Origin of the sequence: Fructobacillus papyrifericola, assembly GCF_018437235.1 — a bacterium.
GTDB classification, from domain to species: Bacteria; Bacillota; Bacilli; order Lactobacillales; family Lactobacillaceae; genus Fructobacillus; species Fructobacillus papyrifericola.
The window spans coordinates 345,067-731,438 of record NZ_JAAMFJ010000001.1 but is presented as its reverse complement, the minus strand read 5'-3'; the positions used below and the strand labels follow the sequence as shown (position 1 = coordinate 731,438).

The 386,372-nt window shown below is 49.0% G+C and carries 368 protein-coding genes, 4 tRNA genes, 8 pseudogenes, 4 riboswitches and 2 other annotated features (1 of these 386 running past the window's edge); of the genes and pseudogenes, 275 read left to right on the top strand and 105 right to left on the bottom strand.

Annotation, left to right across the window (positions count from 1 at the left end; translation table 11 throughout):
• Nucleotides 1-173: 173 nt before the first annotated feature.
• Nucleotides 174-875, top strand: a complete 702-nt coding sequence (locus tag G6R28_RS03440; protein ID WP_238479267.1) for an adaptor protein MecA — start codon at nt 174-176, stop codon at nt 873-875.
• A gap of 64 nt (nt 876-939) precedes the next feature.
• On the top strand, nt 940-1,344 hold the full coding sequence (locus G6R28_RS03435) for a rhodanese-like domain-containing protein (protein WP_213792827.1): 405 nt from the start codon (nt 940-942) through the stop codon (nt 1,342-1,344).
• Between the two features lie 56 nt (nt 1,345-1,400).
• Here G6R28_RS03435 and G6R28_RS03430 read toward each other — a convergent pair whose 3' ends face one another.
• On the bottom strand, nt 1,401-1,586 hold the full coding sequence (locus tag G6R28_RS03430; RefSeq protein ID WP_213792826.1) for a DUF3042 family protein: 186 nt from the start codon (nt 1,584-1,586) through the stop codon (nt 1,401-1,403).
• 80 nt (nt 1,587-1,666) lie between these two features.
• Between G6R28_RS03430 and miaA the strand changes: the two genes are divergently transcribed.
• From miaA to lepA (G6R28_RS03305), 25 genes are all read left to right on the top strand, one after another.
• Complete coding sequence (gene miaA, locus G6R28_RS03425; RefSeq protein ID WP_213792825.1) at nt 1,667-2,590, top strand: tRNA (adenosine(37)-N6)-dimethylallyltransferase MiaA; 924 nt, start codon at nt 1,667-1,669, stop codon at nt 2,588-2,590.
• Nucleotides 2,580-2,753, top strand: coding sequence for a hypothetical protein (locus G6R28_RS03420; RefSeq protein ID WP_213792824.1), 174 nt, complete (start codon nt 2,580-2,582; stop codon nt 2,751-2,753). The genes miaA and G6R28_RS03420 overlap by 11 nt, the downstream gene beginning before the upstream one ends.
• Before the next feature lie 96 nt (nt 2,754-2,849).
• Entirely contained in the window at nt 2,850-3,857 is a 1,008-nt protein-coding gene (locus G6R28_RS03415) for a rod shape-determining protein (protein WP_213792823.1), read from the top strand.
• 70 nt (nt 3,858-3,927) lie between these two features.
• Nucleotides 3,928-4,782, top strand: a complete 855-nt coding sequence (gene mreC / locus G6R28_RS03410) for a rod shape-determining protein MreC (protein WP_213792822.1) — start codon at nt 3,928-3,930, stop codon at nt 4,780-4,782.
• Nucleotides 4,783-5,307, top strand: a complete 525-nt coding sequence (mreD, locus tag G6R28_RS03405) for a rod shape-determining protein MreD (RefSeq protein WP_213792821.1) — start codon at nt 4,783-4,785, stop codon at nt 5,305-5,307.
• Nucleotides 5,308-5,346: 39 nt separating this feature from the next.
• Nucleotides 5,347-5,575, top strand: a binding site (T-box leader).
• Nucleotides 5,576-5,627: 52 nt separating this feature from the next.
• Nucleotides 5,628-6,269 carry an amino acid ABC transporter permease gene (locus G6R28_RS03400; RefSeq protein WP_213792820.1) on the top strand — a complete coding sequence of 214 codons (642 nt, stop codon included), beginning with the start codon at nt 5,628-5,630 and terminating at the stop codon, nt 6,267-6,269.
• A 2-nt stretch (nt 6,270-6,271) separates the two neighbouring features.
• Nucleotides 6,272-6,910, top strand: coding sequence for an amino acid ABC transporter ATP-binding protein (locus tag G6R28_RS03395; protein WP_213792819.1), 639 nt, complete (start codon nt 6,272-6,274; stop codon nt 6,908-6,910).
• Nucleotides 6,907-7,764: an amino acid ABC transporter substrate-binding protein gene (locus G6R28_RS03390; RefSeq protein ID WP_213792818.1), complete on the top strand. Its 858-nt coding sequence runs from the start codon at nt 6,907-6,909 to the stop codon at nt 7,762-7,764. The genes G6R28_RS03395 and G6R28_RS03390 overlap by 4 nt, the downstream gene beginning before the upstream one ends.
• A 63-nt stretch (nt 7,765-7,827) precedes the next feature.
• Entirely contained in the window at nt 7,828-9,087 is a 1,260-nt protein-coding gene (locus G6R28_RS03385; protein WP_213792817.1) for a M16 family metallopeptidase, read from the top strand.
• Nucleotides 9,084-10,352: an EF-P 5-aminopentanol modification-associated protein YfmH gene (gene yfmH, locus G6R28_RS03380; protein WP_213792816.1), complete on the top strand. Its 1,269-nt coding sequence runs from the start codon at nt 9,084-9,086 to the stop codon at nt 10,350-10,352. Before G6R28_RS03385 ends, yfmH begins: the two co-directional genes overlap by 4 nt.
• A complete protein-coding gene (locus G6R28_RS03375; RefSeq protein WP_213792815.1) occupies nt 10,352-11,206 on the top strand; it encodes a helix-turn-helix domain-containing protein in 855 nt (284 codons plus the stop codon). Before yfmH ends, G6R28_RS03375 begins: the two co-directional genes overlap by 1 nt.
• 10 nt (nt 11,207-11,216) lie before the next feature.
• A complete protein-coding gene (pgsA, locus tag G6R28_RS03370; RefSeq protein WP_213792814.1) occupies nt 11,217-11,792 on the top strand; it encodes a CDP-diacylglycerol--glycerol-3-phosphate 3-phosphatidyltransferase in 576 nt (191 codons plus the stop codon).
• Between the two features lie 125 nt (nt 11,793-11,917).
• A complete protein-coding gene (recA, locus tag G6R28_RS03365) occupies nt 11,918-13,027 on the top strand; it encodes a recombinase RecA (RefSeq protein WP_213792813.1) in 1,110 nt (369 codons plus the stop codon).
• 171 nt (nt 13,028-13,198) lie between these two features.
• Nucleotides 13,199-14,080 carry a phosphate ABC transporter substrate-binding protein PstS family protein gene (locus tag G6R28_RS03360; RefSeq protein ID WP_213792812.1) on the top strand — a complete coding sequence of 294 codons (882 nt, stop codon included), beginning with the start codon at nt 13,199-13,201 and terminating at the stop codon, nt 14,078-14,080.
• Between the two features lie 15 nt (nt 14,081-14,095).
• Complete coding sequence (gene pstC / locus G6R28_RS03355) at nt 14,096-15,019, top strand: phosphate ABC transporter permease subunit PstC (RefSeq protein WP_213792811.1); 924 nt, start codon at nt 14,096-14,098, stop codon at nt 15,017-15,019.
• The gene (pstA, locus tag G6R28_RS03350; protein WP_213792810.1) at nt 15,019-15,903 is read left to right on the top strand and encodes a phosphate ABC transporter permease PstA; all 885 of its coding nucleotides are present in this window, start codon (nt 15,019-15,021) and stop codon (nt 15,901-15,903) included. The genes pstC and pstA overlap by 1 nt, the downstream gene beginning before the upstream one ends.
• Nucleotides 15,904-15,988: 85 nt before the next feature.
• Nucleotides 15,989-16,753, top strand: a complete 765-nt coding sequence (gene pstB / locus G6R28_RS03345) for a phosphate ABC transporter ATP-binding protein PstB (protein WP_420798098.1) — start codon at nt 15,989-15,991, stop codon at nt 16,751-16,753.
• A complete protein-coding gene (gene pstB / locus G6R28_RS03340; protein ID WP_213792808.1) occupies nt 16,750-17,517 on the top strand; it encodes a phosphate ABC transporter ATP-binding protein PstB in 768 nt (255 codons plus the stop codon). Before pstB (G6R28_RS03345) ends, pstB (G6R28_RS03340) begins: the two co-directional genes overlap by 4 nt.
• A gap of 45 nt (nt 17,518-17,562) precedes the next feature.
• Nucleotides 17,563-18,237, top strand: a complete 675-nt coding sequence (gene phoU, locus G6R28_RS03335) for a phosphate signaling complex protein PhoU (RefSeq protein ID WP_213792807.1) — start codon at nt 17,563-17,565, stop codon at nt 18,235-18,237.
• Nucleotides 18,238-18,347: 110 nt separating this feature from the next.
• Complete coding sequence (locus tag G6R28_RS03330) at nt 18,348-18,704, top strand: phage holin family protein (protein ID WP_213792806.1); 357 nt, start codon at nt 18,348-18,350, stop codon at nt 18,702-18,704.
• A 1-nt stretch (nt 18,705) separates the two neighbouring features.
• Complete coding sequence (gene hprK, locus G6R28_RS03325) at nt 18,706-19,671, top strand: HPr(Ser) kinase/phosphatase (protein WP_213792805.1); 966 nt, start codon at nt 18,706-18,708, stop codon at nt 19,669-19,671.
• Nucleotides 19,664-20,674 (top strand): NAD(P)H-dependent glycerol-3-phosphate dehydrogenase, encoded by a 1,011-nt coding sequence (locus G6R28_RS03320; protein ID WP_213792804.1) that lies wholly within the window; start codon nt 19,664-19,666, stop codon nt 20,672-20,674. Before hprK ends, G6R28_RS03320 begins: the two co-directional genes overlap by 8 nt.
• Before the next feature lie 68 nt (nt 20,675-20,742).
• A complete protein-coding gene (gene galU / locus G6R28_RS03315; RefSeq protein ID WP_213792803.1) occupies nt 20,743-21,618 on the top strand; it encodes a UTP--glucose-1-phosphate uridylyltransferase GalU in 876 nt (291 codons plus the stop codon).
• Between the two features lie 102 nt (nt 21,619-21,720).
• Nucleotides 21,721-22,665 carry a thioredoxin-disulfide reductase gene (gene trxB / locus G6R28_RS03310; RefSeq protein ID WP_213792802.1) on the top strand — a complete coding sequence of 315 codons (945 nt, stop codon included), beginning with the start codon at nt 21,721-21,723 and terminating at the stop codon, nt 22,663-22,665.
• Between the two features lie 156 nt (nt 22,666-22,821).
• Nucleotides 22,822-24,615 carry a translation elongation factor 4 gene (gene lepA / locus G6R28_RS03305; protein ID WP_213792801.1) on the top strand — a complete coding sequence of 598 codons (1,794 nt, stop codon included), beginning with the start codon at nt 22,822-22,824 and terminating at the stop codon, nt 24,613-24,615.
• Nucleotides 24,616-24,668: 53 nt separating this feature from the next.
• Here the strand turns inward: lepA (G6R28_RS03305) and G6R28_RS03300 are convergent, their stop codons facing one another.
• Genes G6R28_RS03300 through G6R28_RS03290 form a run of 3 tightly spaced genes read right to left on the bottom strand, consistent with a single transcriptional unit; the run spans nt 24,669 to nt 26,827 of the window.
• Nucleotides 24,669-25,052 carry a VOC family protein gene (locus G6R28_RS03300; protein WP_213792800.1) on the bottom strand — a complete coding sequence of 128 codons (384 nt, stop codon included), beginning with the start codon at nt 25,050-25,052 and terminating at the stop codon, nt 24,669-24,671.
• A 36-nt stretch (nt 25,053-25,088) separates the two neighbouring features.
• Nucleotides 25,089-25,805: a DUF6198 family protein gene (locus G6R28_RS03295; protein ID WP_213792799.1), complete on the bottom strand. Its 717-nt coding sequence runs from the start codon at nt 25,803-25,805 to the stop codon at nt 25,089-25,091.
• A gap of 5 nt (nt 25,806-25,810) precedes the next feature.
• Nucleotides 25,811-26,827, bottom strand: a complete 1,017-nt coding sequence (locus G6R28_RS03290; RefSeq protein ID WP_213792798.1) for a zinc-dependent alcohol dehydrogenase family protein — start codon at nt 26,825-26,827, stop codon at nt 25,811-25,813.
• A 429-nt stretch (nt 26,828-27,256) separates the two neighbouring features.
• On the opposite strand from G6R28_RS03290, the gene G6R28_RS03285 reads away from it, so the two are divergent.
• From G6R28_RS03285 to G6R28_RS03260, 6 genes are all read left to right on the top strand, one after another.
• Nucleotides 27,257-27,934, top strand: coding sequence for a DedA family protein (locus G6R28_RS03285; protein WP_213792797.1), 678 nt, complete (start codon nt 27,257-27,259; stop codon nt 27,932-27,934).
• Between the two features lie 3 nt (nt 27,935-27,937).
• A complete protein-coding gene (locus G6R28_RS03280; protein WP_213792796.1) occupies nt 27,938-29,641 on the top strand; it encodes a phospho-sugar mutase in 1,704 nt (567 codons plus the stop codon).
• 123 nt (nt 29,642-29,764) lie between these two features.
• Complete coding sequence (gene rplS / locus G6R28_RS03275; RefSeq protein ID WP_213792795.1) at nt 29,765-30,124, top strand: 50S ribosomal protein L19; 360 nt, start codon at nt 29,765-29,767, stop codon at nt 30,122-30,124.
• A 71-nt stretch (nt 30,125-30,195) separates the two neighbouring features.
• Entirely contained in the window at nt 30,196-31,290 is a 1,095-nt protein-coding gene (gene dinB / locus G6R28_RS03270) for a DNA polymerase IV (RefSeq protein WP_213792794.1), read from the top strand.
• Nucleotides 31,291-31,362: 72 nt separating this feature from the next.
• Nucleotides 31,363-32,325, top strand: coding sequence for a DHH family phosphoesterase (locus tag G6R28_RS03265; protein ID WP_213792793.1), 963 nt, complete (start codon nt 31,363-31,365; stop codon nt 32,323-32,325).
• A gap of 52 nt (nt 32,326-32,377) precedes the next feature.
• Nucleotides 32,378-33,739: a DEAD/DEAH box helicase gene (locus tag G6R28_RS03260; protein ID WP_213792792.1), complete on the top strand. Its 1,362-nt coding sequence runs from the start codon at nt 32,378-32,380 to the stop codon at nt 33,737-33,739.
• A gap of 90 nt (nt 33,740-33,829) precedes the next feature.
• Here the strand turns inward: G6R28_RS03260 and G6R28_RS03255 are convergent, their stop codons facing one another.
• Nucleotides 33,830-34,666, bottom strand: a complete 837-nt coding sequence (locus G6R28_RS03255; protein ID WP_213792791.1) for a YslB family protein — start codon at nt 34,664-34,666, stop codon at nt 33,830-33,832.
• Between the two features lie 96 nt (nt 34,667-34,762).
• Here G6R28_RS03255 and murI point away from each other — a divergent pair, with 96 nt between their 5' ends.
• The 8 genes from murI (at nt 34,763) to G6R28_RS03220 (ending at nt 40,378) form a co-directional block, all read left to right on the top strand.
• The gene (murI, locus tag G6R28_RS06575) at nt 34,763-35,593 is read left to right on the top strand and encodes a glutamate racemase (RefSeq protein ID WP_238479264.1); all 831 of its coding nucleotides are present in this window, start codon (nt 34,763-34,765) and stop codon (nt 35,591-35,593) included.
• 12 nt (nt 35,594-35,605) lie between these two features.
• Nucleotides 35,606-36,211: an RdgB/HAM1 family non-canonical purine NTP pyrophosphatase gene (rdgB, locus tag G6R28_RS06570; RefSeq protein WP_238479263.1), complete on the top strand. Its 606-nt coding sequence runs from the start codon at nt 35,606-35,608 to the stop codon at nt 36,209-36,211.
• An 83-nt stretch (nt 36,212-36,294) separates the two neighbouring features.
• Nucleotides 36,295-37,350, top strand: a complete 1,056-nt coding sequence (gene ruvB, locus G6R28_RS03245; RefSeq protein WP_213792790.1) for a Holliday junction branch migration DNA helicase RuvB — start codon at nt 36,295-36,297, stop codon at nt 37,348-37,350.
• Between the two features lie 13 nt (nt 37,351-37,363).
• Entirely contained in the window at nt 37,364-38,425 is a 1,062-nt protein-coding gene (queA, locus tag G6R28_RS03240; RefSeq protein WP_213792789.1) for a tRNA preQ1(34) S-adenosylmethionine ribosyltransferase-isomerase QueA, read from the top strand.
• Between the two features lie 14 nt (nt 38,426-38,439).
• Nucleotides 38,440-38,751 carry a hypothetical protein gene (locus G6R28_RS03235; RefSeq protein ID WP_213792788.1) on the top strand — a complete coding sequence of 104 codons (312 nt, stop codon included), beginning with the start codon at nt 38,440-38,442 and terminating at the stop codon, nt 38,749-38,751.
• An 87-nt stretch (nt 38,752-38,838) separates the two neighbouring features.
• The gene (gene tsaE / locus G6R28_RS03230) at nt 38,839-39,294 is read left to right on the top strand and encodes a tRNA (adenosine(37)-N6)-threonylcarbamoyltransferase complex ATPase subunit type 1 TsaE (protein WP_213792787.1); all 456 of its coding nucleotides are present in this window, start codon (nt 38,839-38,841) and stop codon (nt 39,292-39,294) included.
• Nucleotides 39,291-39,848 carry a GNAT family N-acetyltransferase gene (locus tag G6R28_RS03225; protein WP_213792786.1) on the top strand — a complete coding sequence of 186 codons (558 nt, stop codon included), beginning with the start codon at nt 39,291-39,293 and terminating at the stop codon, nt 39,846-39,848. Before tsaE ends, G6R28_RS03225 begins: the two co-directional genes overlap by 4 nt.
• A complete protein-coding gene (locus tag G6R28_RS03220; protein ID WP_213792785.1) occupies nt 39,845-40,378 on the top strand; it encodes a 3'-5' exonuclease in 534 nt (177 codons plus the stop codon). Before G6R28_RS03225 ends, G6R28_RS03220 begins: the two co-directional genes overlap by 4 nt.
• Nucleotides 40,379-40,421: 43 nt before the next feature.
• Here G6R28_RS03220 and G6R28_RS03215 read toward each other — a convergent pair whose 3' ends face one another.
• Together G6R28_RS03215 and G6R28_RS03210 are read right to left on the bottom strand one after the other, a co-directional pair.
• Nucleotides 40,422-41,240: an exodeoxyribonuclease III gene (locus G6R28_RS03215; protein WP_213792784.1), complete on the bottom strand. Its 819-nt coding sequence runs from the start codon at nt 41,238-41,240 to the stop codon at nt 40,422-40,424.
• Between the two features lie 26 nt (nt 41,241-41,266).
• Nucleotides 41,267-42,127, bottom strand: a complete 861-nt coding sequence (locus G6R28_RS03210) for an NAD(P)H-hydrate dehydratase (RefSeq protein WP_213792783.1) — start codon at nt 42,125-42,127, stop codon at nt 41,267-41,269.
• Nucleotides 42,128-42,249: 122 nt separating this feature from the next.
• On the opposite strand from G6R28_RS03210, the gene pepV reads away from it, so the two are divergent.
• Nucleotides 42,250-43,665, top strand: coding sequence for a dipeptidase PepV (gene pepV / locus G6R28_RS03205; protein ID WP_213792782.1), 1,416 nt, complete (start codon nt 42,250-42,252; stop codon nt 43,663-43,665).
• 568 nt (nt 43,666-44,233) lie between these two features.
• Here the strand turns inward: pepV and G6R28_RS03200 are convergent.
• Entirely contained in the window at nt 44,234-44,680 is a 447-nt protein-coding gene (locus G6R28_RS03200) for a GtrA family protein (protein WP_213792781.1), read from the bottom strand.
• Nucleotides 44,681-44,860: 180 nt separating this feature from the next.
• Here G6R28_RS03200 and tig point away from each other — a divergent pair, with 180 nt between their 5' ends.
• The 20 genes from tig (at nt 44,861) to G6R28_RS03100 (ending at nt 64,912) form a co-directional block, all read left to right on the top strand.
• Nucleotides 44,861-46,153: a trigger factor gene (gene tig, locus G6R28_RS03195; protein WP_213792780.1), complete on the top strand. Its 1,293-nt coding sequence runs from the start codon at nt 44,861-44,863 to the stop codon at nt 46,151-46,153.
• A 102-nt stretch (nt 46,154-46,255) separates the two neighbouring features.
• Nucleotides 46,256-47,506, top strand: coding sequence for an ATP-dependent Clp protease ATP-binding subunit ClpX (clpX, locus tag G6R28_RS03190; RefSeq protein WP_213792779.1), 1,251 nt, complete (start codon nt 46,256-46,258; stop codon nt 47,504-47,506).
• Between the two features lie 2 nt (nt 47,507-47,508).
• Nucleotides 47,509-48,093, top strand: a complete 585-nt coding sequence (gene yihA, locus G6R28_RS03185; protein WP_213792778.1) for a ribosome biogenesis GTP-binding protein YihA/YsxC — start codon at nt 47,509-47,511, stop codon at nt 48,091-48,093.
• Between the two features lie 103 nt (nt 48,094-48,196).
• On the top strand, nt 48,197-48,724 hold the full coding sequence (msrA, locus tag G6R28_RS03180; RefSeq protein ID WP_213792777.1) for a peptide-methionine (S)-S-oxide reductase MsrA: 528 nt from the start codon (nt 48,197-48,199) through the stop codon (nt 48,722-48,724).
• On the top strand, nt 48,721-49,158 hold the full coding sequence (gene msrB / locus G6R28_RS03175; protein ID WP_213792776.1) for a peptide-methionine (R)-S-oxide reductase MsrB: 438 nt from the start codon (nt 48,721-48,723) through the stop codon (nt 49,156-49,158). Before msrA ends, msrB begins: the two co-directional genes overlap by 4 nt.
• Nucleotides 49,159-49,409: 251 nt before the next feature.
• Complete coding sequence (locus G6R28_RS03170; RefSeq protein WP_213792775.1) at nt 49,410-49,970, top strand: DUF1700 domain-containing protein; 561 nt, start codon at nt 49,410-49,412, stop codon at nt 49,968-49,970.
• Entirely contained in the window at nt 49,963-50,670 is a 708-nt protein-coding gene (locus G6R28_RS03165; protein ID WP_213792774.1) for a DUF4097 family beta strand repeat-containing protein, read from the top strand. The genes G6R28_RS03170 and G6R28_RS03165 overlap by 8 nt, the downstream gene beginning before the upstream one ends.
• Before the next feature lie 211 nt (nt 50,671-50,881).
• Complete coding sequence (locus tag G6R28_RS03160; RefSeq protein WP_213792773.1) at nt 50,882-51,997, top strand: AAA family ATPase; 1,116 nt, start codon at nt 50,882-50,884, stop codon at nt 51,995-51,997.
• Nucleotides 51,998-52,129: 132 nt separating this feature from the next.
• Nucleotides 52,130-54,550 (top strand): primosomal protein N', encoded by a 2,421-nt coding sequence (priA, locus tag G6R28_RS03155; RefSeq protein WP_213792772.1) that lies wholly within the window; start codon nt 52,130-52,132, stop codon nt 54,548-54,550.
• 133 nt (nt 54,551-54,683) lie between these two features.
• Entirely contained in the window at nt 54,684-55,655 is a 972-nt protein-coding gene (gene fmt, locus G6R28_RS03150; protein WP_213792771.1) for a methionyl-tRNA formyltransferase, read from the top strand.
• On the top strand, nt 55,648-56,994 hold the full coding sequence (gene rsmB, locus G6R28_RS03145) for a 16S rRNA (cytosine(967)-C(5))-methyltransferase RsmB (RefSeq protein WP_213792770.1): 1,347 nt from the start codon (nt 55,648-55,650) through the stop codon (nt 56,992-56,994). Before fmt ends, rsmB begins: the two co-directional genes overlap by 8 nt.
• 5 nt (nt 56,995-56,999) lie before the next feature.
• Nucleotides 57,000-57,866, top strand: a complete 867-nt coding sequence (locus G6R28_RS03140) for a PP2C family protein-serine/threonine phosphatase (RefSeq protein WP_213792769.1) — start codon at nt 57,000-57,002, stop codon at nt 57,864-57,866.
• The gene (pknB, locus tag G6R28_RS03135; protein ID WP_213792768.1) at nt 57,866-59,680 is read left to right on the top strand and encodes a Stk1 family PASTA domain-containing Ser/Thr kinase; all 1,815 of its coding nucleotides are present in this window, start codon (nt 57,866-57,868) and stop codon (nt 59,678-59,680) included. The genes G6R28_RS03140 and pknB overlap by 1 nt, the downstream gene beginning before the upstream one ends.
• 67 nt (nt 59,681-59,747) lie before the next feature.
• Nucleotides 59,748-60,665, top strand: coding sequence for a ribosome small subunit-dependent GTPase A (gene rsgA, locus G6R28_RS03130; protein ID WP_213792767.1), 918 nt, complete (start codon nt 59,748-59,750; stop codon nt 60,663-60,665).
• Nucleotides 60,666-60,699: 34 nt separating this feature from the next.
• Nucleotides 60,700-61,356: a ribulose-phosphate 3-epimerase gene (gene rpe, locus G6R28_RS03125; protein ID WP_213792766.1), complete on the top strand. Its 657-nt coding sequence runs from the start codon at nt 60,700-60,702 to the stop codon at nt 61,354-61,356.
• Between the two features lie 62 nt (nt 61,357-61,418).
• On the top strand, nt 61,419-62,084 hold the full coding sequence (locus tag G6R28_RS03120) for a thiamine diphosphokinase (protein ID WP_213792765.1): 666 nt from the start codon (nt 61,419-61,421) through the stop codon (nt 62,082-62,084).
• Nucleotides 62,084-62,401 (top strand): thioredoxin, encoded by a 318-nt coding sequence (gene trxA / locus G6R28_RS03115; RefSeq protein ID WP_213792764.1) that lies wholly within the window; start codon nt 62,084-62,086, stop codon nt 62,399-62,401. Before G6R28_RS03120 ends, trxA begins: the two co-directional genes overlap by 1 nt.
• Nucleotides 62,402-62,492: 91 nt before the next feature.
• A complete protein-coding gene (gene rpmB / locus G6R28_RS03110) occupies nt 62,493-62,693 on the top strand; it encodes a 50S ribosomal protein L28 (RefSeq protein WP_010691569.1) in 201 nt (66 codons plus the stop codon).
• A 149-nt stretch (nt 62,694-62,842) separates the two neighbouring features.
• The gene (locus tag G6R28_RS03105) at nt 62,843-63,202 is read left to right on the top strand and encodes an Asp23/Gls24 family envelope stress response protein (RefSeq protein WP_213792763.1); all 360 of its coding nucleotides are present in this window, start codon (nt 62,843-62,845) and stop codon (nt 63,200-63,202) included.
• A gap of 6 nt (nt 63,203-63,208) precedes the next feature.
• Nucleotides 63,209-64,912 carry a DAK2 domain-containing protein gene (locus G6R28_RS03100; RefSeq protein WP_213792762.1) on the top strand — a complete coding sequence of 568 codons (1,704 nt, stop codon included), beginning with the start codon at nt 63,209-63,211 and terminating at the stop codon, nt 64,910-64,912.
• Between the two features lie 104 nt (nt 64,913-65,016).
• On the opposite strand, the gene G6R28_RS03095 is transcribed toward G6R28_RS03100, so the two are convergent.
• Nucleotides 65,017-65,244, bottom strand: a complete 228-nt coding sequence (locus tag G6R28_RS03095) for a DUF4044 domain-containing protein (RefSeq protein WP_213792761.1) — start codon at nt 65,242-65,244, stop codon at nt 65,017-65,019.
• A 152-nt stretch (nt 65,245-65,396) separates the two neighbouring features.
• Here G6R28_RS03095 and G6R28_RS03090 point away from each other — a divergent pair, with 152 nt between their 5' ends.
• The 23 genes from G6R28_RS03090 to cls all read left to right on the top strand — a co-directional run bounded on the left by G6R28_RS03090 (nt 65,397) and on the right by cls (nt 89,093).
• Nucleotides 65,397-65,693, top strand: coding sequence for a hypothetical protein (locus tag G6R28_RS03090; protein ID WP_213792760.1), 297 nt, complete (start codon nt 65,397-65,399; stop codon nt 65,691-65,693).
• 161 nt (nt 65,694-65,854) lie between these two features.
• A complete protein-coding gene (mraZ, locus tag G6R28_RS03085; RefSeq protein ID WP_213792759.1) occupies nt 65,855-66,286 on the top strand; it encodes a division/cell wall cluster transcriptional repressor MraZ in 432 nt (143 codons plus the stop codon).
• A gap of 50 nt (nt 66,287-66,336) precedes the next feature.
• Complete coding sequence (gene rsmH, locus G6R28_RS03080; protein WP_213792758.1) at nt 66,337-67,293, top strand: 16S rRNA (cytosine(1402)-N(4))-methyltransferase RsmH; 957 nt, start codon at nt 66,337-66,339, stop codon at nt 67,291-67,293.
• Between the two features lie 54 nt (nt 67,294-67,347).
• A complete protein-coding gene (locus tag G6R28_RS03075; RefSeq protein ID WP_213792757.1) occupies nt 67,348-67,716 on the top strand; it encodes a cell division protein FtsL in 369 nt (122 codons plus the stop codon).
• A gap of 3 nt (nt 67,717-67,719) precedes the next feature.
• Nucleotides 67,720-69,861, top strand: coding sequence for a penicillin-binding protein (locus G6R28_RS03070; protein ID WP_213792756.1), 2,142 nt, complete (start codon nt 67,720-67,722; stop codon nt 69,859-69,861).
• Nucleotides 69,862-69,864: 3 nt separating this feature from the next.
• On the top strand, nt 69,865-70,818 hold the full coding sequence (gene mraY, locus G6R28_RS03065) for a phospho-N-acetylmuramoyl-pentapeptide-transferase (protein WP_213792755.1): 954 nt from the start codon (nt 69,865-69,867) through the stop codon (nt 70,816-70,818).
• A gap of 57 nt (nt 70,819-70,875) precedes the next feature.
• A complete protein-coding gene (gene murD, locus G6R28_RS03060; RefSeq protein WP_213792754.1) occupies nt 70,876-72,234 on the top strand; it encodes a UDP-N-acetylmuramoyl-L-alanine--D-glutamate ligase in 1,359 nt (452 codons plus the stop codon).
• 3 nt (nt 72,235-72,237) lie between these two features.
• A complete protein-coding gene (gene murG / locus G6R28_RS03055) occupies nt 72,238-73,335 on the top strand; it encodes an undecaprenyldiphospho-muramoylpentapeptide beta-N-acetylglucosaminyltransferase (RefSeq protein ID WP_213792753.1) in 1,098 nt (365 codons plus the stop codon).
• A gap of 13 nt (nt 73,336-73,348) precedes the next feature.
• Nucleotides 73,349-74,050 carry a cell division protein FtsQ/DivIB gene (locus tag G6R28_RS03050; protein WP_213792752.1) on the top strand — a complete coding sequence of 234 codons (702 nt, stop codon included), beginning with the start codon at nt 73,349-73,351 and terminating at the stop codon, nt 74,048-74,050.
• A 108-nt stretch (nt 74,051-74,158) separates the two neighbouring features.
• The gene (gene ftsA, locus G6R28_RS03045) at nt 74,159-75,505 is read left to right on the top strand and encodes a cell division protein FtsA (RefSeq protein WP_213792751.1); all 1,347 of its coding nucleotides are present in this window, start codon (nt 74,159-74,161) and stop codon (nt 75,503-75,505) included.
• Nucleotides 75,506-75,526: 21 nt separating this feature from the next.
• Nucleotides 75,527-76,804 carry a cell division protein FtsZ gene (gene ftsZ, locus G6R28_RS03040; protein WP_213792750.1) on the top strand — a complete coding sequence of 426 codons (1,278 nt, stop codon included), beginning with the start codon at nt 75,527-75,529 and terminating at the stop codon, nt 76,802-76,804.
• Nucleotides 76,805-76,817: 13 nt separating this feature from the next.
• Nucleotides 76,818-77,264: a cell division protein SepF gene (locus G6R28_RS03035; RefSeq protein WP_213792749.1), complete on the top strand. Its 447-nt coding sequence runs from the start codon at nt 76,818-76,820 to the stop codon at nt 77,262-77,264.
• Between the two features lie 10 nt (nt 77,265-77,274).
• Nucleotides 77,275-77,535, top strand: a complete 261-nt coding sequence (locus tag G6R28_RS03030; protein WP_238479260.1) for a YggT family protein — start codon at nt 77,275-77,277, stop codon at nt 77,533-77,535.
• 1 nt (nt 77,536) lies between these two features.
• Entirely contained in the window at nt 77,537-78,331 is a 795-nt protein-coding gene (locus G6R28_RS03025; protein WP_213792748.1) for a YlmH family RNA-binding protein, read from the top strand.
• 28 nt (nt 78,332-78,359) lie between these two features.
• The gene (locus G6R28_RS03020; RefSeq protein WP_213792747.1) at nt 78,360-79,094 is read left to right on the top strand and encodes a DivIVA domain-containing protein; all 735 of its coding nucleotides are present in this window, start codon (nt 78,360-78,362) and stop codon (nt 79,092-79,094) included.
• Nucleotides 79,095-79,361: 267 nt separating this feature from the next.
• Complete coding sequence (ileS, locus tag G6R28_RS03015; protein ID WP_213792746.1) at nt 79,362-82,160, top strand: isoleucine--tRNA ligase; 2,799 nt, start codon at nt 79,362-79,364, stop codon at nt 82,158-82,160.
• A 122-nt stretch (nt 82,161-82,282) separates the two neighbouring features.
• Nucleotides 82,283-82,723 carry a 30S ribosomal protein S16 gene (gene rpsP / locus G6R28_RS03010; protein ID WP_213792745.1) on the top strand — a complete coding sequence of 147 codons (441 nt, stop codon included), beginning with the start codon at nt 82,283-82,285 and terminating at the stop codon, nt 82,721-82,723.
• Between the two features lie 116 nt (nt 82,724-82,839).
• Nucleotides 82,840-83,358: a ribosome maturation factor RimM gene (gene rimM, locus G6R28_RS03005; RefSeq protein ID WP_213792744.1), complete on the top strand. Its 519-nt coding sequence runs from the start codon at nt 82,840-82,842 to the stop codon at nt 83,356-83,358.
• Entirely contained in the window at nt 83,358-84,101 is a 744-nt protein-coding gene (gene trmD, locus G6R28_RS03000) for a tRNA (guanosine(37)-N1)-methyltransferase TrmD (RefSeq protein ID WP_213792743.1), read from the top strand. The genes rimM and trmD overlap by 1 nt, the downstream gene beginning before the upstream one ends.
• A gap of 26 nt (nt 84,102-84,127) precedes the next feature.
• Nucleotides 84,128-85,078 (top strand): ribonuclease Z, encoded by a 951-nt coding sequence (gene rnz / locus G6R28_RS02995; RefSeq protein ID WP_213792742.1) that lies wholly within the window; start codon nt 84,128-84,130, stop codon nt 85,076-85,078.
• Entirely contained in the window at nt 85,071-87,059 is a 1,989-nt protein-coding gene (gene recJ / locus G6R28_RS02990; RefSeq protein WP_213792741.1) for a single-stranded-DNA-specific exonuclease RecJ, read from the top strand. Before rnz ends, recJ begins: the two co-directional genes overlap by 8 nt.
• Before the next feature lie 19 nt (nt 87,060-87,078).
• Complete coding sequence (locus G6R28_RS02985; protein ID WP_213792740.1) at nt 87,079-87,612, top strand: adenine phosphoribosyltransferase; 534 nt, start codon at nt 87,079-87,081, stop codon at nt 87,610-87,612.
• A gap of 29 nt (nt 87,613-87,641) precedes the next feature.
• Nucleotides 87,642-89,093, top strand: coding sequence for a cardiolipin synthase (gene cls / locus G6R28_RS02980; protein WP_213792739.1), 1,452 nt, complete (start codon nt 87,642-87,644; stop codon nt 89,091-89,093).
• A 28-nt stretch (nt 89,094-89,121) separates the two neighbouring features.
• Here cls and G6R28_RS02975 read toward each other — a convergent pair whose 3' ends face one another.
• Nucleotides 89,122-89,856, bottom strand: coding sequence for an SAM-dependent methyltransferase (locus G6R28_RS02975; protein ID WP_213792738.1), 735 nt, complete (start codon nt 89,854-89,856; stop codon nt 89,122-89,124).
• A 90-nt stretch (nt 89,857-89,946) separates the two neighbouring features.
• Here G6R28_RS02975 and G6R28_RS02970 point away from each other — a divergent pair, with 90 nt between their 5' ends.
• The 7 genes from G6R28_RS02970 to asp3 all read left to right on the top strand — a co-directional run bounded on the left by G6R28_RS02970 (nt 89,947) and on the right by asp3 (nt 98,366).
• Entirely contained in the window at nt 89,947-90,606 is a 660-nt protein-coding gene (locus tag G6R28_RS02970) for a uracil-DNA glycosylase (protein WP_213792846.1), read from the top strand.
• Nucleotides 90,607-90,669: 63 nt separating this feature from the next.
• A complete protein-coding gene (pta, locus tag G6R28_RS02965) occupies nt 90,670-91,659 on the top strand; it encodes a phosphate acetyltransferase (protein ID WP_213792737.1) in 990 nt (329 codons plus the stop codon).
• A 61-nt stretch (nt 91,660-91,720) separates the two neighbouring features.
• Entirely contained in the window at nt 91,721-93,193 is a 1,473-nt protein-coding gene (locus G6R28_RS02960; RefSeq protein ID WP_213792736.1) for a glycosyltransferase, read from the top strand.
• Nucleotides 93,183-94,019 (top strand): hypothetical protein, encoded by an 837-nt coding sequence (locus G6R28_RS02955; protein ID WP_213792735.1) that lies wholly within the window; start codon nt 93,183-93,185, stop codon nt 94,017-94,019. Before G6R28_RS02960 ends, G6R28_RS02955 begins: the two co-directional genes overlap by 11 nt.
• A 36-nt stretch (nt 94,020-94,055) precedes the next feature.
• Nucleotides 94,056-95,492 (top strand): accessory Sec system glycosyltransferase Asp1, encoded by a 1,437-nt coding sequence (gene asp1, locus G6R28_RS02950; protein WP_213792734.1) that lies wholly within the window; start codon nt 94,056-94,058, stop codon nt 95,490-95,492.
• Between the two features lie 25 nt (nt 95,493-95,517).
• Nucleotides 95,518-97,056: an accessory Sec system protein Asp2 gene (asp2, locus tag G6R28_RS02945; RefSeq protein WP_213792733.1), complete on the top strand. Its 1,539-nt coding sequence runs from the start codon at nt 95,518-95,520 to the stop codon at nt 97,054-97,056.
• On the top strand, nt 97,056-98,366 hold the full coding sequence (gene asp3 / locus G6R28_RS02940) for an accessory Sec system protein Asp3 (RefSeq protein WP_213792732.1): 1,311 nt from the start codon (nt 97,056-97,058) through the stop codon (nt 98,364-98,366). The genes asp2 and asp3 overlap by 1 nt, the downstream gene beginning before the upstream one ends.
• A gap of 71 nt (nt 98,367-98,437) precedes the next feature.
• Here the strand turns inward: asp3 and G6R28_RS02935 are convergent, their stop codons facing one another.
• Entirely contained in the window at nt 98,438-99,232 is a 795-nt protein-coding gene (locus G6R28_RS02935; protein ID WP_213792731.1) for a sulfite exporter TauE/SafE family protein, read from the bottom strand.
• Between the two features lie 198 nt (nt 99,233-99,430).
• On the opposite strand from G6R28_RS02935, the gene G6R28_RS02930 reads away from it, so the two are divergent.
• The 5 genes from G6R28_RS02930 to G6R28_RS02910 all read left to right on the top strand — a co-directional run bounded on the left by G6R28_RS02930 (nt 99,431) and on the right by G6R28_RS02910 (nt 103,652).
• Nucleotides 99,431-99,514 (top strand) — tRNA-Leu (locus tag G6R28_RS02930).
• Nucleotides 99,515-99,662: 148 nt separating this feature from the next.
• Nucleotides 99,663-100,580, top strand: coding sequence for a phosphatase PAP2 family protein (locus tag G6R28_RS02925; RefSeq protein ID WP_213792730.1), 918 nt, complete (start codon nt 99,663-99,665; stop codon nt 100,578-100,580).
• 129 nt (nt 100,581-100,709) lie between these two features.
• Nucleotides 100,710-101,435 (top strand): YebC/PmpR family DNA-binding transcriptional regulator, encoded by a 726-nt coding sequence (locus G6R28_RS02920; RefSeq protein ID WP_213792729.1) that lies wholly within the window; start codon nt 100,710-100,712, stop codon nt 101,433-101,435.
• Nucleotides 101,436-101,675: 240 nt separating this feature from the next.
• Complete coding sequence (locus G6R28_RS02915; RefSeq protein WP_338017255.1) at nt 101,676-102,995, top strand: MFS transporter; 1,320 nt, start codon at nt 101,676-101,678, stop codon at nt 102,993-102,995.
• A 225-nt stretch (nt 102,996-103,220) separates the two neighbouring features.
• The gene (locus tag G6R28_RS02910) at nt 103,221-103,652 is read left to right on the top strand and encodes an RrF2 family transcriptional regulator (RefSeq protein WP_338017254.1); all 432 of its coding nucleotides are present in this window, start codon (nt 103,221-103,223) and stop codon (nt 103,650-103,652) included.
• A gap of 47 nt (nt 103,653-103,699) precedes the next feature.
• Here G6R28_RS02910 and G6R28_RS02905 read toward each other — a convergent pair whose 3' ends face one another.
• Entirely contained in the window at nt 103,700-104,161 is a 462-nt protein-coding gene (locus G6R28_RS02905; RefSeq protein ID WP_213792726.1) for a flavodoxin domain-containing protein, read from the bottom strand.
• Between the two features lie 281 nt (nt 104,162-104,442).
• Nucleotides 104,443-104,651: a binding site (T-box leader), on the top strand.
• Between the two features lie 94 nt (nt 104,652-104,745).
• Here G6R28_RS02905 and thrS point away from each other — a divergent pair.
• The 6 genes from thrS (at nt 104,746) to G6R28_RS02875 (ending at nt 112,200) form a co-directional block, all read left to right on the top strand.
• Nucleotides 104,746-106,710, top strand: a complete 1,965-nt coding sequence (thrS, locus tag G6R28_RS02900; protein WP_213792725.1) for a threonine--tRNA ligase — start codon at nt 104,746-104,748, stop codon at nt 106,708-106,710.
• Between the two features lie 61 nt (nt 106,711-106,771).
• The gene (locus tag G6R28_RS02895) at nt 106,772-108,157 is read left to right on the top strand and encodes an amino acid permease (protein WP_213792724.1); all 1,386 of its coding nucleotides are present in this window, start codon (nt 106,772-106,774) and stop codon (nt 108,155-108,157) included.
• 55 nt (nt 108,158-108,212) lie between these two features.
• Nucleotides 108,213-108,869 (top strand): VTT domain-containing protein, encoded by a 657-nt coding sequence (locus G6R28_RS02890; protein WP_213792723.1) that lies wholly within the window; start codon nt 108,213-108,215, stop codon nt 108,867-108,869.
• A gap of 129 nt (nt 108,870-108,998) precedes the next feature.
• A complete protein-coding gene (locus G6R28_RS02885; protein WP_213792845.1) occupies nt 108,999-110,417 on the top strand; it encodes a nicotinate phosphoribosyltransferase in 1,419 nt (472 codons plus the stop codon).
• Nucleotides 110,418-110,634: 217 nt separating this feature from the next.
• Nucleotides 110,635-111,498, top strand: a complete 864-nt coding sequence (locus G6R28_RS02880) for a fructosamine kinase family protein (RefSeq protein ID WP_213792722.1) — start codon at nt 110,635-110,637, stop codon at nt 111,496-111,498.
• Between the two features lie 102 nt (nt 111,499-111,600).
• Nucleotides 111,601-112,200 carry an ECF transporter S component gene (locus G6R28_RS02875; RefSeq protein ID WP_213792721.1) on the top strand — a complete coding sequence of 200 codons (600 nt, stop codon included), beginning with the start codon at nt 111,601-111,603 and terminating at the stop codon, nt 112,198-112,200.
• A gap of 46 nt (nt 112,201-112,246) precedes the next feature.
• Here G6R28_RS02875 and G6R28_RS02870 read toward each other — a convergent pair.
• Nucleotides 112,247-112,319: transfer RNA gene (locus G6R28_RS02870), tRNA-Arg, on the bottom strand.
• A gap of 157 nt (nt 112,320-112,476) precedes the next feature.
• On the opposite strand from G6R28_RS02870, the gene upp reads away from it, so the two are divergent.
• Nucleotides 112,477-113,106 (top strand): uracil phosphoribosyltransferase, encoded by a 630-nt coding sequence (gene upp / locus G6R28_RS02865; RefSeq protein WP_213792720.1) that lies wholly within the window; start codon nt 112,477-112,479, stop codon nt 113,104-113,106.
• Nucleotides 113,107-113,178: 72 nt separating this feature from the next.
• The gene (locus G6R28_RS02860) at nt 113,179-114,561 is read left to right on the top strand and encodes a serine hydrolase (RefSeq protein WP_213792719.1); all 1,383 of its coding nucleotides are present in this window, start codon (nt 113,179-113,181) and stop codon (nt 114,559-114,561) included.
• Nucleotides 114,562-114,624: 63 nt separating this feature from the next.
• Here the strand turns inward: G6R28_RS02860 and G6R28_RS02855 are convergent, their stop codons facing one another.
• Entirely contained in the window at nt 114,625-115,149 is a 525-nt protein-coding gene (locus G6R28_RS02855; RefSeq protein ID WP_213792718.1) for a hypothetical protein, read from the bottom strand.
• 2 nt (nt 115,150-115,151) lie between these two features.
• On the opposite strand from G6R28_RS02855, the gene map reads away from it, so the two are divergent.
• The 9 genes from map to G6R28_RS02810 all read left to right on the top strand — a co-directional run bounded on the left by map (nt 115,152) and on the right by G6R28_RS02810 (nt 124,255).
• Nucleotides 115,152-115,940 (top strand): type I methionyl aminopeptidase, encoded by a 789-nt coding sequence (gene map / locus G6R28_RS02850; RefSeq protein ID WP_213792717.1) that lies wholly within the window; start codon nt 115,152-115,154, stop codon nt 115,938-115,940.
• A 26-nt stretch (nt 115,941-115,966) separates the two neighbouring features.
• Nucleotides 115,967-117,331 carry an RsmB/NOP family class I SAM-dependent RNA methyltransferase gene (locus tag G6R28_RS02845; protein ID WP_213792716.1) on the top strand — a complete coding sequence of 455 codons (1,365 nt, stop codon included), beginning with the start codon at nt 115,967-115,969 and terminating at the stop codon, nt 117,329-117,331.
• 30 nt (nt 117,332-117,361) lie between these two features.
• A complete protein-coding gene (locus G6R28_RS02840; protein ID WP_213792715.1) occupies nt 117,362-117,700 on the top strand; it encodes a cysteine desulfurase in 339 nt (112 codons plus the stop codon).
• Nucleotides 117,697-118,353 (top strand): histidine phosphatase family protein, encoded by a 657-nt coding sequence (locus G6R28_RS02835; RefSeq protein ID WP_213792714.1) that lies wholly within the window; start codon nt 117,697-117,699, stop codon nt 118,351-118,353. The genes G6R28_RS02840 and G6R28_RS02835 overlap by 4 nt, the downstream gene beginning before the upstream one ends.
• 50 nt (nt 118,354-118,403) lie before the next feature.
• Nucleotides 118,404-120,938: an SF1B family DNA helicase RecD2 gene (recD2, locus tag G6R28_RS02830; protein ID WP_213792713.1), complete on the top strand. Its 2,535-nt coding sequence runs from the start codon at nt 118,404-118,406 to the stop codon at nt 120,936-120,938.
• 78 nt (nt 120,939-121,016) lie between these two features.
• On the top strand, nt 121,017-121,982 hold the full coding sequence (locus tag G6R28_RS02825) for a ribose-phosphate diphosphokinase (protein WP_213792712.1): 966 nt from the start codon (nt 121,017-121,019) through the stop codon (nt 121,980-121,982).
• Nucleotides 121,982-122,911, top strand: coding sequence for a GDSL-type esterase/lipase family protein (locus G6R28_RS02820; protein ID WP_213792711.1), 930 nt, complete (start codon nt 121,982-121,984; stop codon nt 122,909-122,911). Before G6R28_RS02825 ends, G6R28_RS02820 begins: the two co-directional genes overlap by 1 nt.
• A 12-nt stretch (nt 122,912-122,923) precedes the next feature.
• The gene (locus G6R28_RS02815; protein ID WP_213792710.1) at nt 122,924-123,916 is read left to right on the top strand and encodes an aldo/keto reductase; all 993 of its coding nucleotides are present in this window, start codon (nt 122,924-122,926) and stop codon (nt 123,914-123,916) included.
• A 111-nt stretch (nt 123,917-124,027) separates the two neighbouring features.
• Nucleotides 124,028-124,255 carry a glutaredoxin family protein gene (locus G6R28_RS02810; protein WP_213792709.1) on the top strand — a complete coding sequence of 76 codons (228 nt, stop codon included), beginning with the start codon at nt 124,028-124,030 and terminating at the stop codon, nt 124,253-124,255.
• Nucleotides 124,256-124,285: 30 nt separating this feature from the next.
• On the opposite strand, the gene G6R28_RS02805 is transcribed toward G6R28_RS02810, so the two are convergent.
• Nucleotides 124,286-124,849, bottom strand: a complete 564-nt coding sequence (locus G6R28_RS02805; protein ID WP_213792708.1) for a YiiX/YebB-like N1pC/P60 family cysteine hydrolase — start codon at nt 124,847-124,849, stop codon at nt 124,286-124,288.
• 150 nt (nt 124,850-124,999) lie between these two features.
• On the opposite strand from G6R28_RS02805, the gene brnQ (G6R28_RS02800) reads away from it, so the two are divergent.
• Nucleotides 125,000-126,382, top strand: a complete 1,383-nt coding sequence (brnQ, locus tag G6R28_RS02800; protein WP_213792707.1) for a branched-chain amino acid transport system II carrier protein — start codon at nt 125,000-125,002, stop codon at nt 126,380-126,382.
• A 41-nt stretch (nt 126,383-126,423) separates the two neighbouring features.
• Here brnQ (G6R28_RS02800) and G6R28_RS02795 read toward each other — a convergent pair whose 3' ends face one another.
• Nucleotides 126,424-127,374, bottom strand: a complete 951-nt coding sequence (locus G6R28_RS02795; protein WP_213792706.1) for a sugar-binding transcriptional regulator — start codon at nt 127,372-127,374, stop codon at nt 126,424-126,426.
• A 289-nt stretch (nt 127,375-127,663) separates the two neighbouring features.
• Here G6R28_RS02795 and G6R28_RS02790 point away from each other — a divergent pair, with 289 nt between their 5' ends.
• From G6R28_RS02790 to G6R28_RS02735, 13 genes and pseudogenes are all read left to right on the top strand, one after another.
• Entirely contained in the window at nt 127,664-128,812 is a 1,149-nt protein-coding gene (locus G6R28_RS02790; RefSeq protein ID WP_213792705.1) for an NAD(P)-dependent malic enzyme, read from the top strand.
• Nucleotide 128,813: 1 nt separating this feature from the next.
• Nucleotides 128,814-129,878, top strand: coding sequence for a [citrate (pro-3S)-lyase] ligase (gene citC / locus G6R28_RS02785; protein ID WP_213792704.1), 1,065 nt, complete (start codon nt 128,814-128,816; stop codon nt 129,876-129,878).
• Nucleotides 129,868-130,161, top strand: coding sequence for a citrate lyase acyl carrier protein (gene citD / locus G6R28_RS02780; protein WP_213792703.1), 294 nt, complete (start codon nt 129,868-129,870; stop codon nt 130,159-130,161). The genes citC and citD overlap by 11 nt, the downstream gene beginning before the upstream one ends.
• Nucleotides 130,161-131,072: a citrate (pro-3S)-lyase subunit beta gene (citE, locus tag G6R28_RS02775; protein ID WP_213792702.1), complete on the top strand. Its 912-nt coding sequence runs from the start codon at nt 130,161-130,163 to the stop codon at nt 131,070-131,072. The genes citD and citE overlap by 1 nt, the downstream gene beginning before the upstream one ends.
• The gene (gene citF / locus G6R28_RS02770) at nt 131,062-132,600 is read left to right on the top strand and encodes a citrate lyase subunit alpha (RefSeq protein ID WP_213792701.1); all 1,539 of its coding nucleotides are present in this window, start codon (nt 131,062-131,064) and stop codon (nt 132,598-132,600) included. The genes citE and citF overlap by 11 nt, the downstream gene beginning before the upstream one ends.
• 192 nt (nt 132,601-132,792) lie before the next feature.
• Nucleotides 132,793-134,223 (top strand): citrate lyase holo-[acyl-carrier protein] synthase, encoded by a 1,431-nt coding sequence (gene citX / locus G6R28_RS02765; RefSeq protein ID WP_213792700.1) that lies wholly within the window; start codon nt 132,793-132,795, stop codon nt 134,221-134,223.
• A 67-nt stretch (nt 134,224-134,290) separates the two neighbouring features.
• Nucleotides 134,291-135,091: an alpha/beta fold hydrolase gene (locus tag G6R28_RS02760; RefSeq protein ID WP_213792699.1), complete on the top strand. Its 801-nt coding sequence runs from the start codon at nt 134,291-134,293 to the stop codon at nt 135,089-135,091.
• A 51-nt stretch (nt 135,092-135,142) separates the two neighbouring features.
• Nucleotides 135,143-136,456: a 2-hydroxycarboxylate transporter family protein gene (locus tag G6R28_RS02755; protein WP_213792698.1), complete on the top strand. Its 1,314-nt coding sequence runs from the start codon at nt 135,143-135,145 to the stop codon at nt 136,454-136,456.
• A gap of 180 nt (nt 136,457-136,636) precedes the next feature.
• On the top strand, nt 136,637-137,944 hold the full coding sequence (locus G6R28_RS02750; protein ID WP_213792697.1) for a 2-hydroxycarboxylate transporter family protein: 1,308 nt from the start codon (nt 136,637-136,639) through the stop codon (nt 137,942-137,944).
• 177 nt (nt 137,945-138,121) lie between these two features.
• Nucleotides 138,122-138,211, top strand: a pseudogene (locus tag G6R28_RS06655) (KxYKxGKxW signal peptide domain-containing protein); the annotation flags it as partial.
• Between the two features lie 12 nt (nt 138,212-138,223).
• Nucleotides 138,224-142,690: a DUF1542 domain-containing protein gene (locus tag G6R28_RS02745; RefSeq protein WP_238479256.1), complete on the top strand. Its 4,467-nt coding sequence runs from the start codon at nt 138,224-138,226 to the stop codon at nt 142,688-142,690.
• Nucleotides 142,644-145,433 (top strand): DUF1542 domain-containing protein, encoded by a 2,790-nt coding sequence (locus G6R28_RS02740; RefSeq protein ID WP_213792695.1) that lies wholly within the window; start codon nt 142,644-142,646, stop codon nt 145,431-145,433. Before G6R28_RS02745 ends, G6R28_RS02740 begins: the two co-directional genes overlap by 47 nt.
• Before the next feature lie 292 nt (nt 145,434-145,725).
• The gene (locus tag G6R28_RS02735) at nt 145,726-147,204 is read left to right on the top strand and encodes an ABC transporter substrate-binding protein/permease (RefSeq protein WP_213792844.1); all 1,479 of its coding nucleotides are present in this window, start codon (nt 145,726-145,728) and stop codon (nt 147,202-147,204) included.
• Between the two features lie 107 nt (nt 147,205-147,311).
• On the opposite strand, the gene G6R28_RS02730 is transcribed toward G6R28_RS02735, so the two are convergent.
• Nucleotides 147,312-148,343: a lactonase family protein gene (locus tag G6R28_RS02730; protein ID WP_213792694.1), complete on the bottom strand. Its 1,032-nt coding sequence runs from the start codon at nt 148,341-148,343 to the stop codon at nt 147,312-147,314.
• Nucleotides 148,344-148,503: 160 nt separating this feature from the next.
• Here G6R28_RS02730 and G6R28_RS02725 point away from each other — a divergent pair, with 160 nt between their 5' ends.
• The 7 genes from G6R28_RS02725 (at nt 148,504) to G6R28_RS02700 (ending at nt 154,154) form a co-directional block, all read left to right on the top strand.
• Nucleotides 148,504-149,022, top strand: a complete 519-nt coding sequence (locus tag G6R28_RS02725) for a tRNA (cytidine(34)-2'-O)-methyltransferase (protein WP_213792693.1) — start codon at nt 148,504-148,506, stop codon at nt 149,020-149,022.
• 96 nt (nt 149,023-149,118) lie between these two features.
• A tRNA-Glu gene (locus G6R28_RS02720) sits at nt 149,119-149,190 on the top strand.
• Nucleotides 149,191-149,478: 288 nt separating this feature from the next.
• On the top strand, nt 149,479-150,159 hold the full coding sequence (locus tag G6R28_RS02715) for a type II toxin-antitoxin system death-on-curing family toxin (protein WP_213792692.1): 681 nt from the start codon (nt 149,479-149,481) through the stop codon (nt 150,157-150,159).
• 37 nt (nt 150,160-150,196) lie between these two features.
• Nucleotides 150,197-150,322, top strand: coding sequence for a hypothetical protein (locus G6R28_RS06625; protein WP_274381068.1), 126 nt, complete (start codon nt 150,197-150,199; stop codon nt 150,320-150,322).
• Nucleotides 150,323-150,445: 123 nt separating this feature from the next.
• Nucleotides 150,446-152,851, top strand: a complete 2,406-nt coding sequence (locus G6R28_RS02710) for an FtsK/SpoIIIE family DNA translocase (protein ID WP_213792691.1) — start codon at nt 150,446-150,448, stop codon at nt 152,849-152,851.
• A gap of 288 nt (nt 152,852-153,139) precedes the next feature.
• Nucleotides 153,140-154,021 (top strand): trypsin-like serine peptidase, encoded by an 882-nt coding sequence (locus G6R28_RS02705; protein WP_213792690.1) that lies wholly within the window; start codon nt 153,140-153,142, stop codon nt 154,019-154,021.
• Nucleotides 153,993-154,154: a hypothetical protein gene (locus tag G6R28_RS02700; RefSeq protein ID WP_213792689.1), complete on the top strand. Its 162-nt coding sequence runs from the start codon at nt 153,993-153,995 to the stop codon at nt 154,152-154,154. Before G6R28_RS02705 ends, G6R28_RS02700 begins: the two co-directional genes overlap by 29 nt.
• A gap of 47 nt (nt 154,155-154,201) precedes the next feature.
• Here the strand turns inward: G6R28_RS02700 and G6R28_RS02695 are convergent, their stop codons facing one another.
• Both G6R28_RS02695 and ade read right to left on the bottom strand, forming a co-directional pair.
• Nucleotides 154,202-154,702 carry a hypothetical protein gene (locus tag G6R28_RS02695; RefSeq protein WP_213792688.1) on the bottom strand — a complete coding sequence of 167 codons (501 nt, stop codon included), beginning with the start codon at nt 154,700-154,702 and terminating at the stop codon, nt 154,202-154,204.
• Between the two features lie 10 nt (nt 154,703-154,712).
• A complete protein-coding gene (gene ade, locus G6R28_RS02690; protein ID WP_213792687.1) occupies nt 154,713-156,371 on the bottom strand; it encodes an adenine deaminase in 1,659 nt (552 codons plus the stop codon).
• A 244-nt stretch (nt 156,372-156,615) separates the two neighbouring features.
• On the opposite strand from ade, the gene glmS reads away from it, so the two are divergent.
• From glmS to glnA, 17 genes are all read left to right on the top strand, one after another.
• Nucleotides 156,616-158,418, top strand: coding sequence for a glutamine--fructose-6-phosphate transaminase (isomerizing) (glmS, locus tag G6R28_RS02685; RefSeq protein ID WP_213792686.1), 1,803 nt, complete (start codon nt 156,616-156,618; stop codon nt 158,416-158,418).
• A 135-nt stretch (nt 158,419-158,553) separates the two neighbouring features.
• Nucleotides 158,554-159,345 (top strand): isoprenyl transferase, encoded by a 792-nt coding sequence (locus G6R28_RS02680; protein ID WP_213792685.1) that lies wholly within the window; start codon nt 158,554-158,556, stop codon nt 159,343-159,345.
• A 21-nt stretch (nt 159,346-159,366) separates the two neighbouring features.
• Entirely contained in the window at nt 159,367-160,170 is an 804-nt protein-coding gene (locus tag G6R28_RS02675) for a phosphatidate cytidylyltransferase (protein ID WP_213792684.1), read from the top strand.
• Between the two features lie 34 nt (nt 160,171-160,204).
• Nucleotides 160,205-161,461 (top strand): RIP metalloprotease RseP, encoded by a 1,257-nt coding sequence (gene rseP, locus G6R28_RS02670; protein ID WP_213792683.1) that lies wholly within the window; start codon nt 160,205-160,207, stop codon nt 161,459-161,461.
• Between the two features lie 52 nt (nt 161,462-161,513).
• Nucleotides 161,514-163,229, top strand: a complete 1,716-nt coding sequence (locus tag G6R28_RS02665; RefSeq protein WP_213792682.1) for a proline--tRNA ligase — start codon at nt 161,514-161,516, stop codon at nt 163,227-163,229.
• A 56-nt stretch (nt 163,230-163,285) separates the two neighbouring features.
• Nucleotides 163,286-167,599, top strand: a complete 4,314-nt coding sequence (locus G6R28_RS02660) for a PolC-type DNA polymerase III (protein ID WP_213792681.1) — start codon at nt 163,286-163,288, stop codon at nt 167,597-167,599.
• Nucleotides 167,600-167,703: 104 nt separating this feature from the next.
• Nucleotides 167,704-169,155 carry an NCS2 family permease gene (locus G6R28_RS02655; RefSeq protein ID WP_213792680.1) on the top strand — a complete coding sequence of 484 codons (1,452 nt, stop codon included), beginning with the start codon at nt 167,704-167,706 and terminating at the stop codon, nt 169,153-169,155.
• A 102-nt stretch (nt 169,156-169,257) separates the two neighbouring features.
• The gene (locus G6R28_RS02650) at nt 169,258-169,473 is read left to right on the top strand and encodes a cold-shock protein (RefSeq protein WP_213792679.1); all 216 of its coding nucleotides are present in this window, start codon (nt 169,258-169,260) and stop codon (nt 169,471-169,473) included.
• A gap of 2 nt (nt 169,474-169,475) precedes the next feature.
• The gene (locus G6R28_RS02645; RefSeq protein WP_213792678.1) at nt 169,476-170,051 is read left to right on the top strand and encodes an NUDIX hydrolase; all 576 of its coding nucleotides are present in this window, start codon (nt 169,476-169,478) and stop codon (nt 170,049-170,051) included.
• Nucleotides 170,041-170,340 carry a hypothetical protein gene (locus tag G6R28_RS02640; RefSeq protein WP_213792677.1) on the top strand — a complete coding sequence of 100 codons (300 nt, stop codon included), beginning with the start codon at nt 170,041-170,043 and terminating at the stop codon, nt 170,338-170,340. The genes G6R28_RS02645 and G6R28_RS02640 overlap by 11 nt, the downstream gene beginning before the upstream one ends.
• Nucleotides 170,341-170,351: 11 nt before the next feature.
• Nucleotides 170,352-171,032, top strand: coding sequence for a 5'-methylthioadenosine/adenosylhomocysteine nucleosidase (locus G6R28_RS02635; protein ID WP_213792676.1), 681 nt, complete (start codon nt 170,352-170,354; stop codon nt 171,030-171,032).
• 22 nt (nt 171,033-171,054) lie between these two features.
• Nucleotides 171,055-171,714 carry a YtpR family tRNA-binding protein gene (ytpR, locus tag G6R28_RS02630; RefSeq protein WP_213792675.1) on the top strand — a complete coding sequence of 220 codons (660 nt, stop codon included), beginning with the start codon at nt 171,055-171,057 and terminating at the stop codon, nt 171,712-171,714.
• Between the two features lie 11 nt (nt 171,715-171,725).
• Entirely contained in the window at nt 171,726-173,060 is a 1,335-nt protein-coding gene (gene murC / locus G6R28_RS02625; RefSeq protein WP_213792674.1) for a UDP-N-acetylmuramate--L-alanine ligase, read from the top strand.
• Between the two features lie 72 nt (nt 173,061-173,132).
• On the top strand, nt 173,133-173,858 hold the full coding sequence (locus G6R28_RS02620; RefSeq protein ID WP_213792673.1) for a Bax inhibitor-1/YccA family protein: 726 nt from the start codon (nt 173,133-173,135) through the stop codon (nt 173,856-173,858).
• 72 nt (nt 173,859-173,930) lie between these two features.
• The gene (polA, locus tag G6R28_RS02615; RefSeq protein ID WP_213792672.1) at nt 173,931-176,624 is read left to right on the top strand and encodes a DNA polymerase I; all 2,694 of its coding nucleotides are present in this window, start codon (nt 173,931-173,933) and stop codon (nt 176,622-176,624) included.
• 210 nt (nt 176,625-176,834) lie between these two features.
• Nucleotides 176,835-177,176 carry a MerR family transcriptional regulator gene (locus tag G6R28_RS02610; RefSeq protein ID WP_213792671.1) on the top strand — a complete coding sequence of 114 codons (342 nt, stop codon included), beginning with the start codon at nt 176,835-176,837 and terminating at the stop codon, nt 177,174-177,176.
• 42 nt (nt 177,177-177,218) lie between these two features.
• Nucleotides 177,219-178,568, top strand: coding sequence for a type I glutamate--ammonia ligase (glnA, locus tag G6R28_RS02605; RefSeq protein WP_213792670.1), 1,350 nt, complete (start codon nt 177,219-177,221; stop codon nt 178,566-178,568).
• Nucleotides 178,569-178,620: 52 nt separating this feature from the next.
• Here the strand turns inward: glnA and G6R28_RS02600 are convergent, their stop codons facing one another.
• Nucleotides 178,621-179,835, bottom strand: coding sequence for an MFS transporter (locus G6R28_RS02600; protein WP_213792669.1), 1,215 nt, complete (start codon nt 179,833-179,835; stop codon nt 178,621-178,623).
• Between the two features lie 234 nt (nt 179,836-180,069).
• Between G6R28_RS02600 and G6R28_RS02595 the strand changes: the two genes are divergently transcribed.
• Both G6R28_RS02595 and G6R28_RS02590 read left to right on the top strand, forming a co-directional pair.
• The gene (locus G6R28_RS02595) at nt 180,070-182,307 is read left to right on the top strand and encodes a RelA/SpoT family protein (protein WP_213792668.1); all 2,238 of its coding nucleotides are present in this window, start codon (nt 180,070-180,072) and stop codon (nt 182,305-182,307) included.
• A gap of 27 nt (nt 182,308-182,334) precedes the next feature.
• On the top strand, nt 182,335-182,910 hold the full coding sequence (locus G6R28_RS02590; protein ID WP_213792667.1) for a hypothetical protein: 576 nt from the start codon (nt 182,335-182,337) through the stop codon (nt 182,908-182,910).
• 45 nt (nt 182,911-182,955) lie between these two features.
• Here the strand turns inward: G6R28_RS02590 and plsY are convergent, their stop codons facing one another.
• Nucleotides 182,956-183,567, bottom strand: a complete 612-nt coding sequence (gene plsY, locus G6R28_RS02585) for a glycerol-3-phosphate 1-O-acyltransferase PlsY (RefSeq protein WP_213792666.1) — start codon at nt 183,565-183,567, stop codon at nt 182,956-182,958.
• Between the two features lie 239 nt (nt 183,568-183,806).
• On the opposite strand from plsY, the pseudogene parE reads away from it, so the two are divergent.
• The 20 genes and pseudogenes from parE to G6R28_RS02485 form a co-directional block, all read left to right on the top strand.
• Nucleotides 183,807-185,783: pseudogene (parE, locus tag G6R28_RS02580) on the top strand (DNA topoisomerase IV subunit B); the annotation flags it as partial.
• Between the two features lie 330 nt (nt 185,784-186,113).
• Nucleotides 186,114-188,546, top strand: a complete 2,433-nt coding sequence (gene parC / locus G6R28_RS02575; RefSeq protein WP_213792665.1) for a DNA topoisomerase IV subunit A — start codon at nt 186,114-186,116, stop codon at nt 188,544-188,546.
• A 71-nt stretch (nt 188,547-188,617) separates the two neighbouring features.
• Nucleotides 188,618-189,523, top strand: a complete 906-nt coding sequence (locus tag G6R28_RS02570; protein WP_213792664.1) for a manganese-dependent inorganic pyrophosphatase — start codon at nt 188,618-188,620, stop codon at nt 189,521-189,523.
• 141 nt (nt 189,524-189,664) lie between these two features.
• Nucleotides 189,665-189,814: a 50S ribosomal protein L33 gene (rpmG, locus tag G6R28_RS02565; protein ID WP_002815032.1), complete on the top strand. Its 150-nt coding sequence runs from the start codon at nt 189,665-189,667 to the stop codon at nt 189,812-189,814.
• Entirely contained in the window at nt 189,814-190,083 is a 270-nt protein-coding gene (gene rpsN / locus G6R28_RS02560) for a 30S ribosomal protein S14 (RefSeq protein WP_213792663.1), read from the top strand. The genes rpmG and rpsN overlap by 1 nt, the downstream gene beginning before the upstream one ends.
• 163 nt (nt 190,084-190,246) lie before the next feature.
• Nucleotides 190,247-190,726, top strand: a complete 480-nt coding sequence (locus tag G6R28_RS02555) for a ribosome maturation factor RimP (RefSeq protein WP_213792662.1) — start codon at nt 190,247-190,249, stop codon at nt 190,724-190,726.
• A gap of 19 nt (nt 190,727-190,745) precedes the next feature.
• Nucleotides 190,746-191,921, top strand: coding sequence for a transcription termination factor NusA (gene nusA, locus G6R28_RS02550; protein WP_213792661.1), 1,176 nt, complete (start codon nt 190,746-190,748; stop codon nt 191,919-191,921).
• A gap of 17 nt (nt 191,922-191,938) precedes the next feature.
• Nucleotides 191,939-192,241: an RNase P modulator RnpM gene (gene rnpM, locus G6R28_RS02545; RefSeq protein WP_213792660.1), complete on the top strand. Its 303-nt coding sequence runs from the start codon at nt 191,939-191,941 to the stop codon at nt 192,239-192,241.
• Complete coding sequence (locus G6R28_RS02540) at nt 192,228-192,545, top strand: L7Ae/L30e/S12e/Gadd45 family ribosomal protein (protein WP_213792659.1); 318 nt, start codon at nt 192,228-192,230, stop codon at nt 192,543-192,545. Before rnpM ends, G6R28_RS02540 begins: the two co-directional genes overlap by 14 nt.
• Entirely contained in the window at nt 192,545-194,983 is a 2,439-nt protein-coding gene (gene infB / locus G6R28_RS02535) for a translation initiation factor IF-2 (RefSeq protein WP_213792658.1), read from the top strand. The genes G6R28_RS02540 and infB overlap by 1 nt, the downstream gene beginning before the upstream one ends.
• 17 nt (nt 194,984-195,000) lie before the next feature.
• The gene (rbfA, locus tag G6R28_RS02530) at nt 195,001-195,360 is read left to right on the top strand and encodes a 30S ribosome-binding factor RbfA (protein ID WP_213792657.1); all 360 of its coding nucleotides are present in this window, start codon (nt 195,001-195,003) and stop codon (nt 195,358-195,360) included.
• A 160-nt stretch (nt 195,361-195,520) separates the two neighbouring features.
• Nucleotides 195,521-196,687: an aminotransferase class I/II-fold pyridoxal phosphate-dependent enzyme gene (locus G6R28_RS02525; protein ID WP_213792656.1), complete on the top strand. Its 1,167-nt coding sequence runs from the start codon at nt 195,521-195,523 to the stop codon at nt 196,685-196,687.
• Between the two features lie 119 nt (nt 196,688-196,806).
• Entirely contained in the window at nt 196,807-197,994 is a 1,188-nt protein-coding gene (locus tag G6R28_RS02520; protein ID WP_213792655.1) for an aminotransferase class I/II-fold pyridoxal phosphate-dependent enzyme, read from the top strand.
• 59 nt (nt 197,995-198,053) lie between these two features.
• Complete coding sequence (gene truB / locus G6R28_RS02515; protein ID WP_213792654.1) at nt 198,054-198,968, top strand: tRNA pseudouridine(55) synthase TruB; 915 nt, start codon at nt 198,054-198,056, stop codon at nt 198,966-198,968.
• 157 nt (nt 198,969-199,125) lie between these two features.
• The gene (locus G6R28_RS02510) at nt 199,126-202,947 is read left to right on the top strand and encodes a mucin-binding protein (protein ID WP_213792653.1); all 3,822 of its coding nucleotides are present in this window, start codon (nt 199,126-199,128) and stop codon (nt 202,945-202,947) included.
• A 121-nt stretch (nt 202,948-203,068) separates the two neighbouring features.
• Complete coding sequence (gene ribF, locus G6R28_RS02505) at nt 203,069-204,019, top strand: riboflavin biosynthesis protein RibF (RefSeq protein ID WP_213792652.1); 951 nt, start codon at nt 203,069-203,071, stop codon at nt 204,017-204,019.
• Nucleotides 204,020-204,205: 186 nt separating this feature from the next.
• Nucleotides 204,206-205,240, top strand: a complete 1,035-nt coding sequence (hrcA, locus tag G6R28_RS02500) for a heat-inducible transcriptional repressor HrcA (protein ID WP_213792651.1) — start codon at nt 204,206-204,208, stop codon at nt 205,238-205,240.
• A gap of 11 nt (nt 205,241-205,251) precedes the next feature.
• Nucleotides 205,252-205,830, top strand: a complete 579-nt coding sequence (grpE, locus tag G6R28_RS02495; protein ID WP_213792650.1) for a nucleotide exchange factor GrpE — start codon at nt 205,252-205,254, stop codon at nt 205,828-205,830.
• 99 nt (nt 205,831-205,929) lie between these two features.
• Nucleotides 205,930-207,792, top strand: a complete 1,863-nt coding sequence (gene dnaK / locus G6R28_RS02490) for a molecular chaperone DnaK (RefSeq protein WP_213792649.1) — start codon at nt 205,930-205,932, stop codon at nt 207,790-207,792.
• 87 nt (nt 207,793-207,879) lie between these two features.
• Complete coding sequence (locus G6R28_RS02485) at nt 207,880-208,782, top strand: DnaJ C-terminal domain-containing protein (RefSeq protein WP_213792648.1); 903 nt, start codon at nt 207,880-207,882, stop codon at nt 208,780-208,782.
• Between the two features lie 91 nt (nt 208,783-208,873).
• On the opposite strand, the gene def is transcribed toward G6R28_RS02485, so the two are convergent.
• Nucleotides 208,874-209,449, bottom strand: coding sequence for a peptide deformylase (gene def / locus G6R28_RS02480; protein WP_213792647.1), 576 nt, complete (start codon nt 209,447-209,449; stop codon nt 208,874-208,876).
• Nucleotides 209,450-209,652: 203 nt separating this feature from the next.
• Here def and G6R28_RS02475 point away from each other — a divergent pair, with 203 nt between their 5' ends.
• From G6R28_RS02475 to G6R28_RS02425, 11 genes are all read left to right on the top strand, one after another.
• Nucleotides 209,653-209,928, top strand: a complete 276-nt coding sequence (locus G6R28_RS02475) for a UPF0223 family protein (RefSeq protein WP_213792646.1) — start codon at nt 209,653-209,655, stop codon at nt 209,926-209,928.
• The gene (locus G6R28_RS02470; RefSeq protein WP_213792645.1) at nt 209,921-210,718 is read left to right on the top strand and encodes an inositol monophosphatase family protein; all 798 of its coding nucleotides are present in this window, start codon (nt 209,921-209,923) and stop codon (nt 210,716-210,718) included. Before G6R28_RS02475 ends, G6R28_RS02470 begins: the two co-directional genes overlap by 8 nt.
• Before the next feature lie 54 nt (nt 210,719-210,772).
• Nucleotides 210,773-212,614, top strand: coding sequence for a translational GTPase TypA (gene typA, locus G6R28_RS02465; RefSeq protein WP_213792644.1), 1,842 nt, complete (start codon nt 210,773-210,775; stop codon nt 212,612-212,614).
• 57 nt (nt 212,615-212,671) lie between these two features.
• Nucleotides 212,672-212,761: transfer RNA gene (locus G6R28_RS02460), tRNA-Ser, on the top strand.
• 421 nt (nt 212,762-213,182) lie between these two features.
• Nucleotides 213,183-213,539, top strand: coding sequence for a hypothetical protein (locus G6R28_RS02455; RefSeq protein WP_213792643.1), 357 nt, complete (start codon nt 213,183-213,185; stop codon nt 213,537-213,539).
• A 418-nt stretch (nt 213,540-213,957) separates the two neighbouring features.
• Complete coding sequence (locus G6R28_RS02450; RefSeq protein ID WP_213792642.1) at nt 213,958-216,930, top strand: type I restriction endonuclease subunit R; 2,973 nt, start codon at nt 213,958-213,960, stop codon at nt 216,928-216,930.
• Nucleotides 216,931-216,957: 27 nt separating this feature from the next.
• Complete coding sequence (locus G6R28_RS02445; protein WP_213792641.1) at nt 216,958-218,550, top strand: type I restriction-modification system subunit M; 1,593 nt, start codon at nt 216,958-216,960, stop codon at nt 218,548-218,550.
• A complete protein-coding gene (locus tag G6R28_RS02440; protein WP_213792640.1) occupies nt 218,543-219,760 on the top strand; it encodes a restriction endonuclease subunit S in 1,218 nt (405 codons plus the stop codon). Before G6R28_RS02445 ends, G6R28_RS02440 begins: the two co-directional genes overlap by 8 nt.
• A 957-nt stretch (nt 219,761-220,717) precedes the next feature.
• Nucleotides 220,718-220,912 (top strand): hypothetical protein, encoded by a 195-nt coding sequence (locus G6R28_RS02435; RefSeq protein ID WP_213792639.1) that lies wholly within the window; start codon nt 220,718-220,720, stop codon nt 220,910-220,912.
• Entirely contained in the window at nt 220,893-221,462 is a 570-nt protein-coding gene (locus G6R28_RS02430) for a hypothetical protein (RefSeq protein ID WP_213792638.1), read from the top strand. Before G6R28_RS02435 ends, G6R28_RS02430 begins: the two co-directional genes overlap by 20 nt.
• A gap of 551 nt (nt 221,463-222,013) precedes the next feature.
• Entirely contained in the window at nt 222,014-222,604 is a 591-nt protein-coding gene (locus G6R28_RS02425) for a hypothetical protein (protein ID WP_213792637.1), read from the top strand.
• Nucleotides 222,605-222,748: 144 nt separating this feature from the next.
• Here the strand turns inward: G6R28_RS02425 and G6R28_RS02420 are convergent, their stop codons facing one another.
• Entirely contained in the window at nt 222,749-223,483 is a 735-nt protein-coding gene (locus G6R28_RS02420; RefSeq protein WP_213792636.1) for a class I SAM-dependent methyltransferase, read from the bottom strand.
• 92 nt (nt 223,484-223,575) lie between these two features.
• Nucleotides 223,576-224,262 (bottom strand): helix-turn-helix domain-containing protein, encoded by a 687-nt coding sequence (locus G6R28_RS02415; RefSeq protein WP_213792635.1) that lies wholly within the window; start codon nt 224,260-224,262, stop codon nt 223,576-223,578.
• Between the two features lie 144 nt (nt 224,263-224,406).
• Here G6R28_RS02415 and G6R28_RS02410 point away from each other — a divergent pair, with 144 nt between their 5' ends.
• The 13 genes from G6R28_RS02410 (at nt 224,407) to G6R28_RS02350 (ending at nt 232,650) form a co-directional block, all read left to right on the top strand.
• Nucleotides 224,407-224,601 carry a helix-turn-helix domain-containing protein gene (locus G6R28_RS02410; RefSeq protein WP_213792634.1) on the top strand — a complete coding sequence of 65 codons (195 nt, stop codon included), beginning with the start codon at nt 224,407-224,409 and terminating at the stop codon, nt 224,599-224,601.
• A 348-nt stretch (nt 224,602-224,949) separates the two neighbouring features.
• Nucleotides 224,950-225,216, top strand: coding sequence for a hypothetical protein (locus G6R28_RS02405; RefSeq protein WP_238479248.1), 267 nt, complete (start codon nt 224,950-224,952; stop codon nt 225,214-225,216).
• A 54-nt stretch (nt 225,217-225,270) separates the two neighbouring features.
• Nucleotides 225,271-225,858: a Rha family transcriptional regulator gene (locus G6R28_RS02400; protein ID WP_213792632.1), complete on the top strand. Its 588-nt coding sequence runs from the start codon at nt 225,271-225,273 to the stop codon at nt 225,856-225,858.
• A 119-nt stretch (nt 225,859-225,977) separates the two neighbouring features.
• Nucleotides 225,978-226,187, top strand: coding sequence for a hypothetical protein (locus G6R28_RS02395; RefSeq protein WP_213792631.1), 210 nt, complete (start codon nt 225,978-225,980; stop codon nt 226,185-226,187).
• 3 nt (nt 226,188-226,190) lie between these two features.
• Nucleotides 226,191-226,514 (top strand): helix-turn-helix domain-containing protein, encoded by a 324-nt coding sequence (locus tag G6R28_RS02390; RefSeq protein WP_213792630.1) that lies wholly within the window; start codon nt 226,191-226,193, stop codon nt 226,512-226,514.
• Nucleotides 226,511-227,335 (top strand): bifunctional DNA primase/polymerase, encoded by an 825-nt coding sequence (locus G6R28_RS02385; protein ID WP_213792629.1) that lies wholly within the window; start codon nt 226,511-226,513, stop codon nt 227,333-227,335. Before G6R28_RS02390 ends, G6R28_RS02385 begins: the two co-directional genes overlap by 4 nt.
• Entirely contained in the window at nt 227,328-228,755 is a 1,428-nt protein-coding gene (locus G6R28_RS02380) for a DUF5906 domain-containing protein (protein WP_213792628.1), read from the top strand. The genes G6R28_RS02385 and G6R28_RS02380 overlap by 8 nt, the downstream gene beginning before the upstream one ends.
• 215 nt (nt 228,756-228,970) lie before the next feature.
• Nucleotides 228,971-229,441, top strand: coding sequence for a hypothetical protein (locus G6R28_RS02375; protein ID WP_338017253.1), 471 nt, complete (start codon nt 228,971-228,973; stop codon nt 229,439-229,441).
• 124 nt (nt 229,442-229,565) lie between these two features.
• Nucleotides 229,566-230,699, top strand: coding sequence for a tyrosine-type recombinase/integrase (locus G6R28_RS02370; protein WP_213792627.1), 1,134 nt, complete (start codon nt 229,566-229,568; stop codon nt 230,697-230,699).
• A gap of 160 nt (nt 230,700-230,859) precedes the next feature.
• Nucleotides 230,860-231,279 (top strand): hypothetical protein, encoded by a 420-nt coding sequence (locus G6R28_RS02365; protein WP_213792626.1) that lies wholly within the window; start codon nt 230,860-230,862, stop codon nt 231,277-231,279.
• Entirely contained in the window at nt 231,242-231,541 is a 300-nt protein-coding gene (locus G6R28_RS02360; RefSeq protein ID WP_213792625.1) for a hypothetical protein, read from the top strand. Before G6R28_RS02365 ends, G6R28_RS02360 begins: the two co-directional genes overlap by 38 nt.
• A gap of 151 nt (nt 231,542-231,692) precedes the next feature.
• Nucleotides 231,693-232,343: an AzlC family ABC transporter permease gene (locus G6R28_RS02355; protein ID WP_238479246.1), complete on the top strand. Its 651-nt coding sequence runs from the start codon at nt 231,693-231,695 to the stop codon at nt 232,341-232,343.
• A complete protein-coding gene (locus G6R28_RS02350) occupies nt 232,327-232,650 on the top strand; it encodes a branched-chain amino acid transporter permease (protein ID WP_213792623.1) in 324 nt (107 codons plus the stop codon). Before G6R28_RS02355 ends, G6R28_RS02350 begins: the two co-directional genes overlap by 17 nt.
• Nucleotides 232,651-232,690: 40 nt before the next feature.
• On the opposite strand, the gene G6R28_RS06620 is transcribed toward G6R28_RS02350, so the two are convergent.
• Nucleotides 232,691-232,819, bottom strand: coding sequence for a hypothetical protein (locus G6R28_RS06620; RefSeq protein ID WP_274381066.1), 129 nt, complete (start codon nt 232,817-232,819; stop codon nt 232,691-232,693).
• A gap of 140 nt (nt 232,820-232,959) precedes the next feature.
• On the opposite strand from G6R28_RS06620, the gene G6R28_RS02345 reads away from it, so the two are divergent.
• From G6R28_RS02345 to G6R28_RS02330, 4 genes are all read left to right on the top strand, one after another.
• Nucleotides 232,960-233,457, top strand: coding sequence for a YbhB/YbcL family Raf kinase inhibitor-like protein (locus G6R28_RS02345; RefSeq protein WP_213792622.1), 498 nt, complete (start codon nt 232,960-232,962; stop codon nt 233,455-233,457).
• A 21-nt stretch (nt 233,458-233,478) separates the two neighbouring features.
• On the top strand, nt 233,479-233,664 hold the full coding sequence (locus G6R28_RS02340; RefSeq protein ID WP_213792621.1) for a hypothetical protein: 186 nt from the start codon (nt 233,479-233,481) through the stop codon (nt 233,662-233,664).
• A 114-nt stretch (nt 233,665-233,778) separates the two neighbouring features.
• Nucleotides 233,779-234,753 carry an amidohydrolase family protein gene (locus tag G6R28_RS02335; protein WP_213792620.1) on the top strand — a complete coding sequence of 325 codons (975 nt, stop codon included), beginning with the start codon at nt 233,779-233,781 and terminating at the stop codon, nt 234,751-234,753.
• 19 nt (nt 234,754-234,772) lie between these two features.
• Nucleotides 234,773-235,360, top strand: coding sequence for a uracil-DNA glycosylase family protein (locus tag G6R28_RS02330; RefSeq protein ID WP_213792619.1), 588 nt, complete (start codon nt 234,773-234,775; stop codon nt 235,358-235,360).
• A gap of 39 nt (nt 235,361-235,399) precedes the next feature.
• Here G6R28_RS02330 and G6R28_RS02325 read toward each other — a convergent pair whose 3' ends face one another.
• Nucleotides 235,400-236,515 carry an SLC13 family permease gene (locus G6R28_RS02325; protein ID WP_213792618.1) on the bottom strand — a complete coding sequence of 372 codons (1,116 nt, stop codon included), beginning with the start codon at nt 236,513-236,515 and terminating at the stop codon, nt 235,400-235,402.
• Nucleotides 236,516-236,925: 410 nt separating this feature from the next.
• Here G6R28_RS02325 and hisS point away from each other — a divergent pair, with 410 nt between their 5' ends.
• From hisS to G6R28_RS02310, 3 genes are all read left to right on the top strand, one after another.
• A complete protein-coding gene (gene hisS, locus G6R28_RS02320; protein ID WP_213792617.1) occupies nt 236,926-238,233 on the top strand; it encodes a histidine--tRNA ligase in 1,308 nt (435 codons plus the stop codon).
• Nucleotides 238,233-240,017, top strand: coding sequence for an aspartate--tRNA ligase (gene aspS, locus G6R28_RS02315; RefSeq protein ID WP_213792616.1), 1,785 nt, complete (start codon nt 238,233-238,235; stop codon nt 240,015-240,017). The genes hisS and aspS overlap by 1 nt, the downstream gene beginning before the upstream one ends.
• Nucleotides 240,018-240,279: 262 nt before the next feature.
• Nucleotides 240,280-241,146 carry a YitT family protein gene (locus G6R28_RS02310; RefSeq protein ID WP_213792615.1) on the top strand — a complete coding sequence of 289 codons (867 nt, stop codon included), beginning with the start codon at nt 240,280-240,282 and terminating at the stop codon, nt 241,144-241,146.
• A gap of 107 nt (nt 241,147-241,253) precedes the next feature.
• Here G6R28_RS02310 and G6R28_RS02305 read toward each other — a convergent pair whose 3' ends face one another.
• A complete protein-coding gene (locus G6R28_RS02305; protein ID WP_213792614.1) occupies nt 241,254-241,694 on the bottom strand; it encodes a GNAT family N-acetyltransferase in 441 nt (146 codons plus the stop codon).
• Between the two features lie 84 nt (nt 241,695-241,778).
• Between G6R28_RS02305 and G6R28_RS02300 the strand changes: the two genes are divergently transcribed.
• The 18 genes from G6R28_RS02300 to G6R28_RS02215 all read left to right on the top strand — a co-directional run bounded on the left by G6R28_RS02300 (nt 241,779) and on the right by G6R28_RS02215 (nt 256,657).
• Nucleotides 241,779-242,420: a DUF6198 family protein gene (locus tag G6R28_RS02300; protein ID WP_213792613.1), complete on the top strand. Its 642-nt coding sequence runs from the start codon at nt 241,779-241,781 to the stop codon at nt 242,418-242,420.
• Nucleotides 242,421-242,552: 132 nt separating this feature from the next.
• Nucleotides 242,553-243,776 carry an MFS transporter gene (locus G6R28_RS02295; RefSeq protein WP_213792612.1) on the top strand — a complete coding sequence of 408 codons (1,224 nt, stop codon included), beginning with the start codon at nt 242,553-242,555 and terminating at the stop codon, nt 243,774-243,776.
• Between the two features lie 174 nt (nt 243,777-243,950).
• Nucleotides 243,951-244,139, top strand: a complete 189-nt coding sequence (gene rpsU, locus G6R28_RS02290) for a 30S ribosomal protein S21 (protein ID WP_010690912.1) — start codon at nt 243,951-243,953, stop codon at nt 244,137-244,139.
• A 92-nt stretch (nt 244,140-244,231) separates the two neighbouring features.
• On the top strand, nt 244,232-244,678 hold the full coding sequence (locus G6R28_RS02285; RefSeq protein WP_213792611.1) for a GatB/YqeY domain-containing protein: 447 nt from the start codon (nt 244,232-244,234) through the stop codon (nt 244,676-244,678).
• A gap of 77 nt (nt 244,679-244,755) precedes the next feature.
• Nucleotides 244,756-245,643, top strand: coding sequence for a CvfB family protein (locus G6R28_RS02280; protein WP_213792610.1), 888 nt, complete (start codon nt 244,756-244,758; stop codon nt 245,641-245,643).
• Nucleotides 245,643-246,530 (top strand): site-specific tyrosine recombinase XerD, encoded by an 888-nt coding sequence (gene xerD / locus G6R28_RS02275; protein ID WP_213792609.1) that lies wholly within the window; start codon nt 245,643-245,645, stop codon nt 246,528-246,530. The genes G6R28_RS02280 and xerD overlap by 1 nt, the downstream gene beginning before the upstream one ends.
• A gap of 8 nt (nt 246,531-246,538) precedes the next feature.
• Nucleotides 246,539-246,895: a riboflavin biosynthesis protein RibT gene (locus G6R28_RS02270; protein ID WP_213792608.1), complete on the top strand. Its 357-nt coding sequence runs from the start codon at nt 246,539-246,541 to the stop codon at nt 246,893-246,895.
• On the top strand, nt 246,870-247,652 hold the full coding sequence (locus G6R28_RS02265; RefSeq protein ID WP_238479235.1) for a segregation and condensation protein A: 783 nt from the start codon (nt 246,870-246,872) through the stop codon (nt 247,650-247,652). The genes G6R28_RS02270 and G6R28_RS02265 overlap by 26 nt, the downstream gene beginning before the upstream one ends.
• Complete coding sequence (scpB, locus tag G6R28_RS02260) at nt 247,639-248,334, top strand: SMC-Scp complex subunit ScpB (protein WP_213792607.1); 696 nt, start codon at nt 247,639-247,641, stop codon at nt 248,332-248,334. Before G6R28_RS02265 ends, scpB begins: the two co-directional genes overlap by 14 nt.
• A gap of 18 nt (nt 248,335-248,352) precedes the next feature.
• A complete protein-coding gene (locus G6R28_RS02255) occupies nt 248,353-249,105 on the top strand; it encodes a pseudouridine synthase (protein WP_213792606.1) in 753 nt (250 codons plus the stop codon).
• Between the two features lie 102 nt (nt 249,106-249,207).
• Nucleotides 249,208-249,341, top strand: a riboswitch (FMN riboswitch).
• Between the two features lie 81 nt (nt 249,342-249,422).
• Nucleotides 249,423-250,010, top strand: coding sequence for an ECF transporter S component (locus G6R28_RS02250; protein ID WP_213792605.1), 588 nt, complete (start codon nt 249,423-249,425; stop codon nt 250,008-250,010).
• 70 nt (nt 250,011-250,080) lie between these two features.
• Nucleotides 250,081-250,587, top strand: a complete 507-nt coding sequence (locus G6R28_RS02245) for a hypothetical protein (protein ID WP_213792604.1) — start codon at nt 250,081-250,083, stop codon at nt 250,585-250,587.
• Between the two features lie 20 nt (nt 250,588-250,607).
• Nucleotides 250,608-251,288, top strand: coding sequence for a (d)CMP kinase (gene cmk, locus G6R28_RS02240; protein ID WP_213792603.1), 681 nt, complete (start codon nt 250,608-250,610; stop codon nt 251,286-251,288).
• 198 nt (nt 251,289-251,486) lie between these two features.
• Nucleotides 251,487-252,677, top strand: coding sequence for a 30S ribosomal protein S1 (gene rpsA / locus G6R28_RS02235; protein WP_213792602.1), 1,191 nt, complete (start codon nt 251,487-251,489; stop codon nt 252,675-252,677).
• A gap of 58 nt (nt 252,678-252,735) precedes the next feature.
• Nucleotides 252,736-254,046: a ribosome biogenesis GTPase Der gene (gene der, locus G6R28_RS02230; RefSeq protein WP_213792601.1), complete on the top strand. Its 1,311-nt coding sequence runs from the start codon at nt 252,736-252,738 to the stop codon at nt 254,044-254,046.
• A gap of 181 nt (nt 254,047-254,227) precedes the next feature.
• Complete coding sequence (locus G6R28_RS02225) at nt 254,228-254,503, top strand: HU family DNA-binding protein (RefSeq protein WP_010690891.1); 276 nt, start codon at nt 254,228-254,230, stop codon at nt 254,501-254,503.
• A gap of 143 nt (nt 254,504-254,646) precedes the next feature.
• On the top strand, nt 254,647-255,987 hold the full coding sequence (locus tag G6R28_RS02220; protein WP_213792600.1) for an FAD-dependent oxidoreductase: 1,341 nt from the start codon (nt 254,647-254,649) through the stop codon (nt 255,985-255,987).
• 148 nt (nt 255,988-256,135) lie between these two features.
• The gene (locus G6R28_RS02215) at nt 256,136-256,657 is read left to right on the top strand and encodes an HdeD family acid-resistance protein (protein ID WP_213792599.1); all 522 of its coding nucleotides are present in this window, start codon (nt 256,136-256,138) and stop codon (nt 256,655-256,657) included.
• Between the two features lie 29 nt (nt 256,658-256,686).
• On the opposite strand, the gene G6R28_RS02210 is transcribed toward G6R28_RS02215, so the two are convergent.
• Nucleotides 256,687-257,580, bottom strand: a complete 894-nt coding sequence (locus tag G6R28_RS02210) for a LysR family transcriptional regulator (protein WP_213792598.1) — start codon at nt 257,578-257,580, stop codon at nt 256,687-256,689.
• Between the two features lie 104 nt (nt 257,581-257,684).
• Between G6R28_RS02210 and G6R28_RS02205 the strand changes: the two genes are divergently transcribed.
• From G6R28_RS02205 to G6R28_RS02185, 5 genes are all read left to right on the top strand, one after another.
• The gene (locus G6R28_RS02205; RefSeq protein ID WP_213792597.1) at nt 257,685-259,025 is read left to right on the top strand and encodes an amino acid permease; all 1,341 of its coding nucleotides are present in this window, start codon (nt 257,685-257,687) and stop codon (nt 259,023-259,025) included.
• A 119-nt stretch (nt 259,026-259,144) separates the two neighbouring features.
• The gene (locus G6R28_RS02200) at nt 259,145-259,918 is read left to right on the top strand and encodes a pyrroline-5-carboxylate reductase family protein (RefSeq protein ID WP_213792596.1); all 774 of its coding nucleotides are present in this window, start codon (nt 259,145-259,147) and stop codon (nt 259,916-259,918) included.
• A gap of 64 nt (nt 259,919-259,982) precedes the next feature.
• Nucleotides 259,983-260,453: a PH domain-containing protein gene (locus tag G6R28_RS02195; protein ID WP_213792595.1), complete on the top strand. Its 471-nt coding sequence runs from the start codon at nt 259,983-259,985 to the stop codon at nt 260,451-260,453.
• Entirely contained in the window at nt 260,443-261,969 is a 1,527-nt protein-coding gene (locus G6R28_RS02190) for a PH domain-containing protein (protein WP_213792594.1), read from the top strand. The genes G6R28_RS02195 and G6R28_RS02190 overlap by 11 nt, the downstream gene beginning before the upstream one ends.
• A gap of 321 nt (nt 261,970-262,290) precedes the next feature.
• Complete coding sequence (locus tag G6R28_RS02185) at nt 262,291-263,634, top strand: MFS transporter (protein WP_213792593.1); 1,344 nt, start codon at nt 262,291-262,293, stop codon at nt 263,632-263,634.
• A 38-nt stretch (nt 263,635-263,672) separates the two neighbouring features.
• Here G6R28_RS02185 and G6R28_RS02180 read toward each other — a convergent pair whose 3' ends face one another.
• The gene (locus G6R28_RS02180; RefSeq protein WP_213792592.1) at nt 263,673-264,110 is read right to left on the bottom strand and encodes a MarR family winged helix-turn-helix transcriptional regulator; all 438 of its coding nucleotides are present in this window, start codon (nt 264,108-264,110) and stop codon (nt 263,673-263,675) included.
• A 142-nt stretch (nt 264,111-264,252) separates the two neighbouring features.
• A riboswitch (TPP riboswitch) is annotated at nt 264,253-264,341 on the top strand.
• A 92-nt stretch (nt 264,342-264,433) separates the two neighbouring features.
• Between G6R28_RS02180 and G6R28_RS02175 the strand changes: the two genes are divergently transcribed.
• The 7 genes from G6R28_RS02175 to G6R28_RS02145 all read left to right on the top strand — a co-directional run bounded on the left by G6R28_RS02175 (nt 264,434) and on the right by G6R28_RS02145 (nt 270,647).
• Entirely contained in the window at nt 264,434-265,000 is a 567-nt protein-coding gene (locus G6R28_RS02175; protein ID WP_213792591.1) for an ECF transporter S component, read from the top strand.
• A 12-nt stretch (nt 265,001-265,012) separates the two neighbouring features.
• Nucleotides 265,013-266,407 (top strand): ABC transporter ATP-binding protein, encoded by a 1,395-nt coding sequence (locus tag G6R28_RS02170; protein WP_213792590.1) that lies wholly within the window; start codon nt 265,013-265,015, stop codon nt 266,405-266,407.
• Nucleotides 266,404-267,072, top strand: a complete 669-nt coding sequence (locus G6R28_RS02165) for an energy-coupling factor transporter transmembrane component T family protein (RefSeq protein WP_213792589.1) — start codon at nt 266,404-266,406, stop codon at nt 267,070-267,072. The genes G6R28_RS02170 and G6R28_RS02165 overlap by 4 nt, the downstream gene beginning before the upstream one ends.
• A 50-nt stretch (nt 267,073-267,122) precedes the next feature.
• Nucleotides 267,123-267,212, top strand: a riboswitch (TPP riboswitch).
• A 64-nt stretch (nt 267,213-267,276) separates the two neighbouring features.
• Nucleotides 267,277-267,924 carry a TenA family protein gene (locus tag G6R28_RS02160; RefSeq protein WP_213792588.1) on the top strand — a complete coding sequence of 216 codons (648 nt, stop codon included), beginning with the start codon at nt 267,277-267,279 and terminating at the stop codon, nt 267,922-267,924.
• Nucleotides 267,921-269,378, top strand: coding sequence for a bifunctional hydroxymethylpyrimidine kinase/phosphomethylpyrimidine kinase (gene thiD, locus G6R28_RS06645; RefSeq protein ID WP_213792587.1), 1,458 nt, complete (start codon nt 267,921-267,923; stop codon nt 269,376-269,378). The genes G6R28_RS02160 and thiD overlap by 4 nt, the downstream gene beginning before the upstream one ends.
• Before the next feature lie 9 nt (nt 269,379-269,387).
• A complete protein-coding gene (thiM, locus tag G6R28_RS02150; RefSeq protein WP_213792586.1) occupies nt 269,388-270,173 on the top strand; it encodes a hydroxyethylthiazole kinase in 786 nt (261 codons plus the stop codon).
• Between the two features lie 81 nt (nt 270,174-270,254).
• Complete coding sequence (locus G6R28_RS02145; RefSeq protein WP_213792585.1) at nt 270,255-270,647, top strand: tautomerase family protein; 393 nt, start codon at nt 270,255-270,257, stop codon at nt 270,645-270,647.
• A gap of 42 nt (nt 270,648-270,689) precedes the next feature.
• On the opposite strand, the gene G6R28_RS02140 is transcribed toward G6R28_RS02145, so the two are convergent.
• Both G6R28_RS02140 and G6R28_RS02135 read right to left on the bottom strand, forming a co-directional pair.
• Nucleotides 270,690-272,375, bottom strand: coding sequence for a glycoside hydrolase family 13 protein (locus G6R28_RS02140; RefSeq protein ID WP_213792584.1), 1,686 nt, complete (start codon nt 272,373-272,375; stop codon nt 270,690-270,692).
• A gap of 82 nt (nt 272,376-272,457) precedes the next feature.
• Nucleotides 272,458-273,807 (bottom strand): SLC45 family MFS transporter, encoded by a 1,350-nt coding sequence (locus tag G6R28_RS02135; protein WP_213792583.1) that lies wholly within the window; start codon nt 273,805-273,807, stop codon nt 272,458-272,460.
• Between the two features lie 229 nt (nt 273,808-274,036).
• Here G6R28_RS02135 and G6R28_RS02130 point away from each other — a divergent pair, with 229 nt between their 5' ends.
• The 11 genes from G6R28_RS02130 (at nt 274,037) to G6R28_RS02080 (ending at nt 286,104) form a co-directional block, all read left to right on the top strand.
• Complete coding sequence (locus G6R28_RS02130) at nt 274,037-274,894, top strand: alpha/beta hydrolase (protein ID WP_213792582.1); 858 nt, start codon at nt 274,037-274,039, stop codon at nt 274,892-274,894.
• A gap of 95 nt (nt 274,895-274,989) precedes the next feature.
• Nucleotides 274,990-275,087: riboswitch (TPP riboswitch) on the top strand.
• An 81-nt stretch (nt 275,088-275,168) separates the two neighbouring features.
• Nucleotides 275,169-275,738: an energy-coupled thiamine transporter ThiT gene (gene thiT / locus G6R28_RS02125; protein WP_213792581.1), complete on the top strand. Its 570-nt coding sequence runs from the start codon at nt 275,169-275,171 to the stop codon at nt 275,736-275,738.
• A 288-nt stretch (nt 275,739-276,026) separates the two neighbouring features.
• The gene (gene brnQ, locus G6R28_RS02120) at nt 276,027-277,367 is read left to right on the top strand and encodes a branched-chain amino acid transport system II carrier protein (protein WP_213792580.1); all 1,341 of its coding nucleotides are present in this window, start codon (nt 276,027-276,029) and stop codon (nt 277,365-277,367) included.
• Between the two features lie 260 nt (nt 277,368-277,627).
• Entirely contained in the window at nt 277,628-278,971 is a 1,344-nt protein-coding gene (brnQ, locus tag G6R28_RS02115; protein ID WP_213792579.1) for a branched-chain amino acid transport system II carrier protein, read from the top strand.
• 154 nt (nt 278,972-279,125) lie between these two features.
• Entirely contained in the window at nt 279,126-279,968 is an 843-nt protein-coding gene (locus tag G6R28_RS02110; RefSeq protein ID WP_213792578.1) for a hypothetical protein, read from the top strand.
• A gap of 225 nt (nt 279,969-280,193) precedes the next feature.
• Nucleotides 280,194-282,305 carry an MMPL family transporter gene (locus G6R28_RS02105; protein WP_213792577.1) on the top strand — a complete coding sequence of 704 codons (2,112 nt, stop codon included), beginning with the start codon at nt 280,194-280,196 and terminating at the stop codon, nt 282,303-282,305.
• Between the two features lie 65 nt (nt 282,306-282,370).
• Nucleotides 282,371-283,549, top strand: coding sequence for a sensor histidine kinase (locus G6R28_RS02100; protein WP_213792576.1), 1,179 nt, complete (start codon nt 282,371-282,373; stop codon nt 283,547-283,549).
• Nucleotides 283,550-284,179, top strand: a complete 630-nt coding sequence (locus tag G6R28_RS02095) for a response regulator transcription factor (protein ID WP_187753327.1) — start codon at nt 283,550-283,552, stop codon at nt 284,177-284,179.
• A gap of 100 nt (nt 284,180-284,279) precedes the next feature.
• On the top strand, nt 284,280-284,597 hold the full coding sequence (locus G6R28_RS02090) for a carboxymuconolactone decarboxylase family protein (protein ID WP_187753328.1): 318 nt from the start codon (nt 284,280-284,282) through the stop codon (nt 284,595-284,597).
• A complete protein-coding gene (locus tag G6R28_RS02085; protein ID WP_420798097.1) occupies nt 284,597-285,004 on the top strand; it encodes a cupin domain-containing protein in 408 nt (135 codons plus the stop codon). Before G6R28_RS02090 ends, G6R28_RS02085 begins: the two co-directional genes overlap by 1 nt.
• 68 nt (nt 285,005-285,072) lie before the next feature.
• The gene (locus tag G6R28_RS02080) at nt 285,073-286,104 is read left to right on the top strand and encodes a zinc-binding dehydrogenase (protein WP_010690847.1); all 1,032 of its coding nucleotides are present in this window, start codon (nt 285,073-285,075) and stop codon (nt 286,102-286,104) included.
• Between the two features lie 35 nt (nt 286,105-286,139).
• Here the strand turns inward: G6R28_RS02080 and G6R28_RS02075 are convergent, their stop codons facing one another.
• Nucleotides 286,140-286,577, bottom strand: coding sequence for a MerR family transcriptional regulator (locus G6R28_RS02075; protein ID WP_213792574.1), 438 nt, complete (start codon nt 286,575-286,577; stop codon nt 286,140-286,142).
• A 92-nt stretch (nt 286,578-286,669) separates the two neighbouring features.
• On the opposite strand from G6R28_RS02075, the gene G6R28_RS02070 reads away from it, so the two are divergent.
• From G6R28_RS02070 to G6R28_RS02050, 5 genes are read left to right on the top strand one after another with little or no spacing between them, the layout of a single operon-like run.
• The gene (locus G6R28_RS02070) at nt 286,670-287,422 is read left to right on the top strand and encodes an SDR family oxidoreductase (protein ID WP_213792573.1); all 753 of its coding nucleotides are present in this window, start codon (nt 286,670-286,672) and stop codon (nt 287,420-287,422) included.
• 37 nt (nt 287,423-287,459) lie between these two features.
• Nucleotides 287,460-288,332 carry an aldo/keto reductase gene (locus tag G6R28_RS02065; protein ID WP_338017252.1) on the top strand — a complete coding sequence of 291 codons (873 nt, stop codon included), beginning with the start codon at nt 287,460-287,462 and terminating at the stop codon, nt 288,330-288,332.
• A 12-nt stretch (nt 288,333-288,344) separates the two neighbouring features.
• The gene (locus tag G6R28_RS02060) at nt 288,345-288,722 is read left to right on the top strand and encodes a DUF2255 family protein (RefSeq protein ID WP_187753332.1); all 378 of its coding nucleotides are present in this window, start codon (nt 288,345-288,347) and stop codon (nt 288,720-288,722) included.
• The gene (locus tag G6R28_RS02055; protein ID WP_213792572.1) at nt 288,719-289,573 is read left to right on the top strand and encodes an alpha/beta hydrolase; all 855 of its coding nucleotides are present in this window, start codon (nt 288,719-288,721) and stop codon (nt 289,571-289,573) included. The genes G6R28_RS02060 and G6R28_RS02055 overlap by 4 nt, the downstream gene beginning before the upstream one ends.
• A 57-nt stretch (nt 289,574-289,630) precedes the next feature.
• Nucleotides 289,631-289,834: a hypothetical protein gene (locus G6R28_RS02050; protein ID WP_187753334.1), complete on the top strand. Its 204-nt coding sequence runs from the start codon at nt 289,631-289,633 to the stop codon at nt 289,832-289,834.
• A gap of 34 nt (nt 289,835-289,868) precedes the next feature.
• Here the strand turns inward: G6R28_RS02050 and G6R28_RS02045 are convergent, their stop codons facing one another.
• Both G6R28_RS02045 and G6R28_RS02040 read right to left on the bottom strand, forming a co-directional pair.
• Nucleotides 289,869-290,609 (bottom strand): DUF1003 domain-containing protein, encoded by a 741-nt coding sequence (locus tag G6R28_RS02045; protein ID WP_187753335.1) that lies wholly within the window; start codon nt 290,607-290,609, stop codon nt 289,869-289,871.
• A gap of 50 nt (nt 290,610-290,659) precedes the next feature.
• Nucleotides 290,660-293,223, bottom strand: a pseudogene (locus G6R28_RS02040) (AAA family ATPase).
• An 89-nt stretch (nt 293,224-293,312) separates the two neighbouring features.
• Between G6R28_RS02040 and G6R28_RS02035 the strand changes: the two are divergent.
• From G6R28_RS02035 to G6R28_RS02020, 4 genes are all read left to right on the top strand, one after another.
• The gene (locus tag G6R28_RS02035; protein ID WP_213792571.1) at nt 293,313-294,284 is read left to right on the top strand and encodes a S66 family peptidase; all 972 of its coding nucleotides are present in this window, start codon (nt 293,313-293,315) and stop codon (nt 294,282-294,284) included.
• Between the two features lie 75 nt (nt 294,285-294,359).
• The gene (locus G6R28_RS02030) at nt 294,360-295,418 is read left to right on the top strand and encodes a YdcF family protein (protein ID WP_213792570.1); all 1,059 of its coding nucleotides are present in this window, start codon (nt 294,360-294,362) and stop codon (nt 295,416-295,418) included.
• 145 nt (nt 295,419-295,563) lie between these two features.
• On the top strand, nt 295,564-295,818 hold the full coding sequence (locus G6R28_RS02025) for a type II toxin-antitoxin system Phd/YefM family antitoxin (protein WP_213792569.1): 255 nt from the start codon (nt 295,564-295,566) through the stop codon (nt 295,816-295,818).
• Entirely contained in the window at nt 295,815-296,075 is a 261-nt protein-coding gene (locus tag G6R28_RS02020) for a Txe/YoeB family addiction module toxin (protein WP_213792568.1), read from the top strand. The genes G6R28_RS02025 and G6R28_RS02020 overlap by 4 nt, the downstream gene beginning before the upstream one ends.
• A 271-nt stretch (nt 296,076-296,346) precedes the next feature.
• On the opposite strand, the gene G6R28_RS02015 is transcribed toward G6R28_RS02020, so the two are convergent.
• Entirely contained in the window at nt 296,347-296,697 is a 351-nt protein-coding gene (locus G6R28_RS02015) for a TetR/AcrR family transcriptional regulator (RefSeq protein ID WP_213792567.1), read from the bottom strand.
• Nucleotides 296,698-296,953: 256 nt separating this feature from the next.
• On the opposite strand from G6R28_RS02015, the gene G6R28_RS02010 reads away from it, so the two are divergent.
• On the top strand, nt 296,954-297,280 hold the full coding sequence (locus G6R28_RS02010; RefSeq protein WP_213792566.1) for an NAD-dependent epimerase/dehydratase family protein: 327 nt from the start codon (nt 296,954-296,956) through the stop codon (nt 297,278-297,280).
• Between the two features lie 149 nt (nt 297,281-297,429).
• On the opposite strand, the gene G6R28_RS02005 is transcribed toward G6R28_RS02010, so the two are convergent.
• Entirely contained in the window at nt 297,430-298,980 is a 1,551-nt protein-coding gene (locus G6R28_RS02005; protein ID WP_213792565.1) for a multicopper oxidase family protein, read from the bottom strand.
• A gap of 114 nt (nt 298,981-299,094) precedes the next feature.
• Here G6R28_RS02005 and G6R28_RS02000 point away from each other — a divergent pair, with 114 nt between their 5' ends.
• From G6R28_RS02000 to G6R28_RS06640, 8 genes and pseudogenes are all read left to right on the top strand, one after another.
• Nucleotides 299,095-299,256 carry a hypothetical protein gene (locus G6R28_RS02000; protein ID WP_213792564.1) on the top strand — a complete coding sequence of 54 codons (162 nt, stop codon included), beginning with the start codon at nt 299,095-299,097 and terminating at the stop codon, nt 299,254-299,256.
• A 111-nt stretch (nt 299,257-299,367) separates the two neighbouring features.
• A pseudogene (locus G6R28_RS01995) lies at nt 299,368-302,141 on the top strand (cation-translocating P-type ATPase).
• A 207-nt stretch (nt 302,142-302,348) separates the two neighbouring features.
• A complete protein-coding gene (locus G6R28_RS01990) occupies nt 302,349-302,816 on the top strand; it encodes a hypothetical protein (protein ID WP_213792563.1) in 468 nt (155 codons plus the stop codon).
• Nucleotides 302,817-303,028: 212 nt separating this feature from the next.
• Nucleotides 303,029-303,277 (top strand): MarR family winged helix-turn-helix transcriptional regulator, encoded by a 249-nt coding sequence (locus G6R28_RS01985; protein ID WP_213792562.1) that lies wholly within the window; start codon nt 303,029-303,031, stop codon nt 303,275-303,277.
• Between the two features lie 104 nt (nt 303,278-303,381).
• Entirely contained in the window at nt 303,382-304,089 is a 708-nt protein-coding gene (gene budA / locus G6R28_RS01980; RefSeq protein WP_213792561.1) for an acetolactate decarboxylase, read from the top strand.
• 82 nt (nt 304,090-304,171) lie between these two features.
• Nucleotides 304,172-305,854 carry an acetolactate synthase AlsS gene (gene alsS / locus G6R28_RS01975; RefSeq protein WP_213792560.1) on the top strand — a complete coding sequence of 561 codons (1,683 nt, stop codon included), beginning with the start codon at nt 304,172-304,174 and terminating at the stop codon, nt 305,852-305,854.
• Nucleotides 305,855-306,095: 241 nt separating this feature from the next.
• A pseudogene (locus G6R28_RS01970) lies at nt 306,096-306,632 on the top strand (ABC transporter ATP-binding protein).
• Between the two features lie 9 nt (nt 306,633-306,641).
• Entirely contained in the window at nt 306,642-306,794 is a 153-nt protein-coding gene (locus G6R28_RS06640; RefSeq protein WP_338017251.1) for a hypothetical protein, read from the top strand.
• Between the two features lie 122 nt (nt 306,795-306,916).
• On the opposite strand, the gene G6R28_RS01965 is transcribed toward G6R28_RS06640, so the two are convergent.
• Nucleotides 306,917-307,297 carry a transposase gene (locus G6R28_RS01965; RefSeq protein ID WP_213792559.1) on the bottom strand — a complete coding sequence of 127 codons (381 nt, stop codon included), beginning with the start codon at nt 307,295-307,297 and terminating at the stop codon, nt 306,917-306,919.
• Nucleotides 307,298-307,369: 72 nt separating this feature from the next.
• Here G6R28_RS01965 and G6R28_RS01960 point away from each other — a divergent pair, with 72 nt between their 5' ends.
• Entirely contained in the window at nt 307,370-308,278 is a 909-nt protein-coding gene (locus G6R28_RS01960) for an ROK family protein (protein WP_213792558.1), read from the top strand.
• A gap of 27 nt (nt 308,279-308,305) precedes the next feature.
• Nucleotides 308,306-309,658 (top strand): glucose-6-phosphate isomerase, encoded by a 1,353-nt coding sequence (locus tag G6R28_RS01955; RefSeq protein WP_213792557.1) that lies wholly within the window; start codon nt 308,306-308,308, stop codon nt 309,656-309,658.
• 60 nt (nt 309,659-309,718) lie between these two features.
• On the opposite strand, the pseudogene G6R28_RS01950 reads toward G6R28_RS01955, so the two are convergent.
• The 5 genes and pseudogenes from G6R28_RS01950 to G6R28_RS01940 form a co-directional block, all read right to left on the bottom strand.
• Nucleotides 309,719-310,305 (bottom strand): annotated as a pseudogene (locus G6R28_RS01950) (xanthine phosphoribosyltransferase).
• 200 nt (nt 310,306-310,505) lie between these two features.
• Nucleotides 310,506-310,943 (bottom strand): solute carrier family 23 protein, encoded by a 438-nt coding sequence (locus G6R28_RS06555; RefSeq protein ID WP_274381064.1) that lies wholly within the window; start codon nt 310,941-310,943, stop codon nt 310,506-310,508.
• Complete coding sequence (locus G6R28_RS06615; RefSeq protein WP_274381074.1) at nt 310,912-311,145, bottom strand: solute carrier family 23 protein; 234 nt, start codon at nt 311,143-311,145, stop codon at nt 310,912-310,914. Before G6R28_RS06615 ends, G6R28_RS06555 begins: the two co-directional genes overlap by 32 nt.
• A 116-nt stretch (nt 311,146-311,261) precedes the next feature.
• Nucleotides 311,262-311,432: a hypothetical protein gene (locus G6R28_RS06550; protein WP_238479225.1), complete on the bottom strand. Its 171-nt coding sequence runs from the start codon at nt 311,430-311,432 to the stop codon at nt 311,262-311,264.
• 299 nt (nt 311,433-311,731) lie between these two features.
• Nucleotides 311,732-313,012 carry an adenylosuccinate synthase gene (locus G6R28_RS01940; protein WP_213792556.1) on the bottom strand — a complete coding sequence of 427 codons (1,281 nt, stop codon included), beginning with the start codon at nt 313,010-313,012 and terminating at the stop codon, nt 311,732-311,734.
• 197 nt (nt 313,013-313,209) lie between these two features.
• Between G6R28_RS01940 and purB the strand changes: the two genes are divergently transcribed.
• Nucleotides 313,210-314,505, top strand: coding sequence for an adenylosuccinate lyase (gene purB / locus G6R28_RS01935; RefSeq protein WP_213792841.1), 1,296 nt, complete (start codon nt 313,210-313,212; stop codon nt 314,503-314,505).
• 44 nt (nt 314,506-314,549) lie between these two features.
• On the opposite strand, the pseudogene G6R28_RS01930 reads toward purB, so the two are convergent.
• The 5 genes and pseudogenes from G6R28_RS01930 to proB all read right to left on the bottom strand — a co-directional run bounded on the left by G6R28_RS01930 (nt 314,550) and on the right by proB (nt 319,384).
• A pseudogene (locus tag G6R28_RS01930) lies at nt 314,550-315,459 on the bottom strand (GMP reductase).
• A gap of 193 nt (nt 315,460-315,652) precedes the next feature.
• A complete protein-coding gene (locus G6R28_RS01925) occupies nt 315,653-316,603 on the bottom strand; it encodes a phosphate/phosphite/phosphonate ABC transporter substrate-binding protein (protein WP_213792555.1) in 951 nt (316 codons plus the stop codon).
• 291 nt (nt 316,604-316,894) lie between these two features.
• Entirely contained in the window at nt 316,895-317,344 is a 450-nt protein-coding gene (locus tag G6R28_RS01920; protein WP_213792554.1) for a GNAT family N-acetyltransferase, read from the bottom strand.
• Nucleotides 317,345-317,354: 10 nt separating this feature from the next.
• The gene (locus tag G6R28_RS01915) at nt 317,355-318,596 is read right to left on the bottom strand and encodes a glutamate-5-semialdehyde dehydrogenase (protein WP_213792553.1); all 1,242 of its coding nucleotides are present in this window, start codon (nt 318,594-318,596) and stop codon (nt 317,355-317,357) included.
• A complete protein-coding gene (proB, locus tag G6R28_RS01910) occupies nt 318,593-319,384 on the bottom strand; it encodes a glutamate 5-kinase (protein ID WP_213792552.1) in 792 nt (263 codons plus the stop codon). Before proB ends, G6R28_RS01915 begins: the two co-directional genes overlap by 4 nt.
• A 195-nt stretch (nt 319,385-319,579) precedes the next feature.
• Here proB and G6R28_RS01905 point away from each other — a divergent pair, with 195 nt between their 5' ends.
• Entirely contained in the window at nt 319,580-320,731 is a 1,152-nt protein-coding gene (locus tag G6R28_RS01905; RefSeq protein ID WP_213792551.1) for an ammonium transporter, read from the top strand.
• Nucleotides 320,732-320,767: 36 nt separating this feature from the next.
• On the opposite strand, the gene G6R28_RS01900 is transcribed toward G6R28_RS01905, so the two are convergent.
• Nucleotides 320,768-321,331 carry an NAD(P)H-dependent oxidoreductase gene (locus G6R28_RS01900; protein WP_213792550.1) on the bottom strand — a complete coding sequence of 188 codons (564 nt, stop codon included), beginning with the start codon at nt 321,329-321,331 and terminating at the stop codon, nt 320,768-320,770.
• A 159-nt stretch (nt 321,332-321,490) separates the two neighbouring features.
• On the opposite strand from G6R28_RS01900, the gene G6R28_RS01895 reads away from it, so the two are divergent.
• Entirely contained in the window at nt 321,491-321,937 is a 447-nt protein-coding gene (locus G6R28_RS01895; protein WP_213792549.1) for a DUF2798 domain-containing protein, read from the top strand.
• A gap of 67 nt (nt 321,938-322,004) precedes the next feature.
• On the opposite strand, the gene G6R28_RS01890 is transcribed toward G6R28_RS01895, so the two are convergent.
• Together G6R28_RS01890 and G6R28_RS01885 are read right to left on the bottom strand one after the other, a co-directional pair.
• The gene (locus tag G6R28_RS01890; RefSeq protein ID WP_213792548.1) at nt 322,005-322,196 is read right to left on the bottom strand and encodes a hypothetical protein; all 192 of its coding nucleotides are present in this window, start codon (nt 322,194-322,196) and stop codon (nt 322,005-322,007) included.
• Nucleotides 322,197-322,490: 294 nt separating this feature from the next.
• Complete coding sequence (locus G6R28_RS01885) at nt 322,491-323,492, bottom strand: YeiH family protein (RefSeq protein WP_213792547.1); 1,002 nt, start codon at nt 323,490-323,492, stop codon at nt 322,491-322,493.
• Nucleotides 323,493-323,651: 159 nt separating this feature from the next.
• Here G6R28_RS01885 and G6R28_RS01880 point away from each other — a divergent pair, with 159 nt between their 5' ends.
• Entirely contained in the window at nt 323,652-324,350 is a 699-nt protein-coding gene (locus G6R28_RS01880; protein WP_213792546.1) for a YjjG family noncanonical pyrimidine nucleotidase, read from the top strand.
• A 38-nt stretch (nt 324,351-324,388) separates the two neighbouring features.
• On the opposite strand, the gene G6R28_RS01875 is transcribed toward G6R28_RS01880, so the two are convergent.
• The 17 genes and pseudogenes from G6R28_RS01875 to G6R28_RS01795 all read right to left on the bottom strand — a co-directional run bounded on the left by G6R28_RS01875 (nt 324,389) and on the right by G6R28_RS01795 (nt 342,418).
• Nucleotides 324,389-325,054 carry an SDR family oxidoreductase gene (locus G6R28_RS01875; RefSeq protein WP_213792545.1) on the bottom strand — a complete coding sequence of 222 codons (666 nt, stop codon included), beginning with the start codon at nt 325,052-325,054 and terminating at the stop codon, nt 324,389-324,391.
• 65 nt (nt 325,055-325,119) lie between these two features.
• Nucleotides 325,120-325,776 (bottom strand): nitroreductase family protein, encoded by a 657-nt coding sequence (locus G6R28_RS01870; RefSeq protein WP_213792544.1) that lies wholly within the window; start codon nt 325,774-325,776, stop codon nt 325,120-325,122.
• A 72-nt stretch (nt 325,777-325,848) separates the two neighbouring features.
• On the bottom strand, nt 325,849-326,577 hold the full coding sequence (locus G6R28_RS01865; RefSeq protein ID WP_213792543.1) for a 2,3-bisphosphoglycerate-dependent phosphoglycerate mutase: 729 nt from the start codon (nt 326,575-326,577) through the stop codon (nt 325,849-325,851).
• A gap of 112 nt (nt 326,578-326,689) precedes the next feature.
• Nucleotides 326,690-328,509, bottom strand: a pseudogene (gene spxB / locus G6R28_RS01860) (pyruvate oxidase).
• 102 nt (nt 328,510-328,611) lie between these two features.
• Entirely contained in the window at nt 328,612-328,872 is a 261-nt protein-coding gene (locus G6R28_RS01855) for a hypothetical protein (RefSeq protein ID WP_213792542.1), read from the bottom strand.
• A complete protein-coding gene (locus G6R28_RS01850) occupies nt 328,862-329,257 on the bottom strand; it encodes a hypothetical protein (protein ID WP_213792848.1) in 396 nt (131 codons plus the stop codon). The genes G6R28_RS01855 and G6R28_RS01850 overlap by 11 nt, the downstream gene beginning before the upstream one ends.
• Nucleotides 329,250-330,587 carry a Y-family DNA polymerase gene (locus G6R28_RS01845; protein WP_213792541.1) on the bottom strand — a complete coding sequence of 446 codons (1,338 nt, stop codon included), beginning with the start codon at nt 330,585-330,587 and terminating at the stop codon, nt 329,250-329,252. The genes G6R28_RS01850 and G6R28_RS01845 overlap by 8 nt, the downstream gene beginning before the upstream one ends.
• Before the next feature lie 101 nt (nt 330,588-330,688).
• The gene (locus G6R28_RS01840) at nt 330,689-331,249 is read right to left on the bottom strand and encodes a 5-formyltetrahydrofolate cyclo-ligase (RefSeq protein ID WP_213792540.1); all 561 of its coding nucleotides are present in this window, start codon (nt 331,247-331,249) and stop codon (nt 330,689-330,691) included.
• A 24-nt stretch (nt 331,250-331,273) separates the two neighbouring features.
• The gene (glyA, locus tag G6R28_RS01835) at nt 331,274-332,506 is read right to left on the bottom strand and encodes a serine hydroxymethyltransferase (RefSeq protein ID WP_213792539.1); all 1,233 of its coding nucleotides are present in this window, start codon (nt 332,504-332,506) and stop codon (nt 331,274-331,276) included.
• A 136-nt stretch (nt 332,507-332,642) separates the two neighbouring features.
• Nucleotides 332,643-333,608, bottom strand: a complete 966-nt coding sequence (locus G6R28_RS01830) for an asparaginase (protein ID WP_213792538.1) — start codon at nt 333,606-333,608, stop codon at nt 332,643-332,645.
• A 5-nt stretch (nt 333,609-333,613) separates the two neighbouring features.
• Nucleotides 333,614-334,396, bottom strand: coding sequence for a DNA repair protein RecO (gene recO, locus G6R28_RS01825; protein ID WP_213792537.1), 783 nt, complete (start codon nt 334,394-334,396; stop codon nt 333,614-333,616).
• Nucleotides 334,397-334,473: 77 nt separating this feature from the next.
• The gene (era, locus tag G6R28_RS01820) at nt 334,474-335,385 is read right to left on the bottom strand and encodes a GTPase Era (RefSeq protein ID WP_213792536.1); all 912 of its coding nucleotides are present in this window, start codon (nt 335,383-335,385) and stop codon (nt 334,474-334,476) included.
• Nucleotides 335,386-335,388: 3 nt separating this feature from the next.
• Entirely contained in the window at nt 335,389-335,946 is a 558-nt protein-coding gene (locus tag G6R28_RS01815) for a diacylglycerol kinase family protein (protein ID WP_238479222.1), read from the bottom strand.
• Nucleotides 335,924-336,406, bottom strand: a complete 483-nt coding sequence (ybeY, locus tag G6R28_RS01810) for an rRNA maturation RNase YbeY (protein ID WP_213792535.1) — start codon at nt 336,404-336,406, stop codon at nt 335,924-335,926. Before ybeY ends, G6R28_RS01815 begins: the two co-directional genes overlap by 23 nt.
• A gap of 5 nt (nt 336,407-336,411) precedes the next feature.
• Nucleotides 336,412-337,410 (bottom strand): PhoH family protein, encoded by a 999-nt coding sequence (locus G6R28_RS01805; protein ID WP_213792534.1) that lies wholly within the window; start codon nt 337,408-337,410, stop codon nt 336,412-336,414.
• A gap of 90 nt (nt 337,411-337,500) precedes the next feature.
• The gene (gene pyk, locus G6R28_RS01800; protein ID WP_213792533.1) at nt 337,501-338,919 is read right to left on the bottom strand and encodes a pyruvate kinase; all 1,419 of its coding nucleotides are present in this window, start codon (nt 338,917-338,919) and stop codon (nt 337,501-337,503) included.
• A 94-nt stretch (nt 338,920-339,013) separates the two neighbouring features.
• Complete coding sequence (locus tag G6R28_RS01795) at nt 339,014-342,418, bottom strand: DNA polymerase III subunit alpha (protein ID WP_213792532.1); 3,405 nt, start codon at nt 342,416-342,418, stop codon at nt 339,014-339,016.
• A gap of 192 nt (nt 342,419-342,610) precedes the next feature.
• Here G6R28_RS01795 and G6R28_RS01790 point away from each other — a divergent pair, with 192 nt between their 5' ends.
• Entirely contained in the window at nt 342,611-342,796 is a 186-nt protein-coding gene (locus G6R28_RS01790; RefSeq protein WP_213792531.1) for a YjzD family protein, read from the top strand.
• Between the two features lie 86 nt (nt 342,797-342,882).
• Here the strand turns inward: G6R28_RS01790 and pepT are convergent, their stop codons facing one another.
• From pepT to G6R28_RS01735, 11 genes are all read right to left on the bottom strand, one after another.
• Nucleotides 342,883-344,115, bottom strand: a complete 1,233-nt coding sequence (gene pepT / locus G6R28_RS01785; RefSeq protein ID WP_213792530.1) for a peptidase T — start codon at nt 344,113-344,115, stop codon at nt 342,883-342,885.
• 12 nt (nt 344,116-344,127) lie between these two features.
• Nucleotides 344,128-344,919 carry a Nif3-like dinuclear metal center hexameric protein gene (locus G6R28_RS01780; RefSeq protein ID WP_213792529.1) on the bottom strand — a complete coding sequence of 264 codons (792 nt, stop codon included), beginning with the start codon at nt 344,917-344,919 and terminating at the stop codon, nt 344,128-344,130.
• Entirely contained in the window at nt 344,916-345,605 is a 690-nt protein-coding gene (locus tag G6R28_RS01775; protein ID WP_213792528.1) for a tRNA (adenine(22)-N(1))-methyltransferase, read from the bottom strand. The genes G6R28_RS01780 and G6R28_RS01775 overlap by 4 nt, the downstream gene beginning before the upstream one ends.
• A gap of 112 nt (nt 345,606-345,717) precedes the next feature.
• A complete protein-coding gene (locus G6R28_RS01770; protein WP_213792527.1) occupies nt 345,718-346,482 on the bottom strand; it encodes a ribonuclease HII in 765 nt (254 codons plus the stop codon).
• Nucleotides 346,475-347,320, bottom strand: a complete 846-nt coding sequence (ylqF, locus tag G6R28_RS01765) for a ribosome biogenesis GTPase YlqF (RefSeq protein ID WP_213792526.1) — start codon at nt 347,318-347,320, stop codon at nt 346,475-346,477. Before ylqF ends, G6R28_RS01770 begins: the two co-directional genes overlap by 8 nt.
• A 13-nt stretch (nt 347,321-347,333) precedes the next feature.
• Nucleotides 347,334-347,561: a YozE family protein gene (locus tag G6R28_RS01760; protein ID WP_213792525.1), complete on the bottom strand. Its 228-nt coding sequence runs from the start codon at nt 347,559-347,561 to the stop codon at nt 347,334-347,336.
• Nucleotides 347,551-348,126: a YpmS family protein gene (locus G6R28_RS01755; protein WP_213792524.1), complete on the bottom strand. Its 576-nt coding sequence runs from the start codon at nt 348,124-348,126 to the stop codon at nt 347,551-347,553. The genes G6R28_RS01760 and G6R28_RS01755 overlap by 11 nt, the downstream gene beginning before the upstream one ends.
• 18 nt (nt 348,127-348,144) lie before the next feature.
• Nucleotides 348,145-348,996 (bottom strand): DegV family protein, encoded by an 852-nt coding sequence (locus tag G6R28_RS01750; RefSeq protein ID WP_213792523.1) that lies wholly within the window; start codon nt 348,994-348,996, stop codon nt 348,145-348,147.
• Between the two features lie 9 nt (nt 348,997-349,005).
• Nucleotides 349,006-349,506, bottom strand: a complete 501-nt coding sequence (locus G6R28_RS01745; RefSeq protein WP_213792522.1) for a dihydrofolate reductase — start codon at nt 349,504-349,506, stop codon at nt 349,006-349,008.
• Nucleotides 349,506-350,708 (bottom strand): CCA tRNA nucleotidyltransferase, encoded by a 1,203-nt coding sequence (locus G6R28_RS01740; protein WP_213792521.1) that lies wholly within the window; start codon nt 350,706-350,708, stop codon nt 349,506-349,508. Before G6R28_RS01740 ends, G6R28_RS01745 begins: the two co-directional genes overlap by 1 nt.
• An 88-nt stretch (nt 350,709-350,796) precedes the next feature.
• The gene (locus tag G6R28_RS01735; RefSeq protein ID WP_476620504.1) at nt 350,797-352,077 is read right to left on the bottom strand and encodes a tetratricopeptide repeat protein; all 1,281 of its coding nucleotides are present in this window, start codon (nt 352,075-352,077) and stop codon (nt 350,797-350,799) included.
• Nucleotides 352,078-352,299: 222 nt separating this feature from the next.
• On the opposite strand from G6R28_RS01735, the gene G6R28_RS01730 reads away from it, so the two are divergent.
• Both G6R28_RS01730 and G6R28_RS01725 read left to right on the top strand, forming a co-directional pair.
• On the top strand, nt 352,300-352,503 hold the full coding sequence (locus tag G6R28_RS01730; RefSeq protein WP_213792519.1) for an Ada metal-binding domain-containing protein: 204 nt from the start codon (nt 352,300-352,302) through the stop codon (nt 352,501-352,503).
• 19 nt (nt 352,504-352,522) lie between these two features.
• On the top strand, nt 352,523-352,852 hold the full coding sequence (locus tag G6R28_RS01725; protein ID WP_213792518.1) for a helix-turn-helix transcriptional regulator: 330 nt from the start codon (nt 352,523-352,525) through the stop codon (nt 352,850-352,852).
• Between the two features lie 37 nt (nt 352,853-352,889).
• On the opposite strand, the gene G6R28_RS01720 is transcribed toward G6R28_RS01725, so the two are convergent.
• The 6 genes from G6R28_RS01720 to G6R28_RS01695 form a co-directional block, all read right to left on the bottom strand.
• Complete coding sequence (locus G6R28_RS01720) at nt 352,890-353,696, bottom strand: hydroxymethylpyrimidine/phosphomethylpyrimidine kinase (RefSeq protein WP_213792517.1); 807 nt, start codon at nt 353,694-353,696, stop codon at nt 352,890-352,892.
• 78 nt (nt 353,697-353,774) lie between these two features.
• Nucleotides 353,775-355,865 carry a type I DNA topoisomerase gene (topA, locus tag G6R28_RS01715; RefSeq protein ID WP_213792516.1) on the bottom strand — a complete coding sequence of 697 codons (2,091 nt, stop codon included), beginning with the start codon at nt 355,863-355,865 and terminating at the stop codon, nt 353,775-353,777.
• Between the two features lie 183 nt (nt 355,866-356,048).
• Nucleotides 356,049-357,287, bottom strand: a complete 1,239-nt coding sequence (gene codA / locus G6R28_RS01710) for a cytosine deaminase (protein ID WP_213792515.1) — start codon at nt 357,285-357,287, stop codon at nt 356,049-356,051.
• Nucleotides 357,284-358,651, bottom strand: coding sequence for a cytosine permease (locus tag G6R28_RS01705; protein ID WP_213792514.1), 1,368 nt, complete (start codon nt 358,649-358,651; stop codon nt 357,284-357,286). Before G6R28_RS01705 ends, codA begins: the two co-directional genes overlap by 4 nt.
• 176 nt (nt 358,652-358,827) lie before the next feature.
• The gene (gene dprA / locus G6R28_RS01700) at nt 358,828-359,703 is read right to left on the bottom strand and encodes a DNA-processing protein DprA (protein WP_213792513.1); all 876 of its coding nucleotides are present in this window, start codon (nt 359,701-359,703) and stop codon (nt 358,828-358,830) included.
• A gap of 70 nt (nt 359,704-359,773) precedes the next feature.
• Nucleotides 359,774-361,675, bottom strand: a complete 1,902-nt coding sequence (locus tag G6R28_RS01695) for an ABC-F family ATP-binding cassette domain-containing protein (RefSeq protein ID WP_213792512.1) — start codon at nt 361,673-361,675, stop codon at nt 359,774-359,776.
• An 87-nt stretch (nt 361,676-361,762) separates the two neighbouring features.
• Here G6R28_RS01695 and G6R28_RS01690 point away from each other — a divergent pair, with 87 nt between their 5' ends.
• Nucleotides 361,763-362,611 carry an N-acetylmuramoyl-L-alanine amidase gene (locus G6R28_RS01690; protein ID WP_213792511.1) on the top strand — a complete coding sequence of 283 codons (849 nt, stop codon included), beginning with the start codon at nt 361,763-361,765 and terminating at the stop codon, nt 362,609-362,611.
• A gap of 30 nt (nt 362,612-362,641) precedes the next feature.
• Here G6R28_RS01690 and G6R28_RS01685 read toward each other — a convergent pair whose 3' ends face one another.
• The 4 genes from G6R28_RS01685 to xerC form a co-directional block, all read right to left on the bottom strand.
• Nucleotides 362,642-364,654, bottom strand: a complete 2,013-nt coding sequence (locus tag G6R28_RS01685) for a KUP/HAK/KT family potassium transporter (RefSeq protein WP_213792510.1) — start codon at nt 364,652-364,654, stop codon at nt 362,642-362,644.
• A 239-nt stretch (nt 364,655-364,893) separates the two neighbouring features.
• A complete protein-coding gene (locus G6R28_RS01680; RefSeq protein WP_213792509.1) occupies nt 364,894-365,790 on the bottom strand; it encodes a hypothetical protein in 897 nt (298 codons plus the stop codon).
• Nucleotides 365,791-365,843: 53 nt separating this feature from the next.
• Entirely contained in the window at nt 365,844-366,719 is an 876-nt protein-coding gene (locus G6R28_RS01675) for an aldose 1-epimerase family protein (RefSeq protein ID WP_213792508.1), read from the bottom strand.
• 71 nt (nt 366,720-366,790) lie between these two features.
• On the bottom strand, nt 366,791-367,714 hold the full coding sequence (xerC, locus tag G6R28_RS01670) for a tyrosine recombinase XerC (RefSeq protein WP_213792507.1): 924 nt from the start codon (nt 367,712-367,714) through the stop codon (nt 366,791-366,793).
• A gap of 130 nt (nt 367,715-367,844) precedes the next feature.
• On the opposite strand from xerC, the gene G6R28_RS01665 reads away from it, so the two are divergent.
• Nucleotides 367,845-368,093: a hypothetical protein gene (locus G6R28_RS01665; RefSeq protein ID WP_213792506.1), complete on the top strand. Its 249-nt coding sequence runs from the start codon at nt 367,845-367,847 to the stop codon at nt 368,091-368,093.
• A 116-nt stretch (nt 368,094-368,209) separates the two neighbouring features.
• Here G6R28_RS01665 and G6R28_RS01660 read toward each other — a convergent pair whose 3' ends face one another.
• The 17 genes from G6R28_RS01660 to glyQ form a co-directional block, all read right to left on the bottom strand.
• Nucleotides 368,210-369,553, bottom strand: coding sequence for a PFL family protein (locus tag G6R28_RS01660; RefSeq protein ID WP_213792505.1), 1,344 nt, complete (start codon nt 369,551-369,553; stop codon nt 368,210-368,212).
• Nucleotides 369,554-369,577: 24 nt separating this feature from the next.
• Nucleotides 369,578-369,847, bottom strand: a complete 270-nt coding sequence (locus G6R28_RS01655; RefSeq protein ID WP_213792839.1) for an ACT domain-containing protein — start codon at nt 369,845-369,847, stop codon at nt 369,578-369,580.
• 56 nt (nt 369,848-369,903) lie between these two features.
• On the bottom strand, nt 369,904-370,347 hold the full coding sequence (locus G6R28_RS01650) for a nucleoside 2-deoxyribosyltransferase (RefSeq protein ID WP_213792504.1): 444 nt from the start codon (nt 370,345-370,347) through the stop codon (nt 369,904-369,906).
• 124 nt (nt 370,348-370,471) lie between these two features.
• Entirely contained in the window at nt 370,472-371,641 is a 1,170-nt protein-coding gene (locus G6R28_RS01645) for a hydroxymethylglutaryl-CoA synthase (protein ID WP_213792503.1), read from the bottom strand.
• Between the two features lie 54 nt (nt 371,642-371,695).
• Nucleotides 371,696-373,321: an ABC-F family ATP-binding cassette domain-containing protein gene (locus G6R28_RS01640; protein ID WP_213792502.1), complete on the bottom strand. Its 1,626-nt coding sequence runs from the start codon at nt 373,319-373,321 to the stop codon at nt 371,696-371,698.
• 96 nt (nt 373,322-373,417) lie between these two features.
• Nucleotides 373,418-373,810: a hypothetical protein gene (locus G6R28_RS01635; RefSeq protein ID WP_213792501.1), complete on the bottom strand. Its 393-nt coding sequence runs from the start codon at nt 373,808-373,810 to the stop codon at nt 373,418-373,420.
• An 84-nt stretch (nt 373,811-373,894) separates the two neighbouring features.
• Nucleotides 373,895-374,641, bottom strand: a complete 747-nt coding sequence (locus G6R28_RS01630) for an RsmE family RNA methyltransferase (protein WP_213792500.1) — start codon at nt 374,639-374,641, stop codon at nt 373,895-373,897.
• An 8-nt stretch (nt 374,642-374,649) separates the two neighbouring features.
• Nucleotides 374,650-375,540 carry a 50S ribosomal protein L11 methyltransferase gene (gene prmA / locus G6R28_RS01625; RefSeq protein ID WP_213792499.1) on the bottom strand — a complete coding sequence of 297 codons (891 nt, stop codon included), beginning with the start codon at nt 375,538-375,540 and terminating at the stop codon, nt 374,650-374,652.
• Nucleotides 375,541-375,599: 59 nt separating this feature from the next.
• The gene (locus tag G6R28_RS01620) at nt 375,600-376,823 is read right to left on the bottom strand and encodes a zinc-binding alcohol dehydrogenase family protein (protein WP_213792498.1); all 1,224 of its coding nucleotides are present in this window, start codon (nt 376,821-376,823) and stop codon (nt 375,600-375,602) included.
• Nucleotides 376,824-376,932: 109 nt separating this feature from the next.
• The gene (lepA, locus tag G6R28_RS01615; RefSeq protein ID WP_213792497.1) at nt 376,933-378,786 is read right to left on the bottom strand and encodes a translation elongation factor 4; all 1,854 of its coding nucleotides are present in this window, start codon (nt 378,784-378,786) and stop codon (nt 376,933-376,935) included.
• 76 nt (nt 378,787-378,862) lie between these two features.
• Nucleotides 378,863-379,168, bottom strand: coding sequence for a hypothetical protein (locus G6R28_RS01610; RefSeq protein ID WP_213792496.1), 306 nt, complete (start codon nt 379,166-379,168; stop codon nt 378,863-378,865).
• Between the two features lie 161 nt (nt 379,169-379,329).
• Nucleotides 379,330-379,899, bottom strand: coding sequence for an ImmA/IrrE family metallo-endopeptidase (locus tag G6R28_RS01605; protein WP_213792495.1), 570 nt, complete (start codon nt 379,897-379,899; stop codon nt 379,330-379,332).
• A gap of 508 nt (nt 379,900-380,407) precedes the next feature.
• Nucleotides 380,408-380,659, bottom strand: a complete 252-nt coding sequence (locus G6R28_RS01600) for a hypothetical protein (RefSeq protein ID WP_213792494.1) — start codon at nt 380,657-380,659, stop codon at nt 380,408-380,410.
• 252 nt (nt 380,660-380,911) lie between these two features.
• A complete protein-coding gene (locus G6R28_RS01595; RefSeq protein WP_213792493.1) occupies nt 380,912-382,114 on the bottom strand; it encodes an MrcB family domain-containing protein in 1,203 nt (400 codons plus the stop codon).
• 145 nt (nt 382,115-382,259) lie between these two features.
• A complete protein-coding gene (locus G6R28_RS01590; RefSeq protein WP_213792492.1) occupies nt 382,260-383,339 on the bottom strand; it encodes an HNH endonuclease in 1,080 nt (359 codons plus the stop codon).
• A 113-nt stretch (nt 383,340-383,452) separates the two neighbouring features.
• Nucleotides 383,453-385,510, bottom strand: coding sequence for a glycine--tRNA ligase subunit beta (gene glyS, locus G6R28_RS01585; protein WP_213792491.1), 2,058 nt, complete (start codon nt 385,508-385,510; stop codon nt 383,453-383,455).
• A protein-coding gene (gene glyQ, locus G6R28_RS01580; RefSeq protein WP_213792490.1) for a glycine--tRNA ligase subunit alpha crosses the window boundary here: on the bottom strand, nt 385,510-386,372 show its 3' portion. It continues 85 nt past the right edge of the window; 863 of the gene's 948 nt are visible here — the last part of the coding sequence; its start codon lies beyond the right edge, outside the window; it ends in the stop codon at nt 385,510-385,512. Before glyQ ends, glyS begins: the two co-directional genes overlap by 1 nt.

The window sequence follows — 386,372 nt, the reverse complement described above, 5'->3', positions numbered from 1 at the left end:
AAAAGTAGTTGCCGGAACGCTGGCTGCGAGGATAGGACGACGCGATGCCTGTACATAGTAAACAACAGTAGAACGATGACGTTCAGCTGTTGTTTTTTTTATTGTTTTTGTTTAAAATGTAATAAATACTAGATGAAATTCAAGTAGTCTTCTGGTGAAACAGAGGTGATCAGATGGAAATGGAACGTATTAACGATAACACCATTCGGGTAATGGTCGAAAACGACGACTTGAAGGACCGTGGCACTTCAGTGCGCGATTTGTTATCTGACCGGAACAAAATTGAAAATTTCTTTTATAACATCTTGTCTGAATTAGACACGGATCAGGACTTTGTCGACAATGATAAGGTTTCCTTTCAAGTGCTTCCCAATCAAAACGGCTTAGAACTCTTTATTTCGCGTTTAGATGATGAGGAGGCCTTTGGCTCCTTCTTGCAATCGATTGCAAAGGAACAAGAGGAGATGGCGAACGCACAAGAAAACGATATCTCGGCCATTGACGATCTTTCCTTTGAAAAGAAACAGGCCCTACAAGAAACAGACCAGACAAAATCTTCCACGAAGCCCGCAATGGCTGCTGGTCGAATCGATGTGATCGTTCTTGACCAATTCGAGTCACTCCTGTCATTGACGGCTGTTTTGGAACACTTTGATGGACAGTCAGTCATTTACCGCTATCAAGGTAAGTATTTCTTGTCGGTTGATTCACGCTATTTAGATTGGACTTCTGCTGAACTCAACGCCTTTTTCGCCACCTTAGTGGAGTATGGCCGCTTTGCTAAGCAGTCTTCTTCCTTCTTAGCTGAGCACGGTGAGGTGCTCTTTTCCGGAAATGCCATTCAACAGGTAAACGAAATTTTTGCTAAGGCCTGATTGCTTTGGCGAAAGTGGATAAAGTCAGGTATAATGGCTATATTATCTTTTTTGGAGAGACTTCATGCAGCTATTTTCTTTTATTTCACTGATTTTATTCTTTATTCTTGTTTTCTACGTTTTGTCCTTTGTTTTGACAAACACGTTGGCGCGTCAGCGGGGAACGGTTCTGAAAGCAACGAAGTTCGTTGAATCAGTTCAAGAGGCTAAAAACGCGCAGTTAATTGATGTTCGTGAAAAGGAACCTTTTAAGCGTTCGCACTTGAAGGGGGCCCGGAACATGCCGGCGATGGCTTTGAGCCAGGGTAAGACTGGATTGCGTAAGGATTTACCAATTTTCGTTTATGGTGACACTCTGCAAGCCGCTTCAGCCATTGCTAAACGCTTGAAGAAGGAAGGTGCTTCCAAAGACCAGGTCTTCTTGATGGCTGGTGGCTACCGGCAATATGTAGCACGAGCAAAGCGATAAAGGCATAAATAAAAAGAATCGCTTGTAAAAGCGATTCTTTTTATTTCATCACTGAATTAGAAACGTGATTGGTGCGCTGCCTTTGAACGGCGAACGGCTTGCTTTGAAACTTCTTCGTATTGTTCGTCTGCTTGTTCTTGTGGTGCAATCACAGCCTTCTTGTATCCGAATGCTGTTGCGGCTGCCGCAACGGCTGAACCAAGTACACCTGCAATCACGCCAGTTTTAAATCCCTTTGCCATGATGTTCTCCTTTTCTACTTTGAGTCTATTATCGTTGATTCAAGCCAATTTGTAAACGGGGTAGCCCAGAAATGACTATGATGAAAAAAACTAAAGTAGTGGTGATTGCTGGCCCGACAGCTTCTGGTAAGACAGGGCTAGCCATGAACCTAGCTGATCGCTTTAATGGTGAACTGGTATCGGCTGATTCCATGCAAGTTTATCAAAACCTGGACATTGGTACCGCCAAAGCCGATTCTGAAGAATTAAAAAGGGGTCCGCAACACCTATTGGATTTGGTCGACGAACGAGCCGATTTTTCGGTTGCGGACTTTTTAAAGGCGGCGGATCAAGCAATCGAAGATATTCAAAGTCGGGGGAAGCTGCCAATTGTTGTTGGCGGAACTGGCTTTTACGTGAAGGCACTGCTTGGTCAGCAGTCCCTGGACTTTGCACCCTCGAACGAAGAGGAAGTCAAAAAGGATGAAGAACGTCCCTTAGCCGAATTGGTTGCTGAGCTGAAAGCTGGAGCTGATCAAAGCTTGCTTGAACGGGTTGATTTGCAGAATAAATCCCGGGTTTTACGGGCCTTGCAGATTATGCGCCATGGGGAAAAGAAGGCTACTGACGCGGAGAAAAGGCCCCAGTACGAAGCCTGTGTTCTAGCCATTGACTGGCCACGGGAGAAACTCTATGAACGGATTAATGGGCGAGTCGAAAAGATGTTGTCGCTTGGCTTGGAAACAGAAGCTCGGCATCTCTATGAACTGGGTGGTCTGAAATTACAAGCCGGCCGGGGGATTGGCTACAAGGAGTTCTATCCGTATTTTGAGGGGCGAGCGACTTTGCCTGAGGTTGTTTCGGCCATTCAGCAAGATTCCAGGCGCTATGCCAAACGACAGCTCACTTACTGGCGGCACCAAATTGATGGGTTAGAATGGGTTGAGGGCGAAAAAGCCGACGCTCTCGCACAAAAACGAGTCAGTGAATTTTTAAGGATTAAGGATGCAGCAAATGGATTATAAAGAAGCGCTAATGAATCTACGCGATGGAAAGATTGACGAAATCTTGGTCGAACCCGAAAACTTCCCAGACTTTCAAAAAGCCTGGTCGGCCTTTCCCTATCAGAACACGGTTCGCGGGATCGCTCACCGGGCTGGAAAAGTCACTTACGTTCGGGCAAAATAGCCTGTTCAAGAATTTGATTTGTGCTACAATATTAGCAAGTAAAGTAAAACTAAAAATGGCCAGCTAGCGGCTTGGCCCTAATTGAGAGGCAAGATTGTGGCATTATCTTTTGGACAACATAACGTCGGTATCGACTTGGGAACCAGCAACACTTACGTATACGTAGAAGGTAAGGGAATCGTTTTGCGCGAGCCTTCTGTTGTGGCTCGGAATACTGAGACAAACGAAATTATCGCGGTTGGAGAAGAAGCCCGTGCTATGCTCGGCCGGACCCCTGCATCCATCGCAGCAATCCGTCCGATGCGTGATGGTGTGATCGCCGATTACGATACGACGGTTGCCATGATTTCTTACTATTTGAAGAAGGCCTTGGGTGGCCGTGTTGGTAAGCCATTTGTAACGCTTGGTGTACCCGCAAAGATTACGGCCGTTGAACGTCGTGCCGTCATCGACGCTGCTCGCGTGGCTGGTGCCCGCGATGCTTACGTATTGGAAGAACCCTTTGCCGCTGCCATTGGTGCGGGTCTGCCAGTTATGGAACCAACTGGTTCCATGGTCGTTGACTTTGGTGGGGGAACGACGGATGTCGCCACGATTTCACTTGGTGGAATTGTGTCATCACGTTCGACTCGCTTTGCCGGTGATAAGTTGAACGAAGCCATCATTTCCTTTGTTCGAAACAACTATAACTTGGCCATCGGTGAAACGACGGCCGAACGGTTGAAGATTGAAGTTGGCACGGTTTCCTTGCAAGACGCCAAGGAAATCCCTGCTTCTGAAGCGCGTGGTCGTGACCTGTTGACTGGTTTGCCAAAGACCATCGAAGTACAGGCCATCGACGTGGCCCAGGCCATTCAAGATCCCGTGAACGAAGTGGTTAACGCCATTCGTGAAACGCTGGAATCAACGCAACCAGAAATCGCCGCCGATGTCATCGACCACGGAATGGTTTTGACCGGTGGGGGCGCTCAGTTGCGCGGCTTGCCCGAAATGATTGAATCGGTTACCAAGGTTTCCGTCATCGTTGCGGAAGATCCAATGGACGCAGTGGTGAAGGGTGTTGGTGAATCACTCAAGTCACTTGAAATTTTGCGCCGTAACTAATGAACTTTTTTAAAAAAGCGTAGCGCTTGCGCTACGCTTTTATTTGTCAGCGCAGAGGGAGTAGTTGAATATGCGTAAAATCTTTTCATCACGGACCATTGTATTACTGATGATTGGCTTTCTGGTCGTTGTTGGTTTAATCGCCGGTTCGAACTGGTGGTCAAAAAAGACGAATAACCCACCGTTCTTTCAACGGGTTGTCAATGACTTAACGGGTGGGGCTGCCAAAGTCATCTCGATTCCAACCAATGCCGTTGGAACACGGGCCAATTCCTTAGCCAACTTGTTAAACACTTTTTCTGAAAACAAGGCCTTAAAGGCCAAAGTCGATGGTTATGCACAAAACAAAGTGAAGTTGCAAACCGTTGAAGAGGAAAACCAGTCCTTGAAAAAGCAGTTGGATTTGAAAAAGTCCTTAACGGATTACGAAACACTTTCAGCCGTCACGACTTCTCGTTCACCAACAACCTGGAATTCACAGTTGGTGATTGATAAGGGGGCCAAGTCCGGTGTGAAAAAGGGGATGGCCGTGCTGGGTGATTCCGGCATTATCGGTCTGGTAACCGAAGTTAACACGGTTAATTCAAAGGTGACCCTGATTTCAGACACTTCTGAAGACACGAACCGAATCGCCATTACCGTCAAGGGTGGTTCCGGTGATACCAACGGCATTGTGACCGATTACGATGCGGATAAGAAGATGCTCGTCATGAGTTCAATTGCCAATTCGGCCAACGTGAACAAGGGCGATACGGTGGTTACTTCAGGACTTGGTGGCCTGGTGCCATCCGGCCTCTTGGTTGGTAAAATTTCGGAAGTTACCTCTGATTCGTATGGTTTGTCAAAGAAGATCTACATTGAGCCTTCTTCTGACCTTTCAAAGATCGCAACGGTTCTCGTTGCAAAGAGTAGTATGGAGTCCTAAATGGCAGGTTGGCAATTTATTCGCTTTCAATTTATCTTTCCAATCATTCTGTTGATTCTCTTTTTGGTCGACGGAAACTTGGCCGCTTCGCTTGGTTTCTTGATGAAGGAACCAATCCACGCCATGCCCATGTTGACTTTTACTTGGCTTTTTTACGCCATTCAGTTCGGTGTTCAAAAAGAAATCCCCTACTACAGCTACGTTGTAATCTTCGGTGTGTTGTTTGATATCTTTTACACGGGCATTCTCGGCACTTACACGGTGGCCTTTCTACTGGCGACCATTGTCATGGACCGCTTGCGTCCCTATTTTGATGAACGAATGATGTCTGGGCTCTTGCTCTTGTTGATTGGTCAGATTGTCTATTTGCTAGTGACCTTTGTGGCTGGGCAGTTGATTGGTTCAGCCAACCTGTCCATTCTGTCCTTCGTGGTCTACTTGGTTTTGCCAACGGCTGCCTTTAACTTGATTATGGCTGCTATTTTCTACTTCCCGGCCTGGTCGCTTTTTCAGCGCCTGGTCTAGGCTTGCAAAGTCGTCTTTGGGCCGTTATAATTAAAGCAAGATAAATCGTTGACTAGGCGAGTAGCAGTGTTTCTTCTTTCAGGAAGCTTACGGGGATTGCGAGTAAGTAGAGAACCACTGTGAAACACCCCTAGGAGTGTGTGTGTGAAATGATAGTAGCGCACATCGGTTGTGCCCGTTACGCACGAACGTTTCTTAGAAACGTTTTGAGATTTGGCCAGTGATGGTCGAATAACAATGAGGTGGGACCGCGTTTAACGCCCTCTAAGCAGCTTTGCTTGGAGGGCGTTTTCTATTGTTGAACGAAAAGGGAGTATCTGATGGAAAATGTAATGACTTTCTTACCCGGCATTTTGTCCGGCTTACAAATGACACTGGGTGTCTTCTTTATTACGATTATTGGGTCGATTCCACTTGGAATCTTGGCCTCTTTGGCCATGAAGTCACCCTACTTCACCGTTCGCTGGCTGGTGAATGGCTACATCTGGATTATGCGGGGAACGCCCTTGCTATTGCAGCTGATTTTCATCTACTATGGCTTAGCCATGGTAGGCTTGCCTTTCAGCCGCTTTGAATCGGCCGCCTTTGCCTTTATCATCAACTACGCAGCCTACTTGGCCGAAATCTTCCGTGGTGGCTTACAGTCCGTGCCACAGGGCCAGTTTGATGCCGCCAAAGTCCTCGGCTTGTCAAAGACGCAAACCTTCTTCAAAGTCGTCTTGCCACAGGTTATTAAGATTGTCGTGCCTTCCTTTGGTAACGAAGTCGTAAACCTAGTCAAGGACACTTCCTTGATTTACGTCATTGGTTTGGGCGACATTCTCCGTGCAGGTTCGATTGCGGCTGCCCGTGACGTGACCCTGGTTCCATACTTGATTGTTGGTGTGCTCTACCTATTGATGACGGCCGTTGTGACCATCATTTTGCGGGCCAGTGAAAAGCGCCTGAACGTTTGGAGGTAATCATGATTAAAATCGATAAGTTATCCAAGCAGTACGGGGATAAGGTCATTTTTAAAGACCTGTCACTGACGCTTCAAGACGGGGAGATTTTAGCCATTCTTGGTCCTTCCGGAATCGGTAAGACGACCCTGATTAAGACCTTAACGGGGTTGGAAGAGGCCCAGTCTGGTGAAGCGACGATGGATGGGCAGGACTATGCCATTTCAGACCCAGCCTTTACCTCCCAAATTGGGCTGATTTTTCAGGATTTCAACCTTTTCCCACACTTGACGGTCCGGGAAAACATTCTACTGGCACCGCTGACGGTTAAAAAGATGGACCGGGTGGATGCCGAGACCAAGGCCAATGATTTACTGACTAAGCTGGGCTTGTCCGAACAGGCCGATCTCTATCCCTATCAACTGTCCGGTGGTCAAAAGCAGCGGGTCGGCATTGCCCGGGCCCTGGCCATGGATCCGCAGGTCATCGCCTACGATGAACCAACCTCTGGCCTCGATGAGAAGGCGACGGAACAGGTGGTCGACGTCATGTTAACCCTGAAAAAAGAAGGGGTGTCCCAGTTGGTCGTCACCCACGACTTGCCCTTTGCTGATAAAGTCGCCGATGAAACCTTCGACTTTGAAAAAGAGGTTAAGCGATGATTTCAAAGCAGAAGAAAATCATTGTCAATTCCCTTGTGGCTCTTGCCTTCTTCGCCCTGCTGGCCCTGACCCTTGTGACGGTCTTAAAGCCTAGTAACGGCAAAGTCGTGGCCCGTGATGACAAGTGGTCTGAAATCAAGGCGAAAAAGTCGATTACCATCGGCCTAGACGACACCTTTGTGCCAATGGGCTTCCGGGATAGTTCGGGTAAGATTGTCGGTTTTGATGTTGACTTGGCCGAAAAGGTCTTTTCAAACATGGGTATTAAGGTGAACTGGCAGCCAATCGATTGGTCGATGAAGGAAACCGAATTGAATACCGGAAACATTGATGCGCTCTGGAACGGTTACACGAAGACCCCCGAGCGGGCCAAGCAGGTTGCCTTTTCAAGCACCTACCACCGGGCCCAATTAGCCCTGGTGGTGAAGAAGTCCTCGGGTGTTCATGACTTTGCCGAAATGGCCGGTAAGGTCCTCGGGGTTCAAACCGGTTCCTCCGGTGAAACGGCTTTGAATAATGAGCCGAACGTCTTGAAGCGATACATTGCCGGGCAAAAAGCCGTTGGCTATGACACCTTCGATAAGGCCTTTACCGATTTGAACGCCAACCGAATCACTGGACTCTTGGTCGACGAGGATTACGCTCGCTACTACATTAAGCAGCAGGCCAATCCAAATGACTATGCAGTTTTGACCGGTAACTTTGCCATTTCAGACGACGTCGTCGCCTTCCGAAAGGGCGATAAGGGGCTGCAAAAGGCAGTCAACCAACAGCTAGCCAAGTTGGAAAAGAGCGGTTACTTAGCCGAGCTCGAAAAGCGTTGGTTTGGTCAAAGCAGTCAAGACTTAAAATGATGAAGATAACCTCAGGTCGCGTTCGGGTTGGTCCCGCACGCGACTTTTTTAGGAGAAGTGAAAATGGTTGAAGAAAAACGGGCGCTGCAATGGCTCAACGTGCATGAAAGCCAAAAATTTAACACCAATTCCGTAATGCTGGCCTTTGTCCAGAAAGCAAAAGAGGGGGCGGCTAGTCGCCGGGCGCTTTTATCCTACTTAATGGCGGTTTCTTCGAATCGTTACCAAAAACAACAGGCGGTCGCGAAGCGCTTAATGGCCCTTTACGGTGCCTCCTTTTCAGTGCGCGTGCAGGCATACGGCCAATTGAATCTGCTGCTTTTTAACCTCTCCTTTGTAAAAAAGTCCAGCTTGCCCGACAGTCAACAAGGCATCGACGACCTTGCCATGACCTTTTTTAAGGAGATGGTTTTTAACCAGAACTGGCAGCGCTTGGTCGAGCAGCCTGAGCTATTAGCCGCCGAGAAAAAGAATCTGCAGCATGCAATCCTAAACCGTCAGGATGATAAAGTCGCTTTGGCCCTAGACGAAGCCCGGACCCATCTTTTTGCCGACCAGGCCCTCCGTGAATCCATTTTGGGTAGGGTTGACGAAGTCGCTGCACTGACGGTTGCAGATATCGAGGCGGCCTATGCGGAAATGGTAGAAGAAGACGATCGACTGCTCTATGTGCACGGGGAAATGAGTGAAGAGCAAGTGGCTGCTTTTGTGCAGGACTGGCCGAAGCGTAAAAACAATTCAAGCAGGGGGCTTTTAGTCAAACGGCCCGAGTTGCGCAAAGGGCCGTTGACCTGGCTTGAAAACGCCGACTTTCAACAGGCGGTCACACTGGCTCACTACCAGTTAGAAGAAGGACAGCAGAACTTGGCGGTTGCCTTGATCTTTAACGCCCTTTTGGGGGCCGGTCCGGCTTCCTTACTCTTTACAGAAATTCGGGAGAAACGTTCCTTGGCCTACCAAATTTCCTCCCGGCTACAGTGGGACCTGGGAATGGTGACTGTCTTAGGCGAGTGTGCAAAAGACAGTGCGCGTGAAGTGCTTGGCTTAGTCGATGAGCAAATGGAACGGATTGCCCGGGGGGACTTTTCAACGGCAGCCTTTGATCAGGCCAAAAAAACGGTTTTAGCAGCCCGTTTAAGGTTGGTAGACGATCTGCAGGCCCAAAGCCAAGAGGGGTTGTTGCGACGCCTTCTGCCGGGCTTAATGGCAGAAGAAGACTTGTTGAAAGCATTGGACAGTGTCGGTGCGTCGGACCTGCAGGACTTTGCCTTTAAACTTAAAAAAGTCGACAGCTTCATCATGGCAGAAGAGGAGGGCAAATGATGAATCGAGATCAGCAAAAGGAAGCGGTTGACTGCTTTTACACGGCCGATGGCCTGCGGGTTAACCTCATTCAAAGACCCGGTTATGAACAAACCGTGGCCGCCCTTTCCGTTGCCATGGGCTCCCTGTCGACGAGCTATGAAGATGACCGGGGGCAAAAGCAGGCCGTGCCAGCCGGTACGGCCCACTTTTTGGAGCACAAGCTCTTTGATAAGCCAAGTGGGGATGTCTTGATTGACTTTACCAACCTGGGGGCCGATGCCAACGCCTTCACGACCATGGATCAGACCTGCTATTATTTTTCGACAAACCAGTCGGTTGAGAAGGCCCTGGATTTGTTGCTGCATTTTGTCCAAGAACCCTACTTTACGGAAGAAACGGTCGCTCGCGAGCGGGGGATTATTGAAGAAGAGATTGCCAGTTATCAAGACGACCCCTTTTCAATCCTCTACCAGGGTGTCTTGAAGACTGCCTTTGAAAAGAGTCCGCTGGCAGACGACATTGCGGGAACGCCGGCTTCTTTGAAAGAGATTACGGCCGAACTGCTTTACCAAGTCCACGCACGCTTCTACCAACCCGCTAACCTCAGCCTGACCGTTGTTTCGGGAAAAGAGCCCGACCAATTAAGAGACTGGATTGTAAAAAGTCAGGCCAGGCTGGGCTTGAAAAAAGGAGCGGTGCCTGCAGGGGTACAACTGAGCCTGCCCCAAGATCAAAGGCGGCAGGGGAGTACCAAGGCTGCGGTGCAACGAGAAAAGCTGGCCCTTTTGAAGCGGCTGCCTCTGGTGGACGGAAGGCCGTTTACTGAACAGCGTCTACTTGCCGAAATCGCCTTGGATCTGACCTTCGGTGAGCAGACAGACTGGTATCAAAAGCAGTATCAAGAGGGCCGTTTGGGCGACGACTTTGACTACGAGGTGCAGGTGCTAGACGGTGTCGCCTTCCTGCTCTTCTTCTCCTCTGCTGATGATGTCTCAAATCAGGCCGAACTGATTGAAAAGCGCTTGGCAAATCTGATTGCGATTGTCCAGGAAGCAGGGGGTGACTTTGACCTTTTGAAAAGGGCCTTGATTGGCGAAAACAGCATGCAGCAGGACCGCTTGGAACAACTGGCTTTGGACGATGATTTAGCCTTGTACGGGCTGTCACTCTTTGATAAAATGAAGATATTAGCAAGGTTTGAGCATGGCGATGTCATCGCCTATGCCAAAACAGCGTTACAACCGGGTCCTTTGACCCAATTTACGTTAAAGAAGTTGAGATAATGGTTGAAAATTTGACGAGTGAAGTACGGCAAGAATTGAAAGACGCCAGGGAGAAGAAGGGTTACTCCTTTGAACAACTGGCCGAAATGACGAAGATTCAGCCAAAGTTTTTAAAGGCAATTGAAGAAGACGACCAGGATGTTTTACCCAGTCCCTTCTATACCCGGGCCTTTGCCAAGAAGTTTGCCGCAGCGGTTGGCTTGGATCCCGACGACCTCTTTGGTGAGGTGGACTTTGATCCATACGTGTCCTCTGATTTGTCCTACGCCCACCGCGATGACGACGGCATTGTCCGAGCCGGTGTGAGCGACAGCGAGACTTTCAAGTCCCGCTTCCGTGGTTGGATTCCAAAGATTTGGCTCTTGATTTTGGCCTTAGCGGTTTTGGCGGTTGCCTGGTTTGTGATGACCCGTGTGAATAACGGGGGAAGCAACTCCTCGAACGACACGGTTCAGGTTGCTTCATCGTCTGTTCCACAACCATCATCATCGACCTCTTCCTCTTCTGCGGCAAACGCCGTTAAGTTGGAAAACCCTCAAACGGATACAACCAACAAGAAGACCACCTATAACGTGGCCAACTCCTTGACTCAGAGCCACAAGTTGGTTATTAAGGGCCAGGACGGCGATAGCACGGTCAAAGTCACGGACGGAACCGGGAAGGTCCTCTTCAACAAGACGGTCACAAAGGATGCCGAAGAATCCGTTGATCTGCCAGCTAACACGGCTGCCGTTACGATTGCGGCCGGACAAATTAGTCACGTCACAATGACGGTTAACAACACGCACGTTGATGTGCCAAACTTGCCAAACGGTTCGACGGTTTGGAACGTGTTGTTGAACTTTAACAAGTAAGGGGAGTGTCATGAACTTACCAAACAAATTAACGGTTTTTCGTATTGTCTTAATTCCGGTCTTTATTCTCTTGCTGTCTTGGCCAGGCCAAGACGACGCCCTCTTCATGGCTGAACCAAGCATGAACTGGGTCTTGGCGGCCATCGTCTTTGCCATTGCCTGCCTAACTGACTTTTTAGACGGACAGATTGCTCGTCGAAAGAACTTGGTCACCAACTTTGGAAAGTTCTTCGACCCTTTGGCCGATAAGCTGTTGGTGATGACGGCTCTGATTTACCTGACGGCCTTTTTGCAGGTGCCCGCCTGGGTCACGACGGTGATTGTCATCCGTGAGTTAGCCGTGACTGGTTTGCGGACCCTTGTTGTTGAAAACAACGGGACGGTCTTGGCGGCCGCTTGGCCTGGCAAGATCAAAACCTTCTCGCAAATGTTTGCCATCTTCTTCCTCTACTTGAAGGACTGGCCATTTGCTAGTTTTGGTTTTCCAATTGGCGAGGTGCTGCTCTACATTGCGGTCTTCTTTACAATCTATTCGGGAATCGATTACTTCTGGCAAAACCGCTCGGTTTTTGCAGACGGACTATAAGCGCGATGAGCGCTTTTTTCGTTTCATTAGGTAAAGGGGGAAATAAAGCGAACAAATGTTCGAAAAAATCTTGCAATTTAAAACGGTTATCCGTAAACTATTGGTAGACGATAAGGAGTTTTCATATGGTTGCAAAGAAAACGAGTGATAACAAGAAGGACGGCCGTCAGGCTGCCTTAAACGAAGCGCTCAAAAAAATTGAAAAGAATTTTGGTAAGGGGTCAATCATGACCCTTGCTGATAACCAAACTACACAAATCGCCACTTCACCATCTGGTTCCGTTAAGTTGGACGTGGCCCTTGGCGTTGGTGGTTACCCAAAGGGACGAATTGTCGAAGTTTATGGACCAGAATCATCTGGTAAGACGACGATTGCTCTCCACGCCGTTGCCGAAATTCAAAAGGCCGGCGGAACGGCTGCCTACATCGATGCCGAAAACGCATTGGACGTGAAGTACGCCGAAGCGTTGGGTGTTAAGAAGGATGAATTGCTGTTGTCTCAGCCAGACACTGGTGAACAGGGACTTGAAATTGCCGATGCCCTGGTTCAGTCCGGTGCCGTTGACATGGTCGTGGTCGATTCCGTTGCCGCCCTGGTTCCCCGTGTGGAAATCGAAGGGGAAATGGGGGATGCCCACGTTGGATTGCAGGCCCGTTTGATGTCCCAGGCCCTTCGTAAGTTGGCCGGAACCTTGAATCGCACGGGAACGATTGCCATTTTCATTAACCAGATTCGTGAAAAGGTCGGGGTCATGTTTGGTAATCCAGAAACGACACCCGGTGGTCGTGCCCTGAAGTTTTATTCAACGGTTCGTCTGGAAGTTCGCCGTTCAACGCAGATTAAAGACGGGGCCGACGTCATGGGAAACTTGACCAAGGTCAAGGTTGTCAAGAACAAGGTCGCTCCGCCCTTTAAGGTGGCCGAAGTGGACATCATGTATGGAAAGGGAATTTCACAAACTGGTGAAATCCTTGACTTGGCCGTTGATCAAGACATCATTGACAAGGCTGGTTCATGGTATGCCTACCAAGGGGAACGAATTGGCCAAGGTCGTGAAAAGGCCAAGGAATACCTCGATGATCCCGAACATGCCGAACTGCGTGAAGACTTGTACCGTCAAGTGCGAAACGCATACGGAATTGGTGATGAGGTTGCTACTGAAGCTGGGCCTGATGAAACGGACGCAGGAAAGCCTGCCGAAGACGATGGCTTGACGGATGAACCAATTATCTAAAAATTAAGATATTAATTTACTTTCAAAAAGCGTGTTAAACGCTTTTTTTTGTTATAATGGCCTTGTTCCTTTCTAACCGACATTTTTGTTTTGACAAATCCGCTGCTTAGTTATGGAACATTTTTTCTGTTGTTAGTTTATCTTTTGCACACAGTAGGGGAAAAAACACTCATGCAAAGATCGCATCGTGGGGCCGTGATTACGACCCTTGTCCTCGTTTTCATTGCTGGACTCCTCGTGTTTGCTTACCAAACACGGGATAAGAATGGAAACAATGCGCCAATCACCGCCGTCGGATCGACTGCCCTTCAACCATTGGTTGAAGCGGCCGGGGAGGACTTTCAAAAGTCACATCCCGGAGTTTCAGTAACCGTTCAAGCTGGCGGTTCTGGAACAGGTCTCTCCCAAATTGCACAGGGAGCCGTTTCCCTTGGTAACTCCGATTTGTATGCGGAGGAGAAAAAGGGGATTTCGACGAAGGACTTAGTTGACCACCGGGTTGCCGTTGTTGGTATCATGCCAATCGTTAACAAGCAGGTAGGTGTCGACAATTTGACACTGAACCAGCTAACTGAGATTTTCACTGGCAAAATTACCAATTGGAAGCAGGTTGGTGGTGCCGACAAGAAGATTGTGCTGGTCAACCGGGCTGCTGGTTCTGGAACCCGTGCCGCTTTTGAAAAGTGGGCAATGAATGGTGCAACCTCAAAGGAAGCCCAGGAACAGGATTCATCCGGAATGGTCAAGTCAATCGTGCAAAACACGCCTGGGGCCATTTCATACGTGGCCTTTGCCTACCGTTCAAGCGATGTGACGGCTGTCAAAGTCAACGGGGTAGAAGCAACCGACCAAAACGTTGAAAACGGCACTTACCCAATTTGGTCCTATGAGCACATCTACACCAAGGGAAAGCCAACTGGGGACACGGCCAAGTTCTTGTCCTACATGAACTCCTCTTCCTTCCAGAAGAAGTACGTTGAAAAGCTTGGCTATATCTCCGTACAAAAGATGCAGATTGATCGTGACCTGAACGGTCGGATCACCCGTAAATAAGGGGAATGCTGAACAATGGATTTAATTACTGAAAAAATTAAAAAAACTTCCTTATCCACGAAACAGGATCGCTTTGGTAAGTTCATTTCGATCTCCGCACTGATTTTGATTGCCGCCATTGTGGTGCTCATTTTCGCCTTCGTGATTACACGAGGGATTGCGACTTTTACAACCAACAAGGTGTCACTTACGCACTTTCTTTTTGGTACTGACTGGAATCCCAGCGTGGTCAATAAGAAAACCGGCTTGCCCGGCGTTGGTGCACTGCCTTTGATTGTTGGCTCCCTAGCCGTTACTTTCTTGGCCGCCATTATCGCGACTCCCTTTGCCATTGGGACTGCGGTTTTCATGACCGAAATTGCCAAGAAGCGTGGGTCCAAGATTATGCAGCCGGTCATCGAGCTCCTGGTGGGAATTCCCTCCGTTGTTTACGGTGTGATTGGTTTGACAGTTGTGGTACCGGCCATCCGTTCCGTCTTTGGCGGAACCGGTTTGGGGATCTTATCTGGAACAATCGTGCTCTTTGTCATGATTTTGCCAACGATTACCTCCATGACGGTCGACACCCTAAAAGGGGTGCCCCGGCACTACCGTGAATCGGCTTTGGCCATTGGGGCGACCCGCTGGCAGATGATTTACAAAGTCGTGCTCCGGGCTGCCATTCCAGGTATCTTGACGGCCATTGTCTTTGGAATGGCCCGGGCCTTTGGTGAAGCGCTGGCCGTTCAAATGGTGATTGGAAACGCGGCCAACATGCCCGATTCCCTGGTCTCACCGGCTGCGACTTTGACATCCGTGTTGACGATGGGCATTGGAAATACGGTCATGGGCTCACTGCAAAACAACGTTTTGTGGTCACTGGCCATGATTCTCTTGCTAATGTCACTGATCTTTAATGTCTTAATCCGCATGATTGGACGTAAAGGAGAGATGAAATAATGAATGCAAAGACTGCTGATAAAGTCGCCACGGGCGTCATTTATACCATTGCCGCTTCCGTGGCCTTGGTTTTGGTGGCCATGCTTGCCTTTATCCTCGTACGTGGCTTGCCACACCTTTCCTGGCACTTTCTGACGGCACCGGCCCGCTCCTTTGAAGCCGGTGGGGGAATTGGTGTACAACTCTTCAATTCCTTCTACCTGTTGATTTTAGCCATGCTGATTTCCTTCCCAATTGCCCTTGGGGCGGCGATTTACTTGAATGAATACGCGAAGCCAAGTCTCTTTATTACCATTGTCCGCACGGCCATCGAAGTGATGTCATCACTTCCATCCGTTGTTGTTGGACTCTTTGGCTTCTTGATTTTCGTGGTCAAGTTTCACTTAGGCTTTTCAATTCTTTCTGGTGCGATTGCCTTAACGATTTTCAACCTGCCCATTTTGACACGGTCGATTGAAACGTCATTGAGCCAGATTCCAAACTTGCAGCGTGAAGCCGGGGCGGCCCTTGGCCTTTCCCGCTTTGAAACGGTCTTGCACATTATCTTGCCCGCCTCCGTTCCCTCAATCGTGACCGGTGTCGTTATTTCTGCCGGTCGTGTCTTTGGTGAAGCGGCTGCTTTGATCTATACGGCCGGACAGTCGGCACCGAGCCTGGACTTTACCGACTGGAATCCCTTTAACATGGCGTCACCACTTTCGCCATTCCGACCAGCCGAAACTTTGGCAGTGCACATCTGGAAGATTAATTCCGAGGGAATTATGCCGGATTTGTCAGCTGTCTCAGCTGGCGCCTCGGCCGTCTTGATCATTGTTGTTTTGCTCTTCAATTTCTCTGCAAGGCGACTAGGCACACTTTTGTACAAGAAGTTAACGAATTCGTGAGGTTAACATGACCGATAAAAGTCAAGAATTAAAGCCAGTATCCGAATTCATTTCGGATACACGGCCCGAACGCTTTGTCTACCAAATGGATAGCGACCGCCATGAAATCGCCCTTTCGACAAAGGACCTGCAGGTCCACTACGGCGAAAAGTTGGCCCTTTCAGAAGGTGACCTGTCCTTTGAACGCTACAAGATTACCTCTTTGATTGGGGCTTCTGGTTCTGGTAAGTCGACTTTCCTGCGCTCACTGAACCGCATGAACGACGGGGTGGCCAACGTTACCGGAAAGATTCTATACCGGGGCTTGGACATCAATTCCAAGGATATCGACGTTTACGAAATGCGTCGGCACATCGGCATGGTCTTCCAACGGCCCAACCCCTTTGCCAAGTCAATTTACGACAACATCACCTTTCCTCTGACCCGTCGTGGTAAGTACACGAAGGCGGAACTGGATGAAATCGTGGAGACGACTTTGAAGCAGGCGGCCCTCTGGGACCAGGTCAAAGACGAACTGAACAAGTCCGCCTTGGCCCTTTCAGGTGGTCAGGCCCAGCGTTTGGTGATTGCCCGTGCCCTGGCCTTGAAGCCCGATATTTTGCTCTTGGACGAACCCTCATCGGCCCTTGATCCAATTTCATCGGCCAAGTTCGAAGAGACTTTGTTGGAGTTGAAGCAGTACTACACGATTATCATCGTGACGCACAACATGCAGCAGGCTGCTCGAATTTCGGATTACACGGCCTTCTTCCACCAGGGGAAGGTGATTGAGTACGACCTGACCCGTAAGATTTTCACTCGCCCAAAGGTCAAGCTGACCGACGATTATATTTCAGGTAATTTTGGATGACAAAAGAAAATGAAACAATCTTAGAAACGAGCAACGTGAAGCTCTGGTATGGTAACAAGGAAGCCTTGCACGGAATCGACTTGGACTTTCCAGAAAAGGGCATTACGGCCTTAATCGGACCCTCTGGTTCCGGAAAGTCGACCTATCTGCGTGCCTTAAACCGCATGCACGATTTGGAAGACAACGTGACTGTGACCGGCTCTTTTAACTTCATGGGCCAAGACATTTACGCACCAACAACCGATACGGTTGAACTGCGCAAAAAGATTGGCATGGTCTTCCAACAACCAAACCCCTTCCCATTCTCCATCTATGACAACGTGGCCTTCGGCTTGCGCCTTGCAGGGGTGAAGGATAAGGCGGTGTTGGACAAGGCCGTTGAGGAATCCTTGAAGGCGGCTTCCATCTGGGAAGAAGTCAAGGATAACCTGGGCAAGTCTGCTCTGGGACTTTCTGGTGGTCAGCAGCAGCGTGTCTCCATTGCCCGTGTCTTGGCTACCCAGCCCGACCTTTTGTTGTTAGATGAACCGACCTCTGCTTTGGATCCGGTTTCGGCTCACAACATTGAAGACACCCTCTTGGAATTGCGTGACCAGTACGCCATGATTATCGTGACGCACTCGCTGTCACAGGCTTCTCGAATTTCGGACCGGACCGCCTTCTTCATGAATGGCGACTTGGTCGAAGTCGGGGATACACGAAAGATTTTCATCAATCCTAAAAAACAAGAAACCGCTGATTACATCTCCGGTCGTTTCGGATAATGAGAGTTGTTTAGCCACTGGCTTTAAAATTGAAAGGAAATTGCGATGCGTCGACTATTTGATGATGAATTAGCTGATTTGGACTCATCCTTTACTGAAATGGGTGAACTGGTTGCCAAGACCATTCAGGCGGCCGTACAATCCTTTATTAAGCACGATCGTGAAGGGGCCCGCACGATCATTGATCACGATTACAAGATCAACGAGCGGGAAGCGGCTTTGGAAAAGAAGACCTTTGAAATGATCGCCCTTTACCAGCCGGTCACAACGGACCTGCGCGAAATCGTGACGATTTTGAAGGCCGTTTCCGTACTGGAACGGATGGGGGATCAGGCCCGCAACATCGCGACCTCAACCATTCGTGTGAAGGGAACCAAGCACATGAAGGCCATTGAAAAGCAATTGGGCGAAATGGGTGAATTGGTTGCCACGATGGTTTCGGAAGTCATGGCCTACTACGTTAAAAACGATGCGTTGGGTGCCGAAAACATTGCGGCAAAGAACCACCAGCTATCAAACGCCGCTGCCAAAGTCCGAACGGACTGCGTGCAGGGGATGAAGGAAGACCCTGAATTGGTTGATTCAGCCGCTGACTACTTGGTGATTGCCGGTTACGTCAAGCGTATTGGTGATTACACGACGGACATTGCCGAATGGATTGTCTACAAGCGCACGGGGAAGATTATTGAATTGAACCCTGGTTATAACTACTTCATTTAATGAATTTTTCCACAAAAAGCCCGTTTGAGGGCTTTTTTTACTGCTTTTAATTTAAGCCATAAGTAGACTTTGGTATAATGGGGATAAGAAATCGAATTGAAGGAGTGCCTATGCGCTTTATCATGCAAACGGCCGTCAACATGGCCGTCTTCCTGGCCTGTGCCCTAATTTTTCCAAACGGCTTTATCTTAGAGAACATGACCGTGGCGGCGGTGGCCGCCCTCGTCTTGACCATCCTAAACCGCTTGTTAAAGCCGGTCTTGAAGGTTCTGGCCCTGCCCTTGCTGATTGTTAGCCTCGGGACTTTTTCATTGATCATCAACGCCGCTTTGTTGGAGTTAACGGCCTACTTCGTGCCTGGCTTTGCCTTTGAAAGCTTTTGGTGGGCCTTCTTAGTGGCCGTTTTGATGACCGTTGCAAACCTGGTTTTCATGAACCAAACCCGAATTGAAATGAGGAGGCAGTAAGATGGCAGTAAAAAAGGTAACAGTGAAGGACCTGGTTGACCACACACGGTTAACGATTGTATCCGGCCATGACTATTTGAATCGGACAATTTCAACGGCTGACATTTCTCGTCCCGGCCTTGAAATGACCGGTTACTTTACTTACTACGCACCGGAGCGAGTGCAGTTGCTGGGAATCACGGAAACGTCCTTTTCAGAACGGATGTCCCACGATGAATTGCTCATGGTTTATCGAAAGATGGCCGATGAAAAGACACCGGCTTTCGTCGTTTCGACAAACTTACCAATTGCTGATGAATTGAAGCAGGCGGCAGAAGAGGCCCAGATTCCAATTCTGACCACCCACTTAACTTCTTCTCAAATCCTGTCCAACATGACCTACTACTTGGGTGGGGAATTGGCACCCCGCCAAGCCGTCCACGGCGTTTTGATTGACGTCCACGGACTGGGCGTTCTGATTACCGGGGATGCCGGGATTGGAAAGACTGAATCGGCCCTCGAATTGATTCAGCAGGGCAAGGCCCGCCTGGTTGCCGATGACCGTGTCGACATTCATCAAGAAGACGAACAACGCTTGATTGGTCAACCCTCTGAGGTCTTGCGTAATTTGATGGAAGTCCGTGGTGTTGGAATCATTGATGTCCAACAGGTATACGGAGCCGTTTCCGTTCGGTCACACGCCTCCATTCGCCTAAACATTCACCTGTCAAACGGTAAGATTGGTGAAGAAAACTTTGATCGTCTGGGTAACGAAGACGAGACCTTGGATATTTTAGGGGTCAAGATTAAGAAGATGGTCGTACCGGTTACGCCTGGTCGAAACACGGCTTCTGTCATTGATGCCGCCGCCGTTAAGTTCCGTACTCAAAGCATGGGTTACGATGCCTTGCAGACCCTGCAAGAACGAATGGATAAGGCCATCCAAGAAAACCAAAAAGAAGATGCTGAGGAAAAGAAACATGACTAAGATTGCAGTCCTTGGTGCCGGTTCATGGGGAACGGCGCTGGCAAACACGATGGCCAAAAACGGTCAAAACGTGATGATGTGGTCACACAAGGCTGAGCAAGCCAAAGAGATCAGCGGGCAAAAGACAAACGAGCGCTATTTGCCAGGGGCCAAGTTGGATGACCGTCTTCAGGCCACCGCTGACATGGCGGCCGCTGTGAAGGGGGCTGACGTTGTGCTCTTCGTTGTGCCAACTAAGGCCATTCGCGAAGTAGCCAAACAATTGGCGGGAATTCTTAATGAAAACAAGCAGCAGGTCGTGTTGGCCCATGCGGCAAAGGGCCTTGAGCAAAAGACCCACCTGCGGATTTCTCAAATGATTGCAGAAGAGGTTCCTGCAGAAGCCTACACTGGTTTGGCAGTCATTTCTGGTCCTTCCCACGCCGAAGACGTGGTCAAGGGTGACTTGACGGCCATTTCAATTGGTTCGACGAACCCTGCGGCTGCCAAAGTCTTGCAGGAAGCCCTAGCCAACGCCCACTTCCGTCCCTATACGAATACCGACTTGGTCGGTTCGGAACTCGGTGGTGCCTTGAAAAACATCATCGCCATTGGATCGGGGATGTTGATCGGCAAGGGCTTTGGGGCAAACGCCCAGGCTGCCTTGCTCACCCGGGGCTTGGTTGAAATTCGCCAGGTTGGTCAGGCCCTAGGTGCCGAACCGGAGACTTTCTTAGGCTTGGCCGGTATTGGAGATTTGATTGTGACGGGGATGTCACCAAATTCACGTAACTACCGTGCCGGAGTTGCCTTGGCATCCGGCAAGCCTTTAGCCCAAGTCGAAGAGGAGATGGGCATGGTCATTGAGGGTGTGAACACGATTAAGGCCGTTGTTGACTTTGAAAAGGAATACGACCTGGACCTGCCAATCACAAGAACCCTCTACCAAGTGATTTACGAAGGCAAGACCATCGATCAGGGAATTAACGATTTGATGACAAGGCCATTGAAAGCTGAAGATTAAGCAAAGTTTTGCTATAATGGAAAAGAACGACGGTCCGTTTCTTCGGGCCGATAAGAAAGTAGGATAGAATGAAACCTGTACGTAAAGCCATTATCCCAGCAGCTGGTTTGGGAACGCGTTTTTTGCCCGCTACCAAGGCACTTGCTAAGGAAATGTTGCCAATTGTTGATACCCCAACGATCGAATACATTGTTCGTGAAGCCATTGCTTCTGGTATCGAAGACATCGTGATTGTTGATGGAAAGTCAAAGCGCTCCATCGAAGACCACTTCGATTCCAACCCCGAATTGGAAAACAACTTGCGTGAAAAGAACAAGGTTGAGTTGTTGAAGTTGGTTGAAGAAACGACGGATATCAACATGTACTTCATCCGTCAGTCACGTCCAAAGGGACTTGGGGATGCCATCTTGACTGCCAAGAGCTTCATCGGCGACGAACCATTCGTTGTCTTGCTCGGCGATGACTTGATGCAAGACGAAGTACCGTTGACCAAGCAATTGATCGAACGATACAACGAAACCGGCGAATCAACTTTGGCCGTTATGGAAGTGCCTCACGACCGTGTTTCAGAATACGGGGTGATTGATCCTGCAGCCAAGGTCAAAGAAGACGGTCTTTACCGTGTGAAGTCCTTTGTTGAAAAGCCAAAGCCTGAAGAAGCCCCTTCTGATTTGGCCATCATCGGACGTTACCTCTTGACGCCTGAAATCTTTGAAGAATTGGAAAACACGAAGCCTGGTAAGGGTGGTGAAATCCAATTGACGGATGCCATCGATACTTTGAACAACCGTCAGCACGTGTATGCCCACAAGTTCATGGGTAACCGTTACGACATCGGTTCAAAGATTGGTTTCTTGGAAACAAACATCGAATTCGGATTGAAGCACCCACAAGTCAAAGATGAACTGCGTGCTTACATCAAGGAAATCGCGGCAAAGTTGTAATTAAAAAAGAGGTCTAGACACCTCTTTTTTTAATTAGACAAATGTATTTTTAAGATATACAATAAGAACCAAGGAATCATCCAAGTAAGGAAAGGAGTGCTTATGGCTGAAGAAGTGAAGAACTACGACGTCATCATCATTGGTGCTGGACCTGCCGGCATGACGGCAGCAACCTACGCCTCCCGTGCGGAATTAAAGACGGTCATGGTCGACCAGGGAATCTACGGGGGCCAAATGAACAACACGGCCGAAGTTGAGAACTACCCGGGTTATAACAACATCATGGGACCGGACCTTGCCGAGAAAATGTATGCTTCATCGACGCAGTTTGGTGCTGAATACGCCTTTGGTGCCGTTTCTGGCATCGAAGTGTTGGACAATCAGGACAAAGTCGTCCACACCGATATGGGCGATTTAAGGGCCCCTGCAGTCATTCTTGCAACCGGATCTGAGCACACGCACTTGGGTGTGCCAGGCGAAGAGGATTACCAGGGCAAAGGTGTTTCCTACTGTGCCGTTTGTGATGCCGCCTTCTTCAAGGGCGAATCTGTCACGGTTGTTGGTGGTGGTGACTCTGCTGTGGAAGAGGGACTTTACCTGGCCAACATCGTCAAGGACGTGACCATCTTTGTTCGCGGTGACCAGTTGAAGGCTCAGCCAATTCTGCAGGCCCGCGCGAAGAAGCAGGAAAACATCCGCTTTGTTTATAACACTTCCGTTACCGCAATTAACGGGAATGGGGAAGAAGTACAATCCGTTGACTTGAAAAACAATGAAACGGGCGAGACCTCTACCTTTGAAACGGCCGGTGTCTTTATTTACATCGGCTTGAAGCCAAATACGGCGGCCTTTAAGGACATGGGCATTACGGATCCGGCTGGCTGGATTAAGACCAACGAACGCTTGGAAACGGTCGTTCCTGGCCTCTTTGCTGCCGGAGATGTTCTGGTAAAAGACCTGCGGCAAATCACTACGGCCATTGGTGATGGTGGTTTGGCTGGTCAAGAGGCCTATAACTATGTTTCGGCCCTTGATGATGCGAAATAGTGTTTAGTTATTGAAAAGCAGCCGTCGTGTTGCTTTTCTTTTGTATAAAGGAGCGATTATGCCAATTCAACTCATTGGACTTCCATTCTAACTCATCGAATGGAATTGATTTAATCAGTGCCATTCAAGCAAGCTAAAATGAATGGAGAAACTGACATGCAAGAAAAATATATTCGAAATTTTGCGATTATTTCGCACATTGACCATGGGAAATCGACTTTATCAGACCGGCTGATGGAACTGACGGGAACCGTTTCAAAACGCGAAATGGCGCCTCAATTGTTGGATTCATTATCGGTTGAACAAGCCCATGGTGTAACGGTTAAGTCTCGTACGGTACAACTTCAATATCGAGCAAAAGACGGTCAAAATTATCGGTTAAATTTGATTGATACACCAGGACACGTCGATTTTGCCTATGAGGTGAGTAAAAGTTTAGCCGCCACTGATGGCGTTTTGCTTCTCGTGGATGCCACGCAGGGTGTGCAGGCACAAACGGTTGCCAACTGGCGACTGGCCCATGACCTAGGCTTGCCGATGATTCCGGTCATTAATAAAGTCGACTCAGCCCAAGCCGATGTTGACCGTGTTTATGACGAACTGATGGCATTGGATTCAACGCTGCTGTCGAAAACAATTTATCAAGTGTCGGCCAAAACGGGGCAGGGAGTCCCTGAGTTACTAGAGGGAATCGTCAAGGAATTACCTTCGCCAAAGGGGGATTCAAATCGTCCTTTAAAGGCCCTTGTTTACGATTCAGAATACGATGCCTATTTGGGTGTGATTACTCAAATCAGAGTAGTGGATGGCCAGCTGAACGCTGGGCAAACATTACGGTTCATGGCGACCAACAAGAGTTTTCAACCAAAAGAAGTCGGTGTATACCGGCCGGATCGAACGAAGACGAATCAGCTAAGTGCCGGGGAGGTTGGCTATGTCGTCACTGGCCTGAAGGAGCCTAAATTCGTCAAAATTGGTGATACGTTAACCAGTGCCAGTAAGGGTTGCCAGGAAGCGGTAAGCGGCTTTCAAGAACGGCAGCCGGTCGTCTACGCCGGAATTTTCCCAAAGGATGATTATCTATCCTTGAAAGAGGCGCTCTTAAAGATTGAACTGAACGATAGTGCGCTAACCATTGCAGAAGAGCATTCGGCAGCACTGGGACCCGGTTTTCGTGTCGGCTTTTTAGGGGTTTTTCATCTACAGATTATTCAGGAACGGCTGGCGAGTGAATATGGCATCGAAGTCATTGTGACTGCACCAAACGTTTCTTATCAAGTCCGTCAGGTTCAGGAAAAAGAGGCAATCACGGTTACAAATCCCGCTGAATTTCCTAGTTTTGAAAAAATTGAATCAGTAGAAGAGCCCATAGTGCTTGGTATTATTGATACACCGGGCGACTACCTGGATGCCGTGATGAAATTGGCCGAACGATACCGAGGGACTTTTGCAGACTTAGTTGATCAAGCAGGCGGTGTTCGCCTTTCCTATCGATTACCACTGGCTGAGATCGCCTATGACTTTTTCAACCAATTGAAGTCCATTACACATGGTTACGCTAGTCTGCAGACTAAAGCCATCGGCTTTGAAGAATCGGATTTGGTGAAAGTCGATGTTCAGGTTAACTATGCCAAAGTCGACGCTTTGGCTTTCGTTACGCACCGGTCAAAAGCGGCGGCTTTAACGCAAAAGGTGGTGCACGAACTAAAGATGACCATTCCAAGGCGTTTATACCCGATGCCAGTTCAGGCACTTGTCGAAGGGAAAGTCCTTGCCCGTGTTGACGTGCCCCCATTGCGCAAGAATGCTGCCGTGAATGGGGAACAGCGAAGTGTCTCTAAAAAGCAGGCCTTACTGCGCCGTCAAAATGTCAATAAGCGATCAGCAGCTCATCTTGATATTGTCTTACCACAAGAAGTTTTTAACGCGCTGCTTTCACTAAATGAATGAATATAAAAAAGCGTCCTGCCATTAGTTGGCGGGACGCTTTTTATCTGACAAGCTTATTTAACGATTTCGCAGAATTCCACGATTTCGGCATCAGGGCCCTTGATGTTGAAGAACTTAATGCCCTTATCCCAGAAGGGGAGGTGCTGCACTTCTGAATCAATCAGGTCAAAGCCGGCTGCCTTTGCTTCTTTGAAAGCCTGGTCAGCGTCTGTCGTGTTCATGGAGATGTGGTTGATGGCTCCTGGCTTACCAGTAGCACTTTCATCATGCCAAGTCTCGATGGTCAAGTGACCACGGTTCATGAAGATGACTTCGTTTGAAGGAAAGTCACCGATCTTCTTGAAACCAAGGGATTCCCAGAACTTTTCGGCCTTGGCCAAGTCCTTTGTGGGAATACCAATGTGTTGAACGTCGTCAAAATAATCAGTAAATGCCATGAAAACACTTCCTTTACTTATCTATTGGGAAAATCATTACTCGATGATTTCAATTCCCTGGTGCTTTAATCCAGTGAAAATCTTCTTATCGGCCCAGCCAGTGATGTTACCTTGGAAGAGGAAGGCAAAAATCGTTCCCAATCCGTAGTTTGAAAAGTCTGGCACGGCAATCAAGGCAATCACTCCGATAATCGTTGGTGGAATGTAAGACACCCACATGGCGATTCCGGCGTTTCCCTTGAAGTACTTGAAGCGCAAGATCTGCATCAAGTCATCGGCAGGGTGCAAGACAATGTTTGTCCGCTGGTAGATGGAGATGGCAATGGCAATCAAGGCCACCCCGAAGAAGTTCAAGAGAACGTATAGGACCATCATACCAAAGTTATCGGCTTCGGGCATGATTCGGTTGAACCAGTCGGAGAAGGCACCAATCAACATGGAGAAGGGCACCATGAAGGCAAGGTTCCCGATAAAGCGAACCAAGTCGACCTTGCGGTCCAAGACCATGTTCAAGAGGGCGATAATCACACCAACAACGAAGAAGACGATGGACAAGCCAAAGGAGGTATTGCCCATGAAGGAAATGTTCCAACCGTTTTCAGCGGCCGTCCAGTAAGCGGACCCCAGAAAGGCTGGGTGAATCTTCTGGCTCGTTGCGATGGTCAAAACGTTTCCCATGGAATTAATCACCAACGAAAAGGCGAAGTAGGCGAGGGAGACTCCCCAGCCCAGGGTACGTTTACTTTTTTGCATAATTGTTAGGCCTCTTCACCACCGACTTTAACAACGGCCTTTGAGACAACGCCCAACTTACCGTTAACAAAGTCGTCAACCTGTGCCAAAGTCAATTCGTGTGACATCAATGGCTTGATGTTCAACTTACCTGATGACAACAAGGCCAATGAATCTTCGAAGGCGTTCGGGTTAATGAATGAACCCTGAATCGTCAATTCCTTTTGGAAGATTTCGTAAGTGTTCATTTCGAACTTAGCATCTGGACCACCGACACCAAACATCAAAACTTGACCACCACGGGCAGCTGATTCAACGGCTGCTTCTTGCGTTTGTGGCATACCAACGGCTTCGATCACAACGTCGTATTCGGATGCTGGAATCTTGTCGCCGTTCTTCGTGTTAAAGGTGTTCTTCACGCCGAAGAGTTCCTTGTTCATCTTCAATTTTTCGTCAACGATTCCGGCCAAGTCAACTTGGTGGATACCGTAGGCTTGCAAGATTTGAACGAACAATTCACCCATGAATCCGTCTCCGATAACCAAAGCCTTTTGGTATGGGGATGGCTTCAACAACTTCATTCCGTGAATGGCACATGAAATTGGTTCAACGATGGCAGCGGACTTCAAGTCAACGTTGTCAGGGATTGGGTAAACAACTTCGGCAGGTGCCGTGAAGTATTCTTCGAAACCACCGTCGCGAGTAACACCAACGGCTGAAAGGTTTTCACACAATTCTGGACGGTTCGTGTGGCAGAACTTGCACTGGCCACAGTAGATGTTAGGGTCAACTGAGACGCGGTCGCCAACCTTCAAGTTGGTAACGGCTGAGCCGACTTCCTTCACAACACCTGAGTTTTCGTGTCCCAAGACGATTGGTGGAACGGCATCGGCTGATCCAGGTTCCCCAGCGTACAAGGCGTGGTCAGTTCCACAGACACCGGCAAAGGCCGTGTGAATCAAAACTTCGTTTGGCTTCACTTCGGGCTTTTCAATGTCCTTGATTTCCAATTGCTTCTTACCAGTTAAAACAAGTGCTTCCATGATTAACATCCTCCAAATAACTTTGTTTTACTTTACACAATATATAATAAACATTGAGCAAACTTGTGTCAAGTGAAAAGATAAACTTTTTGTAAATTGCTTTAATACCGCTATTATTTGTTAATTCTTTTATATAATAATTGAGCAATATACGGTAAAAAGTCTTTTTTTCTCCTATATAATGAACAGTTAAGCCCGCTTCTTTTAAACAAAGGGTCCGTTCTGTTTGGAAAGCTTCAGCCTTTCGAAAATTTCCTTCTTTTTTAAAAATTCGCCTGCAAAGGCAGACTTTGCGGCTTTCTTGGCGTATAATTGAAGTAGGTAAAAAGCCTTTTATTTTAAATTAATTTCCTTTAATTAAAATCGGGGTAAGACTTTTGACTTAGTTTCTTTGTTAAAAAGCAAGGGAACGAAAAAGGGGAGTAACACATGGTATTAGCCTTTGGCGCACTTGCGGACTGGGTGACCCACATTGGTCATGCTGACGCGAATTTTTCATTAATTGAATTAACGGTTCTTTTTCTGCTGATTCTAGTGGAAACGGGCGGCATTGTTACCGGCTTTATCCCTGGTGACGCACTGGTGATGACGGCGGCCGGCCTAGCCGGGCGCCACCATTCGCCAGAAGAATTCGCGATTTTGCTTCTGCTCTTTGCCCTGGCTTCCACCATTGGTGACTCCATCAACTACTGGTTGGGGGCCTGGGTGATCAAGCAGGTCGATAAGATTCCTTGGGTGAAAAGGCATCTCAATGAAGACTTTACCGAGAGAATTACGGCCAACTTAAATCCTAAGCGCTGGCAGCTTTTCATTATCTTAGGCCGCTTTGTGCCCTTTGTCCGAACGATTGTGCCGCTTTCTGCCCACCGCTTGAACTTGCCCTTTAAGACCTACTTTCACATGTCGGCTTTGGCATCCTTTATTTGGGCAACGGCCATGGTCACCATTGGCTACTTCTTCGGCCACCTGACGTTACCGGCCGGGGTCTTGCCAATCGGCGTTGCCTTAGCCGTCATCGTTGCCATTCTTGTATTGCGGTCGCCACGCTTCCGCCAATTCATTATTAACTTAATTACCAAACCCAGCCAAGAGAAAGAAGAGGACTGAGAAATGACCTACCAAGAAGCTTACGCTAAGTGGCAAGCAGCCGATTTGCCAGCCGATTTAGAAGCCGAGTTAAAGGCCCTTCCCGAAAACCAGGTGGAAGAAGCCTTTTACCAGGACATGGCCTTTGGAACGGCCGGGATGCGCGGCCACATGGGCGTTGGGCCAAACCAAATCAACGTCGTCACGGTTGCCAAAGTCACCGAGGCCCTGGCCGAATACATTGATCAAAATGGTCAGGCAGCAAAAGACCGAGGGGTTGTGATTGCCTTTGATTCCCGCCACCATTCAACGGAATTTGCCATTGAGGCTTCCCAAGTGCTTTCGGCACACGGAATCAAGGTCTACCGCTTCTCCTCTTTGCGTCCAACACCGGAACTTTCCTTTGCCGTTCGTAATCTGAAGGCCTTTGCCGGCATCATGATTACGGCTTCGCACAATCCAAAAGAAGACAACGGCTACAAAGTCTATGGCGAAGACGGCGGACAGATGATTCCAGAAGCCGTCCAGGCCGTTATTGACGCCCGTGCCGCCATTGAAGACCCCTTCAACATTGAAAAGGATGAAGCAGAGAGCAACGTTCAAATCATTGACGACTTGGTCGACAACGCCTACTTGGCCGAAGTGAAGACCATTTCAGTTGACCGGGACTTGATCAAAAAGGAAGGGGCGGCGCTGAAGTTTGTTTACTCACCCCTCCATGGAACGGGTCAGTACATTGGTGAAAAGGCCCTCCAACAAGCTGGCTTCACCAACTATACGGTGGTGAAGGAACAGGCGGAACTGGACGGGGACTTCCCAACGGTTAAAAAGCCCAACCCAGAAGATCCAGCTGCCTTGTCATTAGCCATTGAATACGCCAAGAAGGAAGCGGCCGACCTGGTCGTGGCAACCGATCCCGATGCCGACCGCATGGGCGCAGCCGTTCGCTTGGCCGATGGTTCTTACCAGGTGCTTTCCGGGAACCAAATTGCCGCCTTGATGGTGAACTACCTGTTAACGGCCAAGAAGAAAACCAATACCCTGCCAGAAAACGGGGCCATTGTGACTTCGATTGTTTCCTCCCGTTTTGCTTCAGAGATTGCTAAGTCCTTTGGCGTAACGACCTTTGACGTCTTGACTGGGTTCAAGTACATCGCAGCCATGATTGATCGCTTTGAAGAAAAGAAGGATTACACCTACCTCTTTGGCTTTGAAGAGTCCTTCGGTTACCTAATCAAGCCTTTCGCCCACGATAAGGATGCCATCCAGGCTTTGGTGCTCTTTGCCGAAATGGCCGCCTTCTATAAGGAAAAGGGGCAGTCCTTTGCGGACGGCTTGAACGCCTTGTACGAAGAATTTGGCTACTTTGAAGAAAAGACGATTGCCTACAACTTCCCAGGCGTCTCCGGTCACCAGGAAATGGCCGACTTGATGACCAAGTTCCGAGACGAAAAGCTTGAAAAAGTCGGCAACGAACTCGTGTTGGCTACGCAGGACTTTGCTAGCCAGACACAGGTGGACCGTGCGGGGGCCGTCAAGAAGATGCCACAGCCAAAGGCTAACGTCTTGAAGTACTGGATGGCCGATGGCTCATGGATCGCCCTTCGCCCTTCAGGTACGGAACCAAAGCTGAAGCTCTACTTGGGTGTGGTGGCCGATTCAAAGCAGGCCGCTGATGCCAAGTTGGCTGCCTACGAAAAGGAAATGGCCGCACGAGTACAAGGCTAAGTTTTCTTTGCAAGACAAGCCAGGCTTTGCTATACTAGTAAAAGGCAATAAGCCATAATTAACGGTAATCCGCTGTGCGCTAGTCGGTTCGGCAAGCATAAGATTGGCGATTAGGAGAATGACATGCGTCAAAACATTTTGTTAGAAAAAGTTACCTCAGCCCAATTGCGGAACGATATTCCTGAATTCCGTGCAGGGGACACTGTTCGAGTTCACGCTCGAATCGTTGAAGGTACTCGCGAACGTGTTCAGCTCTTTGAAGGAGTTGTTATCAAGCGTAAGGGAACTGGAATCCAGGCCACTTACACGGTTCGTAAGATCTCTTCTGGTGTTGGTGTGGAACGTACTTTCCCAGTACACTCACCACGTGTTGACAAGATTGAAGTTACTCGCTTCGGTCAAGTTCGCCGCGCCAAGCTTTACTACTTGCGTGCATTGCAAGGTAAGGCAGCTCGTATCAAGGAACGTCGTCGCGACGTCTAAGTTCGAGTTCAAGTCTCCACTGTTCAGTGGGGACTTTTTCTTTTGCAAAGAGAAGGGGAAAGGAGGGGCCAATGAGCGAATTCTTGCAGGCCAAAGACAATCGAAAAATCTTGCACGTCGACATTGACGCCTTCTACGCCCAAGTGGAGATGCGCGATAATCCGGCCTTGAGAAAAGTGCCTTTGGGAATTGGCCGAGATCCCGATAAGCACCACGGTCATGGCGTCATTGCCACGGCCAATTACGTGGCTCGAAAGGCCGGCGTTCATTCGGCCATGGGGTCGATTGAGGCTAAGCGGGCCTGTCCGGACCTGGTCTTTGTGGCCCCGGACTTTGATAAGTACCGGCGGATATCTGGCCAAATTCACGCCATTTTCCACGAGTTTACCGACACCATTGAGCCGGTGGCCCTAGACGAGGCCTACCTGGACGTGACTGAGAATAAAATGGCTGCGCCGACCTTAGCCGCCCAGCTCCGCCACCGGATCTGGCAGGAAACCAAGCTGACTTGCTCCGTAGGTGTTTCCTACAACAAAGTCTTAGCCAAGCTCGGCTCCGAGCACCACAAGCCAAACGGCGTGACGGTGATCCCACACGAGCTAGCGGAAGACTTTATGTTGAAACTACCGATTAAGGACTTTCGTGGGGTGGGGAAGAAGACGCTGTTAAAGTTTGAAAAGCTGGGTGTGAAAGACGGACGGGATTTAAAGGCCATGTCCTTAGACGACCTGCGGGTTTACTTCGGATCCTTCGGCGATGTCTTGTACTGGCAGGCCCGGGCGACGCATTTTAGCCCGGTCAAAGACCGGTCCGTCCGCCAATCGGTTGGTAAGGAGTCGACTTTTGAATTGGCCATCCACGATCGCCAAGCAGTCGAAGCCGCCTTCAAGGACCTGGCTGAAAAAGTCGTGGCCAACATGCAGAAGAAAAAGCTCTTGGGCCGGACGTTAACTGTCAAGATTCGCGACGACGACTTTAAGACCCAGACGAAGGGACTGACCCTAGCCGGCACCTTTGATTTGGATCCGGCCTTCATGACCCGGCAGGCCATGTTGATTTTTGATGAGGCCTACCCGGAGGACTTTTCCGTTCGCTTACTGGGGCTGACTTTTTCAAACATCATTGAGCAGAAATACGAGGCCGTCTCCCTCTTTGACCAGTTCTAGTCCGGGATTGCCCTTTCGTCAGCCGGCCTGGCTGGGGTATAATAGAAGATAGTAAAAAGACAGGATTAAGACATGGCAAGCATTCAAGAAGACATTCTTTCACAAATTAAGCGCTACGACACGATTATCATTCACCGGCACCAACGCCCTGATCCCGACGCCTACGGATCACAGTTGGGATTGCAGGCCATTTTGAAGGCCTCTTTTCCGGAGAAGAAGATTTATGCGGCCGGCAAGCAGATTCCCGGCCTTTCCTGGATTGGGGATGGCAAGCCCATTGCCGATGACGTACCGGATGCCGCCTATAAGAAGGCCCTGGTGATCGTGGTCGATACGGCCAACGATCCCCGGGTGGATGACCAACGCTGGCGCAATGGCCTCGAGGTTGTCAAAATCGATCACCACCCCAATGTTGAGCCCTACGGTGACTGGCAGTGGGTTGACGATCAAGCTTCGGCGACGGCCGTTTTGATTTACAAGTTCTACGAACAGTTGAAGGACCAGGGATTGAAGATGACCAAGGAAGCCGCCCGCTTTCTTTACATCGGGATCATCGGGGATACCGGTCGCTTCATGTACTCCCTAAACGAAGACGTCTTTGACGTGGCCGGTAAGTTAGTCGCCTACGGCTTTGACTACCAGACCATGTACACGAAGATCACGACTTTGCCAGAGCCGGCCGTTAAGTTGTCGGGCTGGGTGATGCAGCACATTACCGTTTTGGACTCTGGCTTTGCCTACGTTGTCTTGGACCGGGACTTGCTCGACTCCTTCCACTTGGGGGATGCCGGGACTTCCTACACCGTTTCGATTCCGTCGCGGATTGATCGAGTGAAGGCCTGGGCCATTTTTGAAGAACAGGACAACGGCGACTACCGTGTCCGCCTACGTTCCCGTTCGATTGTGATTAACGAGATTGCCCAAGACTTTGACGGTGGGGGACACCCACTGGCTTCCGGTGCCTGGGCTTATGGAAAAGAACAAATTCAAGCAGTCATCGACCGCGTGGACAGTGCCCTAAAGCAACAGTCTTAAAAAGTCGAGCTGCCACTGGCTTACGCCAGTCTAAAAAGAAAGTTAGGACAGCATGTCAGAAGAAAGCCAACAATTTGGCCAATTTAATTTAAAGCCGGAAGTGCTTGCCGCACTGAAAAAGATCGGCTTTGACCAGCCAACGCCAATTCAGGCGAAGTTGATTCCAACCGTTTTGCGCGGTGGGGATGTGGTTGGTCAATCCCAAACCGGTTCGGGAAAAACCCACACCTTCTTGGTGCCGATTTTTAACCACTTGGACCCAAGTGTCCAAAAGACCCAAGTCGTCATTACGACTCCTTCACGTGAATTGGCTGCCCAAATTGCCAAAGCCGCCCGTACCTTTGCTGAAGCAATGGCCATGGAGAAGGTGTCGATTGTCGAATACGTTGGTGGTACCGACAAAGCCCGCCAGGTTCGCCAACTTGAAAAGCACCAACCACAGTTGGTGGTTGGAACGCCGGGTCGCTTATCCGACTTGGTCAAGTCCGGTTCGCTGGTTTTGAACCAGGCCAAGACTTTGGTCGTCGATGAAGCCGACATGACTTTGGACATGGGTTTCTTGCCGGATGTTGATTTTCTGGCAGCTGCCATGCCAAAGGATTTGCAGACCCTGGTCTTTTCGGCTACCATGCCAGAAAAGCTCAAGCCCTTCTTGCGTAAGTACTTGGAAAACCCGGCTTTCACCACGATTCCAACGTCGGCAACGATTGCTGACACCATTGATAACTGGTTGATTGCCACCCGTTCCAAGGACAAGGAAGAAGTGATCGATAAGCTGTTGTCAATCTTCAATCCTTACCTGGCCCTGATCTTTGGAAACACCAAGGAACGGGTCAAGGAACTGGCCGCTCACTTGCGCGGTCAAGGGTTAAAAGTCGCCGAAATTCACGGCGACATTCCGCCCCGTGAACGACGCCGGGTGATGAAGGGGATTTTACACCTCGATTATCAATACGTGGTTGCCACTGACTTGGCGGCCCGTGGAATCGATATCGAAGGGGTGTCCCACGTCATTAACGACGGGGTTCCTGGCGAACTGGAGTTCTTCGTGCACCGAGTTGGCCGGACTGGTCGTAACGGGCTGCCCGGAACGGCGGTCACGCTCTATGGACCAGACGAAGAAAACAAGATTGCCGAACTTGAAAAGCTGGGGATTGTTTTCCAAAACAAGCAGATTAAAAACAACGACATTGTCGATGTTAAGGATCGCAAGGCGCGTTACCAACGGCAGGCGACGACTAAAAAGCTCGACCCTGAAATGGTCGGCATGGTCAAGAAGAAGAAAAAGAAGGTCAAGCCAGGCTACAAGCGCCAAATTAAGAATAACTTGAAGCGCAAGCAACAAATGGACCGCCGAATTGAAGCACGTCAGGAACGACGGAACACTCGTCGCAATAATAAGAGCCAGGATTAAGGTGACCGCTAACGAGCACTTCACTCTGATTTGGATAATAAAAAAGCACCCGAAACGGGTTTTTTTTTAATTCGGAACATTTTTATTGCTTTAAAAGTCGAGGGCCGTCTTGGAGTCACCGCGCTTCTTCGCCTTTGGATCAAAGGCAAGAAGTGAGTTGGTGATGGATTGTTGGACGGACAGTTCCTCTTCGTCCAACATGACGTCCTCTGTGTCAGCAGCCACTTGGGCAACGCTTTCTTCAGCAGCGGCCTGGCTGAGCTGACTCTGACTGTTCTTTTCGATTTCAGAAACGCTGTTGACGGCCGTTTGACTGAGTGCTTCAGCTTCTGAAACGGCGGCGTCTTCGTCAATCATGTGTGATTCGGAAGCGGGCTTAATTGAACCGGAGTTTTCAATTTGTTCGTTGACGGCTTCCGTTTTTTCATCCATCAAATCGAAGAAACGATCGCGGAGACCAACCTGTTCAGAAGCCGTTAGCGAATCAATCTTGTGGTCGCTGTCGGCCATGATGGTGATGGTAACGGCGTGCTTTCGGTTAACGACTTGGAAGTAACTTTCCGAAACGGCCTCGTACTGCAATTCGACTTGTTGGGCGAGGAAGCCGGCTTCCAAAGAAAAGTCGGCCTGGCGGTTGAGGGCCAAACGGTCAGCTACAACGGGACCGGAGAGGACCCACTGTTGCTCGGCTTCACCCTGGTAGGTGATGGTCAAGTCACCGAAGCCGGCTTTTTCGAAAAAGTCCGTGATTTCAGCGATTGATTCGAGTGGGAACTGACGGGCCAGTTCCTTTCCAGCCCAGTAGGTGATGTTGGCATAGTCGTCGGTCAACAGGTTTTGCAGCAAACCATCCCGCAGGAGGAGCGAAGCAAAGGCGTTTTCGGACCGTGTTGAGCCGATTGTTTGGTTTGAGCGAGCGTTTGGCATAAAGAAACATCCTTTCTTCTTGTTATTATATCAAAGTGAGCGGCTTTCGACTTAGTCTCTCTTGCATTTTTTTGACTTTATCCGATAATAAGAGGTATGGAAAAACGTGAACACGCAATTGGAATGATGGATTCTGGAATCGGTGGCCTGACGGTCTTAAAGGCCGCCAAAGCCCTGCTGGCAGAAGAGTCAATCGTCTTTGTCGGCGACAACGCCCGCAATCCTTACGGACCTAAAACGCCCGAAGAGGTGATTGACTACAGTCGGCAAATCGCCCGTTTCTTGGTCGAGAAACACCAGGTCAAAGTCCTAGCGATTGCCTGCAATACGGCGACCGCCTGTGCCCTACCGGTCCTGCAAGACGAATTAAACATCCCAGTGATTGGGGTGATTGATTCGGGGGCCAAAGCCGCGGTTGAAGCTAGCCGGTCAAAAAAGATTGGTTTGATTGCCACTGAAGGAACGGTCAAGTCCGGCCGCTATCAAGAAGAGATTCGGGCGCTTTCGCCAAAAGCCCAGGTCTTTGCCCAGGCGGAGCCGGACTTTGTCCAATTAGTGGAGCAAAACCGTTACCAAACGAAAGAGGCCAAAGAAGCCGTGAAAGAGCACTTGGCGGCCTTTGATAAGGACGGGATTGACACCTTGATTCTCGGCTGTACCCACTTTCCACTGCTGACCCCCGCTATTCAAGAAGCGGTGGGCAATCGGGTCCGCTTAGTGGACGCCGGGGTGGCAACTGCCAAAGACCTGGCAAAGTATCTAAAAGAAGAAGACCTCCTGTCGAAAAATAGCCAAAAAGTTGCCACTTATCAACTTTATACGACAGGGCCGGTTGCTACCTTCCAGACGATTGCTGACAATTGGCTGGGAGATGGGCCCTTCCAATACAAACACCTGCCACTGACAACCCTTGAAGAGAAAGCCTGAGGATAACATCATATGCCACGCTTGATTATTGCCAGTAAAAACGCCCACAAAGTCGACGAAATTAAAGCGGCCTTGAAGAAGTCGGGAATCTCCCTCGAGGTCTTGTCCCTGTCTGATTTACCCGAAGTACCAGACGTGGTCGAAGATGGGCAGACGTTTTTAGAAAACGCCACGAAAAAGGCCGAAGAAATTGCCAAAGTCTACCCAGAAGACTTGGTGTTAGCCGATGATTCTGGTCTCACGATTCCTTCTTTGAACGGTGAGCCGGGTGTCTTTTCGGCCCGCTATGCCGGAGACCACGACGACGTAGCCAACAACCGCAAGGTCTTGACGAAACTTTCTGGTAAGACCGATATTGATCGCGAGGCCTTTTTCACAACCGTCATGGTGGTTGTTGGACCAAAGCGTGCCAACTTGGAAGCGGCTGGCCGGGTTGACGGCTTCATCACCGAGGATTGGGATGGCCAGGAGACCTTTGGCTATGATCCAATTTTCTATTACGCACCAGCGGAGAAGACCTTTGCCGAAATGACGATGGCTGAAAAGAACGACGTGTCCCACCGGGGCCGTGCCTTACACGAATTAATGTTGAAATTACCGGCCTGGTTGGCCGAATAAAGTCGGGGAACCGACTTTTTTATTTTGTTAAAGCTGTCTTGCGCTTCCTCAAAAAGTAGGAGAAATACGCTATAATAGGACTAATGACTGACGAAAACACACAATTTAACAGCTGGTTTGAAGGGCAAAACGAAACGGATGAACTCTTGAAGGACGCTTCGGCCAACCAAGAGGAACAAGAAGACGAACTGTCACTACGTCCAAAAAAGCTGTCCGAATACATTGGCCAAAAGGCCTTAAAGGATGAACTATCGGTTTATCTGCAGGCCGCTAAGATGCGAGAAGAGGCCTTGGACCACGTCTTGCTGTTTGGACCACCGGGCCTTGGTAAAACGACCTTAGCGATGATTATCGCCAATGAATTGGGTGTTCATTTAAAGACGGCTTCTGGGCCAGCCATTGAAAAGGGCGGTGACCTAGTCGCTCTCTTAAACGGCCTAGAACCAGGCGACGTGCTGTTCATCGATGAAATCCACCGCCTGCCAATGAACGTCGAAGAAATGCTCTATTCGGCCATGGAAGACTACTACATCGACATCATGGTCGGCCAGGGGCCGACAGCCCGAGCGGTGCACTTCCCGCTGCCACCCTTTACCTTGGTTGGGGCAACGACCCGGCCCGGCATGTTGTCAAAGCCGCTGCGTGACCGCTTTGGGATTATCAATTCGCTAGCCTATTACGAACCGGAAGACCTGGCAGAGATTGTCAGCCGGACTGCGGCCATCTTTGAAGCCCCCATTACAAAGGAGGGGGCTCTGGCCGTTGCCCTGCGCTCGCGCGGGACACCGCGAATTGCCAACCGCTTGTTAAAGCGGGTGCGCGACTTTGCCCAAGTGGCGGGTCAGTCGGCCATTGAACCGGAACTAGTCGACATGGCGCTAAACAAGTTGCGGGTTGACCAAAAGGGACTGGACGAAACCGACCACAAGTTGCTCTTGTCAATGATCGACCTCTACAATGGGGGGCCGGTTGGCCTGGCCACCATTGCGGCCAACATTGGCGAAGAGCAGGACACGATTGAATCGATGGTCGAGCCCTACCTGCTGCAGATTGGCTTTTTGAAGCGGACACCACGGGGCCGGGTCGTGACCGAAACGGCCTACGAGCACCTTGGCCGCCCATTTGAGAATAAGAATTAAAGGGGGAGCTTCCATGACGGATGCACCACATTACCAACTATCCGACTTTGACTATGACTTGCCAGAAGAGCTGATTGCTCAAACGCCCTTGAAGGACCGTTCGTCATCTCGTTTGCTCGTTTTGAATGCTTTGACGGGGGCTTACGAAGACAAGCATTTTTATGATATCTTTGACTATTTGAACCCAGGCGATGCCCTGGTCATGAATAATTCCCGGGTTTTGCCTGCTCGCTTGCACGGTATCCGGCCACAAACCGGGGGGCACGCTGAAGTGCTCTTGCTCCGTCAAGATCATGACGATGTTTGGGAGGTGCTGGTCAAGCCCGCTAAGAAGTCACCGATTGGTTCAACCATTGTCTTTGGCGATGACCCGGAGAATCCGGTGATGACTGGCACCATTGTCAAGGAATTGGACCACGGTGGCCGCTACATCGAGTTTACTTACCAGGGCATTTTCATGGAACGTTTGGAAGAACTGGGTGAGATGCCCCTGCCTCCTTACATTAAAGAAAAGCTGGACGATCAGGAACGCTACCAGACCGTTTATTCCAAGGTTGACGGGTCGGCTGCGGCACCAACGGCTGGCCTTCACTGGACGCCGGAACTTTTGCAAAAAGTCGCAGACAAGGGCGTCGAATTGGTGGAGCTGACTTTGCACGTGGGGCTGGGAACTTTCCGGCCGGTGGACGAGGAAAACATCGAGGACCACAAGATGCACTCGGAGTTCTACCAGTTGTCGGAAGAAGCGGCTGCCAAGTTGAATAAGGTGCGGGCCAATGGCGGCCGGGTGGTGGCCACTGGAACGACCTCGATTCGAACCTTGGAAACGATTGGGACCAAGTTCCAGGGTGAATTGAAGGCCGATTCCGGTTGGACGGACATCTTCATTAAGCCAGGCTACGACTGGCAGATTGTTGACGCCTTCATTACCAACTTCCACTTGCCAAAGTCGACTTTGGTCATGTTGGTCGCCGCCTTTACCGGCCGTGACAACATTTTAAACGCCTACAAGCACGCGGTGACAGACAAGTACCGTTTCTTCTCCTTCGGGGATGCGATGTTTGTGCATAAGTAAAAAGGAATCCGACTTTGGAAATTACTTTACGAATTTTAATTGCCATCTACGCTGTTTTAATGTTAGTGGCCACAACTCAATCGATAAAGAAGAATCAAAAAGGGCAATTGCTTCTAAATGTGTTAAACATTATGGTTAGTGTTATTCTTTTGCTGGGCGTGCTTTGCAATTGGTTTTACTTTACCGTTATTGCGGCTGTCTCTTTGATTGCTTATCAAGCCTTAGCGATTTCACGCGGGTTTTCTCTTCACGATTTTCATTTAAAGCATCATCTGGTCCGCTTATGTGTAACGGGGCTGATTTTGATTGCGCTTTATCTATTCTAAAAAGCAGGCCGATGCCTGCTTTTTTTGCTGCTATGTTTCAGAGCTGGTCCAGACCGTTTGGGAAAGGACCATGCTATAATAAGAGTTATGAAAAAGTACGAAACAACTGAGCCAGCCCAGACACAGGCGCTGGCAGAAAAGATTGCCGCTTTGGCTAAGCCCGGCTTGGTGATCACCCTAAACGGGGATCTGGGAGCTGGCAAGACGACTTTTACAAAGGGCTTTGCTCAGGCCCTGGGGGTCACGGATCGGGTGAAGAGCCCGACCTTTAACATCCTGAACACTTACGAGACAGGTCGGATTCCTTTGTATCATTTTGATGCCTACCGCTTGGAAGAATCTGGTGCGGCTGACCAGGGTTTTGAGGATTATTTGGGGACCGACGGGGTCAGTTTGATTGAATGGCCGCAGTTTATGGCGGACCTATTGCCAAACGATCGGCTGGTAATGACTTTTGAACGGGGTGGCCGAGGGGAAAACGACCGGGTAATCACCGTCAAGGGCTTGGGCCGTGCCGAAGCAATCGAAGAGGGACTATCATGATGGCAAAAGCGACTGGTGAAAACGAAGTGACCCTGTCCTACAGCTTGAAGGCCCTCGACTTGGCCCATGCACAAGCGGCCCAGGACCTATTGGCTGTTTTGAAGCAGGAGTCAGACACCTTTCAACTAGCTGACGAGCTAGCCCGACAGCAGTCCGAGAGTATTGATGAAGACGAAATGGCTGCCGAAGCCGACTTGCCAGCTAAGACTTGGTTGGTCTGGGCCGAAGCGGAAACGAAGGCCGACACAGAAGATAATCCCGCGGTTTCTTACCCGGTTGGGATTGGTTCGATTGCTGCTGGCGAACTAGGCATTGCCATCTTGTCCGATTATCAAAACCAGGGGCTGGGTCGGTCGACAATTGAGGCCATGGTCGACTGGTCTGAAAAAGTCGGCTACGACCGCCTCTGGTTGGACGTCGATGTTAAAAACCAAGTCGCCCGGCACCTTTATGATGAACTGGGCTTTGCCATTGTGGCCGGTGCCGAGCAAAGTGTGAAATTGCCAACCGGTCGGACGGCGACACTTGAAAGAAGGGAGCTTTCCTTACTATGAACTTTGTTGCCATTGATTTTGAAACGGCCTCGGGACAACGGCATTCAGCCGTTTCCCTGGCCTTGGTCGTGGTTCGAAACGACGAAATCGTTGACCAGTTTTACACGCTTCTCAAACCAGACACGCCCTTTTCCGCCCGTAACTCCCAAATTCACGGCATTTATGAAGAAGACGTTGTCGATGCGCCGACTTTTAAAGATATTTGGCCAACGATTGCCCCTTTCTTTACCGAAGAAAAGCTGGTCGTGGCGCACAACGCCACCTTTGACGTGTCGGTCTTGAAGGCCTGCCTGGACTACTATGATCTGCCCGATGCGCACTTCCAAGTTTTGGACACGTTAAAAACGTCCCGTCGGTTAATGCCTGATTTGCCTAACCACAAGTTGAACACGGTTTCTGCTTCGTTGGACATCTCCTTAAAGAACCACCACAATGCTCTGGCCGATGCCGTCGCCTGTGCTGAAATCTTGATTCGCCAGGGTCAGCTCTTTGGAACGGCACCGCTCAAGGAAGCGGTTCGGTATAAGTAAATCAAATAAAAAAAGAACGATAACAATTGTTATCGTTCTTTTTTTATAACTCAATATCCAATTCCAATGGGGCGTGGTCCTGGCGAGCACCAGTGTCCACGACTTTGATATCTTGGACCTTGTCAGCGATTCGGTTTGATACCAGATAGTAGTCAATCCGCCAACCGGAGTTGTTAATCTTCGAAGTCTTGGAGCGCTGGGCCCACCAAGAATAGATGTCTCCTTCGCCAGGGTGGGCGGCACGGAGCGTGTCGGTGTAGCCGGCGTCAAGCAGCTGGGTGAAGTGCGAGCGTTCTTCGTCCGTGAAGCCCGCCGAATGGTGGTTGGTGTTTGGGTGCTTCAAATCGATTTCTTCGTGGGCAACGTTAAAGTCCCCGGAGAAAATGACCGGCTTTTGCTCATTCAATGAATTGATGTAGGCCCGGTAGGCGTCATCCCAGAGTTGCCGATCGTCCAAGCGGGCGAGCTCGCCACCAGCGTTTGGCGTGTAGACCGTGGAAACGAAGCAGTTGGCAAATTCAGCCGTCACAATTCGGCCTTCCTGATCCATTTCACCGGGCGCACCAATTTTGGGATAGTCAACCTTGATCGGTTCGTCCTTTGTCATCAACATCGTGCCGGCGTATGACTTGCGGGCCGAAGAGGAATTGGTGTAGAAGTGGTAACCAGGGAAGAGGCCTTCTAAGGCCTCTTTTTGCTTCTTAGTTAAGCCGTCAACCTTTAACTTGGTTTCTTGAATGGCGACGACGTCGGGCTTTTTCTCAGCAATCCCTTCAAGGACGCCCCAGGTCATGAGCCCGCGGTCGGACTTGTGTTCAACGGCTGCGTTAATGGAATCGATGTTCCAGGAAATCAGTTTCATTTGCCTTCTCTTCCTTCTGGTCAAAATTACTCTTCTTGTTTGGTATCAACCGGGTCCTTTGCCACAGTCTCTTCTGCCAACCGTTGCATGAAGGCCGGGATGGCTTCAGCAATTTTTGAAGGCAGGGTCACGTAGGCCTTTTTACTAAGTTCTTCGGCAATGGCCGAGTGGCAGTAAACGGCCGCCAAGACGGCTGGCCCTAAAGGCTTGAACTGGGCGGCAAAGCCGGCCACCATGCCGGCTAAGGTGTCACCCATCCCGCCTGTTGCTTGGTAGGGGCCACCAATGGACAGTTGATACATGTCATCTTCCAAGTATACCTGGGTGGCAGAAGATTTCAAAACGAGAATTGGTTCGGGTTTTATGTTCACGAGGGCTTCCCAATTGGCGTCTTCCATGCTCTGGTTTGCAATGGGCACCTCACCAAAGCGTTGCCACTCCATTTGGTGGGGAGTTAAGACGACTTGGGCATTGGGCAGGGAGAGGTTGTGCTCAGCCATCATGGTAATGGCCGAACCATCGATGATGAGGGTTTGCTCGGCATTGATCTGGGCAAAGACATTCTGCAGGACGCTGAGTTCCTCACCAAGGCCAGAGCCGATTAAGACAACGTCGGCCTTTTGGACGGCCTTTGTTAAATCTTGTCGAAAGTCCATGACCATCACTTCGGGCAGGCGTGCGTGAATGGCGGTTTTATTGCTCATGTCCGTCGCGACCGTGACTAGGCCAGCTCCGGATTGAACGGCGGCCTGGGCGTTCATGATGACTGCCCCGCCAAGGTTTTCGTTGCCACCAACGATCAAGACGTGACCGTAGTTTCCCTTGAAGCTGTCCTTCTTTCTGGGGGTGATGATGTTTGCTGCCAGATTGTGCGATAAATTAATCATAAAAAATTCGACCTCCTGCAAACATTTTAACGCGGACTTGTGTATAATTAAAATCAAATCATTAGAAAATTATGAAAAAGTCATGAACGACTTTTCCGGAGAAAATAAACGGAGGTATTTTCATGGTCGATTGGCAGTTGAAAGCAAAGGAAGAGGAGGTCGCCTACTTGGCGGACTTGGCGGACTATTTAGCCATTCCTTCCGTGCGTGACGATAGTAAGGCAAGCAAGGATGCGCCCCTGGGGCCTGGACCAAAGGCGGCTTTGGAACACATTTTGTCACTGGCGGACCGTGACGGCTTCACCACTAAGAACATTGATAACGTGGTTGGCTACATCGAAATTGGTCCCAAGGACAGCGAGGAATACGTTGCCTTGTTGGCCCACGTCGATGTGATGCCGGCCGGTGAAGGCTGGGATACCGATCCCTTTACGGCAGTAATCGAAGACGGTAAGGTCATTGCCCGTGGGGCTTCCGATGACAAGGGACCGGGATTGGCCGCTTACTACGCCTTCAAGATGATTCGCGATCTGGATTTGCCTTTGAAGCGCCGGGTTCGCTTGATTTTTGGAACTGATGAAGAAAACGACTGGACGGGAATGACCCGCTACTTCGAAGTCGAACCAGCACCAGCCTTTGGCTTCTCACCCGATGCGGAATACCCAATCATCAACGGGGAAAAGGGAAACGTGCAGGTGAACGTGACCGCTGCTGGAACGAATGGGGATAAGGCCCAGTTGCTGAACTTCGAATCCGGCTTGCGAACGAACATGGTCTCTGGTGTTGCCCGGGCAACCGTGGTTGGGCTCGACTTTGATAAGGTGGACGATGATTTCGAAGCCTATCTGAAGGCCCACCCTCAGATTCACGGAAAAGTCAGCCTGGATGGCGACGAAGTTTCCTTTGAAGTGATTGGTAAGCAGGTTCACGGCTCCTTACCCGAAACCGGTGAGAACGCCGGAACGTACCTGGCCCACTTCTTGGAACAGTACGACTTTGGTGGTTCTGCTGCCGGCTTCTTGGCCTACCTGGGCACCTGGTCACACGATGACCCAACTGGTCGTCAATTAGGCGTGGCCTTTGAAGATGACGTGATGGGCGCCTTGTCAATGAACGTCGGCATCATCCGCTTCGATGAAGAAAACGGGGCCTTCATCAACTATAACTTCCGTTATCCAAAGGGCATTAGTCCCGACTTTATCCGCGGTCAACTGGCCGATGCCGTTTCGAACTGGCCCCACAAGGCCGAAATTGGCGGCCATGCGCAAGTACCGCACTACGTGGCGCCCGAGGATCCGGTTGTGCAGACTTTGCTTGCCATCTACCACGACCAAACAGGCCTGCCTGCCCATGACCAAGTCATCGGTGGGGGAACTTACGGCCGCTTGATGGAACGCGGGGTGGCTTTTGGGGCTTTGTTCCCAGACTCACCAGAGACGATGCACCAGGTGAACGAATTCGCCTTGGTCGACGACTTGGTTCGCTCCATGGGAATCTATGGTCAGGCGATTGTCGAATTGGCCAACTTGCCTGAATAATTTCAAAAAAGCATGCCAAAGTCGCTAGAGGAACTAGCGAAAGGACCCTTTGTTGATTTTATCTTTGGCTGCTTCGATGATTGTTAGACAACGCTAATAAAAAGAGTCTAAAAAGAGCGTAAAGCCCGAATTGGTCGGCTTTACGCTCTTTTGATTTGTGTTAAGATACGGGCAGGACAAAGAAGCGATTTGGTTGCTGTCCTTTCATCATTCGAAGTGGAGGACCGTTATGGAACAAAACAAGATGACGAAAGGTGTAGCAAATTCTGGTGAAGTTCTGCTTGATGTTGCAGACTGTCTGTATTGTTGTTGTTTCCTTTGGACAATTACATCAATACCTGGACTGGTTGGCAAAACGTAAGAAGAAGGGAAACTAACAAAAAGCCATACTCGCTTTATGACTAGACCGAGTATGGCGATTTCTATATGAACCAGAAAGGACAGTCACCGCTTTGCGGCTTTGTCCTGAGGAGCCGTCTGGTAGGGCGGCTCCTTTTCTGACTAAATTATAGCATGGTTGGGGTGAACGGCGTGCGACTTTTTTATGAAGATTGGGAATCCGATTAGGCTATTCGCCCAATTCCTCTTCAGTCAGGCTTTCGTTGTCTAGTTGCCGCTGCTTGTCGCGAAAGACGTAGAACTTGGCCAAGTAGTAATTGGGGATGAGCAGCATGGCGTTTCGGGCGATGTTTACGTAAAAGTCATTGAAGGAAAGCAGATGGACGCCAATCCACATGATGACCAGACCAAGCCAGAAGGTCAGCCCACGCGACAGGTAGTAATTGATGATTTCGGGAATGATCTGGAAACCAGAGGCCTTAGAATTAAAGACCCACTGTCGGTTCGTCACGTAGGCAAAGAGCACGGCGATGGCCCAGGCCAGAGTGTAGGAAATGGAGTAGTTGGCGACTTTGGAAATGAGGCCGTAGGACCACATGTTTACTAAAAATGTCCCGAAGCCCAAGATCAGGTATCGGATGATTCGGTTGTATTTTTTCAGTAATGCTTTCACCATGCGTCTTCTCTCTAGCCGTTGATATTTTCACTATGATAACAAAGAAAGACAAAAGCAACATTAAAAAAAGAAAAAAAGAGGGAAATCCCCCATATTTTCTAAATTTCATCCGCTCTAACCTTGTGATAATCGGCTATTTAGTCTAAAATTAATAGGAAGAAATGACTTGGAGGATTTACTATGTCTAAATGGACAGCAGCTGCGGATGCAAACCGTGGTACGTTAGAATTTTCAATCGCAGAAGCGGATGTACAAAAGGGTTTGAAGGCCGCTTTTGAAAAGAACAAGAACAAGATTGCGGTTCCTGGCTTCCGTAAGGGAAAGGTGCCAATGTCACTTTTCTTGCAAAAGTTCGGTGAAGAAGCTTTGTACCAAGACGTGATGGACATCGTTTTGCCAGCCGCTTACCAAGCTGCTGTTGCAGAAGCTGGTATCACGGTTGTTGGACAACCCGACATCGCCCCTGTTTCAATGGAAAAGGGTGCTGACTGGGAAATGAAGGCCGAAGTAGCCGTTGCCCCAGAAATCAAGTTGGGTGACTACACGGGCTTGACTGTTGAAAAGCAAGACGCAACGGTTTCAGACGAAGACGTTGATGCTGAAATCAAGCGCATGCAAGAAAACCAGGCTGAATTGGTCTTGCAAGAAGAAGGAACCAAGGCAGAAAACGGCGACACGGTCGTAATCGACTTTGACGGTTCAGTTGACGGTGACCACTTCGAAGGAGGCCAGTCAAAGGACTACTCACTTGAACTCGGTTCAGGTTCATTCATCCCTGGCTTCGAAGACCAATTGGTTGGTCACGTTGCCGGTGACGACGTTGACGTGAAGGTAACCTTCCCAGAAGAATACCAAGCAAAGGATTTGGCTGGTAAGGAAGCCTTGTTCGAAGTTAAGCTTCACGAAATTAAGCGCAAGTCATTGCCTGAATTGGACGATGAATTTGCCAAGGACGTTGACGAAGACGTTGACACCCTTGCTGAATTGAAGGAAAAGACGAAGAAGAACTTGGAAGAAGCTCGTAAGCAAGCTGCTGACGACGCCTTCGAAGACGCTGCCGTTGAAGCCGCTGTGAAGAACGCCGAAGTTGTCGGTGGTGACATTCCACAAGCAATGATCGATGAAGACGTGAACCGTCAAATGCAACAATACCTCGGTCAATTGCAACAACAAGGTATCTCACCACAAATGTTCTTCCAAATCTCTGGTCAAACAGAAGAATCATTGAAGGAACAGTTCGCTGAAGGTGCCGACACGCGCGTGAAGACGAACTTGGTCTTGGAAGCCATCGTCAAGAAGGAAGACTTCCAACCTTCAGATGAAGAAGTGGCTGCTGAAGTGAAGGACTTGGCTTCTCAGTACAACATCTCTGAAGAACAAGTTAAGCAATCATTGTCAGATGCTTTGTTGAAGCACGACATCGCCATGAAGCAAGCGGTTGAAAAGATCGTTTCTTCTGCCAAGGCAAAGTAAACGTGAAAAAAAGCCCCTAGCGGGCTTTTTTTCTTAGAAGGACTTTGACGAATCGTTAGACCGCTTAGTGGTTTGACAGATCATCAATAGAAAGGACGGCTTATGGCTGAGCAAAATCAAGAACCAATGGTGCACTGCTCTTTTTGTGGAAAGGGTGCTGACGAGGTTAAGAAGTTAGTTGCTGGTCCTGACGGTTTGTACATTTGTAACGAATGCACGGACCTGGCCGAACAAATTATTAAAGAGGAATTGGCGGTCGAAGCCAAGGACGAGCAAATCGACTTGCCAACCCCAAAGGAAATCGTGGAATCACTCGGTGATTATGTGATCGGACAAGAAGACGCGAAGAAGACTTTGGCCGTTGCGGTTTACAACCACTACAAGCGTGTTAACGAAAACGCCTTGAAGACAACGGATGTGGAGCTGCAAAAGTCAAACATTGCCTTGCTTGGACCAACCGGTTCGGGAAAGACATACTTGGCCCAGTCGCTGGCAAAAATCCTCCAGGTGCCCTTTGCCATTGCCGATGCGACGACTTTGACGGAGGCTGGCTACGTCGGTGAAGACGTGGAGAACATTCTCTTGAAGTTGTTGCAAGCCGCTAATTTTGACGTCGAATCAGCGGAACGCGGTATTATTTACGTCGATGAAATCGATAAGATCGCTAAAAAGTCTGAAAACGTCTCGATTACCCGAGATGTTTCCGGGGAAGGAGTTCAGCAGGCCCTCTTGAAGATGCTTGAAGGCACAGTTGCCTCCGTGCCACCACAGGGTGGTCGTAAGCACCCTAACCAGGAGTTGATTCAAGTCGATACGACCAACATCCTCTTTATCGTTGGTGGGGCCTTTGCTGGTTTGGACACCATCATTAAGGAACGTTTGGGAAAGCGTGTGATTGGCTTCGGTTCCGCCTCTTCTGATAACGCTGAAGCTTTGAGTAAAGACAATATCCTGCAAAACGTGGAGCCTGAAGACCTGTCAAAGTTTGGCTTGATTCCAGAATTTATTGGTCGCTTGCCAATCATCACAGTCTTGGACGAGCTGACGGTTGAGGACTTGACCCACATTCTAACGCAGCCAAAAAACGCCTTGGTCAAACAGTATAAGGCCTTGCTTGGTCTTGATCAGGTTGACCTGGAATTCCAGCCAGCGGCCTTGAAGGCGATGGCGGACTTGGCCATTTCCCGTGGAACGGGGGCCCGTGGCTTACGTTCGATTATTGAAAACGTGATGAAGGATGTCATGTACGAAATTCCGTCACGCGATGACGTTTCAAAAGTCATCATCACAAAGGCCGCCGTTGAATCCGGTAAAGAACCAAAGATGGTCTTAAAGACGAAAGAGAAGGACTAAAGATGGACGTTCATAACGTTGAAATGGTCATGTCGGCCGTGTCGCCAAGTCAGTATCCGGAAGATGGCCGGCCAGAATTTGCCCTCGTTGGCCGTTCAAACGTCGGCAAGTCTTCTTTGACCAACACGCTGATCAACCGGAAAAACTTTGCCCGGACTTCGGGTCAGCCTGGTAAGACGCAGACTTTGAACTTCTACGCTGTTGAGGATTCCCTGTACTTCGTTGATGTTCCTGGTTATGGTTATGCCAAGGTTTCCAAGAAGAAACGGGAAGCCTTTGGCCAAATGATCGAGACTTACATTACGTCACGAAAGCAGTTGCGTGGGGTGATTTCTTTGGTTGATGCAAGGCATAAGCCAAGCGAAGAAGACATCATGATGTACCAGTGGTTAAACTACTACAACATTCCGATTTTGCTTGTGGCTACCAAGGCCGATAAGATTGCTCGTGGAAAACTAAACCAATCAGAGTCGATCATCAAAAAAGCAGTGGAATACGATGGGGAGAATTCAGACTTTTGTTTCTTTTCATCGGTAACGAAATCCGGTAAAGACGAAGTTTGGGACTGGATTGAGAGTAAAATCTAATCTTTCTAATTTTATTAACGAGTTCTTGCTTTGGAATAAATTTCAACTAGACCATTGACGAAAAAGACCTCCTGAGTACAATAGTACTTAGGAGGTCTTTTACATGGCAGAAGATACAGCAATTTTTGCAGGTGGATGTTTCTGGTGCATGGTGGAACCCTTTGATTCCCTTCCTGGAATCAAGAAGGTCCGTTCTGGCTACACTGGCGGCCACGTGGCAAACCCAACTTATGAAGAAGTGTGCTCGCACACGACCGGTCATACCGAAGCCGTTAAAATCTGGTTTGATCCAGAGGTGATTTCCTATAAGGAACTCGTTGATCTCTACTGGCAAGTGGCTGATCCAACGGATGCCACTGGTCAGTTTGCCGACCGTGGCGACACTTACCGTCCGGTGATCTTCGTGAACTCACCCGAGCAACGCCAGGTGGCCGAAGAATCCAAGAAGGAATTGGCGGCTTCCGGTCGTTTTGACCGACCAATCGTGACAACGATTGAAGACGCTAAGCCTTTCTATGAAGCCGAAGAGTACCACCAGGACTTTTATAAGAAGGATCCCTTGCGTGAAGCCATGATGATGGCGCCACGCAAGCGTTACCAGGCACAGTATTGGGAGGATAAGGCAAAATGACAAAGGAAAGTAAAGAAGAATTGAAGGCGCGTTTGACGCCTGAACAATATGAAGTGACCCAAAACGCCGGAACGGAACGGCCATTTACTGGTAAATATGACCAGTGGTGGGACGACGGCATCTTCGTGGACGTCGTTTCCGGTGAACCGCTCTTCTCTTCAACCGACAAGTACGATTCTGGTTGCGGTTGGCCGGCCTTTACCAAGGGAATTGACGATGCGGACTTGCAAGAAAACACCGACCACTCCTTTGGCATGACGCGGACAGAAGTTCGTTCACGCGATGCCGATTCCCACTTGGGCCACGTCTTTCCTGACGGGCCAAAGGATAAGGGGGGCTTGCGTTACTGCATCAATTCCGCTTCCCTGCGCTTTGTGCCAAAGGAAGACATGGAAAAGGAAGGCTACGGCAAGTACCTGTCACTTTTTAAATAATAATTCTCCTGTCTCCGCTCACAGTGGGGACTTTTTTATTGGCTTTTTTAGAAAAGATTTTGTTCTCACCAGTTGATAACCTATAATGGATATGGGAAGGGCCCATGTTAGCGCTGCTTTTACTGACCGTTGATGGTTAGAAAGCAGTCTTTGCCTAAAACCAAATTCCTAGACGGCAATGGCTTCTTTCGGTTGGTCTTGATTGAATCAAAAGACTGCAGAAGGCGCCTATCGACTGCCGGGAGAATCACATGACGTATTTAAACGAGCTCGAACAGGCCTTAAAGGACCTGCCAAAAAACGAGCAGGCAAAATGGTTGGACCATTATGCCAATTATATGAAGAAGCACCATTTAGACGATTGGTCAGCACAAATGACCTTGGGTGAGCCTAGGGACTTGGCTGAAAAGGTTCGTAAGCAGGCTGGACTGGAAAGTGCAGCTGACCAGCGTGTTCCGTCTGAGCCATCGCCAAAGGAGAAATCGAAGGGAGCTGTCTTTTTAAAGGCGCCCTTGGCTTTTTTGATGGCCCTGGTCGTTTTGGTCATCCTTTGGCTGCCAACGCTGATTTCTTGGCTGATCATGGTGGCCTTCATCTTTGTTGCGGCCTTTGTCGGCATTGCCGGCGCCGTGGTTATTCCTCAATCCCTCTTTGGTGGTTCCTTTTACATCGGCTTGGCCCTCTTGTTTTTGGGCTTGGTTTTGGTTTGGTCGCCGATGGCGACTTTGTTATCGATGAAGTCTGCTGACTGGAGCCGCCAACTCTTTCAAACAGTTCTTCGAATCGTACGAGGGGGACGGGGCAATGAATAAGAAAATTTGGATTGGCCTTGTCTTGATCTGCCTGGGTGGTCTCCTCATGGTGACGACTTTTGTAGTGGATGGCTTTCCGGGCCAAATTTACTGGAACAACGGACCGGTTTATCTGTCTGACGCAGACGATAAGGGAGAAGTTGATTTAACGCCGGACCAAATTACTTCTGGCAAGCAAAACGTGACCCAGCTCGATCTGTCGGTGAAGGATGCCGATGTGACCGTTAAGACCGGTGATCGCTTTGCCATTTCGGCCGACCGAGCCGAAAAGAACTATATTACGGTTTCTGCAACCGATGGCTTTGTCAAAGTCACCGGGGATGAACGCAACGGTTGGACCATCGGAATTAAAAATGGTAAGCGCCACCATATCACGGTGACCCTTCCCGAAAAGGTAACCTTGCAGAAAGTCAGCCTGGCGAATTTGAACGGCGATTTGCAGGTGCAAAAGAGTCATGTTGATCAACTGGTTTTGGTTAACGTGAACGGCGATATCACGCTATCGGAAGTCAAAGTCAACAGTGCTGGTCTCGTTAGTGATCGCAATGGCGATATTCGGGTCCAGTCGTCAACGCTGCCAAAGTTGAAGACCTACAGCCATTTTGGTGATATCAACGTGACCAAGAATTACCAAAACGTTCCCGCTGCCGAGGCAACGATGGCCTTCAATAACCTGAACGGGGACATTTCACTGACCTAAACGATGGGCTGCTGGCCTAAAAATAAAAAGTTACTCAATCTGAGTAGCTTTTTTTCTGTTTGAAACGTATTAATACGTGACGGCGTAAAAAGACTTTGATTGAGAAGGGTGTTCGAGCTGGACTGGGGGAAGGGACTTTTCTTTCGGGCAGTCATCTTTGATATAATAGGACTACTTGCATCAGAAAAGCATGTCAATTCGGTAGGAGAAAATGGTTAAAGCAAACTTAGTCAAAGAAAACCTTACGGGCGATAAAATCGGTGTCTTTTTCGGTACCCTGGCGCCCATGCACATTGGGCACCAAGCCGAAATTTATAAGGCCGCTGCCCTAAACGATGGGGTGGTTGTGATTACCTCTGGTTACACCGGGGACCGCGGCGACCAAATTGGACTGCCGGTTGAGAAACGCTTCCGCTACCTGCGCGAAGCCTTTAACGATGAAGAAAGTATCAAAGTCGACTACATCAACGAAGACGACATTCCCCAAATGCCAAATGGCTGGCAGGAGTGGACGGATCGCCTGACTTCAACCATTAAGCGCAACATTACGAATCCCGAGGCCCACATTACCTTGTATACCGGCGAGGCCGATTATAAAGAAATGTTGGAAAAACTCTTGCCAAACGATGGCCACTGGTCCGTTTCCTTGATGGACCGGACGATTTTGAAGGTGTCGGCCACGGCCGTGCGTAAGAATCCCTTGGCCAACTGGGATTACATTAACCGTGTTTTCCGCCGGCATTTTGCTAAGAAGATTCTGGTTGTGGGTGCACCCCAAACGGGGAAATCGACATTGACTAGGCGCTTAGCTCGAACGTCGAACTCGCCTTTTTCCGTTGAATTTTCACGGACTTATCAAGAAGAGTCCAACGTCTTTGATTCCGAATTGCTCTTAAAGGACTATTCCCGCATTATTCAAGGCCAATACGATGCCAATTCGGCTGAAATTAATTCTCCGGCCAACAACGGCTTGACCTTTTTTGACACGGACGCCATGGTCACGATGGCCGAAACCCGCTCCTGGCTGGACCAGGAAGATGCGGCCAAGCTGCAATTCCTCTTTGATAATACGATTGGGGAAGAAGAGCTGGACTTGATTCTGGTTATTCCGCCGGAAGTGGCGGTGTCCAACGGAGCCGACGATGCGGATTCAAAGCGCTTTGACGAAAACCTCTGGCAGGTTATCCAAGAATACGGCTTTGCTGACAAGGCCGTTTCACTGGACCGAAAGGGTGGCTCAGATGACCCGGCCGGTTACTATGCCCGCTATTTGCAGGCCCTTGAAATCATTGAAGAACGAGTTGGAGTTAACCTGACCAAAGTCTAGTTAGTGGACCTACTACATGGTGGGTCCTTTTCGCTTCAAGGTGCTCTTGAATGGGCTTGACGCGGCTAAAAATGACCAGTTTTGTAGAAAAAATCGCAGAGGTTTTCAATCATTTGAAAGGAGGAGTGCCTGATGAGCCAGTATGCAGAAATCGTTGTCGATGTTCCAACCCAGCAAACGAACCGGCCCTACACTTACGTAGTGCCAACGGAGCTGCAAGAAGAGGTTCAGCCTGGCGTTCGGGTGCTGGTTGCCTTCGGGCACCGCTCTGTTCTAGGCTACGTGGTGGGCTTGACGGATAAGCTGCCGGATGACTTGAGCATTGACCAAGTCAAAGACGTTTTAACGGTCTTGGATGACCGGCCGGTTCTATCTGCTGAACTTTTGGACTTGGCCCATGACTTGGCCGAAAAGAACTTCTCTTTTTGGGTGACCTTTCTGGCCTTGATGCTGCCCACTTCGCTAAAGGTTTCCTACCGGAAGCGTTTGACGGCCTTAGCTGGTCTATCGGATGCTGATCGGGTCGACTACCTGGACGGGCAGCAGGAACGACTGGTGCAAACCAAGGACTTTTCCGCTAAGGGTTGGCGGGCCATTAACCGCCTTCAACAGGCTGGCTTGCTAGAGGTCGAAAGTGTGATTGAAAACCAGGGTCGGGTGAAGACGGAGCTGGCTTTCCAAACAAACGATGATTTAGATGAGCTCTCAAACATCGGGGCGACTTTGACGAAGGGGGCCAAACAACAGCGGGTTATTTTAGCCTTTGCTGAGGCCCACCCCGGTCAAGTCTTTTCCAAAAAAGAATGGCTGGAGCAACTGGATGTGTCGCTGGCTACTCTAAACGCGGCGGTTAAAAAGGGCATCTTACAAAAGGTTCAAGTTGAGGTGAAACGGCGGCCGGCTTCCATTGCTTCCGGAAAGGCCGATGGGGTCAAGACTTTGAACGCCGAACAAAAAGTGGCCTACGATCAAATTACGAAGGCCATTGACGAGCAAGAGGACAAGGTGTTCTTGCTTGAAGGCATCACCGGTTCTGGGAAGACCGAGGTTTATTTGCAGGCTGCCCAGAAGGTCATCGACCGGGGCGAGCAGGTGCTCTTTTTGGTCCCAGAAATCGCTTTGACCCCGCAGATGCAAAGGCGGGTGGAAGACCGTTTCGGTGAGAAAACTGCTCTCCTGCATTCGGGACTGTCGACAGGTGAGCGCTACGATGAGTGGCGGCGGATTCACGAGGGGAAAGTCCAAGTGGTGGTCGGTGCCCGTTCGGCGGTCTTTGCACCATTGACTAAGCTTGGCTTAATTATTGTTGATGAGGAGCACGAGACTTCCTACAGTCAAAGTGAAAATCCCCATTATTCGGGCCGGGACGTGGCCCTCTGGCGTGCTGCCTACCACCAGGCGCCAGTTGTTTTGGGTTCGGCAACGCCTTCCTTGGAGAGCCGGGCCCGGGCACAAAAGGGGGTCTATGACTTGCTCTCGCTTTCAAAGCGGGCTAATCCGCAGGCGACTTTGCCGGAAGTGTCAGTGGTCGATATGCGACAAGAACAGCTGGACCGTGGCGATACCAATTTTTCAAAGCCACTTTTGGAGAAGCTGCAGACGGTCCTAGACCGTGGCGAGCAGGCGGTGTTGATGCTAAATCGCCGGGGTTTCTCATCCTTTGTGATGTGCCGGGACTGCGGCTTTGTGCCGCGAGATCCAAACTGTAACCTGGCGATGACCCTGCACATGGACAGCCTGACGCTAAAGTGCCACTACTGTGGCTACCAGGAAGCGATTCCGCAAACCTGTCCGGCCTGTGGCTCCAATCGCATCCGCTATTACGGAACCGGTACTGAAAAAGTCGAAACCGAACTGGCCGCGCTCATGCCCGACTATCCCGTGATTCGTCTGGATCAGGACACGACGCGCAAGAAGGGGGCGATGGCGAAGGCCCTGGCCGACTTTGGCCAAAAGAAGGCCCAGATTCTCTTGGGCACACAAATGGTTGCCAAGGGGCTGGACTTTCCTGACGTGACCTTGGTTGGCGTCTTGAATGCCGATACGGGCTTGGGCTTGCCGGACTTTCGGGCCTCGGAGAAGACTTTTCAACTGCTGACGCAGGTGGCGGGTCGGGCCGGACGGGCCGAACGGCAGGGGGAGGTTGTGATTCAGACCTATAACCCCGAACACTACGCCCTGAAGTATGCCCAAAAGCACGACTATGAGGGCTTTTACCGGCAGGAAATGGCCATTCGCCATGCCGCTGAATTTCCACCCTATTTCTACACGGTGCAGATTCAGTGTTCGGCCATTGACGAGAATAAAGTCGCCCTGCAAACGGCCAAGATTGCCGCCTGGCTCAAGAAGCGCTTGCCTGAAGACGTCTTGCTGCTGGGACCGTCACCCCATTCAATTGCCAAGTTGAAGGGGCGCTATTTCTTCCAGATGATTTTAAAAATGAAGGACCCAAACGAGGCCGATGAACTGCTCCGCGATTTAGTTGATCGGTCACAGAAGGCGGACAAGGACTTTGCCCTGGAAGTACGCCGGGACCCCGTTTCCTTTATGTAGAATTGATTTGAAAATCGATTTGATTGAAAAGACCCAAAGGTTTGCTTGCTGGCTTGCCTTTGGGCCTTTTCTTTCTTTTTGCTATAATAGGATTAACTTATTCTTTTTAGAAAGCACAGTGAGGTAAAAAAGCATGACCTTATCAATTGTCTTTATGGGAACCCCACAATTTGCCGTTCCAACGCTGCAAGCACTGGCGGCAGACGACCGCTTTGATGTTTTAGCCGTTGTGACGCAACCCGACCGCCCCTTTGGCCGCAAGCGTCAGCTGAAGGCTAGTCCAGTCAAAGAAGCGGCACAGAAACTCGGCCTGCCCGTTTTGCAACCGGAAAAGATTTCTGGTTCAGAAGAAATGGCCAAAGTCATTGACTTAGCACCGGACTTTATCGTGACGGCTGCCTTTGGTCAGTTCCTGCCAACGAAGCTTTTAGAGGCAGCCAAGTACGGGGCGGTCAACGCCCACGCCTCCCTGCTACCAAAGTACCGTGGGGGTGCGCCGGTTCACTACGCCATCATGAATGGCGATCGAGAAACCGGTGTTTCCTTGATGTACATGGTTAAGAAGATGGATGCCGGGGACGTTTTGGACGTGGTAAAGGTGCCGATTACTGAAGAAGACAACGTCGGAACCATGTTTACTAAGTTAGGGGATGCAGCGGTGCCCCTTGTTACCGAGAACTTAGAAAAGATTGCTGCTGGTAAATTAACTGGCCAACCACAGGTGGAAGAGGAAGTGACTTTTTCACCAAACATCGCCCGTGAACAGCAACAACTGCACTTTGACCAGGAAACGGCCCAGGAGTTGGATTGGCACATTCGTGGTCTCTACCCAACCCATCCGGCCCACGCACTTTCTGATGGCCAGTCGATTAAGTTCGTTAAGGTTCGTCCCTTGGCTGAAAAGACGACGGCCAAGCCGGGTGTAATCACCCTTAAGAACAAAAAGGAGCTGCATGTGGCGGCGGCCGGTGGCAGCCAACTGGCAGTGGAACGTTTACAACCGGCCGGTAAGGCCGTGATGGATGTCGCGGCCTTCTTGAACGGGGCTGGCCAGCACCTAGCTGAAGGGGATGCCTGGATTACGATTGGAGAGGCGAATGCCTAAAAAGATTACTCATTCGGATAACCCGCGTTTGCTTGCGGTATTGACTTTAGCAAAAGTCAAAAACGGAGCCTATTCGAACTTGCAATTAAACCAAATTATCAAGGCCAACCCCTTGAAGGACGCCGATAAGGGGCTGTTGACCACCCTGGTTTATGGGACGATTCAGTACCGCCTACTCTTGGAGTACTGGTTAGCGCCCTTTGTGAAGGGTAAGAAGTTGGAAAACTGGGTAAAGGAACTGCTCTTAACAGCCCTTTACCAGTGGCAGGAATTGGACCGAATTCCCAAGCACGCCCTTTTTAACGAAACGATTGAAATTGCAAAGACGCTTGGAAACGTTGGAACGGCGAAGTTTGTGACGGCTATCCTACACAACATGGACCGAACGGGCTTAGCTGATCCAAAAAAGATTGCTGATCCAACAAAGCGCTTGAGCATTGTTTATTCCGTTCCCGAGTGGTTGGTCACCGAATTGATTCGGCAGTTGGGCAGTGAAAAAACGGACAAGATCTTGCAGTCTTTGAACCACGCACCAGAACAGTCGGTGCGCGTAAACACGGTGAAGGCAAACAAGGAAGTTGTGCGCGAGTCCTTGGAAGCCGAAGGCTATGAAGCTCGTGACGGTCTTTTGGCCGCAGATGCCCTCGTCGTGAGCGGGGGCCACGTGGCCTCATCGAAGGCATACAAAGAAGGCCTTTTAACCGTTCAAGACGAATCGGCCATGTTGCCGGTTGAGGCGATGCAGATCGATGATTCTGTTCGCTCGGTTTTGGATGCGGCGGCAGCCCCGGGTGGTAAGACCACTCAAATCGCCCAAGAACTGCCCGAAGGAGCTCGGGTAACAGCCTTAGATATTCACGCTCATAAGGTCAAGCTAATTGCGCAAAACGCGGCTCGCTTGGGCTTGGCTGACCGGGTTGATGCCATGGCGCTCGATGCACGCAAGATTCCAACGGAATTAGAGGGGAACTTTGACCGGATTTTGGTCGACGCCCCTTGTTCCGGGTTGGGTCTCCTTCGTCGAAAGCCGGAAATCCGCTATGAAAAAACGATGGCTGACGTGCAGCACTTGGCGGACCTTCAGTTAGCGATTTTGGAAGCGGCCGCTTCCAAGTTAGCGGTTGGCGGAACCTTGGTTTACTCGACTTGTACGATTTTAAATCAGGAGAACGACGCCGTTGTTAAGGCCTTTTTGGCTAAGCAGCCCGACTTTGTTCAGGTGAAGACCGAAACGGCTAAGGGAGTGAAGGCTGACCGGGAAGAGCTGGCCTTGAAGATTTACCCAGATGATTATCAAACTGATGGCTTTTACGTAGCCACCTTTCAAAGAAAGGATTAGCAGTTATGGCAATTGCCTACCAAAGTGACAAAGGACCGGCCAGGTCCGACAATCAAGACGCTGTCGGCGCTTTTTATAACCGCGCCGGCAATCCTTTAGTGCTGGTTGCTGACGGGGTTGCTTCGCAAGAGGGCTCGAAAAAAGCCGCTCGAATGGTTGTCGAGACCCTTGGTCACGCTTGGGAACAAGTGGCCTATGACGAAGAAACGAAGGTCAAGGCCTGGTTAATTCACCAGGCCGATTTGGCCAATCAGTCGATTCTTCTGGTTGGGCAACACGATCAGGAAGTGAGCCAGATGGCCACGACTTTGGTATTGGCAGTTTGCCTGTCGGATCGGGTCTTAGTTGCGAACGCCGGTGATTCCAAGGCCTACCTGTTGCGGAATAACCAGGCCAAGCAGCTGACTTTTGATCACACGGTGAAAAACGAGTTGGAGCGGCGGTCTGGTGAACCAATTGACCCGGATTTACCAGAGGCCGATTCGCTGACGCGCTACTTGGGTGTGAACAAGGAATTGGATTTGGAGTGGACGACTTTTGTACCGGATGAAGCCGATTGGCTCTACTTAACGTCGGATGGATTGGAAAAGGTCCTCTCGATTGACGAACAGGTGACGATCATCCAACCGGGGGTCAAACGCCCCGGGAACAATCCGGCACTGGGTTCTGTTCTAGATATCTCAGAGCGCCTATCGGCCTTGGTGAAAGCCGCCGTGGCTAGGCAAGTGCCAGACAACGTGACCGCTTTGTTAATGACGAACATGACCGATCACATGGCCTCGACCGGTCAGCGTTTGACGGTCCAAAACGATCAGCCGGTAAAGGCGGAAGAACTGGTCTTAAAGGATCGATTGAAAGGAAGGTTAGACTAATGGAAAAGGGAACGATGATTGATAACCGTTACCAAATCATGCGCCCCCTCGGAGAGGGCGGCATGGCCAACGTGTACCAGGCCTATGATACCTACCTGAAGCGTGATGTGACGCTGAAGATGATCCGTTTTGACATTAAGGATCAGCCGGAAGCCTTGCAGCGCTTTCAAAAGGAGGCCAAGGCGGCGACGACTTTGGTCAACGACCACATCGTCCAACTCTACGATGCCGGGGAAGCCGAAGGGAATCCCTACTTAGTCATGGAATACGTTTCGGGGATGGACCTGAAGAGCTATATTAAGGCCCACTTCCCAATTCCATACCAGGAAGTCGTCGATATTATGGAACAGGTCCTAGACGCTGTTACGGCCGCCCACAAGGCCGGTATTATCCACCGGGACTTGAAGCCACAAAACATCTTGATTGACGATCATGGTCAGGTGAAGATCACCGACTTTGGCATTGCCCTGGCACAAAATAAGTTTGGCCAGCCAGCCACCAAGGAACCGGTCATCGGCTCAATTCACTACCTGGCACCGGAAGTAACCCGGGGGCAAAGTGCCTCAGAAAAGTCGGACATTTACGCCCTCGGCGTCATCTTGTATGAGCTATTGACCAATCAGGTGCCCTACCAGGGCGACACGGCCGACCGGATTGCCTACCAGCACGCCGAAGTGCCGATGCCATACGCTAAGGACTTTGATCCACAAATTCCACAACCCTTGGAAAACGTCATTTTACGGGCCACGACCAAGGATGCCAAGGACCGTTACTTCTCAACGGAAGACATGGCTGATGATTTAAAGACAGCTTTGTCAAAGCGCCGCTCGGGTGAGGGCCGTTTCGTTCCCGAAGCCTCTGACGAAACCAAGTTGGTGACGCCGGACTGGAATAGTCACCCCTTCGTGGAAGATGATTTAGAGGATGGGGAAGAAGAGCCGAAGGACGATGTCGAAGAACGGATTATCGACTTTGGCCAGAAGGGCTATTCCGTTAAGGAGATTGCCGAACAGGTTGACCGAACACCGAAGTTTGTTCGCGAAGTCTTGGATAAGAACGGCATTAAGTACCGTTCGAAAAAGAAGTGGGCGGTCTTGGCTCTAATCCTCTTGGTCTTCGCTGGAGCAGCCGGCGCCTATGCCTATGCTCGTAACATGTACACGGCCGTTCCAGACGTTGCTAACATGACCGAAAGCAATGCGAAGAGTAAGTTGGAAGACGCCGGGCTGTCGGTTTCATCCACGTCTTCGACCAGTTCCAAGTCGATCGATAAGGGAGATGTGATTAAAGTCGTCCCTGGTGTTGGCCGTTCGGTTAAGAAGGGGTCATCGGTTAAGCTGGTGGTTTCTTCTGGAACCGACACGGTTTCAATTTCTGATTACACCGGCTGGGATTATTCAAAGGCGGCCAACCAGTTGACGAGCAAGGGCATCACCGTCAAGAAGAAGACCGAGGATTCAACGACAGTTCCTTCCGGTCAAGTCATCAGCCAGTCCGTTGATGCCGGATCAGAAGTCGACCCCGGTGATACAACCATCACGCTGACGGTTTCAACGGGGCCCAAGTCACTGACTTTGCCAGACTTGACGAACCGTTCGCAGTCAGACGTTGTGAACTGGGCTAACCAGAACAACGTTTCTTTGGCCTTTACGGTGGTTGATTCGGATAAGCCAAGCGGCACGATTGTTGGACAAGATCCAGCAGCTGGCTCAAAGTTCACGATTGATAAAACTTTAACACTGAAGATCTCGTCTGGAACGAGTGCTGCGTCTGCAAGTAGCTCGAGTTCAAATTCGACAATGAAGACGAATTAAGAAAAAGGACCTCTGAAGGTCCTTTTTCTTTTGCCTAGAAAACGGGTGCCCATGCTATAATATTCCTATGAAAACAGGACGGATTATACGGTCGTTGGCCGGTTATTATGATTTAATGCTCGAGGATGGTACGGTTGAACGGACCCGGGCGCGGGGGCAGTTCCGTAAAAACGGACAGAAGCCCTTGGTGGGCGACTGGGCCGACTTTGAGTCCGAGAACGGCGAGGGGTTGATTTGGGCTCTGCATGAGCGTGAGAACAGCTTGGTGCGGCCACCGATGGCCAATGTTGATTTAGCCATTGTCGTTACCTCGGTTGTCGAGCCAGCCTTCTCACAGAACCTGCTTGATCGCCAGTTGGTTGCCTTAGAGGCTGAAAAAGTCCACCCCGTCCTCTACTTTTCAAAGTTAGATTTGCTTTCTGAAAAGGAGCAAGCCGACTTTAAGGAAAAAGTGCGACTTTACGAGAAAATTGGTTATCCGGTCGTCTTTGCCGGTGATGATTTGAAGACCGCCTTCACCCCTCTGTTAAAGGATCAAGTTGTCGTTGCCATGGGCCAAACCGGAGCGGGCAAGTCCACGCTGTTAAACCAGCTGGCACCTGAGTTGAAACTGACGGTTGGTGAAGTTTCCCAGGCTCTTTCCCGTGGAAAGCACACGACCCGTCAAGTGTCACTCATTCCAGTGCCGGCCTACCAAACGTTGATTGCCGACACCCCGGGCTTTTCCTCCTATGAAGTCTTTGACTTTCCCGTGGAGGAATTGGGGGATTATTTCCCTGAAATTCGTGAAGCGGCGGTCAATTGTCGCTTCCGGACCTGCTCGCACTTAAACGAGCCTGGCTGTGCGGTCAAAGAGGCCGTCGAGCTTGGCACCATTAGTACCGAGCGGTATAATAGCTATGAATTGTTTTACCAAATTATTAAGGGTAAACGACCGGTCTATCAGAAAAACGCGACCAAGTGGAAGCAGGACCGTTTGAACTAGTTGATAAAACGGATTTTTAGAAAGAGGAAGAAACATGGCAGGAATTATTGCCCCATCGATTTTGAGCGCTGACGTAACGAAGTTGGGCGAGGACGTTGCCCTGGTTGAAAAAGCCGGTGCCAAGTACTTGCACGTTGATTTGATGGACGGCTCCTTTGTCCCATCAATGGCCTATGGACCAGCCTGGGTCAAGCAATTGCGCCCAATTACCAATCTGTTCTTGGACGTTCACTTGATGGCTGTTCACCCGGAAAACCACGTGGAGGCCTTGGCTGAAGCAGGGGCCGACTTGATTGGGGTTCACGTGGAAGCAACGCCACACATTCACCGCGTCTTGCAGATGATTAAGAAGGCCGGTGTGAAGGCCGAAGTTGTCATTAACCCCGGAACGCCGGTTTCGGCCATCGTGCCCGCTTTGAGCATGGTGGACCAGGTTTTGGTGATGACGGTTAACCCTGGCTTTGGTGGCCAGGCCTTCTTGCCAGAAATGACGGAAAAGATTAAGGAATTGGTTGTCTACCGGAACGAACTCGGCCTGGACTTTGATATCGAAGTTGACGGTGGTATTAACAACGAAACGGCCAAGTTGACGGCCGATGCCGGGGCCAACGTCTTTGTTGCCGGTTCTTATGTCTATGACAAGAAGGATCCAGCAGCCAAGGTTCAAACCCTTTTGGATGTTACAAAGTAAATGAAACGGCCCTTGGGCCAAGGCGGTCCGAATGATTTCGGCCGCTTTTTTTGGAGGATGCGATGCGAATTAACATTTTAGCCGGTGGCCCAAAGGAAAACTGGCCAGCTGATCTCTTTAAAGAACCCGGTGACTGGGTTGGTGCAGACCGAGGGGCGCTTTTTTTGATGGAAGAGGGGATTGAGCCGCTCTTTGCCGTTGGTGATTTTGATTCGGTGTCTGATGACGAGCGCCAGCGCTTGATCGCCTACCAAAAGGAACGTGAGATGACGACCTATCCGGCCCACAAGGATTACACGGATACGGCCTTAGCTGTTCGTTACGCCATGGCGGCCGGGGCGGATGACATTGTTTTGTATGGGGCAACCGGTGGTCGCTTGGATCATGAGTTGTCGAATTTGACGATTCCACTCCTGGATAGTTTTCTTCCTCAGGTCGGCTTTTCCTCTTTGGTTGGCCGTTTTAGCATTGTGGATTGCCGAAACACCATCAGCTATTTGGATGCCGAACACAACGTTGTGGAGAAACTCCCCGGCCACCATTATTTGGGTTTTATGCCATTAGGTATAGTCGATAATTTCTCGATTCTGGATGCTGAGTATCCTTTGACAATTAAGGAAAATAGCGGTATTATGTATTCATCAAATGAGTTTGTTGGGGAATTGGTACATGTTTCCATTGAACGGGGCATTGTGCTGGTCACCCAGTCAACGGATAGGAGGAGCTAATGGCAGTTGAAGCATTAACAGACGCAAATTTCGAGGAAAAGACCAAGACGGGTGTTTCCATTACCGACTTTTGGGCAACTTGGTGTGGCCCATGCAAGATGCAGTCACCCGTACTAGACGCTTTGGCGGAAGACGGTAGTTTCTCAAAGATTGACTTTTATAAGGTTGACGTTGATGAAAACAAGGAAACGCCGGGTAACTTTGGGATTCGGGCAATTCCGACCCTGGTTGTGATGAAGGACGGTCAGGCCGTTGAACGGTTAACTGGTTTTCACAATAAAGAACAATTGAGCGAAATTTTGCATAAATACGCCTAAATTCTTGCCAAAGTCGAAACCCTCTGGTAAAATTATGTATTGTTGATAAGAAGAGCAGGCACGCTGTGCGGCTCGGATAGGAGGGTCACACATGGCAAAAGATGCAATTAACGGTGCACGCACCCGCTTTGGTAACCAACGTTCACACGCCTTGAACTCAAGTCGTCGTAGCTGGAAGCCAAACTTGCAAAAGGTAACGGTTAAGATTAACGGTTCCGCACCTAAGAAAGTTTACTTGACTGCACGTACTTTGAAGGCCGGTCTTAAGAACGGCTCAATCGAACGTGTTTAAAAACCACTCCACTGGGTGGTTTTTTTATTTTTTCATGACTTTGCAAAGAATTTCGCTAAGTTGGGCTTTCTGCCCGCTCATGGTAAAATAGGATATAAGTAATTTGAAAGGAAAAGTGGAGCGTGCTACATGCTTCATGGACTTATGTGATGGCAATTAAAATTCGAACAAAGAACGGTGATGTCACAGTTGAAAACGATGTCATTGCCTCCGTTGTCGGTGGGGCAACCATCGCTAACCCCGGTGTGGTTGGCATGGCTTCTCGCTCTGCTTTAAAAGACGGTGTTAACCAAATCTTGAACCGCGAAAACTACGGCCGTGGGGTCGTGGTTTCCCAGGGCGAAAAAGGCCTAACGATTGATGTTTACATCGTGGTTCAACACGGCATGAAGTTGGCTGACATTTCGACTTCGGTTCAAGCCCGTGTGAAGTATTACCTAAACGCATACTTAGGCTTACAAGTACCCGAAGTGAACGTCATTGTTCAAGGGATTGAAACCGAGGATTAAAGTAAAATGACTGCAGAAAAAATTACCACCATTACGCCCCTTGTCTATGGGAAGATGGTGAACGCGGCCGCAGCCAAGTTGTCTGCTAACGCGGAAAACATTAATAAATTAAACGTTTTCCCTGTCCCTGACGGGGATACTGGAACGAACATGGCCTTGTCCATGGCTTCCGGTGCTGAATACGAACGTGAATCACAGGACCAAACGGTTGGCTTGCTTGCAAAGGCAACGGCTAAGGGACTTCTGATGGGTGCCCGTGGAAACTCTGGTGTGATTTTGTCCCAGATTTTCCGTGGAATGGCTAATTCGATGGCCGACAAGAATGACTTGTCCGCCCGCGACATGGCCGACGCCTTGATGGAAGCTGCCAAAGTGGCCTACAAGTCCGTGATGAAGCCAACCGAAGGAACGATCCTGACGGTTATCCGTGAGGCGGCTGCCGAAGCCGACCGTTCAGCTTCGGCAGGTGATGACTTGCCAAGCTTGATGGAAAAGACGATGGCTGCTGCCCAAAAGGCTTTGGACTCCACGCCCGACCTCTTGCCAGTTTTGAAAGAAGTCGGCGTTGTTGATTCCGGCGGCCAGGGCTTGGTCATGGTCTTGTCTGGCTTTTCAGAAGTTGTCTTGGGAACCTTTGACGAAAATAACTTGAAGGCACCGGATAACGCGGAATTGGACCAGATGGTTTCCAAGCTCCACGCTGGTGCTCAGGCTGATGAATCCTTGAACCCAGAAGACATTCAATTTGGTTACTGTACCGAAATCATGGTTGACTTGGGTGTTGGTACGACTTACGACCAGCCCTTTGACTATGACAAGTTCTACAACTACATCGCCGACAAGGGTGATTCACTCTTGGTTATTAACGATGACGATGTCGTAAAGGTTCACGTCCACACGGAAGATCCCGGTTCGATTATTCACTGGGGAACGGAATTTGGTTCCTTGCGTAAGGTCAAAATCGACAACATGCGCGACCAGCAACAGGCCGTTATCGACAAGCAAGAAGCCGAGGATAAGGCAGCCAACCAGGAAAAGAAGCAAGTTCAAGCACCTGAAATGGCGGTATTCGCTGTTGCTTCTGGTGAAGGGGTTGCAAAGCTCTTTGATTCCCTTGGTGTCTACAAGGTGATTACCGGTGGCCAAACAATGAATCCTTCAACGAAGGACTTCGTCGATGCCATTCAGGAATCCGGTGCGAAGAAGGCCGTGATTTTGCCGAACAACTCAAACATTTTCTTGGCTGCAGAACAGGCCAAGGATTTGGCCGATGTACCGGTAGCGGTTGTGAAGTCCCGTTCCATCCAGCAAGGCTTAACGGCCATGCTCGGCTATAACCCAGATGCCTCGTTGGAAGACAACGAAGCGTCAATGACGGAACAGTTGGCAACGGTTGTTTCAGGCGCGGTTACCCAGGCAGTTCGTGAAACGACTTTGAAGGGTCACGACATTAAGAAGGGTGACTGGCTCGGAATGAAGGACGGCGAGATCGTCGTTGTTGGCAAGCGCTTGGTTGAAACGGCCAAGTCCCTCCTGCAAGAAATGTGCGATGACGATTCTGAAATCGTCACGATCATTGCGGGTAAGGATGCCAAAGCCAAGGAAGAAAAGGCCTTGGAAGAAGCAATTGAAGAAATTGATGAAGACCTAGAAGTCGAAGTGCACAATGGTGGCCAAGACCTCTACCCATTCTTACTTTCAGTTGAATAAAGAAAAAAGACGGACAGATGTCCGTCTTTTTTTGTGGATAACATGGGGATTTTGCTCCTTTATCCAAAGAAAAAGCAGCGGAATTACCCGCTGCTTTCAATTGCTTAACGAAGGGCCGAAATGGCGGCGTAAATAACGGAGCCAGCCATGACGATTACCATGAAGAGGGACATGAAAAGGGTCCATTTTTGGTAACGGGTCTTCTTTTTCTTTTCAACGGTTGGCATTGGCCGCTTGCTTAGTTGACGGTTGACCTCGTCTTCCAAGGCTTGGTCGACCGTTTGGGCAACTGGCCGTTGTTCTTCAACCTGCTTTTGCTTTTTCTTCAACATATCCCGTGTTCTCCTGAATGTACTAGGGATATCTTACCATAGCCGGCTTTAAAATTGAAATTTTGCAAAGACCTTGATACAGTTAGTGAGAGGTGAATAAGATGGTTTGGTATTTTTGGGCTGGCCTGTGGCTTGCCGTTTTACTTTTTGTTATGATTTGGCGGTTTTTGTACCGCATGCTACCTGGTCTTTCCTTTATGGATTTGGCCGGTATTCCGAATTGGTACGCCTTTTACCTGATTGAAGGGGCGGCCTTTTACCGGTCGGATATACTGGTCTGTTTTGCACTGGCACTATTGGTTGCGGCTGTCGTCGCCTTTGTTCGAATGGGTCAAAACGGCTTAGACATTTTGCATTTTACCCATCTTTTCTGGCGTATTTCGAGTCTTTTTGCCATGGTTTTGGTCCTGATCACCATTCTGGCCGCCTTATTCATTCACGTTTTATAAAATTTAGGGAATTTCCCCCACTGAGCCAAATCCTTGTGATAACAAGGGTTTGGCTCTTTTTTATACCCTAGTTTAAAAGAATCTTAAAGAAAAGTGGTGAAAAGTGGGGGAATGTGGTAAATTGTATTTAAGTAATCCACAGAAAGGAGGAGTGGGCCATCATGTTCATGGGAGAATCGTCACACAATTTAGATCCCAAGGGACGGCTCACGATTCCGGCGAAGTTTCGAAACCAACTCGGTGAGACTTTCGTCATTGCAAAGTGGATGGAACATTCCTTGCGGGCCATGCCTTTGGACGTTTGGAATAAGCTCGAAGAGCAATTAAATAACTTACCAATCGGGAAGAAGGACGCCCGGGCTTTTAAGCGTTTTGTGATGGCTGGCTCCATGCAGGCCGAGTTTGATAAGCAAGGCCGTGTCATTATTGCGCCGAACTTGAAAGAACACGCAGAACTAGCAAAAGAAGTTGTCGTAACCGGTGTCGGGGATTCCTTTGAAATCTGGTCAGCTGAAAACTGGCAGGCTTACACGGAAGAAACTGCTGAGAACTTCGATGAAATTGCTGAGGGCTTGGTCGACTTTGACTTTTAGTCGAAAAGACGTCTTGATTGCTTGAAGAAACTGTGGAAGGGAGAACGACTATGACATTTGAACACGTGACCGTTCTCCAAAAAGAAGCGGTTGATTTACTAGCGGTAAAAGAAGACGGCATTTACGTCGACGCGACCTTAGGGGGCGGTGGCCACACCGGTGTCATTTTGTCCAAGTTGACCACGGGTCGGCTTTATTCCTTTGACCAGGATGAGGCGGCGATTGCCTTTAACAAGGAACAGTACAGGGATGAAATTGCGGCGGGAAAGCTCGTCTTGATTTTTGATAATTTTCGGACCTTGAAACGCTCGCTTGAAGCAGAAGGAGTTGAACGGGTTGACGGGGTCTTGTACGACCTTGGTGTTTCCTCCGTTCAATTTGACCAGGGCGACCGGGGCTTTTCTTATAACCATGATGCGGCCCTTGATATGCGGATGGACCAACGGCAGGAACTAACGGCCAAAACGATCGTTAACGACTGGTCCTTTAACGACTTGGTCCGGGTGTTGACCCGTTATGGCGAAGACCGTTTTGGCAAGGCGATTGCCCGAAAGATTGAACAGCGGCGGGAAGTACAGCCGATTGAAACAACTTTTGAATTGGTTGAAGTGATTAAGGAAGCGATTCCGGCACCGGCGCGCCGGCATGGTGGACACCCGGCTAAGCGTTCCTTTCAGGCATTACGCGTGGCCGTTAATGACGAACTAGGCGCTCTGGAAGATTCGCTTGAACAGGCACTTGATCTACTTGCTGTCGGCGGTCGAATTTCAGCCATTTCCTTTCAGTCCCAAGAGGACCGTCTGATTAAGCAGATGTTTAAGGAAAAGACAAAGGCGCCGGACCTGCCCCGCGGCTTGCCAGTCATGCCAGATGAAATGGCACCCGACTACAAGTTGCTGACACGCAAGGCCATTAAGCCAAGTGAGGCAGAACAAGAAGAAAACCATCGTTCGGCGTCGGCGCAATTGCGTGGCATTGAACGGGTAAAGGATGCAACAAAGGATTAATCAAGGTGCTGTTCACGCATTTGATTGATTACGATTAATGAAGGAGAGAACCAGATGGCACAAAACGCGTACCGTTATGAAAACGCAGCCAGAGCACTGCCGGCCCAACCAGCCCGAAAAAAGGTTAAAGTTAAAAAGCGCTATCAACCAGCCGTTTGGACGAAGCAAGAGCGTTCGCTCGTCATCGTCATGGCGGTGACGGTTCTCTTCGTGATGTTAGCGACCGTCTGGACAACGGTGTCCATGCAACGGGTCGATGCGAAGAACCAAGCAGTTAGCGAAAAGATCGACAAGGTCAAGGAAGAAAACGACTCCTACCGGGGCGATATTCAGACGAAGACCAACAAGGATAACTTGGAGAAGGTTGCGAAATCGGCTAACATGGAACAAAGCACGACAAACGTTCGCAACGTCAATCAATAAACTATGAAACAAAGTAAAAGACGACAACTCGGTAAGAAAATCACTGGTAATGCAAGGCTCTTCGGGGGCCTGCTCGGGCTCTTTGCCCTCATTATCATCGTGGTTATGGGTGGTCGTCTTTTTCAAATTGCCGGATTTAAATCCGTTAATAACCACGATTTGTCAGCCGCAACGCGGCTGACTTTTATGCAAAAGTCGACGGTGCCAGCCACTCGAGGGCAGATCCTCTCGTCAAACGGCTCCGTTTTGGCTGATAATTCAACGGTTTACGATATGTACGCTGTTTTGGACAAGAAGCAAAAAGTCAATGGCAAGCCGGATTACGTGACCGATCCCAAGAGCACGGCGGCCGCTCTGGCACCGATTTTGGGTGCGGATGAAAACGACTTGTACGAGCAGCTCTCGTCCAATAAGCTGCAGGTTGAATTGGGTACCAAGGCAAAGAACTTGTCCGTTGACCAATACAACCAAATTAAGAAGCTCAAGCTAACGGGAATTAAGTTTACGGCTCAGCCGGCCCGGTATTACCCCAACAACCGGATGGCCTCCCACATCATTGGCTTGACAAATTCGGTCACGAACAAAGTCGGCCAAAAGACTTTGAACGGTGTTTTGGGCATTGAAGCTTTCAAGAACACCACCCTTCGTGGTAAGGATGGCTTGACGACTTCGCTCGGGGCAGACGTTCAGCAGGACAAGAAGAATCAAGTCAAAAACGGGGACAACGTTACCTTAACCATCGATGAAAAGCTCCAGGCGACTTTGGAAAACCGAATGGACGTCCTTTATTCGGGCACCAAAGCCAAGTCGGCCGCGGCCTTTGTCATGGAGGCCAAAACCGGTAAAATCGTGGCGGCTACGCAACGGCCAAACTTTGATCCAAACACTCAAGACGGTTTGTCCGATGCTTGGGAAAACATGCTGAACCAGGGAGCCTTCGAGCCGGGTTCAACCATGAAAACCATTACGTTGGCAGCCGCCATTCAAGAGAAAAAGTGGCAGCCGGACAGCACCTACCAATCGGGAACGTTGGACATTAACGGGCAGAAGGTTACCGATGCCTTCGGTAACAATGCGGGAACATTGACTTATCGTCAGGCCTACGAGCGTTCGTCAAACGTTGGTTTTGCCAAAATCGAGCAGTCGCTTGGGGCAAAGACTTGGAAGTCCTACATCGACCGCTTCCACTTCCTAAAGAAGACCGGCATGGAATTGCCAAACGAGCAGGCTGGCTCGATTTCCTTTGAACAGCCAATCGATCAGGCCAACACTTCCTATGGTCAGGCCATTCGAACGACCCCGGCCCAAATGTTGCAGGCCTATTCGGCCTTTGCCAATAAGGGAACGATGGTTAAGCCCTACTTGGTGCAAAAGACGACCGATCCCTTGACCGGTAAAACGACGTCGACCGGCAAGACGACCAAAGTCGGCACACCGGTTTCAGCATCAACGGCCAAGGAAGTCCTGAAAAACATGGAGGGCGTTGTCAACGCCGACGATGGTACGGCCAAGCAGTACTCGCTTTCCGATGCTGGTTATCAGGTTGCTGCTAAAACCGGAACGGCCCAGATTGCTGAAAACGGGAAGTATTTGGATGGCCTAACCAACGCCATTCACTCGGTGATGGCCCTCGTGCCAGGCGATAACCCACGTTACATCATGTATATCGTGGTTCGCCAGCCACAAGTCTTCCCGGATGCCAACATTCAGATTACGTTAAACAACGTCTTCCGGCCGGTTATGCTGCAGGCCTTAAACGACGGAGATAGCACGGTGAAGTCAGCAACCAAGACGATTCAAGTGCCAGACGTTCGCGGACAAGAAATTGAAGCTGCAAGCAAGACGTTGACGGATGCCGGCATGAAAGTCGCCACCGTTGGTTCCAAGGGAAAAGTCACCGCCCAATCAATTAAGGGTGGCCAATCCGCTGTAAAGGGCCAGCTGGTCTTGCTGTCTGCAAAGGGGAGCACGACGGTGCCGGACTTTAGCGGCTGGAGCCAAAACGAAGTTTTGTCCTGGGGATACCTAGCGGGTGTTAAAATAAAGTTGTCGGGTTCTGGTTATGCCGAGAAACAGTCGGTGAAGGCTGGAACGGTGATTAAGAACCAACAATCGATCGAATTGACATTTAAAGAGAAGGATTAGGGAATGCTGGTATTAGAATTTCTATTGGGAATGGCTTTGACGGCCGTCGTCATGCCCACTGTGATTAAAAAGTTGAAACAAAGCAAGGAACAGGCGGTTATCCGCGTGCTTGGACCAGATCATCAGGCCAAGGCCGGAACGCCCTCTTTGGGTGGGGCCGTCTTTGGTTTGGTAACACTGCTGATCGTCTTTTGCCTGCCAAGCACCTATCAAAACGGTCACTCGCTCACCACGATTTTAGCCCTAGCCGTCGGCTTTGGTTCCTACGGTCTCATTGGTGCGGTCGACGACGTGTTGAAGCTAGTGCACCACGCCGATGACGGCTTTGCCTTTAAGCCTAAGCTTTTGGCACAAACGCTTTCAGCCCTCTTAGTCATGCTCTTGCTCTGGGCCATGCGGGTACCGGCCGGATTGAACCTGCCTTACTTTGGCATCGTTCACCTAGGCTTCTTCTACATCATCTTCCTCTGGTTCTGGTTGGTGGGTTGGTCAAACGCAACCAATTTGACTGACGGCCTGGATGGCTTGTTAACAGGCTTAGCCTTGATTGCTTACGGGGCTTATACGCTCATGGCCATTCGTGCCGAAAACTGGGCCATGGTTTCATTCAATGTTGTGCTGATGGGGGCCCTGGTGGGCTTCTTACTCTTCAACAAGCCCAAGGCTAAAATCTTTATGGGGGACACGGGTTCCTTGGCCATCGGGGCCGGGCTAGCCGTTGAATCTATTCAACTGCACGCGGTGATTTCCCTCTTGTTGATTGGCTTGATTTTCGTGATTGAAACCCTGTCTGTAATCATTCAGACGATTTCTTATCACTTCTTCAAAGTCCGCGTCTTCCCAATGGCACCCATCCACCACTCCTTTGAAAAGTTTGGTTGGACGGAATGGCAAATCGATGCGGCCTTCTGGCTCTTCGGTTTGCTTTCAGCGGCCTTGGCGCTCTGGATTTTTTAAAAAAAGTTTTTCATGGTGGGTTAACCACCGTACATAATGGATAGAAGAGGAAGTACTATGACAGCCTTAGATTTTAACGGTAAAAAGGTATTGGTTCTTGGTTGGGCCAAGTCAGGCCGGGCGGCGGCCAAGCGACTGGTTGAACTGGGCGCTAAAGTCACGGTGGCCAATCGTGACGCCATCAAGGACGACCAAGATGTGACGGACTTGAAAAAAGCCGGTGTTCACTTTGTTGAAAACGATCAGGCCGAAGCGCTAGCAGCTGATACGGACTTCTTGGTCAAAAACCCGGGGATTTTTTACAATCACCCAATCGTTGAAAAGGCCGAGTCACTTGGCCTGCCTGTCTTGACCGAAGTGGCCGTGGCTCTGTCAACCTTTACCGGCCGCTTAATTGTCGTGACTGGTTCGAACGGTAAGACCACCACGACTTCCCTCTTAGGGGCCATGTTGCAGCACGATGCCAAACAGGGCAAAGTCGTCATTGCTGGAAACATCGGAACACCGGTTTGTGCGGTTGTTTCTGACTTGGGCAAGGAGGACACCCTGGTGCTCGAGCTGTCGACTTTCCAATTGGTGGGAATCCCAGAGATTCAGCCTGACATTGCCGTGATTACCAACATCTTTGCCAACCACTTGGACTTCCACCACAACCGGGATAACTACCTGGCGGCTAAGGAACGAGTGGCCATTCACCAACGGCCGGACCAAACCCTGATTCTAAACGGAACGGGGAAGGACACGCCCGCCATCAAGGCCCTATCAAAGGCCAAGGTTTTGACCTTTAACCCCGATGATCAGCAGGCCTTTGCTCATGAAAGTCAGGGTGACTTGGTCCTAGACGGCCAAAAGCTGATGCCTTTTTCTGACGTGAAGTTGGTCGGTCGGCCAAACTTGGAAAACGCCCTGGCCGCAACGGCGGCAGCGACGGTTGCCGGCTGCAGTCAAGAAGCCATGAAGGCTGTCTTGACGACTTTTGCAGGGGTTAAGCACCGCTTGGAATACCTCTTTAAAGAAAACGGTGTGATTTACTACAACGATTCCAAGGCCACCGACATTGAAGCCACGCAGGCAGCCTTGTCCGCCTTCAAGCAGCCAACGATTCTCTTGGCCGGCGGCTTGGACCGAGGCGATGACTTGAATCGCCTAGTGCCGGACTTAAAAAACGTTTATCAGGTGATTGCCTTTGGCCAGACAAAGGACAAGGTGGTGGCCATGGCCGAAAAAGCCAATCTTCCGGTTGAAGTGGTTGAAAACGTGGAAGAGGCAGCCCCATTGGCCGTCAAGATGGCCAAGCCTGGTGACGTTGTTTTGCTGTCACCGGCCGCGGCCTCTTGGGATCAGTACCCAAACTTTGAAATTCGTGGCGACAAGTTTGTTGCCGCATTGAAAAAAGCCCTAGGAAAGAAGGATTAAGCCATGAAAGTCATGCTCTCTGGTGGCGGCACAGGCGGCCACATCTACCCAGCCTTAGCACTGGCAGACATTATCAAGGAAAAGGAACCGGAAACGGACTTTCTATACGTGGGGTCCTTCCGCGGTGTTGAAAAGAACATTGTGCCAAAGACGGGGATGCCCTTCAAGCAGTTGGAAGTGCAGGGCTTTAAGCGCTCGCTTTCAATGGATAATTTTAAGACGGTCTGGCTCTTTTTGAAGGCGGTGAAAGAGGCCAAGAAGATCATCAAGGACTTTCAACCAGACGTTGTTGTTGGAACCGGCGGTTACGTATCCGGTGCCGTTTTAAAGGCGGCCCAAGAGCTGCACATTCCAACGGTCATTCACGAGCAAAACTCAGTTGCTGGTATCACCAACAAGTTCCTGGCGAAGGGGGCGACAAAGATTGGCATTGCCTTTCCAGACGCTGCCGCCTTCTTCCCAGAAGGTAAGACGGAACTCATCGGAAACCCCCGGGCCCAGGAAGTGGCCAAGATGCAGTCGGACTTTTCATGGACTAGCTACGGCTTATCCGATGACAAGAAGACCCTGTTGATTTTCGGCGGTTCCCAGGGTGCCCCGGCCATTAACTTGGCGACTTTGGAAGCCATTCCCGCCTTTAACGACCGCGACTATCAGGTTGTCTTAGTTGCCGGTCCCAAGCGGATTGATAACTTCATGCGCCTCTTGAAGGAGCAAGGAAAGACTTTGTCCGACCATGTCAAAGTCCTGCCCTACATTGAGAACATGCCGGCCGTTATGCAGAAGGCAACGGTTCTGGTGTCCCGTGCTGGAGCCACGTCGATTGCTGAATTAACAGCCCTTGGCCTCCCAGCCATTCTCGTTCCCTCACCATTTGTCACGGGTGATCACCAAAGCAAGAACGCCAAGTCCCTGGTTGATGCCGGTGCGGCTTTGTCGATTAAGGAACCAGATCTAAACGGTGAAAGCTTGGTGAAGGCGGCCGATGCGCTCTTGCAAAACGATGCGCAGGCCAAGGCCATGCAGGGTCAGTCGAAAAAAGTCGGCATCACCGATGCCGGTGACCGATTCTATTCATTGATTAAGAGTGTGTTGAAGTAAGGGAAATTTTGTCGTGCAAGAAGAAATGCCAAGATTGACAAAAGAGCAAGTCAAAACCAGTGCCTGGTGGGCCCTGGTCTTTTTTGCTGTTCTCTTGCTTTTATTGGCCTTCTGGCAGCCCTGGCAAAAAATCACCAAAGTCACGGTTGATTCAGGGAACATTCCAACCGAAACAATCGAACGAGAGCTTGGCATTGGTGAAGGGGCCTACCGTTACCAGGTGGTCCTTCAAGAAGGTTTCTTAGCCAACAAGTTAAAGCAGCGTAATAGTAAAGTTTCACAGGCGAAGTTACAGTTGTCCGGTAGCCATTTAACGGTGACGGTGGCCGAAAAAATCAACGCGGGCTTTGTGCAAGAAAACGGTCGTTGGTACCAATTGGATTCAAACGGGAACCGCCAGCGGGTGAAGACACCGGATGGCCGTGGCCCGGTCTATCAAGGCTTTAAATCGCAGGCTCGCATCAAGGCGGTGGCTCGAGCTGTTTCATCCCTGGACAAAGTCATCCGTGATGATATCGGTGAAATCCGCTTTGCTCCGGACAGCAATAACGACAGCAAATTGATCTTAGTCATGAATGATGGCAACACCGTTTATGCGAGTCAAAAGACGATGGCTGAAAAGATGCGCTACTATTCTGGCATTGCCCAATCGATGAACCAAAACGGGGTCATTGATTTGCAAATTGGCTCCTACTCATACAGCTATGGTTCATAGACAAAATTCGTCAATAAATTCATTTGAAAGCCTACCGGACCGGCCTTCAATATGTTAAGATTATCTTTAGGTTTAGTTTAAAAATTTTTAATTAAAGGGGATACGTGCATGACCCAAGATGGCGTGATAGTTGGATTAGATATCGGCACAACCATGGTAAAAGTGGTTGTCGCTCAAAATAACGGTGGTCGATTCAACGTCATTGCTACGGGGTCAGCCGCTGGAGCCGGTTTGAAGCGTGGGGTGATTGTTGACATCAACAAGACGGCCGACGCAATCAAGCAGGCGATTTCCCAGGCTTCTGCCAAGGCCAACGTGGCCATTGAAGAAGTCGTGGTGGGCTTGCCCGCCAACCAAGTCAGCATTCAGAGGGTTTCTGGCCTGGTCTCCATTGAAAATCAAAATAAGCAAATCACGGGCCAAGACGTTGTTAACGTCACCACCCAGGCCTTGAACTCCCTGTCATTGGCTGAAGAAACACCGGTCGAATTCCTGCCTTCCCAATTCATTGTGGACGGCTTTGACGGTATTAAGGACCCAACCGACATGATTGGGGTTCGCTTAGAGGTGCAAGGACTGGTTTATTTGGCACCAAACAAGGTGGTCGATGGCATTAAGACGGCGGTCAAGAAGGCCGGCTTGTCAATTGCAGCCATGGACCTGGCACCAATGGCTCTGGCCCCATCCTTCCTATCGGATGCTGAGCAGAACTTTGGCGCCATCTTGATTGACTTGGCTGGTGGTCAGTCGACGGCTTCGGTCATTCACGATCACAAGGTCAAGTACATGACGGTTGACTACGAAGGTGGCCAGTCGGTCACAAAGGACATTTCAACGGTCTTGAGTATTTCAACTGACGAAGCTGAAGCGGTCAAAGTCAAGTACGGATCAGCCGATCCAAAGCAGGCATCGGCCGAACAAATCTTTTACGTGGACGCCGTTGGCCTTTCCGAAAAGAAGCCGGTCGACGAACGCTACCTGTCTGAGATTATGGAAGCCCGTTTCGATCAAATCTTTGATCGCCTAGGCCAACAGCTCGACAGCGTCGGCGCTGACGACTTGCCAGGTGGCTACATCATCACCGGTGGTTCCGCCGCAACACCAGGGCTTCTTGCAAAGGCCCAGGAACACTTCGGTGAAAACGTGCAGGTGGCCCGGCCAAACCAAATTGGTTTGCGCCACCCATCCTTTGCACGGGCCCTGGCCTTTGCTTCCTTCGAAGCCTTCCAATCCGACTTGCAAAAGTTGATTAAGGCGGTCCTGATGGGCAAGCAAAGTTACCAGGCACCCGTTGCCGAGCCCTATCATCAACCCGATAAGAATGACCGGGTCATTCAGGCACAAGAGGACGATGACGACTTTTACACGGATGAAGAGGAAGCAAAAGACGGTCTCTTCAAGAGGATGAAGACTTCTTTGACCTCATTATTTGCAGAAACAAACGACGAAGACTAACCATTCCAAAGGAGTATTTTCATGGACTTTACAATCGACGAAACGCAGGCATCAACCGGCGCGGTAATTAAGGTCATCGGTGTTGGTGGTGGTGGATCAAACGCCATTAACCACATGATTGAAGATGATATCCAAGGTGTGGACTTCATCGTGGCCAACACGGACGTCCAGGCTTTGGACAAGTCTTCTGCAAAGGAAAAGATTCAAATCGGTCCGAAGTTGACCGGCGGACTCGGTGCCGGCTCAAACCCCGAACGGGGAGCCAAGGCGGCCGAAGAATCACAAGAAGCCATTGAAGCGGCCTTGAAGGGCGCCGACATGGTCATCATTACCGCCGGAATGGGTGGCGGAACCGGTAACGGAGCCGCACCTGTTGTGGCAAAGATTGCCAAGGACATGGGTGCCTTGACGGTGGCCGTTGTGACCCGTCCCTTTGCCTGGGAAGGCCCTAAGCGTTCAAAGTACGCTGCCGAAGGCTTGCAAGCTTTGTCCGAACAAGTTGATTCATTGGTTGTGATTACCAACGAACGCTTGAAGGACCAAATCGACTTGAAGTTGCCAATCATCGAAGCCTTTAAGGTTGTTGATGACGTGGTGGCTCAGGGTGTTCGTGGTATTTCTGAATTGATTACCAACCCTGGCTTCATTAACTTGGACTTTGCCGACGTGAAGACGGTCATGGAAGATGCCGGACCTGCCCTGATGGGTGTTGGAACGGCCACTGGTGAATCCCGTGCGGTTGACGCTACCCGTTCAGCCATCTCATCACCACTGCTTGAAGTGGACATGACGGGGGCTTCCGAAGTGCTCTTGAACGTGACGGGTGGTGCAGACCTCTCCGTCTTTGAAGCACAATCTGCTGCCGATGTGATTAACCAAGAAGCTGGTCGCGACGTGAACGTGGTCTTCGGAACTTCCGTTGACATGGACATGAACGACGCCATTCGTGTGACGGTGATTGCCACTGGCTTGCAGGACGGTAAGAAGCGTCCTGCTGCTAAGCCAGCACAACCAACGGTTGAAAAGTCAACACCACAGGCGGCTGCTAATGAAACTGCCAATGGGCAGGCTGGTCTCTTCTCCCGTTCGGCATCTGATGGTGCCGAAGGCGTTGATGCCAAGAACGATCCCTTTGCGGATTGGGACATTACGACTAAGCAAGCACCCAAGCAGGATGAAAAGCAGTTCGATGGTGTTCAAAAGCAGGCTTTTGACCCCGTTGAACCAATCAACCAAAACATTGATCTTGACCTTTCGTCAGAAGATGACGATCAGCCACCTTTCTTTAAGAAACGCTAAGAAGGAGTAAGCCATGGCTTTTGATAAAATTAAAACGCTGTTTTCTGGTGATGATGATTACTATGAAGACGAATATGAAGAAGTGCAAGAAGAAGCGCCGGCTGCTCAGGCTGAAAAGCCTAAGAAGTCCATGGCCGCTGTAAAAAAGCAGCCAAAGAACACGTTGAAGCAAGCACCAGCTACTGCAGCTGACGCTCGCATTGCACTTTTTGAACCCAAGGTTTACGCGGACTCACGGGCCATCGCCTCACAAGTTATTGAAGGCGACGCCGTTATCGTGAACTTCTCCCAATTGGAAGAAGAACCTGCCCGCCGCATTCTGGACTACATTGGTGGTGCGGTTTACGCTGTTGACGGTTCAATGGAACGAATTGGTGAGAAGATTTTCTTGCTGACACCAGCTACTTACGAAGTGGCCGGTTCAATGAGTGAAAACTTGGATAACCAATCACGGTACTAATATGTTACTCATGATGGTTTTCGTCATTTTGCGCTATGCGATTCAACTTTATTCCTTTGCGCTGGTGATTTACATTCTAATGTCCTGGTTGCCAGGCCTTTACCACACTTGGTTTGGCCGGGAGCTAGGCAAGATAATTGAACCCTATCTTGGGCTCTTTTCTTTTATCAAGCCACTTGGCTTTTTGGATTTAAGGCCCCTGATTGCCCTTTTGGTTTTGCAGGGGATTGAAGACTACTTGCTGCCAATGCTTTTGGCCCTGGTTTTCTAAGATGGCGGCCAATCAAGCAGTTGCTCAGCACTTTGCAGAAGAGGAAGGGCCCTTTATTGCCCAAGCGCTCGACTGGATTGAAACAGCTGCAAACGATTATCGTTTGGTTTTGACGGATTTTTTGAATCCTAGAGAACGGCATATCCTGACCATCTTAATCGGTGACCGAACGGATATCAAAGTCTCTGAAAACGGCGGGTTTGATCGATCGGAAAAGGCCCGGGTCGTCCTTGCACCAGAATTTATGGTGATTGAAGACAGCGACTTTGACCTAGCAATTTTGGAGCTTTCCTTTGCCAAGAAATTCGTTACTCTGCGCCATAAGGACTTGCTCGGAGCCTTCCTTGCGGCCGGCGTTGACCGGGCCACCTTCGGTGACATGGTAGTCGATGAAGCGGCTGGCAAGGCGCAGGTTGCCGTGCAAAAACGTTACATTCCCTTTATTCGTCAAGAAATTGATCAGATTGGGAAGGTCGCGGCCAATTGGCAGGAAGTTTTGCAATCTGAGGCTCTCGTCAAAGAAGAGGAGGGGGAGGAAGTCTTTCTGCTCTTGCCTTCGCTTCGTCTAGATGCCGCTGTGGCTACGGCCTTTGGCCTTTCAAGAAGCCAGGTTAAAGACATGGTTGAAGGTGGCTTGGTCGCTGTTAATTGGTCGAAAGAAACCGATGGGACGAGAAGCATTCGCTTAAAAGATGTGATTTCCGTTCGCAAACAGGGACGAATTTCTCTGCAAAGCTTGGCAGGACACAGTAAAAGGGATAAAATAAAGGCAGTTTTTCAAATCATTCGACGATGAATAGAATGAGGGAGAGAGGACGAATAAGATGGCATTAACACCAGATGAAATTTTGAACCACGAATTTACGCGGAAGGGTTCACGTGCATACGTGGCTCGCGAAGTGGATTCTTTCTTGGACGAAGTCAATAACGATTACCGTGCCTTGATTGCTGATTACGAAGCTTTGCAAAAGAAGAGTCGTCAGCAACAAGAACACATTGACGAGTTGGAAGGTCAAAAGAACCAGGTGAACGAATCAATCATGTTCGCTCAATCCGCTGCTTCACGCTTGCGTTCCGAAACGGAAGAAGAAGTGAAGTCACAGTTGGAAAAGGCGCAGCAAGAAGCCAAGGAGATGCTCGACAACGCCCGCACAAAGGCCGAAGAGGAATCAAAGCGTTTGGCTCAAGAAAACGTGGACTTGGTTAACGAGCAAAACCGCTTGCGCGAACGAGTTGCTGCCTTTAAGAACTCCTTCCTCTCCTTGTTGGATGACCAAAAGGCCCTCCTTCAAGAAGATAAGCTGGCTGAAGCAATCGAAGCCTTGCCTGAATCAATGATTTCACAAAAGGCCTTGGATAACATTGCTAGTGAAGATTCTGAAGAAACGGTTGAACTGCCAACCGATTTGAAGGAAATTCCTGACTTCGCTAAGGGACCAATTGAAAAGAAGGATGCCGCTGTTCCATCCACTACCGAACCGGCTAGTAAAGTCGATGCGGATACGGAAAAGCCAGCGGACCCAACGGTCGTTGTTTTCCCTGAATCAGAAGAAAAATAAGTAAGTAAACGTGAGACGCGTTTCATTCTTGATATTGCAAGCGAGCCATGTCCGGTGAAAGATGGCCAATCCCTCAAGAAGGAAATATCACTAACGTTTTCCCGCTGCTGAACCAAGTAGGCAACGGCGAAGGGCAGCCCGTTAAAGCTGCATCTAAGCACTGGTTTTGACCAGTGGAAGAATAGGTGGTACCACGTTCGTTCGTCCTGTTTGCCCGAGAGGGTAAACAGGACTTTTTTATTATCATTGTTTAAAAGGAGAAAGCCCATGAAGTACAAAGACACCCTGAACTTAGGAAAAACTGCATTCCCAATGCGTGGTTCACTGCCAAAGACGGAGCCGGAACGTGAAAAGGTCTGGTTTGAAGAAGACCTTTACGGCCAACGCCTGGCGCAAAACGAACAAAAGCCACACTTTAACTTGCACGATGGCCCTCCATACGCGAATGGAAACATTCACCTTGGCCACGCCTTGAATAAGATCACCAAGGACATCATCGTTCGCTACAAGAACATGTCTGGCTTCTACGCGCCATACGTGCCCGGCTGGGATACGCACGGGCTGCCAATCGAACAACAGTTGACTAAGGCCGGTCATGACCGTAAGGCCATGCCGAAGGCAGAATGGCGAAACTTGGCCAAGGACTTTGCCTTGGAACAAGTGGCCAAGCAAAAGAAGGATTTCAAGCGCCTCGGTGTTTTGGCTGATTGGGACCACCCTTACATTACCTTGCAACCGGAATTCGAAGCCGCTCAACTGCGTGTCTTCGGTGATATGGCCAAGAAGGGCTACATCTTTAAGGGGGCGAAGCCGGTTTACTGGTCATGGTCATCCGAATCTGCCTTGGCCGAAGCCGAAATCGAATACCACGACTTGAAGTCAACGTCACTCTTCTATGCCAACCAAGTCAAGGATGGCAAGGGCGTCTTGGATAACGATACCTACCTCGTGGTTTGGACGACGACGCCATTTACGGTCACGGCCTCGCGTGGTGTGACGGTCGGGCCTGACTTTGACTACGTTGTTGTAAAGCCTGCTGGTCAAGACAAGAAGTACGTGGTGGCCAAGGACTTGCTTGAAACAGTAGCACCAAAGTTTGGCTGGGAAGACTACGAAGTCTTAGAAGAGCACAAGGGTGCTGAACTGGAAAACATCACGGCTTACCACCCGTGGGACAAGGACGTCGCTGAAGTGGTCATGGTTGGCGATCACGTGACCCTTGATTCCGGAACTGGTTTGGTCCACACGGCCCCTGGTTTTGGTGAAGACGATTACAACGTTTCAAAGCCTTATGGCTTGGAAGTGGCCGTTACCGTCGATGAAAAGGGAATGATGACCAAGTCAGCCGGACCTGACTTTGAAGGCCGTTTCTACGATGACGTCACTGGAACGGTGATTACGAAGTTGCAAGAGGCGGGACTTTTCTTGGCAAAGGAAAGCATTACCCACTCCTACCCATTTGACTGGCGGACGAAAAAGCCAATCATCTGGCGTGCCGTGCCACAGTGGTTTGCGTCAATTGACAACTTCCGTCAAGACATCTTGGACCAGTTGGACCAAGTTAACTTCTATCCAGCATGGGGTCAGAAGCGTCTGCACAACATGATTGCCGGGCGTGGTGACTGGGTCATCTCCCGTCAGCGTGTTTGGGGTGTGCCATTGCCAATTTTCTACGCCGAAGACGGCGAAGCCATTTTGGATGCCGATGTGATTGAACACGTTGCCCAATTGGTTGAAAAGCATGGTTCAAACATCTGGTTTGAAAAGGAGGCCAAGGACCTCTTGCCTGAAGGTTACACGAACGTCCACTCACCAAACGGAATCTTCAAGAAGGAAGAGGACATCATGGACGTCTGGTTTGACTCCGGTTCATCATGGAACGGGGTCTTACGTCAGCGGCCAAACTTGGACTTCCCGGCCGACCTTTACCTGGAAGGTTCCGACCAGTATCGTGGTTGGTTTAACTCATCTTTGATCACTTCCGTTGCCGTAACCGGACAGGCACCATACAAGAACTTGCTCTCCCAAGGCTTCACTTTGGATGGTAAGGGAAACAAGATGTCCAAGTCCCTTGGAAACACGATTTCTCCTGCAGAAGTCGGTGACCAACTCGGAGTTGAAATTCTTCGTTTGTGGACCATCTCTGTTGATACCTCGCAGGATATGCCGGTTTCACAAGAAATCTTGAAGCAGGTGGCTGATTCCTACCGGAAGATCCGTAACACGATGCGCTTCCTCTTGGCCAACACGTCCGACTTTGACTACAAGAAGGATGCCGTGGCCTTTGCTGATCGTGCCGCACACGACCAGTATGCAACGGTTGTCTTGAATGACTTGATCAAGGGTGTTGAAGACGCCTATGACAACTACCGCTTCAACGATGTCTTCTCTAAGTTGATTAACTTCATCAACGTTGACTTGTCCGCCTTCTACTTGGACATCGCCAAGGACGTTGTCTATGTTGAAGCACCGGATTCAAAGCTGCGTCGTTCCATGCAGACGGTCTTCTACGAAACGTTGCAGGCTTTGACCAAGTTGATCTTGCCTGTCTTGCCACACACGGCTGAAGAAATCTGGTCTTACATGCCAGACGATTCAACGAAGTTTGCCTACTTGCAAGACATGCCAGAAGCCATGGTGATTCCAAACGCGGAAGACATCAAGGAAAAGTGGCAGACAATCTTTGCCATCCGTTCAGCGGCTAACAAGGCCATTGAAGCGGCCCGTTCGGCTGATCTGATTGGAAAGAATGCCGAAGCCGCCATGGTCTTGTACCTGTCAGACGAACAGCTTGCAACCATTGAAGCGCTCGGCTTGGACTTGCGCTTGATCTTGATGGTTTCACAACTCGATCTGAAGAAGGCAAGTCAAGCTGCGGCCACTGTGCCAAGCTTCGACGATATTCAAATTCAAGTGGAGAAGGCCCGCGGTGGTTTGTCACCACGTGACCGTCGCTACCACGAGGACTTGGGGGCTGATGCAGCCTTCCCAGAATTGGCAGCTTATGAAGCAAAAATTGTTCGTGAATACTACCCAGAAGCTGTTGACGATGGCTTTGAAAAGTAAGTTCTTGGTCGACTTTTGCTAAAGTAAAATCAAAATTAAAAGCATGTCAAGTAAAAGTACTTGACATGCTTTTTGATATCTGGCATACTATATCTTGTAAAGAAATTCGGAGGAAATTATTCATGGCAGTTAAAATTCGTTTGAAGCGCATGGGTGCTAAGAAGCGTCCTTTCTATCGTGTGGTTATTGCAGACTCACGTTCACCTCGTGACGGCCGTTTCATTGAAACGGTTGGAACTTACAACCCAATCACGGTTCCAGCAGAAGTTAAGTTGGACGAAGAAAAGATCATGGGTTGGTTGCAAAACGGTGCACAACCTTCTGACACGGTTCGTAACTTGTTGTCAAAGGCCGGCATCATGACAAAGTTCGCAGCTACTAAGGCAGGCAAGAAGCCAGCCGAAAAGAAGGCCGCAAAGCCAGCTGCAAAGAAGGAAGCCGCTGCTTCATCTTCAAAGCCAACGACTAAGAACACGGTTGCTGAAATCAAGGCATACTTGGACGCAGCCGGAACGAAGTACCCATCATCAGCTAAGAAGGCTGACTTGTTGGACTTGGTTTAATCAACGTCTTTTAAAAACTACCTTCGGGTGGTTTTTTTCTTTTTTGAAAGGTTTTGGCGGGCAACCAGCGTCGAATAAAGCAGAGCCAAAGTGAATTATTTGCTATAATAGACGGTATGGAAACAGTAAATTATTTTAAAATTGGAACCATTGTGAACACCCACGGGATTCGCGGTGAACTGAAGGTTAAGGCGATTACGGACTTTGCTGACGAACGCTTTGCCAAGGGGGCAACCGTCTACCGCTTGGTCGACGGCGCTTACCTGCCTGAAAAGATCGAGAAGGCCCGTGTTCACAAGGGAATGTGGTTGCTGACTTTTGCAGGGGTGACCAACATTAACGAGGTGGAAGCCTACAAGGGACAAGAACTCTACGTCTCAGAGGCCGACCGTGAAGACTTAGACGATGGGGAATACTACTATTCCGACATCATTGGCTGCACGGTCCAAGACGAAGAAGGCCAAGTGGTTGGAACCGTTAAAGAAATCATGGAAACCGGGGCCAACGACGTTTGGATTGTCAAACGGCCAAAGGGGGCCGATGCCTTGATTCCGGTCATTGCAGACGTTGTTAAAGACGTCAATGTGGAAGGAAAGACCATTGTGATTGATGTCTTAGAAGGGTTGTTAGATTAATGAAAATCGATGTACTCTCCCTTTTTCCAAAGATGTTTGCGCCCATGCAGGAATCGATTATTGGAAAGGCCATTGAGCGCGGTTCTTTGTCCTTTAACGTTACGGACTTTCGCGACTATACAACCAATAAGCACAACAACGTGGATGACTACCCCTTTGGTGGGGGGGCCGGCATGTTGTTGACGGCTCAACCAATCTTTGACGCCGTTCAGGCCATTAAAGAAAGGGATGACAAGGGTTCAGCCGGCCACGTCGTCTTACTGGACCCGGCCGGCAAAGCCTTTGATCACAAGGATGCCGAACGTTTGGCTTCCTATGACCATCTGACCTTCATTTGTGGCCACTACGAGGGCTATGACGAGCGGATTAAGACTTTGGTCGACGAGGAAATTTCCCTTGGCGACTACGTCTTAACCGGTGGGGAATTGGGTGCCATGGTGATGATTGATGCCACGGTTCGCTTCCTTCCAGACGTCTTGGGAAACGCTGAATCAGCATCTGGCGATTCCTTCCAGGATGGGTTGCTGGAATACCCACAATACACGCGTCCCGCCGACTTTCGCGGAATGCAGGTGCCAGAAGTCTTGACTTCGGGTAACCACCAAAAAATCGCCGAATGGCGTTTGAAAGAATCGTTAAAGAAAACCTACTTAAGACGCCCTGACCTCTTAGAGGGTCGGCAGTTTTCAAAGGAAGAGCGGGATCTCTTAGACGATATTAAAACCGAGTTGAACGAGGATTAGTTCTGCTCTTCTTGAGGTGATGACAGATGGAATTAGAATTCTTAGGGACCGGCTCCGGTCAGCCATCAAAATTTCGCAACGTAGCCAGCATCGCGCTTCGTCTTTTAGACGAACGAAACGCCGTCTGGCTTTTTGACGTTGGCGAAGCCACTCAGCACCAAATCTTAAAGACGACGATTCGCCCCCGGAAGATTGAAAAGATTTTTATCTCCCACTTGCACGGCGATCACATCTTTGGACTACCAGGCCTCTTGTCTTCCCGTTCCTTTCAGGGAGCCGATAAGAACGAACCCCTAACCATCTATGGGCCAAAGGGTGTTAAAAGCTTTGTCACGACTGCCCTACGGGTTTCTGAAACCCACCTGTCCTATCCCATCCACTACGTGGAAATCGAAGAAGGGGTGATCTTTGAAGACGAAACCTTCAAGGTTATCGCCGCACCACTCCGTCATCGGATGACGGCCTGGGGCTTCCGGGTTGAAGAAAAGCCACACGCCGGCGAACTTTTGATTGACAAAGTCCGGGCCGACAAGATTCCTTCCGGACCGGTCTACGGCCGCCTAAAGGCCGGAGAAACCGTGACCCTAGAAGATGGTCGGGTAGTCAATGGAAAGGACTACCTCGGGCCAGCACAGCCTGGTCGTGTCATCACGATTATCTTTGATACAATGCCTACTGATAGCGAGCTGGCCCTTTCAAAGGGCGCCGATGTGCTCGTCCACGAGGCAACCTACGGAATGTCCAAGGATGAGGGGAAGATGGCCCGGGCACACGGGCACTCTACCTCCCGAGATGCGGCCAACTTAGCTCAGCAGGCCGGCGTCAAGAAGCTGGTCCTAACCCACGTTTCGGCCCGCTACATTGGCCCACTCTTACAGAAGTTTATTGCAGACGTCCACAAGCTCTTTGCAAACACCTATGTCGCCCGTGACATGGACGTTGTCGACGTCCCATTTGAAAAGGAGCAGCATGACTAGAAAGTGGCAAGTAATGGCACAGCCAGACGCGGCCAAAAGGCAGGGTCTTCAAGACGACTTGGGCCTTGGCCCAGTCACGGCTGGCTTTTTAGTTCAGAAGGGGATTGACACGGTACCTTTGGCCAAGGCCTTCTTAAATCCTGACTTTGACCAACTACATGATCCAAGCGACTTTTACCAGATGGATGTGGCGGTCGAAAGGATTCAAGAAGCCGTTTTCTCCGGGGAGAGCATTCTGGTCTATGGTGATTATGATGTCGATGGGTTGACCTCGACGACCATCATGACCGAAGCGCTGCTTTCTTTGGGCGCTGAAGTCCATCCATACGTGCCAAACCGTTTTACGGATGGTTACGGGCCCAATCAGGCGACCTACGCCCGTTTAATCGACGAAACCGGAGCCAGCCTGATTATCACGGTGGATAACGGGGTTTCCGGTAAGGAAGCCATTGACTGGGCAAAGACGCAGGGGGTCGATGTTGTGGTTACGGACCATCACGCCCTGCCAGACGAGCTGCCCGATGCGGTTGCCGTGATTCACCCCCGCCACCCGGAAGGTCAGTATCCATTTGGTGATTTGTCCGGTGCCGGTGTCGCTTTTAAAGTCGCCCAGGCCGTTTTGCAGGATGGCATGCCAGCCGAAAGTCTGGCCGACCTGCCCACCGAGTTCTTCGACCTGGTGGCCATGGGAGCGATTGCTGACGTTGTTTCCTTAACGGACGAAAACCGGGCCTTTGTGACCTGGGGCTTAAAGGAAATCGAAAAGAACCCACGGCCCGGTTTGCAGGCCTTGCTTAAGTCTGCAAAACAGCCAAAGGACGCGGCCGTTTTGTCCGAAACCGTTGGCTTCAAGATTGCCCCACGGTTAAACGCCATTGGCCGTTTGGGGGATGCCAGTCTCGGCCTTGATTTACTAAAGACCAAGGACGAAGCTGAGGCCAAGGCCTTAGCCAAGCAGATCGAAGAGCTGAATAATCAGCGCCGTGAACTGGCCGACCAGGTCTTTGAAGAGGCTATGGCCCAGGCCTTAGCACCTAACCAGGCTGAACAACCGGTTCTCCTGATTACTGGTGAAGACTGGCACCAGGGAATTCTTGGCATTGTGGCCGCCCGCTTGACGGACTTGGTGGCCAAGCCCGTTGTGGTCATGACCCGGGTCGATGATCTCTACAAGGGTTCTGGCCGCTCCTATGGCGACTTTGACCTGCACGCCTTCATGGCGGAATTCGAAGAAGACTACGCCTCCTTTGGTGGCCACGCCGGTGCCTTGGGAATAGCCATTGAAGAGGATAAGCTTGCAGGCGTTAAAGAGAAGATTCGACAGGCCGGTGGCCAGCTGACCTTTGAAGCGACGCCGCTTTCGGTTAACCTATTGATGGAACCGGGCATGCTAACCAAGGACTTTTACGAGCAGGTCAAAGTCTTAGAACCCTTTGGCGAAGGAAATGCGCAGCCAGTGATTGGCCTGCCAGAGGTTGCCTTAACCGAGGCGAAGGCGCTCGGTGCTGAACAAAAGCACTTGAAGTTGTCCTTTAACGGTGGCCAGGGTGCGGTTGAAGCCTTAGTCTTTAACGATCCGGAACTGGTTCAAGAGGCCCTCGGTCAAAAGCAAGCCAAGATGGCCGGGACCGTTGGCTTAAATTCCTTTGCGGGCCGAACCCGCTTGCAGCTGATGCTAGAGGACTTATCCTTTCCTGTTTCGGAAAAGACCGTTGGTCCGAGCGGATTTAACCGCTCCAAGGCCGACTTTGCCAATCTATACAAGTATCTTTATGGACAGCAAGAACGGGCCATCGTCACAGACTTGGCAGCGGTTTTGCTCGAACTAACCATTCAAGAAAAAGAATTTAAATTAATGATTCAGGTCTTTTTGGACCTTGGCTTTGTTAAAATGGACGGGGGACACATCCGCTGCATCGCTCAAAAGCAAAAGCGAGCGCTGGATGAGTCGGCCACCTATCGACGTTATTTTGCCGGTTAAGCCGGTTTGAGGAAAGATTATGACTAAAAATGATTTACACGATTACGTTGCTTCCGTGAAGGACTATCCTGAAGAAGGCGTGACCTTCCGGGACATCTCACCCTTGATGGGCAACGGTGCCGCATACCGTGAGGCAATTGACCAAATTAAGGACTTTGCCAAGGACTTGAACGTTGATTTGATTGCGGGTCCAGAATCGCGCGGTTTCATCGTTGGTTCGCCACTGGCCTACACCTTGGGGGTCGGCTTTGTGCCCGCCCGCAAAGTCGGTAAGTTGCCCCGTAAGGCTGTTTCGGCTTCCTACACCCTCGAATACGGTGGTGTGAACGAGTTAGAAATCCACGAAGACGCCATCAAGCCTGGTCAACGAGTTTTGATTGTCGACGACCTTTTGGCAACCGGTGGCACAATTAACGCCACGCGCAAGATTATCGAGGAACTCGGTGGCGTGGTTGCTGGGGTCGCCTTTATCATCGAATTAGAAGCACTTCAGGGACGTGAAAAGATCATGCAGGCTGGGGAAGTTCCTTTCTTAGCCTTGATGGAGTACTAAGCAAACACAGGGGAAGAGAAGGGCTTCAGATGGCCGATCTATGGACAACAATCATCACGATTAACGCGGTTTTGGCCGCGGTTACGGTCTTTCGTGAACCGCGGGATATCGCGGCGACCTGGGCCTGGATTTTAGTGCTGATTTTTATGCCCGGGATTGGCTTTGTTCTCTACTCCTTTGCCGGACGTAAGCTACCGGCCAAGCGACTCTTTGCCTTTCAAGGAAAGGACGCGTCAAAGATCCAGGAAAAGATTCAAAAACGGCTGCAAGAAGCACCGGGTTTGAATAACGCAGCGGAGTTGGAGCGGCTGCCCCGTTCCGCCCGTTCCCTGGTCACGCTCTTTCAACGGATTAACCAGACGCCCTTGGCCAGCCATAACGAGGTGCAGGTAATGACCTCCGGCCAGGACTTTTTCAGCCGGTTGAAGCGGTCCTTGAAGCAGGCCAAAGAAACGATTAACATCGAATTCTACACCTTTTACTCTGATAACTTGGGGCATGAAATTCGCGATATCTTAGTTGAAAAGGCCAAAGAGGGGGTCGAAGTGCATGTCTTGTATGACTCCCTGGGTTCTGCCGGGACGACCGGTCGCTTCTTTGCACCCTTAACTGCTGAAGGCGGTCATGCTGCCCCCTTCTTGAAGCGCCGCTTTAACCTGATTAACTTTCAGCTGAACTTTCGTGATCACCGCAAGATTGTTGTGGTCGATGGCAAAGTCGGCTACGTGGGTGGCTTTAACATTGGCGACCAGTACCTGGGCCGGAAGAAGAAGTTTGGCCACTGGCGGGATACCCACTTGAAGCTGCAGGGCTCTGGCGTCTACTACCTTCAAGAGCATTTCTTGTTGGACTGGAACGCTTCGGCTTTGAAGAAGCCCATGGACGTGCAAGATGATCGCTACTTTCCGGCTCTGCCCGATCAGGTGGCTGGCAAGACCGACTTGCAAATTGTGACTTCGGGGCCCGATTCGGATGATGAGCAGATCAAGATGGGCTACATTCGCTTGATTCAGTTAGCCAAGAAGCGCTGCTGGATTCAAACACCCTACTTGATTCCGGATGATTCGACCATCGATGCTTTGCGGATTGCGGCCAATTCGGGCGTTGATGTTCGCATCATGGTCCCCTGCATGCCCGATCACATGTTTGTTTATCGGGCCACCCAGTACTTTGCCTCTCAGCTCGTGAAGGACGGCATTAAGATTTACTATTACCAAAACGGGTTCTTGCATGCCAAGACGATGGTCGTCGATGACCAGTTGGCCTCGGTTGGTTCGGCTAATTTTGACTTTCGCTCCTTCAAATTAAACTTTGAGGTGAACGCCTTCTTGTACGATCAGTCGATTACCGAACAGCTGGCGGCAACCTATGAAAAAGACATTGAGCAATCGAGTGAGCAGACGGTCGAAAGCTTTGCCAAGCAAAGTCGCTGGCTTCGCTTCAAGCAAGTCGCTTCCCGCCTCCTGGCACCGATTCTATAAAATAAAAAAAGAGCCATTGGCTCTTTTTTTATTTGGCTAAATAGATGGCGTCTTGAAAGTCATCAAAGGGCTGGTAGTGGGCGTTTAGTGCAGCCGGCTTGGTTAGTTTGGCCGACTGCCAGAAACGGGCGGAGTTTGTATCCGGCCCTTTTTCTCCGATGACCACCAAGTCAAAGAGCTGACCGCTTTCTCTCAGGGCCTCTAAGACCCGCCAGTCGTCCTCTGTGGTGTTTGGCGCCCAGGCCATGATGAAGAGGGGGAGTTTCTCTTGCTGGCCCTGAGAGACGGCTTGAATGGCTTCCAATACGGCTGCCCGGGCGTCCTGTTCATAAACTTTCGTCCAGGGGAGGGGCCGCTCGTTGTCCTGTCCAAGCCAGTCCAGAGTGTCAACGGCCTTGGCGTTGGCTCCGGCTTTTTTAAAGGCGGCTGTCAGGAGGGCGTTACCCGCCATTAATTCGACGATTGGTCGTCCCTTGGCAAAGAGCAGCAGGTCGGCAATTAGCTGCTGGTTTGGTAGAAACCAGACACCGTATTGCTCAATGAGGGTTTGCCTGAGATCACCAAAGGCTTCATCCAGTGCTAAAAGGCCCGGTTCCCTGAGCAACTGGCGTTCACTGTAGAGCAGTTTTGGTAGGGGCTTTTCAGGTAAGGTCTGCTGGTCTAAGGCCTGCAGGCAGGCCTGGACGGCTTGAATTTTTCTGAGAGCCTGCGGATAGTCCTGGTATTGTTTTTCGACTTGCTTCAGTGTGGCTTGATTCAGCATTTTTTGCTTCCTGACATTGATTCGAAACGGCCCTCTGGTAAAGTAGAGGAAGAAACTTTCTAGGAGTAGTATAGCATGGCGACTTTTCACCTGACGACATCCAGCTGGGATGAGCATTTAAAAGATTATTTACCGGCTGATTATTCGGCCCGCGTAAGGACTTTTTTAGATCGGGAATACCAAGGGCCAAGGCCAATCTATCCCGCCCGTGACCGGGTCTTTTACGCCTATCAGAAAACCCCCTTTGAAAAAGTCAAAGTCGTTATCTTGGGACAAGATCCTTACCACCAACCAGGACAAGCCCAGGGGCTGTCCTTTTCCGTCCCCGATGGCATGAAAACGCCACCTTCCTTGCGAAACATTTTAAAGGAATTAGACGACGACTTGGGGCAGGTGCGCTTGTCACAGGATTTGACTAGCTGGGCCGAGCAGGGCGTCCTGCTTTTAAACGCTGTTCTCACGGTGGAAGAATCGGCCGCTAACGCTCACCAGGGATTGATCTGGGAAGCGTTGACGGACGCTAGTATTCAAGCGCTTTCTGACGACGAGCAGCCCAAGGTTTTCATTCTCTGGGGCAGCTTTGCTCAAAAGAAGGCCAAGTTGATTGATGATAGTCGACACTGCATCCTGGCTTCGGCTCATCCGAGCCCATTGTCGGCCTACCGGGGCTTTTTTGGGTCGAAACCCTTTTCAAAAACCAATCAATTCTTAAAAAAGGCTTCACTTTCGCCAATTAGCTGGTTGGAATAAGGTCAAGGTCATTCGACTTTGCTATAATTTAAAGTAACAATAGACGGTAGAGGAGTGTGTTTCATGGCACTGTTTGATGAATTAAAAGAAAAGATTCAAGACGATCAGATTACCTTGGTCTTCCCCGAAGGCGAAGACCCACGGATTCAAGGAGCGGTTGTTCGCTTAGCTGAGGAGGGGCTGGTTTCACCAATCCTTTTGGGCGATGAAGCGGCCATTCAAGAAAACGCTGAAGCGGCAGGTTTTGACCTAGCTAAAGTCAAAGTCATTGACCCAGCTAAGCAGGATGCTTCGGCTAAGGCGGCCATGGTGGCGGCCCTTGTTGAGCGACGAAACGGTAAGACGGACGAAGAAACCGCCGAAAAGTGGTTAGCGGATGTAAACTATTTTGGAACCATGATGGTCCAAATGGGACAGGCCGACGGCATGGTTTCTGGTGCAGTGCACCCAACCGGGGACACGGTTCGACCAGCCCTGCAATTGATTAAGACAGCCCCCGGATCAAAGCGGATTTCCGGTGCCTTTTTCTTGCAAAAGGGTGACCAACGCTACGTCTTTGCCGATTGTGCCATAAACATCGAGCTTGATGCCGAAACGATGGCCCAGGTGGCCATTCAGTCGGCCGAAACGGCCAAGGCCTTCGGCCTCAATCCAAAGATTGCCATGCTTTCCTTCTCAACCAAGGGCTCAGCTAAGGGCGAGATGGTCGACAAGGTGAGAGAAGCAACGCAGTTGGCAAAGGACCTGGCACCGGAATTGGCCAACCAAATTGACGGGGAATTGCAATTCGATGCCGCCCTGGTTCCGTCGGTTGGAAAAGCCAAAGCAGCCGATTCAACGGTTGCCGGACAGGCCAACGTCTTTGTCTTCCCAAGCTTGGAAGCCGGCAACATCGGCTACAAGATTGCCCAACGGCTCGGTGGCTTCGAAGCCATGGGACCCATTCTGCAGGGATTGGCCAAGCCGGTTTCGGACCTTTCTCGGGGATGTTCGGAAGAGGATGTTTATAAGGTGGCCATTATTACGGCCGTTCAGGTTCAAAACGCTCGGTAAAGTCGCGACTTTTTGATTAAGAGTGGGTGCTTCTGCCAGTGTGATTTCGAAAGGGCGCAGCATGAATTTTTTCTTAAATAAAGGCATGGGCCACGGGAATTCCGGTGTGGAACACGCGCAGTTTTACCGGCTGCGCGCCTTTTTTGAGCTGGGAGAACCCGCTAAATTGGTCTTCACGGACTTGCTGCCAGAGCTCCATGACCATCTGAAGGAATGGCATCTGAAAGAAGAGCAGGTCATCAATCTTTATGACTACTTGATGGCGGAAGACCCCAATCGCTATTTAACAGAGGGCCTCTTAGCAAAAGAAATTCGCCCCTATGAAAAAACGACCCTGAAGGACTTTACCAAAACCGATCGGGTAGTGGTTGAGCAGGCCACGGCCGGTTACTTAATCAAGCGGATGAAGGAAAAGGTCTGGCAAGAAGAAAAACAGCTCTATCTTGTTTCGGATGCCCAAGTCGTCTTGAGTTACGGTACAAGAAGCCTCTCATGGGCCTACCGGCAAGTCGATGGCAAACGTGAAATGACGGCCATTTTGCTGGAAAACTTCGTGGGGCAAAACTACTACTTTGATAATTTTTATGGTCTGTTGACCTTTTTCATGGACCAAATTCAAGAAACCTTCGGTGCCAGCCGTTACTTCTTCGACCGCGGCCTTGATTACGATGAGTACTTCGTTTCCAATCGAAGTCGCCATCAAGAAGATCGCTTGATTGCCGTCGTCCATGCCGACCATCGCTTGTCCAACAAGGGGCAGAATCGGGTGTTCAATCAGTTTTACCAGTACTTGGTCAAGCACCTTTGGGCCTACGATGCCGTTGTTGTTGCAACAAGAAAGCAAGCAGCCGTTCTGCAAGACAACCTTGCCGAACTGGGTTACGGGAAAGAGGCAGTCCAAAAGGTTCACACCGTACCGGTTGGCTTTGTTGAACAAGTCATGGAAAAAGCCACCCCTTCAGTGGCGAAAGGCGACCACCCGCTTTCCCTTGTGACGGCTTCGCGTCTGCATCCAGAAAAGCACATTGACCAGTTGGTTTTGGTCATGGCAGCTTTGAAACGGGCCGGGATTGCTAGTCGGTTAACGGTTTACGGCAGCGGCCAAGAAGAAGCCGCCTTGCAGCAGCTGATTGATGAACAAGGCCTTTCGGAAGAGGTCTCATTGGCCGGTTTTTCACAGGATTTAGCCGCTGCCTTTTCAAAGGCTGACTTGTATCTATCGGCTTCTTACTCGGAGGGCTTTGGCCTGACCTATTTGGAAGCGCTGGCCCAGGGATTGCCGGTTTTGTCCTATGAAAACGACTACGGGGCCAAGGAGTTGATTGAAAGCGGCCGAAACGGTTACTTGGTTGACTTTTCACCGCTTGAAAGTGCCATTCCACAAAACGTGCAAAAGATGGTTGAAGCCGTCATTTCAGCCCAAGGAGAACGTCATAGTTTGTCAAAGGGCGCTCTGGAAACGGCCAAGCGCTACCGAAAGGAAGTCGTGGCTTTGGCCTGGCGACAATTGTTGGAGGGACTGGATGAAAATTGAATTAATTGAGTCCTTAGATAAGCGGGCCGAACCGGCTGTTAATTGGCAAATTGAACAGGTGAAGCAGGGTAAGGCCGACCGCCTTTTCCTCTTGCAGCCACACGAGGATGCCGTAGCCATTTGCCAAACGCTAGGCCTAGCCCTCGATTGTGTTTTTGACATGGCGAGTCAACGGCTTCTATCGGACTGGCCAGAGGGGGAGGGCCGCTTTCTCTTTGATCTGCCCGTGCCCAACCAGGGCCAGATTAACTTAGGTGATGAAGGGCTTGTCAGTCTTCGTTCACAGGGCAAGCAAATGGCCAAGGTGGTCCTTTTTGCGGACAGTTACTACCTGGTACAGGCCCTTTCTTGGATTGACCAAACGGACCAGGTGAGCCGCAAGGAAATTTTTTTGCGGACTGGCCAACTCTTTGCCAAGCAATACTTTAACCGGGGCCAGCTCTTGCAGTCCGACTTTTATTTTGGTGAGGCTGTGGCCAGCCGCTCGGACTTTTACTTTGACGGTCGGCGTAACTTTGCCTTGGTCAACGGGCAGGAATACCCCAGTTATGAAGCGGCTGCCCAGGATTTGATGCAAAAAGTGGCCGGGACAGCAACGGTGGAAATAACTTCGGCTGGGGCCCTTGCCACCATTGCCAAGACAGCCGTTTTGGCCTGCCCGGAAGGCTTGTTTGATCAAAATGACCAAGTCGACGCGGCCGTATTAACGATTTTACAAAATCCAGGACACCCGGTTGAGCGGGTCTTGGTCAGTCGAAAAGATTTCGCCCAAGCGAAAATGCTGGGGCTACCAATGGAAAAAATGGAAGAGTTCGTCTTTGATTGATGACTGACAACCAAAGGAGAAAAGAGGGAAGGGATTGTGTCACTAGTTGTTATGCCGGCTTGGCCCGATAATTTTCAGGTCAGCCAACAGGAAAAACAAATGCAAAGCATGATTGGCCAGCTGCAAAAGGTGGCCGATCCCTTTTTGATTTTGCCGGCCTACCTACCCAAGTGGCAGACGACGGCCAGACAAATGGGGCTGGAGAAGCTTTCCTTCTGGTCGCCCTTTGACGCCCTTCAAAAAGTCAAGAAAACCGGCCGTAAGCCACTCCAGCTGAACGATTTAACCTGGCCAGAGGATGCACAGTTCATTCGCATGTTTGACCGGGTCGTCGTCTTGTCGAAGATGACCCATTACGCAAACGTCTTCTTTGCCTATCCAATGGCCGATCAGCTGGACCGGGTTGACTTGCTTGAAAAAGGCAAGTTGAAGCAGCAGTTGACCATTGACGACCGGGGCTTTGTTTCCCGTATTCTCGATTATGATCAAGGCCGGCTAGTTAAACTGTCCTACCTTTCCGAGGGTGGGGCTGTGGTGGCCGAGCAGGATTACCAAAGCGGCCACGTTCGGGCCCTCTTGCCCGATGGACAGATTAATGAGTACGACCAAATGGCCGACTTGTTAGTCCAACTGACCACGGCTTATTTGGCCGTGCAAGAACCAGCGGCAGCCTTGGTTGCGGATTCGACTTTGAACCGCAAGATTGCCGAACAAGTGGCCTTTGACCGCTTGTTATGGTGGACGGGGCAGACACCGGAAATGGGTGTTTCTCCTGATTGGCAAGGCCTTTCAAAAAGCGTTACCCGCTTGCAAAGTCAACAGGCGCCTGCCCAAGCAGAGACCGATGAAGTGGCTGCCGAGAAAAGGAGCCAAGCAAGCGAATTAATCGCCCCCTATGCCGTGACAAAGAGCACGCTTTTGCAGAAGAAACAGGAGACGATTCTCTACTGCCAAATTGGTGACGTTGGCCAAGGCGAGCAGGCCAAGTTAATCAAGCAGGCCCTCGACTTTGTCTTAAAAAAGGCGGACCGCACGGTTGTCTTTGAGGGTGAGCTGGCGCCAATGGTGCTACCAGCTATGTTAGATGATGCGCTCAAAGCATTAGACGAGCAAAAGACGGAAGGGGAAGTGGCGGCATTAAAAGCCCATTTTGTCTTCTTAGGAAAGCAGGCTCCGGCTGGACGCCTGGCATACCTCGCAACCGCTTCACTATACTTAGACCTCTCCAGACAGCCGGATCTCTCTGTGCTTGCTGAGACGGTTGGGCTCGGCCTACCCGCCCTGACCAAGGTCCAGACGGCCTATTCCCTTTTGCCTGCCTACCAGCAATCAATTGAAGAGCTTGCCTCTTCTTTGGAAGATTACCTGATCGGTGAAGACTGGCAAGAAAGTCATGAAGCGCTTTTGAAAAAGGGGCAGGAACTGGGCGAACAAGCCTTGCAAGGCGCTTGGCAAAGTCGCCTAAAGGCCTAAAAAACACGTGTGTAAAGGAGTCAACATGGCAGAAGCAATGGCCATCTTGCAAATTGGAAAAACGGATTTGACCGCGGGGTTGAGTCGGCCGACACTGGCCGCCTCCTACTGTAAGACGGTTGATTTACCGGTTTTTTTGGCTGGGCAAAAAAATCCAAAAAAGTTATCCTATGACTATGTCTTGTTGACGGATGACGGGCTCGATTCCGCCTTGTTAGCACGGCAGATTCGCGATTGGCCGGCCTACCGGGTGCTTTACACCGGAAGCTTTGGCACCTTTTCGCCAGCCGTTCAAGCGGCCTTGCATGACCGGGGCGCCTTTTTCCTTGAAGAAGAGGAAAAAGCGGCCTTGGCCGACCGGATTGAAGGGGACTTGTATCAGGGACAGGTCGGCTTTGCCACCCGCTTTTCGGAAGACCAGTTCGAGCCGGCCGACAACTACGCCTGGCACTGGCAACGGGCTGGCCGTTTTCAAAGCAAGGTCTCCGGGGACTTTGGCAAGGACTATCAGCAAATCGGGACGCTGAAGACCTTTCCGGGGGACTTTCAGCCGGGGCAAGAAAACCTGATTTACTTGGATTACGAAAGCACGGGGGATGTCGAAGTCGCCCTTTCCTACGTCTTTTTCCAAAACGGTGGTTTGCAGTCCCTGAAGCTCTTTGAAAATCCCGATGCCAAGCACTTGCCAACCGTCCGGGCCCCAAAGGACTACCAGGACTATCAAATCATCGTGCTGGCCAAGGGACTGGGCGAACTGACGCTAAAGAATCTTCACCAGCGAAAGTCCCGGCACGGACTCGGCTACTTCCTGCCGGCTGGTGAGCGCCTGCTTACCAGAAACGGTGAGGAAGTGCACGCCTACTTTAATCCGGGACAAAAGAAGGGACCGCTGGTCGTTTGCTTTGCCGGAACTCGTTTGCACGTTGAGGGCTTTGAAATGATGGGACCCTTAGATGACCTGGGCTATCCCTACCTGCTCTTTACGGATACAAGGGCCCAGGGTGGGGCCTTCATGGTCGGGGATGCCGACTTTGAAGAACTCGTCATGGCCCGGATTGCAGAAGCAGAAAACGTGCTGGGGGAAAAGGAAGAAAAGACGATTTTTACTGGCTATTCCATGGGTTCTTATCCGGCCATGTATTACGCAGCGAAAATGAAGGGTCAGCACTTCGTCATCGCGAAGCCCATCGTGCACTTGGGCAGCTTTACCGGTAACGGCGCCTTTGCTCATCAGGGGGTTAACCGGGACTGGCCCTTGGATGTTCGCTTGGTCTTAACCGGCCGCTTGGACATGCAAGACAACGAGGCCTTGAACCAAAAACTCTGGTCGGCCTTTGAATCGGTTGACTGGTCAACGGTGCAAATCGACCTCTTTAACATGACGCAAGACGACTACGACCAGGGGGCGGCCGCCGACTTGGTTGATTACTGGAAAACACACGGTGACCAGGTCGGTTTGAAAGAGGAAACCGGTTTCCACGAAGAAAAGATTGACCAAATGGTGGCCTTTTTGAAAAAGGCCATTCGAAAGCAGGCCAAGGAGCAAGAAGGAGGGTTCTATTAATGCAAATGCAGATTTATTGGACACCCAAAACAAAGCTCCACGAGCTGCAGGGAGCGGTTGTCGACTTTGTCTCTGAAAACGAAGTGCGCTACCAAAACCACTTTCTGCCATCGGGGCGCGTGATTGCTTCCTGGACGGACAAGGCGAACTACTTTCAGGAAAAACGGATTGGTCAGCTACCGAAATTGACGGCGGGAACACGCTACCGGGCCAAGCTCTTTGTTGAAAACTCGGAAAAGATGCGGGCCTATCTCTCTTGGACTTTTTTTGATCAGAGTGGTCAGGTCTTAGAACAGCACTATCAAAACGGGCCGACAGACGACTTTCTCGTACCGGAAAAGACCGATTCCTACCGCTTGGACTTGCTTTCAGCGGGGGCCGGGAACTTGACCTTCCACGAAGTCAAGCTAGCTCCTGCTGTTGATGGGGTGCTTTTGAACGGCGACCAGGCGGTCACTGACCACTTGACGGCCTACCTGCAGTTGCCTGACACTATCGTTTCAAAAACGCTCCGGGTTCTGCTGACTGAACCGGTTTTGGAAACAATGGATTACCCCTTGAAGCGGATGCAGCCGGCACCACAAGCAGTCCTCTTCTTGGCCACGGATCTTTTGCACTGCCAGTCTTACTACGATGCCAAAGTCCTAGAGGTTATCAACCAGGCGAAGAAAGCGGCCAAGGCAAAGGAAGTCGAGTTTGTTGGCTACGGGCCAATCTCTTCTTTGACCGCTTTGCTTTACCGTCAAGCCGTTAAGGGGGCGACGGCGGTCATTCCAAAGCAAGAAGACCTTCTTTTGCCCGCTGGCTACAAGCGCCGTTCGAAGGGCTTGAGCGACTTTATTAGCTCCTTACCTGAGCAGATCGACCGATTGCGTTCGGCAGAAGATGGCGTGATTGAAAGGGCCAGCTTAAGCAATTACCCAAGTTCTCTGCGGTCGGCGACGGTGGCAGATGAACTCTTAACGGCCCTGCCATACCCCGACTGGCCAATTGATAAAAAGGCCGAAAAGAAGCAAAAGGCCAAGGAACGTGCCGAAAAAGAAGCCGCTGAAAAAGCGGCTCGGCTCCGCCTGAAAGAAGAAAAGAAGGCCAGCGGCCAAGCCAAGCAGCTTGAGGCTAAAGGTAGGCAAGTTAAAAAAGCTGAACCTGCTGTCAGCCATCCAAAAGGATTGGCCGAAGAAAACGGCTTCTTTAAGAAGCGTAAGCAGCGTCACGGTGCCCGTCATCGTCAAGTGGAAAAGAGCGGTGCTCACGAGGGCAACCCATCATCCCAGCGCTTACAAGAATTCTTTACCAAAAACCGCTCGTGAATGACTGAAAAAATTGCGCAATAAAAAAAGACCGAAATATTTTTCGGTCTTTTTTGTATCGATTGAATTGTTTAGAAGTAGGCCTTGATAAAGAGGTCGACGGCTAGAGCAATCGCTGCCATTGAAATGGCGATTTTAAGAATCTTTGCAGGGATGATGCGGACAATGTGTGGACCAATCCAGCCACCAATGAAGAGGCCGATGCCCATTGGAATAACGAGCCCCCAGTAGATGTGGGAGGAGAAGATGTAAATAATGGTGGCAATGAGGTTTGCCCCACCCAATGAGAGGTTCTTTAAGGCGTTGTAAGAGGCGAAGGGCATCGTCGTTGTGGCCGATAGGATGGCCAGCAGCAAAACGCCACCGGCGGCTCCAAAGTAGCCACAGTACATCCCAACAAGCAGAATCCCGATGGAAACAATGACACGGTAAACGGGGTGGGTCCCGTCGTTTTCAATGGAATCGTCACGGGTTAGGTTGGTTTCGGCTTTCTTGGACTTGTTCACCTGTGACAAGAGAAGCAGGCCGGCGACCAAGACGAAGAAGGGCACGGCTTTTTCAAAAGTCGAAGCCGGAGCAGCCAAGAGCAACCAGGCACCCAGAATGGAACCACCCAGGGTGAAGGGGAGAATTTTAACGAGCTCCTTCTTATGTTCGCCAAGCTCCTTGTGGGAAGAAACGGTTGCCCCGAGGCCCGTCATGACCAATGCTGCGGTATTGGTGACGTTTGCAAAGAGCGGCGGAACCCCAACGGCTAGTAAAGCTGGATAGGAGACAAGGGAGGCAAGGCCGGCCGTTGTCGAGACGATGCCGGCTAGAATGCCCATCGGGAGAAGGAAGAGAAAGTGTTGCCAATATTCGGTCATGGTACTTGGTTTACCCCTTTAAATTTTTTGTCTGAATTTTAGGCTATAAAAGTTCTAAATAACAGGGTCTAGTATAGTCTTGATTCTCGCATCCTGCAAGGCTTTGGCGGGAACAAAGGGAAGGACGGAGAGTGTTAATTGGAAAAGTTTTGCTTGTCAGAAAGTACTTGAGACGATATAATAATGATTGTTTTAAATGCCGCTGTGGCGGAACTGGCAGACGCGTACCGTTCAGGTCGGTATGGAGATTTCTCCGTGCAGGTTCGATTCCTGTCAGCGGCATTCAGAAGCGATGAAAAGCAGCCCTTTGGGCTGCTTTTTTTGTGTGTTGAAATTCAACAAGATATTAGACAGATTGCTCCTTGTAGTGCCTGTGCAGCAGCTCTTGGCCAAGTTATAATTGACTTAACCAAATCAAGGAGAGAACAATATGACTCGAATTCAGAAGCTGCATGCAAAAGCCGAAGCCTTCGAAGAGACAGAGGGCGAACGGCTTGCCTTTTCCCTTTTTTATGGTCTGGCGATCGCTCTTCTTCTCTTCGCCAGCTTCTTCGATCAGTCCGTGAGTCGGGTGGTGATGGATCGGCAATCCATTGTCGGTGCTTTCTTTCAAAAGTACGGGGTCTTTGGCCCAAACATCGTCCTCTTTGCCTCCTTTCAGATTGTGGCCTGGGCCAGCTTTTTTTCGAAAAGGGGACTCATCCAACGGCTTGCTTTGACGACCGTCTTTTTACTCTTGGCAACCAACCAAGTGCTGCTGTCCTTGAAGGGCTATTTTGCCTACACACTTGCTCGGATTTTAAACGGGGAAGGCAGGCAGGTCGGTGATCCCGAACTGGGCCAATGGTTAGTCGGCCTGGCTCTGTCATTGGCCCTGTCTGCCTGTTTCTACTTCTACTTAAAGAACCGGCGGGAAGAAGACCGACAGTACCTTTTAAAGGCAGCGCTGTACGGAATTGCCTTGGTTTTCATTGTCTCCCTTTTAATTGGGGACTTAAAGCTACACTGGGGTCGTTACCGTCCCTTTCAAATGGATGCAACCATGAGTCAATTTACCCCCTGGTACCATCCGAATGGGGCAAACGGCCACTATTCTTTTCCATCCGGGCACACGACTTCTGGTTGGTTAATGACCTACCTACCTTTTTTACTGCCACGTAGTTGGCGAAAAAGTCAGCGAATTCTCCTGATTGTGACGGTGACTCTGGCCATTGTGATTGCCCTTAGTCGGGTTCGCTACGGGGCTCACTGGCTCTCCGATGTGACCGGGGCCAGCCTGATTGTTTTCTCCATGATTCTTTTAGTCTCGCGCCTATTGCCAGCCCACTTTGTTGAAGAAAAGGGGTAGTAACGATTTTGGAACTTAACTGACAAGCGCTTTTCTCTTAAGAGCGCTCCTTAACTAGAAATTGACTAGTAATAGCAAGGGAACTTTGCTACAATAAGTAAGATTTCTAAATTTTAAGGAGAAGACACAATGTCAGGACACAGTAAATGGCATAACATTCAAGGTCGTAAAAACGCCCAAGATGCTAAGCGTGGAAAGATTTTCCAAAAGCTTGCGCACGACTTATATGTTGCAGCAAAGGCTGGCGGTGCTGATCCCGAAATGAACGCCTCCCTTCGTTTGGTTGTTGACAAGGCGAAGGCCGCTAACATGCCAAAGGATAACATCCAGCGCGCCTTGGATAAGGCCTCTGGTGCTGGTGGTGCTAAGTTCGAAGAAGTAACTTACGAAGGATACGGAACTGCCGGTGTTGCCGTTTTGGTGGAAGCCTCAACCGATAACATTAACCGAACGGTTTCATCTGTTCGTAACTCATTCAAGCACTTCGGTGGTTCACTTGGAACTTCTGGTTCCGTGGCCTTCCAGTTCGACCGCAAGGGTTACTTGGTCATCGACCGTGAAGCACACCCTGAAGTTGACGAAGATTCCGTTTTGGAAGTGGCATTGGAAGCTGGTGCAGACGACGTTCAGACTTCAGATGAAGCCTTCGAAATCTACACGGCACCAAATGACTTCCAAGCAGTGGAAGCTGCTTTGACGGAAGCTGGATACGAATTAGCTGATTCTGAAGTTTCCATGATTGCCCAAAACCCAATGGCCATCTCTGATGAAGACCGCGAGAAGTTGGACAAGCTGGTTGACGAACTTGAAGAAAACGAAGACGTCTTGGCTGTTTACACGACCGCAGAAGACTAATTCTGGAAAAACTACCGAAAGGTAGTTTTTTTATTTTTAAATTGAAAAATAAAATTTTCAGATTGCTTTTTCTTTCCTAATAGATATAATACATATATACTTATTATATCTATTAGGATGATAAATGTTTGAAATGTGTATCAATATTGAATTTAAATGCATTCGATAGTAACTAGCATTGCATTATGAAAAGATTAATAAGGTTATCGTCAATTAATTTTTGGGAAAAGGAGAATGGTTATGCGCAAAATGATTATTTTGTGGTTGTCTTTAATTGGCGCTTTTTTAACGGTATTAGATACAGGAATTGTCTTTACTGGAACTGTTAAAATCGCTGCTGATTTACATCTGAGTGCTGCTCAATTATCTTGGGTTCAGCTTTCATATGCACTTACCTATGCTGGATTCATGTTGTTAGCGGGTAAATTAGGGGATTTATATGGTCGAAAAAAGCTTTTCATCATTGGATTGTTAATTTTCGGTGTTGGGAGTTTGATGATTGGGGCATCAAATAATGCTGCAATGATTATTGGATTTAGAGCCTTCCAAGGAATTGGAGCGGCCATCATACAGCCGACATCACTTTCGATTATTACCGATACCTTTGAGGATGAAGAGCTTAAAAAAGCGATTGGGTACTATTCCGCTGTTGTTGGCGCAGGAGCGGCTGTCGGAATTACAGTTGGGGGATTTTTCGCTTCTTTTGTTTCTTGGAGAGGCGGATTCTTTGTTAATGTTCCGATTGCTTTGATTATGATTTTGCTTGCACAGAAATATTTGAAGAACGAGGAACGTGATGTGTCACGATTGGATCTTATTGGTTCGCTTTTATCTGTTGTGGCAATGGGATCATTAACTTATGGTATTGATGGTAGCTCAAATCCAGAAACTGTCCTGTTGATTTCAGCTTTCTTGTGGATTGTGTTTTTGATAAGTCAAAAAGCAGTCAAAAATCCAATGATGCCATTGTTAATTTTTAAAAGCAGAGAAAGATTTGGCGCATATGTTGGCTCATTATTATTTTCGGCTGCAGGAGTAATTTTCTGGTTCTACATTCCTCAATTCTTGCAATTGAAATTAGGAAATAACCCTTTCGTTGCTGGTTTGGAAATGGTTCCGATGTCAATTTTCCTTTTTATTGTTGCGCTACAAGTAAGAAAAGTGACAAAACAGATTGGAAATAATGCGGTAATGATTTTAGGACTTCTGTTGGTACTTCTTTCATCCATTGGATTGAGCCTTGTATCAAAAAGCTCGAGTTATTTAATAATTTTACCTTTTACGTTAACTTTTGGATTTGGGTTTGCATTCGCTCTTACACCGTTAACATTTTCAGCTACGAATAATTTGCCCAAAAATGTTTCTGGTGCCGCTTCCGGTGTATACAATACGACAAGACAGTTTGGAGCGGCGTTAGGACTAGCATTAGGAACGTGTTTTGTTGGAAATCTTTCTGATGTTAGTACTATCTTTAAAGATGTTATGAATCTAGCTTCTGTACTTTCGTTGATGGGGATTCTTTTTGTATTGGTATTTGTAATTAGAAAAAAGAGTAAATAAAAATGAGACTATCTATGAGAAATGAAGTATTTAAAAAGTTGTATAATGACGGAGTATATTGATTCTGTATCCGTTTTATTTATTTGACTTTAAAAGAATTGATTGTAAACACGCTATAGGATATGCCATATTATTTGTTAATGGTGATTTGAAATGTTTTACTAGAAATAATCTTTTGGTTTTAAATGGTCTTAATTATCTAATTTGTTCTTTGTCATTAGGAGAGTGAACTTGGCATTTTCATATAGTTTTACACAATCGATTGAGGTATTGTATTACCTTGAATTAAAATCAAGGCTTCAAAAGAATGAATATTTAACGATAAAAAGTATAGCTGAAACTTTAGATATGCCGATGCCAAGTATGAAAAGACTGGTTTCATTGTTGAAAAATTCAGGTTTAATTCAATCAAAGAAGGGTGTGAACGGTGGATTGGCACTTGTAAGAAGGGTCGAGGATATATCATTTTACGATGTGCTTGAAGCGGTTGAAGGACGGTCACCAATATTCAAGGTATACAAAGACTTTGAAACGAGTTCGTTTGTTCATAAAGATGAAGCAGAAAAAATGATTGATCAATTAGATGCGTCTCTGGATAAGGCAGAGAGCCAATTGATGGTAACCCTAAAAGAGAAAAAAATTAGTGAACTATTTTAAAAACGGTTGAGCTCTCAAGAAAATTGATAGCTCAACCGTTTTTTATATTAAGAATGAATTGATTCAACAGCTTCTTTTACCAAGTCGGCAAGGCGTTCTTCATCTTTTTGACCGGGATAGAGATTAATGCGCACAATTTCGCCAGCGCGTTTGGCACCGGTCTTTTGCATCTGTTCGTCGAATTTGTCGAGGGCCAGACAATAGTAGCCCTCGTAAAAGGTATCGCCCGAACCGGCCACTGCATAAACGAGATCTGGCAAGTCGAGGTCGGCAATGTCATCGAAGTAATCGAGGCCTTCGTCAGGTAGCGAACCTTCATCGTAGGTGTAGGGAACCAAAAAGGCGAGGTCGTACTCCGCTAATTCGTCGGCTTCAGTTTGCGAGATTTCGCTTTTTTGAACTTGAACGCCGGCTTCTTCTAACAAATTGACCAAGCGGTCTGCAACCGCCTCGTTGTTTCCGGTGATCGTCGCAAAGATCACCTGTGCTTTTAGTTTTCTTTCAGCCATCATTGCTCCTTTGCAATCTTTCTATTTATTATACAAGATAAGCAGCCCGGAAAAAGAAAGAAAAGTGGGCTGGTATTTTAGAAAATCCTGTCTTATAATAGTCAAAAATACTTGGAGGACATCAGCATGGCATTATCAAAAGAACAAATTGCGGCTTTGCAAAACGTTTATGATCACGGAATCCTTGATCACGATGACAAGGCTCGTCAAGCCCTGGCACAGGTTTTAGAGGATAACAAGTAGACCTTGTAACTTTTTTAAAATTGTGCCATAATTAAAATAATAAATTGCTGATGAGGACAACTTATTTTGCAGATTCAGATAAAGAGAGCCGACGGTTGGTGTGAGTCGGTCTGAAGGCAAATGTAGACTACCTCGGAATGGCGGAGAAGTAAGTGCTGAAACTTCGCCCGGGTGACACCGTTAAACGTTTCTTGAGTCTGAGTTTTGCTCAGAGAAATGGGTGGTACCACGGTTTAGCGTCCCTTCGTGCTTTTAAGCATGAAGGGCGCTTTTTTTATTCCCTGGTCCGAAAGAAACGACGCAACACCGTCAGCAAGAGAGAAAAGAAAGAAGGCAGCAGTATGGCAGAAATTACCTTAACATTCCCAGATGGGGCAAAAAAGTCCTTTAACGAAGGGGTAAAGCCAATCGAAGTGGCAGAATCAATTGCCAAGTCTTTGGCGAAAAAGTCCGTTTCAGCAAAGTTGAACGGTGCCTACGTTGGCATGAACGATGCCATGAACGAATCCGGTGACTTTGCCCTGATTACCAAGAGCGACGAAGAGGGCTTGCAGATTCTTCGTCACTCAACGGCCCACTTGCTGGCCCAGGCCTTACGTCGCCTGCCAAAGTTTGCAAACATGCACTTCGGTGTCGGTCCGGCCATTGAAAACGGCTTTTACTACGACACGGATAACGGGGCAGGGAACCAAGTTTCCGTTGATGACTTTCCTGAAATCGAAAAGATGATGAAGAAGATTGTCAAAGAAGATTTGCCAATCTTGTCTCACCAGGTTTCAAAGGAAGAGGCTTTGGAAACCTTTAAGGACGATCCTTACAAGGTTGAATTAATCAACGACTTGCCAGACGGTGAAAAGATTACGGTTGCCGTTCAAGGCGAACACGTCGAATTGGACCGTGGTGGCCTGGTGCCATCAACTGGTTGGATCAAGCACTTTAAGTTGGTTTCCGTTGCCGGTTCTTACTGGCGTGGTGATTCTGACAAAGCCGTGATGCAACGAATCTACGGAACGGCCTTCTGGAACGCCGAAGACCTGGAAGAAGACTTGAAGCGCCGGGCAGAAGCAAAGGAACGCGATCACCGAAACATCGGTCGTGACCTGGACCTCTTCTTCACTAGTCAAAAAGTCGGCTCCGGTTTGCCCGTTTGGTTGCCAAACGGCGCAACCATCCGTCGCCAAGTCGAACGTTACATCGTCGACAAGGAATTGGCCAACGATTACCTGCATGTCTACACACCGGTCTTGTCTAACCTGAACCTGTACAAGACATCCGGTCACTGGGATCACTACCGTGAAGACATGTTCCCACCAATGGACATGGGCGATGGCGAATTCCTCGAACTGCGTCCGATGAACTGTCCTTCCCACATTGCCGTTTACCAGCACAAGCCACGCTCATACCGTGACTTGCCAATGCGGGTGGCTGAATTGGGTATGATGCACCGTTACGAAAAGTCAGGTGCCTTGACTGGTTTGTCCCGTGTGCGTGAAATGACCTTGAACGATGGCCACACCTTCGTTACCCAAGAACAGTTGGAAGACGAATTCAAGTCTATCTTGGCCATGATGATGGAAGTCTACGAAGACTTTAACATCACGGACTACCGCTTCCGCTTGTCATATCGTGATCCGGAAAATACGCAAAAGTACTTCGACGATGACGAAATGTGGGAGAAGTCCCAGGCACAGTTGAAGCGGGCCATGGATGACATGGGCTTGGATTACTTCGAAGCACCAGGGGAAGCTGCTTTCTACGGTCCAAAGTTGGACGTTCAAACAAAGACGGCCCTCGGTGGTGAAGAAACGCTTTCAACCATCCAGTTGGACTTCTTGCTGCCAGAGCGCTTTAACCTGACCTATGTCGGTGAAGACGGCCAGGATAACCACCGGCCCGTCATGCTCCACCGTGGAATCGTTGGAACGATGGAACGCTTCACGGCTTACTTGATTGAAATGTACAAGGGTGCCTTCCCAACTTGGTTGGCCCCAATGCAAGTGCAGATCATCCCGGTTAACGCCGAAGCCCACGGGGACTATGCCAAGAAGATTCAAAAGTCCTTGGCAAAGGCTGGCTTGCGTGCCAACGTCGACACCCGTTCAGCAAAGATGGGTTACTTGATCCGTGATGCGCAGACCAAGAAGATTCCATACACGCTGGTACTTGGTGACCAGGAACAGGAAAACGGAACGGTCACGGTCCGTCGCTATGGCTCAAACGATACGGAAGCAATGGCTGCCGAAGACTTTAAGCAATTAGTTGAAAAAGACGTTACCCGTTACTCACGACCAGACGAAAAAGCATAAGTAAAAAAGGGGAGACACCTTGAATGGTGTCTTCTTCTATGTACGATTGAAAGGGAGAACGATGTCAGAACAAAAGCAAAACATCGAAGAACCGCAACAACTTGAAAAAGGTTTGCAAAACCGCCACGTGCAATTGATCGCCATTGGTGGAACGATTGGAACCGGACTCTTCATGGGAGCCGGAAATTCCATTCACTTTGCAGGACCTGGAATCTTGGCTGTTTACGCCATTATCGGTGCCATGATGTTTATCATGATGCGTGCCATGGGGGAAATGCTCTACCAAGACCCAACCCAGCCTACCTTTATCGCCTACATGACCAAGTACTTGGGAAACCGGGTTGGTTTCTTCGCCCGTTGGTCCTACTGGCTGACCATGATTTTCTTCGGAATGGCCGAATTAACTGCCATTGGAAAGTACGTCCAGTTCTGGTTCCCAAGCATGCCAGAGTGGTTGATTCAAATCATTTTCTTGGTTGCCTTGACGGCCGTGAACCTCATTGCCGTTTCCCTCTTTGGTGAAATGGAATTCTGGTTCTCAATGATTAAAGTCATTGCCATTTTGGCCTTGATTGTCACTGGTTTGATGATGGCCTTCGGTCACTTCGAAACGCCAGTTGGCACGGTGTCATTCGGTAACGTCTTTAACCACTTTAGCCTGGTGCCAAACGGTTGGGGAAACTTCATTAACTCCTTCCAGATGGTCATGTTTGCCTTTGTCGGAATGGAATTCATTGGAATGACCGTTGCCGAAACAAAGGAACCACGTAAGATCTTGCCAAAGGCCATCAACCAAATTCCTTTCCGTGTCCTCTTCTTCTACCTGGGTGCCCTCTTTGTTATCATGACAATCTACCCATGGAAGCAGATTCCAGCACACCAGTCACCATTTGTTATGGTCTTTGAATTGGTTGGCTTGAAGGGGGCCGCTGCCATCATCAACTTCGTTGTCTTGACGGCCGCTGCTTCATCATTCAACTCGATTCTTTTCTCAACCTCACGTAACTTCTACTCATTGGCCAAGGAATCACGGGCAAAGTTCTTGCAACCATTTACCAAGTTGTCTTCCCGTGGCTTGCCTGCTAAGGCCTTGCTTTTCTCATCGTTGATTTCCGTTTCATCAGCTGTGATTTCCTCAATTCCAGCCATTAACGATGCCTTTGTCTTTGTGACATCTGCTGCAACGGACCTCTTCTTGATGATTTACATCATGATTCTTTGGGCTTACTGGCAGTATCGCAAGTCTTCAAGCTACATGGCGGATGGCTTCTTGTTGAAGGCACCAAAGGTATTGGTTCCATTGGCAGCGATTTTCTTTGTCTTTGTCTACGTAACCTTGTTCTTCAATGACTCATCGGTTGTGCCCGCCATTGGGGCAACCGTTTGGTTGATTGTCTTTGGGGCAATTTCATACTTCCAGCCAAAGGAAGCGGTTTCACAGGATTAAAGTTAATTTAATCGCCCTGCTTTACACTGTTTAAAAAAGAAGAATGGAGACCTCGATGTCTTTTCTGATCAATTTTATTTTGCATATTGACGACCATATCGCCAGCCTGGTGCAGCACTTTGGTCCTTGGACCTACTTGATCCTTTTCGCCATTATCTTGGTGGAAACAGGAGCGATTGTGCTGCCCTTCTTGCCAGGGGATTCCCTGCTCTTTGCTGCCGGTGCCATTTCAATGACGCCAGCTGGTCAAAGCGCTGGTTTGAACCACTGGGTCTTCATGATTGTCTTCTTCATTGCGGCCGTAGTGGGGGACACAACCAACTACTTGATTGCCCGCAAGGGTGGTCGAGCCCTCTTGGATAAGAAGCCCTTCTCGACTTTGATTAAGCCAAAAAACATTGAAGAAGCCGATCTTTTCTTCCAAAAGCACGGTGGTTTGGCCGTTATCATGGGCCGTTACGTACCGATTATTCGGACCTTCGTGCCCTTTGTTGCCGGACTTTCGGCCTTCTCCTTCCGTCGCTTTATGGAATATACCCTGATTGCTGCCTTCTCATGGTCCTTTTTGATGACCGGAGCCGGTGCGCTCTTTGGTAACATTCCCTTTGTAGCGGAACATTTCTCAACGATCATCCTGGGCATTGTCTTTGTGACGCTGCTACCATCGATTATCGCGGTGTTAAAGTCAGTTTTGTCTAAGAAGAAAAATTAACGAACAAGCGTCGAGCCATTTGCTCGGCGCTTTTTTTCGCATTTTGAAGCGGTCTTCGTTATAATGAAAGCAATGTCTCCGGGCCTGTTCCCGGGTTGTCCTTTAATTTTGCAGACGATGGAGAAGAGGATGTCCATGAACTTGATTCTTGCAACTGATGCTTATAAACTGACCCACCACTTGCAGTATCCACAAAACATTAACAAGCTTTACTCTTACGGTGAGGCCCGTGTTGGCGGTCTTTACCCAACGGTTTCCTGGTTTGGCATGTCGATGATTTTACACGACTACTTCAAAAGTCGGGTGACCACCGAAATGATTGACGAAGCGGAACGGGTCGCGGAAGAAACCTTTGGAACCAAGGCCTACTTTAACCGGTCCGTTTGGGAAAAGGTTCGTGACCTGGGCTACTTCCCGGTCCGAATTAAGGCCTTGCCAGAGGGCTTGGAAGTGCCGACGGGGACGGCCCTTTTTACCATTGAGTCAACCGAGGATTGGTTTGCCACGTCCTTAAACGCCTTGGAAGTCATGCTCATGCATGTCTGGTACCCAACGACAATCGCGACCAACTCGCTCTACATCAAAAAGCGTCTGCTGCCTTTGGTTGAAAAGACCGGTAACGTGGACATGCTACCATTGATGGTCAATGACTTTGGCCTGCGTGGGGCAACGTCTTTGGAATCTGGCCAGCGGGGTGGGGCGGCCCACTTGCTGCACTTCCGTGGCTCCGATAACCTGGCGGCTTCCAACTACTTTGAAAAAGTCTATGGCCAAGCCGGACGGGCCCTGTCCATCTGGGCAACCGAGCACTCGGTGGCCACGGCCTACGGTTCGGGGCAGGGGGAGTTTGACTACTTAAACGCCCAACTGGACCGGACACCAGACGACGCACCGGTTTCCATTGTGATTGATTCTTACGACACCTTCCACTTTGTTCGCGAGGTGGTGGGTTCTGCTGAAATGGTTGAACGGATTAAGAGCCGACCTGGTCGTGTTGTACTCCGCCCGGATTCCGGTGATCCAATCACCATGGATCTAGCGGCTCTCGATATTTTGGCCGAGCTCTTTGGCACGGAAGTGAACGAAAAGGGTTATAAAGTCTTGAAGCACAACGTCGGCCTGATTCAGGGTGACGGCATGAAGGCCGACACCATCATCAAGCTCTACGAAGCCCTGATTGAAAAGGGCTGGTCGACCGATAACTTGGTTGTTGGGTCCGGTGGGGGACTGCTGCAGGAAGGCTTTACCCGGGACACGGAACGTTTCGCCATCAAGGCGGCCTATGCCCACACGTCAGACGGTGAAGACCTGGCCATCAAAAAGCAGCCGAAGACCGACTTGACCAAGGCTTCCAAGGCCGGCTTACTCAAAGTCATTGTCGATGATGCCGGTCAGATTCAAACTGTCCCACAGGAACAGAAAGGCAAGGACCTCTTGCAGACGGTTTATGAAGACGGGCAGATTTTTGAAGAAAAAATCGATGATGTCTTTGAACGAGCCGAACGGCACTTAAAAGAAAAAGTGACCCTTGGTCATGTCAATGGCTAGTTTAAAAAGATTGATCTTGGATCAATCTTTTTTTATTGAAAACGTTCCGTCCCCTTCGTATCTGTGGTAGAGTGGAAGTAAAGAAAAGAGGTCTTATGTCTGGTTACACTGTCCAATCAATTCTTGATAAACTTGTCACTGCTAAGGCCCTTATTTGCTCAAAAACAGCTTCCGTTAACTAACGGGGGCTGTTTTTTACTTTTTTAGGAGGTATTCGATGCTGTCATCAGCAAACGCGCAATTACTTGGACCGGACTTTTTGAGTCGGTTAAATCTACAGGATCCGCACGATTTGAAGCCGGTTTCGGGTGGGGATGTCAACCTGGCCTACTCTCTTTATTCGGGTAACGACCGCTACTTTTTAAAAGTCCAACCGGACCACGACAAGCACTTCTTCGATTCCGAAGTCGCTTCCTTGAAGGCCCTTGGCAAGTACGTGACGGTGCCAAAAGTAATGAAGCAAGGCGAGATTCAGGGCTTTGCTTACTTACTTTTGTCATGGGTCAAGTCAGGGCCAAGCAACCAGGGTGACTTAGGCCGGGCCTTGTCCGTTTTGCACCAGGGAACCAATGAACAGTTTGGCTTTGAATTATCAAACGAAGCCGACTTTGTTAAAAAGGATAACCGCTGGTGTGATTCATGGGCTGAATTCTTTGTTAACCAGCGACTGGAACCGCTGATGAAGCAGGCCATTAAGCGGGGCTTCTGGTTAACCCAACGCGGTGACCACTACGAAAATCTGAAGAAGACCATCTTAAATGACGAACACGCTAAAAACGTGAAGCCATCCCTTTTGCACGGGGACCTTTGGGCTGGAAACTTCATGTTTGATGAAAAGGGGCAGCCAGTCTTTATCGATCCTAACGCCTTTTACGGTGACCGGGAATACGATATTGCCGTTTCCAAAGTCTTCCCAGGCTTTAACGACAAGTTCTACGAGGCTTACCAAGCGGCTTATCCACTTGATGAAGGCTATCAGGAACGCTTCAAGTGGTATGAGTTCTACTACATTTTGATGCACTTTGTTCGCTTTGGTGACATCTATGCGCCACGGCTGAACCGCTTGTTATTAGAATTTTAAAAGAGAAGCTAATCGAGTTGTTGGGAGTCGTTTTTGATGGCGGCTGTTGACAGCTTTTTTACTTGCGGGTATACTCTTCGCATTAGTGTTTAGGAGAGAAAAATGAAAGCAAAGCAAAAGAACCAACAATTCGTGTTGACCACTATGTTTGTGGCCATTATCCTCTTGCAGTCGGCCGTGCCTTTCTTGGGCTACGTGCCTTTGGGGGCCGTTGTCGTTGGGGCCTCAGCCGTTATTTTGCCAGCAACGGCTGCCTTGGCTGGCCTGGTCCTCGGGCCAAAGTCGGGCTTCATCGTGGCCTTCTTTTGGGCCTTTTACTCCTGGGTGCGGGCGCTGCTTCATCCTGGAACCTTCGGGGCGCTACTCTTTTCAAACCCCTTGGTGGCCTTCATTCCCCGACTGATGGTCGGCTTTTTGATTGGTTATTTGGCTAAGCGTTACTTTGTTGGTCAGAAAAAGCCAATTGCCTTTCTCTTTTCATTGGGGGGACTGGCTGCCTTTATCAACACGGCCATGGTCATCTTGTTGACCTGGCTATCGTTGACGATCCTGCCAACCCATGCCTATGGCATTCCAAGGGATAACCTGCTCTTCTGGTTGGTGGCGGTCTTGGCCTTCAACTTTATTTTCGAATTCGTGGTGAACGGCTTCTTGGTCGCAGCCATTGGTTCGGTCTTGCAGGGCCGTTTTAAACTGAAGTAAATGAAAAAGTCGTCGGGCGTTGCCCGACGACTTTTTTGGTGATGAATGCACCCGCCCAGACTCGAACTGGGAGCAAAGACTTAGGAGGTCCCCGTTTTATCCCGTTAAACTACGGGTGCAAAGTACCTTTAATTATAGCGAAGAAGCAGGTGGCTGACAATTGAAGATTAAAAAAAGAAGTTTTTTGCCATTCTTAAGCCTTTTTTAAAGCATTTGACCCAAAAATGCCATGATTATCTGCTACACTTAATAAAAATGAGTTTTTTGGAGGATAAAATGGCGGAAGTAATTGAAGTGAAGCACCCACTGGTTCAACACAAGTTGACCATGATTCGTAACGAAGCGGTTGGAACGAAAGATTTTCGAGCATTGGTCGATGAGTTGGCCATGTTGCTCACCTACGAAGCTTCCGCTGATTTGCCAATGGAAACGATTTCGGTCAAGACGCCGGTGCAAGAAACAAAGGCCCAGTCACTTGCCGGAAAGAAGTTGGCCGTTGTGCCCATCCTGCGTGCCGGACTCGGCATGGTGGACGGTATCTTGCAGTTGATTCCAGCTGCCAAAGTCGGCCACATCGGGATGTACCGGGACGAAGAAACGCTGGAGCCAGTCGAATACTTCGTGAAGTTGCCAGAAGACATCGCCCAGCGCGAAGTCTTGCTGATTGACCCAATGTTGGCCACTGGTGGCTCTGCAAAGGATGCCATTAACGCCTTGAAGGTCCGTGGGGCCACACAAATTAAGCTGATTACCCTGGTTTCTGCACCAGAAGGTATCAAGGCCGTCCAAGAAGCCCACCCTGACGTTGCCATCGTCACTGCTTCAATTGACGAAGGCTTGAACGAAGATGGCTACATCGTGCCTGGCCTTGGTGACGCCGGTGACCGCCTTTTCGGGACACACTAAAAAACACTTGACTTAAAGCTGGATTGACACATGCATTTGAAAAATCCTTTCAAACGAAAAGCAACCTTTAAAATGACTTTCCGACCGGCCTATACGTCGGTCAAGGAACGAAAGAAGCTCCCGCTCTTTCTCCGAATCATTATTTGGGGACTGCTGACAATTTTAATTCTTTCTTCAGCTGGCTTCTTTGGAATGGCCTACTTCCAAAACCGGGATCAGATTCAGGCCTCCGGACACAAGCTGGATGGCTCGGCCATGAAACTGTCGGTCAAGGCCCGCAGTGCTTTGGTAATTGATGCCAACACGGGGCAGATTTTGGGCGAAAAGAACCCCAACCAACAAATTGGGATTGCCTCTCAGAGTAAAATGCTGACGGCCTATGCCATCTTGCAGGGGATCGATGACGGGGACTACCAATGGTCCACGCCGGTCACCATCAGCAAGTCCTCTGACTGGTCCGATAAGGACAACGCGACCTACGCCCACCTCGATATTCACGCCGGTCAGACCTTGACGGTAAAAGAGCTCTTCACGGCCATGTTTACGACCTCGGCCAACGACGCCTCGCTGGCTTTGGCCGACTTTGCCAAGAAGAAGTCCGAAACACAGCAGGAATTCTTAGAGCGCTGGGCCAAGAAGCTAGAGCTGAAGGATAGCGTTTGGTACAACGCCGCCGGTCAGGTTAACGACGACGCCTTTGATTACAAGGTGAAGTCCGCTAAGAAGACGGCCGAAAACAAGGCGACGCCAACCGACCTAGCCATCATGGCCTATCAGATCATTAAGGACTATCCGGATGTGAAGGGCTATTACGAAAAGGTTGGCCTGGTTTACAGTCCAAACGGCGATACAACGGCCACTAAGATTAAGCTGACTGAAGGGGGCAAGTTCGCCCAGGAAATTAAGGGTCAGCTGAACAATCCAAAGAACCTGACGGTCGAAGGCTTGAAAACCGGTTCGACACCGCAGAGTGGTGGGGCTTTGACCGGTCTGATTAAAGACCAGGACGGGCACGAATTCATCACCGTTGTTTCCGGTGCTGGCAAGTACACGGATTCAAAGGAACGCTACCAGGCGACACTGGATGCCGTTAATGAGGTGCTCGATCACTACCAGAACCAAAGCATCGAAGCTGGGCAGTCACTACCTGGTTCAAAGGTCACCAAAAACGCCTGGGCCAAGGGTGGTGAAGTGGAACTGATTACCAAGGAAAAGCGCACTTACTGGATTAAGAAGAGTGAAAAGGGTCGTTTGACCTTTGCCAAAGTCAAGCGCTACAACAGTCAGTCGCTTAGTGATGACGACGTGGTCTTGTCGGTGGCGCCAAACGTGAAGGCGAGTTACTTAACGGGGGTTTCCTCTTCCGAAAAGAACCTGCCGATGACCAACAAGGAAATGGTGGAACAGCTGGATGATTCGGGTTACCGAAAGAACTGGCTGCAGTTCTATAAGTAATTGAAGCAAAAGAAAAAGCAGAACCGATTGGGTTCTGCTTTTTTGTTTGAAATTTTTTTGGAATTAGTTTTCGGAAACGCCCGCGCGTTCCTTCAATTCGGCCAATTGGTCATCCAATGACTTGGCAGCTTCTTCCTTGTTAGCGGCGGCCTGTCCCTTGACTTCTTGGAACTTGCCCTTGGCTTGGTTGGCCTTTTCTTTGCCAGCTTCCGTCAGGTCCGCTGCCTTTTGCTTACCGGCTTCCGTCAAATCGGCGGCCTTTTGCTTCCCGTAGGCGAAGGCTTCTTGACCCTTTGCCTTACCGGCTTCGACAGCGTCTTGGGCCTTGTCTTTCAAGTCGGCGACACGGTCGTCATCCTTCAACAAAGCGTATGCCAATGCTGCGTTACCAAACAATGAAACACCAAGTAAAAAGTTCTTCATAATCAGAGACTCCTTTTCCTTCTTCTTTTCTTCATTATGGCTTTGGACTTTAGAAAAGTCAACTGAAAGGGCCAAAATCGACTGGACAAAAAAGCGCTTTTCGACCGTTTTGTCCAGGGCGAAAATGGTATAATGAAAGTACTTTAAAAGACGAGAAAGGGACATTCATGATTAGTTTGAAATCACCACGTGAAATCGAAGCCATGCGCAAGTCCGGTGCCATCATCGCCGGCATGCACCACATGCTTCGGGATTTGATTAAGCCCGGGCTTGATACCTGGGAGATTGAGACCAAGTGTAGGGCCTACATCGAGGATCACGGTGGGGTTCCCCTGCAAATCGGTTTCGAAGGTTTCAAGTACGCGGTCACGATTTCAGTTAACAACGAAGTGGCCCACGGCCTGCCTCGCAAGGGCTTGAAGTTAAAGAACGGTGACTTGGTCAAAGTCGACACGGTCGTTGGCCTCGACGGGGCGGTTTCGGATTCGGCTTGGTCCTATGCCGTTGGTGAAGTTTCACCGGAAGTTCAAAAGTTAATGGACGTGGCCAAGAAGTCCCTTTACCTGGGTATTGATCAGGCAGTAGTTGGAAACCGGGTGGGTGACATTGGTGCCGCCATTCAACAGTATGCCGAAGACGAAATGGGCTACGGCGATGTTCGCCAGTACATCGGCCACGGTGTTGGCCCAACGATGCACGAAGACCCAGCAATTCCCCACTTTGGAAAGGCCGGTCACGGCCTCCGCTTGAAGGAAGGGATGACGATTACCATTGAGCCGATGATTAACATGGGCGGCTGGGAAGTCACGACGGACGAAACGCCGGAAGATGGCTGGACGGTCCGTACTGCCGATGGTTCATGGTCGGCTCAATACGAGCACACCCTGGCCATTACCAAGGATGGTCCAAAGATTTTGACATCACAGGACCCGGTTGAAGACGCAAAGTATTTGTAAGAGATTATTCTCGAGATGAGGTGAAGATGGCACTTCCAGACGCATTCATCGCAAAATATCAAGACCTGCTCGGCAACGAAAGCGGGCCTTTTTTTGCGGCCTTGAAAGGGCCGGTTGACAAGGGCTTTCGAATCAATCCCTTAAAGGCCAAGCAAAAGCCAAGTTCACTCAGCTTAGACGAGCCCATTCCCTGGTCGAAACAGGGCTACTTCGGCCAAGTGTCTGGTAAGAGTATTGAGCATACGACCGGCCTGGTCTACTCCCAGGAACCTTCGGCTCAGTTTGTCGCTGAAGTTGTTGCAGCCAAGCCCGGTGAAAAAGTCCTGGATCTAGCGGCCGCTCCGGGGGGGAAGTCAACCCAGCTAGCCGGCCAAATGATGGGCCAGGGCCTGCTGTGGACAAACGAGATCTTCTTTGGCCGAGCCAAGGTGCTCTCTGAAAACATCGAACGCTTTGGCGTCCAAAACGCCATTGTCTCCTCCGCCGATTCCAAGGACTTGGCCAAGCTCCTGCCGGACTTTTTCGACCGGGTCTTGCTGGATACGCCCTGTTCGGGCGAGGGGATGTTTCGAAAGGACCCGGACGCCATTTCTTACTGGTCGGAAGACTACCCGCGCGAATGTGCGGAACGTTCCGAAGAGATTTTGGCAAACGCCGTTCAGCTAGTTAAACCCGGGGGTATTTTGGTTTATTCGACCTGTACCTTTGCCCCGGAAGAAGACGAGCAGACGATTGCGAGCCTGCTTGAAAGGTACCCTGACTTTGAACTCTTAGCCATTGATAAAGTCGCTGGCTCTGGTATCACAGACGGCCGTCCCGAATGGGCAGGCAACCAGGAAGAGTTGAAGAAGACGGCCCGTCTTTGGCCGCAGGACCTACCTGGCGAGGGCCACTTTGTGGCCAAGCTGCAAAAGAAGGCGGATGCCGAAAAGAGTACAAAGACCGTTAAGGAGCAAAAGGCCGACCACTTGTCTGCTGATGAGGAAAAGCTCTTACAAGACTTCTTGAAGGAGACGGTGCCTGGATTATCCGTTGACTTGAACCGGCTGGTGCGCTTTGGCGACCGGGTCTTCTTGCTGCCAAAGGACTGCCCAGCCTTTGGGAAAGTGAAAATCCTGCGAGCCGGTCTCTGCCTGGGCTCTTTTAAGAAGAAACGCTTCGAACCGGACCATGCTTTGGCCCTGGCCATTCAGCCAGACCAGGCCGCCCAGGTTTTTGCCGTTGATGAACCAAGCGAATGGGCAGCCTACATTCACGGTGAGGCCTTAACGACCAAGGCGGATCTGCAAAAGGGCTTCGTCTTGATGAAGGCCGGCGGTAACGGGGTCGGCTGGGCCAAATTTGTAAACGGCCAATTGAAGAACTTTTATCCAAAGGGGCTGCGTCATTAAGACGGCCCAAAACGAAAAAGGAGATTGCACATGGCATTTCAAAAGCAAGTGACAGTAGCGGGACTGGGCGACTTTGCCATCAGTCCTTCGATTAAGAAGTTTACGCTCATGGACCTGGGCTTTTTGGCAAACAACGCCGGGGCCTTTGTTTTGAAGCGCTCTTTGCAGCCGGAAGCAGCACTTGATCAGGCAATTTCTTTGAAGATTGTCGTTTCAAAGGATCTTTCCGCTGTCAAAGTCGACATCGTCGGTGCGGCTGGTGGACCCGTTGCCATTGAAAAACGGACGGATAAGGCTGACATGGAGGAGCTCCTGGCCTTCTACTTCAAGGAACTCGTTGACCGGCAGGTCTTGGAGCAAGTGGCATGACGACTTTTTACTTTGTGCGACACGGACAGACGGAATGGAACCTGGAAAAGCGCTTCCAGGGGGCGCATGGTGATTCACCACTGCTCAAAAGTTCCTACGAGGACATGGCCAAAGTCGCCGGCTTCTTGAAGGACAAGAAGATTGGCCGGGCCTTTTCCTCGCCTTTACCACGGGCCCAAAAGACGGCCCAAACCATTGTGGATGGCCTGCCGGGTGATCCCAAGCTATCCCTTCACTCCAACATCGTCGAGGTTGGCTTGGGTGATTGGGAAGGGCAGAAGAAGGAAGTCGTCGCCCGGGACTATCCGGAAGCCTTTGACACCTATCAAAACCACCTCGAAAACTTTGAGGGCCAGGGCTTTCATGGCGAGGGCTACACTAAGGCAGTTGCTCGCTTCCGCCGCTTCATTGAACAGGTGGCGGCGGACTATCCGGACGAGGCCGTTTTGGTCGTTGCCCACGGCTTGATTTTGACCTTTGGTATGACGAACTTATTGGGCGTGCCAAGAGACGAGATTCGTAGCCGGCTGGGCGGCCTGTCCAACACGTCGACAACCACGATTCAAACGGACGATGGCAAGCATTTTAACTTGCTGGCTTGGAACCAGACCGATTATTTGGACAAGGCCCAGGATGCGTCAACGACGATTTAAAAGATTTTAATGGTACGCTTTGTACCGTACATACACTAGAGTAGGACGAGATGGCGAGAACGATTTCTGAGGACAATCAAGTAAAGGGTGTGCTGCAAAACGTGATTTTTGCGGCCAAGGATTCCTACTTTAAGATTCTCTCTGTCCAGGTGGAAGAGAATGACTTCGACTGGGACGAAGAGGAACTGATTGTTACCGGGACCTTTGCCTCGGTCAAGCCCGGTTCGACCTACGCCTTCTTTGGCCAACTGGTGACCCACCCCCGCTACGGTCAGCAGTTTCAAGCAGCCCGCTACGAAAACCAGGTGGCTACTGATGAAAAGGGTCTGGTAGCCTTCTTTTCTTCGGGGGACTTTGCCGGGATTGGAAAGAAAACAGCCGAAAAGCTGGTTGATGCTTTGGGGGAAGAGGCCCTGGATAAGATTCTGGCCGATCCGACCGTCTTAAACGGTTTGTTGAAGCCTAAGGTCGCTGAAAACATGGTCGAGACCCTGAAGAACAACATGGGACTGGAGCGGCTCTTTGCCTTCGGACACAAGGTCGGCCTTTCGGCTGATCTGGCCGGGCGGCTCTTTGACCGCTACGGGGAAGAAGCCCAGACAATTTTGCAAGAAAAGCCCTATGAACTGGTTTACGATGTCGACGGTCTGCCCTTTAAAAAAGTCGATGCCATTGCCCGAACGGCTGGCTTTGACGAAAACAGTCCGGAACGTTTGAAGGCCGGCGTCTTTGCGGCCATTGCTGCGGCCTGCTTTGCCCATGGGCACACCTATTTGACGGTTCAACAGGCCAAGGAAGCGGCCTGGTCCATGTTGGGGGCTGCGTTAGAGGCTGATGAACAGGCCGTCGATGCCTCGCTCGGCGCTTTGGTGGCCGAAGGCCGCCTGACTTTTGCTGACGGAGCTTATCAGCCACGCGATTTGGCCCTTGCTGAACAAACGGTGGCCGATAAAATTGGCCAGTTGACCGAAAAGCGCTCGGCCGTTGAAACGACGGCTGCTGCCATCGACGAGGCCTTTTTTGTACCCGATAACTTAAACTTAGACGACGTGCAAGAAGAAGCTGTTAAAAAAGCCCTTTCCAGTCAAATTTTTGTCTTAACTGGCGGACCGGGAACCGGGAAGACGACGGTGACCAAGACCTTGATTAAGACCTGGGAAGCGCTGGTCAAGAAACAAGCCAAGGCCCAAGGCAAGGACCAGGAATGGCTGAAGGAGCAACGGGTTCGCCTAGCCTCGCCAACCGGCCGTGCGGCCAAGCGAATGACGGAAATTACGGGCTACGAAGCCACGACCATTCACCGCTTACTGGGTATTTCCGATGGGGATGACGCCGAATTCGATGCCGATAACCCACTTTCCGGTGGCTTGCTGGTGATTGATGAAGCCTCGATGCTTGATTCGGCTTTGGCTGCCACGCTGTTTTCCGCCATTCCTAAGACCATGCACGTCGTCTTGGTGGGGGATGCGGACCAGCTGCCTTCGGTGGGGCCAGGAAACGTCTTAGCCGACTTGATTGACAGCCCTCTGGTCGACCACGTGGCCCTTCAGCGGATTTACCGGCAGGGAAAGGGTTCGTCCATCTCGGCCTTGGCTGCAGCCATTAACCAGGGTCAGCTGCCGGCCGACTTTGAAGAAAAGCAAAAGGATCGCTCGACCTTCTTGACGAAGACGGCCCAGGTGCCGTCGGCCGTCGGCCAGGTCCTGGCTTCGGCCATTAAAAAGGGCTTTACGGCCGATCAAGTGCAGGTTTTAGCCCCCATGTACAAGACGGTGTCAGGGGTAAACGCCCTAAACCAACTGGCCCAAGACCTTTTTAATCCGGTTCAGCCGGGCCAAAAGACGCTTCAGTTCGGCGACACGGTCTTTCGTCTTGGTGACAAAGTCCTCCAGCTTGAAAACGATAGCGAACGTGACATTTATAACGGGGACATGGGCGAAGTGGTGGCCGTGCACAACCAGGCCGATAAGGGCGTTTCCGCCGATGCCTTAGTGGTCGACTTTGCCGGGCAGGAAGTCTGGTACACGACCAAGACGCTGAACCAGTTGACTTTGGCCTACGCGACGACCATTCACAAGGCCCAGGGTAACGAATTTAAGCTGGTGATTCTCGTATTGAGTTCCCAGTTTAAAATCATGCTGAACCAAAACCTGGTTTACACGGCCATCACTAGAGCCAAGGAAGCCCTGGTCATGGTGGGGGACTACGACGCCTACCAGTATGCGGCCGAAAACGAAGTGCCGGCCCGGCAAACCAAGCTGACCGCCCTGTTAAAGGGCGAGAGTGCTGCCAGTCGGCCACTTGCAGCTAGCAAGACGGAGAAAAAGCCGGCTGCTGCCAATCTTTCAGTAAGTGAGGCGGCTACGGTTGCAGAAGAAAAGCCGGCCGAGTCGAAGGGGACTGTTGAAAGCAGTGCTGCTGTCGATAAGCCTATACCAAGGCCGGCGGCTGTGGATGAAGAAGCAACGACCGAGGCGACTTTGCCCGAGGGAATCCTGACCGTTGACCACTTGAAGGCGGGCATTGATCCCATGGTGGGCATGGCTGATCTCAGTCCGGCCGATTTTATGTCAGAAAAGCCTTAAAATTTAGTATAATGATGACAGTGATGACTGTTTTTGTAATGACAGTCTTGAAGAATGAAGCATTTGCCTGGAGCCAATATGACTGCTAATCCAAAATTTCGTCTCTTTGATTTAGGAATTAACAAAGCATTCTCTGAAAAAGTCGCCGAAAAACTCGGTGTACCCTTGTCACCCGTTGACATTCGGACCTTTGCCGACCGTGAAATTTACGAACGAATCGTCGAATCCGTCCGTGGGATTGACGTTTACGTCATTGCCCCAATCGCTGACCCGGTCAACGAAAACTTCATGAAGTTGATGATCTTCATTGATGCCGCAAAGCGCACTTCCGCCAAGTCCATCAACGTGATCATCCCATACATGGGCTACGCCCGCTCGGATCGCAAGACCCGTTCGCGCGAACCAATCGTCGCCCGTTTGATTGCCGACATGCTCCAAGAGCAGGGCATTAAGCGGGTGATGACCATGGACTTGCACACCGCCCAGGTCCAAGGCTTCTTTGACATTCCAGTCGATCACTTGATCGCCTTGCCGGCCCAAGTCGACTATTTGGAAAAGCAGGGCCTGGTTGGCCAAGAAGTTGTCTGCGTGGCTTCTGGTCCATCGACTTTGAAATTGGTTCAACGCCTGGCCTCTGCCATTAACAGCCAGTGGGCGATTATCGACCAGGATCGTTATTCCAACCAGCCGGCCCGGGTGACGGGGGATGTTGCTGGTAAGCACGCCATTATTGTGGCCGACATGGTTGATACGGGCCTGACGATGATGAAGGCGGCTTCGGCCTTGAAGAAGGCCGGCGCTGCTAAAATTGATGGTTTGGCTACCCACGGAGTCTTCTCCGATCAGGCGTCCGAAGCCTTGCAGGCTTCCGATTTGGACCGGCTTTTGATTTCAGACACGGTTGCCATTCCAGAAGAAAAGCAATTTGATAAGCTCGAAGTGATTTCAGTCGCCCACCTCTTTGCCGAGGCATTGCAGCAGGTGATCGAACAGAAGTCCTTAGCACAAGTACTCCTGCCAAATGACGAGCGGGAGGATCAGTGATGAAGGAAAAAGAACTCTTAACGATTGCCTCACCGGAATGGTCGGCTCTACAAGAAGAAGACGGCATTCGCTGTTCGCAATATGGCGCTTATTTGGCCTTTGCCTCCTCTGGGGCGGGTCAGCTCTCCTTATTCTTTGATGATGATTATCCAGACATGGCGTGGACTTTGACCGTCGATGGTCAGGACGAAAAAGAACTTTTGGCTGATGGCCGAGAGCTGACGGTTTTCTTAGAAGCCGGCCAGCACGACTACCAGTTGACTTTGGACCAGTGGGCAACCGGGCAGGTGGCCTTTTGGCAGAACGGCCTCACGATTAGCCAAGTCTCCTACACCGGTGCTGGTGAACTAACGGCTACTTTGCCAAGCGAAGGGAAGGCCGGTGAAAGGCCTTATCTGACCTTTGTCGGCGATTCCATTGTGGCTGGTGAGGCTATGGTGGGGGTTGAACACGACCGACACCGGCCAACCCAGTCCTTTCCGGCTCTGCTGGCCCGTCAATTGGACCGGCCATTGAACCGGATTGCCTATGGCGGGACGGGGCTGACGACTTCGGCCCCCTTCCAGGAGCCAAAGGCGATTGATGCCCTTTGGCGAGTTGGCAAAGACTTGCCCAGGCGGCGGGTTCAAACCGACCAGGTGGTCGTTGCCTATGGCTTAAACGACGCCAACTATGGTGCCAGTGCGGAAGACTTTGCCTTTGGCTTACGGGTCTACTTGCTGGAACTGGTGAAACGTTTCCACCAGGCGCATTTTTATTTGTTAACACCTTGGAACGGCAAGTTCCAAGACATTTTTAAAGAAGAAGCCGCGCGCTTTGATTGCTTTACGGTGATTGATACCAGCGACTGGCAGATTCAAACCAGGCCACACCATCCCGGTTTGGCCGACCACGAAAAAATTGCCAAGCACTTGGCAGGGATTTTATAGGAGGAAATTGAAATGGTTTACCAAGCAGCAGAAGATCGTTACGAAAAGTTGCCCTACCGGCGCGTGTCGGACTCCGGACTGATTGTGCCGGCCGTTTCCTTTGGCCTCTGGCGTAATCTTGGCGATACCATGCCGCTCGAAAACTCCCGCAAGGTGATTTTGAAGGCCTTTGATTCCGGTATTTTCTCCTTTGATAACGCCTTTAACTACGGCCCCAATAACGGAACGGCTGAAGAAACCTTCGGTCAGGTTTACAAGTCCGACTTGAAGCCCTACCGAAACGAATTGGTCATCACGACCAAGGCCGGTTACCACATGTGGCCCGGGCCAATGGGGGAGTTTTCCGGTCGCAAGACTTTGATTAACGCGCTGGACACTTCCTTAGAAAAGATGAACCTGGATTACGTGGACATCTTCTACGCCCACCGCTTTGATCCAAACACCAACTTGGAAGAAACGGCCCGGGCCTTGGACCACTTGGTTAAGCAGGGAAAGGCTCTGTACGTTGGGGTTTCCAACTACACGGCTGAACAGACCAAGGCGATTGCCGAAATCTTCAAGGACTTGGGAACGCCCTTTATTGGAAACCAAGTTTCTTACAACATGCTGAACCAAGAGGAAAAGGAATCCGGCCTGCTGGATATCCTTGACGAGCACCACGCCGGCCTCTTTGCCTATGGCCCACTGGCGGAAGGCTTGCTGACGGACCGCTACTTGAAGGAAATCCCAGCGGACTTCCCAATTCACAAGACCAACGGCTTCCTCTTTGACGATGGCCGGGACGCCTTGGTTAAGAAGCTGAACGCCTTGAACGACTTGGCCAAGAACCGTAACCAAACGCTGTCACAGATGTCTTTGGCCTGGCTCTTGCAGGACAAGCGCGTGGCCTCGGTTGTGATCGGAACCTCATCGGTCGACCACCTTTCAGACAACCTTGAATTTACAAAGAACCTGGACTTTTCAAATGACGAATTAAGCGCCATTGAAAAGATTATTAAGGGTTAAGGAAATTGGACCAAGTAACTTGGTCCTTTTTCTTTTGGACTAAGCCCTTGAAAAAGTCGGCGAAAACGTTAAAATAAGAAATAGACCAATTAACAAATAGGAGGCTCTTTCATGCTTAAACTCTACACCCGTAAGACCTGTGCCGAATGCGCCGCAACGAAGCTGTACCTCAAGACGCGCAAGGTTCCCTATGAAGAGGTTTCGCTTGATCAGCAACTGGAACTCTACGACCGCTTTAAGGCGGAGGGGAAGAAGCGCACGCCAATTGTTGAATCATCGGTTGGCGATTGGCTTGGCTTTTCACCAAAGAAACTAAACGAATACATTAAAAGCATTTAAAAAGTGCGAACCAGTTGGTTCGCACTTTTCTTATGGATGTGGTAATTCTTGCAGTTGGTCTTTGGCCAGCAGGCTGTTTGGAGAAGAACCCAGGTCATGGATGGGAATAGCTCTGCCCAGCTCCTCGTAATACTGCTGCCAGTGGGGGAGAATGGTCCCCTCTGGGCCAAAGGAGAGGGGCTCGTCAGAAAAGAGTCCTTCTTTTTTAAAAGCATGGGAAACGAGTTGAGAACAGTAAAAGCCCGGACCCTTTTCAAAAAAGCCGTGGTTATAGGGTTGACCAATTTCATTGCGGGCCCGTTCGACAATGGTGGCTGAATCTTTCAAGGCCTTCTTCGCTCGGTAAAAGTCCACCAAAGAACCGTGTTCTGCTAAAAAGTCAGCCAGGGGTCGTTCAATGACACCATGTTCTCCGGTGGCTTCGATGACACTGGGTCCTGCCCCTTGATCGAGAGCAATGAGGGCCACGTGAACGTAGCCCTTTTTGAGCTTAGCCTGTGTGCTCCGATTGATGGCCTCGTCAAGTGCATCTTCACTGGGGCGGACAAAGGCCAAATCAGCATTTTGTAAATTGTCAGGGACTTTTTTATTCATGGCCTTAGCATAGCAAATTGCTTTGCTTCCTGTCAGACTTTTTACGTCAGCTTTTCTATCAAAGTCAATGGCGAGATGACCAAAAAGCGAGTACAATGGATAGATGTGAGTAAGCTTTGACTACGATTAATTTAAATTGGAGTGTCGTAAATGGAAAAGAAATTAACATGGCGCCAGAATCTACTGATGGTGTCCTTAATTTTTGGCATGTTCTTCGGAGCCGGGAACCTGATTTTCCCGGTTCACTTGGGGCAGTTGGCCGGGGCCGCTTGGGGACAGGCGACTTTTGGCTTTATCTTATCGGCGGTTTTGCTGCCACTGTTGGCGTTGGTCGCCCTTGGCGTAACCCGTTCGAGTTCCGTCTTTGACCTAATTAAGCCACTGGGTCCCCGGGTGTCGGTTGTCTTTGTGGTCATCTTGCACTTTTGCTTGAGTCCTTTGGTGGTTGCTCCCCGTACGGCAACGGTTGCCTATTCCTTTTCTTTGGCCAACTGGTTGCCTGCTAGTGCCCAACAATTGGGCCTGATGATCTTTTCTTTCATCTACTTTATTCTGGTCTACTGGGCCTGCTTGAAGGCCGATTCGATCACCTCGGTGATTGGGAAGTACCTGAACCCAGCCTTTTTGATTTTGCTGGCCGTCGTCTTCGTTTTGGCCCTGGTTTGGCCAATGGGGGACTTGCACCAGCACATCACGGCCCCTTACCAAAGCACGCCGGTTCTCTCTTCAACCATTGAGGGGTACAACACGGTCGACGCTCTGGCCTCTCTGGTTCTTGGTGTGACCATCGTGCACGCCATTGAAAACATGGGCTATACCAAGCCAGCCCACGTGGCTAAGATTATTGTTAAAAGTGGTACCTGGGCCTTGATTGGTCTTTCATTGGTCTACGTTGGCTTGATTATGCTTGGAACGACCTCCCTTGGCAAAGTCGACATCTCTGCTAACGGTGCCATTGCCCTGACACAAATCATGATGAACTACTTTGGTTCCTTTGGCCAAATCTTCTTGGCCATCATGGGGCCGGTCGCCGTCTTTACCACGGCCATGGGCGAATCTTCATCGATGGCCCACGACTTTCACCGGGCCTTTCCAAAGGTGAGCTATGAAGCCTGGTTGGCCTTAGCGGTCGGCCTGGCCTTCCTGGTTGCCCTGCTTGGCTTGGACAAGATCATCGCCTGGGCCGTGCCGGTTCTGTTGATTATGTATCCGGTGGCCATTATTTTGGTTTTGCTGAACCTGCTCTCGCCCTGGATTGGCCGGACCAAGGCCCTCTTTGAGTGGTCAATCGGTCTGACTTTGATTGGTTCGATTGGCGATGGGTTGACCCAGGTGCCTTTCGCCAAGTTGCTTGGCGGCTTTGTGAGCTACAAGGAAAACGGGGTTGAACACGTTGGCTGGTACCAGGCCCACGTCTTCATGGCTTCCGAAGGTTTCTCCTGGTTGCTCTTTGCAGCGGCCGGCTTGATCATTGGCTTTGCCATTCAATTGATTAAAAAGTCGCCATCCGTTGATGCGCCTACGGTGAACTAAAAAAAACTGCCCTGAAAAATCAGGGCAGTTTTTTTATTGACTTAGTTTTCTTCGGATTCGTTTAGGATTCGGTAGGCCAGGGACTCTGACATGATCAAGTCCGTTAGGAATTGACCACGGAGGGCACCGATGGCGGCCTTTGACTTGGCCTTTGAGCGGACCACACCAATCCGTTTTTGAACGCCTAAAATGTTGTTCAAGGGCAGACCAACGGTCTTGTCTGAATCAAGATTCAAAATCTTACCGTTAATGTCATATGGTCGGCCAAAGATCATTCCGGCGACTTCACCCAAGCGAACTTCGGGGAAGAGGCGGTTTAAGTTCTGGTTCCAGATGGCGATTGATTCAAGGGAAGCAATCGTGCCAAGACCGGTTAAGACCGTGTCCATCTTCTTGGCGACGTCCATCGTTTGCTTAATGGAAACGGCGTTGTAGAGGCCGTGGCGAACGGCATCGTCGGACAAGTAGAGAGGTGCTGGTAAAGTCAAAAACTCACCGGCGACTTTTTTAGCGGCACGCTCGACAATGCGAACGGAACCGGCCGTTGAGTTGTACTTCATGTTTTCACCAACGAACTGGGTGAACTTGACCTGGTCCAAGGGGTTGGTGGTGATGGCATCAATCATCGAATACATCGTTTCACCCCAAGTCATTCCAACGATGTGTGGCCCCTTTTCCAGGTGCTTGACCACAAAGTTGGCCGCGTAGTTGGAAAGCAATTCTTCGGTAGCCGTTGCCGTAGCATCGTCTTGGATGATGTAGCAAGCCGTCTTTGGAAACTTTTCTTTAAAGACCTGTTCCAGCTGTGAATTGCGGGAAGCGGTTTGGGCGATTTCGATTTTTACGATACCGTTTTTAACGGCTTCGTTTAAGTACTTATTGATTAAGTAGCGGGAAACCTGGTACTTGTCGGAAATTTCACCAAAGGACAGCTTATTTAGGTAATAGTCCTCGGAAATTTGAGCGAGCAAACTCGGATCAGTCGTTGGCATGGGAACCCCTTTTGTTTTTTTATTGCCTTTTTACTTTAAAAGGTCAAAGTCTCTTCCAATTAGAAAGAAAATGATTAAATGTATTTTACACTATTTTTCGTTATTTTTGCAATTTTTTGCGAATCTTTGCCTTTCTCTGACAAATTCAAAAAAGTCGAATTCCTTTAAAAAATCGAAATAAAACAAAAAAATCACGATTTTTATTAAAATATCAAGGGATTTTCTTTACTTCACCCAAGCACAGCTTTACAATAAAGCTAACCAATCGATTAATAAGAGGGGGCCTTTCATGGTTGATATGCAGGAAGTGAAGCGGTTGCACGAGGAACACACGGGGGTCCTCGAGGTGCAGGGGACTTTTGACATTAAAAGCCCGTCAGACCTAGGCAAGGCCTACACGCCCGGTGTCGCTGGCTTGGCCAAAGACATTCAGGCCCACCCAGAAGACCAGGCCAAGTACACCATGTCCGGCAAGTTGATTCCGGTCATTACCGACGGGACGGCCGTTTTGGGATTGGGCAACATCGGCGCTGGTGCCGGACTGCCAATCGTTGAAGGAAAGGCCCTGATTTACAAGTCCTTTGCGAACGTTGACGCCATTCCTATGGCCCTGCAGCAGGATTCGGTCGACGATATCGTCAAGACCATTGAAACAATAGCCCCATCCTTTGCCGGCATCCACTTAGAAGATATTGCTGCTCCCCGCTGCTTTGAAATTGAGCGCCGCCTGTCAGAAGACCTGGACATTCCGGTCTATCACGATGACCAAACGGGAACGGCCATTGTCGTTCTGGCTGGTTTGATCAACGCCGCCAAAGTCGTCGGTAAGAAGTTAACCGATTTGAAGGTCGTCTTGACCGGTGTCGGGGCTTCCGGCGTGGCGACGGCCAACTTATTGCTGGCTGCGGGCATTAAGCAACAAACGCTAGTCGATATTCATGGCGTCGTACGCCCTGACGATGACCGCTACAATTCCTTCCAGCGCGAATTGGCTGGGAAAGTTGTGCAAGCGACTGGTTCGACTTTGGACGAAGTGATTGAAGAAGCCGACGTCTTTGTTGGTTTGTCCGATGCCAAAGTTCTATCTGCTGCACAAGTCAAAAAGATGGCGGCTTCACCCATCATCTTCGCTTTGGCCAACCCGGTCCCAGAAATTGATCCAGACGAGGCTAAGCAGGCCGGTGCGGCCGTTATGGCAACCGGTTCCTCCCAGTGGCCCAACCAGGTCAACAACGTTCTGGCCTTCCCCGGCCTCTTTAAGGGATTGCTCGCTTCTGGCTTGAAGCACGTTGACATGGACTTACAGGTCCAGGTGGCCCAGGGACTGGCTGACTTGGTCAAAGAGGTCAAAGCCGATAAGATTGTGCCTGGTGTCTTTGATGACGGGGTAGTGGAAGCCGTCACCCAGGCCGTCCTCGACTACGCAAAGCAGGTCTAAAATGGTCGAAGCGATTAAGGATCTCTATCTTTCCAGTCCACCAGTCAAAAGACAGTGGGAAAACTTCTTAAAGAAGCGGGGGATTGACGACTTTGCCAGTCAGGAAACGGCTAGCATCGACCAGACCATTGGTCTCTTTGACGAGCAGGACCAATTAGTTGGGACTGGTTCGATTGCCGGGCAAACGATTAAGTACATTGCGGTGGAAGACGATGCGCATGCTGCATCCGGTGCCCGCTTTAACCAAGTCGTTTCGGCCCTGGAAAACCGGCTGGCCGAACAGGGCTGCTTTCACCTCTTCGTCTTTACAAAGCCCAAGTACCAGGCGGCCTTTGAACACGTTGGCTTTAAAACGTTGGCCAAGACCGATTACGGTCTGATTCTCGAAAAGGGAACGCCCAATATTGACAGCTACCGACAGGGGCTAAAGCAAAGGCCTGCGACCGCCAAGACTGTGGCGGCCATCGTCATGAATGCCAACCCCTTTACCAAGGGGCACCGCTACTTGGTGGAAAAGGCGGCTCGTGAAAACGATTGGGTCTACGTCTTTGTCGTGAATCAGGACGTCTCGCTCTTTACAACCAAGGAGCGCACGGACTTGGTTCGTGAGGGAACCAAGGATTTGACCAACGTGGCGGTTGAAAACGGGGGTGACTACATGGTTTCCTACCTGTCTTTCCCCGCTTACTTTGTCAAAGACCAGGACCAGGCCATCGCCTATCAAACGGCTTTGGATGCCAGCCTCTTTAAAGAGCAGCTGGCCAAGCCCTTGGGTATTCAAAAGCGCTATGTTGGGACGGAGCCCCTCTCCCATACGACGGCCCTCTACAATGAAGCCTTAAAGAACATTCTGCCACCAGAAGTTCTGGTCGAAGAAGTGCCCCGGTTGAAGGCGAGCGGTTCTGACCAGGTTGTTTCGGCAACCGAGGTTCGGCAGAAAATCAAGGAAGAGCAGGTTAATGACCTGGCCCAATTGGTACCAGAAAGCACCTTTGACTTTATCAAGGAAAATCAGAAACGCTTACAGGAACGTATTTTGAAAGGACAACAGATTAATGGAAATTAAGCAAACGGCACTAGCCGGCACGCTGGAATCCTCCGATATCCAGATCATGCTGAGCGAGGGAAGCGATGGCATTCACTTTGATTTAACCTCAGACGTTAAAAAGCAGTTTGGTGATGACATTATGGCCACCATCAAGGACGTGTTAGCGGCCTATGACATCGAAAAGGCCAATGTCAAAGTCATCGATAAGGGCGCCTTGACGCCCGTTATCAAGGCCCGGGCCATCACGGTCGCCCAACGCGCCCTGGACTTGAAAGATCAACCAAACTGGGAGGTGCTCTAATGGCTGCAGACGAACGCTTACGCCGCACGATGATGTTTGTGCCCGGTAACAACCCGGGTTTGATTAAGGACGCGGGGATTTTCGGGGTCGATTCCATCATGTTCGACTTGGAAGACGCCGTGAACATGAACGAAAAGGACTCGGCCCGCTACTTGGTTTACGAGGCCCTGCAGACTTTTGACTACGGGGATGCCGAATTGGTTGTTCGAATCAACGGTTTGGACACGCCTTTTTACGAAAACGACATTAAGGCCATGGTCAAAGCCGGCATCGACGTTATCCGTCTGCCAAAGACGGAAAACGCCGACATGATTCACGAATTGGAAAACTTGGTCGAAGCAGCCGAAAAGGAATTCGGCCGTGAAGTCGGCTCCACCCACCTGATGGCGGCCATCGAATCCGCCATGGGGGTTGTTAACGCCTATCAAATTGCTTCTGCTTCTGAGCGCATGATTGGAATCGCTTTGTCAGCAGAAGATTACACGACGGACATGAAGACCCACCGTTACCCAGACGGTCAGGAATTGCTCTATGCGCGTAACGCCATCTTGCACGCTGCCCGTGCGGCGAAGATTGCCGCCTTTGACACGGTCTTTACCAACCTGGACGACGAGGAAGGCTTTATCCGGGAAACCAAGCTGATTCACCAGCTTGGATTCGATGGTAAGTCGATTATTAACCCCCGTCAGGTGGCGCCGGTGAACAAGGTCTTTGCACCAACGCAAAAGGAAATCTTGAACGCGCAAAACGTCATGGCCGCCATTGAGGAAGCCAAGCGCAAGGGTTCTGGTGTCATTGCCATGAACGGGCAAATGGTCGACCGGCCAGTGGTCATGCGTGCCGAGCGCGTGATGATGTTAGCCAAGGCAAACAACTTGATTGATGCGGAGGGAAACTACATTGAAGAATAAAGTCAACCGGGAAATTCCGGACAGTATTTTAAAAGACAAGCAGTACGAAGGTTTTCAGACGACCGACTTTGGTCAGCCAGACATCCAACGGGTGGCACCGAAGGTAACGGCTCAGACCGGTCCTTCAAAGGTGGTCGATTCCATTAAGCAAGTGGTCAAAGAAACCTTGCAGGACGGGATGACGATTTCCTTCCATCACCACTTCCGTGAAGGGGACTTTGTTTTCAACTTAGTCATGCGTGAAATTATCGATGCCGGCTACAAGGATTTGACTTTGGCCCCATCGTCATTGACCAACGTGATGAACGACATTGTTGTCGAAGCGATTGAAAAGGGCGTGGTGACCAACATCACCTCCTCTGGAATGCGTGGTTCTTTGGGCGATGCCGTGTCACACGGGGCCCTGAAGAACCCGGTCATCTTCCGCTCCCACGGTGGTCGTGCCCGGGCCATTGAAACGGGGAAGATTAAGATCGACGTGGCCTTCTTGGGCGTGCCAAACGCCGATGAAATGGGCAACGCCAACGGGATGAACGGGGAGGCCGCCTTTGGTTCGCTCGGTTACGCCCTGATGGACGCCCAGTACGCCAACAAGCTGGTCTTGATTACCGACAGCTTGATGCCTTATCCAAACACCCCGGCCTCCATCAAGCAGACCCAGGTGGACTACGTCGTTAAGGTTGACAAAGTCGGTGACCCCGACAAGATTGGTTCCGGTGCAACCCGTTTTACCAAGGATCCAAAGGAACTGCAGATTGCCCGGATGGTTAACGACGTCATCGTCCACTCGCCTTATTTCAAGGACGGCTTCTCCTTCCAGACTGGTTCTGGTGGGGCGGCCTTGGCCGTTACCCGCTTCCTCCGACAGGCTATGCTTGATAACCAAATCAAGGCCTCCTTTGCCCTTGGTGGGATCACCAAGCCAACGGTTGACTTGTTAAACGAGGGACTGGTTAACCGGGTCATGGACGTTCAGGACTTTGATAAAGGGGCGGCTTCGTCCATGAAGAATTCGCCAGCCCAGCAGGAAATCGATGCCTCCTGGTATGCCGACCCTGCCAACAAGGGGGCCATGGTGGATAAGCTGGACGTGGCCATTTTGTCCGCTTTGGAAATCGATACGAACTTTAACGTGAACGTCATGGCCGGTTCCGACGGGGTTATCCGTGGGGCCATTGGTGGCCACCAGGATGCTGCGACGGCCAAGCTGACGATTATTTCAGCACCCCTGGTCCGCGGACGAATTGCCACCGTTGTGCCTGACGTGACGACGGTGATTACGCCGGGTGATTCAATTGACGTTTTGGTTACGGAAATCGGAATCGCCATCAATCCAAAGCGCAAAGACCTGTTTGAGCAATTGAAAAAGGTTCCTGGACTGCCCATCTTCACCATTGAAGAACTGCAACAGAAGGCCGAAAAGTTGGTTGGTCAACCAAAGCCCTTGGAATTCACGGACCGGGTCGTTGCCCTGGCCGAATACCGTGATGGTAGCCTGATTGACGTCATTAAAGAAGTTAAAGACTAAGGTTTTTCTATAGAAGGTCGCTCGATGAGCGACTTTTTTACTGCTTTAAGACCGGGGGGTGAAGGGGATTGGGCCTTTTTGGTTACAGTTCTTTTAAGAAAGCTTGTCACTTTGGTTAAATCAGGCCGGATTTTGAACAGGAACTTCGGTCTTCTGCTATATTAGAACTATTGAAACAGGGTGAGGTTTGTCATGAGTGAACAAGTCGATGTCTTTGAAAAGGGGCAAGTGGTTGCCTTAGAACAGGTGCTCGATAACCGAGAGTGGCGGGTGGCCAAGCAGGCACAGCTAGAAGCGCGTTTCCCAAAGGCCACGGTTGTCGCCGTCAAAGTCAACATGCCCGGGGCCGTTAAGAATTCTGCTACGATTCAGCAAATTTTCCAGGCCGGCTGGCAGCTCTTTTTGGCGGAATTAGCCACCTGGGAAATTCAACAGGTTCAGGTCTTTGCCAGTCGGCCAACCGGACCCGAAGGCTTTGTAGTGGTGGCCGGTGACTTGGCCGACGTGAAGAAGAAGGCCATTGCCTTTGAAGAGCACTTCTACATGGGCCGGCTCTTTGACATCGACACGATGGCCGCCCAGTCTCCGGACTACCAGTTATCCCGGCAGGACTTGGGCTTTGACCCGAGAACCTGCTTGGTCTGCGAGGAAAACGCCAAGGAATGTGCCAAGGCTAAGCGACACGACTTGGCCGAAATACAGGCGGCCGTGAACAAGATTTATAACGAATACTTCGTGATCGATCCGATCATCCCGGCCTGGGACCAGGAGACGGTTAAAAAGGCGGCGACTTTTGCCTGCTTGGCCGAGGCGGTGACAACGCCAAAACCCGGTCTGGTCGATCCCGTTTCGACCGGTGCCCACCAGGACATGGACGTCTATTCCTTCCTGGATTCCGCACTCGCACTCGAGCCCTACTTTGGCCTTTGCCTGGATGCCGGTCGGCACTTCCGGGGCAGTCAATTAACCAGCCTCTTAATGGCCATCCGGCCCAGCGGCCGTCGGGCAGAAGAAGCGATGTTTCTTGCAACCGGGGGGGTTAACACCCACAAGGGAACCATCTTTACCCTGGGCATTTTGATTGCCGCCTATGGTTATGCCAGCCGCAATCAGCAGAGCCCAAGCCTCTCCTTTGTACAATCAGTGGTCAGCCAGATGGGCAAGGACCTGCTGTCAAAGGAACTTCCTGAAAAAGTCCAGGGCGGAGCCGACAGGGGGCAGGGCGGCTTAACCGCTGGTGAAGAGCAGTATCGGGAATACCAGTTAACCGGTGTTCGTGGTGAGGTGGCGGGCGGCTTTGCCGTTCTTGGTCGAGTCGGCTTGAAGACCCTGCGGGAAAGCACGGGCAGCCGCAACGTTCGCCTGCTGAACACCTTGATGGCCCTGGCCAAGTCAATCACCGATTCGACTTTGATTAAGCGGGCTGGGAGTCCAGAAATTACGGCCGAACTTGCCAACTGGGTCGCACACTTTGACGACCTGGGTGGTGCTGAAACAGAAGCCGGCCTGGCCTACTTGAAGGACTTGGACAAAGACTTTATCGAGCGCAACCTCTCAATGGGTGGGGCGGCCGACTATTTGGTTTTGACCGCTTTTTTGGGCCGGTTGACGGGCCTGCTTTAAACGGGCATACTAAGCATGATTAAAAAGACTTCCTTGATTGGAAGTCTTTTCAGTTAAGGAGAAAATGATGGCTTTTTTTAAAACGAAGGATGGCGTATCCATCAACTATGAAGACCGTTCGGCTGAAGGGCAGACCGTTGTTTTGCTGTCCGGCTTTTCCGGCATTCAAGCCGAGTGGCAATATCAAATTGACATGTTGACGGCGGCGGGCTACCGCGTTCTTACCATGGACTGGCGTTCCCACGGTCGTTCGGCTCGAACGAGCAAAAACCTGCGGATTAGCCGTTTAGCAGCGGACTTGGAAGAGCTCTTTACCATGCTTAATTTAAAAAAGGTTATTTTGATTGGGCACTCGATGGGGGCTTCCGTGATTTGGGCTTACTTGTCCCTCTTTGGCCAGGACCGCTTGGCAAAAGTCGTCTACGTGGACGAATCACCCAAGCTACTAAACGATGCCGACTGGTCAGCCGGTATTCGGGGACTGGACTGGACGACTTTTCCGGTGCTGTCCAAGACTTTCTTCCACCAGCGCTTGACGGTGGCGCCGGTGTCCAGGGATTTTAAGCGAGAACTGATGAAGGAAAAGGTGGCCCATCCCTTTGACTTTGACCTGGTCTTTCCGCTCTTGGTGGACCACTTGCTGGCCGACTGGCGGGAAAACTTGGCCGACTGCACTTTGCCGACGCTTTTTGTGGCAGGGGAGCAGTCGCCACTTTGGAAGAACAACTACCTGGCTGACATGGCTGGCCTTTTTAAGGAAGAAGACCAAGTGGTCACCATTCCTGGAACGGGGCACTTGCCCCATTTGGAAAAGCCGGAAGACTTTAACACGATCCTTCATGTTTTTTTGCAAACGGAGGGGCAGTAAAGCTGCTATAATGGTTTTGTGAAAAATATATCTAGACGACAGGAGGCGTGTATGGCAAAGAATCGCTCGAATCGAATCGGTGTTTGGTATAAAAAAAGGCAGGCGGTCTCAATTGACGGTTTTGGTGCCCTGGCCTTTTGCTTTCTCTTTCTCCTGGCCGTCGGCATGGGTGGCCTGCGAGTCCTGCCTAAAAACATGGCCGGGGCCATCTTTACCATGGTTAGTCTGGGTGGCCTGCTCTACTATTTAGGCAGCCACTTGCCAATTGTTCGGACCTACTTTGGTGGGGGTTCGGTCTTCACCACGATTGGCGCGGCCCTGCTGGCTGGCATGGGTTACGTGCCGGCGTCAACGCTTTCGACCATTAAGAGTTTTTTGACGACGAGTAACTTCTTGGAGTTTTACATTGTCGCCCTGATTGTCTCAGCCATCTTCAAAATGGACCGGGCTTTGGTCTTGAAGGCAACCGTCCGCTTCTTGCCGGTCGCCTTTCTCACAATGACCTTGACCTTCTTTGTCGTTAGCTTGGTTGGCCAGCTGGTTGGGCTGGGCTTCTTTCACACGGCCCTCTTCGTGACTTTTCCCATGATGGCCGGTGGGGTTGGGGCCGGCATCGTTCCGCTGTCATCAATCTACGGGGCGGCTCTGGGACAACCTTCCGGGGCCATTTTATCCCAGCTCTTTCCACCACTGGTCTTGTCCAATTTGCTGGCCATTATCGCAGCCGGCCTGCTGGTCAAAAATACGGAAAAGTCACCCTGGAACGGCCAGGGAAAGCTCTTACGCGAACGCTTTGGTACAACAGAGGGGGCCGGTTTTCAAGGATCCTTTTCAGCCGAGCAAGTCTTGGTTGGGATGATGACCGCATTGGCCCTCTACATGCTCGGCCTTCTCTTGCACCAGCTCTTGCCGGTCGTCAACGCCTTTGCCTTTCTGATTTTACTGACGGTTGTGGTCAAGGCAGCCGGCCTTCTGCCAGCTCGTTATGAACAGGGGGCCGTCGCCTTTGGCCAACTGATCGTGAAAACGATGACCCACGCCTTGTTAGCCGGTGTTGGGCTGACCTTGCTTGATCTATCCGCTTTGGTCTCGACGCTGTCCTGGCAGCTTGTGCTCTGCGTCATTGTCTCGATTCTGTCGATGATGGGTATTGCCGGCTTTTTGGGCAAAGTCTTCGGCCTTTATCCTGTTGAAACGGCCGTGACGGCTGGTCTAGCCAACAACTCAATGGGTGGGACCGGAAACGTGGCGGTCTTATCGGCGGCCAACCGAATGAACTTGATCGCCTTTGCCCAAATGGGGAACCGAATCGGTGGGGCGATTGTTCTGGTGATTGCCGGAATCCTTGTCACTATCTGGGGATAGGACTTGTGATTTTAAAAGAAAGTTGAAAAAATTAAGAGGAAAGAGGGCGCCTTTGCCCTCTTTTTTGAATTTATTTTGATAATCGAACAATTTTAAGGAAATGTGCCTTAATTTAATTTAATCTTGGTGTTATACTGGCTTAGTATTAATTTACAAGAAATCGATATACAGGAGTGTACTATGTCTGAACAAACTTCAGAAAAAGGTCTTTTTGCAAAGATCGAAGAAAAAGTTCAAGTGACACACATCGGTGGAGTAGCCTTTATCTTGATGCTGCTTCTCTTAGTTGCCGTCTTGGGCCTGAACGCCATGCCTAAAAACATGGGTGGGGCTTTGTTTGCCCTCGTTATCCTCGGAGGAGTCTTCTTCTTCGTTGGTAACAACACGCCAATTTTGAAGTCCTACCTTGGTGGTGGGTCTGCCTTGGCCGTTGTTGCTGGATCAGCCTTTACTGCGATGGGACTCGTTCCTCATTCAGCAGTTTTGAACATCAAGACTTTCATCTCAGATAACAACTTTTTGGAATTCTACATCGTGGCTTTGATCTGTTCAGCCATCTTGAAGATGGACCGCGACTTGTTGTTGAAGTCTGCTGTTCGTTTCTTGCCAGTTGCCTTTGGTGCGATGATCATTGCCTTCATCGTGACGTCATTGGTTGGTATGGCTTTGGGCTACGACTTTAAGCACGCCGCTTTGTACATTTCATTCCCAATGATGGCCGGTGGAATTGGTGCCGGAATCGTGCCACTTTCAGCTTCTTATGCCGGTGCCTTGCACCAGTCAGCTGGTGACATCTTGAACCAACTCTTCCCAGCCGTTGTTATCGCCAACTTGTTGGCCATCATCGGTTCATCACTGTTGGTTAAGTTCACGACTAAGTCAAAGATGAACGGTCAAGGTGAATTGTTGAAGGCTACTGACGGCATGGAAATCAAGAAGACGACTTTGCCAGAAATTAACAACCGTCAATTGATGAACGGTATGATGGTTGCCCTTTCCTTCTACATGATGGGAAACGTGCTTTACCACTTCGTTCCTAAGATTAACGCCTTTGCCTTCATGATCCTCTTGGTTATCTTGGCCAAGGGATTCAACTTGGTTCCAAAGTTCTACGAAGAATCAGCTGCCATGTTTGGTAACATGATTACGTACGCAACGACGCCTGCCTTGTTGGCTGGTATCGGTTTGGCCCTTGTTGACATGAACAAGTTGCTCCAAACGGTTACTTGGCAATTGGTTCTTTGCTCATTCGTTTCCGTTATCACGATCGGTATCGCTGGTGGATTCTTGGGTAAGCTCTTCGGACTTTACCCTGTTGAATCAGCCATCGCCGGTGGTATGATTAACAACTCAATGGGTGGAACTGGTAACGTTGCTGTTTTGTCAGCATCAAACCGGATGGGCTTGATCGCCTTTGCCCAAATGGGTAACCGAATCGGTGGTGCCATCATCCTGATCTTGGGTGGTTTGTTGATCACGATTTTGTAAAAATGATTTTTAAAAGTCGACGCTTGGCGTCGGCTTTTTTTTGTGCATTTTCAAAGTTTTTCTGAATTGTAAAGGCTTTGTTAAACTCTTGAATTATTACTGGAATAATTCTAAACATTTTGCCCTGTTAGTGCTATATTAAAGGCATAGAATGCACGATTCAGAGAGGGTAGTGTGATGTCAAAAGAACACAAGAAAATGTATAAAGCAGGTAAACGTTGGATTGAGGCGGATCTAATGGGCTTTGCTTTGATATCGGGAATAGCAGCCGTGACCTCGATGATTAATATTCCAGGTGCACCGGGACAGGAGGTCGACACGGAAGCCGACGCCGATGACATCAGTGATGCGAACTTAAAAGTTCCCTACACGGGCACGATTTACGGGACGACGGTGACCTTCGATTCCATTGAGGATGCGGTTATTGGACAACAAATGGACCTTCCTGCCCAGCAGATTTTGACCTCGAATGGTCAAACTCTGACGATTGCCTTTACCCATGTTTACGTTCACCTGGGTGACAATGGCCAGTTAGTTGGAGATTTTGAACAGAGCCAGACCCACTTTCTAATTAGTCAAACAAAGGGCTACCCGCCAATTGTTTTCCACTGGAATCCTGATTTTGGACCGCATGGTGGGGACCATACTTATACTCTGTCTGGTACTTATACCAACTGGACATTGGCCAACAATTATTACAAGGGCGCTCAGTTCTATTTGGTTTGGAACGGGCAAACCTACCACTTTAACTTTGTTGATTTTAGAACACAAGATCAAGTCAACAATATCGATATTCCTTCGTACCGCAAGAAGGTTGCAGGTTCCGATACTGCCAAGAAGACGAAACTGATCCAATTGCAACAAGCAGTTTCTGACGCTAAGAAACAAATTGCTAACAACGAAGGGCTAACCAAGGCCCAAAAGAACGACCTCGATAATCAAATCGATGCCGCTTTCAATGCTGGAATCAATAAGATGAAGGCCGACTTTACCCAAGATGACGTCAATACGGATGGGGATGCGGCCAAGACCAATATCATCAACCTTGGAAACACGCCCGGTGTTGACGTGAAGAAGCTGAAGAGCGATTTGACCGCTTCTCTGCAGAGCGAAGCCGATAAGGTGATTGCAGAAATAAAGGCCGATGATGGACTGACGACCACCGATCGCAACAGTCAAATTGCCAAAGTTAACGCCGACCTGACCACTTACACCAACAAGGTCAACGGCGACAGCGACATGGACGACATGAACAGCGATACCGCCGCCGGTAAGTCAGCCATTGATGCTGATTACACCAAGGGGGACTTGGACGCTGTTAAAACGGCTGCCAAGGCCAAAATTGATGCGTTGGCGCAAAAGCTCATTAACGAAATCAAGGGCGATAACACCCTGACACAGGCAGCTAAAGACCAACAGGTTCAAGCCGTGCAGAACGATCAGAACCGTTTGGATAACAAGATTAATCAGGACCAGACGGCCGATGATGCGCAGGCCGATGGTCAGACTGACTTTTCAAGCGACTATGTGCCTGGTGACAGCATTGCTAACCAGAAAGCAGCCGCTAAGGCCAAAGCCGCAGCGGAGGCACAGAAGATCCTGTCGGACATCAAAAACGATCCGACCCTGCCAGAAACGGTGCGAAAGACCCAGATTGATGCGGTTAATTCGGATTTGAAAACCGCCGATGACAACATTGATGCGGCTAGTGATGCCGATGATATTAACAGTCAAACGATCAACGGCATCTCGTCCATTGACGGCGCCCACGTGCCTGGCGATCCACTACCCGATCAGAAATCAAAGGCCAAGGCGGCCATTGATGCCGAAGCCAACACCATTAACAACGCCATTAACAATGACAACACCCTGACCTCAGGACAAAAGTCCGCGGAATTGGCCAAAGTCACACAATCGGTGACCGATGCCAAGAATGCCATTGACCAAGCAAGCGATGCCGATAGCATTAGCACGGCTAAGGGCAATGGCATAACGGCCATTGATGGCGATCACACTGCCGGTGTCAGTCTGGATAGCCAGAAGAAGGCGGCTAAAAAAGTCGTCGATGACGAGGCCCAGAAGCTCATCAACGAAATCAACGGGGATAACACCCTGACCAGCACGCAAAAGTCCGCACAGACGGCTGCCATTACCCAGGATCAGGCTCAGGCCGATCAAAACATCGATAATGCGACGAACGCCGATGGCGTCAATAGTTCCCGAGATGCTGGCTTTGCCAAAGTCGATAGTGATTACAAGCCTGGCGACAGCATTCAAAATCAGAAAACAAAGGCCAAGGCGGCCGTGGATGCGGCCGCTGCAGCAGCAAAGAACGCCATTAACAATGACGTTACTTTGACGACGGATCAAAAAGCGACCCAGCTAGCCCAAGTCGAAACCGACCGAACCAATGCGGATAACAGCATCGATGCCGGAACCAACGCCGATGGCATTAATAGCAGTCGGGATGCCGGGATTAATCAAATAAACGGGGTTCACCAACCGGGAACCGACTTGGCCGACCAGAAGAGTGCGGCAAAGCTTTCCTTGGAGGCCGAGGAGCGCCGGGTTGAAGCTCAGATTAACGGCGATTCGACTTTGACGACCAATCAGAAAGCGGCTGAAATTGCTCAGGCCCAGGGCGCTTTGACGACGGCGGAGAAAAATATTGATTCCGCTGAAAACGCCGATGCCGTCAACAGCACGCTTTCCTCTGGTAAGCAGACGATTGATCAGGCTTACCAGCCAGGAACGCCATTGAAGGACGCCAAGACACAGGCCAAGGCAAAAGTCGATGCTGAAGAGGCCAAGATCATTGCGGCCATTAAAGCCGACGGTACCCTTTCACAAAGCGATCAAAACAGCCAGATTGCCGCCGCCCAAGCTGACGACCAGACGGCTGATCAAAACATTGATAACGCCACCAGTGCCGATGGCATTCAGACCGCTGTGACAAACGGCATTCAAAACATTGACAACGATCATGTACTAGGTACGCCACTCGACCAGCAGAAGCAGGCGGCCAAAGCCAGTGTTGATGCCGAAGCCAACAAATTGATTGGTGTGATTAACGGGGACAACACGCTTTCTGTTGACGCTAAGGCCAGTCAAGTGGCCAAGGTCAAAGCCGACCAACAGGCGGCTGATCAAAACATTGATCAAGCAGCTAATAAGGACGCCATTCAATCGGCTATGACGACTGGCATCGCAAAGATTGACGCGGACCACACGGCCGGTCAATCGCTGGACCAGCAACGGACGGCTGCCATTAACAAATTGAAGGCCGAAGCGGCCAAAGTCGATGCCGCCATTGAAGCCGACAAGACTTTGGATACAGCCGATCGACAAAAGCAGGAGGGCTGGGTCAATAACGACCTGCAGTCCGCCATTAATAACGTGAATAACAGTGGAACGGCCGATGCCATTTCGACTTCCTTGACCAACGGGGTCAGCGCAATGGACAACGACCACGTGCCGGGCGATTCCATTGCCAACCAGAAGAAGGCGGCCCAAAAGGCCATTGATGATGCTGCTAAGCAGGCCCTGGATGGGGATGCTCAGAAGGCGATTGCCGGCATTAACAACGATCCGACGATTCCCGCTGCCGAAAAGCAAAAGCAAATCGACCGGGTCAACGCCGACAAGCAAGCGGCCATCGATAACATTAATAAGGCTTCCGATGCCGACGGCATTAACAACGCCGTGAAAGACGGAAAGGCAGCCATTGCTTCTGATTATGCGCCAGGTGAGTCGCTCGATCAGCAAAAGAAGGAAGCCAAGGCCGCCGTTGATGCCGAAGCCGCCAAAGTCATTGCCGCCATTAACGACGACAGCACCCTAACGGCCGCTGACAAGTCAAAGCAGGTGGCCAATGTTAAAGCCAGCCAGAAGACGGCTGATGACGCCATTGATGCAGCCAGCGATGCCGATGGCATTCAAAATCAAGAGTCAAACGGCATTCAAGCCATTGACAACGACCACGTGCCCGGTGCCTCCTTGGCCAGTCAAAAGGCTGCCGCCAAGCAACAACTGGAAGACGAGGCCAAGAAGGTCATTAACGCCATCCAAAACGACAGCAGCCTGACGACCGCTCAAAAGACGGCTCAGACCAATCAGGTCACGACCGATAAGAACGCTGCCGAAGCCAAAATTGACGCCGATGGCAATGCTGATAGCGTGAAGACTGACTTGTCAGCCGGTCTTGCGGCCATCGATGCTGATCACAAGGCGGGCACTTCGGTTGCCGACCAAAAGAAGAATCAAAAGCAGTTACTGGCCAATGAAGCGGCCAAGATTATTGCTGAAATCAATGCTGACAACACCTTGTCGACAACGACGAAAAACGCCCAGATTGCCCAAGTCAATGCCGACGAAACGACCTGGGATAACGCCATTGACCAGGCCACGGACGCCGATGACATCACGACGGCCTTTAACAGTGGCAAGACGGCCATTGATAACGATTACGTTCCTGGTAAGCCACTGCCCGATCAAAAGAACCTGCAAAAGAGTAACTTGGAGGCTGAAGCCCAGCGCATCATTGATGCTATTAATGGGGATGTCAGCTTGACGGCGGCTGAAAAGGAAAAGCAAGTCAGCCAGGTCAAGGCCGACCTGGCAACGGCCGAGGGTCAAATTGACCAGGCCAACGATCAGGATACGGTCAACAGTGACTTTAAGTCCGGTAAGCAGACGATTGATGACGATCATGTTTCAAAAGGACACGGCTTATCAAGCAATTACTGATTCCGTGGAAAAGGCTAAAAAGGCCGTGGAGGCAAACACTGACCTTTCCAAAGAGGCGAAGGCTGCGCAACAGACTGCCATTGATAATGCGGCCGATAAGGCTAAGCAGACGGTTGACCGTTCTTCCACGAAAGATGCCGTTCAAGAAGCCGAAAGTGCTGTTACCAAAGCCATTGATGATTTGAATGGTCAAAAGGATGTGGCTTACAAGGGTATCGACGACGCAGCAGCTAAGGCCAAGCAGACTGCCAGTGAAGCTGCCGGCTTGTCGGATGCTGCAAAAGAGGCTCGTCAGAAGGCCGTGGAACAAGCAGCAGCAGCTGCCAAGACGGTCATCGATCAGCAAACGAACCAGCAGGATATTGAAAGTGCCAGTCATGATGGTCAAGCTGCTCTTGATGCCCTAAACGGACAAAAAGACGCCGCTTATGAGAAAATCACCAATTCCGCTAACAAGGCAAAGGAAGCCTTAGAAGGAAAGGGCCTTTCAGAGGAAGCCAAGGAGGCGCAACAGAAAGCCATTGACCGTGCTGCCGAACAAGCCAAGCAGACTGTTGATACGTCATCAACGAAGGAAGCCGTTCAACAGGCAGAAAATGCTGCTACGACTGCAATTGATAATTTGAATGGTCAAAAGGACGCGGCTTATAAGAAAATCGATGCTGCTGCCGAACAAGCCAAGCAGACCGTAACGGACACAGCCGGTCTTTCGGATGATGCCAAAGAGGCCCGTCAAAAGGCCGTCGACCAAGCAGCAACTGCTGCTAAACAAGTCGTCGATCAGCAAACGAACCAAGAGTCGATTGACGAGGCAAGTAATCAGGGTCAATCCGCTCTTGATGACTTAAACGGTAAAAAGGATGCTGCCTATCAGGCAATTACTGATTCCGCTTCGAAGGCCAAGCAAGCCGTTGATCAGGATGGCAAGCTCGATGACGAGGCAAAGAAGCAACATCGCGATTCAATTGATGAATCCGCTGCTTCAGCCAAGTCTGAGATTGATTCGGCCAAGAATGCCGAGGACGTTCAAAAAGCTTCGCAAGCCGGTCAAGATCAAATCAATGGGTTGACTGAAAAGAAGGAAAAGGCAAGGGCGACCATCGATCAAGCGGCCCAGGCTGCAAAGAGTGCTATTTCTTCCGATGCCGGACTTTCCGATCAGGCAAAGGCTGCACAAGAAAAGGCTGTTGACGAAGCTGCTAAGGCGGCCAAGTCTGAGATTAACCGGGCCAATAAGGCCACGGATATTGATCAGGCTGTGACGAAGGGTGAAACAGCCATCGATCAGCTTAACGACCAAAAGAAGGCCGCCTACGATCACTTGGATGAGATTGCTAAGCAGGCCAAGCAGTCGGTTGATGAAGATCAGCACTTGTCCGACCAAGGAAAGCATGACCAAAAGCAGGTCATTGACGAGTCGACTGACAAGGCTAAAGAAAAAGTCGATGCAGCACCAAACGAGAAGGAAATTGCTCAGTCAGTTGACCATGGTAAACAGGCCGTTGATGAACTGAACCACGATAAGCAAAAGGCTTATCAGACCGTCGATGAAGCCGCAAAGAAGGCTAAGGAAGAAATTGATGGAAGTAAAGACCTCTCTGATCAGTCCAAGAAGGACCAGAAGCAAGTCATTGATCACTTAGCTGACGAGGCAAAATCAGCCATTGATCAGGAAAAGACCGGATCAATGGCGACTGATTCAGCCGCCCAGTCAAAGACGGCTATTGATGAGCTAAACGGTCAGAAAAAGTCGGCCCATGACGCCATCAGGGATTCTGCAGAAAAGGCCAAGGATAAAGTTGAGCAGAACAACGACTTGGACGCTTCTTCAAAGGCAGCCCAAAAGACGGCCATCGACGAAGCCGCCCAGGCTGCTAAGTCCAAGGTGGACCAGGCCGTTGACCAAAGTGGCGTTGACCAATCAAAGCAGGCTGGCCAAGATGGCATTGAGCACCTGCACGATCAAAAGAAGCAGGCCCATGAAGTAGTTGATGAATCGGCTAAGAAGGCCAAGGATAGGCTGGAGCAGGATGCAAGCCTTTCTGATCAAGTTAAGCAAGATCAAAAGGCTGCGATTGACGAAGCGGCCAAAGCCGCCAAGGGTGAGATTAATCGTTCATCAACCAAGCCAGCCATCGACGATGCCCAGTCGACGGGTGCAGCGGTCATTGACCATTTGAACGAGCAGAAGAAGGCAGCCCATGCTGCTATCGATGAAACTGCGCAAAAGGCCAAGCAAGCCGTTGATCAAAACGACCAGCTTTCCGATAAAGCCAAGCAGGCTAAGAAGGTTCAAATTGATGGCGCGGCCGAACAAGCCAAATCCGCTGTAAACCATGCTGCTAAGAAAGTCGTCATTGAGGAAGCAGAAAACAATGGGCGAGAAGCCATTGTGACTATCCGTGATGCCAAGTCAACCGTTCAAGAAGAACGAGTTGTGGCAACTACAGCTCCGGTTGTAACATCTGACGCTGGGGTGCTCCCCAACAGCCAAAACGTTGGCGGACCCGCTGCAAACGAAGCCGGAACGGCAACCATTGAAGCAACACCAGTCGACCAGACAGAGGACCTTCAGACGCCTGAAAAGGCAACGAAGAAGAAGTCAAAGAAATCAACGAAGAACTTAGAGAGTACGACTGCTAAAAGTCGGGGACTCTTTGAAACCATCGGAACTGCCGGCCTTGCCGCCGCAGGCTTCTGGTTCTTCTTGATTGGTCGCAAAAAGAAGGATGATGATCGTTAAGCATCTTTTTCAGTCTTGATCGTTAGTCAGACTGAGGGGGCGAACCGAAAGGTTCGTCCTTTTTTCGTGTGGAAAAGTCAGCGGGTCATCGTATAAAGAGGTGAGCCAAGACGTGATCAAAAAAATGGCCAGCAAGGGATTCAGAAAAGAACCAAAGATTGTTTTTCATCCCGAAAAATTCCGGAAAGGGCCTGAAATCCACTGAACGGGCAGACAAAGGACCGGTTATTTTGTATAATAGATAAGTTAAAAGCAGAACCCATAAAGGATGTTTGCAATGTGTACTTATCAAATGAAAAACGGTCAAAAGAAGAAGTGGCTCAGCCTCTTGGCCTTGGTCACGCTCTTCTTTTCCCTGGTCTTAGCACCGCTAGCAGCCGCTAAGCAGGCTTCGGCGGCTGAGACCGATCCGACTTTAGAAAAAATTGAAAAGCGGGGCAAGCTGGTGGTTGGTCTGTCGGCCGATTACGCCCCCTATGAATTCCACACGCAAAAAAACGGGCAAGATAAGATTGTCGGCTTCGACATTTCCCTGGCCCAGGCGATTGCTAAGAAGCTAAACGTTAAGCTCGAAGTCAAGGACATGGGCTTTGACGCCCTGCTCGGTTCCTTGAAGACGGGCAAGATTGACATGATTGTTTCCGGCTTTACAGCCAACGAGGAGCGCGAGCAGCAGGTGGACTTTTCAAAGGTCTACTTGAAGGCACCGCAGACGATGCTGGTCTTGAAGAAGAACGCGACTAAATACAACAGCTTAGACAAGCTTTCCGGTCAAAAAGTCGGGGCGCAAACGCAGACGATTCAAGAAGAAACCGCCAAAAGCATCGATGGTGCTTCGGTTGTTTCCCTGCAAAAATATCCGAACTTGATTTCCCAGCTGACGCAGGGCGTCTTGGCCGGGATTGTCACGGAAAAGCCAATTGCCGACGCCTATGCCGAGCAAAACAAGCAGTTTGCCGTTGTAAATCCCGGCTTTTCAGAGGACACGACGGGGGCTTCGGCCGTTGCCGTACCGAAGAATTCACCGGCCCTTTTGGCTAAGGTGAACAGCGTTGTTGATAAAGTCACGACCGACGGGACTTTTTCAAAGTGGCAAAAGCAAGCCAACAAGGAAATGTTTGCTAACGAAAACAAGTCCTACTGGGATAAGTACGGGCACTACTTCGTGTCTGGAACCTTGATTACCTTGGCCTTGGCCGTTGTGGCCGTTTTGATTGGAACGACGCTGGGTACGGTCTTTGCCTTGCTCAAACTGTCATCGAACTTCTTCTTGAAGGCCATTGGAAACATCTACGTTGAATACGTCCGTGGCACGCCTCTGCTGGTTCAGGCCTTCATGGTCTTCTTCGGGGCCCAGGTGCTTGGCTTGAACCTCTCGGCCTTTGCCTCCGGGGCCCTTGCCATGGGGCTGAACTCGGCTGCCTACGTGGCTGAAATCATTCGTTCTGGTATCGAATCCGTTGATAACGGCCAGATGGAAGCCGCCCGTTCGCTTGGCTTTACTAAGAACAAGACCATGCGCCTGGTCATCCTGCCACAGGCCGTTCGGACGATTTTACCGGCCCTTGGAAACGAATTTGTTTCGGTTATCAAGGAAGGTTCGGTGATCTCGGTGATCGGTGTTGGTGAACTGATGTACGAAACGTCCGTTGTTCAGGGGGCTTCCTTTGAACCTTTCGTACCGCTGATGATCACCTCGTTGATTTACTTCGTTTTGACCTTCTCCATTTCCCGGGCCCTTGGCTTCGTGGAAAAGCGGATGAATCGCTAATATTTGTATTAAAAAAGGCTTCAAATCCGATTGGATTTGAGGCCTTTTTGCTTGTTCATCAGTAAGGAGGACAAAAGAAAAAAGCCACCGAATTGGTGACTTTTGGCTTAGTTTTCAAAGGCAATGCGGACGCCTTCTGGAATGGTAAAGTCCTTTTGGACAAGGCTTAGTTCACCAGTTTCTGCATCACGGGCAAAGACCGTGACGTTGTCGGTTTCCTGGTTTGGCACGACCAAGAACTTCTCTTCTGGATCGAGCGCCATGTCTCGAGGGAAGGAGCCTTCGACCGAAATGTTTTGAATCAATTCGATTTCGGCGCCCATGTTGGACGTCTTGAAGACGGCAATGGTGTCGTGACCACGGTTGGACGTGTAGATGAAACGCCCATCTGACGAAACACGGATGGCTGCAGCACCGTTGTGGTCATCCCAGTCGGATGGAATGGTTGGGGCCGTCATCAAATGTTCGAAGGAACCATCTTCTTCGTTATACTTCAAAACGGAAAGCAAAGAAGACAATTCACCGAGCAAGTAGGCGTATTCGCCATCCTTTGAGAAGCGGATGTGGCGGGGGCCAAAGCCGGCGATTGATTCGTAGCGGGCGACTTCCGTGAGCTTGCCATCATCTGAAAGGTCGAAGGTAATCACTTCGTCGGTTCCAAGGTCGACAGCCACCAGGCGCTTGTCTGGCGTTAAGTTGGCAAAGTGAATGTGGGCAGAACCCTGTTCGGGACGGGGACCAGAACCCTCGTTTTGGAAGGTGTCCTTTAATTCCAAAGAACCGTTTGCCAAAATCTTGTAGGATTCAATGGTCCCGCGGTGGTAGTATCCGGCAAAGACCAGTTGACGGTCCTCGTCCACCCCGATGTAGGCGGGGGTCGAGCCTTCCGTCATGTTGGCACCAATTTCGACCATTGGCCGTTTGTCGTTGTCGGTCACGGCCACGCCACCAAGGTCGCCGCGCTTGTCGACGACGTAGGCCTTGTTGGCCTTTGAAAGGGCCAGGTAAGTTGGGTTTGTTGCTTCATAAACCAATTCAGCATCGGAAAGCTGACCAGTTTGGTCGTCAAACTTGGCCTCATAGACACCCTTTGACGTTTTCTTCGTATAAGTACCAAAAAGTACATGGTGAACAGTCATGTTCAGAAACACTCCTTTGTCTTTATTGTATCTTAGCCATTATAACATGGAAAAGTCGGCCGGGTCGGCTACCACCTTTTTCAAAAGTCGGCCGGGTCTGCCACCACCGTCCTTCCTGTGCTAAAATAAGGGGAATTCAAAAGGGAAAAGGACCGTCAACATGACCAATCACATTGTACTATTTGAACCAGTAATGCCAGCTAATACGGGAAACATTGCCCGAACGGCTGCCGGAACGAACGCCGTTTTGCACCTGATTGAGCCCCTTGGCTTTGATATTTCAGACAAGGCGGTTAAACGGGCGGGATTGGATTACTGGGACCACGTGAACTTGGTGACCCATCCGTCTTTGCCCGACTTTTTAGAGACCTTGGGTGAAAAGGACCGGCTCTACTTGGTGTCTAAATTTGCCAACCAGGACTACACGGATCCGGACTACAACCAGGCAGAAGGTGAGGGGGACAACTACTTCCTCTTCGGTAAGGAAACGACCGGCTTGCCCGAAGTCTTCATGCGCCAAAACCCGGAAAAGGCCATCCGGATTCCGCAAAACGACGAGCACATTCGGTCACTGAACCTCTCAAACACAGTGGCCATTGTAATCTTCGAAGCCTTGCGTCAGCAGGACTTTGCCCAGTTGGATAAGATTCATACGTACGAACAGGATAAATTGAAATAAAGGAAAATTTTTTGACCAAAAAGGCTTGCGCATGCTGGCCATCCTTGCTATACTAATATAGTCGTTTGATAGCGATATTGAGCAACAACTGACCATGGCCCGTTGGTCAAGTGGCTAAGACGCTGCCCTTTCACGGCGGAATCGAGAGTTCGATTCTCTCACGGGCTACTAAAAAGGTTCTACATCATTTATTGGTGTAGAGCCTTTTTTGTTTGTAATCGTTGCTGTGGTGGGGTTTTAGTGTGTTTAAAAGGACCTGTTTAGCATGGATTAAACTAACTATTTTTCTTTTATCGCTACAAAATCGCTGCAAAGGCTACAAAAAGTCGCGATGTTATACATTCTGATATTGAAGCGTCTACAGAAGAGCAGCTATACTGAAATAGAAAAGAAATCGGCGCATGGTTAATCAGTAAAAAGGGATAAATCTTAACCGACATTTTGTCTGGAGATTTTATGCCAATTAAAGATCTTTCCGGCGTGCTGCTCTATGCCCACGATACTGAGCAACAGTTTGCCGAATTTAAAAGTTTATTTTTGAAGAGTGGAATTGTGGAGGGGGTTTCAGAGGGGAATCTTACCCTAGTTAAAAAGTTCGGCGAATGTTTTCTTGATGTTGATAATGGGCTGGTCGACTATCATTTTATTTTGCGAGTTCTTCCTCTTGAAAACTTTACTGTTGACACAATGCGTCATATTAACCAGATGGCTGAAACGATTTTAAAGTCTGAGAGCCTATACGGTTTAAAAGATCAGCCAGGGTTAGAACAAATTTTAGCATTATCAAATCAATATACTTTTGGCCATGACTATCATCCAACAGTCATTGATAAGGCAAGTTACCTCTGGTATGCCATTGCCTCAAAACAACTTTTCCATAATGGAAATAAGCGAACTGCCTTGTTAACCGGCCTATTAATGTTGGAACAAAACTTTATTCGGCTTCATTATAAAGACACCCAGGAGCTTTATGATTTATCACTTCGAATTGCTCAGGGCAGTATGTCCAGGGAGGAGCTTCAGCAGTTTATTCTGAAAAAAGCAACGCTGCACTTAGACAACATTGCTTTCTTTAGCCGCTTCTATGGACCCATTGCCAATTTAAACATCGGGGGAAAACAGTATGAACCAAAATAACTTGATAAAAATTCCAATTGAAAATGTGTTGCCACTCATGAAAAATGAACCGGATCTGAAAGGGTATCGACAATTGCGCGACGCCTTAAATGAAAAGGCCTTATCCGATTTAATCAACAATCCCGACATCCAAGAAGTTCTGCGCATGCTGGCCAAAGTCTAGTCCGCAAAAACCCGTCAACTCCTTATCCAAAGAGGTAGAGCCTTCTTTTTGCTTGTGCTAAGATAGGTAGCGTAAGTATTTTCACTTTGCAGGCGAAAAGCCTGTTCATTAGGGGAGTTTGTGATGGCAAAGCAGAGCCGGAAAACAAAGCAAAAGGGATCAAAAGCGAAAAAGATGACACGTTCCGGTGCGGCCAGTCAGGTCATTGCACTGGTGACCATCATCGTTTTGGCTGTTTTTGCGATCTTTCAGGTGGGCATTTTTGGAATCTACCTGGCTGACTTTGTCCGTTTCTTTATCGGAAACCTTTATCAGCTGACCCTTGCCTTGATCATTTTCTTTACAGGGTATTACCTGATTATGGATAAGGCCTGTCCCGTACCCGGCCGTGTTTATGCGGGTTCGACCATGCTCTACCTGGCGGCCATGCTGTTTTCCGCCCTGCTCTTTTACACGCAGGCCGACCTGCCAGACGGGACGCCGATGGCCCAAGTGCTTCGCATTATTGGCCAGGAGCTGACCAACCAAACGGCCCACACGCCCGTTGGTTCTGGAATCATTGGGGCCGCCTTCTATCAGTTAACGGAAACCTTCCTTTCAAACGTTGGAACGGTCATCATTATTGCCGTTCTCTTCATTGCCGGTCTGATTGTAACCTTCAAGTTACCAGCCCGTGACATGGCGCAAAAGTCAGTTCAAAAGGCTCAGGAGAAGGCCGTTGAAATCAAGGAACGGCAGGCAGAACGCCGAGATCAACGAGCGCTTTTGGCAAAAAAGGACCGTCAGGATCTGACCGACTTTGGCGACGATCCATTCGGAAGTTCCAAGACGGAGCCGGGTGTGCAGGATGACGATCCCTTTGCGCCAGTCGACCAAGGAAAGAGTCAGTCCGCTGCAGATGTCGAGCCGGCAGCAGTTAGCGAACCGCAGATTAATTGGCAGCAGCCAACCTCACAAGAAGAACCAATCATTGATGGGACGAAGGGGACGGAGCATGTTTTACCGGATACTTCGCTGCCTTCAGCCAAGGCTGCCGAACGAGCCGATGACTTTAACATGGGGCAGGGGGACGTTTCAGACGACGACTATCAACTGCCGCAGACCTCTTTGCTAACTAAGACCAAGGCAACCGACCAGTCAAAGGAGGCAAGGAGCCTGAACGCCAAGTCCCGCCTGGTTCACGACACGCTCCAGTCCTTTGGTGTCGAAGCAACGGTTTCATCTGTTTCCCTTGGACCGACGGTGACCCAGTACGAGCTAAAGCCTGGTCAGGGTGTCAAAGTCAACCGGATTGCTAACCTGGCTGATGACTTAGCCTTGGCCCTCGCTGCCAAGTCGATTCGAATCGAGGCCCCAATTCCTGGTAAGCCTTATGTTGGAATCGAAGTGCCAAACGACACCCAGGCCGTCGTTGGTTTTCGGGACATGATTGAACAGTCCAAGACGCTTTCAGACGGGCTCTTAACTGTGCCCCTGGGCCGGGATGTTTCCGGCCAAATTGTCTCGGTTGACCTGGCCGCCATGCCCCACTTGCTGATTGCTGGTTCGACTGGTTCTGGTAAGTCCGTGGGATTAAACGGTATCATTGTTTCACTTTTGTTAAAGGCCAAGCCTTCGGAAGTAAAGCTGATGATGGTCGATCCAAAGGTTGTCGAGCTGTCCATTTACAATGGCATTCCGCACTTGTTAACACCGGTCGTTTCCGATCCTAAGAAGGCGGCTAAGTCGCTCAACAAGCTGGTTGAGGAAATGGAAAACCGCTATGATTTGCTGGCCCAGTTTGGCAAGCGAAACATCGGGGAGTACAACGCGGCCGTTGAAGAAAACAACGCCCATGCCAAGGAAACGGGCAACGCTTTGATGACCAAACTGCCCTACATCGTGGCGGTGGTTGATGAGTTCGCTGACTTGATGGCAACCGTTGGCTCGGAAATCGAAGTCTCGATTGCCCGCTTGGGTGCCAAAGCCCGTGCCGCTGGGATTCATATGATTCTGGCCACCCAGCGTCCTGATGTCAAAGTCATTAACGGGACCATCAAGTCCAACATTCCGGGTCGAATTGCCTTCCGAACGGCTTCTGGAATCGATTCTCGAACCATCTTGGATACGAACGGTGCTGAAAAGCTGCTCGGCCGTGGTGACATGATTTTTGCGCCACCTGGCAAGCCGCACCGTCGTTTGCAAGGGGCCTTTATTTCGAACGCGGACGTTTCAGCCGTTGTTGACTTTGTTAAGGATGAGCAGACGGCTTCTTACGACGATAAGATGACCGTGACGGATGAGGAAATTGCGCAAGACGAAGCCGGTGTTGCCGGCGATTCCGATGACGAACTCTTTGATGAAGCGCTGGAATTCGTCATTGATCAGCAAAAGGCCTCGACTTCTTTGCTACAACGTCGTTTCCGAATTGGTTATAACCGAGCTGCTCGGTTAATTGATGACTTAGAAAACGCTGGGTACATTGGACCAGCCGATGGGGCAAGGCCTCGTCAGGTAAACGTGACGAAAAAGGCGGATGCCGAAAACTAATCAAAAGACGAGTTGTTCACTTGGACAATTCGTCTTTTTTTGTTTAACAAATTTGAGGGTGGTCTAGATGTCTGGACCGCCGTTTTTGTTCTCCGGGAGTAAGCGTGCTATATTGACCGCAGAAAGGGGGTGGTGGGATGCAGAAAGCCTTATTTTAGTGGCCGTTTATTTGGACACTGCGGTCAAAGCGGAAGGAAGTGCTTAGCCCAGCAAGCCCTTGGCAGACATCTACTGCGCTGGTAGCTTTTTCTTTTTTCGATTTGAAATGCTTTGATTAAAGGAGGATGAATGGTAAAAGGAAAGAAGTTTCAGTCTTTAGTAAAGGTGACTTTGGTGGGGGCGACGGTCCTGTCTGCTGGCTTTGCGGTCAGTCCCAAAGCCGACGCCTACGTTTTTAATCCGGTGAAGTTTCAAAAGGGGCGGGTGCCAAACACACGACAGGCTCCGTTCTCATCGGTCGTTTTGATTATCAATCGGCAGACCGGCGAATCGGGTTCTGGTGTTTTGATTGGACCGGACACCGTCTTAACGGCTGCTCACGTAGTCATGAGTAACCGACAGGGCGGCGACCCAGACGACTGGCCAACCCGAATCGGGAATCCACGTGACTTGACCATCGAACCGGCCTACGGGGGCGAAACGGGTTCGATGGGTGAACGTTATCCATTTGGCCAGCACTACCGTGGGGCCTCGATTTCAATTTCGCCTGCGTACTTGCGAGATGCCCTGGTACCCAACGCACCGGGGGCTGATCCGGGTGACCACGACTTGGCCTTAATTCACCTGAGCCGGCCGGTTGAAAACGCCGAGGTGCTGCCACTGGGTGAGTTGCGGGCAGAAGACATCGCCTCAGAGCCTATTTCAGCAATTGGCTTCCCGGCGACTTTGGGACCCGGAAGCATGACCGAGCCTGAAAACGAAAACGATAGCATGTATGTTGATACGGGTCTTGCTGAAAGTATTTCGACCAATCAAATTGCCACTCAGCAGGTTAACTGGGCCCACGGTAGTTCCGGTGGCCCAATCCTGAATCGGGTGAACCAGGTTGTGGGCATTGTTAGTTCGTCCAATTCGCTTGGTAACTACGCAACGCGAATTACACCGGCCGACCGATGTGACGACCATGTTAACGCCAGACAATGTGCGAAACCGCTGGGTTTCCTTTGGTAATGAACGGGTCTTCTTTGATGAGCAGTCCACGGCCCGGCAGGTAATGGCCGTCGAACCAAGTAATCTCGGGGTCTTAGACCTGTCCATGCCAAGTGCTGCTGGTAATAGTAGTCCAAGGCACGACGACCTTTAAGTTTACGATAAATAAAAAAAGCAGCCTGAAGTTAATCAGACTGCTTTTTATTCGCCAAAAAGGGGCTTGAGGTTTTTCTTGAAGGAACCGTCGGGGTCGTTAACAAAGTTGGCGTAGGCGGCCCAGTAGTTGTCTTCGATGAGCAAGGGCTCAACGAGCTCCTTTGGGAAGGCTTTCTTAGGAATGGCACCGTCCGGCCGCTTCTCCCCTTGATAGTTCTTAACAAAGTCGGCAAAGCGCTTTTCTAAGACGAGGGCTTCTGGCCCAAACCAGTTGTGTGGTTCGACCGTTAAGAAGGATTCGTCGAATTGATAGGGCACCCAGTCCGGTTGATCAACGGCCACCTTTAGTGGGTGAACCAGTTTTTGCAGTTGGACTTGGCCGATGGCGATGTCAGCAACGGCTGCCGCCATGGCAGAGGGGAGGCCCTTTTCCTGGTTTTCGCTAGCAACGAGGAGGAAGGTTCCCTGGATGCTTGGGTCGACGTTGACCTCTTGGCCAACGAGGACTTTGACGAGTTCTTTTGCGGGTAAATTGATTGCTTTCATGTTTATTAGTTTAATCTTGGATGCCGATAAATTCAAACTTTTCGACGTCGAAAAGTCCCTGATCGGTAATCTTCAGACTTGGAATAACTGGTAAGGCCATGAAGGAAAGGGTCAAGAAGGGGTCAAAAGTCAAATCCGAAATCGTAGCGAAGGCGGCGTTGAGCTCATCTTGTTCTGCGATCAGTTCCTCGTATGCCTTGTCGGACATGAGGCCACCAATTGGCAGTGGCAAGGCAGTGACTTGGCCGTTGTTGACAACGACCTCGCCACCACCGATTTCCTTTAACTTCAAAACGGCCGTTAACATGTCTGCATCGTTTTGTCCGGCCACAATGACGTTGTGGGAGTCGTGGGCGATGGTTGAGGCAATGGCTCCGGAGCGAAGCTTGAGACCCTTGATGATGCCGAGACCATGGCCTAAGTCATGATAGCGTTCGATGACGGCGACTTTGGCATAGTCTTCGTTTGCTTCAAATTGGCCCTTTTGGTCAACCGGGACTTTTTCAATCAGGTGCTTAGTGGTGATGTGGTGGGGCTCGACCTCGATGACGTGGGCGGCCCTGTCCTTATCAAGGGGCAGTGCCAAGTCTTCTGCTGTCAGGGTTAGGTTGATTTGCTGACCGGGTAACCAGAGAACGGACTCAGCCTGGTCCTTGAAAAACTTTCCAGCGACCATGGTTTCTTCAACGGCCACTTTTTCCAAGTTTTCTAAAATCAGTAGGTCGGCGACAAAACCGGGGGCAATCGCTCCGACGTTTTCGAGGTGGTGGGCTTTGGCGGCGTTCAAGGAGGCCATGGTGAAGGCTTCTTCAGCCGTCAGGCCGTTTTTGATGGCCAAGGCGACGTTGAAGTTAATCGAACCTTCGTCTTCGATGTCCTTTGCGGACTTGTCATCGGTGGCAAAGGAAAAATGGGCCTGGTTGGCAGCATTAACAGCTGGCAAGAGGGCCAACTCATCACGTTCGACCGTTCCTTCCCGAATGAAGATGTTCATTCCGGCTGAAATGCGGTCGATGGCCTCCTGAACGTTGGTTGCTTCGTGATCGGTATCAATCCCGTAGGCCCGGTAGACGGCCAATTGATCAGGACCGAGTCCGGCACCGTGGCCATCAACGTGCTTGTTGGCTGCCTGAGCGTCCGAAATCTTTTGCAACATGTCTTGGTTCTTTCCGGAAACGGCCGGGTAGTCCATGACTTCGGCTAAGCCGGCCACTTCTTTGTGCTGGTAGAAGGGCTTTAAGGCTTCGGCGTCCAAAGTCGCCCCGGCATGCTCAAAGTTGGTTGCCGGAACCGATGAGGGCAGCATGTAGTGGATATGTAAGGGGGTTTTCTTAGCGGAATCAAGCATGTACTGGATTCCGGAAACACCAGCTACCGAAGCGATTTCGTGTGGGTCGGCAAAGATTCGCGTCACGCCCTGCTTTAAGGAAAGCCGGCCGAATTCCGACGGGGTCAGCAGGGAGGACTCGATGTGCAAGTGGGCGTCGATGAGGCCGGGAACGATGAACTTGCCGCTGCAGTCGATGCTTGTGTCCGCCTGGTAGGCGTCGCTTTGGCCCACAAAGACGACGCGGTCGTCCTTAATCCAAACGGGTTTTTCTTGGAACTCCTGGGTAAAGACGTTTAGGACACGTCCGGAATGCAAGCAATAATCAACGGGAATTGTCATGAAAAGCTCCTTGAATTGGTTAAATTTTATTTATTTTAGCATATTTATGGGTAAAATGTTCGGAAATTATTGATTGGGGAAAAAGGGGCTCGAGGCTATCGTTAGGAAATCATACAATTCCCTGACTTTTTGTCTATACCAATCCATAAATTGGTCTTTAACTCCGTATAGAAAGTTGATAGAATAGCCTTGTTAGATAAATTAATTTTAATAAACCAATTTTTTATGAAAGCGAGATTCAACCATGTGCGGAATTGTTGGTGTTACTGGAGTCGGGGATGCACTACCCTACCTCTTGCAAGGATTACAGAAGCTGGAGTACCGTGGCTATGATTCAGCCGGCGTTTACTTGACGGATGCTTCGGGGAAAAACGCCCTCATTAAGGAAAAGGGCCGCGTTTCAAAGTTGGCTGAAAAGGCCAAGGCCCACGGCTTTTCCGGAACGGCCGGGATTGCTCACACCCGTTGGGCAACCCATGGGAACGTGACGATCGAAAACGCCCACCCACAAAAGTCAGCAGACGACCGTTTCTTCCTTGTTCACAACGGGGTCATTGAAAACTACAAGGAATTGACTGAAACTTACTTGCAGGGCGTGCACTTGGTATCCGAAACGGATACGGAAGTGGCCGTGCAACTGGTCGACAAGTTCTCAAAGGATGGAATGAGCACTCCAGACGCCTTTCGTAAGATGATTTCGCTTTTGGATGGCAACTCGGCCTACGGTTTTTTGCTGGTCGATCACGAAGATCCCGAAACACTGTATGTTGCCAAGAAAAAGTCACCATTGCTCGTTGGTGTTTCTGACCACGGAAACGCCGTGACGTCCGATGCCGCTGCGATGATTGACTTGACCAAGGAATTCATCGAACTGCGTGATGGGGACATGGCCATCGTTAAGCCAAAGTCCGTTGTCATCTATGACGCGGCTGGTGAAGAAGTCAACCGCGAACCATTCACGCTTGAAATCGATCCAGAAGACACGGACAAGGGTGCCTATCCTTACTACATGTTGAAGGAAATTGATGAACAGGCCGTTGTGGCCCGTAACATTTCGGCCCACTACTTTGATGAAGATGGTAACTTGCAGGGCATTCCGTGTGCGGTGACCGATACCATTCAAGAAGCCGACCGCCTCTACATCGTTGCTGCGGGAACTTCTTACCACGCTGGTTTGGTTGGAAAGCGCTACTTCGAACAGTGGGCCAAGATTCCAACGGAAGTCCACATTGCTTCTGAATTTGCTTACGATCAACCAATGTTGTCAGAAAAGCCATTCTTCATTTTCTTGTCCCAGTCTGGCGAAACGGCCGACTCTCGTGAGGTTTTGGATAACGTCAAGAAGCAGGGCTACCCAGCCTTGACTTTGGCCAACGTGATGAACTCAACCTTGACCCGTGAAGCGGACTTTGCCCTGCCAGTCTTGGCCGGACCGGAAATCGCGGTTGCCTCGACTAAGGCCTACACGGCTCAGGTTTTGGTTCAAGCCATCTTGGCTGCCTCCCTTGGCAACCCTGGCTTTGACTTGAAGGCTGAATTGGCCAAAGTCGCTGTCGAAATCCAAGCGATTACGGACGAAAAGGAAAGCTTCAAGAAGATCGCAGAAGACGCCTTGAAGGATCAACACTCGGCCTTTTATATCGGCCGTGGTTTGGACGCGGCGGTTGCCTTGGAAGCGGCTTTGAAGTTGAAGGAAATTTCCTACATTCAAACCGAAGGCTTTGCTGCCGGCGAGTTGAAGCACGGAACGATTTCCTTGATTGAAGAGGGAACGCCGGTCTTTGCCTTGCTGACGCAGTCAAAGACGGCCGGTTTGCTCCGTGGTGAAGTTGCGCAAGTGGCCGCCCGTGGTGCTAACACCATCGTCTTTGCCTCTGAAGACTTGGCAAAGGAGGGGGATGCCTTCGTTTTGCCTCAGGTGAACGAATTGCTGATGCCTTTGTTGGCCGTGATTCCGGCTCAGTTGGTTGCTTACTACGCAACCCTTGCCCGTGGCTTGGACGTTGATCGTCCACGTAACCTGGCCAAGTCTGTGACCGTTCAATAAAATTCGTAAAAGCCCGTCATAACGGCTCTTAACAGTAGAAGAAAAACCGGTGAATTTTCACCGGTTTTTTTGTTTGTCTCTGTTAATTCTGGTAAACTAATGAAGAGTATTTTTCATTTTTTAGGGGTAGTTTACATGTCAATTTTTGCTCGGGTCTTTCACCCGAAAAAAACGGAAAGTCAGAGCCTGAAAGAAGGCCTTGCGGCCGGTTCTTACAAGATTCCAAAGCACCTAGCCATCATTATGGACGGTAACGGCCGCTGGGCCAAAAAGCGGCACTTGCCACGCGTTGCTGGTCACAAGGAAGGGATGGAAACGGTCAAAAGAGTGACCAAGTTGGCTAACGAGGCCGGAATTGAAGTCCTGACGGTTTATGCCTTTTCAACGGAAAACTGGTCGCGACCAAGCGATGAGGTGTCCTTCTTGATGAAGTTGCCCGTGACTTTTTTTGACACCTTCGTGCCGGAATTGATTGAACAAAACGTTCGCGTGGAAACGATTGGTGACATTGATAAGCTGCCCGAAACAACCAAGCAGGCGGTCATTGACGCCAAGGAGAAGACGGCCAAAAACACCGGGCTCATCCTGAACTTTGCTTTGAACTACGGCGGCCAACAAGAAATTGTGGACGCGGCTCGGCAATTGGCCCGTGAAGTGGCGGCCGGTGATCGGTTGGTTGAGCAAATTGATCAAGAAAGTATCGCTGAACGTTTGACGACTGGCTTCCTTGGCGAAAAGGCCAACCCCGACTTGATCGTCCGGACTTCGGGCGAAGAGCGTCTTTCCAATTTCCTGCCTTACCAGGCGGCCTATTCGGAGCTCTACTTTACCGATGTCTTCTGGCCAGACTTTGGCGAGGGTGATTTCGAGGCGGCCCTTGCTGCCTACACGAAGCGCGACCGGCGTTTTGGAAATGTAAAAGCTTAATTTGAAAGTGAGAATTGAACAATGCAAACCCGCATTATTACGGCCATTGTGGCCCTTTTGGTCTTTGTACCGCTCGTTGTGATTGGCCACATGCCACTCTTGCTCTTAACGATTGCCCTTGGTTGGGTGGCCATGGGGGAGATGTTGCGCATGACCAAGACCCTCTTGGTCTCCTTTGAAGCCATCATCTCCTTGATTGGGGTCGTGGCCCTGGTTTTGCCCAATAACTTTTGGATTTGGGTTTCCGACAACTGGCCAATGACGGTGTCTTCCGATACGGTTGTCTACGGCATCGCCTTCCTCTTCTTGTTGCGGACGGTTTTGTCTAAAAAGTCCTTTAACATCAACGATGCCGGGGTTCTCTTCCTGTCCATGGTTTACATCGGAACCGGCTTCCACTACTTCTACATGGCCGATCAGAAGGGCCTTTCCGTCTTGTTCTTCGGAATGTTGACGGTCTGGATTACCGATTCCTTTGCCTACTTCTGTGGAAAAGCTTTTGGAAAGCACAAGTTAGCCCCAAGCATTTCACCAAACAAGACCTGGGAAGGGTCCTTGGGCGGTTCAGCCATTGCCATTGTGGTTATGTCCCTCTTGTACGGCTTAACTGGCTGGCTGCACCGACCAGTGCTTGAAATCGTCTTGGCCGTGGCCTTGCTCTCACTCGGTGGTCAACTCGGGGACTTGATTGAATCATCTTTCAAGCGCTACTTTGGTGTCAAGGACTCCGGTAACATCCTGCCGGGTCACGGTGGTATTTTGGACCGCTTTGACTCGATGTTGGTTGTGATGCCACTGCTGTCCATTCTTGGCTTCTTGCGTTAATTTCGTTTCATATCCCTCGTAAAGGAGGTGTTCCATGTCCATCACTGCTATCATTGCCTTTCTCATCGTTTTTGGCCTCTTAGTGTCCTTTCATGAGTTCGGTCACTTCATCGTGGCCAAGAAGTGTGGCGTGCTCGTGCGCGAATTTGCCATTGGCATGGGCCCTAAAATCTTTGCCTGGGTACGAAATGACACGGCTTATACGATTCGCCTGCTGCCGGTCGGTGGCTACGTGCGCATGGCCTCAGAAGAGGACCATGACGAACTAGACGCTGGGCAGCGGGTCTTCTTGCAGGTTAATTCGGCCGGCTTGGTCCAACGCATTGATTATCGTTCCGACCAAGAAGAGGCCGGCTTTCTCTTCCAAATCGATGAAGCGGACTTGGTCGACAACATGACTTTGAAAGGTCTGCGGGCCGGAAGTGAGGAGAGCGAGCAGTTCAAAGTCGCCCCTGACGCCATGCTAATCGATGAGAGCGGCCAAGAGACCAAAGTCGCCCCACGCAGCAGCTGGGTCGAATCGTCACCGGCCATTAAGCGGGTGGCCATTAACCTGGCCGGTCCCTTCATGAACTTTGTTCTGGCCATTGTGGCCGTCTTGATTCTATCCTTTTCCTTGAATCAGGTTTCCTTAAACGAACCGATTTTAGGGCAGGTCCAAAAGAGTCAACCGGCTGCAAAAGCCGGCTTAAAAGCAAACGATCGGATTACGTCGGTTAATGGGCATTCGGTTGACAGCTTTACCGACTTTGCCAGCCTGGTGACGGAGCAAAAGGATCAGCCGATGACCATTGCTTACCGCCGCCACGGTCAGGTAAAGACAACCATGGTTCAGGCTGAAAAGACAACGGTTTCTGGACAGGAAGTCTATCGGATTGGTGTCTTAGCCAAAGGGGAGACGGGGATTGTTGACCGCCTGCAGTACGCCTGGCTGATGGGGACATCCTGGTTCACCCAGGTCTTTAACGGGATCGTCAATCTCTTTAGCACGACTTTTTCATTGAATAAGATTGGCGGACCGGTGATGTTGGCCAAGGCAACTTCTACGGCCACAAACCAGGGATTCTTGACTGTTTTGGCCCTGCTGGGGATGCTTTCCGTCAACCTCGGCCTGGTCAACCTCCTGCCAATTCCGCCCTTGGACGGTGGCAAAGTCTTCCTAGACCTTTACGAGTCAATTTTCCGACGGCCCTTCCCGAAGGTGCTGTCGACCGGCTTCATAACGGTTGGGACGATTGCCTTAATCATCTTGATGATTTTGGTGACCGCAAACGATCTGATTCACTTTTAATTCATGGGGGCAACCCCGTACATACCATGTTCCATGAGGAAAGAAGGATATTATGAAACAAAGTAAGCTCTTTATGCCAACCCTCCGCGAAGTGCCAGCCGATGCGGAAGTTAAGTCCCACCAGTACCTGTTAAAGGCCGGCTACATTCGCCCCGTTTCCGCCGGTGCCTTTGCCTACTTGCCATTGGCCAAGCGCGTCTTGAACAAAGTCGAAGCGATTGTCCGCGAGGAAATGGAAGCGGTCAACGCCAACGAAATGCTGGTACCCGAAATTTTGCCAGCCGAACTCTGGCAGCGTTCCGGCCGTTATGCAACCTACGGCCAGGACTTGTACAAGTTTAAGAACCGTCAGGAACGTGACTTTATCTTGGGCCCAACCCACGAAGAAACCTTCACGGAATTGATTGGAAACGATATCAAGTCCTACAAGAAGTTGCCTTTGTTGGTTTACCAAATTCAGGCCAAGTTCCGTGACGAGGGCCGTCCCCGTTTCGGTCTTTTGCGGACCCGTGAGTTCATCATGAAGGATGCCTACTCCTTTACGGCGGATTACGAAGGCTTGGATCAGATTTTTGACCAAATGGAAGTTGCCTACCGGAACATCTTTGACCGGATTGGCCTGGATTACCGGGTAATCGTTGGGGATGCCGGTGCCATGGGTGGTTCCGATTCCAAGGAATTCTCCGCACCAGCAGCCGCCGGCGAAGACACGATTGTTTACTCGGAAGGGTCTGACTACGCCGCCAACTTGGAAATGGCCTCGGACTTTTACGAACGGGTGGATCGTTCTGCTGAGAAAAAGGCGGATATTGAAAAGATTGACACGCCAAATGCTAAAACCATTGATGAATTGTCGGCTTTGCTAGATCTGCCGGCCGACCAGTTGGTGAAGACGATTGTCGTAGCCGATCCGGAAGGGCAGCTGACGGCCGTTGTGACGACCGGTGACGTTGAAGTCAACTTGGTCAAGGTGCAAAACCGCTTGGGTGTCCCCGAAGTGGAGTTGGCCGACGAAGGTTTGGTCAAGGAAAAGCTGGGTGCTTCCTTTGGTTCCCTTGGACCCGTTGGCTTGCCAGAAGACGTGCAGCTCTTGGTTGATGAACGGGCGGCCGACTTGGTTAACTTTGCCGCCGGTGCAAACGAAGACGGCAAGCACTACCTGAACGTGAACTGGGACCGCGATGTCGCCTTGAAGGATGAACAAGTTGGTGATTTCCGAACAGCCAAGGAAGGGGCCTTAGCCGTTGACGGTAAGGGTAAGTTGGCCTTTACCAAGGGAATTGAAATCGGCCACATCTTTAAGTTGGGAACGAAGTATTCCAAGGCCCTGGGTGCGCAAGTGCTGGACCAAAACGGTCGAGCCGTTGACATGATCATGGGTAGTTACGGAATCGGTATTTCCCGCTTGTTGGCTGCTGTTTCCGAACAGAAGGCCGATGAGAAGGGCTTGGTATGGCCCGCTGCAATTGCGCCATACGACGTTCACATCGTACCGATTAATTTGAAGGATGATGACCAGGCCAACGTGGCTGCTGAATTGGAAGAGCAAGTGGCCAAGGCCGGCTTTGAAAGCCTGGTTGATGACCGTAAGGAACGGGCGGGCGTGAAGTTTGCCGATGCTGACTTGATTGGTTTGCCAGTTCGCATCACGGTTGGAAAGAAGGCCAGTGAGGGCATTGTTGAAGTGACGCTGCGTGAAAGTGGCGAAAACTTTGAAATGCCTGCAAGCGAAGTGGCTGCTAAACTGAACGACTGGTTGCAAAAGTAAGAAGAGAAAAAAGTCGACAGCGGTCGGCTTTTTGCCTTTTCCATTAGGAAGGTACCATGCCTCTTAGTTCAAGAGAACAATTAGAAAAATTAATGATGCAGGCCGAATTGCCGGAAGAACTGCAGGCGGTCCTGTCCGACGCGACTTTGAAAGCGGTGCAGGTCAATCCGGAAGAAAAGTCCTGGCGCTTTGTGGTCGAAACAAATCGAGCGCTCTCCTTTGCGGCTTATCTAGCCTTTTATCAGGGCTTGGTTGCCAATTTTAAGCAGGTCAAGGCCGTTTACTTGACCATTCAGCCAAAGGAGGCCGGCTTTGGGGAGGAGGACGTTCAGGCCTACTTCCACTTCGCCTTAAAGCAAACGGGGTTGAACTACGCCATTGTGCAACAGTTGGCCTCGGCCTCATCGGTTCGCTTAACGGACGGTCAGCAGGTGACCATCGCAACGGCGGCGCCGACTTTGGCGGCTGCCTTGACCAAGGATATCTTGGAAAAGTTGCGTCAGGTTTACGAATGCTTTGGTTTGGCCAATTTGACTTTCACGGCGGTCTTGGACGAAGGACAGCAGCAAAAGCTGCAGGAAAGCTTCGCCTCCCACCAAGAACAGGTCCAGCAAAACATTAACCAGGCTATCGAACGGGCCCAGAAGGCGGCACCGAAGAAGTCTTCTGACGGGGTCGCCCTGCGCCTCGGTCGGGCCATTAATCCCGATACTGAAATTACGCGCTTGTCAGAGATTGACGGGGAAGAATCCCGGGTCGTTATCGAAGGTTATGTCTTTGCTGACGAGGTTCGGGTGCTGCGGTCCAAGCGGCAGCTGCTGACTTTGAAAATTACGGATTATTCGTCTTCGATTTCGGCCAAGAAGTTTTCCAATAACGAACAAGACGAGGCGGTCTTTGAGCAGTTGAAGGCCGGCTGCTGGATTAAGGCTCGCGGAAACGTGCAGGAAGACACCTACGCCCGTGAGCTTGTCTTGAACATTTACGACCTGCAAGTCGTCGACCACCAGGACCGGCAAGAGCCCTATGAGGGGGAAGAAAAGCGGATTGAGCTTCACGCCCACACGAACATGACGGGCATGGATGCGGTCACGGACTTTGGCAAAGTCGCTAAGCTGGCTAGTTCTTGGGGACAGGAAGCCCTGACGGTGATGGATACCGGAAATGTGCAGGGTTATCCACAGGCGATTGCGGCTGGCCAGAAAAACGGTATTAAGATTCTTTACGGAATGGAGGCCAACGTCGTTGAAGACGGGGACCCAATTGCCTATAACACCCGTGATCAGGAACTGGCCGATAAGGAACTGACCTACGTCGCCTTCGATTTGGAAACGACCGGTCTTTCGGCCGTTTCCGACCGAATCATTGAATTGTCGGCCGTCAAAATGCAGATGGGTAACGTCATTGATAAGTACTCCGAGTACATCAATCCAGGCTTTCCGCTCTCTGAATTCACGACCAACCTGACCTCGATTACCGACGCCATGGTGGCCGATGCCAAGCCGGAAAAAGACGTCATCGACAACTTCCGCAAGTGGATTGCGGGTTCTGTCTTGATTGGTCACAACGTGACTTTCGATGTGGACTTCATGAACGCCACCTATGCGCGTTACGACGAGGGGCCGATTGAAGAGCCGGTCATCGATACCTTGCCCTTTACCCGTTGGCTCTATCCAGACTACAAGTCATATCGTCTGGGAACCTTGGCTAAGAAGTTTGGCATCGAATTGGAGCAGGCCCACCGGGCCATCTACGATGCCGAAACCACCGGTCACTTGGGTTGGAAGCTGATTAAAGAGGCGAAGCAGCGCTTTGATCTCGACAATCTAAACCAGCTAAACGACCATATGCTAGACGGTGGTGCTTGGCGGCACGGAAGACCTTTCCACGCCTCGCTTTTGATTCAAAACCCAACCGGCTTGAAAAACATGTACCGGCTGGTCTCCGAGTCAAACGTTTCCTACTTCAACAAAGTGCCGCGCATTCCGCGTTCGGTCCTAAATAAGTTCCGTGATGGGTTAATCATTGGTTCCGGGGATACCTCGGGCGATTTGATTGTGACTTTGATTGAAAAGGGCTATGCGGCGGCTAAGAAGAAGGCCGACTTTTACGATTACATTGAGATTCAACCACTACCAAACTACCAGCCCATGTTGGATTCGGAGTTGATTGCTGGACCGAACAAGCTAAAGAAGATTTTGGCTGACATGGTCAAGCTTGGCGAAGAGATGGATAAGCCGGTTGTAGTGACGGGGGATGTCAAGTATACGAATCCCGAAGACCACATTTACCGTGATATCTTGATTGGTTCACAACCCGGTAATCCACTAAACCGCCAGGCCCTGCCAAAGGTGCACTTCCGCACGACCCAGGAGCTCTTGGATGAGTTTACTTTTCTTGGTGAAGACAAGGCCAAGCAAGTGGTGATCGACAACACCCACAAGGTGGCCGACATGTTAGAAGACATTCAGCCACTGAAGGAGGGGTCTTACCCACCACAGATTCCTGAAGCCGGTGACGAACTGCGGGAAAAGACGTTGACGGCGGCTAAGAAGGCCTATGGTGATCCACTGCCTGAAGTGATTCAGGAACGAATCGATAAGGAATTGAAGTCCATCATTGGAAACGGTTTCGCACCGCACTATATGATTTCGCAACGCTTAGTAGCCAAGTCCAACAAGGACGGCTACCTGGTTGGTTCCCGTGGTTCGGTTGGTTCCTCCTTTGTGGCCACCATGTCTGGAATTACTGAAGTCAACCCGCTGCCACCGCACTACCGGTCGGCTCACGGGGACTACTTCGAACTGGCTGATCCCAAGGAATACGGGTCCGGTTATGACTTGCCCGACAAGGAAGATCCGAACCATCCTGGTGAATTACTGATTGGGGATGGACACAACATCCCCTTTGAAACCTTCATGGGCTTCACCGGGAACAAGGTACCCGATATCGATTTGAACTTCTCCGGTGACTACCAGCCAATTGCCCACGATTACATGAAAGTCATGTTCGGGGTCAAGAAGGTTTTCCGTGCCGGAACGATTGCCACGGTCGCCGAAAAAACGGCCTTTGGTTACGTAAAGGCCTATGAGCGTGACCATGACAAGCAGTACCGCGGTGCCGAAGTCGAACGCTTGGCACAGGGAGTGACCGGTGTGAAGCGAACGACCGGGCAGCACCCCGGGGGTATTTTGATCGTGCCTGCCGATTACGACATTTACGACTTTACCCCGGTGCAGTACCCGGCCGATGATCAAACGGCCCTCTGGCAAACGACCCACATGGATTACCACTCGATTCACGATAACCTGTTGAAGATGGATATCCTGGGTCACGATGATCCGACGATGGTGCGTACCCTAAAGGATTTGTCCGGCATTGATCCGCAGACCATTCCGGCAAACGATCCCGGTGTCTTGGACCTCTTTACCTCAACCGAGCCGCTGGGGGTCACACCCGATCAAATCTATTCCAATACCGGAACACTCGGGCTGCCTGAATTTGGTACCGGCTTTGTCCGAAACATGTTGGAAGACACGCAGCCGCACACCTATTCCGAACTGCTTCAGATTTCTGGTCTGTCCCACGGAACCGATGTGTGGTTGGGCAACGCCCATGACCTGGTTGAAAATGGAACGGCGACGATTGCGACCGTGATTGGAACCCGTGATAAGATCATGACCGATTTGATCAACTGGGGTCTGCCCGCTGCCGACGCCTTTAACATCATGGAAAAGGTTCGTAAGGGAAAGGGAATTACAGATGAGTACCAGGCCTTGATGCGTGAGCACCAGGTGCCGGAATGGTACATCGAATCCTGTCTGAAGATCAAATACATGTTCCCCCGGGCCCACGCGGCCGCCTACGTTCTGATGGCCCTGCGAATTGCCTACTTTAAGGTTTACTTCCCAGCCGTCTACTACGCCACTTACTTCACGGTTCGTGCCAACGCCTTTGACGTTGTCGCCATGGCCCGTGGTAAGGAAGCGGTTAAGGCGGCGATTGCTAAAATTAAGGACCTGGGAAACGATGCCACCAAGGGGGATCAGGACTTGCAGACGGTGCTGGAAATGGCCAATGAAGCACTGGAGCGAGGGATTTCCTTTAAGATGGTCGACTTGGAACGGTCCGAGGCCACGGAATGGGTGATTGACGGTAAGGAACTGATTCCACCGTTCTCCGCCATTCCTGGCCTTGGGGATAACGTTGCCAACCAGATTGTCGCCGCCCGGGCTGAAAAGCCCTTCATCTCCAAGGAAGACTTGAAAAAGCGTGGAAAAGTCTCGCAAACCATCATTGATTTCCTGACTTTGCACTCGGTCGTGTCCGACTTGCCAGATGAGAACCAACTGTCGCTCTTCGACTTTTAAAAGGAGAAGGGACTTGCTGTTTTAGCGTGACCGCCTTTTTGGCGATTGTCGACCAGCAAGCAAAACGTAAAAACTAAAAAGGAGTGGGCGAAAGCCCTCACATCATGGAAAAATTTTTCAAACTAAAAGAGAACCAAACCACGGTTAAGAAGGAAGTGATTGCCGGCTTGACGACTTTTGTCTCAATGGCTTACATCTTCTTCTTGAACCCACAGATTCTGTCACAGGCGGGGATGTCACAACTTGCCGTCTTCATTGCCGCCATCTTCGTCGCCACTTTTGGAACGCTTTTGATGGGGCTTTACGCAAACGTACCCTTTGCTTTAGCACCCGGTATCGGCATGCAGGCCTACTTCACTTACACCATTGTCTTTGGCTTTGGCTTTAAGTGGCAGCAGGCCTTGGCCATCGTCTTCATGGTTGGTCTCTTAGACATCGTGATCACGTTGACCCACGGTCGTCAGGCCATCGTGAAGGCCATCCCAGAAGAATTGAAGGCCGCCATCGGTGGTGGACTGGGTGTCTTTGTGACCTACATTGGTCTGAAGAACGCCGGCTTTATCAACTTCGTTGTTTCGGGTGCTTCCATTATGACGGTTAACGACAAGTCATATGCTGGTGGAACGGTCAAGGGTGGCATCGATTCTATCCTTGCCTCTGGTTCGGTTACGCCTGAATTGACCCGCTTTACGCAGGCCTCTGCCTTGCTGGCCTTGATTGGGTTGTTGATTTTGACTTACTTGGTCATCAAAAAGGTTCCTGCATCATTCTTGATTACGCTGATTGTCACGACTTTGATTGGAATCCCAATGGGGGTTACGAGCACCCACTTGTGTGCTGCAACATCACTGCCGCACGCCTTTGCTGACTTTACCAACACCTTTGGTGCTGCCTTTGGTTCAAACGGAATGGGCTCTCTTTGGTCTTCTTGGTCAAAGGCTTCCCTGGCCGTTGTGACGGTCTTTGCCATGGGCTTGACCGGGCTCTTTGATGCCATTGGAACCTTGATTGGTATCGGTAACCAGACCGGTATCTTCTCAAAGAAGGATCAGGAAGCCTTTGTGGCCGATAACTCCTTCAACTCAAAGATGGACAAGGCTTTGGTTGTCGATACCTTTACGACGACTTTGGCCGGTGCGGTTGGAACGTCAAACACGACGACTTTGATTGAATCAGCAACTGGTGTCGCTTCTGGTGGCCGCACTGGTTTGACGAACGTTGTCACGTCCATTGGTTTCTTGGCCATGTTGGTCTTGTCACCATTGGTTTCCATCGTGCCAACGGCTGCTACGGCACCAATCTTGATCATGGTTGGAATCATGATGATGGGTGAATTTAAGAAGATTGATTGGTCTGATTTGGCCGTTGCCATCCCAGCCTTCTTTACTTCACTCTTCATGGGCTTCTCCTTCTCCATTTCTTATGGAATCGCCGCCGGCTTCATCTTCTACATTTTGGTGAAGTTGGCTCAGGGAAAGCGCAAGGAACTGTCACCAATCCTTTTGATTGTGACGGCCTTCTTCCTGGCAAACTTTGTGCTGTTGGCCTTTATTTAAATCCACATAAAAAGAACCTTCGACCTTGTTGGCGGTTCTTTTTCTTTTGTTCAATTAGCCATTTTCAAGGCCTTTGTGACCTTTTTTTGCTATAATGAAGGTATGAAAAAAGGTACAGTAAAAATTTGGCAAAAAGACCGTGGTTACGGTTATATCACTCCTGACGAAAAGGGCGACGATGTTTACGTTCACTTTAACGGAATCGCTGGGGAGGGCTTCAAGTCCTTGCAGCCTGGCGAACGCGTTCAGTACGTTCTCGTGCAGGGGAAAGACGCCTTCCAGGCCGCTCAGGTTGCTCCCTTAACTGAGGAGGACTAAGCATGGTCAAAAAAGAAGAACGCTATTCGAGCGACATCGTCTATGAAGGGCCAATCTTTAAAGTAGACTCCAGGCGGGTCAAGCTCTTTGATGGCAGCCTTGCCCAGCGTGACGTGGTGACCCGCGGACCGGCCGTTGGTATTTTGCCATTGGTCGATGAAGACCACGCGGTTTTGGTGAAGCAGTGGCGGGAGCCGGTTGGCGACTTTGTCCTGGAAATTCCAGCTGGTAAAGTCGATGCAAGAGACCATGGCGATGTCAAAACGGCCTGTCGTGAAGCGGCGGTTCGCGAGTTGAACGAAGAGATTCGCGTGCACCCTGGAAAATTGGAAGAGTTCGCCGATGGCTTTGAAGCCGTGGGCTTCACGGATTCCAAAATCGCCTTGTATGTGGCAACCGAACTGGAACACTTGGATGGTTCCGACCAATTACCACGTGACGAAGGGGAGTTCTTGGACATCATCACGGTCTCCTACGATGAGCTGACGAAGATGTACGAAGCTGGTGAATTAAACGACTTGAAGACTTTAGTCGCTTACTTCCACTGGACAATTCGGAGAATGAAGAATGGTCAATAATTTCTTTACACGAAACCAACAGAGTCGTGAACAAAAGGCCCGTGCTAAGCAGCGCAAGCAGGTCGAGCGTGAATACGCCAAGACCCATGAAGAAGAAATCACGGTGGTCGAACCAGCCAACCGGCACGAGATGCGTTTGACGCACAAGGGCCGCTTTGAACTTGGTTCGGATGGCCAGTTAACCCAAAAGGGGAAGACGGACCGCCTGTCATACCGCTATAACCGCGGCATGATTGTGGTCGGGATTGCAACGGTTGTGGCTTACGTGACTTTCTTCGTCTTGCCATAGAAAGGATTTTCATGAAAATTGGAATTATTACGCCGATGCCAGAGGAGAAAAAATCGCTTTCAGCAGCACTTGAGGGTGCTGAAGTTGTTGCTTTTTCCGATTTGGAAGTCCTGGTTGGCCGCTATCAGGAACAAGACGTTTTCCTGGCCGAATCCGGAATTGGCAAAGTCGCGGCCGCAACGGCCACGACCATTCTGACCCAGGTCTTTGACGTGGATTTGGTGATTAACACTGGCTCGGCTGGTGCCTTGCAGGAGGGCCTTTCCATTGGTGACCTGGTCATCGGAAAAGAATTGGCCTATTTTGATGCCGACGTGACGGCCTTTGGCTATGACTACGGCCAGTTACCGGCACAACCGGCTCGCTTTGAAGCGGACGCCGACTTGGTTAAGGCCTTTCAGGCCCTAACGGATGCGCCGACCGGCTTGATTGTTTCGGGCGATACCTTCGTTCAGCAATCAAAGAAGGCAAGCATTAGGAAACACTTCCAAGACGCGCTGTTAGCCGAAATGGAAGGGGCCGCGGTGGCCCAAGTTGCCAGTCGCTTTGACAAGCCCTTTATCGTCTTGCGTGGGGTTTCCGATCAGGCGGATGGCCAATCCGATGTCGACTTTGACGAGTACGTGGTTCAGGCCGGAAAGCGTTCCGCTGAATTACTGTTGGCCTATCTAAAAGACTTGAATAATAAGTGAACTTATAAAAAGGACGAAAACCATGATTGCAGTTTATAATCAAGCAGCAGAAGGTGACATCCTGATGCTGACTTTTGCCCCATCTGAAAACGGGGAATCAGTCGAAACAAAGCAAAACGTAACGGTGATTAAGGACAAGCAGACCGGGGACCTTCTCGGGATTAACTTGGCCGGCCTGGGTGCTCAACTTGGCTTGGACAAGGAAGCGGCTGGCCAAGTCTTTCTTTCAGAAGAACAGGCTGCCTTAATTAACCAGGCAATTGAAAAGGCTGGCTTTGATTTGTCAGTGACGGCCGAACCTTCAAAGTTGATTGTTGGCGTCGTTGAAGAAATGACCGAACATCCCGATTCCGACCACCTGCACGTGACCAAGGTCGACGTTGGTGAGGACGAACGATTACAAATCGTTTCGGGCTCACCGAACATGACGACGGGTATCAAAGTCGTCGTTGCTAAGCCAGGGGCGATGATGCCTTCTGGTGAAATCATCTGGCCCGGTGCCCTGCGTGGTGTTCCGTCAGCCGGTATGATTTCGTCCGGTCGCGAATTGAAATTGCCAGGGGCACCGGATAAGCCGGGGGCTCTGGTCCTGCCGGATGACTTTGGCCAAGTTGGGGAGGTCTTCTCCTTTGAAAAGGCACAAAATCTGTACAAAGATGGCCGCATTGATACGAATTACTAAAAGAGGGCAGTATGCCAAAGAAATACTATTTCATCGGAATTAAGGGGACTGGAATGGGCCCACTGGCTCAAATCCTGCATGACCAAGGAAACGAGGTCGTTGGTTCCGACATTGAACAATTCACCTACACGCAGGCTCCATTGGAAAAGGCGGGCATTCAGATCTTGCCATTTGATGAAAAGAACGTGGCTGCCCACAAGGACTTTATCTTTGTTCGCGGAAACGCCTTCGAAGACGACCAAGTCGAAGTGGCAGCGGCCTTGAAGGAAGGGGTCGAAATGATTTCCTTCCCAGAGGCGGTGGCGGAGCAAATTGCCCAAGCAACGACGATTGCCGTTGCCGGTGCCCACGGGAAAACGTCAACAACTGGTATGCTGGCCCACGTGATGAAGAACGTGGCCCGGACTTCCTACTTGATTGGAGACGGGACCGGACACGGGGTTGAAGATTCTGAATTCTTCGTCTTGGAGGCTGATGAGTACCGCCGGCACTTCAAGCCCTACCACCCGGACTACGCCATCTTAACCAACATTGACTTCGATCACCCGGACTACTACAAGAACTTGGATGATGTTTTCTCTGCCTTTGAAGACTTTGCCAAGGGTGTGAAGAAGGGCATCGTTGCCTGGGGGGACGATCCCTCCTTGCAGAAGCTAGACGTCGACGTGCCGCTCTACTACTACGGGGACGTTGCCGGTCGTGATGACTTCTTAATTGAAAAGGTGGACAAGGAGACCAATGGGTCAACCTTCTCCGTTTCCTTCCGTGGCAAAGACTTGGGCTCCTTCTTCATTCCAATCTTTGGTCAGCACAACATCTTTAACGCGACGGCGGTGATTGCTGTGGCTTATCTGGAAGGCCTGGATTTGGCCGGTGTCCGCGAACACTTGAAGACCTATCCCGGTGTTAAGCGACGCTTTTCTGAAAAGCAGGTTGGTGGCGTGACCATCATTGATGACTACGCCCACCACCCAACCGAAATTAAGGCAACCCTTGATGCCGCGCGCCAGGAGCACCCGGACAAGGAAATTGTGGCGGTCTTCCAGCCGCACACCTTTACCCGGGTGATCGCCTACAAGGATGAATTCGCCAAGGCTTTGTCCAAGGCCGATACGGTCTATTTGACGCCAATCTTTGGCTCGGCCCGAGAGGCCTCTGGTACCGTTTCAGCAGAAGACATTGCCAAGGAAATTCCGGGTGGGGCAACGATTATCACAGAGGATAACCTGTCGCCATTACTCGAACACGAAGACGGGGTCTTGGTCTTCATGGGGGCCGGCGACATCGAAAAGTATGAATTTACTTTCGAAAAGCTGCTCGGCCAAATCCAATCCGACCGAACTTAATCTTTAATCTTGGTTTAAGTTGGATTTAATAGAATATTTTCAAGTAATTTAGATTTTTAGAGGAGGCAACGAATGAATAATTTTGATTTCAACGACCGTCGCGACGTGACGGGTGCTGATACGGGAATGAAGCTTTTCTTCCAAAAGGTTTACGGCTACATGGCCATTGCCTTGGCGGTGACGGCCGTTTCGGGCTACATCGTCCAGACTTTCTTCCTACCACAGGTACTGTCGCTCTTTGCCGGCTCATGGGTCGGTACCATTGCCATCGTGGCCATTGAATTGGTTCTGGTGGGAATGATTCGTGGGGCTTCGTTCAAGAATAACCCGGCCAAGGCCTTTGGCCTGCTGATGACTTTTGCGGTTGCGCAGGGCTTGACCCTAGGCATTCTCTTGGCCTACTACACGGGCGCTTCCGTTTTGGCAGCCTTTGCCTCAACGGCCGCTTTGTTTGGTGGTATGGCAGCCTACGGCTTCTTCACGAAGAAGTCACTGGCCGGCATGGGCTCAATTCTCTTTGGCCTGCTGATTGGCTTGATTGTTGCTTCATTGATTAACATCTTCTTGGCTTCAAGCGGCTTGCAATTCTTGGTTTCCATCGCTTCTGTTGTGATCTTTGCTCTGTACACGGCTTACGATAACAACATGTTGCGTCAGGCCTACGTGCAAATGGCCGGTTCAGGCGCTGGTGAAAGTCAGTTGACCGGTGTTGCCGTTGTAGGGGCTTTGATGCTCTACTTGGACTTTATCAACATCTTCTATTCCTTGCTTCAGTTGTTTGGTGATAACCGTAACTAAGGCAAGTAAAACACTCGCTTCGGCGAGTGTTTTTTTATGCTAAAATCGAAGGAGATAAACAAGGGGTACTTAATGAGTAAAAAGATTCTTTTAATCGACGGTAATTCACTGGCCTTCCGTGCCTTTTACGCCATGTATCAGCAGCTGGACCGGATGGTGACACCAGAGGGCTTGCACACGAACGCGCTGGTCGCCTTCAACAACTTCTTAGAGTCCATTGTTTTGCCCATGCAACCAGACATGGGCTTAGTGGCCTGGGATGCTCGCTCCGGACGGGAGACTTTCCGAGGTGATTTGTACGCCGACTATAAGGCCGGACGTGACAAGGCCCCGGCCGAATTCAAGGAGCAGTTCCCATACCTGCGTGAGATGGTGGAAGCCCACGGCTTGCACAACTACGAGCAGATGGGCTTAGAGGCTGACGACATTATCGGAACTTTGTCCCGGGTTGGTCAAAAGGCCGGTGACCAAGTCATCATCATTACTGGTGACCAAGACTTGACCCAGCTGGTAACCGATGATGTGACGGTGAAGTTGACGAAAAAGGGGGTCACCCAGGTCGAAGTTTACACGCCCGACTTTATCATGGAAAAGTTTGGCATTACGCCCGAACAGATTATTGATAAAAAGGCCTTGACTGGCGATACCTCGGATAACTATCCGGGCGTTACCAAAGTCGGCGAAAAGACGGCGCTGAAGCTCTTGAAGGAATATCACGATCTGGATAACCTCTACGCCCATGTTGATGAGATGAAGCCTTCCAAGATGAAGGAAAACCTGATTAACGATAAGGATGTCGCCTATCGGGCTCGCAAGCTGGCCACCATCATTACCGATGCGAAGCTGGAAATCGGCCTGTCTGACATCGCCTACAACGGCCCCAAGGAAAAGGGCTTGGTCGAACTTTTTGAAAAGCTCCATTTCCGCCAGGCATTAAACAAGCTCCGTTCCCAATCGCTCTTGGGTGATGACCTCGGGGAAGCCGCCGATGCCTCCGAGCAAAAGCAGGGGGACTTCGCCAAGGTTTCAACATTGACGGAGGCATCCCTAAAAAAATTGGTCGAAGAAGACCAATTGGCCTTCCATATCGACACGACGGGGGAGAACTACCACCAGGCCGACATGATTGCCTTTGCCTTGGGAAACGACAAGGTTGGCTACTTTGCCAGTCGCGACTTCACCCTCTTTGATCATGACGACTTGCGGACCATTATCGAAAGTGACCGCATTCAGCTCCGACTTTTTAACGCCAAGGCCCACTGGGTGCTTTTGCACCGTCTGGGATTAACGCTTCACGGTGTCGACTTTGACTTTTTGTTAGTGGCCTATCTCTTGGATACGGTTGGTAACGATAACGTCTTGTCGACGCTGGCTGGCCGTTTTGGCCGCTATTTGGCCACAGACGAGGAAATTTACGGCAAGGGGGCCAAGTTTGCCGTCCCAGAAGAGGCTGAGGTGGTTGAAGACCACGTCGGCCACAAGGCCCAAACGGTCTTTGACTTGCGTGACCAGGCCTTTTCGGACCTCGATGAACACGAACAGGGCCACCTCTATTCAGACATTGAATTACCACTTTCCTTTGTCTTAGCCAAGATGGAAGCCCGCGGCTTCAAAGTCAACCAGGACCGCTTGGCCAAAATGGGCCAGGAAATGGATGAAAAAATTGCTTCTTTGAAGGAAGAAATTTTCCAAATGGCGGGCGAAGAGTTTAACATTAACTCCACCAAGCAGTTGGGAACCCTGCTTTTTGATAAAATGGGCCTCCCAGTCATTAAGAAGACAAAGACCGGCTATTCCACGGCCGTTGAAGTCTTAGAAAAGCTGGCCCCACAGGCGCCAATTGTTGAACACATTCTGGCCTACCGACAGTTGGCCAAGCTGAAGTCAACCTACGTGGACGGTCTTTTGGCCGTTGTCGACCAGGCGGACCAGAAAGTCCACACCCGCTTCTTGCAGACGTTGACGCAGACCGGTCGATTGTCATCGGTTGATCCCAACCTGCAAAACATTCCAATGCGCACGGAAGAGGGGCGGAAGATTCGCCACGCCTTTGTCCCTTCAAAGCCCGATTGGTTAATCTTCGGTGCTGATTACTCACAGATTGAGCTCCGCGTGTTGGCCTCGATTACCGGGGACCCGGCCATGGAGCACGCCTTTGTGGAAGACGAGGACATCCACGCCGAAACGGCCCGCAAAGTCTTCGGCTTAGCAGACGATGCGCCGGTTGATGCCGACCAACGGCGGACGGCCAAGGCGGTGAACTTCGGAATCGTCTATGGGATTTCGGACTTTGGCCTGTCAAAGAACCTCAACATTGCCAGAAAGGACGCCAAGTCCTTCATTGAGACCTATTTCCAGGAGTTCCCAAAGATCCACCAGTGGATGGATGCCATTAAGGAAAAGGCCCACAAGGACGGCTTTGTCGAAACGATTGAACACCGTCGCCGCTACTTGCCTGACATCAACGCCAAGAACTTTAATACCCGCTCCTTTGCCGAACGGACGGCCATGAACTCACCAATTCAAGGATCGGCCGCCGACATCATCAAGATCGCCATGATCAAAGTCGACCGGGCCATCCAAGAAAAGGGCCTGCAGGCCCGGATGCTCGTGCAGGTTCACGATGAATTGGTCTTCGAGTGTCCAACAGAAGAACTTGATCAGCTGCGTGAAACCGTGACAACGGTAATGGACCAGGCGGTTAAGCTGGCCATTCCGCTCAAGGTGGAATCCCACGCTGGACCAACTTGGTACGAAGCAAAGTAAGTGATTGAAAAGAGTCGACCAATTCGGCTCTTTTTTGCTAGAAAAAAGGTTATACTATGGGTAACAGCGGACTTTTGTTGGGGGATTGGCGGCACTTTTAACTAGACCAATTCCCATACCAATTCGGTGGGCGAGGTTAAGAAAGCTGACCAATTTCAAGACAGTCTTGGTTCTTTCAGCTATTATCATTAGCAAGGGGGAGGATGTATCGTGAAAAGTTCTGAATTACAACGAAATAAAGCGGTCCTGCCAATGTCGGTTGTTCGTGAACTGACCTTGCTAACGGACCGTCAGATTCGCTACTACGAGGAACACGGCCTGGTGAAACCAGAACGTGGAAAGGGTGGCCAGCGCCGCTTTTCCTTGAACGACATCGATCAACTCTTGCGAATTAAAGACCACTTGGACGCTGGTGACTCCACCAAGGACATTAAGGAGCTCTTTGATAAGGCCGAGCGCTTGCAAAAGGCCAGGGAAGAGGATGTCAATTCGTCCCTTCGCCGTTCTTTGCAGGACGAATTTGCGCAAATTGCCCGCTTTAATCAACCTTAAGAAAGCCATTCAGACCAATGAATCATCATACGGGGGGATAAGATGACACAACAGTTCATGACAAAAGAAGAAATCAAGGCCAAGGTTGCCGAAGAAAAGGTCGAATTCATTCGGGTGACCTTTACCGACGTGCTGGGGACGATTAAAAACGTCGAAGTACCGGCCTCACAGTTGGACAAGGTGTTAAACAACGATTTGATGTTTGACGGTTCATCGATTGAGGGCTTTGTTCGCATCAACGAATCGGACATGTACCTCTATCCTGATCTATCGACTTTCATGATTTTTCCTTGGGCAACCGATGCACACGGTGGGAAAGTCGCCCGCTTGATTGCCGACGTCTACAACAAGGACCGGACACCCTTTGCGGGCGATCCTCGGATTGCCTTGAAGAAGGCTGTTAAGCGCGCCAAGGATCAAGGCTTCACGGAATTCAACATCGGCCCCGAACCCGAATTCTTCCTCTTTAAGTTGGATGAACAGGGAAAGCCAACCATGGAATTAAACGACCATGGTTCCTACTTTGACTTGGCCCCTCTGGACAGTGGTGAAGACGTCCGTCGTGAAATCGTCTTGACGCTAGAAGAGATGGGCTTTGAAGTCGAAGCCGCCCATCACGAAGTCGCCGCCGGTCAACACGAAGTCGACTTCCGTTACGACGATGCCTTGGACGCGGCTGATAAGATTCAGACCTTCAAGTTGGTGGTGAAGACGATTGCGCGCAAAAACGGCTACTACGCTACCTTCATGCCAAAGCCGGTGGCCGGCATCAACGGTTCCGGTATGCACGTGAACATGTCGCTCTTTAACGAAGAGGGCAACGCCTTTACTGGAAAAGATGATGACTACTTGGGCTTGTCGGACACGGCTTTGCACTTCTTGGGAGGTGTTTTGAAGCACGCGCCGGCTTTGACGGCCATTGCCAACCCAACGGTTAACTCCTACAAGCGCTTGACGCCCGGTTTTGAAGCGCCGGTTTACATTGCTTGGTCAGCTTCTAACCGTTCGCCAATGGTTCGTGTGCCAGCCTCACGTGGTTTGGCAACCCGCCTGGAACTGCGCACGGTTGATCCAACGACCAACCCCTACACTTGTTTGGCCGCTATCCTTTCTTCTGGATTGGACGGAATCGAACAGCGAATGGAGCCAACGGCTTCCGTTGATAAGAACATCTACTTGATGGACGAAAACGAACGGAAGAAGGCTGGTATTCAAAACCTGCCTGACACGCTCTTAGACGCCTTGGAAGAATTGGAAGAAGACGAAGTGGTCATCGACGCCATCGGTACGCACATCATCGATAAGTTCATCGAAGCCAAGCGAATCGAATACACGTCTTATCGTCAATTTATTTCCAAGTGGGAACTCGATAACTACTTTATGAACTATTAAAAAGCCATTGAAAAAGTCCTCCGAGCGCGCTCGGAGGACTTTTTAGTTGAACTTAGTGAACTGTTTTATTACGGAAAATATTAAAGAAGAAGAGTAGGCCGTTTAGGGCCATAACGGCAGCTGTGAAGAGGAAGATTGCCCGGTAATCAAAGAAAGAGGCAATGGCTGTACCACAGAGCGGACCAAGAACCGACCCAATTGATTGAAAGGATTGGTTGTAGGAGAAGACCCTTGAAATCATCTCGTCGGGACTGTTTCTCGACAGGAGTGTTTGAATGGCAGGCAGCAGGGTCGCATCCGCAATTCCAACAGCAAAGCGGAAGAAGAGCAGCCAGAAAATCGTCGTGACAAAGGCCGTTGGGATAAAGGCGATAACGGCCAAGACAAAGCCCATCTGCAGCATAAACTTGGTTCCAATTCGGTCGCCTAAGCGGCCAAACCAGGAGGCGAAAATGAAAGTGGCACAACCCGGCATGGCAGCGACAACACCCGTGATGAAAGTAATGTTGGCGTGGCCAGCCAGCACTTCGCGAACAAAGAGAGCAACGATGGGGTTGATGGCATTGTTGACGATTTGAACTAACATGGTCGTCACGAAAAGGGCAACCAATACCCGCCAGTTACTTAGGTCACGCAAACGAACAGTTGGCTTTGCCTTGTTTTCTTCCGGTTCCTTTTCTGGCACCTTTTCTTCGACCAGCAGCCAAATGAAGATAAAGATGACAAGGAAAATCGATGCCGTAATCAAAAAAATTTGCCGGTAGGAGAGAAAGGCGGCTAACGAACCACCGATCAAGGGGCCAATTAAGGTACCACCAGTAAAGCCAGTGACAACGATGCCAAGGGCACGGCCAACTTGTTCCTTTGGCGTTTGGGTGGCAATCAGTGCGTTGGAGTTCGAAACAAAACCACCAAGCGCCCCCTGCAGACCTCGCAAGAAAATAAGTTGCCAGACGTTTTGGCTAAAGCCGGTCAAGGCCATCACAATGGCCAGCCCCAAAGCGGCACGCATCATCATTAGTTTGCGCCCCTTTTTATCGGCTAGCTTTCCCCAGAGTGGCGAGACAATGGCAGAAACTAAGAAGGTGACAGCAAAGGCGGCACCTGAATAAAAGTTGAGCTGGTCCTTTGTAAAGTTTCCCATGGTTTCAATGTAGAGGGAAAGAAAAGGAATGATTTCGGAAAAGGCGACACCGGACATCATGACGGCTAGCCAGATGATCCACATGTTTCGCTTCCAATCGATTGGGTGTTCTTGTTGGGTCATGACCCCTCCTTAAAAACGTGTTGACTATGAAAATATCTTACTCTTTTTTTGAAAGATTTTCAGGAGGATTTTGGGCTAAATTCGACCGAACTTTCTAATTAAACAAAAGAGAGTGGAATGCCCATAGCAAAAGGGAAAGGGGGGACAAATCCTTTCTTGTGTCTCTCCTATGCTTCCCTTATAATGAAACTTATCTATAAGCAATTGACCAATGTGTCGTGAAAGGGGGGTTCCATGACGAAACACAAGGAATATCAAGCCAATGATGTGTTAACCATGGTGGCCGATTACCTACCAGAAGAGCAGCTGAAAGCGGTGACGGACGCCTATGAATGGGCCCGTGACCTGCATAAGGAACAAAAGCGCCAGTCAGGCATTCCCTACATTGCCCACCCCATTCAAGTGGCTGGCATTCTGGCCGAACTGAAGATGGATGGCCCAACGATTGTGGCCGGCTTTTTGCACGACATCGTGGAAGACACGCCGGTGACTTTGGAGGACGTGGTCGACCGCTTTGGCCCCGTTGTCGGGCGCATTGTCGATGGCGTGACGAAGATTTCGAAAATCAAGTACCAGGATTCCAAAGTCCAGCTGGCCGAAAACCATCGGAAGCTTCTCTTGGCCATGGCCAAAGACATCCGGGTGATCATCGTTAAGCTGGCCGATCGCCTGCACAACATGCGGACCCTGGATGCTCTGCGTCCGGAAAAGCAGCGGCGAATTTCGCAGGAAACCCTGTCCATCTATGCGCCACTGGCCGACCGACTCGGTATTTCGGCCATCAAGTGGGAGCTGGAAGATTTGTCCCTTTCCTATTTGGAGCCGGATGCCTACCACAAGATTGCCAGCATGATGTCGATGAAGCGTGACGAACGCTTGGCCGTCATTCAAGAGGCCATTGACCAAATTGAGCAGAGCATTGATGAACTGCACATTGAAGATGTGTCCGTCTACGGCCGTCCCAAGCACATTTATTCCATTTACCGGAAGCTGGTCGACAAGCACAAGTCTTTTGACGAAATTTATGACCTGTCAGCCATTCGTGTACTGACGGAAAACCTGACCGATACCTACGCCGTCTTGGGGGCCATTCACGCCCATTGGAAGCCTTTGCCCGGCCGTTTCAAGGACTACATTGCCCTGCCAAAGCCAAACGGCTATCAGTCACTGCACACCACGGTCATTGGACCGGGTGGCCGTCCCCTCGAGGTGCAAATCCGTACATACAAGATGCACCAGGTGGCCGAGTTTGGTGTGGCGGCGCACTGGGCCTACAAGAAGAACAAGGGCTCGGATCAGCAGGCCAACGTGACCGATCAGTCCGAACAAGTGCTCAACATGATTCAGGGAATCTTGGAATTCCAGGAATCGGCAGAAGATGCCCAGGATTTCATGGACTCCGTTCAAACGGATCTCTTTGTGGACCGGGTTTACGCCTTTTCACCGGCCGGGGATGTTTACGAACTCGCCCAGGGGGCCGGTCCTTTGGACATGGCCTTTGCCATCCATTCAAACGTCGGGGCCCACACGACGGGTGCCAAGGCCAACGGCCGCATTGTCCCACTGGACTACCAAATCCAAAACGGGGACATCATGGAGATCCTGACCAGCCCAAACGCCCAGCCATCTCGTGACTGGCTGGACTTGGTCAAGACCCGCAAGGCCCGTCATAAGATTAAGTCATCGTTGAAGAAACTGGACCGGGCTGACAACATTCAGTCGGGTCTGGATGCCATTTCGAAGGAACTCTTTGATAAGGGCTATGACGTCAACGACTTTATCACGGACGAGAAGCTCCAGGAAGTCGCCGATACCTTCCAATCCGGCACCAAGGACGATTTGCTGGCTGCGGTTGGCTATGGTGATTTGACCCGCCTGGCCGTGGTTCGCGAACTGACCAGAGCCGATCGTGAAGCCCGGGAGGCCAAGGAAGCTGAAGAATTGCAAAAGCGTTTGCTCGAAGAGGGGGGCGCTTTAAAGAAGGAGGCCCAGCAGCCCAAAGTCAAGCAGCAGGGTTCTGAGTCCGATGTTGTCATTGCCGGTATCGATAGCCTGCTTGTTCACCTGGCCAAGTGCTGCACGCCGGTTCCGGGTGACAACGTGACAGGCTACATCACGCAGGGGCGTGGGGTCGCCGTTCACCGCTTTGACTGTCCAAACATTCACGCAGCACAAAAGGCTGGTGAGCGCTTGGTTGATGTTATCTGGGCCGATCCAAACGGTCAGCGACCTGATTACACGGCCGATTTGACCATCCATGCCGAAAACGAACCGGGCATCTTGAACACGCTGCTTAAGTCATTGAACGCCAAGACCCGCTTCATCAAAGAAATCAACGGGCACGTGACCCGTGGTGGCATGGTCCAGGTGCAAGCCTCCCTTGGTGTTGCCAACCTGGCCCAGCTGAACGGCATCATTGATTCACTGGCTGCCCAGCACTCCGTTTACGATGTTAAACGGACCATCCACTAATTAAAAAGAGAAAGTGAGGAGGACTCCGTGTCCAACACCCCAATCCGCCTGGTGCCACTGAAGGATGGTGAGCAGGATCAGACCATTTATTACACCCCTTCAACAGAGGCCTATGCCAAAGTGGCGCTAAAAAAGAAGAGCGGCTATGATTTAGCCCTCTTCATTGTTTTTTTGATTTCGGCCATTATTGGCACGATTCTCTGGCTTGGAAAATTTTTCTTTCCCCTGCCTAAAATTACTCTGACAAATCCACTTGCCTGGTGGCTGGGTCTCTTCATCACGACCATTTTACCGGCCTACTTTTGGTGGAGGGCATACCGAGAAACAAAAAAACAGCCAGTTGTAGAAGAAGACTTACAGCCTTTTCAGCCAAGTGCTTTGCAAAAGAAGTATTTAAAGGGAAAGTGGGGCTTTGAACGGGCCTGGATTATCTTTGTCTTGCTGCTCTTGCCACCGACGACTTTGCTCTTCTTGATTCTCTACATCGTCAAGATGAACTTGGTCGACGCCGTCCTGCTGACTTTGCACGGCACGCTCTTCTTGCGCCGCTTGCAGCCGGATGTTTGGCAACGGTTAAAGTTACCGGCACGAAAATTGAAGTAAATGAAAAAGTCGTCTAGCTCTTGCTAGACGACTTTTTCATGTTAATTAAGATTTCTTCAGCCAGTAGACCAGGCCAAAGGGGATGGTTGATTCATTTCCAGAGAGGATTCGGCCGATGTTTTGACGATGGCGGTAGAAGACAAAGCCGGTCAAGACAATGGCGATGATGGAAAGCACCAAGTCATGGTAGTAGAAAACCGACATGACGGAGGCAAAAGAGAAGCCAACCATTGAGGCTACCGAAACCATGGAGAAGAGAATCAGGCAGGAAACAAAGACTGCGCAGACCATCCAGAAGAGGGGACCGTTATAAACGGACAGAACTCCGGCCGAGGTTGCCACGGCCTTACCACCCTTGAAACCAATCCAGACGGAGTAGGTGTGACCAATGATGGCGAAGAGGCCAACCAACATGACGTTGATGTCTAGGCCAAAGAAGCTAGGTAGCAAGGCCGCAAAAGCCCCCTTTAAGATGTCAAAGGCCAGAACGAAGCAGCCGGCCACGGGACCGAGGATGCGGAAGGCGTTGGTTGTTCCGATGTTTCCCGATCCTTCGTTTCGAATATCTTTATGGAAGAAAATCTTTCCAATCCAGTAACCAGGCACTAGGGACCCAATGAAGTAGGCCAGTACAAAAACCATGATTGTTTTTTCCATTTGTAAAAACTCCTTTTTTAAAAGCAGCTAATATTTTACCACAGACGAGCGCTTTTGGTTGATTCTAAGCAATTCTTTTTAAGTTGACCGACTTTTTACGGCTTCCATTAAGGAATCTTTTTTAAAAAGTCGCCCAATTTTTTTGTTGTCAGTTTTTAATTTTTAATCTATGATAAGGTAGATTGCCAAAAGTAGGGGCTGCGTCCCGCTTTTGAAAACGAAGATAAAGGATGATCACTGTGACAGAGCAAAGACATTACGATGCAGATTCGATTAAAATCCTGGAAGGTTTGGAAGCCGTTCGGAAGCGTCCCGGTATGTACATCGGGTCGACTGACGGTCGTGGCCTCCACCACCTGGTTTATGAAATTGTGGACAACGCCGTCGACGAAGCCTTGGGTGGCTATGGCGACGACATTGAAGTCACAATCGAAGAAAACAACGCCATCACGGTTTCCGATCAGGGTCGTGGAATGCCGGTCGGCATGCACGCCTCAGGAAAACCAACACCCGAAGTTATCCTGACGGTCCTTCACGCCGGAGGAAAGTTTGGTCAGGGTGGTTACGCTACTTCCGGTGGCTTGCACGGGGTTGGCTCATCGGTTGTTAACGCCCTGTCAGAATCCTTAAAGGTGACCATCGTTCGTGATGGCCACCGCTTTGAGGAAACCTTTGAAAAGGGTGGAAAGCCGGTTGGCACTTTGATCGACTTGGGTCCAACCAAGGACCACACGGGAACGACGGTGACCTTTAAGCCGGACGCTTCCATTTTTTCAACAACGGTCTTTAAGTTTGATACCCTAGCCGAACGCTTGCGTGAAGCGGCCTTTTTGATGTCTGGCGTGAAGTTTACCCTGACCGATAAGCGCGTGTCACCAGCCCGTGAAGAAGTCTACCACTACGAGCATGGTCTTCAGTCCTTCGTTGACTTTTTGAACGAGGAAAAGGAAGGCCTTGGACCAGTCATGACTTTTGAAGGCAAGGAAGACGGGATTGTCGTGGACGTTGCGGCGCAATACAACGACGGCTATTCCGAAACCCTGCTTTCCTTTGTTAACAACGTCCGGACACAGGACGGGGGAACCCATGAAATGGGCTTCCGCTCCGCCTGGACCAAGGCCTTTAACGAGTATGCCCGCCGGGTTAATCTCTTAAAGGAAAAGGACAAGAACCTGGAAGGGTCTGACGTCCGTGAAGGCTTGTCCGCGGTTATTTCCCTCCGGGTGCCAGAAGAAATTCTGCAGTTCGAAGGGCAGACCAAGGATAAGCTGGGAACTACGGAAGCCCGTGGGGCCGTTGATTCCGTTGTGAACGAAACCCTGGCCCGCTTCCTGCTTGAAAACGGGGACTTTGGTCAAAAGATTGTCCGCAAGGCTCTGCGTGCCAGTGAGGCCCGTGAAGCGGCCCGGAAGGCCCGTGAAGAGTCAAGAACCGGCAAGTCCAAGGGGAAGAAGGAACGTCTCCTTTCTGGTAAGCTGGCGCCTGCCCAGTCGAAAAACGCCGACAAGAACGAACTTTTCTTGGTCGAGGGTGATTCGGCCGGTGGTTCGGCCAAGCAAGGCCGTGACCGTAAGTTCCAGGCCATCTTGCCCCTCCGTGGAAAAGTCTTGAACACCCAGAAGGCCAAGTTGGCCGACATTTTGAAGAACGAGGAAATCTCGACTTTGATTTACGCCATTGGGGCGGGTGTTGGACCAGACTTTAACATTAAGAACGCCGCCTTTGACAAGGTCATTATCATGACCGATGCCGATGACGACGGGGCCCACATTCAAACCCTGCTGCTGACTTTCTTCTATAAGTATATGCGGCCGCTGATTGAGGCCGGTAAGGTCTACATCGCCCTGCCACCGCTCTACCGCGTTAAGTACCGGGGAAAGAAGGACGACTCCTTTGCCTGGACCAACGACGAATTGGCGCAGATTACTTCCGAAGCCAAGGTCAAGTACGAGCTGACCCGCTTTAAGGGACTTGGTGAAATGAACGCGACCCTGCTTTGGGAAACAACCATGGATCCCGAGTCCCGGACTTTGATTCGCGTGAAGATCGACGATGCCATGTTAGCTGAAAAGCGCGTGACAACGCTGATGGGTGACAAAGTCGACCCCCGTCGTCAATGGATTGAAAAGAACGTGCAGTTCACTCTCGAAGAAGAGGGATCGATTCTTGATAACGTGGCCGGTGGTTCTGATTCCAGCCAGGTCTTTGACCAGGTGATGGCCGGCCAGGACCCACACGGTGAATCAGAAGCCGAAGAAGTCGCCGACGTCGCTGAAAACAGCCCGGCAGCCAAGGCCGAACGGGCCGAGGCCAAGCGGATTGCTGCGGAAAAAGCGGCTTTGAAAAAGGCTGAGTCAACAAAGAAAGCTGACGAGGCAACCGAAAAAAAGGCGGCGCAAGCAGCCAGCGCTCCGGCCGACAAAGAAAAAAAGCCAGCCGCTAAGGCCAAATCAGCAGAAGAAGCTGCTGAAAAGAAGAATCCAGAAAACTTCGAAAACCTGGACCTCTTTTAAACACTGATTACGAAAGGATAGGGGATTGCTCAAATGGCAGACCGCATTACCGAGCTTTCATTAGAAGCCGTCATGGGCGAGCGCTTCGGACGTTATTCGAAGTACATTATTCAAGAACGCGCCCTGCCCGACATTCGTGATGGACTAAAGCCTGTTCAACGGCGTATTTTGTATGCCATGGAGCAGGACTCCAACACCTACGATCACCCGTACCGTAAGTCTGCAAAGGCTGTCGGAAACATCATGGGTAACTTTCACCCCCACGGGGATTCCTCCATTTACGAGGCTATGGTTCGCTTGTCACAGGACTGGAAGGTCCGCGAACCACTGATTGACATGAACGGAAACAACGGTTCGGTCGATAACGATCCGGCCGCCGCTATGCGATACACGGAGTCTCGTTTGGCCAAAGTCTCGGGCGAAATCCTAAAGGATTTGGCCCAAGACACGGTGGAAATGGTCTTGAACTTCGATGATACGACCTATGAACCAACCGTTTTGCCTTCACGAATTCCAAACCTCTTTGTAAACGGGGCAACGGGGATATCTGCCGGTTATGCTACGGATATTCCCCCACACAACTTAAAGGAAATCAACGATGCCTTGATCTACCTGTTGGATCATCCGGAAGCGTCTTTGGCGGATTTGATGAAATTCGTCAAGGGACCGGATTTCCCAACGGGGGGCATTATTCAGGGATTAGACGGGATTAAGCAGGCCTATGAGACCGGCCGTGGTCGCGTCGTTGTTCGTGCCAAGACCGAAGTGACGCCGCTCAAGGGTGGTAAGCAGAAGATTGAAATCACGGAAATTCCATACGAAGTGGTCAAGTCCACTTTGGTGGCCAAGATTGATGCGATTCGCTTGAATAAAGAAGTCGCCGGAATTTCTGAAGTCCGCGATGAATCGGACCGTAACGGGATGTCGATTGTCATCGAATTGGCCAAGGATGCCTCGGCCGATGGTATCTTGACCTACCTCTTTAAGAAGACCGACCTGCAGGTTTCCTACAACTTCAACATGGTCGCCATTCACGACCAACGGCCTGTTTTGGTTACCTTGCAAAACGGTCTGACGGCCTTCTTAGACTTCCGAAAGAGCGTTGTCTTGAAGCGTTCGGCCTACGACTTGAAGAAGGCCCAGGCCCGTCAGCACATCGTTGAAGGGCTGATTCGGATGCTGTCCATCTTGGACGAAGTGGTGCAAACCATCCGCTCTTCTAAGAACCGTAAGGACGCCACGCAAAACCTGATTGAAGCCTACGACTTTACCAAGCCACAGGCCGAAGCCATCGTGACCCTGCAGCTCTACCGTTTGACTAACACCGACGTGACCCAGCTGCAAGACGAGCACGACGCCCTGGCCAAGAAGATTGCCGAACTTGAAAAGATTTTGAACGAAACGGCCGCCTTGCACGCCGTTATTCGCGATGAGTTGAAGGCGATTTCAAAGGAATACGCCACGGCCCGTCAAACGGTCATTGAAGAGGAAATCGAGTCCTTGGTCATCGACACGGCTGTAACGGTACCGGATGAAAACGTCCGCTTGCTGCTTTCAACAAACGGCTACGTGAAGCGTTCGTCAATGCGTTCCTTCAAGGCCTCTGCCGACGATAACGGTCTGGCCGAAGATGATCCAATCATCTTGAATCAAACGGTGAATACGACGCAGCACCTGCTGGCCTTTACGAACTTAGGAAACCTGATTTACCGACCAATCTATGAAATCGCCGATTTCAAGTGGAAGGAACCAGGGGAGCACTTCTCCCAATCACTTTCGAACTGGAATCCAGACGAAGCGATTCTTTCCGCCGTGGTCATTGATGACCCAGCCTCAAAGCAGGCTTTGCTCCTGGCTTCAAACGACGGCTACATCAAGCAGTCGCTCGTCAAAGACCTGGTGCCGAAGTCTTACAAGAAAAAGTCGGCCACCGTCATGAAGCTCAAATCTGACCAGGCTCGTTTGATTACCGTGGCGCCCGTTAACGCAGAAGACGAAGTCATGACCGTTTCTGAAAACGGCTTGGCATTGCGCTTTGCTGCTGAAGAAGTGCCCGTTGTTGGCGCCCGGACGGCCGGTGTCAAAGCCATGAAGTTGTCAGAGGGCGACCAAGTGGTTAACGCCTTGGTTGTTAACAAGCAAATGCTTTACCTGGCCTTGGTTACCAACCAGGGAACCTTCAAGTATTCCCGCCTGGATGAGATTTCCGAATCGCACCGGGCCAATAAGGGAATGCAGGTCTTGTCACCACGAAAGACGGTCCACTACGCCGTTGCCGCAGTGGCGGTGATCCCTGAAGATGAAGGCGCTTTGCGCATCGAAACCGACCGTTTCAAGACTTTTGACATTCAATTGCAGGACCACGGCCTGTCCAACCGGACGGCTAACGGATCGGCCTTGCTGACGCCAGCTTCCGATGGACAAGCCAAGAGCATCCAGGCCCTTGATTTGTCTGAAGAGGACTAGGAAAAAGGTCTTTGGACCTGATACAATAGGGATGAATTCAAGCGGATTACCGCACTGAGGAGAAAGAGAACATGGCAAAAATTCAAGTTTTTGGACACAAGAGTCCGGATATGGATACGGTAGCCTCCGCCATTGCTGCTGCTGACTTGTTGAAGCAACAGGGATTGGATACGGAAGCGGTTGCGCAAGGAAAGCCAAACGCTGAAACGCAATTCGCCTTGGACCACTTTGGTTTGCAGGCCTTGCCAATCATTGAAAAGGCTACGACGGAAGAAGTTGTCTTGGTTGATCACAACGAAGCGGCCCAATCCGTTGATAACTTGGCCGACGTTACGGTTTACGGTATCTACGACCACCACAAGTTTAACTTCCAAAACGGCACGCCCCTTTACATTACGGCTAAGCCTTGGGGTTCCGTTTCAACCATCTTGTACTTTGAATACAAGCAAGCCGGCTTGGCCATTCCAGCAAAGATTGCTGGTTTGCTGGCATCTGGTTTGATCTCTGACACGCTTTTGTTGAAGAGCCCAACGACGACCGATGTCGATCGAGAAGCTCTGCCAGAATTGGCTAAGATTGCTGGCATCGACGACATCGAAGCCTACGGCTTGGCCATGCTAAAAGCCGGCACGGACCTGTCAAAGAAGTCCGATGAAGACTTGTTGGAAGGGGATGCCAAGTCCTTTACCATGGGTTCACACGACTTCCGCATTGGGCAAGTTAACACGGTTGATATCGATGACGTCTTGAAGCGTCAAGCTGACTTGGAAAAGGCCATGAAGGCTTCTGGTTACGAAGACTTCTTGTTGGTCATTACCGACATCTTGAACTCCAATTCAAAGGCCATTTACTTGGGCGATGCAGCCGCTGCCATTGAAAAGGCCTTCGGCGCTAAGCTTGAAAACAACGTGATTGACTTGCCAGGCGTTGTTTCTCGTAAGAAGCAAGTGGTGCCACCTTTGCAAAAGCAATTCTAAGCTAGTGGAAGGGCGAAAAACTTTTTAAGAAAAAGTTAAAGAGACCCCTTTACAGCGTGTAAACAAGCATGTATAATACTATTTTGTATTGACAAGCAAATAAATTTTTATCAAAAAATTCTAAATCTGAGGAGCTGGACTATGCGTATTCATGTCGTATTAGGCAATGATGAAACTGGAGAGCGTATTTACTTGACGTCAAAGAACCGTCGTAACACGCCTGACCGTTTGGAGTTGAAGAAGTACTCACCAAAACTTCGTAAAGTTGTAACGTTTAAGGAGATCAAGTAATGGCTAAGAAATCAAAGATTGCAAAAGCAAAGCAACGTGAAGCCTTGGTTGCAAAGTACGCTGACAAGCGTGCTGCCTTGAAGGCTGCTGGTGACTACATCGGTTTGGCTAAGTTGCCAAAGGATTCATCACCTGTCCGTGTCCACAACCGTGACCGCATCGACGGCCGTCCACACGGTTACATGCGTGAATTCGGTTTGTCACGTTTGAACTTCCGCCAATTAGCACACAAGGGTCAGATTCCTGGTGTCCGCAAGGCTTCTTGGTAATTTGAATCAAAACCACAGCCTTGCTGTGGTTTTTTCTTTACCTTCTTGCTTTTCGGCCGTAAATCAACTATTATAAAGGTAAGTTAATTTACAGTCGTAAATGAGCGGGTCGAGCTACAGACCGGCTCATTTTTTATGGCAAAGAATAGGAAAGGACGGGACAATGGCGCAAGCAAAGAACCAAGCATTACTGGACCTGATTCAGCCAATTATTGACGAACAGGGCCTGCTTTTGTGGGATTTGTCAGTCAAAAAAGTCGGTGGTCAAAAGACGGTCGAACTCTTAGTTGACCTACCAGACCACGAAAAGATTTCGATGGCACAAATTACGGAATTTACCCGGGCCGTCAATGAGGCTTTGGATGAAGCCCCAGTCGATCCGGTACCCGGCGAATACATGTTAGACATCGCCTCACCGGGATTAGACCGTGCGCTCAGTGAAGACTGGCATTACACTTGGGCAAAAGAAGAGGGTGAGCCAATTACGGTGGCGCTCTTTGCGGCAAAGGATGGCCAGAAGAAGTGGACTGGTCGCATTGTTCAGCAGGACGATGCCGGGTTGACTTTGCAAGTTGATGGAGAAGAAAAAAGCTTCTCCTTTGACGAAATTGCCAAAGCCGTTGTCTCTGTCCAATTTGATTAGTTAACAGTGGAGTAAGTACATGAGTAAAGAACTAGTACAGGCCTTAGATGCCTTGGAACAAGAACGTGGGATTGACCGCACGATTGTTGTTGAAGCCTTGGAAGACGCGCTCAAGGCTGCTTACAAGAAGCAGTACAACGCTAACCAAAACGTCGAAGCAACCTTCGATGACAAGAAGGGTAAGATGACCATCAAGCAGGTCAAGACGGTCGTCTTAGATGACGACTTGGAAGACCCCGATACGGAAATCTCCTTGACGGATGCCACGGCCATCAACAAGGCCTACGAACCGGGTGATGAAATCCGCTTTGACGTAACACCAAAGGACTTTGGTCGTATGGCCGCCCAGACGGCCAAGCAGGTTATCGTCCAAAAAATGCGTGAGGCGACTCGCCAAGCCGTCTATAACCGCTACAAGGACTACGAAGGTGAAATCATCACTGGAGAAGTGGAACGGCAGGATAACCGTTTCTTGTACGTCATGCTGCCTGGTAAGCAAGAGGCCGTCATGACAGCCGGCGACCAGATGCCAACGGAACACTACCGCATGCGCGACCGCATCAAGGTTTTGGTTTCAAAGGTGGATGATTCCTTGAAGGGCCCACAAATCTTTGTATCACGTACGGCACCCGACTTGGTCAAGCGTTTGTTTGAACAGGAAGTGCCCGAAGTTTACGATGGAACGGTGGAAATCGTTTCCGTTGCCCGTGAAGCCGGTGATCGTTCAAAGATCGCCGTTTACACGCACGATGCCGACTTGGATCCCGTTGGGGCCTTGGTTGGGCAACGTGGTGCCCGTGTCCAAGCCGTTGTAACGGAATTGGGTGGCGAGCACATGGATATCGTGGAATGGGTGGAAGACGAGGCACAGTACATCGCCAATGCTTTGAACCCAGCCGAAGTAACGGACGTGATTTTCGATCCTGAAAACGATCAGGCTGTCACGGTTATCGTGCCAGACGATCAATTGTCTTTGGCCATTGGTAAGAAGGGGCAAAACGCCCGCTTGGCTGCTCGCTTGACCGGTGTCAAGATTGACATCAAGCCAGAATCCGAAGCCGCCGACTTGGCCGTTTCCATGGATGAAGCGTCTGACGATGCCTTCGACGATGCGGCAAACGAAGCCGCAGACACGGATGTTGACGACAGCGTTGACGCCATGGTCGATGCTGATAGCGAAAACCCTGAAATTTAATTTCTTGGAGGTTCCTCATGAAAACTCGTAAGATTCCGATGCGTAAAGACATCGTCTCGGGTGAAATGTACCCGAAAAAAGAACTGGTTCGAGTGGTGAAAAACAAGGAAGGCGAAGTCTTCCTTGACCCAACCGGGAAGCAAAACGGCCGTGGGGCTTACATCGCCTTAGACCGTGACATTGCTAAGCAAGCCCAGGAAAAGCGGGTCTTTGAAAAGGCCTTTTCCCAGGCTATTGATCCGGCTTTTTACGAGGAACTCTACGCTTACGTCGACCACCAGCAAGCCCGAAAAGAGCTTTTCGAAAATGAACAAGACTAAGGAAATCATTCAGGTCTTGGGGCTGGCCCGACGAGCCAACAAGCTCGTCTTAGGGTCCGGTCCGACTTTGAAAGCGATTCAAAACGAAACGGCCAAAGTCGTCTTCTTTCCAAAAGACGGTGGGGCCAGTCAGCACAAGAAATTTTCGGACAAAAGTCAGTTTTATGGTTCCGTCTTTGTCGACGGTTTGACCAAGGATGAAATCAGTCAGGCGATCGGAATGAACCGGTCGGTTTTGGCGGTTTCAGACGCTGGCTTTGCTAAAAAAATCAAACAATTACTTGAAGAAAAGGAGCGGAATTAATGGCAGAAGAAAAGAAATTCTCCGGCTCAAACCGAAAGACCCGCAAGATGCCTACGCCAGAACGTAAGGAGCTTCCAGCTTCCCAGCGCCGGCACGCAGCCAAGTTATCAGACGGGGCAGCAAAGCCAGCAGGACCTAGTCGTCCACGGCCAAAGGCAAACGGCCCACGCAACGAAGGGGGCCGTCCGTCAACTTCTGCACGTCCAGGTCAAGGTGGCTCACGCCGTCCAAATAACCGGTCAAACAACACGACTGGTCGGCCAATGATTCGTGAAAAGAAGTCATGGTCAACCAAGCCTCGTGAAGGCCAAGTCAACTATTCGGCGCAAAAGGATGATTCCTTGAAGGAATACGTTGCACAGAACAACAAGGCCAAGCAAGAGGCTCGGAAGGCTGCTGAAAAGAAGGCGGCTAAGCCAGTTGCTAAGAAGCCTGCTGCAACTAGTGCAGCTAGCTCGAATGCTGCCAAGCCTGCTGGAAACGGTGCCGGTCGCTTTGGTGGTTCACTGGCCTCAGGCAACAACTCCGCTCGTAACAACACGCGCAAGCGCAACACGAACGGTACTGGTCAGCAAACGCCACGTCGTAACGATAAGCCACACGGCTCAAAGAAGGCCCGTCGTATTGCGGCTAAGCAAGCACCTAAGAAGGCACCAACGGTTCGTAAGGAACAGCCGTTGCCAGAAGTCTTGGAGTACAAGGTTGGCATGAACGTGCAGGACCTGTCAAAGCTCTTGCACCGTGACACGGCTGAAATCATTAAGAAGCTCTTCTTGCTTGGTATCGTCACGAACCAAAACCAGTCACTGGATGAAGATACAATCGAAATCCTGGCGGCTGATTACGGTATCGACGCTAAGCAAAAGGAAGAAGAAGACTTGGCCGACATCGACCGCTTCTTCGATGAAGAAACGGTTAACGAAGAAGACTTGGAGCCTCGTGCACCAGTTGTGACCATCATGGGACACGTTGACCACGGTAAGACGACTTTGTTGGATTACTTGCGTAAGACCAACGTGACCGAAGGCGAAGCCGGTGGTATCACCCAGCACATCGGTGCCTACCAGGCACGTTTGGATGGTCGCTTGATTACCTTCTTGGATACTCCTGGTCACGCGGCCTTTACGGAAATGCGTGCCCGTGGAGCAAACATCACCGACATCACCGTTTTGGTGGTGGCTGCTGATGATGGTGTTCAACCACAGACAATCGAAGCCATTAACCACGCCAAGGCTGCTGGTACGCCAGTCATCGTTGCCGTGAACAAGATTGATAAGGAAGGGGCCAACCCTGACCAAGTCATGAACCAGTTGATGGCCTACGACCTCGTTCCTGAAGAATACGGTGGTTCAACTATCTTCGTTAAGATTTCTGCCAAGTTGGGTCAACACGTTGACCAATTGCTTGAAATGATCTTGCTTGAAGCCGACGTCTTGGAATTGAAGGCTGACCCTAAGGTGCCAGCCCGTGGTTCCGTTATCGAAGCCCGTTTGGACAAGGGGCGTGGACCAGTTTCAACGGTCTTGGTACAACAGGGAACGCTCCGTGTTGGTGATCCGGTCGTTGTTGGAAACACCTACGGACGTATCCGTACCATGCAAAACGAAAACGGCCAGGACTTGGATGAAGCAAAGCCCGCAACGCCTGTTCAAATCACTGGTTTGAACGCCGTGCCAGCTGCCGGTGACCGCTTTGTGGTCATGGCTGATGAAAAGTCGGCCCGTGCCGCTGGTGAAGAACGTGAAAAGCGGGCCCGCGAAGAAGTCCGCAATTCATCGTCAGTTGTGACCTTGGATACGCTCTTTAACACCATGGCTGAAAAGGCCATGAAGACGGTCCCAGTTGTTGTGAAGGCCGACGTGCAGGGTTCTGTTGAAGCCCTGGTTGGTTCATTGAAGAAGATCGAAGTCGACGGTGTTCGTGTGGACGTTGTTCACGCCGCCGTTGGTGCCATCAACGAATCCGACGTTTCTCTTGCAGAAGCTTCCGGTGCCTTGATCATCGGCTTCAACGTTCGCCCAACGCCATTTGCAAAGAACCAGGCAACAGCCGACCACATCGACATGCGCTTCTACTCCGTTATCTATGACGCCATTGATGACGTGACGGCAGCCATGAAGGGTCAGCTTGAACCAGTTTACGAAGAACGCGTAATCGGACAAATCGTTGTTAAGGAACTCTTTAAGTTCTCGAAGGTTGGAACGATTGCCGGTGCCACGGTTGAAGAAGGTAAGATTACTAAGGATTCAAAGGTCCGCATCGTTCGCGATGGTACGGTGATCTACGATGGTGAATTAGCTTCCTTGCAGCGTGGTAAGGATGCCGTTAACGAAGTCAAGTTCGGTTACGACTTTGGATTCACGGTCAACAAGTTTAACGACATTAAGCCTGGCGATGAGGTTGAAGCCTACGTCATGGAAGAAGTTAAGCCAAAGTAATTTTTGAGGAGGTAGCGATGGCAAATGCACAACGCGCTGGGCGCTTGGCCCAGGAAATTCAAAAAGATGTGTCTGATTTGCTTTTGAAGCGGGTCAACGACCCACGTGTCCAAGACGTAACGGTTACTTCCGTTGACGTTTCCGGTGACCTGCAAATCGCCACCATCTACTATTCCATCCTGTCGGATCTTGCTTCCGACCGGAAAAAAGCACAAGCGGGTCTTGAAGCCGCGTCTGGATTAATCCGGCGCGAGCTCGGTTCTCGTTTGACCGTTTATAAGATTCCTGAAATCCACTTCGTTTTGGATAATTCAATCCAGTACGGTGACCACATCGAATCCTTGATTCGTGACCTCCACCGTAAAGAGGGAAAGTAAGCAATTAATTGAAGGAACAGCGTTTTCGCTGTTCTTTTTTTGTACAATGAATTTCATTCAACTAAACCGTCATTACTTTCATCTTTTTCACCTTTAATTTTTCAAAGGACTGGCGTAGACTGAGTTTAACGAAAAACCTTTAATCCAGAAAGGAAAGCCCATGACGCAGCCGATTAACCCCTTAGTTCAAAATCTTGAGCCCGATCGCATTCTGACTTTTCAAAAGTCGCTCAGCCAATTTTCGGATTTGGTCTACCTGACCTTTGGCGAACCAGGCTTTGCCACGCCGGAACCGGTAAAGGCAGCCACGAAGGCGGCCATTGATGCGGACCGTTCTCACTACGGGAACTCCCAGGGGGAACCGGCCTTGCGGGAAGCAGCCTTAGCCTACCTGGCGGACCGTTATCAATTAAGCTACCCAAGCATTGATAACCTGATCATGACGGCTGGGGTCACGGAGGGTATCCAAGCCATCTTTAAGACCTTGCTTCAAGAAGGGGACGGCTTGTTAATTCCAGACCCTGCCTATGGTTCCTACTTCGCGGCCCTGTCACTGGCCGGTGGGGTGGTGCTGCCAATCAACACCGCCAAGGCTAACTTCAAGTTGACGCCTGAACTGGTCGATGAGGCGATGGCATCGGCCAAGGTGCCGGTTCGCGCCGTCTTGTTTAACTACCCCAATAACCCAACCGGGGTGAGCTATGACTTAGAAGAGTTGAAGGCCCTGGCGGCCTGCTTTGAACGACACGATCTCTGGGTGATTTCCGATGAAATCTATGCCGAATTGACCTATCAGGGTCAGCACCATTCTCTAGGAAAGCTTCTGCCAGAGCGAACAATTGTCGTCAATGGCCTGTCCAAGTCCCACGCCATGACCGGCTACCGCCTGGGATTAATCGCTGGTCCTAGTGAAATTATTCAAGAAATTCAAAAGGTTCACGGCTCCTCGGTCTTTTCCCTGCCAACCTTTGTCCAGGATGGAGCGGTCGCGGCCTTTCAAATGAGCCGGGATGACTTGGATTACATGCGTGAGTCATACCAGGAACGCCGGGATTACGTAGCAGATGAGCTGCGTGCCTTGGGCTTTGAACTCGTGGCACCAAAGGGGGCCTTTTACCTCTTTGCCAAGTTGCCGGATTCAATTCAAATGGATTCGGCTGACTTTGCCATGGATTTGGCGAAGAACGGGGGTGTTGCGCTGATTCCAGGAACGGCCTTTTCCATGTTTGACGAAGCCAAGCGCTACGTCCGCCTCTCCTATGCGGCCGATATGGCAACCTTAAAGGCCGGATTGGCACGCTTGAAAGCCTATCTGAATGATAAATAACGTGTTTTAATGAGTAAACGATCCTTCCGTTTACTCATTTTTCTTTCATAAAAGCCTTTTAATCTTTGATAAAATAAGCTACACTAAGAACAATCAATTCAAAGTGACGAGGTGTTCTCATGAATCAATCCCTACCAAAATTAAATCCGGCCATTACGGCCATTCCCGCTGACAAGATTCTGAGCTTTCAGGCCAGTATCCAGGGCGTCGATGATTTGGTCTTCTTGACCTTTGGTGAGCCGGGCTTTGACACACCAAAAGAGGTCAAGGAAGCCACGGTCAAGGGTATTCAAGAAAACCACTCCCACTATGGTAATTCCCAGGGAAATCCGGAACTTCGTCAGGCTGTTTTGGATTACATGGAAGACCGCTACGACTTGCGGGGCTTTGCCATTGATCAAGTGGTTATGACCGCCGGTGTCACCGAGGCCATCTACGCCGTTTTCAAAGTCCTGTTATCTGCCGGTGACGGTATTTTGGTTCCGGATCCAGCCTTTGGCTCCTACTTTTCATCCATTGCTCTAGCGGGAGGCCAAGCCATTTCCGTTGATACCTCCAAAAGCGGCTTTAAGCTGACTCCAGCGATGGTTAAAGAAGCGATTGAAAGCGCTGATGTGCCCGTCAAAGCCGTGCTCTTCAATTACCCAAGCAACCCAACCGGGGTAACCTACGATGAGGCGGAATTGAAGGCCTTGGCCGAAGCCTTTAAAGAGGCCGGGGTTTGGGTAATTTCCGATGAAATCTATTCGGAATTGACCTATGGTCGTGTTCACCGGTCCATCGCTTCCTATCTGCCTGACCAGGCCATTGTCGTCAACGGACTGTCCAAGTCCCATGCAATGACCGGCTACCGGGTCGGTTTTGTCTTGGCACCGACAGCCGTTGCCAAGCAAATTCAAAAGGTGCACGGTAATTTGGTCTATTCCATTCCGACTTTTGTCTACGACGGGGCCTTGGCGGCTTTGAGGATGCCAAAGGCGGCGCTGCAGCCAATGATTGATACTTATCAAGAACGCCGGGACATGGCCGTTGCCGTTTTGAAGGAACTCGGCTTCGACCTGCTTTCACCCGATGGGGCCTTCTACATTTTTGCTAAATTACCAAAGGACATTGAAGAAGACGGCTGGACTTTTGCAGAAAAGTTGGCCAAGGAAGGGAAAGTCGGCGTGATTCCTGGTGAAGCCTTCTCCCAGTTTGACGGGGCTAAGGATTACGTTCGCCTGTCCTATGCAGGGGAAACGGCTCAATTGGAAGAAGGACTGAAGCGTTTGAAAGCCTACATTGAAAAGCGCCGGGCAAACCGGTAAAATAAAAGCCGACGATTTCACTTTGAATGACCGGCTTTTTTGCTGGGATGGAGAATGGCATGGCCAAAGAAGCGAGTACTTTATCCGGATTGTTAGTGGTGAATAAGCCAAGGGAAATGACTTCCTTTGGGGTGGTGGCCCGTCTCCGCCGTGTATCTGGACAGAAAAAGATCGGCCATGCCGGAACCTTGGATCCAAACGTGGACGGGGTCTTGGTGGTCGCCTTAGGGAAGGCAACCAAGTTGATTGACTTGTTGCAGACCCGGCCAAAGACCTATCGCGGCACGGTGACTTTTGGCTTTGCAACCGAGAGCCAGGATGCCGATGGGGCAGTCGTGGAAGAAAAAGCACTGACCGAGCCTTTGGATGAAGAGAAGTTGCGCGCCGCCTTTTCAGCCTTAGAGGGGGATATCATCCAAATTCCACCCATTTATTCGGCCGTTAAAGTCAAGGGCAAGCGCTTATACGAATACGCCCGGGCCGGCGAAAGTGTGGAACTGCCTAAGCGGGAAGCGACCATTTATCGTTTTCGGCCGACTTCGACTTTACGCTGGGAAGCGGGTAAGCCCTACCAGTCGGTTGACTTTGAAGCGACGGTGTCCAAGGGAACCTACATTCGTACGCTGGCCTACGACCTCGGTAAAAGTCTGGGACTGCCAGCCACGATGTCTAGCTTGACTCGAACGTCCGGTTCAGGCTTTGATATTGACGAGGCCACCGATTTAGACGAGTTGATGGCTCTATCTGAAGAGGATTTGGCCAAGCGGGTCAAGCCGATTGCCGCCGTTTTGACATACGAGCGCAAGGACTTAAGCGATGATGAGTACTTTGCCGTTAAAAACGGACAAAAAATTAGCCAATGGCCAAAAAATCAAGATGGTTTTTACCAACTTTATTATCACGATCAGTTGATTGCCGTTTATGCCTATTCGGAAGAAGAAAGCCTGTGGCGTTCGCGTTATTTCTTTGCCTAGTTTGTTTTATTTTGGTAAAAGCAGTGGAAGTTTCAATACTTCTGCTGCTTTTTTGTATATTTTAAATAACTAAGGCGATTTGAAAAAAGGAAAGGTGCTGCGTTACACTTGTCATGTGTTCTAATTTATTTTAGATGAACCGTTACGGGGGGAGTGTATGCAATATAATCAAAAGAACTTGCTGCTGGAAAGCAAGAGAATGAAGTTGAAAAAGGTCAAGAAGCAGTGGGTGGTCACGTCGCTGGCCTCCTTTGTCCTGCTTTCTGGTGCCCAGGCAGCGGTGTCGAATACGAATTTGAACAGCCCGGCCAATGCGGATAGCAACGAAACAAATTCAACCGTCAATTCCAACGATACGTCCGGTAATGACGCGCCCAATGACCTACCGGATCAAGTGGCAAGCAAAACCAAGATTGACTTGCCTAGTGGTTTGAATAATGGGACCTATACTTATCGTAATCCCCAGGGATTGGATAAAAGTCTCTTTACCTTAACGATGAGCCAGACGGTTAAGATTAACGTGGATGGGCAGAATTATAAAACCCTATACACCCAAGCCACCATCACACGAAAGCTAACCGTCAAGGATGGTCAGGCTTCCTGGACCTTTGACCAGCCCGATAAATCAGAGGGTTCTGGCCAGGTCTATGGCCACCACGCCGGCTGGGCAGGAACCACTGATACGGCCATTCAGTTCTTTGCCTCATCCGTTAACTATCCTTCAGACGATGCCACTTATCCGGTAGTCACACGACTGCCGGATTTGACGAGTGATAAGCTTTCCTTTGATTCCTTTAACGCGACGGAAGATGGCCAGACGCTCGATAATTACACGGCACACCAAAACGACAAGCTCTTTGGCATCTACAATACGAAGTCTGAAAAGAACGAAAGTACCGGGAACCTCCGCCTGGCAACGGGGGATGGCCGGACCTATCAGGCCGATGATCCCAATAACCATTCCGTGGTGTTGACCTTGAATCTGAAGTCTAAAACGAAGGCGGAATCTGTTCCATCGACACTGAAACGCACGATCCACTACCAAGACGCCGCTGGCAAGCCGTTGGCTGGTTTCCCGGATAAGGTCCAAGAAGTTACCCGGACAATCACCAAGCAAATTTCGGACTTTGACCAAAAGCAAGTTGGCCCTGATGAAGTCAGCACCACTGGCTCCTGGGAGGCCCTACCAATTGATTCGGTCACAGCCGACAAGAAGTATAAAGTCCAAAAGATTGTGGATGGTCAGGGTAATGTTTTGAACTCTGATACCATCCCCGCCCAAAGCAACTTTGACGAGAATTCGACCGACAGCAACTATACTGTTGTTTATGAAGATAACGTGCAGAACTTTGGGCCAGAGGACGCCAACCTGCCAAACGCTGTGGATAAGAGTCAGCTAAAAAAGACCCTGTCCCGAACGGTTCAATCGGTCGACGATGATGAGAATCAGAAGGAAATCAGTTCCAAAACGGAAGAGGTGACCTATCAGCGTCAGGCGATTTACGATTACGCAACGAACACAGTAACGGGCTACACCGACTGGCAGCCGGTTGATGCCAACCAACCGGGCTTTGCAAAAGAAGATGTATCGGCAACCATTCAAGATGGAAAGTACCAAAGGGCGACGAATCAAGAAGGCAGCCTAGCGGCTGATACGCCAAGTCAAGATGATATCAGCAATGGCCGCAATCCAGCCACGGTTGTTCTCCACTATGTCCACGTGCAACAACCGGTTGACGCAACAACGGATGCCAAGGACACAACCCGAACGGTCAAGCGGATTGCTCACTTAAGGGATGCGAACACGCAGAAGGAAATCGATTCTGACAACCTGTCGAGTCGGACGGTAACCGTCAAATACACTCGCACTGGTACCGTGGATCAAGTCACGGGTGCCTTTTTGGCAACGTCGGGCTGGCAAGCCGATCAAAACATGACGACTTTGGCAGGCTTCACCGCCCCTGATATGAGCAAGGCGGGCTATGACAGCCCTGCGCCCAGTCAAACCGCTGCGCTGACGCCAACAGATGATGAAATTGATGAAAACAAAGTCTTTGACCAGTGGGTTGACTACCAGGAAAAAGTCGACACGGTGAATGCCGATTCAGCGTCACTACCGACTGGTGTAACCAAGGCGAACTTGAAAAAGACCGCTACTCGGACCTTCCATTTCAAGTCGGCGGACGGCAAGCAGGACTTTGGTCAGTACAGTCAGACCGTCACCTTTACGCGGACGGCTCAGTATAATGAGGTCACCAAGCAGGCCAGCTATGGTAACTGGCAGGCCGATGAGCAATCGAAGGGGGCCTTTGCCGCCTACAATTGGCCAGAAAGCCAGGGAGACGGTAAGTACGTCTTGACCGCCGATGCAGCCAAGCAAACGGCTGCGGAGAGCCTGAATGCCGTTCAGGTCACGGATGGTCAAAACGAAGACGTAACGATCCTATACGAACACGCCCACCTGACGGCTTCAGATGACCAATTAAAGCGGACGGTTACGCGGACCATTCACTTGAGGGTGAAGGAAACTGGTGCGAAGGCTGGCGATGACCTGGTCAGCACGATTCACTTTCACCGGACCGGCTATGTCGATGCGGTTACCGGTGACTTTGTTGCTCAAAGTGACTGGGTAAAGGATGCTGATCAAGAAGACTTTGGCCAAGTGGCCGCACCGGACTTGAGCCAATCTGGCTATGAGAACCCGGACCCAGCAGATGTAGCAGCCATTGATTTGAGCCAAGACGACATCAAGCAAGGAAAGAGCTTCGAACAGACGGTTCTGTATACGGAAAAGGCCCAGGACTTTGGTCCAAAGGATGATAACCTGCCAGCCGGTGTCAACGTTGCCGATTTGACCAAGACCGTCAGTCGAGTCATTCACTTTAAGGACGCAGACGATGCCAATGCCAAGGAACTCGGTCAGGTGACCCAGACGATTACTTATAGTCGAAAGGCCGTTTACAACCTGGCCACGAACCATGTCGATGGCTATACGCCTTGGCTGGCTGATGATGCTTCCAATGGTAGTTTTGCCTTCTACCAGCCAGCAGATACGCTTGCCGATGGCCGCTATACTTTGGCTAGCCAATCAGTTTCCAAGGAAAGTCCTGATGCTGAAAACGTCGCCAACGGTTCTGTTGAAAACGTGACCGTCGATTATCACCATGCCCATCGAACTGCCTCGGATGACCAGCTGAAGCGGACGGTTACCCGTATTGTCCATCTCTACGATCAACAGTCGGGACAAGAAATCGATCAGGCCCACCTGGCTGACCGAACGGCCAGCTTGACTTATGAGCGAAGCGGTTATGTCGATGCGGTGACGGGTGACTTTGTTAAAACGAGTGACTGGCAGCTGATGGCTGGCGAACAAGCAACCATTCCAGGACTGAAGGCACCGGATTTGTCTGCTGACGGTTACCAGCTGACCGGTGAAAGTGAAACGGCAGCAATCACGCCATCAGCGACCGATACCGAACAGGGTCGGACCATTGACCAGCGCCTGGACTACGTGAAGAAGGCGCCGGATGATAAGGGCGATGGCGGCAATGGAAACAACCCGGATAACCAACCAAGCAAGGGACAGGACGTGACACCAAATGATCAACCGATTGCTCCCGTTGCAGGAAATCCTGCGGCTGGCGAGGACGATGTTGCTGTAACAAAGGCTGAAGCAAGCAGGGAAGCGGCCGAAGCCACTGCTCAAGCTGAAATCGAAAAAGCACAGGCAGAAGCAAATGCCAAGCAAGATGCCGCAGCTCGGTCTGAAAAGGATTCTTCAAAGAAGGACCATGAAGAAAGGGCCGGCAAGAAGACCAACCATACCAAGCATCAGTCTGCTTCAAAACGGGCTAAGCAAGGCAGTCAATCGAACAAGACTGGTGAAGGGGCAAGTCTCAAGCAGACGCTCTCCCTGACAGCCGCCACGGTTTTGCCGGTGACGGCCATTGCCTACTTCCTTTTGAAGGGAAAGCAGTAAGCGGAAGAAGCAGCGATTCTGACTCTTTTAGCGGTTTTTAAGAGTGAAAGCGAGCACGATTTGTGCCCGCTTTTTTTCTTAGCCAAAGTCAAATTAGACAAAACAGGTTATAATAGAAGGTATGACAGAACTTTACCAAATTCACTATCCATTGGATAACAATTCATTGCAGGCCAGACCGCAGGTTTTGGCCATGGGATTTTTTGACGGGGTCCACTTGGGCCACCAGGCGGTCATTCAAGCAGCCAAAGAGCAGGCCGACCGATTGGGTCTGCCGCTGGCTGTTTTGACCTACACGCCTTATCCTGGCCTGGTTTTTGAAAAGCAGGCCTTGCCTTGGCGGGCGCTGACACCGCTCAAGCAAAAAGTCGAACTGCTGGAAGAACTGGGCGTTGACCGGGTCTACGTCTTGAACCTGACTTCGGCCCTGGCGGCTTTGTCGCCGGAACAATTCGTTGACCAAGTGCTCATGCCACTACAGGCCAAGGCGGTGGTGGCTGGCTTTGATCACCTCTATGGTCGGCGGGAGGAGCAGGCGGACATGGCTCATTTGGCCGAATACGCCAAGGGGCGCTTCATTGTCGAAGCCGTTTCGAAGACGACGCTTGTCAATCAGGATGTCAAAGTCGCCTCGCGGAACATCCGACAAAAGCTGGCCGAAGGGGATGCTGACTTTGTTAAGGAAAGTCTTGGTCGGCCGCACCAGACTTCGGGTTACGTTGTTCACGGGGATGCCCGTGGTCGCACACTGGGCTTTCCAACGATTAACATCTGGACAAGTGAGGAAGAAAGCCTGCCGGGCATTGGCGTTTACGTTGTTTCGGTTGAAATTGCTGGTAAAAGGGTCTTGGGGATGGCCTCGATTGGCCGGAACGTGACCTTTGAAAAGGGCCGGCCAGTGACGGTGGAAATTAATCTCTTTGACTTTTCAAAAGAGGTCTACGGCGAATTTGTCAAAGTCGATTGGCTGCACTACCTGCGTGGCGAAGTGGCCTTCTCTGGAGCAGAGGCCTTAGTCGAACAATTGAAAAAAGATCGAGAAGACAGTCTGAAATACTTTGAAGAGAACTAGGGGAAAGCCTAGTTCTTTTATTTTGTCTTGCTTTCAAAATCCTTTTGTAAAGCCCTTTTTAATCTTCATTTAGCACTCTGATAAAAAGAGTGCTAAAAAGGGTTGCATTCTGTTAAAGATTCCGTATAATAAGAATTAGCAGTTGAGTTAATCGAGTGCTAATCACAGAAAGGTGGGTTGCTTGTCGTGTTAACGGAAAGACAAAAGCGGATTCTAGCCGCGATTATTTACCAGTACACGCAAACGGCCCACGCGGTTGGGTCAAAGACCTTGCATGACCAGCTTGACTTGGACGTTTCGCCGGCAACGATTCGAAACGAGATGTCGAGCTTGGAAGCAGCCGACTTGATTAAGAAGCTGCACACCTCTGCTGGTCGCGTGCCTTCTCTTGAGGGATACCGTTACTACCTGGACCATTTAATGGGTCAGGCCGGGGTCTCCAACGAAGAGATTGCCACGGTGGCCAAACAGATTCGGGGCAACTTCCACGAGTTGGATGAACTTCTGGATCAAACGGCCAAGCTTTTGGCAAAGGAAACCGGCTTGACCGCCCTGGTCTTGAAGCCCAAGCCAATCAACCTGAAGATCTCGTCCTTTCAGTTGATTCCAATGGAAAACCGGCAGGTGATTGCCGTGCTGGCCACCTCGGATGGCAAAGTCACGTCACAAACCTTCCGATTGCCAAAGGAATTGCCTTTGGACTCTTTGTCTGGCATGGTGGCTTACATCAACGCCCAGATGGTTGGCCGACCGGTTCACGAAGTCCTCTCACTGATGACTTCTGACCAGTTGCCAGTCTTGCTTTCGAGAAATATCGAAAGTCCGACCGCCTTTCTCCAACTCTTCGGCGATGTGCTCGCCAGATCGGTTGCTGAAACCGTTCACTTGGGGGGACGGCTGAACCTGCTGGAAGTGGCAGACGATGCCTACCTAGACGTCAAAGCCGCCCGCAAGGTCTTAGAGCTCTTCGATTCACCGGATGCGGTTCGCCACTTGGCCAAGGCCAAGAAGGGGACGATTAACATCCGCCTGGGTGAGGAGCTACATACACCGGTCTTGCAAGACTTTGCCATGTTGTCGACGGCCTTTACGGTCGGTCAAGACGACAGCGGGGTGATTGCCTTGGTTGGACCGATGCGCCTGCCCTACGCCGAACTGTCCAAACTGCTATCCGCCTTTGCTCAGGCACTGGATGCAAAACTCATCGAATACGTTAGATAAAGGAGGCTCCCGTGGCCAAGGAAAATCAAGAAGAACAAGTTCAAGAAGAAGAAATCCAAGCCGAAGAAGAGGCCCAGGACTTTGCTGGTGAAAATCCAGAAGGAGTGAAGCCAGAAAAAGAAGAGTCAGTCGAAAAGGATCCAGTCGCTGACATGAAGCAGCAGTTGGCCGATAAGGAAGACGACCTGCTTCGGGCCCAGGCCGAGATTCAAAACATTCAGACCCGTAACGCCCGCGAAATGGCCAATATCCGTAAGTATGATGGTCAGAAGTTGGCCGAAGCCATCTTGCCCGTTGTCGATAACTTGGAGCGGGCCTTGGCGGTTGAAGTTGACGGCGACGAGCAAGTTGCCCAGATTCACAAGGGTGTTGAAATCACCCTGAAGACCTTGAAGTCAGCTCTGACGCAAAACGGCATTGTCGAAGTTGGGCAGGTCGGTGACGACTTTGACCCACAGACGATGCAGGGTGTGCAAACGGTGCCAGCCGAAGGAAAGCTCAAGGCTGACCAAGTGGCTTCTGTTTTGCAAAAGGGCTACATGCTTCATGATCGGGTAATCCGCCCGGCCATGGTTGCAGTTGCTCAATAAGTGAACTTACATAATATTGCGATATGGTGATTCAGCGTCCAACGCACCACACCGAAAAAAGCTAAAAATGTTGATTAAAAAATCAAAGGAGTATCGAATATGTCAAAGATTATTGGTATTGATTTAGGAACGACGAACTCTGCAGTTGCTGTCTTGGAAGGTGGTAAGCCAAAGATTATCACCAACCCTGACGGTGGCCGGACAACACCTTCTGTTGTCTCATTTAAGAACGGCGAAAGCCAAGTTGGTGACGTGGCAAAGCGCCAGGCCATCACGAACCCCGACACGATTTCATCAATCAAGTCACACATGGGAGAAGCCGGTTACAAGGTAAAGGTTGGCGATAAGGAATACACGCCACAAGAAATCTCAGCCATGATCTTGCAGTACATCAAGGGTTATGCCGAAGACTACTTGGGTGAAAAAGTCGACCAGGCCGTTATCACGGTTCCTGCCTACTTTAACGATGCCCAACGTCAAGCAACCAAGGATGCTGGTAAGATTGCCGGTTTGAAGGTTGAACGTATCATTAACGAACCAACGGCCGCAGCCTTGGCTTATGGTTTGGACAAGTTGGACAAGGACGAAAAGATTCTCGTTTACGATTTGGGTGGTGGAACCTTTGATGTTTCCGTCCTCGAATTGGGTGACGGTGTCTTCGAAGTTTTGTCAACAAACGGTGACACGCACCTTGGTGGTGACAACTTTGATGAAAAGATCATCGACTACTTGGCCGATGAATTCAAGAAGGAAAACGGCATTGATTTGAAGCAAGACAAGTTGGCCTTGCAACGTTTGAAGGATGCCGCAGAACAGGCAAAGAAGACCTTGTCTTCAGCTACTGAAGCACAAATCGACTTGCCATTTATCGCCTCTGGTGACCAGGGACCTTTGCACTTGCAAACGTCATTGACCCGTGCAAAGTTCAACGAGTTGACGGCCGACTTGGTTAAGAAGGCCGAACAACCTGTTTTGAACGCCTTGAAGGATGCCGGCTTGTCATTTGATGACATCGACGAAGTCATCTTGAACGGTGGTTCAACGCGTATCCCAGCCGTCCAAGAATCCGTTAAGAAGTTGACGGGTAAGGAACCTAACCACTCCATCAACCCTGATGAAGCCGTTGCCCTTGGTGCCGCTGTTCAAGGTGGTGTGATCACGGGTGACGTCAAGGACGTTGTCCTCTTGGACGTGACGCCTTTGTCACTTGGTATCGAAACGATGGGTGGTGTGTTCACGAAGTTGATCGAACGTAACACGACCATTCCTACGTCAAAGTCACAGGTCTTCTCAACGGCCGCTGATAACCAACCAGCCGTTGATATCCACGTCTTGCAAGGTGAGCGTTCAATGGCTGCCGATAACAAGACATTGGGTCGCTTCCAATTGGCTGACATTCCGGCAGCCCCACGTGGTGTCCCACAAATCGAAGTTACCTTCGATATCGACCGTAACGGAATCGTGAACGTTTCCGCTAAGGACCTTGGTACGCAGAAGGAACAAAAGATTACCATTCAAGCTGCCGGTGGTTTGTCAGATGACGAAATCGAAAAGATGATGAACGACGCCAAGGCAAACGAAGAAGCCGACAACAAGAAGAAGGAAGCCGTTGAAACGCGCAACAACGCCGATCAATTGATCTTCCAGACGGAAAAGACTTTGGAAGAAGTTGGTGACAAGTTGTCAGAAGACGACGTAAAGCCAACCAAGGATGCTTTGGAAGCCTTGAAGAAGGCCAAGGAAGAGGCAGCTGCTGAAGATGCCGACTTGACTGACTTGAAGGACAAGTCTGACGCCTTGTCTAAGGTTGCTTCTGAATTGGCAACAAAGCTTTACCAGCAAGCACAACAGGCACAGGGTGCCGCTGATGGTGCACAGGGTCAAACTGGTCAAGGACAAGCAAAGGACGACAACACGGTCGACGGTGACTTCGAAGAAGTCAACGATGACGACAAGAAGTAATTCGACTTTTTAGTCCAGCTTTTCAATACAAAAACAGGCTAGGGGAACCTAGCCTGTTGTACATACTAAGAAATAAAGGAGCTGCTTGTGAATAATACGGAATTTTATGATCGACTCGGCGTTTCAAAGGACGCCAGCCAAGACGAAATCAAAAAGGCCTACCGGAAATTATCCAAGAAGTACCACCCCGATTTGAACCACGAACCGGGGGCAGAGGATAAGTATAAGGAAGTCCAAGAAGCCTGGGAAACCTTAGGTGACCCACAAAAGCGTCAGCAATACGACCAATTTGGTTCAGCTGGTGCTAACGGCCAAGGTGGCTTTGGCGGCTTCGGTGGTGGCGGAGCGCAAGGCTTTGGTGACTTCTCCGACTTGGGCGACATCTTCTCGCAAATGTTTGGTGGCGGCTTCCAGCAGGATCCAAACGCCCCACGTAAGGGACGGGACTTGCAGTACCGGATGCAGTTGACTTTTGAAGAGGCCATCTTTGGAACCGAAAAGCACGTCAAGTACACCCAGTCTCAGGGCGATGCCAAGCAACACGAGGTCAAAGTCAAGGTGCCAGCCGGTGTTGAAACCGGTCAGCAGATGCGCCTGGCAGGTCAAGGTGAAGCCGGTGTAAACGGCGGCCCTCACGGGGACCTCTTCGTGGTTTTCACCGTTGGTGCTTCAAAGGAAGGCTTCGAGCGTGACGGAGCGGATATCTACGTCCAACAGGATATCGACTTCATCACGGCGGCCATGGGTGCTGAAATCCCCGTTAAGACGGTTCACGGTGACGTGAAGTTGAAGGTGCCGGCTGGTACACAAAACGGCCGCCGCTTCCGCTTAGCCGGCAAGGGGGCTCCACGCCTTCGCGGCGCTGGCTTTGGTAACGAGTACGTGATTATCAACGTCACGGTGCCAACCAAGCTGAACAAGGAGCAGAAGGCAGCCTTGCAGGCCTTTGCCGCCGCTTCTGCTAAGACTAAAAAGGGTATGTTTAAGTGAAAGTAAAAAGTCGTTCGGTTGACCGAACGACTTTTTTGTAGGATTTAAAAAGGATGCGAAATTTGCTTCGCATCCTTTTTGTTAATTGAGTTTAAACATATTTTGTGCTGTCATCCACGTGCCAGGGTTCGGCTTTGTCGATGTGGTCGTAGTAGAGCTTGCCGTGCAGGTGATCGATTTCGTGTTGGAAGACGATGGCGGGGTAGTTGCGCAAAGTCTTTTCGTAGGTATCGCCCTTTTCATCTTGGTAGCGAACCTTGATTTTTTTAGAGCGGGGAACGAAGCCGGGCACGTCTTGGTCAACCGAGAGGCAGCCCTCACCAGTTTCAAGAGCCGTCCGACCCACCGTTTCAGAAATGATGACCGGGTTGAAGATAACGCCCTTGAAATAGGGTTCTTCGTCTTCTTCGGCCGGGTCTTCTGAAGGAATCAAAATGGCAGCCATCTGCAAGGACTCACCAACCTGGTTGGCAGCTAAGCCGACACCTGGTCGCAAGCCGTAAGGTTCGTTTGCTTCGGGATCTTGGGAGACGACCAAGTAGGTCATCATGTCTTCGGCTAACTGACGGTGTTCGTCTGAAAGCGGAAATGGAACGGGTTCTGCCTGCTTGCGCAAGACGGGATCGCCGTCCTTTGTAATCTTGTCCATGGTAAATCGAATGGTCATGGTTCACGCCACCTTTCTTTTCGTCCTTTCTAGTATAGCAAAAAAGCAGGCAAAAGGGGCAAGAGAAGGGGCTTTCCTAAAAAGTTCTCTCTCTTGTAAACTAAAGAAAAGTCATGTAAGTGCGCTTATTAATGCCAGGCAAGTAGAAAAGCCGTCTGATTCTTGATAAACTGGACTTAAGCAGAAAGAAACGAGGCAAGAAAATGGCGGATAACTATCAACTACCAATTGACGGTAACTGGGATACAAAAGACATGATTGCGGTCTCGCAATTGGTGGACGCCGTTTTGCAGGTCTATGAAAACGGCTGTGATAAAGAGCAGCTGCTAGACGCTTACCATGACTTTCTTCAAGTGATGCCGGCCAAGTCCGAACAAAAACGCTTCGACCGTGACTTTGAAGAACAGACGGGCCGTTCCATCTATAAGACCATTCAGTTGGCCAAGCAATCGGAGAAGAAGGTGATTAAGGGTGCTTGATCTTTCAACGACTGAGAAAATTAAAGCGGTTGATGAACAAGTTTCCCGCTGGGTTTTGGATTTGGCAAGGGAAACCAAAACCCTTCGGGCCCACCACCATTTAGCCGTCTCCTGTAAGAAAGGGGATAAGCGCAACTTGGTGACCGATTTGGACCGCGAAAACCAGCGCGTTCTGATTGAAAAGATTCAGTCTTTGGATGCAGAGGCCCGCTTTGTCTGTGAGGAAGCGGGTGAGGCTAAGGCAAAAAGCATGGCTGGCCAAGTCTGGTTTGTCGACCCAATCGACGGCACGCTGAACTTTGTTCTAGAAGACCGGGATTATGCCATCATGGTGGCTTTGTATGAAGACGGGAAGCCCATCCTTGGCTTTATCTGTGATGTCCCGGAGGGACGACTTTTTCACGGGGGAAAGCAGACGGGTGTCTATTTGGATGACCAAAAGCTTGCAGCAGTAGCTGATTTAGGCTTGGAAGATACCGTGGTTTTGGTTTCCGGACGGCGCTTGGTAACTGGTGAAAAGCCCTATGCTGCCTTTGCCGAAAGGGCCCGGGCTTTCCGTGTATTGGGCTCTGCGGGAATATCATTTACTCGCTTATTGACGGGTTCTGCTTCGGCCTATTTATCCAAGTTATCGCCCTGGGATTTAGCGGCCGGCAGAGCGCTTGCTGAGGGGCTTTCCTATCAAGTAAAAAACCTTGACGGAAGCAGTCCGGATATGCTACTATCAAACACAGTATTAATCGCTACAAACGAGATTCATCGCGAGATAAGCAAGATGGCAAAAGACTAGGGGAATTCCTCCTAGTCTTTCTTGTGAGTAGCTAAGTAAAAGGAGCACATAACATTGGCAAATCTTCGCGAAGATATTCGTAACATTGCAATCATCGCCCACGTCGATCACGGAAAGACAACGTTGGTGAACGAATTGCTTAAGCAGTCCGACACAATGGACGCCCGTAAGGAAGCCGCTTTGGGCGACCGTGCCATGGACACCAACGACATTGAAAAGGAACGTGGAATCACGATCCTTTCAAAGAACACGGCCGTTCGTGTTGGTGACAAGCAAATCAACATCCTGGACACCCCAGGTCACGCCGATTTCGGTGGAGAAGTTGAACGTATCATGGGAATGGTTGACGGTGTTCTCTTGGTTGTCGACGCCTTTGAAGGAACGATGCCACAGACTCGTTTCGTTTTGAAGAAGGCCTTCGAACAACACTTGACCCCAATCGTTATCGTGAACAAGGTGGACCGTCCTGGTGCCCGTCCGGCAGAAGTTGTCGACGAAGTCTTGGACTTGTTCATCGAATTGGGTGCCGACGAAGATGACTTGGACTTCCCAGTGATCTTCGCTTCAGCCATGAACGGAACCACGTCATTGGATCCTGAAGTTGACACGCAAGAACACACGATGAAGCCAATCTTTGACACGGTCTTCGAAACGATTCCTGCCCCAGTGGACAACTCAGACGAACCATTGCAGTTCCAAGTTGCCATGTTGGACTATAACGACTTCGTTGGTCGTATCGGTATCGGTCGTGTTAAGCGTGGAACAATCAAAGTCGGTGACAACGTGCGCGTGATGAAGTTGGACGGTTCTACCCAAGACTTCCGTGTTACGAAGTTGGCTGGTTTCATTGGTTTGGACCAAGTTGACATCAAGGAAGCCAAGGCCGGTGATTTGATTGCCGTTTCAGGTATGGAAGACATCAACGTTGGTGAAACGGTTGTTGATCCAGAACATCCTGAAGCATTGCCATTGCTTCGTATCGATGAACCTACTTTGCAAATGACTTTCCGTCAAAACGACAGCCCCTTTGCTGGTCGTGAAGGAAAGTTCGTGACGGCCCGTCAAATTGAAGACCGTTTGCACCGCGAATTGCACACGGACGTTTCTCTCCGTGTTGAAGACACGGACCAAGCCGGTGCATGGCTTGTTTCTGGTCGTGGTGAATTGCACTTGTCAATCTTGATTGAAAACATGCGTCGTGAAGGCTTCGAATTGCAAGCTTCACGTCCACAGGTTATCTTCCGAGACATCGACGGTGTCAAGTCTGAACCATACGAATCCGTTCAAATCGATACGCCTGACGAATACTCATCAGCCGTTATCGACTCATTGAACCAACGTAAGGGTGAAATGCAAAACATGGAGTCAGTTGGAAACGGCCAGACTCGTTTGACTTACATGGCCCCATCACGTGGTTTGATTGGTTACTCAACGGAATTCATGACGGCAACGCACGGTTATGGAATCTACAACCACACCTATGCAGAATACCGTCCAATGGTTAAGAACTGGGCCCCAGGTCGTCGTAACGGTGCCTTGGTCTCAATCAACCAGGGACAAACGACCAACTACGCCATCATGGGTGTTGAAGACCGTGGTCAAATGTTCGTTGGTGCTGGTGTTGACGTTTATGAAGGAATGGTTGTGGGTATGAACGCCCGTGACAACGATATCTCCGTTAACGTGACAAAGATGAAGCCACAGTCAAACGTTCGTTCATCGAACAAGGACCAAACGGCTTCAATCAAGACGCCACGCGACATGAACTTGGAAGCATCGCTTGAATTCTTGAACGATGACGAATACGTTGAAGTAACGCCTGAAAACGTTCGTATCCGTAAGGAAATCTTGAACACTGGTGAGCGTGAAAAGGCCGCCAAGCGCAAGAACAAGTAATTAAATTTAAATTGCCTGCCCGAAATTACCTATGGTAAACTATTTGGGCAGACTAATGGAGATATGGCACAATCTGGTACTGCAGCGGACTCGAAATCCGTCGAGCCGTCGTATGGCGGTGTGCGGGTTCAAATCCCGCTATCTCCTTGAGACATTTCAAGAGAGGTCGAGAGGGCTCAAAAAGCCTGGTCTTGAACTCTTTTTGTTTTTTAGGGTTGCTATGAATTGCTATAGATTGCAAGCAAAATAACACATTTTTAACACATTTTTTTATAGCGGGGATGCTATCGAGGACGGCCTTTGTGCCGTCTTTTATTTTGCAAAATAACACATTTTTAGCACAAATACGCCGAATTTGAGTTGAACCTGTATCTGCGATACTGATTTGGTACTTTAGTATCTAACAAAGACAATCAAGAAAGTCTGCCAGTTGTGGCAGAAAAGGAATCATCCCCAAATTGTCCAGTAGTGGACAACTAGCAACCGTGTTTGCAAGCATGCTAGCACACTGGCTTAGTGCGTCAAGTCTTCCTGTATAATTGCTTTAAAAGCATTTGTGGGGGATAACATGAACAAAAGGGAAATACTCCGAGAATACTTTACCGGTTGCAATGGCTGGACGTTGGAAAACATCGAACAATTAAAACGGGCAGGCTTTAATAATCGTTTTGCAGAAGAAAACTGTAACTTGTGGGAAGAAATACATTGGACACTTGATCCGTATGTGGCCACCTTGCCGCCTGAAATCGTACAAATGCAACATGACCACTACAAACACCGTAAACCATTTGGCGAGTATTACAACATAGTAGCGCCTACTGCCGTGATACAAGAGGTCAACAACGATCTGAACAGGTTGGCCAAGTCAATCAAGTTATCAAAAAGAGCCAAGGGCAGTAAATTAATTATGATGAAGCAGTATTAGAGTCAATAAACCTTAAATAAATACGCCATATAAAGCCCATAGAGGCTTTTTAATTTATTCTTGCATAGTCGGACGTAAATAGTTAAAAAAATCTGTAATAGCGCGTAAATATATACGCTATGAAAAGGATTAGTCAGTAGGTGTTTTATTTATTAAGATTAACAAAATTCTATTGCTTTGATATTCTGAAAACTATACGATTAGCTAAGGTAACAGGAAGCTAGGAGTATAACAAATGAACAATACACCAGCAATAAAATTTAAAGGATTTACTGACGATTTGCAATTAGGATTATGGTGAAAAAGAGGTTGCGGAAAAAGCAACCTGAATCAGAAACTAGTTAGGTGGATTCAAAACCTAAAAATGGTGGCGTTTTGGTAAATCGTTTCAAATAAAAAAGAAAAGAAGAGCAGATAAATGGCGGAAGACAAATTTGAACAAGCTGTAATTGAAAAACTACAGAGTGAAGGCTGGGAATATTTGAAAGAATATTCTGGTGTGCCGGCTGATCGACTATATGACCACTGGCGAGATATTCTAAATGCCAACAATTGTAAACGACTAGAAGACACTCCATTATCTGATAATGAGTTTGAACAAGTGAAGTTGGAACTGGCAAAAAATAAAACGCCCTATGATGCACAACTCATGTTGGCGGGTGCGGGTGGTGTTGGAACCGTCCCATTGAATCGTGATGATGGCACACAGCTGGAACTCGAGATTTTCTATGGTGATGAAGTTGCTGGTGGACATTCACGTTATGAAGTCGTTAACCAAATTACGTTCACAGATTTAGCAACGAGTCTAAGCTCGAAGCGCCGGATTGATATTATGTTGCTGATTAATGGGCTACCGGTTGCTCATATTGAAGAAAAAGATGAGTCCTTGCAAAACCAATGGAATGCGTTTGAACAGTTCCAAAAGTATGACGGTGACGGTATGTACACGAGACTCTTTTCTTTTGTGCAAGTCCAGTTTGTTCTATCACAAAATTCAGCGCACTATTTTGCAAGACCAAAGAATAGTGACTTTTACAACCGTGATTTTGCCTTTGGCTGGCGTGATGATGCGGGTCAGGATGTCACGAATACAATGACCTTTATTCATGAGGTGATGGGTATTCCAGCTTTACACCGCTTAGTAACCGTGAATATGATTCCGGATGCAGCGAACGATAATTTAATGGTCATGCGCTCATATCAAATTCAAGCAACCCGTCAAATTTTAGATCGTATGCGTGAAATGGATCAAAATGACTTAGTTGAAAAAGAAGGTGGCTATGTCTGGCACACCACTGGTTCTGGTAAAACGGTCACATCATTTAAAGTGGCGCAACTATTGGCTTCACGACCTAGGGTTGAAAATGTTTTGTTTATTGTGGATCGGGTTGACTTAGTCAATCAGACCTATGAGAATTTTAAGTCCTTTGCCTATAAGACCTTTGAAAATCGGATTCAAGTGGTAAATGGGAGCGAACTGAAGCGGGCCCTTAAGCACAACAATACGGCCCATATTTATTTGATTACGGTACAAGGATTAGATAAGGCGATTAAATCAGGTCTCGTTTCTCATAAGCGAATGGTCATTTTAATGGATGAGGCCCACCGATCAGCCAGTGGTGATGCTGTCAGCCGGATTAAACAAGCCTTACCGAAAACAACGTGGTTTGGCTTTACAGGGACCCCTAATTTTTATAGCGATGAAGTTCATGACGTGAAAACATCTAAAGATGTTTCCACTTATGATATTTTTGGCCCACGTTTACATCGTTATACGATTAAGGACGCTATTGGTGACGGGAATGTACTCGGGTTTGATGTGACCTATTATGAGACTGATTTTGAACACGATCTGGATAGTGATTTAACGGAAAAGGAACTGGAAAAAGAAGTGTATGCCAGCCTGCCATTCCGACAAGCTGTTGTGGCAGATATTCAGCGTAATTGGGCTACGAATGCTAGCGGACCGATTAACATGGGGGTCCGTGAGCCGAATCAATTCCAAGGTATGTTAGCCGTATCAGGTAAGCAAGCCGTTGCTGCTTATTATAGCCTTTTCAAGCAACTAGCCCCTGAGTTACGTGTTGCTATGACCTATTCGCGTGATGAAGCCAATGGGACAGGCGCATCAGACCTACAAGCTGCTTTAAAGCAAGCGATGCAAGACTATATGGCTCGCTACCAAACCCGCAATTTCTTAGAGGACAAGGACCCACAACGGGCGTACCTCAATGATATGACCAAGCGCATTGCCCGTAAGAAACCTTATAACAAGGGTAATGATGCCGATCGATTGGACTTGATTATTGTGTCAGATCAATTATTAACGGGCTTTGATTCAAAATTCGTTAATATCATTTACATGGATAAGATTTTGGGTGAAGGTCCCCTGATTCAAGCAATGTCACGAACTAACCGGACGATTGATAAGACAGCTAAACCGCATGGGAAAGTGCGTTTTTATCGTCAAGGTGCGGTGATGGAAGAAAAAGTCAAGGATGCGTTGGTTATCTATACCAAAGGGGGCAATGATACCTTAGCGGATGCGGGTAATACCCCGGATAATCAGGAACAAAAAGAGTTGTTTGATGAAGGAATTTTGGCGCCCAAGGCAGCCGATAAGATTATCGACCTAAACCCCCAAATCAAGCGTTTGCAGCAGTTAGCAGGCGATGATTTTTCACAAATGCCGCGTTCTGAAAAAGAACAAGTTGAGTTTGCGGTGACGGCAGCACAAGTTAACTCGCAAGTCCAACAATTGGTGCAACAAGGTTATGTCTTGGGTAACTCGGTTGAAGGACCGCAAGGATCTATTACATTAGGCATTGAGAGTGCCACGCAGCTCAGCTCACTGCAAGCACGCATGAACGATGTGAATGAAGTATTACCACCCGACAAGCAAGTTGATTTAACAAATATCAAAGTGGCCTTGCAATCATTCGCGAATGAAATTATCGACTACGACAAACTAGTCAATTTATTGAATGCGTATATGGATGAAACCAGTATTGCCAACCGTGCCGTTGTTGAAGAGCATGTACAGCCCTTAGATCAAGATAATCGTGAAGAGATTGGTCAGGTCTTAAATGGCATTGAACAGGGCGAGTATACGGAGCATTTTACGACGGAGACACTGAAGTCAGTCCGGAAGGTCATTCGTACTGCCAAACAAGATCTTCAACTGTATAAGTGGGCAGCCGACCATGATTACAATGGCAACGATATTCTAGCAGCTTACGAGCTATACCGTCCCGGCATAGAATTAGTTGATAACACGGCGCTTAATCAATATTTACAAGAATTAGAGAGTCGGTTAGACATTGGATTTTTTGATAGAGCTGACTTTGAAGAGGCACTACTGAATTATTTCGCTAAAATCACCAAAAAATAAATTATTTATTATAGAAAAGGGCTAAACATGGCATTAACAGCAGATAAACAAGCATTAATTTGGAAAACATTGAACGAGACCCGCGGTAAGATTGAACCTTCTGAATATAAGAACTACATTTTTGGTTTAATGTTCTATAAGTTCTTATCTGAAAAGGCCCAAACATGGCTGGATAGCCAATTACGTGGTGAAACTTGGGCATCAGTTTGGAAACAAAACCCAGAAAAAGCGGCTGCTTTTATGCAAACAAAGTTAGGATATGTCATCCAACCGGGCGAGTTCTTTAGCGACTGGCACGCGGCCATTAATGTGGATCAATTCAACATTACGAACGTGGCGGATGCGCTGGTTCATTTTAACCAAGAGATTCAACAAGGCGCTAAGGCAACTTTTGAAGGAATCTTTGACGACATGGACTTGGCTTCAAACCGTCTTGGGAGTAATACGCAAACGCGTACGAAGACCTTGATGGATTGGATTAGTTTGATTGACCAAATCGAATTGGATGAAGATGCCGACGTGCTCGGTGATCTATATGAATACTTGATTGGGATGTTTGCGGCTAATTCTGGTACGAAGGCCGGCGAGTTCTATACGCCACACCAAGTGTCAGATATTATGGCGCGTATTTTAACGGCTGGGCGTGAAGAGCTGCCAACATACAGTCTCTATGACCCAGCCATGGGCTCAGGTTCATTGCTTTTGACGACTGCCTCATACATGAAGAATGCTGGCGTACGTGGAGCCATTAAGTACTACGGGCAAGAAGTTATCACGACAACCTATAACTTAGGCCGGATTAACTTGATGATGCACGGGGTTGAGTATAACGATATCAATATCCATAATGCAGATACTTTAAGTTCAGACTGGCCTGACGGGGTTCGAAGTGGGGTTGATAGCCCTCGTATGTTTGATGCCGTTATGGCGAACCCCCCTTACTCATTGAAGTGGGATAACACGAACCGAGAAGATGATCCTCGATTTAAGTCAGGGATCGCCCCTAAGTCAAAGGCTGATTTTGCGTTCTTACAACATGGTTTGTACCACTTGAAGCAAGATGGCCGCATGGCGATTGTTTTGCCACACGGGGTCTTGTTCCGCGGTGCCGCCGAAGGTCGTATTCGCCAAGAATTACTAGAAAACCGTCACATTTCAGCGGTGATTGGTTTGCCCGAAAAGATCTTTACGAATACGGGTATTCCAACCATTATTATGATCCTGGAAAAGAACCGTACCACTGATGATGTGCTCTTTATTGATGCCTCAAAGGGCTTTGAAAAGCAGAAGAATAATAACAAGTTGCGTCAAGAAGACGTTGACTTAATTGTGGAGACGTTCTTAAAGCGTGAAGATGTTGAGAAGTATGCGCACGTTGCCAGCTTTGAAGAGATTAAGGAGAACGATTTCAACCTCAATATTCCCCGTTATGTGGACACCTTCGAAGAAGAAGATCCAGTTGATTTGGTAGCGGTTAGCCATGAACTAGGTGATGTTAATCGTGACATTGCGCAAAGTGAGGCTGACTTATTAGCAATGATTGGTGATTTAGCGGTCACAGACGATAGTCAGCCGATTATCGAATCAGCTAAGCAACTATTAGGAGGCAATCATGAGTAATAATGGGCCTCAAATTCGATTTCAAGGATTTACTGACGATTGGGAAGAGCGTAAGTTGGGAGAATTATCTAATATTGTGGGTGGTGGAACACCAAGTACATCGAACTCTGAATACTGGGACGGTGATATTGATTGGTATGCTCCAGCTGAAATTGGAGAACAAAGTTATGTTAGTAAAAGTAAAAAGACTATTACTGAACTAGGTCTAAAGAAGAGTTCAGCTCGAATTTTACCAGTAGGAACCGTCTTATTTACTTCTCGTGCTGGTATCGGAAACACTGCTATATTAGCCAAAGAAGCTACAACTAATCAAGGGTTCCAATCAATTGTTCCTGATCAAAATAAACTTGATAGTTATTTTATTTTTTCAAAAACTAATGAGCTCAAGCGATATGGAGAAGTCACCGGTGCAGGATCTACATTTGTTGAGGTTTCAGGTAAGCAAATGTCGAAAATGTCGATTATGGTACCTGAACTTTCAGAACAACAAAAAATCGGTTCGTTCTTCAAAATGGTAGATAACACTATCGCTCTTCATCAACGTAAGTTGGATTTACTCAAGGAACAGAAAAAAGGCTACTTGCAAAAAATGTTTCCTAAAAATGGGGCAAAAGTTCCTGAATTGCGATTTGAAGGATTTACTGACGATTGGGAACAGCGTAAGCTGGGTGAAATTACCGATTGGCTTAGAGGGAAAGGAATATCAAAGAATAAGCTGAATAATTTAGGATTAGGAAAACCTGCAGTTCATTATGCCGATTTATATCAATTTAATGCAGTTAAAAATGAAATAAATCACTGGACTCAGTCAACAGAAGGAGTCGATTTGCCTGATAATTCTATTTTATTTCCAATGTCGGATGTTACGCTAACCGGATTAGCTAGAACTACTTATATCGCACAGCGTGGGGTTAAAATTGGAGGGGATGTTCTAATTGCTACGCTACAAGATCATATCAGCCCGATTTTTATGTCATATAATGTTAATGCAAATAGCGTTAAAATTTTACCTTACGTCACTGGGACAACAGTTAAACATATAAATGCTAAATCGTTATCATTAATTAGTTATGGTCTAACAAAAAAAGATGAACAACAAAAGATTGGTGCATTTTTTGAAATATTTAACAACCTTATCACCCTTCATCAACGTAAGTTAGATTTATTGAAAGAACAGAAAAAAGGCTTCTTGCAGAAAATGTTTGTATAATAGCCACTAAAGTCCGAAAGGGCTTTTTTATTTGATTGTATAAATAAGCTATATAAGACGATTTAATCGTTTTTATTTTGTAATGGTGTATTTGTACGAATGAAGATATAAAAGGTTGGATACCCCCGCCCCTGTCCGCCTGACGAAGAGAGCGCTCACATATCGTCATCTTGTGTGAAAGTTCAATTTTTGAAATTTTTAGGTAGGGGGGTATATCTAAGAAAAGCCTATTAAACAGGCATTTGATAAAAATATAGAGCTATTTTGTCCGGGTTTTTAGGGTAGATTTATGGGGTGCTTTTTAAAAATAGGAATGGCTACACAGCAACTATTAGGGCTTCATAACAACCCCAGAAAAAAACTTTTGAAAATTGGTGTGTGATATAAGGCGACGATATATGTGCGCTTTATTAAATAATCAAGATAGGGGGGGGCGGTGATTTGCCGACTCCTTTGCCAAAAGTGGCGAAAACAAAAAGGAGTGTCCAAAATAGACACCCCTTTGACAACCGTGGATACATCCACACCCTGCCATAACAAAACGTTACCCCAGCCTTCTGCCAGAAGTGGCAGAAGGCTGGGCACCTTAACGCCCTAGATTAAACCTAGACCGAAATAGGGGAGTAGCAAAACGCGACGCCCTAAGTTGAACCTAGACCGTTCCCCATCAGTGGGGAAACATTGCCAGAAATGGCAACGTTACAAAGTGACTAGCATGTGTAACGGGGATGGGTACACCTTGTATAGCGGGAAATGATTAACCTTATAGCGACTATACCAATTTATTCTTTACGCTTATTTGGATGTCACTGAACGTCAAGAGACGTCAAAACAATTAAAAAATAGCTTTACATTTTGTATGACTTCCTTGTATTATTTATTTATAGATAGGTGTAGGAACGATGTTTTTTATGCCTTTACTTTGTTTCTGGCAACAGTAACGTATAAGGGGTTGCTATGATTATTGATAACAAGCATGTTGTTTTTGATTTAGATAACAGGGCACAAGCTGAACAGTACCGTAAGATTTTCCACCCTACACAGGTTGAACAAGAAAAAAATGTAGCTAAGATTAAGGCTAGCTTTGCTAAATCTGATGAGGGTGTAAAGCGCTTTAAAGAATTGGTAGAAAATGGAACAATTAGGATTTAAAGTATGTTCTGTTTCTGGCTTGATTGATACAAAACAACTAGATAATTATAGTTGTGGAGTTGCCGGGCTTGATGAGTTTATTAAGTATGACTACCAAGACTTAGAGAGGAAACATATAACCAGCCTAAACGCTGTTTATCTTGATGATGTGTTAGTTGGAATGTTTGCCCTATCAACCTCAAGTAGCTCTGCCTCCTTTGCTGATGCAAATCGTGAAAAAATATTTGGGGATGCTAGTGGGATGAAGTCGTTGCCAATGATCAACATAGACCATCTATCTGTTAACAAGCCCTTTCAATTTGGTAATGGGTTAGATGGGCTACATCTTGGGACAGCTATTCTGAAGTATATTTTTAAGATGTTACTGGATGTAGGCGCACAATACGGGATAGCTTTTGCTGGTGTTATGGTGGAGAGCTTACCCGATCCAGTTGACTTTTATATAAGCAACGGATTTTATTTTATTGATAAGCACGAAGAGGATGCCCCAAACAAAAAGACATATACGCTAGCCATTAGTTACGATGACATGTTTAAAGTGTATGAATAAGAAAAGCCTTACTCAAACGAGTGGGGCTATTTTTGTGCCTATGAACTTGCTAAAACCTGCCTTAAAAACCTATTAAAACCTATGCCTAAACCTCAGAAAACCTCAGTTATTTTTTACTAAAAACCTAACAAAACCTAACATGAAAACCTGTCAAAACCTGTCATTAAAAAGCGTTCATTTAGGTTAGCAAATGTTAGCATTTACTCCAGCATTTTCTAGCATTTTACTCCAACATTTTCCAACAATCTACCTTAACAATTCTTAACATAAATCTAGCAAATCCTAGCATTCTATTGCAGTATTTTGCAGTGTTTAAAGTCTTATATAGCAACGCCTATACGGTTGATCACGCACTTAAATAGCGTTGCAACGTTGCAAAAAGTGTTGCAACATTTTTGGCTGATGGTTGCAAAAGGTTGCACCCTAAAAGTTACATGGTTACAGGCTTATAAACGTTGATATAATAACGATAGTAGACTAAAAAACTTTAAAAAGTGTGCAACAATGTTGCAAAATTTTCTTATTGATTTAGACATAAATTAAGGGTTGCAATGCAAAAGGTTACAAGCTATCCAAAACTAAATATCAAGGAAATAGACTTTAGCAAACATCCCCGTGCTCATCTTGTTAAATGGCAAGGTCACAAGATAGCTTTAGCAACTACTAAACCTAATTATGGCGGTGTACGGTATTGGTTTGTTTGTCCTTACTGTGAGAAACGAAAAGGCGCATTGTATCAAGTAGGTCGGGCAGTAATATGCCGAGTGTGTGCGGGGTTGTATTACGCTGGGCAAGATAATAAAGCCAGACGGCACACTTTCACTAAAATTATGGCATTACACGAGAAACAGCTAAATCTTATTAACAACCTAGATCCAGGTTTGTACAACAGTTATATGGGCTTAGGCCATCTATTAGCCTGTGATCTAGCTTATAGATTGTACAATACACCAAAACGGCCGAAAGGGATGCACTGGGCTACATACGCTAGGAAGCTAGAGCAGATTGACCGTATAAGTATGCAGTTAGCTGATATATACGAACTCTACCAGCAGAGAAGAGAAGCGCATGACAAGGCCATTAAAGCGCAATGGTCGGAAGCAATAAGAGTACATGGTAAAAAGGTATATGAAAAAGATTAACAAGGTCACACCTAAAAAGTCACAAACCACATCCCCAGAAAAGGGTAGTGGTTTATAGTATTTTTTAGTGATTGTGTACATCTCCAATATAAAAAGCCTACTTGTATAAAAAGCCTACTTGTCTGAGTAGGCTAATTACATAGTTTATGAATGGTCTCGTTTTGCGATGATGGAATAGGTGGGCATCCATGGACCTGTCCACCAGCCAGATACACCGTATGTTTTAGCTTCTATGACTTCAAGACCCGAGCTAGTGAGCACGTCTATGTACTCTTTTTTGTGATGGCCAGTGTCTACAATGATTAGAGAACCATTGTCAGTAAGAACACGTACAGCTTCTTCTAGTGCATGTACTCTTTCGGAAGCCGGCTTTATGTTGTGGAAGGCTAAACTTGATACGACATAGTCATACTTTTTATCTGCAAAAGGAAGGCTGATCATGTTCGCCGTTTTGACGTCAGCAATATGGGTTAAGTGCTGTTGCTTAATAATATTTTGAGTATTGTGAAGGCTATTGTCAGACTGGTCAGAGTTGCGCCACAAGTCAATACCTGTAGCGTGACCATTACCTGATAAAAGTTTAGCGAACATTAGCAAGACCATTCCATGACCAGTACCTAAGTCAAGAACCTTTGAATTAGGATCAATTGTTATTTTGGATAAAATACTATTCCATATCTTGTGCTTGCCTCTAATGGAGGTGTTTATAAAGATAGCGCCTGCAAAAATCATCAGAACGCCGTATAAAATTGTCCACATGTAACCATCGTAGTATTTATGAAAGCCAATGCCGTAGGCCATTGCAAGAATGCCCCCTAAAATATATAAGAATGGTACTAAAGGTGCATCGAGGCCTTTTTTCTTTAGCTGTTTAATCATTATTTTAAAAATATCCTTTCATCCCCAATAAGGGGAGAACATGCGTCACTAATATAGGCGCTTTATATCATGTAAGCCCCAAGCGGGCTTTTTTATTTGTCTTGCTGTTCATCCCCTGTATCAGAAGTATCTTTCTGACTATTAGGGATAGATGGGTCTAACTCATCTAGTAACTCATTAAAATATTTAATCATCTCAGGTCTAAACGTTTCATCTTCAAAAATAGAAGAATCATTTATAGCTAGACCAAGGTACTCATTGATAAAAGCTAAGTTGTTTAAAGGGCTTTCATCAGCTTTGAAAAAGGTCTCTAAAACGGTTGCTAGGTAGCGGTTTTGAGGTAATGATAGGTGTTCATTGTTGATGGTATGGACTAGTTTTTTTGTTAGCTTGTGTACGTCACTGTTATATTGAATGTTCTGTTTTTCTGTAGCCTCATAAATAATTTTATTCAAGGTTTTAGTTGTATTTTCTATAGTTTTTGATAGTTGAATAGCAGGAAAAGCAGGAATAGTAGGAGTAACTGAAGAAATTATGCTTTTTAAAGTCTTTCTAAGTTCTTCATTTTGAGTTGGCTCTGAAACTTCTAACCCCTGCAAATAATCAACATCTACATTGAAAAAGTCAGCTAGTTTTTGCCATACTTCATGCTTACCAGTTTTAACTACTCCAGTTTCATATCTAGAAAGGGTGGCATATGTAACACCTAATTTTTCGGACAATTGTTTAAGTGTTAGTCCCTCTTCTTCTCTTAATTCTCTGATTCTATTTTTTTCCAATGTAATAACTCCTACTGTGTGTATACAAGAATAATAACATTATTTACGAAAAACGAAAATAAATATTAAAAATATTGACTTTACAAAAAACGTAAAGTAACATTAGTTTTGTTGATTTACATAAAACGTAAAAAGGAGGAACGGATGAAAGTTTTAACGAATAACTTTGTTGATGCCTTAACGATTAAGCAGGCACGAGAGCGCCTAAACTATGGGCAATTAGCAGAAAAGACAGGAGTTAATAGCGTGACTATCTCACGAATTATCAATCGCAAGGTAGATACAGCACAAGAGCGAACGTTCGACAAGTTGAACGACTGGTTACTGGAGGAGGTATAGCAATGGAACAAACAACGCAGACAGTCACAGAGTGGCCAAGGTGGATGAATTGGAAGCAGGCGGCCAAGTATTGCAACGTAGCGCAAGGGACTTTTAAGCGCCACCTCATTGACACTGGGCGAGTGCATGCAAAGGTCACAGACTTTGGTAAGCGATACGACAGGGAAGAAATCGACCAAGCGATTGAGAACTGGTATTAGGAGGGGATGGCATGGAACTTTGGAATATTGTAACAACGCTGGTAACAGTGACATGTATTGGAGTAGTTGGCTATGTAGCGGGTTACACCGTGCGAGACATGGAAGCCAAGCAATCACATAAGAAAACGCTTAAGAGGAAATGAAGAGCATGGATAACAGAGACTACACCAAGGACGTGCTTAGCTCTATTGGTTATTACCAAGACGAACTACACAAGGCTGAAACTATCCTAGGCGGATCTAAAATGCCGGGACTTGAACCAAGCCATAAGGAACTAATCCTATCTATGCGACTAGCTCAAACGAAGATTAGCAATGTTTTAGCTGACTTGGCCACTTTGGAAGATACGACAAAAGACCAGCTCCACCGTGAAAGACGAATACTTTCGCATAAAAATGTAAGTATTGCATTTTGAAAATGCAAAACCTAGAAAGGAAAAGAACGAATAGAATTAGTTTATTACAAGGGTTTGAAAGATGAACCTTACACAACATTAAATATCATTGCTGACAGGTTAGATATTAACTTTGAAGCGGTGCGAAATAAGTTTTATATATACAAGGATAAGTTACAAATGTTTGGAGTTGTTTTGCATGAGAATGGAAAAACTCCTAAAACGGGACGACCTGAAAAGATTTGGAAGCTCAACGAACAGCAAGCGACTTTGCTTATTAGTTTATTAGGCAATGCTCCTAAGGTTGTACAGTTTAAGGTTGATTTAGTCCGTGCTTTCTATACAGCTAAGCAGGAACTAGACCAAGCAAAGCTAAGTCGAGAGCTTAACAAGCGGGCGAACATTGATTTGGCTGAAACGATTAAGAAAGAACTTCCAGACGATAAGTACGCTTACAGCAATTACCACCAACTAGCCTATAAGTGCGCCACGGGGATGACACCCAAGCAACTTAAGAAGGCTAAAGGTGTGGACAAGCCAGAAGAGGCGCTAGATAACGACCAAAAAGAACGGCTAGAACGAGCTAAGCAACACATTGCCTTATATCTTCTAGACGGAAACGACTACCAAGACATCAAGAATAAGCTACTGGCTGATATTTAAGAAAGGAGAGCCAAAAGCATGAAAAAGGCACAAAAAAAGACATCCCGTTAAGTTTGGCGACTAGAGGGGATGACTTGACTACAATGCCTTTTAATACGGCTATTTGGCTATATTTTAACATGAAAAACACACAAACAGTAAACTTTAACGGTTTCTATTCGCCAGAAGTGGCGAAAGTTGAGGAGCGACAGTATAGCCCAGTGAACTATTTACGCAACCACCTTATCTTTTTAAAGCGTCTTATCAGCACGCTAGAGCCAGACACCAAGGCTTTTTATATGGTTGATATGCAGATTGCCAACTTGACGGCAGACATTGAGGAGGTCTGATATATGACGAATGTACGACATAAAGACCAACTAACAGCACGAGAGAAGGCAGTTTATATGGCACTTCCTCAAGGACAAGAGAACGCTATTAAAGTCCCGGTATTGGCCAAGAGGGTAGGAATACCAGAAAGGCGGTTGTATACGATCCTAAGCCACTTAGCAGACCAAGGTTATTTGGTTGGCAGTTTGCGAAACGCAAAAGGTGGCGTGTACAAGATTGTAAACAGTGATGAATATTTTTATACGCTGAACATGATGAAGAATAACGTCAAGAGTTACCAGAAACGTGTAGCAGGACTTGAACAACACCGGGGGCGCTTTGAATGAATGATAACAAAGTAGAAGCGATTAAGTCCTACATGGCACTAGGTGCTTACGTGTTCATGGCTTTACCTAATACTAAGTACAACAGTGAAGACGGTGGCTATAAGAATAGCTTTAATCACTGGGAAGCCTTGGCCGAATGGTTAGCAGAGCATCCCCAATACAAGGGCGGTAATGTGGGCATTGACCTCGATCGTTCGCCTCTTGTGGTGGTGGACGTTGACCAACATGGAAAAGACGGCCTGCATAGTTTAAAGGACTTTTTGAACCGTCAAGGAGTTGACTCTGCCACCATATCAGACACCTACCTAGAAAACACCGCAGGAGGTGGCTGGCACGTTTTTTATAAGTGTGAAGATAAAGAGACTAAGCAACGACTAATAAGCGCCATGGAAGGCCTAGACCTGTTAAATAGTGGTGGTGTGATTGTTGCCCCGTCTGTGATTGATGGTAACGAGTACAAAGCCACTACTGGACTAGAAACTATACAAGACAAACCGCAGTGGGTGGATGAATTAGGCCAAGATAAAACCAACAACAAGGAGCAAAACAGCCAACGACATGCCCGCTATAGTGTGGCAGAGCGCTGGGGGATGATTGCTAATGGTTTTGATACAGGACAACGCAATGACCAGGCCACTAGCCTCATTGGTTGGGTACTATCTTATGCTATCCCTCCAAGGACAGCCCTAGAAGTGGCCAAGGTGGCCAATAATCAAAGCCCACAACCTCTTGACTCTAATGAACTAGAAAAGGTCTATACAAGCGTTTTAAAGCGTGAAATTGCTAAGGCAAAACGAAAGAGGGAGGCGCTTCATGGGTAAAACAGAACAACTTGAACAGAACTTTTTAGCTGAACGGACTGGCAAGCCGGCCTGGTTTATTTGCAATGAAGACGGCAAGCCTACCGCCGTCAACTATTTAAAACTTGCTGACACGATCCTAAAAGATAACCCTATGGCCGTTGTGCCTTTTGGGGATGACATGAATTATTACCTGTATAACGGTATTAACTGGGAGCAGGTCAAGCGTAACAGAGCGCTAGAGCAAGCTAAGCGGGTGGCTTTTCAATATCTCAAAGCGGAACAGTTTTATACCGTCCGCAAGATGGAAGACACGGCCAAAACGATATTAGTACAGGCACAGAGAATCTATAACACCTTTGAAAAACAAAAGACTGACCGAGTGGCTTTTAAGAATGGCACGTACATGCTGAATAATGGCGAAATGGTGGCCAACCAACAAGAAGACTACTTGATTAACGGCCACCAGATTGAAGCACAGCCAGGGCAAGCATCCCCCAATATTAACGCATGGGGTGCATATCTGTTCGGTAACTCTTGGCAGTATCTGAAGGAGATTATCGGCTATGCTTTTATACCCGAACAGCACACCTTTAACACCATTACAATTCTGTTAGATGAGACGGGTGGCAGTGGTAAAAGCTACTTTGTAGACAAGATTGTAAAACCTTTGATAGGGCAGGCCAACATTACAGCCAAAGACATCGACACGCTGACCGGTAGCAATGGTAAGAGTGCCCGCTTTGGAACGGTTGACCTGATTAACAAGTTAGCGAATATCCATTTGGACATTCCCGACACTCGCATTGATATGCCAGACGCACTTAAGACCTTATCAGGCGGCGACTTGGTGGAAGTTGAGGGTAAAGGGTCAAACTCAATTAGTGTGGAGCTATACGCCTTACTTATCTTTGCCAGCAATAACAAGCCTAAGCTATCGGTTAGTTCTGCCTTAGTCCAGCGCATGCACATAGTGCCAGTAGTTGCTCCTAAGGTACGAGATAACCCGAAAGAGGCCAAGTACCGTGCGACCTTGTGGAATGAGAAAGAGGCAATCAACGAACTAGGAGGCTTTGCTATTGAGTGCATTACTGCCTTTCAAACAGCCAAGGCTAACATGAAGCTAACGGTTAGCGATGAGATAGAAGAAACAACAAAGGACTGGGCGAACAGTCAAGACTTGGTTAGCTCTTTCTTACTAGAAGCACGGCGAGAAACAGAAGAAGGATATACCGGTGGAATATCGAAGCGAGTCGCTTTTTCACGGTTTGAAGATTGGCTTAGAGATAATAAAATCGAGTCGAAAATGAGCAAGAAGAGTTTTGACACAAAAGTGGCACAAAATGGGTATTTAGAGACACGAACCCGCCTTCATCCAGAGGGAGACTCAAATAATCCACAATTTAGCTGGCTAGGTTTAGACCTCGAAAAGTACGTTTAAGAGCGATTGTGCACGTTTTCGTGTCAGAGGCAAACTGTCAAGAGACCTCAAGAGACGTCAACGTGCCACGAATGTGCCCAAAGTTGAAACCTGAAATCCCTTGTTACTCTAAGTCTTAACTATATTTTGTGTTATAAGTGTTAGGTTTTGAGTATATAGAAAGGTAATTGAATAAAGAGAGAGGAAGGTAATAGAAACATATATAGGGGAGAGAAGTGGCGAAAAGCCGACACAAAACGACACAAATAGCTTTTAAGCTTAGAGCCACAATGGGTACAGCGATTTTTAAAGTGACACAAAAAACAGCACATTTTGACCCAAAGCAAGAAAGGAATACGATGAACATTTTTATAGCAATTTTACTACTGGTAATGGCTGGCCTTATCTTTTGCCAAAAGTGGCAAATGAACAAGTTTTATCAGGGGGCGGTTATCTATCGATACTATGCCAAGCTACATGAAAACAAAGCAATCTATGCCGAAGAAGAGGCCGAGTCGTTTAGAGACCTACTCACGCAGTTAGGTTATGACGTGGACAGATTGAGTAACGGCGACAAAACACAGAAGAGCCTCACAGAAGCAGAGGCGTGGGCTATCTATGATCGTCAGCAAATACACAAAGCACGGTTAAAAGTTGCGGATGAAGAGCTTGAAGAAGCTGAACGTATTTATAACATGAGCAATTAGGCTATGTACTAGTGGGGGATGGTGTGGCAATATATAAAGGTGTTGAGTGTCTATAGAACGCTATAGCTTTCAACACCTTTTATTTTGCTTGTTTTGATAGCATCCCCGCTATCGGAGGTAAACAATGCAATTAAAAGAATTGAATACAAAGGATGGGAAGACTTGGGAGGTAATAGGGTATCTTGGTAAACATCCTGATGGTACGAGAGCAAGAGTCAAAAAGCGTGGTTTCTTATCCCGAAAGGTAGCAAGAGACTGGTTTAATAATGAAACAGTATTGTTCAAGGCTGGAGAAAGTGAGTACAACAAAAAAGAGCGCCCGGCCGTTCTAACGGTCAAGGCACTCTATGAACTTTGGTTAGATGGCTACCAAAGCACTGTAGAAGAAAGCTCGCTTAACAAAGTACTAAGCTACTTTGATATACACATTTTACCTGTATGGGGTAATACTCCAGTAGATGAGATCACACCTATAGCTTTACAGAAGTATCTTACCACAATGCAGGCCAAACTTATCAAGTATAAAAAGCCGGTGCTGTACTTTCGTAAGGTGGTAGATATGGCCGTACGTTTGGATATGATAGCAGTAGACCCTTTTACCAAAGTTGTCTTCCCACGAGAGAGACGAACCAAGAAGAAAAAGAAGGCCATGAACCTTGAAGAGTTTAGGCGGTTTGTTGAGGTGCTTGATAGCCAATATTGCCAGATTAACAGGCAGGCTTATGTTTTGCTTAGGCTGGCCGCTTTCACTGGTATGAGGTCAGAGGAGCTAATAGCCTTACAGTGGAAGCATGTAGACTTTGATGGTGGCTATATAACGATTGAACAAGCCATAGGACGTGGTCTACACGGTGTAGGGTATTTGAAAGAACCAAAGTCGTCAGCAAGCTATCGAACAATTAAGATAGCTTCCGACATGGTCAGGGTACTAGCCAGCTACTATGATGAAAGTAGTTATAAAAAGCCAACTGACTTTGTTTTTAATACTGAAGGCCATTTTGTACAACCAACCAGACCTAAGAAGTGGATGGATGACGTTAAGAAACGCTACAACGTGGCTGAAGGGATAACCCCTCACGGCTTACGTCATACATGGGCAACGCTTGCCCTTGAACGTGGCGCAACCGTTAAACAAGCCCAAACCTATCTAGGTCATGCTGACGCCTCAATTACGCTAGATATTTATAGCGAAGTAACCAAAGAGGCCAGCGAAAAAACAGCAAGCGTCCTTGATGGTATCGTCCCAAAACTAGAATAAAATAACACATAAATTAACACAAAACCCGTAAAACTTTGATATGACAGGCTTGTTTGGAATCCCGCTATCTCCTTAATCTTAGAAGAGGATTGGTTGGCCGAAAAGCGAACTGATCCTCTTTTTCTTGGTCATGAATCATTGAAAAGGGAAGGGGCAATCAATGAAGAAATACTGGAAAATATTTTTTGCCTTTGTCCTGGCCCTATACTGGAACAGTCCACAAATTGTCTATGCTAGCTTTGGTGGCGGTTCCGGCGGCGGAGGACAAGGTGGCGGTGGTTCGAGTACCTCACCAACCGGTGGTAGTACGGGGACTGGTGGCCAAGAGTCAAACGGTAGTTTCATTATTGGTCTGATTAGTTTTTTCATTTTCTGGCAAGCCATCAAGTGGATGAATCGGCAGGGCAACCGACAATTGGCCAAAGAAATCGAGTTTGACCAGTGTTACCGGAGTGATTTAACCGCCTTGTTTATTCGTTTTCAAAAAGCTTGGACAAGGGCAGACCTCTCGCTAATCGAAGATGAGATGACCGGTTTTCTTTATGCTAAAAATCAAAAAAATCTTAGCCGGTTACGCTGAAAAGGGCATCGAAGCGAGAACAACGGATGTCAGGGTTCGAGGACTTTACCCCGTTTCGAGATTGGGTGATTTATTAACGGTCGAGTACGTGGTGAAGGCACGGGATTATTACGTTAGTAAAAACGAACAGCTAATTGCCAACGAAGAGGGGGCAAAACTAAAATGGCAGGGCAAACCGGCCAGGGTTTCCTTTACCGAATCATGGGTCATTGATATTTCTGATCTCGAAAAATACGTTGTCCGCTCAGTGGAGAGAAAATAGGCTGTTATGAATGTGTGCTCTGATTAAGTCTTGAGCTGATTGATTGTCATTTTGCTTGGCAAAGTTTTATTGCACTGAATAATACGCAAATGAAAGAAAATCGAACATGAACAAAGAGTTACGCTTCGCCTTGATAAAGACGCTACCCATCATGACGGGTTTTGTTTTTCTGGGTATTACATACGGCCTTTACATGCACCAGCTGGGCTTTAATTTTTGGTACCCAACGCTGATGGCTTTGACTATTTTTGGTGGCTCCATTGAATTTGTCATTGCTAACGCCTTGCTCAAAGCCTTTAATCCCTGGTTGACTCTGACTTTGACGCTGATTATTAATTCAAGGCACTTTTTCTATGGCCTTTCCATGCTCGAGAAGTACAAAAACACGGGACTGAAGAAACTTTATTTGATTTTTGGTCTCTGTGACGAGACCTTCTCGATTAACTTTGCCACGGTTCTACCTGACGACCTTAAAGAGAAAAAGTACTATTTTTACGTTACCTTACTGAATCATTTCTACTGGGTGTTCGGGGCCTTTGTTGGGGGCATTGCCGGTTCCTTTATCAGTTTTCAGATTAAGGGCATTGACTTTGTCTTGGTGGCCCTTTTTATCGTTTTGTTCATGAGTCAATTCATGGTCAAGGCCCAGCGGTCATCTTCTCTAATGGGGCTTTTCGTGGGCCTGGTTAGCTTGCTTATTTTCGGTAGCCAGTTCTTTTTGCCCATCGCCATGTTATTGATGGTTCTACTGTTTTGGTTTGAATACAAAAAGGAGGGGCCGGCCCATGACGGTACCGAATGAGATCATGACCATTGCCATTGCGTCCTTGGCGACTTTTGCCACACGCTTCTTACCTTTTTTGATTTTTTCTGGCAAGAAGGAGACCCCGGGCTTTGTAAAATACCTGGGTGAGCATCTGCCACCAGCCATCTTGGGCATCCTGGTCATTTACTGCTATAAAAGTCAGATTCTGCATCCTGGCTTTGACAGTCTATTAGCCTTCTTTGCCGGTTTGGTGACGGTCGCTCTCTACTATGTGAAGAGCGATATGCTTTTGGCCATTTTGTTTGGTTCGGCCACCTACGTGGGGCTTGTTTATCTGTTTTAAGCATAAAAAAACGATTGGTTAAAAAACAATCGTTTTTACTTTAGGCTAAGAGGGCAATGTAGCCGACTAGGCAAAGAACGGCGATGATGCCGATGAAGATGAACCAGGGCTTGTTGTAGGGTGCCAATTGGTCTGCCTTCTCTTGTTCTTCTCGTTCTTCCTTGTTCATAACAGCCTCCTAACAAACGTTTCTTCTCTGCTTTCATGATTAGCATAGCACTTTTTTTCGGGGAGGGCCGACTTTGTCCGCATTTTACTTTCGATTTGAAGCTGTTAGAATGGAATAGAAGAAAGGGAAAGGAGCTTTCCATGAAGATTAAAGCATTTCAAGGTTATCTGCCTGATAAGTATGGCAAAGCCGCAGGAGCAGAAGACAAGGTGGACGGGGTGCCCGTTTGCTCGCTGCCGATTGAATTGAGCGATTTGCCTGCTGGCACAAAGGACTTAGCCATCACTTTCATTGATTACGATGCCATCCCCGTTTGTGGCTTTCCGTTCATTCACTGGGTGGCCACTAACTTTGGTGCCGTCACAAGCATCCCAGAAGATGCTAGTCGAGAAGACAAGAGCCTCTGTCAGGGCAGCAACAGCTTTGCTTCGAAGTTCTATCCCGACTTTGGCAAGGAAATCGTCTACCGCTATGGCGGCCCAATGCCACCAGACAAGGACCATGACTACACCCTGACGGTTTACGCCCTTGATGAGAAGCTGGATTTGCAAGAGGGCTATTACTTAAACGAACTCTTCAAGGCGATGCAGGGGCATGTGCTGGCGGAAGCCGCTATTTCGGTTTTAGCCAAGGCCTAAATTGTTAAAAAGGAGAAAACCATGTTAGCCATTGTTGGACTGTTACTCGTTGTCTTGGGAATTATCGTGCTGATCTTTGGAAGCACGGCGCCCTTGCTGCGCCTCTACTTCGGTGACCGCTCGGTGATTTCACAGCTCCTTTGGGGAACGGTGATCTTTGCCATCGGTGCGGTCTTGCTGATTTTTAACGCAGCCTATTTGATGTAAATGAAGCAGACAAGTCTTTTCCTTTTGGAGAGGGCTTTTTGATTACTTTTGGAAGCTGGGCCTTTCATTTTAGAAAGAGTACAATTGGGGTGAAAAAGGGATTGGAGGCATTTGATGAAAAAGATTGATGGACACTTGCACCTGGTGAAGACCATTGCGGGATTGAACGGTAAGGGGCGCTTGAATGCGCTTGGAGATGGCAAGGCCATTTGGGATGACGGGACGGTCATCCAGTTAATTCCTAAGGGTTCAGGCGATGATTCGTTTACGGCCGAAGCAGCCATGGAATTGATGAAAAAGGCCGGTGTCGAAAAGGCTGTTTTGCTACAGGGCTCGTTGAACGGTTATCAAAACTACTACAGCTATCAAACCATCAAGAAGTACCCGGAGCACTTTATCGGGGCCTTTTCCGTCGACCCCTTTGCCGATAACGCCATGGCGATTGTCAAACGCCATGTCGAAGACCTCGGCTTTCGCGCCATTAAGTTTGAAATTTCAGAAGGAGGCGGCCTGCACGGTTACCATTCCGAAAAGCCTTTCCGCTTGGACACGGATGCCAAAGTCGGCCAGATTTTCCACTACTTAGCCGACTATCCTGGCTTTACGGTGACGGTTGACTACGGTTCGTCGGATCAGATTTCCTATCAGCCAGAGGCCATCGCGAATTTAGCCGCCCGTTACCCTGAGATGGACTTTGTTGTCTGCCACCTGTCCTTCCCGTCGGCTGATCATTTAAACCGCTTAAAGGCGGCATTAGAACTTTTCAAGTCGAAGCAAAACATCTGGACCGACCTCTCGGCCATTCAAGACATTATTGGCGAGACAGACTTTCCCTATCCAAAGTGCCGGGAAGCCGTTGCTCTGGCCAAGCAGGTCTTAGGGGCCAAGCGTTTGATTTGGGGAACCGATTCGCCCTGGTCGGCCACCTTTAATTCCTATGAGAACTTAGCTAATTGGTTGGAAGCTAGTCAGCTCTTCAACCAAGAGGAGCTCGAAGACGTTTTGTACAACAATGCTGACCGGGTCTACTTCAAAGAAAGTGCGGTCAAGGCCGCAGCAGAAGCAGCGGACCCAGCCTTAACACGGTAAGTTGAAAGAAGGCAAAAGCATGACCATTCACGAAGAAATCAAGCAAGACCCAATGAACAGGGCCTACACGGAAAAGGGCTGGGAACCCATCTTTATTGCACCAAAGACTGCCAAGATTGTTATTATTGGCCAAGCCCCCGGTCTAAAAGTCCAGGAATCGGGCATCATGTGGAATGACGCTTCTGGTGATCGTTTACGAGAGTGGTTGGGAGTCAGCAAGGAAGAGTTCTACGATTCCGGTGACATTGGCGTGATCCCCATGGACTTTTATTATCCAGGCAAGGCAAAGTCTGGGGATGTGCCACCCCGTAAGGGGATTGCCGAAAAGTGGCATCCCCGCTTACTCGACCGGATGGCCGACCGGCAGTTAACGATTCTGGTTGGCTCCTATGCACAGAAGTACTACTTGCATCTCAAGTCCTCTGCGAAGATTACCGATACCATCAAAAACTACGAGGAATACTGGCCAACTTACTTTCCAATTGTCCACCCATCGCCACGAAATAACATTTGGTTAGCAAAGAATCCCTGGTACGAAAAAGAAGTCGTGCCGGCTTTGCAAAAGCGGGTCCGCGATATTTTAGGTCCCAAGAAGACCAGGAATTGACTTTGTAAAAAAAGCAGCGACAATTTGTCGCTGCTTTTTTTATGTGAAGGATAAGTAGAGGGTGGCTAGGGCTACGCCCAGGAATAAGAAGAGGAGGTTATAGCGGGTGAAGACCAGTAAAAAGTCCCGTCGCAAGCGCGCTTCGGCATTGGCCTTAACCTGACGGAAGGCCAGCAGATTGGCCAGCGAGGCGACCAGGGTGCCAAAGCCACCGACCGAAACACCGAGGTAGAGGGCGGTAAAGTGCTTTGTCACAGGTGCAAGGAGGGCGGCTGCCGGCACGTTGGAAATCACTTGACTGGAAAGGCTAGCAGAAAAGAAGAGGGAAAGCTTGTCTGCACCTATATGTAGTAAGAACTGGTGAACGGGTGAAAGGCTAATTAGTACGCTGACCAGTAAGAAGAAGTTCAGAATGGAAAAGACGACGCCATAATCGATTTCTTTTATTGAGCCGGCGTTGAACTGCAGGATTAAGAGGAAGACGATGACGACGGCCCCCGGCAAGTTGGTTTGACTCAGCAGGCTGAGCAAAACGACCAGGGAGGCAAAGGTCAGCAGCAGGCGTTCGAAGCGGGTAAAAGAAGGAATTCTGGTCTTTTGTTCAATGGGCTCAATTTCGGTTTTTGCGATCACTTTGAGTGCAAAGGGCAGGGAGCAAAGGGCCAGTAAGAAGAGAAGCAGTGCTGGCAGCAACATTTCGGCCAGGCCACCTTGGTAATGGGCCAGTAAGAAGATGTTTTGCGGGTTGCCTAAAGGTGAAATGGCGGAACCGAGGTTGGCATAAACGGTGACCATGGCGGCGACTTTGACAACGGGAAGGGACACTTTTTTGGCCAAGGCAAAGGTCAGGGGAACAAAGGTGAGGATGGCGACGTCGTTTGTCACGACCATGGCCGAAAAGAAGGTCAGTAGGTAGAGGGCGCAAACGAGCGCACGGGTCGTCTTGGCTTGCTCAATGAAAAAGTCGGCTAAAGCATCAATCAAGCCCAGTGATTGAAAGAGTGTGACTAAGCCAAGCAGGGCCAGTAAGGACTCGACCGTGGGCCAGGAAATGCTGGCCCAATTAACTCGACCAAATAGGGCAAAGAGGATGAATAGTCCGGTTGTGAAAAGAAAAAGTAGATCGTGTTGCAGCTTTTCTAAGATTCGGTGCATAAAAACCTCCTGTTAGTGAAATTTGAAAAGAAAGAAAATTTGATAGGTCCATTATAGACGAAGTCCCCCTGAATCAAAAGGGATTAAGTATTGACATGCTGGTTTCAACTGCTAAAATGAAACTAACGAATAACCGATGAGTAGGGAAAGAGTAAAGATCCTCGAAAAAGAGACCTGACGGTTGCTGAGAGTCAGGCGAGACTTTGCTCAAGACACTTACACAGGCGCTGTTAACCCAGCCGTTTTCCCGCGTTAAGGGAAACCTAGCGTGTGCACGCACACGAAAGTAAGGTGGTACCGCGCCAAAGCGCCCTTAGGAGATGTTTTTTGAAACATTTCTTGAGGGCGTTTTTTTCGTTATTTGCTCGATAAATTCAATGGAGGCGACGCAGAGGCGTCGATGAAAACACATGGCAAAAGCAACTTTTCAAAAGCCAAAGGGAACGGCCGACCTCTATGGTCAAAACGTTTTAGCTTGGCAAAAGATTGAACAGCAGGCCCGCTTAATTTTCTCCCGTTATGGCTACGGTGAGATTCGCACGCCGATTTTTGAGTCCTTTGACCTATTCTCCCGTTCGGCCGGTGATACGTCCGACGTGGTGACAAAGGAAATGTATGACTTTACCGATAAGGGTGACCGGCACATGGCTCTGCGTCCGGAAGGAACGGCCGGGGTTGTCCGTGCCTTTGTGGAAAACAAGCTCTTTGGCCCCGAACAAGAAAAGCCCTACAAGACCTTTTACATGGGCCCAATGTTTCGCTATGAACGGCCCCAGGCCGGCCGTTTTCGTCAGTTCCACCAAATCGGTGTGGAAGCCTTTGGTTCAACAGAGCCAAGCCTGGATGCCGAAGTGATTACCATGGTGGTTAAGTTCTTGGCCTCCCTTGGGCTAAAGGATTTAAAAGTCGCCTTGAACACCCTGGGTGACCAGGATTCCCGGGCAGCTTATCGAAAGGCTCTGATTGATTACCTGAAGCCACACGAAGCCGAACTGTCCGAAGACTCCAAGACCCGTTTGGAAAAGAACCCACTCCGTGTCCTAGATTCAAAGGATAAGAAGGACCAGGCCATTGTGGAAGGGGCACCAACCATCTTTGACTACCTGTCAGATGAATCAAAGGCCCACTTTGAAGCGGTTAAGACTTACCTGGATGACTTGGGTATCCAATACGAAATCGATTCATCCATGGTTCGTGGCTTGGATTACTACAACAACACGATCTTTGAAGTGATGACTACCGATCCCGACTTGAAGGGCGCTGCCACCATTGCCGGTGGTGGTCGTTACTCTGGCTTGGTCGAAGAATTTGGCGGACCAGAAACGCCAGGGATTGGCTTTGGTCTCGGTGTTGAACGCTTGATTGCCCTGCTGACTGCCCAAAACCAGTTGAACCTGGAAGCGGCCGGCTTGGACTTTTACCTGGCCCACATTGGGGATGACAACCAGGCCTTGACCTTGGAACTGGCCACAAAGTTGCGGGACCTCGGCTTTTCCGCCGATTTGGACTTTGCCGGTCGTTCGCTCAAGGCCCAGTTTAAGACGGCCAACCGTCGCAAGGCTCGCTTTGTCATCACGATTGGGGATGAAGAAGCCAAGACCAAGCAGGTCAAAGTCAAGGACATGCTGACTGGTAAGCAGGCAGACTTGAACATCGATCGCTTGGCTGAAGAAATTGAACACGTCATGGGTCAGTTAGTGGCCGAGGAGGCAGAATAATGGAACGCACAACCTATGCAGGTTTAGTAGATGAACAGTATATCGGTCAAACGGTTAAGTTGGCCGGATGGGTGCAAAAGCGCCGGAACTTCGGTGAATTGGTCTTCATCGATTTGCGTGACCGTGAAGGGATTGTCCAGTTGACTTTTTCCTCTGATGAAGCAGAAGCACTCGAAGTCGCCCAAAGGGCCCGTAACGAGTTCGTCTTAGCCATCGAAGGTGAAGTCGTGGCCCGTGCCGAAGGGCAGCACAACGACAAGATCAAGTCCGGTGGCATCGAAGTCAAGGTGTCAAAGGCTGAAATCTTGGCCGATTCCAAGACGCCGGTCTTTGATATCGAAGATGACGTGAAGGCTGGAGAAGAACTCAAGTTGCAGTACCGCTACTTGGATCTCCGTCGCCCACAGATGCAGCACAACTTGCGTGTTCGGTCAAAGATTATGTCTTCGGCCTACCGCTTCATGGAAGAACACGGCTTCATCAACATTGAAACGCCATACCTGGCCAAGTCAACGCCGGAAGGGGCCCGCGATTACCTGGTGCCTTCCCGTATTTATCCTGGTTCCTTCTACGCCTTGCCACAGTCACCACAGCTCTTTAAGCAGTTGTTGATGGGGGCCGGCTTTGACCGTTACTTCCAAATCGCCCGTTGCTTCCGTGATGAAGACTTGCGTGGGGACCGTCAACCTGAATTTACCCAGCTCGACTTGGAGACTTCTTTCTTGAACGCCTCTGAAATCCAGACCCTGGTTGGTCACTGGGTTCAGCAGATCATGAAGGACGTGGTCGACTTTGACTTGAAGTTGGAAGACATCGAACGGTTGACCTGGCAAGAGTCGATGGACCGTTTCGGAACGGACAAGCCAGACCTGCGAATTCCTTATGAAATTAAGGATTTGTCAGCGGTTGTGAAGGACTCCGACTTTGGCGTCTTTGCAAACGCAGTCAAGGACGGGGGCGTCGTGAAGGCTTTGGCCGTTCCAGGTGCCGCTGATCACTACTCACGTAAGGACATCGACAAGCTTGGTCAATACATCGAACGCTTCGGCGCCAAGGGCTTGGCTTGGATGAAGGTATCTGACGAAGGCTTGACGGGCCCAATCGCTAAGTTCTTCGATGAAGCAGCTGCTAAGGACCTGATCGAAGCGACTGGTGCCAAAGTCGGCGACCTCCTGCTCTTCGGGGCGGGTCGTGCTGACGTTGTGGCCGCCTCACTGGATGCCTTGCGTCGTCTGACGGCCAAGGAATTGAACTTGATTGACCAAGAAACACCATGGCGTTTTGCCTGGATCGTTGACTGGCCACTCTTCGAGTACTCCGAAGACTTTGACCGTTGGATTGCGGCCCACCACCCATTCACGATGCCAAACGAAGAGGACTTGCACTACTTGAACGAAGGCGAAGACCCACACAAGGCTCACGCCCAGTCCTATGACTTGGTTCTGAACGGTTACGAATTAGGTTCCGGTTCCATCCGTATCCACCGCATGGATATCCAAGAAAAGATGCTCCGGGCTTTGGACTTTACCCCAGAACAAGCCGAAGAAGCCTTCGGTTTCCTGCTTGAAGCCATGGAATACGGCTTCCCACCAATGGGTGGCATCGCCCTTGGCTTGGACCGCTTGGCCATGCTCTTGGCTGGTCAGGACAACATTCGTGAAGTGATTGCCTTCCCTAAGAACTCAAAGGCCACGGAACCAATGACCGAAGCGCCAACGCCCGTTGATGCCAAGCAATTGGCTGAATTGGGGTTAGAAGCTGATGAATCAGCGCCAAAAGAATAAGTTCACTTATTAATATTTGAAAAAACACGTCTTTTAACACTTCTTGCGAGGTAAAAGGCGTGCTTTTTATTTACCGAGAGCATGACAAAAGAAACAAATTTGAGTCATTTTACAATTTTATGCCCACATTTTGGTCAATCTTGTTAGAATATAGGGGTAGTTCATGCATCGGTTATGAACCAGCTAAGGACCAGGCTGCCTTTTGGTCATATCTTAGCTAGGGACAAAAGGCTATCAGCCCAAGTTAACTTAGCAGAAGACAATGATTGCAAAAATCGAAAAAAAGTTAGATCACTATTACTATCACCAGTTCGTGGGCGCCGTTTTGTACGGTGTCATTCTGGCCATTGCCCTGAATTATTTCTGGAAGCCGGGGCACATTTACTCCTCCGGCTTTACCGGTTTAGCCCAGTTAATTGACACGGTCACTAACGGCCGCATCTCGGTTTCCGTCGGGATTGCCGCGGCCAACTTGCCACTACTGGTCATTGCGGCGGTGAAGCTATCCAAACGCTTTGCCATCTTTACGGCCGTTGCGGTTATTTTGTCGGCCTTGTTGGTGCCCGTCTTTGCGACAAAGACCGTGCTGACCTCCGATCCCTTAATCTGTGCCATCTTCGGTGGTGGTTTGAACGGAATGGCGGTTGGAACGGCCCTTCGCTACGGTGTTGGAACCGGCGGTTTGGACATCATCGGGATGCTCTTTAAGATGAAGTTCCATACCAAAGTCGGCTCCGTCAACCTGGCCTTCAATGCGCTGATTATGGTCGGTGCTGGGCTGACCTACGGTTGGCAGTACGCCCTTTATTCCATTATCGGGGTTGTTGTTTCTGCTCACTTCATCGACGTCTTTTACACCCGTCAGCAGCAAATCCAAGAAATGATTGTCACCAACAAACCGGAGATGATGTGCGAGCACATCCAGCAGAAGATGCGCCGGGGCGTGACTATCATTGATTCGGCTCACGGTGGTTATACGGGTAAGGACAAGTCGGTCTTGCTGACCGTGGTTACTCAGCATGAATTGGGTGATCTCCGCGAGGCCATCCACGAAGTTGATCCCCACTCCTTTTACTCCGAGTCAAAAGTCGAACACACCGGTGGTCGTTTCTTCGAACCAGAACCCTAAACAAAGAAAAAGAGTCGAACAAGCTGTTCGACTCTTTTTTAATTGATAGTCGCCACAGATGACCATAACGGTCGCTCAGGATTAATCATGGCTGATAAAAAAGGAAACTATCTTACGCCCGGCTTTCGAACCATCTTTTGATGGGGGGTGCCTTCCAAAACAAAAAGTTCGCCAACGGATTCAAAACCAAACTTTTCATAGAGGCCCACGACCTGTTCCTGGGCCTCAATTTCGATTAGGCGGTTCGGCCATTTGTTGTCACAGAAGCTAAGGATTTCTTTTAGCAGCTGACCGCCATAGCCCTTTCCCCGGGCAGACAGGGCGGTGGCCACCCGGCCAAAATGAATGGTATCAGCCTTTTCAAAGATGCGGGCGTAGGCCAGGCACTGGCCTTCTTCAAGATAGGCCAGGTGATGAGCTACTAAATCAATTTCGTCTAGTTCATGGTAGTTGCGTTTTTGTTCCAAGACAAAGGTGTCAATGCGCAGCTTTTCCATGGCGTAGAATTCTCTAGCTGTTAATTCATCGATTTCTTTGTTTACCCACATCGGCTGACTCCGTTTCTTGTATACTGGTGTTGCTGATGCAACACGTTATCCTTCTACTTTACCAAAAGGACATGGAGAAATTCTTTGAAAAATCGTCTAACAACGCGCATTCTCTTTTTTATTCTGGGCCTCCTGCTCGTCACGGTTGGTAACGCCCTGATGATTTTGTCAGGGGAGGGGAACGGGATTTGGACGGCTGCGGCCCTGGGCATGGCTGCGGCCTTTCAGCAGCCCTTGTCTTTGATGATTATTCTGATTGGCTGTGCCGTTATTTTGCTGAACATGTTCTTGCTGCCGGCTTTTTCTTGGTGGCATGTGGCCGGTTCGGTCCTCTTTGTCTTCTTTTTCGGCGAATTGATTCACTTCTTTGCCAACTTTCTGGCCTTCTTGCGTCCTGGTTCAGAAGCGGTCTTCATGAAATTGGCCCTCGTTGTTTTGGGAATTGTTTTGGTTTGCCTGGGAACCTCTTTTTACCAGCGAGCCAGCCTTTGGATGTACCCGACCGACTTTTTAACCGATATTTTAGCCATCCGCTTCTTTGATGGAAAAGCATGGAAGGGGCAGTTGTTGGCCTTTGCTCCTGCAGTCAGCCTGATTTTGCTGGCCTTTTTCTTGAAAGGTCAGTTGATTGGTATTCAAATCGGAACGGTTTTGGCTCTCTTATTCAACGGGGAATTGATTGGTCTCTTTCACCGCTATGCCTTTCCTTCCTTTAAGCACAATTAGTGCTTTTTTTATTGGGTGAAAAGCGGGCGGGAGGGCCATTCCGGCTGCCTTTATCAACCACTTTGGAAAATTTAACAGTTCTTAGAAAGAGGGGTACAATGAAGCTGTAGACATACTTGAAAGGAGTGCCCAATGTCAAAAGATCGACAACAATGGGACCCGAAGACGTCTTCACACCGTTTTTGGATTCTGGCCGTTTCCCTGATCATTACCTCAGGAACGGCGATTTCACCCGCGCTACCAGCCATGCAGCGCGCCTTTTCCAATTACCCTAGTACCTTAGTTAACATGGTGGCCACGATTCAACAGATTCCGGCCTTCATCATTTTGCTTTTTTCGAGTCAGTTAGCTGCGAAGTTCGGCATTAAAAAAGTCGTCGGCCTGGGCATGCTGTTGATGGGCGTCGCCGGGATTGCCCCAGTGCTGCTTTCCAACCTCTGGCTCGTGCTCCTTGCGCGGATTATCTTTGGTGTCGGCATCGGGATGACCAACTCCCTGGCCATTACCCTGGTGAACCTCTATTACGAAGGGGACGACCAGGCCCAAATGCTTGGTGAACGCTCGGCCTTTGAGCCCATCGGCGTTTGTGTCATCAATTTGTTAGCGGGTGTTCTCCTGAACATTTCCTGGCAGGTTTCCTTCTTGTCTTACGCCTTTATCTTGGTTGTATTGGCCGGCTTTTACAAAGTCGTGCCCGAATACCACTTCTCAAAGCAGGCTAAGAAGGAGAACGCCGAGAAACCCAAGTTATCTTGGCCAATCATTTGGTCCTCGGTCTTTTGTGGCACGATTACAATCGGTATGGCCATCGTCAACGTGTTGACTCCCTCCGTTGTGGTTCAAAACCACATGGGTGACGGCACAACCGCGGCTTTTATCATTACGGCCTACACGCTGGCCTCAATGTTCATGGGCTTTCTCTTTGGCCGGGCCTTTAAGGCCTTGAAACGCTACGTCCTTTTGGCCGGCCTTTTGTGCATGGTTGTTGGGACCTTGCTGATGAATTATGCAAGCAATGTTTGGGTCCTGACTTTGGCGGTGGCCATCATTGGCTTTTCCTATCCATTAGCTGGGACTTACATCTTTGATACCATCGACAACCGGATTCCAAAGTCGGCCGACGGCCTGGCCAATTCGATTCTGCTCATTGGCTGTAACATCGGAACGGCCTTTGCACCTGCCGTGGTCTCTTTCCTCGGGGTCTTTTCACCGCTGAAGGGAAGCAATCCCGGCATTGGCATGTACGGCCTGTTGATATTCGTCATGGCCGTCTTGATTCTGCTGGCTATGCTTAAGCCCAAGGGTCACCAAAAGGGTGGTTCGAAAAACAGCGGTCAGCAACATCAAGCAGCCTAAAGCATCTTTTTAAAGAACGAATCAACCGATTCGTTCTTTTTTTGATAAAAGGCCTTGGCCTGGCAGTTGCTGGTAAATTTTTTCTTGACTTTCTCATGGGGCCTTGAGATAATAGCAAGGTTCAAGTGCATATCGTTTCGACGAAATAAAATGCCAGGAAGGAGGGGAATCGACATGGCAAAGGTTATTGTTCGCAAGAATGAATCTTTGGATGATGCATTGCGCCGTTTCAAGCGTGGTGTTTCTAAGGACGGTACTCTCCAAGAATACCGAAAGCGCGAATTCTACGTTAAGCCTTCAGTAGAACGTAAGTTGAAGTCTGAAGCTGCACGTAAGCGCAACAAGAAGAAGAACAAGCGTTAATTCGTTTGTAAAAACGCCACTTTGTGGCGTTTTTTTTGTGTCCTCGTGGTAAACTATAGCTATATGGAAACTTTCTAAAAGGAGTGGGTAAAATGAGCTTATTAGCACAGGTACAAGAGGATATGAAGACGGCCATGAAGGCCAAGGACAAGCAAACCTTGGGTGTTGTCCGTCAGATCAAGTCCGCTGTGATGAACGAACAAATCAACCTGGGTCACGACTTGACCGAAGAGGAAGAGTTGAGCGTTTTGTCTCGCGAAGTGAAGCAGCGCAAGGAATCGATCGCCGAATTCAAAGAGGGTGGTCGTGATGACTTGGCAGAGGCAACGCAGGCGGAATTAGACGTCTTGGCCAAATACTTGCCAGCCCAACTCTCAGAAGAGGAAATCAAGCAAATCGTTGCAGCAGCCATTGAAAAGGCCGGTGCTACGTCACCAAAGGATATGGGTAAGGTCATGGGCATTGTTTCTGCTCAGACTAAGGGCCGTGCCGACGGGAAGGTTGTGGCCGACACGGTCAAGAAGGCCTTGGCTAACTAAGCATCAGAACGGAGTCAGACGAAAGGTGGGGCAACCCACTTTTTTGACTTAGAAAACAGGAAGTTTGGAGAAAAAGCATGGAAGAACGATTGGGTCAAATCATTAAGGCCAAGGTAACCGACGAGAACGGGCAGTTTTTTTACGCCCAGGTCGACGGGGGCCACACTTATGAAATCGATAAGGACGAGCTGGAAAAGCCTTTGAAGCTAGGTGGTTTTGTTACGGGCTTTGCCTATCAAAACGAAGACCACCGGCTGCAGATTACCAAGGCCGTGCCTGACATCCAAAAGGATCAGTACGCCTGGGGCAAAGTCGTCCAGGGCCGTTCCGACCTCGGGGTCTTTGTTGATATCGGATTGGCCAATAAAGACCTGGTTGTTTCCTTGGATGATTTGCCAACCATTCACGATTTGTGGCCCAAGAAGGGCGATCGCCTGCTCTTGGCCATCAAAGAAGATAACAAGGGCCGTCTCTGGGGCCAGTTGGCGCAGCAAGACATCGTCAAAGCCGTCTCCCGCCAGGCCCGCCTCGGTGCCGGTATTAAGAAGGGCGACAAGATTAAGGCCACGGTCTACCGCAACAAGTTGGTCGGGACCCTTGTTCTAACGGAGAACTATTGCTTAGGATTTATCCACCCATCCCAACGGGAAGTGGAACCACGACTTGGGGAAGTGGTCGAAGTGCGGGTGCTTGGTGTTAACGAGCACGGGGTCGTTAACCTGTCGCTAAAGCCATTGGCCTACCAGGTCATGGACGAAGATGCCCAGTTCCTGCTGTTGCAGCTGCAACGCAAGGCCGAGCACTTCCTGCCCTTTAACGACAAGTCCGCACCGGAAGCCATTAAGGCCCAGTTCGGCTTTTCAAAGTCCCAGTTCAAGCGGGCTTTGGGGCGTTTGTACAAGGACCGCTTGATCGAACAGGTCGACGATGGTATTCGCCTGACAGAAAAAGGCTTGGCGGATTAATGTTGACGGCAGAAATGCAGGACTACCTCCGGGCCATTCAGGTGGAACGGGGCCTTTCGGTCAACACGGTCAAGGCCTACCAGCAGGATTTGAACGCCTTTGCTCGCTTTTTAGAAGAGCAGCAAAAGGGCCTTTCACAAGTGGACCACGTCTTCGTGCTCGCTTTTTTAAACCAGCTACGGGAAAAGGGCCGGGCCAATTCGTCCATTGCCCGAATGGTGACGACGCTCCGGAAGTTCTTTGCCTATTTGAAAAAAGAAAACCTGGTCGCACATGATCCGATGCAAACAATCAAACCGCCCAAGAAGGCCCAGCACTTGCCAGCCGTTTTAACGGTTGAGGAAGTGGACCGCCTGTTAGCCGTGCCGGATTTAACGAGCACGCTTGGAATTCGCAACAAGGCTTTGCTCGAGTTGCTCTACGCCACGGGCCTGCGTGTGTCGGAGCTCGTTCACTTAAAGTTAGACGACCTGCACCTAGACCTGGGCTTGCTTCAAACGATTGGAAAGGGCGATAAGGAGCGAATTATTCCGATTGGTGAGGTGGCTATTGACTGGCTGTCGACCTACTTGCGGGATAGTCGCCCAAAGCTTTTGAAGAAGCAGAAGGCCGATCAGATTTTTTTAAACGATCACGGTCGGCCAATTTCCAGGCAGGGGGTCTGGCTTTTAATTAAGCAGCTGGTGGCAAAGGCCGACATTCATAAGGATGTTTCGCCGCACACGCTCCGCCATTCCTTTGCTACCCACATTCTAGAAAACGGTGCCGATTTACGCATTGTCCAAGAGCTTCTTGGTCATTCGGATATCTCCACCACCCAAATCTACACCCATATTTCAAAGGGACGGTTAACGCAGGTCTATGACCAGTTCCATCCCCGCGCTTAGGAGGGCATATGTTAATTCAACCAAGAGCTGACGACGAAAAGACCATCATGGGCCTTTTTTCTTTGGTACCCGAACTAAAGGACGTCAATCACTTGAACGAGGTGATGAAGACCTACGAGCAAGACGATTACTTTCTCTATTTCTTCCAAGACGAGCCACACGACCCAATCACGGGTCTTTTAGGCTATGAGTTCTACAAGGACAAAGTCATCTTGGTTCGCCGGGTCATCGTGACCCCGGGCTCACCGAAGAAGGCGACTCAGTCGCAGATGCTGACCGATTTACAAGAACAGCACCCCGATAAGACTTTAATGGGGACTTTTGATACCCAAACTGCCATTGATAAGTGGAGAAAGCACTATTAATAAAGCGGATTTAACAATTAAAATCACGGACTTTGAGGGGCCCTTGGACCTGCTCTTACACCTGATTAAAAAGCACGAAATGGATATTTTGGCCCTGCCAATTGCCCAGGTGACCGAGCAGTATCTGTCCTTTATTAAGGACCAGCAGGCCATGCAGTTGGACGTGGCGGCCGAATACCTGGTCATGGCGGCCAAACTGATTCGGCTCAAGTCAAACGACTTGCTGCCCCAGCCCGAAGTCGAAGAGGACCAAACAGACGAAGAGGGACTGGATCCAAAGCAGGAACTGATCAACCGGCTGTTGGTCTACCAACGCTTCCAGCAGGCCGCGACTTTCTTTGATGAACGGCAGGAAGTTGGCATGCAGTCCTTTGGTCGGCCGGCCCTGGCGGATGAAACGCCGGAGGAGGAGCGGCAGCTGACACTGGCACCGGGCCTTTCTCTGGTTGATTTGCAGCTGGCCTTTAACAACGTCTTAGCCCGGCAGCGGGACTTGGTTCCACGAACCAGGCAGGTCCGTTCCGAATCCTTTACGATTGGGGATGGCATTAAGACCATTGAGGCTAAGCTACAAACGCTGCCAAAGACGGCTTCGATGACTTTTACCGAGCTCTTTGACGGGCTCTATGACGTCGACCATCTGGTGATGACTTTTCTAGGATTGCTTGAAATGTCCAAGGAAAAGAAGTTGACCATTTGGCAGGCGGACTTATCAGACGAAATTTTAATTAAAGCGGTGAACGATGAACGCGATTGATCAAATTGAAGCCCTGCTCTTTGTGGCAGGGGAGGACGGCCTGTCAGCGGCCGAATTAGCCAAGCTAACCGAATATGAAAAGGGGGCCATTCCAGCCCTGGTTGACGAACTGTGGCAGAAGTTAAACGAGAACGAAGGACCACTGACCATTCGCTCGGCCGATGGCCGCTACGTCCTTGTCACTAAGCCGGCCTTTGGTAAACTGGTTTCTTCTTACTTTGACCTACCGGTCAACACGAAGCTGACCCAGCCACAGTTGGAAACCCTGGTCATCGTGGCCTACCAACAGCCAATCACCCGAGTGGAGATCGACCAAATTCGCGGTGTGCGTTCGGCCGGGACTTTGCAAAAGCTGCAACTACACCAGTTGATTGAAGGCGTGGGCCGCAAGGAAGAAGTCGGCCGACCCATTTTGTACGGAACGACCCCGGACTTTCTGGACTACTTTGGCCTGGGTTCCTTGGAGGAACTGCCGGAATTGCCAGACATCAAGGACGTGATTTTGTCAGACGAACAGCAGGATGAACTGGCACTCTTCGACGAAATTGATGAAGAGGGGGACATCGCTGATGGTTCTGCAAAAGCGGGGCAGGCAAGTGTTGAAGCTGCTGCAGAGACTGCCTCAAACAATGAAGCGACCAGCCAAGCCACTGACAATAGTGAAAATCAAAGAACCGAGTAATTCAAAAAGGAGTTCACCATGGCAAATGACAAGGAAGAACGCTTACAAAAGGTGATTGCCCAAGCGGGTATTGCCTCCAGACGAGCCGCCGAAAAGCTGATTTTGGAGGGTCGGGTTGCCGTTAACGGCCAACAAATTTCAAAGCTTGGGACCAAGGTGACTTCGGCTGATGAAGTCAAGGTCGATGGCGTGCCCCTGGACGGTTCTGAAAAGAAGGTCTACTACCTTCTAAACAAGCCCCGCGGGGTGGTGACGACGGCTTCCGATGATAAGGGCCGTCAAACGGTTGTCGACTTGCTAACGGATGTCGATGCTCGAGTTTACCCGGTTGGCCGACTGGATTACGACACGACCGGCGCTTTGATCATGACAAACGACGGGGACTTGGCCAACCAGCTCATGCACCCCAAGGGCAAGGTCGATAAGGTCTATACCGCAAAGGTCAAGGGTGTGGCGAACATGGCCGACCTGGCCCCATTGAAGCGTGGAATTGTCTTAAACGGTAAGAAGACCGCACCGGCCCGGGTTGCCATTGAAAAAGTCGACCAGGACCGCAAGGTTTCCTTTATCACGATGACCATTCACGAAGGGCGCAATCACCAGGTCAAAGACATGTTGCAAAAGGTTGGTTACCCAGTCGAAAAGCTGCGTCGTGACCGCTACGCCTTTTTGGATTTGCTTGGGTTGCAGGCAGGTGATTACCGGGACCTTTCCCACGATGAAGTCAAGCGATTAAAGAACGGTGACTACCGGTACATGCGCCGTAAGTAAGTTCATTATCTTTTATAGATACGATACAAGAGCAGGGTAAAGTGCTCTTTTTTTCTTGCACTTTTACTTGGATATGCTAAACTAGAAACCGTTCGAAAGAACAAAAAACTTCGGGGTCGGGTGCAAGTCCCAACCGGCGGTGATGCAGTTTAACTGATAAGCCCGTGACCTGCTTTGGCAGTTGATTTGGTGAGAATCCAGAGCCGACCGTACAGTCGGGTATGAAGAAGTTTAAAGACAGTCTTTTTTTGGCTGGCCTTTATTTTGCCCCGCGTGAGATCAAGGCCATTTTTTTATGGTCAAAAAAGGAGAAAAACATGACAAATCACGCGACAAAACGTTTAACCATCCTCTCGGCACTGACGGCAATTTCCTTTGCCCTGACCATCTTTCCAAAAGTGGCCATCCTGCCGTCGGCATCCTTTTTGAAAATTGACTTTTCAATCGTACCGGCCTTCCTGGCGCTTTCCTGGTATGGTATTGGTTCAGCTGGTCTGGTCCTCATCTTGCGGACCATCCTGAAACTGGTTGTCTTAAACGAAGGGGTGAACACCTACATCGGCATGCCAATGAACTTAATCGTTGGCTTTGGCTACCTCTTAGCCATCGTGATTTTTGCTGACCTGTTCAAGTCAAAACTGGCAAACGATACCTTCCGCAAGGCTTTGGCCTTTATCGTGGCCATCGCCTTCATGGGTGTTTTGGGCGTTGTGACCAACATCGTCTGGGGAATCCCGCTTTATTCATCATTGGCACACTTTGACATTGCCAAGTTTATTGGTACAAACGTGTACCTCTGGGGCATGGTCCTGCCATTCAACCTCTTACAGGGTGTCGTTTGGACAGCGGTGAACCTTCTGGTGGTAAAGGCGCTTTCACCATTTAAGAAAACGTTGCGACCTTAAGAAAAGGTTATCAATTGGAAAGGCCGATTCGTGTTAGACTAAAAATACGAAGAAATTGGAGGCATACCCAATGAATAACGAAGGTGCAGTTCTTTCACGAAAGAACCGATTTGACGGACCTAAAAAAGAGAAGAAACAGGGCGAAGAGAAGAACTACGGCGGTTTGCTGGTCTTCTTAGTCTTCTTGTCACTGTTCCTGCTGGCTTCTGCGCCAGTCTATGGAATGGTCAAGAACCAACCAAAGTTGGAAAAGACGACAAGCTCATCATCAACCAAGTCAGCAAACAAGAAGGCGGCGACAAAGTCTTCTAACGCTGATAGCCAAGCAGCACAGGCTTCTTCATCTAATGACATGACTTCCTCAGCCGACAGTTCATCTGCGGCTGCCAGTTCATCTGACAACCAAGATGCAGCAGCCAATGCGAACGCCGATACAGCTGTTTTGGCCGCTGGTCAAACGCTTTATAACTTCGCCATTACCCACAATACTTCACCAGCCAACATTGTGAACTTGAACCCTGGTTTGACGGTTCAAAACTATTCACAATACGCCGGTCAATCCTTAAAGATTAAGTAATTGAAAGTAGTCGATTAACCATGACAAAACCCGCTTTTTTCCAAGTTGCCATTGACGGCCCAGCCTCGGCTGGCAAGTCAACCATTGCTAAGATTCTGGCTAGCCAGCTCCACTTTGTTTACGTGGATACCGGGGCCATGTATCGAACAGTGACCGTGGCGGCCAAGAAGGCGGGTCTTTCTTATGAAGACGAAGCCGGGATTACGGCTTTGCTACCAAAGATCACCATCGAGTTTAAGCCTGGCAACCCGGTCCAACGTGTCTTTTTGAACGGGGAGGAAGTGACTGAAGCGATTCGGTCGACGGAAGTGACCAATAACGTGTCACTGGTTTCTTCCTACGCCGCCGTACGAACGGACATGGTTGACAAGCAGCGGGCAATGACGGAAAGCAATCCAGTCATCATGGATGGCCGTGACATTGGCACGACCGTTTTGCCAAATGCCCAAGTAAAGATTTTCCTCGTTGCTTCCGTTGACGAGCGGGCCGAACGCCGTTACAAGGAAAACAAGGAAAAGGGCATGGCCGTTGACTTGGAGACTTTGAAAAAGGAAATCGAGGAACGTGATTACAAGGATTCTCACCGGGCCATTTCACCGCTGACAAAGGCAAAAGATGCCATCGAAGTTGATACGACCGGGATTGGGATTGACGACGTGGTTGCTAAAATTAAAACGATTATCGAAGAGCACCAGGCATAAGCCGGTGCTTTTTTCTTGCGATTTGCGGGGGCGACCTGCTAAAATAGTAGTAATAAGTGTGTGCTTTGCTTTTTTCGAAAGCCTTTTGTTAAAAGCAGCTGGGTCACCTCAGACTTTTTTCTAAATAATACTAGGAAAAAAGGGGTAGCTCTGATAAAATACTCTTATAAGTGTAAATGTAGGAGGACGTTTGACGTCATGAATGATACTAACAGCGAATTATTAGCAGCTCTGGAAAGTGCTGATCAAATTAAGGTAGGCGATGTCGTAACTGGTGAAGTTTTGGCCATCGACAACGATAACCAAGCGGTTATTGGTTTGCATACCGGAGAAGAAGGAGTTGTGCCAGCGCGTGAGTATTCTGACGACCGTAGCGTAAACTTGGCCGACGACTTGAAGGTCGGAGACTCAATCGAAACGGTTGTTGTTTCGAACGTAACGTCTGACAAGGAAGGGGTTGCTTACCTCTTGTCAAAGAAGCGTTTGGAAGCACGTAAGGCATGGGAAAAGCTCTCATTTGCTGAAGGTGACGTTGTTGACGCCACTGTTTTGAACGCCGTTCGCGGTGGTTTGATCGTTGACGTTGCAGGAATCCGCGGATTCGTGCCAGCTTCTATGGTTGCAGAACGCTTTGTTTCTGACTTGAACCAATTCAAGGGACAAGACATCAAGGCAGAAGTAATCGAAATCGACCCAGCCAAGGCTCGCTTGATTTTGTCACGTAAGGCTGTTGCAGCCCAAGAACGTGCCGAAAAGTTGCAAGAAGCCTTCTCACGCTTGGCCGTTGGCGAAGTTGTTGAAGGAACGGTTGCTCGTTTGACTGACTTCGGTGCCTTTGTTGACTTGGGCGGCGTTGATGGTTTGGTTCACGTTTCAGAAATCTCACACGACCGTGTGAAGAACCCAGCCGACGTTTTGTCAAAGGGTGAAAAGGTTAACGTTAAGATCTTGGCCTTGGACACTGAACGTGGCCGTATCTCATTGTCAATCAAGGCAACGCAGCCTGGACCATGGGACGAAGTTGCTGAAAAGGCACCAGCTGGTACTGTCCTTGAAGGAACGGTTAAGCGTGTCAAGGACTTCGGTGCATTCGTTGAAATCTTCCCTGGTATCGAAGGTTTGGTTCACGTTTCACAAATTTCACACAAGCGTGTTGAAAACCCAGCTGACGTTTTGAAGTCAGGTGACAAGGTGAAGGTACAGGTCTTGGACGTTAAGCCACAAGAAGAACGTATCTCATTGTCAATGAAGGCTTTGGAAGAAAAGCCTGCTAACAAGCGTGAAGATCACGAAGACTCAAACGGTGCTTCACGTGCCGACGTTGCAGCTTACCAACAAGACGATGAAGGTGCCGCTACTTTGGGCGACCTGTTCGGCGACAAGTTGTAAGATGACATAAAAAGGCTGGCTTGCCAGTCTTTTTTTATTGAAAAGAAAGGAGCAGATTATGGCAGCACCAGTTGTAGCTGTTGTCGGCCGACCAAACGTCGGTAAGTCAACGCTCTTTAACCGAATCGTTGGGGAACGAATGGCCATTGTCGAAGACATGCCAGGAGTAACCCGTGACCGTTTGTACGCACGTGCTGAATGGTTGAACTATGACTTTCGCGTGATTGACACGGGAGGGTTGGAAATGGGGAACGCCCCGTTTCTGACTGAAATTCGTGGTCAGGTGGAAGTGGCCATTGATGAGGCCGACGTGATTGTCATGGTTGTCTCTGGTCGAGAGGGGCTGACGGCCGATGATCAGGCCGTGGCCAACCTCTTGTACGGAACGGACAAGCCCGTCGTCTTGGCCGTTAACAAAGTCGATAACCCGGAAATGCGGGCTGATATCTATGACTTCTACTCCCTTGGCTTAGGCGATCCCTATCCCGTTTCTGGTTCACACGGAATTGGTTTGGGTGATGTCTTGGACCAGGTCGTCAAGCACTTCCCAGATGAAGCGGCCGTCCAAGATGATGAAGCGGTTCGCTTCTCCATCATCGGCCGTCCAAACGTTGGAAAGTCATCGATTGTTAACGCCATCTTGGGCGAGGACCGGATGATTGTCTCAAACATCGAAGGAACGACCCGCGATGCCATTGACACCCGCTTCATGACTCCGGAAGGGGACGAGTTCGTCATGGTCGATACGGCCGGCATTCGTAAGCGAGGCAAGGTCTATGAAAACACGGAAAAGTATTCCGTGATGCGGGCCATGAAGGCCATTGACGACTCCGAAGTCGTCTTGATGGTCTTGGATGCCGAAACGGGAATCCGTGAACAGGACACGCACGTGGCCGGTTATGCCCACGATGCTGGAAAGGCCCTGGTCATTGTCGTTAACAAGTGGGACGCCATTGAAAAGGACACCCACACGATGCAGGACTTTGAGAACGTGATTCGCGACCGTTTCAAGTTCTTGGATTACGCACCGATTGTCTTTGTGTCGGCTAAGACCAAGCAGCGCTTGGATCGCTTGCCAGACATGATTCTGGCCGTCAACGAGAACCACCAAAAGCGGATTTCCTCATCCATGCTAAACGACGTCTTGATGGATGCGTTGGCAACCAATCCGGCACCGTCTGATAATGGTCGACGTTTGCGCGTTTACTACGCCACACAGGTGGCCGTGGCACCGCCAACAATTGTGGTCTTTGTCAACGACGTGGAGTTGATGCACTTCTCCTACCAGCGCTTCTTAGAGAACCAGATTCGCTCCGCCTTTGACTTTTCTGGTACGCCAATTAAGCTGATTATTCGTCAGCGGAAGTAAATTCCTCTTGAAAGCCCGTTAAATTAACATTTCAAGTATTAAATTCACGTTTTTTCCTACACATTTTAATTTAGTTGTGCTAAGCTTGTCATATGGAAGTTGCTACGGTAGCGTTCCCAGCCTGTTGACGGTTGTCACATCAGCAGGTATTCTAAATTAATTTTTTGCAAGGAGATTAGGAATGGCAAACAAGCAAGAATTGATCGACTCAGTCGCAATGAAGACTGGTTTAACTAAGAAGGATGCTGATAAGGCTGTTGCAGCCGTATTGTCATCAATTGAAGACGCTTTGAAGAAGGGCGAAAAGGTTCAATTGATCGGCTTTGGTAACTTCGAAGTTCGTGAACGTGCAGCCCGCAAGGGACGCAACCCACAAACGAAGGAAGAAATCCAAATTCCTGCATCAAAGGTTCCTGCATTCAAGCCTGGTAAGGCATTGAAGGAAGCAGTTAAGTAAAACCTTCTAAAAACACCCTCCGGGGTGTTTTTTTCTTGCCGTAAAAAGTCTTTGTGAATCTTCGTGAAGTTGTTGACAAACTTCATTACGATTGTATAATTGAGATAACAATTGTAATGAAAGCACACCTAAAGGAGTTTTTCATGAAAGTAGCAGTTATTGGCGCAACGCACGCAGGTGTATTCTCCGCAAAGCAAATCAAGGCAGAACACCCAGAAGCCGAAATCGATGTTTTTGAAAAGAATCAGACGGTTTCCTTTTTGTCCTGTGGAATCGCTCTTTGGATTGGTGACCACGTGTCATCTCCAGAAAAGATGTTTTACGAATCACCCGAATCCCTGAACGCCCAGGGGATTACCATGCACATGGGAACCGAGGTGACGGAGGCCGACTTGGCTAACAAGCACCTGGTATACAAGGACCTGGACTCTGGCAAGGAAGCGGCTGCTGATTACGACAAGATTGTAATCACCACTGGTTCCAAGGCCATCAAGCCAAACTTGCCAGGAATTTATTCCGACCGTGTCTTTGATTCAAAGAACTGGGATAACGCCAACGATTTGAAGAAGGTGACGCCTGAAATCAAGTCCGCCATCGTGATCGGGGCCGGCTATATCGGGGCCGAATTGGCTGAGCAACTTTCCGTGAACGGCAAGCAGGTCACCTTGATCGACGGCTTGGACCGGGTTTTGGCCAAGAACACCTCAGCCGACTTTTCACAGGTCTTTGAAGACGCATACGTGGAACACGGCGTAGAATTGGCCTTGAACCAAATGGTGGAATCCTTCGAAGAGACCGAAACGGGTATCAAAGTCAACACCGACAAGGGCTCTTACGAAGCCGACATTGCCATTTTGGGTATTGGCTTCCTGCCAAACACCGGACTCTTCAAGGACCAGGTCAAGATGCTTCAAAACGGGGCAATTGAAACCAATGAATACATGGAAACGTCTGTGCCCGGTGTCTTTGCTGCCGGTGATGCCGCAACGGTCTTCTACAACCCAACGGGCAAGTACGATTACATTCCGCTGGCAACAAACGCCGTTCGTCAGGGTGTCTTGGTTGGAAAGAACATCGAGAAAAACACGGTGGCTTACCAGGGAACGCAGGCAACCTCAGCCGTTGAACTCTACGACTTGGCCTATGCTGCAACTGGCTTGACGGTCGAAGCGGCCGCTGTCAAGGGTGTGGATACCGAAACGGTGACGATTAAAGAAGACTACCGACCAGACTTCATGTTGTCAACGACATCGGTTCAGGCATCGTTGACTTGGGAGAAGGGCACGAAGCGTATTGTGGGCGCAGCCTTCTTGTCAAAACATGACATTTCACAGGCAGCCAACGTCGTCTCCTTGGCCATTGAGAACAAGATGACGATTGACCAGCTGGCCATGACCGACTTTTTCTTCCAGCCAAACTTTGGTCAACCAATTAACTACGTTTCATCCGTTGCCATGGCTGCTGCTGCCAAGGCGGCCCAGTAATCATTTAAAAGCACAAAAGCAAAGCAAAAAGCAGGGGATTCTTCCTGCTTTTTTGATTTAACAAAGTTCTAAAAGAGGACTAAAATAAAGAAGTAAGGGGAAAGACGGTTGAATGTCTTTCCAATTTGAATTGAAAAGGAGAAGTAGCATGCAGGAAAAACGAAATAATCGAAACTGGTGGACGATTGCCGTTGGTGTTCTTTTTATCATCATGGCGCTCTTGATGATTAACCAGCCGCTGGCTTCCTTAATCTCATTGACCTATCTCTTTGGCCTTTTGGCCTTGATTCATGCCTTTATCATTGGCTATGAGGCCTGGTCGGACCGTCAGTTAGCACAGGCCAGCTCTGGCTGGTGGTTAGCCACCTTCATCCTGGACCTGGTCGTCGCCGTCCTCTTCCTCTTTCACTGGGTGGCCGGCGTTTCGGTCATCGGCGTTTTCTTCGCCATCTGGTTTATTTGGGACTCAATCTTTGAAGTCTACATGGCCCGTGTCGTTCGGCCATTGACCAAGGCCCAGTCATTCTGGACGGTTGTCCTGGGATTGATTTCACTCTTCTTTGGTGTTGTTTTGCTCTTCTCACCAATTCTGGCTGCCACGGTCATGGTCTTACTAATCGCCTTTTACCTCTTTATCTTCGGGGTATTGCTGATTTCACGTGCCTGGTAAGTAAAGAATAAAGAAAAAAAGCATCCGCTTCATTTGGATGCTTTTTTGTTTTGAAAGTCTTTTGTAAAGGACAGGATTTCCTTCTTCATGGCCTGAACCAAGGGATCACTTGCAGCGGATGGATTGGTTAGAAGACCGAGATGGCGAAAGTAAGGTTGTTCAAAGGGATAAGCGCTCACTTCACCGGACAAGCGGGTCAGGGCCAAGTCTGGCAAAATCCCCCAGCCCAGTTCGGCCTCGACCATGGCCAAAATCGATTGGTCATCAATGGAATAGTTGATGGCCTGAGGCTTGACGTCTAATTCATCTAGGGCGACTTTGGTATCGGAATCGTAGTCGGCCCGTTGCAAGATGAAGTGCTGACCGCGCAGATCGGCCTGGGAAATGGCATGACCGTTTTTGGGCACAAAGTCCTTTGGGGTTAGGCACTTGATTTCATCGTCGATTAAAAAGGCCGCATCGAGCCGGTGGTGGGCAGGGTAGGCGGAAAAGCCAAGGTCAATCCGGCCTAGGGCCACGCCCTGCTCGATTTCCTTAAAGGAACCCTGCACGATGGTAATGGCGACAGACGGGTACTGCTTTTTAAAGTGGCGGATGATGGTTGGCAGCCAGGCAATACAGACCGAAGAAATCGCACCGATTCGAAGGGTTCCACCAGCTAAGCCAGCGATTTTAGCCGAACGAGTGTGAATCTGTCGGTCCTCATTTAGAAGCCGTTCAACCATTGGTAATAATTCGCTACCGGCCTGAGAGAGGACCATTTCGGAGCGATTGCGGATGAGGAGGGGCAAGCCCAGTTCCTTTTCCATGTTATCAATGGCGTGGGAAACCGCGGAAGGGGTCACGTTCAGTGCAGCCGCCGTTTTTTTAAAGGAGCCGGTTTCGGCTACGGAAGCAAAGATTTGGTAGGTGAAGATTTTCATAGGACCTCGATGAAACTTTTTCACTTTAAATTGAAAAGGTTTAGTTTTACTTATTTATAAAGTCAGTATAGACTACTAGAGAGGAAATGCAAAGGAGTATTTGTATGTCAGATGAACAACAGGGCTTTGCCCGAACGCTTTCCCATCGACACGTGGCGATGATCGCCCTTGGGGGAACAATTGGTACCGGACTGTTCTTAGGGGCCGGCTCATCGATTGAAAAAGCAGGACCAGCCATTTTGCTGGTTTACATTATTACCGGACTCTTCGTCTTTGCCATGATGCGGGCCCTCGGGGAACTGCTGATTTCAGACGATTCCAAGCCAGTCTTTATTGACTTTATGACCCAGTACCTGGGCAAGAAGGCCGGCTTTGTCCTTGGTTGGACCTACTGGATTGGCTGGATTGTCATTGCCATGACGGAGTTAACGGCCATTGGAACCTACATGCATTACTGGTTCCCAAATCTGCCTACCTGGCCTTGGGAATTGGCCTTCTTAGTGGTCTTGTACCTGGTTAACGTCATTGCCGTTAAGGCCTTTGGTGAAGCGGAATTCTGGTTCTCCATGATTAAAGTCACGGCCATCATCGCCATGATTGTGACCGGCTTGATTTTGGCATTGGGCCAAGTCCACACGGCCATGGGAAAGACTGAATTTTCAACCCTTTGGTCACATGGCTTGATTGCAAACCACGGAAAAACGCTCTTAGCGGCCTTCCAAATGGCCTTCTTCTCCTTTCTGGGGGTTGAGTTCGTTGGGGTGACGGCGGCTGAAACAAAGGATCCACTGCAGACCATTCCACGGGCGGTTAACTCGATTGTCGTTCGAATCTTGATCTTCTACATTGGGGCCCTGTCCGCTATTATGATTATTCAGCCATGGACGAATTACCAAGCCGGTGAATCGCCATTCGTTCAGGTCTTTTCCGGCATTGGCGTTCAGTCAGCCGCTGCCCTGATTAACTTCGTTGTCTTGACGGCTGCCGCCTCAGCCATTAACTCGGCCTTCTTTACTACCGGCCGGATGCTCTATTCATTGGCCGGTCCAAAGTCTCGTTTTGGTCAATTGAATAAGAACCAGATTCCACGCAACGCCATCAACCTGTCAACTTTGATTGTCGGTCTGTCCGTTGTCGTGAACTACTTCTTCCCAACGGATGCCTTCAGCTTGATTTCATCAACGGCCTCCGCTGCCTTCTTAATCATTTACATGGCCTTGATGGTCACGCACTTGGTTTATAAGAAGCAGGCTAAGAAGGGAACGGTTGAAAAAGTTGCTGGCTTCAAGCTGCCTTTTGCACCGGTTTCAAATTACTTAACGATTATCTTCCTCGCCTTGATCTTTGTCTTGATGCTGATTTCCAAGGCGACAATGTTTACCACGGTATTGGCTTTGGTTTGGCTTGCTGTCATGACCATCTTTGCCTTTATCAAAAAAGTTTAATCACGATAGCTTTTAACACTTAGTCGGCAATCCTTTGATTGCCGACTTTTTTGATTGAAGGCGTGCTACCAGTGCTTTTATGCTAAAATTATGAAAAGAAATTCTTTTGGAGGCTTTTGATGAACGTTGGAATTGTTGGATTAGGACACATGGGAACGGCCCTGGCCCAGGGTTTTTTGAAGCAGGACTTGTTGACCGATTTGACCCTTGTGTCAAAGTCGTCAAATGCTGCAAAGGCCAAAAAGCTTGGTCTGACTGCTTATCAGACGGCAGAGGACTTTGTTTCAGCCAATCTCGACCTGTTGATTTTGACGGTGCCGGCAAAGGCTACGGTAGCGACTCTGAAGGAACTGGTCGATGCCGGCTTGTCTGAAAAAACCATTGTCCTTTCAGCCGCCGCCGCTGTTTCTGCCCGTGACTTGAAGGCAGTGGCAGCAGAAAATCCCATTTATCCCTTCATCCCAAACATTCCGGTTGCTGTACAGGCTGGAACGATTGCACTGGCCGTTGATGAGGGTGCAAGGGCTGATCAGACTGAAGTCGTTAAAGGGCTATTAGAGAGCCTGGGAGACGTCTTAGTCGTTAAGGAAGACCAACTCAGCATTGCTGGAGTTGTTGGCGGCTGTTCCCCAGCCTTTATTGACGTGTTGATGGATGCCATGGAGGATGCGGCCGTTTCCAAGGGATTGGACCGAGCAAAGGCTGCCTCGCTCGTGGCCTCAGTGGTTCGGGGAACGGCGGTTTTGGCACAGGAGTCTGATTTGTCCACTGCCGATTTGAAGGGGCAGATTACGTCACCCGGTGGCACGACCATCCGTGGCGTCCTCGCCCTGGATGAACACGGCTTCCGCCATGCCGTTCACGCGGCTATTTTGGCCGCAAACGGTGATTGATTAATAAGTTGACTTATAAAAAGGTGCTGGCGCTTGCTAGTAGAGGTTGAGGAGAGAAGAAGGTATGCAGAATTTACCAAAGCAGATGAAAGTCGTCTGGTATTTGATGGAAGCGATTTCGACGGTGGTTATTTTAGCCGTTCTAGCCGGTTTACACTGGCTCTTGCCAATCGTTTTACACTGGTCCTTACCAGAATGGCTGATGGAAAGCCTGCTTTGCCTGGCTGTTTTTCTGATTCTCTTTGGCTTCTTCTTGGTACATTATCGCTATGCCGTTTACCACTACCAAGTCAACGAAACGAGCGTTGAAATTCAAAAGGGGTTCTTCTTCCGTCGATTGACGGCCATTCCGATTGATCGAATTCAAAACGTTGATCTGGAGCAGGGGCCCTTGCTCCAGATGTTCCACCTGCAACGAGTGGTGCTGGTGACGGGTGGTTCCCACCATGAAGTCGAGGCTCTGCAAAAGGAAACCGCCCAAGCCTTTAAGGACCGGGTCATGGCCTTGGCCAAGGAGGCCCGCCATGAAGCCTAGGCATTTCCATTTTCTGGCTTTTTTGGAGCAGTTACTGTCAGATGGGAAGACGCTCTTTTTTGCTGTGCTGACAGTTTTCGCCTTTCTCCACCTGACCTGGTGGCAGTGGGTACTGGCAGCGGGGCTTTGGCTGGGCTTTGAAGTACTGGACTTTTTCAAGCAGCGCTACTGGCTGACCGAGCACGAGCTAGTCTTGACCTCTGGCATCATTCACAAGCGCTGGCGGCACTTGCCCTATGATAAAATTCAAAATATCCACCGCTCCCAGTGGTTCTTCTTAAAACCCTTTCAATTGGAAAAAATCTCGGTGGATTCAGCCGGCCATGGTGGAGAACGGCAGAACCAAATTAAGCTGCCGGTCATTCCTTCCTGGTTAACCTGGGTCTTAGAGCAAAAGCATCAACAGGCCGACTTGCCATTAGCTGATTTACTGGCGCTGGTGGCCAAGTCAAAAGAAGAAAAGCAGCCAGACCTTGACGCGCTTGCTCGTCAAGAACGGCTTCAGCAGAACGATCAAGCAGTCAGCGATGATAATGAAGAAGGGCCATCTGGACAACGGGCCTTTCGAAGTTCGACTGGTTCCCTCTTTCTTTACGCCATTACGGCACCGGAGGTTCTCCTTCAGTTTGCCTTCCTTTTTGGATTGCTTTCCAGAGTTGATCGCGATGGGCAACTGTACGGACAGATTTTTTCTGAGATGACGGCCTTAGGCATTAGTATTGTAATCGGCCTTGTTCTGGCCTTTTTAATCCTGCTCTTTGCCTTTAACATCGTTAAAACAATTGTTCTCTACTATGGCTTTTCGGTTAAAAAAGAGGGGAGTTACCTGCAGATCAAGCGGGGGCTCTTCGAAGTTCGCTCCCTGTCTCTGGCAGAAAACCGCATTCAAAGTTTACAGATTGAACAAAATATCTGGCGCAACTTATTCGGACTGGCCACGGTCCGTCTGCGAATCATTACGGATCGAAACGGGGACGATGAAGTGGCCAAGCGGCTGCCAACGCTCTTGCCACTGGTTAAGATGGCTGATGCGGCGCGGCTTGCTTCCGACTTTTTACCAAAGCTTGTTGCGCCAGTGAATCTAAAAATCGAAGCAAAGGGCTTGTACCAGTCGTTGACAATGGGGCGCAATGCCCTTGTCTTGCTCTGGCTCCTCTTTGGTTGGACGCTTTACTTCTTTTTGAATCCGCTGACGATCATACTTTCCGTCTTGCTTTCACTCTTCGCTTTTTCTCTTGGCTTCTATAAGGGGCGGGTGACGGGGACAAAGCGAATTCTAGATGATTCGGTTTTAGTCTTACAGTCGGCCCATTTCTTTGCGAAGAAGACGGTTTACGTGCCCTGGGACCGGATTCAGTCCATGTCCATTAACCAATCTCTTTGGCTATCACTTTCTAAAAAACGGGCGCACTTAGCCGTTTTAATCCGTTCGGATAACGGCGTGTCCCTGGTGGAATGTCGTTATTTGCCGGTAGAAGAAGCACAAAGCATCTATCGAATGTACAAGAAAAAATAATTTTAAAAAAAAGTCTTTCGAATTTTTTCGAAGGACTTTTTTGATGCTTTTGAAAAGGTGTGCGAAGGATTGCACTCTTTTTTAAATTTTTAATGAATATTTTACTGGTGTTTGTTCATAAATGATAAATGAAAGAGCTTACATTTGTATTTAAATGGACTTTTTATTCAGAAAGTGTTTGACAATTTTAAAAAGATTATCTAAAATTTAAATAGAGTTAAGGGTGAAAGGCCCTTCGATATCCTGGGGCTCCAAGCCGGTCAGCATTAAATCGACCAGCCCAAGCCTCTTTCATTTACTTTAGGAAACGAGGATTCGATTATGTTTGCATTCAAGAAGACCGTTGATCGGTCAGCAAGGGGACAGGCAGCAACCTACAAGCGCCGCCAGATCGGTGTTTTGCTGGCAACGTCCTTTTCATACATTGGTTACTACATCATTCGCTTGGTCTTTACGACGGAGCAAGTGCACATCATGAAGGCCTATGGCTTTGACCTAGGCCAAATCGGGTTGATCTTATCGACCTTTGGCGTGGGGTACGGCATTGCCAAGATTTTTATGGGCGCCTTGGTTGACCGCTTGAACGCCCGCTGGTTCTTGGCCATTGGCCTTTACCTCTCTGCCTTCTTTAACCTCTTGATTGGTTATACAAAGAACTTTTATCTGATTTTGATCTTGATGCTCTTGATTGCGGTGACGCAGTCAATGGGGGCACCGGCCTGTCAGCGTCAGATTTCCCTTTGGTTTTCAAAGAGGCACCGCGGTTCGATTTTCTCCATCTGGGCTTCGGCTCATAACGCCGGTGCCTTCCTCTGTGTGGCCTCGATTCAATTGGCGACTTTCCTATTTTCCGGTTCCTTGACCATGGTCTTTGTGGTTGCCTCCGTTGTTTCAGCAACGATTGCCACACTAATGCTCTTAATTAACACGGATACGCCACAGAGTGTGGGTTTACCTGACATTGGGACCTTTACCGGCTACGTTGAAGTGGATGGTCAGGGCCAGGTCCGCTCAGAAAAGGCTGCTCGGCCTTCCTTTGGGCAGATTTTCTTGCACAGTATCTTGTTGAACCGCGTGGTTTGGTTGGTGACGCTGACTTCCATGTCGATTTACATTGTTCGCTATGGCATTCTGTCATGGATTCCTTCCTACTTGCCAACCAAGGGCTTTTCCGTAACTTGGGCCAAGTGGTTTGTTGGAATCTTTGAGCTTTCAGCCGTGCCTGGTGTGATTGCCTTAGGTGCTCTTTCGGACCTGTTAAACGGTCGTCGGGCCTTAATCTGCTTGCTGTCCGCCCTTGGCATGTTGGGCTGCTTGGCCATCTACTTTACATCCGAAAACCAGGCCCTCTTGGTTGTCGTGCTCTTCTTAATGGGCACGCTCATTTATACGCCACTTTCTTTGGTTGGACTGATGGTCAACGAAGCGGTGCCAAACTATGCGCTGGGACTTTCAACCGGCTTCATGGGCTTCTTCCAGTACATCTTTGGCGAAACCATTGCGACGGCACTGATTGGTCTTTTGGTCAACCGCTATGGCTGGCAAATGGGCTCAAACGTGATCTATGCTGCAGCAGTACTGGCCATCGCACTGTTGATTGCCTTGGTCTTCAAGGAAAAGCAGTTGCGGGCGGTTGAAGAAGCGGCTAATTCAGCAACGAAGTAAAGCAAACAAAAAGCGCTTAGCGAAAGGCTAGGCGCTTTTTATAGGCGGTTTTTAACCGTTTGAATCAATTCTTTTCGGTTGGGATTTTGATCTTTCCAGTATTCTTTTTCAAAGTCAGCTAAAACGGCTAAGGCCTGGTCCAGCTGCTTTTGACCATTTTCATTGATGCGTAGGGCCTTGGTCCGCTGCTTCTTCTTGCCTGGGAAGCGGTCGATAAAGTCTTCGCGAGCCAATTTGGTGATGATGGCCGAAGCCGTCATGGGATCAATGTTGGCTTTGTTGGCGACCATTACCTGGGTAACTTCCTCTTCTGTTAAAGCCAGGTCCTGCAGGGCGGCCAAGACCTGCACCTGTGGATGGGTGAGCTGTAAACGGCGCAATTGACTCTTCATTTGCCGGTACCAGTCGGTGTAGAGGGCAAAGAAGGCCTGGGAGGTTGAATTTTGAAAGGCCTGAATGGATTCGGATGAAGTCATTTTAAATTCCTTTTCATCAAATAAGTATACTTACAATATAGGTGATTTTTCCGGGAAGTGCAAGGGCGACTTTTCAAACTTTTATGAAATAAAACTTGAAAGCTGACTGGGGCCTTGGTATATTATTGCTGTATTTAATTGCATACAAGAACTGGGGTACCTTTTTGGTTGAGATAAGACCCATTGAACCTGTTGGTTAATACCAGCGTAGGGAGTTCGCACAAGCTTTTTCGTGATCACTCGTGCTGGATTCCGTCCAGACGAGTGATTTTTTTATTGGCTCTGTGCTGTCAATGGTCCCCCTGATAAAAAAGGAGGAAAGCATGAAGAATACACAATGGAAATTACGGGACGCCATCTTACTGGCCTTGATTGGGATTATTTTCTCAGTCATTTACTTTTTGATGGACCCGCTGTATCAGATTATTTCGGGTGGCCTGACCGCGATCGGCCTTCAAGCCTTTGCTGGTGAACTAACCATCGGCGTTTGGATGATGGCCGGTCCCTTGGCTGCCTATGTTTTGAAAAAGCCTGGGACGGCACTTCTGGCCGAGATGATTGGGGCCGCCGGTGAAATGTTTCTCGGTGGCTACTGGGGCGTGGCAACGCTGCTCTCTGGTTTGATTCAAGGTGCCGGGTCCGAAATTGGCTTTACCTTGACGGGTTATAAGAACTGGAAGCTTGGCCTTTGGCTGTCGACTTTGACAGGAACGGTTGTGACTTTTGCTTGGCAGTTCATCCACTCGGGCTACGGCAACTACCACTTTGGCATGTTGGTCTTGCTCTTCATTGCCCGTTACTGCTCGATTTTCTTCTTTGCCGGCCTCTTGGTTAGCTGGATTGAAAAGCTCTTGGATCGTTCGAAGTTCTTAGGAACCGAAAAAGACTAGGGGGGGGTAACTATGACTCTTGAAGTCAAGAACCTGTCCTTTGCCTACCACGACGAAGCACTTTTTAGGGACTTCTCCATGGTCCTGTCACCTGGCGACTTTACGCTGCTCATGGGACCTTCCGGCTGTGGCAAATCCTCGCTCTTAAAGGCCTTGGCCGGGCTTTATCCGCAATACGGGGGCAAGCTGTCTGGCTCTGTCCAAGTTGCCGGGCAGAACTTGTCCAAGCAGAAGGCTAATCTGCGGGCCAAAAGCGTTGGCTTGCTCTTTCAGAACCCACGCGAACAGTTTGCCATGCCAACGGTCGAAGAGGAATTTATCTTTACCATGGAAAACCTTGGCATGCCGGCCAATCAAATGGCGGAAAGAATTGATTGGGCCTTAAAGCGAGTAGGCATGACCGAGTTTCGTCAGCGCGTCCTTGCGGAACTTTCCGGCGGGGAAATGCAGAAGGTGGCCTTGGCTGAAGTCTTACTAACTGGGGCCAAATATTTGCTCTTAGACGAACCCTTTGCGGCGGTCGATGAGCAGTCCCGAAAGGACATGCAGCAGCTCTTGTTTGACCTTTCCCGTGATGGCTACGCCATTTTGGTTTCGGACCACGATGCCAGTGGTTACCTGGACAAAATGAACCGCTTCTTTCAATACGAAAATGAGCGTTTTGTTCAAAAAGATTCAGCAGACTGGCCCCGTGAAAAAAGGACGCAGGCCTATCCGTTTCATAAGGCAGGTGCCGGCAAAACGCTCTTTGATCTAACGCATCTGCGCATCGAAAATGATCAACGACTTTTGTTGGAACAGGAAAAGTTGGAGTTGAAGGCCGGCGACTTTACCTTGATTACCGGGCCGAACGGCTCTGGCAAGTCGTCCTTTCTGAAATGCTTGGCACGATTGCAAAAAGCAGAAGGGGACATGAGCTATTTAGACCAGGACTTTCACAAGTGGAAGAAGCGCGATTACTACCGACAGGTGACGATGGCCCTCCAGAGTTCCCTTGACCAGTTTTTAAACATCACGGTCGAAGAAGAATTGCAGCAAGTGCTGAATCGGACCTATCAGAAGAGCTATTGGCAGAAAGAACGGCTGGCTGAGGCCCTGTCCTTGCTTGGCCTAACTGGTTTGGAGAAGCGCTCGGTCTATACCCTATCCGGTGGCCAACAGAAGAAGCTACAACTACTTTTAATGATGGTGATGGCCAGTCCGGTACTGCTTTTAGACGAGCCCCTTGCGGGCTTGGACCAAAAGTCCACCCAGGTGCTCTTGGCTCTTTTGCAAAAAATGACCAAGGAACTGCAGCTGACCATACTCGTTGTTTCGCATCAAATTGAGCAGCTGCTGCCACTGGTGAACCGGCACTTGCAGCTGATTGACGGGCAGCTTGTCGATCAAGGGGAGGTGGTCCAATGATGAATGCTAGCCAACGACTCTTTCTAGCGCTCTTGCTCTCCTTAGAAATCGTGTTGACGAATTCCCTTGGCTTTAACGGGCTCTTATTGCTCGTCTTCAATGCCTTGGTTCTTCTTCAAAGGATCGATTGGAAACGTTATTTGACCTACTGGTGTGTTTCCATCATTCCAAGCATTGGTTCCTTTTGGTCCTTTTACTTATACGCCCAGGGAGATCAAGCAGCACGGCTCCACACCGGTCTAGTGATGGGCTCCCGTGTCCTTGTCTTGATTTTTGTTGGGGCCTGGTTGGTTAACGGGACCCGGGAGTCGGTTTTGCTCCAATCGCTGCAGCAGAACCTGCACCTTTCCAACACCTTCATTTACGGCTTGATTGCGGCCCTGAACTTTATGCCCCGCTTTAAGCAGGCCATTCAAAACATTCAGGCGGCCAGCCAGATGCGGGGCGAAAGCCTGCACTGGTATCAGCCAACGATTTACTTCAAGGCCTTGATTCAAGCCATCCAGTGGTCGGAATCACTGGCTATGGCGATGACCGCCCATGGTTTTCAGGAAGGGGCGAAGCGAACGGCCTACCGGACCTATCCCTTTAAGAAAGTCGGCTTTTGCTGGCTGGCCTTGGTAGTCCTTTTCTCCATGGTGCTTTTGCGACTTTTGCCCTATTAGAGTCGGCTTTAAGAGGAAAGTCAGGCCGCGAAATGAACGATTACAACTGAATCAACAACCTGGGGTGCTTCGTGCTGAGATTAGACCCATTGAACCGGAAGCCGTTAATGCGGACGTCGGGAGAGTTGTAGGCTTGCTGTCTGCTGCCTGCACCCGACGTTCTGGTTTTTACTAGAACGTTTTTTATTTTAGAAAGAGGACGACATGACCTTTATTGAACAGTTTAAGAAAATTATGCAAGATGCCTTGCCAACCTTTTTGGAAAATCCCTTCATCAAGGATTGTGAGGCTGGCCGGGTCGATGCCCGAGCGCTCTACACCTATATTTACCAGGACAATATTTATCTCGATGTCTACTTGCCTCTCTTTTCAAAGGGCTTGGACAACTTTGACATCAATTCCGAAAGCCTGCGCCAGTTTGAGGGCGACCAGGAAACCGAACCACACTTGATGCTCCAGAAGCTGGCCGATCAGAAGGATCCGGCTGCCAAAAAGACCATTACAAAAGAATGGCTCCCCGCAACGATTGGCTATTTGAAGCACATTCAAAACAGCCAGCAGGAGGGTGACTTTATCTTCCTCTGCTCCTTAGCGGCCTGCCCATATGTCTATGGCTACTTGAACGAGAAGATGATTGAGAGTGGTCAGATTACGGAAGACAACCCTTATTACCCCTGGTTTGACTTTTATAAGGGCACGGACGGGCAGTTGACGGTTGATTTCATGAAGGTCTTGGAAGAGCAGGCTGAAAAAGTCGATGCCGACCTGCAAAGTCGTGGCTTGACCGCCTTCTACCAAGCCGTGCAGTTCGAAAGTGATTTCTTCGCCCAAGCCGTGGAGGACCGGGCATGAGGGCGGCCAAACAGTATCCAACAGCCTTGACGATTGCCGGCTCTGATTCCGGTGGTGGCGCAGGCATGCAGGCCGATATCAAAACCATGCAGCACTTCCAGGTCTTTTCAACTAACGTGGTGGTCGGCTTGACTGCACAAAACACCCTGGGGGTCCAAGGGGCTTATCCCACGGATGAAGCCGTCATCGATGCTCAATTCGACTCCTTGATGGCCGACTTTGACATTCAGGCGGCTAAGACGGGAGCACTCTTTGATGCAAAGCGGGTGGCCAAGGTCGCCCAAAACGTTTCCCGCTATCAAATCAAGCAGCTGGTGGTCGACCCTGTAATGGTGGCAAAGGGTGGGGCAGCCTTGCTGGATGAAGCCGGTGTGCAAGCGATGAAGGAATCATTGCTGCCAAAGGCCTTTCTCGTTACGCCAAACATTCCCGAAGCCGAACTGCTTTCGGGCATGAAAATTCAAAACGAAGCAGACATGGCTGAAGCGGCCAAGCGGATTCAACGCTTTGGCGTGGCAAACGTCATGGTTAAGGGCGGTCATCTCCCTGGAGATGAAGTGACCAATTACGTCTTGCTCGGGTCCGACAGTTTCGTTCTAACCGGTAAAAAAGTCGACACCAAGCGCAAGCACGGCACGGGGGACACTCTGTCCGCTGCCATTACGGCTATGCTGGCAAAGGGGATCAGCCTGAAGCGAGCCATTCTTTTAGCAAACGACTACATGAATGCCATTGTTTCAAAGCCGCTTTATATCGGGCAGGGCCATGGACCACTGAATCATGGGTTGTGGTCAAATCCAAAGAAGACCTTTGCGAATTTGACGGAAAGGGCATTGCGCTGCCAGTTAGTCGTTGGCTTGGCCAACGTTGACTATGATGCTAACCGTCTTTTCGACCTTGTCCGGGCTGCCTGCGAAGCTGGCGTAAGCCTGGTCCAATACCGGGAAAAGGGTGAGCGGTCTGTCGACTTTGAAAAGCGGCTGGCCGTTGCTGTGACTCTTTCAAGAATTTGTCAGAAGAAGGACGTGCTCTTCTTTATCGATGATGACGTTGACTTGGCCATTGCCTCTGGTGCCGATGGCGTGCATGTTGGCCAGGACGATACGAGCGTGGCGTCGATTGTTGAACGGGCGCCACAGCTGCTGATTGGCCTTTCGATTTCAACCATGGCCGAATTTGAAAAGAGCCGTTCGAGTCTTGCTGATCTGGCCTATATCGGCGTTGGGCCTGTCTTTGACACAAAGACCAAGAAGGATGCCAAGCCGTCAATTGGCCTTGCTGGCTTGAAGAGAATCAAGGAAGCGGCCCAGTTGCCAGTAATCGCCATTGGTGGGCTAACGGAAGAAAATGCAGCCGGTGTCTATGAAGCCGGTGCCGATGGTATCGCCGTGATTTCGGCCATTACGAAAAGTGACAATCTTAATCGAACAGTTCAAAAACTAAGCAATCTCTAGGAGAAGAAAATGACGATTTTAAAGGATATGCAAGAAAAGCCGGCCATGGTCATCATGAACGGTAACCACGTCACCGAGCAACTGGTGGCCGACGTGATTTCCTATCTCGGGGGTTCCCCGCTGGTAGCCGAAGACTACCGGGATGACGAAAATCTCGTGCCGCTTGCTTCAGCACTATCACTGAACATGGGCACCGTTGCCAAAGCCGGCCACGAACGTTTGATTCACCTGGGCAAGGTGGCCAATCAACAGGCCAAACCCATCGTCTTTGATCCGGTTGGGGCTGGTGCCTCCACACACCGCAAGGAGCAGGCCGAAGCCATCATGGATTCGGTGGCTGTCAAAGTCGTCCGCGGAAACTTGAGTGAGATTGCCGCGCTCTTGTCAGGGGAAAAGGCCAAGCTCGGCATTGATTCGACCAGTAGGGCCGACGCCATCGCGACGGCGAAGAGCTATGCCGCCTTGAGCAAGACTTGGGTTGTGATCTCTGGTGCCGTCGATACGATTAGTGATGGCAAGCGGGTTTTTCAAATTGACAATGGCCACCCTTACCTGGCCAAGAACGTGGGGATGGGGGATGCCTTAGATGGCATTCTTGCCCTTGGCTTGGCCCACAGTCAAACGATTGACGAATTGGTGCAGGTAGCCGCCGTTCTACCGGTCGCAGCAGACTTGGTCATTCAAGAAGATCGTGTTCAGGGACCAGCATCCTTTAAGGTAGCCTTGATGGATAAGCTGGCTCAGCTAAGCGATCAGGAATTACAGGACTTTGCTAAGATTGAGGAAATCAAGTAGGTGTTCATCAAGTTTTTATGCTGACTGCTGCCTTCTTGTGATAACCTAGAGCTACTTAGGAAAAGCAAAAGGAGCAGACCCATGCCATTAATGAAAATTGATTTGATCAAGGACCAGTACAAGCCAGAAGAAATTAAGGAATTGATGCAGTTGTCATTTGACGTTGCCAAGGAAACGTTGTCATTGCCTGATCGCGACCGTTTCCAAATCGTGACTCAGCATGAGGATTACGAATTCAACTTCCAAGACGTTGGCTTGGGTTACGAACGAACGGCCAAGGCTTTGTTCTTTACCATCTTATCAACGCCACGGCCAATGCCCGCTAAGAAGGCCTTCACTAAGCAACTAGTTGAAACGCTTTCAACAAAGGCCGGCGTTCGACCAGAAGACGTCATCATTTCCTTTGCGACAAACCACGCAGAGGACTGGTCATTTGGCTTGGGAAAGAACCACTTCCTGAACGGTGATTTGTAATAAAAAAGCGCTCAGCTTAATAGCTGGGCGCTTTTCTTTTGCTTATTTTTGAATTCGGTAAACCTTTGATTCATAAGGTCTCAGGTCTTTACCGGCATCGTCTTGGTAGTTTGAAATCAGCAGTTCCGCCTCATCTGGTAGGGCAAAGTCACGTTCAATCGTTTCTTTTGCAAAGGAGTTAATCACCAAGAGCTCTTCTTGGTCACCAACTCGCTTGTAAGCGTATACTTGCTCGTCTTCTGGGTCGAGCAATTCATAGCGACCGGTCGTCACGATGTCCAAGTCGTGGCGGAAGGCAATCAGTTTCTGGTAGTGGTAGAAGACGGAATCCTCGTCGGCCAAGGCGGCATCAACGTTAATTTCTTTGTAGTTATCGTTTAGCTTCAGCCAAGGGTCAACATCCGTGAAGCCGGCGTTTTTGCCATCGGTCCACTGCATCGGTGTTCGAGCATTGTCACGTCCCTTGTAGTGGACGTAATCCAAGAGGGTGTCTGCATCAATTAACTGGTCGCGTTCAACCAAGTACTTGCGGGCGTTCTTAATTTCAATGTCGTTAAAGTCGTCCCAGCCAAGATTGTAAGCGTTGGTCATCCCGATTTCTTCTCCCTGATAAATGTAGGGGGTTCCCTGCATGAAGTGGAGCATGGTTGCTAACATTTTAGCGGACTTGACCCGGAATTCGGGGGCGTCGGAACCAAAGCGGGAAACGGCTCTTGGCTGATCGTGGTTTTCCCAGTAAAGAGAGTTCCAGGCGACACCAGCCAGTTCGTTTTGCCACTTGCTTAGGTTTTCCTTCAACTTAGTTAATGGCAATGGCGTGTTATCCCACTTGCCAAGAGCAGGATCGGCATTCTCATCCAATTCCATGTGCTCGAATTGGAAGACCATGTTGAGCTCGGAACCGTCCTTTGCCGCATAGCGCTTAGCGTTTTTAATGTCGACGTTGGAGGCTTCCCCAACGGTCATCAAGTCGGCATTGTTGAGGACTTTTTCACGCATCTCTTGCAGGTAATCGTGAATCTTAGGCCCGTTAGCGACCATGTCGTTGGAACTAGCGTAGTGGGCATCGGTTGGCACTGGTCCATCGGGGAGGCCGTCCGGCTTTGAAAGAAGGGAGATGACGTCCATTCGGAAGCCGTCGATTCCCTTATCGACCCAGCGGTTCATCATGTCAAAGACCGATTGGCGAACTTCGGGGTTGGCCCAATTCAAATCGGGTTGACCCTCGGCAAAGAGGTGGAGGTAGTATTGACCAGTTGCTTCATCGAATTTCCAGGCCGGACCAGAGAAGAAGGAACCCCAGTTGTTGGGTTCGTGGCCATCAACTGGATCGCGCCAGATGTAAAAGTCACGCTTGTCGTTATCCTTCGAGCTCTTTGATTCGATAAACCACTGGTGCTTGGAAGAAGAGTGGTTGACCACCAAGTCCATAACAATCTTAATGCCGCGGGCATGGGCCTCTGACAATAGCGACTCAAAGTCTTCCATCGTTCCAAATTCCGGATTGATGGCCTCGTAGTCGGAAATGTCGTAACCGTTGTCTTCGTTTGGTGAGGCATAAACAGGATTTAACCAAATCACGTCGGCGCCAAGCTTTTTGACATAGTCCAACCGACTTTCGATTCCCTTTAGGTCACCGATACCGTCATGGTTGGCGTCCTGGAAGGAACGGGGGTAGATCTGGTAAACGACGGCTTTTTGCCACCACTTAATTTGATTTTCTGTCATGAATAAATCCTCCAATTGAATCGTTTTTCGGCTTTGTTAATGAGCAATTGCTTGCCATTATAGCGAAGATTTTCTGCTGGGTCTACCGTTCGTCTTTGACAAGCCAGATGCTAAAGGCGCCAATGACAAAGAAGAAAGCGCAGAGGTAAAACATCTTGGCCATCGAACCGCCTAAGGCCGGTAGGATGAGAAAGGAAAGGGATGAGGCAATCATCTGTGGAATACAGATGAAGCAGTTGTAAAAGCCAAGCAGGGCGCCGTTGTGTTCGCCGTCCAAGGCGTTGGTTAAAATCGTAAAGGGAATGGTGATGATGGCGATCCAGGCAATGCCAAAGAGCACAAAGGCTAAAATCGATAGTGCCTGACTATGACCAATGGCAATTAAAAAGAAGCCAATGGCGCCGAGTAAAAGGGCGATTGTATAGACTGGTCGGCGGACTTTTTTGGAAAGTTTTGTGAAGAGCAGGCCGAAGACAATGGCGACGGCACAGTAAACGGCTTGGAGCAGGCCAAACCAATTACCGGCAGCCTGGTAGGCGGCAGAAGACGGATCAGTCGTTTGCCAAATGGTTTCGGCTAGAGCTCCGGTTGAATAAGTCCACATATAGGGAATGGCCATCCAAACAAAGAAGGCGGCGATGCCAAGGCGCCAAAAGGATTGGGGCGCCCCTTTTAAAGTCAACCAGAAGGACGTTTTGACCACGTCCCTTTTAGCATTTGCCTTTTTTCGGTAACGGGCCATTTCTTCTGGACTATATTCCTTGACCGTTTTGACGGTAAAGAAAGTCGAAAGGCCCAGAATCAAAGCCGCTAGGTAGAAGGATACCCGAACGGATTGGGGCACTTCGCCGACTTTGGCCGTGTTCGAAAGTCCAATGGCAGTCAGCAGGAAGGGAGCGCCAAAGGCGGTTAGGGCACCGAGCGACCCCCAAACGTTTTGCAAAGACCAGAGGGTTTGCGACTGCTCCTCGTTGGCCATGTCTGGAATGATCATTTTGAAGGGCTGCTGGGCCACGTTGCAGGCCAAATCGATAAAGAGCACAGCAATGGCCGCAAAGATTAATGCTTCCTTGGAACCAAAACCGAAGCCGAAGGAGCCGGCGTTTGGTAAAAGAAACATCACAACCATGGCGACCAGACTACCCAAGATTAGATAGGGCATCCGTCTTCCATAGCGGGGGTGCCAGGTTTTATCGGAAAAGTAGTCGACCAGAGGCTGCGTTACTAAGCCGGCCAGGGGTGGCAGGATAAAGAAGAAGCCTAGGCGGTTTGGGTCGGCCCCGATGGTTTGAAAAATGCGCCCCATGGTACCGGTTTGCATGGCAAAGGCAATCTGAGTGCCAAAATAACCAAAGGTCATGAGAAAGATTTGCTTCTGACTCAGCCTCGGCAAGCGGGATTGGACGCTGTGTTTGTTCTTGTTTTCTTGCATGGTTCAACCTCAACTGTTTGTTTTGTCTGCGAATTCGTCGCTTCGCACTCTTAAGGTAAGCGCTTTCTTTTACGGAAACAAGAAAGTCTCCCTGGATCAAAGAAAAGTTGGCAAAACTGGTATTTAATAGACAAATCGACAAAAAATGCCCTGGCGAACTCTACCTAAAAGATGTCCAACCAGTAAAAGCGTATAATAAAAAGTAAGCAAAACTTATAAAGGGGCAAACATGAAAAAACACAGTCATATCATGACCATCATTATCATCGTTTTTCTCGCACTGATTGGCTACGCCGTCTTTGAATCCCTGTCGGCCCACCAGCAGTCAACCAACTCAAAGACAACGGTTTCCGGAAAGACCGCCACCGTCTTTTTCCACGGCTACGGTTCGTCTAGAAACGCGGAAAAGTCCATGGCCCAGTACTTGGTTGACCATGGTTATTCGAACCGCCGAATGGATGTTACAGTCAAGGAAAACGGTGAGGTCAACATGGGTCGGACCATCACCGATTCCGATAAGAATCCCTTGATTCTGGTCCAATTTGATAGCAACAAGAACCAGGACTTTAATAAGACGGCCGACTGGGTCAAAACCATCATGACCAACCTGAAAAAAGAGGGAGTCGATCAGGTCAACCTGGTCGGGCACTCGATGGGGAACATGGCGATTGCTTACTACCTGATGAATACGGCCAAGGCCAATAATGATACGCTCCCCGTTGTGAAGAAGCAGATCGATTTGGCCGGGACCTATAACGGGCTGATGCTGACTGAAAAGGAGTCGAATTCCGCCCTGTATGATAACGGTCAACCGATGAATCAGTCGGCCTACTTTAACCGGCTGCTGCCGCTGCGCGACTACTACCAAAGTCACACCATACAGGTCCTAAACATCTATGGCAATTCGCAGGGGGCCGGCAACAACGACACCACGGTCTACAACAACTCGTCCAAGTCGCTCAAGTACTTTGTCCAAAGTCCTTCGACCTACGAAGAGAAGTTAATCACCGGTGCTGATGGTCAGCATTCAAAGCTCCATGAAAACAAGGAAGTCGACGCAGCCATGTTGGCTTTCTTGAAGAAATAAAAAGGAAAGACGTATGAAAATACGTCTTTTTTTTATTGGGCAAAAACTTGTCAAAGTTCTGTTTTTCGACGTATAATAAAGGCAACAAAAAAATAACGTCCGTTTAGGGGAGCTCGTTGAGCTGAGAGTGCGTAAGCCGACCCTTTGAACCTGTTGTGTTAAGACACGCGTAGGGAAAACAGAAAAAGACAAACAACAACGTTTCGTTCTGCTTTTGCTGTTCCGGAAACGTTGTTTTTTTGTGGTCTAGCATGAGTTAAAAAGGAGAGAAAACATGCAGAACACAAAGTCAAAGAACTTGCGCTTCATCACGGAATTGGCACTCTTTACCGCCTTGTCCGTCGTCCTCAGCTTCTGGTCATTGCGCCTCTGGGGTGAGGGGGGCTCGATTTCCTTCCAAATGCTGCCAACGATGATCATGGCCTATCGTTATGGCTACAAGGGTGGCTTAACAGTTGGCTTCCTCTTTGGAATGATTAAGTTAATTTTGGGTGCCTACATCTTGACGCCCTTCCAAGCATTCCTGGATTATCCCTTGGCCTTTACGGTCGTTGGCTTTACCGCTGTAACGGTACCAATGGTCAAGAAGGCCTACGCCAATAAGGAAATGGGCAAAGGGGCCTTTTGGTTAACGGTTGGTGTCTTTGTTGGTTCCTTTCTTCGCTTCCTGTCACACATGCTTTCAGCCGTGATTTTCTTTGGTTCATACGCACCAAAGGGTGAAGGGGTTTGGATTTACTCTATTCTTTACAACGGTTCTTACATGTTGCCATCATTCATCGCTTCGGCAGTCGTTTTGGTCATCATTGCCCGTGTCTATCCAAAGATGGTTACGGTTGACTAAAAAGGGAACTTTGTCATTTGTTTGAAATAAAAGTTGACAGGGTTCACTCATTTTGCTTTAATTAAAGTATCAAAAGAAACGAGAAATCACATGAACAAGAATTTGACTTTGAATTTAGCCGTCGTCGTCAGCGTCGTTATCCGTTAGGATAGGGTGCTGAATTTTTGGCCTGCCTATCCGAGATGAGGATGGGCAGCTGAGCGAAGTCAAATGACGAAGCCGGTTGCGCAAGCAGCCGGCTTTTTGTTTGGTCTGATTATCGACTTTCTAAAAAATAGGAGTACGCACATGCACGAAAAACATGCGAGTAAAAAGGATATCTTACTCATTACATCCCTGATTTTCGGTCTCTTCTTTGGGGCCGGAAACCTGATTTTCCCAGTTCAGCTGGGTCAGTTAGCCGGCGCCCACGTCTGGCAAGCCGTTTCCGGCTTTCTTTTGACAGGTGCTTTGTTGCCGTTCTTGGCCATGCTTGGTATGGCCTTGACTAAGTCAACGTCGGTTTTTGACATCGCCAAGCCGGTGGCTGGTTGGTTTGCCACCATCATGGTTATCGCCGTTCACTTCTCACTGGGCCCACTCTTTGCCACGCCACGTACGGCGGCCACGGCCTTTGCCATGGGAATTGCGCCCTTGGTACCGACTGCCTACCAGCAGTTGGCCATGATTCTCTTTTCAGCGCTCTTCTTCTGGTTGGTTTACCGCATGACTTTGAAGGAGTCCAACCTGATGAAGTGGGTTGGCCAGTACTTGAATCCCTTGTTCTTGATTCTGATCGCCATCATCTTGATTTTGGCCTTAATCTTGCCAATGGGTGGTCTTGACCAAAAGGTGACGGGGGCTTACCAGGCTTCCGCTGCCTTCCAGGGAATCTTGGAAGGGTATAACACGATGGATTGTTTGGCCCTTTTGGCCTTTGCCGTTTCCGTTGTTTACGCTGTTCAAAACATAGGCTTTGCCGAAAAGCAAGTGCCCAAGCTCTTGGCCAAGTCTGGTTTGCTGGCCATCCTCTTGGAATCATTGATCTACGTTGCCACGGCTTTGCTGGGCACTTCTTCTCTTGGTATCATGAAGATTGCTGACAACGGTGGAACGGCGCTTTCCGCCATCATCACGCACTACACCGGTAACGTTGGCATTCTTTTGACAGGTGTCATTGTTACCCTTGCTGTTTTCACCACGGCCATGGGACTGTCAGCCTCCTTCTCACAGGATCTGCACCGTGTCTTCCCAAAGGTTTCTTATAAGAACTGGTTGCGCGTTATTACGATTGGTTCCTTCATCACGGCTAATGCCGGTTTGACCAATATTATTGCCTTTTCAACGCTGGTATTGATGGTCATCTATCCCTTTGCATTGGCCTTGACGATTTTGGCCGTTTCCAACAAGTGGGTCAAGCAAAACCGCTTGATGTACCGCATGGTCATGGCCTTCATTGCCATTCCGGCTTTCTTGGATGGCCTCTTGGCCTCACCAGCAGCATCAACGGACTGGGCGCAGGGGATTGCCAGCACTTACCACAAGCTGATTCCTTTGGCTTCAGAAGGCTTTGGCTGGGTGATTCCATCCCTGATTGGGGCAATCATTGCCGGTATTTTGCTTTTAATTCAAAAGAAAAAGGGAAATTAACCTTTGACAATCTTTTCTCATCATGCTTTAATAAATTTATCAAATTAAGTGAGTAAACAAATGACGAATTCATTCCAAAACAACCAAGCCATTATTATCAGCATTATTATTCCATAGGGATAGGTGCTGATGTTTTGAGCTGCCTATCCGAAATCGGGTAGGCTGCTGAGGAAATGAGTTTTTGACCAGCTGCGTTTTACGTAGCTGGTCTTTTTATTTGGTTAAAACTTAAGCTGAGAAAAATAAAGGAGTTTTTCATAATGGAAAAGCAAAAACTAACAACGAAGCAGCTCTTTTTAGTCGCTTCGCTCATCTTCGGTATGTTCTTTGGTGCCGGAAACCTGATCTTCCCAGTTCAACTGGGCCAACTGGCCGGTCACAATTGGCTGCCTGCCGTCCTTGGCTTCCTTTTGACAGGGGCTTTGTTGCCATTCCTGGCCATGCTGGCGGTTTCCTTAACGGATTCAAAGTCCGTCTATGACATTGCCAAGCCGGTTGCGCCATGGTTTGGTACGGTTATGCTGGTGGCCATCCACTTCACCATCGGCCCGCTTTTTGGAACACCCCGTACGGCGGCCACGGCCTTTGCCATGGGTGTGGCACCACTGGTACCAGAAGGCTATCAACAATTGGCCATGTTGCTCTTTTCGGCAGCCTTCTTCGGCTTAGCCTATTTCTTGACGGTCAAGCAGTCCAACTTGATGAAGTGGGTTGGAAAGTACCTGAACCCCATCTTCTTAGTTCTCTTGGGCTTGATCTTGGTTTTGGCTTTGGTCTTGCCAATGGGGGACTTAACTCAGCACGCTACTTCCGCCTACCAGCAGCACGCAGCCTTCCAAGGAGTCTTGGATGGTTATAACACAATGGATGGGCTGGCTCTCTTGGCCCTGGCCGTTTCCGTTGTTTACGCCGTTCGGGCCCTCGGTTTTACCGGTTCAAACGTTTCGAAAGTCTTGGCCAAGTCGGGACTAGTCGCCATCTTGATGGAATCACTGATCTATGTCGCAACTGTTCTGCTCGGTGTGACTTCCCTTGGAACCATGAAGGCTGCTGCCAACGGTGGAACGGCCTTTTCTGAAATCATCACGCACTACACGGGTAACGTTGGGGTGCTTGCCACCGGTGTTATCGTGACCTTAGCTGTCTTCACGACGGCCATGGGCCTCTTTGTTTCCTTTGCTCAGGATTTGCACCGCGTCTTTCCAAAGGTTTCTTACCTCTGGTGGTTGCGCCTGATCGCCTTTGGTTCTTTCGTCACGGCCAACGCCGGTTTGACCAACATCATCGCCTGGTCTGCACCAGTCTTGATGCTCTTGTATCCATACGCTCTGGCTTTGACTTTGTTAGGGGTTACCAACAAATGGGTCAAGCAAGACGGCACGATGTACCGCTTTGTGGTCGCTGCTGTAACGGTGCCCGCCTTCTTGGATGCGTTGGCTGCCTCACCATTGGCTAGCCAAGCCTGGGCTGCAAACGTGGTTAAGGGCTACACGACCAACTTGCCACTGGCTGCCGAAGGCTTCGGTTGGGTGCTGCCAGCACTGGCTGGGCTCGTTCTGGCACTTCTCTGGAAGTTCTTCAAGAAAGAGGAGCTCGGTAAGTAAGTTTACTTATAATTATTGGCTATAAAAGTCGCCTCCAAAGGAGACGGCTTTTTTGCTTTCTTAGCTTTACAGAAACCGCTCCTTTCGCTAAACTAAACAGAAGAAAAGAAAGGGGATTGACCATCTTTAATCCTCTAGTAAAACGGGAAGAAAAATGACCATCAACGAATTAATCGAGCGCAACAACGAATTACGAGCTGGACTGAACGAAGAAAATCAAAAATTTTACGATGACTTTTTAATATACGCGCGCACCACTTCCTGGTTGAAGGATGAACAAGCGGTCGAGGAGCTCTTGTTAAACAGCCTGCAGGATATTTTGAAGGCGCAAAAGAATGGACAATCGGCCGCTGATTACCTGGGTAAGAACCCGCAGACGGCTGCTGCAGCCTTACTAAAGAAGCTGCCCATTCACTGGGAATCCTTTGCCAAGCTGCTTTTCTACGTCTTCTTCGGGTATCTGGCCATCGCCTTCATCCCAGCCATCTCCGTCCCTGGCAAAGTCGTCGACCTCGGTGCCTACTTGTTGGCTGGCCTCTATCTGACCTTGGCCGCCTGTCTGACCACTTGGCTGATGGGCACCGCGGTGACCTTATTCCAGTCGATTCGACTGCCAAAATGGCTGAAAACAGTGATCACTTGCGTAGTGGGGCTGGCTTTAATCTTCCCGGCCTTTGCCATCTCCTTGTGGTTGAAAACAGCGGTTCGCTTTTCCTTTGATGGCTGGGTAGGAATCGCAACGATTGTGGTCATGCTGATTATCTTAGCCATTTACCAAAAAATTGCTAAGGCTAACCAATTCATCAATCGGCCCATCTACTACTACATTATCTTCCAAGCATTAGTCGGCATTGGCACCCGTTTGCCATTTATGGAGGGACTCACGAGCACAAAGAATGGCAAGCTTGTTCTGGCAGCTTTGCTGGTTCTTGGCTTGATCATCTTCTGGCTTGTTTCCTGGCGGATGTTAAAAAAGCTGAAGAATGACGATAAATAAGATAAATAAAAACGAACATCATCCGATGTTCGTTTTTTTATTTGACTTTTACATAGCGGGAACGGGAGGCAATGGTTAATGGGACAACTATCAAGAAAATTCCAAGACAAATACCAATAGGAAGCATTGCCCAAAAGGGCAAGCAATTATCGCCCTAAAGTTTAACATCTCTTCGTTATTCATCGTTATAGTGAAGGCTGTGATTTAATTAAAGGAGATCTACTTATGGGAAAAGCATTAAGTCGACTAGGTGGCTGGATATTCAGCCATGCTAAGTCGACAATCACAATCGTTCTGGCGATAACAGCATTAGTCATCGGGGCCGCCATTCACCAGGGAGCTGACTTTGCGGGGTCATCTCTGAACTTACCAAATTCGCAGTCGCAAAAAGCGATGTCGGTAATGAACAAGGAATTCTCGCAAACTGATTCGTCAAAGGGAACTATTAAAATTGTTTTCCACAGTGAAAATGGTCAAGATTTAACATCTACTGATAATCAAAATAAGATTCAGGAATTGTTGAATCAAGTTCAAAAACAAGAGCATGTAACGAATGTTGTTTCACCAGCAAATTTGCATAGTTACAGTGCTGATAAGAACACGGCTTATGCAAGTGTTAACTATGATCAAAAGAAAGAAGACGTTTCTGCAACAGAAATTAATCGGGTTAAGAAGCAACTTGCCACTACGCGTGATGCAAAAATTCAAACCGAACTTTCTGGAAACGTGACGTTCTCAACAGTTGAGCAAAGTGAAACGACTGAGGGCGTTGGGATTATTGTTGCGTACGTGGTTTTGGCCATCACATTTGCTTCATTACTGGTCGCTGGCTTGCCAATTTTGTCGGCTATTCTCGGCTTAGCTGTTTCAATGATGATCGTTATGCTTTTGACAAATGTCATGAGTATTCCTTCTACTTCTTCAGCTTTAGTTGGCATGATGGGGCTAGCTGTTGGTATTGATTACGCTCTCTTTATCATTTCACGTTACCGTCAGGAAATCGCTCTTGGTAAAGAACGCAAGGAAGCAATGAAGTCTGCAATGTCGACAGCGGGAGTATCCGTTGTCTTTGCCGGTGCTACCGTAATGGTAGCCATGGCTGCCATGGTAGTGTTGAAAATCGATTTCCTTGCAACAATGGGAATCGCAGCTGCCATCGGGGTCTTCTTCGCCGTTTTGATGTCATTGACACTTGTACCGGCTATTTTGTCCTTATTGGGTAAGCGAGTGACGGGTCAAAAGAAGAACCGAATTTTGAATCTTTTTTCAAAATTCCGCATCAAGGGCGGCTTTGGTCGCTTCGTTGTTAAGCACCGTATTAAGACCTTGATTTTGGCAATCGCTGCCCTGGTATTGATTGCCATCCCCGTTCTTCACATGAACCTTGGATTGCCAAATGATGGGGAAAGTTCACCAAAACAAACGGAACGTCGCGCTTATGATATGCAGAAAGCAGGATATGGCGATGGTGTGAATGCAACTTTGGTTGTTATTGCTAAAACGGATGACGCCGCTAAGGCCAATCACGCTGGTGATGAAATTAAGCAACTAAAGAATGTGGCCAACGTGACACAAGCAATGCCTGGAAAGTCAGGAAAGTACTATTTGCTTACTGTCACACCGAAGACGGATTCGAATGATCCGAAAACAAAGAAATTAGTGACCGATATTCGAGACCTTTCAGTTAAGAAAACACAGGCTTCACTTATGGTCACAGGAGCAACAGCGATTAACGTTGATGTAACGAATGCCATTGCTTCTGCTATACCAAAGTTTGCTTTGTTGATTATTGCCTTTGCCTTCATCCTTTTGATGATGGCTTTCCGCTCAATCCTGATTCCATTAGTGGCGGTTGCTGGATTCGGTTTGTCACTCTGTGCAACCTTAGGAGCCGTTGTTTGGATTGTACAAGATGGAAACATGCTTGACTTCTTCCAGATTCCGTCAAAGGCATCGTTGCTTGCCTTCATGCCCGTTCTGGTGATTGGGATTATGTTCGGACTGGCCATGGATTATGAGATTTTCTTAGTGAGTCGAATTCGTGAAGAGTATAATCGAACAAAGGATACGACTCATTCGGTGATTGTTGGCCTGCAAGAAAACGGGACAGTGGTCTTTGCTGCTATCGTCATTATGGCTTCTGTTTTTGCCGGCTTCATCTTCTCTCCTGAAGGGATCATTAAGTCAATTGGTTTGTCCTTCACTTTCGGTGTTATCTTTGATGCCTTGATTGTTCGCATGATCATTGTACCTGCGGCCATTGCACTATTTGGTAGGGCTAACTGGTATCTGCCAAAGTGGTTGGATAAAATTTTGCCACAGTTACACGTTGATTAAATTAAGAAAAGCTAGTTCACAGTATGGACTAGTTTTTCGTACATAAAAAGGAATTCAAACTAAATATGACGGAAGAACATACGACCATTATTCAGAGAGAAACCCTACGCGGATTACGATTACCCTTTATGCTCTGGGTAATTCTTGGTACGGCGATTGCTCTTTATGCTAGTTTTCAAGAATTAACGCCGATGGATGTGGTGATGGTATCTGGCATTGCGATAATCCAGGCAATTCTGATTGCGGTGACTTTTAAAAAAGTCATGATTCGTCAATGGTCAATGACTGCCCAAATATTAATGTTAATGCTGGTGATGTTTATCATTCACGGGCTAGGTTCGGGCGTGATTCTCTTAGCTATTTCACCAATTTTAATCATTCAAGCGATTATCTTTGAACATCTTCGCTGGGCCAATATATCAGCAATCGTTGCTTATGGCATCTTTTTCTTGGCTTTTGTTATTCGAGATTACAATATTGGCTATATTCTTTTTTACATCGAAGTGGCATCGTTAATGTCGTTAATTATTTTCTTATTTGCTAAAAATTACCGCAGTAGCTTGAATAAGCAAATCGATCTTCGTCATGCTAATGCTGAAATACAACTGGCCTATAATACGGTTGATCAATTAACGGCGGCACGAGAACGAGAACGAATTGCTCGTGATTTACACGATACATTATTACAAGATATGACTGGCCTTTCCATGCAATTGGACGTTTTGACTAAGCTACTTGAAAGGGGGAATGTTGATTCAGCCAAGGAAATTGCAGATAAGGCGAATCGACTTGCGAAGGAAACGTTAGTCGCCTCACGTCAAGTGGTAACCGCGATGAGGGATAAAGAGGAGCAGAATGTTTCGTTTCAAAATCAATTAGATATTCTTTTAAAGACGTTTTATTCGAATTATAATTTAAGTGTTCAGCGGCAAATACAGACCCAAGCAGTACTAACTGAACAGAGAGCTGCTTTACTAATTCGTGTGATTTCGGAAGCCTTAATGAACATCGTTAAACATAGTCAGTCAGAATTTGCTCTGATAAAAATAAACGAAGACGAAAAAGATTTGGTCATTCAAATTATCGATTACGGAGCGGGATTTGACGTCAAGCAGGGTAAAAAGCGGATGAAACACTATGGCTTACAGGGGATGCACGAACGTGTAAGTGAACTTAGTGGGACAATTGATGTAGAAAGTAAAATTGGGGAAGGAACGACCATTACCATTCGGTTGCCAAAGTAAATGAACGTTTTAATTGTTGATGATCATATGATTGTACGAGAAGGATTAAAATTAATTTTAGAAAATGCCGATCGTGACTTTCAGACTCTTCAAGCTAGCAATGGTCAGGAAGCAATCAATCTTTTAAAGTCGAAAACCGATATTAAACTTATTTTACTTGATATCAAGATGGAAAAGGTTGATGGGATTGAGGTGATGCGCTTTGTTTCATCGCACTGTCCTGAAATTCCGGTCATTGTATTAACCACTTATGATACTGATGAAGTGGTCAAAGAGATGTTGGCTTTAGGAGCCAAATCATTTTTGCTGAAAGATGCGGATAGCGATAAAATCATCGAAACGATATCGCAGGTATTGGCAGGAAATACCGTTTTATCAACTGAAATGGCAGCAAAGGCTTTCCGTACAAAAAATGATGCCATTGTTTCGAATGCTCGACTAACCGAGCGGCAACAAGGCATCTTGGATTTGCTGGTAGCAGGCTTTCGTAATAAAGAGATTGCCGAGAAAATTTTTGTCTCCGAACGAACAGTTAAAAATGAGTTAACTCAAATTTATAATCAGTTCGGTGTTTCATCGCGATCGGAAGCGGTCGCCTTTGCATTTAAATATGGATTAGTCAACGAATAAGAACAAAGTGGAAATAATTCTTGCTTTGCTCTTTTTAGCTTTGTTCTTGACCTAAAGTTAACTTTAGGGTGTAAGGTGAATCTATCAAATGGAGGTGAATATGACAGAAAAAGTAACAGCAGGTCGTGATCGCTTGGGGCAGGTTGCGTCTGATTTTGCCCGGTATAATGATGATATTTTGTTTGGTGAAGTCTGGGCCGACAAAACGTTGCCACCAAAAACAAGGAGCATTGCCACCGTTTCAGCCCTCATGTCGATGGGGGCTTTTGAGCAATTGCCCGTTCATATGGCAAAGGCCAAAGAAAATGGCGTGAGTGAGAAAGAAATGGCTGCTTTGATTACCCAACTGGCCTTCTATGCTGGTTGGCCAAAGGGCTGGTCTGCCTTTAACATTTTAAAGAAAGTATACGGAGAATAATGATGGCGAACTTTGATAAATTAAAGAACGGTGGAATCTTTGGCAAAGGTGTCTTGAATCCTTATGGCCAGTTTTTCATTGGTGATACCTTTTTGAATGGTTTGACAACAAGTCCGGATGAAAAAATTTCAGTTGGCACGGTGACTTTTGAACCTGGATCACGTAATAACTGGCACATTCACCATGATGGTTACCAAATTCTCTTGGTGACCGATGGGGAAGGATGGTACCAAGAAGAGGGACAGCCCGCACAATCATTGAAGCAGGGTGATGTCGTGGTGACGAAAGATGGAATTAAGCACTGGCACGGTGCAAAGGTCGATTCCTGGTTCGAACACATTGCCATCACAGCCGGAACACCTGAATGGTTAAATCCAGTGAGTGATGCAGAGTATAACAAGTTATGAGCTACTTTGCATTCATGAGCTAGGTGGTTCACAATGGTCGTAACGAGTATGAAAAAGGAGATATAACAATGAAAGCAGCCGTTTTTGTTAAGCCAGGACAGGTCGAGATGCAAGAAGTGGAGAAGCCAACCATTCAAGGGCCAAAGGACGCCGTGATTAAGACAGTCCGTGCTTCGGTTTGTGGGTCTGACCTCTGGTTTTATCGGGGAATTTCAAAACGCGAATCTGGTAGCCAAGTCGGCCACGAAGCCATTGGAATTGTCGAAGAAGTTGGCGCAGGGGTGACGAATGTTAAACCTGGCGACTTTGTCATTGCGCCCTTTACTCACGGCTGTGGGGAGTGCCAAGCCTGCTTAGCCGGCTTTGACGGTGATTGTCTTGACCCTAATAAGGGTGGTTCAACTGGTTATCAAGCGGAATACATCGGTTTTAAAAACGCCGACTGGGCCTTGGTTAAGATCCCGGGACAGCCAGAAGACTATACAGAAGATCAATTAAAGTCCTTTATGACTTTGTCAGACATTATGGCAACCGGTTATCACGCCGCAGCGACTGCTGAAGTCAAGGAAGGTGACACGGCCGTTGTCATGGGTGATGGCGCCGTTGGTTTGGCCGGTGTTATTTCTGCTAAGTTGCGTGGGGCCAAGCGGATTATTTTAATGTCCCGACACGCTGACCGTCAGGCCCTCGGAAAGGAATTTGGCGCAACGGACATTGTCGAGGAACGTGACCAAGCAGGTATTGATCATGTTATGCAATTGACGGGTGCTGGTGCTGATGCCGTTTTGGAGTGTGTTGGTTCCGAGCAAGCGGTTAATACTGCCGTAAAGTTGGGCCGCCCTGGTGCCATTGTCGGCCGTGTTGGTATTCCACAAGATCCAATGATGAATACCAATAACCTGTTCTTTAAGAACATCGGCTTGCGCGGTGGAATTGCGGCGGTCACGACCTATGACCGGGCCTCACTCCTACAAGCGGTCTTGGATGGCAAGATTAACCCTGGTAAAGTCTTCACCAAGCAATTTGAATTGAAAGATATTCAAAAGGCCTACGAAGCAATGGACAAGCGCGAGGCGATTAAGTCCTTGCTGGTCTTCTAATTACGAAATAAAAAAGGCGCTTATTGCGCCTTTTTTTAATGTTCAAATGGGAAGTTCTCTTGGATTTGCTTTGGTAATTGGTCAAAGGGGATTGCCTTAACGGCCTCTTCTGAGCCTAATTTCATTGCTGTTTCGTAATACCAGCACTTATAACGCAGCAGGTTATCGACTTGCTTTAAATCGTTTAACTGTTTTCCAACTTGGGCGCGTTGATTGACAAAGAGGTCTTTTCTTTCTTCAAAAGTTTCGGAACCCATTGTTGTCCAGTCCATGAATTGTTTGATGTCGGGAATGGATAGTCCGGATTTCTTTAAACATTCAATTACTTGAATGCCGGCCAACTCCTTATCAGAAAATTTCCGAATCCCGGATTCACGTTGCAGTCCAGGGAAAAGTCCTTCTCGATCGTAGTAGCGAAGGGTTGGTACGGAAAGGTTTGTTTTCTTTGAAACTTCACCAATTGTCAATGTCATCAAATTTCTCCTTTACCTAAAGTCAACTTTAGGGTTTAACATAAAACATGTTAACAGAATTAATTGAAAAAGAAAAGAAATGAGGTTTTTAGATGGCAATTAAAAACAAAGTTGTGATTATTATGGGAGCAACTTCCGGAATGGGTCGTGCGACTGCTCTGAAGTTAAACAAAGAAGGAGCAAAAGTCTTTATTTCCGGTCGTCGAAAAGAGCGCATAGAAGAAATTGCTAAGGAAGTGGCTTACCCAGAAAACCTGAAGTACTTAACTGCGGATGTTTCACAGCCCCAGGAAGTGCGGGTGGTGATCGACCAGGCAATTGCGGACTTTGGTCGTGTCGATGTACTCTTTAACAACGCGGGTGTGATGCCGCTTGGACAGTTGTCAGATCCAAATTATGATATCTCGGTTTGGAAGCGTATCTTTGACACGAATTTGATTGGTGTACTAAACGGTATCAAAGCTGTGCTACCACAAATGCAAAAGCAGCAGAGTGGCCTGGTTATTTCGACTTCATCCGTTGTCGGACATGTCGTCATGCCCGCTGGTGCCGCCTACTCTGCATCAAAGTTTGGCGTGCGTGCCATTATGGAAACATTGCGGCAAGAAGAAAACCAAAACGGGATTCGTTCGGCCATTATTTCACCAGGTGCAACGAATAGAGAACTAATTCATTCAATTGGTAACGAAGCCATTGAAAAGAATTTATCTGAGTCATTCGGTAATGATGCGGATTATTCACTACGAGCAGAAGACATTGCCAACGCCGTTGCCTACATGGTTGACCAGCCAGAACACGTGGATGTTAACGAGATGATTATTCGTCCACGAAAGCAAGAGCTTTAAAATAATTTCTTTTGGATAAAAATGAAGGGGGATTAAAGTGAATAATTTTCAGACATTAAGGAACGGCGTTAAAATGCCCCTAGTTGGATTTGGCGTTTTTCAAATCAGTGATTTAGATGAGACACAACAGGTAGTTGAGCTGGCGATTAAAAATGGTTATCGATTAATTGATACTGCTTCGTCATATGGAAATGAAGAAGCGGTTGGCCGTGCGATTCAAGAATCTGGCGTCGACCGAAAACAACTATTCATTACAACAAAGGCATTTGTAAATGAAATGGGTTATCGACAGACAGTTCAGGCCTTTTATCAATCACTTGACAAGTTAAAGCTTGATTATATTGATCTCTACCTCATTCATATGCCATTCGGTGATTATTATGGCTCTTACCAAGCAATTATTGATTTATATAAGGCTGGTAAAATCCGTGCTATCGGTGTCAGCAATTTTGATGAGGCAAAATTAATTGATCTAGTTAAAAATGTCGAAATAGTACCACATGTTAATCAAATTGAACACCATCCTCACTTCCAGCGGCCCGAGTTACTCAAGTTTATGGCAGAAAATAAGATTCAACCAGAAGCTTGGGCACCCTTTGCTGAAGGGATGAATGGGATGTTTACCGAGCCGGTTTTGACGGAAATTGCTCAGGCACATGAAAAATCAGTCGCACAAGTGATTCTTCGCTGGAATATTCAGCAAGGCATTATCGTTATACCAAAATCAACACATGAAAATCGAATTCAAGAGAATTTTTCTGTTTTTGACTTTGAGCTAACACAAGACGAAATGACGAGAATCAATCAATTGGATTTGAAGAAACCATCAATGTTAGATGTTAATGATCCGGCTGAAGTTGAGCGTGTTTATCACTATCTCGAAAATCCGGTCGTTACAACGTTAAAATAATAAGGAGGATTTATGATCTGGACAACTGAAACACTGAACCGCATTAACGAAGCCGACGACTTGCACATCGCACCATTCCGAGCAAACGGTGTTGCGGGAACCCCAACCTGGATTTGGGAGGTTGTTGTTGACAATCGCTTGTTCGTTCGTGCTTATAACGGTCAGAAGTCTTCCTGGTATCAAAGTGCGATGGCAAACAGGACCGGGATTATTCAAGCGGCTGGTCAGGACTTTGACGTGACTTTCCAGCCAATTGACGATGCGTCCTTGCTAAGCAAAATCGACGACGCCTACAAGGCAAAGTACGCACCATCCCCATACGTTGCCCCGATGATTGCTGAGCAATCACGGCAGGCGACCGTTGAAATTCAACTGAAAGATAAGAAATGAAAAAACACAAAAAAGTTCTACTTATCCTGATTCCGCTCCTTGTCGTGGTGGTTGCTGCCGCGGCCTTTCTTTATCAACGGCAACAGAACCAAACGAAAAGCAATGAGCCCAAGCCAACGGAAGCAACGGTGTTCTTCCATGGTTATGGTTCATCACGCAATGCTGAAAAGTCAATGAGCAATTACTTGGTTAAGGAGAAAGTCTCCAGCCGTAAGATTAACGTCACGGTTTCAAAGAACGGAAAAGTCGACTTTTCAGGCCAGGCCAAGGCTGGTGACAAAAATCCAATTTACCTCGTTCAGTTTAATGATAATAGCAATGTTGACTTTGCCAAGACGAATCAATGGGTGACGACTATCATGACACAACTGCACAAGCAAGGTATCAAATCCGTCAACCTAATTGGCCATTCCATGGGAAACATGGCCATTGTCTATTATCTGAAGAATCATGTGCAGCAGAGTAGCCAGCTGCCAGCGGTTAAGCGCGAAATTGACATTGCTGGTCACTTTAACGGTTTGAACCGTCAAGGAGCGGCCTTCTCGTCATTGAATGAACAGGGACAGCCTAGTCAGGAAACCGACACCTTCAAGGCCTTAGCTGGATTGGAAAAGTACTACCAGAACAACTCAACGAAGGTGCTAAACATCTACGGGAACAGTACGGGATCGACACAGTCCGATTCGACGGTGCCAAACAATTCTTCCAAGTCGCTGAAGTACTTTGTTCAATCACCAAGTACTTACCAGGAACGGTTAATTTCAGGCAAGAACGCTCAGCATTCGAAGCTACACGAAAATCAAGAGGTAGATGAGTTATTAGTCAAGTTTTTGACGGATAAACTATCATAATTTATCTAATAAGGGACCAACATTTATTGTTTGTCCTTTTTTAATTTGCCCTCACACATGACTGATTCAAAGATTCGTGAAAATGCCGAAAAAAATTACGAAGAATATGCGATTTTAGCCGAACGCATTGCATCGGTGGTCACCAATGTATTGGATATGCCAGCCGATGCTGCAGTGAACGATATTACGATTCGTCCAATTAATCAGGTGCAGCAATCAGCCCAAAATCTTATTAACACACAAAAAAGACGCTCAAACTGAGCGCCTTTTTGTTTGCTTATTTTTCTTATTTTTCTTATTTGTCACTTGCATCTTCTTCCTTTGTCAGCAATGCAAGTTGTTCATTGATGGAAGCTAGCATCTCCATTTGCATCTTTTGAATTTGCATGCTGTTTGGTTGATCTTGTTGGATGAGGTGGTCGACTTTGGCGTGTAGAAGGCGAATTTCTTCTTCAGACTTCAAGTTCACGTGGTAATCGTTTTTTGATTCCATCCGATCATAGTCAGAAGCACGATTTTGCGCCATCATGATTAAGGGCGCCTGAATGGCAGCGACCATTGACAGGAACAAGTTCAATAGGATGAAGGGGAAGGGATCGAAGTTTGCGCCGAAGACGTGCGTCACGTTGATGATGATCCAACCAAGCATGATAGCGACAAAGGAAATCACGAATGGCCACGAACCACCAAAGTGGGCAACACCGTCCGCAATCTTTTGTCCAAGGGTATAGGTGTTTTCGAGCTTCTTACCAACATCGATAATCTTGTAGTTATCGTTGTCGAGAACACGGTGCATCTTTTGGTGAATTTGCTTGTTCTTTTTCTTATCCTCTTGAATCATCTTATCAAGTTTTTGAAGACGATATTTTACCAAGTGTTCAGAACAGATAAAGCTCTGATCAGAAGCTTTCGGATGATCGGCGATAATTAATTTCTTAGTTTCCGGATCTAATTCGTGTAAGAAAGCACCACCCGCAAAGTCGTATTCGGCGTGGTCAATTAAGCATTGAAAGAGGCTGTCCTGTTCTTCTGCCATGCTAGCTCCTTTAGTTTATATTTATGAAGTATTTAAAACGAATACTCTCATTATAAACGTTCGTTATCTAACTTTGAAGAACTTTCACTAAAAAGGTGAAATTTTTCGAAATGTTCGTGTAAATACTGTGTTGTTAAACTGTCGGATTGCTCAGCTAATTCTTTTGGTTGGCCCATCGCCATGACACGTCCCCCCTGGTCGCCACCGCGTGGACCGAGGTCGATTAACCAATCAGCATTGGTCATCATATCAAGATCATGAGTGATAATGACGATAGTTGCGCCCTTTTCTTTAAGTCGGTTCAAGACACCGAGCAGTGTCTGAACATCTAAGGGGTGCAAGCCAATCGTTGGTTCATCAAAGACAAAGAGACTGTTCTTTTGACTTTTGTGTAGATGGGAAACAAGCTTCAGACGTTGTGCTTCACCACCAGAAAGAGAAGGCGTTGCCTGACCAAGATGGAGGTAGTGAAGCCCAATCTCATCAAGTAGTTTTAGCTCTTGTTCAATCTTTTCTTCATCCTGAAACAGGGGGAGGGCCTCTTTAACTGACAAATTCAAGATGTCGACGATCGAATGTCCCCGCCAGAAAATGGTCTGGATTTTCTCGTTGTATCGACCCCCGTCACAGGTTGGACAGGTCTCAACGATGTCTGGTAGAAACTGCACATCCTCCGTAATTACGCCTAATCCTTGACAGGTTGGGCAGGCTCCGGACTTGTTATTGTAAGAAAAGTCGCTTGGCGTAAGGGCGGCTTTTTTCGCCGCTGGCTGAGCTGCAAAGAGTTCCCGAAGACCATCCATAATGTTGGTATAGGTTGCCAAAGTCGAGCGGGCATTCCGGCCGATTGGTTTGGCATCAATGGCGACCGTATTAGTTATTGACGTCGTCAGTGAACTTACCGTTTTCGGCAACCCATCCCCAGCTTTTTTGGCTTGAATGGCCGGTAAGAGGTTATCCAAAATCAGTGACGTTTTACCGGCTCCTGAAAAGCCCGTGATTGTCGAAATTTCGTGTTCTGGAATTTTTACCGAAACGTTGTTGAGATTATGAAAATGATCAACCGTGAGCGTTGTCCAGCCCTGACCCTGTGCATTGACTTTTTGATGGAGGATGTCGGCTTTCCCAGTCAAGAATGGCGCAATGAGTGAGGCTGGCTTCTTGGCTAAATCGCCTGGTGTTCCGGCATCAATGACGTGACCGCCAGCCTCACCAGAACCTGGACCAATCTCGATAATCCAGTCGGCTGCTGCAATGAGGTCTACCTCGTGGTCGACTACGACGAGCGAGTTGCCTTGTGCAATCAGTTGTCGAAAGACTTTGATAAAGCCCCGAATGTTATCCGGGTGTAGTCCAATGGATGGTTCGTCCAGCACATAAAGAACACCGGTAGTCTGGGCCCGGATTGTTTTAGCCAGTTGTAGCCGTTGTACCTTCCGGTTGAAAGCGATGCGCCGGGTCGTGACATGGTTAAATAGTCCAGACCGAGTTCAAGGATTGGGCGCAACGTTCCCGTTAAGTTTTGAAAGAGCGTCTTGGCCAATTTTGTCATGTTTTTAGGTAGGGAAGAAAAGGTCTGTGATGCCCAGCCTTCTAATTTTCCTAGTGGTAAATTGGACACCTGCACGATGTTTTGCCCGTCGACCGTCTGTTTTAACAAAGCCGGATTTAACCGTGAACCATGACAAGTTGGGCAGATGGAGAAATGGTAGAATTTGTTCAGTTTTTTGAGCGTTGCCTGACTTTTGACGTTGGCGAGTGAATCCGTGACCGCATCATAGGCGTTTTCATAGAGGGAACCGTCCGAGTGGTAGACGCGACCAGTTGAGGTATGAAAGTCAACCGGGTAGAGTTTCTTTTCCCCGTGTAAGACAATCTGCTTTTCTTTGTCCGATAAATCCTTGTAGGGGACATCGATACGAACACCCAAAGTCTGGGCAATTGAGGGCATGAAATTACGACCAGGCAGGTGCCAAGAAGCGACGGCTCCGTCCTTGATGGATAGATTCTCATCCTTAATCAACTTCTGTTCATCTAGTTCACGAACCTGTCCGGTTCCGTGACAGGTGGGACGGGCACCCGTGCTATTAAAGGAAAAGTCTTCAGCTGAAAAGGCCGTAAAATGGACGCCACAAACGGGACAGGTGAGTTGCCCTTGGTTATGGTGTTCACCCGGTTTTTCGGCGGCGTTCATGGCCTGAGCAATGGCAAGGGAAGGGGCCATTCGGTGGCCATTTGGGCAAACAGGCGAACCCAGGCGTGAAAAGATTAGCCTAGTAATATTGGCTAGTTCGCTAATGGAGCCCAAAGTCGATCGTTCCCCCGGCGTTGCCGGTCGCTGCTTTAAGGCAATGGCTGCCGGTATGTATTGAACCGAATCGACTTCTGCCGCTGTATCCTTGCCCATTCGATTTTGGGTATAGGTGGATAAGGATTCCAAGTAGCGCCTGGACCCTTCTGAAAAGAGGATGCCCATGGCCAGGGAGGACTTACCAGAACCCGAGCGTCCCGAAATGGCCACAAACTGATTGAGTGGAATGTCCACGTTGATGTTTTTTAAATTATGTACTCGGCCGCCACGAACTTCAATTTGACTGGGGATGGATGGATGGATGTTTGGTCATGTTGCCTCCTAATTAGCCTTTTCTTTCCGGATAGTTCAAGTATAGTACAATTAAGTAACTTTTGATTGGGAGTGTGTAGATGATTAAGCGACCGACTTTATTGAACAAAGGGGATGAAATCCGGATTATTTCGCCCAGTTCATCCATCGCCCGTGTTGGTGGATTTAATAAAAATTTACGGGCAAAGAAACGTTTGGAAGCACTGGGCTTTCAGGTCAGCTTTGGACAGCATATTTTGGAAAACGATGTCTTTTACTCAAGCAGCATTGCCTCCCGTGTTGCAGACTTGCACGATGCTTTTCTTGACGAGCAGGTGAAGGCCGTCATGACGACCATTGGAGGTAACAACTCGAACGAGTTATTGCCATACATTGACTATGATTTGCTTGCAAAACATCCTAAGGTCTTTTGTGGCTATTCAGATACGACAAGTTTGCATAATGCCATCCGAGCAAAAACTGGCCTGGCGACTTTCTACGGTCCGGCCTATTCTTCCTTTAAAATGGACGAGTTGCAGGAGTACCAAAGTCAGTCTTTTCTTGAAGCAGTCAGCCATCATTCTTTTGAATTGAAGCCGAGTGCATCCTGGTCATCCGATGCGTGGTTCGATTCTTCTCTTGCACGACAGCTGAAAGCAGGGGAGTGGAAAGCCTACAATGAGGGTTCGGCTAGGGGCACTTCAACAGGTGGCAATATTCAAACTTACAATTTGCAGGCTGGGACCACTTATTTTCCTGAAGTAGCTAATCCCGTTGTTTTTGTTGAACAAGCAAAAGGGGGCAGTCCGCTTGAGTTTTCGAGTCAACTAGCACAGATTTTGCAACTTCATCCCGATCTTGCTGCTTTGGTCATTGGACGTTTTCCAGTGATAAATCAAATGTCTGAGGAGAATCTGCAATTAATCCTCGACAAATATCCCGTTTTGCAAACCATCCCCGTTCTTTACGACGTGGATTTTGGACACACACAGCCGATTTTTACCCTGCCTCTGGGTACTAACTTCTACGTCAAGGCCAGCAAAGACGGCAACAGCAAACTTACTGTTTTGTAAGGTCGTGCTTCTTATCATCCTGACTCAAATGCCTTATAATGAACTTACAAAGATAAAGAACTGAAGGAGCTGTTCATGTCTCGTTTATTTAGCCAGGTGGCTGGTCCGCTGATTTTTTCGCTCATTTTGTCGGCCATCCTAACCTATGTTTCTCATCGTTTAATTCAAAAAAATCGCTACCGACTGCTCTGTGGAATTGTTGTCAACATCACCATTATCGCTTACTTTCTAACGCTGACGTTACTTTTGGTTTCGCTTAATCAGCCAACTCTGCTGAGTGGCTATCTCGTGCTCTTAGTCATCATTGCGATTCCAATCTTCTTGTTATTGGCGACGTCGGCCTACCTATTTATTTTTAACGGTTTGATTGTTTGGCGCCGGGAAAGTCATTCATTGGGGAATGTCTTAACCTTGATTATTGGCTTTCTTTTAATCATTGTGCCAGCCGGATTCCGTTTGCTAAACAGCTGGTGGCCAAATTCGAAACCAATCGCTTTTTTACAGAACGTTTCGAATCTTTTTGTTCTCTACCTGCTCTTTTGGGTGCTGACTTTCTTAACCTCTTTTTTCATCACCAAAGTCTTTCGACCAAAAGATGACCAGGAATACGTCATCGTATTGGGCTCTGGCTTAATTGGTGGTACTAAAGTGTCACCATTACTGGGATCACGAATCCAGGCCGCCACTGATTTGCAAAAGAATCAGTTTGAAAAGACGGGCAAGATGCTGACGATTGTCATGTCTGGTGGACAAGGTGGTGATGAGAAGCTACCCGAGGGCGTTGCCATGAAAGAATACGCCGTCGAACATGGTGTGCCCGCTGACAAAATTTTGGTCGATGACAAGTCCAAAAATACCTACGAAAACATGCTCTTTTCAAAGCAGTTACTGGAAGCACACGGCTTTGATATTGATAAGGGCATTTTTGCCACGAACGATTATCACGTCTTTCGTGCTGCGGGATACGCCCGTTTGGTTGGTTTAAATATTAACGGTATTGGCGCGAAGACTTCTTCTTACTTCCTGCCAAACGCATTGATTCGTGAATACATTGCTATCTTGCTCAATCACAAGCGCTTTCACGTTGTGATGACCGCGTTGATTGTGGTGATGAGTGCGTTGATTTTTATTTGAAAATGATGATAAGAGGTCTTGAAGTCGGTGACTTCGAGGCTTTTTTAATTTAATCATGCGTTAATTTTATTGTACAAAATATTGACAAAAAAGAAGGGGTGTTGGATAATTGGGACAGTTAATTACTGTTGAAGGGAGTTTGGCTATGCAAGCAATTACTTATTCAAACGTTCGTAACAATTTGAAACGCTTCATGCAATTAGTCAATGATGATGCAGAAGCCGTTGTCATTACCTCAAAACGTTCTGACGATAATGCTGTTTTAATTAGTCAGGATGAATATGAAAATCTTATTGAGAATGCCTATATTCGTCAATCGAAAGCAAATGTTGATCACATTAATCGTTCTCTTGAATCGTTTCGTGCTGGTCAAGGCAAGACTCACGAGTGGGACGCATGAAGATTATTTGGTCAACCGAATCCTGGGATGATTTTGAGTGGTGGCTGGATAACGATAAAAAATTAGTTAAGCGCATTCGTAAATTATTACATGATGTGATGCGAAATCCTTTTGATGGCATTGGAAAGCCCGAACCACTTAAGGGCGACTATTCTGGACTTTGGTCACGACGAATATCAGAAGAACATCGTCTAATCTATTATGTCGAAAAGGGTGATTTATACATCGTTTCGGTTAGGTATCATTATCATCGATAAAGAAATAAAACGTTCTATAAGTTAAACTTATAGAACGTTTTTTAATTAATTCCAGAAACCTCCAATGGAGTAAGGCGACGAGTGTTAAGGAGAACGTCAACGACAACGGATACTGGTGTTTCGGGGCTGTCTTCCAGCCAATAAACCAAACTATCGATGATGCTATGAAAGACATAGTTTTCAGCAAAACCCTTTGGTATCATTTTATTTTGTTTTGACCGTTCAAAGCGGTCGATGCCAAGATAGGGTCGAATGAAGTTTTTCAGTTTATTTAAAAACTTAGGGCACCGTTATTAGACAAAAGTTGCTGATAGGTATTCTTGTTTCGTTCAATTTGAAGCAAGACTTCTTTGTAAAATTCTTTTTCATTTTGATCACCACCATGAATAGCTCTTGTGCCCTTAAGAATGGTAGTTAGTTGCGTTAATTGCTCATCCTCAAGTGATTGAATGGCATCGGTCAAATCAGTGAAATGATTGTAGAAGTTTCCTCTGGTGATGGCCGCATGCCTAGTAATTTCAGCCACGGATAGTTTCTCTAAGAATTTTTCCAGCGTTAGATTGATGATGCTCTGATAGATTTTATCCTTCGTGCTAAGTTTAGTCATTTTGAACACTTTCATTGAAACCGTACTTCTTCTAATCTCACTACCTACTAGAATAGCGGTATTAATGAAAGATTGGAAGAAAAGACATGACAAACATTTTAGTTTTAGGTGGGAATGGCTATATTAGGAAAACTTAATTAGCCGATGGTTACAGAAAAGTGCAGAAGCTGAATTTGATTTAGTATCTCGTTCCGGGAAGTGGGATGTTGCCAACCAACGTGTTCACAGCTTCGTAGGTGATGTACGCAATTTGGATTGGGTTGAGGAACAAGTGCCCAACAAAATTGATTACGTCATCAATCTTGTTGGTCGACCTGAAAACACGGCTGAAAAAGACAAGCAAACAAACTGGCTACCAGCACAGAATGCGTTAACTTTGGCGGGAAAATATCGGATTAAAGGACTCGGCTTCGTCCAGGTAAAGCTTGGGCCAAAGTGTTTTATCCAGACTAAGGTCGACATTGCTTCTGAATACCAAGATTCTGGTCTGCCAGTTGTCATTGTTAATCCAACGTCAGTCATTGGTGGTGGGCGCGATGATTTTCTTTCAAAAATAGCACCTGTCTTCAAGTTACTGGGCTTTTTCTCAAGTAAGTAAAAGCCGATTTCAGTTGATAATGTCGTTAATGACTTAATTGATGAATTAGTACAAAAATAAGGATTAATACCATCTTCCTAATTAAACGAAAAAAGCATGCTCCGACTTTTACATCTTGGCGTGCTCTTTTTTATGTGCTAAAGGAATGCTTAGCACATGTCCATGCCCATCTTCTTGTAGGATTCAAGGCTTGAAATCTTTAATGCGCTGACTTTGCAGCCGCGTTCCTCGGCGAGGGCGTTCATTAACGTGTCCATGGCCATCAGGTTGTACTTCTTTTCGGGTTCTTCCTTGGTCCAAACTTGCATCTGGGCCATCATACCGCCGTCTTCGTGTTCGATGATGTGGCAGTGGTACATGAAGACACCTTCGTAGTTGAACTTCATCTTGATTCGAACCGTTTCACCAGGGTTAACGGAAACCGTGTCCTTGTAGCCTAATTCGTTAGGGTAAGGTGCTTCACCGTTACGCGAAACAATTTGGAAGGAGCCACCGTGCATGTGGTAAGGGTGAAGCATGCCGCCACAGCAGTCGTTGGTGTTGGTAATATCCCAGTACTCGGACTTGCCAAGTTCTTGCCGGTCATCAATCCGCATCATACCGAACTTCTTACCGTTCAGCATGACTTCTTCATCCGTTCCAGACATCACCACTTGGTGCACGTGGGCGTTTGGTTCTGGATCAGGGTATGAAGTGTCGGCCAAGTGCTCTGGAATTTCGGTGTCATCCTTGGCGAATTCCTTGATGTTGAAAGTCAAGATTGGCATGTCATCGGAGTACAGGCTGACTTTGTCACCAGGCTTGTAATCCTTAAAGTCCAAGATGAATTCGGCACGTTCGGCACAGGTAATCATGAACTTTGTCATCTGGACGGGTTCTGGTAAGAGTCCACCATCGGAAGCGATTTGGGTCATGACCAAGTCGTCAGATAGGTGCAAGCGCCATTCACGACGGTTGGAACCATCCAAGAAACGAACGCGCAGCTTTTGGGTTGTGACATCAAATTCAGGGTTGACAGTTCCGTTCAACATGGCCGTTGGACCGGCGGTTCCATCAGGATCGTAGTCGCCATCATAGTCCCACTGGTTATCCTCATGGAAACGACGGTCTTGTAAGACAACAGGGATGTCATCGACACCATAGTTGTGTGGAATTGGCAAGCATGCTTCGTGCTCATCCTTGACGTAGGCCATGGCAGCGAGTCCGTGCCAAACGTCCCAGCCAGTCAATGGACATGGGTGGACGTGCAACCATGTAGTTGACGCGGGTTGTTCGACTTTGAACGTGATCTCCTTTGCTTCACCGGGGTAAACGGGGGCATGACAACCACCATCAATGAAAGGACCAGGTACGTCCAATCCGTGCCAGTGGAAAGTCGTGAGTTCCGGCAAGGTGTTCTTCAAAGTCACGTGGTAAGTCTTACCACTCTTAAAGACAATCGTCTTACCGAGCAGGCTTTGGTTGTAGCCCCAAGTCTTGGTCTTTGGACCGGGAACAATCTGGGTTTCACCAGGTTGGGCGTGAACAGTCAACCAGACATCGGTATCTGTTTCCTTATCCGGCTTTAGAATTTCTGGAATGTTTAGCGGTACCGTTGGGGAGTCATACTTCTCCAAGGGTACATACCCGCCATCGTGGTAATCGTAAGCGGATTCGTTAAAAAAGTAGTCGTTATAGATCGGCTTTTTTGATTCTGTCATCGTATTTCCTCCTCTATTTACGGATAGTATACAAGAATAGTTCTAATTTGTGTAATAAATATGTTATGATTTGGTCACACAAGTAGTAATCATCAAAAAAGGGGAGCGGGAGACATGTCATTTAATCGAATTTTCCATTTTATTATGGCCTTAGTTTGGGTTTACACGATTTATCTTTTAGCTAGTATGCAGGGGATGTTAGCTATGTACGTCATGGCTGGCGGTATGCTAGTTGAATCAGTTTACGCCATGATTTCGAATGGGAAGGGCTGCTAACTTCTTAGCCCACTAGTGGACAAACAAAGCCTACAGAATGGGTATTCATGGTCAAAATGAACATGGTTAGTTATTCTGTGGGTTTTTTAACTATAAAGGAGGGGGAAAACGATGCCTAGTCAAAAGCAGAGTTCCGATCAATTGGCACAAATGCCCATTGACCAGTTCTATCAAACAGTAGCAAGTAGTGACAATGGACTCAGCGCCGATCAGGTGAAAACACAAGAGGCAAAGTACGGGCCGGATGTCATTACTGCCGCAAAGGGTCAAAATAAACTGTGGCAGTTTTAGAAGAACTTTACCAGCTTGATGGCCATTCTACTCTGGGTTTCCGGTTTCATCGCCATGTTTGCCCAAATGTTGGAATTGGGCATTGCCATCTGGGCCGTCAACATTATTAACGGGCTCTTTAGTTTTTGGCAAGAGAACCAGGCCCAGAAGGCTTCGGATGCTTTGAAGAAAATGTTGCCAACCAAGGCAACGGTTATTCGCGACGGCCAGTCACAGCAAATTGACACGGCCGCGATTGTGCCGGGTGATTTATTAGTCATTTCTGCCGGTGATAGCATCTCGGCCGATGCCCGGGTCATTTCTTTCGATTCGTTGCAAGTTGACGAATCAGCCTTAACCGGTGAGTCTGACCTGACCGACAAAAAAGCTGACTACCGTCATGGGGAGGGCAAGTTTGCTGAACAAAATTTGGTTTATGCCGGGACAGTGGCCTCTGCTGGTTCTGCCAAAGTCATGGCCATCAACACGGGAATGAACACGGAGTTTGGACAGATTGCCAAGTTGACTCAGGGTCAGCATTCTAAGCCATCCCCACTCGAAATCGAATTGAACCGTTTGACCCGCCAACTGTCCATTATCGCCATTTCAATCGGAACTGCCTTCTTCTTGGTGGCGATTTTCTTTGTTCATTATCCGGTGGCCCAGTCCTTCATCTTCGCCCTTGGAATGGTGGTGGCCTTTATCCCTGAAGGCTTGCTTCCCACGGTGACTTTGTCATTGGTGCAGGGGTCCAGCGAATGGCCAAGAAGCATGCTTTGGTTAAGAATCTCAACAGTGTCGAAACACTGGGTGAAACGACCGTCATCGCTTCGGATAAAACTGGAACACTCACGCAAAACCAGATGACCATTAACAATTTCTGGCTTCCTGACAAAGTCTTTACGGTGTTCGGCGAAGGCTACGTCAATAATGGTCAGGTGATGGATGGGAATCAACCCGTGAAAGCAGGAAAAATGCTGATCTAGACTTATTGTTAAAGGCGGTGACCTTAAACAACGACACGGCGGTTAAAGCAGCGAACAGGCCCGATGGTCAACCACAAATTGTGGGAACGCCCACCGAGGCCTCACTCGTGATTTTGGCTCAAAAGTATCAGCTGAACAGCGACGAGCTGAACGTTCAAAATCCTCGTCAGAAAACGTTGGTTTTCGATTCCGATCGAAAGCGGATGTCGACGATTAATAAAAACGAAAAAGGGCAACTGACTCTCTACACGAAAGGTGCCCTGGACGGTATCTTGGCCAAGACCAATTCCATTTTGACGAATGGTCAGGTTCGGGACATTACGGACAATGATGTTCAACAAATTCAAGCGGCTAACGAATCCTATGCAAAGCAGGGATTCCGTGCTTTAGCGGTTGCTTACCGTGATTTGTCAGACAGTGAAAGTCAGGATTTATCGAAAGCCACTGGCGAAAATACGGAACAGAATTTGACTTTTGTTGGCTTGACCATCATGGCCGCTCCACCACTCCTGAAATCTATGCAGCGGTGAAGAAGGCCCACCAAGCAGGTACTCGCATCATCATGCTTACAGGGGATGGACCAATCACTGGAAAGTCAGTGGCCGTCAAAATTGTTTTGGTATCTGATCAGGCCCGCGTGGTCACGGGAGATGAGCTAGACAACATGTCCGACGACGACCTACGCGAGGCAGTCAAGGGTGAAGTACTCTTTGCTCGCGTGGCTCCTGAACAGAAATACCGTATTGTGAAGGCTAATCAAGCGAACGGCGAAATCGTGGCGTCGACGGGGGATGGTGTCAACGATGCCCCAGCTTTGCAACAAGCTGATATTGGTATTGCCATGGGCGCTACGGAACCGATGTCGCCAAGGAAGCGGCCGACATGATTTTGACGGACGATAACTTTGCATCGATCATTGCCGCCATTGAGGAAGGACGAACGGTGTACAGTAACATTCAAAAGTTCTTACTTTACATCTTGAACTCGAACGTCCCTGAATCTTTTCCTTCCGTTCTCTTCCTCTTTTCTGGGGGCTTAATCCCATTGTCACTGACAGTTATGCAGATTCTAACCATCGATTTGGGAACGGACATGCTCCCAGCGCTTGGGTTGGGCTCTGAAAAGAGTGAACCTGGTGTTATGCAGGAACCCCCACGTTCACGAAAAGCACACTTACTGAATAAGTCCATTATTTGGAAAGCTTTCGCGCTATACGGGTTGGTCGCTTCCTTAATTTCATCGGCTGCTTACTTCTTCGTGAACTACGCCTATGGTTGGCCCAAGCACGCACTGTCAGCCTCTGGTTCCGTTTATGCCGAAGCAACCACCATTACTTTAGCGGCCATTGTCTTCTGCCAGATTGCAGCGGCCATGAATGCTCGTACCAAGTACACGTCAGTCGTTAATATTGGCCTCTTCAGTAACCGACATATTATTACGGGAATCATCTTCGAAATCTTCCTAATTTCACTGATTATCCATGTACCATTCTTACAGGGCGTCTTTAACACACACGCCCTAGGTGTGGCCGAGTGGCTATTTCTGATTGCCATTCTAATCCCATTGGTTCTCTTAGAAGAATTACGGAAGTGGTTTGTCCGGAAGTATTTTATGAAGTTGAATCAATAATCGTTATATTTAGAAGCAATCCTCCTTGGGGATTGCTTTTTTCTTTTGAAAATTTTGGACGTTGTTTGACTGTTTATTTTAGAAAGCCTAGAATAATGAAGCGAACGCGATACCGAAAGTAGAGGAATAATTATGGAACGGTTCATGTTAATTCTGTCATTCATTGAAGAATGGCTACTCTTCATCTTTCCTTTATATCAATCCTGATTGGAATTGGAAGAACAGGAATCAACAATTCGAGCCCTTACCAAGGATGATCGCCAATATCCGAAAATCTCTTCTTGGTATTGGGTATTGCCATTCTATAAAATTGCTTATGAAAAACGGCGATCCATCGAAATTATTCAAAAAGAAGGGTTAAGTTCAGGGGAGCTGAAAGATATTCTTCGGTACTTTGATAAGTCAACGGATTGGTTCTACGTTTCATTGGATGGTTTGCTAAACAGTATCTCAACTACTTACGAAGTTTTTGAACATTTTAATCTAGGTCATCACCTCATTGCTTACTGGTTGACCGTGCTTTTCTTAATCGCCTTTGGGTTCATTAATTCAAGTTACCGAATGGGTCAACGACGTAAAAAGACAATGTTTGCAAAGGTTCTCTCAAAAAAACAAATCAACTTCTTCTGGTTCTCCATAAGGGAGGACCATTTTGTTTTGTCTCAAATCTGCTAATATTTAGCTAACGAAACGATGTGGAAGTGGAAGGGTTAGGTTACCATGGTAGAGAAAATTAAAGAGTCCAATATTGCGATGATTTACTTCACCTATCAGGATTTTTCACAAAACATTGATTTGGAGCGCTTTCACATAACCAAAACATAGCACCGGATTCTTTTTTTGGTGAGCCATTTAACGAAGCCAACCATTAAAAAGTCTTGAAAATCATGGGAATTAGCAAGCAAGGATTTATCAAGCCCTACAAGGACTTGGAAGAACGAAATCTATTGGAGACAAGGCCATCACAGGATGATCCCAGGATAAAAGACCTGTACTTGACTGACGAAGGGCAGGCCATGATTACCGAACTAAACCGAGACCAGAGCAAAAAGATTAATCACTACTTAGAAAAGCACGATGGTGATTGGCAACAGGCCTTAGAAGACATGGTGACTCATTATTTACAAAGTTTTTAAAAATTAAAAATAAACTCTTTTATTAACAATATTGACAAAAATGTGTTCGGAGGAGTAGACTTTATAGGTAAACTTAGTTGACAAATAAAGATAGGGGGTAATACATGAAACCAGTTGTACAATTTGGAACGATGCAAATGTTGGTTGAGAGTCTTCTCGACGGTTTTGTAACGGCTAAAGATGTGTTAGCTTCCGGTAATACTGGAATTGGAACGGGTGCTGGTGTCGATGGTGAGTTGATCATGTTGGACGGTGTGGCTTACCAAGTCGACGTTCACGGACACGTAAACAAGGTTGCTGGTGACTTTCCCATCGCTTTCGGTGATGTTCATCAAGCAGATTTCAAGCCACTGAAGCACTTTGATAACATTACGCTTGACGATATGCAAAAGGAAATTCTGAAGGAAGTTGGCACTGAAAACCTCTTCTTCGCCGTTAAGATGACCGGTGAATTCAAGACGGTTGAGACTCGTGCCGCTGCCAAGTCCGAAAAGCCTTACCCAGGCCTTGGCGAAATTGCCAAGACGCAGGTTATTTTCGACAAAGATGACGTGAAGGGGACGATGGTTGTTTACTTCACACCGCTTGTCTTCCAAGGTGTTGGCGTTCCTGGTTTCCACCAGCACTTCTTATCTGACAATTTGGACTTCGGTGGTCATGTCTTAGGCGCCACGCTCAAGTCCGTTGATGTTTCCATCCAGATTTTGTCTGGTGTTACGATTAACTTGCCAACGAACAACGAAGATTACAAGAAGGCCGACTTAACGGACCTTTCAAGCTTAAACGGTGTCATTGCTGACGCAGAGTCATAAGCATAATCCCGTATAAATTAGAATGTAAATGAAAGGAAACATGGGTTTCGACTTTTCTCTCATCAAAACCCATAGTAAAAACATGTCTGAACAAAAATTTGGTGCGGATATTGTCACCGACAGCCTTGTCAACCACGATGTTGACATTGTCTTTGGTATCCCAGGTGCAAAGATTGACCGTTTGTTTGAAACTTTGGACCACCCAAAGTCGGGGCAAAAGGTGCCAAAGTTGATCGTGACTCGTCACGAACAAAACGCGGCTTTCATGGCACAAGCTTTTTCACGTATCACTGGTAAGACCGGTGTTGTGGTTGTTACTTCTGGTCCAGGTGTCGGAAACTTGGTTTCTGGTTTGATGACGGCTAGTGCTGAAAACGACTCTGTTTTAGCCATTGGTGGTCAAGTACCACGTCGTGACTTGAACCGTTTGACTCACCAGTCAACGGATTCTGTGTCACTTTTCAAGTCGATTACAAACTACAGTTCTGAAATTCAAGATCCAAACAACATTTCAGAAATCATCGCAAACGCCTTTGCTGCTGCAAACGGGGCAAAGCGTGGGGCTGCCTTTGTTTCATTGCCACAAGATGTCGATGATTCACCGGTTTCAATCGAAGCTTTACCTGAAGTGCCTGCTGCTAAGCAAGGGGCTGCTGCATTAGAAGACTTGAAGTGGTTGGCTGAACAAATCAAGCAGGCTGAACTGCCAGTTCTTTTGGTCGGTGCTCGTGGTTCTGATGATGACACGGTTGACGCTTTGCACGCTTTGTTGGGTGACACAAAGTTGCCAGTTGTTGAAACCTACCAAGGTGCCGGTGTTATCTCACGTGACCTCGAAAAGGATTCATTCTTTGGTCGTATAGGACTTTTCCGTAACCAAACGGGTGATAAGCTCTTGTCAAAGTCTGACCTGGTTGTGACGGTTGGTTACGATTCCATCGAATACGAACCACGGAACTGGAACAAGGAAAACACCTTGAACATTGTGGCTTTGGATACAACGCCCGTCGAAATCGACAACAACTTTGTGCCAAAGCGTCAATTAATTGGTGATCTTAGCCAAAGCTTGAACTTGCTGGCAGAAGACATCAAGGGTTACGAAATTCCAGCAGCCGGACAAGCTGTTTTGAAGGAAATGAAGGAAGATTTGGCTGAAGCAGATAAGCCTACTTACACGCCTGCCTCTGAAAACTTGATCCATCCGTTGGATGTCGTGGAAGCCATTCAAAACCACGTAACGGATGACATGACGGTTTCAACGGATATCGGTTCCCACTACATCTGGATGGCTCGTCACTTCAAGTCTTACGTGCCTCGTCACTTCTTGATCTCAAACGGTATGCAGACACTCGGTGTCGGTTTGCCATGGGCTATCACGGCTGCCATGGTTCGTCCAGGTGCCAAATCTGTTTCCGTTTCTGGTGATGGTGGTTTCTTCTTCTCCGCAATGGAATTGGAGACGGCCGTTCGCTTGAACTTGGATACAGTGCACATCGTTTGGAACGATAACGCTCACTATGACATGGTGAAGTTCCAAGAAGAAATGAAGTACGGTGAATGTGCCGGTGTTGACTTTGGTAACATCGACATCGTTAAGTACGCCGAAGCATTCGGTGCCAAGGGTCTTCGCGTTGATAAGCCTGAAGATTTGAACAAGGTGCTTGATGAAGCATTCGCTGTCCATGGCCCAGTTGTTGTGGACGTGCCAGTTGACTACACACACAACTACGAACTTGGTTCACAGTTGATTGAGTCCGAAGGATAATGACAAGTTATTTAAAAAAGGCAACAACCTGGGGGTCGTTGCCTTTTTTTGTTGGAAATGCTTGTTTAATCTTACTAATTGACTTTTTATGAGTAAAATGCCATAATTGTTTAAAAGTCGTAGCACGTTTGCATCTTTTGATGAAAAGTCGAGTTGCGTCGTTCAGAGAGAAGGTTTCTTTTGCTTGAAGTTAAAAATTTAAAGCGACACTTCGGTCAGAAAAAAACAGCCATTTACCGCCGTGGCTGATGTTTCATTCCAAATCAGAAAGGGTGAAATTGTTGCCTTACTAGGCCCTAACGGTGTTGGAAAAACAACAACGGTGAAGATGATTGCTGGATATCTTAGCCCAACGGCTGGACACGTAATTATTGATGGATAGGATGCCGCTTTGTCGCCAAAATTAGTTCAAAACCAGGTTGCTACCGTTTTTGGTAGGGGACTTGGCTTTTATGCCCGTGCTTCCGCTTTCGATGATTTGAAGTTCTTTTCGGTTTTATTTAAGATTCCTAGAAAAGAGCGCAAAAAAAGGATTGAGGAAGTGCTATCAACCGTTCAATTACAAGACGTTCAAAATCAGCACGTTGGTGAGTTTTCTCGTGGCATGCGGCAACGATTACACATTGCTCGAGCCTTGTTAAAAGATACCAACATCATTCTTTTAGAAGAACCAACGAACGAATTAGATGCGGAAATTGCCCATGAAATCCGGGACCTCACTAGAAAGATCGCTGACAATGGAAAGACCATTTTACTCACTAGTCACACCATGAGCTAAATTGAAAGTTTGGCAGACCGAGTCTTGCTCATTGATGCTGGAAAAATCGTTCACGATGGCACGGTTGAAAGTGTTGTTAAGCTTTCCGGCGTAACGAAAGTTAACCGTCCGGCGACGTTAGAAGAATCCTACCTTGCCTTGGCCAACAGTTTAAGGAGGTAGAAAATGAAAGATTTTCTGACGATTGTTTACTTTCACCTTAAGCTATTTGCACAAAACAGTTATTTTCGTACCATTGTTTTTGTAACCACTATCAGCTATGTCATGATTCAATACGTGGCAGCTTACGCGGTACATGATCTAGCTAACCCAAACATTTGGCTACGAGCTGGCATTAAATGAGCAGCTATTTCAATATAAGAAGCCTGATTTTTAATCATCCAACGAACTAATTGAATCCGAAAATCAGCTGTGATTTTTGGGGAATCAGTAAAAATTGTTGGTCCGTGGTGCTCATAAGCGGCAACCATCGTTCGAAAATTAGTTCTACTCATACCGTATCTATGGGCAACATAAGCCAGTGAACATTTCCGCCTATGAAGGAGATACTCGTTGATTGCTTTAATTTTAGTTTCTTTAGAAATTTTAGTCATAAAAATACCCCGAAAGTTATTATAACTTTCGGGGGTATACGTCAAAACAAAGCTAGACTTTTTATTTAACATTTTATTGAAAGCGCTTTCATTTATAACAAAAGAGTGCTACTATATAGACATAGACAATAGGAGGAAAACAATATGTTGCTTGGAAGTGTTGAAGCTGGTGGAACAAAGTTTGTCTGTGCCGTTGGCGATGAAAATTATAAGGTTATTGATCAGGAAACCTTTCCGTCGAAGAATCCCAAAGAGACGTTACAACGAACGGTCGACTTTTTTAAACGTTTTCCGGAACTGGATGCCATTGGGATTGCCGCATTCGGTCCTGTTGAAGTCCGCCTGAACCATCCCGACTACGGTGTGATTACGAAAAAAACACCGAAAGTCGCCTGGCGGGGGATTAACATTGTTGATAAAATTAAAAATGAAATTAACGTGCCAATCTTTTTGACGTCGGATGTCAATGGATCAGCCTATGGCGAATATGTTTCTGCAAAAAGCCATGACGAAGACGTTGAGAGCGTGGTTTACTATACGGTCGGAACCGGTGTTGGTGCTGGAATTGTGATTGATGGCCACTTTATCGGGGCCCTCGGTTTGCAGGAGATGGGCCACGTCAAAGTCAAGCGCCATCCAGCCGACTTAGCCTTCAAGGGCATCTGCCCACACCACGGCGACTGCTTGGAAGGCTTGGCTTCCGGCCCAACTTTCGACGCTCGTCTTGGTAAGAACGGAAAAGAGGTTCCGATTACTGACCCAACCTGGGACATCATGGCTTATTACTTGGCCCAAGCTGCCGTGCAAACAACTTTGACGGTTCGCCCAAACAAGATTGTCTTTGGTGGTGGGGTGATGTCACCGGAGTTCTTGAACATGATTCGCGAGCACTTTGCTGATGAGTTAAACGGTTACGTCGACGTACTACCTTTGGAGGAGTACATCACGATGCCAGAGATTGAGAACAACGGATCGGCTACGCTCGGAGACTTTTCCTTGGCTAAGAAAGTCGTAAAAGTTGGTGAGGGCCACGCCTTTGCCATCGACCGGTGATGGATTAGGGAAGCGAGGAGAGAAAGAATGTCATATATTAACTTTAATAGCGACAGTGTGAAGAACTTTGTTGCGGATCATGAATTAGACGAAATTCAGCCATTGGTATCGTTAGCCCACGAGCAACTCGAAAACCGTTCGGGTGCGGGTGCCGACTTTACCGACTGGGTGACGTTGCCAACGGATACAAAGCAGGCTGACTTGGACCGTTTCAAGGCTGCTGCTCAGCAGATTCAGTCCGATTCTGACGTCTTGGTGGTCATCGGGATTGGTGGTTCTTATCTCGGTGCCAAGATGGCCATCGATTTCTTGAACCCAATGTTTAACAACGAATTGGCCAAGGAACAGCGCAAGGGTGTCAAAGTCTATTTTGCCGGAAACTCCATGTCGTCTGCTTATTTGACTGACCTCATCCGTACCATCGGTGACCAAGACTTTTCCGTGAACATTATCTCTAAGTCCGGAACGACGACTGAACCAGCCGTTTCCTTCCGTGTCTTCAAGGAGTTGTTGGAAAAGAAGTACGGTAAGGAGGGTGCTAAGAAACGGATTTACGCTACGACCGACGGTCAGCGTGGTGCGCTTCATAACGAAGCTGAAGAAGCTGGTTACGAGACTTTTGTCATTCCCGACGGTGTCGGTGGTCGTTTCTCTGTCCTGACTCCGGTTGGTCTTTTGCCAATCGCAGCCTCAGGTGCTGACATCGATTCCTTGATGCAAGGGGCTAGGGACAGCGAACGAGAATACGACAATGAGGATTTGAAGAAGAACGACGCTTACCGTTATGCCGCTTTGCGCCGAATCCTCTACGACAAGGGCTACACGAGTGAATTGCTGACGAACTGGGAACCAAGCATGCAATACCTGTCCGAATGGTGGAAGCAGTTGATGGGTGAGTCAGAGGGTAAGAACCAGAAGGGAATCTATCCAACGTCTGCCAACTACTCAACCGACCTTCACTCACTCGGTCAATACATCCAAGAAGGTCGTCGTGACCTCTTCGAAACGGTTGTCAAATTGGATAACCCAATCGTTGATATGCCACTCCCTACCGAAGAGGGGAACAACGACGGGCTTCACTACCTCGAAGGGAAGACCATTGACGAAGTGAACACGAAGGCCTTCCAAGGTGTCGTCCTTGCCCACGTTGACGGGGGTGTGCCAAACCTCGCCGTTCACTTGCCAAAGCAAGACGAGTACACACTTGGTTACTTAATCTACTTCTTCGAAAAAGCCGTGGCCATTTCCGGCTACCTCTTCGCCGTCAACCCATTCAACCAACCAGGTGTTGAAGCTTATAAGACTGCCATGTTCGCACTCTTAGGCAAGCCAGGTTACGAAGAAGAAACAAAAGAATACTCAAAGAGTTTGGGAAAGTAAGAATGTAAAGTAAAAGGCAGTCCGTTATCACACGGGCTGCCTTTTTCATCTACGAGTCTTTTAATAATCTACTTCCTCATCCTCTTCGTTCATAAAGATTACCTGTCCATCTTCAAAAGCCGCAATATGTGCCAGTGAATGAAATATTAGTAAGTCCTGCGTCAAGGACGTTTTGCCGACCCGGTTGGAAGGATTTTTCAATCACGATGCCGGCATTCGCTTGCTCAGCAATCGTCTTTAATCCTAGAAGAGCCTGACCGTTTGCTAAAAAATCATCGATTAGAAGTACACGGTCGTCTCCTATTAGAAAGCGCTTGTCGATGCGAATCTGGTTTGTCGTCTGCTTGGTGTAGGAGTAAACATCAGCCGTAAAGGCGTCATCCGTTAAGATTCGTGATTTACTCTTACGGGCGAAAACAACAGGAACGTCCAGCGCCAGTCCCGCCATGACAGCAGGTGCGATACCAGAAGCCTCAATCGTTAAAAGCTTCGTCACCCCTTGGCTGGCGAAAAGGCGAGCAAATTCCTTCCCCCATATTCTGCATCAACTGGGGATCGATTTGGTGATTTAAAAAGGAATCGACTTTTAAAATATCTTTTCCAAGCACACGACCATCGGCTTGAATTCTCTTTTCTAATTCTTTCATGGTAACTTCCTTAACTAGTTCATGAATTTTTTATTTTATCATTATTGACGATTTGTTTTGTTTTTCTGATTGTTGTCTGGGCAACGTTCAAAAAAAGGTTCAACAAAACGGCAAGAAGAGTGGTCACGACAACACCGTTTGTCACGATCAACTTGAAAGCTTCAGGAAATTGGTTGAGAAAAGTCGAGACAGCACCAATACTAAGTCCAGCGCCAATTGAAAGACCGGCGGGCGGTCAACAAATTGCCTTTTTTAGTTAAATCGACTTTTCCGAGAATCTGAACCCCATGAATCGCAATGGTAGAGAACGTGACCAGCATGGAGCCCCCAAGAACAGCACTTGGAATGATGGTGGCTAGTGCGCCGAATTTTGGTAACAGTCCGAGAACGAGTAGGAGACTGGCTGCGTAGTAAATCGGATGTTTCGTTTTCACACCAGACAGACGGATAACAGCCACGTTTTGAGAAAAAGTCGAGTAGGGAAAGGTGTTAAAGATACCTGAAAGAATGGCAGCAAGTCCTTCTGCTCGATAGCCTCGGACGAGATCTTTTTGACTAAGATTTTGCCCAGTGATTTCAGCGAGGGCAAAATACACACCGGTTGCTTCAATCATGGCAGTCAGGACGATCACAATCATTGTCAAGGAAGCGGACCATGAAAAAAGTCGGCATACCTAGAAAGAAAGGGGCCGGTAAGTGGAACCAAGCAGCATTCCCAACCGGCTTAAGTGAAACAGCGCCGAAAAAGAACGAAAAAATCGTACCTAAAACAATCCCAAGTAGAATCGAGATGGCTTTCAAAAAAACTTTAGCAAATTTCATCAAGATTAAGGTAATCATGATAGTAATCAGTCCAATAATCAAGTTTTGATAGGAACCGAAACTTTTCACAGTTGTTGTGCCGCCTCCTCAATTCTGAAGAGCAATCGGTGTTAGACTTAACCCAATCACGGTAATCAATGAACCAGTGACGACGGGTGGGAAAAGTCACGTAAGCTAGAAAAGCTACCAGCAACCAGCACTACAAACAGTCCTGCAACAATCGTCGCACCGTACATCGCTAGAACGTATTGGAGTCCAAGCAGGAACGCTTGGACTGTAGGAAGTGGTTTTGTTGGGTTTTCCATGATATCTCCTTGAGTTGGTGAAGCCCTGTCATACTCGATTCTAAAAATGACACACAGAGCTCTCTATCGGGAGAAACAAAAAAGCACGTAAAAAATCCCAAGCGCGCTTTAAAACCCTTGGTGATAGTCGTCCTTTTTGCCGGACGGTAGAAACTCGGTTAGCATTAAAAACCGGATATAACGCCAAAATAGTGAATGTGTTGTACTATGAAAACGGATGTTTTTATTTCAATTTTAAAATATCGAACGTTAAAATGGTTCCTGTCTTGTTCTTTCTAATTAAATATGGGCTTTTTTTCTTACCAAATTTTAGTTAGAACATGTGTTGCTTCACGTTCAGGACCAACGGAAAAGGTGTGAAGGGGGAGGCCAACGATTTCAGAAATCCGAATTAAATAGTTTTGAGCATTAATCGGTAAGTCCTGAATATTGGTGACGCCCGTGATGTCTTCTTCCCAGCCGGGTAGTTCTTCGTAAATTGGGATACAACGGGCAACTTCTCGGTTATTGGCCGGGTAGTGGTCAATGATTTTACCGTCTAAATTATAGGAAACGGCGATTTTAATGGTCTCAAAACCGGTCAAGACATCTAGACAGTTTAGGGAAAGTTGTGTCATTCCAGAAATCCGAACCGCATGGCGAAGAACAACAGTATCCAACCAGCCAATTCGACGGGGACGCTTGGTCACGACACCATATTCATGAGCTACTTCGCGAATGGTGTTTGCCATTTGATCGTGGAGTTCGGTCGGAAATGGTCCTTCACCGACACGGGAGGTGTATGCTTTGGCAACCCCGACAACCTCGTTAATACGGGTTGGTCCAACTCCCGTACCGACAGTTGCGCCACCAGCAATGGGATGTGATGAAGTGACAAAGGGGTATGTTCCTTGGTCAATGTCCAGCATGGATCCCTGAGCCCCTTCGAAAAGGACCTTTTTGTTTTCATCTAAGGCTTTGTTAATCAAGTAAGATGTATCCGTTACCATGGGCTTCATCCGCTCACCGTAGGACTTATACGTCTCATAAATACTATCAAAAACGAGTGCTTGCTGCCCGTACAGATTCGTTAAGATTTCGTTTTTAGCTGATAAAGTTGCTTTTAAACGAACTTTTAGAATCTCTGGATCAATCAAATCACAAACACGAATCCCAATCCGCTCGACTTTATCCATGTAAGCAGGACCAATTCCCTTTTGAGTCGTTCCAAGTTTATGACTCTTTTTTTCTTCCTGCAGCCGGTCAAGTAAGCGATGGTAGGGCATAATGATCTGTGCCCGGTCGGAAATTACAAGATTTTTTGCATCGATTTCGTATTTAGCTAGGTAATCAATTTCGTTAAAAAGGGTTTCGGGATTCAAAACAACTCCGTTACCAATGACATTTTGGACATTTGCTAAGAGGATTCCCGACGGGATCAACTGTAAGTGAAGTTTTTGATCGCCGAGTACAAGGGTGTGCCCAGCATTATCACCGCCGGAATAACGGACAACAAAATCAGCTTTTTGGCTAAGAAAGTCCGTGATTTTTCCCTTTCCTTCATCTCCCCATTGACTTCCAACGATAACAGTTGCTGGCATGATTCACTCCTTGTTTTTTTATTCGATTCAACAGGACCATCATAACGAACGTTAAAATAAAATACAAGTTAATTATACGAATATTATTCATTTTATATGATAATAAATTAAAAATATATTGATTTATACGTATTAAAACGAACAATAAAGTTATTTTTGTGATAAAATTTAGTTATTCAAGAGAATGGGGGAATATGATGCTTGATCGTTATGCACGCCCGGCCATGGCCAAAATATGGTCGATGGAGAACCAATATAAAGCGTGGCTAAAAGTTGAAATTGCCATTGATCAGGCCTGGGCCGAACAGGGACTCATATCATCTGATGAATTAAAGGCGATAAAGAAAAACGCTTCTTTTGATTTGGACAGAATCAAAGAAATCGAGAATCAGACGCACCATGACATTGTCGCTTTTACAAGGGCAGTTTCGGAAACGCTTGGTGCAGAGAAAAAATGGATCCATTACGGTGTCACGAGCACCGATGTCGTCGATACGGCAAACGGGCTACGCTTAAAGCAAGCCAACCAAATCATTCTAGAAGATTTAAAAAAACTTCACGCACTGTTAAAAGAGCAGGCCGTTCAATATAAAGATACGGTGATGATTGGTCGCACTCACGGTGTTCATGCTGAACCGACTTCTTGGGGGGTTAAATTAGCACGCTGGTACGACGAAATTGGACGGCATATCAAGCGTTTCGAACGGGCTTCTTCCGCAGTAGAAGTTGGTCAAATTTCTGGTGCAGTGGGGACTTTTGCAAACATCCCACCGGTCATCGAAGAATCAGTCTGTGACTTGCTTGGCCTCAAGAACCAACCAATTACCAGTCAGGTTCTACCACGTGATTTACATGCTGATTATCTTTCGACGATCACCTTAATTGGCTCTTCTTTGGAAAATTTTGCCACTGAAATCCGCTCCTTACAACGAACTGAAATTCGCGAAGTTCAGGAATTCTTCGACAAAAAACAAAAGGGTTCGTCCGCCATGCCCCACAAGCGAAACCCAATCGGTTGCGAAAATATCTCTGGTTTGGCACGGGTTCTTCGTGGATACCTCGTTCCAGCCTATGAAGACATTACACTCTGGCATGAACGGGATATCTCACACTCATCCGTCGAACGCATAGTTCTTCCCGATGCAACAACCTTGATTGACTACATGTTAACCCGCTTTACTAAAATTTTAGCCCAGCTTGAGGTTTACCCAAACCGGATGAAAGAAAACTTAAATAAGACAGGTGGTTTGGTTTACAGCCAACGTGTCTTGTTGAAATTGATTGACTCGGGGTTGAGCCGTGAAGCAGCCTATGACTTGGTTCAGCCTTTAACTGCCAATGCGTGGGACAAGGGCATTTCATTCGAGAAATTAGTCAAAGAGTCGCCGGAAATTAAGCAAAAGTTGAGCTCAGATAACTTGGCAGATGCCTTTGATTATAATTACCACCTCAGACGAATTGATGAGGTTTTTAAGCGCCTTAGAATTAACTAGCATCGAACAAAAAGAATCACCCGCATTAGCGGGTGCCTTCTTGTTTAGTAATCCGTTAAAACAGCGTAATCAACCGTTTTGAGACTGGTCAGACTTTTTCCTCCAGCATATGAGATTGCAGAGGAAAGGTCTTGCTCCATGGCTTTTAAAGTCTTTTCGAGGGAATCTTGTATTCGACTAAGAGGCTTTGACCCTCAACGTTGTGTTCATTTCCCTTTTGACGAGCTGAAGCAGAACCGTAGTAGGCTTTGTAGGCTTTGCAGTTTTTTTCGATAATTTCACCGGCGTCTCATCATGACCGGCAAACATGGAACCAATCATCACCATGGTTGCACCAAAACGAATCGACTTAGCAATGTCCCCGTGATGACGAATACCACCGTCTGCAATGATTGGTTTCGTCGCAACCTGTGCACGCTGAGAAAGGGCAGCAAGCTGCCAACAATTGGTCCCAAAGCCGGTTTTATCCTTTGTGATACATGCTTTCCCTGGATCAATGCCAACCTTTATTGCATCGACTCCGGCCGCTTCTGCTTCGACGATTGCTTCAGGCGTCCTCATGTTGCCAACAATTAGAAATGTTTCTGGCAACTTTTCCTTGATGTAAGCAACCATTTAAAAAACGTAATCGGAGTGACCGTGGGCAACATCAATGGTGCTGTATTCCGGTGTAATATTATTTGATTTAAATATGTCAATTAATTGATATTCGTCCTCTGTAATACCAAGACTGATTGATGCAATCAATCCTTTTTGTTGCATTGATTGAACGAAGTCAAAGCGCTGGTTCGGATTGAATCGGTGCATAACATAAAAGTAACCACGAGCGGATAACCACTCAGCTAGGTTTTGATCAATGACGGTTTCCATATTGGCGGGCATCACTGGAATCCGAAACGTGTGCTGACCGAGTTGAACGCTTGTATCTGCATCTCTTCGACTTTTAAAGCCCATAACACAGGCGTTTTAAACGAATAATAAAAGTTGTTAATTTAGGGGTTGCAATTCACCTAGAAATCTCTACTTTACATAATATATATTATCGAAAGTTAATGGTCTGTTGAAGAAGTTTCACCTTTCAAAAAGAATGACAAATAAAAAAGCAGACAACCGATTGGTTATCTGCTCCACTTATTTAGTTTTTCTTTTACTGAAGCTTAGCAACCGCTTTGTTGTTTTCACGGACCGAATCAAAGTTCGAATCACTCGTGTCAGAAACACCATCCCATGAGTAAATATTCTTCAAGACTTTCTTACCTTCGTCAGTCTTTGCAATCTTTTTCAGGGCTTCCTTAATTTTGTCCTGATCAGATGAGCTGAGGCCCTTACGAACGGTCACTGTATCGTTTGGAATGCCTTCCGTTGAGTACAGAATCTTCGTCTTATCGAAGATATCAGGCTGATCCTTTTTAACAACGTTTCGGGCGTCACCGAAGACAAAGGCAGCGTCGACATCGCCGTTCAAAACGGACAAAACGGCTTGATCGTGGCCCTTAACCTGGACGAGCTTCGATTCTTTGACGACGTTAATGCCCTTCTTGTTTAACTCAACGGCAGGATAGACGTAGCCGGCTGCTGAAGTTGAGCTCTGCATGGCAATCTTCTTGCCCTTCAAATCCTTGACTGAGTTAATGCCAGAATCCTTACGGACAATGACAAAGGCGTGATAGTTATTAACCAGTTTACCAGTTGATTCACCCGTATTATCGGTCTTAATGCCATAACGCGTTGATTGAAGAATGGCTTTTGCACCGTAGAGTTGGTGAGCATGAACATATGAATCCGGTGACAAGAAGGCCATGTCCGTTTTCTTTGAACCCAAGGCTTCAATCACGCTGTTACTGTTCGTTCCTAAAGAAACGTGCACTGGAATGCCCAGTTCCTTACCAAGCAGTGTTTCTAAGGGCTTGGCCTTCGCTGCCAAGGTATCGGAGTTAATCGATGGCACAAACTGAAGATTTAATTCCTTCATGTCCATCTTTGACGACTTCTTATTGGAATCAGAGGTCGACTGCGACTTTTTCCCGCTTCCGGTAAAGGCGAAAAACCCACCAATGGCAATAATTAGAACCGCGGCAGCAACAAGAATTTTTTTCATTTTTCTTTTTTCTCTCCTAAAAACGACAATAGAACAACAATATTCGTATTTGAACAATAAAATCGGTAAAATTTAAATCTATCGTTCGCTTACTCAATCATTATCAGGTATATTGAACGAATATTCAATAGAATTTAATAAAAATATCCTTTTTAAAAGCGAACGTTTCTTTTAAATTAATTTATTTTTAGTTGAAAAACGAATATTTACTCATTAGCGGCCCTCAAATAAAAATTGATAGTCACCCTCTTTGTCTGAATTAAAAAAAGCCATGCACAAATTGCATGGCTTTTATTGACATAGAAATTTATAGCTCTTTAACAAACTTTTTTGCAACTTTACTTCTTCAAAACCTAGCTTTTGATAAAAACGGTGCGCCCCAAGGCGGTTGGCCCCTGAATTCAGTCGAATTGCATGAATATTGCGACTCAAGGCCTCTTCTTCAAGCCACTGCATCAGTGACTTTCCAATCCCCTTTCCCTGCTGATCAGTGGCAACAGCCAAGCCCCAAACATTCAAAACATCCGCTGCATACAGCTCTCGATACAACTCAGCATGGACATATCCAAGCACTTGATGATTCATATCATCCTCAAAGACAGCGATTAAGTGGTGATTTTGGTCTTTTAACAATAAGGCTAATTGTTCTTTTGTAAATTCAACTGAAACATTGTAGCCCATTTCATCACGATTTATTTGGCATAATGCCGAAGCATCAGCTAACAGCGCTTCTCGAATCATGAAAGCCTCCTTAATTCCGCACCTGTCCCTCACCAAAGACCTCGTATTTAATGGTCGTTAAGGCTGGTAAGCCCATTGGGCCTCTTGCGTGCAGCTTCTGAGTTGAAATGCCGATTTCGGCACCAAAGCCAAATTCAAAGCCGTCCGTGAAGCGTGAGGAAACGTTTTGATAGACGACGGCGGCATCGACCTGCTGCATGAATTTAGCCACGTTTGCAGCGTTTTCAGAAAGAATGGTTTCTGAATGATGAGTCGTGTAGGTGTTGATCCAGTCAATTGCTTGGTCAACATCCTTAACAATATGAATGGCCATGATTAGATCGTTATATTCCGTCTCCCAATCAGGATCAGTGGCCGCTTCCACCCGTGAATCAATGGCTTGCACCGCCTGATCGCCACGGATTTCAACGCCCTTTTCCATCAAGGCTGCGACGACCTTTGGCAAAAAGTCAGCCGCAATGGCTTCATGAACCAGCAACTTTTCGGCGGCATTGCAGACGGCTGGCTTGGATGTTTTGGCGTTCACGATGACCGTGAGCGCCTCTTCTTGATCAGCTGATTCGTCGACAAATATGTGCGTATTACCCGCACCGGTTTCAATGACCGGGACTTTGGCATTTTCGACAACAAAGTCAATAAAGCCTTTAGAACCCCGCGGGATTAGTACGTCCACGTACTTTCTTAAGCCTAATAGTTCGTTGACGCTGTCATGAGACGTGTCTTCAATCAGCTGTACAATGGCCGGATTCAGTCCCTCTTGTTCCAGTGCTTTTTGGATAAGGGTCGCCAGGGCGATGTTTGTTTGAATCGCCTCTTTGCCACCACGTAAAATGACGGCGTTTCCGGACTTAATAGCCAGGGCCGCGGCATCAACCGTCACATTTGGCCGGGCTTCGTAAACCATGGCCACGACACCCAGTGGCACCGTCTTTTTAACAATCTTAAAGCCTGTTTCATGAACCCAGGACGGATAAGGACCGGCTAGTGGATCCTTTAAATCGATTAAAGAAAACAAAGACGAACTGATGCCCTTTAACACCGACGCATTAATCGTTAAGCGCTTTTGCATGGGGCCAGTCAGGTCCCCCGCCGTGGCTAAATCTTTTTGATTGGCGGATTCGATCGAAGCGTGTTCTTCTTCTAGTAAACGGGCGATTTGCTTCAAAACCGCGTTGCGCTTTTCAAGGCTGAGAGCCGCCACTTCTTGGCTGGCTTCTTTAGCACGAGCGCCCATTTCATCAATTTTTGTCATTTTGTTTCACCTTGAAAGTGTGTTCCGACTGCTTTGCCATGAATGACTGCAAGAATATTGTCAGGGTTTGATCCGTTGATCAGGGCCATCTGGTGCCCTTCTTGCATGGTTAACTCGGCTGCCGCCAACTTTGTTGTCATGCCGCCGGTTCCCAGTCCAGAAGTGGCGCCGGTGGCGGCTAACCGAAGTTCATCGCTGATGGTTGTCACTTGGTGAATGGGTTTAGCCGTCGGATCAATGTTTGGATTGGCTGTATAGAGTGCATCCACGTCTGAAAGAATGATCAAATCAGCGTCGATTTCTTTTGCCACTAGGGCTGCTAGACGGTCGTTGTCACCAAAGGAATGCTGGTGATCCAATTCATCCACGGCAATCACGTCGTTTTCGTTTACGATTGGGATTACGCCTTGCGAAAAGAGCTCCTGGATGGCTTCTTTTGTGTGCCCGAGCATCCCGGGGGTTTCAAAGACGTCGTAGGTTAACAGTACTTGGCCCACGGTTTGCTTATAAAAGGCAAAACTTTGGTTGTAAATGGACATGAGGTAGCCCTGGCCGATGGCGGCTAAGGCTTGTTGAGCAGGAATCTCGCTTGGCCGCTTGTCTAAGTTCATCTGATCAATGGCCACCCCGATGGCACCAGACGTGACAAAGAGAACTTCGCGGCCCTCCTTTGACAGAGCAGTCAGCACCTGCGCCAAACGATTGATCACCGGGTAGTTGACTTTGCCAGTCTGATCGACGATCGTACTCGTCCCAACTTTTACAACAATACGCTGCCACTTTGCCATTTTCATTTCCTCAAATGTTTTTCTTTTATTATAGCAAGAAAAGCCGTGAGAACAGTCTTTAAAAAGATTTTTTTATTAGAAAATCCCAATTTTTCACTCGCTCCCATGTCAGCAAACTTTCCGAATTTTACGCCAGCTGCCCCTGGTCGCCCTAAACTTAAGAAAATTACCGTTTGGAATATGAAAGGATTTTTGATGAATACTGGCGATACCGCGTTTATACTCCTGTCCGCCCTCTTAGTCTGGCTGATGTCTCCGGGCCTGGCCCTCTTTTACTCCGGGATTGGTGAAGAAGAAAACCGGACCTACATGTTAAAAGTCGGTCTGCTCATCATCGCACTGGTCCCCCTTCTTTGGTTTCTGCTTGGCTACGCCCTGGCCTTTTCAAGCAAAACCAGTCTTCATAGCCTCCTTTCCCTAGTTTGTCTAAAGGGACTTTCTCTTTCACAATCAACTCGTGGTCTCACGATCTCGGATGCCAGCTTTGCCTTTTTCCAGGGAACCTTTGCCATCATCACCGTCCTGATTATTACGGGTTCTGTCATCGGCCGGATGAAGACCAAGGCCTTACTGATCTTTTTGACTGGCTGGCTTTTGCTAGTTTATGCTCCCCTGGCCCGAATGGTTTGGAACAACGGCCTCATTGCGAAGCTGGGCGCCATCGACTTTGCCGGTGGAACAGTCGTCCACATTTCTTCTGGGATAACCGGGCTAACCTTGGCTATTTTGATTGGTAAAGGAAAAGAGGCTGTCCGACTTGCGCCAAAAGATGCTTACACCTTTGTCGGGGGTCTGCTACTCTGGCTGGGCTGGTTTGGCTTTAACGGGGGCTCAGCCCTGGCAGCCAACGGACAGGCAGCCTTAGCAATCCTGAACACGGCTTTGGCCTCTGCGACTGGCTTAATTGCCTACGCATGCATCGTTGAACGTCAAAAACGCCGTCTTCAAATGGCCGATCTCTTTAATGGCGCCTTGGCTGGATTGGTGGCCATTACACCAGCGGCTGGCTTTGTCAGTCCCCTGGCTGCCGTTTTCTTTGGGCTCTTAGCAGCTCCCTTAATTTTCTGGTCGATCACCAAGTTAAAGGATTATTTTGGCTACCAGGATACCCTCGATGCCTTTGGTATCCACGGCGTGGGTGGCATCTTCGGGGCTCTTTTGACCGGTGTCTTTGCCAGTCCGTCCTTTGGTTCGCCTGCAAAGGGACTGATTGATGGTCAGTGGCAACTTCTTTTCCAGCAATTCTTAGGCATTTCCATCACCATCGCCTTTACCGCCACCCTTTCCTACTGCCTGGCCAAAGTCCTGCAGCTCCTTATGGGCAGCCTTTCGCTAGAAAAAAACTAAACGAAAAAAACCGACCAGTCTGGTCGGTTTTTTTGCTTACACTTCCTTGGCGCAATCTTCGATAAAGGCCTGACGATTTTCCAGGACGTCTTTTTTGGTGTTCATGTTCCCCAAAACAAGGGTCTTTTTAACTTTAATGCCGGCAAAGCCAAGAACCAAGCTTTTCATCCGGTAAACGGCTGATCCAAAGATGGACTTGGTGTACCAGGCTGGTCCACGACTAGTAACAAAGAGCTTGGCCGTCTTTCCCTTCAACAGGTGCTGAATCTTCGTGGGTGATTCGTAGTGATAAGCAAAGCCAGGGGTGAAGGTCCGGTCGAAGAACCCTTTCAAGATGGCTGGTTCCGCCGCCCACCAAACTGGATAGAAGATGGCCAATTCATCGGCCTCTTTAATCAGTTCCTGATAGTGCTTTGGTTGACTCTCATCCTCCATATGCTGGCGGTAACCATAGGCCAAAATGGGATCAAAGTCTTCCTTGGCCAAGTCGATGACCTGCACTTCGTGGCCAGCAGCCTTGGCTGCCTCAATGTAATTTTCGGCATTGGCGTGCGTGAAGGATTGGGCGTCAGGATGCCCCTGGATGACTAGTAACTTCATATTCTTGCCTCTTCTCCTAGCTTTTTTGCTATTTTCAAGGACAATTTTACCACAAAGCCCCTTCCCAGCATTTTTTAAATGGTGAAAATGTAACAATTTGTAACTTACGAAGAATTTTTTTCTGTGCTAAGTTTAAAAAGCATGATAAAAGGAGAAAAAATGCCACGTAATTTAAAAGAAGAACTGTTTTTCATGTTGATTATGGCCGGCCTCATGGTTTTGGGAATGTCCATTTATAACGTTTACCTAGCAGAGGGATACCAGGAAAACTTCTGGTCAGAAATTTTGTTTGGCTACCCGATTGCCCTGGTTGTGGCCATGCTGCTAGACGGTCTATTGGTTGGCCCGCTTGCAAAGGCACTGGCTTTCAAAGTCATCATTCCACGCTTTAAAAGCAAGGAGGGCCTCCGGATCCCCATCACCATTTCACTGCTTATGGTGGCCGGAATGGTCAGCCTGATGTCCGTTTTTGGACTGGTCATTAACGGTAAGCCCCTGAGCGACTATCCAACAGCCTGGCTGTTAAACTTGGTTGTTGCCCTTCCCTTACAACTCGTGATCGTTGCACCCATTGCTCGTTTTGCCCTTGGAAAAGTCCAAAAGTGAAGATGCGTTTCATTAAAAAAAGGCCAAGCTGCTCGCTGAGAACAGGCTTGGCCTTTTTGCTTATTTTTTAGACGTGACGAGCACGCTTCTTCCAAGTGAAGAGAAAGTGCGTACCCAGATAAACGAGACGGAAGAAAACGACTTCTGCCGTAATGCTGGCCAACCAGTTGCTGGGGGTAAATCCATAGTAAGAGGAAACAAAAGTCGCGATGAAAACGACAAAGGTACCAGCTAGAATTTCAGGTAAGAATTTAATCATTGATGCCATTCTTTCTAAAATTGTTTCGGTAGAGAAGTTTGTTCTCGGTTACTTGCTATATTCAGATTAGCACCAGCAGGGCCAAAACCCCATTGACAGCAAAAGACTTTCCTTTCCGTTTCATCACAGCTGTTATATTACGTGTTATATATTACGTTCAAATTTCGACAACTTCTAAAATGAACAAAGAAAAAAGGACGGTTAAGTCTCATTTACTAAGGCTAACCGTCCTTTTTAATTCTTCTACTTCATGTTTCATTTGTAATGACCGTGTCAGTCACTTTGCTAATGAACTTACAAGAAGAGCTTGATTAGCAAAATAGCTAAGAGCACTTGGAGCAAGCCAACTAAAAAGCCAAAGGACAGGAATTTGACACCGGATTTTTTGATAACCGACCACTTCAGGTTCAAACCAATGGCAGCCAGGTTGACAACACCGAAGAAGGAAGCAATCTGATGCGCGACTTCGTGGACCACTGCTGGCAAAGTCGTCAACGAATTCAAGACGAGCAAGAGCACGAAGGCAATCAGGTACCAGGGTAAGAGGGTCAACTTCGCCTTCTTTTCTTCTTCAACAACGGTTTCTCCCGCTGACTTTTTAGCAATCGTGGCAAAGGAAAGCACGACTACCACTAGAAGCATCAGCCGTAGGAGCTTAAAGAGCGTGGCAAAAGTCACGACCGTTGGGTTGATTAGGGCTGCCGTTCCAACAACCTGGCCCACGGATTGGACCGTGCTACCGACCAAGGCCCCAATCAGTAAGTTATGGGAACCAAAGACCAAGTGGCTCAGAGCCGGCAAGGTCAGTAAGAGCAGCATACCCGTCAACGAAACCGTGGCGACGGCTGTTCGCCGATCATCATCCTTCGCCTGAATGGCAGGAGCCACCGCAGCAATGGCTGAGGAGCCACAAACAGCGTTTCCAGCCCCCATCAGCATGCTTTCCTTCAAGGAGACGTGGAAGACGTAGCGGCCCAGTAGAAAGACTGATCCAATGACCAAGACCATATTACAGATAATAAAGAGGACGCCTTGAATGCCTAATTGGCCAATCGTTTGAAAAGTCAGCGTCGAACCAAGCAAGGCAATGCCGATTTCGATTGGATACTTTTCCGACCACTTAACACCGGCCGCGTACTGATCAGCTGTGAAGAACAGGTTACCCAGTAAAATGCCGAGCAGCATGGCGATGCCTTCTGCTCCGACTTGTGGGAGATATTGGGCCAGAAATTGTGAGAAGGCCGAGAGGACCAAGACTAACAGGATTCCTCGAACTTGAGTTTGTTTGATTTTCATTCGTTATCCAGACTTTGTGTTTATTTTAGCAACGAATTATATTAAACACCTCTTATCCGCGCAATTCAAGCTCTTTATTAAAAGAGCAAAGGACTTCTTTTGTCTGAGACTCGCACCTGCTATAATTGAAGCATTCTTTGCAAATTAATGGAGGACAGCATGGCAATCAACACCTTAATCTTTGATTTGGACGATACGCTTTTAGACTTTCGCGGCGGTGAAGTACAAGACATTCGCGCCCTCTTTGAAAAGCACGCCAAGCTTTCGGGTCAGGCACTTGAGAAGGCCCTTCTCACCTACCAAGACATTAATCAAAAGCTCTGGCACCAATATGAAGAAAAGACGATTGACCGTACTGAAATCTTCGAAAAACGCTTTCCAGAAACCCTGGCTGCCCTTGATTTGGCCGACCAAGTCGATGCCCAGTTGATGGAAGAGGAATACGCCTTCTTGCGCGATCACAATTACCGGATGATTGATGGCGCAAAGGACCTCCTCCAAAGTCTCTCAGGCCGTTACACAATTTTAGCCGGTACCAACGGACAAGAAGAAACCCAGCTGCGGCGTTTAAAGGAAACTCGCCTAATGCCCTATTTTGACCAAGTCTTCACCTCGGAAAGTCTCGGAATCGCCAAGCCCGATGCCCGTTTCTTCGAGAAAATCTTTGCTGCCCGACCAAAGATGCAAAAAGAGCAAACGATTATGATTGGGGATGGCTTGAACTCCGATATCTTAGGTGGTCAAAACGCAGGAATTGAAACCATCTGGGTCAACTTACAAAAGCAGCCCCTCCCTGCCGATTTAAAGCCAACCAAAATTGTGCACTCATTAAACGAACTAAAAACACTCCTGCAGTAAAAAAAGAAGGACCGATTGGGTCCTTCTTTTTTTACTATTTAATCAAGTTTTTCAAAAACGGTCTTAATTGGCTCGTCACCGGACGTAAATTCAATTACGCGATTAAGGGCTTTGGGGTTGTGCAAGCTTGTGACAATCGCCTGGGCGACGTCTGCTCGGCTAACAGAGGAAGCGCCCGCCTGGCCATCTTCAATCAATTGCAAGCGACCTGTTCCAGCTGAATCACTCAGCGTGGTTGGCCGCAGGATTGTGTAAGGCAGGTTCGATTGCTGCAAGAAGCGGTCAGCATAGTGCTTCATCATGAAGTAAGTGTAGATGCCGGACTTTTTCCAAATGACCCGGTTATCGGCACCGGCTGCCGAAACCATGACAAACTGTTTCACACCAGTCTTTTCGGCGGCTTCCATGGCTTTCACAGCACCATCCAAGTCGACTTCGGTTGTTCGTTCGGCACCACCCTTCCCACCGGCACCGGCGGAAAAGACGACTTGATCAATCTGATAATCCGTCAAGATCTTCACCATGTCCTCAGCAGACATCGTCAAATCGAAGAGAACCGGGTTCAGCCGATCCTTTGTTTCTAGATCCTCAAATTGATTGGGACTACGGAAACCAGCATAAACTGTATCGCCGGCCTCAACCAAGTCCAAAGCGGCCAAGTGGCCGACTTTACCATGGGCACCGATCACTAATACCTTTGCCATGAATGACACCATCCTTTCCTTTGCTCTACTTGTATTTTAACAAAGTACGAAACGTCTGTTAAGACCTAGTCCTTGATGGTCAAAATGTCTTCTTTGCGCATCCGCTGGCTTCGGATTTGGTTCAGTGGGACTTTTTCATCGAAATAACCCAGGCCGATACCCAGAATTGGCACGCGGTCGATTGGCAGTTCGAGTGCTTCGGCCAACTGCTCTGGGTACTGCACGTACTGGTAGGCAGGAATGGAACCAATCCCCTTGTTGGTTGCCGCAAGCATCAGTGTCTGCGCAAAAATGCCAAGGTCAACCAAGGACCAGTCGGAGTAGCCCTTTGGCAAAGTCAGGTAAACAACCGCCTGAGCTTGATAGAGCTGACTGCCCGTCTTGCCCAGTTGGTCCGAACCGTTGTCACCCAAGGCAGCAGAGACCGACTGGAACCAGCCCTTCATGTTGCTTTGTGCGGGTTCCGGCCACTCGTGAATGGGCCGGTATGGAATGATTGGCTGACTCTTGACAGCTTCATCCGCGTTTAGGGCGGCATGCCTATCACGCATCTGTTCGAGCCGGTCGCCGATGGCAACCACTGCCCCAACTTCTTGAGCGTTCACCCAGGAAGGACTGCTCTGCGCCTCTTCAACCAGGTCAAAAAGAGTCATTTGGTCAATTTTCTTTTCCGAAAACTGACGAACGGAGTGGCGATTGGTCAACACTTTTTCAAAATCCATACTGTCTCCTTTCATCTTTCGCCCCCATTCTGAACTTCTTCTCCTAATTTTTCAAACAAAAAAGACGAGTTTTCACTCGTCCTTCTCCGCTTTGGTTAAGACCGTTTTTTGCTGAATGGTTAAATCGTTCGAAAAGTCGTAAAGAATCGGCTCCCCGTTTGGGATTTCGACTTTGGTCACCTCTTCTGCCGTCAGTCCTTCAATCAACTTAGTCAGTGCTCGAATCGATGTTCCGTGAGCGACCACCAAGACGTCGTGGCCGGCCCTTAATTCCGGCAGCAAGCTCCCTTCGTAAAAAGGCCTTACCCGGGCTTCCGTGCTTTGAATGTTTTCCGACTTTGGCAGATCCTTTAAGGGCAGTACCTTGTAGCGGGCGTCAAAGGCCGGATAAGTCCTACCGGCAATGACGACTTTGGGGGCGATGGCTGAAACGGCCGGTGGTAAAACGGAATAGGACCGGCGCCAGGTTTGGACTTGTTCGGCTCCGTATTTATCCCGCATGGCCGTCTTGTTTTCGCCCTGTAAGATGCCGTAATGCCGTTCGTTTAAGCGCCAGACTTTTTCCTGTTTGACATAGGACTGGCCCAGTTCTTCCAAGAGCCGGTTGGCCGTCATGATTGTTCTGGTCAGAACCGAAGAATAGGCCTTTTGAAAGAACAATCCCTGATCTTGCAAAAGTCTGCCAGCGGTGCGGGCCTGTTCTTTTCCAACCGCTGACAGCTCTGTGTCAATCCAACCGTTAAAGCGGTTTTCTTGGTTCCATTCACTTTGTCCGTGGCGCAGTAAAACGAGTGTTGGCATGGCATGACTCCTTTATTTGTGATTGATTATACACGTCTTATCCGCTCTTCTGCAAGATTTCAGACAGAAAAAAGACGCCCGAAAGCGCCTTTTCGATAAGTGAACGTATTAATTATAACTTGATGCCATAGTCTTCAAAGAATTCAGGTAAAGTCTTCAAGTCTTGACCGCCGTATGAGTCGAGAAAGTCCCGAACACCCTTTGGCTGTGGCAAGTCAAGGTTTGCATTGTAGCTAGGGTTGATGCTTTCAACGAAGTGGTCCCCTTCTTGATGCAACTGCAATTCCTCAACGGGCAAGGTCCGCTCGTCTGAAATCTTGACGTCAATCAGGAATGGCCGTCCGGCCTTGGTAACTTCAACGGCCCGGTCAAAAGCGGCAGCCAAGTCGGCGGGATCGCGAACTTCGACGGCCTCAACACCCATGCCATCGGCAATCTTTGCAAAGTTTTGGTCTGCCAAGTGAATGCCTGAGTGGTGCATAGCAACGTCGTCTTGTTCGGACTTGATGAAGTTCAACGTCATATTCGACGTAATCACGTTGATGATTGGCAGCTGGTACTTCTTTTCGGTGATCAAATCCTGCATGACCATTGAAAAGGCACCGTCACCGGCGACTTGGATGGCCTGCCGATCAGGGTAGGACATCTTAGCAGCCAAAGCCCCTGGCAGACCGGTTCCCATGGAAGCAAAGAGGGCTGAAATCACCATCTTTTGTTCCTTTGAAACGTGCAAGTGGCGGAAGGCGTTAATGATGTTGTCACCAACATCGATCGAGAAGATCGCATCCTTTTCAGCAATGCGGTTAATTTGCTTATAAATGGCTGCTGGCTTAATTGGTGCCGTTTCATCATCGGCTTGACGCTGCATGTAGGCTTGCCAATTTTCATTATCCGCAATGGCGGCTTTCATGAATGGCCGTTCCTTAACGGGTTCAGCCTTTGCCAAAGCCGCTTCTACAAAGACGGTTGCATCGGACCAGATTCCGAGGTCCAAGTCGTGGTGCCGGCCAAGTTCGACCCGGTTGTTATCGACTTGAACGAACTTGAATTGGTGGGTTTGATAAATCAAATCAGCAAATGGGAAGTCGGCCCCAATAGTAATCAGCAAGTCCGCACTTGCCATGATTTCATCGGCCGCCTTGTGAGCTGCACGGTTGGCCATGCCCAAGTTCCCTTCGTAGGATTCGTCAATGTAACCCTTGGCCAAACCGGTCATGACAATAGGAATCTGCAGTTTCTTTGACAATTCGATGATGGCATCGCCACCGTCTTGGATTCCACGACCAACGTGGAAGACGGGTCGCTTAGCCTTTTGAACCATGTCCAAAAACTCATCGATTTCGGCATCGTTTGGTTGGACTTTGGGCGTCTTTTTCACATCACTTGGTCCGTGTGAACCATAGTGCAAATCAGGGATCTGTTCGTAACCCAAGTCATTTGGAATAATGACAACGGCAACGCCACGGTGCTCGTAAGCTTCACGGATGGCCTGGTCAACAACGTGTGGCAGACTCTTAGCGGTCATCACCGTTCGGCAGTAAACCGAAACGTCTTCAAAAATTGGGTCTTCGTTGAATTCTTGGAAGAAGTGCGAGTTCATCACGGCCGTTCCCGTTTGACCAACCAGGGCCAAAACGGGCGCGTGGTCCTCACGGGCATCGTAAAGACCGGTCAATAAGTTCGTTGCCCAGGTCCGGCAGACCCAAAGGCCACCCCAATCTTACCGGTCAGCTTGGCATCGGCCGAAGCGGCCATGGCACCAACCTGTTCGTGACGAATTTGGACGTACTTCAACCGGTCCTTTTCATCGGCTAATGCAGCCATCGTGGAGTTAAAAGAACCCCCAGGATAACCGTAGAGGTGGTCGACACCCCAGTTTTCCAAAACTTTTAACATTGCGACGCTTGCTGAGACAGTGTTGTTTTCTGACATAAGACATCTCCTGTTTTCTTTGTTTAGACTCAGTATAGTCTTTTGTTTCAGAAATGTTAACCATTGATGTGAAATATGTCAAAAGAGGTTAAAAAACAAGCATCAATTCAGCCGAACGGTCACTGGCAGTAACTGACTAAGTACCTGCTGCAACTCCTGTACCTGCTCGAGTGAGCTATGGGAAAAGCTGCGAATCTGCCGCGAGGTGGTGGCGTGGCCAATTCGGCCCCACTCAAAGAAAACGTTCAACTGGTCTGAAAAGACTTGGTAAACCAGGTGCACTTCGTAGAGGGTGTTCTTTTCCCTTTTAAAGAGCGGTTCAATAGCTTTTTTCAAGTCTTTCGTCATTTGTTCACTTATCATGCTGCACCTCCGCAAAACGAACCGATTCCCATTCGATTGGGCGTTCATCCAGGTAAAAACCCTCCGAATAAAAGGCCGTCACGTAGCCAACTTGTTCAAGTGGAATCCGGTTGTCTGAATCGACCTCACGCTCCTGAAAACACAGCTTTCGGTGTCGTTCAAAGGCTAGACGGACCTGTTCTTGAATGGCGTCAAAAGTCATCTTCGGCTGCCAGACCGCGGCTTCACTGGCCTGTTGGAAGCGGGCCTTTTTCTTCAATTTAGCCGTGTGGTCGGATAAGAAGAAGCCGTTCCACTTCACCTTCCCCCGCTCCCGATAATCCTGCTTGAAGTACTGGGCAGCGGTGTCAACGAGCTCCTCTTCAGTTAAAAAGTCCTTACTCATAGGCATTGCCTCCGTTGTGGCCGCCCACCAGGCCGGCCCGCTCAATCGCCCGGGCCCCGTGTTCAAGCGACAGGCTGCGGACAATCGCCGCTGCCCCAAAGCGCTGTCGTAACTGATCGACAACCTGGTCCACCGGGTCCTGCTTTTCTTCTTTTTCATCGGCCGGTTCGTCAAAGAGGGACAGTGGTCGAATCCGTTCTGTTCCTAAATCCGCCATGGTCACCCCAACGTGACGGACTGGTCGCCCGTCCCAGTAACGGTTAAAGAGACCCTCTAAGACCGCCATCATGGTTTTGGTCTTATTGCTTGGCTCGATTCGAACCGTCTTGTGTAGGCCGGTTGACCGGTCGTGTCGCTCATCAAAGTCAATCTTTTGCTCGGCATAACCCAAGTAGAGGCTAACTAAGGCGGCCTGTACCCCGTGTGCCCGCAAGCGGGCCGCTACCTGATCGGCCATTTCCAAGATGACAACCCGGATCTCCTCCCGGTTTCGGTAATTATAGGGCAGCACTTGGGAGTTCCCATAGGATTTATTCTTCACCTGAACTTCTTCAGCTAAATCGGACCGGTCGATCCCCCAGGCCAAGGCATAGAGTTGCTCACCAACGATCCCTAACTTTTGCTTTAACACGTAGGGATTGTACCGCGCCAGGTCACCAAGCGAATCGATTCCCCAGCCCTTCAGTTTCTGAGCCGTTTTTCGGCCAATTGACCAAACCGAAGAAAAGTCCGTGACCGGCCAGAGCTTTTCGGGCACGTCTTCATAGTGCCACTCGGCCAAAAGATGCCGGGCCTTCTTGCCTTCCAGGTCTAAGGCTAATTTCGCTAGAACCGGACTGTCGCCAATGCCAACGGATAGATAGATACCGGTTTCTTTGAGCACTTGTTTTTGGATCATTTCCGCCAACTCTTTTGGTGAATCAGCAAATAGCCGCCAGAAATCCGTCACGTCTAAAATTGATTCATCAATGGAATAAGGCAGTAAGTGCGCCTCGTCCACGTAACGCTGGTAGATGGCGTTAATCTCAAGGTTCTTTTTAATGTATAGGTTCATGCGCGGCTCGGCCTTGACCAAATTCGGGTCGTCCGGGACATCCTTTTGCCTAGTTACATTGGAAATTCCCAGGCGTTTCTTGGCCATTGGTGAAGAGGCCAGGACCAGCCCACCCTTCAGGTTTTCCTGGTGGGACATAACGACCAGCATGGCCTTTAAGGGATTCAATCCCCGCTCGACACACTCCACGCTGGCGTAAAAACTCTTAGAATCAATTAAAAAAATGACCCGACGCGCTTCTTCTTCATAAATTTTCTGCCATCGATTCGAAACCATGCTGCTCGTCCTTTCTCTTATTTTTGCTCCTTTAATTATACGAACATCTGTTCGCTTTTACAAGAAAAAAAGACAGATGAACGAATCCATCTGTCAAAAATTTAGTTACTGATAATTGTCTGCACCGCTTGGTCAAAGTCATCCACCAACCAACCGGCTCGCTGCTGAACTGAAAGGGCCAAGCTGGCCGTTGCCCCCGGATAGTCGGCAAGCACCCGGTCGTAGTAACCCCCACCAAAGCCCAGTCGCTGCCCGGTCTGCTGATCAAAGGCCAGCCCGGGCACCAGCATCAGGTCAATCTGAGACAAGTCAAAAACTGGTCCTTCCACTGGTTCCAAAAGGCCGAAAGAGCCAACCGGTTGAAAAGTCGTCTGCTCATCGATTCGGACAAAGCTCAACTGTTTGCCTGCTTCGACCCGAGCGGTTAGCACGGTCTTTCCCGCTTTTAAGGCCGCTTCCATAATTGGCCTTGTAGCGACTTCAAAGGGCATGGCCATCGTCAGGGCAATGGTCTGAGCCGAACGCCAGTCCGGAGAAGAAAAGAATTTTTCGTACAACGCTTTTTCTTCCGCTTCCTTTCGCTCAGGCTGCTCTTCTAAAAAGCTTTTTAAACGTGCCTTTTGTTCTTGCCGAACCTGTTTTTTGGATTGAATAGCTGTCATTTCATTTCAATTAAATAAGTTTACTTATGGCATTGGGTGAATAATGGCAAGTTTTTCGGCGTCACGCTTGATTTGCTTCAAGACTTTTTCATCCCTTGGGTTTTCTAGAGCACCAACAATCAAACGGGCCACTTGACGGCTGGCCGCTTCATCAAAGCCCCGGGTCGTGATGGCCGGCGTTCCAATGCGGATCCCAGAAGTGACAAATGGTGAGCGTTGTTCGTTTGGCAAGGCTTCCTTGTTGGTCGTGATTGAAACGGAATCCAACAATTCCTGGGCCTCCTTTCCGGTCAAGCCGGTTCCCGTCAAATCCAAGTTAAAGAGGTGGTTATCGGTTCCACCGGCAACCACTCGAATCGTTTCCGCTTCGTTGAAGACCGAAACCATGGCCTTGGCGTTTGCAATCACCTGCTTGGCGTAGTCCTTAAAGCTTGGCTGTAAAGCCTCGCCAAAGGCCACGGCCTTGGCCGCAATCACGTGTTCCAAGGGCCCACCCTGAGAGCCCGGGAAGATGGCCGAGTTAATTTGCTTGGCGTACTGGTCCTGGGACAAAATCACCCCACCACGTGGTCCCCGCAAGGTCTTGTGGGTGGTCGACGTCACCACGTCAGCAATCCCCACCGGGTTTTGGTGCAAGCCAGCGGCAACCAAGCCGGCAATGTGGGCCATGTCAACCATCAAGAAGGCCCCGACTTCATCGGCGATGGCCCGAAACTTCTTAAAGTCGATACTGCGTGAATAGGCGGATGCCCCCGCTACGATCATTTGTGGCTGCACTTCCTTGGCCTTGTTCAAAATGGCCTCGTAGTCCAACTGCTCGGTTTCAGGATCTAGGCCGTAGGTTTCCGAGTGGTAGACTTTGCCAGAAAAGGACACCTTGGCCCCGTGTGTTAAGTGGCCACCGGCATCCAGGTCCATGCCTAAAATGGTGTCGCCAGGCTTCAAGAAGGCCATGTAAGCGGCCGCGTTGGCCTGCGAACCGGAGTGTGGCTGCACATTGGCGTATTCGGCCCCAAAGAGCGCCTTTAAGCGATCGATGGCCGCCTGTTCGATTACGTCAACGTATTCCGTTCCCCCATAGTACCGCTTATATGGGTAGCCTTCGGCGTACTTGTTCGTCAAAACCGAGCCCTGGGCGGCACGGACGGCCGCCGAAGCGAAGTTTTCCGAAGCAATCAGCTCGATGGTGCGATTCTGCCGTGCTGCTTCCTGTTCAATACCTGAAAAGACCAAGGGGTCTTGTTGCATAAATGTCATCTGCTTTTCTCCTACGTGAATGTGATCCGGACAAAGCGCTAAACACAATTGTTCAGCGATGTAAAAAGCTTTACTTCCCTAGTATACCGGGATTTTAAAAAATTGCCTGGCAAAATTTTAGTTGTCGAAGAACCCCTTAGAATTCATGCAAAAAGTCGGTCAAGGCTTCTGCCGACAAGCCGTTCTCCAGGCCAATCAGGAGCTTCAAACGGGCCTTCTGCCCGTTGACGGCTCGAGCAAAGATGGCCCCGGACTTTTCCAGCTGGATGCCACCCCCAAGATAATCGTACACTGGTTCGGCAATCCCGTTAAAGGAGCGGGAAACAATCACGACCGGAATGTCGGAATCGAGTAGTTCCTGCACACCACGGGCGGCGTCTTCGCCAAGGTTCCCGGCCCCCAGGGCCTCAATAATGATACCGTCGATGTGTTCGCTTTCGGCAAAAAGGGACAAAATCTGCCCGTCCATTCCGGCATAGGCCTTCATGACGGGGATTTTCTTGCTAACGGAGGCGATTGGATAGGTCATCGTCTTTGGCAAATCATAGAAGAAGATGATTTGCCGCTTAGTGATCATGCCCATCGGTCCGGAAATCGGTGAGGCAAAAGTCGCCACGTTGGTGGCGTGGGTCTTTGTCACAAAGCGGGCCGCGTGAATTTCATCGTTTAAAACAACCATGACCCCGCGGTTCGCCGCCTCCTCGTCGATGGCCACGCGCAAGGCCGACTGGAAGTTGTAAAGGCCATCGGACCCCAGTTCGTTTGACGAGCGCATGGCGCCAGTCATCACGACCGGAATGGACAAGCCCAGGGTTTTGTCCAAGAAAAAGGACGTTTCTTCCAAGGTATCGGTCCCGTGTGTAATCACAACGCCGTCATAGTCCTTGTCAGCGTCTTTTAGCCGCTTGTAGAGTGTCAGCATGTGCTCGGGTGTAATGTGCTCTGAGGGGATGTTAAAGATGTTTTCAATGTCCAAATCAACGGCTGGCAAATCGAACTGCGCCTGATTGAGTGGATTCTCTGCCCCAACTTCCACATCGCCGTCTTCGGCCGCGTGCATGGCAATCGTGCCCCCGGTGTGTAAGACTAAGATTTTCTTCATGGTTGCTACTCCTTTTTTCGTGGTTTGATTTGTAACTGCCCCTCAAAGGCGGCCATTTTTTGAATGAAACGTTTTTCCTTTGGTTGAAAGCCCAGCTGCCGGTCGTAAAGGTAATCAATGACTCGCTGAATGCCCCTTTTTGTGACCGGTGAAAGGGCCACTGAACCCAGTTTTTGCATGTCGATGGTTGAAAAGAGCCGCAGGTAGTAGACCGTTTTCTGGTCTAAGTGCAGGCGGTGGTCATCCATGTCAAAGTGGGCCTTTTCAATAATCCCGTTGTACTTCTCCGAGTAGTCAAAGTCACCGGTTTCCCTGCCCGATAGCGGGTCCTTTTTCCAGTTTGGTGAGACGCCAAAGACTGGCAGCAGCTGTAACTCCATGATGTTGGCAACGACCTGCGGGTCCTTTTGCTTGTTTAGCTGGTCAAAGGCGGCCAGGGTCTTCTCGTACCAGACCGGCTGGGCTTCGTTTTCTTCAAAGGCCACGGTGAGATCTTTGGCAATCAAGGCCGCATAGGCAGCAGTCGTTAGATCCACCACCACGTTTTTATAAATCCGGCTTTCCTGCACGGAATTGATAAAGCCTAAGCCCTGCTGGTTTTTCGGGTAAACACCGTCAACTACCACCCATGTGAAGGGCTGACTGACGGCCGTCAGCTTGGACTTTTGCTTTTTCGCGCCACGGGCCATGGCGGTCATGATGCCGGCCTCTTTGGTAAAGAGCTTGACCAGCAAATCGTTGTCCCGATAAGGCGTGCTTTGTAAAACGAGTCCTTCAATCAGCGCCATGGCTTCCTCCTTTCTTGCAAAATACTATGTACGAAAAAGCGGCCAGTGTGCGACTAGCCGCTCGCTTTCCATTCTTTTTAAAAGTCGTCCTTGCGGTAACCCAGTGATTGCAAGGCCTGTGGGCGGTCACGCCAACGTTCTTCGACTTTGACCCAGGTCTCCAAGAAAACACGGGAACCAAGCAGGCGCTCAATGTCCTTGCGGGCGCGGGTTCCGATTTGCTTAATCATCTTCCCCTGCTTCCCAATCACAATGTTCTTCTGGGTTGGCCGTTCAACAATGATGGAGGCTTGGATGTGGACGATATCGTCTTCTCCGGTTTCAATCTTATCGATAACGACCGCCACAGAATGTGGCACTTCCTGCTGGGTTAGCTGCAGGACTTTTTCGCGAATCAATTCCGAAATAACAAAGCGTTCCGGGTGATCGGTCAACTGGTCGGCATCGAAGTACTGAGGACCTTCGTCCAGGTCCTTGATAACCGTGTCCAACAATTCAGGCACGTTATCGCCTTCAGTAGCCGAAATTGGGAAGATTTCCGTCCATTCAGGGGCGTCTTCTTGATAGGTCTGAATGACTGAAAACAAGTCTTCCTTCTTCAAGAGATCGACTTTATTGACCAAAAGGAAGATTGGTGTATTCTTCACTTCCTTCAAGCGGTTAATAATGAAGTTATCACCTGCCCCACGCTTCTTTGACGCATCGACGACAAACCAAATGGCGTCGGCCTCGTGCAAGGCGGAAAAGGCGGACTTGACCATGTAGTCGCCAAGGGAGTTCTGGGGCTTGTGGACACCGGGTGTGTCAATGAAGACCACCTGGGCATCGTCAGTCGTATAAATTCCCTGAATCTTGTTACGGGTTGTCTGGGCCTTGTTTGACATGATGGCAATTTTTTCGCCAACAATGCGGTTTAAAAGCGTTGACTTCCCAACATTTGGCCGGCCAATAATGGCCACGAATCCTGATTTAAATCCTTCTTTTGTCATGAATTATCCTTTCAAACGGTGAATGAAACGAGAAAAGTCCGTTTCGATTCCAAAGAAGTGCCAGAGATGGGGCTGGAAAATCAAAAATAAAATGACCATTTCAGCAGCCACGGAAACTAAGACCATTCCGGCCGAAACATCTTTGACCAAGCCAGCCAAGGGGTGGTAGCGCTTATCGACCATCAGATCAATGACCGCCTCGACAACGGTGTTCACGAATTCGCCGTAAATGGCCAAGAAGACACCAATCACCACCCAGAGCCATTCGGAACGGTTTAAGCCCAGGTAGAGTCCCCCGGCTAAGACGATGAGGGCAAAGCCCACGTGAAAGCGCATGTTGCGTTCACGAATCAACACCAGGAAGACGCCCTTCAAGGCGTTGAAGAGTGATTTGAAGAAGTTCCGGTTGCGGCCAGTTTGCCGACCGTGTTCGTCGGAAATTTCCCGTTCCTCACTTCTTCTTTGAATCAACGAAGAACGGTCCAGTTCGTCTTGAAAAGTCGCCAATTCATCTCGTTGGAGGTTGGCGCTTTGCTTTTTAGCGTCGGAGTCCATAGTCATCTAAAATATTCCTTTGCAAGTCAAACATTTCCTTTTCTTCCTTGTCACCGAGCATGTGATCATAGCCATTAAGGTGCAAGAAGCCGTGAACAACCAAAAAGCCAAGTTCCCGTTCGAAGGAGTGGCCCAGGTTTTCGGCCTGACTTTCGATGATGTCAACCGAGACCAAGATGTCCCCAATGTTTTTAGCAATCTCGGCGTCCATTTCCTCATCGGCCAAAACCGGGCTGTCATCGCCATCTTCCTCGATGGCAAAGGAAATAACGTCGGTGGGCTTATCAAGGCCCCGGTAATCCCGGTTATAGGCCTGAATGGCGTCGTTATTCATAAAAGTCACGGACATTTCCGTGTTGTCTGGCAGCTTCAGATACTTGCCAGCGTAATCCAAAACGTAAGTGACCAGGTCCTGGTGGAACTGTGTGACCCCGTCTTTTGTTTGATCAATTAAAGCTAAATCCATTATTCTTACATTCCCTTTTCACGTGCTGCCTTTAAGGTCTTCACCTTTTCGTCAGCCTCTTCATAGGCCGAAACAATTTGGCCAACCACTGGGTGACGAACGACGTCTTGACTATCAAAGTGAACAAAGCCAACCCGGTTTAAGCCCTGCAAAATCTTCTGGGCTGCCAAAAGGCCGGACTTGACCCCCTTCGGTAAATCAATTTGTGACGGATCGCCATTGACAACCATCTTGGATTGAAAGCCAAGGCGGGTCAGGACCATTTTCATCTGCGCATTCGTTGTGTTCTGCGCCTCATCGACAATGATAAAGGCGTCGTCTAAGGTCCGGCCACGCATGTAGGCCAGTGGCGCAATTTCCAAAACGCCCCGTTCAATTAAGCGTTCGACATGGTCAGCCCCAATCAGGCTGTTCATGGCGTCGTAGATTGGCCGCATGTAGGGGTCGACTTTTTCCTTTAAATCACCGGGCAAAAAGCCGAGCGACTCACCGGCTTCAACGGCTGGCCGAGCAATGATGATCCGCTCGACATCGCCCTTTTTCAGAGCAGCAACAGCCATGGCCACCGCTAAGAATGTCTTACCAGTACCCGCCGCACCAATGCCAAAGGTCAGGTCATTGTGCTTAATGGCAGAGACATACTGACGCTGCCCGTAGTTCTTAACCCGGACGGCCCGCCCCTTCTTATCCTTAATGATGGAACCCTGGTAAAAGTCCAAAAAGTAGCTCAAAGTCCCCTTCTTGGCCATGGTTGTGGCCGACACTACGTCAGCGGGGCCAACCGTCACCTGCTTTTTCACTAATTGACTAAGAACCTCTAAAACGGCGTATGCTAAAGACACGTCTGACTCCTCGCCGTTGATGGCCACCTGGGCCCCACGAACGTGCAGCGTAACCGAAAGGCCCTCTTCGATCAAAAGGAGCAGCTGGTCGTTGGCACCAGAAATCACGGTCTGCTGCTCAACGTTTTGAAAGGTAAAAATCTTTTCACTTTGTTTTGTCAAAAATCATATCCCTCATTTGCTTGGAACTTTCTTCATTTTAACATAAAAAAAGCCCGACAGAGTCGGACTTTTCAGTCTAAAAGACAATGATTAGAGCGTTTCAACAGAAACGTTGTTAGCTGCCTTCGTCTTGTCAAGTGGGGCAACCGTCATCACAACGATCTTGTCACCTGATTGGGCCAAACCTTGGTCCTTAGCAGCTTGCTTTGCAGCAACAATCAAGTCGTCAACTGACTTTGGAGTTTCGGCCAAGACAGGAACAACACCGTTGTTCAAAGTCAAACCACGTTGAACGCGTTCTTCAGACGTCATGGCAACGATTGGTGCCAATGGACGGTGCTTTGAAACCATGCGAGCTTCGTAACCTGAATCAGTCAAGACAACAACGGCCTTAGCTGAAACTGAGTCAGCCAAACGAGCAGCTGCGGCAGCAACTGATTCAACTGAATCGTTGTGGTAGAACGTGTCTTGGTGACGTGAGTAAAGTGGCAAGGCAGTTTCGGCCTTTTCATCCAACTTTGCCATCATCGTAACGGCTTCAACTGGGTATTCACCGTTAGCTGATTCACCAGACAACATCGTAGCATCCGTACCATCCCAAACGGCGTTGGCAACGTCAGAAGCTTCGGCACGCGTTGGGCGTGGGTTGTCTTCCATTGAGTCAAGCATTTGAGTGGCAGTGATAACTGGCAATCCACGCTTGTTCATGTTAGCCATCATTTCCTTTTGAATCAAAGGAACGTTTTCGGCAGGAATTTCAACACCCATGTCACCACGAGGAATCATCAAACCATCAGATACGTCCAAGACAGCATCCAAGTTGTCGATACCTTCTTGTGATTCGATCTTAGGGATGATTTGAACATGTTCCATGTTCTTTTCCTTCAACAAGGCACGGATTTCCAAAACATCTTCAGGCTTACGAACGAATGAAGCCGCGATGTAGTTGATTTCGTGATCCAAACCGAAGCGGATGTCATCGGCATCCTTTTCAGTGATACCTGGCAAGTTGATTGAAACGCCGGGTGCGTTAACACCCTTACGTGAACCAAGCAAACCGTGGTTGTCAGCCTTTACGACCAATTCCTTGTTTGCTTCATCCTTTTCCATGATAGTTGTTCCAAGCAACCCATCATCAAAGAGAACCTTTCCGCCAACCTTAACGTCATCGAACAAACCTGGGTAAGTAACGGCAATCTTGTCGTGCGTACCTTCCAAGCTATCGTCCATTGAGATGCGGAATACATCACCAGTGGCGAATTGAATCTTACCATCGGCTTGCTTCGTGGTACGGATTTCCGCACCCTTCGTGTCAAGCAAACGACCAACTGTCTTACCAGTGATCTTTTCAGCTTCGGCAACATTCTTCATACGGCCCAAGTGTTCTTCGTGATCACCGTGGGAGAAGTTGAAACGGAATACGTTAGCACCAGCTTCAATTAACTTCACAATGGTTTCGACATCGCTAGATGACGGACCAAGCGTTGAGACGATTTTCGTCTTTTTCATGGGTAAATTGCTCCTTTGATATCTTGGTGAGTTGCTTCAAACAACTTCCTGCTCATATTGTAATACACAAGACAGTCAATTCACAAGCTAGAATCTAACCTTTTTCTTTAAAAACGACGTTTTTTTCACCCAAGAGTGCTTGGAGGGGTTTTAAAACCGTGCTTTTATCGGCTAAACCGTATTGAATTGGCAAATTTTTTCTTTTTTTCGTTTGTGGCCAGTAAAGGGTGACCGGATTAGGGCCGTGGGCCTCTTTCATCAACTGCCAGATGGCCGCCTTCTGCTCGGCCTCCCTGCCTTCGTCAATTAGGCGCAGGAACCAAGTCCCCTGTCCTGCAGCCTTTGCCGGCTGTTTTTGCCCTGGCTCATCTTTCAAAAGGCTGGCCCGTTGCCGTTCTTGATTGCCCTCGTCAGGGTTTGCCTGTGACAAGCGGTTAGCAATGATGGACAGGCCCTGACGGACTTCAGTCTTACCGGCAATCAAAAAGACTTTTCCCGCCCTTAACTGCTCGGCTAAGCGCTCGTACAACTTTGGGAAGACGGTGACATCCACCGTTCCAGTCATGTCCGAAACGGACAGGAAGGCCATCTGATCGCCCTTCTTGGTCTTGATGACTTTGACCTGCTTAATCAAGCCGTAAATGGCAACTTGCTGGTTCTCACTCAGGTCGGCAATGGTCTGCACCTTCCCCGCGTCATAAGCGGCCGAAAAGGCCTCGGTTGGGTGCCCCGACAAGTTAAAGCCAAGCACGTCCTTTTCCCTTTGCAGCCGTTCAACTAGTGAAAAGTCAGGGACCTTCTTCATTTTGGTCTCCTTTAGCACCTGCTCGCCAAAGGCGGCCGCCGTTAAGAGGTCATCTAGATTTTCAATTAGTTCGGCCCGGTTATAGCCGAAGCGGTCCAGGGCCCCCGCGTTAATCAACAGTGACAGGACCTTTTCCTGCCGCCACTTCTCGGGCAAGGACAGAATGAAGGCCGGTAAATTGGGAAAGCCACCACGGCTTTTTCTTATCGCTAAGAGTTCCTCTACAAAGGGGGTTGGTAGGCCGGCAATGTTTGAGAGGCCCATCTGCAAAGCCTCCCCTTCAATTGACCAGTCAGCTTGGGACTGGTTGACATCCGGGCCAAGGACTTTGACCTGGCGCTTTCTGGCCTCTTGCAAGTAGCGCTGGGCCTTGGCTGCCCCACCCTGATGAGCGTTCAAAAGGGCCGTGTAGAAGGCCAAGGGTGCGTGCGCCTTCAGGTAAGCCAGTGAAAAAGACAGCTCGGAATAGGCCACCGCGTGCGATTTGTTAAAGCCGTAATTGGCAAATTGGTCGATGTAAGCAAAAAGCTGCTCGGCCTCTTCTTGACTGTGTCCCTTTTCTTTGGCACCTGCCAAAAAGGCCTCCTTGGCCTGGGCCATTTGCTTCAATTTCTTTTTGGACATGGCCGAACGCAAGGAATCGGCTTGAGCCAGTGAAAAGCCAGCATAGGCCTCGGCTACCTGCATAACCTGCTCCTGGTAAACCAGGATGCCGTAGGTTTCAGCAAGAATCCGATCGACCACCGGATCGGTCACAGGGACTGGTTCTTGGCCCAAGCGACGCTTAATAAAGGTTTCGATATGCTGACTGGGTCCCGGCCGGTAAAGGGCCGTCGAGGCCGTAATCAAGGCAAAGCGGTCAATCTTCAACCGCCGAAGCATGCGTTGCATCCCCGCCGATTCAAACTGAAAAACCCCGTTGGTCTCGCCCCTTGCAAAAAGGGCCAGGGTCGCTTCGTCCTCAAAGGAAATCTTCTTAATGTCAAATTCCTCACCGAGAACGGGCCGGGCCAGTTCAATCCCCTTGGCCAAAATCTTTAGGGTGGTTAAACCAAGAATATCAATCTTCAAGAGCCCCAGCTCTTCCACCGGTCCCTTTGGTAATTGCGTCATCAAGTAGCCGTCGTTGCCCCTTTGCACGGGTAGGGTATCCGTCAAAGGCGCATCCGACAACACCACCCCCGCCGCGTGGGTGGAATAATTTCTCGGCAGGTTTTCCATCTTCTTGGCCGTCTTCAGCAGCAAGTCACCGAATTCGACTTTTTTAAGGGCTGGCTCCAGGCGGTTTTTCGGATCGGCTAAGGTATCGGCCAGGCTAACCTTGCGACCGTTCTTACCAGCCGGAATCGTGTCGGTCAGCTTTTTTTGTTCCTTGGCATCCAGACCAAAGACACGGCCGACGTCTCGCAAAACCTGCTTGGCAGCCAAAGTACCAAAGGTAATGATCTGGGCAAAGTCCTCCTGGCCATACTTATCGTGTAAGTATGCCAATAATTCGTCCCGTCGATCGTCTGGCCAGTCAATATCGATATCGGGCATTTGGGCCCGCTCCGGGTTCAGGAACCGTTCAAAGAGTAAGCCGGCCGAAAGTGGGTCGACATTTGTAATGCCCAAGCAGTAGGCAACCAGCGAACCAGCGGCGGAACCACGGCCGGCCCCGGTCTGCACTTGGTGGTCACGAGCAAACTTTAAAATGTCCCAAACAATTAAGAAGTAATCGGCAAAGCCCAGGTCAATAATGACTGAGAGTTCCCGCTTCAAACGGTCAACGTAGGGCTGAACGTTTTTGATACCAGCTAGCTGCAGGCGGCGTTTTAAGCCGGCCTGGGCCAACTGGCTTAAGTAGTCGGCTGATGACAAGCCTGAATCCTGCTCGAAAACCGGCAGGGCCGGCTTTTTAAAGTTCAGCTGAACCTGAACTCGTTCCACCAAGGCCTCGTTGTTTTCATAGGCCTGTTTTAGTTCCAGTGTTTGCTGGTAGGCTTGGGCCAATTCCGCTTGATCACGAAGGTAAAAGACCCCCTTTTCATGGGAGAGCGGACCCAAGTCTTCTAACACCGTTCCCGCATTGACCGCTCGCAGAACCTGGGTGGTAAAGGCGTCTTCTGGATTCAAGTAGTCGACCCGGTCCCAGGCAATCAAGGGCAAGTTATTTTCCTTGGCATAGGCGGTCAGTGCCTTTTGTTGAACAAAGGACAGGCTGGGGCTAATCCCTAAATAGCGGTCCTCCCCTGAGCCAATTTGCTTTTCTAAATTCGTTAAGTAGTTTTTCGCCGCTGGATCAGAAGAGGCAATCAGCTGACCGAGTTCGGATTCAGGCGTCAGCGTGACAGCCAGTCCCTCCAAGTTTTTGGCCAACATGGAAAGGGTCATTGGTTCATCCCCCAGGGTCATCTTCTTTGATGACAGGAGGACAAGGTTCTGATAACCAGTCTGATTATAGGCCGTCAGTAGAATTGGGAAGGCCGTTGCCAAATTCACCAGGCCATTGACCATCAGCTGCAGGGAAAAGATTGGCTTAATCCCCTTCTCACCAGCCTCTTTATAAAAGTCGACCAGAGAGTACAGGACGTTTTGTTCCGCCAAAGAAACGGCCTGATAGCCACGGGCCTTGGCGATTTCGACAATTTGTTTAACACTGCTTGGGCTTTGCAGCAGTGAATAACCACTCTTAACTTGTAACGGTGCGTACATGAAAGCCTCCAACTGTGTGAAATCCTCCTTACATTATACCGAAAATTTGTTCTCTTTTTGAAAGATTTTTGACCAGGCAATCGGCCGATCTCCCTGCTGATTGTCTTTTTTCGAACAAAGTCTGGATTCTGTTGCTTGACCAATCGAACAAGTAGCGGTAGATTAGCAGTAAATCAAAAAGGTGGTGTAAACATGCGCTATATCGTAACTGGACTCTGGGCAGCCTTCTTTGGTGCGCTGCTCGGCTACTTGGTCGCTCAGATGACGAGCGTGGCCTTCAACCCAGCCCTTTCTGCTTTGGTCACCGTGATCGTTGCAGAATTGGCTTTGGTTGTGGTGCCCGCCATCTCAAAAGAAGACCAAGCAAAGCAAAACTAAACCATTCATAAAAAAAAGACTCCCTTAGGCAAAATGCTTAAAGGAGTCTTTTTTCTTTTGTTTTTAACAAGTTCATTCTTGTCTTTTTAACGGGCTGCTTCTTGAACAATTTCAAGTAAGACGTCCGTAGCCTGTTCCATCACCTGCTTGGAGACGTATTCGAAACGGCCGTGCATGTTTTCGCCACCAGCAAAAAGGTTTGGCGTTGGCAAGCCCAGGAAGGTAATCTTCGAACCATCGGTTCCACCACGAACGGCTTCGACCTTTGGTTCAATCTGAAGGGCCTTCATGGCCTTTTCAGCCAACTGCACCACCTCTTGCCGGTCCTTCAAGACTTCACCCATGTTGTAGTACTGATCTTCTAAGTTCACTTGCACCCGTGGCTGATCAAAGCCCTTGTTCAAGTCAGCAGCTAGGTCCAACAAGGTCTTTTTCTTTGCTTCAAAGGCCTTCCGGTCATGGTCACGAATGATGTAAGCCATCGAAGCTTCTTCTGGCGTTCCATTCAGGCTGTGGAGGTGGTAGAAGCCTTCGCGACCTTCCGTCTTTTCTGGCCGCTCATCTTCGGGCAGCGCGTTGTGAAAGTCAATGGCCACCTGCAGGGCGTTGACCATGGTGTCCTTGGCCGTTCCCGGGTGCACGTTGCGCCCCGTGATGCTGACTTTGGCAGCAGCCGCGTTAAAGGTCTCCCATTCGAGCTCCCCCAAAGGGCCACCGTCGACCGTGTAGGCAAAGTCCGCCCCAAAGGCGGCCACGTCAAAATTGTTGGCTCCCCGACCGATTTCTTCATCCGGTCCAAAGCCGAAGGCCAAGGCCCCGTGCTTGACTTCTGGATGGGCCAACAAGTAGTCAATCAAGGCCATGATTTCAGCCACCCCGGCCTTATCGTCGGCACCCAAAAGCGTCGTACCGTCCGTTGTGATTAAATCATGCCCCTCATACTTGGTCAGACTTGGAAAGTCCTTTGGGTCCAAGGAGAAGCCGGAATCGCCCAAGGGGATGACGGACTTGCCGTCGTATTGGTTGACTTCCTGAGGGTTGACCCCCTCACTGTTAAAGTCGGCCGTGTCCACGTGGGAAATGAAACCAATCGTTGGCACTTCCTGGTCCGTGTTTGCTGGCAACTTGGCAAAGACATAACCATCCTGCATGGTTTGCACGTCAGCAAGGCCCAAGTCCTGCAATTCAGCGGCCAAATCCTTCAAAAAGGCGACTTCCTTTGGGTCGGATGGCGTGGTCGTTGACTGCTCGTTTGAGCGGGTGTTGACTTTGACAAAGCGCATGAAGCGGTCAATTAACTTTGGGTATTTTTTTGACATGGTGAAAGCCTCCTATAGGTAGCGGTAGGGATCAGTGTTAACGGTCGAAGCAAAGACGGTCAAGGACGAACCGAACCAGTCTTTGACTTTTTCAGCCATTGGCCCCTTGGCCAGGGCCTCCATGTGGTGGTCCGGGTCCAAGACGGCAAAGTCTGCAGCCAAAACATCGTGGCCAACGTGGTAGTACAAATCGGCCGTGATGAAGAGGTCGGCCTGAGCGGCCTTAGCGGTTCGCCAGAACTTGCCACCGTCGCCGCCCAAAACGGCCACTTTTTCGACCATGGCCTCTGGGTGCTTAGCAACCAGACGAACCTGGTCAACCTGACAAGTCTGCTTGACTGCCTTGGCATAATCGACCATCTTCAGTGGTTCTTTTAAGCGGCCAATTCGACCAAGCCCGGCTTTGGCATTTCCTTCAGCTGGTAAGAGCGGCACTGCCTCTTCAATGCCAAAGGCCGAACAGAGCCAGTCGTTTAATCCACCCTCGGCCGCATCCAAATTGGTGTGTGAGGAGTAGACAACAATGTTTGCCTTAATCAAATCGGCATACATCTTATTCTGCGGGTCGGACAAGTCCAGGTTTTTGGCTGGAAAGAAGAGTGGCTCGTGATGGGCCCAAATAAAGTCAACCCCGGCCTCAACGGCTTCTTTGACCGTTTCCGGTCGAACGTCCAGGGTGGTCATGACCTTTGAGATTGGTTGGTTGGGATCGCCAATCTGCAAGCCGGTGGGGTCCCCTTCTTCGGCTAAGGACTTCGGCGCAAAGGCTTCAATTTTCTTAATTAAATCCGCTGCTCGAATCATTTGCTGAGCTCCTTTGCAATTTGTTGAATCGTTTCTTCGACTTCACGATACTTTTCGCTTTGGCTTTGTCCTGCTTCCTTGAGCCGGTCTAAGACCAATTGCAGGCGGTCCTTTTCATGCTGCCACTTGGCCTGAAAGATTGGGCCGGCCGCCTGCCTGAGGAAAGGCCCAAAGGTCAGGTCCTCTTTTGAAAGTTCCTGTTTTCCGGGCTTAGCCACGATAATCTCATAGCGGTGAATCCCCTCTTCGACCATCTCTTCTTTGGTCACTTGATAGCCGTTTGCAACCAACCAGGCCCGCAGGGCGTCCTGGTCCGTGTTTGGCTGGAGAACAAGCTCAGGAAAGGGGCCGAGTTCTTGATGGTCAGCCAAAATCTTTTTAATCAAGAGACCACCCATGCCGGCAATCACCACGGTTTCCACGCCGTCTTCTGGCTGAATGGCTGCTAAGCCATCGGCCAGTCGGCAATCGATGGCTTCCGTGAGCCCCTGACTACGCACGGTTTTCTTGGCGTTTTCGAGCGGGCCCTTGGCCACTTCACCAACAATGGCTTCTTCAACTCGGCCCTGCTCGACCAGAAAAGCGGCCAGGTAAGCGTGGTCGGAGCCGATGTCGGCGACTTTGTGTTTGGCGTTAACTAAATCGGCGACCGCGTTCAGTCGTGGAGTCAATTTAACTTGGGACATGGAAGCACTCTCCTAAAAAATGTACTGGAACCTTTTTATTTATTATACGGTTCATTAAGGGATTGAACAAGATTAAATTAGAAACAAATTAAAAAACCGCTTCTTGGCGGTTTTAAGAAAGTAATTTTTTAACGGGGGCAAAAGTCCGGCGGTGAATCGGACAGGGACCCAACTTGGCCAAGCCTGCTAAGTGGGCTTTTGTGCCGTAACCGTCGTTTTGGGCAAAGCCGTAACCCGGATACTGCTCATCGTATTTAACCATGAGGGCATCACGGGTGACTTTAGCTAAGATCGAGGCGGCCCCAATCGAATTGGAACGGGCATCCCCTTTGATCAACTTCTGCTGGGGCAAGGGCAAGTCAACGACCATGGCATCGACTAGCAAATAGTCGGCGGGCACCTGCATGGCCAGAATGGCCTCTTTCATGGCCTCTCTCGAGGCTTCATAGATATTAATTTCATCGATCCGTTCGGCCGAAACAACACCGACCCCATAGGCAATGGCGTCTTTTTTAATGTGTGCCACCAGTTCATCGCGGACCTTTTCAGACAGTTGCTTGGAATCGATGACCCCGTATGCGTCAAAGTCGGCCGGCAAAATAACGGCCGCTGCCACGACTGGCCCTGCTAGGGGTCCCCGGCCAACCTCATCGACACCGGCAATGGCCTGAAAGCCCTGCTCCCACAGTTCGGATTCGAAGGCAAAGCGAGTCATGAAGTCGGCCTTCTGCTTAGCTTCTTTTTCCAAGCGCTTGTCAAAGCTCTTTAAAGCCGCTTGAACGCCGGTCCGTTGATCTAATCGCCAGGCTGCCAATCGCTCATCGTCAAAAGCAGCTGTCTTTAGGGCAGCCTTAATGGCTGCAATCGTCTCAGTCATGTTCCCGGTCCAGGGTGTAGCGGCCCAACTTACCGGAACGCAGGTCGTTTAACATGCGGACAGCCGCCTTGTCGTAATCGTCTTTAAAGCCAAGTTTTTCGGTAATGTTCAAAAGCAAGTTTACGTCACTTTGATCAAAGGCGTCTTCGGCTAAATGGTAACGGTCAATGATGGCCTGCTGGTTGTAGTCACGGAAGAAGGCCAGGAGATTCAAGGCGGCGTCATCCTTGGCAAAGATGGTGTCCTTGACTGCACCAGTCAAAGCCAATCGTTGCCCAATCTTCTGATCTTCAAACTTTGGCCACAACACCCCGGGTGAATCGAGGATTTCCAAACCGGTGGCCGTCTTCAGCCAGGCGACTTTTTTCGTGACACCGGGCTTATTAGCGGTAATGGCCACGTTTTTTTGAACCAGGTGATTCAACAACGTGGACTTTCCAACGTTTGGAATACCGGCCAGCATCACGCGAATGGGCCGGTTCTTAATCCCCTTAGCTTCTTGTGCTGCCAGCTGTTCCTTCAAGACCTCTTTGGCCGCCTTGGTCATAAACTGGGCGGTCTTTGGTCCACGAGTGTCCAAGACCGCAACGGCCAGGCCCTGCTTTTCAAAGTAAGCCTTCCAGGCGGCCGTTTCCTTTGGGTCGGCCAAGTCCGCCTTTGTTAAGACAAGCAAGCGGGGCTTTTTGTCAATCAGCTTATCGACCTCTGGGTTTCTGGATGAAAGCGGCACTCTAGCATCGACCAATTCAAAGACAATGTCGACCAAGGAAAGGTTTTCGCGCATCAGGCGGAAGGCCTTGGCCATGTGGCCGGGATACCATTGAATGTTTTTTCCCATGACAGTCTCCTAACTAACGAGAAGCCTGGTACTCAGCCCAGGCTTCATCAAAAATGGTCATCGACATTAAGTATGGGGCAGCCGTTTCCAAATACTCCGAGATCTCATCGAAATCCATCGACTGCTTTGGAAAGGAACTGTCCAAAAAGGCATTGTTGGCAAACTGTTGAATTTCGTTTGCCGCCACGCTGTTGCGATTGGTCATCAACCAACCGTAAAATGAGCGGTTTCTACTGGGCATTTTGCATCACTCCGGTAAAGGTAAAGCGGTTATCCTTCAAGTTTAGTTCGTCGGCTTGAAGGGTCCAACCGTTCTTCTTCGTTAACTTGGCCAAATCAAGGCTGATTTGCTGCTGGTCCGGCTGGATGGTGACACCCTTTGGACCGGAATACATGGACTTGATATAACCCATGGCAACGTTGACTGGCAAGTCAAGCTTGCCGAGTTCGACTTTTTTAACAGCCATGACAATGTTCCCGTCACTAGTCGTTTGTGGGTCCATGGTTAACTTCGCGTCCATCTTTTGACCGAAAATGGTGACTGTCGTTTGGGCGGTCACGTTATCGGCATTGACAGACAGGCTGTACTTACCCTTTGACTCGTTGGTCAAATAAGTCTTTGACAGAGCGTTTAGTTGATCACGGTTCAAGGTAAGATCGATTTTTGTGTTGTCGGCGTTTTTCGTCGTACTAAAAGCCGTCCGGGTTGGCACCATGGCCAGATAAGTGGTGTAGGCACCAGCTGACAGGATGGCAATTACTAAGAGCCAAAACAGCCAAAACCAAATGGAACGATGCTTCTTCATGACAAAACCTTCTAACTTTTATTCTGCTTCAAAGAGGATGGCTAAAGCGCCCAATCCGGTGTGTGTTGAAATCAAAGGACTCGTGGTCGAAACCAAGATATCAATGTCCGGCCAGATTTCGTTCAAGCGGTCGGCCATGGCCTGGGCCTCTTCCGGAATACCGGCGTGGCTGACCCCGATGTGCTTCATCTGCTTGAAGCCCTTCATCTTTTCGATGACCTCGTCATTGTACTTGTTCAAAGTCTTCATGCCGCGGCCTTTAACGGCCACATCGACTTTCCCTTCGCGGTCAACAAAGGCTCCGACCTTGATATTTAAGAGGTTTCCAATCAGTCCTTGTGTCTTTGACAGGCGACCACCGGCCACCATGTTATCCAACGTTCGGAATGACAAGTAAATGTAAGAATTCTTCCGCGCTTCTTCAGCAGCCGCCAGAACCTCTTCCATGCTGCCACCCTGGGCAGCCACCTTGGCAGCGGCCAAGACAACAAAGGCCTGGGCGCGGTCAGCTTGACGAGTATCAAAGGTTTCCACCCGGTTCTTCACCAATGCGGCCGCCTGTTGGGCAGCGTTGACTGTACCAGAAAGGCCAGATGAAATGTGCAAGGACAAAATCTCGGCCTCTTCGTCGCCATCAACGGCCTTTTCGTAAGCTTCCTGGAAAGCGCCGATTGACGGCTGAGAAGTGTGTGGCAGTTCATTGCTTTCGGCCATTAGTTCCAAAAACTTTTCGGCCGAAATGCTAACACCGTCTTCGTAAATCGTGCCATCAATTTCAACAGATAAGGGAACGATTTGAATATCAAATTCCTTGATTTCCGCTTCCGTTAGGCGGCAAGCGGAATCCGTTACAATTTTAACCTTCGTCATCATGATCTCCTAGGCTTTTCGTTTATACGTTAAAAATTCAATGGCTTGCCCATTGTCAATCATTTTCGATTGATCAACCAGGTCAAACTGGGTTAAATCAACCGGATCAACAAAGGTATCGCCGTCAAAGTCGCCAAAGACTTTGGTTACCGACAGGTCGGTTGCCTCCGGCATCAACAGCCGGTAAATCTGTGCCCCACCGGCCACCGTCACAACCCTTTCCTCCTGCCATTCGGCATGGATGAGTTCCAGCAGTTCATCCTTTGAATGAACCACCGTCACCTCCGAATAGCCGGGGTCAAAGTCTTCTTGGCTGGTTAAGACAACGGAATGTCTCTTAGGCAATGGTCGCCCGATTGATTCCCAAGTCGAGCGGCCCATGACCATCGTCGTGTTGATTGTTTCTTTTTTAAAGTGGGCCAAGTCGGCTGGCAAAGACCATGGCAGCCGACCGTCTTTGCCAATGGCGTGTTTTTCGTCTTCGGCCCAAACCATCTTTAATATTGCCATTATTCGGCCTCCTTTGCAAAGGCAAGCAAGGCGTCCTTGCTGTTTTCAAGCTGGCCGGAAACGACCTGCCTTTCCATGGTATGAAGCAGCTTGCCCAAGGCTGGTCCGGGCTTGGCCAGACCAGATTGAATCAGCTGGCCGCCGTTAAGGGCCAAATCCTTGGCAGAAGCAATCGGTAAAGCGGCAAAAGTATCCGAAATTGATAAGCGCACTGATTCGCTGACGCCCATTATTTCAAGCACTTCTAAGAATGTTCCCGCCAGGTCATTGATTTGGTACAAGTCCCAAACCGAAAGGTCATTCACCCCTTCAATAGCCGGAGCTAAGCGACTAACCGTGGCCATAATCTCTCTGGAGAGTTTCCAGGAACGCAGCTCTGCTTGCAAGCCATCTTTTGGAATTCCAAGCGTTCCCAGGTAAAGGGTCCAGACCGTGAGCAGATTCTTTGGCCGAGCACTTTGCAGCCAGCCAGCCATTTCCAAGAAGTGACCAGCAGACTGACCCGCTTGTCCAGGGAAGTGAGCAAAAAGGTCAACGGCCACCATACTTTCAAGCACGGTACCGGCCGCCTGGCCCATTAAAAGCTTTTCAAATTCAACCTGAATCCGCTCAACAGCGATTTTCTCCAGGTTTGGCGCCAACTTTGTCAGTGCCTCCAGGGTTCCCTCCTCGATTGAAAAACCGAGCTTGGAGGCAAAGCGGAAGGCCCGCATCATTCGCAATGCGTCTTCTGTAAACCGTTCTTCTGGATCGCCAACGGCCCGAATCTGCTTCTTCTTCAAATCGGCTAGACCACCGAAGAGGTCAATGACCGTGCCATCGGCGTCCAAGGCAAAGGCGTTAATGGTAAAGTCCCGCCGCTTCAAATCCTCGGTTAACGAACGAACAAAGGTCACGGAATCCGGGCGACGGAAGTCCGTGTAGGTCGATTCCGTTCGAAAGGTCGTGATTTCATAGCCCTCGCCGTGGTCTAAGACCATGACGGTGCCGTGCTGAATGCCCGTATCGACGGTCTTGTTAAAAATCGCCTTAATTTCTTCTGGGTAGGCGGAAGACGCAATGTCGACGTCGTGCAGTTCCTCGCCCAAAATCATGTCGCGAACACAACCGCCAACGAAGTAGGCCTCGTAGCCAGCCGCATTAATTTTATCTAAGATGGGTTTAGCCGCCACTAATTGGCTGGGCAGTTGATCAAATTGCATTCGGCCACCTCATTTCGATTTCTCGTCTACTTTATCTTAGCAAGAATCGCTAAAAATTGCACGAAGCGCGCCCCTTGTCAACGCGCACTCAGTCTTCCAAATCCGCCAAACGCCCTTCCATGTCAAAGTCGTCCGGGGTAATGGTCAGCAAGTGCTCAATCGTTTCTTTTTCCTGCTTAATCTGGCCCGTTTCGTGGTACCAGTCGGCCAAATCGTGCAAGAAGTCGCCGTCTTCAGGATAGTCTTCGGCCGCCTGCTGCCAGTATGGCGCGGCTTTTTCGTCCATTTCCTTTGCGTGGTAGGCCCGGGCCAGGTCCCAGTTAAACTTGGGATCGACCAAATCCTTATCCCCTGCATCCGAAATCACTTGGATGGTCTGGTCGTAATCGTGCTTGGCCAAGTAAAAGTCCGCCAAGGCAGCAATCGTCGTCAAGTCCAAATCATCTAAGGCCAGCGCCTTTTTGTAGGAATCCTCAGCCAAGTCGTCTTCGCCCAGTAAGAAGGCCAGGTTTCCGGTCAAGCGATACAAAACCGGGTTGGTCTGATCATAAGACAGACCGGCTTGATAAGTCTGCAGGGCTTCTTTTTGCTGCTTGTCTTTTTCTTGAGCCTGGCCCAGCAATGGGTAGACCGAGGTATAGTGGGGATCCTGCTCTAAAATCTCTTCATAAAAGTCGATGGCCTGGTCGATTTGGCCCTGTTCTTGGTACAAAAAGGCCAGTTGGAACTTCGTATCAAGGCTCATGTCCAAGGGCTTGATCTGTTCCAGGTAGGCAATAGCGTTTTCAACGTTACCGACCGCCGCATAGGCCGTTCCGATACGAGCGGCCACATCGACTTGGGCAATTCGCCGCTGGCCCTGCAGCAAGAGGCTGCGGTAGAGACCAATCGCCTTGTTGTATTCCCCGGTTGAAAAGTAGAATTCAGCTAAGGCAAAGGTCACCACCGGTTCGTTTGGCGCCATCTTCAAGGCCTTGGTCAAGGAAAGCTCGGCCGATTCCTTTAGCCCTTCCTGCTGATACAAATCCGCCTTCACTAAGAGGGCCTGCAGGTAGGCCTCTGAATCGGGGCTAATCTGGGCCAAGTAGTCCTGGGCTTCTTCCAGCTTGTCTTCTTCAATGGCCAGTTCCGCCAAGGCCGACTTGAGCTGGTCTTCTTCTGGATGCTTTTTTAGCAGTTGCTGGTAAGCTTTTTTTGATTCATCAACAAAGCCCATGGCGTAGAGGTCTTCGGCCAAGGAAAAGACCAAATCATCGCTGTCTTCTTTCAAGGACAGGGAAAAGGCCTTTTTGGCCTGGTCGACTTGGCCCAGCTGGAGTGCACTCATCATTTCTTCTGCGTGGTTGGTCATGTTATTGCCCCTTTTCAAACTGTCAAAACTCTACCAACCATTATAGCCTGCAAAGCGCTTTCAAGAAAGGCAAATCTTCTCATTTTTTCCAATTAAGCCGTTTCCAATCAAAGTTAGCCCTCCCTTTTCACAAATTTAATTTTCATCTAATTCACGAATAGACCAATTCGTGCTAGAATAGATAGCGTTAAGTCTTTGGCTTCAAACCAAAGCAATCATTTTCAAGTGAAAGGAGCCATCATGTATTCATTAACAAAGAAGCGCTATCAAGCCATTAAAGAACAAGACCAAAGCTACGATGGCAAATTCATTTACGGGGTAATGGAAGACCACCGGGTCTGCTGCCCCTCTTGCATTCGTGAAAAGGACTGCGTGCCGGAAGACATTCGCATTTTCAAGACCGAAGACGAGGGCCCTCTTCGAAGGCTTTATTCCCTGTCCTGACTGCCAGCCCTTCGGCGACTTGACTGAAAAGGCCGAGCTGGTTGACCGAGTCAAGGTCTACCTGGCCCACAACTTCCAAAAGCGCATCACCTTGGAATCGCTGGCCGAGACTTTTGACGTGTCGACCGGCGTCTTGCACCGAGCCTTCATGACGTTGACTGACGAGAGCCCACAGGCCTACTTAATCCGCCTCCGGATGTATCAGGCCAAGAAGATGTTGTCGGAAACAAACGACTCAGTTGCCATCATCGGCTTAAAGGTCGGCATCCCCAACCTCTCCTACTTCAACACAGTCTTTAAGCAACAGGTTGGCATGACCGCCGTTCAATTCCGCAAGCAAGCAAAGTAACGTGACTAAAAAAGACGACTCAACCGAGTCGCCTTTTTTATTTGTCCAGCAATGGCCAGTTTGGTAAAACATTACCCTCTGGTAACCCTGCTGAAAGCGAATAGCCGTTTTCAATGGCCTTTTGGGTAAAGTCGGCCGCCTTCATGGCGGCATCGTGGAGGTTTTCACCCTTGGCTAGCTGCGCCGTCAAGGCAGCGGACAGCGTGCAACCGGAACCATGCCCGTTAGTCGTGGTCACAGCATGGTGACGGAAGGCCGAACGGTGGCCGTTTTCATCAAAAAAGAGATCCAGATACTCCTCGTCATTGACCGGGTTACCGACTTTTAGGTAAAGCGAGCAGCGGCCCCGCTGACAGAGTGCCTTGGCAAAAGTCAAGGCCGTGGTCTTACTGCGGGGTTTTTCGGTTGTTTCAAGCAGGGCCATCCCCTCTTTGACATTTGGGGTCATGATGGTGGCCAGTGGCAGCAAGTAATTCACGTAGGCATCCACCATTCCAGGCTCCAAGCTGAGTTCCCCTTCCTTAAAGGAAAGAACAGGATCCACCACCACGGGGCCAATGTAGTTTTTCAGGTAATCGCTGACAATGACGACCTGTTCAACCGATTGCAACATGCCGACTTTGATGGCGTCAAACTGATCGACCTGGTCAACCGAGGCCAGTTGCTCCTTTAAGAGCGCTGAGCTCAAGGCTTCCACCCGTACTTCGCCCTCTTTAATCAGGGCAATCCCCGTGATGACCGAAAAGGCCGCCAGGCCTTCCGTTGCAAAAGTCGCCAGATCGTCCTGTAGTCCACCGCCAGAAAGGCTGTCGGATCCTGCAATTGTCAGTACTTTTTTGACCATAAATTCCTTTCAAAAAAGGCGGGCCTTGCGGCTCGCCCCAATGTCGAAGCCTTCGAACTGTTTCGACTCATGACTTGTTTAACTCTTAGACTTGGCTTTCTTTGCCTTGCCCTTTGAGGTCTCTTCTTCACCCGGCGCCTTTGGCTTGTCCCATGAGACAAAGTCACAGTCCGGATAGCGGGAACATCCGTAGAACTTCCGACCACGCTTGGTCTTGCGTTCCACGACCTGGCCCTTATGACACTTTGGACACTCAATGCCAATTTCTTCAACAATCGCCTTCGTATTTCGGCAATCGGGGAAGCGTGAACAGGCGTAGAACTTACCATAACGGCCCATCTTGATGACCATTGGCGCACCACAGACTTCACAGTCCATGCCAGCCAATTCGTCGTGCATGGTAATCTTTTCCAAAGTCTTTTCGGCCGTTTCCACCTCTTTTTCAAAAGGCTTGTAGAATTCATCAACGACCGGTACCCACTTCTTGTCACCGACTTCGATGTCGTCCAAGGAATGTTCGACTTGGGCGGTAAACTTCGTATCGGTAATGTCTGGGAATTTGTCATCGACGATGTTTTGAACGATTTCACCCAGTTCCGTTGGCACGAATTTCCGGGCGTCGACCCGGACGTAGTTTCGTCGTTGAATGGTGTCCAAGGTTGGTGCATAGGTTGATGGACGACCAACCCCGTTTTCTTCCAAGGCCTTAATCAAGGCCGCTTCGGAATAACGGGCCGGCGGCATGGTAAAGTGCTGTTCGGGATCCGTCTTGGCCAAGTCAACGACATCGCCTTCGGCCAAATCAGGCAGGAGGTTATCCTTTTCCTTGGCAGCCGGATAGGCTTTGGTAAAGCCAGGGAACTTGGTCTTTGACCCGTTGGCATGGAAGAGCACGCCGTTTTGTTCAACCGTAACGGCCATGGTATCCAGGATTTCTGGCGTCATCAATGATGCCACAAAACGTGACCAAATCAGCGAATAGAGCTTGAATTGGTCTGGGGTCAGCTTGTCCTTAATGGAAGCCGGCGTCTTCGTCACATCCGTTGGACGGATGGCTTCGTGGGCGTCTTGGGCCCCTTCTTGTGGAACACCAGCAACTGGTTTGTGGCTGGAGTATTCCTCTCCCCATTCATTGTGAATGTACTGAGCGGCCGCGTTTTTGGCAACGGCTGACAGACGGGTCGAATCCGTACGCATGTAGGTAATCAACCCAACCTGACCGAGTCCACGACCAAGGTTAATTCCTTCATAGAGCTGCTGGGCCGTCATCATGGTCTTCCGAGTCCGGAACTTCAGCTGCGTGTTAGCCGCCTGCTGCATGGTTGAGGTCGTAAAGGGTGGCTGTGGCGAACGCTTGCGCTCCTTAGCCTTGACCGACGAAACAGTAAAGGGTTGCTTAGTGTCTAACTTGCCCATGACACCTTGAACAGCCGCGTTATCAGGCAATGGCTGCTTCTTGCCATCAAAGCCGTAGAAGTTGGCCTTAAACTTGGCCCGGCCCTTCTTGAATTCAGAATCCAAGGTCCAGTATTCTTCTGGCTGGAAGGCCTGAATTTCCTTTTCACGGGCGATGATTAAGCCGAGGGCAACCGACTGCACACGACCGGCTGACAGGCCTCGTTTGACCGTCTTCCACAAGACGGGTGAAATCGAATAACCAACCAGGCGATCGATGATTCGACGGGCCTGTTGGGCGTCGACCAAGTCCTGGTTGATTGTTCGTGGTTCCTTAAAGGCGTTTTTCACCGTGTCTTTGGTGATTTCGTTAAAGACCACCCGGTTAGCTTGCTTTGGATCAAGACCCAAAATGTATTGTAAGTGCCAGGCAATGGCTTCTCCTTCGCGATCCGGATCGGATGCGAGGTAGACTTGCTTGGCGTTTTTGGCCGCCTTCTTCAGATCCTTAATGACCGGCCCCTTACCACGGATGTTAATGTACTTTGGCTCGTAATCATGGGCTACATCAACGCCCAAAGTCGACTTTGGCAAGTCCCGAACGTGTCCGATTGAAGCAACCACCTGGTAGGTCGAACCGAGGTACTTTTCAATCGTCTTGGCCTTTGAAGGAGACTCCACGATGACGAGTTTTTTATTCTTTGCCGAACGAGACGTTGTCTTCTTCGGTGCTTTTTTACGAGTTGTCGTTTTGCTCGTTTTCTTTTCTGCCACGACAGATCCTCACAGTTCCTATAGATACGTGCATTATAGCATACAGAATAGCAAATCCCATTCCAAGTCACAAGAACCTTTTTGATTTCAAGCAAAAAAGCAAGGGAAAAAGCCCCTTGCCTTGCACTTTCGTTCACTTTTCAAGAACTTAGGAGAAATCGTTCTTTTTATATAGAAGAAAGCTTATTTTTCTAGATGGGAAAACGTCTGCATCGGTTTGTTTTCAATCAAGCAGACACCCTTACGGAAGGAATAAAGCATAGTCCGGCGCTCGTTTAGCACATCGTAGAAGTTTTCGGCATCAAAGACCAGGAAGCTGGCGTCCTTGCCAACTGCTAAGCCGTAGTTTTCTTCACGATGAAGACTCTTGGCCCCGTTTTGACCAATCAACTGATAGGAAGACTGAATTTGCGAGTAGCCCATTAACCCGGCCGACAAAATTCCGACGTAGAGGCTGTCTAACATGTTGCCATCGCCCATCGGATACCAGGGATCCTTGACGTCGTCTTCCCCAAAGGAAACGTTAATTTGATTTTCCAGGAGCTCCTTAACTCGGGTCATCCCCCGCCGTTTTGGATAAGTATCGAAGCGGCCACCCAGGTGCATGTTGACAAGTGGGTTGGCGACCATGTTAATGTCGGCCATCTTCAAGACCCGCATCAGCTTGTAAGCATAGGCATCGTTGACCGAACCAAGGGAGACCGTGTGGCTGGCCGTGACTTTGTTCTTCAAGCCAGACTCGTATGCCAAAGTCGTCAGCACCTCCAAGTGCCTGGAGTTTGGATCATCAATTTCATCACAGTGCACATCGACTAAGCGGTCATAGCGCTTGGCCAAATCCACTAAAAAGTCAATCGAATCATCGCCATACTGGCGGTTGAACTCGTAGTGCGGAATTCCCCCAACGCCATCAACACCCATCAAAACGGCCTTTTCCATGAGTTCCTTCCCATTGGGAAAGGACAGAATCCCCTCTTGTGGAAAGGCAATCAACTGCAGGTCCATGAAGTCTTTGACTTCCTCGCGTACTTCGAGCAAGGCCTTGAGCGCCGTCAGCGACGGGTCGGTCACGTCAACGTGACTGCGAACAAATTGAACCCCGTGGCTGGCCTGCTTCTTTAAGGTTTGAATGGCCCGCTCCTTCACATCAGCAATGCTCAAAGACTTTTTCCGTTCGGACCAAATCCGAATCCCGTCAAAGAGCGTGCCGCTTTCGTTCCATTCGGGTTGCCCAGCCGTTAGCGTCGAATCCAAGTGAATGTGGGAATCGACAAAGGGTGGCAAGACCAACTTACCCTGCAGGTCGAGGACTTCTTCGCCCTTAACGGGCAGGTGGGCGGCCATTTCGACAATCCGTCCCCCTTCAATGCGAAAGTCGGTCGTCTCCTTGGCATTTTCAATGTGTGCGTTTTGAATGATCATTTGCGGCCCTCCGACTTTTTCGTGAAGGAAAGAAAGGCGTAGTAGAGCAGGCCAACGATGACCATGACTAAGAAGGTGGCCCCGATTGTTTCCTTTAGAATTGGCAAGTTGGATAAGTAAAGGTAGAGCAGAACGCCAAAGACAAAGAGAACGATGACCGGCCAGTTAAAGCCAGCAGTAAACCAGAAAGCCCCCTTTTCCTTTTCAAAGTTTTCCTGCACGTAGTCTTTTTTGTGGAAGAAGAAGTAATCGACAACCATAATGGCAATGATTGGGCCAAGCAGCATACCGATGTAGTCCAAAAAGGCGGTAAAGACGGATAAGAAGTCCCCGTTAATCAACGGAATAAAGGTCAACAGCGTGGCAATCACCGTGGCGATTAAGAGGGAGTTTTTCAAAGACAATCGGCTGTAGAGGTTGTTCAAGGCCGAACCAGCCGCCTGCAAGTTCACCGCGTTTGAGGTCATCGAGGTCAAAACGATGACGATCATGGCAATTGTGCCCAGTCCCAATTCGTTTGCCACCGTACTAGGGTCCGAGTTATCCGGGTTGTAAATCCCGGAAGTTAAGGCAATCGAAATGGCCGTGCTCAAGCCCATGGCCGCAAAGGAAACAACCCCAACAAGGGCGCCCCAGAAGGAAGAAATTGTTGACACCGACTTGGTCTTTGCAAAGCGGGAAAAGTCGGCGGCCGACGTGACCCAGGCCAAGTTAAAGGCAGCCAAGATGTCTAAGGCCGCACCAAATGGCATGCGATCCTTTGAAGGTACTACCCAGTGAAGCAATTCCGTGAAGGAAACGTGCTTGAAGACCACGATGCCCTCCCAGAGAACAAAGAAAATGACTAGGAAGATCCCAATCCGTTCGATGATTCGGACCGACTTTTGCCCGGCGATAATGGACAAAATGTGGAGGACACTCATGATCAAAATACCGACAATCAAGCCCTTGTTACCACCGGCATGACCAAAGACTGGCCAACCAAAGAAACTGTGGAAGATGAAGGATAAGGAAGTGGCCGCAATAAAGGTGTTCACCGCCGTCCAACCCATGAACATGATGAAATTAATGATGGATGGAATCAAACTGCCGCGAATACCAAACGTAGCCCGACTCAGCGTTGTTGTCGACAGCCCCGTTTGGTAGCCCATCAAGGAAACCAAACTTAAGAACAGATAGGAAAGGACTGAAGCAATCAGCATGGCCCAAAGACCACCAATCAGGCCACAGGCGGCGATAATTCCACCGATATACCAGGTGCCGTTGTTGGCATTTGCCCCAAACCAGGTGGCAAACATGTCCCAAGAGCCAAGATTCCGCTGCTCCTTTTCAATGGGTTTGACTTGAAAACGTTGATGCGCCATACTCTTCTCCTTTTCCATACAAAAAACACTCCGAACCTAAAGGGCTCAGAGTGTCGTCAAAAAAGCGGGCAATTCGCCCATTAAATTCAAGTTTAAGACAACTTTTGATTTCTCTGAACCAATTAAAGTTTCATCAAGAATACCATAATCTAAGAAGGCGGTAAACAAGCAATTGACTAATCCTTGTAAAAGGCTCCGTTTACTAAGATTTCTTTGGCGGTTGTGACCGGCCTGGCGCCGGCCGCAATTAATTCATGGCAGCCGGCCGATTCGGCTGAGAAAATCGAGCCAGGTACCGCCAGCACCTCCCGGTTATTTTGCAGCGCCGAATTGGCCGTAATTAAGGAACCAGAGCGCTGCTTGGCTTCAACCACAAGGGTCGCACTGGCTAAACCGGCAATGATCCGGTTTCGTTCCGGAAAGTGCCCCCGGTGTGGCGCAGTCTCTAGAGGATACTCAGACAATAGCAACCCCTGCTCAGCCACCGCCTCTTGAATCCCTCGGTTCTGCCTCGGATAAGCCCGGCCCAAGCCTGAGCCAATGACCGCAATCGGCACACCCCCGTTTGAAAAAGTCACCTGGTGGGCCATCACATCGATTCCCTTGGCCAAGCCGGAAACAATGGCAATCCCCTGGGCCAAGAGCTCAGGTAAGAGCGCGCGTAGGACCTCCTGGCCATAGGGTGTGGCCGTTCTAGTGCCAACGACTGCTAAAGACGGCAATTTCAAGGCCCGCAGGTCGCCGCGATAAAAGAGAACCAGCGGTGGTTGGTAGATTTCTCGCAGCTGCTTTGGGTAATCAGCGTCAAAGTAAGTCAGGTAGCTTTCAGGATAATTGCGAGCTACTGCTAGAGCCTTCTGGTAGTCTGAGGCCAGTGCCGGAAAGCGGGCATCGTTTACGTCAAAGCCAATGACAAGGGACAGTTCCAGCAAGGACCAGGGATAGTTGACTGGTGCCAGGTCCTCCTTGATGGCTTCAATCACCCGGGTCTTCCGAGCGATGCCTAAACCCTTGGTTAGATGTAGGGCTAGTAAAAATTCTCCTTGCAGCATTTGTCCACCTCCTTACTAAATCACACGTAAAGAGCGATAAAAACGCTGACCAAAATAAAAAAAGACAGTCCTAAGACTGTCCTTCCACAATTTCAGAAAGTTCCTCCCAACGCGTCATTTTCGCATCGAGTTGCCCTTCCTTTTCTTCTAAATCAGCTTGCAGTTGCACGACTTTTTCATAGTTGGAACCGTTTTCGGCCATGGCCTGGTTCAAGTCATCAACGGCTGCTTCGAGCTGGGCAATTTCATCTTCAATCGTTGCCCATTCTTGCTTTTCTTTATAAGTCAACTTACGGTTCTTGTTCTTTTCTGACGCCTTTTCGGTCGACGGCTGAACTGCGGCTGGCTTAGCTGATGGCTTCTCTTCCTTTGGCAAGACAACGTCAGTCAGATAGTCCGAGAAAGAACCGTTATAGCGATCAACCCCCCCATTACCAGCCAGATAGTAGCCAAAGTCGGCCACCGAATCCAAAAAGTAACGGTCGTGGGAAACGGTCACCACAGTCCCCGCAAAGCGTTCCAAGAAAGCTTCCAATACCGTCAAAGTCCCGATGTCCAAGTCGTTGGTCGGCTCGTCCAAGAGTAAGACGTTTGGCGCCTGCATCAGAATCTTTAAGAGATAGAGCCGGCGCCGTTCCCCACCGGAGAGCTTGCGGACCAAAGTGCCGTGCATGAAGGAGGGAAAGAGGAACTGTTCCAGGAGGTCCTTTGCCGAAATGGCCTGGCCATTTTCGTCTTGAATGGTCGAAGCCACGTCGGTCAAATACTCAACCACCCGCTTGTCATCTGGAATGTCTTCTGTGACCTGGGTGTAGTAGCCGATTTTAACGGTCTGACCAATTTCGTAGACGCCATCGGTCAGAGGCAGCCGACCGGCCAAAACGTTTAGCAGAGAAGACTTGCCCACCCCGTTGGGGCCGGTGATGCCCAGTCGGTCGCGCTGGCCAAGCAAGAGCGAAAGATCCTTAAAAATCAACTTATCGCCAAAGGATAGGGTCGCATGCTCTAGCTGCATGACTTTTTTACCCAGTCGGGACTGGCCGAGGGAAAGTTCGATGTCATCATCCACCTTGACCTGGCCCATCGACTCTTCCAAGCGGGCAAAGGCCTTTTCACGACCCTTCTGCTTGGTCGTCCGGGCCCGAGCTGACTTGTTCATCCAAATCTTTTCCTGCTCGTACTTCTTTTCCCGCTTGTGCTCGGCTAAGGCCTCATCGGCCTGGCGCTGACTCTTGCCTTCCAAATAATCCTGATAGTTTCCTTCGTATTCGTAGAGCTTACCAAAGGAGAGTTCAAAAATTCGGTTGGTGACCCGGTCTAAGAAGTAACGATCGTGGGTAACCGTTAACAAGGCCCCCTTGTACTTAGCCAAATACTGCTCCAACCAATCAATGGAATCAAAGTCCAGGTGGTTAGTTGGCTCATCTAGAATCAAGAGGTCGGGTTCTTGAATCAGAACCTGGGCCATCCCCACACGTTTCTTCTGACCACCGGACAGCTTGGCTACCTCGGCTTTTAAGTCCGTTAAATGTAACTGGGTTAAAATCGTCTTAATTTGCGATTCAATGGTCCAGGCATCATCTCGGTCCATCGCCGCCTGGGCCTTTTCAAAGCGGTCGGCCGCCTTCTGATCCTCCGGATGGAGCGAAAAGTTATCCAGGGCTTCCTGGTAGGCCCGAACGGTTTTGAAAACCGGCTGATCGCCGGCGTAAACGGCGTCTAGAACCGTTAGATGACCATCGAGATTGGGTTCCTGTTCCAAGTACCCAATACGAAAGTCGTTTTGAGTGGTAATCATTCCCTTGTCTGCCGGATGCTTACCGGACAGAGCGTTTAGCAAAGTCGTCTTCCCAGACCCGTTCACACCGACAAGGCCGACCCGATCACCAGAGGAAATCAAAAAGGATAGGTCATCAAAAAGGACTTTTTCACCGTAAATGGACGTTAAGTTTTCTACTCGAAATTGTTTCATGCTTCCTATTATACTGAAAAACAACGGGTTTTTCTGCCCTGTCGTGGTAAACTATTTAAGAAAGTTCGCTTAAGGAAAGAGAACCTTATGATTAATTGGATTCAAAAAAATAAAATTGGGCTTTCCACCCTTGGCCTGATTATTCTGACGACTTTTCTATTGGTTTTGTCCCTTTCACAGCAAAACCAACTGACGACAAGACCAGACGCCGTTCCCCTGCGCAAGAGCCCAAGTCGAACGAGCAAGCAAATCCTGGCCCTCAAGTCCGGCACGAAGTTGACCGTTTTAAAGCGACAAAACGGCTGGTGGTACGTCAAGGATTCCAAGGATGATCAGGAGGGCTGGGTCGCTTCTTGGGTGGCCAACAACACCTTCTTGAAGAAGCCAACCGCCCTTTCCGAAGCCACCATCGTGCTCGATCCGGGCCACGGTGGTTCGGATACCGGGGCCATGTCTTATAACAATAAGTACTATGAAAAGACCTATACCCTAAAGACTGCCTTGGCAACCAAGAAGGAACTGGAAAAGACCGGGGCCCGGGTCTTGATGACTCGAACCAAAGACGTCGTCGTGCCCCTGCTCTACATTCCTCGCACGGCCGAAAAGTACCAGGCCGATGCCCAGATCTCCTTCCACTTCGATGCCTCGGGTACCCACAATTCCGCTTCTGGCATTTCTCAGTACTATTACAACAGCAACTCCCTGCCACTGGTGCAGTCCCTATCAAAGTCGCTAAACAACCTGCCACTTGAAAACCGGGGCTATGATTCGATTCCCTACCTCGTGATTAAGGACGTGACTCGTCCGGCCGTCCTCCTGGAGATGGGCTTCATCGATTCGGACAAGGATCTGACCTATATCAAATCAACAAGCTATCAGGAAAAAGTCGCCAAAGACGTGACCCAGGGTCTCAAAAACTACATTCAAAGTAATTAAAAAACAGCCGATTTGAAATCGGCTGTTTTTTTATTCGGGTAATGGTTGGTTCTTGACTTCCAGTTGCCGAAGCTTCAACACCTGTCGGTGTTCAATGAAGAGTGGCACGATTTCTTCGACCGTGTCAGACAAACGCAGACGGTAGAAGTAACGCAAGTGAACGGAGTGTGACTGAAGCCAGATACGGCCACCAATCAAGAAGCGGTCCCAGGAAGAAATTTGAGAAACCGTCTTCAAATCCGTGTAATAGTTGTTGGTTAGTACGTACTTAAAGTCACCAATTGCCCGGTTCTTATCCAGGCCGTAGCGAACCTTCTGCGGTTCCAAATAGCCCTGCTTAACCAAGGTCTTGGCAATGTGGCGGATGTAGTATTCGACCTGTGGGTCGACTTTAAAGCCGAGGTTCAAGACCACCCGAACCATGTTTTGACTACCCATCAGATCGACCGAGTAGGACTTTTCATAAGGGTTAATCGACTCTTTGATGGTCACAAACCAGTAAACCTTGGCCCGCTTTGGTCGAGCACCGAGAAGTGAATAGATAACGGACTTTTTAATCTGATAGTTATCGTGCACGTTGACGATGTAGACCAGGTTGTTGGCCATCAGCGGCTCTTCTGGATCATGGGCCAGTTGCATCAACTGCCGGCGGTAGTGCTTTAAGGACAAGTAGTCGTTGTTGTAAGACAGGGCTTCCCGGCGCTTATTGCCGTAGTACCAGAAGACCATGACCGATAGAATCATCAGCATCAACAAGACCGTAAAGTATCCACCATGGATAAACTTCACCAAAGAGGCAATCAAAAAGAGGCTTTCTAGCAAACCGAAAAGGATGGCAAAGAGCACGGCATAAAGGGTCTTGGTCTTTGAGCGAATGTATTCGAAGAGCAGAAGGGTCGTCATCAGCATGGTCACCGTGATGGCCAGACCGTAGGCCGACTCCATGTTGTGGGAGGTCTGGAAAAGCAAGACCACGACGATGCCGGCAATGAAGAGCAGCCAGTTAACAAAGGAAATGTACATCTGACCGCGGAAAGTATTGGGGTAGGCAATCCGCAAACGGGGCATCATCTTGAGTGAAATGGCCTCGGAAACAAGCGTAAAGGCGCCGGTGATCAAGGCCTGTGAGGCAATGACGGCGGCGATGGTGGACAAAATAACGCCCACCAAGCGCCACTGGTTGGGCAAAATGTCAAAGAAGAGGTTCAGGTTGGAACCCTTTGGCTGGTTCAAAATGGTCCAGGCCCCCTGCCCCATGTAATTTAAAATCAGCATGGTGTAGACGAAGGGCCAGCTCAGGTAGATATTTTTCTTACCAACGTGCCCCATATCGGAATAAAGGGCCTCGGCTCCGGTCGTGGCCAGGAAAATGTTACCTAGAATCAACAGGCCCAGTCGGTTATCCGGACTAAAAAGCGTTTCCACGGCATAAACGGGTGAAATGGCCTTTAGAACTTCGGGATACTGAAGGACTTGCAGAAAGCCAAAAAAGCCAATGAAGGTAAACCAAATCAGCATCAGAGGGCCAAAGAGTCGCCCAATCTTAGTCGTTCCCTTCCGCTGCAGGGTAAAGACAAAGAGCAGGATGGTTAAGACAACGGGCACAACAAAGTCGGTTCCCGTTGGAAAGACCAGGGCACCAAAGTGCTGGCCTTCTAGCCCTTCCACGGCTGAAGTGACGGTAACAGCCGGGGTAAGTGCACCATCGGCAAGAAGGGCAGCCCCACCAATCATGGCCGGTAGAATCAACCACTTCATCTTGCTGGTTCGGACTTTGCTGTAGAGGGAGAAAATACCACCCTCACCATGGTTGTCGGCACGCAGCGCAATGAGCACGTACTTGATGGTGGTAATCAGCATTAAAGTCCAGAAAACAAGGGAAATCGAGCCAATCACGAGTGCTTTTAAATCTTCGGTGTGGGCGTTACCGGCAATGATGGCGTTCATCGTGTAAAGGGGTGAGGTTCCGATATCCCCGTAGACAATGCCCAATGCAATTAGGAAGGCACCGTATTGAAACTTGCTTTGCTTTTTCTCTGCCATTTTACTTCTCCAATTAAAAAAACCGTCTTGGGCATTCCCGGGCTTTTGACCCGCTTATCCTGCACAAAAGCAGCTACTTTAAGTCAAAGAGAGTCTAACGCTTTCGCCTGCTTTAAACAAGCTTTTCAAAGAAAAAAGTAAAAAAAAACGGCACCCTTTCGGGTGCCGGGTAGGTAGATAGATACTACCCAGTTGGTCAAAAACTAGTATAGCACATCCCCTGCAACTTTTATAGGAAATTAATTCCAACCCAGCTCCTTGATAGTCGATTGAACCATTGGTGTTTGATACTGTTCGGACAAGGCCAGGGTAACAAAGGCCGAAGGCAAAACCAACCAGGATTCGAGTTGGTCCTTGGTGAGTAGCCCGGTCATGGACAGAACCAACTTAACCTGCTCGCGATACTGCTCTTTCAAAGTCACAAGCAGCTCATCCAAATCGGCAACATCGAATTGCCCAAGGAAGTCAGCCGACAGTTCGATGTTCAAAAAGGCGGCCCCCGACTTGATGGCTTTTTGGAATTGCTCTTCTAGGTCTGCTCGATCCATGTCCGTCAAAATGGTGCTAACAATGAAGGGAACCTGGGCCGCCTTTGCCGCTTCGATCACCTTTTCTTGCAGGTTTTCATCCAATTGATTGGGGATGAAGACGGCATCAAAGCAGTCGCCGGCGACTTTTAAGGCCGAGGTCAAGAAAAAGGCCTGATCGGCAGGGCCCATTTCTCCCTGGCCGCCCGCTTCCTTGTTGGAATAGGCCAGGATTAAGAAACGGTCACCAACCGTTTCCTTGGCGTTTTGGGCCAGTTCTAAGACAATTTGTTGCTGAATTTGTGGCCAGTTACCCAAAAATTCCTCGTGGGCCTTGTCCAGTTCGGCCTTCATGGAAGCCTTCTTCATGGCCGAAAGCTCCCCTTCGTCGACGGCTTGGGCCCCACCCTGCTTGACTTGATCCCAAATGACCTCCTTTGAAAAGTCATCAGCAATGGCATCGGCCTGCCAGATCACCGCATCCGGTTTTTCTTCTTGCAAGCGATTCTTGAATGGCGTGAACTTGTCATTTGGTCCCAAGGCCATTGGGACGGCCAAGGCCGCCTGGTTAATTTTTTCTTTTTTTGAAATGAGCGTTAAAAAATCCATGGTTATCACACAAAAGGCCAGCTGCTAGGCAACTGGCTTTTCCTTTTTATTCGTTAGAAGAAGTTCATTGAGTACGAACCGTTGAAGGTATCCCCTGCCGCAAGGACGTTGTTTCCAAACTTTTCCTTGAAGTTACCGGTGGCGTCAACCGTATCGGCAATCCCCCACCAAGGTTCGATGGCGATAAAGGGCGCATCCTTTCCAGCAGGCGTCCAAATCCCAAGGTACTGGGCATTGTCAACGGTCATTTCCATGCCGTGTTGGTTGGCCAAGCGGGCTAATAGGAAAGTCGCCTTCTGCCGGTCCAACTTCAGGATAATGGCATCGTCATGGTAGTCTTCTTGACGCAAACGGAGTGGAATGTCGGCGTTAAAGGGCGATGGCATGTTTGGATTGGAATATGGTCCAACCAGGCGAATCCGGTCGTAGACCTTTTCAGGCTTAACCGACAGATAGTAATCCGAGAACTTCCCACCATCCAAGGGCAGGTTGAAGGCCGGGTGGCCACCAACTGAGAAGAAGAGGGACTTTTGCTTGTCCGGGTTATGAACCTCGTAATCAACAAAGAGTTCCGTTCCGACTAACTTGAAAATTACGTCAAATTGGAAGGAAAATGGGTAGATGCGCCACGTTGCCTCTGAATCAGATAAGGAGAAACGGACAAAGTCAGCATCCTGCTTCACAATCTCAAAATCCATGTTCCGGGCAAAGCCGTGCTGGTTCATGTAGTAGGTCTGACCCGCCAAGGTATACTGGTCCCCCTGCAGGCGGCCAACAATCGGAAAGAGGTTGGGAGCATGCCGGCCCCAGTACATAGGATCGCCGTACCAGATATACTCCAGCTCGGCTTCCTTGTTGAAAGCCGAAACGAGTTCAGCCCCGTGCTGGTTGATTTTAACAATAAGTTGGTCGTTTTCTAACGTTATCATAGTTCTATTCTACTCCCTCAGCCGAATTCTGACAATAGCGAAAAACGCCTTAATAAAGCAATTGAAAGCGGTTACTTATTTTCCCGTTTGGCCCTTGGAAAATAGTTTTGATAAGAAGACTGGAGCATCGCCTTTGAAACGTGAGTGTAAATCTGGGTCGTCGATAAATTCGCGTGCCCCAGTAATTCCTGCACGGTTCGCATATCGGCCCCACGGTTTAACAAAGTCGTGGCAAAGGTATGCCGGAGCATGTGGGGATGGATTTTGGCCGTCAACGAGGTCTTGTTCATCAGCTGGTTCAAAATGTAAGTAACCCCAGCAGAGGTCAGGGCCCCACCCTGATTATTTAAGAAGAGCTCTGCTGGTTTTTCAGCCTGGCGGTTTTTGGCAAAGAGTGCCGGGCGTTCGTTTTCAATGTAATCGATTAAGGCCTTCTTCGCATAGGAACCAAAGGGCACGTAGCGATCCTTATTCCCCTTCCCGTGCACCAAGACCAGTTGGTTTCGTAAATCAAGCTGATCGACTGTCAAACCCGAAAGCTCCGAAACACGAACGCCGGTGGCAAAGAGAAACTCAAGGAGGGCGGTATCGCGTCGGTAGCGGGGATGGTCCTTTTTGTCATAGGCGACTTTGAACAGCTCTTGCAGTTCGTTTTCATACAGGAACTCCGGCAGGTGGGCCTGGTGCTTGCGTAAAGCCACCCCTTCAAAGGGATTGTCCTGGGCCAAGCCCTCTTTGACTAAGTAGGCATAAAAGTTCTTCAGACTGGATACCTTGCGGGCAATCGTCGTTCGGGCCATGACGGCCTCGTACAGGCTGGCCAAGTAAACCCGGACATCTAAGGACTTGACGGCTTGAAAAGTCGAAAAGCCCCCGTTCTCCTTCAAATAATCGACAAAGGCTTGAATATCCTTGCTATAGGCCTGAACCGTCAGGTTAGAGTAGCCTCGTTCCGCATTAAGATACGATTGGTATTGTGCCAGTTCCTTTTCCATACCCCTATTATACGCAAAATCCAAATCTTAAGAAGAAGTAAAGACCCTTACGATTCGGCAAAAGGCCTAGTTATCAGTAAAAGCAGGACGTATAGTAGAAATAGTTAAAGAAGTGCTAGGAGGCAAACTCATGAACTTACCAATTAATTCAAATACAGATTACTTGCGCCACAACTTGGAGATGAAGCGGGTTAAGTTTTCTGCCTTCTTCCTCCGTTTCCGCGATAACATTTTGAACAATCGCGACAAGCGTGTCGCCCTAGAAGAAGGTCGTCACTACGAAAACCAACACCACCAAGCTTCGGACTTGTTGACGAAGCGCGTGATGGTCGAAAACGACCGTTACGATTACGGTGCTCGTTCATCACGACGGCACTAAGAAAAAAGACCCGGTTGGGTCTTTTTTTGTTGCCGTTTTTTCCCTGCCTATAGCAAAAAGCGCGTCTTTGTCTCCTATCAACAAAGGCGCGCTTTTTTTATTTATTGAACAAGGAATTAGTTCTTAAAGGAGTGAATTGGTGCTGGCACGTGACCACCACGGTTGACGAAGTCCGCTGAAGACTTTTCAACGACTGGCATCACAGGCGCTGTTCCAAGGAGGCCACCGTAGTCGATCATGTCGCCGACTTTGGCACCGTTAGTAGGCAAAATACGAACGGCCGTGGTCTTGTTGTTTTGGATACCGATGGCCGCTTCGTCGGCAATCATGGCGGAAATGGTCGTTGCTGGCGTTTCGCCAGGAATGGCAATCATGTCCAAACCAACGGAACAGACCGACGTCATGGCTTCCAGCTTGGCCAAAGAAAGCGTGCCGGCCTTAACTGCATCAATCATTCCAGCGTCTTCAGAAACCGGAATGAAGGCACCAGACAAGCCACCGACACCTTGAGCAGCCATTACGCCACCCTTTTTAACGGCATCGTTTAGAAGCATCAAGGCAGCGGTTGTCCCGTGGGCACCGACCTGTTCCAAACCAATGGCTTCGAGCACTTCGGCAACGGAGTCACCGCGGGCAGGCGTTGGTGCCAAGGAAAGGTCAACGATTCCAAAAGGAACGCCCAAGCGCTCTGCAGCAAGTGAACCAACGAGTTGCCCGACACGGGTAATCTTGAAGGCGGTCTTCTTGATCGTTTCCGAAACGGTCGTAATCGACTCACCCTTCACCTTATCCAGGGCACGCTTGACCACACCAGGTCCAGAAACCCCGACGTTGATGACAACATCAGATTCCGTCACCCCGTGAAAGGCACCGGCCATGAAGGGGTTGTCCTCAACGGCATTTGCAAAGATCACCATCTTAGCATTGGCTGTGTCGGACAAGTCGGTGATCTGCTTGACCGTTTCCCCCATCAACTTAACCGCATCCAGGTTCATCCCCGCCTTTGAGGAACCGATGTTAACCGATGACATCACCAAGTCCGTTTCGGTCAAGGCCCGTGGCAGGGACTTGATCAAGGCCAAATCCCCGTGTGAGAAGCCCTTTTGAACCAGGGCAGAATAGCCACCAACGTAGTCAACACCGACTTCTTTGGCCGCATCGTCCAAGGCGTGGGCCAGGACCAAGATTTCTTCTTCATCAGCCGAACCGGCCACCAGTGAAATTGGCGTGACCGAGATTCGTTTGTTGGTGATAGGCACCCCGTACTCGCGTTCGATTTGCTCGGCGACTTTGACAAGGTCCTTGGCATAGGTCGTAATCTTTTGGTAGATGTTTTTGGCTGTTTCCTGCACGTTGCCGCCAACTGTGTCCAAAAGCGAAATGCCCATTGTCACCGTACGGATGTCGAAGTTATCCTCTTCGACCATCTTGATTGTTTCTTCAATCTGCGTTGTTTCCATTCGTCTATCCTTTGTTCTCGGTCCTTACACGTGGGCCATCGTATCGAAGATTTCTTCCCGCTGCACGTGGACGGAAACGCCCATGGCTGCGCCCTTTTCCTTCAATGCAGCGTGGATTTCGTTAAAGGAGTCTTCCCCCTTGATGGCAACCAACATTGACATGGTAAAAGTTGAGGACATAATCGTCTGTGACAAGTCTAAAATGTTGACTTCGTGTGCGGCTAATTCCGTTGCAATTCCGGCAACAATACCCGTCTTATCCTGTCCAACTACGGTAACAACTGCTTTCATGATTTCTCCTTTATTCTGGCTCAAACTGACGGCCAGCCGCCAATACATTTAACAGGCGTTTAGATAACGGCCCCGTCGTATGGGATTTTTTCCAGCTTGTCAAAGTCGTAATCCAAAACGTCTTCAACCTTGTGCAAGTAAGCCGTCAATGACTTAGCCAACATCAAGTTCAAGGTCTCGTCGTCTTCTTTAATGGTCACAACTGGAATTTGCTTAGCAAAGGCGTAGCCCAGTTCCCAAGCCGTTCCGGAATCCGTATCGGCCCCGTCAAAGTCCGACAGTGCCACAATCACATCGGCCTCGTCAATGGCTTTTACATCGGATGCAAAAGTCACCTTCTGCCATTCCGGTGAGAAGAGTTCGTACTCTTCGTGCTGGTGCTTGCGTGGTGAAAAGACGTCACCGATTTGTGGGTGGTCAGCCAAGGCCTTTTCCAGGCGTTTCACCTGTGCGATTTGCGTTTCAGAGAAGAACGGTCCTGCTAAGTAAACACGTTTTGCCATAATAAACTCCTTCATTCATTTTGTCTTGAAACTAGTTTAACAAAAAAGAATGACTTGGGGATGACTTTGTTAACATTTCAAGACACAAAAAAGCCTCGGCAGCATGACCAAGGCTTTCAAAAAATTATTTTGCGATTCGGTACTGGCGGTACTGGTCCTGCCAGCCCGTGAACTGACAACGGCCAGTTCCAGCTGGTGCATCCGTTTTTTGAGTATTCTTTGAATCAAAGCGCTGATCCAAAAAGACCGCTTCGTATTCACTCATGGACAGCGGCTTGCGCGCTGCCAGCATGGCTTCGGTTGCCTGCTTGGAAAGGACCTTTTCAAAGCCCTCTTGCAGCGTTAAGGAGAAGAGTTCGGCCTCGGCCCCCGACCCAAAGGAGAAGAGGCCCAAGCGGTCCCCTGCTACCAAGCCAGTTGACTGGTCCAGCAGTGAAAGCAAGGAAAGGTAGAGCGAACCAGTATAAAGGTTACCCACGTGGCGGTTGTAGTACTGCGAAGCCGCCAAACGTTCCTTTAACAAGGCCTGCCCCTCTTCTGAAGCTTCCGGCAGGATTTGGTCCAAGGCCTTCTTGGCCATCTTGGTGTATGGCATATGGAAGGCCCAGCCGGCAAAGTCATTCAAAGACAAACCGCTTTCCTGCTTGTAGCGGCCCCAGAGTTCCAAAAACATGTCCTTATAAACGTCGGTTGACTGGTGACCATCGACCAAAGCGATGTCTGAGTCAATTGGCCGCCAAAAGTCCGGCTCGTCCTTGACCATGTAGACCGTGTCATCGTTGATGACAGCCAGCTTTGGTTCGGTCGAGACCAGCATGGCCACAGCACCGGCCCCCTGCGTGACCTCACCGGGCGTTTTCAAGCCGTAACGAGCGATGTCTGAAGCAATCACCAAGACTTTCTTATCCGGGTGCAGCGTCACAAAGTCCTTGGCCTGCATTAAGGCGAAGGTGCCGGCATAGCAGGCCTGCTTTAGTTCAATGGCCCGAATGCCGTCCTTTAGTCCAAGAAAGTTTTTAGCAAAGATGGCCCCGGATTTCGAATTATCGACGCCCGACTCGGTGGCAAAAAGAAGCATGTCGATGCTTTCCCGGTCAACTCGGTCAATGAAGTTCTTGGCGGCGTTGACACCCATTGTCACGACATCTTCGTAGTTTGGAACGACCGACTGGGTCGTCTGCCCAATGCCGATTGTGTACTTGTCGGGTTCTTCGTCACGGGCCTTGGCCAAGGCAACCATATCAAGCGATAGTGCCGGCGTATAAAAGGCGATTTCTTCAATTCCAACGGACATAATCCTTCTCCTCTACTATGCAAAAAAGCGCTCGAGAGCGCTCGTTTAGCTAGTTTAATCGTACAGTGCCTTGACCTTAGCCTGGATGGAATCCGACGTGATGAATTCATCATAAGTCGTATCCAAGCGGTCAACAACGCCCTTATTAGAAACTTCGACAAAGTGGTTGGCCGTCGTTTCCAAGAACTCGTGATCGTGGGAGGTCATAATGACGGATCCCTTGAAGGCGGTCACGGCCTCGTTCAGCGATTGGATGGACTCCAAGTCCAAGTGGTTGGTTGGGTCATCCAAAAGCAAGACGTTGGCCTTTAGAAGCATCATCTTGGCCAAGACGATACGAACCTTTTCTCCTCCGGAAAGCACCTTGATTTCCTTCAAAGCATCGTCACCCTTAAAGAGCATCTGGCCAAGCATCCCACGCAGTGACGTGTTGTCCTTTTGTTCCTCTTCGGCAAAGTCGCGCAACCAGTCCAAGATGACCTTGTTCTGATCGTCGAAGTTGTCGTTCAGATCCTTTGCCAAGTAAGACTGTGACGTCGTCACACCCCAGGTAACGGAACCAGAGTCCGGTTCCATTGTGCCGGCCAAGATTTGCATCAAAGTCGTCGTGGCCAAATCCGAGCGGGACAGGATGGCAATCTTGTCACCAGGACGGCCAGTAAAGGTGATGTTGTCTAAGACTTTTTCACCATCGATGGACTTGGAAATCCCTTCGACCTTGACCAAGTCGTTTCCCATTTCCCGGTTAATTGGGAAAGAAATGTAAGGGTACTTACGTGATGAAGGCTTGATATCATCCAAAGTAATCTTATCCAACTGCTTCTTACGAGCTGTCGCCTGCTTCGACTTTGACGCGTTGGCCGAGAAACGGGCCACGAATTCTTGCAGCTGCTTAATCTGCTCTTCCTTCTTAGCGTTCTGCTGAGAAGCCAAGCGCTGAGCCAATTCAGCTGATTCACGCCAGAAGTCGTAGTTTCCAACGAAGGGCGTAATCTTACCGTAGTCAACATCCAAGATGTTCGTTGAGACCACGTTCAAGAAGTGACGATCGTGGGAAACAACGATGACCAGGTTTTCAAAGTCAGCCAGGAAGTCTTCCAACCAAGAAATCGTCTGAACGTCCAAACCGTTGGTTGGCTCATCGAGCACCAAGATGTCAGGGTTACCGAACAAGGCTTGGGCCAAGAGGACCTTCACCTTGTCGTTTTCCGTCAACTCACCCATCATAGTGTAGTGCATGGATTCGTCGATACCAAGCTTCGTCAAGAGTTGTGCCGCTTCGGCTTCGACGTTCCAGCCGTCCAATTCTTCGAATTCGGCTGACAAGTCACCAACGCGCACCCCGTCTTCATCGGAAAAGTCCGGCTTGGCATAGATGGCGTCCATTTCCGTCTTCACTTCGTAGAGGCGCTTGTGGCCTTGAATGACCGTGTCCATTACCGTTGACTCGTCAAAGGCAAAGTGGTCCTGCTCCAAAGAAGACATCCGGGCGCCGGAAGTGATGTTAATCGACCCTTCCGTTGGTTCCAACTTGCCCTGCAAGAGCTTTAGAAAAGTTGACTTACCGGCCCCGTTGGCACCGATAATTCCGTAGGTGTGGCCTGGAATCAGCTTTAAGTTAACATCCTGGTAGAGTTTCTTGCCAGAAAAAGAAAAAGTCATGTCCGAAACAGTAATCAAGGTGGTCCCCTCCGATTTCAATCAATGCGTGTTTTACCTTATAACAGTCTAACAGAAAAACGCCCGAAATTGGGCGTTTTTTCAGGAATGATTCACTTAGACATCCTGGTAGCCACCGTCAACGGGCAGTTCGTTTTCGTCAGGATCATTTGTCGTGTTGGCCAAGAAAGTAAAGAAGGTCAAGACCAGGTACAAGAAGGCCAAGTAGTAGCCATAGGTTTCGTTTACAAAGCTAAAGAGCCAGTTGGCAAGCAAGGCAAAAACCAGTGGCTGTAAGAAGACGTAGTAAAAACGAAAGCCCTGCTTTCGGATGGCGTAACCAAAGGCCAAAGCGAAGCCACCGTTCAAAAGGAAATAGAGAACAACGACTTTGCTAAGCGTGGAGACGTTGAAGAGCGAAGCCAAGTAAGGAAGCACTAAGGTGACAACCACCAGGGCGCTGAGCCACTTGCTCAAACTCTTCTTGAATAGGTTTTTAACTGCTTGCACGATCGGTATCCCCGTTGTTTTCTAATATTCTTTCACTATTATAGTTTCTTTTTGGCTTGCCGGCAAGCAAGAAAAAGAGATAAATTAGCGCTTTTCTTCCAGGTCCCAAACCGTTGATAAGGCGGCTAAGGCATAGAGCGGCGCCGTTTCGGCACGAAGAATCCGTGGGCCTAGACCAGCGGGCAAAAAGCCCTTCTCGCCCAGCACAGCCACTTCATCATCCGACAGGCCCCCTTCTGGGCCAAAGAGAATGGCCAGACGTTGACCGTCTTGCAAGGACTTGGCCGTTTTCAGCAGCTGGGCCTGCTCCCCCTCCTTAGCCGACTCTTCCCAGGCCACCAGACCAAGGTTCTTCTCCTCAGCTAAGGCAGCGGCATAGTCTTCGAAGACAATCTCTGGCACCTTCAAGCGGTGGGATTGCTCGGCTGCGTTTAAGGCAATCTTCTCAAAACGGGCCTGCTTCTTTGGCTCCTGCTTCCCCCAGTCAACGACCGTTCGCGCCATCTTTGTGATGACAATCCGGTCGACGCCGAGCTCGGTTGCCTTTTGGATGAACCAGTCGGTCCGATCGTTTTTGACCGGTGAGACAATGACCGTTACCTTGACCGGCAGCTCCACCTTTTGGTCCAAATCTTCTTGGACTTCGATGGTTACTCCCTCTGGGCTGAGTGCCGTCAATTCGCCAATTACCAAGCGCTGGTCCGGATCAACAAATTCGGCCTTGGCGCCGACTTTTGTCCGCCTTACCCGCACCAAGTGGTGGTAGACGGGCTGATCGGCTGGAAGAACCATCTGATCTTGAATGGTCTTATCTAAGAAATAGCGGTGCATAGCCCCTCCTACTTACTTTCGGGATTCAAACGGCAAAGATAGGCATGCCAAGTACCGGCCTGCATCTTCTGCTCAATTAAAAAGTCGTGCTCAACCAAGGCCTTTTCAATGCCCGCCGCCACATCATCATAGATACCGGAAACCAGGAAGCTGCCACCGGGCTTTAGCACTTGGCGAACCTGTGGAATCAAGGGCTCGATAACGTCAGCTAGAATGTTGGCCACGACCAAGTCGACCCCGGCGCCAACAAAGTCAGCCGGCACATCCTTCATCAAGTCCGAAGCCACCACGGTCACGTCCTTTGCGACAGGATTCAAGGCCAGGTTCTCCTTGGCCGTTTGAACGGCTTCTTCGTCAATATCGGTGGCCAGGACTGCCCCAACGCCGAGGTGCTTAGCCGCAACGGCCAAGACACCAGATCCCGTTCCAACATCAATCGTCCTTTCACCCCCGCGAACAACCGTCTCCAGTGCCTGGAGCATGAGCGCCGTTGTTGGGTGAGTGCCCGTACCAAAGGCCTGGTCGGGATCCATCACAATTAACTGTTCAGAATCCTGCTCCTTTTGGTAGTCTTCCCAAGCGGGCACGACGGTAAAGCGACTGGTTACACGGGCGGCGTGGTAGTAGTTCTTCCATTCGTTTTCAAATTCATCGGAAGCCAATTCACTGTTTTCGATTGGCTCAGCCGAAAGTTTTAGCCCCTGGTCGGCCAGGAGCTGCAGGCCGACCGGATAGGTTTGCAGGCGTTCTTGCCAACCTTCCTTGCCCTGGTCTTCGTAGATGGTCAGTTGGTTGTCACCCTGCTCGACGCCATCAGCGCCCAAATCAATCAAGACCGAAACAACGAGGTCCTGCAAGTCCTTTTCAACCTGCCAGCTGACTTTTTGATACTTTATCATCTTTCATTCCTTTTCAATCAAAAACCGGGAACCAACCGGTCCCCGGCTTCGTTTGTCATTTAATAACGAGTCGTTGCGTTTTCATCATTCAACTTCGACTTACCAGTCTTTTCAGCCTGGCCATTCTTTTCGGAAATGTTATCGGGACCGTCCGAGAAATTCGAATCCCGGTCGGCACTGTCCGAAAGACCCCGGCCCTTTTCGTTGGCCGCCTTAATATTTGGGGCAAAGTCGACGACGACTTTACCAATGGCGTGGTGGCCGGCGACGTCTTGGAAGGCCGAACGAATGCTGTAGGCCGTCAGTCCATGATAGACCTTGGTAACCGTTGAGCGGATAATCCCCTCATTCAGTAATTCAGCCATTTGCTTCAAGATTTGACCCTGTTCTTCCAAGTAGATGTTGAAGTTACCACGGGCCAACATGAAGACCCAGGAGAAGGAGGCCGACTTGGCCTTCAATTCACCTAAATCAACGGGCACGGTCGTGTCCACGATGGAGGCCAATTCACCGTATGGGCGAATCATCCGCACCATAAAATCCCAGTAGTCGGTCGTGTCCTGCAGGTTGGCAATGCTGTCAACCTGGTTATAACCAGCGTCGTTTAGCTGCTGTTCCAAGTTGTTGTGGTAGTCCAAGACGAGGTCGGCCCCCATTTCGCGGACCCACTTCTTTGAATCAACCGTTCCGGCCGTTGCCAGCACCGTCATCCCGAGGTACTTAGCCAGCTGAATCAGCACAGAACCAACCCCACCGGCTCCGTTAATAACCAGTAGTGTCTGGCCCTTGGCACCGTCTTTTTCGACCGGTAAGTGCAAGCCGTGGTGCAAGATATCGTGGGCGGTCACCGAAGTCAGTGGCATGGCCGCAACGGACACGTCATCCAACTTTTCCGGTGCCTTGGCCACCATCTTGGCGTTGATCACCTGGTAGGCCGCATCGGCACCGGGATGGTGTTGCTTACCCACATAGTAGACACGGTCACCAATAGCAAAGTCCTTGACATCAGCACCGACCGCATAAACGCGACCGACAACGTCCAGACCAAAGATTCGAAAGACGCCCTTATCCTGGTAGCCCGCCCGCATCTTCACATCGACCGGGTTGACCGAGGAGGCCAGCACCTGAACGAGTAGCTCGTCTGGCTTTGGTTGTGGCTGGTTGACTGACCGTTCAATGAAGGCGTCATCAGCCGTCAAAGGGCCGTTGTGAGTTACCCCAACCGCGTCCATCTTGGGGCGAAAGTGGTCAGAAATTGATTCCATCATTGATTTAAAAGCCATCGTTCCTCCTTTAGAAGGTCTCTTCTAATTAGCTTCATTCTAAACCAGAAGAGGCGCTTTTTCAATGATTCACTAGAAATCGTTCCTTTTAAAAATTCCTTGTTAACACCTAGTTTCCCCGGGCGAACTTCTCATCGTCTTCCGTCCGAAGAACGGCCATGAAGGCTTCCTGTGGTACCGTGACGGTTCCAACAGCCTTCATCCGGGCCTTTCCACGCTTCTGCTTATCAAGCAGCTTGGCCCGTCGGTCCGGATCACCCGTGTGGATCTTTGAGGTGACGTCCTTTCGGTAGGCCTTGATGTTCGTTCGAGCCAGAATCTTATTACCAATGGCCGCCTGAACGGGGATTTCAAAGTTCTGTCGAGGAATGATTTCCTTCAGCTTAGCCGTAATGATACGGCCCCGTTCCGCAGCAAAGTCCCGGTGGACAATGAAGGACAGGGCATCAACCCGCTCCGAATTCAACAGGATATCGATCTTGACCAGATCGGCCGGACGGTAGCCCGACAGTTCATAATCCAGCGAGGCAAAGCCTCGAGTCGATGACTTTAATCGGTCGAAGAAGTTAAAGATGATTTCAGACAATGGCAAGTAATACTTGACATTGACCCGGTTATCATCCAGGTACTCCATCGTGTCGAACTCACCACGCTTCCGCTGGGCCAGTTCCATGACCGCCCCAACATATTCTTCTGGGACCATCAACTGGGCGTGCACGTAGGGTTCTTGAATTTCACGAATGTTTTGTGGCTCCGGCAACTCCGATGGGTTTTCAATCATCAAGGTTTCACCGTCAACCGTTTTGACTTGGTAGGTAACGGACGGTGCCGTCGTGACCAAATCAAGGTCAAACTCGCGTTCCAAACGTTCTTGAATGACGTCCATGTGCAAGAGGCCCAAGAAACCGACACGGAAACCAAAGCCCAAGGCCTGTGAAGTTTCCGGTTCAAAAGTCAAAGCCGCATCGTTTAGCTGCAGCTTTTCCAAGGCTTCCCGCAAGTCACCATACTTGGCGTTATCGGCTGGATACAGACCGGAATAAACCATTGGCGTCATTGGCTTATAACCTGGCAAAGGCTCGTCAGCTGGATTATTTACCAAGGTCACCGTATCACCGGAGTGAGTCGTGCTAATGTCTTTAATGGCGGCCGTCAAATAACCAACGTCACCAGCCATTAGGTAGTCACGCTTCTGAGCATCGGGTGACATGACGCCGACTTCGGTAACCTCGTACTCAGCTCCTGTGTTCATCATACGGACTTTGTCCCCGGGCTTCACGAAGCCTTCGCGAACACGAATGTTGACCACAACGCCCCGGTATGGGTCGTATTGGGAATCAAAAATCAGGGCTCGCAACGGTGCCTCTAAATCGCCATCCGGTGCTGGAAAGTCCGAAACGATTCGTTCCAAAAGTTCCGGGATTCCAATCCCCTTCTTGGCCGAAACCAAAACGGCATCGTCGGCTGGCAGGCCAATCATGTCCTCGATCTCCTGCTTAACCTTCGGAACGTCGGCCGATGGCAAGTCAATCTTGTTCAAAACCGGCAGGATTTCCAGGTCGTTATCGATGGCCAAATAAACGTTGGCCAAGGTCTGCGCCTCAACCCCCTGGGCTGCGTCGACAACCAAGATGGCCCCCTCAGCAGCGGCAAGGGAGCGGGAAACCTCATAGGAGAAGTCAACGTGCCCTGGCGTATCAATCAAGTGGAAGATGTACTCTTCTCCATCGTTTGCCTTGTAGTTCACCTCGACGGCGTTCAGCTTGATGGTAATCCCACGTTCCCGTTCCAGGTCCATGGTGTCCAGCAACTGGCTTTGCATGTCGCGTTCAGCCACCGTCTTGGTCTGCTCCAAAATCCGATCGGCAATCGTGGACTTCCCGTGGTCAATGTGGGCCACGATAGAAAAATTGCGAATCCGCTTCTGTCGTTCTTTCAATTGGTCAATTGTAAAATCAGCCATCTTCACCTGCTTTATCAGTGTATTTAGTCCTCTCTATTTTACACGAAAAAGCCCTTTAAATAAAGCCTCATCCCCTTCACTCCTCTTTTCCTTTGCTTGGTTCATTGCCAATCAGATCAAAGAGTTCAATCATTTGCTTTTCTGCGGTAAAGCCGTATTTGACCATGGCCATGAAGGCCGAAAGTAAGGTGGCAAAGAAGGTCCCAACAAGTGCGATCTTTAAAGTATCCGAATAGAAGCTAGATTGCTTTGACAGCATATTGATTGGATCGATAATGATATAAAAAATCAACATCGTTACGCAGGTTAAAAACCAAATGTAAAAAGTAGAAAAACGTTTTCGAATGGCCGCCTTACCGGCAATGTCTTCGCTAATGGCCACAATGATTTCCTATCGAAAGGAAATACTCTGCTGATCGCGCAGGTCATGAAAACTCATCTTATTGGAATCATTTACTGAACCATTTGTCTCCCTTTGTCCATCAGCACGTAAATCCTCAATCAAATTCGCTAGATTCTTCCGGAAGGAAGGATCCGTGAAATCTACCATTCCCCACCTCGTTTTCTGACAAAGCCCAGCTGCTTGCGCGCGACCAGTTCCCTTACGTAATATCGCGCTACTAATTGTTCAATCGTCTTTTCTGTGTGATGCCCATTTTCTGCATCGCATTTTTCCACCTCCTGATAAGGCATCAGAAAATTCCTGGCAAAGTCGTCCATCATCTTTTCCCTTTGAATCGTCCTTACATCGAGGCTTTTTCCAGCACGGCGATAATGGGTCACGTTTAAAACGCCCTCTAATTCACTAAACTCTTCTGGATTCTTATAGGGTTCGGGCAGCCAGCCATAATCAATGATTAGGTGGCCAATCTCATGGGCCAGTGAAAAGATCTGCTTCTTTTCCGAATCGCGATCATTAACCGCAATAATCGGGTGGTGGGTAACATTATCCCACTTCAATAAAGCTGAAATCTGCTGATCAAAAAAGCCCAACAATTCCACCCCTAACCCTTCCAAGCGGCTAAAAAGGTCTCGGTTATCTTCCAAACGAAAGATACCCGCTCGGATATCGGCTGCCAATCTGGCCACTGCCATCATTTTTTCATCGTCCATTGATGACCTCCTTTAGCTAATACTACGAAGAACAGAATCAAAACTTGCTTTTATTTCTAAATCTAGCATGGCCACAAAGCTGGCGTTATGAAGAATTGAAATAAAAAACGCTTGCCTCTGGCAGCAGCGTTTGAAAGTCATAAGTTATCCAAGACGCCTTCTATGCTCATTCATCATAAAGCGGTAGAGGGTCTTGTCCGATTATATTTTACTAGCTATACTAAAGGCATAAAGAAAGGGATGTGGCAATCCCCACATCCCCCATAGCAGACCCACAAAGTGGTGACGCTCTTTACAGATTACAGTTAATAATCATCTCGAGCGGCCAAAGCAGAGATGGTTATTTTTTTAGGCTCATTTTTACAAATTCAAGGCTTCTCTAAATCACCCTTAGCATAAACACAATAACCAAAAAAGGCGAACACACAGTTCGCCTTTTTTAATACATTAAAAATGGTTTAGGGCCACCGATTGTATGTACATCAGCATTTTACGTGGCACCCTTTGCTTAATCAAGATATCGTTCCCTGCCATAAAGCCTCTCATCATCAAATAAACCGCTTTCACGGTTAAATGCCGCAATCTTTTCAGGGTCTTCATTCCATATGTCCGGGTATGTCTCCCTATCGTTACCCAGGAAGTTGACCAAGATTTTATCTGCCAGTTTTCGAGTATCCAGAACGTCTTCGGCAGTAATTTCAATCGCTCCAAAGCTCTCTAATGAATCAGCTGTATTGTTTTCACTTATGTCCTTTGTCATGTTCTTATCTCCTTGTTCGATTAGTAAAGGCCTCATATTGATTTCCACGATTCATCATTTGTTAACATAATTTCCACCCTAATATTAGTAAGATGACATGCCATCTTACTAATATTCTTTCCTCCTCGCTAAATGATACGAAGCTGGAGGTAAAAATACTCATGATTCCCCTTGTTTACATTCATCATTTATCCGCCATCATTATACTTCCGCTAAAATAAAAAAACGACCTTTACGATCGTTTAGGACAAGTTATTTTAAATTCACTTGATAAGCTGCTGGTATGAGGTTGAGTTCTTGTTCAATATTTTGTCCTTGAATTTTGTAGAACTTAACTTGGTCAATATTTTTCTTGGCGAGATCTGTGAACTGATAGAGTCGATAGATAACGTAGTTTTCCTTGTTTTCCAAAGCAAACGCATACTCATTTTGACTCATAAAGAATGGAGCAGTTGCCTCATTATTCGTGGTCTTCACTTCAATGTAGAGCGGACTACCGTCGAAATTAAAGGAAAAGATGTCGTAACCATCCCCGTCCCCTTCTTTCGAAACACGCTTTACCTTATTTTGTAAATCCGGATAATTGGCAAGCCGTTCTTTTTCGTACTCAAGGACTAACTCTTCCCCACTCAATCCTAACTTTTGTTTTCTCTCTTGTTCTGCTAGATAATCAGTCTTTCTTACGGTCCTGTTTTTCCTACCCTTTGCAGATTTTGACTTTTTCCGGGGGATAGGACGCTCCTTTTCAATAAGTGACGCATGCTCCAGCTTGTCCGCAATTGTCTCAGCTTCTTCCGCGTTATCAGTATAAGAGGTGATGCGTTGGTAATTTAAAATATAGGTCGCGCTCTTTTCAAGATCCTTCGTGTCTTGCAACATTGCTTTCAAATTCAAGAACTTTGACCACATCAACTCAAGATCTTTCACCAGTTCGGTATTTGAAGGGAGTTGATTAGCGTCATACTCGATACTATAGATCTCTCCTGCCTCATAGCCAAAAGCAAGGTTATGCTTCGAGGAATTTGCTGAAAGCTTCATTGGAAGCGCGGTATTTCTGATAGATAATTCATTTTGAAAATAGGAAGCAACTGCCTTCGCTTTTGCTTCAGCGCTCATATCAATCGTTTCATCTTTAAATTCTTTTTCCCAGAAAGTCCATCCTTGGTTAAGGGAAAGATAAACACGCTTCATATCTTCAGAGAAAAGATAAACCACGAAGAAGCCACGTTGAACCGATTTTGTAATCTCGGTATCACAAATCGCAATCCAAGGGGCTGCTGCCCATAGGCTTGTTCCCCCTGACCCATATATCTTCACGTTATCAGTACTAAAGGACAACCCATCTGCATCAATTCCTTCACGAAAAGTTGCTGCCAACCAGTTAGCTTTGAAGGGCTTTTCCTTTTCCGCCAAATAATTATCAAATACTGTTTCTAACGTATCGTGTATGTTCATCTTCCGCTTCCTCTTATACATTTCTAGAATTATTGTATAACAAATGGTGAATTCTAGAATGAAAGAAGTAGATAAATTGGCGGGGAGCTAAACCTGCTCCATATTTTTATCAATAAAAAGCTCCTCATAAACGAGGAGCTTTTAATCAACTATTCAAAATTTTATTAGACTTGCTACGGTTACACTTCCAGCACAACGTCTGTAAATTCGTTTCCATAGTCATTCCACCTTTAGAAACTGGAACAATATGGTCAATTTCGAGAAGCAAGTGTGGTTCACTCATTGTCGAAATACCACAATTTTGACAAGTGTATAGGTCACGCGCTTTAATTCTCTCACGTAATTTGTTGGACATCAATGCGCGTTGTCCTGCGACAGATTTCTTAAAACGAATTTTATGGGCAATATATTCAGCAAGTTCATCAATACGTTCTGAATCTAAACTTATCACTGTTTGTTGTGTACTTTTTCCTCCAGGACTAACATAATTAAAATAATATTTTTCGTAAGGAACAGAAAGAGATGGAAAATCAATACCAACTTGCTCTAAGAATTCATTCTTAAATTTCTTTTGAATAAGATATGGTGGCTTCACCATCTCGGTTATAGAATTGACTCGGTCCTCTAGATTTTGAATTGCATTCTTTAATCGGGAAACATTTTCTCCAACCTCTTCAATTCGCTGAAGGTTATATTCAGTAGCCTCTATATTAAAATACTTACTTAAATATCTTATTGGTTGAAGTGAAGCGCTATGAACAATAGGTAAAGTTACATTAACACTATGAGTATCAGGTTTTATCTCATGATTACGCACATAATTATAACGGCTCAAATTAATATACTCAGCGGGTCGTTCTAACTGATTCCGACCTGCTTGAAAGTTAAACTGATTTTGTCGAAACATGTTATTAGCATAATTCATCACATTGTTGAAATCACTAACTGCATTTTTAACTTCACGTTTATGCTTAAGAAATTTTTTACTATGAAAATAATAAAATTTAAAAATATGGGGCGTAACGATGTAAATAACTACACCTATAATGATCCAAATTAAAACATGCATTATTCCTTGTTCAAAATTTGTCACAGCATCAGTATTTACATTAACGTTGAATCCAATTTTGTCCCAACCAATTAAAATATAATTCCATACGATCGTTAAGTAGTCTAAAACAATTGTAAGACCCGATTCGATATTTTCGATAACCTTGTCGACCATTCTCTCTATTCCCGTTTAATTCTCTCTATTTAAAAATAATTATTAGAAAAATCGTTAATATCTAATTTACAATAAAAAAGCTGGAATTTATCCAACTTTTAATATACGTCCACTTACTTAATCACGATTTCCTCGATGTTGCCGAGAGCGTTGATGAGCTTGTTGATGGCGTTCAACTGAGCGTAGCGGTTGTTTTTGACCGCTTCGTTGTCATCGTTAACCATGGTGTTGTCGAAGTAGGCAGCGATTGGTGCCTGCAGGGCAGCCAAGGCGTGGTAAAGTGCGTCAGCCCCTTCTGCTTCCAGTGCTTCGACAGACAAGTCCTTCGTTGCTTCGTAAAGGGCCTTTTCCTGATCGTTTTGAAGGAGGTTTGGATCAACGACAGCGTCCACTTCTTCCTTCTTAGCCAAACGCGCCACACGGGACAGTGATTCCATGACTTCACGAAAGTCAGCATCCGTTGAGTGGGCCGCTAGGACTTTGGTCCGGTCTTCGATGAAGACAAAGTCACCAGTCGTGACATTGGCCGTTCCGGCCGTCACGATGTCCTTGCGGATACCGGCGTCCAAAGCCTGCTTGCGAACACGGTCGGTCAAAAAGGCGATCACCTGTTCCAGGTTGGCGTCGGCGACGTCCCCGTTAGACTGCTTGAATGCAGCAAGCAAGTCCAAAAGGTTCAGGTGCCAGTCAAAGGCTTCCAGAGTGCGAACCACACCGGTTGCGGCACGACGGAGACCGTAAGGGTCGTTGGCCCCTGATGGCGCCATGTCGTGGGCAAAGAAGGTCACAATCGCATCCAACTTGTCGGCCATGGCCAAAACGGCACCGACCTTGGTCTCAGCAACCGCACCATCGGCTGAGGTTGGCAGGTAGTGTTCGTAGATGGCCTTGGCCACGGCATCGTTTTCGCCCATCAACTTGGCGTAGTGCTCACCCATGACACCCTGCAATTCGTCGAATTCACCGACCATGCCGGTCATCAAATCGAACTTGTAGATTTCAGCAGCACGGGCTAGGTCGGCCTGTTCGGCAACCGATAGACCAAGAGCCTGGGCCAATTGGGCCGACAGCCCTTGGACCCGCTGCATGTGCTCGTAAACCGTTCCAATCTTTTCGTGGAAGACCAGTTTTTTCACACGGTCCATGTAATCGGCAATCGACTTTTGCTGATCTTCCTTGTAGAAGAAGGCCGCGTCTTCCAAGCGGGCCACGAGGACTTTTTCATTTCCACGGGCCACGTTTTCGATAAAGTCGGCGTTTCCGTTTCGAACGGACAGGAAGTGTGGCAGCAAGTCCCCTGCCTCGTTTGTCACGAAGAAGAAGCGCTGGTGGTCACGCATGGAGGTAATCAAGACTTCCTTTGGCAAAGCCAGGTACTTCTCGTCGAAGTTTCCGGCAAAGGCCGTTGGCCACTCAACGATGTTGTTAACCTCTTCCAAGAGGTCCTTGGCCATGTCCGAATTCAAATCAAGCTGCCAGTTGTTGTTTTGAGCGATTTGTGTCAACTGGTCTTGAATCAATTGCTTGCGCTTGTCGGCATCGACCAAGACAAAGGCGTCGTTGAGCGCCTTTTCGTAGTCTTTGGCAGAGGCAACCGTAACGTTCGCTGTTGACAGGAAGCGGTGACCCCGAGTGGTTTGTCCGGCTTTGACGTGGAGCACTTCAAATGGCACCACTTCTTCGTCCAAGAGTGAAACGATCCAGCGAATTGGTCGGATGTAGTGGAAGGAGTGGTTGCCCCACTTCATGTAGGTGGTAAAAGTCATTTGTTCAACAACTTCTTCACCAATCTTTGACAAGATTTCCTTAGCGGGCACACCAGCAATTTGCTTTTCGGCCCAGAGGTATCCGTCCTTTTCAGTCAGTTCATCCGGCGTCGTGCCCTGACCCCGAGCAAAGCCCTGGGCGGCCTTTGACCAGTTTCCCTGATCGTCCTTGGCCCGGTCAACGGCCGGTCCGCGCTTAATTTCTGAAACTGCTTCGGACCCTTCGGCAAGGCCAGTCAATTGCACGGCCAAGCGACGGGGCGTTGAAAAGGGCTTAATTGCTTGAACAGCCAAGCGATGTTCGTCTAAAAAGTCCTTCACACGCTTGACCAGCTGCTTTTCAGAAGCCGTCACCAAGTGAGCGGGCATTTCTTCCAATCCAATTTCTAAGATGTAATCAGCCATTAGTTCTGCTCCTCCTTCTTGGCGTACTTTCCCTTTTCACCCAGGTACTTGTCGCGCAGTGCTTCGTCCTTTAACAGTGGGAAGCCCAACTTTGCTCGTTCTTCGATAAAGACTTTGGATACCTGACGGGCCATGGCACGGATGCGGTGCAGGTAGCCGGCGCGTTCCGTAACGGAAACCGTTCCGCGGGCGTCCAAAAGGTTAAAGGTGTGCGATGACTTTAGAATGTAGTCGTAGGCTGGGTGCACCAGTCCGAGTTCTAGATTGTGCTTGGCTTCGGCTTCGTAGTCGTCGAAGTGGCGGAGCAACATCTCCTGGTTGGATTCTTCAAAGGCATACTTGGAGTGTTCGTATTCTGGTTCCTTGAAGATGTCACCGTAGAGCACGCCGTGACCCCATTCGAGGTCATAAACGGTTGGCACGTCTTGGATATAAGAAGCCAGACGTTCCAAACCATAGGTAATTTCAGAGGTCACGGAATCAACTTCGATTCCACCAACCTGTTGGAAGTAGGTAAACTGCGTCACTTCCATTCCGTCCAACCAAACTTCCCAGCCGATACCAGCAGCCCCCATGGAAGGGTTTTCCCAGTTATCTTCGACAAAGCGAATGTCGTGTTCCAAGGGCTTGATACCCAAAGCTTCCAAAGAAGCCAGGTAGAGTTCTTGGATGTTGTCGGGCGATGGCTTCATGACCACCTGGAACTGGTGGTGCTGGAAGAGTCGGTTCGGGTTATCCCCATAACGACCATCGGCCGGACGACGGGATGGCTGCACGTAGGCAGCTGCCCATGGTTCCGGTCCGTTGGCACGTAAGAAGGTGTAGGGACTTTGGGTTCCGGCACCGACTTCGTTGTCGTAGG

Excerpts from the sequence above, each read along its gene's own strand:
- budA (WP_213792561.1), top strand. The coding sequence starts at position 303,382 with ATGAAACCAGTTGTACAATTTGGAACGATGCAAATGTTGGTTGAGAGT.
- def (WP_213792647.1), bottom strand. The coding sequence starts at position 209,449 with ATGACCATTCGATTTACCATGGACAAGATTACAAAGGACGGCGATCCC.
- G6R28_RS01730 (WP_213792519.1), top strand. The coding sequence starts at position 352,300 with ATGTATTCATTAACAAAGAAGCGCTATCAAGCCATTAAAGAACAAGAC.
- mreD (WP_213792821.1), top strand. The coding sequence starts at position 4,783 with ATGGCAGGTTGGCAATTTATTCGCTTTCAATTTATCTTTCCAATCATT.
- nusA (WP_213792661.1), top strand. The coding sequence starts at position 190,746 with ATGAGTAAAGAACTAGTACAGGCCTTAGATGCCTTGGAACAAGAACGT.
- G6R28_RS06620 (WP_274381066.1), bottom strand. The coding sequence starts at position 232,819 with ATGAACAAGGAAGAACGAGAAGAACAAGAGAAGGCAGACCAATTGGCA.
- G6R28_RS02215 (WP_213792599.1), top strand. The coding sequence starts at position 256,136 with ATGCAGGAAAAACGAAATAATCGAAACTGGTGGACGATTGCCGTTGGT.
- pstC (WP_213792811.1), top strand. The coding sequence starts at position 14,096 with ATGGATTTAATTACTGAAAAAATTAAAAAAACTTCCTTATCCACGAAA.
- ftsZ (WP_213792750.1), top strand. The coding sequence starts at position 75,527 with ATGGACTTTACAATCGACGAAACGCAGGCATCAACCGGCGCGGTAATT.
- G6R28_RS03020 (WP_213792747.1), top strand. The coding sequence starts at position 78,360 with ATGGCATTAACACCAGATGAAATTTTGAACCACGAATTTACGCGGAAG.
- G6R28_RS02225 (WP_010690891.1), top strand. The coding sequence starts at position 254,228 with ATGGCAAACAAGCAAGAATTGATCGACTCAGTCGCAATGAAGACTGGT.
- G6R28_RS02145 (WP_213792585.1), top strand. The coding sequence starts at position 270,255 with ATGCCATTAATGAAAATTGATTTGATCAAGGACCAGTACAAGCCAGAA.
- dinB (WP_213792794.1), top strand. The coding sequence starts at position 30,196 with ATGAGCGAATTCTTGCAGGCCAAAGACAATCGAAAAATCTTGCACGTC.
- lepA (WP_213792497.1), bottom strand. The coding sequence starts at position 378,786 with ATGGCTGATTTTACAATTGACCAATTGAAAGAACGACAGAAGCGGATT.
- G6R28_RS03075 (WP_213792757.1), top strand. The coding sequence starts at position 67,348 with ATGGCACAAAACGCGTACCGTTATGAAAACGCAGCCAGAGCACTGCCG.
- G6R28_RS02455 (WP_213792643.1), top strand. The coding sequence starts at position 213,183 with ATGAACAAAAGGGAAATACTCCGAGAATACTTTACCGGTTGCAATGGC.
- G6R28_RS02655 (WP_213792680.1), top strand. The coding sequence starts at position 167,704 with ATGGAAAAATTTTTCAAACTAAAAGAGAACCAAACCACGGTTAAGAAG.
- G6R28_RS02525 (WP_213792656.1), top strand. The coding sequence starts at position 195,521 with ATGACGCAGCCGATTAACCCCTTAGTTCAAAATCTTGAGCCCGATCGC.
- G6R28_RS02985 (WP_213792740.1), top strand. The coding sequence starts at position 87,079 with ATGACTAAAAATGATTTACACGATTACGTTGCTTCCGTGAAGGACTAT.
- G6R28_RS02695 (WP_213792688.1), bottom strand. The coding sequence starts at position 154,702 with ATGAAAGCAATCAATTTACCCGCAAAAGAACTCGTCAAAGTCCTCGTT.
- rplS (WP_213792795.1), top strand. The coding sequence starts at position 29,765 with ATGCGTCAAAACATTTTGTTAGAAAAAGTTACCTCAGCCCAATTGCGG.
- G6R28_RS02750 (WP_213792697.1), top strand. The coding sequence starts at position 136,637 with ATGTCTGAACAAACTTCAGAAAAAGGTCTTTTTGCAAAGATCGAAGAA.
- G6R28_RS02070 (WP_213792573.1), top strand. The coding sequence starts at position 286,670 with ATGGCAATTAAAAACAAAGTTGTGATTATTATGGGAGCAACTTCCGGA.
- G6R28_RS02435 (WP_213792639.1), top strand. The coding sequence starts at position 220,718 with ATGATTATTGATAACAAGCATGTTGTTTTTGATTTAGATAACAGGGCA.
- G6R28_RS01870 (WP_213792544.1), bottom strand. The coding sequence starts at position 325,776 with ATGGATTTTGAAAAAGTGTTGACCAATCGCCACTCCGTTCGTCAGTTT.
- G6R28_RS02520 (WP_213792655.1), top strand. The coding sequence starts at position 196,807 with ATGAATCAATCCCTACCAAAATTAAATCCGGCCATTACGGCCATTCCC.
- G6R28_RS03430 (WP_213792826.1), bottom strand. The coding sequence starts at position 1,586 with ATGGCAAAGGGATTTAAAACTGGCGTGATTGCAGGTGTACTTGGTTCA.
- G6R28_RS02255 (WP_213792606.1), top strand. The coding sequence starts at position 248,353 with ATGGCAAATGACAAGGAAGAACGCTTACAAAAGGTGATTGCCCAAGCG.
- aspS (WP_213792616.1), top strand. The coding sequence starts at position 238,233 with ATGGAACGCACAACCTATGCAGGTTTAGTAGATGAACAGTATATCGGT.
- G6R28_RS02745 (WP_238479256.1), top strand. The coding sequence starts at position 138,224 with ATGATTAATATTCCAGGTGCACCGGGACAGGAGGTCGACACGGAAGCC.
- ade (WP_213792687.1), bottom strand. The coding sequence starts at position 156,371 with ATGACAATTCCCGTTGATTATTGCTTGCATTCCGGACGTGTCCTAAAC.
- scpB (WP_213792607.1), top strand. The coding sequence starts at position 247,639 with ATGAACGCGATTGATCAAATTGAAGCCCTGCTCTTTGTGGCAGGGGAG.
- G6R28_RS01845 (WP_213792541.1), bottom strand. The coding sequence starts at position 330,587 with ATGGTTTCGAATCGATGGCAGAAAATTTATGAAGAAGAAGCGCGTCGG.
- G6R28_RS02095 (WP_187753327.1), top strand. The coding sequence starts at position 283,550 with ATGAACGTTTTAATTGTTGATGATCATATGATTGTACGAGAAGGATTA.
- G6R28_RS03320 (WP_213792804.1), top strand. The coding sequence starts at position 19,664 with ATGACTAAGATTGCAGTCCTTGGTGCCGGTTCATGGGGAACGGCGCTG.
- brnQ (WP_213792707.1), top strand. The coding sequence starts at position 125,000 with ATGGAAAAGAAATTAACATGGCGCCAGAATCTACTGATGGTGTCCTTA.
- pta (WP_213792737.1), top strand. The coding sequence starts at position 90,670 with ATGGCACTGTTTGATGAATTAAAAGAAAAGATTCAAGACGATCAGATT.
- G6R28_RS02885 (WP_213792845.1), top strand. The coding sequence starts at position 108,999 with ATGTCCATGAACTTGATTCTTGCAACTGATGCTTATAAACTGACCCAC.
- G6R28_RS02420 (WP_213792636.1), bottom strand. The coding sequence starts at position 223,483 with ATGATTAAACAGCTAAAGAAAAAAGGCCTCGATGCACCTTTAGTACCA.
- G6R28_RS02005 (WP_213792565.1), bottom strand. The coding sequence starts at position 298,980 with ATGACAGAATCAAAAAAGCCGATCTATAACGACTACTTTTTTAACGAA.
- citD (WP_213792703.1), top strand. The coding sequence starts at position 129,868 with ATGGAAATTAAGCAAACGGCACTAGCCGGCACGCTGGAATCCTCCGAT.
- G6R28_RS02905 (WP_213792726.1), bottom strand. The coding sequence starts at position 104,161 with ATGGCTGAAAGAAAACTAAAAGCACAGGTGATCTTTGCGACGATCACC.
- G6R28_RS01855 (WP_213792542.1), bottom strand. The coding sequence starts at position 328,872 with ATGATAAGTGAACAAATGACGAAAGACTTGAAAAAAGCTATTGAACCG.
- brnQ (WP_213792580.1), top strand. The coding sequence starts at position 276,027 with ATGCACGAAAAACATGCGAGTAAAAAGGATATCTTACTCATTACATCC.
- G6R28_RS02015 (WP_213792567.1), bottom strand. The coding sequence starts at position 296,697 with ATGAAAGTGTTCAAAATGACTAAACTTAGCACGAAGGATAAAATCTAT.
- G6R28_RS02220 (WP_213792600.1), top strand. The coding sequence starts at position 254,647 with ATGAAAGTAGCAGTTATTGGCGCAACGCACGCAGGTGTATTCTCCGCA.
- G6R28_RS01720 (WP_213792517.1), bottom strand. The coding sequence starts at position 353,696 with ATGGTCAAAAAAGTACTGACAATTGCAGGATCCGACAGCCTTTCTGGC.
- citE (WP_213792702.1), top strand. The coding sequence starts at position 130,161 with ATGGCTGCAGACGAACGCTTACGCCGCACGATGATGTTTGTGCCCGGT.
- recO (WP_213792537.1), bottom strand. The coding sequence starts at position 334,396 with ATGGCGCTGATTGAAGGACTCGTTTTACAAAGCACGCCTTATCGGGAC.
- G6R28_RS02645 (WP_213792678.1), top strand. The coding sequence starts at position 169,476 with ATGGTCAAAAAAGAAGAACGCTATTCGAGCGACATCGTCTATGAAGGG.
- G6R28_RS03255 (WP_213792791.1), bottom strand. The coding sequence starts at position 34,666 with ATGCCAAACGCTCGCTCAAACCAAACAATCGGCTCAACACGGTCCGAA.
- G6R28_RS02740 (WP_213792695.1), top strand. The coding sequence starts at position 142,644 with ATGACGATCATGTTTCAAAAGGACACGGCTTATCAAGCAATTACTGAT.
- pepT (WP_213792530.1), bottom strand. The coding sequence starts at position 344,115 with ATGTCAAAAAAATACCCAAAGTTAATTGACCGCTTCATGCGCTTTGTC.
- G6R28_RS02735 (WP_213792844.1), top strand. The coding sequence starts at position 145,726 with ATGAAAAACGGTCAAAAGAAGAAGTGGCTCAGCCTCTTGGCCTTGGTC.
- brnQ (WP_213792579.1), top strand. The coding sequence starts at position 277,628 with ATGGAAAAGCAAAAACTAACAACGAAGCAGCTCTTTTTAGTCGCTTCG.
- pstA (WP_213792810.1), top strand. The coding sequence starts at position 15,019 with ATGAATGCAAAGACTGCTGATAAAGTCGCCACGGGCGTCATTTATACC.
- G6R28_RS02100 (WP_213792576.1), top strand. The coding sequence starts at position 282,371 with ATGACGGAAGAACATACGACCATTATTCAGAGAGAAACCCTACGCGGA.
- G6R28_RS02185 (WP_213792593.1), top strand. The coding sequence starts at position 262,291 with ATGTTTGCATTCAAGAAGACCGTTGATCGGTCAGCAAGGGGACAGGCA.
- G6R28_RS03280 (WP_213792796.1), top strand. The coding sequence starts at position 27,938 with ATGACCTACCAAGAAGCTTACGCTAAGTGGCAAGCAGCCGATTTGCCA.
- G6R28_RS02280 (WP_213792610.1), top strand. The coding sequence starts at position 244,756 with ATGGAAGAACGATTGGGTCAAATCATTAAGGCCAAGGTAACCGACGAG.
- G6R28_RS01880 (WP_213792546.1), top strand. The coding sequence starts at position 323,652 with ATGGCAATCAACACCTTAATCTTTGATTTGGACGATACGCTTTTAGAC.
- G6R28_RS02165 (WP_213792589.1), top strand. The coding sequence starts at position 266,404 with ATGATGAATGCTAGCCAACGACTCTTTCTAGCGCTCTTGCTCTCCTTA.
- G6R28_RS02025 (WP_213792569.1), top strand. The coding sequence starts at position 295,564 with ATGCAAGCAATTACTTATTCAAACGTTCGTAACAATTTGAAACGCTTC.
- murD (WP_213792754.1), top strand. The coding sequence starts at position 70,876 with ATGACAGCCTTAGATTTTAACGGTAAAAAGGTATTGGTTCTTGGTTGG.
- G6R28_RS01965 (WP_213792559.1), bottom strand. The coding sequence starts at position 307,297 with ATGTTAAATAAAAAGTCTAGCTTTGTTTTGACGTATACCCCCGAAAGT.
- glnA (WP_213792670.1), top strand. The coding sequence starts at position 177,219 with ATGACACAACAGTTCATGACAAAAGAAGAAATCAAGGCCAAGGTTGCC.
- G6R28_RS02030 (WP_213792570.1), top strand. The coding sequence starts at position 294,360 with ATGTCTCGTTTATTTAGCCAGGTGGCTGGTCCGCTGATTTTTTCGCTC.
- G6R28_RS03160 (WP_213792773.1), top strand. The coding sequence starts at position 50,882 with ATGGTTAAAGCAAACTTAGTCAAAGAAAACCTTACGGGCGATAAAATC.
- G6R28_RS03260 (WP_213792792.1), top strand. The coding sequence starts at position 32,378 with ATGTCAGAAGAAAGCCAACAATTTGGCCAATTTAATTTAAAGCCGGAA.
- pgsA (WP_213792814.1), top strand. The coding sequence starts at position 11,217 with ATGAACTTACCAAACAAATTAACGGTTTTTCGTATTGTCTTAATTCCG.
- G6R28_RS02635 (WP_213792676.1), top strand. The coding sequence starts at position 170,352 with ATGAAAATTGGAATTATTACGCCGATGCCAGAGGAGAAAAAATCGCTT.
- parC (WP_213792665.1), top strand. The coding sequence starts at position 186,114 with ATGGCAGACCGCATTACCGAGCTTTCATTAGAAGCCGTCATGGGCGAG.
- G6R28_RS02810 (WP_213792709.1), top strand. The coding sequence starts at position 124,028 with ATGCTTAAACTCTACACCCGTAAGACCTGTGCCGAATGCGCCGCAACG.
- G6R28_RS02270 (WP_213792608.1), top strand. The coding sequence starts at position 246,539 with ATGTTAATTCAACCAAGAGCTGACGACGAAAAGACCATCATGGGCCTT.
- G6R28_RS02425 (WP_213792637.1), top strand. The coding sequence starts at position 222,014 with ATGCAAAAGGTTACAAGCTATCCAAAACTAAATATCAAGGAAATAGAC.
- G6R28_RS02295 (WP_213792612.1), top strand. The coding sequence starts at position 242,553 with ATGTCAAAAGATCGACAACAATGGGACCCGAAGACGTCTTCACACCGT.
- G6R28_RS02935 (WP_213792731.1), bottom strand. The coding sequence starts at position 99,232 with ATGACCGAATATTGGCAACACTTTCTCTTCCTTCTCCCGATGGGCATT.
- rpe (WP_213792766.1), top strand. The coding sequence starts at position 60,700 with ATGGCAGGAATTATTGCCCCATCGATTTTGAGCGCTGACGTAACGAAG.
- G6R28_RS03360 (WP_213792812.1), top strand. The coding sequence starts at position 13,199 with ATGCAAAGATCGCATCGTGGGGCCGTGATTACGACCCTTGTCCTCGTT.
- G6R28_RS02960 (WP_213792736.1), top strand. The coding sequence starts at position 91,721 with ATGAATTTTTTCTTAAATAAAGGCATGGGCCACGGGAATTCCGGTGTG.
- G6R28_RS02570 (WP_213792664.1), top strand. The coding sequence starts at position 188,618 with ATGGCAAAAATTCAAGTTTTTGGACACAAGAGTCCGGATATGGATACG.
- G6R28_RS06615 (WP_274381074.1), bottom strand. The coding sequence starts at position 311,145 with ATGATTACCTTAATCTTGATGAAATTTGCTAAAGTTTTTTTGAAAGCC.
- G6R28_RS01770 (WP_213792527.1), bottom strand. The coding sequence starts at position 346,482 with ATGACTGAGACGATTGCAGCCATTAAGGCTGCCCTAAAGACAGCTGCT.
- G6R28_RS01795 (WP_213792532.1), bottom strand. The coding sequence starts at position 342,418 with ATGTACGCACCGTTACAAGTTAAGAGTGGTTATTCACTGCTGCAAAGC.
- truB (WP_213792654.1), top strand. The coding sequence starts at position 198,054 with ATGGCCAAAGAAGCGAGTACTTTATCCGGATTGTTAGTGGTGAATAAG.
- G6R28_RS02180 (WP_213792592.1), bottom strand. The coding sequence starts at position 264,110 with ATGACTTCATCCGAATCCATTCAGGCCTTTCAAAATTCAACCTCCCAG.
- ytpR (WP_213792675.1), top strand. The coding sequence starts at position 171,055 with ATGATTGCAGTTTATAATCAAGCAGCAGAAGGTGACATCCTGATGCTG.
- G6R28_RS01780 (WP_213792529.1), bottom strand. The coding sequence starts at position 344,919 with ATGATTCGAGCAGCGGATTTAATTAAGAAAATTGAAGCCTTTGCGCCG.
- G6R28_RS01675 (WP_213792508.1), bottom strand. The coding sequence starts at position 366,719 with ATGATAACGTTAGAAAACGACCAACTTATTGTTAAAATCAACCAGCAC.
- pstB (WP_420798098.1), top strand. The coding sequence starts at position 15,989 with ATGGATAGCGACCGCCATGAAATCGCCCTTTCGACAAAGGACCTGCAG.
- queA (WP_213792789.1), top strand. The coding sequence starts at position 37,364 with ATGACGGATGCACCACATTACCAACTATCCGACTTTGACTATGACTTG.
- plsY (WP_213792666.1), bottom strand. The coding sequence starts at position 183,567 with ATGGAAAAAACAATCATGGTTTTTGTACTGGCCTACTTCATTGGGTCC.
- G6R28_RS03400 (WP_213792820.1), top strand. The coding sequence starts at position 5,628 with ATGGAAAATGTAATGACTTTCTTACCCGGCATTTTGTCCGGCTTACAA.
- G6R28_RS03030 (WP_238479260.1), top strand. The coding sequence starts at position 77,275 with ATGATGGTTTTCGTCATTTTGCGCTATGCGATTCAACTTTATTCCTTT.
- G6R28_RS02820 (WP_213792711.1), top strand. The coding sequence starts at position 121,982 with ATGAAGGAAAAAGAACTCTTAACGATTGCCTCACCGGAATGGTCGGCT.
- G6R28_RS03290 (WP_213792798.1), bottom strand. The coding sequence starts at position 26,827 with ATGGAAGCACTTGTTTTAACTGGTAAGAAGCAATTGGAAATCAAGGAC.
- G6R28_RS03390 (WP_213792818.1), top strand. The coding sequence starts at position 6,907 with ATGATTTCAAAGCAGAAGAAAATCATTGTCAATTCCCTTGTGGCTCTT.
- G6R28_RS02085 (WP_420798097.1), top strand. The coding sequence starts at position 284,597 with ATGATGGCGAACTTTGATAAATTAAAGAACGGTGGAATCTTTGGCAAA.
- rpmB (WP_010691569.1), top strand. The coding sequence starts at position 62,493 with ATGGCAAAAGATGCAATTAACGGTGCACGCACCCGCTTTGGTAACCAA.
- G6R28_RS02390 (WP_213792630.1), top strand. The coding sequence starts at position 226,191 with ATGACGAATGTACGACATAAAGACCAACTAACAGCACGAGAGAAGGCA.
- G6R28_RS02355 (WP_238479246.1), top strand. The coding sequence starts at position 231,693 with ATGACGGGTTTTGTTTTTCTGGGTATTACATACGGCCTTTACATGCAC.
- G6R28_RS02795 (WP_213792706.1), bottom strand. The coding sequence starts at position 127,374 with ATGCCAACGACTGATCCGAGTTTGCTCGCTCAAATTTCCGAGGACTAT.
- G6R28_RS03385 (WP_213792817.1), top strand. The coding sequence starts at position 7,828 with ATGGTTGAAGAAAAACGGGCGCTGCAATGGCTCAACGTGCATGAAAGC.
- G6R28_RS02330 (WP_213792619.1), top strand. The coding sequence starts at position 234,773 with ATGACCATTCACGAAGAAATCAAGCAAGACCCAATGAACAGGGCCTAC.
- G6R28_RS01900 (WP_213792550.1), bottom strand. The coding sequence starts at position 321,331 with ATGAAGTTACTAGTCATCCAGGGGCATCCTGACGCCCAATCCTTCACG.
- G6R28_RS02595 (WP_213792668.1), top strand. The coding sequence starts at position 180,070 with ATGACGAAACACAAGGAATATCAAGCCAATGATGTGTTAACCATGGTG.
- murC (WP_213792674.1), top strand. The coding sequence starts at position 171,726 with ATGCCAAAGAAATACTATTTCATCGGAATTAAGGGGACTGGAATGGGC.
- G6R28_RS02925 (WP_213792730.1), top strand. The coding sequence starts at position 99,663 with ATGACTCGAATTCAGAAGCTGCATGCAAAAGCCGAAGCCTTCGAAGAG.
- G6R28_RS02035 (WP_213792571.1), top strand. The coding sequence starts at position 293,313 with ATGATTAAGCGACCGACTTTATTGAACAAAGGGGATGAAATCCGGATT.
- tig (WP_213792780.1), top strand. The coding sequence starts at position 44,861 with ATGTCTAAATGGACAGCAGCTGCGGATGCAAACCGTGGTACGTTAGAA.
- G6R28_RS06550 (WP_238479225.1), bottom strand. The coding sequence starts at position 311,432 with ATGGAAAACCCAACAAAACCACTTCCTACAGTCCAAGCGTTCCTGCTT.
- G6R28_RS02845 (WP_213792716.1), top strand. The coding sequence starts at position 115,967 with ATGGCACTTCCAGACGCATTCATCGCAAAATATCAAGACCTGCTCGGC.
- G6R28_RS01695 (WP_213792512.1), bottom strand. The coding sequence starts at position 361,675 with ATGAAACAATTTCGAGTAGAAAACTTAACGTCCATTTACGGTGAAAAA.
- clpX (WP_213792779.1), top strand. The coding sequence starts at position 46,256 with ATGGCTGAGCAAAATCAAGAACCAATGGTGCACTGCTCTTTTTGTGGA.
- purB (WP_213792841.1), top strand. The coding sequence starts at position 313,210 with ATGCTTGATCGTTATGCACGCCCGGCCATGGCCAAAATATGGTCGATG.
- upp (WP_213792720.1), top strand. The coding sequence starts at position 112,477 with ATGGCGGAAGTAATTGAAGTGAAGCACCCACTGGTTCAACACAAGTTG.
- codA (WP_213792515.1), bottom strand. The coding sequence starts at position 357,287 with ATGATCATTCAAAACGCACACATTGAAAATGCCAAGGAGACGACCGAC.
- G6R28_RS01760 (WP_213792525.1), bottom strand. The coding sequence starts at position 347,561 with ATGCCCAGTAGAAACCGCTCATTTTACGGTTGGTTGATGACCAATCGC.
- G6R28_RS02540 (WP_213792659.1), top strand. The coding sequence starts at position 192,228 with ATGAACAAGACTAAGGAAATCATTCAGGTCTTGGGGCTGGCCCGACGA.
- polA (WP_213792672.1), top strand. The coding sequence starts at position 173,931 with ATGAGTAAAAAGATTCTTTTAATCGACGGTAATTCACTGGCCTTCCGT.
- fmt (WP_213792771.1), top strand. The coding sequence starts at position 54,684 with ATGACCTTATCAATTGTCTTTATGGGAACCCCACAATTTGCCGTTCCA.
- G6R28_RS02385 (WP_213792629.1), top strand. The coding sequence starts at position 226,511 with ATGAATGATAACAAAGTAGAAGCGATTAAGTCCTACATGGCACTAGGT.
- G6R28_RS03265 (WP_213792793.1), top strand. The coding sequence starts at position 31,363 with ATGGCAAGCATTCAAGAAGACATTCTTTCACAAATTAAGCGCTACGAC.
- trxB (WP_213792802.1), top strand. The coding sequence starts at position 21,721 with ATGGCTGAAGAAGTGAAGAACTACGACGTCATCATCATTGGTGCTGGA.
- G6R28_RS01620 (WP_213792498.1), bottom strand. The coding sequence starts at position 376,823 with ATGGCTTTTAAATCAATGATGGAATCAATTTCTGACCACTTTCGCCCC.
- mraY (WP_213792755.1), top strand. The coding sequence starts at position 69,865 with ATGCTGGTATTAGAATTTCTATTGGGAATGGCTTTGACGGCCGTCGTC.
- G6R28_RS01590 (WP_213792492.1), bottom strand. The coding sequence starts at position 383,339 with ATGGTCGACAAGGTTATCGAAAATATCGAATCGGGTCTTACAATTGTT.
- G6R28_RS01940 (WP_213792556.1), bottom strand. The coding sequence starts at position 313,012 with ATGCCAGCAACTGTTATCGTTGGAAGTCAATGGGGAGATGAAGGAAAG.
- G6R28_RS01840 (WP_213792540.1), bottom strand. The coding sequence starts at position 331,249 with ATGACAGCTATTCAATCCAAAAAACAGGTTCGGCAAGAACAAAAGGCA.
- rsmH (WP_213792758.1), top strand. The coding sequence starts at position 66,337 with ATGACATTTGAACACGTGACCGTTCTCCAAAAAGAAGCGGTTGATTTA.
- thrS (WP_213792725.1), top strand. The coding sequence starts at position 104,746 with ATGGCAGAAATTACCTTAACATTCCCAGATGGGGCAAAAAAGTCCTTT.
- G6R28_RS03100 (WP_213792762.1), top strand. The coding sequence starts at position 63,209 with ATGACTGCAGAAAAAATTACCACCATTACGCCCCTTGTCTATGGGAAG.
- G6R28_RS03200 (WP_213792781.1), bottom strand. The coding sequence starts at position 44,680 with ATGGTGAAAGCATTACTGAAAAAATACAACCGAATCATCCGATACCTG.
- G6R28_RS02975 (WP_213792738.1), bottom strand. The coding sequence starts at position 89,856 with ATGCTGAATCAAGCCACACTGAAGCAAGTCGAAAAACAATACCAGGAC.
- G6R28_RS02210 (WP_213792598.1), bottom strand. The coding sequence starts at position 257,580 with ATGAAAATCTTCACCTACCAAATCTTTGCTTCCGTAGCCGAAACCGGC.
- msrB (WP_213792776.1), top strand. The coding sequence starts at position 48,721 with ATGACAAAGGAAAGTAAAGAAGAATTGAAGGCGCGTTTGACGCCTGAA.
- G6R28_RS02335 (WP_213792620.1), top strand. The coding sequence starts at position 233,779 with ATGAAAAAGATTGATGGACACTTGCACCTGGTGAAGACCATTGCGGGA.
- G6R28_RS03210 (WP_213792783.1), bottom strand. The coding sequence starts at position 42,127 with ATGATTAATTTATCGCACAATCTGGCAGCAAACATCATCACCCCCAGA.
- G6R28_RS02450 (WP_213792642.1), top strand. The coding sequence starts at position 213,958 with ATGGCGGAAGACAAATTTGAACAAGCTGTAATTGAAAAACTACAGAGT.
- G6R28_RS02050 (WP_187753334.1), top strand. The coding sequence starts at position 289,631 with ATGACTGATTCAAAGATTCGTGAAAATGCCGAAAAAAATTACGAAGAA.
- G6R28_RS01890 (WP_213792548.1), bottom strand. The coding sequence starts at position 322,196 with ATGATTAAATTCTTACCTGAAATTCTAGCTGGTACCTTTGTCGTTTTC.
- G6R28_RS03295 (WP_213792799.1), bottom strand. The coding sequence starts at position 25,805 with ATGCAAAAAAGTAAACGTACCCTGGGCTGGGGAGTCTCCCTCGCCTAC.
- G6R28_RS02195 (WP_213792595.1), top strand. The coding sequence starts at position 259,983 with ATGCAGAATTTACCAAAGCAGATGAAAGTCGTCTGGTATTTGATGGAA.
- G6R28_RS02080 (WP_010690847.1), top strand. The coding sequence starts at position 285,073 with ATGAAAGCAGCCGTTTTTGTTAAGCCAGGACAGGTCGAGATGCAAGAA.
- G6R28_RS02760 (WP_213792699.1), top strand. The coding sequence starts at position 134,291 with ATGGCTTTTTTTAAAACGAAGGATGGCGTATCCATCAACTATGAAGAC.
- G6R28_RS01830 (WP_213792538.1), bottom strand. The coding sequence starts at position 333,608 with ATGAAGAAAATCTTAGTCTTACACACCGGGGGCACGATTGCCATGCAC.
- G6R28_RS02430 (WP_213792638.1), top strand. The coding sequence starts at position 220,893 with ATGGAACAATTAGGATTTAAAGTATGTTCTGTTTCTGGCTTGATTGAT.
- G6R28_RS02715 (WP_213792692.1), top strand. The coding sequence starts at position 149,479 with ATGCCAATTAAAGATCTTTCCGGCGTGCTGCTCTATGCCCACGATACT.
- G6R28_RS01705 (WP_213792514.1), bottom strand. The coding sequence starts at position 358,651 with ATGGCGCATCAACGTTTTCAAGTCAAACCCATTGAAAAGGAGCAGCGG.
- G6R28_RS02285 (WP_213792611.1), top strand. The coding sequence starts at position 244,232 with ATGAGCTTATTAGCACAGGTACAAGAGGATATGAAGACGGCCATGAAG.
- asp2 (WP_213792733.1), top strand. The coding sequence starts at position 95,518 with ATGGCAGAAGCAATGGCCATCTTGCAAATTGGAAAAACGGATTTGACC.
- rpsN (WP_213792663.1), top strand. The coding sequence starts at position 189,814 with ATGGCTAAGAAATCAAAGATTGCAAAAGCAAAGCAACGTGAAGCCTTG.
- asp3 (WP_213792732.1), top strand. The coding sequence starts at position 97,056 with ATGCAAATGCAGATTTATTGGACACCCAAAACAAAGCTCCACGAGCTG.
- G6R28_RS01740 (WP_213792521.1), bottom strand. The coding sequence starts at position 350,708 with ATGCAATTTGATCAACTGCCCAGCCAATTAGTGGCGGCTAAACCCATC.
- G6R28_RS02340 (WP_213792621.1), top strand. The coding sequence starts at position 233,479 with ATGTTAGCCATTGTTGGACTGTTACTCGTTGTCTTGGGAATTATCGTG.
- G6R28_RS02860 (WP_213792719.1), top strand. The coding sequence starts at position 113,179 with ATGACTTTCCGACCGGCCTATACGTCGGTCAAGGAACGAAAGAAGCTC.
- G6R28_RS06555 (WP_274381064.1), bottom strand. The coding sequence starts at position 310,943 with ATGATTGTGATCGTCCTGACTGCCATGATTGAAGCAACCGGTGTGTAT.
- G6R28_RS01650 (WP_213792504.1), bottom strand. The coding sequence starts at position 370,347 with ATGGCAAAACGTGTTTACTTAGCAGGACCGTTCTTCTCTGAAACGCAA.
- rnz (WP_213792742.1), top strand. The coding sequence starts at position 84,128 with ATGGAATTAGAATTCTTAGGGACCGGCTCCGGTCAGCCATCAAAATTT.
- G6R28_RS03420 (WP_213792824.1), top strand. The coding sequence starts at position 2,580 with ATGGATTATAAAGAAGCGCTAATGAATCTACGCGATGGAAAGATTGAC.
- G6R28_RS02060 (WP_187753332.1), top strand. The coding sequence starts at position 288,345 with ATGATCTGGACAACTGAAACACTGAACCGCATTAACGAAGCCGACGAC.
- G6R28_RS03435 (WP_213792827.1), top strand. The coding sequence starts at position 940 with ATGCAGCTATTTTCTTTTATTTCACTGATTTTATTCTTTATTCTTGTT.
- G6R28_RS02955 (WP_213792735.1), top strand. The coding sequence starts at position 93,183 with ATGAAAATTGAATTAATTGAGTCCTTAGATAAGCGGGCCGAACCGGCT.
- alsS (WP_213792560.1), top strand. The coding sequence starts at position 304,172 with ATGTCTGAACAAAAATTTGGTGCGGATATTGTCACCGACAGCCTTGTC.
- G6R28_RS02825 (WP_213792712.1), top strand. The coding sequence starts at position 121,017 with ATGACTGCTAATCCAAAATTTCGTCTCTTTGATTTAGGAATTAACAAA.
- rsgA (WP_213792767.1), top strand. The coding sequence starts at position 59,748 with ATGAAAACAGGACGGATTATACGGTCGTTGGCCGGTTATTATGATTTA.
- G6R28_RS02620 (WP_213792673.1), top strand. The coding sequence starts at position 173,133 with ATGAATAATTTTGATTTCAACGACCGTCGCGACGTGACGGGTGCTGAT.
- G6R28_RS01790 (WP_213792531.1), top strand. The coding sequence starts at position 342,611 with ATGCGCTATATCGTAACTGGACTCTGGGCAGCCTTCTTTGGTGCGCTG.
- G6R28_RS02250 (WP_213792605.1), top strand. The coding sequence starts at position 249,423 with ATGACAAATCACGCGACAAAACGTTTAACCATCCTCTCGGCACTGACG.
- G6R28_RS02710 (WP_213792691.1), top strand. The coding sequence starts at position 150,446 with ATGGCAAAGCAGAGCCGGAAAACAAAGCAAAAGGGATCAAAAGCGAAA.
- G6R28_RS02895 (WP_213792724.1), top strand. The coding sequence starts at position 106,772 with ATGTCAGAACAAAAGCAAAACATCGAAGAACCGCAACAACTTGAAAAA.
- G6R28_RS02110 (WP_213792578.1), top strand. The coding sequence starts at position 279,126 with ATGACCATCAACGAATTAATCGAGCGCAACAACGAATTACGAGCTGGA.
- prmA (WP_213792499.1), bottom strand. The coding sequence starts at position 375,540 with ATGATAAAGTATCAAAAAGTCAGCTGGCAGGTTGAAAAGGACTTGCAG.
- yfmH (WP_213792816.1), top strand. The coding sequence starts at position 9,084 with ATGATGAATCGAGATCAGCAAAAGGAAGCGGTTGACTGCTTTTACACG.
- ybeY (WP_213792535.1), bottom strand. The coding sequence starts at position 336,406 with ATGGATTTAGCTTTAATTGATCAAACAAAAGACGGGGTCACACAGTTC.
- thiT (WP_213792581.1), top strand. The coding sequence starts at position 275,169 with ATGCAGAACACAAAGTCAAAGAACTTGCGCTTCATCACGGAATTGGCA.
- infB (WP_213792658.1), top strand. The coding sequence starts at position 192,545 with ATGGCAGAAGAAAAGAAATTCTCCGGCTCAAACCGAAAGACCCGCAAG.
- G6R28_RS02600 (WP_213792669.1), bottom strand. The coding sequence starts at position 179,835 with ATGACCCAACAAGAACACCCAATCGATTGGAAGCGAAACATGTGGATC.
- G6R28_RS02200 (WP_213792596.1), top strand. The coding sequence starts at position 259,145 with ATGAACGTTGGAATTGTTGGATTAGGACACATGGGAACGGCCCTGGCC.
- G6R28_RS02075 (WP_213792574.1), bottom strand. The coding sequence starts at position 286,577 with ATGACATTGACAATTGGTGAAGTTTCAAAGAAAACAAACCTTTCCGTA.
- G6R28_RS02920 (WP_213792729.1), top strand. The coding sequence starts at position 100,710 with ATGTCAGGACACAGTAAATGGCATAACATTCAAGGTCGTAAAAACGCC.
- G6R28_RS01660 (WP_213792505.1), bottom strand. The coding sequence starts at position 369,553 with ATGGAAACAACGCAGATTGAAGAAACAATCAAGATGGTCGAAGAGGAT.
- G6R28_RS03220 (WP_213792785.1), top strand. The coding sequence starts at position 39,845 with ATGAACTTTGTTGCCATTGATTTTGAAACGGCCTCGGGACAACGGCAT.
- lepA (WP_213792801.1), top strand. The coding sequence starts at position 22,822 with ATGCAAGAAAAATATATTCGAAATTTTGCGATTATTTCGCACATTGAC.
- rnpM (WP_213792660.1), top strand. The coding sequence starts at position 191,939 with ATGAAAACTCGTAAGATTCCGATGCGTAAAGACATCGTCTCGGGTGAA.
- G6R28_RS02160 (WP_213792588.1), top strand. The coding sequence starts at position 267,277 with ATGACCTTTATTGAACAGTTTAAGAAAATTATGCAAGATGCCTTGCCA.
- G6R28_RS01685 (WP_213792510.1), bottom strand. The coding sequence starts at position 364,654 with ATGGCAGAGAAAAAGCAAAGCAAGTTTCAATACGGTGCCTTCCTAATT.
- G6R28_RS01875 (WP_213792545.1), bottom strand. The coding sequence starts at position 325,054 with ATGGCAAAGGTATTAGTGATCGGTGCCCATGGTAAAGTCGGCCACTTG.
- G6R28_RS02055 (WP_213792572.1), top strand. The coding sequence starts at position 288,719 with ATGAAAAAACACAAAAAAGTTCTACTTATCCTGATTCCGCTCCTTGTC.
- G6R28_RS01665 (WP_213792506.1), top strand. The coding sequence starts at position 367,845 with ATGAACTTACCAATTAATTCAAATACAGATTACTTGCGCCACAACTTG.
- ileS (WP_213792746.1), top strand. The coding sequence starts at position 79,362 with ATGAAGTACAAAGACACCCTGAACTTAGGAAAAACTGCATTCCCAATG.
- recA (WP_213792813.1), top strand. The coding sequence starts at position 11,918 with ATGGTTGCAAAGAAAACGAGTGATAACAAGAAGGACGGCCGTCAGGCT.
- G6R28_RS01985 (WP_213792562.1), top strand. The coding sequence starts at position 303,029 with ATGGGAATTAGCAAGCAAGGATTTATCAAGCCCTACAAGGACTTGGAA.
- G6R28_RS02510 (WP_213792653.1), top strand. The coding sequence starts at position 199,126 with ATGCAATATAATCAAAAGAACTTGCTGCTGGAAAGCAAGAGAATGAAG.
- xerC (WP_213792507.1), bottom strand. The coding sequence starts at position 367,714 with ATGGAAAAGGAACTGGCACAATACCAATCGTATCTTAATGCGGAACGA.
- G6R28_RS01745 (WP_213792522.1), bottom strand. The coding sequence starts at position 349,506 with ATGGCAATATTAAAGATGGTTTGGGCCGAAGACGAAAAACACGCCATT.
- G6R28_RS02440 (WP_213792640.1), top strand. The coding sequence starts at position 218,543 with ATGAGTAATAATGGGCCTCAAATTCGATTTCAAGGATTTACTGACGAT.
- recD2 (WP_213792713.1), top strand. The coding sequence starts at position 118,404 with ATGGCGAGAACGATTTCTGAGGACAATCAAGTAAAGGGTGTGCTGCAA.
- G6R28_RS02475 (WP_213792646.1), top strand. The coding sequence starts at position 209,653 with ATGGCGGATAACTATCAACTACCAATTGACGGTAACTGGGATACAAAA.
- citX (WP_213792700.1), top strand. The coding sequence starts at position 132,793 with ATGAGTGAACAAGTCGATGTCTTTGAAAAGGGGCAAGTGGTTGCCTTA.
- G6R28_RS01885 (WP_213792547.1), bottom strand. The coding sequence starts at position 323,492 with ATGAAAATCAAACAAACTCAAGTTCGAGGAATCCTGTTAGTCTTGGTC.
- G6R28_RS02890 (WP_213792723.1), top strand. The coding sequence starts at position 108,213 with ATGTCTTTTCTGATCAATTTTATTTTGCATATTGACGACCATATCGCC.
- G6R28_RS01905 (WP_213792551.1), top strand. The coding sequence starts at position 319,580 with ATGAATACTGGCGATACCGCGTTTATACTCCTGTCCGCCCTCTTAGTC.
- cls (WP_213792739.1), top strand. The coding sequence starts at position 87,642 with ATGGCCGATCTATGGACAACAATCATCACGATTAACGCGGTTTTGGCC.
- G6R28_RS03285 (WP_213792797.1), top strand. The coding sequence starts at position 27,257 with ATGGTATTAGCCTTTGGCGCACTTGCGGACTGGGTGACCCACATTGGT.
- G6R28_RS03215 (WP_213792784.1), bottom strand. The coding sequence starts at position 41,240 with ATGAAACTGATTTCCTGGAACATCGATTCCATTAACGCAGCCGTTGAA.
- G6R28_RS02395 (WP_213792631.1), top strand. The coding sequence starts at position 225,978 with ATGAAAAACACACAAACAGTAAACTTTAACGGTTTCTATTCGCCAGAA.
- G6R28_RS02370 (WP_213792627.1), top strand. The coding sequence starts at position 229,566 with ATGCAATTAAAAGAATTGAATACAAAGGATGGGAAGACTTGGGAGGTA.
- G6R28_RS02130 (WP_213792582.1), top strand. The coding sequence starts at position 274,037 with ATGAAAAAACACAGTCATATCATGACCATCATTATCATCGTTTTTCTC.
- cmk (WP_213792603.1), top strand. The coding sequence starts at position 250,608 with ATGACAAAACCCGCTTTTTTCCAAGTTGCCATTGACGGCCCAGCCTCG.
- G6R28_RS02675 (WP_213792684.1), top strand. The coding sequence starts at position 159,367 with ATGCAAACCCGCATTATTACGGCCATTGTGGCCCTTTTGGTCTTTGTA.
- rbfA (WP_213792657.1), top strand. The coding sequence starts at position 195,001 with ATGGCAAATGCACAACGCGCTGGGCGCTTGGCCCAGGAAATTCAAAAA.
- pstB (WP_213792808.1), top strand. The coding sequence starts at position 16,750 with ATGACAAAAGAAAATGAAACAATCTTAGAAACGAGCAACGTGAAGCTC.
- rpsP (WP_213792745.1), top strand. The coding sequence starts at position 82,283 with ATGGCAGTTAAAATTCGTTTGAAGCGCATGGGTGCTAAGAAGCGTCCT.
- G6R28_RS01645 (WP_213792503.1), bottom strand. The coding sequence starts at position 371,641 with ATGTCCGTTGGAATTGAAGAAATCGCCTTTTATACGCCGGCACTATCG.
- galU (WP_213792803.1), top strand. The coding sequence starts at position 20,743 with ATGAAACCTGTACGTAAAGCCATTATCCCAGCAGCTGGTTTGGGAACG.
- G6R28_RS03375 (WP_213792815.1), top strand. The coding sequence starts at position 10,352 with ATGGTTGAAAATTTGACGAGTGAAGTACGGCAAGAATTGAAAGACGCC.
- G6R28_RS03120 (WP_213792765.1), top strand. The coding sequence starts at position 61,419 with ATGCGAATTAACATTTTAGCCGGTGGCCCAAAGGAAAACTGGCCAGCT.
- G6R28_RS01915 (WP_213792553.1), bottom strand. The coding sequence starts at position 318,596 with ATGACAAAAATTGATGAAATGGGCGCTCGTGCTAAAGAAGCCAGCCAA.
- G6R28_RS02020 (WP_213792568.1), top strand. The coding sequence starts at position 295,815 with ATGAAGATTATTTGGTCAACCGAATCCTGGGATGATTTTGAGTGGTGG.
- era (WP_213792536.1), bottom strand. The coding sequence starts at position 335,385 with ATGACAAAAGAAGGATTTAAATCAGGATTCGTGGCCATTATTGGCCGG.
- G6R28_RS01750 (WP_213792523.1), bottom strand. The coding sequence starts at position 348,996 with ATGACGAAGGTTAAAATTGTAACGGATTCCGCTTGCCGCCTAACGGAA.
- G6R28_RS01690 (WP_213792511.1), top strand. The coding sequence starts at position 361,763 with ATGATTAATTGGATTCAAAAAAATAAAATTGGGCTTTCCACCCTTGGC.
- G6R28_RS03140 (WP_213792769.1), top strand. The coding sequence starts at position 57,000 with ATGGCAATTGCCTACCAAAGTGACAAAGGACCGGCCAGGTCCGACAAT.
- G6R28_RS01895 (WP_213792549.1), top strand. The coding sequence starts at position 321,491 with ATGCCACGTAATTTAAAAGAAGAACTGTTTTTCATGTTGATTATGGCC.
- tsaE (WP_213792787.1), top strand. The coding sequence starts at position 38,839 with ATGAAAAAGTACGAAACAACTGAGCCAGCCCAGACACAGGCGCTGGCA.
- hisS (WP_213792617.1), top strand. The coding sequence starts at position 236,926 with ATGGCAAAAGCAACTTTTCAAAAGCCAAAGGGAACGGCCGACCTCTAT.
- glyS (WP_213792491.1), bottom strand. The coding sequence starts at position 385,510 with ATGGCTGATTACATCTTAGAAATTGGATTGGAAGAAATGCCCGCTCAC.
- msrA (WP_213792777.1), top strand. The coding sequence starts at position 48,197 with ATGGCAGAAGATACAGCAATTTTTGCAGGTGGATGTTTCTGGTGCATG.
- G6R28_RS02840 (WP_213792715.1), top strand. The coding sequence starts at position 117,362 with ATGGCATTTCAAAAGCAAGTGACAGTAGCGGGACTGGGCGACTTTGCC.
- G6R28_RS03330 (WP_213792806.1), top strand. The coding sequence starts at position 18,348 with ATGCGCTTTATCATGCAAACGGCCGTCAACATGGCCGTCTTCCTGGCC.
- G6R28_RS01755 (WP_213792524.1), bottom strand. The coding sequence starts at position 348,126 with ATGAAGAAGCATCGTTCCATTTGGTTTTGGCTGTTTTGGCTCTTAGTA.
- G6R28_RS02445 (WP_213792641.1), top strand. The coding sequence starts at position 216,958 with ATGGCATTAACAGCAGATAAACAAGCATTAATTTGGAAAACATTGAAC.
- map (WP_213792717.1), top strand. The coding sequence starts at position 115,152 with ATGATTAGTTTGAAATCACCACGTGAAATCGAAGCCATGCGCAAGTCC.
- miaA (WP_213792825.1), top strand. The coding sequence starts at position 1,667 with ATGAAAAAAACTAAAGTAGTGGTGATTGCTGGCCCGACAGCTTCTGGT.
- G6R28_RS02045 (WP_187753335.1), bottom strand. The coding sequence starts at position 290,609 with ATGGCAGAAGAACAGGACAGCCTCTTTCAATGCTTAATTGACCACGCC.
- G6R28_RS02790 (WP_213792705.1), top strand. The coding sequence starts at position 127,664 with ATGGTTGATATGCAGGAAGTGAAGCGGTTGCACGAGGAACACACGGGG.
- G6R28_RS06625 (WP_274381068.1), top strand. The coding sequence starts at position 150,197 with ATGAAAAATGAACCGGATCTGAAAGGGTATCGACAATTGCGCGACGCC.
- G6R28_RS03395 (WP_213792819.1), top strand. The coding sequence starts at position 6,272 with ATGATTAAAATCGATAAGTTATCCAAGCAGTACGGGGATAAGGTCATT.
- G6R28_RS02835 (WP_213792714.1), top strand. The coding sequence starts at position 117,697 with ATGACGACTTTTTACTTTGTGCGACACGGACAGACGGAATGGAACCTG.
- G6R28_RS01960 (WP_213792558.1), top strand. The coding sequence starts at position 307,370 with ATGTTGCTTGGAAGTGTTGAAGCTGGTGGAACAAAGTTTGTCTGTGCC.
- G6R28_RS02730 (WP_213792694.1), bottom strand. The coding sequence starts at position 148,343 with ATGACTGTTCACCATGTACTTTTTGGTACTTATACGAAGAAAACGTCA.
- G6R28_RS02365 (WP_213792626.1), top strand. The coding sequence starts at position 230,860 with ATGAAGAAATACTGGAAAATATTTTTTGCCTTTGTCCTGGCCCTATAC.
- thiD (WP_213792587.1), top strand. The coding sequence starts at position 267,921 with ATGAGGGCGGCCAAACAGTATCCAACAGCCTTGACGATTGCCGGCTCT.
- G6R28_RS02855 (WP_213792718.1), bottom strand. The coding sequence starts at position 115,149 with ATGTCCCTTTCTCGTCTTTTAAAGTACTTTCATTATACCATTTTCGCC.
- G6R28_RS01850 (WP_213792848.1), bottom strand. The coding sequence starts at position 329,257 with ATGAGTAAGGACTTTTTAACTGAAGAGGAGCTCGTTGACACCGCTGCC.
- G6R28_RS02175 (WP_213792591.1), top strand. The coding sequence starts at position 264,434 with ATGAAGAATACACAATGGAAATTACGGGACGCCATCTTACTGGCCTTG.
- rpmG (WP_002815032.1), top strand. The coding sequence starts at position 189,665 with ATGCGTATTCATGTCGTATTAGGCAATGATGAAACTGGAGAGCGTATT.
- trxA (WP_213792764.1), top strand. The coding sequence starts at position 62,084 with ATGGCAGTTGAAGCATTAACAGACGCAAATTTCGAGGAAAAGACCAAG.
- G6R28_RS03105 (WP_213792763.1), top strand. The coding sequence starts at position 62,843 with ATGGCAATTAAAATTCGAACAAAGAACGGTGATGTCACAGTTGAAAAC.
- G6R28_RS02805 (WP_213792708.1), bottom strand. The coding sequence starts at position 124,849 with ATGAATAAAAAAGTCCCTGACAATTTACAAAATGCTGATTTGGCCTTT.
- ribF (WP_213792652.1), top strand. The coding sequence starts at position 203,069 with ATGACAGAACTTTACCAAATTCACTATCCATTGGATAACAATTCATTG.
- G6R28_RS02380 (WP_213792628.1), top strand. The coding sequence starts at position 227,328 with ATGGGTAAAACAGAACAACTTGAACAGAACTTTTTAGCTGAACGGACT.
- ftsA (WP_213792751.1), top strand. The coding sequence starts at position 74,159 with ATGACCCAAGATGGCGTGATAGTTGGATTAGATATCGGCACAACCATG.
- G6R28_RS01925 (WP_213792555.1), bottom strand. The coding sequence starts at position 316,603 with ATGAAAAAAATTCTTGTTGCTGCCGCGGTTCTAATTATTGCCATTGGT.
- rpsU (WP_010690912.1), top strand. The coding sequence starts at position 243,951 with ATGGCAAAGGTTATTGTTCGCAAGAATGAATCTTTGGATGATGCATTG.
- G6R28_RS03070 (WP_213792756.1), top strand. The coding sequence starts at position 67,720 with ATGAAACAAAGTAAAAGACGACAACTCGGTAAGAAAATCACTGGTAAT.
- recJ (WP_213792741.1), top strand. The coding sequence starts at position 85,071 with ATGACTAGAAAGTGGCAAGTAATGGCACAGCCAGACGCGGCCAAAAGG.
- G6R28_RS03440 (WP_238479267.1), top strand. The coding sequence starts at position 174 with ATGGAAATGGAACGTATTAACGATAACACCATTCGGGTAATGGTCGAA.
- G6R28_RS02815 (WP_213792710.1), top strand. The coding sequence starts at position 122,924 with ATGGTTTACCAAGCAGCAGAAGATCGTTACGAAAAGTTGCCCTACCGG.
- G6R28_RS02555 (WP_213792662.1), top strand. The coding sequence starts at position 190,247 with ATGGCGCAAGCAAAGAACCAAGCATTACTGGACCTGATTCAGCCAATT.
- proB (WP_213792552.1), bottom strand. The coding sequence starts at position 319,384 with ATGGCAAAGTGGCAGCGTATTGTTGTAAAAGTTGGGACGAGTACGATC.
- G6R28_RS03025 (WP_213792748.1), top strand. The coding sequence starts at position 77,537 with ATGGCGGCCAATCAAGCAGTTGCTCAGCACTTTGCAGAAGAGGAAGGG.
- G6R28_RS02205 (WP_213792597.1), top strand. The coding sequence starts at position 257,685 with ATGTCAGATGAACAACAGGGCTTTGCCCGAACGCTTTCCCATCGACAC.
- G6R28_RS02135 (WP_213792583.1), bottom strand. The coding sequence starts at position 273,807 with ATGCAAGAAAACAAGAACAAACACAGCGTCCAATCCCGCTTGCCGAGG.
- rimM (WP_213792744.1), top strand. The coding sequence starts at position 82,840 with ATGGAAACAGTAAATTATTTTAAAATTGGAACCATTGTGAACACCCAC.
- G6R28_RS03090 (WP_213792760.1), top strand. The coding sequence starts at position 65,397 with ATGATTTGGCGGTTTTTGTACCGCATGCTACCTGGTCTTTCCTTTATG.
- G6R28_RS02410 (WP_213792634.1), top strand. The coding sequence starts at position 224,407 with ATGAAAGTTTTAACGAATAACTTTGTTGATGCCTTAACGATTAAGCAG.
- G6R28_RS02140 (WP_213792584.1), bottom strand. The coding sequence starts at position 272,375 with ATGACAGAAAATCAAATTAAGTGGTGGCAAAAAGCCGTCGTTTACCAG.
- pepV (WP_213792782.1), top strand. The coding sequence starts at position 42,250 with ATGGTCGATTGGCAGTTGAAAGCAAAGGAAGAGGAGGTCGCCTACTTG.
- G6R28_RS02310 (WP_213792615.1), top strand. The coding sequence starts at position 240,280 with ATGATTGCAAAAATCGAAAAAAAGTTAGATCACTATTACTATCACCAG.
- pknB (WP_213792768.1), top strand. The coding sequence starts at position 57,866 with ATGGAAAAGGGAACGATGATTGATAACCGTTACCAAATCATGCGCCCC.
- trmD (WP_213792743.1), top strand. The coding sequence starts at position 83,358 with ATGAAAATCGATGTACTCTCCCTTTTTCCAAAGATGTTTGCGCCCATG.
- G6R28_RS02650 (WP_213792679.1), top strand. The coding sequence starts at position 169,258 with ATGAAAAAAGGTACAGTAAAAATTTGGCAAAAAGACCGTGGTTACGGT.
- G6R28_RS02725 (WP_213792693.1), top strand. The coding sequence starts at position 148,504 with ATGACCAATCACATTGTACTATTTGAACCAGTAATGCCAGCTAATACG.
- murI (WP_238479264.1), top strand. The coding sequence starts at position 34,763 with ATGGAAAAACGTGAACACGCAATTGGAATGATGGATTCTGGAATCGGT.
- G6R28_RS02680 (WP_213792685.1), top strand. The coding sequence starts at position 158,554 with ATGTCAATTTTTGCTCGGGTCTTTCACCCGAAAAAAACGGAAAGTCAG.
- G6R28_RS01955 (WP_213792557.1), top strand. The coding sequence starts at position 308,306 with ATGTCATATATTAACTTTAATAGCGACAGTGTGAAGAACTTTGTTGCG.
- G6R28_RS02360 (WP_213792625.1), top strand. The coding sequence starts at position 231,242 with ATGCTAAAAATCAAAAAAATCTTAGCCGGTTACGCTGAAAAGGGCATC.
- yihA (WP_213792778.1), top strand. The coding sequence starts at position 47,509 with ATGGACGTTCATAACGTTGAAATGGTCATGTCGGCCGTGTCGCCAAGT.
- G6R28_RS02640 (WP_213792677.1), top strand. The coding sequence starts at position 170,041 with ATGGTCAATAATTTCTTTACACGAAACCAACAGAGTCGTGAACAAAAG.
- G6R28_RS02705 (WP_213792690.1), top strand. The coding sequence starts at position 153,140 with ATGGTAAAAGGAAAGAAGTTTCAGTCTTTAGTAAAGGTGACTTTGGTG.
- ylqF (WP_213792526.1), bottom strand. The coding sequence starts at position 347,320 with ATGGGAAAAAACATTCAATGGTATCCCGGCCACATGGCCAAGGCCTTC.
- rsmB (WP_213792770.1), top strand. The coding sequence starts at position 55,648 with ATGCCTAAAAAGATTACTCATTCGGATAACCCGCGTTTGCTTGCGGTA.
- G6R28_RS02405 (WP_238479248.1), top strand. The coding sequence starts at position 224,950 with ATGGATAACAGAGACTACACCAAGGACGTGCTTAGCTCTATTGGTTAT.
- mreC (WP_213792822.1), top strand. The coding sequence starts at position 3,928 with ATGCGTAAAATCTTTTCATCACGGACCATTGTATTACTGATGATTGGC.
- G6R28_RS02660 (WP_213792681.1), top strand. The coding sequence starts at position 163,286 with ATGCCTCTTAGTTCAAGAGAACAATTAGAAAAATTAATGATGCAGGCC.
- G6R28_RS02245 (WP_213792604.1), top strand. The coding sequence starts at position 250,081 with ATGAATAACGAAGGTGCAGTTCTTTCACGAAAGAACCGATTTGACGGA.
- phoU (WP_213792807.1), top strand. The coding sequence starts at position 17,563 with ATGCGTCGACTATTTGATGATGAATTAGCTGATTTGGACTCATCCTTT.
- xerD (WP_213792609.1), top strand. The coding sequence starts at position 245,643 with ATGTTGACGGCAGAAATGCAGGACTACCTCCGGGCCATTCAGGTGGAA.
- G6R28_RS02875 (WP_213792721.1), top strand. The coding sequence starts at position 111,601 with ATGAAAGCAAAGCAAAAGAACCAACAATTCGTGTTGACCACTATGTTT.
- rpsA (WP_213792602.1), top strand. The coding sequence starts at position 251,487 with ATGAATGATACTAACAGCGAATTATTAGCAGCTCTGGAAAGTGCTGAT.
- thiM (WP_213792586.1), top strand. The coding sequence starts at position 269,388 with ATGACGATTTTAAAGGATATGCAAGAAAAGCCGGCCATGGTCATCATG.
- G6R28_RS02170 (WP_213792590.1), top strand. The coding sequence starts at position 265,013 with ATGACTCTTGAAGTCAAGAACCTGTCCTTTGCCTACCACGACGAAGCA.
- G6R28_RS01605 (WP_213792495.1), bottom strand. The coding sequence starts at position 379,899 with ATGGACGATGAAAAAATGATGGCAGTGGCCAGATTGGCAGCCGATATC.
- G6R28_RS03300 (WP_213792800.1), bottom strand. The coding sequence starts at position 25,052 with ATGGCATTTACTGATTATTTTGACGACGTTCAACACATTGGTATTCCC.
- G6R28_RS01595 (WP_213792493.1), bottom strand. The coding sequence starts at position 382,114 with ATGAACATACACGATACGTTAGAAACAGTATTTGATAATTATTTGGCG.
- citC (WP_213792704.1), top strand. The coding sequence starts at position 128,814 with ATGGTCGAAGCGATTAAGGATCTCTATCTTTCCAGTCCACCAGTCAAA.
- G6R28_RS01865 (WP_213792543.1), bottom strand. The coding sequence starts at position 326,577 with ATGCCAACACTCGTTTTACTGCGCCACGGACAAAGTGAATGGAACCAA.
- G6R28_RS03035 (WP_213792749.1), top strand. The coding sequence starts at position 76,818 with ATGGCTTTTGATAAAATTAAAACGCTGTTTTCTGGTGATGATGATTAC.
- pyk (WP_213792533.1), bottom strand. The coding sequence starts at position 338,919 with ATGAAAAAGACGAAAATCGTCTCAACGCTTGGTCCGTCATCTAGCGAT.
- G6R28_RS02345 (WP_213792622.1), top strand. The coding sequence starts at position 232,960 with ATGAAGATTAAAGCATTTCAAGGTTATCTGCCTGATAAGTATGGCAAA.
- G6R28_RS01920 (WP_213792554.1), bottom strand. The coding sequence starts at position 317,344 with ATGATTCGAGAAGCGCTGTTAGCTGATGCTTCGGCATTATGCCAAATA.
- G6R28_RS01680 (WP_213792509.1), bottom strand. The coding sequence starts at position 365,790 with ATGGATTTTTTAACGCTCATTTCAAAAAAAGAAAAAATTAACCAGGCG.
- G6R28_RS02350 (WP_213792623.1), top strand. The coding sequence starts at position 232,327 with ATGACGGTACCGAATGAGATCATGACCATTGCCATTGCGTCCTTGGCG.
- G6R28_RS01630 (WP_213792500.1), bottom strand. The coding sequence starts at position 374,641 with ATGCACCGCTATTTCTTAGATAAGACCATTCAAGATCAGATGGTTCTT.
- rdgB (WP_238479263.1), top strand. The coding sequence starts at position 35,606 with ATGCCACGCTTGATTATTGCCAGTAAAAACGCCCACAAAGTCGACGAA.
- G6R28_RS02915 (WP_338017255.1), top strand. The coding sequence starts at position 101,676 with ATGCGCAAAATGATTATTTTGTGGTTGTCTTTAATTGGCGCTTTTTTA.
- G6R28_RS02755 (WP_213792698.1), top strand. The coding sequence starts at position 135,143 with ATGGCAAAGAATCGCTCGAATCGAATCGGTGTTTGGTATAAAAAAAGG.
- dnaK (WP_213792649.1), top strand. The coding sequence starts at position 205,930 with ATGTCAAAGATTATTGGTATTGATTTAGGAACGACGAACTCTGCAGTT.
- G6R28_RS02000 (WP_213792564.1), top strand. The coding sequence starts at position 299,095 with ATGTCATTTAATCGAATTTTCCATTTTATTATGGCCTTAGTTTGGGTT.
- hprK (WP_213792805.1), top strand. The coding sequence starts at position 18,706 with ATGGCAGTAAAAAAGGTAACAGTGAAGGACCTGGTTGACCACACACGG.
- G6R28_RS03095 (WP_213792761.1), bottom strand. The coding sequence starts at position 65,244 with ATGTTGAAGAAAAAGCAAAAGCAGGTTGAAGAACAACGGCCAGTTGCC.
- G6R28_RS02105 (WP_213792577.1), top strand. The coding sequence starts at position 280,194 with ATGGGAAAAGCATTAAGTCGACTAGGTGGCTGGATATTCAGCCATGCT.
- ruvB (WP_213792790.1), top strand. The coding sequence starts at position 36,295 with ATGACTGACGAAAACACACAATTTAACAGCTGGTTTGAAGGGCAAAAC.
- priA (WP_213792772.1), top strand. The coding sequence starts at position 52,130 with ATGAGCCAGTATGCAGAAATCGTTGTCGATGTTCCAACCCAGCAAACG.
- murG (WP_213792753.1), top strand. The coding sequence starts at position 72,238 with ATGAAAGTCATGCTCTCTGGTGGCGGCACAGGCGGCCACATCTACCCA.
- G6R28_RS01815 (WP_238479222.1), bottom strand. The coding sequence starts at position 335,946 with ATGACTATGGACTCCGACGCTAAAAAGCAAAGCGCCAACCTCCAACGA.
- G6R28_RS03170 (WP_213792775.1), top strand. The coding sequence starts at position 49,410 with ATGACGTATTTAAACGAGCTCGAACAGGCCTTAAAGGACCTGCCAAAA.
- glyA (WP_213792539.1), bottom strand. The coding sequence starts at position 332,506 with ATGACATTTATGCAACAAGACCCCTTGGTCTTTTCAGGTATTGAACAG.
- rseP (WP_213792683.1), top strand. The coding sequence starts at position 160,205 with ATGTCCATCACTGCTATCATTGCCTTTCTCATCGTTTTTGGCCTCTTA.
- G6R28_RS01600 (WP_213792494.1), bottom strand. The coding sequence starts at position 380,659 with ATGACAAAGGACATAAGTGAAAACAATACAGCTGATTCATTAGAGAGC.
- G6R28_RS02090 (WP_187753328.1), top strand. The coding sequence starts at position 284,280 with ATGACAGAAAAAGTAACAGCAGGTCGTGATCGCTTGGGGCAGGTTGCG.
- G6R28_RS02190 (WP_213792594.1), top strand. The coding sequence starts at position 260,443 with ATGAAGCCTAGGCATTTCCATTTTCTGGCTTTTTTGGAGCAGTTACTG.
- G6R28_RS01775 (WP_213792528.1), bottom strand. The coding sequence starts at position 345,605 with ATGTCCCAAGTTAAATTGACTCCACGACTGAACGCGGTCGCCGATTTA.
- G6R28_RS02880 (WP_213792722.1), top strand. The coding sequence starts at position 110,635 with ATGCTGTCATCAGCAAACGCGCAATTACTTGGACCGGACTTTTTGAGT.
- G6R28_RS02325 (WP_213792618.1), bottom strand. The coding sequence starts at position 236,515 with ATGCACCGAATCTTAGAAAAGCTGCAACACGATCTACTTTTTCTTTTC.
- G6R28_RS03165 (WP_213792774.1), top strand. The coding sequence starts at position 49,963 with ATGAATAAGAAAATTTGGATTGGCCTTGTCTTGATCTGCCTGGGTGGT.
- der (WP_213792601.1), top strand. The coding sequence starts at position 252,736 with ATGGCAGCACCAGTTGTAGCTGTTGTCGGCCGACCAAACGTCGGTAAG.
- G6R28_RS02665 (WP_213792682.1), top strand. The coding sequence starts at position 161,514 with ATGAAACAAAGTAAGCTCTTTATGCCAACCCTCCGCGAAGTGCCAGCC.
- mraZ (WP_213792759.1), top strand. The coding sequence starts at position 65,855 with ATGTTCATGGGAGAATCGTCACACAATTTAGATCCCAAGGGACGGCTC.
- glmS (WP_213792686.1), top strand. The coding sequence starts at position 156,616 with ATGTGCGGAATTGTTGGTGTTACTGGAGTCGGGGATGCACTACCCTAC.
- G6R28_RS02305 (WP_213792614.1), bottom strand. The coding sequence starts at position 241,694 with ATGTGGGTAAACAAAGAAATCGATGAATTAACAGCTAGAGAATTCTAC.
- G6R28_RS03225 (WP_213792786.1), top strand. The coding sequence starts at position 39,291 with ATGATGGCAAAAGCGACTGGTGAAAACGAAGTGACCCTGTCCTACAGC.
- dprA (WP_213792513.1), bottom strand. The coding sequence starts at position 359,703 with ATGCTGCAAGGAGAATTTTTACTAGCCCTACATCTAACCAAGGGTTTA.